The sequence below is a fragment of the Plantactinospora soyae genome (genome assembly GCF_014874095.1).
Lineage (GTDB): Bacteria > Actinomycetota > Actinomycetes > Mycobacteriales > Micromonosporaceae > Plantactinospora > Plantactinospora soyae.
In genome coordinates, this window is the sequence record NZ_JADBEB010000001.1 from 2,869,186 (window position 1) to 3,330,558 (window position 461,373).

Consider the following 461,373-nt stretch of genomic DNA (forward strand, 5'->3'; position numbering starts at 1 on the left):
GCGGGAAACTCCCCGCTGCGCTTACGGTCGGCGACAACCTGGGCTTTCTTCTTGAGTTGCGGCGTGATGGAATCTCGGAGGTCCGACCCACCCGGGTCGGTCGATCAGCGGTGCCCTGAGCCATCGGTGGGGTACTGGATGGGAAGGCGGTGACGTGAGCAAGCGGCCGAAGACAGCGAGCCCGTTCCTGTCGCGTCTCCGTTGGCCGGCCGGTCGGCTTCGCGACATGCCGATCTGGTCGAAGCTCGGTCTTATCATGATCGCGCCGACCATCGCGGTCGTCGTGGTCGGTACGACCGGCATCGTCGACCACATGGGAACACTGGACGACGCCAACCAGGCCCACACTCTGGCGACCCTCTCCGAGGCGTCCGGGCAACTGGTGCACGACCTCCAGGACGAGCGGGCCAACGCGGTGCTGCTGCTCGGCACGACCAACGCCGCGCGACGCAAGGAATACCTGGAGCTCTACAACAAGGTGCACGGGCGGGTGGACGGCGCCAAGGGCCCGTACTCCGAGCGCCGCGCCCAGCTCGACGAGCTCCCAGCCAACTTCGACGCCCTGCTCGGCCGGATCGACCAGAGCCTCGCCGACCTACCCGGACTCCGCAGCCAGGTCATCAACCTCAAGCTTCAGCTCACGACCGCCGTACAGCAGTACGAGGGTCTGATCAACGAGCTGCTGGACATCCGTGACCTCGCCTCGCAGCTGGCCGGCGACACCTCGCTGAGCGACCGGATGCGGGCCGGTGCGTTGACCGCGCGCGGCAAGGAGTTCCTGTCGATGCGCCGCGTCGTGGTGCACCGCGCCCTGATCGACAATCGGCTGACCCCGGCGCTGCGGACCGACTACATCGCGACCGAGACCGGGCAGCAGCAGGCGTTGCAGAGCTTCCAGGCGGTAGCCAGCCGGGCCGAGTTCGAGTTCTACAACCAGACCGTCGCCGGTGCGGACCAGCGCGAGGTCGACGGCTACAGCGGTTACATCCGCAGCAAGACCGACGAGAGCATGGCGGACGCGGACTTCAACGCGGACGACTGGGACGCCGCGATGGTCGGCAACGCCGGTCTCATCCGCGCGGTCGAGGTCAAGCTCGACGCCGACGTGCTCGCCCAGGCCAGCGAGCTGCGCGGCGACGTGCAGCGGCAGGTGTTCCTGGAAACCGGCCTGCTGCTGAGCATGCTGCTGGTGGCCATCCTCTTCGCGTACCTGGTCGCCCGCTCGATGGCCCGTTCGCTGCGGGAGCTGCGACACGGTGCGCTCTCGATCGCCCAGCACGGCCTGCCGCACGCCGTGTCCCGGCTGCGTGACCCGCAGTTCACCGCGCAGATGTCGCCCGTGCAGGTCGCCAACCAGATCGCCGAGCCGTTGCCGGTCCGCAGTAGGGACGAGTTCGGCCAGGTCACCGAGGCGTTCAACGCGGTCCACCTCGAAGCGGTCCGGACCGCTGCGGAGCAAGCCGCGCTGCGGGCGTCGGTCGCGACGATGTTCGTCAACCTCGCCCGTCGTTCGCAGATCCTGGTCGACCGGCTGATCGGTCACCTGGACCGGCTGGAACGTGGCGAAGAGGACCCGGACCGGCTCGCCGAGCTGTTCCAGCTCGACCACCTCGCGACCCGGATGCGGCGTAACGACGAGAACCTGCTGGTGCTCGCCGGCGCCGACTCGACCCGGGTGCAGCGCGAGCCGGCGGCACTGATCGACGTGCTGCGGGCCGCGCAGTCCGAGGTCGAGCACTACACCCGGATCGACTTCGGGATGGTCGACCGGGACATCGAGGTCCAGGCGCAGGCCGTCAACGACCTGGTGCACCTGGTGGCGGAACTCTTCGACAACGCGACCGCCTTCTCGCCGCCGGACTCCCAGGTGATGGTGGAGGCCCGCCGGGTCGGCGACCGCGCGACGCTGTACGTCGAGGACCGTGGCATCGGCATCACCGCCGAGCAGTTGCACGACCTCAACGAGCGGCTCGCCACGCCGCCCGCGGTCGACGTGACCGTGTCCCGGATGATGGGTCTGGTCGTGGTCGCCCGACTGGCGTCCCGGCACGGGGTCCAGGTCGAACTGCGGCCCGGAACCGACCGGGGCACCGTCGCCGACGTCACGCTGCCCACCTCGGTACTGATCCCACGGGCGCTCTCCGGCCGGGCGCAACATCCCGGAGGCCTGCCGCCCACGGCGCAGTCGCCGTCGCCGGCCGCCCCGGCCCAGCGCCCCGCGTTCGGCGCCCCGCTCGCGCTGGAGAGCGGTCCGGCCGCGCCGGCACCGCGCGCCGCCGACCACGACACCGCGCCGGCAGGCCGGCCGTTCAGTCCGGCCACCAACGGCGGCGGGCACTCCAGCCCGCCGGCCGGCGAGGTACGGGGAATGCCGGCCTGGTCCGACCTGACCGGGGCACGGGCCGGGCTCAACGGCGGTGACCCGTTCACTCCACGGCTGCCCAACGGGCACGACATCGAGCCACTGCCGCAGCGGCGGGCCTCGGAGCAGGACGCCGAGGCGCTGGGGCCGACCGACACGATGTCCGGCTTCACCATCCCCCGGCAGCGGCCGACCACGCCGGACCCCCAGCCCGGCGGGTACAACGCGCCACCTCCGGTGTCCGCCCCACCGGTCTCGGCGCCGCCGTTCGGTGGCACGCCGTCGGCCAGTCCGTTCGGCGGCCCGCCGGCGGCCGCCCCGCCGCCGGCTCAACTGCCACCACCGGCCCCCCTCGCCCAGCCCGCCGCGTCCGCCGCCGGTGCACCGCCGGCGTGGCCGCCGGTGAACACGCCCGACCGGGAGGCCGCGGCACCGCCGGTCCCCGAGCGGCTGGCCGCCGCGCTGGACATGACCGCCGAACTGCCCCGGATGGCCCGGCCGGCCGCCGAGGCAACGGCGAACGTGGAGGCCCGGCCGAAGTTCGCCGACGAGACGATGGAACTGCCGATCTTCCGCGAGCTGGAGTCGGCCTGGTTCCGCACCCGGCGTACGCCGGAGGAAGCCGGTGTACGTCCGCTGGGAGCCACCACGGCAACCCAGGCCGCCAGCCGGGCCGGCGCGGTGGACACCGCTGTCCCCGAGACGGTCCAGACCGCATCCTCACCGACGAGTAACGCGGCAATGGTGAACAACCCGGTGCCCGTCACCCAGAGTCCGCCCACCGGCCCGGCCGGCATGGGTGGGTCTCCGGCCGGTGGCAACGGCGCCGGGCGGCCGGGCGAGAGGTCGGGTGGCTGGCGTACGGCCGCCGACGACGGCTGGCGGGCGGCCATGGCGGCCACCACGGCAGCCACGGCACCGGCTCCCGCCGAGACAACTCAGACCGGCCTCCCCAAGCGGGTGCCGATGGCCCAGTTGGTGCCCGGAGCCGTGGAGAAGCCAGTCATCTCGGCACAGCGTCGTACACCGGAGGCGGTGCGTGGACTCCTGTCCGCGTACCACCGTGGGGTGCAGCGTGGCCGCACGAACCCCACAGACGACCAGTCGACCAACCCGGAGGCGACTCCGGCAGGGCAGCAATCCCCGCAGGCCGATGTGGGCCCCGCGGCCGCTAGCGGCCAGAAGGAGCATGAAGGATGACATCTACGCAGGATCTCGGTTGGCTGCTGGCCAACTTCGCCGATCGTGTGCCCGGCGTCGCCCACGCGATCGCTGTTTCCGCGGACGGTCTGCTCCTGGCGTCGTCACGCGACCTTCCGCGCGACCGGGCGGATCAGCTCGCCGCGATCGCGTCCGGCCTGGTCAGCCTCACCCAGGGAGCGGCGCGCTGCTTCGAGGGTGGTGCCGTGCTGCAGACAGTGGTCGAGATGGACAATGGTTTCCTGTTCCTGATGTCCATCTCGGACGGATCGTCGTTCGCGGTCCTCGCCGCCCGCAGCTGTGACGTCGGACAGGTGGGGTACGAAATGGCACTCCTCGTCGATCGGGTAGGTGACGCGTTGACGCCGCCGACCCGGGCCGCCGCGGGAATGCTCAGCTAGTGGTACCCGGCTGACGCCAGACGACAGCCGGTGCGACGACAATGGAACAATGACGAACTCCAGGGTTTGAGTCTCGGGTACGACGAGAAGGGGGTGAACGGCGATGATGGCCGAACGCGACGAGCCGACCGGCGCGCTGGTGCGGCCATACGCCGTCACCCGTGGTCGTACCAGGCCGAGGCTCGACATTGCCCTGGAAGCGCTCGTCGAAACGACGGTGCGCGGTCGGTCCGCCGGGAACGGCAATGGCGGCCAGGGCCGGGAGCATCAATACATCGCCGCGCTGTGTGATGGTCGGCTGCAGTCGCTCGCGGAGATCGCGGCGCGGATGCAGTTGCCGCTTGGAGTGGCTCGGGTCCTTATCGCCGACATGGCTGCCGATGGCATGGTGGCGGTGCACGAACCGACAATTCTGGACGACTCAAACGACGCGGTGGGCACTGAACTGCTGGAGAGGGTGCTGAGTGGACTTCGCAGGCTCTGACATGTCGCACCGCCCAACGGCCGGGCGCGTGACATCGGCGAAGATCGTCATCGCCGGTGGCTTTGGCGTCGGCAAGACGACGCTGGTCGGCTCGGTCTCGGAGATCACGCCGCTGACCACCGAGGCGATCATGACGTCGGCTGGTGTAGGTGTCGATGACACCCGCCAGGTGCCGGGCAAGACGACCACGACGGTCGCCATGGACTTCGGTCGGATCTCGATCGACCGGGACCTGATCCTGTACCTGTTCGGCACGCCGGGCCAGACGCGTTTCTGGTTCATGTGGGACGAACTGGTGCGAGGGGCGATCGGGGCGGTGGTCCTTGTGGACACCCGCCGGTTGGCCGACTGCTTCGCGGCCATCGACTTCTTCGAGCATCGGCGGCTGCCGTACCTCGTGGCGATCAACTGCTTCGACGGTATGCAGTATCACGACCCGCAGGATGTGCGGGACGCGCTGGCCATCTCCAGTGACGTTCCGGTCGTCGCGTGCGACGCCCGGAACCGGGAGTCGACCAAGCACGTGCTGATCTCGCTGGTCGAGTACGTGCTGACGATGCGGCGTACCCGCGCCGTCGCCCCCGCCTGACCGACGCGTACGTCGGTCGGCGGGAGCACGCCGCTCGTCGGTGTCGTTCCTGCCGGACGACGCCGTCGAGCTCGCGCTGCGCTGCCGGCTGCCCTGGTCCTGACTGGGCGGTCGGCGCTCTGCCGCGGCGTCGGCGACCCGGCCTTGGCGTCCGGACAGGACGGTTGCTGCCGGCCCGGCAGGTCAGCACGCCCGAGCAGGCCTGTCGGCGCGCTCAGGTACCACGTGCAGACCGACGCCGGCCCCGTCGTCGTACCTGTTGTCCGGCCGGCGCATCGCGCTGTCCCACGTCGTCGCCCGGCGGGCCCGGTGCCGGCTCGTGGTGGCTTGTGGTGCACCGGCAATCGGCCGGGCGGGCACCCCGGGTGGGCAGAGCCGGCTCGCGCAGCGCCCCGGCCGACCCGAACGGTCCCGGTCAGCGGTGCACGGGCATCCGGTCCGGGGGCGGCGTGCAGGAGCAGGTGGTCAGGAGACCCGGCTCCAGGCACCCGAGGAGACCGTGAAGACACCGAGCGAGTCCGCGTCCATCCCGCCGTGCCGGATCGGCGCGAACGAGTACGCCCCGGCGATCCCCTCGGTGATCTGGTTGCCCAGGTAGGCCCGCAGCCGGCCCCGGTCGACACTCTTGGCGAGCCGGGCGGCGTTGACGACGAGCTGTAGCGCGTCCGAGGCGTACGGGGCGAATCCGCTGAACGAGCCGTGCTGGTGGACGTAGCGGTAGACGAAGTCCCGACGGGCCAGCCCGGCGGTCGTGGTGTTGGTCAGCGACGAGCCGCCGAGCGAGATCGGGTGCACGGCGTACGCCCCCTCGACCGCCGGCGCGTTCTCCGGGGAGAGGGTCTCCTCGGCGACGGCACCGGAGTCGAAGAGGATCGGTCCGGTGTAGTCGGCCTTCCGCAGTGCCCGGGCGGCGGCGCCGGCGTAGGGCGCGGTCGCCCAGACGATCACCGCCTCGGGGTTCTTCCCAGCGATCCGTTCCGCGGCCGGGCCGAAGTCGGCGTTCTCGGCGCGCGGCAGTCGTACGCTCCGGACCAGTTCGCTGTCCACGCCCCGCAGAGCCGCTGTGATGGCCCGTACGCCCGAATCTCCGTGTGCGCCACTCGCAGCCAGCAGGGCGACCCGTTCGTGCCGCTGCGTGCGAATGAGCTGGGCCAGCGCCCGGGCCACGTCGCGGGCGTCCGGTGTCAGCCTGAAGACGAAGGTCCGCTGGGCCAGCGGAAGGGTGATGTTGTCGGCGCCGGCGAAGGAGATGAACGGCAGTTGCTGCTGCTGTGCGACGGGGGCGATCGCCAGCGAGGTCTCGGCGAGACAGCCGCCGATCAGCGCGTGCACGTTCTCGCGGGTGGCGAGTTCGGCGGTGTGCTGGGCGGCGACGCGCGGGTCGCTGGCGTTGTCCCGGACGACGAGTCGGATGTTGCGGCGGAGGTTGCCGACCGGCACGCCCACCTCGTTGAGGGTGTCGGCGGTGATCTGGAGCGCGCGTTCCTGCTGCACTCCCAGGACCTTGCCGACCCCGCTGAGTTCGAGGCTCGCGCCGATCACCAGTTCCTTGGCGCCGGTGCCGGGCGGCCCGGTCTGCTCCTCGTCCCGGCCGCAGGCGGCGAGCAGGGTGGTTGCCGCCGCCGCCAGGAGACCACGTCGACTCAGCGTCCACGCCTCGACTGCCGGTCCGGCCATCCGACGCCACCCTTCATGCCCTGCTCACAGGGGTTGCCTACGGTTCCGCCGGTATGGTCGCGGCCGGTGTGGTCCGCCGTCAACTCTCGGGGCTGTGGTGAGAAACACGCAGGCCAGGACGTGCTTGGGACTGACTGGCCGGTCAGTTGATCAGTTCCGGCCGAACGGCCGGTTCGTCCCGCCCCGCAGCCGACCGTTCCGGCTACCCGGGACGGTCGGGGACCCCGACGACCCACCGAACCGGCGGTCGGCCGGTCCCGTTCGGCGTCCGGCGGTCCAACGCTCGGTGGGGAGTGGCCGGCCCGTCCGGAAACGCGTCGTCGCGCCCGCCGGGACGCCGGCCACCCCGCGTGGGGTACCGGACTTCCTCGGCGAGCGCGACAGTCGGGCGTACGCCCGTCAGGAGCGGTAGCCCGCTGAGCGGTACTCGTAGTCCATGTTCTCGGCCCGCTCGTCAGGATCCCGGCTGAAGTCCCAGCCGCCGGCCGCCTCGCGGCCCGGACGGCCGCCGACGGCGTAGCCGCCGATCTCCTGGCCACGTCGCCAGCCCCGGAAGTAGCCGGTGGTGTGTTCGGCGATCCGTGCCGCGTCCCGGACGATCCGCAGTGGCCGCTCGTCCCGCAGCGGAGAACCGGGCACCAGGTTCGCCTGGGGTACCCGCTTGGGCAGCCCAGCCCCGGTCGAGGCGCCCACCGACGGCCGAGCTGCCTGCTCGGCGGCCCGCCATCCGGTGTCGGCCGTCGACGACCACTCGACCTCGGGGGTCTCCTCCTCGTCGGAGTGGCCGGTGAACCAGGCCGACCGGGCCGCCGCGAAGATCAGCAGATCGCCGTCGCCCTCGTCGGAGACCGGAGGCGCGCTGGTCTCGACATTCCGGCGGGGTAGCGGAGCCGGCTCCGGCAGAGCCGCGTTCGCCTGTTCCACCAGCCGCAGCGGTGGATTGTCGGCGGGGAGTCCGTTGTGTAGCGCCCGGTCGGCGAGCGGCGGCGGCTCGACCAGCCGCAGCGTCGGCGGCTCCGGCGGCAGGTCGTCCGCCTGCCACGGCGGCGTCACCCGCCCGTCCGTCGGGGCCGGGCTGACCGTCGGGGCCGGGCTGACCGGTGCGTCCCGGTTGGTGGGCTGGCCACCGTGGTACGACGAGTACGCCGAGGGAACCTGCCCGGCGGCCCGGTCGTCCTGCTCGTCGGAGTTGACCAGCGGCCAGTTCGCCCGGGACCCCGGCGGTGGGGTCGGCTCGGGGCGGACGGCCGGTACCGGCACGGTGAGCCCGGCCGCGGAGAAGGTCCCCTGCCGGGTCGGGGAGTCCCCATTGGTCTTCGGCCGAGGTGTGATCGGCGTCGGCCGCTGCCGCTCGTTCCGGGCGTTGTTGATCGCCGCGGTGGTGAGGGTGGCCCGGAACGGTTCGCCCGCCTCGGCCGGCGGGATCGCGCCGCGTCCGGACGACATCGGCGTGATGCCGGGCGGCGGTGGTGGCGGCGCGGAGACCGGCCGGTTGGCCGGCGCTTCGTGGTGGTAGGCCGGCGGCGCGGAGGAGGGGGCCGACGATCGCGACTCCCGGGGCGGGCCGGAGACCGGCATGACCGGCATGGAGAGCGTCGCGGCGGGTGCCATCGGCGGCGCGGAGGCGGGAGTGACCGGCGGCGGGGCCATCGGCGGTGGTGCGATCGGTGCCGGTGCGACCGGGGGCGGACCCAACGGCGCGGGCGTGACGGGAGTGCCGCTGGCCGCTGCCGGCTGGTGCCGGTTCCGGCGGCCACCGCTGGGCAGCGGTTCCCGGGACGGGGACGATGCCGCAGGCAGCCCCGGGGAGGAGGGCGTCACCGTCGGCAGGTCGACGGGAGCGGCTCGCCGACCGGCGCGGCGAGGGGTCGGGTTCGGCGTCGAGACCCGGGAGGACAGGGTGCCGACCAGCGCGTCGCAGCCGGCGTCGCAGGCGCGTACCGCCGCCACCGCCTGGCGTACGGTCTCCGCCGCGGCGGAGGTGAGCGCCTTGCTGGTGGTGCCGCGCCGAGGCGTCTCCGCGATGGCGACCCGCAGCGCGGTGACGGCCTCGGTGATCACGGCGGCCTCGGCGACACCGTCCGCCGCGAGGTGCGCGGCGATGGCGTCGGTGGCGACCGAGGTGTCCCGGCCCCGCGCGCTGGTGCCACCGAGCATGCCGGGCTCGGGAAGCGCGTCCAGCACCGCGAGGGAGACCGGCTCGGCCGGGTCGGGGTAGGCCCGCAGTGCGGCCGGGTAGAGCTCGCGCAGCACCTCGCGCAGGGCCACGGCGGCGGCGTGCCGGCCGTTGGCGAGCGCGGCGTGCGCGGCGAGCACCGGCTTGAAGCCGATGAGATCGCGAGGCGCGGGCAGGGTGGCGGCGGACAGGGCGCCGGCCTGTAACGCGCGGGCGAGCCCGACGGCACGTCGTTCGGCCGGGGCGGCCTCCCGCTCCTCCAACGACTCGTCGTCGGCGAACCGCTCGGCGAAGTCGTCGACCGAGTCGTCGTCCGCGATCGCCAGTGGACGACCGGCCGCGCTCAGCAACGACGTCACCATGTGGTCGTCGCTGTCCGCCGCGACGGCCGCGCCGCTCGGACCGCTGCCCCGTTCGACGAGCACCGTACCGAGCCGGGCGTAGCCGGCAGGGTCATCGGTGATCTCGCAGACATGGAGCAGCCTGCCTGCGTCGTCGACCACCGCAGAGGTCAGTGTCGTCGCGGCCGAAGCCGGCCGACCCGCTGAATCCGCCGAGGCCAGACCGCAGTACACCCGCACGAGCGCCACGGCGTCGTCCTCCTCCCGAGACACAAGGGTGTGCCAAAGACTGATGCTCCCTGGTAAGGGGTCAATCGCGCCAGTCTACGGCGGCAGAGATCTTGCCGATAATCGTGCGCCACCCGAGACTTGCCGTTTGTGCCCCGATTTTCTTGAGCCGTCGCCGACCCCGGAAACCACCCAGGCCGCCGTTGACGGTAGCCCGGAGTGCCTCGTCGAGGTCGTCCAGGCTGGAGCCGGCCGACAACATGTCCAGTACGGCGGGGATGCGGAGCGCGTACGCCAGGTCGCGGGCCACCTCACCAGCCTCGATGAGCAGGGTGGCGTCCCACACGTCGTGCCCGCCGCGGAGGTTCTCCACGACGAGATCGAGCTCGTAGGAGTCCTCGTCCAGGGGCGCGACGTCGGCGGGTTCGACCCGCTCCACCAACTGGCCCCAGGTGTCCAACTGGTCCAGATCGTTCGGTGCGCCGGAACGGACGAATGTGACAAGCGCCTCAGGGCTCTTGAACAGCAGGAGCTTGCCGCGGTGGGTGAGGAACGCCGGCACGTCCTCCTCGGCCTCCGCCTCCGCCTCCGCCTCGGCGTCGGTCTCGTCGGCGTCGTCCTGGTCCTTGTCGCCCTTGCGGGCGGCCCGGTCCGTCGACTCGTCCTCGTCCGCCTCGTCGGCGAACTGCTCGGCGAGGTCCTCGTCGAGGATCACGACGGTCTCGTCGTCCTCGTCCTCGTCGTCGTCGGGGTCGGCCTGCCGGGACCGGTGGGCGAAGAGGTCGTCCTGCTCGCGGTCCTCGATGTCGGTCGGGGTGAGCGCGCTTGCCGGGCGGTAGGTCCGCAGGGTGAAGCCGGAGCCGGAGGGCAGCGCGATCTCCACCGGATCGATCCGGACCTCTTCCCACAACGAGCGGTCGGCGGTGCCGACGGTCTCGTCGTCGCCGTCGCTGTCGGCGGCGGCCTCCGGGGATTCGGCCTCGATCTGTCCGGGGTCGGCGGCCCCGTCGCTTCCGCCGGGCTCGTTGCCGGGCTCGTCGGTGTCGGGCCGGTGGGACGACTGGCGGGCCACGCTGACCTCCGTGTGCGCTCGATATGGGGCACCCGACGCGGCGAGGGTGCCGGCGGATCGGTGACTCTGCGCACACACCCTAGTAGGCCGGCGCCGGACGTGGATGCCGGCACCCCGTTGGAGTTCCGTGCATCTATTAGTAGGCTTGCTACCTATGAACGCGCAGGCGCTGCACGGCCATCTCGATGCGCTGCTGCTCGCGGTGCTCGAACGGGGTGCACTGCACGGGTACGCCATCATCGAGGCGCTCCGGGCCCGCAGCGGTGGCGCGCTCAACCTTCCCACCGGAACCATCTACCCGGCCCTGCGTCGGCTGGAGCGGGCCGGCTACGTCAGCAGCGTCTGGAGCACCGTCAACGGCCGGGAGCGGCGGACGTACGAACTCACCGGCGCCGGGCACCGTGCCCTGGCCGGCGAGCGGACGAGTTGGCAGCAGTTCAGTTCGACCGTGGGCCAGTTCCTGGGCGGCGTGCCGTCGCCGGGGGCGCCCGCCTGAGTTCGGGCGGGTCCGCCTCGACCGGCACCGGTCAGGCGCCCAGGGCCAGGTAGCCCTCTTCGGCGGCGGCCTGGCGTAGCCACTGCTCCCGGTACCAGCCGGGCTGCTCGACCAGTTCGGCGTGCGGGCCCCGGTGGGTGACCCGGCCCGAATCGAGCACGACGATCTCGTCGTACCGGTCCAATCCGGACAGCCGGTGGGTGACCAACAGCACCGTACGGTCCGGGCCGGCGTACGCGGTCGCGGAGGCGAGCACCCGGTCGGCGGCGCCGGGATCGAGACCCTCGGTCGGCTCGTCCAGCACCAGGACGTCGGCCGGGGCCGCCAGCAGGGCCCGGGCCAGGGCCAGCCGCTGGCGCTGCCCACCGGAGAGTTGTCCGCCGTCCTCGCCCACCATCGTGTCCCAGCCGGCGGGTTGCTGCCGTACCCAGTCCAGCAGGCCGGCCGCCTCGGCCGCGCCGGCCAGCTCGTCGTCGGTAGCCCCGGGCCGGCCGAGCAGCAGGTTCTCCCGAACCGACGCGTGGAAGACGTGTGCCTCGGCCAGCAGCCCGCTGACCATCCGGGGGAGCCGTTCGGCGGGATGGTCGTACAGGTCGGCACCGTCCAGCGTGACCTGGCCGCCGGTCGGCCGTACGGCGCCGGTCAGCACGGCGAGCAGGCTGCTCTTGCCCGCGCCGCTCGGACCGACGACGGCGATCCGGCTGCCCGGCGGAAGTTCGAGGCTGACCCGGTCGAGCGCGGGCGCGGCCTGCGGGTGGTACCGCACGCTCACCTCCGTCAACCGGCAGTGGGACCGTCCGGGAACGTCCGGTGCGGTCGGCGGGCCGTCGGCCGGCGAAGGCGCCGCCAGCTCGTCGGACTCGGCCAGCAACTCGGCCACCCGGTCCAGGCCGGTACGCAGCCGGGTCCACTGCCGGGCCGCGCCGACCAGCGCCAGCGCCGACTCGACGGCGGCGAGCGTGCCGACACCGAGCACGCCGACCAGGACACCGTCGACATCCGCCCGGAGCGCCACTGTCACCACCGCGGCGCTGGTCGCACCGGCGACCAGCACGCCCAGGCCGTCGACGGCCCAGCCCAGCGCCGCCGTCCGGCGTTCCAGCCGGGCGACCTCCCGGGCCCTGGCGTCCGCCCGGTCCAGCGCCGCCCGGGTCGCGCCGAAGGCGGCGAGGTCGGCGGCACCGTGGGTCAGGTCCACGGCGTCGGCGGCGAGCGCGCCCCGCAACGGGGCCACCCGGGCGGCGGTACGCCGGGTCAACGCCGTCGCCAGTGCCGGTAGGGCGACGGCGGCCAGCAGCAGCCCGCCGGCCACGACCAGCCCGGCGGCCGGTGCGACGGCGGACGCGCCGGCCACCGCGAGCAGGCCCACGACGGTGGCCGCGACCCCCGGGACCAGCACCCTGAGCAGCAGATCCTGTACCGCCTCCACGTCGGAGACGAGCCGGCTGAGGACGTCGCCGGAGCGCTGCCCGTCGCCGCCGCGCCGGGCTGCCAGGGCGGCGAAGACCCGGGCCCGGACCTCGGTGACGACGCGCAGGGTGGCGTCGTGGCCGGCCAGCCGCTCGGTGTAGCGCAGCACGCCCCGGCCGATCGCCAGGGCCCGTACCGCGACGATCGCGACGGTGAGGGCGTCGAGGGGTGGCCGCCCGGCCGCGGTGATCAGCAGCCAGGTCGCGGTCGCCATCAGGATCAGCCCGGCGAGTTCGGTGCCGGCCGCGAGCAGGCCCGCGCCGAGCAACCGACCCAGGTACGGCCGGGTCAGTCGCCAGATCGTCCGCTCGGCGTACAGCCTCACACCGCCACCTCCTCGGGCGTACCCGTGTCGGTCGGCGAGCCGAGCAGGGCCGGTGTCGCCTCGCTCACCCGCCCGTCCGCGACCCGCAGCACCCGGTCCGCCTCGGCCAGCAGTGCCGGCCGGTGCGCCACGAGCAGGGCGGTACGCCCGGCGACGAGCCGTCGCGTGCCGGCGAGTACGGCGGCCTCCGAGTCCCCGTCCAGCCGGGCGGTGGGCTCGTCGAGCAGTACGAGTGGGGCGTCCCGCAGGAAGGCCCGGGCCAGCGCCACCCGTTGGCGTTGCCCGCTGGACAGGCCGTGGCCGCGCTCGCCGAGCCGGGTGTCGAGGCCCTCCGGCAGCGCGGCGACGACCTCGGCCAGGCCGGCGGCCCGGACCGCGGCCCGCACCGACCCGGTTGTCGCGTCCGGTGCGCCGAGCCGGATGTTCTCGGTCAGGGACGTGCCGAACAGGTGCGCCCGCTGCGGCACCCAGGCCAGGTTCCGGCGCCAGGCGTCGAGGTCCAGGTCGGCGAGGTCGACGCCGTCCACGGTGATCCGTCCGCTGGTCGGCGAGACGAAGCCGAGCAGCAGGCTGAGCAGCGTGCTCTTGCCGGCACCGCTGGGGCCGACGATGGCGATCCGCTCGCCGGGCCGGATGGTGATGCTGACGTCCCGCAGTGCGGTGGTGCGTTCGTACGCGACCGTGACCGACTCGAACCGGATCTCGCCCGGCGGCCGGATCTCGCCCGGCGGCCAAATCTCGCCCGGCGGCCGGTCCTCACCTGCCGGCCCGCTTCCACCTGCCGGCCGGGACTCGGCTGCGGGCCGGATCTCACCCGCCGGTTGGCTTCCGGCCGGCGGTGGGGCATCCAGCAGGGTGAGCGCCTCGTCCAGCGCTGTCAGACCCTCCTGGCTGGCGTGGAACTGGCTGCCGGCGGCGCGTAGCGGCAGGAACGCCTCGGGCGCGAGCAGCAGCACCAGCAGCGCCGTCTGCAGGGCGAGCCCGCCGCCGAGCAGCCGGAGGCCGATCGGCACCGCGACCATCGCCACCGAGAGGGTGGCGACCAGTTCGAGCACCAACGCGGAGAGGAACGCGATCCGCAGCGTCTTCATGGTCGCCAGCCGGTGCTGGTCCGCCATCCGCCGGACCACCCCCACCTGGCTGCGTGCCCGCCCGAACACCCGGAGGGTGGGCAGCCCCGTCACCATGTCCAGGAAGTGGCCGCCGAGCAGCGTCAACCGGCGCCACTGGCGTTCCGTCGCGGCCTGCGCCTGCCAGCCCAGCAGGGCGCCGAAGACCGGGATCAGCGGCAGTGTCAGCGCGATGATCACGGCGGAACTCCAGTCGGCGAACACCAGCCGGGCGAGTACGGCCAGCGGCACCGTGAGGCTCAGCACGAGCTGTGGCAGATAGCCGGTGAAGTACGCGTCGAGGGCGTCCAGTCCGCGCCCGGCCAGGGTGGCGAGCTGGCCGGCACGCTGCCCGGACAGCCAGCCCGGCCCGCGCCGGCCGACCGCGTCGAGCAGGTCGGCCCGGAGCGCCGCCTTGACCGTCGCGGCGGCCCGCGCCGCCACCGTGCCCTGGGCCCAGACCAGTGCCGCCCGGCCGGCCACGCTGGCCACGAAGCCGGCCAGGGCGGTCCGGTCGAGGCGTCCACCCGCCGCCGAGGCCAGCACCATGGCGAGCGTGCTGGCCTGGGCGAGAACCAGTCCGGCGGCGGCCACGCCCAGCACGCCGAGCGCGGCGAGCGGACGCCGTGCACCGGGTACCCGGTGCAGCAGCCGCGGATCGAACGGGCGGCGACGGCTCACCAGTACACCGGCGTCCTGGCGTCGAGCCGGCCACGGAAGATCCACCAGGAGACCAACTGGAAGCCGAGCAGCGCGGGCAGCAGCGGCACGATCAGCCAGCTCAACAACCGCAGGGTGGGCTCGCTGGCGGCCGCCGCGCCCACCGTCAGGCTGGCCGCCGGATCGACGCTGGAGACCAGGGCGTACGGCCAGGTCGCGGCGCCGATCAGGAGCACCGGGGCGGCCAGCGCCAGCGAGGTGGCGGTGAACGCGAGTCCGGGGCGCCGCCGGTCGAACGCCCAGCGGGCGAGGAGCAGGGCGATCCCGGGTACGACCGGCAGCAGCACTCCGGCGACCGGCTGGTGCACCGCGTCGCGTACCCGGTCGGAGAGCAGGCCCAGGGCGGTGGCGGCGGCGATCGCGACCAGGGCGACCGGGACCAGCCGGCGGCCCATCCCGGCGAGCCGGTGACCGGAGTCTCCGGGCAGCCGGAGCGCCAGGAACGCGGCGCCGTGTACGGACACCAGCGCGACCAGCAGCAACCCGCCCGCCACGGTGAACGGCGTGAAGACCTGACCGGGTCCGGCGACGTGACCGTCGGCGGCGACCGGTACGCCCTGGACCAGCCCGGCGAGGACGATTCCCCAGCCACCGGCGGCGAGGACGCTGCCGGCGACGACGGCGCGGTCCCAGCGGTGTCGCCAACGGACGTCGGACGGGCGGCTGCGCAGCGGTACGGCGACGGTCACCACGACCACCCCGCCGAGCGCGAGCAGTACGGCCGGATAGAGCCCGGAGAGGAGTTCCCCCTCCAGCATCGGGAACGCGCCGAACAGGATGCCGACGGCGGCCACCAGCCAGACCTCGTTGCCGAGGAAGTACGGGCCGAGCGCGGTAAGGTCAGCCCGGCGCCGGTCCTCTCCGCCACCCTCGGAGCGTTTCCGGTCGGAGCGTTTCCGGTCGGAGCGTTTCCGGTCGGAGCGTTTCCGGTCGGAGCGTTTCCGGTCGGAGCGTTTCCGGTCGGGGCGGGCGAGCAGCATGCCGACGCCGTAGTCGTAGCCGCCGAGCACCAGGTAGGTGGCGAAGAAGAGACCGAGCAGGACGTACCAGGCGGTGTGCACGGATCTACCTCCTCACGCGTGGACCGGTACGGGGGCGGGAGCGGGCCGCTCCGCCGGTGGTGGCTCGGGCGGGCGGCCCAGGGCGAGATCTTCGGCACCCCGGGCGGCGTGCCGGGCCATCAGCACCCAGTTGACGACGGCGAGAGTGCCGAGCAGCAGCGTGAAACCGACGTACGAGCTGAGCAGCGTACCGCTGCCGACCGGGCTGACCGCGTCGGAGACCGGCAGCAGGCCGTACACCGCCCAGGGTTGCCGGCCCACCTCCCGGACCAGCCAGCCGGAGATCAGCGCGACGAACGGCAGTGGGGTGGAGAGCAGCACCAGGTAGAGCGGGAAACGCAGCCGGATGATCCAGTCGCGGTAGTAGAGCGGGAGCAGGAAGACCCCCCAGGCGAGGACGAAGGCGATCATCATCATCAGCTCCAGCGGCACACCGGTCCACTCCGGCGGGATGTAGTCGCCGGGACCGAACTGGCCGGTCCACCGTTCGAGTAGCCCCGCCTCGGCGACGTCCGTGCCGAACTTGGTGGGCTGTACCGCGCCGACCGCGCCGAACTGCGGAAAGCCGCTGCCCATCGTGAGCGTGGTGCCCAGCAGCCCGGCGACCAGGCCGAGTCGCAGTGACGTACGGAACAGGGCGTAGTCGGTGGTGCGCCGGATCAGGTGCCAGGAACTCACTCCGGCCATCAGCAGTCCGCCCGCCATCAGGGCCGCACCGAGCACGTGCGGAAGGGCGTGCGTGAGTGTGGGGTTGGCCAGCAGCGCGGAGAAGTCGGTCAGGTGGGCGACGCCGTCGCGTACCTCGTAGCCGACCGGGTTCTGCAGCCAGGAGTTGGCAACCATCACCCAGTACGCCGACGCGTACGCGGTGAGCGCCACGCCCCACAGCAACGCGAGGTGTACGCCCCGACGCAGCCGGTGCCAGCCGAAGATCCACATGCCGAGGAAGGTCGACTCCAGGAAGAAGGCGACGAGGGTCTCGATCGCCAGCGGGGCGCCGAAGACGTTGCCGACGTAGCGGGACAGCCCGCTCCAGTTCAGCCCGAACTGGAACTCCATCACGAGGCCGGTGGCGATGCCCAGCACGTAGTTGATGACGTAGAGCGTGCCCCAGAAGCGGGTGAGCCGCTCGTACACCGGCTTCTTGGTGATGAACCCGGCGGTCTGCAGGTAGACGAGGAGGGTGACCAGGCCCAGTGTCACGGCGACGAACAGGAAGTGGATCGATGCCGTGCTGGCGAACTGTAGGCGGGCGATCAGGAGCGGGTCCATGGCAACCCTTCGGCGTCGGTGTCGCTTTGGCAGGCAGCCTATGAGTAGGCGACCTACCTATGCGTACAGCGCACGAAGTATCTTTTCGTACTGCTTCCGCAGTAGCTCCATGTTACTACGAGTCGTAGTAGACGTGCCGCAACCTCAGCGCAGGAAAAGCGACACCGGCAGGCTGACCAGGGCCGTCGCGAGCGTCAGTGCGGCGACACCACGCAGCCGGTTCGGCCGTTCCGTCACCAGAAGCCGGGCGACCCGGGCGTCGAGTTCGCCGTCCGCGGCGCCGAGCGCGCCGGCCGGGGTGACCCGGGAACCGGCGCTGGCGAAGCGGAGCAGCGCGGCCGCGAGTGGGGCGTCGGCGTGCAGGCGCCGGGCCTTGTCGTCCGCCCGCATCTCCACCAGCAGCGCGACCGCCTCGTGTGCCGTCCGCACCCAACGCACCCCGGGCAGCGCCCGGCAGAGCGCGGTGAACGGCAGCAGCACCAGGTCGTGCCGCTCGTCGGCATGCGCCCGCTCGTGGCTCAGCACCGCCGCCAGCTGCGGCTGGTCGAGCAGGCTCAGGGTGCCGGCGCTGACCACCACCTGCGGGCGTACCCCGGGCAGGCAGTAGGCGGCGGCACTGGGATGGTCGAGCACCAGCGCACCCGGCGCGGCCGGGTCGTCCCGGGCCACCAGGGTGAGCAGGTCGCGGTGCCGGCGCTGGGCACGCAACGCGCTGAGCAGGCTGCGCCCCGTCGACCAGAGCAGGACGACGGCCACGCCGAGACCGACGCCGACGAGCCCGAGGTGGGTCACCCCCATACCCCTGGGCAGGGCGCCGCCGAACAGGTCACCGACGAGGGAACGCAGCGCCGAACCGGTGCTCTGCCCGTACGGGGCCAGCCCGATCGAGACCGGCAGTCCGATCGCCGATAGCCCGAGGGCCAGGCCGACCGCCTGCCAGCAGATGATCGCGATCCGGGGGCTGTGCCAGGCCCACGCCGCGCCCAGCCGACCCGTACCGGTCAGCACCCGCGCCGCCACGTAGCAGGCCAGGACGGCGATGGCGAAGTGAGTGGCGTAGGTCATGCCGTCACCTCGCCGCGCTCGGCGCGGGCGGCTCTTCGGCGGCCTCCTCGGCGAGGGCGGCGCGCAGCACGTCGGCCTCGGTCCCGGTCACCGACCGGGCGAACCGGACCAGTGCCGCGTCCCGGCTGCCGGCCAGGTCCAGGGCGTCGAGCATCAGCCGGGCGATGTGCGCCTCCCGGCTGGCGGCCGGCCGGTAGCTCCAGGCCCGACCCGCCCGCTCCCGTTCGACCATGCCCTTGCCGGCCAGCCGGTCCAGCACGGTCATCACCGTGGTGTACGCCAGTTCGCGGTCCCGGAGCGCCTCGGCCACCTCGCGTACGGTCACCCCGGAGCCGGCGCTCGCGCCCCGGTCCCAGAGCACGTCCATCACGGCACGTTCGAGATCACCGAGTCGCGTCACGCGGCAAGTCTACTACTCGCCGTCGTATACCGGGTTATGGCGACGGCCACCTCCCTCGACTCCGCCGCGGACGGTGGGCAGCAACGTGATGCTGGCCCGGCTCGACCTCGACGGCGCGGGGACGTGTACGGGCACTACTACGGACCGATGATCAAGTTCAATCCGCACATCAGGTTCTTCGATTGCCACCGGCGCGGTTACGTCCGCTGCCGGGTCGACCGATCCGAACTGCGGGCGGACCTGCGAATGGTCAGTACGGTGAGCCGTGAATAACCGTCCCTCTCGCCGCGCACGGTAACCTCTGTCTAACATTGCGCGGCGGCGGAGGACGAGTGCGGCATGAAGAGAGTCGGGCCCGACGTCGAGGGGCATCTGGTCGATCTCGACGACATCCCGCTGGCCCAGGTGCTGCAGATGGACGAGGATGAGTCCGTGCTGGCCAACTCCATCCGGAGGGTCATCGATGCGGCCCAGCGGCATCCCCGGGACACCGTGGCGGCGTTCAACAACTACATCTGACACGCTGCCCGCACAGCCAGACGGGAACGGTGCGAAGGGTTCCGACACCGCGGTCGGCACGCCGGTTCGGCAGGTGCTGCTCAAAATCCACAGCCGCTGCAACCTGGCCTGCGACTACTGCTACGTCTACCAGCACGTCGATCAGACCTGGCGGGACCGGCCCAGGACGATGTCCCGGGCCGTCGTCGACCTGGCGGCCACCCGGATCGGTGAACACGCGCGGCAACATGGACTCGGCCGGGTGACGGTCATCCTGCACGGTGGCGAACCACTGCTGGCCGGTCGGGAACTCGTCGGTCACGTCGCGCGGAGCGTCCGCGCGGCCGTTCCGGCCAGCACCGCGGTCGACCTGCGGGTCCAGACGAACGGGGTACTGCTCGACGAGACGTTCCTCGACCTGCTCGACCGGTACGACATCCGGGTCGGGGTCAGCCTGGACGGCCCGGAGGCGGCCAATGACCGACACCGGATCTTCGCGAACGGACAGGGCAGCCACCAGGCGGTCGCACAGGCGTTGGAGCGGCTCGACCAGCACCGGTACCGGCACCTCTACGGTGGCATCCTCTGCACGATCAACCTGGCGAACGATCCGCTCGACGTGTACCGGAGTCTGCTGACCTTCGCACCGCCCCGGATGGACTTCCTGCTGCCGCACGGCAACTGGACCACGCCACCGCCCGGCCGGCGGACCGACAGCGCGGAGACGCCGTACGCGGACTGGCTCCGCCCGATCTTCGACGAGTGGTACGCCACCCGGCCGCAGCGGACCGGAATCCGACTGTTCGAGTCGTTGATCGATCTGCTGCTCGGCGGTTCGAGCGGTAGCGAGGTGGTAGGGCTCAGCCCGAGTGACCTGATCACGGTGGAGACCGACGGCGCGATCGAGCAGGGCGACGCGTTGAAGACCACGGCGGAGGGGATGGCGGCCACCGGCCTGCACGTCCGGTCGTCCACCTTCGACGAGGCGATCGCCCAGCCGGCCTTCCGGTCCCGCCAGTCCGGCCTGGCGGGGCTCGCGGCCACCTGCCGGAGATGTCCGCTGGTCCGGGTCTGCGGTGGCGGCCTGTACGCCCACCGCTACCGGGCCGCGAACGGGTTCGACAACCCGTCGGTCTACTGCCCGGACCTGACGGCACTGATCACCCACATCCGCAGTCGACTGAACGCGGAACTGGCCGCCCTGCGGGGGCGCTCGCCGGGCTAGCGTCGCAGCGGCTCAGAACTGTAAGAGATCGATCTCGCACTCCGCCCGTTCTCTGGCCAGGATCGCGGCGGTGAGCGGATGCTCGCGGCCGACGCCCCGGGTCGCCCGCGCGACCAGGTCGGCGCGGAAGTCCGCCAACCCGCCGAGGTCGCCCACCGCCGTCCGGCTCGCCGCGAGGTTGCACCCGGCGGTCAACAGGTCCGGATGGGTGTCCCGGAAGATCCGTGCCATCCCGTCGTACGCCAGCCGTTCCAGTTCCAGCGCGGCCGCCGGGTCGTCGAGGGCGAACCGGACGTTCGCGGCGATGACCAGGCACTGCAGCGTGTACGGATGCCCGTCGCCCAGAGCGGTTCGCATGCCGCCGAGTGCGGCGTCGGCCTCCCGGGCAGCGGTGTCGAGTTCACCGTTGCGACGCAGGTAGATCGCGAGGTTTCCCCGGACGGCCAGCACGTACGGATGGGTCTCGGGGAGGACGTCCTGCTGCCGCTGGATGTTCTCCCAGCCCAACTCCAGCGCCTCCACCTGGTTGCCCAGTGCGGACAGCGTCAACGCGAGGGCATTGGCGCAGGCGAGCCGGTCCGGATTGGTCTCCGAGCGGGACGTCCGGAAGATCTCGTAGGTCGCCCTGGCCAGGTTCAGCGCGGCGTCCAGGTGGCCCAGCCGCCGGAGGGTGGCGGCAAGCTCGACCCGGGCACGCATGGTCGACGCCTGGTCGTCACCGTGCACCTCGCGATGCCCGGCCACGGCCGCCTCCAGGACGCGTCGCGAGGCGCGCAGGTCACCGGTGAGCCGGAGCACCCGGCCGTGGCTCGTCGCCGAGAAGAGGGTGTCCGGAAACCGTTCGCCGAGCAACCGGCGGCGTCCCTGGTACGCCTGCTCGTGCAGCCGCAGAGCCTCCCAGTAGTCGCCGAGGAATTCCAGGACGACGGCCAGGTTGTTCATCGCCCGAAGAGTCCGGTGGTCATCCGCGTCGAACAGTTCGGTCGACAGCTGCAGGACCTCCCGGTTGAGATCACGTGCTCGGACGAACTCACCGGTGCTCCAGAGGTCGGCGGCGAGCCCGGCCATGCACAGCAGGGTGTGCGCGTGCCGCAGGCCCACCGTCCGGAGCAGGCCCTGGTAGGCCTCCTCGCTCAGCCGCCGGGCATCGACGTACCTGGCCTGTGGGCGTAGGACGTTGGCGAGGAAGATCTTCGCGGCCAACACACTGAGGTCGTCCTCCGGGGACTGGCCCTCCCAGACCTCCAGCGCCGGCCCCAGCAGCTCCGCGCTCGCGGCGAAGTCTCCCCGTCGGTAGAGGTAGCGACCGACGCCGAGCACCAGTTGCCGGACGTCGTCGTCAGTGGACTGGAGTGCCCGTACCGCGACGACGTGCGGCCACAGGCTGGCGAAGGTCGGCCAGGTGTCGGGCTGCTCGGGGTCGCCGGGGTTGACGGAGACCAGGATCTGGTGCACCTGTCGCCGGGACCGTTTCTCGACCTCGCCGGACAGGCTCTGCCGGATGACCGCCGACACGAGCCGGTGCAGTTGGACGCTGGCCTGCGTCGCGTCGAAGGTGGCGAGGGCGGAACGCCGGGCCTGCTCGACCACGCCGGCAAAGGTGGTGACGTCCCGCAGCGCCGTGTCATCGCCGGCCACGATATCGATCAACCGCTGGCTGTAGAGCAGCGAGGCGGGGATCGGTTCCGGTCCGAAGAAGGCCAGTAGCTCCATGAGCCGGCCCGCCGCCGGGCTCTCCGCGCGGAGCCGGTCGAGGGAGAGCAGCCAGGTCGCCGGCCCGGCTTCCTTGTATCCCGCGGGCAGGTTCTCGGCGAGCAGCCGGGACAGCTGGCTGTCGAGCAGCGTGAGGTACCGGTCGACCGGCATCCTGGTGGCCGCGAGCCAGGAGCCTGCCTGCTCGACGGCGAGGGGTAGGTCACCGAGCCGCCGGGCGACCTCCTCGGCGTCCTGCGCAGTGAGCGCCGGCATGCGGAGCCGGAGCAGCTCGACGCTCTCGTCCCGGCCGAACGGGCCGACCTCGATGAGCTTGCCCCTGCTGCCCCAGCCCAGAGCCCGCGAGGTGACCAGGACGTGCGCGGCGCCGTCGGGCAGGATGTCCGCCAGTTCCTCGGGATCTCCGGCGTTGTCGAAGACGAGCAACCACCGCTGGTCGGCGGGGGGCCGCTCGAGGATCTCGACCAGCAGCCTGATCCGGTCGCCGGGCGTCTCCGCGTTCCGTACCCGCAGTTCGTCGGCCAGGTCGACCAGGCCGGCCCGGGCCATGCTGGTCTGTGCCGCCGAGATCCACCACACCGCGTCGTAGTCGGCGGCGAAGCGGTGTGCGTACTCGGTCGCGATCTGGCTCTTGCCGACGCCCGCGATACCGCTGAGGGTCAACGGCGGGACCGGGGCCGGAGCCGACGACAGATGGTCGCGGATCTGGGACAGCAGCTGCCGCCGGCCGGTGAAGCCGGAGTTGCGCGGCGGCAGCCGGGAGACCTGGGGTGGCGCCGGGAAGCGTGGCGACACGAGTCGCACCGCGCCCTCGGGCTCGACGACCGGCCGGTTGAGCGTGGCCAGCAGGCCGGCCCGGGCACTCTCCGCCGGCATCCCGGACAGCTCCAGTACCCCGTACCGTTCGAGTTCGTCGGGCGGCGCCGTGCCGTCCAGCGAGATGGTCAGCACGTTCGACCGGCCGCGTTCGCGGGCATCCGTCGACTGTCGGACCCATCCCGCTATCTCCGTCGGCAGGCGGTACGAGACGGAGAGCAGCACGGTGACCAGGTCGGCACCCTCCGCCGTCGGTTCCGGCTCGGCCGGCCCGCCCCGGTGCGACTCTTCGACCTCCCGCAGGATCGTCGGCAGCCCGACCTCGGCCATCACCCCGGCGACCCACTCGGCCCAGATCCGGTCCTCGGCCGCGTAACTGACCAGTGCCCGGGTCATCGCCCGTGGACGGGTCCGCTCGAACCGGGCCAGCCAGTGCCGCCGGGCTCCCTCCTCCAACGGGGTGAGTGGCCGCACGAGGTCGCCACCGACGACCGCGGCCAGTCGTTCGTACGCGGCGAGCAGCGTGCTCGGCTGCCGGGCCCGGTCACCGAATACCGCCAGGATCTCCTCGTACGCGTAGAACAGCTTGTACGGGATCTCCACATCGGCCCAGTACCGTGCCTGGTCGTCCGCGCCCAGGTGCTGGAGGAACGGCGCGAACCGGAGCCAGGCGTAGTCCCGCCCCGCTTCGAGCTTGCTCTGTTCGCCGTCCTCCACCCGCATCGGCACGGGCAGGATCCGCACGGGTTCGTTGGCCCGCAGGTTGCGGATCGACCGGGCGACCGCCACCGCGCCGTCGATGCTCTGGGTGCTGAGGGTGAAGCAGTTCAGCACCGTGTCCGGCAGCAGAACGGTGCAGATGCCGGCGCTGTCGCTCAGCCCGGTGCGGCTGTCGATCAGGACGAAGTCGTAGTGGTCGCGCAGATTCTGCCGCAGTTCGGCCAGGAACGCGGCGCCGCCCAGCCGGTCGTAGAAACTCGGCCAGTCGAAGGTGCTCACCGTCGCCGAGTACGCCGGCCCCTGACGCCCGGCCGGCAGCAGATCGAGTTCCCCGCCACCGCTGAACCGCCAGCCCAGGGAGACCGCGTACCGACGGACGTCCGGGGCCATCCTCGTCGGAGTCGTCGGCTGGCCGGACCCCTGGACCACCGTGGCGGCGAAGTCCCGGACGAGGTCGATGACACCGTCCGAGGCATGCAGTTGGGGATCGTCGGTGAGCAGGGGATGGAAGAAGCGGTGCAGTCCCGGCGACTCCAGGTCCCAGTCGACGGCGAGTACCCGGTGCCCGCTGCTGGCCAGGAGCCAGGCGACATTGGCCAGCGCCATCGTGCGCCCGGTTCCTCCCTTGTACGAATAGAAGGTAATGATATGCCCGGAAGAACGCCCCGGCACGGATGTGGGTGCCATTCCAGACTCCTTCTCAGGGTCCCTCGAGAATTGGTCGGGTACGCCTCGGCATCGAGGTCTCGGTGTCGGGTGCGGCGGCACGGGCGAAGACCCGGTTGCGGGCCACCTCGAGGACCACCTGCAGATCCTCGTCAAAGGACCGGTGAGTCAGGATGTCCGCCCGGTAGGCGAGCGGCTCTCCGCTCGCCACCCGGTGCAGCATCACGCTCCGCAACCCGTCGGAGAGTCGTCGCCAGTTGTGGTGCGTCTCGGGATCCTCATGATTCCGCGGGATCATCGCGGCGGTGGCGGGAGCCTGCTGGATCTCCTGTTCGGCCAGAGCCTGCCGATAGTCGTCGAGCTGCGTCGCCCAGGCATCCACGAGGAGCACCACGATCGAGTTGCCGGCCGGGGGCATGCCGGCTCCGGGCAGCAGCGGCAGGGGTGACGCGTCCGAGCTGAGGCCGCGTCTTCCCGCTACCGCACGGGCGAAACTGGCCAGCGAGTCCGGGAGCGCGGGCAGGTACGGCGCCCAGTCGAGCGAGGCCGCACCGTAGAAGTGCACATCCCGGCGGATCGTGCTGGCCTCCTGCTGACTGGGCGCGGCGATCACGAAATGGACGTGGTCGGATCGAGGACGCAGGTGCGGCTCGTCCGCCGGTGGAGGGGTGATCCCGGCCGGGTCGTGGAACGCGCTCCTGACGGTGTGGAAGTCGATCCGGGGGCTGTTCGGCGGCGGCTCGAGTGCGTTGGTGGTGGCGTTGTCCACTATCCGATCGGCGAGGATGCTGATCGCCTCGATGTACTCGTCCTCGTTGCGGCGTAGCCGCATCAGTTGGCGTAGTCCGTCCCGCCGGTAGGCGTCGCTGAACACGTCCCGGTCGTACTGCACCTCCTGCACCGCGTCGGGTATCTGGCGGGGCGGTAGCCAGAGGACCGGCAGCAGCGCGGCGGAGCGGATCTTGTTCGTCTCCTCGTGCTGGCGTACGCGTTCGGCGAACATCTGCCATTCCCGACCACACGGTTCGCTGGCGAAGTATCGGGGCGAGAAGAGCGCCAGGAAGGAACAGGCGTTCGAGAGAGCGTCCACCAGGTCCGCCGACCACGTCGCGCCGATCTCGATGCTGTTCTTGTCGAAGAAGCCGACCTCGGCCCCGCTTGCCAGCCCCGCGCGGACCCGTACCTCTGCACAGAGATCCTTGTAGAACCGCTCGACGTACGGGTCGTCGTCGCTGCGCGCGTAGCTGAGGAAGAAATGCAGGCGGCGAGGGACCCCGGGCTGCTGCGGCGCGCTCACCCGAACAACCCCCGTATCGCCGGCGGAAGAATCACGAGGCGGATGCGAGGCCTGACGACCGGACATCCGCACAGACATGATGCACGCTTCGGCGACGATTGCGTAGTGATTGGGTTACGGGATAGATTGGTGCGATCACTGGAGACTCGATAAAGCGGCGCTGACCTGGCGTGATTCATATTTGCGCAGTTGAGTTGATCAGTTACGTGCGGCCATGAGGTAGCAAGGAGGTTGACGCCTCGAGCGATGCGTCCGGAGTCACCGGAGGGCAGTGTGCGCAGTGGACACCAGATAATCTTCCATTGCGCGCCGACCTGGGCATACTGGCCGGCTCTGTTGACGCGCCGGCACCGTACCTTGCGTCCGGGCCGTTCGTCCCCCCAGAATGGGACCGCTGTCCCGACGGGGCCTCTTTGCGCAACGCAATCCACGAAGCTCGGCCGCATGATCCGCCCCCGCGGGAGGAGGAGCTGTTGACGCAGTTCTTCCTGAGTCGTGCCGCGGGTGACGACGACAGCTACGCGATCCGCTTCTTCCGGGACCTCTCGGCCAAGGTCAGGGAAATCTCGGGTGTGGACGGCGAGGTCGGATTCGTCGAAACGGTCGACAGCGACAGCCGCTCACCCTGGTCCGCACCGGCCCGTAACGCCCTGGCCGGTTGCCAGGCGTTCGTCGCGCTCTGTTCGCCGCGCTTCTTCCTCAGCGAACGCTGCGGACGACAGTGGTGGATCTTCGCCGATCGGCTCGACCGGTACGCGAAGCAGACCGGCCAGCAACCTCCGGCGCTGCTGTCGGTGCTCTGGTCCGGCGGCAGCGGCGTGGACGGCGCGCCCGGCGAGGGCCGCGAGGCGGTCCGGCAGCTCATCAGACTTCGCAGCCACCGACCGCGCTACGAGTCCCTGCTGACCACGCTGGCTACGCAGATCGTCCGGACCGTCGAGGAGCACCGCATTCCACCGGTCAGTCCCAACTTCGATCCGGCGAACGTGCCGAGCGCCTTCGACTACGCGGGAGTGGAGTCGGCGCTCCAGACGCCCTCGGCGAAGGATCTGGCCGAGGCCGCCACCCAGCACGTGCACTTCATCGTGGCGGCGGGCACCCGTGCCGAGATGGGCGCGGTCCGCGACGACATCCGCTTCTACGGTGATCGGGGACAGGACTGGGCCGCATACCGGCCGGCGCTCTCGGGCCCACTCGTCGCGCACGCCCGTACGCTCGCCGCCGAGCGCCTGTTCCGGTCGGATGTCATCGATCTCGACGATCTGTCCGAACGCCTCGACCAGGCGCGCAGGAACAACGAGATCGTTGTCCTGCTGGTCGACGCGTGGATCACGAAGCTCGCGGCCTACCGGCGGATACTTGCCGAGTTCGACGATCAGACGGATTCGAGCGTCGCGGTGCTGGCGCCGGCCAACGTGACCGACGCGGAGACGGTCCGGCACAGCGGTGAGCTCCGGGCCGGACTGGCCCAGACCTTTCCGCACAATCTCGCGCGTGGGGACCAACTGGTTCGTATCGAGATCGACAGCCCCGAATCGTTCGAGATCGACCTTGTCTCGGCGCTCGAGGAGGCGCAGAATCGCATCTTCAGCCGTGGACGGGTGTTCCGCAGGCCGGCCCAGGACGCGCCGGCCGACCGACCCATCCTGCAGGGTCCGTAACGGACCGCTGATGTTCCCGACCACGTTGATCCGCGATCCGTCGTCCATGCCCCGATGGCGGCATCGGCCGGGTCCGATTCGGATCGGGGGTGCGCGGCCTTCCTACAATGAGCGTGACTCGCGTATGTTGCGCATACTGGGAACTCCTCGTCGTACGGCGATCCCCCACTCCGGTGTTGATCGGATATCCCGTTGCGTACGACGTGGGGTCCGGGGAGGGCCAGTGCTGTACTTCTTCTTGAGTTACGCGCACGGGGAGCGCGAGGACAGGGCTCGCGTACAGCAGTTCTTCAACGACCTGAGCACGGAGATCCGCGTACTGACCGGTGAGGACGGCGGTACGGCCGTCGGGTTCCACGACGACGGTGCACTGCGCCTGGGGGACGACTGGCCCCGGGAATTGTTCAACGCCCTCTGTCGCGCTCAGACCATGATCGCACTCTTCTCCCCGCGCTACTTCCGCAGCGAGTTCTGTGGAAAAGAATGGGCAGTGTTCAGTGCGCGGGTCCGCCGCTGGGAGCAGCACGGCGGAAGCGGTCAGGCCCGGCTCATTCCGATCTTCTGGGTGCGGCGTACCCAGGTCCCCGATGTTATCGAGCACCTTCAGCACCGCGACGCGCGGTTCAGTGACACATACGACCGGGAGGACCTGCGTGACCTGCTCCGGGAGCACGCGCGGGGGCGTAGCGGCGAGTACGAGCGGTTCGTCAGCGTGCTCGCCCTGATGATCACGGAGATCGCCGCCGAGGGGCATCCGATGCCCGAGTCCGACCTCTACCCGGAGTTCCAGTCCGATCTGCGGGCGGTGGGTAGCGCGTTCCACCCGTCGCCCGACGCCGTCCGACCGGCCGGGTCGTCGGCACCGGCACCGAGACCGGAGCCCGCGGCGGTGATCGAGCCTCGACGGCCGGTCGACGTGCCGAAGGGCCCACCACCCCGGCCGATTCTCAGTCTCGAGGAGGACCCGGAGCGGCCCGAGCCGGGCGAGCCGGCCGGGGACAGCACGGGTGCCGCGCCGCACAACATGAGGGGTGGTGGTCATGAGCGACCCTGAGGGCGTCCGGCAGCACGCCGGCCGGATCATCACCTTCTATTCGTACAAGGGTGGTACCGGCCGCACCATGGCGTTGGCGAACATCGCCTGGCTGCTCGCCAACAACGGCCACCGCGTACTCACCATCGACTGGGACCTCGAGTCGCCCGGCCTGCACCGCTACCTCCACCCCTTCCTGGTGGACAAGGAACTACGCGGCTCGCACGGTGTGATCGACCTGGTACGCGAGTACGCCAAGGCCGCCACCCGGCCGGCTGCGGGCGGCTCGGAGGTGCTGCACCCCGACGAGGTGTCCAATCTCGCCCGGATCCAGCGCTACGCCAGTTCCCTCGAGTTCCCGTTCCCCAACGACGGCGGCATCGATCTGGTGCCCGCGGGCCGGCAGGGTCCGGAGTACTCGACCCGGGTCAGCACCTTCAACTGGGACGACTTCTACGACCGGCTCGGCGGGGCGGTCTTTCTCGACGCGCTCCGTGAGGACCTACGCAGCCACTACGACTACGTGCTGATCGACAGCCGGACCGGGTTGAGTGACACCGCCGGCATCTGCACGGTGCTGCTGCCGGACGTGCTGGTCAACTGCTTCACGATGAGCACCCAGAGCATCCAGGGCGCGGTCTCGGTGGCCCGGTCGATCCGTAACCTGCGTCGCGGGCAGCCGATCCGGATCTTTCCGGTGCCGACCCGGGTCGAGGACGGCGAGCAGACCAAGCTGGAACGCAGCCGTACGCACGCGCGGCAGTTGTTCGAGCCGTTCGTCCGGGCGTTGGACCGGCAGGACTCGGACAAGTACTGGGGTTCGGTGGAGATCCCCTACAAGGTCTACTACGCCTACGAGGAGATCCTGGCGGCGTTCGGTGACCGGCCCCGGCAGGAGGGGACGTTGCTGGCTGCGTACGAGCGGCTGGCCGGGATAGTGGTCGGGTCGCCGATCGAACTGCCGATCACGATGCCGGAGACCCGGCGACTGCGGTGGCTGGCGGACTTCGAACGGCGTGCCCCGCTGAGCCCGGGCGAACTGGTGATCAGCTATGCCCCACGGGACCGGATCTGGGCGGAGTGGGTGGCCGCCGAACTGTCCCGGGTCAGCCAGCAGAGCCGGCTGGTCGAGCAGCGCGCGTCGATGGAGGAGGTCGACCGGGCCGACCGGATCCTGGTGCTGCTGTCCCAGGAGTACACGCGTTCCCGGGAGGCGGCCCGACTGTGGCGGCGCGGGCAGGAGCGGGAGTACGACGGCCCGGGCCGCTTCGTCGTACCGATCCGGTTCGACGCCACACCCACGCCCGCGATGTTCGAGGAGCGGGACGTGGTCGAGCTGCACGGGGTGTCGGGGATGCAGGCCCGGGAGTCCCTGCTGGCCGCCCTCGACCTGATGGACGTGTCGTCGTCGCCCGGGGCGGGCGAGGGGCAGACCTGGCCACGGTTCCCGGCCGCGCTGCCGCCGATCTGGCGGGTACCGGCGCGGAACCCGGCGTTCACCGGCCGGGACGCGATCGTGGAGATGCTGCGGAACCGGCTGCACCGGCACCCGACCGCCCAACCCCTGGCGCTGCTCGGGCTGGGCGGGGTCGGCAAGACCCAGATTGCCCTGGAGTACGCGCACCGCTTCGCCGCCTACTACGACATTGTCTGGTGGATCTCGGCGGACCAGCCGCAGATCGTCCGTGCCGAGCTGGCCAAACTCGCCGGTCAGATGAAGCTCGCCGGGTCGACCGTCAACGAGCAGGTCGACGCCGTCCTCCAGGCACTGCGCCAGGGCAGCCGGTTCCCCCGCTGGCTGATCATTTTTGACAACCCGGAGGAGCCGGAGCAGATCCGGGACTTCCTTCCCGACGGCCCCGGCGACGTGATCGTCACGACCCGCAACCAGAGCTGGACCCACGTCACCGAGTACCTCGAGATCGGGGTCTTCGAGCGGGCCGAGAGCGTCGAGCTGATCTCCCGCCGGGTGCAGACCCTGATGCCGAGCGACGCCGAGGCCGTCGCCGAGCGGCTGGGCGACCTGCCGCTGGTGGTGGAGCAGGCGGCGGCCTGGCTGGCAACCACCGCGATGCCGGTGCGGAGCTACCTGAACCTGCTGGACACCCGGCTGCCCGAGATGCTGGCCGAGAGGCCCCCGCAGGGCTATCCGAACTCGGCCGCGGTGACCTGGAGCCTGTCGATGGAACGGCTCCGGGAGAGCCGGCCCGCCGCTGCCCGGCTGCTGGAACTCTTCTCGTTCTTCTCGCCGGAACCGATCCCGACCTGGCTGCTGTCGACGCCCCGGATGGTCGAGGAACTCGCGAAGGTCGACCGGGCGATGCGGGATCCGTTGTTGCACGGCGCGTTGATCCAGGATATCGGACGGTACGCGCTCGCCCGGGTAGATCCGGCAATCAACGCGATTCGGGTTCATCGACTGGTACAAACGGTGATCAGGGACGCGATGAGCGTCGAAGCGAGGGTGGAGAGCCGGGTGCAGGTCCAGGAGATCCTCGCGGCCACGTCGGCGGCGAGGCAGGGCGGGGTGGACGACCGGGAGAACTGGTCGACCTACGAGGAACTGCGTCCGCACCTCGAACCGTCCGGCGCGCTGGAGTCCCGGGACGACGCCGTCCGACAGCTGGTCCTGGACATGGTGCGGTATCTCCGCCTGCGGGGTGACCTCGCCGGCAGCGAGGAACTGGCCGAGGCCGCCGTGAAGCAGTGGTCCACGATGTTCGACACAGAGGACGCCCTGGCCCTGCGGCTGCGCGTGCAGCTCGCCAACACGCTGCGGGACGTCGGTCGCTCCCGTGAATCGCTTGCGATCAGCGAAGAGGTGCTGCCCCGGCTGACGGAGCTGTTGGGGCCTGACCACTTCTACACCCTCGAAGCGGCCGGCGGACTCGCCGCAGACTACTGGCTCTACGGACGCTATCGGGAAGCGACGACGCTGAACCAGCAGGGGTGGGCGCGCTGGCGCAGCGCCTACGGCGACGACCACTTCCGGACGCTGATGGCGGCGAACAACGCCGCTGCGGCCGAACGGTTCAACGGCCGCTACCGCGAGGCCTTCCAGATCGACACGGACAACCTCCGGCGCCGACGCAAGGTGCTGGGCGAGCGGGACTACTGGACGCTGCACTCCGCCGTGGCCCTCGGTCGCGACATGCGGGCGTTGGGCGACCTGGAGCAATCTCGGGCGTTGTTGACCAATGCTCTGCGGGACTGCCAGGTGGAGCTCGGCGACGACAACCGGCTCAGCCTGTGGGCGGCCAAGAGCCTGGCGGTGACGCTGCGCCGGATGGGGCGCCCCCAGGAGGCCGTCGCGCTCCTCGACGACACTCTCCGCCGGTCCCAGAAGACATTCGGGGAGCGGCATCCGGAAACCATGCAGTGCCTACTGGAGTCCGCCTGCCTGCACTCCGCGCTCGACGACCAGGCCCTGGCCCGGCAACAGGTGGAGGACGTCTTGGCGTACTTCCGCGAGACGTACGGTGCCGACAACCCGCTCACGCTGGGCGCGGCGAACGATCTCGGCATGATCCTGCTCCGGACCGGTGACGCCGAGGCCGCGTTGCCGATCCTCGAGGAGACCGCCGAGCAGTTCGCCGACGTCCTCGGCGACGATCATCCGTTCACGCTGGCCTGCCGACTCAACCTGGCGAATGCCCGGCATGCCACAGGCAGCCAGGCCGACGCCCGACGCCTCGACGAGCGTACTCAGGGGAAGCTGGTCGAACGGCTCGGTCGGCAACACCCGACCACGATCGCGGCGACCTCCAACCTGGCGATCAGCCTCCGGGACACCGGCGCGCTGCACGATGCTCGGCAGCAGACCCAGAAGGCGCTCGAGTTCTCCCGGCAGGTCCTCGGCGACGAACATCCGAACACCATCGCGGTCCGGGACGGCCACCGCATCAAGGTCGACATCGAACTGGAGCCGCTGTAGGTCCGCGGTGGAAGTCGCGACATCCGGCCGCGTCAACGTATTCCTCGAACTGGTCAGGGCAATGCCCTGGTCAGCCACTCGGCCACCTGCTCCGGCGGGACCCGACCGCCGGCGGCGACGTACAACCTGTGAACCAGTCCGGGGTGGTCGATCAGGGTTCTGGACACGACGGTCCGGCCGGTCGTCGCACGAACTGTCGCTACTACGAGTCGAACCCAACCTTCGAGATCGTCGGGGCGAATCTCTGCCGCGTACGCGCGGGCGGCGTCGCCGTACCGGCCGGCGAGATAGGCGGCGTCCCCGTGATGCGGCGCGCACGCGGCGGCCGGTCCGGGAGTCATGTGCAGGCTCGACCGGATCAGGTTGGCCAGGGCCGGCTCGGATGCGGCTGGTGCACCGAAGGGGGACTTCCGGGACGCCAACGAGTCGATCAGTTCGGCCGAGTCGGCCAACCAGGCGGGCAGGGGCGCCGCCACCAGCCGGGCGAGAGTCGCCGAATCGGGTGTCGCGTTCAGCAGCCGCCATCGCACGGCGTACCCGAGCGCGGCGTCGGCGGCGGCCTGGTCGATCTCCGGCGGCAACGGTTCTCCGGCCCAGGCTTCCAATCGATCCCGCAACGGCGTGACGAACGCAGTGCCGAGGGCGGTCAGTTCGCCCGCGTACAGGAGATCGTGCACCGCGAGCAGGGTGAGTCGGCGCCAGAGGGCGAATTCGAAGTGCGCGGTCCGAGCGGCTCCCGGATCCGCCAAGAGCAGACGACGCCGTCGCCAGAAATCGCAGACGCCGAGGTGGGCATAGACGCCGTGTAGTGCGGCGGATACCGGGCGTGGGTCGGAGCGCCAAGCAGCGATGTACCGGGCGACGCCATCTGTTTCATACAGGTCGTACAGGTCGAGGATCGCCACCAGTTTCATGTGCTGGAACTCGTGGATCAGGGACAGGGCCAGCGCTTCCGCCGTGGAGTTCGCCGACACCGCCAGTGACCCGTACGCCTGGAACGACGTGGCGCCCTGGCTCGTACCATTCTCCGACGGCGCGAGCGGCATCAGGGAGATGAGCGCCGCGCGCATCCCCCGCGCATAGTCGGAGTAGTCCGTGTCCAGGACGGACCATGCCTCGCGGCACAGCTGGTCGAAGCGGAGGGCCGCCGACCCGTCGAGCCGTGGCGCCGGGGGCCACTGGTGGCAGTTCCGGTACGGGTCGAGGTCCTCGATCCGTACTGTGTAGCGGCGTCGAGGACCATCGACCCGGATCCGCCGGACCGGAAGCCAGTGCTCCGACTCGCGTCGGAACGGACCCGACACCACGACAGTGTGAAGCTCGCCGACGAAGGTCAGCGCCGACCCGTCGCCGACCACACGAACCCGATGGTCACCCAGTCCCACCAGGGCACCGAGCGTGGGGAGGACCAGCACGCCGTCCCGGACCGGCAGCGTGACGTCGAAGAGCAGTCCGGCGGCTGCCCCGGCTGCGGCGGCGAGAGCGGTCAGGTATCCGAGCTCGTCCTCGATTCCCGGCGGCCTGGACGGATCGGCCCCGTCGACCGAGAGCAGCTGGCGTAAACAGGAACTGGCCCAGTTGTCGAGGTACGGATGCGCCAGTACCGAGTGCACGGATTCCGGCCGGGCCGCCTCGGCCTCGCCGAGCAGTCGCGTCGCCTCGGCCACGACGGAGGCGATGTCCTCGCCCAGTTTCATCGCCTCTAGTACCACCGTGAGCAGTTGCAGTCTCCGTTTGGAGCGTTGACTGGCGGAGAGGACGCCGATGGCGTACCGATCGCCATCGCCCTGCGCCAGGGCGACGATCTGCTCGGTGGTCAGCCGATGACGCCGGACGGAATTGCCACGCACGTGCCCGTCATGCGACGTCGGCGGCGCTCTTCCTGCGGATCCCGAGGATAGTTCCCGGCTCTCCATGTGCCACCTTCGGCGCGCCGCCGTCAGTTGGGGGACGCGCGCTGCTCCGACGCCTGGCGATGGCGGGGCAGCCAGGTGGTCGCGAACGTCACCGCCGACGTGATTGGCAACAGCCGGGCCGTCCCGGCACCCACATTACCGATCCGCACGGCATTCGCGGAGGTCAATTCGAAAGCTCGTCCGAGCTCCACGAAGTCACGGTCGTCCAGGGCAGCAGCCTGGTACGTGGTCCACCGCCGACCTTCCGGTGTCAGCACCACGCACCGGTTCGGCCGCCGGCCCAGCCCCGGCAGGCGGTACTCCGCCAGATGGAACGCGGTGCACCGGTCGTACCCGACGCCGAGCAGCAACGTCTCGCCCCCGGCCGCCTCGATCGCCCCCAGCGGCGAGTCCGGGCCGATTTCCGAGGTGATCGGATGCCGGGCGGTCAACTCCCGGGCCCGGAAGCCGACCGCGGCGAACGAGGTCTGCGGATGGCTACTGCGGAAGGCGTTGGGCCAGGTCCGGACCGTCTCGGCGATCAGCCCCAGCTCGCGGCAGGGTGTCACGGCGGGATCGAACGCCGGCAGTTCGGCGCGGATCGCCGGCCACCACGCCTCCGGCACCCGGACGTGGGACCACCGGGACGGGTCGCGGTTCTCCCGGGTGAACGCCGGTACGACCAGCGTCCCGGCCGCGCCCAGCACGTCGAGCAGCGCCCGGACCACCGTCGGGGCGCCGCCGCAGACCCAGCCGAGGGATCGGAGCGAGGCGTGCAGCAGAAGGGTGGTCCCCGGGCGTACGCCCAGGGCGCGGAAGTCCCGGACGAGACTGCTCCGGGTCTGTGGCACCGGCTCGGTCATGCGAACGGAGTGTGCCAGAAACGACACCGAACGTCAGATGCCCGTCGTCAGATCCCCTTGGGGTGCCAGACCGTCTTGGTCTCCAGGAAGGCGGTCATCCGACCGGTGCCGGGGTCGGCGGCCCAGTCGACCGGCCCGGTCGGCGGCCGGAGCACCCGCTTGAGGTTCCCGGCAGCGGCTCGCTCCAACTCGGTGCCGAACTCCGGGTCGGTGACGCCGGTCAGGTCGAGCGCGTTCACGTCCATGTGTCCGGCCAACCACGATCCGGTCTCGGTGGGCCGTCCGGTCAGCAGGTTGACCACCCCGCCGGGCAGGTCCGAGGTGGCGAGCACCTCGGACAGGGTGATCGCCGGCAGCGGGCTGGTGTCGGCGACCAGCACCACCACGGTGTTGCCGGTGACGATCGCCGGTGCCACGACGCTGACCAGTCCGAGCAGTGCCGGCTCGGCCGGGGCGAGCACCCCGACCACCCCGGTCGGCTCCGGCGCGGACAGGTTGAAGTAGGGGCCGGCGACCGGGTTGGCGTTGCCGTACACCTGGGTGATCTTGTCGGACCAGCCGGCGTACCAGACCCAGCGGTCGATCGCCTCGTCCACCTCGGCGGCCGGCACGCCGAGCCCGACGAACTGGTCCCGCCGCCCCTCCAGCATCTCGGCGACCCGGTAGAGGATCTGACCCCGGTTGTACGCGGTCGTACCCGACCAGCCCTTCACGGCCGCCCGGGCCGCCAGCACCGCGTCCCGGACGTCCTTCCGGGAGGCGAGCGCCACGTTCGAGTTCTGCACCGGATACGACCGTCCCGACTCGCTGCGCGGGAACTTCCCGCCGATGAAGAGCTTGTACGTCTTCCGCACGCCGACCCGCTCCGGCCGACCGCCACCGTCAACCATTCCGCCACCGTCAGACATCGAGGTACGCCTCCAGCCCCTGCCGGCCACCCTCCCGGCCGTAGCCCGACTCCTTGAACCCGCCGAACGGCGAGGTGGGGTCGAACTTGTTGAACGTGTTGGCCCACACCACGCCGGCCCGGAGCCGGTCGGCCATCCACAGGATCCGGGAGCCCTTGTCGGTCCAGATCCCGGCCGACAGCCCGTACGGCGTGTTGTTGGCCTTCTCCACCGCCTCGGCGGGGGTCCGGAAGGTCAGTACGGACAGCACCGGCCCGAAGATCTCGTCCCGGGCGATCCGGTGGGTCTGGCTGACTCCGGTGAAGATCGTCGGGGCGAACCAGAACCCCCGGTCCGGCAGTTCGCACGGTGGGGACCAGCGTTCGGCACCCTCCGCCGACCCGATCTCGGTCAGGGTGCGGATCCGGTCGAGCTGGGCGGCCGAGTTGATCGCACCGATGTCGGTGTTCTTGTCCAGCGGGTCACCGAGCCGCAGCTGGGCCATCCGCCGTTTGAGCGCGACGAGCACCTCGTCGTACACCGATTCCTGGACCAGCAGCCGGGAGCCGGCGCAGCAGACGTGGCCCTGGTTGAAGAAGATGCCGTTGACGATGCCCTCGACGGCCTGGTCGACCGGCGCGTCGTCGAAGACGATGTTCGCCGCCTTGCCGCCGAGTTCGAGGGTGAGCTTCTTGCGGGTGCCGGCGACCGACCGGGCGATCTGCCGGCCGACGTCGGTGGACCCGGTGAACGCGACCTTGGCCACGCCGTCGTGCTCGACCAGTGCCTGCCCGGTCGCGCCGGCTCCGGTGACGATGTTGACCACGCCGGGCGGCAGGTCGGCCTGCTGGCAGATCTCCGCGAAGAGCAGTGCGGTGAGCGGGGTGGTCTCGGCCGGCTTGAGCACCACGGTGTTGCCGGTGGCCAGCGCCGGGGCGATCTTCCAGGCGAGCATCAGCAGCGGGAAGTTCCACGGGATGACCTGACCGGCCACGCCCAGCGGGCGGGGGTCCGGGCCGAAACCGGCGTGGCCGAGCTTGTCGGCCCAGCCGGCGTAGTAGAAGAAGTGCGCCGCGACCAGCGGGATGTCGACGTCCCGGGACTCCCGGATCGGCTTGCCGTTGTCGAGCGACTCCAGTACGGCCAGTTCACGGGCGCGCTCCTGGACGATCCGGGCGATCCGGAACAGGTACTTCGCCCGGTCCCGCCCGGACATCGGTCCCCACACCTCGTCGTACGCCCGGCGTGCGGCCCGGACCGCCCGGTCGACGTCGCCGGGGCCGGCCTCGGCGACCTCGGCCAGCACCTCCTCGGAGGCGGGATTGATCGACTTGAACGAGCCGCCGTCACCGGGCTCGACGAAGTCACCGCCGATGAACAGCCCGTACGACGGTTTGAGGTCGACCACCGAGCGGGACTCGGGCGCGGGAGCATATTCGAACATCATTTAGTCCAGGTGGAGTCGACGGGCTCAGTCAAGGGTGAAGTAGTCGGGGCCGGAGTAGACCCCGGTGCTCAGCTTGGTGCGCTGCATCAGCAGGTCGTTGAGGAGGCTGGAGGCGCCGAACCGGAACCAGTCCGGGTCCAGCCAGTCCTCGCCCGCGGTCTCGTTCACCAGCACCAGGTACTTGATGGCGTCCTTGGTGGTCTTGATGCCGCCCGCCGGCTTGACCCCGATCTGCCGGCCGGTGGCCTCCCGGAAGTCGCGTACCGCCTCCAGCATCACCAGGGTGACCGGGAGGGTGGCCGCCACCGGCACCTTGCCGGTCGAGGTCTTGATGAAGTCGGCGCCGGCCAGCATCGCCAGCCAGGAGGCCCGCCGGACGTTGTCGTAGGTGGCCAGCTCGCCGGTCTCCAGAATGACCTTGAGATGGGCGTCGCCACAGGCCGCCTTCACCGCGAAGATCTCGTCGTAGACCTGCTGGTACCGGCCGGAGAGGAAGGCACCCCGGTTGATCACCATGTCGATCTCGTCCGCTCCGCCGGCCACCGCCGCCCGGGTGTCCGCGAGCCTGATCTCCAGCGGGGACTGCCCGGACGGGAACGCCGTCGCGACGCTGGCCAGATGTACCCGGCCGGTGCCGCCGACCGGAGGGCCACCGGCGGCCGGGCCGCCCCCGTCGACGGGCTCACCGAGCAGGCCGGTCCGGCTTCCGCCCCCGGCCGACCCGCCCGGAGCGCTCGCGGCGCCCCAGAGCGCGGACGCGGCCACCGGAACCATCGTCGGATAGACGCAGAGCGCGGCGACGGCCGGGCACGACGGGTCGGCCGGGTCCGGACGCAGCGCCTTGGCGGCCAGCGCGCGGACCTTGCCGGGCGTGTCGGCGCCCTCCAGCGTCGTCAGGTCGACCATCCGGATCGCCAGGTCGATCGCCCACGCCTTGGCGGTGGTCTTGATGGAGCGGGTGCCGAGCATCGCCGCCCGCTGCTCCGCGCCGACCTGGTCCACCCCGGGCAGGCCGTGCAGGAAGGTCCGCAGGGTCGCCTCGGAACGCCCCACCTCGGACAGGTCGGACCGGGCCGACGTCGTTGTCGCCGTCATGCCGACAAGTCTACGCACCGGTACCCCACTGTGATCTTGGCCATACTCGGGTGCCGTCCGATGCCCGTCGGTAGCCGGATGACGACCGCCGGATTCGGCCGGGCGGCGGTTACTAGTAGGTTGAGCGACCGTGGACGTACTCGTCGTAGACCATCCCGTGGCCCAGACCCGGCTGACCGTGATGCGTGATGTCCGGACCGACTCGGCGTCGTTCCGGGCCGCACTGCACGAACTCACCACCATGCTGGTGTACGAGGCCGCGCGGTCGCTGCCGGTCGAACGCTTCTCGATCGACACTCCGGTGGCGCCCACCGAGGGGATCCGGCTGGCGAATCCGCCGCTGCTGGTCCCGGTGCTCCGGGCCGGACTGGGCATGGCCGACTCGGCGCTGGCCCTGCTGCCCGAGTCGTCGATGGGCTTCGTCGGGCTGGCCCGCGACGAGCACACGTACGAACCGCGCGCCTACATGGAGTCGCTGCCCACCGACCTGACCGGGCGGCCGGTGCTGGTGCTCGACCCGATGCTGGCGACCGGCGGCTCGCTGGAGCACTGCTGCCGGCTCCTCGCCGACCGGGGCTGCACCGACATCATCGTGCTCTGCGTCCTGGCCGCGCCGGACGGCATCGCCCGGCTGGAGCGCTCCGGGCTGCCGCTGCGCCTGGTGACCGCCGCGATCGACGAGCGACTCAACGACAAGATGTTCATCGTGCCGGGGCTCGGCGACGCCGGTGACCGGCAGTTCGGCGGGATGCCCCGATTCTGATCATCGGTTCTTCGGCCACCATCGGTACACCCACGGCCGGGACGCATGCGCGGCTGGCGCGAAACGGCTACCGTCTCGGGCCATGACTGGTGTTGGGTTGGCCGAGGAGTTGTTGCTACTCGGCTACGACGATAAATCCGGCAAGGCGACCGGGTCACGGATCGGACTCGACCTGGGCATGGCCGCCGCCGTGCTGGTGGACCTGGCCCTCGCCGGCCGGGTCGCCTTCTCCGACGGCTCGATCGTGGCCACCGACGCCACACCGATCGGCGATCCGGTCGCCGACGCCGTGCTCGCCAAGATCGCGGCCGACACTCCGCACACCCCGGCGTCCTGGGTGCAGCGGCTGCGCCACGGGCTGCGCGACCGGATCCTCGGCGGGCTCTGCGAGCGGGGGGTGATCAGCGATGTCGACGAGACCGAACTCGGCTACATCCACATCCATCGCTATCCGGTGCTCGACCCGTCGGTGGAGGTCGAGATCCGTGGCCGGCTGGCCGACGCCCTGACCGGGGAGCGGGTGCCGGACGAGCGGACCGCCGCGCTCGCCGCAGTGATGGCGGCGATCCGGGTACAGCCGAACCTGGGACTGACCGGGGCGGCCGCCGAGGATGCGCAGAAGCGGCTGGCGGAGATCGCCCGGGGTGCGGGATTCACCGACGGGGGCGGCCTGGAGGAGTCCACGATCCGGCCGTCCGTGGCGCTGGTGATCGCCGCGCTCACCCGGGCCATCGCCACGGCCCTGGGCACCCGGGCCTGACCGTCGCCGATCTGTCGTACCGGCCCGTCCGTCGGACGGGCCGGCGCGGGGACTACCAGATGCCCAGGGCCGCCGCGGTCTCGGTCCGCAGCGCGCGGACCGACGCGGCGGCGCGTTCCCGGGCCGCCGCCACGTCCTCGTCGACGACCGGTTCCACCACTTCCAGGTACGCCTTCAGCTTGGGCTCGGTACCGGACGGCCGGACCACCACCCGGGCCGAAGCGGTACGCAGGATCAGCACGTCCGCCGCCGGGGCGAGGTCCTCCACCGAGGTCACCGGCTCGTCGAGCAGGGTCTTCGGGGTCCTGGACCGGATGTACGCCATCGTGGTCCCAATCTCGCTCAGGTCGTCGACCCGCACCGAGAGCTGATCGGTCAGGTACACGCCGAACTCGGCCGCCAACTCGTTCAGCCGGTCGGCCACGGTGCGCCCCTCCGCCTTAAGCGTCGCCGCGAGCTCGGCGACGGTGAGCGCGGCGCTGATCCCGTCCTTGTCCCGGACCTGACCGGGCGCGACGCAGTAGCCGAGGGCCTCCTCGTAGCCGTACACCAGCTCGGCGGCACCGGCCTCGGCCCGGACGATCCACTTGAACCCGGTGAGCGTCTCCGCGTGCGGCACCCCCCGGGCCTCGCAGAGGGCGCGCAGCAGGGACGAGGAGACGATCGTGGTGGCGTACAGCCCCGAGCGTCCGCGCCGGAGGAGATGGTCGGCCAGCAGTACGCCCAGCTCGTCGCCGTGCAGCATCCGCCAGCCGCGTACCGGATCGGGGATCGCCACGGCGCACCGGTCGGCGTCCGGGTCGTTGGCGATCGCGAGGTCGGCGTCGATGGTCCGGGCCAGCGCGATCAGCCGGTCGGTCGCGCCCGGCTCCTCCGGGTTCGGGAACGGGACGGTCGGGAAGTTCGGGTCCGGTTCGGCCTGGTCGGGCACCACTCCCGGAATGGCGAACCCGGCGCGGGCGAAGACCGAGGTGAACACCGCCGCGCCCACCCCGTGCAGCGGCGTGTACGCGATGCGGAGGTCGCGGGGCCCGTCCGGGGCGATCACCGCCGCCGTGGCCTGGACGTAGGCCGCCGGAACGTCGTCGCCGAGCACCTCGCCGGGGGGACCCAGCGGCACCGTCGCCAGCGGCCCGACCGCCCGGATCGACTCCTCGATCTCGGCGTCGACCGGCGGCACGATCTGAGCGCCCGCGCCCAGGGCCCCGCCGAGTTCGGCACCGAGGTAGACCTTGTAGCCGTTGTCCCGGGGCGGGTTGTGGCTGGCGGTGACCATCACCCCGGCGACCGCCCCGAGGGCGCGGACGGCGTACGCGAGGACCGGGGTGGGCAGGGGCCGGGGGAGCAGCAGCGCCGGCCGTCCCGCCCCGGTGGCGACCCGGGCGGTCCGCTCGGCGAACGCCTTCGAGCCGTGCCGGGCGTCGTACCCGATCAGCAGTGGACCGGCGGTGTCCTGGGCGGCGAGCCAGCCGACCAGCCCGGCCGCGGCCTGGGTGACCACGGCCAGGTTCATCCCGTTGGGCCCGGCCCGCATCGGACCCCGGAGGCCGGCGGTGCCGAAGGTCAGTGGCCCGGCGAACCGGTCCGCCAGTTCGGCCGCGCTCGCCGGCAACCGGTCGAGTACGCCCCGCAGTTCGTCCCGGCTCGCCGGGTCGGGGTCGTCGTCGAGCCAGGCCTGGGCCCGGCCCCGTAGTTCGGCCAGCTCGTCGGGTTGTGCCTGCCGCTGGTGAGGTTCTGCCGCCATCGGACTGTGATAGCACGCCGGCCGGACCGCACCGGCCGCCGGGCCCCCGGCGAACCGGCCGCGCTCAGCTGGTGGAGGTGAGCTTGAAGGAGCGGACCATCTCCTCGAAAATCACTTTGCTCTCGTCGAACCGTTCACTGGGGGTGGTCAGGTAGAAGGAGTACACCTTGCCGCCCTGGACGGTTCCCCGCCAGATGCCGTGCCGTTGTTCACCGTCCGGTCCGCAGGTGTACTCCAACTGCGCGGCGGGCTTGCCGCCGAGCTCCTCGTCGGTCAGGCCCAGCTGCTGATAGGGCTTGGCACAGGTCTTGCTCGACTTCAACCCGTTCTCGGCGATCTCCGCCCAGCGACGCGACTCGTCGCCCTTGAAGTCCTCGACCAGGACCCGTACCCGCCGACCGCTGCCGTCCGGGTCGGTGTAGTCGATGTAGACGGCCCTCTTCGGGGTTGCCTTCTTCCAGTCCTTCGGAACGTTGATCGCGACGCCACGTTCGGCGTGTGGCTTCGTGGCGAACGTCGCCGGAACCGCCGCTCCGGGGCTGGTGCCGGCCTGCGGAGGGGGCGTCGTGCTGCCCTCGGGGTCGTCGCCGCCGCCCAGCGAGAGCGCCACGACGCTGATCAGCAGCACCGCGGCCACCCCGCCGGCCGCGGCGAGCTGCATCTTGCGGGGCCAGCCCTTGACCGTCTCCACCAGTGTGCCGCTGGCCTGCCGGGCGCCGGAGAAGGTACGGCCGAGGCCGCCGCCGCTGGCCGTGTGCACGGTGCCGGCCCGACCGCCCTGGCCGGGCATGGCGCCGGTCGGTGTGTCGAGCGGTCCGCCGCGCCTGCCGTGCTGCTGGTCGCCACGTCGGCCGGCGGCGGTGTGTGGCATCGCGCCGGTCGGCGTGTCATTCGGGTTCGGGCCGCCCACCGGCGGTCGGGCCGAGGCTGCGGCGTCGCGGGCGTTCCGGGCCAGCCGGTCGGCCAGTGACTCGCCGGGAGCGAGCATGGCCGTCCCGCCGATCTCCCCGTTGGAAGCGGCCGGCGACCGGTTCGACGCTGGCGTGGCCGCCTGCTGCTGGGCGGCCTGCTGGTGTGGGGCACCCGGCTGCTGCCACGGCGAGCGCTGGGGCGGGACCACCGCGTACGGGTCGGTCATCGAGTGCCCGGCCGGATTGCTCGCCAGCGGGCCGGCCAGGAGTTCCCGCAGCATGGTGCGGGACCTGGTGACGTCGAGCCGGCGGGACGGGTCCTTCTCCAGCAGGCCGAGCAGGGTCCGGGTCAGCGCCCCGGACCGGACCGGTGGCGCGGGCGGGTCCTCGACCACCGCGTGCATCGTCTCGATCGGGTCGCCCTTGTCGAACGGCGGCCGGCCCTCCACCGCGGTGTATAGCGTCACGCCGAGCGAGAAGAGGTCGCTGGGCGGCCCGAAGTCGTGGCCCATGGCCCGCTCCGGCGAGATGAAGTGTGGCGAGCCGAGCACCATCCCGGGGGTGGTGAGCTGGACGTCGGTCGGCATCCGGGCCACGCCGAAGTCGGTGAGCACGCACCGCCCGTCGGAGCAGATCAACACGTTCGCCGGCTTCACGTCCCGGTGCAGCACCCCGATAGCGTGGGCCACCTCAAGGGCGCCGAGCAGGGCGATTCCGATCTTGGCAACGGCACGTGGAGCGAGGGGTCCGTCCTCGATGACCATGTCGGCGAGGCTGCGCGCGTCGAGCAGCTCCATCACGATCCAGGGTCGTCCGCCCTCGGTCACCACGTCGTAGACCTGGACCACCGCGGGGTGCTGGAGGGCGGCCGCGGCCCGGGCCTCGCGGAGCGTGCGCTCGTACATCGCGTCGCGGTCGGTGGGGGCCAGTCCCGGTGGGAGCACGACCTCCTTGACGGCCACGTCGCGGCGCAGCAGGGTGTCGGCCGCGCGCCACACCGTGCCCATGCCGCCGTGGCCGATCGCAGCCCGCAACGAGTACCGACCGCCGATGGTGATGCCGGGTGCCGCACGTCCGTTGGTGGGATTGGCCGGTCCGCCACTCCACGTCGGGATCTGAGTCACAGAAAAGCCACCGAGAGAATCGAGGGGGCACAGGACAGAACCCCCCTATATTGCGGGTTCCGACCGCAGAAGGGAAAGACAACCGCCGGAGTTCCCCAGAACTCGACCGTACGTGTTGATCAACTCACTGAAAGTGCGTTTTTCTCGACGCCCAGTGCCGGATCACTCACTCGTTCACGGGTACGTTCCGCGCTCCCGGGACCGGCGTCCGTCAGTGATCCAGATGCTGGGATCTACCATGCGGTAATGAGCGATGGTCGGTCGAGCGAGTCGGGTTTCCCGATCAAGGCGGTCTACGACGCCGCCGACGTACCGGCGGGCCTGGACGCCCGCCTCGGTGCGCCGGGAACGTTCCCGTACGCCCGGGGCGTCTACCCGACGATGTACACCTCCCGGCCGTGGACCATGCGCCAGTACGCCGGCTTCGGCACCGCCGCCGAGTCCAACGGGCGCTACCACCAGCTGCTCGCCGCCGGCACCATGGGGCTCTCGGTCGCCTTCGACCTGCCCACCCAGATGGGGTACGACTCCGACCACCCGATCGCGCACGGCGAGGTCGGCAAGGTGGGTGTCGCGATCGACTCCGTCGAGGACATGCGCACGCTCTTCGACGGCATTCCGCTGGACCGGGTCTCCACCTCGATGACCATCAACGCGCCGGGATCGGTCCTGCTGCTGCTGTACCAGATCGTGGCCGAGGAGTCCGGAGTGGCCGGTACGGCGCTCAACGGCACCATCCAGAACGACATCCTCAAGGAATACATCGCCCGGGGCACGTACATCTTCCCGCCCAAGCCCTCGCTGCGGCTGGTGGCGGACACGTTCGCGTACTGCCGCAAGGAGGTGCCGAGATGGAACACGATCTCCATCTCCGGCTACCACATGGCGGAGGCGGGGGCGACCCCGGTGCAGGAGATCGCCTTCACCCTGGCCAACGGCGTCGAGTACGTCCGCGCCGCGCTCGCCGCCGGTCTCGCGGTCGACGACTTCGCGCCCCGGCTGTCGTTCTTCTTCGTGGCCCGGACCACGCTGCTGGAGGAGGTGGCGAAGTTCCGGGCCGCCCGCCGGATCTGGGCCAACCTGATGCGGGACGAGTTCGGTGCCCAGGATCCGAAATCGTTGATGCTGCGCTTCCACACCCAGACGGCCGGGGTGCAGCTGACCGCACAGCAGCCCGAGGTGAACCTGGTCCGGGTCGCCGTGCAGGGCCTCGCCGCCGTGCTCGGCGGAACCCAGTCGCTGCACACGAACAGCTTCGACGAGGCGATCGCGCTGCCCACCGAGAAGGCCGCCCGGCTGGCCCTGCGTACCCAGCAGGTGCTGGCGTACGAGACGGACCTGACGGCCACGGTGGACCCGTTCGCCGGCTCGTACGTCGTGGAGGCGATGACCGACGAGATCGAGGCCGGGGTACGGGAGCTGATGGAACGGGTCGCCGGGTACGGCTCGGCGGTGGGCGCGATCGAGGTCGGCTTCCAGAAGCGTGAGATCGAGACGTCCGCGTACCGGATCGCGCAGGAGATCGACTCCGGCGAGCGGGTGGTCGTCGGGCTCAACCGGTTCGCCGTCGACGAGGAGGAGCCGTACGAGCCGCTGCGGGTCGATCCGGCCATCGAGGCGGCCCAGGCGGGCCGGTTGGCGCGGCTGCGGGCCGACCGGGACGCTGGCGCCGTCGAGCGGTCCCTGACCGACCTGCGGACGGCGGCCTCGGGTACGGAGAACGTGCTCTACCCGATGAAGGAGGCGCTACGGGCCCGGGCCACCGTCGGGGAGGTCTGCGGCGTGCTGCGGGAGGTCTGGGGGACGTACCGCCCGAGCGACCGGTTCTGAGCCGGGCCGACCCCTGCCGAGCGGGCTTCTCCCCGGGGGCGGGGGCGGGTCGGGAATGTCGGAGTGGTTTTCCGGGTATCGGAAGTAGATGCCTCCGACTGGCGCGTTGACGGACACGCTGTGCGTGGTCGTTCTGACACCATCTGTCACCCTGAAGGTCCCCGCCACCCCGCACGGCGGTGATCGATTGCCGTTCGAACCCGAAGGTGGCCGGATGGTGCGACCATTCGGGCTGGCGGCGCCCCTGCTGGGAGCCGCGATCGTGACCGGCGAAACCGTCACGCGTTGTAGGAGGTGTGGGACAGATGGCGGCGTCTGATGGTGGGCTAGGTAGCGCTCCGTACGCTGCCGAACGCTCCTACCAGGGCTTTCGTGACGCTGTGCTGTCTGATCGCTACCAGAACGAGGTTGCGCAGCGTCACCGTCGGCGGTCTAGGCTGTCCGAGTCCCATCCCATCCACAGTGATCGAGAATTCGACGTGACGAGTGCGTTGCAACTGCCGACCGGCAGCCAGCCGGCGTCGTCAAAATCCGAGGCGGCGCCCGGGGCGGAGCCCCTGCCCTTCGGGCTCGACCAGGCACTGGACTTCCGGCTGCCCGAGCTCATCGCGACCCGCCGGTTCCTGCACGCCCATCCGGAACTGTCCGGGCAGGAGTTCGACACCGCCGCGCTGATCGCCCGGGAGCTCTCGGTCGCCGGTCTCGCACCGCGCCTGCTGCCCAAGGGCAACGGGGTGATCTGCGACATCGACGGGCGACCCGACGGGCCGGTGGTCGCGCTCCGCGCGGACCTCGACGCGCTTCCGCTGGCCGATGCCAAGGACGTTCCGTACCGCTCCACTGTGGAAGGGGTCTGCCATGCCTGCGGACACGACGTGCACACCACGATCGTGCTCGGCGTCGGCCTGCTCCTCGCGCAACTGGCGCAACGTGGCCAGTTGGACGGGCGGGTCCGGCTGATCTTCCAGCCGGCCGAGGAGATCCTGCCCTGCGGCTCGCTGGAGGTCATCGAGGCCGGCGGCCTGACCGACGTCACCCAGATCTTCGCCCTGCACTGCGACCCCAACCTGCCGGTCGGACAGGTCGGGCTGCGGGTCGGACCGATCACGGCGGCGGCGGACAACATCACCGTCCGGCTGACCGGGCCGGGCGGCCACACCGCCCGCCCGCACCTGACCGTCGACCTCGTCGACGCGCTGGGCCGGCTGGTCACCGAGGTGCCGGCGCTGGTGAACCGGCGGGTACCGGCAAACAGCGGGCTGCTGCTCGTCTTCGGACAGGCCTCGGCCGGCACCCAGTACAACGTGATCCCGAACGAGGCGATGGCGGCCGGAACGCTCCGGGTGCTCGACCGCGACACCTGGGAACTGGCGCCCAAGATCGTGGCCCAGGTGGTCCGGGACGTGATCGCACCTACCGGTGCCACCGTCGACGTCGAGTACCTGCGGGGGCGACCGCCGGTGGTCAACGACGCCCGGGCGATCCGGGTACTGACCGCCGCCACGGCGGCGGCCGCCGGCCCGGCCGGGATCGCGGAGACTCCGCAGAGCATGGGGGGCGAGGACTTCTCCTGGTACCTGGAGCACGTGCCCGGGGCACTGGCCCGGCTCGGCGTGGGCCGGACGGCGGCCAACGTCGACCTGCACCGGGCGGCGTTCGACGTCGACGAGCGGGCCATTCCGGTGGGCGTACGGGTTCTGCTCCAGACCGCGCTCAAGGCGCTGGCCGAGTAGCGGAGCGGGCCGGTACCGGGTGGTGGGGCATCCGGCACCGGCACCGCCATCCGCGCGGGACGCGGTGCCGGGGTCAGCTCGTCGAGGCCGGCGCCTGGGCCGGAACCGAGGGCGTGGCCGGAATTGGCCGGGACCGCCGCCCGCGCAGCCGCCGGACCGCCCAGAGCACCCCGACCAGCGGCAGGCCCAGCCCGATGATCCAGGGCAGCAGCGCACCCAGCACGGTCAGCAGCACCCGCAGCGAGGCGACGAACGCCTCCCAGCCACCCTTCAGACCGGCCAGGAACCCGCTCGTCGACTCCTCGTCGTCCTCCCGAGCGTTCGGGCCGAGCAGGACGGCGGTGATGGTCGACAGTGCGGTCAGATCGGCCAGCCGGCGCTTCTTCGCCTCCAACGAGGCCAGGTCCGCCTCCCGCTTGGCCAGTTCGCCCTCCAGCATCACCAGGTCGGTCAGGGACTTCGCCTGGGCCAGCAGCCGCCGGCCGCTGTCCACCCTGGCCCGCTGGGTCGCGATCCGGGCGTCCAGATCCAGGGTCTCCTCGGTGACGTCGTCGGTCTTGAGGTCCCGGCTCACCGTGTCGCCCAACCCGGCGAGCTGGTCCACCACGCCGGCGAACCGGTCGGCCGGAACCCGCAGTTGGAGGGTCGCCTCGGCGGCGGACTCGTTGCTGCTGCGGCTGTCGCCGCCGACGAAACCACCCGCCCCGGTGGCGATCCTCGCCGCCTCGGCGGCCTTTCCGTCGACGTCCTGCACCCGTACCGTGATGGAGCCGGTGTAGACGATGGCCCGCTGGCCGACCCCCGGGTCGGTCGCCGGATCCTGGACCGGCTGGCCGAGCAGCCCCACGCCCTGCTGCCCGCCGGACTCGTCCTTCGCCACCGCCGGCGCCTCGGCCGGAGCCGCCGCCGGCGCACCGTCCGACGTGCTCGCCGCGTCGCGGCTGCCGGCGCCGCCACAGCCGGCCAGTGCCAGCCCGGCCGTCACCGCCCCCACGCCGAGAAGTCCCGCGATGGACCGTCTGGACCTGATCATGGTTCCGCTCCGCCCGCTCATGTCCCCTCCGCTCTCCCTGCCCCGTCGAGGCGTTCCGTCAGACGTGCCGCGAAGTCGTCCCGGTTCCGGCAGACTGCGCGTGGGACATCACGATTCGGTAGCCGAGGAGTCTCGATGCGACTGACCAAGTACGGCCATGCCTGCGTACGGGTGGAGGAGGACGGGGCCGTGCTGGTCATCGATCCCGGTACGCTCACCGAACGCGGCGCCCTCGACGGCGTCGACGCGGTGCTGATCACCCACGAGCACGCGGACCATCTCGACGTGGACGCCCTCGCCGACGCGCTCGGCAAGCGCCCGTCGGTGACCGTGTACACCCACCCGGACGTCGCCTCCAAACTGGACGCGTTGGACGGAGTGGTGCGAACGGTCCAGTCCGGAGATTCCTTCGAGGCGGCCGGGTTCGCCGTACGGGCGTACGGAGGGTGGCACGCCGTGATCCATCCGGACCTGCCCCGGGTGGTCAACCTCGGCTTCCTGGTGAACGACTCGGTGTACCACCCCGGCGACTCGTTCGACGTACCGGAGGGGGCGCAGGTCGACACGCTCTTCGTACCGATCTCGGGCCCCTGGCTCAAGGTGTCCGAGTCCGTCGACTTCGTCCGGGCGGTCAACCCGCGCCGGGCGTACGCCCTGCACGACGGACTGCTCGCCCCCGCCGGGCTAGCGGTGTACGACGGCAGCATGACCCGCCTGGCCAATTGTGAGTACGCCCGCCTGGCGCCCGGGACAGCCGTCGACTGAGCGGGTCGGCGACGCGAAGATGGCAGGTATGCCCCGTGACCTCGTCGAACGGCTCTACTCGGCACCACCGGACGGATTCGTCGCCGCCCGTACCGAGGCGGCCCGGGAGGCCCGGGAGGCCGGCGACGCCGCCGGAGCCCGGGAGATCGCCAAACTGCGGAAACCGACGGTGGCGGCCTGGTTGGTGAACCTGCTGGCCCTGCGGCGCCCGGACCTGATGGCCGAACTGGTCGAACTCTCCACCGCGCTCCGTTCCGCCCAGCGGGAGTTGCGTGGGCCGCGACTGCGCGAGCTGTCCGCCCAGCGGCGCGGCGTGGTGACCGCGCTGGTCGGCCAGGCCCGGGAGTTGGCCCAGGCCGCGGATCCGAGGCTGGCGGCCGGAAAGTTGCCGCTGGCCGAGGTGGAGGCCACGCTGAACGCCGCGCTCTCCGACCTGGACGTCGCCGAGCAGGCCCGGTCCGGCCGGTTGGTCCGGGCGGCCAGCTACGCCGGATTCGGCGAGGTGCCCCGGCCGAACCTGCGGTTGATCGTCGGCGGCCCGGACGAGACCGCGCCGGACGAGCCGGTTCTTGACGAGATCACGCCCGACGAGATCACGCCCGACGAGGCCGCGCCGGACGAGGGTGGCGGAGCCGGGCCGGGCCGCCCCGGCCGGAAGGGCACGGCGGTGGAGCCGGGCGCCCGGCTGGCGGCGGAGCCGAGGGGCGGCCCCCGGGCAGCCCCGGCCCGCGAGTCGGCCCTCGCCACTCGACGCCGGGCACTCGACCGGGCGCTGGCCGATGCGCGTACCCGGCAGGAGCGGGCGGAGGCGGAACTCGCCCGGGCCACCGAGGCCGAGCGGGACGGCGCCGCCGCGCTGACCGAGATCGAAACCGCGCTGGCCGACCTGGAGCGGCGGCGGGCCGCCGCCGAGCGGGAGGTCGGCCGGCGCAAGCTGGCCCGGAAGACGGCCGAGCGGGGCGCGGTCGCCGCACGACGGCGGGTCGGCGACGTGGAAGCCGCCGTGGAGGCGACGGCGGCGGAGAGTGGACGGTAACGGCAGGAGGTGGGGCTGCCGAAAGGGCGGCACGACAGGCAGACTCAAGCGGGAAACGTGGGAACCGTGCCCGCGGGCCCGGATCGGAAGGCGGTGTCGTTGACCCCCGAGCAGGCCGCTGGCGCGGCCAGGCCGAGCGTGCTGCAGTTGGGCGGCGCCTTCATCGAGTGCCCCCGGACGTTGCGCCGGGCGCGGCAGATGGGCATCTCCGGCTGGGCGTTCTTCGTGACGGGTCGCGGCGCGGTGCTCGGCGACGTACGGACCGAGACGGTGGCCGCCGCGATCGGCATCCTCGCGCCGGACGCCGTGGCCGACGGCTGGGAGAGCGCCGTCCGGGTGGCGTCCCCGTGCCAGGTGGCCGAGGTCGCCCGCGCCGAGTGCTGTCGCTGGGGCATCGACTACCTGGCCGGCTTCCCGCCGGTGGGGCGCCTGATCGAGCTGGTCGAGCCGGTGGTGGCCGCCGCCGACGTGACCGGGATGCCACTCTTCGCCGCCTGGCGGGGCATGCCGGTGCCGGCCGACGCCGCCCCGGCATCCCGGGCGGCGGTGCTGCTGCATCTGCTCTTCGAGTACTACTCCGGGGCGAGCCTGATGGCGGCGCGGGCCGCCGGCATGTCGCCGATGGAGATCATCCTGGCCGGTCCCGAGGGCGAGTCCGGTGCGGTGGCGTACGGCTGGTCGCCGCCGTACCCGCCGGTGGGGCCGCTGGTACGACGGCGGCTGTGGGCCGAGTCGGTGGGTGACCGGATCGTGGCGCAGGCGTTCGGCGTACTCACCGCGGCGCAGCGGTCGGAACTGGTCAACCTGTTGGGTACGGCGTCGACCGGCGTCCGGATGGCACCCCCCGTACCGGACTGAGACCGCCGCCGCGCCGGACGGGCGAAGCCGTGGCCCCGCCCGACTGTGGCGGAACCACGGCTTCGAGTCTGACGCCCTTCGGCGTCGGGGACTCAGCTCCAGCGGAACAGTTTCGTCGCCAGCCCGCCGAAAACCACGGTGAAGCCGAGCATGACCACCAGGTGCAGCGGCTGGGGCCAGTCGCCGGCCCAGCTGTCCTGGAGGGCCTGGGAGGCGGCGCCGAGCGGGGTGAAGTCGGAGATCCGGCGTACCGCCTCGGGCATCAGCGGGCCGGGCGTCCAGACCCCGGCCGCGAAGAGCATCGGGTAGTAGATCAGGCTGCCGAGTCCGACCGCGGCGCGACTGGTGGGGGTGAAGGCGGCGAGGAGCACGGCGAGCGACACCATCGAGGCCGCGCCGAGCACGAAGGCGATCAGCAGTCCGGGCACGTTCGGGTGGGCGGAGATCCGGAACGCGCCCCAGGCCGCGAGCAGGGCCAGCCCAGAGCCGACGATCAGTGCGATCACGTTGACCACGAGTTGGGCCACCAGCAGTCTGACCGGCGGGACGGGGGTGGTGGAGAGCCGGCGGAGCACTCCCTTCTCGCGGTTGGCGGCCAGCGTGTTCAACAGGTTGACCAGGGCGACGGTGCCGATCGCCAGGGCCAGGGTGATCGGTAGGTAGACCTCCACCGGTATCCGGCCGCCGACGTCCGCGCTCGGCTCGTTGAAGCCCGGCATGGCGCTGCCCAGGATCAGGATCAGGGCGGCCGGAAAGATGATCCCGAAGAACGCGCCGAGGGGCTCCCGGACGAACAGCTTCGCCTCGGTGACGACCAACTTCGCGGTGCTCCGTACGGCGATCCGACCCGGCGTCGCCCGGATGCTGCTGACGGGCCGGTCGGTCTGGCGGGAGGCGGTGGCGTTCATGATGTTTCCTCGATCCTCTGGATTGTCGGAGCGGCGGCGGTCGGTGCTCAGGCGGCGGCGCGGGACGGGTTGCTCAGGGCGAGGACCGCGTCCTCCAGGGTGGGGCGCTCGACCCGGGGCACCTCGGCGCGGGCGACCAGGTTGGCCGGGGTGTCGATCGCGACGACCTCGCCGGCCCGGATGACCGCCAGCCGGTCGCAGAGCCGCTCGGCCTCGTCCATGAAGTGCGTGACCAGTACGACCGTGACGCCCCGGTCCCGGACGTCCCGGACGAGTTGCCAGGTGTCCCGACGGGCCTGCGGGTCGAGCCCGGTGGTCAGCTCGTCGAGCACCGCGATCCGGGGGTTGCCGACCAGGGCGAGCGCGATCGACAGCCGCTGCTTCTGCCCACCGGAGAGCTTGGCGAACACGGTGTTCCGCTTCTCGGTGAGTCCCATGTCGGCCATCAGGGCCCGCCAGTCGGCCGGCTCGGCGTAGAACGAGCTGTACAGGTCGAGCGCCTCCCAGACCTTCATCCGGTCCGGCAGCTGGCTCTCCTGGAGCTGGATGCCGACCTGACGGCGGAGTTCGGTACGGGCCAGCTCGGGGTCCAGGCCGAGCACCCGGATCGTTCCGCCGTCGGCCCGGCGCAGCCCGGTCAGGCACTCCACCGTGGTGGTCTTGCCGGAGCCGTTAGGGCCGACGATCCCGAAGATCTCGCCGGCACGTACCTCGAACGAGACGTCCCGGACCGCGACCTGGGTGCCGTAACGCTTCTGAAGCTTGCTGACCTCGATGACTGTCATGGGGAAAACGGTAGAAATTCCGGCCGGTCGCGGGAATGCGTCCACGTACCGGACCGGGGTGGGGGTAACTACACCCCGGTCCGGGCTCCAGCAACAGTCCGCCGGGAACGCCGACCGACGACACTGAACGCATGTTGCGCCGACAGGGGATCGCGTTCGTTCGGAACCTCGCCCTACTCGGGCTGGGCCTCGTCGGCCTGGCGATGTCCGTGCTGCTGATTGTGGCGGCCACCCTGGTCGTGCCGTACCTGCCCGCGGCGCGGGTCGCCAAGCGGCTGGCGGATCTCGGTCGGCGGTTGACCGGGAGCTGGGGCGGACTGCCGGTGGAGGTCGAGCGGCGGCCCGGCCCGCCGGCACCCGAGCGCTGGGCCGACGGCTGGTACGTCCACGAGAACGAGCTGTACAAGTCGCCGAGGCTGCCCGCGTACCTCCTGGAACTGGCCTGGCGCTCGGAGGACCCGGCGCTGCTGCGCGAGTGGCTGTGGCTGCACCTCACCCCGTTCGTCGGGGGTCTCGCGGTGCTGGTGCCGCCGACGCTGGCCACGGCCGGGGTCGGGCTCGGCACGCTCGGGCTGGCCGGTGGCGCGGCTCCGGTCGTCGGGGCACCGTCGCCGGCCTGGGCGGTACCGGTCGGACTGGCGCTGGTCGCCCTGGGCTTCGCGCTCGCGCCGATGGCGCTCCGGCTGCACGCCCGGTGGAGCCGGCTGCTGCTCGGGCCGTCGGCGCAGTTCTGGTGGACCGGGTCGAGAGCGGCCCGCTGGCTGCGGAAGGGGTCCGACGACACCTGGCACGGCGGCGGGCTCAGCGGCCTGGGTTTCGCCGCCCTCGGTGGCACCCTGCTCAACCTCGTGACGTTGCTGGTCGCCTGGGGCGGGCTCTCGCCGCAGGTGTCGCACCTGACCCGACCCCTGGTCAGCCGGTACCGCAGGTACGCCGGGACGTGGGCCGGCGTGACCATCGCGGAGCCGTACCGGCCGCTGCCGGAACTGCCGGTTCCGGACGAGGACGGCCGGTACCGGATCGGCCGTACCCTCTACACCGATCGCGAGGCGGCGGTCCGGGTCCAGCGGTACCAGTGGTGGTTCGGCGATCCGGCGACCTGGCGGGACCAGCTCTGGGCGGCCACCAGTCCGCTGCTCGGGGTGCTCGGGCTGGTCCCGGCCGCGCTGGTCGGGCTGGGCCTGTACGGGCTGGTCGGGCAGCCGCTGTCCTGGGTGCCCTGGGCGGTGCCGCTCGGCGTGTTCAGCGGGGAGTGGATCACCCCCTGGTACCTCTGGTACGGCGTCACCCGCCTCTGGCCCGACCTCGGGTGGATTCCGGGTTGGGCGAGCCCGTTCGTCGGCCTGGCGATGGCCGGCCTCGGGATGCTGCTCGCCCCGGCGATGCTCCGGCTCCGGCTCCGGTACGACCGGCTGCTGCTCGCCCCGACCCGGTCGGCCTCGCTCGCGCACCGGGTGGACCAGCTCACCGAGACCCGGGCCGACGCGATCGACAGCCAGGCGGCCGAACTGCGCCGGATCGAGCGGGACCTGCACGACGGGGCGCAGGCCCGGCTGATCGCGGTCGGGCTCAGCCTGGCCGGCGTCGAGCGGCTGATCGAGGAGGATCCGGCCGCCGCGCGGGCGCTGGTCGCCCAGGCCCGGCAGGCGTCGGCCACCGCCCTGACCGAACTGCGTGACCTGGTACGCGGCATCCATCCGCCGGTACTCGCCGAACGGGGACTGCCGGACGCACTCCGGGCGGTGGCACTGGACAACCCGGTGCCGGTACGGGTGACGGGTCAGTTGCCCGGCCGGCTCGAGCCGCCGGTGGAGTCGGCGGCGTACTTCTGCGCGCTGGAGGCACTGGCCAACGCGACCCGGCACGCCGGCGCGAGCACGGTGGAGATAGACATCACGTACACCGGCACGGCGCTGCGGATCACCGTCGCCGACGACGGCCGGGGCGGTGCCGATCCGGCCCGGGGCAGCGGGCTGCGGGGCGTCCAGCGCCGGCTCGGCACCTTCGACGGCGTACTCAGGCTGGACAGCCCGGTCGGTGGCCCGACGCTGGTGACCGTGGAGATCCCGTGCCCGATGCCGGGCTGATCCGCCAGTCCGGGGCTCAGGCGGAGGCGGTGCCGGTGGGCCGGGCGCGCAGTTCGGCCACGTAGTCGTCCGGGGCACCGGCCTTCTCCGCCGCGTTGGCGATCTCCGACAGGTACCAGGCGGTCGGCAGGCCGCCCTCGTAGCCGGCGAAGACGTACACCCAGGCGGTCACCTCGCCGTCCAGAGTGACCACCCGGACGTGCAGCTTCCGGTAGGTGCCCGAGACGACGCCCTCGACCTCGTCGAGTTGGGCGGCGTCCCAGGAGTGCACGTCGTAGAGTGCGACGAAGACACGATCACCAGGAGATTCGACGACGGTGGTGACCGCGCCCTCCCAGCCGATCACCCCCTCGCCGGCGAAGGTCAGCCGCCAGCCTTCCAGCCAGCCGGTGCCGACCATCGGCGAATGCGGGCAGTAGGCACGCATTCGGGCGGGATCGAGGTTTGAGCCGTACGCGGCGTAATGACGCACGGCGATGACGATAGCCCGGCGGAGGGGTGGTGGAGAATACGACCGTGCGTGTCGTACGGGTTCTGGGCAAGATTGTCACTGTGAGCACTGACGGAGGACGAGAGTTGTGAGCCGGATTGTGATCATCGGCGGGGGGCCGGCCGGCTACGAGGCGGCCCTGGTCGCCGCCCAGTTGGACGCCGACGTCACGGTCGTCGAGACCGATGGCGCCGGGGGCGCCTGCGTGCTGCACGACTGCGTCCCCTCGAAGACCTTCATCGCGAGTTCCGAGGTCGTCACCGGATACCGCGACACCGATGAGTTCGGGGTCCACTCCGACGGCCTGGCGGCGATCACCGTCGACGCGGCGACGGTGTACGGGCGGGTCAAGCGCCTCGCGTTGGCCCAGTCGGCCGACATCCAGGCCAAACTGATCAAGGCTGGCGTGACGTTCGTCGCCGGCCGGGCCAAGCTGGGCGTGGACACGCTCGGTCACACCCACCAGGTGCTGGTGACGCCGTCGGACGGTGACTCCACGTACTCGATGGATGCCTCGACGGTACTGATCGCAACCGGCGCCACCCCCCGGGTGCTGCCCACCGCCGTACCGGACGGCGAACGGATCCTGGACTGGCGCCAGGTGTACGACCTGCCGGAGCTGCCCGAGAGCCTGATCGTCATCGGCTCCGGCGTCACCGGCGCCGAGTTCGCCAGCGCCTACCTGGCGATGGGCGTGAAGGTGACCCTGGTCTCCAGCCGGGACCGGGTCATGCCGCACGAGGACCCCGACGCCGCGACGGCGATCGAGCAGGTGTTCCGGTCCCGGGGCATGACCATCCTGAACAACAGCCGGGCGAACGAGGTCCGCCGGACCGGCGACGGGGTCGAGGTGGAACTCTCCGACGGCCGGCTGGTGCACGGCTCGCACGCGCTGATGGCGGTCGGCTCGGTGCCGAACACCGCCGACCTCGGCCTGACCGAGTACGGCGTCGCGGTCGCTCCCGGCGGCTACGTCAGCACGGACCGGGTCTCCCGGACCAACGTGCCCGGGATCTACGCGGCCGGCGACTGCACCGGCGTACTGCCGCTGGCCAGTGTGGCCGCCATGCAGGGCCGGATCGCCATGTGGCACGCCCTGGGCGAGGCGGTGTCGCCGCTGCGGCTGCGTACGGTCGCCGCCAACGTCTTCACCGACCCGGAACTGGCCACCGTCGGGGTGTCGCAGAACGAGGTGGACTCCGGCAAGGTGCCGGCCCGCCAGGTGATGCTGCCGCTGGCCGGCAACGCCCGGGCCAAGATGGCCGACCTGCGGGACGGCTTCATCAAGCTCTTCTGCCGGCCCGCCTCCGGCCAGGTCGTCGGCGGTGTGGTGGTGGCGCCGAAGGCCAGCGAGCTGATCCTGCCGATCACGATCGCGGTGGAGAACAACCTCACGGTCGACCAGTTGGCGCTGACCTTCACCATCTATCCGTCGCTCTCCGGTTCGATCACCGAGGCGGCCCGGCAGCTGATGTTGCACGAGCTGGAGTAGCGCTGCCCCGGCCGCCGGGGGACGACGCTCCGGGGAGCGTCGGCGTACCGTTGTCGGCGCGCGAGCCGTACCCCCAGGTCCCCCGTTCCTGGTGGTGAAGCGGTTCGCCACCAGGGCCGCCGGCGGGTCCCGCGCCGGCGGCCCGCCTCACGGATGCTTACCAGGGGCGCCGTTGGCGCAACCGGGTCAGTCGATCGGAATCCGGTACAGCAGGTCGTACCGGTCGCCGGGGAAGTCGATGTCCGCCGACCTTCGCGCTCGGGCTGGTGCTGCCGCGCTGGCGGGAGCAGACGCTCCGGCTGGTGGCCCTGGGCCGGGACATCGACCGACATCGTCCAGATTCGCCGTCGCCGGGCCGCTGACCTGGGGGCGGGACCCAGATTTCGCGATCATGCGGTGTCGTCGTGTTACGCGGGCGCAACGAGATCGGCGTAACGTCAGGCCATGGCGGACTTGTTCGAGGACTACCGCCTCGGCCCTGGCTGGGACGAGATGTTCGGCGCGCCGGGCATGCCCCGGGAGACGTACGAAGCCCTGCACGCCACCCTGCAACCGTTGTCCAGTGTCGAACTCCGGGTTCGGGCGGAGGTACTGGCCCGGGCGTTCCTCGACCAGGGGATCACCTTCGCACTCAAGGGTGTCGAGGGGCCGTTCCCGCTCGACATCGTGCCCCGGATCATCGCCGCCGGCGAGTGGCGGGTGGTCGAGGCCGGAGTCGCCCAGCGGGTGAAGGCGCTGGAGGCCTTCCTCGCCGACATCTACGGCGCCGGCCAGGTCCTCGCCGACGGCGTGGTACCCCGCCGGGTCGTGGTCACCAGCGCGCACTTCCACCGCGAAGCCGCCGGCATCAGCCCACACAACGGGGTACGGATCCACGTCGCCGGAGTCGACCTGGTCCGTGACGAGGAGGGCGCCTTCCGGGTGCTGGAGGACAACGTCCGGGTCCCCTCCGGGGTTAGTTACGTGATGGAGAACCGCCGGGCGATGGCCCACGTACTGCCCGAGGTCTTCGCCGCGACCCGGATCCAGCCCGTGGAGTCGTACCCGGGGGAGTTGTTGCGGGCCCTGCGCGCGGCGGCGCCGGTCGGGATCACCGATCCGACGGTGGTGGTCCTGACCCCCGGCGTGCACAACTCGGCCTACTTCGAGCACGCCCTACTGGCCCGCGAGATGGGCGTCGAGCTGGTCGAGGGCCGGGACCTGGTCTGTGTGGGCAACGAGGTCGCCATGCGGACCACCGGCGGCGAGCAGCGGGTCGACGTCATCTACCGGCGGATCGACGACGAGTTCCTCGATCCGGTGCATTTCCGGGCCGACTCGGTGATCGGGGTCGCCGGGCTGTTGAACGCGGCCCGGGCCGGTCGGGTGACCATCGCCAACGCCGTCGGCAACGGCGTCGCGGACGACAAGCTCCTCTACTCGTACGTCCCGGACCTGATCCGTTACTACCTGGGCGAGGAGCCGACGCTGTCCAACGTCGAGACGTACCGGCTGGAGGACCCGGACGTGCTCGACCACGTCCTCGACCAGTTGGACCGGCTGGTGTGCAAGCCGGTCGACGGGTCCGGCGGGGCGGGCATCGTGATCGGCTCCCAGGCATCCGACTCCGAACTGGCCGAGCTGCGGACCCGGATCACCGCCGACCCGCGCGGCTGGATCGCCCAGCGCGAGGTGGCGCTCTCGATGGTGCCGACGCTGATCGGCAACCGGCTGCGGGCCCGGCACGTCGACCTGCGCCCGTTCGCGGTCAACGACGGCCAGCGGGTCAGCGTGCTGCCGGGCGGGCTGACCCGGGTCGCGCTGCCCGAGGGCGCGTTGGTGGTCAACTCCAGCCAGGGCGGCGGGTCCAAGGACACCTGGATCCTCGCCGAGCCGCCGTCCGAACTCAGCCCGGTGGACCTGAGCACCGGCATCGACCCGGCCGAGCCCGTCGATCCCGCCGAGCTTTCCGAGCCTGACGCTCCGGTGCTGCCCCGGGTACCCACGCCGCGCAGCCCCGATCCGGGACCGGGTGGCGGGCAGGTCGCCGAACAGCAGCAACAGCAGCAACAGTCCACTCGGGACGCCGGTGCCGACCAGGGGTGGTCGAGATGCTGAGCCGGATCGCGGAATCGCTCTACTGGATCGGCCGGTACGTCGAACGGGCCGAGGACACCGCGCGGATCCTCGACGTACACCTGCACCGGATGCTCGCCGACCCGTGGGTCGACGAGGCGACGGCCTGCCGGTCGCTGCTCGGCGTGATGGGAGTCGGAGAACTGGAACAGCCGGTCACCGCCGCCCGGGTCGTCGGGCTGCTCGGCCTCGACGAGGAGAACCCGAGTTCCGTGGTCGGCGCCCTGGCCGCCGCCCGGGAGAACGCCCGGGGCGCCCGGGAAACCATCTCGGCCGACATGTGGGAGTGCCTCAACTCGACCTGGCACGGCCTGCCGGGCGCCCGGCGCCGCGCCGAGGAGCAGGGCGTACACGCCTTCTTCCGCTGGGTCCGGGAACGCTGCGCGGTGATGGCCGGCCTCACCGACGCCACCATGAGCCGGGACGAGGGCTGGCTGTTCCTGGTGCTGGGCCGCAACGTGGAACGGGTCGACATGACCGCCCGACTGCTCTCCACCCACGTACGCGCCGGCGGCAGCATTCCGTCCTGGCTGACGCTGCTGCGCTCCTGCGGCGCCTGGGAGACGTTCCTGCGGACGTACCGGGGATCGCTCGACGACCGGCACTCGGCGGAGTTCCTGCTGCTCGACCGGCTCTTCCCCCGCTCGGTCTTCGCCGCGCTCTCCCGGGCCGAGGGCTGCCTCGCCGAACTGGAGCCGTACGGCGGCCCGGGTCAGCCCGGCCGGACCGGAGTGGCCACCGACGCGCAGCGGATCATCGGTCGGGCCCGGACCGGCCTGGAGTTCCGGGCCGCCGACGAGCTGATCGGTGACCTCGGCACGGTCCTCGCCGGCCTGGAACGGACCTGTTCCCAGGTGAACGACGCGGTCTCCCGCCGCTACTTCCGGCAGACCTCCGCCGTCGCCTGGGTGCCGGAGGCGGTCGCGTGACCCGGTGTTGGAGGAGGTTCCGGTGACGGTGGGCAGTTGGCGGCTGAAGATCAGACACCAGACCGGTTTCACCTACGCCGGGGCGGTCGCCGGGTCGTACAACGAGGCCCGGATGTCGCCGCGCAACGATGCCCGCCAGGCGGTGCTGGACGCGCGGGTGGAGGTGTGGCCGTCGGCCCGGACCTACCGGTACGAGGACTACTGGGGGACCGTGGTGACCGCCTTCGACCTGCACGAGGCACACGAGTCGCTGCGGGTCACCGCCTCCTCCACTGTGGAGACGCTGGGCCCCGGTGACCAGTCGGCCGCGACCGACGGCGCCGGCTGGGCGGACCTGCGCGGACTCCAGACCCGGGACCGCTGGTACGAACTGCTGCTGCCCACCCCGCGTACCGCGCTCGACGAGGAGCTGACCGACCTGGCCGAGTCCGTCCGGGCCGCCCGGCCGACCCCGCACGCGGCCGCGATGGCGCTCTGCGAGCAGGTACGCGACGAGGTGGCGTACACCTCGGGCGCGACCGGGGTGCAGACCGACGCCGTACAGGCCTGGCGGCAGCGCAAGGGTGTCTGCCAGGACATCAGCCACCTGGTGGTCGGGCTGCTGCGCAGCATCGGCATCCCCGCCCGGTACGTCTCCGGATACCTGCACCCGGTACCGGACGCGGGGATCGGGGAGAGCATCGTCGGGCAGAGTCACGCCTGGGTCGAATGGTGGGTCGGCCGGTGGGCGGCCTTCGACCCGACCAACGGGGTACCGGTCGGCGAGCGGCACGTCGTGGTCGGCCGTGGCCGGGAGTACGGCGACGTACCGCCGTTGAAGGGCGTCTACGCCGGGCCGGCCAACACCGGGCAGGGCGTCGAGGTGACCATCACCCGGCTGCGCTGACCGGCGGATATTCGCTGGGCGGGACGCGGGTGGTGGCGTACCGTGGCCGCCATGCGCAGTGCGAACGAGACGACCACGCCGGGCGACCCCGGCGTGCCGCACTGACGCGAACTCTTCGTCGACAGGCCCCGGGGCGATCCGCTCCGGGGCTTCGTCGTACTCCGGGACCGGGATCGTCCCAGCCAGATCCCGATCTCCAGGAGAAGACCATGGTTGACCACCGCAGGCTCGGCCGCGAGCTCGAGCTGTTCCACGCCGATCCGCTCTCCGGCGCCGGCCTGCCGATCTGGCTACCGGCCGGCGCCGCCGCCCGGCACAGCGTCGAGTCCTACGTCCGGGAGTTGGAGCGCCAGGCCGGCTACCAGCACGTCTACTCGCCTCCGCTGGGCAAGCGCGAGCTGTTCGAACTCTCCGGGCACCTCGGCTACTTCGCCGACGACATGTTCCCGGTGCTGCGGCTCTCCGCCGATGACGAGTTCGTGCTCCGTCCGGCACTGTGTCCGCACCACGCCCTCGTCTACCGGGCCCGGGGCCGGTCCTACCGGGAACTGCCGCTGCGGATCGCCGAGCTGGGCGGGATGTACCGGTCCGAGCGGTCCGGGGTGCTCGGCGGACTCAGCCGGGTCCGGGCGATCTCGCTCAACGACGCGCACAACTTCTGCGCCGTCGAGCAGGTCGGGGCCGAGGTCGCCGAGATCCTCGACCTGATCCGGGTCGCGCACGCGGCGCTCGGCGTACGACCGGCGGGGTTCCGGCTCTCCCTACGCGGCCCAGGGGAGAAGTACGTCGGCGACGACGAGATGTGGCAGCACGCCGAGAACCTGCTCCGGGAGGCGCTGTCCGGACTGCCGTACGTCGAGGCGCCCGGGGAGGCGGCGTTCTACGGGCCGAAGATCGATATCCAGATCCTGGACGGGGCGGGCCGGGAGTCGACCATCTCCACCATCCAGCTCGACTTCGACAAACCGGCCCGGTTCGACCTCTCCTACACCGACTCCTCCGGCGGGCGCAGCCGACCGGTGATGGTGCACCGGAGTCTGGTCGGCAGCATGGAACGGCTGTTCGCGTACCTGATCGAGGTGCACTCCGGCGCCTTCCCGGCCTGGTACGCGCCGGTGCAGGTGCAGGTCCTGCCGGTCGGGCCGGAGCAGTTGGCCGCGGCGGAGGCGTTCCGGCAGGAGTGCGTACGGGCCGGGCTGCGGGCTGAACTGGTCGGCGATGGCTCGTTGGGCGCCCGGGTCCGGGGTGCCGCCCAGCGCCGGGTCCCGTACGCGGCCGTGCTGGGTGCCCGGGAGGTGGCGGCCGGTCAGGTGGCGCTGCGGCTGCGGGACGGCCGGGCGGTGGAGCCGATGGCGGCGCCGGACGCGCTGCGGATGATCAGCGGGATCGTGGCCGCCCACTCGGCGGAACTCCTGCCCTGATCCGGCGAGGGTCGGGACAGGAGTTGCAGCGGCTCCCCGAGGGCCGGCGTCGCGCACGCGGGCTTACGCAGGCTCAGGCGGGCTCACGCCGGAAGGAAGAGTACGAGCAGGGCGGCGGTGACGAAGACCACCTGGATCGCGGTCCGGATGCCGAGTGGCTCCACGGGGCGGCCGGCCAGGGCCAGTTTTCGGCGTGCGGCGTGGACGTTGGCCGGAAACATGGCGAGCATCATCAGCGCGAGCCCGGCCGCCGCCCAGCGGGCGGTGGCCGGGACGAGCAGGCCGACCGCGCCGACCAGCTCCAGCACACCGGTCACGGTCACCAGCAGATCCGGTCGCGGCAGTTTCGGGGGCACCATCGCAATGAGATCGCGGCGGTGCGTGGCGGCGAAGTGTGCGTAGCCGGCGAGCAGGAACATCAGGGCCAGCCCGAGCCGGAGCGCGGGGTGCCAGCCGTCCAGGGCATCGACGCCGAGGAAGCCGACGATCCGGGCGACGAACGTGCCGGCGAGCAGGGCGATCAGCGGAATCATGTCGGTGTCCGTTCGGCGAGGGGGAGAACTTGACGTCGCCAAGACTGCGTGCTGGGAGGACATCTTGTCAATGGCAAGTTATGCTGGCCGCATGATCGAGGAGACTGCCGCAGGGCGGCCGTACCATCACGGAGATCTCCGACGCGCGCTGCTGACCGCCGCCGCCGAGGCGATCGAGGAGTCGGGACCGACGGCGCTCAGTCTGCGCGATCTGGCCCGTCGGGCCGGTGTCTCCCACGCCGCGCCCGCGCATCATTTTGGCGACAAGGCCGGCCTGCTCACCGCGTTCGCCACCGAGGGCTTCGGAATGCTGGCCGACAGCCTGAACGGAATCCGTGCCGAGAACGACAGCCTGCTGGAACTCGGGGTCGGCTACGTCGGATTCGCCGTCGCGCACCGGGCCCACTTCGAGGTGATGTTCCGGCCGGAACTCTTCGACAGCGAAGATCCGGCACTGGCGGCGGCGAAGCAGCAAGCCTCCGACGCACTCCGGGCCGGCGTCGCCACGCTGCCCGAGACGACGGCCGGGCCGGAGGCGGCGAACGCCCAACTGGCCGCCTGGTCGATCGTGCACGGCTTCGCCACGCTCTGGCTCGGCGGGGCGCTCCCGGCCGAGGTCGGCACCGACCCCGAGGCGGCATCCAGGGCGGTGATCCGGCTGCTCTTCGCCCCGGGCCAGGACGCCTCCGGACGGAACGACGAGCCGGGCCGGCCCCGGTAAGCGGGGTGTCACGGCTAACGCCGCGTGCCGGTCACCAGCTCGTCGGCAGCGGCATCCCCTCGGTGTAACCGGCGGCGCTCTGCACTCCGACCACCGCGTTCGCGTGGAACTCCGCCAGGTCGGCGGCGCCCGCGTACGTGCACGCGCTGCGTACGCCCGCCACGATCTCGTCGATCAGGTCCTCCACGCCCGGCCGGGTCCCGTCGAGGTACATCCGCGCACTGGAGATGCCCTCCTCGAACACCGCCTTGCGCGCCTGGTCGTACGGGCTGTCCTCGGCGGTACGGGCACTGACGGCACGCGCCGACGCCATGCCGAAGCTCTCCTTGTACCGGCGGCCGTCGGCATCGGTGTAGAGGTCCCCCGGTGACTCGTAGGTGCCGGCGAACCAGGTGCCGATCATGACGTTGGACGCCCCGGCGGCGAGAGCGAGCGCGACGTCACGCGGATGACGTACCCCGCCGTCGGCCCAGACGTGTCGACCCAGCCGGGCGGCGGCGGTCGCGCAGTCGAGGACGGCGGAGAACTGTGGCCGCCCCACCCCGGTCATCATCCGAGTGGTGCACATCGCCCCGGGCCCGACACCGACCTTGACGATGTCCGCACCGGCTTCGACCAGATCCCGTACGCCCTCGGCGGTCACCACGTTCCCGGCGGCCACCGGTACGGGCGGGTCGAGTGCCCGTACCGCGCGCAGTGCCCTGATCATCCGCTCCTGGTGGCCGTGCGCGGTGTCCACCACCAGGGTGTCCACCCCGGCGTCGAAGAGCGCGGCGGCCTTCCGGGCGACATCGCCGTTGATCCCGATCGCGGCGGCGATCCGGAGCCGGCCCTTGTCGTCCAGCGCCGGCCGGTAGAGGGTTGCCCGCAGCGCTCCCTGTCGGGTCAGCACCCCGACCAGCCGCCCCTCGGCGTCGACCACCGGGGCGAGCCGGCGACGGCCCCGGGAGAGCCGGTCGAATCCGGTCCGGGGATCCGCCTCGGCGGGCACCGTGTGCAGTTCGGTGGACATCACATGGCGCAACTGCGCGAACCGGTCCACCCCGACCGTGTCCGCCTCGGTCACCACGCCGACCGGCCGTCCTCCGGCGTCGACGACGATCACCGCCCCGTGGGCCCGCTTCGGCAGCAGATGGATCGCGTCGCCGACGGTGTCGGCGGGACCGAGCGTGATCGCGGTGTCGTGTACCAGGTGCCGTTGCTTGACCCAGGAGACGACCTCGGTGACCACGTCGATCGGGATGTCCTGCGGCAGTACGGTGAGCGCACCTCGCCGGGCCACCGTTTCGGCCATCCGACGGCCCGCCACGGCGGTCATGTTGGAGACCACGATCGGAATCGTGGTGCCGGTGCCGTCGCTGCTGGAAAGGTCGACGTCGAGCCGGGACTCCACGGCCGACCGGGCCGGGGCCAGGAAGACGTCGTTGTAGGTCAGGTCCTGTGCGGGTGTCGCGCCGGTGATGAACTGCACCTGGCCATCATGCCCGACGAAGATCCGCCCGGCCGGCAGTCGCGCGCCCGGGACCCCGACCAGCCGAGGCCGGACCGGGCGGGCGCCGGTCATCCGAACCGGTCGGGTCAGTTGATGACGCAGATGACGGCGCCGGCCGTGAGCACCCCGCCGACCTCGGCGGAGAGGCCGCTCACCACCCCGGCCTTGTGCGCCTGCAACGGCTGCTCCATCTTCATCGCCTCCATCACCACGACCAGGTCACCCTCGGCGACGGTGTCCCCGTCGGAGACCGCGATCTTGACGATCGTGCCCTGCATCGGCGAGGTCAGCGCGTCGCCACCGGCCCCGCCCGCCCCGGCTGCCGCGCCGGCCCGGGAGCCACGTCGGGCCGGGCGCCGGGCGCCGGCCGTACCCGGAGCGCCGCTGGCCGTACCCGCGCCGTAGCCGGCCGGAAGGCTGACCTCCAGCCGCTTGCCGGCCACCTCGACCACGACGGTCTCCCGCTCGCCGCCGGTCTCCGCCTCGGAGCCGGCGGGCACGGTGTACGGCGGGACCGTGTTGTCGAACTCGGTCTCGATCCACCGGGTGTGCACGGTGAACGGGTCGCTCGTGAACGCCGGGTCCCGGACGACCAGGCGGTGGAACGGCAGCGCGGTGGCCATCCCGTCGACCACCATCTCGTCGAGGGCCCGCCGGGCGCGCTCCAGCGCTTCGGTACGGGTCTCCCCAGAGATGATCACCTTGGCGAGCAGGGAGTCGAAGTTGCCGCCGATCACATCGCCTGCGGAGATCCCGGTGTCCACCCGTACCCCGGGCCCGGTCGGAAGCCGCAGTGCGGTCACCGTGCCGGGCGCCGGCAGGAAGTTCCGGCCCGGGTCCTCGCCGTTGATCCGGAACTCGATCGAGTGTCCGCGTGGCGCCGGATCGGCGTCGAGCCGGAGCTTCTCCCCGGCCGCGATCCGGAACTGCTCGCGGACCAGGTCGATGCCGGCGGTCTCCTCGGTGACCGGGTGCTCGACCTGGAGCCGGGTGTTGACCTCCAGGAACGAGATCGTGCCATCGGCACCGACCAGGTACTCGACCGTGCCGGCGCCGTGGTAGTCGGCCTCCCGGCAGATCGCCTTGGCGCTGGCGTGGATCTGTGCCCGCTGCGCCTCCGTCAGGAACGGCGCCGGAGCCTCCTCGACGAGCTTCTGGTGCCGGCGTTGCAGCGAGCAGTCCCGGGTGCCGACGACCACGACATTGCCGTGCTGGTCGGCCAGGACCTGCGCCTCGACGTGCCGGGGCCGGTCGAGGTACCGCTCGACGAAGCACTCGCCCCGGCCGAAGGCGGCGAGCGCCTCGCGGGTGGCGGACTCGAAGAGTGCGGGAATCTCCTCCATCGTCCGGGCCACCTTGAGGCCACGGCCGCCGCCACCGAAGGCGGCCTTGATCGCGACCGGCAGCCCGTGGTCGACGGCGAACGCCAGCACCTCGTCCGGACCGTTCACCGGATCGGGCGTGCCGGGGACCAGGGGCGCACCGGCGCGCTGCGCGATGTGCCGGGCGGTGACCTTGTCACCCAGGTCGCGGATCGCCTGCGGGCTCGGCCCGATCCAGGTCAACCTCGCGTCGATCACGGCCGCCGCGAAATCCGCGTTCTCGGAGAGAAACCCGTAACCCGGATGTACGCCGTCCGCCCCGGCCCGGGCGGCCACGTCGAGCAGCTTGTCGATCCGCAGGTACGTCTCGGTCGCGGTCTCCCCGCCGAGCGCGTACGCCTCGTCGGCGAGGGTCACGTGCAGCGCGTCGCGGTCGGAGTCGGCGTACACGGCGACGCTGGCCAGTCCGGCGTCCCGGCAGGCGCGGACGACCCGGACGGCGATCTCGCCCCGGTTGGCGATCAGTACCTTGCGCACGCGGCTGCTCCTCCTCAGGTTGTCCCGCCGGCGATGGGCGCCGGTACGGCTGTCGGAACCGGCCGGCGTGGTCACCGGGGCCCGAGACACCCACTGCCCGCCTCTCGGCCGGCGCTCTTGCAGGAACATTGTCGACGACGGCGCTGGTCCCGCCGACGGGCGGGGGCGGTCCGTCCCGGTCCTCGCGGACGGGCGGGGCGGTCTGTCCCGGGGTCCTGCGACGGGCGGGGCGGTCTGTGCCGGAGGCCTGCCACGGGCGAGGTGGTCTGTTCCCGGGGTACTGCGACGGGCGAGGCGGTCTGTCGGGCCCGGCGGGCGGCGGTGGCGAACCGGACGACGACGGCGCCTGGCCGGCCGGCGGGTGGCTGGGCAGCGCCAGTGGGGTGAACCCGGCCGCGCCACGAGGGTGCCGTTGGGCGTTAGTCAATTTTGGTTATTACGCTTCATCTGTGTCAGCTACTCGAATGATGATTCTCGGCCTGGTCCGGTGGATGCAGCCGGTGCACGGCTACGACGTACGTCGTGAGCTGTTGAGCTGGAACGCGGACAAGTGGGCGAACGTCCAGCCCGGCTCGATCTACCACGCGCTGCGCAAACTGGCCGAGGAGGGGCGGTTGCGGGAGGTGGCCACCGAGCAGGTGGGTGCCCGGCCGGCGCGGATCACGTACGAGATCACGCCGAAGGGCGAGGACGAGTTCCAGAACCTGCTGCGCGGCCTGTGGTGGAACATCGGCGAGGTGGTCGACCCCTTCTTCGCCGCCTTCTCATTCCTGCCGGCGCTGTCCCGGGACGAGGCGTCGGCGGCGCTCCGCAACCGGGCTCGCTCGCTGCGCTCCGTCAACGACAGCCTGCGGTCGGCGATGGAGTCCGGGTGGATGAAGCAGGGCAGGCCGACCCACGTCGCCTGGATGTGGCAGCTGTCGATCGCCCGTGCGGAGGGCGAGATCGCGTGGTGCGAGCGGATCGCCGATCTCATCGACGCCGGGGTGCCGTACATCCCGGAGGAGTTCGTGCAGATGCCCGGGTGGAAAGAGTTCGGCACGCTGATCGGTGAGAACGCGGCGAGCACCGGGTCCGGGGAGGGCGAGCCGCCGAGTCGGGTCCAGCGTTCGGAGCGGACGAAGCCGTCCGACGCTGCCGAGGAGTCCTCGGCTGACGAGTAATAATCAACGTTGACTAGATGCGCTATATCGCGTTAGCCTCCGGGAAGCGTTGGGGTGGGCGCCTTCTGGCGGACCCCGGGGGGCGGGTCGGTGGGGATGCCGATCCGGTAGACCAGGAGCAGGCATGATCGAGACAAAAGGGCTGCGGAAGTCGTTCCGCTCCCGACAGGGCGGAAGTAAAAAGGCGGTCGACGCGGTCCGTGGCGTCGACCTCATCGTCGCCGAAGGGGAGATCTTCGGGTTCCTCGGGCCGAACGGCGCGGGCAAGACCACCACCCTGCGGATGCTCGCCACCCTCATCGAGCCGGACGGCGGTGAAGCGAACCTCGCGGGCGTCGACCTCAGGACCAACCCCGGTGAGGTACGACGCAAGATCGGCTACGTGGCACAGGGCGGCAGCACCTGGGACGAGTCGACCGCCCGGGAGGAACTCGTACTGCACGCCCGGATGTACGGCATCAGCAAGGTGGAGGCGCGGCAGCGTGCCGAACGCGCCCTGGCGGCGTTCCAGCTCACCGAGTACGCCGACCGGAAGTGCAAGACGTACTCCGGTGGCCAGCGCCGTCGGGTGGACATCGCCCTCGGCATCATCCACGAGCCGAAGATCGTCTTCCTGGACGAGCCGACCACCGGCCTCGACCCGCAGAGCCGGGCACACATGTGGGACGAGATCCGCCGGCTGCGCTCCGAGGGCATGACCGTCTTCATCACCACGCACTACCTCGACGAGGCGGACGCGCTCTGCGACCGGATCGCGATCATGGATCACGGCGAGATCGTGGCCGAGGGCACCCCGGCCGAGCTGAAGCGGGAAATATCCGGAGACGTGGTGCTGGTCACCGTCGAAGGAACGGCACAGGACGCCGCCAAGGTGCTGGAAACCGAGCCGTACGTCACCAAGCTGGAGACCTCGGACGAGAGCGGACTGCGCCTCTACGTCAACGACGGTGCCCGGGACATGCCCCAGATCCTGCGCGCCCTCGACACCGCCGGCATCGGGCTCAGCTCCATCGAGCTGCACCGCCCCAGCCTCGACGACGTGTTCCTCACCAAGACCGGCCGCTCGCTGCGCGAGTCCTGACCGCCCCGCCGCGCACGCCGAACAGGAGACTCTGCAATGAAATTCGCCCGCGACACCTGGCTGATCTTCCAGCGGCAGTTCCTGCTGCTGATCCGCCAGCCCGTCTGGCTCTTCGTCGGCATCTTCCAGCCGGTGATGTACCTACTGCTCTTCGCGCCGCTGCTCAAGCCCGCGTTGCAGGCGTCGAGCAACGCCGAGGCGTACCGCATCTTCGTTCCCGGCCTGCTGGTGCTGCTCGCCATCTTCGGCGGGCTCTTCCAGGGCTTCGGCCTGATCGCCGAGCTGCGCGCCGGAGTGATCGAACGATCCCGGGTCACCCCGGTCAGCCGACTCGCCCTGCTACTCGGCCGGTCACTGCGGGACGTGGTGTCGCTGATCGCCCAGGCGATCATCATCACCCTGCTCGCGCTGGGCTTCGGGCTCTCCGTGTTCATCGGGGACCTGCTGCTCGCGTACCTGCTGCTGGCCCTGATCGCGCTGATGACGTCCGCGCTGTCGTACGGCATCGCCCTGGTCGTGAAGAGCGAGGACGCGCTCGCGCCGCTGATGAACACGATCGCCCAGCCGGTGCTGCTGCTCTCCGGGATCCTGCTGCCGTTGACCTTCGCGCCGGGCTGGCTGCAGGGGATCGCCGACTGGAACCCCTTCTCCTGGGCCGTGGACGGTGCTCGGGCGCTCTTCGCCGGTGACCTGGGCAACGACGCCGTCTGGCAGGGGTTGTCGGTGATGACGGTGATCACCGCGCTGGCGGTGGCCTGGGCGGCCCGCGAGTTCGCCCGCAGCGTCCGCTGAGCAGGGCCAGCGCGAGAGTGGTACGGGTGGGGTCGGCATCGACCAGCGGTGGCGGGCTGCGCGTCCGTCATCGAGGTCGAGCCGACGCCACCCGCCGCGTCTTCTCATTCCGGCACGACGTGCCGCCCGCCCCGGCGAGACGGATGTGCTCAGGGACGGATGTGCTCAGCGGCGGCGGGCCAGGGTCAGCCCGTCCGCGATCGGCAGCATCACCAGATCGACCCGGTCATCCTTGAGAACGGCATCGTTGAACTCGGCGATCGCCCGGTCACCCGCGTTCTTCGGGGCCAGGACCCGGCCGACCCGCAACACGTTGTCCACCACGATCAGCCCGCCGCTACGCATCCTCGGCACCAACTCGGTCCAGTAGTTCAGGTAGCCCGTCTTGTCGGCGTCGATGAACGCCAGATCGAGGTACGGCTCCGTCGGCAACGACCGCAGGTTCTCGGCCGCCGGACCGATGCGGAGATCGATCCGGTCGTCGACCCCGGCCCGCGCCCAGTACCGCCGGGCGGTCGCGGTGTACTCCTCCGAGATGTCGAAGCAGGTCAGGTGGCCGTCCGCCGGCAATCCGCGGGCGATGGCCAGCGAGGACAGGCCGGTGAAGGTGCCGATCTCGACCGCCTGCCGGGCGTTCACCAGGCGGGTCAGGAAGGTGAGCAGCCCGGCCTGCTCCGGGGCGATCTGCATCTCGGCGTCCGCCGGTAGGACCGACAACGTCTCGTCGATCAACTCGCGGACGAGGTCGTCCGGCGGAGAGCCGTGCGCCAGCACGTACGCGGACAGGTCTTCGGTGAGTGGAATCGATTTTGTGGACACGTCCCGACGCTAGCCCATCATGGTCAGCGGACCCGATGGTTCATCAATGTGCCCGGTGGGCAGGCGTCACCGATGTTTCTGTCACCGGTCGGCGACACTTGACCACCGCTCGGGGCGATCAGTTCGGCGACTCTGACCACCGCTCGGGAAGATCAGTGGCTGGTCGACGAGGCAGGAGCGCTCAGGCGTTGGCCGACGAGGCAGGGGTGTTCACTTGCTGGTCGACGAGGCAGGGGTCGCCGTCCAGAGGTCAGTGATCCGCAGGTCGAGTTCGCCGAGCAGGCCGCGCAGCAGCGGCAGGGACAGCCCGATCACGGTACCGGGGTCGCCGTCGACCCGGTCGACGAACGGGCCACCCAGACCGTCGATCGTGAAGGCACCGGCCACCTGCATGGGTTCACCCGTCGCCACGTACGCGGCGATCTCTTCGTCGCTGATGGCCGCGAAGTGTACGGCCGTCTGGGCGACCGCGCCCACCTCACGCCCACTGGACAGGTCGATCAGGCAGTGCCCGGTGTGCAGCACCCCACTCCGGCCGCGCATCTCCCGCCAGCGCCGGGTCGCCTCGTCGGCGTCGACCGGCTTACCCAGGATCTCCCCGTCGAAGGCGAGTACGGAGTCGCACCCGAGTACGAGAGTCTGGCGATCGGCGGACTCGGGCGCCGACCCGTTGACGCTCGGCTGGCCGAGTCGTTCGGTCACCGTCCGTGCCTTGAGTTGGGCCAGCGTGAGGCTGAGCGCCTCCGGCGTTGAATGGTCTACCGTCGACTCGTCAACGCCGCTGACCAGTACCTCCGGCTCGATCCCCGCAGCGCGGAGGAGCTTACGGCGGGCCGGGCTTGCCGAGGCGAGTACCAGGTGCAGTCGCTTTGTCGTACGCACGGCGACTTACGCTACCCGGCCCGGTCCTGATGTCCCGCGTGCGGGCGCCGAGCCGCACTCAGTACGGGCCGGGCCGTTGTTGCTGACGTCGCCGAAGGAGTAGCACTACCAGGAGTGTGACCAGCAACCCGAGGACGACGAACGCGACGAGGACGACGATCAGGACGGTCGAGGCGGTGTTCGACCTGTTCTCAGGGTTCGGGGCGGCGTTGCCGTCGGCTTGGCTCGGGGTCGGGTTGGCGGTGGCGCTCGGACTGGCAGCCCCTTCCAACGGAGGTACGTCTGCCGTCAGCGCCGCAACCAGGTTGACTACCCCGTAGCCGTACTCCTCGTCCCGGCCAGGCGCGCCCTTGTCATCTGCGGTCGCCGTGAGCCGATGTACGACTTCCTCCGCCGACAGGTCGGGGAACTTGCTGCGTACCAGAGCCGCTGCTCCGGCGACAATGGCCGTCGAGTCCGATGTTCCGGTTCCCTTACGATAGCGCCCGTCGACAGATGTGCTGTAAATATCGACGCCCGGCGCAGCTATAACCACCCTATTGCCTGTTACCGAGACGTCGGCATGATCTCCTTTGCGGTCAGTTGCTCCAACCGCTAGGACCCCAGGGAATCCTGCAGGGAACCCTACTAACAGGCTCTTTGGTCGGTTACCAACGCCGGCGACGACAATGATATTAGCCTTGATTGCAGCCTCTACCGCTGCTCGAAGGCGAGGAGTCCCACCAGCATTGGACGAGATGCTGATTACATCCACGCGCTTCGAAGTTGCCCACTCGACCCCCTTGGCCAGGTCGTCGGCAGAGCCCCCGTCGCCCCTCTCATCTTGAATGGGAACGATTTTGGCTTGCGGAGCAATACCGAGCGCGCCGTTCGCGCCTCGACCATGTGCGGCGATGAGGCCGGCCATTCCGGTTCCGTGGCCGTTTGGATCGCCGTCTTGTTTTCCGTTGCCGGAACCGCCAGCGTAGGTCACGGTTCCCGTCAAAAGATTGTTCCGCAGGTCTGGGTGAGGATCGACGCCGGTGTCAATGACCGCGACGGTCACGCCAGCACCTTGGCTGATCCTGTGAGCTTCCGCAACCTTAAGGAAGGGTAGATGCCATTGGTTATCACGAGCCTGATCGGCATATGCGGGCACGGCCGGTAGCACGGCAACGGCCGTGACGCACAGGAGCGCCACGGCCGCGCGGGTCGTGCGAGACGTCACCGGTTGTAGCCGATCGCCGGGCCAGGGTCGATCCGGCGGTTTTCGCGGCCCGGCATCATGACCGGCGCTACTCCCTCGTCGGTCTCCCAGGGGTTGTCAGGGTCCCAGTGCTGGACGCCCTGCTCTTCCTTGCTGCGATCGCCACTACGTCCGCCCGCCCCCATCCCGAGGGTTTGGCCGCTACCCATTGGACCCCGACCCATTCCGGAGCCTGGTCGCTGCCCGGCGCCGCCAAGTGGCGTCGTGCCTGCGCCTCCGCTGGCGCCACCGATGACGCCACCTACCGGGTTGATCCGCCGGGCTGCTCCGGCTCCCGAGGCCGGTTGCGACAGTCCGGATCCAGGAGCCCCACCGATCATTCCACCGGGAGGCATCGCCCGTGGCGTCACACCAGCGTTGGGTCCATACCCTGGCGCCTTGTTCAGGCCCGTGTTAGTAGACGAAATGGGGTAACCGCTAACCGGAGGCTTGGTTCCAGGTGGCAGTCCGGGGGGTGCGATCGGAGGAGGTAGTCCAGGGCCAGTGGTAGGCGGAGGGGCGGGTGGTATGACGCTTGGCGGCGTCGGCGTGACAGGCGGAGGCGCTACCGGCGCCGTGGTGCCCAGGATCGGACCTGTTCCGGGCGGGGGCGTTGTCGTAACGACGGTCTGAATGGCCGGCGACGGCGAAGCTGTGTAGCTTGCACCGCCACCACTGCTCGAGATCGGCACGACCGGAGGAAAGACAGGTGGTGTCGAACCACCCATCGCTTCGCTTCCGCCTCCACCGCCCGGAGGGTCATCAACGCGGCCCTTTTCGTTCCGGTACTTCGGCGGTTGCCGGAGTTGCATCTGGGCCGTGGCAAGCTCGCTGCTCAGCCCGTACATGACGTGGCGGGCCTGCCAGTTCAGATCTTCCAGGTCGGCGTCGGTCGTTGGCGTCGTGCCGGCCGGCGGCTTTCCCTGATTTGCCGCGACGTCGGCGTCGTACCGGAGCTTGGCCTGCTTCTTGACCTGGTAATCGTTGTAGATCTTTTCGAGGTTGCCACGCGATTCCCAGATTGCCTGAGTGACACTCTTGAAGGTCTGGTGGTTGGCGACCGCCGTGTCGTGGACGCCCTGCACGGTGCCGATGAGGAAGTCGAGCCGAGCGACGTACGCTCGCGAAGCCTCGCTCTTCTCCGGGGGCCAGGCTTCGATCAGGCTCTCGCGGTACTGCTTAAGACGCGACAGGTGTATCGAGCTCAGTTCCGACGTCTTCTGCCAGCCGCTGACGTGCTGCCAGTGTGTGTCGGTCTGCTGGTTGGCGAGCTTCGGCCACATATCGTCGACGTTCTGCCCGACCCAGTTGGTCGTGCCAGCGACCCCGCCGGTTCCGCCTCCGTCAAGCATCCGAACCCCCCGAGTTGTCCGTGCCGCCCTGCGGAGGCGTTGCAGTCTGGGTCCCAGCCGGTGGCGGTGGCGCCGCAGTGGTCTGGTCCAAGGCGTTCTCGACGTCGCGCACCCGGGCGTGCGAGAACGCGTCAGCCTGGCCGTAGTTCTTGCTGACGGTCTCGGCCGCAGTGGCGAGTCCACCCGTGCCGTCACCGACCTCCCAGACCCGGGTGGAGGTGTCCTGCTGCACGGTCCGGTGTGCTGTCATGAACTCGAACAACTCCGGGAAATCGACCGGCCCGGGCAGGTCGGGCAGCATGTCCGCCTGGACTTCCTCCATGTGCGGGACATAGTTCTTCTGCACCTCGGCCGTCAACTGCTTGGCGAACTCTTCCATCCGCTGGATGTCGGCCTCGATGGAGCCGCCATAGTCTCGCAACCACGCAGGGCCGCGGTCTTCCTCAGGTATCACGTCTTCTCCCCAGGTACTACGTACTGCCCCACGTCAAGGTTAGTGGGTGCAGGCCCGCGAGGGCAGCCCCGTTCCAAGGCCTGAGGACGGGTCAGCGGGGAAGGCCGGCGACCCGCCAGCCATCACGGCCACCTCGGGCCGGCATGCCGGACACCGTACCGGGCCGGGCGCGTTGTGCCCAGGTTGACACGGGAGCCGGTTGGGCCGATGTGTCCGGTCGGGTACGGGTACGGAGGAAGATCGCCCCGACCAAGGCAGCCAGCTCCTCCGGGGAGGGCGTACCTCGGACCACCCGAAGCAGCCTCTCGTCGTCAACCATGGGCTTGAGGGTACGTCGTTATCGGTTGGCCGACGTCTCAGATAGGCGTGCCGCAGGTGTGACTCAGGTTGCCGTTGGGTACCGTCCACGGGTGTCCAGTGCGCCCCCACAACTCATCGCTGACCGATACCGGCTTGTTGAGCCGCTAGGCCAGGGCGGGATGGGTCGTGTCTGGAAGGCACGCGACGAAGTCCTGCACCGGGATGTTGCGATCAAGGAGTTGGTCCCCCCACCAGGCCTGACCGAGGACGAGCGTCGCGAAATGCGTGAGCGTTCGTTACGTGAGGCCCGAGCCATCGCCCGACTCAACCACGCGAACGTGGTACGCGTCTTCGACGTGCTGCGTACGGACGGTGATCCCTGGATCGTCATGGAGTACGTCCCGTCACGTTCGCTACAGGACGTACTCGCCGCTGACGGGCCGGTTCCCGCCACCCGGGCCGCCGAGATCGGGCTCGGGGTGCTCGGCGCGTTGAACTCGGCGCACCGGGCCGGAGTCATGCACCGGGACGTGAAGCCCGGCAACGTTCTTCTCGGCGACGACGGTCGGGTCGTACTGACCGACTTCGGGTTGGCGACCGTGCCGGGCGACCCGAACGTGACCCGTACCGGCCTGGTGCTGGGTTCGCCCGCCTACATCGCTCCCGAGCGGGCGCGGGACGGCACCGCCGGGCCCGAGGGCGACCTCTGGTCGCTGGGCGCGACGCTCTATGCCGCCGTGGAGGGGCAGTCGCCCTTCGCCCGGCCGTCCGCGATCGCGACCCTGGCGGCGCTGGCCACCGAGCCGCCGCCCGTGTCGCGGCGGGCCGGGCCGATGAAGGCGGTGCTCGCCGGACTGCTACGCAAGGACCCGGCGAACCGGATCACCGCGGACGTGGCGGAGCGGCTACTGCGCCGCGCCTCCGGTCGCCGTCGTAGCCCCGGGATGTCACTGCTTGATGGCGTACGGCGACCCGGGCCGAACGGTCCGCGTGAACCGGGTGAGCCGCGTACGAGGATCGTGCCGTTGCCGGCGCCCCGCCCCGCGCAGGAGCAGCCGCCGATCGCACCGCCTCCGCCACCTCCGGCCGCTCCACCAGCGGCGGAGACGACGAAGTTGCCCGCCTCGTCGGCCAGTGCCGCCGCCGCATCGGCAGCAACACCGGAATCGCCGCCGACGGAGTCCGTGGCCGAATCCGTAACCCCGGACGTTGCGCCCGCGCCGGCCGAACCAACCGTCGTCGTCGTACCCGGTGACGGCGATGAGAAGGCGGCGCCGGAGCCGACGGCGGTGCAGCCAGGGGTGCAGCCGCAGCCTGAGGCGGCGCCGACCCAACTGGTCGCGCCGGTGGCACAGCCGGCGGGCCGGGCGACGGTTCCCGCCGACCGCGGTGCCGTGCACGACGGTGACCGGGCCAGCTCCGGTCCGCTGGCTGCGCTCACCGCCGGCAACCGCAGGCTGTGGTTGATCGGGGGCGTGGTCGTCCTGCTCCTCGGCGCCCTCTTCGTGATCGTGCCGCTGGCCAACGGCGGCTCGGATGAGGATCCCGGCGCCGGGCCGGGCCCCAACCCCACCAGCCAGCCAGCCGCCACCCCGCCGGCAGCCGCCACCAGCACACCGCCGCCCACACCGGCTCCGACGACCGCCGCAGCGACCCAACCCGCCACCACGCCCACCGGTCAAGCAGCCCAGCCGCCGCTACCGAACGGCTGGAAGATTCATCGGGACAACACCGGCTTCTCGGTGCCGGTGCCGAGCAACTGGACGATCAGCCGGGAGGGTCCGCGCGTCAAGTTCAACGATCCCAACAGCAGCCGATTCCTGATGATCGACCAGACGAACAGTCCCCGACCGGACCCCGTCGCGGACTGGAGAAGCCAGGAGGGGTACCGCAAGGGCGACTACAGCAACTACCAGCGAGTGAAGATCGTAGAGGTCAAGAACTACTGGCTGAAGGCCGCCGACTGGGAGTGGCTGCACACCGAGGGTGGCGTGCGGATGCACGTCCGCAACCGGGGATTCGTCACGTCGAGTAAGAAGGCGTACGCGATCCGCTGGGACACCGCGGAGAGCGATTGGGCCAAGAACCTCCCGACCTTCGAGATCATCGCTACCGGCTTCAAACCCGCTGGAAGTTGACACGCATGACCTCCCTTCCGTCGGGGTAGTGATGATCTCGACGGAAGGAGGTACGACTGATGCGTTTCCGACATCGCGCGACGAAGCCGAGCATTGCACTGTGGATGGTGGTCGCCATCGGCGACCTGGCCCTGCTCGTCGCGAGCGTTGGCATGGTTGCGCTGGTCGCGCTCGCTAGCGTCGTGATCGTGGCCGTCGCTACGGTCGGCGGTTGGCTGTTGCTGCGACGAGGCATGCAGGACCGGAACATGGTGCCGGCCCGGATGGCGGTTCCGGTGACGGCCCGACCGAGGACCGGAGCCGCACGTCAGTATCGGTGAATCGGCTTGCGACGTTAGCGGCAGCCGGATCAGTTATCGACCGCGTAGGTGATGACAGGTCCCGCTGCCGCTAACTCGTGGCCATCCGCATGACTTCACGGGGATGGCCATCGGGTGTTGGGGCGGCGGACGAGGGCAGCGATGTCGGCCCGGTCGTGGGACAGCAGGCCGCTGCGGGCGTCGCGGTAGCGCGGACAGGGCCAGCGGCGTCGGCAGGCGGCGCATCGCCACATCCCCAGTAATCGCCACAGGGGCGCGGGACGGTGCTGCTCGACGATCACCATTGCCCGATCCCGTTCCACGAGGCACCTCCCGGAGTAGGCGGACGCGCGGCGACCTGCCGACTCGCCGGGGGAGGCAGGCCGCCGCGCGGGAACCGACCTCCACCAGCTGCGGACCAGAGGGAATCGGTTGTCAGCAACTTAATGCATAAGGTAGAGCAAGGCAAGGCTATGTGCATCATGATGCCTCGTGATGCTTGTGGCTCTTCGGTCCGCCGTGATCAAATGTCAGTGCGGACCAGGGGGTGCCCTTGCCTACCTCGAAGACCCAAAAGATCATCAATGACATCACTGCCCAGATCGAGTCCGGGAAGCTCGCTCCGGGTGATCAGTTGCCGAGTACGGCGGAACTGCGTGCCCAGTACGGCGTTTCCGTAACGGTGGTGCGGGGCGCGGTGAACTGGCTCAAAGCCAAGGGCCTGGTGGAAGGCCACCCCGGGCTCGGGGTCTTCGTCACCGAGGAATGACGTCAGGGCTAGGCTCGCTCGCTGTGTCGATGGATGGACTGACAGACCTCTGGGACCGGCTCCTCGGAGCGCAACCGGATCCACCCCCGCTGCTGGTCCTGATCACTGGCCTGGTGGCGCTGACCGTGGTGCTGACCCGGCTGCCCTGGCGGATCGGGCGGAACGCCATCACCATCGCCCACGAGGGCGGGCACGCGCTGGCGGCGTTGCTCACCGGCCGACGGCTACAGGGCATCCGGCTGCACTCGGACACCTCCGGGCTGACCCTCTCGGCCGGCCGACCGACCGGTCCCGGGATGGTGTTCACACTGCTGGCGGGCTATCTCGCGCCGTCGCTGATCGGGCTGGCCGGTGCCTGGGTACTCGGCGGAAACCGGATCACCCTGCTGCTCTGGGTAGCGGTCGCGCTCCTGCTCGCCATGCTGGTGATGATCCGCAACGTCTTCGGGATCGTCTCGATCGTCGTCACCACCGCGGTCGTACTCGGGGTGTCCTGGATGGCGTCGCCGCAGGTGCAGGCCGCGTTCGCGTACACCGGGGTGTGGTTCCTGCTGCTCGGCGGGGTACGGCCGGTGGGTGAGCTGCAGACGCTGCGCCGGCGCGGGCAACTGCCGCAGTCGGACGCCGACCAACTCGCCTGGCTCACCCGGGTACCGGGGCTGGTCTGGGTCGGACTGTTCGGAGCGATCAACCTGATCGCGTTGCTGGCCGGCGCGGCCCTGCTCACCGGGCCGATACTCAGTACCGCGAGCCTGCCCGGGTGAGCGGCGGGGAGAGCGGGGGAACAGCATGCGGTACGTGATCATCGGTGCGGGCGCGGTCGGCGGCACCATCGGCGTACGACTGAGCGAGGCCGGCCACGACGTGACCCTGGTGGCCCGGGGACCGCACCTGGACGCGATCCGCGCGCACGGGTTGACCCTGACCACCCCCGACGGGGAGTACACCGCCCGGCTGCCGGCCATCGGCGATCCGGCCTCCGCTGGGCCGGCATCCACCGGCGTCGCGGCATCCGGATCGGCGGCCGGTGACGTCGCCGGCAACGGGAAGCAGCCCGGATTGCGGCTCACTCCGGACACCGTCCTGATCCTTGCGGTGAAGTCGCAGGACACCGAGGCAGCCTTGCGGAGCTGGGCGGACCTGCCGGTGGCCGGGGGCGGGACGGCCGCACAGCGCCTGCCGCTGTTGACCGCGCAGAACGGGGTGGCGAACGAGCGGGCCGCCGCGCGGCTCTTCGACCGGGTCTATCCGGTCACCGTCTGGCTGCCGGCGACGCATCTGGAACCCGGCCGGGTCGTGGCCAGCGGGCATCCGTACTCCGGCATGTTGCACCTCGGGGTCTTCCCGTCCGGTACGGATGAGACCGCCGAACGGATCGCGAAGGACCTGGTGGCCAGCCGGATTCTCGCGCCGGTCCGGGCCGACGCGATGCGCTGGAAGTACGGCAAACTGCTCCGCAACCTCGGCAACGGGATCGAGGCGCTGTTCGGCCGGCCGACCGGTGCCGGGCCGGGGCCGCATGCCGACCTTCTCGAGGCGGTACGGGTCGAGGGCGAGGCCGTGTTGACAGCGGCCGGCATCTCGTACACCTCGGGGGCGGAGGAGGCGGCCGAACGTGGTGACCGGGTCCAGTCGGTCCCGGTGGGCGGAGGACAGCGGCAGGGCGGCTCGACCTGGCAGAGCCTGGCCCGGGACGCGGGTTCGGCCGAGACGGACTACCTCAACGGCGAGATCGTGCTGCTCGGCCGGTTGCACGGGGTGCCGACCCCGGTCAACGCGGCGGTGCAGCGGGCGGTGCGTCGGGCCGTACGGGAGAAGATCCCGGCCGGCGCCTTCCCGAGGGCGGAACTGACCGAGTCGCCGCGCTGAGCCGGCGACCTGCTGAGCCGCTGAGCTACTGAGCTACTGAGCTACTGAGCTGCTGAGCTGCTGACTCGGGACGGTCAGAGCGGGATGTTGCCGTGCTTCTTCGGCGGCAGCGTCTCCCGCTTGGTACGCAGCACCCGCAGTGCCCGGACGATCTGCCCACGGGTCTCCGCCGGCCGGATCACCGAGTCGACGTAGCCCCGCTCGGCCGCGATGTAGGGGTTGGCCAGCGCGTCCTCGTACTCCTCGATTTTCTCCGCCCGGACGGCGGCCGGATTCTCGGCGTCGGCCAACTCGCCGCGATAGAGGATGTTGACCGCACCCTGCGCGCCCATCACCGCGATCTGCGCGGTCGGCCACGCGAAGTTCAGGTCCGCGCCGAGGTGCTTGGAGCCCATCACGTCGTACGCGCCGCCGTACGCCTTCCGGGTGATCACGGTGACCTTCGGCACGGTGGCCTCGGCGTACGCGTAGATCAGCTTCGCGCCGCGCCGGATGATGCCGTCCCACTCCTGTCCGGTGCCGGGCAGGAACCCGGGAACGTCGACAAAGGTGAGTACCGGAATGTTGAAGGCGTCGCAGGTGCGGACGAACCGGGCCGCCTTCTCCGACGCGGCGATGTCCAGGCAACCCGCGAAGTGCATCGGCTGGTTCGCCACCACCCCGACCGGCCGGCCCTCGACCCGACCGTAGCCCACCACGATGTTCTGCGCGTATAGCGGCTGCACCTCGAGGAAATCGCCGTCGTCGAGCACGTGCTCGATCACCTGGTGGATGTCGTACGGCTGATTCGCCGAGTCCGGAATCAGGGTGTCCAACTCGCGATCCGCGTCGGTGATCGCGAGATCGGCCGGAGCGTCGAGCACCGGCGGCTCGTCGAGATTGTTCGCCGGCAGGTACGACAGCAGGGCCTTGACGTAGTCGATCGCGTCGTCCTCGTCGGCGGCCAGGTAGTGCGCGTTGCCGCTCTTGGTGTTGTGGGTCCGGGCCCCGCCCAGTTCCTCCATCGCCACGTCTTCGCCGGTCACCGTCTTGATCACGTCGGGTCCGGTGATGAACATGTGCGAGGTCTGGTCGACCATCACGGTGAAGTCGGTGACCGCGGGGGAGTAGACCGCGCCGCCCGCGCAGGGGCCCATCACCAGGGAGATCTGCGGGATCACCCCGGAGGCGCGAACGTTCCGGAAGAAGATCTCGCCGTACAGGCCGAGACTGACCACGCCCTCCTGGATCCGCGCCCCACCGGAGTCGTTGATCCCGATCACCGGGCAGCCGATCTTCATCGCCAGGTCCATCAACTTGACGATCTTCTCGCCGAAGACCTCGCCGAGGGAGCCGCCGAAGACCGTGAAGTCCTGGGCGAAAACGCACACCTGCCGGCCGTCGACCGTGCCGTATCCGGTCACCACCCCGTCCCCGTACGGGCGGGTGCGGTCCAGTCCGAAGCTGGTCGAGCGGTGCCGGGCGAGTCCGTCCAGTTCGACGAAGGAGTCGGGATCGAGGAGCAGGTCGATCCGCTCGCGCGCGGTCTTCTTGCCCCGGGCGTGCTGCTTCTCCACTCCCCGCGCCGATCCGGCGTGCACCGCCTCGTCCACCCGTCGGTCCAGGTCCGCCAGTCGCCCGGCGGTGCTGTGGGGGTTGACCTCGGTGCCGCTCTCCTGCCCAGTCACGTCCGCGATCGTAACGACGACCGGTGACCAGGCCGCCGCCGGTGGTGCACGGCTGTGCCGTACCACCCGGCGGGGTCGTCGGTGCGCCGGTGTCGAGCCCGTACGCTGGGCTGATGCCGGGATCGCCGTACACCGATCTGGACCGCCCGCCGCTTGACGCGCGACGGCTGGAGCGGGCCCTGATCACCCCGGACGGCCTGTGGAGCCGGTTGGCCCTCCGCGTCGAGACCGGATCGACCAACGCGGATGCGGCGGAGGCCGCCCGGTCCGGAGAGCCGGAGGGGCTGGTGGTGGTCGCCGAGCGGCAGACGGCCGGGCGCGGCCGGCGCGGGCGCTCCTGGGAGTCCCCGGCGCGGGCCGGGATCGCGGTCAGCGTGCTGCTCCGACCGGGCCTGGCCGACCCGGAGCGCGACTGGCCGGCGGCGCCACCGCACCGGTACGGCTGGCTGCCGTTGCTGGCCGGTGTCGCGCTGGTGGAGGCGGTGGACCTGCTCGCCGAGCTGGATGCCGCGCTCAAGTGGCCCAACGACCTGCTGGTCTGGCCCGACCCGAAGCCACCGGACCGGCCGCCCCTACCAGCCACCCCGGCCGACGGGCCGGACTGGGCTCCGGGCGAGGCGAAGTGCGCCGGCATCCTGGCCGAGGGGGTGGCCGGAACCGGCGGGGAGCCACCGGCGGTGGTGCTCGGGGTAGGGGTGAACGTGACGCTGCGGGCCGACGAGTTGCCGGTCAACCCCACCGGCCTGCCCGCCACCTCGCTGCAACTGGCCGGGGCGGCGGCCACCGACCGGGATCCGCTGCTACGGGCGCTGCTGCGCGGCATCGCCCGCTGGTACGACCGCTGGCGTACCGCGGGCGGCGACGCCGAGGCGTGTGGGCTGCACGAGGCCTACCTGCGGCACTGCGCGACGCTCGGCCGGGAGGTACGGGTGCTGCTGCCGGGCGGGAACGACCTGGTCGGTACGGCGCGCACGATCGACCCGGACGGTCAACTGGTGCTCGACAGCGCGGCCGGAGAGCGCCGGATCGCCGCCGGCGACGTCCTGCACCTGCGCTGACCCTTCCCCGGTGACCGATCCGTGAGGCATCCGGCACGACCGCCCGATGAAGATCGGTATGACCGGCCGGTAAAGAGTCGATACCGGATGCCGCTTTCGTAGCCTGCAACCGCTACGGTCACCGGCGGATATTCGTGTTTGGACGAGGAGGTTGGGGTGGCTTTCCCTGAGGACGTGCTCACCAAGGACGAGCATGTCGTATCGCACCTGCACCCGCACTGGAAGGCGCTGATCCGGCCGGTCGCGGTGCTGGTCCTGGCCATCGCAGCCGTGGTCGTCGGCCTCGTCCTGCTGCCGTCGACCGGTGCGGGCACCATCGGCGGCTGGGTGATCGCGGCGGTCGCGCTGGTACTGGTGGTGGTGTTCAGCGTCTGGCCGTACCTGGTGTGGCGGACCACACACTATTTGTTCACGAACGAGCGGGTGCTGTTGCAGCACGGCGTCTTCTCCCGGGACCGCCGGGACATTCCGCTGGGCCGGATCAACGACCACTCGATGAACCAGCGTTTCCTTGAGCGGCTGCTCGGCTGCGGCACGCTGACCATCGAATCGGCCGGCGAGCGCGGGCAGTCCGTGCTGGCCGACATCCCGGACGTGGAGAAGGTGCAGACCACCCTGTACGAGCTGGTGGACGCGAACCACGACAAGCACTCGCTCGGCGACGGCGAGATGCGGGAGTTGCTCGCGGACATGAGTGAGGGTAAGCCGCTGCGCGAGGAACAGCCGAAGAAGTAGGCGCCGCCCCGGTGGCGTTCCGGACGCCGGCCCGAGCGATCGGGCCGGCGTGGACGGGTGCCCGGTCAGTCGAGCGTGTCGGGATCCCGCATGACGAACCAGCCGCGGAAGCGGGTCCGTAGCACCTCGCGTTCCGGCTGGTTCATCGCGCCCAGCCGATCCATGCTGGCGCTGAACGTGACCGTGCCGAACCCGGGCCGGGCGGTGGACGGCTTGTTGGCCAGTACGACGAGTCGGACCGCGAGCCGGTCGCCGGGGCGTACCGGGGCCAGCCAGCGCAACTCCTCCAGACCGGGTGAGGCGTCACCGGCGGCCTGGGACAGCACGTGGTCGACGTAGGCACGCATGAACAGGCTCACGGTGAAGAAGCCGCTGGCGATCAGGCCACCGTGATGGCTCTGCCGGGCCATCTCCTCGTCGACGTGGTACCACTGCGGGTCGAAGCGCCGGGCGAAGTCGAGCATCTCCTGCCGGTCGACGACGGTGACGCCGAGGTCGAACGACCGGCCCGGGGTCAGGTCCTCGAAGAACAACTCGGCGGTCGCGCCGGTTCCCGAGCGCGACACGGTGAGGCTCAACGGGCCGAGGAACGCCGAGGGGCGGCGTTCAGCTCGGCGGCGAGTTCCGTCTCCAGCGCGACATCGATCGTCTCGGCGAACTGGACTTCGAGCGACTGCCCGGTACCGGTCGGCTGATGGTCGGCTGTCGGCTGTCGGGCGTCGGTTGGCTGTCGGGTCTCCGCGACGGCGTTCCCGGTCGCCGCCTTCCGGTCCCGGTCGTGGTCGTCGTCCGCCTCGGTCAGCTCGGTGACCGCCTCGGCCAGCTCGGCGACCGGATCCAGCCCGGCCAGGAACTCCCCGTCCGGATGGGGCCCGCTCGTCGTCTTGCGCACCGCCCCGTTCGAGGCGGGGTCGGACAAGTCTTCCGGAGCACTCCGGAAGACGAAGGTGCGGTACGACCAGAACCGGAAGATGGTGGCCAGCCCCACGCCGACGGTCTTCGCGACGTTGAGCGCGAGGAGTCCGCTGATCCCGAGCCCGTACTTCGCGATCGCCAGCACCCCCAGCTCGATGGCGAGGCCGGTGGCGTTGAAGACGAAGAAGAGGAAGTATTCGCGCCGCATCGCCGATTTGGGCCGGTCGCGGTACGTCCAGTGCCGATTCAGCAAATAGGACGAGCAGGCGGCTACCACGGTAGCGATGACGTTCGCCTTCAGCTGCCCGTCGGCGAACACGGTGAGCGCAAGGGCGTTGAACACCGCGTAGTTGATGACGGCGTTCACGCCACCCACGGCGCCGAATTTCAGCACCTCGCGGAGGAGCCTCTGCCAGCGTTCAGGCAACAGACGGACGAAACGCATTCGAACACCTTAGGGCAGACGGGCGGGCGAGGTGCGCCGACCGTTCGACGGGTGGGTTCCCGGTCACGGCCTCTTGTGACTCTGCGTGATCACATCGGGCGCATCCGCCGCCGCGGGTCCGACGAAGACGAACCGCCGGTACGACCAGAACCGGAAGAACGTGCCCAGCGCGGCGCCGACGAAGTTCGCCGCGATGTTGTCGGCGACCAGTGACTTGAACACGTCGGGCCAGATGCTGCCCAGCCCGTAGTGGCTGATGGCCAGGCAGGCCAGGCCGATCCCCAGGCCGACGGCGTTGAAGAGGAAGTACAGCGAGTATTCGCGGGCCATCCCGGACCGTTCCCGGTGTCGCCAGGTCCAGAACCGATTGCCGACGAACGCGACGGTCGCGGCGATGACGGTGGAGAACGTCTTCGAGGTCAGCGTCTCCCAGCCGAGGCTCGCGTTGGCGTAGTTGAACAGCGCGAAGTCCACCGCGAAGGCCACGCCGCCGACCGTCCCGAACTTGCCCAACTCATGGATGAGGTGGCCGAAACGGTCCAACAGGGTTCGAAAGAAGCCGTGCCGTGCGCCCGGAGGGGAGGGTTGTTCGCCGGTGGCGGTCGAGGACACGGGTTGAGCCTACCGGCTGCGGGTCGTCCTCACGGCCCGCTACGAGCGACTCGCGGGTGTCGCCGCCGGCCGGACGAACCGGTCGTACGGGCGGAAGTGGCGATCCCGGTCCGTCCACGGACGACGACGGGGTCGGCCCGAAGTTTCGGGTGTGACGCCCGGGTCCTTTGGCGCCGATGAAAACCGTGAGGGCGCCGTGACGCAATGCAATAACCCGGAAGGATTTGCGTGAAACTGCGCGTGGGAGCGGGGAAAAAATCGAATTGCCGCAGCGCACCCGCATCTTGTGCAGTTCTTCACAACCAGTCTCGCTGCCGTCAACCTCCAATCGGTTTACGCTGACGGAAATCCCAGGCTTTCAACGGCGACGCGGTCGCCGGCCCGCAGGCACCGCGCGCCCTGGAATCGGTCAGCGTCGACCAAAGGAGATATGTCATGGCCGCTCCGGCTACCATCCGGGGTCTAGATCAAGCTCCGACAAGGCACTCGAAACTACTCGCCTGGGTCAAAGAGGTCGCCGAGCTAACCAGCCCTGACCAGGTCGTCTGGGTCGACGGCTCGGATGCGGAATGGAAGCGGCTGACCGACGAACTGGTCGACGCCGGCACCCTGGTACGACTCGACCCGGACCGCAAGCCCAACTCGTTCTGGGGACGTACCGATCCCTCCGATGTGGCCCGGGCGGAGGACCGGACGTTCATCTGTTCCGTGGACGAGGCGGACGCCGGTCCCACCAACAACTGGATGGCCCCGGCCGAGATGAAGCGCGTCATGACGGACCTCTACCGAGGTTCGATGCGTGGCCGCACGATGTACGTCATCCCGTTCTGCATGGGGCCGCTGGAGGCGGAGAAGCCCATGTTCGGGGTGGAAATCACCGACAGCCCGTACGTGGTCGCGGCCATGCGCATCATGACCCGGATGGGCACGAAGGTGCTGACCGGGATGGGGGAGAACGCCGACTTCGTCCACGCCCTGCACTCCATCGGTGCCCCGCTGGAGCCGGGTCAGGCGGACGTCGCGTGGCCCTGCAACGACACCAAGTACATCTCGCACTTCCCGGAGACCCGGGAGATCTGGTCCTTCGGCTCCGGCTACGGCGGCAACTCGCTGCTCGGCAAGAAGTGCTACTCGCTGCGGATCGCCAGCGTGATGGCCCGGGACGAGGGCTGGCTCGCCGAGCACATGTTGATCATGAAGCTCACCTCGCCCGAGGGCCGGGTGCACTACATCGCGGGCGCGTTCCCGTCGGCCTGCGGCAAGACCAACCTGGCCATGCTGGAACCGACCATCCCGGGCTGGAAGGTCGAGACCATCGGCGACGACATCGCCTGGATGCGGTTCGGCTCCGACGGTCGGCTCTACGCGGTCAACCCGGAGTTCGGGCTGTTCGGTGTCGCGCCGGGCACCGGCTGGAAGACCAACGCCAACGCGATGCGCACCATCGACCAGGGCAACTCCATCTTCACCAATGTGGGGCTGACCCCCGACGGTGACATCTGGTGGGAGGGCATGAGCGAGCCGCCGGCCCACCTGATCGACTGGAAGGGCCGGGACTGGACGCCGGACAGCGGCGAACTCTCCTCGCACGCCAACAGCCGGTTCTGCACCCCGCTGCTGCAGTGCCCGATCGTGGCCGACGAGTTCAACGACCCGCACGGCGTACCGATCGACGCGATCCTGTTCGGCGGGCGGCGCAAGGACACCGTCCCGCTGATCACCGAGGCCCGGGACTGGGTGCACGGCGTCTACATGGGAGCCACGCTCTCCTCGGAGACCACCGCCGCCGCCTCCGGCGAGGTCGGCGTGGTGCGCCGGGACCCGATGGCGATGCTGCCGTTCATCGGCTACCACGCCGGGGACTACTTCCGGCACTGGATCGAGATGGGCAAGGGCGCCGGCGGCGACGAGGCCAAGCTGCCGAAGATCTACTACGTCAACTGGTTCCGCAAGAACGCCGACGGCGACTTCATCTGGCCCGGGTTCGGAGAGAACTCGCGGGTGCTCAAGTGGGTCGTCGAGCGGCTGGAGGGCCGGGGCGACGCGGTCGAGACGCCGATCGGGTTCGTACCGACGGCCGACGCGCTGGACGTCGACGGGCTCGACATGGACATGGAGGACCTCCGGATCGCCATGCGGGTCGACGTCGAGGAGTGGCGCGACGAGCTGCCCATGATCAACGAGTGGTTCGAGAAGTTCGGTGACAAGCTGCCGGGCGTGCTCTGGGCCGAACTGGACGCGCTCCGCGCCCGCCTGGACGACGAGGCCATCCGCGTCGGCGTGGACCAGAGGTAAGGAAGGGCCCCTTCTTATCGTTTTCTGTAGAAGAAGGGCCCCTTCCTAACACCTCGCCCGGGTGTGCGGGTCGCACCCGGCGGGCATCATCGAGGGCATGACGACGGCCGCCGAGACCACTGTCCGGCGGCCGTCCGCCGTCCGCGTCCTGACCTGGCTGCTCGCGGCGACCGCCACGGCCACCGTCGCGGTCGACCTGCTCAACTGGTGGTACGCCCCGGACCGGGGCTTCGGGCTGGCGGTACGCAGCGGCTGGGCCCTGCTGCGTACGCTCGGCTTCCTGGTCCTCATCTGGCACGTCCGGCGGGCCCGGGCCGGGGCTCGTCCGCTCGGGCTGATCCTGGCGGTGACGACGGTGTTCGCGGTCGGCCGGTTGATCGTGCCCCGGGCCGGTGTGCCCGCCCTGCCGGGGCTGCTCGGCTTCGCCGTACTGACCGCGCTCTGCGCCGCCGTGGTGTGCCTGCTGTACCGGTCGACGTCGGTGCGGGAGCATCTGGTCCGGCACCCGAACCGGCTGGTGGTGGACCGGCGGGGCCTGTCGTGGCGGGAGGTCGCCCCGCGTCGGCCCCCGGTCGCCGGCTGGCTGCTCACCGCCCGGGTCGCGGCGTTCACGTACGCCCCGCTGACCCTGGTGCCCGCGCTGGTGGCAATCGGGACGATCCTCGACGGCCGGCTGGTCGCCGCGCCTACCGTGGTGCTGTGGTTCGTCGTCGGCATCGGGGTCAGCTACGCGGTGCTGTTCAGCACCTTTTTCCTGCTCCGGGGCAAGCGCTGGGCCGGCGGGCTGCTGGTGCTGATCACCGTACTGGTGCTGTTGGTCGACCTGCCGCTGTGCTGGGCGCTGCTCGGCGTCGACGGCCTGGTCCGGGACGGTGGACCGCTGGTGGCCGCCGCCGCGCTGACGCTGTACGCGCTGCGCCGGGCCAACCGGGCCAGCCGGGTGGACGGGACGGACGGCACCGCGAACGGATCGCCGGGCCCGGGCTCACCGGACGGTGCACCAGGTGCCGCCGCGCCAGGTACCGGGAGGCCAGGTGCGGGGAGGCCGGGTGCCGCTGCGACAGGTGCCGGCTCGCCGGGTGCCGGGAGGCCAGGTGCCGGCTCGCCGGGTACCGGCGCGGTGTCGACGGATCCGCCGGTCGCCGCCCGGCCGGGATGAGGTGAGCGACCGTGGAGACGGTCGACGTCGCGGTGGTCGGTGCGGGCCCGGCCGGGGCCAGCGCCGCGCTGGCGGCCCGTCGGGCCGGGGCGGACGTGCTGCTGCTGGACCGGGCCGACTTCCCCCGGGACAAGGCCTGCGGGGACGGCATCGCCGCGCACGCGCTCGACGTACTGGCGGAACTGGGGGTGTCCGACGCGGTGGCCGGCTACCGGCCGGTGCCGGCGCTGCGGCTGGTCGCGCCCGGCGGTGGCCAGGTTGCCCGGGCGCTGCCCCGCCCGGCGTACACGGTGCCCCGGCGGGTCTTCGACGCCCGGCTGGTGGCGGCGGCGCTGGCGGCCGGGGCCCGGTTGCGCCGGCAGGTGGTACGCCGGATCGAGTGCCGCGCCGGCCTGGTGGTACTCGACGGCACGCTGGCGGCCCGGGTCGTGGTCGGCGCCGACGGCGCCGGTTCGGTGGTCCGCCGGGCGCTGGGCCAGGGCGCGAACCCGGACGGGCATCTGGCGCTGGCCATCCGGGGCTACGCGCCGACGGTCGACGGCCCGGTGGAGCAGAAGATCGTCACCTCGGCGGCGCACTGGCCGGGATATGCCTGGTCGTTCCCGATCGGCGACGGTCGGGCGAACGTCGGCTACGGCGAGGTGCTGGCCGGTCGGCCGCTGCGCCGGGCCGAACTGCTGGACCGGTTGGCCGCCCTGCTGCCCGAGGTGGAACCGGACACCGTCGCCGAACTTCGGGCACACCACCTGCCGCTGTCCACCCGCCGTCCGGTACCGGGCCGGGGTCGGATCCTCCTGGCCGGGGACGCGCTGTCGTTGATCAACCCGTTCACCGGGGAGGGAATCTTCTACGCGGTCCTCTCCGGCTCCCTGGCCGGGGCGGCCGCGGCGGGCTTTCCGGACACGGCGGCCGACCGGTACGCCAGCACGCTGCACCAACGGCTGGGCCAGCACCTGCGGCACAGCTCGGCGGTGGCCTGGCTGGCCCGTCGACGACCGGTCGTCGACGCGGTCGTCCGCTCTGCGGACCGGGACGCGCGGGTCTTCCGGGTCCTCGTCGAGCTGGGGCTGGGCGACGGCCGGCTGGACGCCCGGACATTGACCAGGATCGCCGGTGTCGCGGCCGGCTCGGCCGGCCGGCACTTCCGTCCACGAATTTGATCGGTACGCTGCAGGGGATGAGTTTCCGGGACCTTATCTACTCGGTGTATGAGCGACGTCTCACGGCGAAGCTTGCCGGCAAGCCCGTGCCGAAGCACGTCGGGGTGATGTGCGACGGCAACCGGCGGTGGGCCAGGGAGATGGGGTACGTCGACCCCAACGACGGACACCGGGTGGGCGCAGCCAAGATCAAGGACGTGTTGGGCTGGTGCGACCAGGCCGGCGTCGGCCACGTCACGCTCTACCTGCTCGCCACCGACAACCTGCGTCGCCCGGCCAGCGAGCTGGATCCGCTGGTGCAGATCATCGAGGACCTGGTGGTCGAGCTGGCCGAGGAGGGCAACCCCTGGCGGCTGCGGATGGTCGGCGCGCTTGACCTGCTGCCGGCCCAGACCGCCATCGCGCTCAAGTCGGCCGAGGAACGGACCCAGACCCGGGTCGGCGGGGCCCAGGTGAACATCGCGGTCGGCTACGGCGGCCGGCGGGAGATCGCCGACGCGGTGCGGTCGCTGCTGTACGAGCACGCGGCGTCCGGCGGCACCATCGAGGAACTCGCCGAGGTGCTGGACGTCGAACACATCGCGGAGCACCTCTACACCCGGGGACAGCCCGATCCCGACCTAGTCATCCGGACCAGCGGTGAACAGCGGCTCTCCGGCTTCCTGCTCTGGCAGTCGGCGCACTCCGAGTTCTACTTCTGCGAGTTGAACTGGCCCGACTTCCGGCGCGTCGACTTCCTCCGCGCCCTGCGGTCGTACGCCAACCGACAACGCCGGTACGGCGCCTAGCCGGTCGGACGGCCGTACCCGTCGGCTCGGCCCCCGCGTGCACGGCCGGCAACCGGGGTCAGATCGGCGGTGCCCGGCCGGCCGCCGGCGTGAGATCAGTCCGCGCACAGCCTCGGGTTCGGGTCAGCCGGGTGCACGGCCTCGGGTCACGTCAGTCGGTGCACGGCCTCGGTGAGGAAGTCGCCGAGCGCCTCCGGGGACTCGATGGTCAGGTCGGCCGCGGTGGAGACATCGTCACCGGTCTCCGGGTTGGCGACGGCGACGCAGACCCCGAAGAAGTCCGGATCGGCCGCCTCGCGGGCCCGTAGCGCCGCGAACGCCTTGATGTCGGAGACGTCGTCGCCGAAGTACCACGCGCAGCCGGCGGAGCGGACCGCCTCGCCGATCACCATGCCCTTGTCCCGGTCGACGGGTGGCTTCAGCTCCAGCACCATCCGTCCGACCTGCACCCGCAGGCCGAGCCGGTCCGCCTGGATCCGGCCCCACCGCTCGATCTCCTCGGCCAGGTGCGGCGCGGTCCGGTAGTGCAGGGCCACGGAGAGCCGCTTGTACTCCACCAGCGCGCCCGCCGGCAGTTCGGCGCGAGCCCGGTCGGAGAGCTCGGCCATCGTGGGTACGAACGGCAGCGCGGCCGCTTCGGTGATCGTCTCACCCGAGGCGTGCAGGTGTTCGAGGCCGTACAGCCCGTAGAGGTCCACCCCGTCGAGACCGGCGAAGCGGTTCTGGAGGAACTCCACCGGCCGGGCCGAGACGATCGCCACCCGTTGCACCACGTCGGTGAGCGCGCTGATCGCGGCCAGTGCCTTCGGCGCCGGCTCGACCTTTGTCGGATCGTCTCTGACCGGGGCGAGAGTGCCGTCGAAGTCGAAGAAGAGGACACAGCGCTCGGCCCGTTCGGCGGTCGCCCGCCATGCCTGCTCAGCAGTCAGGGGACGAGTCAGGGGCGGGTTCCCCGGGTTGATCGGCGGCACGGGCGTCAGCGTACCTCGGTGGATTGCCGCCGCAGATGTCGACGCGAAAACCTCTCATCCGTCGAGGCGGCAACCTCGGCCGTGGCGGCGGCAATCCTCCGTGGTCGAAGCGGTTCCGTTCAGTCGTCGCCGCCGAGCACGGCCCGTCGTCCGTGCAGCCTGGGGCCGATCGGCACGACGGCGGACTCTTGGCCGCGGCTGAGCAGATAGCCCTCGACGAAGCCCGTGTTGCGGTCGCCGGCGTTGTGGTCGAGTTCGTTGAGCCGGGTGATGAGAAATTCGGTGAGCGCGGTGATCCGGGCGTTGAGCCGTTCGTGAAGTTCGGCGACGACGGCCAGCACGGTGGCGGTGCCGGCCGCGGTGATCGTGAGGGCGTTCACGAGGAACGGCACCTGGTCACCGCCCTGCACCGTTCCGACCACGACGTTCGCGGTCACGCACAGGGTCAGGGACACCGCCGCCACTACAACTGCCATCCATTTCAGGGTCATGGCTAGACCCCTCCTTCTGTCCCGCAGGGCTGGGTTCGGCCTTGTCCCGTCCCCCCGCCGACGACGAGCCCAAGCAGTACGAAAAGGCACGTTAGCGCGTGATTTGGCTCCCGGGAGTCGAGATGGATGAGTGGCATGCACGAAGTCGCGCCATTTGTGTAACTACCCGACTTGCTTCCGCCCTTTTCGGACTTCCAGTGGCAACACCGGACGATATGCCAGATAACGGATCGTCTCTCGAATGTGGAACTTCTCCGCGTCCGACACGTTCGGATTCACCAGTCGGCGGAGCAGCGCCTCGACGTCCGGATCCATCGGCGGAGCAGTGGGAGTCGGCCGGGACGGGGTCGCGCGGTCCCAACCGAGCACTCCGAAGGGGACGGTCGGATCCAGTCCCAGGCCCTCGCAGAACGCGACCACCCGCTCGGCCTCCGGGTCGCTGGCCCACTCGCCGCGTACCCAGCGGTTGATCGTTTGGCGCGACACGCCGGTACGCCGGGAGACCTCCGTACCCGTCCAGGCACGGGTGGTGCGGGCGTCGTCGAGTGCCTTCCGTACGAAGGCGGCGAAGGCGAGCTTCCGTCCGTGGGCGCGGTCCGGCACGCGGTGACGGTACGACCACGCGCCCGATTTCGGGGGGACCGGCAGTGATTTGTACTGCGCGCGTGACAATGGCTCATGTTTCCCGGCCGCACCGTTGCTGCTTGTGTCGAGGGGTATCACGGGGCAACAATAGGTGTACCCAGGTGTGGGGGTAATCAGACGAAGAGCTGATACTGTCACGCGTGTGGGACTATTTACGGTATGTCTCGTGTGTGAGACGTTTCGTGCTCACGAGGGTCACGTCCTCGTGACAGGAGGAGTCCGGTGACCGAACTAGCAACCCGGGCCCAGGCATTCGGTCTGATCGCCGACGGCGTGGCCGCCGGCCTCAGCGCGCCGTGGCGGTTGTACCTCGCCCGCGGCTGTCGCTACCTCTCGCTCAACGTCGGTGACCGGGCGGAGTGGAACTCGTGGCGTACCCATCTCGGCTGTCCGGAGTTGAGCGTTCGGGTGTACGACGCGGGCGGCGAGATCCGACGGGCCTCCGTCGCGGAGGTCGTACTCGACGGTTGTCGGATCAGCGTGGAGTTGGTGGAGGAGGTGGGCACGGACGATCTCGACCGGCTGCTCATCACCGACCCGACCTCCCTCGACCCGGAGGAGACATGAGCGAGCGCGGCGAGGCGGCGGCATGAGCCGGCGCCCCGGTCAGCTCGGTGGATGACGACCCACGACGACGAGCGCAGCGAGGACGACGAGCGCAGCGAGGAGATGGCGTGAGCAGGACTGGCACAGCGGCGGCCTGGAGAGGAGATGCGCCCGGTGACATGCGGTACGTCGACCGGCACCAGGGTGGGGTGAGCGGGTGAGTCCGTTCTTCGTGGTATTCCTCCTGTTGCTGCTCGCCTCGTCCAGCTACGCGGTGGGGCGGCTGCACGGTCAACTCAGCTACCGGCTCGGTTACCGCTTCGGGTACCGGCAGGGCTATTTCGACGGCGACCGGGGGGCTTGGAACCGTCGGCGTCGGGAGGCGCAGGCGGCTATCGCCTCGGTGTTGGCGGTGCCATCACCCACCACACCGCACAACGTCCACACCGTCGTAGGTCAGGGAACGACGTATACGGGCGCCTCTTTCGCGGGGACCGCGACCAACGGCGGACGGCACTCCACCGACGCCCTCGCCGGCCGAAATGTCTGACCGGTGGCGCGGTGGGGTGAGCGGTCACCCGCGAACACGGTGCGCAGGTCCGTTCCGGACCCGCACCGTCGGGATCACCTCAGACCGGTGATGGTGATCCCACCGGCCGGGATGCGCGCAGGGGGCATGCATCCCGGCCGGTCCACCCGGTGCCGGACGGCGAGCCGCCGTCCGGAAACCCGGACGGATCCGGCCCTCAGTGCCGATTCGCACAGCCGTTCGCCCTAGCCCAAGCCGGCATTTCCCGGTTAGCGTCTACCCATGGCACGGGGTCATCCCGGGCCAGCCGGCCGGCCCGGACCTTGCGACAGCACGCCACGGGGCCCGCATCCGACCCCGTGTCTCCGGGCACCGGACGAGGCGGAACGCGGGTGTACGGGTGCACATCCGCCGGAGCAGGCCTGTGACGACTCGCCGTACCAACCCTCGGGCCGACGACCAGAACCCGACCGCCAGCGGAGCACCTAGCCGAGCCAGGGGCGGACGCCGGACCCGGACGGCGGCACCGGCCGCCAGTGCGGAGCCCGCACCAGCTACCCGGGCGTACGTTCTGGACACCTCGGTCCTGCTGTCCGATCCCGGCGCCTTCCGCCGGTTCGCCGAGCACGAGGTGGTGGTGCCACTCGTGGTGATCTCCGAGTTGGAGGGGAAGCGGCACCATCCGGAACTGGGTTGGTTCGCCCGGCAGTCCCTGCGGATGCTCGACGACCTGCGGGTCCAGCACGGGCGGTTGGACCAGCCGGTGCCGGCGAACGAGGTCGGCGGCACGATGCGGGTGGAGCTGAACCACGCCGATGACGGGGTACTGCCGCCAGGTTTCCGCAACGAGTCCAACGACACCCGGATCCTGTCGGTGGCGCTCAACCTGGCCGCGGAGGGCCGCTCGGTCACCCTGGTCAGCAAGGACATGCCGCTGCGGGTCAAGGCCGCGTCGGTCGGCCTGACCGCCGACGAGTACCGGCACGGCCAGGCCAGCGACCCGACCTGGACCGGGATGGCCGAGCTGGAGCTGGGGGAGGAGCAGGTCAACCGGCTGTACGACGACGCGGCGCTGGACCTGGACGCCGCCGCCGGCCTGCCCACGCACACCGGTCTGGTGCTGCACTCGCCACGCGGTTCCGCGCTCGGTCGGGTGCTGGCCGACAAGACCGTACGGCTGGTGCGCGGTGACCGGGAGGCGTTCGGGCTGCGCGGCCGTTCGGCGGAGCAGCGGGTGGCGCTCGACCTCCTGCTGGACGAGTCGATCGGCATCGTCTCGTTGGGTGGCCGGGCCGGTACCGGAAAGTCGGCGTTGGCCCTCTGCGCCGGCCTGGAGGCCGTGATGGAGCGGGGCCGACACAAGAAGGTCATCGTGTTCCGCCCGTTGTACGCGGTCGGCGGCCAGGAGCTGGGCTACCTGCCCGGCTCGGAGGCGGAGAAGATGTCGCCCTGGGCCCAGGCGGTCTTCGACACCCTCGGCGCGGTGGTGCACGGGAACGTGATGGACGAGGTGTTGTCCCGGGGGATGCTGGAGGTCCTGCCGCTGACCCACATCCGGGGGCGCAGCCTGCACGACGCCTTCGTGATCGTCGACGAGGCCCAGTCGCTGGAGCGTGGGGTGCTGCTCACCGTGCTGTCCCGGGTGGGTCAGGGCTCCCGGGTGGTGCTCACCCACGACGTCGCCCAGCGGGACAACCTGCGGGTCGGCCGGCACGACGGCGTGACGGCGGTTATCGAGGCGCTGAAGGGGCATCCGATCTTCGCGCACGTCACGCTGACCCGATCGGAGCGGTCGCCGATCGCCGAGGTGGTTACGGATCTTCTGGAGGACATCCCGCTGTAGGAGCCCACCTAGCGGTTTTTGCCCATTCCGGTGGTGTTTTGTGGCGTGATGCAAGTCACAAAATTCCCGTCTGGTTTCCCAGGGGTCTCACCTTGCGCAATGGTGTCCATCGAGCGTCCAACGTCCTTTCGGCATCGTCACCGACGCATGGCCGAGGAGACGGCGGCACCGATCGGTAAGCAGCCGGTCGGGGCCACGGCCCGGCAGGGTCGGGGCGCTCGCGGCGTGACCAGGGGACCTTTCCGGGTCCCACCGCGCCGTGTCCTTGCCCCCGACGAAGGGACCACTTCGTGAGTCGGCCGTGGAGCCGGTTCGGTGTCCGGGGACTTGCCGTCGCGTTGCTCCTTGGGGGCGTCGGAGGCGGCTACTACCTGGGTGAAGACCGCGAAGCGCAGCAACACAGCATCGAGGCCGAGGCGGTCGCCGACGCGCAGCAGGCCGAGTGGGACCTGCTGCGCCAGCGGCACGCCGCACACATCGTCGCCACCGCGGAGCAGCGGGCCGCCGCGGCCGAGGCTGCCCGCAAGGCGGACGAGATCGCTCGGGCCGCCGCCGCGCGGGCCAAGAAGGCGGAGGAAGCGGCGAGCCGAAAGCGGGAACGCGAGAAGCAGAAGAAGGAGGAGGCCGAGTCGGCGACCAAGCCGTACACCGGGCCGATCCCCGCGTCCTGCAACGAGTACAGCGGCAACCGGAAGATCGGTTGCGCGCTGATGCTGGAGAAGGGCTTCAAGATCGCTGAGATGCCCTGCCTGGAGAAGCTCTGGGACCACGAGAGCGGCTGGAACCACAAGGCAGAGAACAAGTCCTCCGGGGCGTACGGCATCCCGCAGGCGCTGCCGGGCAGCAAGATGGGCTCGATCGCCTCCGACTGGCGGACCAGCCCGGCGACCCAGATCAAGTGGGGGCTGGGCTACATCAAGGGCAGGTACAAGACGCCCTGTGGCGCCTGGACGTACTTCCAGGACAAGGGCTTCTACTGAGCCTGATCGTCGCGAAGGGGTGTGAACCGACCGGTTCGCACCCCTTCGGTGCGTCCAGGCCCGGAGCGGGCCTTTCGCGGCCGGCGGGCGGCTGACTGGCGTTCGGCGGGGCGGCTGACTGGCGGTCGGCCCGCAGAGCTGATAGCAACATGGGGGTGACGTTCGATCCGATGTCCCGTGGCAGCGATCCCAACCAGTTCGGCACCGAGGCGTTCTACGCCGCGCTCGGCCGCGCCTTCGTGGCCATGTGTGCCGTCGTGCCGTTGCTCTTCGTGATCGAGGCGCTCGACCTCTGGCTGAAGGCCGGATTCGACACCACGGCCGGGATCATCCCCCGCGACATCGAAGGGCTCGACGGCATCTTCTTCGGGCCGTTCCTGCACCACGGCTTCGACCACCTGTACAGCAACAGCGTGCCGCTGATCCTGCTCGGCACCTTCGTGCTCTCCACCGGCGCGCGGCGGTTCCTCTACTCGACCCTGCTGATCATGTTCGTCAGCGGGCTCGGGGTGTGGATCACGGGTTCGCCACATTCGATCGTGGTCGGTGCGAGCGGCGTGATCTTCGGGTACCTGGGCCTGCTGCTCATGCGCGGCATCGTCGAGCGGAGCTGGTGGAACCTGGGCGTGGTCGTACTGGTCGGCCTGCTCTACGGCTGGCAGCTGCTGGGGGTGCTGCCCACCGACGAGCCGATTTCCTGGCAGGGACACCTCTTCGGATTCTGCGGCGGACTGGTGGCCGCGATCCTGTTCCGGCGGCGCCGGCCGCGCGACGACGATCCGTACCGGTCGGAGTCCACGTTGACTCTTCCCTGACCGGGGGACACCCGCCGGTGGGACGGCTATTGCTTCGATGCCCGTTGTCCGCCTACGGTCGGATCAGCACAGCTGTTGATCAGTCCGTAAGCGGAGAGCGACGGTGGGCACATGCGTGAGGTCGATGTCGCCATAATCGGGGCCGGCCCCACCGGGCTCTTCGCGGCGTACTACGCGGGCTTCCGTGGCCTCTCGGTGGCCGTCATCGACGTGCTTCCCGAGCCCGGTGGGCAGGTCACCGCGATGTACCCGGAGAAGATGATCTACGACGTCGCCGGGTTCCCGTCGATCAAGGGGCGCGACCTGGTCGCCAACCTGGTCAGCCAGGCGGCGACGTTCGGGCCCGAATACCTGCTCGGGGTACGGGCGGAGAAGCTGTCGTACCTGGACGGCAAGCCGGTGCTGAGCCTCGCCAACGGCGACATGCTGCGCTGTGGCGCGATCATCGTCACCGCCGGCCTGGGCAGTTTCACCCCACGCCCGCTGCCGGCCGCCGAGAACTTCGTCGGGGGCGGCATCGTCTTCTTCGTACCGCACCTCGCCGATCTCGCCGGGCAGGACGTACTGATCGTCGGCGGCGGTGACTCGGCGTTCGACTGGTCCTTGGCCCTGCAACCCCTGGCCAGGTCGGTCACCCTGGTCCACCGTCGGGAGAAGTTCCGGGCCCACGCGGCCACCGTGGACCGGGTACGGGACCTGCCGGTACGCATCATCGTCAACGCCGAGGTGACGAAGCTGCACGGCGACGGCGCGGTGACCGGGGCCGACATCGCGGCCAAGGGCGCCGAGGTCGAGAGCATTCCGGTCGACACCGTGGTCGCCGCGCTGGGCTTCACCGCCGACCTTGGCCCGCTGACCGAGTGGGGTCTCGCGCTCGACAAGCGACACATCCTGGTCGACAGCACGATGGTCACCAACCTGCCGCGGATCTTCTCGGCCGGTGACATCACCGAATACCCGGGCAAGGTACGGCTGATCGCCACCGGCTTCGGCGAGGCCGCGACCGCGGTCAACAACGCCGCCGTGGTGATCAACCCCGCCGCCCACCTGTTCCCCGGTCACTCCTCCGACGCGGGCTGACCGGGCTCGTCCGGCAGGCCGGCGAGGTCGGCCATCAACCGCATCTGGTGGTCGAAGTACGGCTCGTGGTCCTCGATCACGTGCTCCAGCCGGCCGAACACCTCGAAGTTGACCAGGCCGAAGAGTTGGCTCCACGCGGACATGCAGCGGGACAGGTGCTCCTCGTCGAGGGCGCCGGGTCGGGCCTGGAGCAGTCGGTGCAGGTCGGCGCGGACCGGCGGTGGTGCCGTGGTGCCGACCGGTGTGGCGAGCCGGCCGGCGGCGGCCCCGTCGATCAGGACCTCCACCAGTGCGAAGACCACCCGCTGCGCCGGAACCACGGTCTCGTCCGGTGCGGCGTACCCGGGCACCGGGCTGCCGTAGAGCAACGCGTACTCGGCGGGGTTGGCCAGCGCCCAGGTCCGGACCGCGTGGCTGACCGCCAGCCAGCGACCGCGTAGGTCGTCCCGGGCCACGGCCCCGTCGGCGGCCTCGGCGGCATCGCCGAGCGCCTGGTACGCCTCGACGATCAGCGCGGTGAGCAGCGCGTCCCGGCTGGGGAAGTACCGGTAGACGGCGGACGAGACCATTCCCAGGTCCCGGGCGACGGCCCGGAGTGAGAGGTTGGCGCCGTCGGTCGCGAGATGCCGCCGGGCGACGGCCTTGATCTCCTGGGTCAGTTCGGCGCGGACCCTGGCCCGGATCGATGGTGCGGACATGCCGCAACCCTGCCACATCCCGGCGATTAATGAGAGCGCCTGTTTGAAACGAGAGCACTGCTCTTGACAGCGACCCGTTCCTGAGGCAGTCTGGACGACGTCGAGAGCACTGCTCTCGAATCAGACGGTCGATCCGGGGAGCAGCAGAAATGGCATTACAGGTGATCATCGGCGCCGGTCCGGTCGGGCGGTCCGTCGCCCGGCTGCTCGTCGAGCGGGGCGACCGGGTGCGACTCGTCAGCCGGCGGGGGGCCGGGCCGGACCATCCGGGGATCGAGCGGATCGCCGCCGACGCCGCCGACCGGGAACGGCTGACCGAGTTGGCCGACGGTGCCGCCACGCTCTACAACTGCGCAAATCCCGCGTACCACCGCTGGCCGACCGACTGGCCGCCGATCGCCGCGGCGGTGCTGGCCACGGCGGAACGTACCGGTGCCGTGCTCGCGGTCACCAGCAACCTCTACGGCTACGGGCCGGTGGACGGGCCGATGACCGAGGACACCCCGATGCGTCCGGTCGGCGCGAAGGGGCAGGTCCGGGCGCGGATGTGGCAGGACGCGTCGGCCGCGCACGAGGCGGGCCGGATCCGGATGACCGAGGTACGCGGTTCGGACTACCTCGGCGCCGGGGCACAGACGCCGTTCACCGTTCTCGTCGTACCGAAGGTCCTGGCCGGCCGACGGGTGTCGGTACCGGCCGACCTGGACGCCCCGCACAGTTGGACGTACGTCGGCGACGTGGCCCGGACCCTGGTCGCGGCCGCCGACGACGAGCGGGCCTGGGGGCGTCCCTGGCACGTGCCCAGCCAGCCGCCAGCGTCGTTCCGGCAGTTGGCGGTCCGGCTCGCCGAGTTGGCCGGCGCGCCCGCGCCCCGGCTGGCCTCGATGCCGGCGCCGCTGCTCTGGCTCGGCGGGCTGTTCGATCCGATGGCGCGGGAACTGCGGGAGACCGCGTACCAGTTCCGCCGGCCGTTCGTGCTGGACTCCTCGGCGGCCACCGCGACCTTCGGCATCACGCCGACCGACCGGGACGACGCGCTCCGGGCGACCGCCGGGCTCACCCCGGCCTGACCTCGGCCGGCGGCGCCCGGCGATCGCTTCACGCCCTAGTCCTGCTCGGCCAGGGGGCGGCCGTCGAAGTCGACGGCGGAGTAGAGCGCCAACTTCTCCAGCCGGTGGTAGGAGTCGATCACCCGGATGGTGCCGCTCTTGGAACGCATCACGATCGACTGGGTGTACGCCCCACCGGCGCGATAGCGCACCCCACGCAGCAGGTCGCCGGAGGTGACCCCGGTGGCGACGAAGAAGGCGTTGTCCCCGGTGACCAGGTCGTCGGTGCTGAGTACCCGGTCGAGGTCGTGTCCGGCGGCGATCGCCTTCTCCCGCTCCTCGTCGTCCCGGGGCCAGAGCTTGGCCTGCATCGCCCCGCCCATGCACTTGAGTGCGCAGGCGGCGGTGATGCCCTCCGGCGTACCGCCGATCCCCATCAGCACGTCGACGTCCGACTCGCCCCGGGCGGCGGCGATGGCACCGGCGATGTCACCGTCGCTGATGAACCGGATGCCGGCGCCGGCCCGCCGGATCTGCTGGATCAGCTCCTTGTGCCGGGGGCGGTCCAGGACGCAGACCGTGACGTCGGAGATGTCGGACTTCTTGACCTTCGCGATCCGGCTGAGGTTCTCCGAGACCCCGGCGTTGATGTCGATGACGTCCGCGTAGACCGGGCCGACGGCGAGCTTCTCCATGTAGAAGACGGCGCTCGGATCGAACATGGCTCCGCGTTCGGCCACGGCCAGCACGGCCAGGGCGTTCGGCATGCCCTTGCTCATCAGCGTGGTCCCGTCGATCGGGTCCACCGCGACGTCGACCTCCGGCCCGCTGCCGTCGCCGACCTGCTCCCCGTTGAACAGCATCGGGGCGTTGTCCTTCTCGCCCTCGCCGATCACCACGACGCCGCGCATCGGGATCGAGTTGATCAGCTTGCGCATGGCGTCGACGGCGGCTCCGTCGCCGCCCTCCTTGTCGCCCCGGCCGACCCATCGGCCGGCGGCCATCGCCGCCGCCTCGGTAACCCGGACCAGGTCGAGGGCCAGGTTGCGGTCCAGATTCTGCGGCACCCGGGTTCTGGTGTTGGTCATGTCGGCTCCTCCTCGCGACACTGCGGGGTGGCCCGGCACACAGCGCGGCGCGCGCCGCAGCCGGCTTTGTCAGGGATCCTGACACGCTGGTCAACTTAACGCCGGTTCGGGGGGCCGGTAGCCCAGATCGCGGTAACCGGCGAGGCTGTCAAGATAGGTGGGTGAACTCCGCACAGTCTGCCGGACCTGCCCCGGATGATCGACTCCCGGACGTGGCCGCCCCGGCGGACCCGTCCCGACCGGGAGAACCCGCGTCGGGCGGCGACGGCGAGCCGGACGATCCGGACCGGCTCGCCGAACAGGTGGTGCCGACCGCGATCCGATCGCAGCGATCGACGAAGGACATCGTCATCTCGCTGCTGGTGCTGCTGGTGCCGATCGCCCTCGTGCTCGGCTTCGGGCGGGTCTTCCTCAACGCCGACCAGCCGACCGTGGTCGACCCCGCCCCGGCGATCCAGCAGGCCAGGGCGGCAAACGCCTTCCCGGTCAGCGAGCCGACCGGCCTGGGTGACCAGTGGCGTACGGTCCGGGCCGACTACACCCGGGGCGACGCCGGTGCGAGCCTGCGGATCGGATATCTGAGCCCGGACGACAGTGGCCTGCAACTGGTGCAGAGCAACATCCCGGCCGAGCAGTTGCTGCCGGCCGAGTTGACCAGGAGCGGACAGCCGCAGGGGGCGACCGAGCTGGGCGGGCGGAGTTGGCAGCGTTACACGGCCCGTCCCGGCGAACTGGCACTCGTCCTGTTGGAGCCGGACCGCACGGTGATCGTCGTCGGTCAGGTGCCCGAGGGGGATCTTCGTCAGATAGCGCTTTCCCTGCGGTAGTCGTACCGCGACGGTAGGCTGCGGCGGCTGTGAGATATCGGTGGGTTTCAGTCCCGCCGCGCCGTTTTCTGGGGAGGATCGACCGTGACTATCCGACGGTGGGGCGTGGCCACGCTTGTTGCCGCGACCCTGTTCGTGCCGGGCCTGGCGGCCTGTGGGACGCAGGGCGTCGACCAGGGCTCGTCCGGTTCCGAGGCCCCGGCCATTCCGGACGACGCCAAGGAGGCGCTGCTCGCCTCCACCAAAGAGATCACCAAGGGCAATTTCCGGTTCACCATGAAGGGCGCCGAGCTGGACGGCGAGGGCAGCGTGCACCTGCCCAGCAAGAGCGCCCAGATCAACATGAAGGCCGGTGACGGCGAGTTCTCCATGGACATGGAGATCATCTACATCGAGCCGGACAGCTGGGTGAAGCTGAGCATCAAGGGAGCCGACGGGGTGCCCGGCCTGGAGAAGCTGAACTCCGGCAAGTACCAGCACCTCGACCAGTCCAAGATCAAGAACGCTGACGGTCTGGGCTTCGACTTCAAGGACGTCGACCCGGCCGGCAGTGAGGCGCTGACCAGGGCGGTCGTCGACGTACAGAAGACCGGTGCGGGCGCCTACAGCGGCACCATCGACCTGACGAAGGCGACCGAGGCGGGCATGGTCGACGCGGAGGCGGTCAAGGGCATCGGTGCGGATGCGGCCAAGCTGCCGTTCGAGGCCAAGCTCGACGCGCAGGGTCGGCTCGCCTCGATGACCATCAAGATGCCGGCGGTCGGCGGCGGCACCCCGCAGGACCTGACGGTCGGCTACACCGACTACGGATCGTCCGCCCCGGCCAAGGCGCCGCCGGCCAGCGAGACCGTCGAGGCGTCCCCCGAGACGTACGAGCTGTTCAACAAGTGACCGGTGCCGGGTGGGGTGGCCGCCGAGGCTGCTCCACCCGGTGCACCACCGACGACACCATGGCTCAGGTGGAGGTGGCGGACTCCCGGGCCTGCCGTACGGCGTCGATCCGTTGCCGGGCGCCGTCCAGCCAGCCCTGACAGATCTCCGCGAGGCGCTCACCGCGCTCCCACAGTGCCAGCGACTCCTCCAGCGAGGTTCCGCCGGCCTCCAGCCGCTCTACCACCGAGGCAAGCTCCGCCCGGGCCTGCTCGTAGCTGGGTCCGTCACCCGGTCCGCTCGCCCGCTTTTCCGCATCAGTCATGGTGATCCCATCTCAACACACCGCCCCGTGGTGCACCGCCGCGACATCGGCGAAGTCCAGGCCCGGGGCTACGGCTCGACGATCGCGGTGAGCTCGCCCTCGGCGAGGCGTACCCGCAGCGGGTCACCGGCGGCCACCTCGGCGCTGGCCCGTACGACGTGTCCGTCGGCGCGCTGCACGATGGCGTACCCCCGATGCAGGGTGGCGGCGGGCGAGAGTGCGCGCAGCCGTGCCACGGTGTGCCGCAGGTCTCCGGCCGCGGTGCCGAGCCGGTGGTCCACACAACGCCCGGCACGGTCCCGCAGCGCCGTCACCTCGGTGTTCCGCTGGTCGATCAGCACCTCGGGGCGGGCCAGCGCCGGACGCGACCGCGACGCGTCGAGGCGCTGCGACTCCCGCTCGACCAGCCCGGTGACCGCCCGGTCCAGCCGGTCGCGGGCCATCCGGATCAGCCGGGTCTCCTCGCCGAGGTCGGGCACGATCCGTTTGGCGGCGTCGGTCGGGGTGGAGGCGCGCAGGTCGGCGACGTAGTCGACCAGCGGGATGTCGGTCTCGTGACCGATCGCGCTGACCACCGGGGTCCGGCAGCCGAAGACCGCCCGGCACAGGGCCTCGTCCGAGAACGGCAGCAGGTCCTCCACGCCGCCACCACCCCGGGCCAGCACGATCACGTCGATCCCCGGGTCCGCGTCGAGGACCTTCAGCGCGTCGAGGATCTGCGGTACGGCGGTGGGGCCCTGCACCGCCACGTTGACCGTACGGAACTGGACGGCAGGCCAGCGGCGCTGGGCGTTGGTCAGTACGTCCCGTTCGGCGGCCGACGCCCGACCGGTGATCAGCCCGATCCGGTTGGGCAGGAAGGGCGGCCGGCGTTTGCGGGACCGGTCGAACAGCCCCTCGGCGGCGAGCAGCTTCTTGAGCTTCTCCAGCCGGGCCAGCAACTCGCCGAGACCGACCTGGCGGATCTCGTCGGCGCGCAGACTCAGCGTGCCGCGCGCGGCGTAGAACTCCGGCTTGGCGTGCAGCAGCACCCTGGCTCCGTCGGCCAACTCCGGAGCACCGGCGTCCAACACGTCCCGGTTGGTGGTGACGGTGAGGCTGAGGTCGGCCGACGGGTCGCGCAGCGTGAGGAACACCGTCGCGGCTCCGGGCCGTCGGCTGATCTGCGCCACCTGACCGTCGACCCACACCCAGCCCAGCTTGCCGATCCAGGCGCTCAGCTTCTGGCTGACCACCCGAACCGGCCACGGCTCTTCGGGCGTGCTGCGCGGGGCACCGGAATCGGTCATCCGGTCAGCCTACGACCGGCGCCGACCGCTCCGGCGCCGCCGGTCCCGGCGCCGGACCGTCGAACCCGGAGATCACCGGGTACGACGGACCCGCTCCGGCCACGCCGGGAACCGGGTGGAAGAACTGGCCGGCGGGCGGTACGACGGGCGGAACGTAGACTGGGCGGGTGACCGAGGCTCAGGCGACTCCCCAGACCGGCAAACGTGTCCTGTTGGCCAAGCCCCGCGGCTACTGTGCCGGCGTCGATCGTGCCGTGCAGACCGTGCAGGAGGCCCTCAAGCTGTACGGGGCACCGATCTACGTCCGGAAGCAGATCGTGCACAACAAGCACGTCGTCTCCACCCTGGAGCGGCAGGGCGCCGTCTTCGTGGAGGAGAACGAGGAGGTGCCGGAGGGCTCGACCGTGATCTTCTCCGCGCACGGCGTGGCGCCGGAGGTCTACGAGCAGGCGAAGTCCCGCTCGCTGAAGGCGATCGACGCCACCTGCCCGCTGGTGACCAAGGTGCACCACGAGGCCCGGCGGTTCGCGGCGGACGATTACGACATTCTGCTCATTGGTCACGAGGGGCACGAAGAGGTCGTCGGCACCGCCGGTGAGGCGCCCGCGCACATCCAGCTCGTGGACGGCCCGGACGACGCCGACAAGGTGACCGTACGGGACCCGGAGAAGGTGGTCTGGCTGTCCCAGACGACCCTGTCGGTGGACGAGACCATGGAGACCGTGGCCCGGCTCAAGCGCCGGCTGCCGCTGCTCCAGTCGCCGCCCAGCGACGACATCTGCTACGCCACCCAGAACCGGCAGCACGTGGTCAAGGAGATCGCCGCCGACTGTGACGTGGTGATCGTCGTCGGATCCCGCAACTCGTCGAACTCGGTCCGGCTGGTCGAGGTGGCGGTGGACGCGGGCGCCCGGGCCGGCTACCTGGTCGACTACGCCTCCGAGATCTCCGACGAGTGGCTGGCCGGCGCCGAGACGGTCGGTCTGACCTCCGGGGCGAGCGTCCCCGAGGACCTGGTCATGGAGGTGCTCGACCACCTCGCCGCACGCGGCTTCGCCGACGTGACCGAGGTGACCACGGCGGACGAGCGGCTGACCTTCGCGCTGCCGCAGGAACTCCGGCGCGACATGAAGGCGGCGGCCCGGGCGGCGGCACAGCAGACCGACGCGCTCGCGGCGAGCGGCGCGAACGGCTGATCGGGTACCCGTGCCGGCGTCGACCACGGCAGGCCGTGGCCCCGGGGACGGACGGAACGGGCGGGCACCCGTACCCGTCGGATCTGTCATGACAACGCGGTGGATCGCCGGCGTCGTACTCGCCACCGGGCTGGCCCTCGGCGCCTGCGCGGACTCCGGCTCGACCCCACCGAACGGATCGGAAGGAAGTCCGGTGACCCTGCCCGCCTCGCCCGAACCGACCTCGTCCGGTCCGGCCGGCCCCGACCCGACGACGCCCGGCGCTCCGACAACGCGTCCGGTCATCCCGACGAAGCCCCCGCGCGGCGGGGCGGCACCGAGCGGTACGACCACGCTGAGCGGGACGGTCCAGGCCGGCGTCGAGGCCAACTGCCTGCTGTTGGACGGCTATCTGCTGGTTGGCGGCCCCCGGGACGTGCTCACCGTGGGCGCCCGGGTGACGGTCGTCGGCGAGGTACGCGCCGGCCTGATGACCACCTGCCAGCAGGGCACCCCGTTCCAGGTGCAGAGCGCGACCCGGAGCTGACCGGTCAGCACGGCGGTACCGACGTCGGCGGGCGCTCGTCCGGGTCCCGTCGGACCGCCGGCACCCCGCGACTGTGGACGGTACGCCGAACGGGGCCTGCCCCGGCTGGACGGACCCCGTTCGGTTCAGTGGATCGTCGGACTCAGCTCACCGCGTCGACCTTCACCAGGGCGCTGGCGACCACGGCACCCTCGACGGTGACGACCCGCATCTCGCCGGAGAGCTGCCGACCGGCGGCCGGAACCGACAGCGCGGTCACCGATCCGGTGATGCTCGTCGACTCCTGGTACGCCAGCGATTCGTAGCCCGCCGGCGTCGACAGGTTGCCGAGGGCGGGGGAGAAGAACACGTCCCGGTAGTCGAGCTGGGTGGTGCCGGCCGGAACCGAGTACCCCTCGACCTCGATCACGTAGGTTCCCGCCGGCGGGTTCGCCAGCGAGACGGACTCCTCCGAGTCACCGTCGGCGTTGTACGCCATCCGTACGCCGTCCTTGTAGACGTACAGGTCGAGGTCGGCACCGGCGTCGCTGGTGTTGCCGATCGCCACGTCGAGCCGGCTGGCCCCGGCCGGTACCGCCACCTCGTAGGAGAGCACCTCGTGGTGGGCGATGCTCGGCCGGGTCTCCCGCGTGCTGCCGAGCGGCCCGCCCGAACCGGTGATGACGACCGGACCGAAGGTGTTGGTCAGGTCCCAGGTGACCGGAGTCGGCTCCCCGGCCGTCACGCTGAGCAGCTCGATCTCGTCCGGGGTGACCTCGACGCCCTGGACCCGGGCCTGGACCTGGTACGGGTTGCCGAGCAGCGGAGACGTACGCCGCGACTCGACCTCGATCTCCCAGACCCCCGGGATCGGGTTGTCGTACGACCGTTCCTCCGGCTTGCAGACCGCGGCGTCGGAGAAGTTGGTGAAGCAGGCCGTGCTGGCGGTGGGGTCGACCGGAATGCCCCACGGGTTGATCGCGATGAACCGGGTCTGCGAGCCGGGGGCGACACCGGTCAGGTTGACCTGCAACGACCCCGCGCCCGCCGGCACGGTGACGAAGTAGGTCCGGAACAGGTTGCGGTCCACGTTGCCGCCGGCCGAGAAGGAGAAGTTCTTCTTCTTCGGCACCTCGGCGACGGTGACGGCGTTCATGAACTCGAAGTCCACCGCCGGGGTCGCCGGATCGTCGACCTCGACGATCGCGCTGTGTACCCCGACGCCCGCCTTCGCCTCGACGCTGAACGTGACAGTCTTGCCCAGCGGCAGGTCCAGGTGGTCCGGCACCTTGCCGAACACGTTGCCGGTGTTGCCGACCAGGCGCAGGTCGTGCCGGACGGACCCCTTCGGCCCGCTGTTCCGGGTCACCTTGACCTTGTACGTCTTCGCCACGTTCGGCTTCTGCCCGCCCGCGCTGACCGCGCACCGGTTGTAGATGCCGGTGCCCCGGTACGGCGTGGACAGCATGCTCGCCAGCGGCGTGCAGACCGGCGCGTCGACCGTGTAGTCCCGGGTTTCCAGCGCGGCGCCGGCCAGCAACTGCCAGGCCCCCGGCACGTTGAGCTGGCCGTTGCCCTGGCCGTGTGCCGGTACCCCGTCGATCCAGGACGCCGACGAGTACATCGCCCGGCGCAGCTCGGCGCTGGTGACCAGCTTGCGGTTCGCCTTGGCGGCCGAGAGCAGCAGCGCGATGCCGCCGGTCACCTGCGGCGCGGACATCGAGGTGCCGTTGATCATCTGGTACCCCGGCGGCAGCGGGTAGCCCGCCTCGGCCACCGGGCCGCCGGGCAGCCACAGCGGGGTGGTGGAGATCGCCGACCCCGGTGCGGTGATGTTCGGCTTGAAGCCGCCGTCCTCACGGGGACCGCGCGAGGAGAAGTAGAGGAGCTGGTACGGCGTGCGGGTCTCCGAGCCGTAGTTGGCCAGGTAGGTCTCCTGGCTGATCCCGGCGGCGACGCTGACGATGTCGGTGACCGTGGACGGGTCGCCGATGGTGTTGATGCCGGGGCCGGAGTTGCCGGCCGAGAAGACGAGCTGGACGCCGAGTTCGTTGACGATCCGGTTGTACAGTTCGGCGCGCAGGTCACTGCCGTCGTTCATCGGGCCGAGGCCGCCGATCGAGATGTTGACGACGTCCACGTCCCGGTTGACCACCAGCTCGACCATGCCGTCGGTGAGCGCGGCGAAGGTGCAGCCGCCGCCCCAGGAGCAGGCCCGGGCGGAGACCAGCTTCGCGCCGGGTGCGCCGCCGTCCAGGTTGGCGTTGCCGAACATGTCGTTCGCGGCGGTGATGCCGGCGACGTGTGAGCCGTGCGCGTCCTCGACGATGCCGATGTTGACGAAGTCGTACGCGCCGGGCAGGCCGGCCGGGGTGGTGTCGACGTCCTCGCGGAACTCGACCACGAACGGCGTCTGGTCGCGTACGTCGGTGTCCGGCTTGTCGGTGCCGAAGTGGCCCACGTCGTACCGCTGGCCGTACGGCCGCATCACCGGGTCGTCGGTGAAGTCCTGGTTCAGGTTGGCGTCCACCCGGACGTCGTTGGTCGTCGGGTCGTAGAGGATGCCGTACAGGTCGCTGGTGTCGCCGTCCCGGTTGACGTCACCGGCCGGCGCGCTGTCCGCGGTGATCGACTCGGAGAACCGGTTGATCCGGTACGTCCCGGCCGGCGCGGTCCAGGTGGCACCCGCGTAGCTGAAGCTCGGCCCGGTCACCTGGTCGCGCATGATCCGCCAGGTGTTGTCACCGTCGAAGATCGGATCGGTGGCGGTGAACCAGTCGACGATCTTGCGCTCACCCGTGGAGGTGGTCTGCAACGACGGGTGGTCGAGGTCGACCCCGGTGTCCATGATGCCGATCGTCACGCCCCGGCCGTCCCAGGTCGGATGCGCGGTCTTGAAGTCCACCGCCCCGATCTCGGCGGTCGGCATGTACGGGTTCCTGGCCGGCGTGTCGGTGCCGGGTCCGGTCGCCGCCGCCCTGGCCCGGGCCTTCGCGCCGGCCGGGGTCGTAGGCTCCGGCTCGGGCAGCTTCACCTTGTCGTCCAGGTCGACCGCGGCGATGCCGGGCAGCGACGCGGCGGCAGGCACGGCCGAGGTGGGTACGCTGGCCCGCAGGTAACCGACCTCGTCGGCGCGCTTGGCGATGGTGCCGCCGAGCTTGCGCAGGCCGGCGACGACACTGCCCGACCGGCCCTTGTCGGCGGCGATGAGCAGCGTCACCCGGGACTCTTTGCGGGACTTCGCCTCGGCCAGCAGTTCCGCGTCACGGGGGCCAAGGGTGTCGGTGGGATCGGTCTTCAGGGTTTCGGGCGCGGCGGCCTGCTCGGCGCTCGCCGGGGTGGCACCGCTGGCCAGGGTCAGGCCGCTCAGGGCCACGACCGAGGCGAGTACCCCGGCAGAGGTCCGTCGGCGCCACGTACGGGATCTACTCACGTTCATGTCCTCCGGGAGAACAGGCCCTGGAACGCAGGGCACACGTGACCGGAATCCTCGGTCGCCGTACACATCGCTGTCACTATCGCCCTGTGCGTTGTGACCAGCCCGTGACCTGAGTGGAGCGCGTGATGTGCGGTTCGGGTGGATCGGCGGGGATAACTTCCTGATCAGAAGTCCGATCGGAACGGTCAGTGCGGAGTCGACGGGGGTGCCCCGAGCGGTGCCGCCGTCGGCGGATCGACCAGCTCGGGCGCCTGCGGCTGGCGCGGCGCGGTCTCGACCTGCGGGGGTACCGGCAACTCGTCCCCGGCCACCCCCATCTCGGCGAGCTTGCGCGCGCTGACCAGCACCCGCGCCTCCAGCGAGCCCACCGCCCGGTTGTACGCGGTCACCGCCCCGCCCAGCGCGCCGCCCAGTTTCGACACGTGCTCGCCGAGGGTGCCGAGCCGGCCGTACAGCTCGCGGGCGAGTGCGTGTACGGCGACGGCGTTGCGGGCCAGCGCCTCCTGCCGCCACGAGTAGGCGACGGTACGCAGCAGCGCCACCAGGGTTGCCGGGGTGGCCAGCACCACGTCGCGGGCGAACGCGTGCTCCAGCAGCGTCGGGTCGCGTTGCAGCGCCACGTCGAGGAACGGGTCGGCCGGGACGAAGAGCACCACGAACTCGGGCGACTGGTCGAAGGCCGACCAGTACGACTTGGCGGCCAGCGCGTCGACGTGCGCCCGCAGGTGCCGGGCGTGCAGGTCCAGGTGCCGGTCCCGGCCGTGCTCGTCCCGGGCCTCCATCGCGGTCAGGTAGGCGTCGAAGGGGGCCTTCGCGTCCACCACCACGCTGCGGCCACCGTGCAGCCGTACCACCAGGTCGGGGCGGACCACCTGGTGCTCGGTCGACGCGGTGACCTGCTCGGAGAAGTCGCAGTGTTCGAGCATCCCGGCGGCCTCGACGACCCGGCGGAGCTGGTGCTCGCCCCAGCGACCCCGTACCTGTGGCGCGCGCAGCGCCGCCACCAGCTGTTTCGTCTCGGTACGCAGCTCGCCGGAGACGGCGTTCATCGATCGGACCTGCTCGCGCAGCTCGGCGTAGGCGTCGACCCGATCATGCTCCAGCTCGGTCACCCGCTGCTCGTAGCGGCGCAGCGTCTCGTGCAGCGGCGCCACCGCCCGCGCCACCGCCTCCTGCGACTGGGCGGTCGCCTCGTAGGAGAGCGCCCGCATCGACTGTTCCAGCCGGCCCTCCCCGTCCCGGGTCGCCCGCAGGGTCGCGTCCAGCCGGGCGATCTCGGCGGTCGACCGCGCGGTCGCGGCGAGCCAACCGACCGCCCCGCCCGCCACGAGGCAGACCACCACCACGGCCACGGTCGAGAGGTCCACGTCACAGAGCATGCCAAACGTCCGCGTCGGCCCGCGCGCGCACTCGCCCGGCGTGGGTACCGTTGGGTGATGGGCAACGTGATCTGGTTCCTGCTGCTGGTGATCCTGGCCTTCGGCGGGTTCCTCTGGTGGCAGCGGGAGAGCACGGCCCGGAAGACCCGGGAGCTGGCCGACGCCCGGGCCGAGGCGGGGCGCTGGTACGAGCGGCTGGGCGGGCAGCTGATGAACCTGCACGGCGCCGAGCCGGCGGTCCGACAGGCGCTGGCCGACGCCGGGGAGCGGTACAACGCCGCCGGCAGCCAGCTCGAACAGGCCCAAACCACCCGACAGTACGAGTTGGCCCGGGAGAGCGCCCTCGAAGGGCTGGCCTACGTCCGGGCGGCCCGGGTGGCGCTCGGTATCGACCCAGGTCCCGACCTGCCGCCGCTGGCCGCCGCCCGGGGTGCGGGCGCGCTCACCGTGCCGCGCGAGGTCCAGGTGCAGGGTGAGACCTTCCGGGCCGGTCCGCAGCCCGGTGCCGCCACTCCCTACTACTACCCGGGTGGACGGATGCAGGGCCGCCCGGTGCCGGCCGGCTGGTACTCGACCCCCTGGTGGAAGACCGGCCTGGCGGCCGGCGCGGGGGTCATCGGCGGCATGCTGATCGCCGACGCGCTCTTCTCCCCGGCATTCGCCGATCCCGGGTACGGCTACGACGCCGGTTACCAGGAGGGCTTCGCCGACGGTGGCGACGCGGGTGGCGCGGACGCGGGCGGTGGCGACGCGGGCGGTGGCGACTACGCCGGCGGTGACTATGGTGGCGGTGACTTCGGCGGTGGGGATTTCGGCGGTGGCGGGGACTTCGGTGGCGGGGACTTCTAGCCTTATGTCCGGATTATCCTGATAGCCGATGCCCGCGTCGGGCCGAGTCGGGCTACCCGGTCGACGGAAGGTAGGGCTGCCGGGATGGTTCCGATCCGTGCCGGCCGGCAGAGTCGACAATTGTGAGCGTTGACGTGGAGACCGCGGTGGGGCGCCGGCCAGGGCCGGCCGGGAAGTGGCTGACCAGTCTGGCTGCGGCGGGATTCGCCGTCGTGGTGGTGACCGTTACCGCACAGACGATCGACAAGTTCCACTGGTGGGCGGGCTTCATCCTCGTACCCGGAGCCCTGATCGCGGCCTCCGGCGGCCCGTTGCTGGTACGCGGCGGCGGGCGCGCGTTCGTCGGATACCTGCTGGCCTGCGTGGGCGGCCTGGTCTTCGCGGTCGGCGCGATGCTGATGTTCGGCGTGATCGCCAAGGGCTGGCCGTTCATGATCACACTGCCGGCGCTGGCCATCGCCGGCACCTATTACTGGCGCTCGGCCGATCCGCTGCCGCGGGCCTTCCACCGGACCGTCGCGATGCTGGCGCTGAACACCGCCGCGCTCGGGGTGACCTTCCTGCTGCTCGTCAACGACGTCCTCGACTTCGGCGACACCGGCTGGTGGGGCGGCTTCATGATGGTCGGCGGAGCGATCATCCTCGGCAACGGCCTCGAACTGCTCCGACACCGGATCGTCTACCGGGCCCAGGCGGTGACCCTGGCGGTCGGGCCGGCCGTGATCGCCTTCCTGCTGGGCCTGCGCTTCCTGCGGGACTGGCCGTTCTGATCTGATCTTTCGGGCGGCCGGCCGACCCTGATCCTGGCCGACCGAAGTGTCACCGGTCGTCGCCCGGTCGTACGACACCCGCCTCGTACGCGAACACCACCACCTGGACACGGTCCCGCAGTCCGAGCTTGCCGAGGATCCGGCCGACGTGGGTCTTGACGGTCGCCTCGGAGACCGTGAGCGACCGGCCGATCTCCGCGTTGGAGTGGCCCCGCGCCACCTCCACCAGCACTTCCCGTTCCCGGTCGGTCAGCCGGTGCAGCCGCTCGTCCACGGGTGACCGGCCGGTCGACGGGTCGGGCAGATGACCGGCGAAGGCGTCGATCAGTCGACGGGTCACGTTCGGCGCCACCACCGCGTCACCGGCGGCCACCGCCCGGATCCCGGTGAGCAGGTCGGCCGGGGGAACGTCCTTGAGCAGGAACCCGCTGGCACCGGCGCGTAGCGCCGCGAAGACGTACTCGTCCAGGTCGAACGTGGTGAGCACCAGGATGCGGGCGGGGGAGCCGGCGTCGACGATCTGCCGGGTGGCCTCGATACCGTCCAGCACCGGCATCCTGACGTCCATCAGCACCACGTCCGGGCGCAGCGTACGGGTCATCGAGACGCCCTGCGCGCCGTCGCCCGCCTCGCCCACCACGGTCAGGTCCGGTTGGCTCTCCAACACCATCCGGAATCCGAGCCGGAGCAGGGGCTGGTCGTCGACGAGCAACACGCTGATGGTCATGTCAGCCCTTCCTCGCCGAACCGCAGTCGGGCCCGTACCCGCCAGCCGGGGCCGTCGGTGCGGGGTCCGGCCTCGACGTCCCCGCCGTACGCCGTCGCCCGCTCGATCATCCCAGCCAGCCCGTGCCCACCGCCGGGAGCCGGTACGGCCGCTGCCCGCGCGCCGTCGTCGACGACCTCGAGATCCACGCCGTCCGCCCGGTGGTGCAGCCGCACCTCGACCCGGGCCGCCGGTCCGGCGTGCTTGAGCGTGTTGGTCAGCGCCTCCTGGACGATGCGGTAGACGGCGAGTCCCGCCCCTGGTCCGGACGCCCCGGGTACCCCGCCGGACGTCACCACGACGTGCGGTCCGGCGGCCCGCACCTGGTCCAGCAGGGCGTCGAGATCACCGAGTCCCGGCTGCGGCGTACGACCGCCGGCGTCGTCGCGGAGCAGGCCGAGCAGCCGGCGCATCTCCCCGAGCGCCTGGCGTCCGGTCGCCGACACCTTCCGCATCGTCTCGGTCGCCCGGTCCGGCGCCGAGGCGGCGGTGTACGCGGCCCCGTCGGCGAGCGCGACCATCACGGCGAGGTTGTGCGCCACGATGTCGTGCAGTTCCCGGGCGATCCTGGCCCGTTCGGCGGCGACGGCGAGCTGGGCCCGTTGGTCCCGTTCCCGCTCCAGCCGGCGGGCCCGCTCGGCCACCTCGGCCAGGTACGCCTGCCGGGTGCTGATGGCGATGCCGAGCAGCACGGTGGCGGCGAGGCCGAGAGTGATGACGTTCAGCGGCATCCAGGCCGGTCCGCTGCCCAGCAGGATCACCGTCGCCGGCACCTGGATCGCCACGACGATCAGCCACAGGTGCCGCCGGGGGCCGTACCGGGCGACGGTGTAGACCGCCACTGCGACGACCATCTCGGGAAACATGCCCTCGACCTGGATTCCGACGAGGACGCCGCAGAGGATCGCGAGCCCGTACACCAGCCAGAAGACCAGGACCGGCGCTCGCCGCCGCCACACCAGTGGCGTGTGGACGGCGGCGAAGGACAGCCAGGTGAAGACCCCGCCGCCCGCCAGTGCCGCCGGTCCGTCCAGCGCCATGAGCAGCAGGACCAGGCCGGCGTCGACCAACCGGGGCCGGCGGCGGAACCCGGCCAGAACCCGACGCACCCGACCGTAGCCGGGACGCGGAGAAAGCGGCGGGGAGTTGGCGTCCCCGGTCGAGTCGGCGTCCCCGGTGGAGTTGGCGTCGCCGGTCGGGGTGGGGCGGCCGGTGGGGTCGGCGGAGCGCATGGTGGCTACGCGTCACGTCGGCGGAGCACGGCCGTTCCGGCGAGGAGCAGCAGGCCGACCCAGCCGACCAGCACCGCGGCGGAGGCGCCGGGCGACAGTGTCTCGAAGGGACCGCCGGAGCCGTCGACGCCGTACATGGCCTGGCCGGCGATGGTGGGTACGTACTTCAACACCTGCTCCTCCCGGTTGCCCGGCAGTGCCGGTCCCAGCAGCGCCGGCACGACCATCAGCACGAGCACCAGCGTGGTGATCGCCCCCGCCGTATGCCGCAGCATCGCACCGATGCCGAGGCCGAGCAGCCCCATCAGCACCGGGCAGGTGGCGGCGCCGACGACGGCGCCGGCCACGCCCGGGTCGCCGAGCGAGGCGCCGTGCCGGCCGAGAGTGGCCTGGCAGGCTCCGAACGCGGTGAGCGAGCTGATCGCGAGCACCGGCGTGGTGACCGCCACCAGCGCGACCGCCTTGGCGGCGAGCGTCGGCCACCGACGGGGTACGGCGGTCAGGGTGACCCGGACCAGTCCGCTGCCGTACTCGCCGGTGATCTGGAGTACGCCGAACACCCCGATGACGAACGTCAGGAAGTCCATCGGCAGGAACGCCATCGCCACCGCGTCGGCCACGCCCGGCCCCGGTTCACCGGCCCGGATCGATCCGCGTACGCCGTAGCCGATCGTGGCCGCGAGTCCGATCGCGAGTACCGCCACCGCGCCCAGGGTCAGCCAGGTGGAACGCAAGGAACGGAGTTTGGTCAGTTCCGCGCGGACCACCCGGGCAAAAGTGATCTCGGTTGTCACCGGTACTCCACCGCCTCCCGGGTCAGTTCCATGTACGCCTCTTCCAGCGAGGCCCGCCGTGGAGTGAGTTCGTGTACGGCCACGCCGCCGGCCAGGGCGAGGTCGCCGACCGCCTCGGCGGTCAGCCCGGCGACCTGGAACAGGCCCGGGTCGACGCCGGTCACCTCCGCGCCCCGCGCGACGAGAAGCTCGGCCAGTTGGGTGGCGTTCGGCGAGCGCACCAGGACGCTGCCCACCGCGACCCGGGCGATCAGGTCCGCGACGGTGGTGTCGGCGAGCAGACGGCCCCGTCCGATGATCACCAGGTGTTCGGCCGTCACCGCCATCTCGCTCATCAGGTGGCTGGAGACCAGCACCGTACGGCCCTGCGCGGCCAGGTCCTTGAGCAGCGTGCGCACCCACAGCACCCCGTCCGGGTCGAGCCCGTTGACCGGCTCGTCCAGGATCACCACGGCAGGGTCACCGAGCAGCGCGGTGGCGACACCGAGCCGCTGGCCCATCCCGAGCGAGAAGCCGCCGGCCCGCCGGTGTGCCACACCGGCCAGGCCGACCGTGTCGAGCACCTCGTCGACCCGCCGCCTCGGGATGCCGTGGGTCTGGGCGAGTGCCAGCAGGTGGCTGTGGGCACTCCGTCCCCGGTGCACGCCCTTCGCGTCCAGCAGCGTGCCGACCTGGCACAGCGGCGCCGAGTGCTTCCGGTAGGGCAGACCGGCGACGGTCACCGTACCGGCGGTCGGTCGATCCAGTCCGACGATCATCCGCATGGTGGTGGACTTCCCGGCGCCGTTCGGGCCGAGGAACCCGGTGACCTGACCGGGCTTGACGGTGAACGACAGGTCGTCCACGGCGAGTGTGTCCCCATAGCGCTTCGTCAGCGCCCGTGCCTCAATCATGGCCTCGACGCTAGGCAGGTCCGGGGCGGCTGCCGACCTCCCCGAGTCTGGTCGGCACCGCCCCGGCCTTACGCCTCAGGTCGTACGGCGTACCACTGTCAGCGGGGGATCCGCCAGGTCAGGCCGTGGCCGTACGGGTAGCGGGTGCTCGTCGGGTCGCTCGGATCGGGCACGCTGACCGGCAGCTTGCCGCGGGGCGCGACCTGCCCGGTCAGCACCCGGGCCAGCGCCTCCATCGAGGAGCGGGTGTAACCGAAGGTCGCCACCTGGGTCGGTACGTCGTCGAAGTGACCGACGTCGTACGCGTCCCGGACGGCGACCACCAGCACCGGCCGGCCGGTGGCGGCCAGCGCGTGCACCAGCTTCTGCTGGCGTCCACCCGGGTCCGTCACGGTGGTGTCGAAGGACTTTTGGGTCAGTACCACGGTCAGGTCGTTGGCCTGGGCCGCCGCCACCGCCTCGGCGATCTTCGCGTCGTTGGGAATCCCGGTCGGCAGGGTGCTGGTCCGGTTGCCCTGGGCGGCCAGTCCGGCGGCGAGCGTGCCGACGTTGTCGAAGGCGCTGGAGTTCCAGCCCGTCACCAGCACCGACCGGTCGGCCCGGCGCAGCGGCAGCAGCTTGGCGTCGTTGCGGAGCACGGTGACCGTACGGTCGGCGATCTTGCGTAGTTCCTGCTGGTGGGACGCCTGGCCGACGACCCGCTCGGCGGTGGCCGGGTCCACCGGCTGGACACCGCCGAGTACGCCGCGCCGCTGCTTGAGGGTGAGGATCCGGCGTACGGACTGGTCGATCCGGGCCTCGGTCAGTTCACCGGTGCCGACCGCGCCGAGTACCGAACTGACCGCGAGGTCGAGGTTCGGCGGCATCAGCAGCAGGTCGGCGCCGGCCTTGAGGGCGAGTACCGGTACGCGGTCGTCGCCGTACTTCTGCCGTACCCCGGCCATGGCCAGCGAGTCGGTGACGACGACGCCCCGGAACCCGAGTTCCTCCCGGAGCAGCCCGGTGAGGATCGGCGGGGAGAGCGTGGCCGGATCGCCGGACGGGTCCAGCGACGGTACGACGATGTGCGCCGTCATCACGGTGTCCACCCCGGCGGCGATGGCGGCCCGGAACGGCGGTGCGTCCAGGCGCTGCCACTCGGCCCGGGTGTGGTGGATCACCGGCAGCGCGGTGTGGCTGTCGTCCCTGGTGTCGCCGTGTCCCGGGAAGTGCTTGGCGGCGACGGTCACTCCGGCGCCCTGCTGGAAGCCGACCACCTGGGCGGCGGTCATCCCGGCCACCAGCAGCGGGTCGCTGCCGAAGGAGCGGACTCCGATCACCGGGTTGGCCGGGTTGACGTTGACGTCGGCGGACGGGGCCCAGGCCTGTTGGATGCCGACCGCGCGCAGTTCCCGGCCGGTGATCCGGGCGGCGCTGTACGCGTCGACGAGGCTGCGGCCGGCGCCCAGCGCCATGTTGCCGGGGAAGAGGGTGGCCGGGGCGGGCAGCCGCTGCACGATGCCGTGTTCCTGGTCGGTGGAGATGAGCAGCGGAATCCGGGGTTCGCTGGCGGCGGCAGCGGCCTGCAACCCGTTCGACAGGGTGGCGATCTGCCGGGGCGAGTCGAGGTTGTGCGACCAGGTGAAGTAGATGGCCCCGCCGAGGTGGTACTTGGCGACCACCTCGGCTCCGGTGGCGACGCCGTACGCCTGGCGGTTGGCGGCGGCGTCGGCCGCGCTCGGTTCGGTGGCGGAGCCGCCGTAGACGTAGGTGGAGAAGAGCTGGCCGACCTTCTCCGGCAGACTCATTCCGGCGATCAGCCGGTCCACCGTGGAGGGTCTGGGAGAGCTGGCGGCCTGGGCGGGTGGGCTCATCCCTCCGGCGGCCAGCAGAACGGATGTGACGATCGCTGCCAGTGGCCGGATCCGCATGACGCCTCCAAGGTAGGCCATCTGCCACCATAAATTAGTCGCCTCGGCGGCATCTGGCAACAAACTTCCCTGTGCTTGTGCATAGCGAAGGAAAGCTTCATGCTTGTCGGTACCTGGCAGGGAGGTGCGGCGATGCGTCGTCGACGGATCAGCACAGGCGTCACCGGCAGTGGAGCAGGGATCCTGGTCCTGGTCACGGTTCTGACCGCGGCCACCCCGGCCGTGGCCGGGCCCGACGTCGGGCAGGGGATCGTGCGCAACGCCGAGGCGAAGTACGAGATCGCGCCGACCGGGTGGAAGACCGGCCCGCCGGCCGTCGACCCGAGCGACATCCGGTTCGCGCGCCGCACCCTGCGCACCGGCACCCCGCAGCAGGTGGGACTGCTTCCCGAGTACGTCGACCGGCTGCGCACCGACGCCGAGGCGTACCTCGCGCCGACACCCGACCATCCCAACTTCCCGACCTACGCCGGCGCGGTACTGCTCGCCGCCAAGGACGGGGTGGTGGTCCGGCACGACGCGATCGGTACGGCGGTCAAGTACAGCGCCGTCGGCCCGGCTCCCGGCCGGATCGGGGTCGAGTTGCCGGCCGACGAGCAGATTCCGATGCGCCCCGACACGATCTTCGACCTCGCCTCGATCTCCAAGCTGTTCACCACCGTGGTGGCCCTCCGGCAGGTCGAGCGCGGCACGATCGACCTGAACGCGCCGGTGGTCCGGTACCTGCCCGAGTTCGCCGCCGGTGGCAAGGAGGCGGTGACCGTACGGATGCTGCTCACCCACACCGGTGGGCTACCGTCCTTCGCACCACTGTGGAGCGCGTACCCGACGCCGGAGCAGCGCCGGGCCGCCGCCCTGGCCACCCCGTTCGCCGCCGGTGCCAGCCCCGGCAACCAGTACGTCTACTCCGACCTCGGGCTGATCGCACTCGGCGTACTGGTGGAACGGGTCACCGGCCGACCGCTGGCCGAACTGGTCGCGACCGAGGTGACCGGGCCGCTGCGGATGGTCGACACCGGCTACAACCCGGCACCGTCGGTCCGGCACCGGATCGCGGCGACCGAGTACCAGCCGTACGCCGACCGGGGCATGGTCTGGGGCGAGGTGCACGACGAGAACGCCTGGGCGCTGGACGGGGTGGCCGGGCACGCCGGTCTCTTCTCCACCGCCGCCGACCTGGCGATCTTCTGCCAGATGCTGCTGAACGGCGGGGAGTACCGGGGTGCCAGGATCCTCGCCGAGTCCACCGTCCGGACCATGCTGGTCAACTACAACTCGGAGCTGGAGAGCCGCTACCCGGACAGCGACCGGGGACTGGGCTTCGAGCTGAACAAGCACGGCTACATGGGCCCGCTCGCCTCCCCGGTCACCTTCGGGCACACCGGATTCACCGGCACGTCGATCGTGATCGACCCGCTGACCCACACCTTCCTGATCCTGCTGACCAACCGGGTACACCCGGACCGGGCCTGGGGCACCAACACCGTCGCCCGGCGAGCGCTGGCCCGCGACCTGGCGTACGCGATGCCGGTTCGGCCACCGCTGGGCGGCACCGCCTGGCGCGCGGACGACCGCGACGGCGGCAGCGTCACCCTGACCGCGCCGCTGCGTCGCGCCGCCGGCCGCGCGGCGGTCGCCAGCTTCCAACTCTGGTACGACACCGAGCCGCGCTACGACGTTCTGCACTTCCAGGCCTCGGCCGACAATGGTCAGACCTGGAGCCCGGTCGACGTGACGTTCGTCGGAGTGGGCGAGGGCTGGACCGCCGAGGGCTCGGTCACCGGATACGGCGGACGGCGCTGGTGGCAGGCGTTCGCCGATCTGCCGACCGGCACCACCGACCTGCGCTGGAGCTACGCCACCGACGCCACCTCGCGAGGCCGCGGCGTGTACGTCGACCGCCTGCTCGTCGCCGGCACGAACGGACTGCTCTTCCACGGCGAAGCCGCCGACGCCACCCGCTTCGTCCCGACCGGCTGGACCCCCGCCCGCCAGTAGCGCCGCGTTCTGGGCCCATGATTCGAGCGGAACATCCGGCGGGTCAGGTACCGGATTCGGTCATCGATCGGTGCCGCCGCGCGGAGCGCGGATGCGCGGCGGCGGCCCGTGCCGAGTTGGGGAGTCCACAGCTGGACTGGTAGGCGTACCGGCACGAGACGTCCGGCCCGGTGTGCGCGGGCGGTCCGGCGGCGCCGGGTCGACGGTCGCCCTCGGGTGACGTGGTTTGCGATGATCTCGCTGTGACGCAGACCTGGGTGACGGCTGAGGACATCGATGAGGCACGGGCGCGATTCGAACGTGACCTGGGCTGGGTGCGGCCCGTGCTGCACGGGATCGGGTTCGCTCCGACGACGACCGGCGGTCAGGACAGCGACGGAGAGCCGGTTGCCGGAGATGGCAAGCCGGTCGTCACGGAGGTCGACGGAGAGATCCAGTTCGTCCGGGTGAACGAGCGGGCCCACGTGCTGCCCGCCGCGGTACTGGCCACGGTCGTGGGCTGGCACGGATCCACCGGCTCGGTGCGGCTCGACCGGGACCAGCTCGCGGCGGCGATCGAACTGCTGGCGCCGGCCGAGGCGCGCCGGGAGGTCGAGCACCCGAACCTGCGGATCTGGCGTGACGTGCATCGCTGGGGGTGGGACGGCGGCGCGCTGATCGCGGTCTTCGACGCCGACCCCGACGCGCCGACCGACGACCCGTACGTCCGCGCGCTGCGCGAGGTGGTCGCGTCGGGTCGGCAGGCCGTACCGGCGGGAGAGGTACGAAGCTGGCCCCCGCCGGGCACCGACGGCCACCCGCTCCAGGCCCGGTGGGACGCCCAGTGGCCGGGGGTGCCGCCGATCAGTCACGACCTGAGGGGGTTGGGCGATCACTGGGTACGCTTCCACACCCTGCCCGAGGCCAAGCGTCATCCGGACACCGACGACGAGTACGCGACAGTCCTGCACCGGCACAACGCGCTGCTCGACGAGCTCCGTGGCGAGGTCTCGGAGTTGCAGGTGATCACGCTTGAGCTGGCCGGTACGCCGGTGCCGCGCCGCCGGACGCCACTGCTGGCGGAACTGCTGCCCGAGGCGGAGTGCTGGTCGGTGCTCTCCTGGCCGCACCTGGAGCCGGAACTCTTCTTCGCGCACGCCTACGTCAACCACATCGCCTGGCAGCCTGGCTGGCTGGATCAACTGCTCCGTGAGGTCGCCGACGACAAGGCGGCGTACGTGATCGTCGCCCCGACCGACCTGTCCTGGCTCTACGCCCCGTACGACGGCGGCGCCGACGTACTGCTCCGCACTGCGGCGGCACGGGACGAGCTACGCGAACGGCACAGCGACTGGCTGTCCGGCCAGATCGCCGCCGCCCGCTGAGGGAGGTGTTAGGAAGGGGCCCTTCTTCTACAGAAAACGATAGGAAGGGGCCCTTCCTTACACCGGTCAGAAGGCGCAGGCGATGACGAGTTCCGGGGTGCGGTCGGGGAGGAAGTCGAGTTTGGTGATCCGGCCGGCGGCGCGCAGGTCGCCGGAGATGGTCGCGATCTTCTCCAGCATCGCGGCCGGGCCGAGTGCCTCGGCCAGGGGCACCTCGGTCCGCATCGAGAGCTTGCGTTCGGACTTTGCTCGGCGGATCTGGGTCAGCGCGGCGCCGGCCAGATCCAGGAGGGTCGGATCGCCGTCGGCGGCCACCCGCTGGATCTCGTACGTCGTCGGCCACGGCGAGCGGTGCACCGAGCCGTACCGCCACCACGACCAGACCTCCTCGGTGACGTACGGCAGGAACGGGGCGAACAGTCGCAGTTGGACGGAGAGGGCGGCGGCGAGCGCGGCGCGGGCGGAATCGGCACCCGGCCCCTCCCCGTAGGCCCGCCCCTTCACCAACTCGATGTAGTCGTCGCAGAACTTCCAGAAGAAGGTCTCGGCGGCCTGTAGCGCGTCGGTGTGGTCGTACCGGTCGAAGGCGGCGGTCGCGTTCGCGGCGACAGCGGAGAGTGCGGCGAGCATCGACCGGTCCAGCGGCTCGGTCGCGGGGGCCCGGAGTGCGTCGGCGGCGCCCAGGCCGAGGGCGAACTTCGACGCGTTGAGCAGTTTGGTGGCCAATCGGCGACCGATCCGGATCTGACCCGGGTCGAAGGCCAGGTCGGTGCCGGGCCGGCCGCTCGCCGCCCAGTACCGGACCGCGTCCGGGCCGTTCTCCTCCAGCAGCGCCAGCGGGGTCTGGACGTTCCCCTTGGACTTGGACATCTTCTTGCGGTCCGGGTCGAGGATCCAGCCGGAGAGCACCGCGTCCCGCCAGGGCAGCACCCCGGCTTCGAGGTGCGCCCGGACCACGGTCGAGAACAACCAGGTACGGATGATCTCCTGGCCCTGGGGGCGGAGGTCCATCGGGAAGACCCGGGTGAACAGGTCGGGATCGTCGTGCCAACCACCGACGATCTGCGGCGACAGTGACGAGGTGGCCCAGGTGTCCATGACGTCCGGATCCGCCATGAAACCACCCGGTTGACCGCGCTGTGATTCGTCGTAGCCGGCCGGGCTGTCGGAAGTCGGGTCGATGGGCAGCAGTGCGAGTTCCGGCGTGAGAGGCTGGGCGTAGTCCGGCTCGCCAGCGTCGTCGAGCCGGTACCAGATCGGAAACGGCACCCCGAAATAGCGCTGCCGGCTGATCAGCCAGTCCCCGGTCAGGCCGCTCACCCAGTGCTCGTAGCGGTGCCACATGTGCTCCGGCACCCAGTTCAGCTCCCGCCCCCGGGCGAGCAGTTCGGCCCGAAGTTCGGTGTCCCGACCGCCGTTGCGCAGGTACCACTGCCGGGTCGAGATGATCTCCAGTGGGCTGTCGCCCCGCTCGTAGAACTTCACCGGGTGGGTCACCGGCTTCGGTTCGCCGATCAGGTCGCCGGACTCGGTGAGCAACTCCACGATCCGCCGCCGGGCCGCGTTCACCCGCAGGCCGGCAAGCTCGGCGTACCGGATCGGATCGACCTCGGCCGGCGGGTCCGGGAGCAGCCGTCCGTCCCGGCCGATCACCACCCGGGTGGGCAGGCGCAACTCCCGCCACCAGGTCACGTCGGCCAGGTCCCCGAAGGTGCAGGTCATCACGAGACCACTGCCCTTCGCCGGGTCGGCCAGCGGATGCGCGTACACCGTCACCTCGGCGCCGAACAGCGGCGTGCGGACCCGGCCGCCGACCAGATCGGCGTACCGCTCGTCGTCCGGGTGGCAGACCAGCGCCACGCAGCCGGGCAGCAGTTCGGGGCGGGTGGTCTCGACGTGGACGTACCGCTGGTCGCGGTCGGGACCCGGGGCCGGCGGAGTGCCGACGCTGCCGGGACCGGGCGCCACCACCTCGAACCGGATCCGGTGGTACGCCCCCGGGCGCTCCCGGTCCTCCAACTCGGCCTGGGCCACCGCCGTACCGAAGCCGACGTCCCAGAGCGCCGGTGCCTCGGCCGTGTACGCCTCACCCCGGGCCAGGTTGCCCAGGAAGGCCCGCTGCGAGGTGGCCCGGGCCCGGTCCCCGATCGTGGTGTACGTCAGCGACCAGTCCACCGACAGCCCGAGCTGCCGCCACAGCGCCTCGAAGACCTGCTCGTCCTCGGCGGTCAGCCGGGCGCACAGCTCCACGAAGTTGCGTCGGGAGATCGGTGTCGGCGTCTTGCGGGCCGCCTCGCTGACCGGTCGTTCCGGCGGCTGCCACTGCGGGGCGTACGGCAGGGTCGGGTCACACGAGACGCCGTACACGTTCTGCACCCGGCGCTCGGTGGGCAACCCGTTGTCGTCCCAGCCCATCGGGTAGAAGACCGTCCGGCCGCGCATCCGCTGGAACCGGGCCACCGTGTCGGTGTGGGTGTACGAGAAGACGTGCCCCATGTGCAGCTCGCCCGATACGGTCGGCGGAGGGGTGTCGATCGAGTACACGTCCGAACGGCTCTTCGAGCGGTCGAACGCGTACGTGCCCTCCTCCTGCCAGCGGTGTGCCCACTTCTCCGCCAAGCCGTCCAGGCTCGGCCGCTCGGGGACACCGGCGCGCTGGTACCGGTCCGTATCCGTCATTGGCCGATGGTACGGGAGGCAACCCTCCGACCAGCACCGATTTCCCGCCGCCGGTCATCCGGCCCCGGGCGACTCCACGGGCCAGTTCCCCGACAGGTACCGCGCGACGAGGGCGGCGTGCGACAGCGGCGTACCCAGATCCGACACGTCCCCGTTGGTGGTGTAGTCCAGCAGCACCACGTCACGGTCGACGCTGATCCGGCGCAGTTCGGCGACCAGGTCGGCGGCGGGGTTCTCCAGGATCCACCGGTACGTCGGCAGGTAGACGCTCCGCCTCGCCTCCTCGTACGCCAGCAGCCGGTCGCCGGTCAGGCCGTTCCGGTGGCCACGCACCGCGCCGTGGCGGCGGACGGTCCGCTTCAGTCCCTTCATCGTCGTCACCCGCAGCCTGCCCGGGTCGACGTCGGCACCGTCGAACACCTTGAGCGCCTGCCAGATGCCCTCGACGGATTCACCGGTGTCGCCGGGGCTGAACGGCACGGGAATGCCGCCGTGCGGATAGAACGGGCTCAGCCGGACCCAGGGTGCGGGCCCGCGCGAGGTCACGTCGAGCACCAGGGCACCGCCTGCCGCCGCCTCGATCGCCACGGCCGACCGCCGTCGGCTCACCACCCGCACCGCCACCGTCGATCCCCCGTCTCCCGGTAACCCGTCCCCGGATGCTGCCGCACGGGTGTGACAGAGGTGTTAGGAAGGGGCCCTTCTTCTACAGAAAGCGCTAACAAGGGGCCCTTCCTTGCACTTAGAGCAGGGAGTCGCGCCACTGGCGGTGCAGGGTGGCGTACCGGCCGCCCCGGCCCACCAGGGTGCCAGGCGGGCCGTCCTCGACCACCCGGCCGCCCTCCAGCACCAGTACCCGGTCCGCCACTTCCACTGTGGAGAGCCGGTGCGCGATGACGATCGCGGTCCGGTCGGCCAGGATTGTCCGCAGGGCCCGTTGGACCAGCCGTTCGCTCGGGATGTCCAGGGATGACGTCGCCTCGTCGAGGATCAGCACCGCCGGGTCGGCGAGGAAGGCCCGGGCGAACGCGACGAGCTGCCGCTGGCCGGCGGAGAGTCGGCCGCCGCGCCGGTGCACCTCGGTCGCGTACCCGTCGGGCAGTGCGGCGATGAAGTCGTGTGCGCCGATGGCGTCGGCCGCGGCGATCACGTCGGCGTCGGTCGCTCCGGGCCGGCCGAACCGGATGTTGTCGGCCACCGAGCCGGCGAAGAGATGGTTCTCCTGGGTAACCATGATCATCGCGTGCCGGAGGTCGGTGTCGGCGACCTCGCGCAGGTCGATCCCGTCCAGGGTCACCGATCCCCGGGTCGGGTCGTAGAACCGGGCGACCAGCTTGGCCACCGTCGACTTGCCGGCGCCGGTCGCACCGACCAGCGCCACCGTCTGGCCGGCCGGGATCGACAGGTTCAGCTCCGGCAGGACCGGGGTGTCCGACCGGTAGCTGAACACCACCGACCGGAAGTCGATGGCGCCGCGCGGCGAGCCGACCGGCAGCGGACGGGGCCGCGCCGGCTCCGGTACGCCCGGCCGCTCGTCGAGCACCCCGGCCAGCTTCTCCAGGGCGGCGGTGGCGGACTGCAGGGCGTTGTAGAACTGGCTCAACTCCTGCATCGGCTCGAAGAACCGGCGCAGGTACAGCAGGAACGCCGCCAGGACGCCGATCTCCGCATGGCCGTCCAGCACCCGCATCCCGCCGTACGTCAACACCACCGCGATCGTCACGTTGCCGATCACCTTGATCGCCGGCGAGTACGTCGCGATCAGCCGGAACGCCCGAAGGTTGGCCCGCCGGTAGTCGTCGTTCAGGGCGGTGAAAATCTGTTGGTTGCGCGGTTCACGACGGAACGCCTGCACGGCCCGGATCCCGCCCAGCGACTCGACGAAGTGGACGATCACCAGCGCGACCGCCTCCCGGGTACGCCGGTACGCCTGCGCGGAGGCGTGGGCGAACCAGCGGGAGAGCCAGAGCAGGAACGGGAAGGCGAGCAGGGTGACGGCGGCGAGCGGCGGATCGAGCCAGAGCAGGATGCCGGCCACCGAGACGATGGAGAGCCCGGCGAGGACGAGGTCGTCGATCCCGCCGTCGACGAGTTCGGCGATCGAGTCCATGTCGCTGGTCAACCGGGCAACGAGCCGGCCCGAGGTGTAGCGCTCGTGGAAACTGACCGACAGCCGCAGGAAGTGGTCGTACACCCGCTGGCGCAGGTCGAGCAGGATGGCCTGACCGATCCGGGTGGAGAGGGTGAGGAAGCCGCGCTTGCCCGCGTACTCGGCGACGGCCGCGGTCGCGAACGCGCCGGCCACCGCGACCAGCGGTCCGGCGTTCCCGGCCCGGAGTGGCCCGATGGCCCGGTCGATGCCGACCATCACCAGGTACGGCCCGGCCATGCCGGCCGCGTTCTGTAGCAGGAGCAGGGCCACGGCGATGCCGATCAGTCGGCGGTGCGGGCGGACCAGCGAGCGGAGCAGGATCCGGCTGCGGGCCCGGAGCCGGGCGATGCCCTGCGCGGTATCGGTCTCGGCGGCGGTCCGGTCCGCCTCCGGATCGGCGGCCACCCCGCGCCACCGGGTCACATCGGCCGCCTCGACGTCCGGGACGGCGGCGGGCGGCGCGGAGGCAGTTGGCGCGGGAGCACGCGGGACGGAGGCGGGCGGCGTGGGGGCAGTTGGCGCGGGGGCACGCGGGACGGAGGCGGGCGGCGCGGAGAGACCGGGGGCGGGGGCGGGCGGCGCGGAGGTGGCCGACGGGCCGGAACTGCTGTCGTCGAGGGGCATGGCCGGCGTCACGACCTGACGAGTCCGAGGTCGTCGGTGTCCCCGGCGGCGGAGAGCACCGAGCGGTACGCCGGCACGGTGTGCAGCAGTTCGGAGTGGGTGCCGACCGCCGTGATCCGGCCGTCGGCGAGCAACGCCACCCGGTCGGCGAGCGCGATGGTCGACGGCCGGTGTACGACCAGCAGCGCGGTGGTGTCCCGGAGTATCCGGGCCAACGCCTGCTCCACCAACGCCTCGGTGTGTACGTCGAGCGCGGACAACGGGTCGTCGAGCACCAGGACCCCGGGTCGGCCGAGTACGGCACGGGCCAGGGCGAGGCGTTGGCGCTGCCCACCGGAGAGGGAGAGCCCCTGCTCGCCGATCCGGGTGGTCAAGCCCCACGGCAGGTCGTACACGAAATCGGCCTGCGCGACGGCGAGCGCGGCGCGTACCTCGTCCTCGTCGGCGTCCGGCCGGCCCAGGGTGAGGTTCTCCCAGACCGACATGGAGAAGAGGGTGGCCTCCTCGAAGGCGACCCCGACCCGGCGGCGCAGCGAGTCGAGCTGGATGTCGCGGATGTCCCGGCCGTCGAGGGTGATCCGCCCGGCGGTGACGTCGTACAACCGGGGCACCAGCGACAGCAGGGTCGTCTTGCCGCAGCCGGTGGCGCCGACGATGGCCAGCGTCTCGCCGGGCTGGACGGTCAGCTCGACGCCCCGGAGCACCGGTGCGCCCTGCGGGTAGCCGAACCAGACCTCGTCGAAGCGGAGCGCATCGCCCCGGCCGGTGCCGGCAGCACTGCTCAGCGCCACCGCCGCCGGGCGGTCGACGACCGTGGGCCGGGTGTCGAGCACCTCGTAGATCCGGTCTGCCGCGGTCATCGCCTCCTGCGCGGTGGCGATGATCCAGGCGAGCGACTCGATCGGCCAGATCAGCATGAGTTGCAGGGTCACGAAGGCGACCAGTTCGCCGATGGTCAGGGATCCGTGTGCGACGGCGACGGCACCGGCGACCAGTACCGCCCCGAGGGTGAGGTTGGGGATCAGGTCGAACTGGGCCGAGGTGCGGGCGAGCAGCCGACCCTTGCCGGTCGCGGTGTCGTGCAACTGGTGCGCACCGACGCCGAACCGGCGGGTCATCTCCGGTCGCCGGCCGAATGCCTTGATCGTGCGCAGGCCCTGCGCCGACTCCTCGATCAGGGTGGCAAGGTCACCCTGCTCGTCCTGAAGTCGTCGGGCCGCCGTCAGGTATGCCCGGGTGAACCGTCGCGTCGCCAGGAACAGCGGTACCGCACCGGCTGCGACCAGCAGTCCGAGCCCCCAGTGCAACGCGATCAGCAGCGTCACCACGCTCAGGAAGGTGGTGGTGTTGACGACCAGGAAGAGCAACCCGAAGGAGAGGAACCGCCGGATCACCGAGAGGTCGCTGGTGATCCGGGAGAGCAACTGTCCGGACTGCCAGCGGTCGTGGAAGCCGATGTGCAGCCGTTGCAGGTGGGCGTAGAGATCGTCGCGGATGGTGCTCTCCATCCCCACCGCCGAGGACGACTGCACCCAGCGCCGGATGAAGATCAGCGCGGCCTCGGCGAGCCCGAGCAGCAGTGCCAGCCCGCCGAGCCGGAGCAGGGCCGTCGGTTCGCGGTGCGCGATCGGGCCGTCGACCGCGTGCCGGATCACCAGAGGTACGGCGATGCTCGCCCCGGTCGCCGCGAACGCCGCGAGCAGCAGCCAGACGAGCTGGCCGGCGTACGGACGGAGGTACCGGCGCAGTCGCCAGAGGTTGCGGGGCAGTGGATTGGCCGGCAGCGGAACCCGGAAACGGCGCGCCGACCGGTGCGGCCGGGAGGACGGATCGGTACGTCCCGAAAACCGGGGCCGACACGTCGACAGTCTCGCGGTCAGCCGGGATGCCGGCAGGGCCCGGACCGTGGGGTCGTCGTCACGATCCGGCGCCATCCCATGACGGTAACGGCAAATTCTGGCCCTGGTTGAGTCGTGTTGCTGTCAGCTCGGCCGGGGATGCTGATGCCGTCGACGTCTGGCGGCCAGCCGGTCGGCCTGGATGCGGAGGCGTTCGACGTCGAAGCCGTCGGGTGCCGGCGCCGCCAGCACGAGGGCCCGGATCAACTCGGCGTACCGCTCGGCCAGCCGGTCGCGTGCCCCGCCCACCGAGGACGCCGACCGGTGCGGCGCCGGAAACGTCCCCACCGGGTCCGGCGCTCCCGCCCGGATGCCGGTGGCAGAGGAAGACCGCTGGTCGGTAAAAGTGGGAGGCCGCTGGTCGGTGGAGGAATACCGCTGGTCGGTGGTGGAGGGAGACCGCTGGTCGGTGGCGGACCCGACGACCCGACGGATCTGTCCGAGCGTGTCGGCCAGTACCTCGTCGCTGGGGTAGTCGCCGTCCCACTCCAGCAGCACGCCCGGGGGTCGGGTCCGCGCGCACAACTCGCCGAGCAGTTGGTAGACGTCGGCGGAGGGCGGACGGGTGTGCGTGTCGTGCCAGACCCCGTCCCGGGGGTACCCGCCCGCGACGTGCACGTACCCGAGGGCGTCCCAGGGCAGGCCGGCCAGGGTGTCGAGCGGGTCGACCGCCTGGTTCAGCCGGTTGGTGTGCAGGTTCGCCACGTCGACGAGCAGCCGTACGCCGGTCCGGGCGACCAGTTCGGCCAGGAACTCTCCCTCGGCGAGGTCGTCGTCGGGCCAGCCGAAGAGCGCCGCCACGTTCTCCAGGGCCAACGGCACCGGCAGCGCCGCCTGGGCGAGCCGGACGTTCTCCACCAGTACGTCGAGACAGTCCCGGCTGCGTGGCACCGGCAACAGGTGTCCGGCCTCGACGCCGTCGGCCCGGACCACTGCGATGTGCTCGCTGACCAGTGGCGAGCCGAGGAGTCGGGCACAGGCTGCCAGGTGCGCGAGCCGGGCCGGATCGGGCGGCTCCGCTCCGCCGAGTCCGAGCCCCACGCCGTGCGGGATCACGGTGACGCCCCGGGCGCGCAGCAGCCGGAGCGACTCCGGGATCCGGGGTGGACGGAGCCGTTCGGCGATCACCTCGACGAAGTCGACCCCGGGTAGGCGCTCCACGGTGAGGTCGATCTCCGGACGCCATCCGATGCCGATGCCCAACATGTCGCTCCGATCGGTCAACCGCCGCACCCGCAGCCGCCGCATCCACCGCCGCAGCCGCCGCAACCACCACCGCCGGAGCTCCCGTCGGCATCGTCGGGGACCGGCAGGGGAGGGTGCAGGGCGGTCACGATCGCCGGGTCGCCCAGTGCGGCCAGCCCGCACAGCGCCACGACGACCCCGACCGGCAGCAGCGCGCGACGCGCGGCGGACATCCGCCCGATCTCGCCCGACCGTTGCCGGAGGGCGTGATCGGCAAGCGGGGCGATCCAATCGTTGGGCGTGGTTCCCCGACTCCAGCCACCGTGAAAGCCGGCTCGTTCGATCGCCCGCTTCCCCTCCAGGTACGACTGGACGCCGACCGTGCCGGCCACCGTGCTCACGACCATCGCCGCGGCGGCGAGCCCCCAGTTGGCCGGTGGCAGCAGGGCGGCGACGGCGAGCAGTAGCCACGGGACGACGATCGCGGTGATGGAGAGGTCCCGCAGTGTACGTAGCGAGTTGCGGGCCGGCGTGAGTACCGAGCCCGGGGTCACCATCCCGCTGTCGAGCAGCCGTTGCCAGGTGTCGGCCATCGCCGGGCTGATGCCCACCTCGGACCGCAGTTCTGCGGCGGGCCGCTGCCGATGGGGGTGCTCCGCGAGTGCCCGCAGCACCTCCTGCTCCAGCGGATCGGCCGGCGCCTTCTGGTCCGCGACCGCGCTGACCTCACCCTCGCGAGAGATCCGCAGCACACCGTGGCGCATCAGCGTGACGATGGCCGTGTCGACGGCATGGTGCGCGCCGAGGTTCAGCCGGGCCAGGTCGTACGGATTGACGTCGACAAACGGGTCCGGCGCGGCGGGCGGCCGCCACTGTCGTTGCTGGACCTCGGCCAGTCCGGCCTCGACGGCCGCCCAAGCGCGGGCCCGGTCCCGCAGCATCACTGCGACGAAGAGCAGGGCCATCAGCCAGAACACGACGATCATCTGTGGCTCCCGGCGGAGTCGTCCGAGCCGAGTCGATCCGATCCGACCTGCGGTCCGGGTGCCGTCACGGGCGAGTAGCCAGGCGAGCCGGCAGCGCCGGACCGGCATGATCGGAGTCGGAGGGCTCGGTATCAGCGTATTCCGCCACGGCATCCAGATTGAGGGTGGAATTGCCGTGTTCTGAGAGGACGATCGGCCTAGAGCGCGTCTCGGGACCGCTCGTGGTCGAGCAGCCAGGTCTTCACCGGGAGCCCCCACCGGAAGCCGCCGAGGCCGCCGTCGGTACGCAGCACCCGGTGACACGGTACGAAGAGTGCGGCCGCGTTGCGGGCACACGCCATCGCCGCCGCCCGGACCGCCCGGGGCCGTCCGGCCAGGCCGGCGAACTCCGTGTACGTGATCGGCTCGCCCGGTTTCACCTGCCGCAGCGTGTGCCAGGCGTGCGCCATGAACTCGCCGCCGGTGTACTGCGTCACCGGTACCGCGTCGATCGCGGTCAGCTCCCCGTCCAGATAGGACCGGACGGCCGAGGTGACCGGGCCGAGGTCGGTACGGGCCCGTAGCGAACCCCGCAGCCGGGGGTGTACGAGTGCGAGCAGCCCGTCAGCGTCGGTGGTGAAACCGGCGGCGTGCACCACGCCACTCGAATCGGCCAGGACCGTCAACCGTCCGGTCGGGGTGTCCATGCCGGTGCTGTACAGATCGTTCACTGTGCTCTCCATAGTCTGATCACCGCGTACGAGCGCCAGGGCCGCCAGCGGCCGGCGTACGCGTCGAGGGTCGACGGGGTGTCGGGGAGGCCGAGTGCGGCGGCGCCCCGACGTACTCCGAGGTCGGTCGGGAGGAAGACGTCGGGATCGCCGATACCGCGCATCGCGACGTAGCCGGCGGTCCAGGCGCCGATCCCCGGCAGCGAGGTCATCCGCTGGACCATCTCCGCCCGGTCCGCGCCCGGATCGAGGTCGAGTTGCCCGGTCGCGACCGCCTCGGCCAGGGCCCGGATGCTGGCGCGTCGGGCGGTGGGCATCCCGAACGCCGAGTCCGGCAGCGCCAGCACCTGCTCGGCGGAGGGGAACGGCCGCAGTCCGGCCGGCCCGCCCGGCTCCGATCCGGACTCCGGCGGGGAGGTGGCCGGCGTGCCGCCGACCAGTTCTGAGGACGCGGGTACGGCGGTGGCCGCGACGATCCGGGCCAGCACGGTACGGGCCCCGGCGACGGAGACCTGCTGGCCGACGATCGCCCGTACGGCCATCTCGAAGCCGTCGACCGCCCGGGGGACCCGTACCCCGGGCTCCTTCGCGACCGACTCGGCCAGCGCCGGGTCCTCGGCCAGCAGTGCGTCGACGGCCTCCGGGTCGGCGTCCAGGTCGAAGAGCCGGCGGCAGCGGGCCACCGCCGGCGCCAGGTCGCGGACGTCCGTGAGCCGCAGGGTCGCCCCGACGTAGCCGGGCAGCGGGGTCAGGTCGACCTCGGCCGGGCCGTGTGGCAGGAGCAGCCCCCGGCGGTACGACCCGCCACCGACCTCCTCGATTCCGGGTATCGCGCGGTGGGCGAGGAAGTCGAGCAGCGCCTCGGCGTGCAGCGGTGCCCGGAACGCCAGCCGGAGGTTGATCGCCCCGGGCGTACCGCCGGCCGGTTCGGTGGACCGGCCCCGGGCTGCGGTACGCAGCTCGGAGGGCGCCGCCGCGTACACCTCGCGGATCGTGTCGTTGAACTGCCGTACGCTGCCGAAACCGGCGGCGAAGGCGATCTCGGCCAGGCCGAGGTCGGTCGTCTCGACCAGGATCCGGGCGGTCTGGGCCCGCTGTGCCCGAGCCAGCGCGAGCGGACCGGCGCCGACCTCGGTGACGAGCATCCGGTGCAGGTGCCGCTCGGTGTAGCCCAGCCGGCCGGCCAGTCCGGGTACCCCCTCCCGGTCCACCACGCCGTCGCCGATCAGCCGCATCGCCCGTCCGACGACGTCGGCCCGGACGTTCCAGTCCGGCGAGCCGGGAGCGGCGTCGGGCCGGCACCGCCGGCAGGCCCGCAGGCCGGAGCGTTGCGCGGCGGCGGCCGACGGAAAGAATCGGACGTTCTTCCGCTTCGGGGTCATCGCGGGGCAGGACGGACGGCAGTAGATGCCGGTGGTGAGTACGCCGGTGTAGAACCAGCCGTCAAAGCGCTGGTCCCGACTGTCGACCGCCCGGTAACACCGCTCGAAATCCAACTCCATGCCTCGATGGTGCCCCGCCTGTAGCCGGATGACTCGCGGAAATCGGACCTGGTCGTGCGCCGCCCGCTCGGTACGGCGGTGTTCGGCTGCCCAGTACACTTGCGGTCCGTGAGCCTAACCATCGGTATCGTCGGCCTGCCCAACGTCGGCAAGAGCACCCTGTTCAACGCGCTGACCAAGAACGACGTGCTCGCGGCGAACTATCCGTTCGCCACGATCGAGCCGAACGTCGGCGTGGTCGGGCTGCCGGACGAGCGGCTGGGCAAGCTTGCGGAGATCCACGGCTCGCAGAAGATCCTTCCCGCTCCGGTCTCGTTCGTCGACATCGCCGGCCTGGTCCGGGGTGCGTCCAAGGGCCAGGGCCGGGGTAACGCCTTCCTCGCCAACATCCGCGACGCCGCCGCGATCTGCCAGGTCGTCCGGGTCTTCTCCGACCCGAACGTGGTGCACGTCGACGGCAAGGTCTCACCGGGCGACGACATCGAGACGATCAACACCGAGCTGATCCTGGCCGACCTCCAGACGATCGAGAAGGCGCTGCCCCGGCTGGAGAAGGAGGCGCGGGTCCGCAAGGACCGGGCCGCCGCCGTCACCGCCGCGAAGAAGGCCGCCGAGCTGCTCGACACCGGGGTCACCCTGTACGCGGGCGCGGCCAAGGCTGGCATCGAGGTGGACGAGCTGCGCGAGCTGCACCTGCTGACCACCAAGCCCTTCCTGTACGTCTTCAACGTCGACGAGGCGGAACTGGGCAACGCCGAACTGCTCGACGAGCTGCGCCTGTTGGTCGCCCCGGCGGAGGCGATCTTCATGGACGCCAAGGTCGAGTCGGAGCTGACCGACCTGCCCGCCGACGAGGCGCGGGAGCTGCTGGAGTCGATCGGGCAGTCGGAACCCGGCCTCGACCAGCTGATCCGGGTCGGCTTCCGGACGCTCGGGCTGCAGACGTACCTCACCGCCGGGCCGAAGGAGGCGCGGGCCTGGACCATCTCGGTCGGGGCGACCGCGCCCGAGGCCGCCGGTGCGATCCACTCCGACTTCCAGCGCGGCTTCATCAAGGCCGAGATCGTCTCGTACGGCGACCTGGTAACCGCCGGCTCGATGGCCGCCGCCAAGGCCGCCGGTCGGGTACGGATCGAGGGCAAGGAGTACGTGATGCAGGACGGCGACGTGGTGGAGTTCCGCTTCAACGTGTAGTGAGGCTCCGCTTCCGCCTCTGGCGGAGACTGTGCTCCCCGCTCAGCTCCTGCGTCCGGGCACCAGCCTGTCCAAGTCGAGCTTGATCGCGAACGGCGTGGGACTGCACAGCTCGTGGCGATGGACTCCGGTCGGCGCGTACGACCGGGTCGGTCCGTCGAGCTCGTAGGTGTGAACGACCGGCGACTCGTCTTCTTCCTCGACGCGCCAGTAGTTTGCGATACCAGCTTCTGCGTACTTGCGCAGCTTGACCGTCCGATCGCGGTGCGCCGACTCCGGCGAGACCACCTCCACCACCAGAAGGATCGTGTCAGGTGTGTAAAAGGTACGGTTCGCAGCGTAGGGCGCCGTTGTGGCGATAAGGTCTGGTTCGGGACGATTCCGTTCATCGAGTCGGATCGTCATCTCCCGCTCGACCTCGATGCCTGCCGGTGCCTGTTCGGTAAGCGAGAGCACCAGTGCGGTGACGAGCCGACCGTGCCAGGCTCGCTGAGGGGACATCATGAAGACGAGCGCTCCATCGATCAGTTCGGTGTGCCGCGGCGCTTCGGGAATCCGGTCGAGGTCGTCGGCGTACCAGCCCTCAGGGCGAGGCGGACGCATCCACTCGGGCACCGCGGTCATGCCCTTCACCGTAGCATTCGGTAACGACGGTCTGGCTCTCCTGATGTTGCAGCTGACGGAACGTGATGGAGTTCCGCTTCAACGTGTGACCTCTGGCCGTTCGACCAGGCCAGGAGGGCGGCCCGTGGATCTAGCAGGAAGCCTGTGCAGCCTGCCGCGTTCGACGCTCGGCCTCGCTGGTGAAGGACCGGTAGCCGCTACTTCCCGGTCGCGGCCGGGGTCGAAGGCCATGGTGAATTTTGCGGATCATCGGCTTCCCTGATCATCCGCTGTGGACGCTGTTCGTGGACGGGGCCGACGCCGTGACATCGAGGATGTCCCGCTGGGTGGGGCAACCCGGCTGACCTGTCGTCTCCATCAATGGCCGTTCAGGCGACGCATGCGTGAACAGCCCGTCGGTCACGAGATGTAGTGCAGGATCACGTTGTGCACGTGGTGACTCTTCTGGTCGCCGCGGAACTCCACCTCGTAGGTGTGGGTGCCGACGTGGATGGCGATGGCACCGGTGGAGAAGAACGAACCGCCCCAGGACTTGTTGCTGACCACGCTCACGCTGGTGATCTTCGAGTACGGGATGCTGGTGATCGCGAACTTCTTACCGACGAACGACTTGTCCTGGATGATCACTCTTCGGTCGGTCAGGCCGATGAATCCGGTGCCCGCGCCGATCGCGTCGTAGACGGCGATCACCTGCTCTCCGTCGAGCAGTCCGCTCTGGATCTGCTTGAGCTGTTCCCGACGGTCATAGCTGACGTCTGCCATGATCCGAGAGTAGAAGGGCCCGGCCACCCCGCCAAGATCCGTCAGCTCGGGCTGGTCACCGCGCGGTAGACGTCCTCGATCCGGGCGGCGAGGGTGACCTCGCCCTCGGTGATCTCTCCGGCGTCCCGGGGACCGATCTTGATCTGCGTGTGCCCGTCCAGCCGGCGGATCTCGGGCCGGAGGTGCAGGGCGTCCGCGATGATCTTCACGCGTTCGGTGAGCGCCGCATGCTGGGTGTCGTCGAGGATGAGGGTCCGTTTGATCTGCTGTCCCTCGCGGGTCCAGCCGCCCAGTAGGGTGAGTGCGTCGCTCAGGTAGTCGCGGTCCATCCGGCCACCCCACAGAGCACGCATCGCCATACCTCCCAGGCGTCGTTGCCGGCTTGTGGCCAAATCGTCGCCATCCTGTGTCTCGGTCGGTGCTCCCTAGTCTGTCGCTGAGGGGCTGGTGTGTCCACGTCCACCCTTCCGTGTTCTATTGACCGTGGGGCCGGCTCCGCTACCCGAATTCCCGATTGATCTGGCACGCTGGACGCCCGTGCAGACCGAATGGGCGAGCGGTAACGGCCGTGACGAGCCGACTGGGGGATTCGCCGGCCAGGGCCGGCGGGAGCCGAAGGTCGTGGTGGGGGCGGCGATCATCGTCGCCGGGCGGGTACTGGCCTGTGCCCGGTCCAGTCCACCGGAGACGGCGGGCCGGTGGGAGTTTCCCGGCGGCAAGGTCGAGCCCGGGGAGACCGAGGTGGCCGCGCTGGTCCGGGAGTGCGCCGAGGAACTCGGGATCCGGGTCGAGGTCGGTGATCGGGTCGGCCCGGACGTCCGGATGGGGCACGGCCGATCGGTCCTCAAGGTGTACGCCGCCCGGCTGGTCGGCGAGGATCAGCCGCAGCCGCTGGAGCACTCCGAGCTGCGCTGGTTGCGCCCGGAAGAGCTGGACAGCGTGCCGTGGCTGCCGGCGGACGTACCGGTCGTGGCGGCCCTGCGCCCGGTCCTCGCGGCGACGGACCCGTCCTGATCCGGCCGAGACGCCGACGCGGCGGCATGCGCCCGGTCGGCACACGGGCGGCGTCCGCCCAGACGAAACGGGGGCGGCCGATCGGCCACCCCCGCCCGTCGCGCCAGATCGGAGCTCAGTCCTTCTGCTCCGGGTGGCTGTAGTTGAGTCCGTCGGCCGGCAGCGGGAACGTCACGTCGTCGCCGAACGGTGACGGCGCGGCCGCCCGGTCGAAGGTGAACTCGCTGATCGGCAGGCGACCCCGGGAATCCGTCGACGGCGCCGTCGGATGCGGAACCTGCCGGTTCCAGTGCACGCCCCGCTCGGCGTCGGCCTCGGACTCGGAGTCGTGCGACCCGCCGCCCACCGAGTGCACCTCGCCGAGATTGTCGGGATCGCGCGGGGTCTGGTCGCCCTCGCTCTGCCCACGTCGGAAGATCTTGCTACCCAGCCACACAAGAGGATCGTACCGTCGGTCGACGACGCGTTCCTTCATTGGGATGATCGCGTTGTCGGTGATCTTGATGTGCTCCGGGCAGACCTCGCTGCAGCACTTGGTGATGTTGCAGAAGCCGAGGCCCTGCGACGCCTGTGCGTACTCCTTGCGGTCGCTCTTGGTGTCGAGCGGGTGCATGTCCAGCTCGGCGGCCCGGATGAAGTAGCGCGGCCCGGCGAACGCCTCCTTGTTCTCCTCGTGGTCCCGTACCACGTGACAGGTGTTCTGGCACAGGAAGCACTCGATGCACTTCCGGAACTCCTGCGACCGCTCGACGTCGACCTGCTGCATCCGGTACTCGCCGGGGGCGAGGTCGGCCGGCGGCGCGAAGGCGGGCGTCTCCCGGGCCTTCTCGTAGTTGAACGAGACGTCCGTGACCAGGTCCCGGATGATCGGGAAGGTACGCAGCGGGGTGATGGTGACCGTCTCGGTCTCCTCGAACGTCGACATCCGGGTCATGCAGCCCAGCCGGGGCATGCCGTTGATCTCCATCGAGCAGGAGCCGCACTTGCCGGCCTTGCAGTTCCACCGGCAGGCCAGGTCGGGCGCCTCGGTCGCCTGGAGCCGGTGGATCACGTCGAGGACCACCTCGCCCTCGTTGACCTGGATCTGGTAGTCGGTCAGCTCGCCACCGGACTCGTCACCGCGCCAGACCTTGAAGCTGCGGGTCGTGCCGGCCTTGCCGGTGCCACCCGTACCGTTCGGCTTGTCCATTACTTGGCCGCCTCCTCAGCGTGCGCGTCCCCGGTGAGGGCGTCGAAGTCCGCCAGTTCCTCGTCGGTCAGGTACTTGGACAGTTCGGTGCGGTCGAAGAGCTGGATCAGCTCGGCACGGATCTTCGGCAGCGGCTTGTGCTCCAGCCGTACCTTGTCGCCGTCGAGCGAGCACACCAGGTTGACCGTGCGCCACGTCGGCGCCATGGTCGGGAAGTCCTCCCGGGTGTGCCCACCCCGGGACTCCTCGCGCTCCAGGGCGGCCCGCGCGGTGCACTCCGAGACGACCAGCATGTTGCGCAGGTCGAGCGCGAGGTGCCAGCCCGGGTTGTACCGGCGACCGCCGGCCGCGCTGACCCGGGTCACCCGGTCGCGCAGGTCGGCCAGTTTGACCAGCGACTCCTCCAGCTCACCCTTGCGCCGGATGATGCCGACCAGGTCGCCCATCACCGCCTGGAGGTCCTGCTGCAACGTGTACGGGTTCTCCCCGTCCTCCCGCTCCAGCGGGGCCAGGGCCCGGTCCACCGCGGCCTCGACGTCCGGCGCCGACACCTTCGGCCGGGCGCTGAGCCCGCTGGCGTACGTCGACGCGTGCTCGCCGGCCCGCTTGCCGAAGACCAGCAGGTCGGAGAGCGAGTTCCCGCCGAGCCGGTTGGAGCCGTGCATGCCGCCGGAGACCTCACCAGCGGCGAACAGCCCCTGCACGTGCCCGTGCGCCGCGCCGCTGTCCGGGTCGACCTCGACGCCGCCCATCACGTAGTGGCAGGTCGGGCCGACCTCCATCGGCTCGGCGGTGATGTCGACGTCGGCCAGCTCCTTGAACTGGTGGTACATCGACGGCAGCCGCCGACGTACCTCCTCGGCCGGCAGTCGGCTGGCGATGTCCAGGTAGACGCCGCCGGCCGGCGTACCCCGACCGGCCTTGACCTCGCTGTTGATGGCCCGGGCGACCTCGTCGCGGGGCAGCAGCTCCGGTGGACGCCGGTTGTTGTCCGGGTCGCTGTACCAGCGGTCCGCCTCCTCCTCGGTCTCCGCGTACTGCTTGCGGAAGACGTCGGGGACGTAGTTGAACATGAACCGCTTGCCCTCGGAGTTCTTCAGTACTCCGCCGTCACCCCGGACCGACTCGGTGACCAGGATGCCCTTCACCGACACCGGCCAGACCATGCCGGTCGGGTGGAACTGGAGGAACTCCATGTTGATCAGCGTGGCGCCGGCCCGCAGCGCGAGCGCGTGCCCGTCCCCGGTGTACTCCCAGGAGTTCGAGGTCACCTTGTACGAGCGGCCGACGCCGCCGGTGGCCAGCACGACGGCGGGCGCCTCGAAGAGGACGAACTCGCCGGACTCGCGGTAGTAGCCGAACGCCCCGGCGATCCGGTCCCCGTCGAGCAGCAGCTCGGTGATGGTGGTCTCGTCGAAGACCTTGATCCGGGCCTCGTAGTCGCCGTATTCCTTCTTGTCCTCCTGCTGCAACGAGACGATCTTCTGTTGCAGGGTACGGATCAGTTCCAGCCCGGTACGGTCACCGACGTGCGCCAGCCGGGGGTACTCGTGCCCACCGAAGTTGCGCTGCGAGATCTTCCCGTCCTTGGTCCGGTCGAAGAGCGCGCCGTACGTCTCCAGCTCCCAGATCCGCTGTGGCGACTCCTTGGCGTGCAGCTCGGCCATCCGGAAGTTGTTGAGGAACTTGCCGCCCCGCATGGTGTCCCGGAAGTGCACCTGCCAGTTGTCCCGGCTGTTCACGTTCCCCATCGCGGCGGCGGCACCGCCCTCGGCCATCACCGTGTGGGCCTTGCCGAACAGCGACTTGGAGATGATCGCGGTCCGCTTCCCGGCGAGCCGGGCCTCGATCGCCGCGCGCAGGCCGGCGCCGCCGGCACCGATGACGACGACGTCGTAGTGGTGTCGTTCGATTCGGGTAGTCATGTCAGAGGCCCTTTAGTTGATGAACCGCAGGTCGTCGAACCAGTTGGCGGAGAGCGCCATGACGTAGAAGTCGGTGAGCGCCAGGGTGCCCAGGGTGATCCAGGCGAGCTGCATGTGCCGGACGTTGAGCTTGGAGACGACGGTCCAGAACCGGTAGCGGACGGGGTGCTTGGAGAAGTGCTTCAACCGGCCACCGGCGATGTGTCGGCACGAGTGGCAGGAGAGCGTGTACGCCCAGAGCATCACCACGTTGCCCAGCAGGACCAGGTTGCCCAGCCCGAAGCCGAAGCCCTCGGGGCTGCGGAAGGCGAGGACCGCGTCCCAGGTGTTGATCAGCGAGATGATCACGGCGGCGTAGAACGCGTACCGGTGCAGGTTCTGGCCGACCAGCGGGAACCGGGTCTCACCGCTGTACGTCTTGTGCCCGTCCGGCACGGCGCAGGCCGGCGGCGAGAGCCAGAACGACCGGTAGTACGCCTTGCGGTAGTAGTAGCAGGTGAGCCGGAACAGCAGCAGGAACGGCAGGGTCAGCGCCGCGTCCGGGATGATCCACCAGCCGGGCAGTACCCGCCCGAAGTGCGCGGCCTCCGGGATGCAGCTCTCCGTGACACAGGGTGAGTAGAACGGGGTCAGGTAGTGGTAGTCCTCGACCCAGTAGAAGTCGTGCATGAAGACGCGCACCGTGGCGTAGGTGATCCAGGCGCCGAGCCCGACCACCGTGATCAGCGGCGCGAACCACCAACGATCGGTACGCAGGGTTTTTGCCGCGATGGCGGCGCGTGAACGCGCGCCCCCCGGCAGTCCGGCCATAGGTGGGGCCGACCTCGTAGTCATCTATGTCTCCCTGACGGGGCCCGGTCTGGCTGACGGGCACGGATGGTGTTTCCGGCGGGGCGCGCGGGCAGGGGAAGCCCCGCAGCCGCGCTACCTGCGTCCGCGTCGGTGCACACGTTACGCCGCACGCTGACGGGCACATGCGCAAGGGAGTCTCGCGGGTTTCTGGTCGGTTACGAAAGTCCTGTCGGGGGATCCGGGCACGGTTGTGCAGAACTTCACTCGACGACACCGTCACTCGGTGTCCGACGTCGCCACCTGCTGCGCTGTCCCCAGAGGCTGCTTCGGACGCGCGTCCGGGTCAGTCGCGGTTCACAGGTCGGGTGCGGCGAGCCGGCGGGCGGCGGCGCCGCACGAGTCCGGGCCGCGCTCCAGCCGGTCCAGCACCGGACGGCCGGCGTGGTCCTGCGGCGCGATGAAGAACGCCGGGTCGCCGTTGGTCACCTGCCGGTCGAGGGCGTCGGCGTAGCTGCTCCGGGCGTCGACCAGTTCCCGCCACGACTCACCCCGACCGTCGCGACGGTCGTCGTCGTCCTCGTCCTCGCTCCACCAGCCGCGTAGTCGCTCGATTTCGGACAGGAACGGCTGGACAGCGGCGTTCTCGTCGCGGATCGCCGCCGCCCGCTGACCCGGGTTGGCAGCCGCGCCGGGCGGATTCAGCCGGTTGAGGCGTTTCTCCAGGTCACGGCAGGCGGACTCGGCCCGGGACTGCGCCGTCCGTTCGAGGTCGGCCTCGCGGGCGAACCGGCCGAGGCCGGCGGCGGCCGCGCCGAGACAGCCACAGACCAGCAGGACCAGCACCGCCGCACCCGCGATGCCACCACCGACGAGCCAGCGGCGCCGTCGGGCGGCCGGGTCGAGGGGACGCCGCGCCGCCGCGGACGGCTGGCCGCCCGAACCCGGGGGTACGTCGGCGGTGCTCCGGCCGGCCTGCCCGGCGGCATCCGGCGGTACGGAATCACCCGGCCCGCCCCGGGCAGGGGCGCTCGCGTCGTCCTCGGCGTGGGTGGTCGCGTCGTCCGTCACACCACACAGTCAAGCATCGACGCGCGAACGGGGCATCCCCGCGACGTGTCACCCGGGCGGTCCGGACATCCCGCAGTACGACCGGTACCTCCGACGATCAGCGTGTCCCCGGCCTCAGCCGGAGGCGCCACCGGTGAAGTTCCACGAGGCCAACCGCAGTGGCGGCGCCGACCACCACGCGTTGCTGAAGGTCTGGGACTGGAGAGCGGTGTGCCGGCCCACCCCGAGTACCGCGCCGGGCGCGAGCGCCTGCGGATAGGACTGGGTGAACCGGAAGTTCTGTACGGCCGCCGCGACCTCGCCGTCCTCGATCAGCCAGACGCCGTTGCGGGTGAGCCCGGTGACGACCAGGCTCCTCGGATCGAGTACCCGGGTGTACCAGAGGTCGGTGACCAGCAGTCCCCGACGTACCTGCGCGACCAGTGCGGCGGTGTCCGAGTCGACGATCGGACCGGAGACCTCGCCCGCCCTGGTCAGGCCGTTGCGCGACGGGGCCGGTACCAGCCTGAGATGCAGCGGTACCGCCCCGGTCGCGGCGCCGCCCGGTACCGCGTGTCCGGTGCTGGTGACGCCGGCGCCGGCCTCGGCTGCGGTTCGCCGGTCGTGCGCGACGGACGTGGTGACGCCGTGCTCGACCAGCGCGACCGGCACCCGGGCGGTGCCCTCGGCGTCGAACGGCAACGCCGGACCGGCCAGCGCGTCGTCCACCAGGGTGACCGCGCGGTCGAACTGCTCGGCACCGGGCACGGCGAAGGACCTCTGCTCGTTGTACGCCTTGCCGTTGAACCCGTACGTCGCGAGATTCTGTAGGAGGTCGGCGACGGCGGTCGGCTCCAGCACCACCTCGTAGCGCCCGGGGGGCAGTTCGACCGGTGCGACGCCGGCCCGCGCCTTCACCGAGGCCCGGGCCCCGAGCACCCCGCCGGCCAGGTCCGCGAGCCGGAACGAGCTGAGTCGGGCGACTCCGTCGGCTCCGCCGCACCGGGCGATCCCGTCCATCGCGGCCTCGGTGTGCCGGCCGGTCACCGCGTGCCCGGCGGTGTTGGCGAACGCGCCCTCCCGATGGCCGGTACGGCAGTAGCCGGCCGCCTCCAGGCCGCCGGCCGTCTCGACGAACTCCCGTACCCGCTCGGCCCGCTGGTCGTCGGAGGCCGCGGCGGTGGACTCGTCCCAGTTGCCGGTGCCGTTCAGTTCGGTCGGCGGGGTGAGGCCCGGCCAGCCCGGGTCGGGCGGGCAGTGCCGGGCCGCCTCGACGGTACGTTCGACGAGGTCGCGTAGTCCCGCCGAGCTGACCACCGTGGACGAACCGCTGGCGGTCCGGCCGTCGAGGTGCAGCCGCAGCCGTACCGAGGTGGCGGCCTCGCCCATGTTCTGGTGGATGAAGGAGTTGGCGAACCGGGTCAGCGCCAGGTCCGCCCGCTCGGTGCCGACCTCCGCCTCCGCACCGGACCCGGCAACCTGTCGGACCAGTTCGACGACCTGACCGGCGAGGTCGAGTGGGGATGTCATCGCCGTCTCCCTTCCCTCGCGTCCATCGATGTCCCCGCGCTCAGCGGTGCCGGCTCACTCCTCGCGCTCACCCACGGACTCCGACCCGGACGCCCGTGAACCGGGCCGGGGCGGCCGGATGTCCGGTGTGGCCTATCTGACCCGGCTGGCCCTTGCCGCAGTTCGGCGTCCCCCAGGCGACGGTCTCGGAGGAGAGCATGTCCATCGAGCGCCAGAAGAGCGGGCCGATTCCGGTGTAGGTCGGGTTGCGCAGCATCCGGCCCCGTCGGCCGTTCTTGATCTCCCAGCCGATCTCGCAGCCGAACTGGAAGTTGAGCCGCTTGTCGTCGATCGACCAGGAACGGTTGAGGTCCATCAGTACGCCGTCGTCGGTCGCCGCGATCATCTCGTCCAGGGTGTGCGGACCGGGCTCCAGGCCGACGTTCGTCATTCGTACCATCGGCAGCCGGGCCCAGCCGTCGGCCCGTACGCTGCCGGCGTAGTCCAGACCCGCGATCGCGGCCGAATCGCGGCCGGCCAGCGTACCGACCCAGCGACCCTCGCGGACCGCGTCGCGCCGGGTTGCCGGGGTGCCCTCGTCGTCGAAGCCGAAGCTGCCCAGCGCCCCCGGAATCGTCGGGTCGATGGTGATGTTCATCAGCTCGGAGCCGTACCGCAGCGCGCCGAGCTGCTCCAGGTCCAGCCAGGAGGTGCCGGCGAAGGCGGCCTCCCAGCCGAGGATGCGGTCCAGTTCGATCGCGTGTCCCACCGACTCGTGGATCTGTAGCGCCATCTGTTCGCCGCCGAGGATGAGGGTGGTCTCACCGGCCGGGCAGAGCGGCGCGGTGACCAGCTCACGGGCCTCCTCGGCGATCCGGGCGGCGTGCGCGGTGAGGTCGAGCCCGTCGACGAGTTCCCAGCCCTGGGTGCCGTACTGGCCCCGGTAGCTGGGGTAGGAACGCCGCTGGGTCTCGCCGTCCCCGATCACCGTGGCCGAGATCCCCGCGCCACACTCCCGGATGTGCTGGTCGATCCGGTGCCCCTCGCTGGAGACGAACCACTTGCGGGTGTCCCAGATCTGGTACAACCCCTCGGCCTGGTCGGCGCCGTGCTCCTGGGACGTCCGGGTGGCCCGGACCAGCAGGTCGCCCTTGTCCGACAGCGGTACCGAGAGCGGGTCGACGGCACACGGAGAACTCCACGAACCGGTGCTGGCGGGGATCGGCACGAGCTTGCTGCCGGGGCCGGCGACCCGGCCACTGGCTGCGGCGATCCGGGCGGCCCGCTCACCCGCCGTCCGGGCCGCCGTGGCGCTCAGATCGGGTACGGCGTAGAAGCCCCAGCCCGAGCCGACCAGCGCCCGTACCCCGACCCCGGCGCTCTCGTCCTGGGTGACGGACTCGATCTCGCCGTTGCGGGCGGTCATCGACTCGTAGCGGCGGTGCATCACCCGCGCGTCGGCGTACCGGGCTCCGGCGTCGAGGGCCGCCTGGACCGCCGCCGTCGCCACGTCGAACTCGGTCATCGGCATCTCCTCGCTGCGCTCGTGGTCACTGCGCCGCCGGCCGGACCGGCGGAACCGGATCGACACGGCGTGACCGATCGCCGGTACCGGCAACCGATCATGGAATGACCTTATGCGAGAAGTCGGGGTCAGCGCCCGGGTAGCAGGCTCTCCGGCCGGATTTCCACCGCCACCGGCTCGGTGAACCGTAGCGTGTCACCGACCTTGGCCACCGCGTGTTCGACGTAGTGGGAGCCGTCGAGGCGATACAGCCGCAGCGTGCCACTCTCCTGCTCGACCAGCAGGTACCACGGGATCCGGGCCGTGGCGTAGTAGTGCATCTTGAGCACCTGGTCGGTCGCGGCGTTGCTCGGCGAGGTGATCTCGCAGACCAGCCGGACCACCGCACCGTCGATGACGAGTTCGTCGAAGTCGATGTCGCCGGTGACGACCAGGTCGGGAATCGGTATCCGCCCGGAGTGCAGCCGCACGTTGACCGCTTCGAGCACGTGCAGCCCGGCAGCGTCCGCCCCCGGATCCAGCGTCGTGGCCAGCCGGCGCGAGATGTACTGGTGCCGAGGGGTCGGGGCATGGGTCAGGTGCAGGCTGCCGTCGAAGAGTTCGACGCGACATCCGGTCTCGCCGAGGGCGAGGTATTCCGCGTCGGTCCAGGGTCCCTCCTGGGCGAGCAGCGCTGCGGTCACGGTCGTCGCTGCCGCTGCCTCAGTCCGGCACCCGGTTGTACCGGTCCAGGGTGGCCTTGTTGGTCGAGGCGTCTCGGAAAACCAACTCCCAGGGCCCGGTGTTGATGTCCATGTCCTTGCCGAACCCCACCCACTTTCCGATCATTCGTCGTCCGGTCGGCTCGACGAGCATCTGGATCGCCCCGTGGTACCGGCCGCCACGGTAGTAGCCGCTCGGGTCGGTCTGCTCTATCCAGGTACCGGTAATGACGCTGCCGTCGATGGTCAGATCGATGGCGAGTGACCCATTGGCCGTGTCGGGCAAACTGCGTACCGTCAGCCGGTCGCCGTGCTGCAACACCACCACGTAGTGCTGGCCCACGAATGCTGCGTCCCGTCCGCTGGAGAAGTACTCGTACCGGCTCTGCCACACCCCTGAATAGTTGCGGTGCATGCTGCTCTGCGATGCCGGAGCACCAGCGGGGACCGCTGGCGCTCCGGTCGGCGGGACGAGATCATGTCCGCCCTGACCATCTGCCGACACGCTGGCGTACGGCGCGTTGGTGAATCCCAGGGACTCGACGGGTAGCCCGGTGACCACCTCCAGCGCGCGAGCGTAGACGGGCCGGGGGGCAGCGATAGAGCCTGATTCCCAACGCTGTACGAGCCGTTTGTTGGCGTCGTTGGGGTGACCGGCTCGACGGCCGGCCTCCTGAAGAGCGCGGGCGAAGTCGTCCTGGCTCATCCGCATTCCCAGTCGGACAGCCCGAAGGGCACTGTTCGGCGCGGTCATGCCTCCACGGTAGCCCCAATGTCGCCGGAATGACGCCCCAAATGCCGCCGCTTTGCCGCCGTTGGCGTCGTCGCACACGGTGATGTCTGGGCTACATCCTGTTGCTGTCGTCGATGCGGACTTCAGGAGGGGAACGATGCTGACGCGGATACGAGGTTGGATCTGGGCGAGGCAGCACAGAGTGCTGGACTACCGATGGGACGGTCGCCGGTGGGTGAGGGTGCCCGGGACGGAAGCGATGACGAAGCCGCCGCACATCTCCCCGCCCCCGATTCCTGACCTCCCTGCCGGAACTCTGCTTCGACTCCGGTCCGGGGACTGGCACCACACTCACGACCTGTCCTGCAACGCGTACTGCGACATGACGGTAACCGCAGTCCACGCTGGCGTGACTCGGGAGGACGGTGGTCACCTGTGGGTCTGGGTCACCGGCCACGACCATCCGACCTGCTCGTGGGCTTCCGTGGAGCGGCACGCGCCCTGCGTCGAACTGATGGTTCGTCTCGACGTACTCCAGCGCCATGCACGATGAGTACCCGTTGCCGGCCGACATCCTGGACGTGGTGCGACGCGTCATCCGATTTCATCAGGACGGGACGTGTCTCAACTGCACCCCGGACGGCTGTCGAGCGTCGGAGTGGGGGCAACCACCCGTCGGGCGCCGGGGTCGACAGGGGAGGACCGGAACCATTTGAATAGGGCGATCGGTCGGGCTCCCGGCTGACCTGGGTCGGCGCGTGGGGACGGGCGACGAAGTTCGGTACCTGGAGGTTATTTTCACTCTCCGTACTCTGTTGTAGGTTATCTTCACCTGCTCCCTGGTGGCGCAGATCCGCCGGATGAGCAGCGGAAACCGGTGACGGGGCAGGGAGAGGAGGACGGGTGGAAACGGCATCGACCGCGTCCGCGACCTCGACGGCCGACCCGTACCTGCGGGTTCAGGACCTGCGGGTGCGCTTCCGGACCGAGGACGGCGTGGTCCGGGCGGTCGACGGGGTCTCGTTCGCCGTCGAGCGGGGGCGCACCCTCGGCATCGTCGGCGAGTCGGGCTCGGGAAAGAGCGTCACCAGCCTGGCCGTGCTCGGCCTGCACGACCCTCGGCGTACGGAGATCACCGGCGAGATCCAGGTCGGCGGGCGGGAGATCGTCGGGCTCGCCGACTCCGAGTGCCGCAAACTGCGCGGCCGGGACATGGCGATGGTCTTCCAGGATCCACTCTCCGCGCTGCATCCCTACTATCCGGTGGGGCGGCAGATCGCCGAGGCGTACCAGGTGCACCACCGGGGCGTCGGTCGGCGCGCGGCGCGGCGCCGGGCGATCGAGATGCTGGACCGGGTCGGCATCCCGCAGCCGGCGCGACGGGTCGACGAGTACCCGCACGAGTTCTCCGGCGGCATGCGGCAGCGGGTGATGATCGCCATGGCGCTGGTCAACGACCCCGACCTGCTGGTCGCGGACGAGCCGACGACCGCGCTGGACGTCACCGTGCAGGCGCAGATCCTCGACCTGCTGGCAGACCTGCAGACCGAGTTCAACTCGGCGATCGTCCTGATCACGCACGATCTCGGTGTGGTCAGCCAGGTCGCCGACGACGTACTGGTGATGTACGCCGGGCGGGCCGTCGAGCACGGCAGCGTCGAGCAGGTGCTGCGCCGGCCGCAGCATCCGTACACCTGGGGGTTGCTCTCCAGTGTGCCGTCGCTGCACGGCGACGCGGACGCGGACCTGTTGCCGATCGCCGGCAACCCGCCGAGCCTGATCAATCTTCCGTCCGGGTGCGCGTTCCACCCCCGGTGCCGGTACGCCGCCGAGAACGGCGACCGCTCGAAGACCGAGGTGCCCGAGCTCCGGCCGGTGAGCGAGACCGGTCACCTGGTCGCCTGTCATCTGTCCGAGGCCGAACGCCAGCGGCGGTACGCCGAGGAGATCGCCTCGGTGGGAGTTGCCCGATGACGGTGGAAGTGTCGGAAACCGCGCCGCGCCCGGCGGAACCGTCCCGCCCGTCCGGTGATCCACTGCTGGCGGTGACCGGGCTGACCAAGCACTTCCCGGTGCGCGGCGGCTTCCGCCAGCGTGGTCTGGTGCGGGCGGTGGACGGGCTGGACTTCGAGGTCCGGGCGGGGGAGACGCTGGGGCTGGTCGGCGAGTCGGGTTGTGGCAAGACCACCACCGGGCGGCTGCTGGTACGGCTGCTGGAGCCGACCGACGGCCGGATCGTCTTCGAGGGGCGGGACATCAGCCACGCCAGCCGTGCGCGACTGCGACCCCTGCGCCAGGACCTGCAGATCATCTTCCAGGACCCGTACGCCTCGTTGAACCCCCGGCACACCGTCGGCCGGATCGTGGCGATGCCGTTGCAGGTGAACGGGATCTCCCCACCCGGCGGGGTGCGGCAACGGGTACGGGAGCTGCTGGAGCTGGTCGGGCTCAATCCCGAGCACTACAACCGCTACCCGCACGAGTTCTCCGGTGGCCAGCGGCAGCGGATCGGAATCGCCCGTGCCCTGGCGCTGCGCCCGAAACTGATCGTGGCCGACGAGCCGGTCTCGGCGCTCGACGTCTCGATCCAGGCGCAGGTCGTCAACCTGCTCCGCGACCTGCAACGGGAGCTGGGGCTGGCGTTCGTGTTCATCGCGCACGATCTCGCCGTGGTCCGGCACTTCTCGCAACGCATCGCGGTGATGTACCTCGGGAAGATCGTCGAGATCGGGGACCGGGCGGAGATCTACGAACGGCCGCGTCATCCGTACACCCGGGCGTTGCTGTCGGCCGTACCGGACGTCACGAAGCTGGGGCCTGCCGGCCGGATCCGGCTCGTCGGCGACGTACCCACGCCGCTGGATCCGCCGTCCGGCTGCCGGTTCCGGACCCGCTGCTGGAAGGCGCAGGACGTCTGCGCCGCCGAGGAGCCGCCGCTCACCGCGCGGCTGACCGGGACGGGGTCGGTGGCCTGTCACTTCCCGGAGGAGGGCGACCTCGGTGCGGAGAGCGTGGGCGAGCGTGCGGAGTGAGTCGGGTATCCGGGCTCCGCGACCGCGAACGGAGAAGACACCGTGAGTGAGCAACAGGTGGCGGCGCCGATCGGGGCCACCGCGGCGGCGGTCGGCAGTGGACCCGCGGCCGGCGGCGTCCCCGGAACCGGGGCGAAGGAGTTCGTCGGTCGTTCGCCGGGACAGCTCGCCTGGCTGCGGCTGCGTCGAGACAAGGTGGCCCTGGTCAGCGGCGGGGTGCTGATCTTCTTCATCCTGTTGGCGGCGGCGGCTCCGCTGGTGGCGCGGCTGTACGGCAAGGGTCCGCAGGAGCGGTTCCCGGAGCGGCTGGACCGCAACGGCTTCCCGCTCGGCTACGCGGGTGTCTCCGGCGAGCACTGGTTCGGCATCCAGCCGGGCATCGGCCGGGACATCTTCATCCAGGTCGTCTACGGGCTGCGTACGTCGTTGATGATCGCGTTCGTCGCGGCCGTCCTGACCATCGCCCTCGGCGTCGTGGTCGGCATCGTGGCCGGGTACGTCGGCGGCTGGGTCGACGCCGTGATCAGTTGGGTGATCGACCTGGCGCTGGCCTTCCCGTTCTACATCTTCTGCTTCGCGCTGGTACCGCTGGCCGTGAACCAGTTCTACGGGCCGCGTGACGAGGTGTCGCCCTGGTTCCGCCCGTCGCTACTGGTGCTGATCTTCGTCCTGTTCAACTGGACCATTTCGGCGCGGCTGGTCCGGGGGCAGGTGCTCTCGCTGCGGGAACGGGAGTTCATCGAGGCGGCCCGTGCCTCCGGCGCCGGCCTGGGACACATCCTGTTCCGGCAGCTCCTGCCCAATCTCTGGGCGCCGATCCTGGTGACCTTCTCGCTGAACGTACCGGCGCTGATCACGGCGGAGGCGGCGCTGTCGTTCCTCGGTATCGGGGTGCTGGAGCCGACCCCGGATCTCGGTCGGCTGATCAACGACAGCGTGCGGTACCTGCGGGACGTACCCAGTTTCACCATCGTGGGCGGGACCACGCTCTTCCTGCTGGTGCTGGCGTTCAACCTCTTCGGCGACTCGCTGCGCGACGCGCTCGATCCGAAGTCGAGCAGGTAGGGGGCGTCCGTGCTGCGGTTCCTGGTCAAGAAGACGCTGCTCGCGCTCAGCACGCTGGTCGCGGTCAGCATCATCACCTTCGGGATGTTCTTCGCGGTGCCGAACAACCCGGCCGAGCTGATGTGCGGGGACAGCAAGAACGTCTGTAGCCCGGAGCGGCTCGAGATGATCGAGCGCCGGATGGGGCTGGACCGGCCGATCGTCACCCAGTACGGCGACTTCATGCGGGGCATCTTCGTCGGCCGGACCATCGGCAGCGGCGAGGCGGCCCGGGACTGTCCGGCGCCGTGCCTGGGCTTCTCGTTCCGCAACGACGAGCCGGTCAGCGGGATCGTCGGGCGTACCCTGCCGGTGACCCTGAGCATCGTCTTCGGCGCGGCCGTCGTCTGGCTGGTGCTGGGCCTGTCCATCGGGATGGTCTCGGCGCTGCGCCGCGGCACCGTCTTCGACAAGGTCGCGGTCGGCACCTCGCTGGTCGGCGCCTCGATGCCGATCCTGCTCTTCGGGCCGCTGCTGCTGATCGGTCTGGTCTACGAGACCGGCCTGTTGAGCTATCCGCGCTACACCCCGCTCACCGAGAATCCGTTGGCCTGGGCGTCGGCGATGATCCTGCCCTGGTTCGCGCTGGGCTTCCTCAACTCGGCGACCTACGCCCGGCTGGCGCGGGCGCAGATGCTGGAGACGCTCTCCGAGGACTTCGTCCGGACCGCGCGGGCCAAGGGCCTATCCAAGATCAAGGTGTACGGCCGACACGCGCTCCGGGCCGCCATCACCCCGATCATCACGATCGCGGGGTTGGACCTGGGCGCCTACCTGGGCGGCACGGTGATCACCGAGACGGTCTTCGGGTTCACCGGGCTCGGCCGGACGGCGTTGAACGCGGCGCTGAACCTGGACATGCCGATCGTGATGGCGACGGTGCTGCTCGCGGCGGTCTTCGTCGTCGCGGCCAACGTCCTGGTGGACCTGCTGTACGCGGTGGTCGACCCCCGGGTCCGGCTCGGATGAGGCGGGCGGCGACGAAGACCCGATCTGGGACCTCGTCCGGGGCGCCGTACGGAAACGTTGTCCCATCGTTACTGCTATGAAACTTACCTTCATGCCCACTTGCGTGAATATTTCCTTCAACAGCTCAATGTTGATCCGACCCGCGAGAACGAGACCAGGAGGAATTCCTATGCGACCCAGGCTCGCGGTGGCCGCGACGAGCGCCGCGCTCGTACTCGCGTCCACCGCCCTGACCGCCTGCTCGGAGAACACCGGCGACACCGGCGACTCCGACAACGGCGGCGGCAAACAGTTCACCAGTTCGATCGCGACCGACCCGAAGGACTCGCAGGGACCGGCGGCGGAGGTGGCCGGAGCGAAGTCCGGCGGCACCCTGAAGGTGATCCAGGAGGAGGACTTCGAACACCTGGACCCGCAGCGCACCTACACCTTCTTCGGCATGTCGATCCAGCAGATGTTCCTGCGTACCCTGACCGTCTTCAAGGAGGACGGCAACGGGAAGGTGCTGCTCGTCGGCGACCTCGCCGAGGACGCCGGCAAGGACGTCAACAAGGACTGCAAGACCTGGGAATACCGGCTCAAGGACGGCGTCAAGTTCGAGGACGGTACGCCGATCAAGGCGGCCGACGTGGCGTACGGGATCGCCCGGTCGTTCGAGGAGAGCATCGACGGCGGGCCGACGTACATCCAGGAGTGGCTGGCCGACAACTCGACCTACAACTCGACCTACAAGGGCCCGTACACCTCGGGAACCGACACCGTTCCCGGGCTGACGCTCAAGGACGACCGGACCCTGGTCTTCAGCTTCGCCAAGCCGCACTGCGACCTGCCGTTCGCGCTCTCGCTGCCGACCTCGGTACCGGTGCCGAAGGCCAAGGACACCAAGACCGAGTACGACCGGGCGGTGGTCTCCTCCGGCCCGTACAAGGTCAAGGAGTACGTCAAGGACACCCGCTTCGTCCTGGAGCGGAACCCGAACTGGGACCCGAAGACCGACCCGCTGCGGCACAACTACCCGGACAGCATCGAGGTCGAGATCGGCCCCAACGACCAGGCCGCCACCGAGCGGGCGCTCGCCGGCCAGGGTGCGGACTCGGCGGCGGTGGCCTGGGACGAGGTGCCGCAGGCGCTGGTCAACCAGGTGCTCGGCGACACGTCCCTGGGTGAGCGGGTGCTGCGCAAGACGGCCCCGTCGGTCTGGTACCTGAGCATCAACAACGAGCGGATCAAGGACGTCAAGGTCCGCCAGGCGATCGCGTACGCCATCGACAAGCAGGGCCTGCTCGCCACCCAGGGCGGCGACGCGTCCGGCAAGGTGACCCACACCCTGCTCGCCGACACCACGATCGGCCAGACCAACTATCCCAACCCGTACGACGGCGGCCCGACCGGCAACCCGGAGAAGGCCAAGGAACTGCTCGCTGGCCAGAAGCCGAAGCTGGTCTTCATGTCCCGGAACAGCGCCTTCGGCCAGCAGACCGCGCCGATCGTCGAACAGAGCCTGGAGAAGGCGGGCTTCGACGTCACCGTGCAGTACGTCGACCAGCCGGCGCACAACCCGGCCGCCCGGACCCGGGGCAACCCGTACGACATCTACCTGTCGAACTGGGCGGCGGACTGGCCGAGCGCGGTGTCGACCGTTCCGGTGTTGTGGGACGGCCGCAAGCTCGGCCCGAAGGGCAACTCCAACGTCTCGTACTTCAACGCCGACGACGTGAACGCCGAGATCGACCGGGTGAGCAACCTGCCGGCCGGCGAGGCGGGACCGGAGTGGGCCAAGCTCGACCAGACGATCATGGAGAAGTACGTCCCGGTCGTGCCGATCTACCAGGACAACACCTTCCTGGTGACCGGCGCCAAGGTGGGCGGCCTGCTCATCTCCGACCAGTTCGGCACGCCGGTCTTCTACAACAGCTACGTAAAGCCGTAGCGGTGTAAGGAAGGGCCCCTTCTTATCGTTTTCTGTATAGGAAGGGGCCCTTCCTAACGCGTCAGCGCCAGCTGTGGAACGCTCAGCGCCAGCCGTAGCCGGTGCGCAGTGCCTGTCCCACCCGGTCGAAGCGGGCCCGGTCCAGCACCGCGCCCTCCCGCCGGATGCTGTCCTCCCGCATCGTGAGCACCCGGTCGAGCCGGACCCAGCTCGGCCGGTTGTCCCGGTCCCATTCGCCGGGGCCGAGCGCGAACCAGTGCCGCTGGCCGTTCCGGTCGCTCTTGCTGGAGAGCATCAGGCCGAACAGGGTCCTGCTGACCCGTCCCACCACGAGTACGGGCCGGTCCTTGCCCTGGCGGGGATCGTCCTCGTACGGCACCCAGGTCCAGACGATCTCGCCGGGATCGGCCTGTCCGTCGAGTTCGGGTGCGTAGGCCAGTTGCCGACGTTGCAGGGTCGCGATCTGACGTCGCCGCGCGACCTGGGCGGGGATGGGACCGGGGGTGGGAGCGCTAGCGGGGGTACGCCGAGCTATCCGGCTCACCGTCGCCGTCACGCCTCTCCAGAGATTCGCCACGGCGGCACACCCTACCCGCTCGCCGGATTATCGCTCCGCTCCGGCGCTGGGCGGTCAGGTCCCCGCCGTTCACCGGCCCGGCGTCAGCCGATCCGCAACACCAGGTCGCGGAGCCAGACCGTCCACCGTGCGCTGTCGTACACCCGCTCCGGCACCAGGTAGCGCTCGTGGTCGACCCGGCGGATCACCTCGTCGCGTACCGGCAGGAGGATGAACTCGACGCTGAACGGGCGGAGGGACCGGTTGAGGGACCGTTCGACCTGGTGGGCGATCTCGCCGGTCGCCCGCGACACCGGTCCGTGTCGGGCGAGGCCGTCGCGTTGCCGGTTCAGGTGCCATTCGTGCGCCTCCGGCCAGCGCCCCGCGACGATCCGGCGCAGCGTCGGCCACGGCGCCAGGCCGAGCGGGTCCGGAGTGTCGTCGGCCGGCTCCAGCGTCACCTCCGGGCGCGGAATCTGCCGACGGGTCTCGACGAGCGACAGCCACCAGCCGAGCCACTCGGTCCCGGGCACTCCGCCCGGCGCGGTCGAGGTCGGCAACTCGTCGAGGTCCAACGGTCCGGGCACCAGGTGGTGCGGAGGCACCTCTATCCGCTCGGCCGCCCGGATCCACAGTGCACAATCGACCAGGTACTCCCACCGGCGAATACTCATCCGCCAGGACATCGGACCACGGAGTTCCACGGCGTCGCCTCCTCTTCGCCCCGCCATCCGCCAGCGTAGTGAGCGCAGCGATGGATCGGCGGTCACAAATAGGTGGACAACGCGCCCCTTGGACGGACGGGGCTGGGCGGCCGGAAAGGTGACCTGCGGAAAAGCGCCAGTGACCTGCGGCGAGTGCAGATGACGTGTGGCGGAGAGCACGTGCCGTGCGGAGGCGGGCGGGCGTACCGGCCCGGGACCGGGCCGGTACGCCGGGGTCAGCGTCCGGGTTCGTAGCCGAGGTTGGGGCGGAGCCACCGCTCGACCTCGGCAAGGGGCAGGCCGCGCCGCTGCGCGTAGTCCTCGACCTGGTCCCGGCCGAGCCGGCCGACCGTGAAGTACCGGGACGCCGGGCTGGCGAAGAGCAGGCCGCTGACGCTGGCCGCGGGAGTCATCGCGTACGACTCCGTGAGGCCCATCCCGATCCGCTCGGCGTCGAGGAGGTCGAACAACCGCTGCTTGAGGCTGTGGTCGGGGCTGGCCGGGTAGCCGAGCGCGGGACGGATGCCCCGGAACCGCTCGGCGTGCAGGTCCTCGATCGCGGGATCGGCGTCCGGCTCGTACCAGTCCCGCCGGGCCTGGAGGTGGATGTGCTCGGCGAACGCCTCGGCGAGCCGGTCGGCCAGGGCCTTCACCATGATCGCCCGGTAGTCGTCGTGCTGCGCCTCGAAGCCGGCGGCGAGTTCTTCGGCACCGTGGATGGCCACCGCGAAGCCACCGAGGTGGTCCCCGGCCGGGGCGAGATAGTCCGCGAGGCACCGGTTCGGCCGGCCGGCCGGCTTCGCCGTCTGCTGGCGCAGCATCGGGAAGCGCTGCTCCGCCGACCCGTCCGACCCGGCGGTGAGCACGATGTCGTCGCCCTCGCCGTGGGCCGGCCAGAAGCCGTACGCGCCGACGGCCCGCAACGAGTTGGCCGCGATGATCTCGTCGAGCAGGGCGTTCGCGTCGTCGTAGAGCTCCCGGGCCACCGGTTGGTCGAGGATCGCCGGGAACTTGCCCTTCAGCTCCCAGGCGAGGAAGAGGAACTGCCAGTCGATCATTGGCCGTAGCGCGGTCAACTCCGGCCGGACGACGCGTGCGCCGGTGAACACGGGTACCGGCAACTCGTCGTACGGGACCGGCTCCCGGTTGTCCCGGGCCCGGCCGAGGGTGAGCAGGGGAACCCGTTCCCGGCCCTCGTGCTGCTCCCGGAGCCGCTGCTGCTCGGCCCGGTTGCGGACGTCGAGTTCCGCCGCCCGCTCCGGGTTCAGCAGGTCGGACACCACCCCGACCACCCGGGACGCGTCCAGCACGTGCACCGTGCTGGCGTCGTACGCCGGGGCGATCCGCACCGCCGTGTGCTGGCGGGAGGTGGTGGCACCGCCGACCAGCAGCGGCAGTTTCATTCCGCGCCGCTTCATCTCGGCGGCTACCGCGACCATCTCGTCCAGGGACGGGGTGATCAGCCCGGAGAGTCCGATCGCGTCCGCGCCCTCGGCCACGGCGGTGTCGAGGATGCGGGCGGCGGGCACCATCACGCCGAGGTCGATGACCTCGTAGTTGTTGCAGCCGAGCACGACCCCCACGATGTTCTTGCCGATGTCGTGTACGTCGCCCTTGACGGTCGCCATCACCACCTTGCCCTGGCCCCGCCCGGAGTCGAGCCGGCCCTCCAGCCGGGCCTGCTCCTTCTCCGCCTCCATGTACGGCTCCAGGTAGGCGACGGAGCGCTTCATCACCCGGGCGCTCTTCACCACCTGCGGCAGGAACATCTTGCCGGCGCCGAAGAGGTCGCCGACGGTCTTCATCCCGTCCATCAGCGGTCCCTCGATCACGTCGAGGGGGCGGATCGCCTGCTTCCGGGCCTCCTCGGTGTCGTCCTCGATGAAGTCGACGATGCCGTGCACGAGCGCGTACGACAGGCGTTCCTGCACCGGCCCCTCGCGCCAGGAGAGGTCCACGACGCGCTTGGTGCCGGAGCCGCTGACCGTCGAGGCGAAGGTGACCAGCCGGTCGGTGGCGTCGGCACGCCGGTCGAAGATCACGTCCTCGACGAGTTCGAGCAGGTCGGCGGGGATGTCCTGGTAGACGGCGAGCTGACCGGCGTTGACGATGCCCATGTCCAGCCCGGCCCGTACGGCGTGGAACAGGAACGCCGAGTGCATCGCCTCGCGGACCACGTCGTTGCCCCGGAAGGAGAACGACAGGTTGGAGATGCCGCCGCTGGTCCTGGCCCCGGGGCAGCGCTCCTTGATCAGCGGCAGCGCGTCGATGAACGCCTTCGCGTACCCGTTGTGTTCGGAGATGCCGGTGGCGACGGCGAGGACGTTCGGGTCAAAGATGATGTCCTCGGCGGCGAACCCGGCCTGCTGGGTGAGCAGGTCGTACGCGCGGGCGCAGATCGAGACCTTGCGCTCGACGGTGTCGGCCTGGCCGAGTTCGTCGAAGGCCATCACGACGGCGCCGGCGCCGTAGTCCCGGATCCGGCGGGCCTGGGCGAGGAACGACTCCTCGCCCTCCTTGAGGCTGATCGAGTTGACCACGCCCTTGCCCTGTACGCAGCGGAGTCCGGCCTCCAGCACGCTCCACCGGGAGCTGTCGACCATGACGGGGATCCGGGCGACCTCCGGCTCGGTCGCGATCAGGTTCAGGAAGGTGGTCATCGCCCGCTCGCTGTCGAGCAGGTCGGCGTCCATGTTGACGTCGAGGATGTTGGCGCCGCCGCGTACCTGCTCCAGGGCGACGTCGACCGCGCCCTGGTGGTCGCCGGCCTCGATCAGCCGGCGGAACCGGGCCGAGCCGGTGACGTTGGTCCGCTCGCCGATCATCACGAAGCCGGTGTCCGGGCCGATCACGAAGGGCTCCAGCCCGCTGAACCGGGTCTGGACCGGCGGCGCCGGCACCGGGCGGATCGGCTTTCCGGCGACGGCGGTCGCGATCTGCGCGATGTGCTCGGGGCTGGTGCCGCAGCAGCCGCCGACGATGTTGACCATGCCGTCGTCGACGAACTCGCGGAGCAGCCGGCTGGTCTCCTCGGGCTGCTGGTCGTAGCCGCCGAAGGCGTTCGGCAGCCCGGCGTTGGGATGGCAGGCGACGTAGGTGTTGGCGAGCCGGGCGAGGTCGGCGACGTGCGGGCGCACCTCGGTGGCGCCGAGCGCGCAGTTGACCCCGACCACCAGCGGCTCGGCGTGCTCGATCGAACTCCAGAACGCCTCGACGGTCTGCCCGGACAGCGTCCGGCCGCTCAGGTCGACGATGGTCACGGAGATCCACAACGGCAGCTCGGGTGCGACCTCGCGGGCGGCGGCGATCGCGGCCTTCGCGTTCAGCGTGTCGAAGATCGTTTCGATCAGCAGCAGGTCGACCCCGCCCTCGGCGAGGGCCCGGATCTGCTCGGCGTACGTGTCGCGGACCTGGTCGAACGACACCCTCCGGTACGCCGGGTCCTCCACCCGGGGCGAGAGCGAGAGGGTCACGTTCAGCGGGCCGACCGAGCCGGCGACGAACCGGCCGCCCAGCTCGTCGGCGGCCTGCCGGGCCAGTTGGGCGCCGCGCAGGTTCATCTCCCGGACCAGCGGTTCGAGGCCGTAGTCCGCCTGCGCGATGCTCGTCGCGGTGAAGGTGTTCGTCGTGGTGATGTCCGCGCCGGCCGCCAGGTAGCGCCGGTGTACGTCGAGGATGACGTCGGGCCGGGTCAGGTTGAGCAGATCCGGGTCGCCGGTCACGTCGTGCGAGTGGTCCGGCAGCAGCTCGCCCCGGTAGTCGGCCGGGGTGAGCCCGGCACCCTGCAACATCGTGCCCCAGGCCCCGTCCAGCACGGCGACGCGCTGGTCCAGCAGCTCCCGGAACGCTCGGATGCGCGACGGGCGATCGTCGACCCGACTGGAAGACGTATCCATGGCCACCTCCGCTGATGAACGGAGGCGCCCTTGCGTCTGGAACGAACAGCCAGATCGAGCGTGGCGGGCATCTTCGCCCGTTGCAGCGCCTCTCGACCCGAGGATCGAGAATACCGGATCGGGCGGCGCCAAGTGGAAACTCCCGCCCGCCGTGGGACGGAGAGTCGTCGGACCCCGACACATTCGACCCGACGGGCGTGCGCTGTCACGCAGGTCAGATCCATCGCCGGGGTCGGGACGGGGGCGACTTGACCTGAAGCGGGGTTCAGGTCGCAGGCTGATCGCCCGACAGGAAATCGCCCGACAGGAAGGAGTCGACTCCGATGATCGACCCGAAGGCCCAGCTGCGAATTGCCCGACCCAGTCGTGATCTTGCGGCGGCGGAACGCTTCTACCTGGACGGGCTGGGGCTGACGCTGCTCTACCGCGCCACGGCCGGCGGCCCGGGCGAGCACGACCTGCTGATGCTCGGCTGGCCGGAGGCGGGCTGGCATCTGGAACTCGTCGGCGGCGCGACTCTCAACGAGGTGCCGACACCGACCGCCGAGGACCTGCTGGTGCTCTACCTCTCCGGCCCGGTCGACGACACGCTGGTGACCCGCCTCGAACAGGCCGGCGGGCGTCGGGTGTCCCAGGGGCCGTACTGGGACCGTTGGGGGGTCACGGTCGAGGATCCGGACGGCTACCGGCTCGTCCTGTCCAGCCGCTCGTGGTCGAACGCCGACTGAATCCGCCTCAGCGGTCGTCGTCGAGCTGGGCGGCTCGGCTGTTCAGGTAACGCTGCTGCGGCAGGCTGGTCGTACGCCGGGCCGCCGCCGCGTACGCCGTCCGGGCCGCCGCCGGGTCGCCGGCCAGCTCCAGCAGGTGCGCGCGGACCGCGTACATCCGGTGGTCCTCGGCGATCCGGTCGTCGGATCCGAGCTTGGTCAGCAGGTCGAGTCCGGCGGTCGGCCCGGCTGCCATGGCGACCGCGACGGCGTGGTTCAGCGCCACCATCGGGTTGGCGGAAATCCGCATCAGCAGCTCGTACAGGGCCACGATCTGCGGCCAGTCGGTCGCCTCGGTGCTGGGCGCCTCGTCGTGCAGCGCGGCGATCGCCGCCTGGATCTGGTACGGGCCGGTCGGCCCCCGGGGCAGCGCCTCGCCGACCAGGGCCACCCCCTCGGCGATGTGTCCGGCGTTCCAGCGGCTCCGGTCCTGCTCGGCCATTGGCACCAGCTCCCCGTCCGGCCCGGTACGCGCCGGCCGCCGGGCGTCGGTGAGCAGCATCAGCGCCAGCAGCCCGGTCACCTCGGCGTCCTCCGGCAGCAGCCGGTGCACCAGCCGGGCCAGCCGGATCGCCTCGACGGAGAGTTCCGTGCGGTAGAGGGTCGGGCCGGACGTGCTGACGTACCCCTCGTTGAAGATCAGGTAGAGCGCGTGCAGTACGGCGCCGAGCCGCTCGGTGCGCTCCGGAGCCGGCGGCATCCCGAAGGGGATGCCGCTGTCCCTGATCCGCTGCTTGGCCCGGCTGATCCTCCGGGTCATGGTCGCCTCCGGCACCAGGAACGCGCGGGCGATCTCCGTGGTGGTCAGGCCGCCGACCGCGCGCAGGGTCAACGCGATCTGCGAGGCCGGCGACAGCGCGGGGTGGCAGCAGAGGAAGAGCAGGATCAGGGTGTCGTCGGAGGCCGACGGCGGGTGGTCGGCGGCGGGCGCCAGCCACTGGTCGGGCAGCGTCCACCGGGCGACGGTGTCCTCGCGGCGCCGCCGGGTCTGCTCGCTGCGGAGCAGGTCGGTCAGCCGGCGTGCGGCGACCGTGATCAACCAGCCGCGTGGACTGTCCGGTACGCCGTCCGTCGGCCATCCGGTGGCGGCGGCGAGCAGCGCCTCCTGCACCGCGTCCTCGGCGGTGTCGAAGTGCCCGTACCGGCGGACCAGCGCGCCGAGGACCTGCGGCGCCAACCGGCGCAACAGGTCCTCGACGTCGTCTTCCGGCACGGAACAGCCCTTACAGGTCGTCGATGCCCTCGGCGATCGGGCGCACGTCCACGTACCACTCGTTGGTCAGCGTCGCGTTCTCCGGATGCGGCGTCTTCGCCAGCTTCGCCGCGATCTCGGTCGCCCGGTCGAAGCTGGCGCACTCGACGATCGTGTAGCCGGCCAGCACCTCCTGGGTCTCCGGGTACGGCCCGTCGGTCACCACCGGTACGCCGTCGGAGAGTTGGATCCGCCGGGTGTGCACCGGTGCGCTCAGCCCCCGGGCGTCGACGAACTCCCCCGACTCCACCAACTCGTTGTTCCAGGCCGCCATGAACTCGTGCAGTGCCGCCATGTCCTCCGGCGCCCAGGCCGGCGAGTCATCGCTGCCCTTCCCGCCTATCGCGTCGTAGTCCCGCTGCGAGCCGGTCAACATGATCATGTATTTCACGAAAAGCTCCTCTCCGCCGGCACCTACGCGGTGCCGTTCACCGGAGACGTCGGGGCCGTGGCCCGGTTCCGGACACCATCCGGCACCGAATACCTGAGACGGTCGTCGCCGGACGTTGGTGGAGTTTGTCGTCAGGCCGGGGTGTCGTCCTGGGGGCCGTCCCACGACCATCGGGGCACCGGCAGTCCGGTCGGCACCCGGCTGCCGGCGGGGGAGTAGGTGAGGACGTCGCGTACGGCCCAGCGCATGTACGCCGCCAGGCTGGCCCGGAACTCCGGGTCCTCGGGGAGCCCGGCGTCGTCGACGGCCAGCAGGAAACACCGGACGAAGCGTTCGCCCAGGTCCTCCTCCATCCCCTGGCCGGCATGGATGTGCACCATCGCGGAGTGATCGCCGTACGACTGGGAGTAGCGGGCGGGCCCGCCGAAGACCTCGGCCCAGTAGCTGGCGAGCCGCTGCTCATGCTCGGGATGCCCGGGATGCGAGAACGGATGGTTCAGCACCGGATCTTGCAGGCAGCGTTGATGGTGCGCGACCGCGAGCGCGAGGAACGCCGGCTCGCCACCGGCGAACTCGAAGATTGACGGTCGCGTCACGGGCCGATTCTGGCACGGCGTGCGATTCTCCGCCGACTTCCTCGATTCCGGTCCGGCAGTTGGCGGTCCAGGCTGGCAGATGGCGGTTCCGGTCACAGGTGGCGGCGGAGGAAGTCGAGTTCGAGGGCGAGTAGCCGCTCGGCGGTGCCACCGGCGGCCATGTGGGTGGCGCCGGTCAGCGGGATGACCGAGTGCGGGCGTCCGGTCGCCAGCAGCGCGGCGGAGAGCCGCAGGGTGTGCGCGGCCACCACGTTGTCGTCGGCGAGGCCGTGCACCAGCAGGATCGGCCGGGCCTCGTCGGGGGCGCGTACCGGCTCCCGGGCCAGTTCGAGCAGTGAGTGGTGGGCGTACACCTCGGGGCTGTCCGAGGGGAGCCCGAGGTAGCGCTCGGTGTAGGCGGTGTCGTAGAGCGTCCAGTCGCTGACCGGGGCTCCGGCGACGGCGCACCGGAACAGGTCGGGGCGGCGCAGCACCGCGAGCGCGGCCAGCCAGCCGCCGAACGACCAGCCCCGGATCGCGACCCGGCCGAGGTCGAGATCGGGATGCTTGCCGGCCAGTGCGGTGAGCGCGTCCGCCTGGTCGGCCAGGATCACGTCGGCGAGGCGCCGGTGGATCACCTTCTCGAAGGACGGCGCGATGCCGGGCGTACCCCGGTTGTCGATGGTGACCACGGCGAACCCGGAGTCGGCCCACCACTGCCGTTCCAGCCACGCGGACCGGGCGGCGACCACCTCCTGGTGCCCCGGGCCGCCATACACGTCGAGCAGGACCGGAAGCCGGCGGCCGGCGACGTGGTTGCCGGGATAGAGCACCGCGGCCGGCAGCCGGCGGTCGGTGACCCGTTCCAGGGCGGGCCGGGGCGCGTACGGCGGCGTCGCCGCCGACGACCGCAGGACGCCCACCTCCCGGTCGCCCTGCCAGACCGTCCACTGGCCGCCCGCCTGGTCCAGCGACCTGGTCTGCACCACCAGCACGTCGCCGCCGACCACCGCGCTGTGCCAGCCGGGGTCCGCGGTCAACCGCCGGGCGTCGATCCCGCCGGCCCCGATCGCGGTACGGATCCGGAACAGGTGCTGCTGGCTCGGCTCGCCGTTGCTGCCCTCGACGAGCAGATCGGGGCTGCCGTTCCGGTTCGGCAACCAGCCGACCACCCGGCGGACGTAGAGCGACGGCGGGGTGAGCAGGGTGCCGTCGGCGAACAGGCAGCGGGCGTCGTACCCGTCGTGCGCGAGTTCGCCGCCGACCAGTACCCGACCGTCGGGCAGGTGCCGGGGGGTGCCGGCGACCGGGTCGACCCAGCGCGGATCGGCGAGTTCGGCGTGCACCTGGGTCTCGCCGGTACGCGGGTCGACGGCGAGGACCAGGCCGTGCTGCTGCAACCGGCGCAGCACGGTGATCAGCGGGCCGGTCTCGGCCCACTCCACCGAGACCAGGTACGGATAGGTCTCCCGGTCCCAGTGCACGTCGACCCAGCCGCCGTCGAGGTCCAGCAGGTGCAGGCTGACCTCCGCGTTCGGCCCACCCGCCCGGGGGTACGCCACCGAGCGCGGCGGGCTGGCCGGGTCGCCGGGATCGTGCAGGTGCCAACGGGGCAGCCGTGACTCGTCGACCCGGGCGGCGAGGATGGACCGCCCGTCCGGTGCCCACCAGTAGCCCCGGAACCGGTCGAACTCCTCGGCCGCGATGAACTCGGCCAGCCCCCAGGTGACCCCGGCGTCCTCGCCGGCCAGCAGGGTGTCGGTGCCGTCGTGCTCGACCACCCGGAGCTGTCCGATCCGCCCGCCGGCCGCCGGGTCGGACGGGCCGCCGTTCCCGGTCGGCTCGGGAGCGCGGGACGCGTCGGTGACGTAGGCGAGCCGCTGACCGGTCGGATCGGGCCGGGGATCGACCACCGGACCGGTGACGGCCACCTCGACCACGTCACCGTGGACCAGGTCGGCCCGGAACAACCGGCCGGAGACGGTGAAGACGGCCACCTTGGCGGCCGGGTCGGTGGCGTACTGGGCGATGCCCGAGGCGCTGAGCCGGAGCCGTTCCCGCAGTGCCCGCTCCGTCGAGTGCGGTGCGGCGGCGGTCGGGTCGTGGCTGTCGGTTTCGTCCGGCAGCCCGGCCCGGGGGCCGGAGTCGCCCTGCATCATGGCCGGGTCCATGTCGTCGCCCCGGATCCGGTCGGTGTCGCCGTCGGGGCCGAGCAGCCCGGCGGGATCGGCGACCAGCCGTTCGGTGCCGGACGCGACGTCGAACAGCCAGAGCGCCTCGGCCGGGTCGGTCGGGCCGCCGGAGCGGAGGAAGAGCACCCGTGAGCCGTCGCCCGCCACCGTCACCGCCCGCGGCGCGCCGCGGCTGAAGCGGCGGGTTCGAGCAGCCAGCTCCGGGTAGTCCACATCGTGATCGTAGAGCCGGGCGATCGGGGATGTGGCCGAGCCGGCTATCGCGTGTCAGTCAGATGGTCGTAGCCATTTGCTAACTCTCCGGGTATGTCGACTAACTCCCTGGATACGGGATGTTCGACCACGCCGCGTAAAGTGTCGCGGGTGACGAATCTGGCCGCCCCAGCCGACCTCGCCGGCCCGCCCGACCTGTCCGACTCGACCGAGCCGGCCCGGACGGCCCCGGAGCTACCCGCGCGGCGGCTGCTGCTGGTGCACGCACACCCCGACGACGAGGCGATCGGGACCGGCGCGACGATGGCGTACTACGCGGCGGCGGGCGGCGGCGTCACCCTGGTCACCTGCACCCTCGGCGAGGAGGGCGAGATCCACGTGCCGGCGTTGGCCGGGCTCGCCGCCGCCGAGGGCGATCAACTGGGCGGCTACCGGATCGCCGAGCTGGCCGGCGCATGTGCCGCGCTCGGCGTACGGGACCACCGGTTCCTCGGTGGCGCCGGGCGGTACCGCGACTCGGGCATGATGGGCCTGGCCACCAACGACCACCCACGAGCCTTCTGGCAGGCCGATCTCGACGAGGCGGCCGGTCACCTGGTCGAGATCATGCGTGAGGTACGGCCGCAGGTGCTGGTCACCTACGACCCGAACGGCTTCTACGGGCATCCCGACCACATCCAGGCACACCGGGTGGCGATGCGCGCGGCGGAACTGGCGGCGGCCGAGGGCTTCGGGCCAGCCAAGATCTACTGGACGGCGATGCCGAAGAGTGTGCTGGAGGCCGGCATGCTCGCCTTCGCGGACTCGTCGGACAACCCGTTCGCGGACACCGACCAGGTCGACGAACTGCCGTTCGGTACGCCCGACGAGCAGATCGCGGCCCGGATCGACGGCACCGACCAGCACACCGCCAAGGAGGCGGCGATGCGGGCGCACGCGACCCAGATCCCGGACACCTCCTGGCTCTACTCCATCGCCAGCAACTTCGGCGGCGAGTTCATGGGGGTGGAGTACTACACGCTCGCCGCCGGGACCAAGGGCCCGGGCTCCGGGCCGTACGGCTGGGAGGACGACCTCTTCGCCGGTCTGCCCCTGCCCGCCGGATCTCCCGCGGTGTCTTCGGCCTCCTCCGGCGGTGACCCGGCGGAGGACTCCGTCGGTGATCTGGCGGGCGCACGGTGACCCTGCCGAGCCTGCCGATGTCCGCGCCACCGGAAGCGAGCCCCGATCCACCGCCAGCCGCCCGGCCGGCGGTCCTGGCCGCGCTGGACGTCGCGTTGCGGGTGGTCGGTGGGTTGCTCGCGGTGGCCGCCGCCGCGCTGACCGCCGTCCTGGAGCTGATGCTCGCCACGCTCCGGGTCGGCGGCGTGCTGATCGGGGTCTCCGCACTGCTGGCGGTGCTGGCCAACGTGGCGCTGAGCTGGTTCGCGCCCCGGGCCGTCGGTCGCCGGTGGGCGCTCGCCCTGCCGGCGGTCGTGTGGTTCATGCTGATGGTGGTCGCGGCCGGCGGTACCTCGGAGGGCGACGTCCTGATCGCCGGCAACAACTGGGTCGGGCTCGTGATGATCTTCGCCGGCTCGATGGCCTTCGCGGTGATGGGCTTCCGGATGATCATGGCCCCGCGCGACACCGTACCGGGCGCGGGCCGGCGCTGACCGCCGTACCGGAAACGTAGGGTTCTCGCACCATGGCTCCATCCAGCTACGGGTGGTAGAAATCTGTGGCAAGAATGCCCCAACGACGGTGGGGCCCTACGCCAAGAGGACGTGCGATGAAGGAGCGTTGGCTGCCGGTCGGAGTGCTCGTGGGTGTGCTGTTCGGGATCAACGTGCTGGCGCGACTGATCGCCCGGTTCGCCTTCAGCGAGGACACCGAACTGCAGGATCGGCTCTCGTTGGCCATGTTCGCCACGATCGGGCTGGTCCTGGCGACCCTCGCGTTCATCAGGGGGCAGCGCCGGCCGCTGCCGGACTGGGGCGGGGAGATGGCTCTCGCCGTACTGATCGCGATGGTTCTGACGATCTTCGTCGGACCCTTCATCAGCGGCAGTCAGCCCTTCGGCGCCGGTGCCGGGGCGTTCTTCTCGCAGATCTGGCTCTACGCCGGGTTCACCGCCGGTGGCGTACTGCTGGGCTATCTCGTGCTGACCGCGCTCGGTCGGGACTACCGGTCGCGGTCGCTCAAGCGCTTCGCGGAGGCCAAGCAGGCGAAGCCACGCCGGGTGGTCCGGCGCTGACACGCCGGGGTCAGTGCGGCGCGACCCGGGTCTGGTAGGTGTGGTGGGTGGTGAACCCCAGCCGCCGGTAGAGCGACACGGCGGCCTCGTTGCGCTCCTCGACCTGGAGGAAGGCGCCGGTCGCACCCAGCCCGGCGGCCCACTGCGCGGCGGCGCGGACCATGTGCTGGGCCAGACCCCGGCGGCGGGCCCCGGAGACCACCTCGACCAGGCTCAGGCCCAGCCAGCGCCCCTGGCCGGTGACCGTGCACCGGGCCACCGCGATCAGTTCCCGCCCCTCGATGGACGGCCCCTGCATGGAGCGGCTCGCGGTGGAGCGGTCTCCGGCGGGGCGGCTCCCGCCGGATCGGCTTCCCGTGGACCCGCTCGCGGCGCCGGTCGGTGCCGCGTACACGTGGGCGAAGCGGACCTGGTCCACGGCGGTGAGCACGTGCTGCGCGGCGGCCGGCAGCTCGGTCGCCGGCAGCGGGGCGGCGCCGTACCCGCGAGCCTGCTTCGCCTTGCGGTGCGCGGCCAGCCCGAACCAGCCGGCCGACGGCGTCTCCGCCAGCTCGACCGCCGGCAGGTCCGACCGGGCCGCGGCGGCCTCCAGGACCGTCGTCAGCGGGGCGGTCTGCACCAGCACCAGCGTCCGGGTGGTCCAGCCACGCTCGTCGAGGGCCGCGCCGACCGGGGCGGCCAGCGGCAGCGGTACGTTGATCAGAGCCGGCTGGCCCCGTTCCGCGTACCAGCGCTCCACCGCGTCGATCGCGTCGTCCAACGGGCGGTCCGGATCACCGATCGGAAGAGCCGAGTTCGCCCGGCCGCTCCACCCGTCGGCGGTACGCAGCAGCCAGTCGCCGAGCCGGTCCCGTACCGGGGCGGGCCATGCCTCGTCCGAGGCGAGTTCGAGTTCGATCACCGACGCCGCGCTCGGGCGTCGGGCCGGCGGCACCCGCTTGGCCCGGTGCACCTCGCCCAGGGGCACCCGCAGCGAACCGTTCGCGGTGGCCAGCGTGAGATGGGTCTCGGTCAGCTCGACGAGTTCGCCGAGAGCGTCGGTGAACAGGGTACGACCACTCTGATTTCCGACAATCCGCCGAACTACAATTCGGTGTCCCACATCCCGCCGTCCGAGCACGATCGACCCCCTCCCCGGCGACATACTAGGCTCTTACCGTCGCGGTCGATCGCGGCGTGGCTTGCGGAGGAGAAGATCGGTGACCTACATCATCGCCGAGCCGTGCGTGGATGTGCTCGACAAGGCGTGCATCGAGGAATGCCCGGTCGACTGCATCTACGAGGGCAACCGGATGCTCTACATCCACCCCGATGAGTGCGTCGACTGCGGGGCCTGTGAGCCGGTCTGCCCGGTCGAAGCGATCTTCTACGAGGACGATGTGCCGGAGCAGTGGAAGGACTACACCACGGCGAACTACGAGTTCTTCGAGGACCTCGGTTCGCCCGGTGGCGCCTCCAAGACCGGCAAGATCGAGAAGGACACCGCCTTCATCGCGGCCCAGCCGCCCCGGGGTGAGCACTGAGCCGCGACACACCGGCTTCCGGCCGGGCGTCTGACGCCGCACCGGCTGGCCGTACCGGCACGCTGCCCGACTTTCCGTGGGACCTGCTCGTACCGGCCAAGACGCTGGCCGGACAGCACCCGGACGGGATCGTCGACCTGTCGGTGGGTACCCCGGTCGATCCGGTGCCCGCGTCGATCCGGGCCGCCCTCGCGGCGGCCTCGGACGCCCCGGGCTATCCGCTGACCGCCGGCTCCCCGGCCCTGCGCGCGGCGCTGACCAGCTGGGTGGCCCGGGACTGCGGGGCCGACCCGGACCTCGTCGGGGTGCTGCCGACGATCGGCTCCAAGGAACTGGTCGCCTGGCTGCCCACCCTGCTCGGGGTGGGCCCCGGCGACGTGGTGGTGATCCCCCGGGTCTGCTACCCGACCTACGAGGTCGGGGCGCGGCTGGCCGGGGCGGAGGTCGTCCGGGCCGACTCACTGACCGCCGTCGGACCGGATCCCCGGGTACGACTCGTCTGGGTCAACTCGCCGTCCAACCCGACCGGCCAGGTGCTGCCCCCGGCGCACCTGCGCAAGACGGTGGACTGGGCCCGCGAGCGGGGTGTGGTGGTCGCCAGCGACGAGTGCTACCTGACGCTGGGCTGGGAGGAGACGCCGACCTCGGTGCTCTCGCCGGCCGTGGCCGACGGGGACTACTCGAACCTGATCGCCGTGCACTCGCTGTCCAAGCGATCCAACCTCGCGGGCTACCGGGCCGGATTCGTCGCGGGGGACCCGGCGATCGTCAGCGCCCTGCTAGCGGTGCGCAAGCACGCGGGGATGATCATGCCGGCTCCGGTGCAGGCGGCGATGGTCGCGGCGCTCGACGACTCCACGCACGTGGTCGAGCAGCGCTCCCGGTACGCCGCCCGGCGTGAGGTGCTGCGGGACGCGCTGGTCAAGGCGGGCTTCGAGATCGATAACTCCTCGGCCGGCCTCTACCTGTGGGCGACCCGGGACGAGGACTGCTGGACGACGGTGGACTGGTTCGCGCAGCGCGGGATCCTGGTCGCGCCGGGCGAGTTCTACGGCCCGACCGGCAGTCGACACGTACGGGTGGCGCTCACCGCCACCGACGAGCGGGTGACCGCCGCAGCTGACCGGCTGGCCGGTTAGGAAGGGCCCCCGCTCGTGGCTCTGGCCGGTTAGGAAGGGCCCCCGCTTATCGCTGTCGGTGATGGCAGGGGCCCCTTGTCAACCGACCGGGGTGCAGGCGACGGGTGCGGGGTGTCGCCCGGCGAGGAACGCCCCCGGGGGTACCAGAGAGCGCTCTCGGAAATTCGGGGGTGAGCGCTTGACGCGGTGGCAACACGCTCGTAACGATGTATGGACATCTCTCGCGCTCGCTCCGGTCGGCCCAACCGGAGCGGGCGTACCCCTCCCAGGGGCGTGAAACGGCGCGCACGCCTGTCCGTTGTTGACAGGAAAGGACTCTGTCCGTGCGCAATCGAATGCGAACATGGCTCGGTGCCGCGCTGAGCCTGCTGCTCGTCCTCGTCGCAGTGGCGGTGACGCCACCGGCGGCCAGTGCCGCTCCGGCGTTCAGCGTGCTGGTGTTCTCCAAGACCGCCGGCTTCCGGCACGGCTCGATCGGCCCCGGGATCACCGCGATCCAGCAGCTCGGCACGGCCAACAACTTCGCCGTGGAGGCCACCGAGGACGCCGGGGCGTTCACCGACGCGAACCTGGCCCGGTTCGACGCGGTGGTCTGGCTCTCCACCACCGGCGACGTGCTGGACACCGCCCAGCAGGGCGCGTTCCAGCGCTTCATCCAGGCCGGCGGCGGGTACGTCGGCGTACACGCCGCCTCCGACACCGAGTACGACTGGCCGTGGTACGGCGGGCTGGTCGGGGCGTACTTCGCCTCGCATCCGGCGCCACAGCCGGCCACCGTCAAGGTCGCCGACCGGGCGCACCCGTCCACCGAGACGTTGCCGCTGCGATGGAACCGCACCGACGAGTGGTACAACTTCCGGGCCAACCCGCGTGGCAAGGTGCACGTACTGGCCACTCTGGACGAGACGACGTACACCGGCGGTGGCAACGGGTACGACCATCCGATCGCCTGGTGCCAGAACTACGACGGCGGCCGGTCCTGGTACACCGGTGGCGGGCACACCGACGAGTCCTTCGCCGAGCCGCTGTTCCGGACCCATCTGCTGGGCGGCATCCGGACCGCGGCCGGGGCGGTGCCCGGGGTCTGCGGCGGTACGGTGGACAGCACCTTCCAGCAGGTGACCCTGGCCAAGGGGGTGGCCGAGGTCGGCGAGCCGATGAGCCTGACCGTGCTGCCGGACCGGGGTGTGCTGCACACCGCTCGGGACGGCACGATCCGGCACACCGACGCGGTCGGCAACACCAAGGTCGCCGGCCGGCTCGCCGTCTACACCGGCGACGAGGAGGGCTTGCAGGGCATCAAGGTCGACCCGAACTTCGCCACCAACCGCTGGGTGTACGCCTTCTACGCGCCCCCGCTGAACACCCCGGGCGGCGGCGCCCCGGCCACCGGTACGCCGGCCGACTTCGCCCCCTGGAACGGCGTGAACCGACTCTCCCGGTTCACCGTACGGGCCGACAACACGCTGGACCTGGCGAGCGAGACGCTGATCCTGGACGTACCGACCAGCCGGGGCATGTGCTGTCACGTGGGTGGGGACATCGACTTCGACGCCGCCGGCAACCTCTACCTCTCCACCGGGGACGACACCAACCCGTTCGACTCGGCCGGGTTCAGCCCGATCGACGAGCGGGCCGGCCGGAATCCGGCGTTCGACGCCCAGCGGACCTCGGCGAACAGCAACGACCTGCGCGGAAAGGTGCTGCGGATCAGGCCGGGTGCGGCCGGTGGGTACACGGTGCCGGCCGGGAACATGTTCGCGCCGGGGACTCCGAACACCCGGCCGGAGGTCTACGCGATGGGGTTCCGGAACCCGTTCCGGATGAGCGTGGACCGGGCCACCGGCGCGGTCTACCTCGGCGACTACGGTCCGGACGCCGGCACCGCCGACCCGAACCGGGGACCGGCCGGGCAGGTGGAGTTCGCCCGGATCACCTCACCGGGCTTCTACGGCTGGCCGTACTGCACCGGGAACAACGACGCGTACAACGAGTTCACCTTCCCGTCCGGGCCGTCGGGGCCGAAGTACAACTGCGCGGGCGGGCCGACCAACGACTCGCCGAACAACACCGGGATCCGGAACCTGCCGGCGGCGGTGCCGGCCTGGCTGCCGTACACCGGATCCCAGCCGGCGGAGTTCACCGGCGGCGGGCTCTCGCCGATGGCCGGCCCGGTCTACCGGTACGACCCGAACTCGACCTCCGAGGTGGCGTTCCCGGAGTACTACGACGGGACGTTCTTCGCCGGTGAGTTCGGCCGGCGCTGGATCAAGAACATCGTGCTGGACGAGGCGGGCCGACCCTTCAAGATCAATCCGTTCCCGTGGACCGGAACCCAGGTGATGGACCTGGAGTTCGGGCCGGACGGCGCGCTCTACGTCCTCGACTACGGGACCGGGTTCTTCAACGGCGACGAGCACTCGGCGGTCTACCGGATCGAGTACGCCCGCAACGGTCGGGCCCCGAAACCGGTGATCGCGGCGACCCCGACCTCCGGGGTGGCACCGCTGACCGTGACCTTCTCCTCGGCCGGCACCCTCGACCCGGACGGCGACCCGATCACCTACGCCTGGGACTTCGACGGCAACGGCAGCACCGACTCCACCGCCCCGAACCCGACCTTCACGTACACCGGGAACGCCACCCGGAGCGCGACGCTGACCGTACGGGACTCGACCGGCCGGAGCGCCACCGCCAGCGTGGTGATCACGGTCGGCAACACCGCCCCGACGGTACGGCTGGAACTGCCGGCCAACGGCCAGACCTTCAACTTCGGCGACACGGTGCCGTTCCGGGTGGTGGTGACCGATCCACAGGACGGCACGGTCGACTGCTCCCGGGTCAAGGTCAGCTACCTGCTCGGGCACGACTCGCACGCACACCTGTTGACCAGCGCCCAGGGCTGCACCGGCACGCTGCGGACGCTTGCCGACGGCGAGCACGACGTCTCGGCCAACATCTTCGGGGTGTTCGACGCGGAGTACACCGACAACGGCGGCGGCGGGCAGGCCCCGCTGACCACGCACGCCCAGAGCATCCTGCAACCCCGGGTACGCCAGGCCGAGCACTACTCGTCGTCCAGCGGAGTGCAGACCAGCGCCCCGGGGCAGGCGCACGGCGGCCGGGCGGTCGGGTACATCGACAACGGGGACTGGATCGCGTTCACCCCGTACAACCTGACCGGGGTGCGATCCTTCTCGGCCCGGGTCGGCGCGAACGTCGGCGGACACACCCTGGAACTGCGGGTCGGGTCGCCGACCGGACAACTCGTCGGGTCGGCGACCGTACCGGCCACCGGCGGGTACGGCGAGTTCCGGGATGTCACCGGGAACGTCACCGCGCCGGCCGGCACCGCCGAGCTGTACCTGGTGTTCCGGGGCACCGGCGGCGGGCTGTACGACATCGACGAGTTCACCCTGCTCGGCGAGGGCGGCGGCGGGCCGGGGCCGGATCCCGAACCGACCGGCAATCTGGCCCTGAACCGGCCGGCCAGCGCGTCGACGGTGCAGGGCGCCGACCTGCCCGCCTCGGCGGCGGTCGACGGCAATCCGGCCACCCGCTGGTCCTCGGCGCCCGCCGACCCACAGTGGATCACCGTCGACCTCGGGGCGTCGTACCAGTTGGGCCGGGTACGACTGAACTGGGAGGCGGCGTACGGCAGCGCGTACCAGATCCAGACCTCGGCGGACGGGACCACCTGGACCACCGTGAAGACGGTGACCGGCGCGGACGGCGGGGTGGACGACCATCCCGGGCTCACCGGCACCGGCCGGTACGTCCGGATCAACGGCACCGCCCGGGGCACCGGCTACGGCTACTCGCTCTGGGAGTTCGAGGTGTACGGCACCCCGTCCGGCCCGAGCGGCGGCGGCAACCTGCTGCTGAACCGGCCGGCGACCGCGTCCAGTGCGGAGGGGGCGGACGTGCCGGCCTCGGCGGCGGTGGACGGCAATCCGGCCACCCGCTGGTCGTCGGCGTTCACCGATCCGCAGTGGATCCGGGTCGACCTCGGCTCGTCCCGGGCGATCGGCCGGGTGAAGCTGAGCTGGGAGGCGGCGTACGGCAGCGCGTACCAGATCCAGACCTCGGCGGACGGGAACGCCTGGACCACGGTGCGGTCGGTGACCGGCGGCGACGGCGGGATCGACGAGCACACCGGACTCGGCGCCAACGGCCGCTACCTGCGGATCAACGGCACCGCCCGGGGAAGTGGCTACGGCTACTCCCTCTGGGAACTGGAGGCGTACCCGAGCTGACGGTTTGAGCGGATCAATAGTTGCGGAAGGGTTCCGGCGGGTGACTGCTGGCCGGAGCCCTTCCGCAGACGATCGGCCTCGGCGACCAGCAAGACACCTCAACCGTCAGTGTCACGATGAGTGGGCCGAGGTGCGCAGCTGTGGTGAACGACGTCGAACCTCACCCGGAATCGATCGGTAGAGTTGTTCAGTGCCAGTTCCGGCGGAGCCAGCGGCGGACCAGCGGCGGCACGACCCAGGAATAGACGCAGAGCAGCATCCACATCAGTCCGGCCACCCCCGCGAACGTGGGTAGACCGACCGTCTGGAGTCCGAAGATCAAGACGATCGCGGCCACCCAGACCTTCAGCGGGCCGAAGCGCAGCATCGGCCGTATCGGCAGCATCAGCGGGTGTTGCTCGATCTTCAGCTCCAGTGCGGACTCGGCGAACGCCTGCTCGGCGGGCATCGAGGCGACGGCCTGCCGGTAGCTCTCGTACGCCATGCCGATCCGGCCACGGGCGGCGCTGGTCCCGCCGAGCAGGGCGTGCGCGGCCGGGTGCTCCGGGTGGGCGGCGACGAACTCGCGGCTGATCCGCTCGGCAGCGCGGTCGTTGCCGCTGGCGAACGCTACCTGAACGCGGGTGGCGTACACGATCGGCTCCTCCGGCTCCAGGGCGGCGGCCCGCTCGACGAGCTTCGCCGCCTTCTCCACCTGGCCGTCGGCAGCACAGACGTCGGCGTAGGTGCAGAGCAGGTCTACGTCGTGTGGTGCCTGCGCCAGTCCGTCGAGCAGTGCCCGCTCGGCGACCTGCGGACGGCCGAGTCGGTGCTCGGCGCGGCCGAGGTGCCACAGCAGGTCGGGATGCGGCCCGGCGGCGGCCAGGCCGGCGCTCGCGGCTGTGACCACGTCGGACCAGCGGTCCAGTCGGCCCAGCGCGGCGCACCGCAGCAGGGTCGGGGGCACGCCGACTGCTTCGTCGGCCGGCAGCCTGGACAGTTGTGCCAGGGCCTCCTGCGGCCGGTCCGCCAGCAACAGAGCCTCGGCACGGGCCAGCACCGGCCACGCCTCGGTCATCGGACCAGCACCAGGATGAGGACGGCCTCCAGCACGCCAAAGCCGATGGCTGCGGCGAGGCCGGGGCCGACCAGGCTGGCGGGCTCACCGCCGCTGTACGAGTAGGCCCGGAACGGCGCACGCTGGAAGGACAGCACCACCAGCCAGACGAGCACGCCGGTGACCGTGCCGGCCAGTCGCACAACGGAGTTGCCGTCCGTGGCCCCGCTGATCGCGAGCCGCGCGCCGAAACCCACCAGCCCGGCCGCGCCGATGGTGAGCAGGTGGCGGCCGGACAGTCCCAGCCGCTGGCCATTGAGTACGCCGAGCGTGGCGGCGGCCAGCGGACCGCCGAAGAAGGCCGGGTACAGGATCGACTCGGGGCGCCAGGGCGGCTTGCCGGGCGTGGGCCGTTCCTGGATCGTCGGGCGGAACAGCTCGTCCTGCATGGGGTCCCCCATCTCTGCCGGTCGACGGCGCCGGCACAGCATAATGACCGTCCAGAAACGACTCGCCGACCGAGATCACAGTCGCGGCACCACCCGCCCGGCCACCGCGTCGACGGCGCAGGCAACTCACCCAAGAATCTCTCTACCTGGACATCGGAAGGGACGCTGACATCGTGGCCGAGGACGAGACCAGCGCACTGCGCTGGTACCTGGGGGTCGCCGTCCTGCTTCTCGGGGCGTTGCCTCCGCTGATGGTCGGTCTCTCGGCTGACCAGGCCGACCGCCCGAGTCTGGTGGTCGGGTTGCTGATCGTGGTGGCCCCGGTCTGTCTAGCTGGACTGGTCTACACCGTGCGTGGGATGGGTGCGTCCGAGGCGCGAACGCCGGGCCGACGACTGACGGTCGGCTTCGGCCTGGTTTGTATCTCGATCGCGGCCCTGGCTGCCGGTCGGGCCCTTATCGGTTGATCAGCGGTAGGCCCCTCAGGAGCTTAGGTAGGATTCGGACGCTCAGATTTGCGTCCTCCGGGCTGCACGCCGGTCGTCCGATCCGTCCGGCGTGCGCGGAACCCAGCCGAGGAAGCGTGCGGCCAGCGCCAGCAGATCGAGGTTGGGCGAGGTGGTGAGGAGATCGCGCAGCGCCCGGTGCAGGTGCCCGGCGAGGTGATCCACCAGCTCCGCCCGGGCGTCCCGGTAGGTGTGCAGCAGGCCCAGCCGGGCCGGTTGGCAGGGCCAGGGCGCGGCGCAGGACCGACAGAGATACCTTGGCCGGATCGGTACGTGTGCGGCCAGGCCGGGGCGTTCGCCATCGCTAGCCTGGACGACCGGCCCGATGTGGCCTACCTGGACGAGCAGGCGGAAGGGCGGCTGCGAAGCGACGTTGCCGCGCTCTGGCGTACCTGGGACACTCTGAGGTCGGTGGCGCTGCCGCGCGACCTGTCGATCGCACTCCTGAAGGCGCGAGAATGGCTGACCTGACCGGCGCCCGGTGGCGCACCAGCACCCGCAGCAGCTCCAACGGCGGTAACTGTGTCGAGGTGGCCGACAACCTGCCCGGCCGGGTCCTGGTCCGGGACAGCAAGGACCGCCACAACGGCACCCTCATCTTCGCCCCGACCGCCTGGCGCACCTTCGTCACGCACGTCGGGCGGCAGTCGTAGCGGCGAGCGGACACCACCGCATCACGCTCCGGGGTTTCGAGCCGGCGCGCGGCCTCCTCGTCACGGCCTGAACAGCGCGGTGGTGGTGTCGAGGCGGCTACCGGGACGGCGGCACGGACCGGTCGGCCGGACTAGGGTGGGCGGATGACGGATCAACCCACAGTCGTGGTGCGCGGCGAGGTGGTCCGGGAGGTTCCTCCGGAGATCGCCCGGTTCGCGGTCACGGTTTCGGCCCGCGACAAGGACCGCCCGGCCGCGCTGGCCCGGCTCGCCGAACGCTCCGGCGCGGTACGCGCACTGATCGACGGCTACGGCGACGCCATCGACCGCCGGGAGACCGGCCAACTCTGGGTACGCCCCGAGCTCAAGCGCACCGGCGAGCGCGTCTCGGTGTACGCCGGCAGCGCCACCACCACCGTGACGGTGAGCGATTTCGGGATGCTCGGCGAGCTGATGCTCCGGCTCGCGGACCAGGACCAAACCAGCGTCGCCGGCCCGTGGTGGGAGCTGCGGCCGGGTAGCCGGGTGCACCGGGAAGCCCGCCGGGCCGCCGTCGCCGAGGCGGTCGCCCGGGCCCGAGAGTACGCCGACGCGCTCGGTGCCGAGGTGACCGCCCTGCTGCAACTCTCCGACAGCGGAGTGGCGGACCGGCCGATGATGATGACCCGGGCCGCTTTCGGGATGACCGCCAAGTCGGGTGGCGGGATGCCGGAACTCGAACTCGATCCGCAGCTCCAGACGGTGCAGGCCACCGTGGAGGCCCGGTTCGCGATCAGTCCGCCCCGGCTGGACGTCACGCCGGACGCCACCGGCGGTTGAGCCCGGTGAGATAGTTCCCGGATGTTCCCCGCATCCGATCCCGCGCCGCTGGCCGAACTGGTGTCCCGGGCCCGCGCGCTCGCCTCCGCCGGTCCCCGCCAGTTGCTGGGCATCACCGGCGCGCCCGGGGCGGGCAAGTCGACCCTGGCCGGGCTGATCGTGTCGGCGCTCGGCGAGTTGGCCGAGCTGGTGCCGATGGACGGCTTCCACCTGGCCGAGGTCGAGTTGCAGCGGCTCGGCCGGCACGCCCGCAAGGGTGCTGTCGACACCTTCGACGGTGCCGGGTTCGTCGCGCTGCTGCGCCGGCTGCGGGCGGCCGGACCGGGCACCGTGTACGCGCCGGAGTTCCGCCGCGAGCTGGAGGAGCCGGTCGCCGGGGCGATTCCGGTACCGCCGTCGGTGCCCCTGGTGGTGGTGGAGGGCAACTACCTGCTGGTCCCGGGCGAGCCGTGGGGCGAGGTACGCGAGCTTCTCGACGAGGTGTGGTACCTCGACCTCGACGAGACCGAACGGCTGCGCCGGCTGACCGACCGGCACATCGCTTTCGGTCGGGAACCCGTCGAGGCGGCGGCCCGGGCCCGGGGCACGGACCAGCGCAACGCCGAACTGATCGCCGACACGGTCGGTCGTGCCGATCTCGTCGTCGCAATGGCACCGTCCACTCCGCTGTGACACGCGGCCATTCCGTGGTGCGGCCGGTTGTCCCGGAGTGGACTCTGCTTATTGGCCGACACCACTACCCGCCGGGGTGATGGCGAAGCGCATCGAGGACTGGTAGACCCATCGGCGAAGCTGTTTCGATCGCGTTGCGTACCGTCCCGACGATCAGCAGGAGAGCCGTGTCAGCTCGGAAAGTGTTGACCTGGTACGCCGGGGGGATCGGCGTGCTGGTGGTCGGCTTCTTCGCCCTGCCGGCGTTCCGTACGGTCCTGACCGGCGCGGTGGGGCTGGTGAGCGTCACCGCCGTCGCGGTCGGGGTACGCCGGTACCGGCCGAACCGGGCGTACTCCTGGTGGCTGCTCGGCGCGGCGCTCGCGGTCTTCACGGTCGGCGACACCGTCTACCTGCTCGCCGCGAACCTGCCGCTCGGCGAGTCCAAGTCCACCTCGGCGGTCGTGTCGGACGTCTTCTACCTGGTGATGCTGCCGCTGATCGGTGCCGGGCTGCTCGGCCTGACCCGGTCCACCACCGGAGCCCGGGACCGTTCCGGGCTGCTCGACTTCCTGATCTTCACCACCGTCGGTGCGTTCCTGCTCTGGGTGCTGGTCATCCATCCGTACCTGATCGGGGTCGGGTCGACCACCTTCGAGCAGTCGGCGCTGGCCGCGTACGCCCTGTTGGACGTGCTCCTGTTGGCGACCACCGTGCGGCTGGCGATCACCTCGCAGCGCAGTGTGGCCGCGATGTTGCTGGTCACCGGCGCGATCGGCAATCTGGTGGCCGACCTCGTCTACGGCGCCGCGCTGCTGGCCGGAGGCTGGCAGCCGGGCGGCCCGACCGAACTGGGCTGGCTGCTCTTCTATGCCAGCTGGGGAGCCGCCGCGCTGCACCCGTCGATGGCGCGGCTGACCGAACCGGCAGCGCCGCAGGACTCCGAGATCGACAAGACCCGGCTGGTGCTGCTGGGTCTGGCCGCGACGCTCGCCCCGGCGGTGCTGCTGTTGCAGGTGATCAACGGTGATGTCCGGGACGGCGCGGTGATCGCCGTGGTCGGCGGCGTGGTCTTCGCCCTGGTGCTGAGCCGGCTGGGCGACGCGGTGGACGGGCACCGGCAGGCGGTCGCCCGGGAGCGCGGCCTGCGCCAGGCCGGTGCCGAGTTGGTCGCCGCCGCCGACACGGCGGAGGTACGCCGGGCGGTGCGCACCGCAGTGGCCCGGCTGGTGCCACGGCAGTTCGCGCACCGGATCGTCTTCTCGATCAACCACACCCACGGGGTGCCGGCCGCCACGATGAGCATCTGGGGTCCCGGGGTGGCCGCGCCGTCCGCCTTCTACCCGGCGCCGACCAGCGCGGCGGCCCGGCGCAGCCGGTTGCTGCGGGTCCGGACGTTGCAGCCGGCACTGGCCGAGCAGCTCCAGGGTTTCGAGACCGTCGCCCTCTGCCCGCTGGTCGGCGACGGGCGGGCCAGCGGCGCCCCCCGGGTCGGCGCACTGCTGGTGGCAGCCGACAGCCGACTGCTGCCGACGCTGCGGGACTCGCTCGAGGTGCTGGCGGCGCAGGCGGCGATGGCGCTGGAACGGATCAGCCTCGCCCAGGAGATCAACCGTCGGGACAGCGAGACCTACTTCCGCAGCCTGGTGCAGAACGCCGCAGACGTGATCCTGATCGTCGACGACGACCACCAGATCCGGTACGCGAGCCCGTCGGTGCTGGGCGTGCTGGGGGTCGAACCGGTGGACTGCACCGACCTGGCCGCCGTGCTGCACGCCGACGACCAGCTCTCGGTGAGCACCCTGCTGGATCCGGTGCGCCCCGAACCGGACCGGCGGGCCGACGGGGTCGACCTGAGCGTCCGGCGCTCCGACGGCCAGCGGGTACAGCTCGAGGTGACCTGCCGGGACCTGCGCCGCGACCGGGCCGTACGCGGCTTCGTACTCACCATGCGGGACGTCACCGAGCGGGTCAGGCTGGAGCAGGAACTGACCCATCGGGCGGTGCACGACACCCTGACCGGGCTCGCCAACCGGGCGTCCTACCAGGACCAGGTGTACGAGGCGGTGGAGAAGGCCCGGGACGGCGACCGTACCGTCGGCGCACTCTCGATCGACCTCGACGAGTTCACCGCGGTCAACGACACCCACGGGCACGCCATCGGCGACGCGCTGCTGGTCGCGGCCGGCCAGCGGCTGCGCGAGATCGTCAGCCCGAACGACCTGGTCGCCCGGCTCGGTGGCGACGAGTTCGCCGTACTGGTCCGGGATGCCGACGGACCGGAGCAGGTCGAGCAGGTCGCCGACCGCCTGGTCCAGGCGCTCGCCGAGCCGCTCGAGTTCGGCGACACCGTCGTGAACGGCTCGGTCAGCGTCGGCGTGGCCACCACCGACGACGCCAGCGACGCCGGGGAACTGCTGCAACGCGCCGACCTGGCCCTCTACGTCGCCAAGGGGGCCGGCAAGGGGCGCTGGTGCCGGTACCAGTCCGAGTTGCACACCGCCATCGTGGAGCGGCTGGAGTTGCGGGCCGCGCTGACCGAGGCGGTGGAGAAACTCAGCTTCTCGGTGGAGTACCAGCCGATCGTCGACATGCGTACCGGGGTGGCGGTGGGCTTCGAGGCGCTGGCCCGGTGGCACCATCCGGCCCGGGGCCCGGTGCCACCGGAGCAGTTCATCGGACTGGCCGAGGAGACCGGGCTGATCGAGCCGATCGGCGACTGGGTGCTGCGTCAGGCGGTCGGCGCGGCGGCCCGCTGGCACGCGGACCGGGGCGAGCGCGGTACGCCGTACGTGAGCATCAACGTCTCCGCCCGGCAACTGCGTACCCCCGGGTTCGTGGCGACGGTACGCGCGGCGCTGGCCGCCGCCGACGTACCGCCGGACCGGGTGATGCTGGAGATCACCGAGAGCCTGCTGCTCCGGGACGAGGAGCCGGTCTGGAGCGAGCTGTCGGAACTGCGCGCCCACGGCCTGCGGGTCGCCATCGACGACTTCGGCACCGGGTTCTCCTCGCTGAGCTACCTCCAGCAGATGCCGGCCGACGTACTCAAGATCGACCGCTCGTTCACCGAGACGGTCGCCTCGTCGCGGCGGCAGCGGCTGCTGGTCGAGGGGATCATCCGGCTGGCCGGCACCCTCGGCCTGGACATCATCGCCGAGGGGGTCGAGACCGAGGCGGTCCGGACCATCCTGCTGGACATGGGGTGCTCGTCCGGGCAGGGTTACCTGTTCTCCCGGCCGCTGCGTGACCCGGACGCCCTGCGCTGGCTCCGCGGCGACCCGCCCCCGCCGGGCCTGCCCCCGAAACCCCGCCCGCCGGGCGACTGAGGGGAGTTAACAGGGGGCCCTTTCTCTACAGAAAGCGATAAGCGGGGGCCCTTCCTTACCGCACCCGGGCGGGGTTGCCGACCGCGACGACGCCGGCCGGCAGGTCTTTCGTGACCACGCTGCCGGCTCCGACCACGGTGTCCGGGCCGATGGTGACACCGCCGAGCACGATCACCCCGCCGCCGAGCCAGACGTTGTCGCCGATGGTGATCGGCCGGGCCGCCTCCCACCTCGCCCGGCGCTGCTCCGGATCGAGCGGATGGTGCGGGGTCAGCAGTTGCACGTTCGGGCCGATCTGCACGTCGGCCCCGATCTCGATGGCGGCGACGTCCAGCAGTACGGCGTTGAAGTTGACGTACGTCCGGTCCCCGATCCGGATCTGGGAGCCGTAGTCGCAGTAGAACGGCGGCCGGACCACCACGTCGGTGCCGACCGCGCCGCAGAGTTCCCGGAGCAGCGCGGCGTGCTGCTCGGGCCGGTCCGCGTCGGTGGTGTTGTAGCGCTGGACCAGCAGGGCGGCGCGGCGGGCCAGGGCGACGAGTTCCGGGTCGTCGGCCTGGTACCAGTCCCCGGCCAGCATCCGCTGCCGAGGTGAACGCGGATCCGGGTGGGAGGGCGGCAGATCCGAGTCGGTCGTCATCGTCGGCCGCCTCCCGGTTCCGGTCGCTCAGTCGTTGGCGTGCAGCGCGGCGTTCAGCTCGATGCCGCTACCGGTACGCGGCCGGGCCTCCAGCGCCCCGGTCACCGAGTTGCGCCAGAACAGCAGCCCGTTGACCCCGGACAGCTCCCGGGCCTTGACGACCCGCCCGTCCGGCAGGGTGATCTTCGAGCCGGCGGTGATGTAGCAGCCGGCCTCCACCACGCAGTCGTCGCCGAGCGAGATTCCGATGCCGGCGTTGGCGCCGAGCAGGCTGCGCTCGCCGATCCGGACCTTCTCCTTGCCACCGCCGGAGAGCGTGCCCATGATCGATGCCCCGGCGCCGACGTCCGAGCCGTCGCCGACGACCACGCCGGCCACGATCCGGCCCTCGACCATCGAGGCGCCGAGCGTGCCGGCGTTGAAGTTGCAGAAGCCCTCGTGCATCACGGTGGTGCCGCTGGCCAGGTGCGCGCCGAGGCGTACGCGGTCGGCGTCGGCGATGCGTACTCCGGACGGGACGACGTAGTCGGTCATCCGGGGGAACTTGTCGACGCCGTAGACCGCCAGATGCCGGCCGGCGGCCCGCTCGAGGACCCGCAGCTCGTCGACCCGCTCCGGCGGGCATGGTCCGGCCGAGGTCCAGGCCACGTTCGCCAGCACCCCGAAGATGCCGTCGAGGTTCAGCTCATTGGGTCGGACCAGCCGGGCGGAGAGGAGGTGCAACCGGAGGTACGCGTCGGCGGCGTCCTTGATCGGGTCCGCCAGCGAGCCGATCTCGGTGACCACCACGACGGTACGCAGCCCCGGCAGCGCCCGCTCGCCGAGCGCACCGGGCGGCAGGTCGAGTACGTCGCCGTTCTCGCCGGCCACCAGTGGCGAGGAGCCCAGGCCGAGCTTGCCGGTCGGATACCAGGTGTCGAGCACCTGATCCCCGGCGAAGGTGGCCACTCCGATACCCCAGGCGGGTTGTGCGGTCGTCACCGGGCTTTACCTCTCAGTCATTCGTGTGGAACGCCCTCGGTCATGAGTGTGGAACGTCATTCCTGAGCCTGTGACGCGTCCCGCCGATACGGTCTTGACGGTACCGTCTCCCACCATGGAGAACCCGCTCACCCCCGAGGTGTTGGCTGATCCGGTCGCGTTGACCCGCGCCCTGGTCGACATCGAATCCGTCTCGCTCGACGAGAAGGAGATCGCGGACTGCGTCGAGGAGGTGCTGCGGGCCGTTCCACACCTGACGGTCGCGCGGCACGGCAACACGGTGATGGCCCGTACGGAGTTGGGCCGGGCCCAGCGGGTGGTGCTGGCGGGACATCTGGACACCGTGCCCTTGAACAACAACTTCCCCTCGACGGTGCAGGGTGACCTGATCTTCGGCTGCGGCACCTCCGACATGAAGTCCGGGGTGGCGTACGCCCTGCATCTCGCGGTGAGCGTGCCGAACCCCCGGTACGACGTGACGTACTTCTTCTACGAGGCCGAGGAGATCGAGTCCCGCTACAACGGGCTGACCCTGGTCGCGGCGGTTCATCCGGAGTGGCTGTCGGCGGACTTCGCGGTGCTGTTGGAGCCGACCCACGGGGTGGTCGAGGCGGGCTGCCAGGGCACCATGCGGGCGATCGTGACCGCGACCGGCCGGCGGGCGCACTCGGCCCGGTCCTGGAACGGCCGCAACGCCATCCACGGGATCGGCCCCGCGATCGAGCGGCTGGCCGGCTACCAGGCCCGGATGGTCACCATCGACGGCTGTGTGTACCGCGAGGGGATGAACGCGGTCCGGATCAACGGTGGGGTCGCCGGCAACGTGGTACCGGACCTCTGCGAGATGGAGGTCAACTACCGGTTCGCGCCGGACCGGACGGCCGAGGAGGCGGAGGCGCACGTACGCGAGGTGTTCGACGGCTTCGAGGTGCGGGTCACCGACTCGGCACCGGGAGCCCTGCCCGGGCTGACCGCCGCACCGGCCCAGGAGTTCCTGGCGGCCGTCGGCGAGGCGCCGGTGGGCAAGCTGGGCTGGACCGACGTCGCACGGTTCGCCGCGCTCGGCATCCCCGCCCTGAACTTCGGCCCGGGCGACCCGAACTTCGCGCACCATCCCGAGGAGCACGTGGAGATCGGCAAGATCCGCGACGGCGCGGCCACCCTGCACCGCTGGCTCGCGTCCCACTGAGCCGAGGTTCCAGCAGGCCCCATGGTGCGGCACCGACCGGCGGTGGCCCTTTGCCGCCGGCCGGCACCGGACCGTACGGCCGGCGGACCCCCTCCGCCGGCCGACGATCACCCGTTGATGTGCTGTGGTGTCCGGGATTCCGCCGTCTCCGGCCCGTGGTCCCCGTCGTCGGCACCGGCCGGCATGGCGTGCCGGGCCATCCGGCGCTCGGCCAACACGGCCCGGATCCGGCGCTGCATCTGCCGGCGGAGCCGGATAATTTCGCCGTTGGTCATCACAATTGCCCCCCGAAGGTGCGCGGCGGGTGGTGTGGGCGCCACGCGTTCCCCCTGTGTGATTGGTAAGACGCCGCAGAGCCCTGTTTGGTTGCGCCTGCGCTGGATGTTTGTCTTGTGGCGGACCGGGTGACGTCACCCCTGGTGTCGCCCTCCGGATTACGGTGGACGTCATGAACCACAGCGAGGAGCGGAACGGCGCCCGGGGTCCGGGGCCGGAGCGGCACCGTGGCGCGGTCACCCTGCGCCGCGAGTCCATCCCATTGAGTACGGCGGACCAGCGGCTGCTCGACTCCCGGAGCCGGGGCGACTGGAAGACCAAGGACGCCTGGCGGGCCCTGCGGATCCTGTCGGAGTTCGTCGAGGGCTTCGACACTCTCGCCGATCTTCCGCCCGCGGTCAGTGTCTTCGGTTCCGCCCGGAGCAAGCCGGACAGCCCGGAGTGCGAGCTGGCCGAGGAACTGGGCGCCGCGCTCGCCGCGGCCGGGTACGCGGTGATCACCGGTGGTGGTCCCGGCGTGATGGAGGCCGCCAACCGGGGTGCCACCGAGGCCGGTGGCCTGTCGGTGGGGCTCGGCATCGAGCTGCCGTTCGAGCAGGGCATCAACGACTGGGTCGACATGGCGATCGACTTCCGCTACTTCTTCGCCCGCAAGACGATGTTCGTCAAGTACGCCCAGGCGTTCGTGGTGCTGCCGGGCGGGTTCGGCACCCTGGACGAGCTGTTCGAGGCGTTGACTCTGGTGCAGACCGGCAAGGTGACCCGGTTCCCGGTCGTGCTGATGGGCACGGCGTACTGGCAGGGGCTGCTCGACTGGCTGCGGAACACCCTTGCCGCCGACGGCAAGATCGGGCTGGCCGACCTGGAGTTGATCATCGTCACCGACGACGTCAACGCCGCCGTCCGGCACATCGTGGACGCCGACGCGGCGCTGGCGGCCGAGCGGGGGGCGGTTCAGGACGCCGCGACCGCCCAGGCCGAGGCCGCCCAGCAGTCCGCGTCGAGCAGCCGTACGTCCCGCTGATCCGGCGCCGGGTCGCCGGCCGGGGTCAGTTCCCGGCGCCGACCGCCGGCTCGGCCGAGCCGGTACCACTGGCCAACCGGTTCCGGACCCGTTCCACGCCGTCGGCCATGCCCTGCGCCTGGTACAGCTCCAGGGCCTGCCGCCACGTGTCGATCGCGAGGTCCCGGTTGCCGGCGTCCGCGTGCATCTCGGCGAACCGTTCGGTGGTCTCGGCCTGGATGTAGTCCATCTCCACCTCACGCATCAGGGCCAGCGCCTCGGCGTAGTGGTCGAGGGCCACGGCGTACTCGCCGAGCCGGTGGGCGATGAAGCCGAGGCTGTCCAGGGTGATCGCCATGCCCGGCAGGTCACCCTGCTCGCGGTCGAACGCCAGTCCCTGCTCGCAGTGGGTACGCGCCTCGGCGTAGCGGCCGAGCTTGGCCAGCAGCCAGCCGACGGAGTTGAGCATCCTCCTCGCCCGCAGGGTGGCGCCCGCCTCGTCGAACAGCCGTAGTGCCTGCTCGGCGTGGGTCAGCGCCAGCCGGTCGTCGCCGCGTCGCTCGGTGGCGACCGCGAGGAGCCGGTGGGTGTGGGCGAGTTCGAGGACGTCGCCGGCCTTCTCGGCCAGGGTCAGCGCCTGTTCCAGGTGTTCGGCGGCGAGTTCGTGCTGCCCCAGCCGGTCGTACGCCTGACCGAGCTGGCGGTGTGCGGCGACCACGGCGTACGGGTCCCCGCGCCGTCGCGCGGCGGCGAATCCGAGCAGGGACGTGCTGAGGCTCTCGTGCCGGTGTCCGCGTTGCAGGTGGAAGCTGTTCATCGCCCAGCAGAGCTGCCAGGCGCGGTCGTCCCAACCACGGTCGCGGGCGATGTCGGCGCTCGCGATCAGGCAGGCCCGCTCGTCGTCGAACCAGGCCAGCGCCGCCGCCGGATGGTCCGTCAGGGCCAGCGGGGCGGATCCGGCGGTGGCGGGTTCCAGCGGGATCCTCAGCCGGATCGGCGCGAGCAGCCGGTCGGCGGCGTCGGCGGTGTGCAGGTAGAAGTCGACCAGCCGGCGCAGCGCCAGGTCCCGCAGTTCGGTCGACAGGTCGGTCCGGGCCCGCTCGGCAGCGTAGAGCCGGACCAGGTCGTGCATGCGGTACCGGTTCGGCCTGTGCTCGACGACGAGGTGCGCGGAGACCAGTTCCCGCAGCAGCATGCGTACCCGCCCGGTGGGGGCTCCGGCCAGGCTGACCACGGCGTCCAGCCCGATGTCCGGCCCGACGGCCAGGCCGAGCAGCCGGAACACCTCGGCGGCTCCCGGGGACAGCGCCCGGTCCGAGGTGGTGAAGACGGCCCTGACGCTGGTACCCAACGCGCTGGTCTCCAGCGCGTCGAGCCGGGTGGTGGCGTCGTGCAGCTCGGCGGCGTACGCGGTCAGTGGCAGTTGCGGGCTGACCGCGATACGGGCGGCGACCACGCCCAGGGCCAGGGGCTGGCCGCCGCAGTTCGCCACCAGCTGGGCCACCGCGTCCGGCTCGGCGGCGGCGCGTTCCGGGCCGATCTGCCGGGTCAGCAGTTCGCGTGCCTCGGCGTCGCTCAGGGTGCCCAGCGGCACCGAACCGGCGCCGTGCCCGGCCACCAGCCCGACGAGCTGGTTGCGGCTGGTGACGATCACCGTGCACCGGCTACCGCCCGGCAGCAGCGGTTCCACCTGCGCGAGGTCGGCCGCGTTGTCCAGCACCACCAGCATCCGCTTCTCCGCCAGCAGGCTGCGGTAGAGGTTGACCTGGTTACCCGGCTCGTGCGGGATGCCCTCCGGAGCCACGCCGAGCGCTTCCAGGAAGCCGCGTACGGCGACGGCCGACGGGGTCGGCGGGTCGACGGGATCGAACCCGCGCAGGTTCACGAAGAGTTGCCCGTCGGGGAACCGGTCGAGATTGTGATGCGCCCAGTGCAGGGCCAGCCAGGTCTTGCCGACGCCGCCCATCCCGCCGATCGCGCTGATCACCAGCGTGCGTTGGGGGGCGGTGGAGTCGAGTTCCGCCGTCAGCCGGGCGAGCTCGGCTCTCCTGCCGACGAAGGAACGCGGCACCGCGGGAAGGTGCCGGGGGATCGGCGCGACCGCCCGTACGGTCAGCGTCTGGTCGGCGCGCAGGATGCGACGGCGCAGCCCCCGTAGCTCCGGGCCGGGCTCGCCACCGGTCTCCGCGAGCATCGTCGCGCTGATCTGGTCGTAGTGGGCCAGCGACTCGGTGGTACGTCCGCCGCGGTGCAGGGCGAGCATGTACTGCCCCGCGAGCCGCTCGTCGAACGGGTGTGCCGCCACCAGGTCGGCCAGTCCGGGCAGCAGTACGGCGTGGTCGCCGCGCCGCAGCCGCAGGTCGGTGCGGTCCAGCACGGCCGCGACCCGTTCCGCCTCCAGCGTCCGGCGTACGCCGTCGAACCACGGGGTGTCCAGCCCGGCGAACGGCTCGCCGCGCCAGAGCCCGAGCGCCGCGTCGAACAGCGCCGATCCGCGCTCGTCGTCCGGCGCCGCCCTCGCCTGCCGGACGAGGTCACGGAACCGGTGCACGTCCACCAGCGCGGGGTCGACGGTGAGCAGGTATCCGCCGGACCGGCGGGCGATGGTGACCTCGCCGACCTCCGCCAGGGCCTGGCGCAGTCGGGAGACGTAGCTGTAGAGCGTGCTCTTCGTCGGGTACGGCAGGGTCTCGCCCCAGACCCGTTCCATCAGAGCGTCGACCGGTACGACCTGGTTCGCCTCCACCAGCAGCGCCGCCAGTACGTACCGCTGGCGGATATGGCCGATGTCCACCCGTCCCGAATTCACCGTGATCTCACCGAGTAGACCGAAGTCCACCGCCCCACCCCCCGGCCTTCGACGTCAGTCAATCGTCGGATCGGCACCGTTTCAAGGCCGATTCAAGGTTTCTCCAAAGTAGGGACGACATCGTCGTCAATGCGACGGGGTGACCGGGGAGTCGGCCCGCCGGGGAGAAGGGGAAGAGGGGGAACCCGATGAGAAAAGTGATCATGAATTTGGTGGCGGTGCTGGCGGCCGTCATCGCGGCGGCGAGCATCACCGCGCCCGCGAACGCGGGGGTCGGGTCGGAGCCGTCGCCGCTGGTCGCCCCGCCGGGGGCGGCGCGGATGACCGGTGACGGTGTCGGCGTCCAGGCCTGGGACGAGCGCTTCCAGAACTTCGCGACCGCCCGGATTCTGGACGACAGTTTCCAGTACGGGCTGCGGGCGATCCCGGAGAACTACGGGAACCTCCACCAGCTCTGGGCACTCACCGCGGTCACGACCGACCGGGTGGAGATCAAGAATCACGCGACGGGACGCTGCCTCGACGACAGTTTCGAGTACGGGCTGCGTCCCTACGGCTGCAACGGGCAGCCCTTCCAGCGCTGGACCATCTGGTACTGGCCGGACGACCCGAGCAAGGGCTGGGTGCTGCAGAACGAGGCGACGGGGCGGGCGGTCGACGACAGCTTCGAGTACGGGCTGCGGGCGTACGGCATCAACTACCTGGCCTGGCAGCAGTGGTAACTGACTCGGGACGTCCGAGCTAGGAAATGCCGGGGCCGAGGCGGCCACCCCTTCCGGGGTGTGCTCCCCGGCCCCGGTCCCGTCCTACCCGGCGAAAGGCGCGGCGCGCGGGCGTACCTGAGGCGGGCTCGTCGGGCCGGCGTGATGTGATGGGCGGCGTGCAGGCGTACCGGCTGGTTCGTCGGCCGGCCGAGGCCGTGCCGGCGCGGCTCGGCGACCCCGAGCAGGAAGCCGTCGTCGGGCACACCGACGGGCCGCTGCTGGTCCTCGGTGGACCGGGCACCGGCAAGACGAGCACCCTGGTCGAGGCGGTCGCCGCCCGGGTCGCCGAGGGGGTCGACCCGGAACGCATCCTGGTGCTGACCTTCGGCCGACGGGCGTCGGCGGCGCTCCGGCACCGGATCGAGGCCCGGATCGCCGGCGCCGACGGAATGGTGCTGCACGAGCCGCTGGTCCGGACCTTCCCGGCGTACGCCTTCGGGCTGCTCCGTCGGGCGGCGGCGGAACGCGGCGAGCCTTCGCCCCGCCTCCTCACCGGCCCGGAGCAGGATCTGATCATCCGCGAACTGCTCGGCGTGATCGGCGTCGAGGACGGTTCGGAGGGTTCCGAGGGCGGGGACGAGATCGAGGACCCGGTCGGCTGGCCGGCGGAACTGCGCCCGGCGCTGCGTACCCGGGCCTTCGCCGAACAGCTCCGCGACCTGCTGATGCGGGCCGCCGAGCGGGGTGTCGGCCCGGTCGAGTTGGCCCAGCTCGGTGAGCGGCTCGGCCGGGCGGACTGGCCGGCCGCCGCCCGCTTCCTCCGGCAGTACGTCGCCGTGCTGGCCCTGCGCGACGTCACCACCCGGGGCTCGGTCGCCTACGACCCGGCCGAACTGGTCCGGGCCGCCGCCGGCCTGCTCACCGACGATCCGGAGCTGCTCGACGCCGAACGGGACCGGCTCGCCTACATCTACCTGGACGAACTCGCCGACACCGACCCGGCCCAGTTGGACCTGCTCGACCTGGTGGCCGGGGGCGGTAAGTCACTGGTCGCGTTCGGTGACCCGGACTCGTCGACGTACGCCTTCCGGGGCGCCGATCCGGCCGCCGTCGGCGCCTTCCCGCACCGGTTCCGGACCGCCTCCGGCGCGGTGGCGCGGACCCTGTTGCTGCCCACGTCGTACCGGGCCGGGCCGGGGCTGCTGGACGCGACCCGGCGGCTGGCCCGGCGGCTGCGTGGCCCGGCGGCGCACCGCGACCTGCGGCCGCTGCCGGACGTCGAGCCCGGCACGGTCGAGGTCCGGACGTTCCGCTCCGCCACCAGCGAGGCGGCGTACCTGGCGCACGCGCTGCGTTCCGCGCACCTGCTCGACGGGGTGCCCTGGTCGCGGATGGCGGTGCTGCTCCGCTCCACCACGTTGCAGCTTCCGCCGTTGCAGCGCGCGCTGCACACCGTCGGGGTGCCGACCGTGGTGCACGCCGAGGACCTGCCGCTGCACCTGCAACCGGCGGTGGCGCCGGTCCTGCTGCTGCTGCGCTGCGCGCTGGAGCCGGACCGGCTGGACGAGGAGGCGGCGGTGACGCTGCTGCACTCGCCGCTGGGCGGCGCCGATCCGCTGGCCGAGCGGCGGCTGCGGCAGGGGCTGCGGGCCCTGGCCCTGGCCGCCGGGGACCGGCGACCCTCCGGCGACCTGCTCGTCGAGGCGCTGCGGGACCCGGCCGAGCTGGCGGCGATCGATCGGCGCTGGGCCGAGCCCGCCCAGGCGGTTGCCGCCCTCCTGGCCGCCGCCCGGGAAGCCGGTACGGTCCCCGGGGCGACCGCCGAGGACGTGCTCTGGGCGCTCTGGCGGGCCAGCGGGCTGGCCGAGCGCTGGTCCGGCGCACTGGCCCGGGCCCGTACGGCGGCAGGTGCGGCGGACACCGGACTGCGCTGGCGGGCCGCGGCTGCCGACCGGGACCTGGACGCGATCGTCGTACTCTTCGACGCGGCGGCCCGGTTCGTCGACCGGTTGCCCGGGGCGCGTACCGAGGTGTTCCTCGATCACGTGCTGGGGCAGCAGTTGCCGGCGGACACCCTCGCGCCGAGCGCCGACCGGGGCGAGGCGGTACGCCTGCTCACCGCCCACGCGGCGAAGGGGCTGGAGTGGGATCTGGTCGCCGTGGCCGGCGTACAGGAGGGGATCTGGCCCGACCTGCGGCTGCGGGGCAGCCTGCTCGGCTCGGAACGGTTGGTCGACGTACTGGCCGGCCGGGGCGAGGGGGCCGGGGCGGCGGCCACCCTGGTCGGCCAGACCTCGGCGGTGCTGGACGAGGAACGCCGGCTGTTCTACGTCGCCGCGACCCGCGCCCGGCGGAAGCTGCTGGTCAGCGCGGTCGCCTCGGCGGCGGTCGGGGTGGCCGACCACGAGGAGCAGCCGAGCCGCTTCCTCTACGAACTCGGCGGCGGCGAGGTGGAGGCCGAGGAGTCCGAGGTGTTAGGAAGGGGCCCTTCTTCTACAGAAAACGATAAGAAGGGGCCCTTCCTTGCACCCGAGCTTGCAGATGAGCCGGTGGCGTTGCCGATCGGGCGGCCGCCTCGGGCGTTGACGCTGTCGGCGTTGGTGGCGGAGTTGCGGACCGCGGTGACGGATCCGGAGGCGTCGGCGGTGCGGCGGCGGGGGGCGGCGGTGGAGTTGGCCCGGTTGGCTGCCGCCGGTGTGCCGGGGGCGCATCCGGACGACTGGTGGGGGTTGCGGGCGTTGTCGGACGACCGGCCGCTGGTGGACGAGGGGGAGCCGGTCCGGGTCACGCCGTCGGGGATGGAGAGCGCGCTGCGGTGCAGCCTGCGCTGGCTGCTGGAGCGGCACGGCGGGAAGGGGCCGGCGAGTGCGGCCCAGGGGGTGGGCAACCTGGTGCACGCCGCCGCGATGCTCGCCGAGGACGCCAGCGTCGACCGGGGCAAACTTCTGGACTACGTCGCCGGCCGGTTCGACGTGATCGAACTCGCGGCCCGCTGGATGGCCGGGCCGGAGCAGGCCCGGGCCGAGGTGATGGTCGACAAACTGCTGCGCTGGCTGGCCGGCAACCCGCGCCGGCTGCTCGCCATCGAGCACGAGTTCGCGGTACGCCTCGACGACCCGAAGCGGCCGATCGAGTTGACCGGTCGGGTGGACCGGTTGGAGGTGGACGCCGAGGGTCGGCTCGTGGTGATCGACCTGAAGACCGGCAAGTCGACGGCGGTGACGGCGTCGGAGCTGGCGGAGCATCCGCAGCTCGGTGCGTACCAGGCGGCGGTGGAGGCGGGCGCGTTCGAAGACCTCGGAGCCGGGTCCGAGTCCGGCGGTGCGGCGCTGGTGCAGCTCGGTACGCCGACCCAGGACGCGAAGGAGCAGGCACAGCCGCCGGCCAGCGAGGGCGAGGAGGCGGGCTGGGCGCGGGCGATGGTGCGACGTACCGCCGACACGATGGCGGCGGCGACGTTCTCGGCGGTGGCGAACTCGAAGTGCCGGGTCTGCCCGGTACGGAGCAGTTGCCCGATCTCGGGGCAGGGACGTCAGGTTGTCGAGCCGCCGACCCGACGGCAGCCGCCGGGCGGCCAGCCGAGGCCGCCGGGGCAGCGGGGCGGGGGGAACTCCTGATGACCCAGCCGTCCCTGTTCACCTCGGCGCCGCCGCAGCGGGTCGCCGACGCCGGCCCCCGGTACACCCCGGTCGAGCTGGCCAAGCTGCTCCGGCTGCCGGCACCCACCCTGGAGCAGGCCGCGATCATCTCCGCGCCGGTCGAACCGCTGCTGGTGGTCGCCGGGGCCGGCTCCGGCAAGACCGAGACGATGGCCGCCCGGGTGGTCTGGCTGGTCGCCAACGGGTACGTCGAACCGGGGCAGATCCTCGGCCTGACCTTCACCCGGAAGGCGGCCGGTGAACTGGGGATGCGGATCCGTACCCGGCTGGGTCAGTTGGTGCGCCGGCTGGGGCGGAACAGCCGGAACGCCGACGACGACCCGTTCGGTGGTGAGCCGACCGTGGCGACGTACCACTCGTACGCCGCCCGGATCGTCACCGAGCACGGCCTGCGGGGTGGCTACGAGCCGTCGACCCGACTGCTCACCGAGGCGTCCCGGTGGCAGATCGTCGATCTGCTGGTCCGCAACCACGACGGTGACATGTCCGAAGTGGAACGGATGCCGAGCACGGTCACCGACGCGGTCCTGGCGTTGGCCGGTGACCTGGCCGAGCATCTGGTCACCCCGGACGACCTGGCCACCTGGACGGGACGGTTCTTCGCCGAGGTTCAGGCCCGGCCGGGCCGGGTCTACGCCGACGTACGAAAGGCGCTGCACATCCAGCAGCTCCGGCTGCGGCTGCTGCCACTGGTCCGGGCGTACGCCCAGCGCAAGGACGACTTCGAGGCGATGGACTTCGGCGACCAGCTCGCCCGGGCGGCGCTGGTGGCCCGGAACCATCCGGAGGTCGGCACGATCGAGCGCGGCCGGTACCGGGTGGTGCTGCTCGACGAGTACCAGGACACCAGTCACGCGCAGGTGGTGCTGCTGCACGCGCTCTACGGCGGCGGGCATCCGGTCACCGCCGTCGGTGACCCGTGCCAGTCCATCTACGGCTGGCGGGGGGCCAGCGCCGGCACCCTGGACCGGTTCCCGACCGAGTTCGCCCAGCCCGACGGCCGGCCGGCCGAGGTGCGGACCCTGACCACGAGCTGGCGCAACCGACCGCAGATCCTGGACGTCGCCAACGGGCTGGCCGCGCCGCTGCGCGCCGCCGGAGCCCAGGTCGCCGAGCTGGCCGCCGCGTTCCGGGTGGACGAGGAGATTCCGGGCCGCACCGGCCGGGGCTTCGCCGGCGGTACGGTGCACTGCGCACTGCTGGAGACGTACGCCGACGAGGCCGACTGGATCGCCGACAGCGTGCTCGCCGCCTGGCGGGGTGCGGCCCGGATGCCGGACGCGCTGCCCGAGCACATTCCGGTGGCCAACCGGCCGACGACGGCGGTACTGGTCCGGCTCCGCAGCCAGATCCCGGCGATCGAGGCGGCGCTGCGGGACCGGGGCCTGCCGGTCGAGGTGGTCGGCCTCGGCGGACTCCTCGACACTCCGGAGGTCCGGGACGTCGTCTGCACGCTGCGGGTGCTCTCCGATCCGACCGACGGCGCCGCGCTGCTCCGGTTGCTCACCGGGGCGCGCTGGCGGATCGGGCCGCGTGATCTGGTCGCACTGCATCGCCGGTCCACCGCGATCGCACGCGCCCGGCGAGAACTGCCCCGGCAGGACGGCGACGACGAGCCGGAGATCGTTACCGACCGGTTGGACGAGGCGACCCTGGTCGAGGCGCTGGCCGACCTCGGGCCGGCGCAGGCGTACTCGGTCCAGGGGTACGCCCGGCTGCGGGCGTACGGCCGGGAGTTGGGCCTGCTGCGGCACCGGCTGGACCAGCCGCTGCCTGATCTGCTGGCGGACGTCGAGCGGACCATCGGGCTCGACGTCGAGGTGGCGGTCCGGGCCGGCAGCGATGGTCGGGGTGGCGACGCCGGGCTGGCCCGGGGGCACCTGGACGCGCTCGGCGACGTGGCCGCCCGGTTCGCCGGTGACTCGGCCGGGGCCCCGCTGCACGCCTTCCTGGCCTTTCTCGCCGCCGCCGAGGACGAGGAGCGTGGGCTGTCCCCGGGCGAGGTGGAGGTGGTGGAGGGCGCGGTGCAGATCCTCACCGCGCACGCCGCGAAGGGCCTGGAGTGGGACGTGGTGTCGGTGGCCGGGCTGAGCCGGGGCGTCTGGCCCGGTACGGCCCGGGGCTCCGACCACTACCTGCTGGGCCTCGGGGTACTGCCGTTTCCGCTGCGCGGCGACGTCGGCGGCCTGCCGGTGCTGGCGCTGGACGACGCCGAGGACCAGAAGGCGGTGGCCCGCGCGCTGGGCACCTTCACCGAGCAGTGGCGGACCCACGACGAGCGGGAGGAGCGCCGGCTGGCCTACGTGGCGGTCACCCGGCCCCGCCGGCTGCTGCTCTGCTCCGGCTTCTGGTGGGGCGAGGGCACGAAGCGCCCACGCGGCCCGTCGGGCTTCCTCGCCGAGGTGTACGAGTGGTGCGTGGCCACGCCCGAGGCCGGCGAGAGCGGGTTCGTGGTCGACGCCTGGGCGCCGGAGCCGGCTGCCGACGCGACGAATCCGACCACCGAGGTCGTGCTCCGGGCCGAGTGGCCGGCCGATCCGTTGGGCCCCCGGCGGCCCGTACTGGCCGAGGCCGCCTCCCTGGTCCGCCGCCTGATGTCCGAGGGACCGGACGCAATTCCAGCCGCTGTGCCCGAGGCCGACGAGCCCGAGGCCGCTCTGCCCGAGGCCGCTCTGCCCGAGGCCGACGAGCCCGAGGCCGCTGTGCCCGAGGAGGCGCCGGCTGAGGAGAAGGCGGGCGAGGCGCCGGATCCGGGGACTTCGCCGGGTGCCGGTTCGGAGGCATCGCCGGGTTCCGGTCCGGTGGTGCTGCCGGGTTCCGGTCCGGAGGCGTTGCCGGGTGCCGGCCGGGAGGCGTTGCCGGGTGCCGGCCGGGAGGCGTTGCCAGGGGACGGGGCGGAGGCGTTGCCGGCGGTGGACTCGGAGGCGGAGGCTGTCGTGGCCGGGTGGCGGCGCGAGGCCGATCTGCTGCTCGCCGAGCGGGACTGGCTGGCCCACCGCTCGGGGCCGGTCGAGGTCGTCCTGCCGGGGCACCTGTCGGTCTCCCAACTGGTCGCCCTGCGTCGCGATCCACCGGCGCTCGCCCGTGCCCTGCGCCGGCCGATGCCGGCCCGTCCGGAGCCGTACGCCCGGCGGGGAACCGCCTTCCACGCCTGGCTGGAGCAGCGGTACGGCGTGGCCCGACTGCTCGACGTGGACGAGTTGCCCGGTGCGGCGGACTCGGACGCGGCCCCGGACGAGGCGCTGGCCGAACTCCAGGAGCGGTTCATGGCGAGCGAGTGGGCGGAGCGCAGCCCGGTCGAGGTCGAGGTGCCGTTCGCCACCCTGGTCGGCGGGCTGCTGGTCCGGGGCCGGATGGACGCGGTCTTCGAACTGCCGGGTGGCCGGTTCGACGTGGTCGACTGGAAGACCGGTCGCCAGCCGACCGGAGTCGAGGCGGACGCGGCGGCGGTGCAGTTGGCCGCGTACCGGCTCGCCTGGGCGGAGTTGGCCGGCGTTCCGGTCGACCGGGTACGCGCGGCGTTCCACTACGTACGGCAGAACATCACGGTGCGGCCGGCGGATTTGCTCGACACCGCTGGCCTGTCTGCCCTGGTGGCAGCGTTGCCGGAGCAGACGCCGCAAGGTTGATCCAGCGAAACCAGGGCGCACACCCCGGCGTTGTGCTACCGTGGCAGGCGTTGCAGTTTTGGTTCCCAGAGACTCTGTGTGCGCCTGCGGGATTGTGACCGTAGGCGCTCTTTGTTGTGTCCGGAGTTCTCCGGGCGGGGCGACCAGGGCGACAGCAGTCCACACATTCGTGTGTGGGCGACTTTTCGGTCCGCAACAGGTGCGGTCCGATCGTTCCGTCAGGAGACGAAACAGATGGCAATTGGCACTGTGAAGTGGTTCAACGCTGACAAGGGCTTCGGCTTCATCACCCCGGACGGCGGCGGCGCCGACGTCTTTGCCCACTTCTCAGCGATCCAGAGCTCGGGCTACCGCAGCCTGGACGAGAACCAGCGGGTGGAGTTCGAGGTCACCCAGGGTCAGAAGGGCCCGCAGGCGGAGAACATCCGTCCGATCTGAGGCGAAAGCCTGAGACAAATTCGACCATCATCCTCTTAACCGGGGGTGATGACGCGGCCAGCCCGCGCCCGACGGCACGGGCTGGCTCCCGCGTATTCCCGGTCCGTGGCCGCGGCCGCCGGGCGCCATTACCGCTGGTGGCCCAGCCGCTGCGGTCCCGGCCGCCGGTGAGCCTTCCTTGACACGTACCGCTCGAGGAAGGCTCACCGTAATGACCCGTGCCATCAGCTCGTTCGCCGACGCACCGCTGGCCCCCGGGCTGCACGCCGCGTTGACCGCGAACGGCATCAACGAGCCGTTCCCGATCCAGTCGGCGACCCTCCCCGACTCACTGGCTGGTCGGGACGTGCTCGGCCGGGGCCGTACCGGCTCCGGCAAGACTCTCGCCTTCGGGCTTCCACTGCTGTCCCGCACCGCCGGGCGTCGGGCCCGGCCGGGCCGACCGCTCGCGCTGGTCCTGGTGCCCACCCGTGAGCTGGCCCAGCAGGTGACCGCGGCGCTCACCCCGTACGCCCGCACGCTGGGCCTGCGCTGTGCCACCGTGGTCGGCGGGCTGTCGCTGGTCCGGCAGGCCGACGCCCTGCGGGCCGGTGCCGAGGTCGTCATCGCCACGCCCGGTCGGCTCGCCGATCTGGTGCAGCGCGGCGACTGCCGGCTGGACCAGGTCGCCATCACGGTGCTGGACGAGGCCGACCAGATGGCCGACATGGGGTTCCTGCCGCAGGTCACCGACCTGCTGCGTCAGGTCGCGCCGGACGGGCAGCGGATGCTCTTCTCGGCCACCCTGGATCGGGGCGTCGACCGGCTGGTCCGGCGATTCCTGACCGATCCGGTGTCGCACTCCGTCGACCCGACGACCGCCACGGTCACCGCGATGACCCATCACGTCCTCCAGGTGGACGCGGTGGACAAGGTGGCGGCGACGGCGCAGATCGCGGCCCGGGACGGTCGCGTGATCATGTTCGTCGGTACGAAGCACCGGGCCGACCGGCTGGCCCGACAGTTGCTGACCAGCGGCGTACGGGCGGCGGCCCTGCACGGCGGGAAGTCCCAGCCGCAGCGGACCCGCACCCTGGAGCAGTTCCGGGCCGGTCAGGTGACCGCCCTGGTGGCGACGGACGTCGCGGCCCGGGGCATCCACGTCGACGGGCTGGACCTGGTGGTGAACGTGGACCCGCCGGCCGAGGCAAAGGACTACCTGCACCGGGGCGGCCGTACGGCCCGTGCGGGTGAGGCGGGTCGGGTGGTCACCCTGGTCCTGCCCGAGCAGCGTTCCGAGGTCGCCCGGCTGATGAGCACCGCCGGGATCAGGCCCGAGACGGTCCGGATCCGTCCCGGCGACGAGGATTTGATCCGGGTCACCGGTGCCCGGATCCCGTCCGGCGCCCCGGTGTCGGTTGCCGCGCCGCCGGTCGACCCCCGGATGCCGCACCGGGCCACCGGCCGGCCGCCGCGCCCGCGCCGCCCCCGCCGGACCGCCTGAGTACGCCGTCACCACCGCGTCACCCGCGTCACCCGCGCCACCCTCACCGCGCTCCGATCGGGTAGGGCAATTATGCCCGCGAATACACCTGATCGCGTCCGATGGGCGACTGTGGAGTAACCCGTTACCGGTCATCCTGTCCTGGGGAACCAGCGGCCACGGGGATGGGTCGCGGTGGGGGAGGTTGCGATGACCGTCGGTATCGGTCGGGGCTCGATGCGGGAAATCCTGGTGGTGCTCGCACTCGCGGTCGGGGGGCTGCTCCTTGCCATGCTGGCCGCCTTCACCCCGTGGTACGGCGTTGCCGCCGGATCGCCCGAGGTCGAGGTGGTGGAGATGCACTCGCCACCGTGGGTGATCACCGACGGTGGCGAACTGACGGCGGCCGGCGAGGGCTGATCCCGGCCGCGCCTCGGGCGGTGCGGTCATCCGTTGGTGGTGTTCACTGGACGCATGCCGGTGAACGTCCCCCGTCCGAAGGACGGTTCCCAGGTCCCGCCCGGGGCCTCCTGGGGAGCGGGTGCGGTGACCCGGATCGGCCTGCCGCCAACGCCGCCGGACCCGCCGCCAGCACCACCGGGCGGTACGGGCGGTCGCGACCGCCGGCTGTGGTGGTTCGTCGGTGCCGCCGGTTCCGTACTGGTCATCGGCCTGGTGGTGGTGCTCGGACTGACCGTCTCCGACGGTGTCGACCCGCTCTGGAGCCGGCCGGACGCGGCGACGGACGTACGGCCGCCACTGGCCCGGAGGTGCCCGTTGCCGGGGTCGGCGGTGCCCGGTACGCCCACCCCGGCCAACCCGGAACCGGCCACTCCCGTCGTCCCGCCTGCTGGCCCGGGGCAGCCGTTACGTGGCGGGCGGACCGTCGACCCCGACGCCGGGATCTCCTACGCCACCTACGGTGCACCGTGGGAGCCCTGGCGGGCGGTGTGGAGCGCCGGCAGTCTGGAGGTGCCGTACAAGGTCGGGCAGCACTTCGTCACCGAGTCGGCGTACGACGGCTTCAGCGACTACCACGCGTCCATCCTTTCGGCGGCGGTGCCGGCGGCGGAGAACGATGCCCTGACCTTCGACATCGAGTGCGTGGGTCGCCAGGTGGCCGACGACGTGCGTACCGAGTACTACCCGCAGCCGAACCGGATGGAGTCGATCCGGAACGAGCGGGCCACCGTCGGCGGGCGGCCGGCCTGGGTGAGCGTCTTCCGGCTGCACTTCAGCCGGCCGGGGCTGCGCGCCACCGACGAGCTGGCCGCGGTCGCCTGCATCGACGTGGGCAGGTCGACGGCCGCGATCCTCTACATCTCGGTTCCGGGTACCCATCGGGAGCTCGACTGGGTGGTCGAGCACGCACTCGCCTCGGTACGTCCCGGCTGATCCGGGGGACGGCGACCCGCGGTGGTCGGGGAACGCGCTAGGGTCGGTTCGTGGCGGCGGGAAGATCGAGAATTCCAGCAACGAAACATTCGGTCGAGCGGTTCACCCTCGACAACGGTCTACGGGTGGTGTTGGCGCCGGACCGTAGCGCTCCGGTGGTCGGGGTGGCCGTCGTCTACGACGTCGGCATCCGGTCGGAGCCGGAGGGCAGGACGGGCTTCGCCCACCTGTTCGAGCACCTGATGTTCCAGGGCTCGGAGAATCTGGAGAAGCTGGCGCACTTCCGGCACGTCCAGGGGGCCGGCGGGACGTTCAACGGGTCGACCCACCTCGATTACACCGACTACTGGGAGACGTTGCCGAGCAACGCGCTGGAGCGTGCCCTCTTCCTCGAGGCGGACCGGATGCGCGGTCCCCGGCTGACCGAGGAGAACCTCCGCAACCAGGTGGACGTGGTCAAGGAGGAGATCCGGGTCAACGTGCTCAACCGGCCGTACGGCGGCTTTCCCTGGTTGCGCCTGCCGCCGGTCATGTTCGACACGTTCGCGAACGCGCACGACGGCTACGGCTCCTTCGACGACCTGGAGAGCGCCAGCATCGCCGACGCGACCGACTTCTTCGACCGCTACTACGCCTGCGGGAACGCGGTACTCGCGGTCGGTGGCGACCTGGACGTGGCGGAGGCGACGGCGCTGGTCGAGCGGCACTTCGGTGACGTGCCGGCCCGGCCCGCGCCGGTCCGGCCAGACTTCGCCGAGCCGGACCTGACCGGGGAACGGCGGGAGTCGTACACCGACAAGCTGGCGCCGTTGCCCGCGGTGGCCGCGGCGTGGCGGGTGCCGGATCCGATCGGTGACTTCGAGAACTACCTGCCGTACGTGGTGCTGGCCGAGGTGCTCACCGACGGCGACGCGTCCCGGTTGGTCGAGCGGCTGGTGTTGCGCGACCGCACGGTGACCAGCATCGGCGGCTACCTCGGGTTGATGGGCGACCCGTTCGACGTCCGGGACCCCACCGCGATGGTGTTGCAGGCCCACCTGCCGCCGGGTGGCGGAGTGGACAAGGTGCTGCGCACCATCGACGAGGAGCTCGACCGGTTGGCCGCCGACGGACTGGCCGCCGACGAGCTGGCCCGGACCCAGGCCCGGATGGCCACCCACCTGCTCCGGGAGACCGACGCGGTGCTCGGCCGGACCCTGCAGATGGCGGTACTGGAGCAGCAACGGGGTGATCCGGGCCTGCTCGGCGAGTTGCCCAGGCTGGTCGGCGAGGTGACCGAGGAGCAGGTACGCGCCGCGGCCGCCACCCTGCGGCCGCAGCGGCGGGCCGCGGTCGAGGTCGTTCCCGGTGGAGGTGCCAGGTGACCGTCCGTACGCTGCCCCCGCTCGGGCCGACCCGCAAGCTCAAGCTGCCCCGTGAGGTCGAGCGCACCCTGCCCAACGGGCTGACCGTGATCGCCCTGCGCCGGCCGGCCGTTCCGCTGGTCGAGGTGCGGCTCTGGCTGCCGTTCGGCAAGGCGCATCTGGCCCGTGGGCTGATGATGTCGCAGACGCTGCTCTCCGGCACCGACACGATGTCCTCGGTGGAACTCGCTGCGGAGTTGCAGAAGGTCGGCGGCGGGCTCTCCTCCGGGCTCGACTCCGACCGGCTGATGATCTCGGGCAACGGCCTGGTGACCGGGCTGAACCGGCTGCTGGACCTGCTCGCCGGGGTACTGACCGGCGCCACGTACCCCGCCGACGAGGTGGCGACCGAGCGGTCCCGGCTCATCGACGGGATCCGGATGGCGCAGAGCCTGCCGGCGCACCTGGTCCGGAAGGCCCTGCTCAAGCGGATGTACGGCAAGCACCCGTACGCCGTGCAGACCCCGGAGCCGGAGCAGGTCGAGGCGGTCCGGCCGGCCCAGTTGCGTACCCTGCACGCGGCCCGGGTACGTCCGGCCGGCGGGATCCTGCTGCTGGTCGGCGACGTGCAGCCGGCCAAGGCGCTGGACGCGGCGGAGCGGGCGCTGTCCGGCTGGACCGGGGACGGTGCGCCGGGCGAGTTGCCCGCGGCGCCGCCGCTGGAGCCGGGACCGCTGCTGCTGGTCGACCGACCCGGCTCGGTGCAGTCCTCGTTGCGGCTGGCCCTGCCGGCGGTGCCGCGTACCCATCCGGACCATGCCGCGCTGCAACTCGCGAATCTGGTCTTCGGCGGCTACTTCTCGTCCCGTTGGGTGGAGAACATCCGCGAGGACAAGGGGTACACCTACGGGCCGCACTCGACGATCGAGCACTCGGTCGCGGGTTCCGCCCTGGTCGTCGCGGCCGAGGTGGCGACCGAGGTGACCGGTCCGGCCCTGCTGGAGACGAACTACGAGCTGGGGCGGTTGGCGTCGTTGCCGCCGAAGGAGGACGAGCTGGAGCAGGCCCGGCAGTACGCGCTGGGCACCCTTCAGCTCGGCATCTCGACCCAGGCCGGGCTGGCGGCGGTGGCCAGCGCGTACGCCGGCTCCGGGCTGCGCCTGGAGTTCCTCGCCGAGCACGCGGCCCGGTTGGCGAAGGTGACCCGGGACGACGTGGCGGCCGCCGCGGCGACGTACCTGGCTCCGGCTCGGGCGGTCACCGTGGTGCTGGGTGACGCCGCCACGGTCGAGGGTCCGCTCGGGGTGCTGGGACCGGTGCGTACGGAGACTCCGGAGTCGTGACCTCCGGCCATCCGCCGCTCGCCCGGTCGACGCTGGACCGGGCCGCGCACCGGCGTACCGACCAGCGGTGGCTGACGGACGCCTGGCGCCGGGCCCGGGTGCTGGTGGTCGACGTGGCGGGGGGCGGGCGGACCCTGGTCGGCCCCTCGACGGAGAAGCCGGAGCTGTTCCTGCTCGGTCCGGAGACGGTCGAGGACAGCGAGCCGGCCGGCCGGTTGTTCCTCGGTGTCGAGCCGGACGGCGTTCCGGTGTTCGCGGTCGCCGTACCGCTGCCGGAGGTTGCCGGCGCCCGGGCGGTCACCCTGCGCGAGGTCGGACACCTGCTCAGCGATCGGGACGCCGGCCTGTTCACCACCGCCGTCGCCCTGTCCAACTGGCACGCCCGGCACCTGTATTCGTCGATCACCGGGCTGGCCACGGTGGTGGGTGACGCCGGCTGGTCCCGGATGGACGAGGCGGGCCACCAGCTCTGGCCGCGTACCGATCCCGCGATGATCGTGCTGGTGCACGACGGGGTGCCGGGGCCGGACGGCCGGTGTCTGCTCGGCAACAACGCGGCCTGGCGGCCCGACGAGGGTCTGCGTCGCTACTCCTGCCTCGCCGGTTACGTGGAACCGGGCGAGTCGGCGGAGGACGCGGTGGTCCGGGAGGTCGGCGAGGAGGTCGGCCTGCTGCCCCACCACGTCGGGTACGTCGCCAGCCAGGCGTGGCCGTTCCCGGGATCGCTCATGCTGGGCTTCTTCGCCCTCGCCGATCCGGACCAGTCGATGCGGCTGGATCCGGGGGAGATCGCCTATGCCGGCTGGTTCACCCGGCGAGACATCGCGGCGGTGCTGGCCGGGGAGCGGGTCGATCTTGGCGATGACCTGGCGTTGGCGCTGCCGCCACCGTCGTCGATCGCGCTGTTCCTGATCCGCCGGTGGCTGGACGCCGGTTCGTAGCGGGTCGGTGGCCCGCTCGGCCTCGTCATGTCCCGAACCCGTGGCCTGGACCCGTGGCCTGGACCCGTGGCCCGAACCCGTGGCCCGAACCCGTGGCCTGGACCCGTGGCCCGGACCCGTGGTTCGCGCCCGTGGTCCGGCCCGGAGGTCCCGGCGTACCGAAACGATCTTGGCCCGCGACCGTCGTTGCCGCGACGATCACGGGCCAAGATCACGGGCCGTCGTTGTCGGGTGTGGCATGGAACGCGGCGGGGGACGCCGCCCGACGACGACGGTCGTCTAGGGGAGCCTCGACTGCGGGCCGAGGTTCTTCGGTTGCGGGTTGGGGCCGCCGGCTGGCGGGGCGAGGGTGCCGGGCGCCGGAACGGGGCTGCCGGCCGGGAAGCCGACCAGGTCGCCCGGGGTGGGGTTGCGGTGGTTCGCCGCTGGTCTGCGGGCGCCGGGATGGCTGTTCCGGTCGCCCGTCCGGCGACCGTCCAGCTCGGTCGGCTGGCCGCCGTTGTGCCCACCCCGGAGCCGGGGCTCGGGCCGGCCCACCGGCAGTACCTTGACCCGCTGTCGTCCGGATCGGACGGCGCCCACGCTCGACAGCGCGCGGGCGAGTAGCAGCGCCGCGTCCCGGTCGTCCGCGCGGACGGTCTGGCGGCGCTGTTCCGGCGCGGTCTGCTCGTCGCGGAGGCATTCCCCCTGTGCCCAGGCGGCAGCCAGCTCGTCATCAGCGGCGGCACGGATGTCCGTGCGAACGATTAGAAACCGCATGGGTGTCTCCGAGGCCGGTGACGGATAATTATCCTCTGATTACCGAACGAAGTCATCACGTGGAACTTCCACGTCCCCCTTGGGCTATGTTCACCCATTACGGCGCCCCGGGCAAGTGAAACGCGCCGATTGGAGTAGTCGCTCGTCCGATCAGGTGACAACCGGTTGCGCGCCCCGGGCGGGGCTGTGGTATTGGAGACGGCAGAGCCGCCGGCCTCCCGTACGGGAAGCCGGCGGCTCCGGGGTCGTTCCGGTGTGCCCGGTGGCGGCTACTGCTCGGTCAGCCGGCCGGTACGGCGACTGCGCTGGATCGGCGGCACCGTCGAGCCGCGACCGGCCGAGTTCCTGATCGGACCGGACCGCTGTCCCACCTCGTCGGCCAGCCAGGAGAGTGTCTCCTCGGGACTGAGCGCCGAGTCCTGGAGCCACTCGAAGACCACCGAGTAGGTGCTGATCTCGTCCTGGTCGGTGAGCATGAGGTTGGTGGAGAGCCCCTCGATCGCGAGGGTCTCCGGATCCTGCGGCTCGGCGAACCGGTAGAGCGAGAACGCGGTGTGCGGCAGGTACCAGTCGGCGATCGTCTGCTCGGAGGGCAGCACCTGGAGCGTGACGTTCGGCAGCAGGGCGAGCTTGCGGAGCTGGATCAGCTGGGCGCGTACCACCTCCCGGGGGCCGGCCCGGACGCCGAGTGCCGCCTCCTCGATCACCGCCGAGTAGTGCGGCGGTTCGACGTCCCGGGTGAGCAGCGACTGCCGGGCCATCCGGGCGGCAACCTCGGTGTCGGTGTCCTCGGTGTCGTCCCGGTCCGGGTCGTTCACCAACTGTCGGGAGGAGAGGATCCGCAGCTTGACGTACGCCTTGCTCTGCAACAGGCCGGGCACGATCACGGGGCTGTACTCCCGGATTTCCGCGCAACCGGCCTCCAGCTCCGCGTAGCCGCGCTGGCGCGGGGTCATCACCGGGTACGAGCGCAGCCAACTCCGGATGTCACCGGCCTCGCCGGTGATCGCGGTCAGTTCGTCCCGGAGCGGCCCGGTGACCTTGTAGAGGTCCAGCAGATCGAGTACGTCCCGCAGGTCGGGCCGGCTGCGGCCGTTCTCCAACCGGGACAGTTTGGAGGCCGAGGCCCAGCCCACCGCCTCGATCACCTGGTCACCCGTGAGCTTGGCGGACTCCCGTAGCCGGCGCAGTTCTAAGCCGAGCCTGCGGCGTCGCAGAATCGGGCTGGGTTGAGCAGCAGGCACTGGATCCTCGCTCTCGATCGCGTCGAGCCCGTCGCCGGGCCGGGGTCGACCGTCCGGTCGGGCTCCCCGGCGGTCCAGTATGCCGCCGGTCGAGTACGCCCTGCCGTCGAATGGTAACGGCGTGTCTAAATCGAAGAAGGTTTCCGAGGGTTTTCCGCAGTCCTCGTCGGATAGCCGATCCACCTCCGACGGTGACCGCCCCGCGCGTCACCATCGAATGCGATGAATTTTCGCCCTCCGACGGTCATGCCCCGCACCACCGGCCCCCACCCCCACCCCGACCACCGCGCACGGCGACGAGCCGGGTACGGCGACCACCGTGCACGACGGCGACGGGCCGGTACGGCGACCAGCCGATGCGGCGCCGGCCGGCACGGTGGCCGCCCAGCACGGCGACCACCCGCCGCGGGCGACCCGTGCCCGCGGCCCACCTCTGTCGGCGGCGACCACGGGAGGGTGCGGACGCTCGCGAGCCCTCGCCCGACTCGCCGCCGCACCGGAAGGGACCCCTCCGATGCGAACCGTCCTGCGCCGCCCCGACTTCCGGCGTCTCTTCGCCGGCCTCGTCTTCAGCATGACCGCAGAGTCGATCATGCTGTTGGCGCTGGCCGTCTGGGTGAAGGATCTGACCGACTCGGACGCCATGGCCGGCGCCACCATCTTCGCCATGGTGGCGCCGATGGCCCTCGCCCCGATCGTCGGCTGGATGGTGGACCGCTTCCGCCGCCGCCCGTTCTTCATCGTCACCAACCTGGCCACGGCGGTCGTGCTCACCCCGTTGTTCCTGGTCCGGGACCGGAACGACGTCTGGATCATCTACGTGGTGGGCGGCCTGTACGGACTCTCCTACGTCGCCCTCGGCGCGACCCTCAACGGACTGATCAAGGAGATCGTGCCGGAGGACCTGATGGCCCAGGCGAACGGCGTACTACAGACCGTGAAGCAGGGACTGCGCCTGGTCGGCCCGCTGGCCGGCGCGGCCCTTTACACCGGTGCCGGCGGCTGGACGCTGCCGACCGTCGGCGTGTTCGGGTTCGTCGCCGCCGCCTGCGCGGTCTCCGTACTGCGGATCGCCGAGCGGTCACCCGAACCGGCCCACCTGCGGTGGATCACCGAGGTCGGGGCGGGGCTGCGGCACATGGTCGGCGAGCCCGCACTGCGCCGGGCGGTCGTCGGCGCCGCCCTGGCCGTACTGGTGATGGGGTTCAGTGAATCGTTGATCTTCGCGTACGTCGACCAGGGGCTGGGCCGGGAACCCGGCTTCGTCGGCGTGCTGGTCACCATGCAGGGCATCGGCGGGGTGCTCGGCGGCCTGCTCTCCCCCGTCGTCGTACGCCGGTTCGGCGAGGTGGCCGCGCTCGCGGTCGGGGTGGCGGTCTTCGCGCCCGGGGCGCTGCTGCTGGCGTACCCGACGATCTGGCTCGCCCTGGTGGCGCTGGTCCCGCTCGGCTTCGGCCTGCCGATCGCGTTCGTCGGACTTCACACGCTGATCCAACGCCGTACCCCGGCCCCGGTGCTCGGTCGGGTCGCCGCGGCCTCCGAGGCGCTGATCAGCGGCCCGCAGGCGATCTCCATCGGCACCGGAGCCCTGCTGGTCGGCGTACTCGACTACCGGCTGCTCTTCGTGGTGATCGCGGTGGTGATGACGATGGCGGCCGGGTACCTCTGGGCGGGGCGTGGCCTGTCCGCACCGGGTCGCGTCGGCCCGGTGGACCCGGACCGTACCCCGGCCGGACCGGCGGCCGACGTCCTCGCGCCGGGCGTCGGGGCAGCCGACGTGATCCTGCCGGACGTCCCGCCGTCCGCCGTCGACCCGGGTGACCGGGCGACCACCGTCGACCGGACCGACCTGCCGTCCGTCGTCGACCCGGACGACCACCCGTCCGTCGTCGAGCCGGCCGGTCTGCCGACGCCGGCCGGAGCGGGGACGGAGGCGTCCCCAGCGTCCGGTTCCGGCTCCCGGTGGTGAGTCTCACCTGGTGATTCCCCACCCGCTTCGAAAGGACCGGACGCCGGCGATCCGGCCGGCGTCCGGGTGCCCCGATCAGCTCTCGGCGAGGGCCGCCAGGCGCTTCTTGACGTCGACGATGGAGGGGTTGGTCAGCGCCGTGCCGTCCTCGAACCGCACGGTCGGTACGGTCTGGTTCCCGCCGTTCACGCTCTGCACGTACTCCGCGGCGGCCAGGTCCTGCTCGATGTCTACCACCACGTACCCGATGCCCTCCCGATCGAACTGGGACTTGAGCCGGTGGCAGTAGCCGCACCAGGACGTGGAATACATCGTCAACATCGTCGAGACCTCCGCGGTGTTCAATCGTTCTCGGCCAGGCCCGACCGGTCCTTGCCCGGTCGGACATCGGATCGGACGGGTTGTCGATCACACAGGCTAAAGGTGCAACGTCGGCGGGGGCTGCCATGATTCCTACCTGTGGCGGCTGACTCAAGCGTGGAACGGATCCTGGCCGGGCTCGATCCCGAACAGCGCACCGCGGTGACGGCGCCGGCCGGGCCGGTCTGCATCCTGGCCGGCGCCGGCACCGGCAAGACCCGGGCGATCACCCACCGGATCGCCTACCGGGTGTTGAGCGGTGAGGTCGCCGCCCGGCACGTGCTGGCGGTCACCTTCACCGCCCGGGCCGCCGCCGAGATGCGGGCCCGGCTCGGCGCCCTCGGCGTGCCGGGAGTGCAGGCCCGGACGTTCCACGGTGCCGCGCTGCGGCAGGTCCGATACTTCTCGTCCCGACTGCTCTCCGGCCGGGAGATGCCCGAGCTGCTGGACAGCAAGGTCCGCCTGGTCACCCTCGCGGCGGCCAAGGTGGGGCTGCGGACCGACCGGGCGGCGGCCCGGGACCTGGCCGGCGAGATCGAGTGGGCCAAGTCCTCGCTGGTCGAGCCCGGGGAGTACGTGGTGGCGGCGGCCAAGGCGCTCCGGGAGACCCCGCACGACCCGGCCAGGGTGGCCGAGGTGTTCGCCGGCTACGAGCAGATCAAGCGCGCCAACGGGGTGATCGACTTCGAGGACATGCTGCGCGCGGCGGTGTGGGGGATCGAGGACCACCCGGACGTCGGCGACCAGATCCGGAACCAGTACCGGCACTTCGTCGTCGACGAGTACCAGGACGTCAACCCGCTCCAGCAGCGCCTGCTCGACGCCTGGCTCGGTGGCCGGGACGACCTGACCGTGGTCGGGGACGCGAGCCAGACGATCTACTCGTTCACCGGTGCGACCTCGGCGCACCTGATCGACTTTCCCCGGCAGCGCCGGGACACGGTGGTGGTCCGGCTGGTCCGCGACTACCGCTCGACGCCCCAGGTGGTCGGGCTGGCCAACGCGGTGATCCGGCAGGCCCGGGGCACGGAGGCGCGACTGCGGTTGGAACTGGTCGGGCAACGGCCGCCGGGTGCCGAGCCGGACCTGCGGATCTTCGCCGACGAGCCGGCCGAGGCCGCCGCCGTCGCGGCGCGCTGCCGGGATCTGATCGCCGCCGGTACGCCGGCCCGGGAGATCGCCATCCTGTTCCGGACCAACGCGCAGTCCGAGGCGTACGAGAAGGCGCTGGCCGAGGCGGAGGTGGCGTACCAGGTCCAGGGCGCCGAACGGTTCTTCGAGCGGACCGAGATCCGCCAGGCGCTGATCGCGTTGCGCGTCGCGACCCGCTCGACGCCGGGCGAGACGCCACTGGTCGAGGCGGTCGTCGACGCACTGTCCGCCGTCGGCTGGGCCCCGGACCAACCCCCGCCCGGCGGTGCTGCCCGGGAACGCTGGGAGGCCCTCGCCGCACTGGTCCAGCTCGCCGAGGAGTACGCCTCGACTCCGGTCGTACTGCCGATCGGCGAGGCGGCCACTGTCGAGCGCCCGGTGTCGCTGGCGGACTTCTGTGCCGAACTGAGCCGTCGGGCCGCCGCGCAGCACGTACCGACCGTCGACGGCGTGACGCTGGCCTCGCTGCATTCGGCAAAGGGGCTGGAGTGGGACTCGGTGTTCCTGGTCGGGCTCTCCGACGGCACCCTGCCGACCAGCTATGCGAAGACCGCCGAGCAGGTGGAGGAGGAGCGTCGGCTGCTCTACGTCGGCGTGACCCGGGCCCGGGAGTGGCTCTGGCTGTCGTACGCCTCGGCCCGCTCGCCCGGTGGTCGGGCCCGGCGCCCCTGCCGCTTCCTGCCGCAGTTCGACCGATCGGGCGGAACGCGGGCGGCGGAGGCCCCGGGTGCCGGTGGTCGCAAACCCGAGCGTCGACGTACCCAGATCATCTCGTGCCGGATCTGCGGGGCGACCCTGCTCGCCGGCGCGGACCGCAAGCTGGGACGGTGCGCGGACTGCCCGTCCGACCTGGACACCGAACTCCTCGACCGGCTACGCGACTGGCGGAGCCGGGTCGCCGCCGTGCAGAAGGTCCCCGCCTACGTGATCTTCACCGACGCCACGGTGGTCGCGCTGGCCGAACGCCGGCCGACACGGTCGCAGGAGTTGCTGGCGATCGCCGGGATCGGTCCCCGCAAACTCGGCCTGTACGGCGACGCGGTGCTCGCGTTGGTCGCCGGCGCCGGGGTCGACGACGTGCTGCTGACGGACGGGTGACGGGCCCCGCGCAGGGCCCCGGACCAGTGTCGGAAGAAAGTTCTGCAACTTAGCCGTAAATCGTTTGCCCTCGTGCCTGGGGGAGGAATAACCTCATGGCACACCTCGCGAGCGGCGGCTTTCAGGCTGTTCAAGAGGGGTATGAATCCGATGTTGGTGACGAGAGAGAGCTGGAGGTGACCACCGTGGAGAGGTATCTAACCACGCGACCGTGGGCGCTGACTGCTGTCCTCGCTCCGGTGTCAGAGGTCGGGTGCATCCTGGCCGAAGCCGCCCCCCAGCACTCGCAGTCGCACCAGGTCCTGACCCAGACCGAGCTGGTTCAGGTCCAGGCGTCCGCGCAGCGTCAAGGGACCAATGGATTCACGGGCAATGGCATCCCGGTCGGCGTTAAGCGGATGGATGTCAGCGGGGTTCCACCTCGAGGTAGACCGGTCTAACACAGACCAGCCGGCTCACCTCGAGGCCGCGGAACCCGTACACCGGGATCCGCGGCCTTAGTTATTTCCGCACTGCCGAAGCAAGTCGGAACAGCGATCTACGAGATCGAAACGAGAGAGAGGTGACCGGGTGATGAGTCTGGCGTTGGCCCCACTCGACGTGAGCGTCGACCTGGAGGCGAACCTGCCCTGCCGGAAGTTCGACCCCGACCTGTGGTTCTCGGACTCTCCTGCCGAACTGGAACTGGCCAAGTCGCTCTGCGGGGACTGCCCGCTGCGCGTCGAGTGCCTGGCCGGTGCGGTGGAGCGGGCCGAGCCGTGGGGTGTCTGGGGCGGCGAGATCTTCGAGCGTGGCGCGGTTGTTCCGCGCAAGCGGCCGCGGGGCCGTCCACGCAAGGAGGACGTCGCTCGGGACGCCGCGCTGCGGGTCGAGGCGCAGGCGCGACTGGCGGCCGATGGCCTTGCCGGTTCGCGTAGCGCGGTCCGGTTGGCGGCCTGACATGAACCCGATCCGTACATCCGCCGGTCTCGCATCGGCGCCGATCGCCGCGGTACCCGCGGTAACGAGATTGACCACCACCGCTATGCCCACCCTGAACGGAGTCACCAGGATGCAACTCATCCACGAAGCGTTGTCCCGGGCTCGAATGCGACTGCCTCAGGCCGGTCGTAGCACCACGCGCACTGAGGCAACCCGAGCCGCCCGAACCATCGCGCTGGAAGCCCGCCGCCGGGCGGCTCGCGATCTGGGCAGTCTGTAACCGTCGGCAGACATAGCCGTCGGTAGGTAACCGAATCTGACATTCACGAAAAAGGACCTGTCGCGCGGGATGGATCATCCACTCGCCGCGACAGGTCCTTCTTCGGGTGGGCGGTCAGGGCACCGGCGCGAAACCGGGCAGCCAGCGCTCCACGATGCCGCGATAGGGCGCCTTCGCCTCGAGTTGGCAGAGCACGCCGATCGAGCCGAGGGTCACCCGGTGGATCAGCAGGTACGACGGCGGCAGGTTGAGCTGCCGGCTCAGCTGGTACGCCGGGGACTTCGGATTGGCCAGCCGACCCGCCTCGACCCGCAGCCAGGCCCGGGTGAAGCGGAACTCCTCGACCGAGAGTGGTTGCAGGATCGGCATCAGGAAGTCGAGCACGGCCTGGGCGTCGATCCGGGAGTCGGCCTTGATGAAGCCCTCCTCGCGCAGTCCCGCGACCACCGCGTCGGCGTCGCCGGCCAGCGCCAGCCGGACCAGCCGGCCGATCGGCTCCGGGTGCCCGCCGGGCAGCCGGGCCACCGCACCGAAGTCGATCACTCCGAGCCGTCCGTCCGGCAGCAGCCGGAAGTTCCCCGGATGCGGGTCGGCGTGCAACAGCCCGGCCCGCATCGGCGCCGAGAAGTGCAGGGTGGCCATGAGCCGGCCGGCCTGGTTGCGCTCGGCCTCGGTACCGGAGTTGATGATCGCCGAGAGCGGGGTGCCCTCGACCCAGTCCGTGACCAGTACCCGGGGCGCCGCCGCGACCACCTCGGGGACGAAGATCTCCGGGTCGCCCGCGTACGCGGCGGCGAACGCCCGCTGCGACTCCGCCTCCAGCTCGTAGTCGAGTTCCTCGCTGATCCGCTCCCGCAGCTCGCTGAGCAGGGGCTTGATGTCCAGGCCGGGCTGGATGGCCCGGAACATCGTGCCGAGCCGGGAGAGCTGCTTCAGGTCCGACAGCAGCGCGGGACCGGCTCCCGGGTACTGCACCTTGACCGCCACCGGCCGACCCGTCGGCGCCGGAGCGGCGGCTCGGGCGGCCGTCGACTTCGCGGTCCGCCGCCGTCCGGTCAGCGCGGGGGGCGCCTCCGTCTTCCAGATCGCCCGGTGCACCTGCCCGATGCTCGCGGCGGCGGCCGGCTTGTCGTCGAACTCGAGGAAGTACGACCGCCAGTCCGGCCCGAGCTGCTCGGCGAGCACCTTGTGCACGCTGGCGGCGGGCAGCGGGGGCGCCGACTCCTGGAGCTTGGTCAGGGCCTGCCGGTACGGCGCGGCGATCTCCTCGGGCAGCGCGGCCTCGAAGACCGACAGCGCCTGCCCGAACTTCATCGCACCGCCCTTGAGCTGGCCCAGCACGCTGAACAGCTGCTCGGCGGTGCGCTGCTGGATCTCGTTCGAGATCACCTCGGAGGCCAGTCCGGTGACCCGCTTCCCCATGCCCAGTACGGTCCGGCCAGCGAAGCCGAGTGGCAGAGCGGCGAGCTTGGCGGTCCGGGACACGGCCCGGCGCGGGATGTCGGTCACCAGATCATTGTTACCGACGCGACGGTGTCCCGACCGCCGTCGCCGGGTGGCTCCGGCCACGTCCTCCGCTCGCCGGGGCAACTTCGGGCGCTATCCGGGGAAGAAAGGACGCTTCCGTCCCCTCGGCTGCCACCCCGGGCCGATGTCGACGGCCCACGCCCGGTACGCATTTCCGCCCTGATCCGGCGGGTCTGCCACACTTCGACCCGACTGCCGCTCTTGTTCCTGACATCCGGCCCCGTCAGGTCTCCGACCGGGTCGTGCGTCGGGCCGCCGGTCGACGGCGGGGCCCGCAGCCGCACCGTGGGTGCGGGGGCCAGGTTCTTCGGCGTACCCGGCCGGGACCGGTGATCTCCACCGTGCCGCCCACCGTCTCCGGTGCCGCGCCGTCGAGAAAGGCGAGCACCTCGGCCGTCGCGTACCCGACCGCCGCGATCAGGGTCGCGGTCAGGCAGGGTTCCGGCGCGTCGTCGACCGCCAACTGGGCGGCGAGTCCGGGCCAGCCCGGGTCCCGATCCTGGCGATGCAGGTCGAGACAGTTGAGGCAGGGCGAGCCGGTGGAGCGGACCAGTGGACCGACGACGGGTGTGCCGTCGCGCAGGCCCAGCAGCAGGTGCGCCTGCCGACGTTGGGCGTACCCGGCGGCGAGCAGTTCGGCGGGTCGGTCCGTACCCACCTGGATCACCAGGTCGGCCTGGCCGCGCCGGACCGGTCGGGTGTCGGTGCCGGGCACGGACCGGGCGATCGCGTCCGCGACGGCGACGGCGCGCGGCCGGCGTACGTCGCTGGCCAGCAGGCCGCCGCCGACGGTGTCCGCCGGTACGACGTGACCGCGCAGGTCGGGGTGCACCTGTCCGATCCCGGACTGGGCCAGGGTGACCGCCACCGGCGGGCCGAGCCGGCCCTGACCGGTCACCACCACCCGGGCCGCGGCCCGACGCCGGAGCAGTTGGGCGGGGGTTCCGGGCGTGTCCGGTCCGCGCAACGCGAGGGCCGCCGCCTCGGCGGAGAGCCGTTGCCGGGCCGGCTCGGGCAGGTCGGTGGGGAGCAGGGTGTGCGCGGCCACCACCAGGCCGGCCGCCCGCAGGGTGTCGATCAGCGTACGGGCGTCGTCCGGAGTCACATTGATCGTGACGGCGTGTTCGAGGACGGCCCGTTCGCTACGGGTGCCGTCGAGCAGGTCGAGCAGTCGGGCGGCGGCCGGATTGGCGACCTCTAGCAGGACCGCGCGGTGTGGATCGAGGCCGAGTTGCAGGGTGTGCCGGTCGCGCCAGAGTCGGGCGAGGCCGGGCAGCAGGGTGGGGCGGGGCAGCGGGATCCGGGTCATGGAGCGACACGGTGTCACCGAACGGCTGCGGCTCGCCGGCCGTTGTCCACAGCGTACGAGCGCTGTGCACTGGTCTATCCACAGGATTGGGCCAGTTATCCACAACTGATGGGTAACTTCTGTCGTCGCGCGGACATCACGGTTGGTGTCCGCAGCGCGACAGCGGAAAGCGGGAAGGGGTGGCGCCAGGCCACCCCTTCCCGCAGATTGCGTGTTCGTCGATGGTCAGACCTTGGCCTTGCCCAGGATCCGGTTGACGGTGGTGCCACAGACCGGGCACTTGCCCTTGGCCATGTTCATGCCCGTCTTGGAAACCTCGACGTTGCCCTCGAAGTCACGCTTCTCCTTGCACTTGACGCAGTACCCGTTGTAAGTCTGGGCCTTTTCGGCCACGGTGCCCCTCCTCGTCTATTCCGCCGGCTCTCGCGAGCCTGACGGGCGCCCGGCGGCGGGCCACGTAGGCGCCAGCGCTGGGGTTTCTCCACGGCCACCACTGTGACCGCCGGTCCGCGGACCCTACCCAGGTCTGGGCAGTTCCATGTCAGCGATGTGTCGACACTGTGAGGAAGCCGACGATCAGAGTGTGCATGCCGGAATAGGTCGGATAAGTCAGTTTCGCAGGGACACGCCGGATGAACCACATCGAATCGCTGATCAAGGGCCGGGTGGGCGCGGTCCAACATGATCGTTTACCGTTGCTCGGACGTACCGCCGGAGCGCGGTCGGAGCGGGGCTCGGCGGCCGGCGAGGGGTCGCTAAGCGATCACCGCAATGAATTTTTTCCGGACGGGTCGCCGCCAACCGGTATTTTTCCGGCGACTATCTGTGCGTTGACTCTTGCGGTGACCTGGTCACTAAGCATTAGTTTTCCATCGTGAACGAAACCCGGGGCGGCGCGGGCCGGTAATGGCTGGATTGCGCAAGCCGGTCGTCGAGGTACGGCGCAGTCAGCGCCGGCGCCGGACGGTGTCCGCCTACCGGGACGGCGAGCGCGTCGTGGTCCTCATTCCCGATCAGTTCTCCCGAGCCGAGGAGAGCGAGTGGGTGGACCGGATGCTCGCCCGGCTCGCGGCCCGGGAGGAGCGGCTCGGCCGGTCCGACGAGGAGTTGTTGATCCGGTCCCGTCGACTGATCGACCGATATCTGAGTGAGCACGGTCGGGTCGCGGTGCCGGCCAGCGTCCGGTGGGTGACGAACCAGAACGGTCGGTGGGGTTCGTGTACGCCCGCCGACCGGACCATTCGGATCTCGCACCGGATCCAGGAGATGCCGGACTGGGTGATCGACTACGTCCTGCTGCACGAACTGGCCCACCTGGTCGTGCCGAGCCACAACGCGCGGTTCTGGGCCCTGGTCGGGCGCTATCCGAAGGCGGAGCGGGCCCGGGGCTACCTGGAAGGGGTGGCTGCGGCGGCCGGGATCGAACTGACCGACTGAGGCGCCGGCCGGAATCGGGTCGACCGACCGACCGATCGGGTCAGGTCAGGTCGGGTCGGCCGGGTCGGCGATCGGGTCCCGGGGGTCGGCTAGGGTCGGCGGGTGGCCCGCCGTGTGATCGTGGTGATGCTCGGACCTGTCGTCTGGACGCCGCCGGGGACCGACCCGGCCCGGTGGCGTGCCGCGCTGGCCGAGGACGTGGTCGACCTGGTCGCCACCCTGAACGAGGTCGAACCCGCGATCGGCGCCACCCCCGCCGACCGCGCCCTGGCGGACGCCGTCGCCTGGCCCGGCATGCCCGTGTACGACCTGCCGACCAACCGCGTCGGCGCCGCACTCGCCGCCGCGACCGAGGACGGCTACGACCAGGCGGCCGTCCTCGTCGCCGACGCGCCCGACATCCCCGGCCTGGTCATCGGCAAGCTCCTGCGCCCGCTGACCAGCCGTACCGTCGCGATCGCCCCGGCGCTCGGACCGGGTCCCGGGCTGCTCGGGATGGCCGCCCGGCTACCGGCGCCGGACTGGCTGCCGGAGGTGGACCTGGACACCGCCGACGTCGGCCTGGTGCGTGCCGCCGCGCCCCGACCGGCGGAGGTGGCGGTGACCCCGGGCTGGCGCCGGCTCCGGGAGCCGGCCGACCTCGCCGCCCTCGACCCGGCCGTCGAGGGCTGGGAGACCACCCGGGTGCTACTCGGCGGCTGAGCCGGCCCGGCGGCGCTGAGCCGATCGGGTCCGCCGAGCCGACTACTCGGGCTTCGAGTCGGGTGTGCCGGGCTCGGAGTCGGGCTTGCCGGGGTCCGGGGCGGGCCCGCCGAAGTCGAAGTCGCCCAGATCGCCGAGATCGAGCTGGGACCGGGCGAAGGTCTCCGGATCCGCGAAGTCCTCCTCGGCCGGCAGCAGGTCCGGGTGGCCCCAGAGGGCGTCCCGCCCGGCGATGCCCCGGTGCTCGGTGAGTGCCGCCCACAGCGCCGCCGCCTCGCGTAGCCGGCGGGGCCGCAGTTCCAGTCCGACCAGCGCCGCGAACGTCTGCTCCGCGGGACCTCCGGCGGCCCGGCGGCGGCGGAACGCCTCGCCGAGGCGGTTCACGTTCGGCAGCCGCTCGGCGGCGGCGCTGTCCACGACGTGGCACACCCATCCCTCGACCAGGGCGAGCGCGGTCTCCAGCCGGGTCAGCGACGCCTTCTGCGCCGGGGTGTCCTCCGGCGTGAAGATGCCCTCCATCGCCAGCGTCTGCATCGATTCCGGGTTCGTCGGGTCGAGCCGGCCCATCGCCTCCTCGATCGCCTCCCGGTTCACCGTGATCCCGGCGGCGTACACCTCCACGGAGGTCAGTACGTGTCCGCGCAGCCAGGAGACGTGCTGGAAGAGCCGCTGGTGCGCGGCCTCACGCAGGGCGACGTAGAGGCGTACCTCGTCCTCCGGAAGTTCGAGACCCTCGCCGTACGCCCTGATGTTGGCCGGCACCAGCGCGGCCGTACCGGCGGGACCGAGCGGCAGGCCGATGTCGCCGGCCGAGAGGACCTCGGCGGCCAGCGAGCCGAGCGCCTGGCCGAGCTGACCACCGAACAGGGCGCCGCCGAGCGTGGTGAGCATGGACTGCATCGGCCCGAGCTGCGACCGGGCCTCCGGCGGCACCAGGTCACCCATGGCGGCCACCATCCGGCCGGCCACCGGGTCGCAGAGCTTGCGCCACACGTCGAGGGTCTTGAAGATCCACTCGTTGCGGTTCCAGGCGACCGAGGTACGGATCCCGGACGGGTGCGCCGAGGTGGGGTCGAGCCACAGGTCGGCCAGCCGGAGCGCCTCCTCGACGGCGTTGCGCTCGTACGGCGTCACCGCCGGATCACCGGCGGAGGAGAGCTGGCTGGCCGCGACCTGGCGGGCCAGGTCCCAGTTCACGGGACCGCTGCCCGGCGCGGCGAGCAGTTGCTGCAGTTGCGCCATGAACTGCTGCATCTGCTGCGGGTCGTTGGGGTCGGGCGGCTGGCCACCCGGCAGGGCGAAGCCGAACGGAATATCAGGCACGCGTCCACGGTACGCGCGCCGGGGGGCGAGATGCCCGCCCAGGTGTCACGCCGTGGGCGAACCTGGGTTCAGGTGCCGGACCGGAGGCGGTGGCTCGGTACGCTTCCGCGTATGAGACGTCGCGGTGTCACGGTTCTGCTCGGCGCGGTGATCACCGCCCTGCTCAGTATCGGTGTGCTCGCCGCCCCCATTCCGTACGTCGTGCTCGGTCCCGGGCCGACGGTGGACACCCTCGGCCGGCAGGACGACAAAGAGGTGATCCAGGTGTCCGGCACCGAGACCTCGACGTCGGCGGGGCAACTCCGGCTTACCACCGTCGGCGTACAGCCCGACGTCAAGCTGTTGTCCGCGATCGCCGGCTGGTTCTCCTCGGACGAGGCGGTGGTGCCGTACGAGCTGATCTACCCGCCCGGTCAGAGCGAACAGCAGGTCGACAAGCGCAACGCGGAGGACTTCGCCGCCTCGCAGACCAGTGCCGAGACCGCGGCGCTGCGTGAACTCGGCTACCCGGTGCAGGTGGTGGTCAAGAACGTCACCCCGGGCGCGCCCTCGGACGGGATCCTGAAGGTCGGCGACGTGCTCACCACGGTCGACAACAAGCCGGTGCCCACCGCGACCACGCTCACCGATCTCATTCGGAGTCGACCGGCGGGCTCACCGCTGGTGGTCGGCTACACCCGGGACGGCACACCGGCCACCGCGACCGTCACCAGCGCGTCCGCCGACAACGGCCCGCCCCGGATCGGTGTCGAGATCGAGCAGAAGCAGCCGCACCCGTTCGAGCTGAAGATCGACCTGGGCGACATCGGTGGCCCGAGCGCCGGACTGATGTTCGCGCTCGGCATCATCGACAAGATCAGGTCCGACGACCTGACCGGCGGAAAGATCATCGCGGGCACCGGCACGATCAACGACGAGGGTGCGGTCGGTCCGATCGGCGGCATCCCGCAGAAACTGGTCGGCGCGAAGCACGCGGGTGCGAAGTACTTTCTCGTACCGGCCGACAACTGTGAGGAAGCAGTTCGTAACGCACAGTCAGGATTGCCGATGGCTCGGGTGGGCACCCTCGACGAGGCTCTGTCCGCACTGGAGACGATCCGGGCTGGCGGCCAACCGCCGCGCTGTTGACCCGTTGTTCCGAGGTCGACGCGTTCCGCGACCAGGCCGGTCGCGACCGGAGTGCACGGTCGGCCGAACCGTCATTGCGGGTTCGGCTGACCGGGGCCGATCACACTCAGGAATACCCCGTAGTCTGGGTGCCTGATCAGAGCCGGTCATTTCCGAACGTGCGGAGCCAACAGTGGTTATGCGTAGCAGCCCCCTACCAAGAATGAGCCGGCGCGGTCGCGTCACGGTGGGCGTACTCCTCGGGGTGTTTCTGCTTCTCACCCTGCTCGGTTGGGGCGTCCAGGCCTGGACCGACTGGCTCTGGTTCGAAGAGGTCAACTACACCGGGGTCTTCTCCGGGGTGCTGGTCACCCGGATCATGCTCTTCCTCGCGGTCGGGCTGGCGATGGCCCTGCTGGTCGGCGGCAACATGTGGCTGGCCTACCGGCTGCGGCCGGTGCTCCGGCCGAACTCGCCGGAGCAGGTGACGCTGGAACGCTACCGGTCGGTGCTGGCACCGCGGATCGGAACCTGGCTCGCCGCGGTCGGCGTGATCGTCGGACTCTTCGCCGGCCTTTCCGCGCAGACCCGGTGGGGCCAGTGGATGCTGTTCCGGAACGCGCAGGACTTCGGGGTGGAAGATCCCGAGTTCAAGATCGACATTGGCTTCTACGTATTCCAGTTCCCGTTCCTGCGGTATCTGCTCGGCATCGGCTTCACCGCCGTGGTGCTGGCCGTGGTCGGCGCGCTGGCGATGCACTACATCTTCGGCGGCGTACGGCTCCAGGGCGTCGGGGACCGGATGAGCACCGCCGCCCGCGCCCACCTGACCTCGCTCGTCGCGGTATTCGTCCTGCTCAAGGCGATCGCGTACGTCCTCGACCGGCGGGCCATGCTGCTGGAGTTCAACGAGGGCGTCAACCTCTACGGCGCCGGCTACGCCGACATCAACGCGTTGCTGCCGGCGAAGGAGATCCTGGCGTACATCTCGATCGTGGTCGCCGTCGCGATCATCGTCTTCTCCAACGCCGTGATGCGGAACCTGGTCTGGCCCGGGATCTCCCTGGCCCTGCTCGGCATCTCGGCCGTGGCGATCGGCGGCATCTACCCGTGGGCGGTGCAGACCTTCGAGGTCAAGCCGAGCGTGCGGGACAAGGAAGCGGCCTACATCGAGCGCAGCATCACGGCCACCCGGGACGCCTTCGGGATCGCCGGCACCGCGATGTCGCCGTACAACGCGGCCAACCTCAAGCCGCCCGCGACGCTGGCCACCGACAAGTCGGTGGTGCCGAACATCCGGCTGCTGGACCCGCAACTGGTCTCCGAGACGTACACCCAGCTCCAGCAGGTCCGGGGCTTCTACGACTTCGGCCCGAAGCTGGACATCGACCGGTACCAGATCAACGGCGAGACCCAGGACTACGTCGTCGGCATGCGCGAGATCAACTACCTGGAGCTGACCCCGCAGCAGAGCAACTGGATCAACCGGCACACGGTCTTCACCCACGGGTACGGCCTGGTCGGCGCGCCGGCCAACCAGGTGGTCTGCGGTGGCCAGCCGTTCTTCGTCTCCGGCTTCCTCGGTGAACGGACCGAGGAGGCGTGCTCCTCGGCGACCGAGACCATCCCGGCCACCCAGCCCCGGATCTACTACGGCGAGCAGATGGACGGCAGCGACTACGCGATCGTCGGTCGGCCCGAGGGGCAGAACCCGGTCGAGTTCGACCGTCCGACCGGCCGGGAAGGTGGCGAGCAGTACTACACCTACACCGGCACCGGCGGGGTGGAGATCGGCTCGTTCGGCCGGCGGCTGCTCTACGCGATCAAGGAGCAGGAGCCGAACTTCGTCCTCTCCGGCGCGGTGAACGACGACTCCAAGCTGCTCTACGTGCGTAACCCGCGGGAGCGGGTGGAGAAGGTCGCGCCGTTCCTCACCCTGGACGGCGACCCGTACCCGGCGGTGGTCGGCGGTCGGGTCCAGTGGATCGTCGACGGCTACACCACGGCGGCCACCTACCCGTACGCCGAGCAGGTGAACCTCCAGGAGCAGACCGCCGACGAACTGACCGGGCTCGGCACCTTCGAACTCGCCCGGGAGGACGTCAACTACATCCGGAACTCGGTGAAGGCCACCGTCGACGCGTACGACGGCACGGTGAAGCTCTACGAGTTCGACGAGTCCGACCCGGTGCTGAAGGCCTGGAACAAGGCGTTCGGCGGCGACCTGGTGACCCCCAAGGCGGAGATCCCGGCCGACCTGGCGGCGCACTTCCGTTACCCCGCCGACCTGTTCAAGGTGCAGCGCAACCTGCTGTCCCGGTTCCACGTCACCGACTCGTCGGAGTTCTTCTCGGGACAGGACTTCTGGGAGGTGCCGAACGTCCCGGACGCCCCGGACAGCAACGAGAAGCAGCCGCCGTACTACCTCTTCACCCAGCTTCCCGGGCAGGCGGAACCGCGGTTCCAGCTCACCTCGGCGGTCACCCCGGCGGGCCGGCAGAACCTGGCGGCACTGATCAGCGGGTCGTACCTGAACGGCCAGCCCCGGTTGGAGGTGCTGGAACTGCCCGATCAGACGGCGGTCTCCGGGCCCGTTCAGGTGCACCAGAAGATGACCAACAACGCGAACATCCGGCAGGAACTGAACCTGTTGACCTCCAACCAGGCCCAGGTGCAGTACGGCAACCTGCTCTCGCTGCCCTTCGGCGACGGGATGCTCTACGTAGAGCCGGTGTACGTGAAGAGCAACCAGACGAACGCCTATCCACTGCTGCAACGGGTGCTGATCTCGTACGGCGACGGAGGCCAGTACGTCGTACTGGCCAACAGCCTGGAGGACGGCATAAAACAGCTCGTCGAGCTGGGCAGGAAGGCCGGTGCGGAGACGCCACCGACCACGCCACCGCCTACGAACGAGAATCCCGGGGCGACTCCCACCCCGACACCGTCGTCGGACACTCCGCCGCCGTTGACGCCGGCGCTGGCCGCCGCCGCGACCAAGGTTCAGGCCGCGATCGACGAGGTCAAGGCCGCGCAGACGTCGGGCGACTTCGAGCGGTACGGCCGGGCGTTGAAGGCGCTGGACGAGGCGATGACGGAGTTCCAGACGGCACAGGGGAGCGGGGGCGGAGCGGCACCGAATCCGACGCCTGCCGGGTCACCGGCGGCGAGCGGCGGTACGCCGAGCCCGCCGGCCGGGTCACCAGGCGGCTGAGCTGCTGGTTTGCGAGTTGACCGGCGGCGGCGAGATGGCCGCCGCCGGGTAACTCACCCCCGTTTTGGTGGGGCTGACCGGTGTGCGCTAGTGTTAATGAGTCGACGCGGGGTGGAGCAGCTCGGTAGCTCGCTGGGCTCATAACCCAGAGGTCGCAGGTTCAAATCCTGTCCCCGCTACAAAGAAATACCAGGTTAAAACCCGGTCCCAGGTGGGGCCGGGTTTTTGCTTTCAGTGGGTACGGCGTAACGCCGGCGGACTCCGCACGGTAGGCGTACGATCACCGGTTGGTGGAAGATGCCGAAGGTTGCGGCCGGGTTCCGGGGGCGCAGCCGGACGGGGGCGATCTTGAAGTTGGACTTCCGTCGCGGTTGGGCTATGGTTCATCAGGCGACGCGGGGTGGAGCAGCTCGGTAGCTCGCTGGGCTCATAACCCAGAGGTCGCAGGTTCAAATCCTGTCCCCGCTACCACAGTGAACGGCCCGTCAGAGAACATCTGGCGGGCCGTTTCGCATGTCCCCTGAAAAGGATGACCCGGCAGCGCATCTCGACCCGCAGGGCGCGCCCGGCTCGCTCGCCGGTTCGGAAAATCCGCTGGTTCCGTTGCGGACGGAACCGGGCAGTTTCGCGAATGTCAGCTACTGCCGCCGTCGTCCGGGCCGCCCGGCCGGGCCTTCGGGGTGAGCAGCGAGGCCACCGCGCCGACCACCGCCATCGCGATGGCGAGCCAGAACACGATCGTCAGCCCGTCGTGGAAGGGCATCGAGATCAGGTTGGGGAAGAACTCCCGGCCGATCAGCGTGTGCACGTTCGCGGCCGGCAACGCGTCCAGGATCTCCGGGCCGAGCAGCTGCTGGATCGGGTTGTAGCCGAGGAAGGCGGCGAAGAGCGTACCGACGGGTGGTAGCCCGGCGATGGAGTGCGCGGCCGCATCCGGTACGCCCTGCGCGGTCAGCCCGGACTCCAGGGTCTGCGGGAGCGACCTGGCCAGCCCGGCGACCATCAGCGAGAAGAAGACGCCGATCGAGAGCACCATGCCGGCGTTCTGGAAGGTCGCCCGCATCCCGGACGCCGCGCCGCGCAGCCGGGCCGGCACGCTCGACATGATCATCGCGGTGTTCGGTGCGGCGAAGAGGCCGCCACCGAGACCGTTCAGGAAGACCAGCGCGGCGAAGACCCAGTAGCTGAAGTCGCTCGGGATGAGCAGCAGGCCGGCGAAGGAGGCGGCCATCACCAGCAGCCCACTGGCGGCGAAGAGTCGCGCGCCGAACCGGTCGGAGAGCGCGCCGGCGAGCGGGCCGGCGGCGAGGAAGCCGATGGTGAGCGGAAGCAGGTAGATGCCGGCCCAGAGCGGGGTCTGCTCGTAGTTGTAGCCGTGCAACGGCAGCCAGATGCCCTGTAACCAGATGATCAGCATGAACTGGAGTCCGCCCCGGGCGATCGAGCCGAGCAGGCTGGCGGCGTTGCCACCGGCGAAGGCGGCGATCCGGAACAGGTGCAGCGGGAACATCGGTTCCGCCACCCGACTCTCGATCACGCAGAACAGGATGAGTACGGCGGTCCCGCCGAGCAGCCCGGTCAGCACCCACGGGTTCGTCCAACCCATCGTGTGCCCGCCGTACGGCTGGATCCCGTACGTGATGCCGGCGAGCAGCGCGGTCAGCCCGACGGCGAAGGTGAGGTTGCCCCACCAGTCGATCCGCGCCTTGACCCGTACCCGGCTCTCCCGCAGCGACCGGTACGCCCACACGGTGCCGACGAGGCCGATCGGCACGTTGACCCAGAAGATCGAGCGCCAGTTCCACTCGGCGAGCAGCCCGCCGAGCACCAGGCCGAGGAACGAGCCCGCGATGCCGGCGACGATGTTGATGCCGAGCGCGGTGCCGCGCTGCCTGGTGGGGAAGACGTCGGTAATGATCGCCGCCGAGTTCGCCATCAGCATCGACCCGCCGACGGCCTGGAGCACCCGCCAGCCGATCAGCCAGATCGCGCCGCCGGCACCGTCGAACGGGTCCAGCGAGAGTACGACCGACGTGATCGTGAACAGCGCGAAGCCGGCGTTGTAGATGCGTACCCGGCCGTACATGTCGCCGAGTCGACCGAGTGTCACCACCAGTACGGCGGTGACCAGCATGTATCCCATCAGCATCCAGAGCAGGTAGCTGACGTTGCCGGGTTCGAGCGGATTCAGGTGGACCCCGTTGAAGATCGCCGGCAACGAGATCAGCACGATCGACGAGTTGATCGTGGCGAGCAGCATGCCGAGGGTGGTGTTCGACAGGGCGATCCACTTGTAGCGCGGATGGTCGGCGGTACCGATCGTCGAGGTCATTCCGTCCCGCTCCCTGCTTTGGACGAGGTCGGTGCCGAGTCGGCGAGTCGGTCCAGCACCCGGAGCGACAACTCGATCGCCGCGCGCTCCTGCACGGAGAGTCCGTCGAGCAGGTGGGACAGCGTCGTGGCGCGGGCGCGACGACGGCGGAGCACGAGTTCGCGTCCCGCCTGGGTGATCGCGACCGCCACCACCCGCCGATCGCCCTGGTCGCCGCGCCGCTCGGCCAGCCCGTCCCGTTCCAGCCGGGTGACCAGTTGGGTCATCCCGGGCTGGGTCACCCCTTCGGCGACGGCCAGGTCGGAGATCCGCTGTGCACCGAACTCCTCCAGCCGGTACAGCGTGGAGGCCGCCGTCAGGCTCAACCCGTCCGGGGTGGTGAGCCGGCGCAGCAGCCGCAGCAGGCGGTCGAAGCTGGTCACGGTGCGCAGCAGATCAACCTCGCCCACGTCCGGCCCGCCCGGGTCAGCTCCACCCGCGTCAGGTCCGTCCGCGTCAGGTCCGCCCGCGCCCGGCCCAGCTGCCGAAGATCGAGTCGTCATCGGGCCATTTTTACATCAGGAGCTTATAGAAGCTGCTTATGATTCGGCCCACAGGCAGGTCAGGGCATCGACCGCACGCCGTGGCGCCCCGCTTGCCGGACGCGCGGGTCCGGTACCGGTTTCCACCCGAACGGGCCGCCGAACCGGGTTTCGTCCCAAAGCCGGCCGGGTTACCGGCAGGACTTGCCTACAGCACCGAGGATGGGGCCATGGAGATTCTCAGGAACTGGTGGGTCCGCCTGAGCGCAGTGCTCGGTACGGCGGCGTTGACAGTGTTCGTACCGGCGGCGGCCTGGGCCTCGACCGGGCCTGGCGAGATGGTGGTGGAGGCGGCCCGCCGCCGGACCCGGGGCAGCTTCGGCCTCTGGGGGCTGATCTGCTGCCTGATCGTGGTCGGGCTGGTCGTGGTCGCACTGGTCGTCATCATGCGGAACCGCAGGGGGGGCAAGCGGGACTGACGGAACTCCAGCGACCGGCGCCGGGCCGGCGTCCCCGGGTGGGGGCGCCGGCCCGGCGTGGGTGCCGCTAGCTCGTCAACGCCGCGTTGGCCTGGCTGATGAAGGCCGCTGCCGCCTCCTTGGAGGTCGCCTGGCCGAACTGGACGCTCTCCGCCGCCTGGATCAGCAGCGCCTTGATCGTGGCGTGACCCTTCGGCGGCGGAACCGGGGCCGCACCGAACCGCTCGGTCATGTCCGTCTCGAAGGCGACCGACATCTTCATGCTCTCGTCGGTCAGCGACTGCTCCACCGCCTTCCGCACGTCCAGGTTGGCGCTCAGGCCCCGTTCGGTGCCGAGGATGCTGCCGGCCCTGGCGTCGTTGACCAGGAAGTCGATGACGTGCACCACGGTCTCGGGATGCCGGGTGCCGCGGAAGCCGGCCCAGTAGAGCGACGCCCGGGCCCACTGTGCCTTCGGGTCGCCGGGATAGCTGACCAGACCGAGCTTGTCCTTGGTCAGCTTCTGCAACTCGGAGAGCTGGTTCGACCAGACGAACGAGGTCGCGGCCTTGCCGCTGGTGACGAGCTGTTTGGTGACGTCGCCGCTGTTGGCGGGCTTGATGACCTCGGCCTTCGGCGCCGCCTTGCTCGCCCGGGCTCCCCGCCACATGTCGAACCACCGGACCAGGTCGCCCTCGGTGAAGCCCACCTGCCGGCCCCGGTAGAGCTCCTTGTCCTGGGACCGCAGCCACAACCACAGCGCCTTGTAGTCGGCCGACGGATCCATCGTGCCGGCGATCTTTCCGTCGCTGCGTTCGGTGACCTCCTCGGCCCAGGAAAGAAAGTCCTCGTAGGACATTCCGATGTGTGGCTCGGGCATGTCGAGCCGGGCGAGCAGGGTCTTGTTGTAGATCAGGCCGGGAGTGTTCTCGGCGGCGGCCGCGGCGACCGTACGGCCGGTCACCTGGCTGGACTGGGCCAGACCGTTCGGCAACTTGCGCAGGTCGAGCAGGTCGGCCCGTACGTAGTCGGTCAGGTCCAGCAGGATCTCGCGCTGTGCGTACTCGGTCAGGTAGTTGTCGTCGATCTGGAACAGATCGGGCGCGTTGCCGGCGGCGGCCTCGGTCGACAGCCGATCGAAGTACCCGGCGTTGCCCTGCCAGGTGAACTTGAAGGTCACGTCCGGGTACCGCTCGGTGTAGATCTCCAGCGCCTGTTTGGTCAGCTCCGCCCGGCGGTCACCACCCCACCAGAAGACGGAGAGTTCGATCCGACTGTCCTTTGGGGCCTCGGTTTGTGCGGTACAACCGCTCAGCACGGTCACCAGGACGAGCAGGGCCGCACCCAGTCGTCGGTTGATCCGACCTGTCCGAGTCCTGCGGGCCGATTGGGGGAGGGGAAGAGGCACGACAGCTCCTGACGACACCGGTCATCTGTGACGGGCAACCGGATCATTTACACAGCCAGCCTCGCCGGGTGTCAACGTCCGTCCGGCCGGGATCGCCCGACCGGCTGCCCGGAACCGGTCCCGGGATCGCCCGCCCCGGGCCCGGAGACCGGACCGGAGCGGGACGGGCCGAGCCGGAGCCGGCCCGGCGGCGTGATGTACTTGGGCCCGTGGAACTGCTGCATTCAGGCAAGGTCAGGGACGTGTACGCCGACGGCGACGACCTGATCCTGGTCGCCTCGGACCGGGTGTCGGTCTACGACGTGGCGCTGCCGACCCCGATCCCGGACAAGGGCAAGCTGCTCACCGCGTTGTCGCTGTGGTGGTTCGAACAGCTGGCCGACCTGGTGCCCCACCACGTGATCTCGGCTACCGACGTACCGGCCGAGTTCGCCGGGCGGGCGATCCGGGTCCGTCGGCTGGAGATGATCCCGGTCGAGTGCATCGCGCGCGGCTACCTGACCGGTTCCGGCATCAAGGAGTACGAGAAGACCGGTTCCGTCTGCGGCGTACCGCTGCCACCCGGGCTGACGGAGGCGTCGATCCTGCCCGAGCCGATCTTCACGCCGACGACGAAGGCGCCGCAGGGCGAGCACGACGAGGCGATCACCTTCGCCGACGTGGTCGCCACGGTCGGGGCCGAGACCGCCGAGCAGCTCCGCGCGATCACCCTGAACGTCTACCGGCGCGGCGCCGAGCTGGCCGCCGATCGGGGAATCCTGGTCGCCGACACCAAGCTGGAACTGGGCTGGGCGTCCGACGGCACGATGATGCTCGGCGACGAGGTGCTCACCTCCGACTCGTCGCGCTTCTGGCCGGCCGACTCGTACCAGCCCGGACGCGAGCAGATGTCGCTGAGCAAGCAGTTCGTCCGGGACTGGGCGGTCGGCACCGGCTGGGACAAGTCGGGACCGGCCCCGGAGATGCCGCCGGAGATCGTCGACGCGACCCGGGCCCGCTACGTCGAGGTCTACGAACGGCTCACCGGCCGCCGCTGGTAGCGGCCGGAACGTCCACGCCCAGGTCGTGCGCGGTGAGGAAGCCGGCCACCGACGCGGACCACGGAAAGCGTTCGGCCTGCTGTCGGGCGGCTGCCCGGCGCAGCTCGGCAGCGCGGCTCGCCAGTTCCAGGACGGCGTCGGCGTACGCCGGACCCTCGCCGGACGCGGCCAGCCCGGCGGTGCCGACCACCTCCGGAAGCGCACTCTCCGCGCTCGCCACTACCGGCGTACCGCTGGCCAGTGCCTCCAGCGCCGCCAGGCCGAACGTCTCCACGGGGCCGGGCGCGAGCACCACGTCCGCGCTGGCGAGCAGGCCCGCCAGCCGGTCGCGGTCGCCGACGTACCGGAGGAACCGGACCGGGTCGCCGCGACGTGCCGCCGCCGCGGCCAACCCGGCCCGGCGCGGCCCGTCGCCGACCACGACCAGAACGGCGGGTACGCCCCGGGCGCGCAGCTCGGTCAGCGCGGCCAGGGAACGCTCGGGGCGCTTCTCCGGCGACAGTCGACCGCAGTGCAGCAGGAGCAGTTCGTCCTTCCCGGCGTGCTCCGCGCGCAGCAACGGGTCGTACCGGTCCGGACGGAAGTGTTCGAGGTCGACGCCGAGCGGTACCTGGACCACGTTCCGGGCACCGATCCGGTGGAACTCCGCGGCCGCCCAGGAGGTGGTGCAGACGAGTTGGTCGTGCGCGCCGGCGGTCCTGGCGTTGAGCCGGTCGGCCAGCCGGCGGTGGCCACCGGGAAGCAGCCGGAGCAGCCCGTCGAGACTCTCGTGCGAGACCATCACGGTGCGGACGCCGTACCGCCGGGCCCAGGCACCGGTCCAGCGCAGCGTCGTCCGGTCGGAGATCTCCAGCCGGTCCGGGCGCAGCTCCCGGAGCAGCCGGGCCAGCCGGGGCCGGTCGAGGATCACCCGGTAGCCGCCCATCCCGGGGACGGCCGGACTGGCCAGCGTGATGACCCGGCCCTGTCCGGTCTCCTCGTCACCGTCACGCCGGCCGGGCACCACCAGCACCGGGTCGTGCCCGGCCGCCGCGTAGCCGGTACCGAGTTCCCGCAGGGCGGTACGCAGCCCGCCGGAGCTCTCGGTGACGAAGTTGGCCAGTCGGACGATTCTCACGCCGTACCCTCGCTTCGCTGCCTCACGCGGCGGCCTGCCGGGGCCGGAACAGCCGGCCGGGGCGGGGAAGGCCGGTCGTCCGGGCGTCGGCGAGCACCGCCGTGTAGTGCCCGATCACCTCGTCGCCGATCGCCGTCCAGGTCCGCCCTCCGACGGCGGCCCGACCCGCCCGGCCGTACGCCGCCCGGCGTCCGGGATCGGCGGCGAGCCCGGCGACCGCGTCGGTGAACGCGGTGGCGTCGTCAGGCGGAACCAGGTGACCCGTCCGGCCGGGTTCGACCAGGTCCAGCGGGCCGCCGGCGGCGGGTGCCACCACGGGCAGGCCGCTGGCCATCGCCTCCTGCACGGTCTGGCCGAACGTCTCGTAGGGGCCGGTGTGTGCGAACACGTCGAGGCTGGCGTAGATCCGGGCCAGTTGCCGGCCGTGCCGGGGACCGAGGAACAGCGCGCCCGGTAGGCAGCGCCGCAGCGCTCCGGCGGCGGGCCCGTCCCCGACCACCACCACCCGTACGCCGGGCAGCGCGCTCACCCCGGCGAGCAGGTCCACCCGCTTCTCCACCGCCAACCGGCCCACGTAACCGACCAGGACCTCGCCGTCCGGGGCGAGTGCCCGGCGCAGCGCCGCACTGCGGTGCTCGGGATGGAATCGGACGCTGTCGACGCCGCGCTGCCACAGCCACACCCGCTCGATGCCGTGTTCGTGCAGCGCCGTCGCGGTGGCGGTGGACGGGGCCAGGGTGCGGGCCGCCGAGTTGTGCACCCAGCGCAGCCAGCGCCAGGCGGTCGCCTCGGTCATCCTGACCCGGTACGCGCGGGCGTACGCCGCGATGTCGGTCTGGTAGACGGCGACCGACGGCAGGCCCATCGACCGGGCCGCCGCCACGCCCCGGGCACCGAGCACGAACGGGCTGGCCAGGTGCACCACGTCGGTGCCGTGGGCGCGCAGCGCCGCCGCCAGTTCCCGACCGGGCAGGCCGATCCGGAGCTGCGGATAGCCGGGCATCGGCACCGAGGGCAGCCGGACCACCGGGTACGGCAGCGCCGGGGTACTGTCCCGGATTCCGGACGACGGCTGCGGGGCGATGACCATCGGCTGGTGTCCCCGCCGTACCAGGTGTTCGGCCACCCGTACGACCGAATGGGCGACTCCGTTGACGTCCGGCGGGAACGACTCCGTGACGATCGCGATCCGCATGCGCTCACGTTCGCGCAGGTCCCCGCCGTGCAGGCCACGACATCGTGACCGGCCGGCGAACTGTCAGCGACGGAGCGGGTCCGGAACCGTCGATGTGGCAGTGAGTCCAGCACCGTCAGCGCTGGAGCGAGTCCAGCAGGAAGGTACGGCGCTCGTCGGCGGTGAACGGGCGGGTGGCTCGGGCTCCGGCGGCGGCGAGGAGCCGGTCGACCGGGCCGCAGACGTCACAGGCCCAGATCCGTACCGAGCCGTCGGAGTGCACGGTGGCGATCCGCTCCCCGTCCGGGGCGAAGCCGAAGCCCAGCGGCCCGGGGCCGAGCGTACGCAGGGTGACCGGTTCGGTGGCGCCGTCGACGGCCCACAGTTGGATCCCGGTGAGTTCCTCGCCACCGAGGATCGCCAGGTGCCGCCCGTCGGGCGTGTACGCGAGCCGGGTGGTGGCGGTGCCCTGGCCGGCCGAGGCCAGTACGACCCTCGGGGCCCCGCCGCCGGCCGGCCAGATCCGGATGGTGCCGTCCCGGCCGAGTCCGGCGATGGCTTCGCCGTCCGGGCTGAACGACACCGAACTCACCGGCTCGGTGCCACCGGACAGCGTCGCGACGGTGCCACCGTCGAGGGCCCGGACCTCTACCGTGCCGTCCTCGGCGCCGGTCGCCAGTCGGGTCCCGTCGGGGCTGAACGCCGCACCGGAGCCGGTCAAGGCCAGTTCCACCGGAGCCGGGCGGGCGCCGTCGAGCTGTTCCCAGAGCCGGATGCCGCCGCTGCCGCTGGTCAGCAGCCGTCGGCCGTCCGGAGCGAACGTGATCCGGCTGGCCGGACCGGCCTCGAACGCGGCGAGCCGCCGGGCACCGGGCCAGTCCCAGACCCGTACCGTTCCGGCCGCGTCGAGGCTGGCCAGCCGGGTTCCGTCCGGGGTGAAGGCGACGTCCATCGTCATCCCGGCGTGCCCGGGGAGCACGACGGGGGCGCCGGCGCCGTCCCGGTCGACGGGGGTGCCCGAGCCGCTCTCGGCGGGCGTGCCCGAGTCGCTCTCAGCGGGGATGCCGGAGCTGTTCTGCTGGACGGAGGCGGCTGCCGGCGGGACGGGAGCGGTCGCCGGGACCGGCCAGATCCGGACCGTACCGTCGTAGATGCCGGCGCTGGCCAGGTGCCGTCCGTCCGGGCTGAACCGGGCCGCGTGCACGAGACCGTCGTGCGGGTGGGTGATCGCCGGGTGGTAGCCGCCGCCGACGTCCCAGGACCGGACCGTGCCGTCGGCGCCGACGCTGACCAGGCGGCCGTCCGGAGCCAGCGTGATCGCGCAGACCGCGCCGGCATGTCCACGCAGTGGAAGCGGCTCGGCGGTCCCGCTGGTGTCCCAGAACGCGATCACGCCGTAGCTGTTCTTCGTGACCAGCCGGCGTCCGTCCGGGCTGAACACCGCCGGAAGTACGCCCCGGAGCCGGCCGAGCACCATCGGCGGGTCCCCGTCGACGTTCCAGAGCCGCAGCGTGCTGCCCTCCGCGACGACGTTGTCCACCCCGGCCACCCGCCGGCTGTCCGGACTGAACAGCAGCCCGTCGGCGCTGCCGGTGGACTCGGGCAGCTCGACCGGCGGGCGGTCCGGGGCGGTGACGTCCCAGACCCGGGCCGGGGCGGCCAGGGTGGCGGCGGCCAGCCGACGCCCGTCCGGCGACCAGGCCAGCGAGTACGTCCCACCGCGCCCGCCGTGCGGCAGGACCCGGGCCCGAGGTGTCCCGGGAAGCGTCCAGATCCGGATCGCCCCGTCCCCGTCCCCGGTGGCCAGTTGGCGACCGTCCGGACTGAACCGCACGTCCAGGACCGGGCCGCGATGTCCCGGCAGCAGTATCGGACCCCTGGTCGGGTCGGAGCCGTCCCAGAGCCGTACCTCGGGATGGTGGTGACCACTGGCCACCCACCGGCCGTCCCCGCTGATCGCCAGCGCATGCATGTCGCGGCCCGGATCCGGCAGCCGTACCGGCGACCGGTCGGGGGTGCTGGCGTCCCACCGCCACACGGTGCCCTCCGGATGGGCGGCGACGACGTACCGGCCGTCGGGGGTCAACGCGGCGTTCTTCAGCCGGGTGTCGAAGACCTGTCGGGTCGCCACCCCGCGCCAGTTGAGAGTCGCCTGCCGGAGCACCGTCTCGGCCTCGGCGTCGGGGCGCGCTTCGAACGCCCGCCGGGCCAGCAGGAACGCCAACTGCGGATCGCGGGGCATCTGGGCCCGCGCGGCCGCCACCAGTTGGCGACGTACCGCCAGGTCACGCTGGCCACGGGCCTGTCCGGCCTGGACGACCGCCACCGACGCCAGTACGGTCACCACCGCGACCACCCCGGCCAGGGCGACACCGAGCAGCCGTCGGCGGTGCCGGCGTACGGTCGCCCGCTGGTCGTCGGCGTGCCGGCTGGCGTCGAGGAACTCCCGTTCCGGACCGGTCAACCCGGCCGGATGCGCCTCCGCCCAGGCCGTGGCCCGGGACAGCGCCAACCCTCGGTACAGTCCGCCGGGATCGTGGCCGAGTGACCGCCACACCGCCGCGGCCTGGGTGAGCTGCCGGTGCACCCGTACGCCGTCGAGATCCTCCTCCAGCCAGCGACGCAGTCGGGGCCACGCGTCGAGCAGTGCCTCGTGGGCCAGCCGGACCGAGCGGTCGTCGAGGGTGACCAACCGGGCCTCGGCCAGTCGTTCCAGGACCTCGGTGGTCAGCGCGTCGGTCTCGTCCAGTTCGGTCCGGTCCACCCGGCGGGCGGTCGGCAGTTCGGCCCGGTCCACCCGGTGATGGACGCCCCGCCCGTCCCCGTCGCTGCCGATCTCCACCATCCGGAGCAGTACGTGCCGGGCCGCCCGCCGCCGGTCGGGATCGAACTCCTGCCAGACCCGCTCGGCGGTCTGCGCGACCGCCCCGTCCACACCGCCGGCCGCCTGGTAGCCGGCCAGCGTCACCGCGTTGCCCCGGCGCCGCCGCCACGCTTCGAGTAGCACGTGCGAGGCGACCGGAAGTGCCCCGGCCCGATCGGCGACCTGCGCGACGATGGTGGAGACCAGCACGCCCTCGACCATCGCCCCGGCCCGCTCGGCCGGCCGGACCACGGCGTCCCGGACCTGCGCGGCGGTCATCGGGCCGACCAGCACCTGGGCGTCGGTCAACGCCGTCACCAGTTCCGGCAGCTCGACGCAGCGGCCGTAGAAGTCGGCCCGGACCCCGAGCACCACCCGAAGCCGGCTGTCCGGTGCGGCCGTCGCGGTCAGCAGCGCCGTGACGAACCCGGCCCGCTCCGACGGGTCGCGACAGAGCGTGAAGATCTCCTCGAACTGGTCCACCACCAGCCACAGGTCGGCCTCGGCGGCGGCGTACCCGGTCCCGCTTCCCGTGCCGCCGGCCTCGGCGAGCAGTTGGCGTACGGCGAGGTGCAGCCGGGACGGGTCGGTGCCGAGGTCGGCCCGGAGTGCCCCGGCCGGCACCCGGAGCAGCCGGGCGAGGTGCACCGCCAACTCGCCGACCGGGTCCGGCCCCGGGGTCAGCACCAGCACCGGCGGTTGTTCCGGACGGCCGGTGACCGAGGGCACCAGTCCGGCCCGCAGTACCGAGGACTTGCCGCTGCCGGAGGCGCCGAACAGTGCCACGAACCGGCGGTCGGACAGTCTCCGGCGCAGGTCGTCGACCACGTCCTCCCGGCCGAAGAACCAGTCGGCCCGGTCCGGCCCGTACGCCAGCAGCCCCTGGTACGGCGCGTCGTCGCTGCGGCCGAGGGCGCCGGGGGTGCCGTCGCCGGGCAACTCCTCCCGGGCGATCCGCCGCCACCGCTCCGCCCACTCCGTCGCGTCCCCGCCGCACGCGGCGACGTACGCCAGGGTGACCGCGAGGGTCGGCAGTCGCCGGCCACCGGCGGCCTCGGACAGCGTCGTCGCGGAGAAGTGGGCCCGGCGGGCCAGCTCCCGGTACCCCGGATGACCGGCCTTCTCCCGCAGCAGCCGCAGTCCGGCGGCGAATTCCAGTACCGCCGGAGTTCCCGGCCCCAACTCGCCCTCTGGTCGCGGCACCGCACACCATCCGTAGGTCGATTCGTCCGGAGTTGATTGTCCGGGTCGCGGCCCCGAAGCCGGACAACGAGTCGGCGACTAGACATTGGTCAGCGGGGCGTGACAAGGCGTCCCACCAGGCAGATCACGAGGTGATCAGTAATGCGTTCCATTCACTTCTCGACACCGCTCCGAAAGCTCTCCGTCCGGTCGCCGAACGGCCCGGTCCCGGCGACGGCGCAGCGGAGCACCGGTCGGCCGGCCCGTCGGGTGGGGGCGGTGGCGGTCCTGCTCGGACTGACCGCGGCCCTGCTCGCCGGAACCGCCTCACCGGCCAGCGCCGCGATCATCACCGTCCGGGACGGCTTCGAGGGCACCCAGGCGGCGAACTGGAGTTTCAGCCACGTCGGGAACGGCACCGGTGGCCTCAGCTCGCTCCAGACCCACACCGGAGTACGCGACGGATTCATCTCCATGCGCAGCGCCGGCTTCTCCTCGGTCGGCCGGCGGGTGCAGTTGCCGGCGACCACCAGTTGCACGGCCGGGATCTGGGTCAACCCGGTCCTGGCCACCCAACAGATCAACTTCGAGATCATCGAGCCGAACAGTTTCACGTACGTCGCGCTGAAGACGGTGGTGCTGAGCGGAAGTGCTCCGTACACCTTCGTCTCCACGCAGTGGAACCACGGCCCGAGGGACGTCCTGGTCCGGGTCTCGCTGATCGGAAACAGCAACGGTACGCAGCTGGGCACCTGGGTCGACGACCTCGGCATCCTCTGCCACACCTGAGTCGGTGCAGGTCAGCACGCGGGTGCCGTCCCCTACCCGGGGGCGGCACCCGCCGCGTCGTCTGAGCGCGCTTCCGCATCGTGCAGGGAGCAGGGTCCGTGGACGCTGCCGCAACACCGGGCAACTACATCGGTCCGGGCCGGTGTGGCTGTCCAGGGTGCGGCGGGACCGACCCTCAGGGGGTCAGCCCCCTGCCCGAAGTTCCGCGACGCTTACCCCAAGCCCTGATCGTTCTAGGCGGTCGAGTACGTCCTCGACACCACCGGGTGGGTTTCGCCACGAGTCGGCGATCTGTTGGACGGCGGCGTACACGACGCGTCGGTCCAGGCTTATCTGGTCACGTACAAACTCGTCGGGCGACTTGGGATCGATGTCCCAGGCCCGCAGCTCCTCGATCGGAAAGTGGCGCAGATTTGATGTGACGATGACCTGTGCACGAGCCCGGATCGCGGCGGCGAGTACGTGTCTGTCGTCGGGGTCGGGCAGCTTCAGCGAATCGATCAGCGGGTCGTACCCGGTGATCCTCCAGTCGCGGACGGCGGTTCCCATCAGCGTTCGGGTCCGTGCGAGCCTGGCCTGGTCGAGGTCCGGTCGTTGCCGTTGAAGCGCCGCGAACATCTCGTCGAGTATTTGTTCGGTCCACTTCGCCTGCGCAAGGCCGGATTGCGCGATCCGGATGAGGAGATCACGCAGAGTGTTCGGGTAGAGGACGCTGGCGTCGTAGACGACGACGAAGGCCATCTCAGCTCAGATCCATGTCCTGTGCCAGCCCCGCCAGCTCGTCGGCGGCGGCCCGGCGGCGCGCGTCATCCTGGTGTTTGTAGGCCAGCAGGGATCCGGCGAGTACCCGTCGGTGTGTGCCGACCCTCCGGTACTCGATCTCGCCTGCCTCCAGCAGTCCGATCAGGTACGGCCGGGAGACGTTGAGCAGGTCGGCGGCCTGTTGCGTGGTCAGCTCGGCATGGGCGGGCACGACCGAGACGCCGTGGCCGTTTGCCATGTGGGCGAGGACGCGGGCGAGTAGCTCGACGGCCCCACGCGGCACGACGAGCTGGTCGCTCTCACCGTCGTCGACCAGCCGCACGGTTGCCGAGCTGTCCTCGTGGCTGCTCAGGTATGCCTGCACCCGGGTGAGCGCGGCAGCCGCCACCGCCACTGACTGCGGGTCCGGGGTAACCGGATTGACTGTCAGAGCCGACATGAAGCCTCCAGTGATGCTATTCGCAGCATTCGAAGTAAGTGTAACAACCGCAACCCGTCCTCATGGTCATTCCTCGGCGTCCAACATCCCGGCAAGATCAAAGATGGCTTTGCTCTGGTCGCCGACGTACGAGGACCGTGTCGCGAAGGTGCTGAGTGAACAGGCCGGTGGACCGCCAATCCGTCGGGCGCCATCAATGTGTGCTTCGCCCGGTGGACACGCGCCGGCTGACGTGGATCACATAGATTCCCCACGGTCTATCCATACCCCGAACGTGGGAGCACACATGCTCGACAGAAGTAGGAACGCCGGGAGATCCCTGGCGGCGGCAGCACTGACGGCGGCACTGGTGGCGGTAGGGCTGGCGGCGCCCGTACCGGCGAACGCGGCGGTCAGCCGGGCGGAACTGGCACTGCGCTGGGCACCCATCCACTACCAGGACGTCGACGCCACCGGGAGTCACGCGCTCGGTGGGCGGTCGGACTACATCACGAAGGTCGACTTCGACGGCGACCTCAACGGACGCAACAACTGGGACCGGGCCGGCCAGGCGGGCGCCTCGTTCGCCGCGCACGCCTACTACTCGGTGCTGGAGACCAGCACCCACTGGTACATCACGTACCTGTTCTTCCACCCCCGGGACTGGACGGACCATCCGTTCTTCGAGACCGAGCACGAGAACGACGGCGAGGGCGTGCTGTTCGCGATCGAGCGGGACGGCTCGACGTACGGGGTGCTGCGCTCCGCCGTGAGCGTGGCGCACAGCAACTTCTACTCGTACACGCCGGCCGGCAGCACCTGGTCGGGCGGTCGGGAGAACGTCGACGGCACCCTGCAACTCCAGGCGTCGCCGCACGACTCGTTCCTGCATCCGGTGACCGCGCAGGAGGCGCAGGGGCACGGGCTGAAGGCGTACCCGCAGTACACGATCAACGGCGACGGCCTCGTGTACTACCCGTCGACCGTGGCGGAGACGCCCAGCGACGGCAACGACCGCGACGTGCGCTACCAACTCGTCGACATCCTCGGCAGCGGTGGCCTGTGGGCACAGCGGGCGAACGTGAACCTCTTCGCCAACCTTGGCACCTTCGCCGGTGACGACACCGGGGACTGCGGCGTGGGCACCTACGACTGCTCGACCAACTCCGCGAACGCCCCCTGGGGCTGGGACGACGCCGACGACCTGCCCGGTCGCGGCGAGATCGCCACCGACCCGGCGAAGCTCTCCGCCGAGTACTTCACGATCCCGGGCAACCCGTCCCGGACGTACACCTACAACCCGTACGCCAGCGCGGCGGCGGCGCTGGCCGAAGCGGCGAGGACGGCACCTCCGGTCGTCGACTGAGCGACATCCGTCAACGTCGAGCCGGTCGTGGGCGGCAGGGCGCACGCTCCCCGTACCCGGGGATGGGTGCCCGGCCGCCCACGAGCATGTCTGGGCCCACGCCCCGGCAACGTGACGTCCGAAAACCGCCGGGATTCGAGGTCGCGCGGTTGTTGAATCGAACAGGGACACCAACCGGAGGAGTCGAGTTCGATGATCGGGTACACGACGATGGGCAGCCCGTTCGGCGCGCTGTTGCTGGTCGGCGGCGAGCCGACCGAAGGAGGGGGCCAGGCGCCGCTGGCGACGGTCTCGTTCGCGGACGCCGTCGACCCGGCGGCGCGGCCCGACTGGCGTTCCGATCCGGCGGCCTTGCGCGACGCCACCCGGCAACTGGCCGAGTACTTCGACGGCGGGCGTCACGAGTTCGACCTCCCGCACATCCCGCAGGGCACCGCGTTCCAGCAGCGCGTGTGGGCGGCGCTCGACACGATTCCGTACGGGACCACGGTCAGCTACGGCGAGCTGGCGGCGCGACTCGGCGTACCCCGGGACCGGATCCGGGCGGTCGGCGCGGCGATCGGGGCCAACCCGCTGCTGATCGTGCGGCCCTGTCACCGGGTCATCGGCGCGAGCGGCGTGCTGACCGGCTATGCCGGTGGCCTGGACCGCAAGCGGGACCTGCTGACCCTGGAGGGCGCGCTGCAACCGCAGCTCGTCTGACGACGACGCGCACGCGGCAGGCGCATCCGACCGCGCGTCGCCGGACCCGGCCATCCGCCGGGCCGGCGGCGCGCCCGGCGAGAGAAGAAAATCATGACTTCGAGTACGTCGACCTCGGCCGACCTCCGGGACCGGCTGGCGACCGCCGACTGGGACGACATCACCGCGCAGCTCGACGCGGTCGGCTGCGCGGTGACCCCGCAGCTCCTCGGCCCGGACGAGTGCGCGGGTATCGCCGGGCTCTACGACGAGGTGGAGCGGTTCCGGTCCACGGTCGACATGGCCCGCTTCCGGTTCGGCTCCGGCCAGTACCGCTACTTCGACCGGCCCTACCCTGGCCTGGTCGCCAAACTGCGGGCGGCGTTCTATCCGAAGCTGCTGCCGATCGCCCGTGACTGGGCCGCCCGGCTCGGTCAGCCGGCCCCGTGGCCGGACAGCCTCGACGAGTGGCTGGAGATGTGCCACGCCGCCGGGCAGCGCAAGTCCACGCCGATCCTGCTGCGCTACCGCGCCGGAGACTGGAACGCCCTGCACCGCGACCTGTACGGGGACCTGGTCTTTCCGATGCAGGTGGTGATCGGCCTGGACCGGCCGGGCCTGGACTACACCGGTGGCGAGTTCCTGCTCGTCGAACAGCGTCCCCGGGCCCAGTCCCGGGGCACGGTGACGATGCTGCCGCAGGGCCACGGACTGGTCTTCACCACCCGTGACCGGCCCGTACGGTCGGCGCGGGGCTGGTCGGCATCACCGGTACGCCACGGCGTGTCCACCGTCCGGTCCGGGCTGCGGCACACCCTCGGCCTGGTCCTGCACGACGCGGCGTAGGCCGGATCAGTCCTCGTCCACGACGCGGCGTAGGCCGGATCAGTCCTCGTCCACGACGCGGCGTAGGCCGGATCAGTCCTCGTCGTCGACCCAGCCGAGGGTGCGGTCGACGGCCTTGCGCCAGTTGCGCAGCTCCCGATCCCGGTGGGCGGGGTCCATCGCCGGCTGCCACTGCGCGTCCTGGCGCCACTGCGCCCGCAGCGTCTCCAGGTCGGGCCAGAAGCCGACCGCGAGGCCGGCCGCGTACGCCGCGCCGAGGCACGTGGTCTCGCTGATCTGCGGGCGTACCACCGGCACGTCCAGCACGTCGGCGAGAAACTGCATCAGCAGCCCGTTCGCGACCATCCCGCCGTCGACCCGGAGCCGGCGCAGCGTCACGGTCTCCTCGGCGTTCATCGCGTCCACCACCTCCCGGGTCTGCCAGGCGGTGGCCTCCAGCACGGCACGGGCCAGGTGTCCCTTGGTGACGTACCCGGTGAGGCCGGCGATCACCCCACGGGCGTCACTGCGCCAGTGTGGTGCGAACAGCCCCGAGAAGGCCGGTACGACGTAGCAGCCGCCGTTGTCCTCGACGGTACGGGCCAGTTCCTCGACCTCGGGGGCACTGGAGATCAGGCCGAGGTTGTCCCGCAGCCACTGGACCAGTGAGCCGGTGACCGCGATCGCCCCCTCCAGGGCGTACGTCGCCGGCCGGTCGCCGATCCGGTAGCCGACCGTGGTCAGCAGACCGTGGCGCGACGACACCGGACGCTCCCCGGTGTTGAGCAGCAGGAAGCTGCCGGTGCCGTAGGTGCACTTGGCCTCGCCGGGCTGGAAGCAGGTCTGGCCGAACAGCGCCGCCTGCTGGTCGCCGAGCGCGCTGGCCACCGGCACCCCGTCCAGCGTCCCGCTCGCCGTGCCGTAGACCTCGGCCGACGAGCGGATCTCCGGCAGCATCGCGGCCGGAACGCCGAGCGCGTCGAGGAGTTCCGGGTCCCAGTCGAGGGTGCGCAGGTTCATCAGCAGGGTCCGGCTGGCGTTGGTCACGTCGGTGACGTGCCGGCCGGTCAACTTCCAGATCAGCCAGCTGTCCACGGTGCCGAACAGCACCTCGCCGCGTTCGGCGCGCTCGCGAAGGCCGTCCACGTTCTCCAGCAGCCAGCGCAGCTTCGGCCCCGCGAAGTACGTGGCCAGGGGCAGCCCGGTCCGGTCCCGGAAGCGCTCTTCGCCGTACTCCGATTCGAGGCGGCGCAGCAGCGGACCGGTCCGGGTGTCCTGCCAGACGATGGCGTGGTGCACCGGGCGGCCGGTGGCCCGGTCCCACACCACCGTGGTCTCCCGCTGGTTGGTGATGCCGATCGCGGCCAACCGGTCGGCACCGATCGACGCCTTGGCCAGCGCCTCCTGGACGACCTGCTCGACGGCGGCCCAGATCTCCTCGGCGTCGTGCTCCACCCAGCCGGGTCGCGGATAGATCTGCCGATGTTCCCGCTGGGACACCGAGACGATCTGGCCGGCGGCGTCGAAGACGATGCACCGGGAGGAGGTGGTGCCCTGATCGATCGCGGCGACGTACTGACCGGTCATTCGCAGCACCGTACCCGGCGTCGTGGCCCACGTCACCCGGCCAGTCGGCCGGGCTCCGGTCCACCCAGGCTGGCGCTGATCCGGACCGTGGTGCCGTCGGGCCCACTGCGGACCAGCATCTCGTCGCTGAGTTCCCGGGCCAGCCACAGGCCCCAGCCACCGGCGATCTCCGGTGCGGGGCGTCGCCGGTCGTCGAGCCGGTCGACGTCGATGCCGGCACCGGTGTCGGAGACCATGCAGTACAGGGTGCCGCGGGTACTCCAGAGCCGCAGCCAGCCCCGCCCGCCGCCGTGTCGGACGGCGTTGGTGATCAGCTCGTTGACGGCCAGTACGAAGTCGTCCAGTCGGGTGCCGGTGAGCCCGGACGACTCGGCGCGGGAGGCGACGGTGTGTCGGACCTCGGTGACCTGGCCATGATCGAAACTCTCGGCAAGGAGCGGAGGTATTCCGTTGGGCACGACAGTGGCGGGTGCGAGGGGATCTACGTCGCTCATGGCCCGCCCCGCCCGGTGGTCGTCGAGTCCTTTCGTGGCTTTCCCACCCTACGTCAGGGTATGTAGGTGCGCATCCGAGCCACCCCCGCGAGCACGGCCGGGAACCGGCGGGCGGCGTGGGGTCGCCCGGTTCGCGGGAGCTGTGGGATGGTCGGTGCGTGCCGCGATGGTCGACCGACGGGCGGGGCGGACGCCGCCGCGACCCGCCCGGCAGCCTCCAGGCGCCGCTGTGGCGGGCCATCGCCGTCTACCGGTTCGCCGCCCTGGCGTACGTCACCGTGCTGGCCGTCCGGAACCTGAGCGACTATGCCCACCCGGTGGCCGGCGGCGCGGTGCTGTTGGCGATGACCGGCTGGACCGTGTTCAGCGGTTACGCGTACGCGGACCCGTCCTGGCGCCGTTGGCCGCTGCTGCTGGCCGACCTGGCGGTGACGCTCGCGGTGATCGTGGCGGCTCCCCGGGCGGTCGGGTCGGCGATGCTGAATGCCGGGATGCCGCCGCTCAGTGTCGCCTGGCTGGCCGGTCCGGTGCTGGCCTGGGCGGTGTCCGGCGGCCGGCGGCGGGGCGTGGTGGCGGCGCTGGTTCTCGGCGCCACCGACCTGGCCGCGCGGGAGCGGGTCGGCCAGTCCTCGCTGACGGGGGCGGCGCTGATGCTGCTCGCCGGGATCGCGGTCGGGCACGTGGTCCGGCTGGCGGTGATCGCGGAGGAGCGGTTGCAGCAGGCCGTCGAGCTGGAGGCGGCCACCCGGGAACGGGAGCGGCTGGCCCGGGGCATCCACGACTCGGTTCTCCAGGTGCTCGCCCTGGTGCAGCGTCGGGGCGCCCAGCTCGACGGCGAGGCCGGTGAGCTGGCTCGACTGGCCGGCGAGCAGGAGGCCGCGTTGCGCTCGCTGATCGCGACCGCGGCGCCGGTCGGGCTGGACCGGCGGGAGATCGACCTGCGGTCGCTGCTCGGCGGGTACGCGTCGCCGGTGGTGTCGATCGCCGCACCGGCGACCCCGGTGCCGTTGCCGGCCGGTGTCGCCGGGGAGGTCGCCGCGGCGGTGGGTGCGGCGCTCGACAACGTGGCGCGGCACGGCGGCGGGCGGGGCTGGGTCCTGGTGGAGGACGACGTCGCGGAGGTGACCGTCTCGGTCCGGGACGACGGGCCGGGCATCCCACCGGGCCGGCTCGGCGAGGCGGTCGGCCAGGGCAGGTTGGGCGTCGTCCAGTCGATCAAGGGGCGGATCTCCGAGCTCGGCGGCACGGTACGGATCAGCTCGACGCTGGGCGAGGGCACCGAGGTGGAACTGCGGGTGCCGCGCAGTCGTACCACCGCCGACGGCAGCGCCGCCCCGGTCGACTGAGGAGCGTTCCGGCGCCACCGCCCGATCCGGACCGATCTGGCCGACCGTCGACTGTTGCCTGGTCACCCCCGTAGTTAGGCTCGGCCAGGTGAGTGACGAGACGGCGACCCGGGTGGGCGGCGAGACGGCGATCCGGGTGATGGTGGTCGACGACCATCCGATGTGGAGAGAAGGGGTGGCCCGGGACCTGACCGAGGCCGGCTATCTCGTCGTGGCCACCAGTGGTGAGGGCCGGCAGGCCATCCGGGTGGCCCGGGCGACCCGACCCGACGTCGTCGTACTCGACCTCCAACTGCCGGACATCTCCGGTGTCGAGGTGATCCACGGCCTGCTGACCGAGCTGCCCGGGGTACGGGTACTGATGCTCTCGGCCAGTGGTGAGCAGCAGAGCGTGCTCGACGCGGTGAAGGCGGGAGCCACCGGCTATCTGATCAAGTCGGCCGGACCGGCGGAGTTCCTGGCGGCGGTCCGGAGTACGGCCGCCGGTGAGACCGTCTTCACGCCGGGCCTGGCCGGCCTGGTGCTGGGCGAGTACCGGCGGCTCGCCGTCTCGCCCGAGCCGCCGGGCGACGAACTGCCCCGGCTCACCGATCGGGAGACCGAGGTGCTCCGGCTGGTCGCCAAGGGGATGTCCTACAAGCAGATCGCCGCCCGGTTGGGCCTGTCCCACCGGACCGTGCAGAACCACGTCCAGAACACGCTCGGCAAGTTGCAGTTGCACAACCGGGTCGAACTCACCCGCTACGCCATCGAACAGGGCCTCGGCGACTGAGCCGCCCCACCCCGGGTCGCCGGCCCGGCACGACCCGGGTCGTCCACATCCGCGCGCCCCGGGGCGGCGGGCCGGGTCACGGCGGGGGTTGGGTCTCGTTGACCGCCAGTTCCTCGGCGCTCGCCCCGCCGCCGGCGGCTCCGGCGTCGAACGCGATGGAGTCGGTCTCGTCGTCCTCGCGGGCGCCCTGGTCCGGCTCCACCAGCCGGCCGACCGGCCCGCCGCCGGGGGCGTCGCCCAGGATGCCGTGGTCGTAGATCGAGACCGGCGAGCGCGGATCGGAGGTCGGTCCCGGATCCATCACGTCGGCGTCGAGCTGTGCCTCGGCGGCGGCCTCGTCGCTGTCCGCCTCACCGGCGATCGCGGGGTCGACCGCTCCGGCGAGCGGATCGTCGATCGGCCGTTCGCCCTGTTCCCGCGCGAGCTTGTAGTCCAGCGACTCGCCGTCCAACTGCTCCTCGGCGGTGTTGCCGAAGCGGTCGATGGCAAGCGCCTGGTCGCCGGGAAGTGGCGCCGGATCCGGACCGTCCGCCTCGCGGCCGGTGGCGACGTCGTCCCCGGCCGTCGAGTCGTCGTCGGCGGTGTCGGGCAGACCTTCCGCCTCAGGGTCGGACACGGGCGTCGGAAACTCGTCATCGCGCATGACAGATCACTACCCGCTGCCCCGGTACCCGTAACCGGGTCAAGTCGGGTCGGGAACGCGGCGGTTAGGCGGGTGCGGAACGGGGACGCAGGCGGCCGGCGAGGTCTGTCGGATCGTCGGTCGGGCTGTCGACGATGGGCGGCCGGACCGGTGGTGCCGGGCGCCCGGACCGGTTTGCCAGGTTTCCGCTCGGCCCGCCGTGGTTAATGGGAGCCTCTGATCGAACAGCCGTTTGCTCGCGACCCCCGCTGGAGGTGACCCATGCGCGTTGGCCTCGTCTGCGCACACGCCGGCCCGCCGCAGGAGGTCCGCGGCCGGTACGCCGGTACGCATCAGCACGTGGCCCGGGTGGCCGCCGAGCTGACCGGACGAGGACACGACGTACGGGTGTACGAGCGGCTGGACGACCCGGATTCGCCCCCGACGAGCGAGATCGAGGGTTATCGGGTGGAACGGGTACCGGTGGGCCCGGCACGGCGTACGCCGACCGGCGAACTGGTGCCACACGTCCCCGAACTCGGCCGCTGGCTGACCGACCGCTGGGCGGCGGACTGGGCACCCGAGGTGGTGCACGGGCACTTCTGGATCGGCGGACTGGCGGCGGCCAGCGCGGTCCGGGACACGGTCATCCCGGTCGTACAGACCTTCCACTCGCTCGGCACGGAACAGTTGCGACATCTCGGGGAGAACTACGACGGGCCGGGCCAGCGGATCCCACTGGAACTGGCGTTGACCCGGGCGGTCGACATGGCGGTGGCCCAGTCCACCCACGAGGTCGACGAACTGACCCGGATGGGGCTGCAACGGGCCTCCGTGGTGGTGGTGCCGGCGGGGGTGGACGTCGAGCTGTTCGCGCCCGAGGGCGAGGCGATGCCCCGGGACCGGCGCCCCCGGATCCTGGCCGCCGGCGGCCTGGCCCCGGGACACGGACAGGAGGACCTGATCCGGGCGTTGCGGCTGGTCGGGGACGTCGAACTGGTCATCGCGGGCGGGCCGTCCGACGGCAACCTCGGCAACCACGCCGAGGCCCGCCGGCTGCGGGAGGTCGCCGAGCAGACCGGGGTCGCCGACCAGATCCGACTGGTGGGTTCGGTGCCGCACGACCAGATGTCCGCCTGGTACCGCTCGGCCGACGTGGTGGCCTGCACCTCCCGGTACGCCGCCGCCGGCCGGGTGCCGCTGGAGGCGATGGCCTGTGGCGTACCGGTGGTCGGGTACTCCATGGGCGGCATCGCGGACACCGTGGTCGACGAGGTGACCGGCCGGCTCGTGCCACCCGGGGACGTACGCGGCCTCGGGGTCACCCTCCGCCGACTGCTCGCCGCCGACGCGGAGCGGTTCGCGTACGGGCACGCGGCCGTGGACCGGGTGCGGTGCAGCTACACCTGGGACCGTACGGCGAGCGCGCTGGAGCGGCTCTACGAGCGCGTGGTGAGCCGTCGTCAGCCCGCCACGAGCTGACCCGAGGACGGCGAGTCGCCTCCGACGCGCCGGCCCGGGTACGCCACCGCGCCGGCTCAGGGCCGGGGGACCGGGGCGACCGACGCCGACCGTCGTACCCCGGGAGCCGGCCGGTCCGGCAGCGCGCGGCGCCCGGAATTCGGTGCCGGTCCGGGGCGGGCGTGCGTGGGCAGGTCACGAGCGCGCTGACCCGGCAGCAGGGTGTGCTGGTGCTGTGGTTCGGCGTACCGGGTCAGCCCGAGCACCGCGACCAGGGTGACCAGGAATCCGACCCCGGCCAGCCACTCCCGACCGGGCCAGATCCGGTCACCGAGCAGCAGCAGGCCCACGATCGCCGCCGGTACCGCCCCGGCGGCGTCCATCGCGGCCACGGCGGCGGTGGTGGACCCGCGTTGCATGGCGAGGCCGAGCAGCAACTGGCCGACGATCGAGTGGGCGATCAACAGGTAGAGCAGGGGATCGCGCGGCAGCGCGTCGATCGACTGCACCGAGGCCAGTGGTCGGGCGGCCACCGCCGCGGCCGAGAACGCCAGCCCGGCGAGCGAGCCCAGCGCCACCGAGCCGGGCGCCCCGTGCAGCCGTACCGCGAAGAAACCGAGCCCACCGATCACGCCGAGCGCGACCACCAGCCCGACCACGCCGGCCGTCCCGAGCTGCCGGGACGGGGCCGGCTTCGCGGCCAGCACCAGGGCGGTGATCCCGACCAGCAGCAGTACCAGCAGGAACACCTCGGCGGCCGGCAGCCGCCACTTCAGCACCAGCACTCCGAGCAGGGCGGTCACGCCGAGGCCGGCCGCCACGCTGGCCTGTACCAGGAACAGCGGCAGGTCCCGGCGGGCCAGGAAGGCGAGGACGAAGCCGAGCATCTGGCAGCCCAGCCCCACCAGGTAGGTGCGGTGTCCGACCAGCCGCAGCAGCAGCCCCGGATCGAAGGTGTGGTGCAGGGTCGTCCGGGTCGCCGCGACCGACTGGAGCAGGTTGGCAATGCCGTAGGCGGCGATCATCGCCGCGAGGAAGCACCAACCGGTGGAGACCACCTGGCGAGGATAGAGGCTGATTCCACTCTCCGCTCGGTTGGCTAGCCGAGCCGGTCGAGGAGATCCTGGTGCAGCTTTCCGTTGCTGGCCACCGCGCTGCCGCCACCGGGACCGGGGCGCCCGGCCAGGTCGGTGAAGGTTCCACCGGCCTCGGTGACGATCGGGATCAGCGCGGCCAGGTCCCACAGCGACAGTTCCGGCTCGGCCATCGCGTCCACCGCTCCCTCGGCGACCAGCATGTAGCCGTAGAAGTCGCCGTACGCCCGACTCCGCCAGGCCGTCCGGATGATGTCGAGCATCGGGTCGAGCCGGCCGCTCTCCTCCCAGCCGTTCAACGAGGCGTAGCAGAAGCTGGCATCGGCGAGCCGGCCCACCCCGGAGACCCGGATCGGGCTCGCGGCGGCCTGGTGCCTGCCCGCGTACGCCCCGAGGCCGGTGGCCGCCCACCAGCGCCGGCCGAGCGCGGGTGCCGAGACCAGGCCGACGACCGGCGTGTCGCCGTCCATGAGGGAGATCAGCGTGCCCCAGATCGGTACGCCCCGGACGAAGTTCTTCGTGCCGTCGATCGGGTCGATCACCCACTGCCGGGAGCCGGCGCCGGCCGGTGCGGCGGAGGCGCCGTACTCCTCGCCGAGCACCCCGTCCCGGGGACGGGTCCGGGCCAGTGTCGCCCGGATGGCGCGCTCCACGGCGGTGTCCGCGTCGCTGACCGGGGTCAGGTCCGGCTTGGACTCCACGTGCAGGTCGAGGGCCCGGAACCGGGCCATCGAGATCGAGTCGGCGGTGTCGGCGAGCATGTGCGCCAGGGACAGATCATCCGCGTACCGGGCCATGGCGGGAAACCTACTCGATCGGGTCCGCGAGCTGCGTTAGCATCCCGCCCCGTGGCCTCCGAAACGGTTTCCGAAGCAACCCCCGAAGTGCTGATCGGCCTGCTGGCCGAGCCCGACCGACTCGCCGCGTTCGCCGCGGTCGTGCTCGGCGCGGGCGATCCGGCGGAGGTGGCGGAGCGGACCGGGCTGCCCGCCCGCACGGTGCTCGCCGCGCTGCGCCGGCTGGAGTCAGGTGGCCTGGTCGCAATGGTGGACGGCCGGACTACCGCCCGGGTCGACGTCTTCAAGGAGGCGGTCCGGGCGCATCCGCCGACGTCCCCGGAGACCGACCCGGATCCGGACCGGGTCGCGTCGGCGGTGCTGCGGACGTTCGTCCGGGACGGCCGGATCGTCCAGTTTCCGGCGGCCAGGGGCAAGCGCCGGCTGCTGCTGGAACACGTCGTGGCGACCTTCGAGCCGGGCGTGCGCTATCCGGAGCGGGAGGTCAACGCGCTGCTGCGGGCCTGGCACGACGATTACGCCGCGCTGCGGCGCTACCTGGTCGACGAGGTCCTGCTGACCCGGGAGGACGGCGTCTACTGGCGCAGCGGCGGCCCGGTCGACCTCGACCCGACCGGATAGGGCCGTTCCACCGGCTACTCGGTCTCGCCGGCCCGGGAGGCCAGCAACCGGCGGTACGACGCCAGCCGGCGCGGATCGGCGTTACCGGCCGCCACCCAGGCGTCCAGGGAACACTCGGCCTCGTCCGGGGTGTGCTCACAGTTGGGCGGGCACTCGACGGTCCCCTCGACCAGATCCGGGAACCCGTGCAGCAGGCTCTCCGCCGAGACGTGGGCGAGCCCGAAGCTGCGGATACCGGGCGTGTCGACGATCCAGCCGGGATGGGTCCGCTTGCCGCCGCCGGGTACCGGAGGCAGCCGCAGCGCGACGGCGCTGGTCGAGGTGTGTCGTCCCCGGCCGATCGCGCTGACCGTCCCGACCGCCCGGGCCGCCGCCGGGACGAGCCGGTTGACCAGGGTCGACTTGCCCACCCCCGAGTGGCCGACCATTACCGAGATCCGCTCGCTCAGCAGTTGGCGTACCTCGCCGAGGTCCACCGACGGCCCGACCAGTACGTGCCGCAGGTCCAGTTCCGCGTAGTAGCCGAGCACGGCGTCCGGCGCGGCCAGATCGGCCTTGGTCAGGCAGAGCAGCGGCTCGATGCCCGCGTCGTACGCGGCCACCAGGCAGCGGTCGATGAACCCGGTCCGGGGCGGCGGATCGGCCAGCGAGCTGACGATCACGAGTTGCTCGGCGTTCGCCACGACGACCCGTTCCAGCCGGCCCTCCGCGGTGGTCTCGTCGTCGTCGGCGGTACGTCGCAGCACCGAGGTCCGCTCGGCGATCCGGACGATCCGGGCCAACGCCCCGTCCGCGCCGGAGGTGTCCCCGACCAGTGCGACCCGGTCGCCGACCACCACCGACTTGCGGCCCAACTCCCGGGCCCGCATCGCGGTGACCGTGCCGACCCCGCCCTTGGCACCGGCACCCACCGTCAGGTCGTCCTCGGTCACGCAGGTGTAGCGACCCCGATCGACGGCGATCACGAACCCGTCGACGGCGTCGGCGTGCCGGGGCCGGGTGCGGGTACGCGGACGCGACGCCCGCCCGGGTCGGACCCGTACGTCGTCCTCGTCGTATTCCCGCTGCTTGCCAGCCAGTTCCGTCCCCCGTCTCGTCTCGCGTCGGCAGCCAGCGACGGGACGGGCCGGTCCCGGCTACTGGCGTCCGCCGCCGGCCACCATCGTTGACCATAGTGCCGGGAACTCCGGCATGGTCTTGGAGGTACACGCCACGTCGCTCAGTTCGATCCCCGGGACGGCCAGTCCGATCACCGCGGCCGCGTGGGCCATCCGGTGGTCGGCGTAGGTCTCGAACGCACCGCCGCGCAGCAGCCGGGGGCGGATCTCCAGCCCGTCGGTGGACTCGTTGACGTCGGCACCGAGCGCGTTCAGCTCCCGGGCCAGGGCGGCCAGCCGGTCGGTCTCGTGGTTGCGGATGTGCGCCACGCCGCGCAGCCGGGACGGCGAGTCGGCCAGTACGGCGAGCGCGGCCAGCACCGGGGTGAACTCGCTGACGTCGGAGAGGTCGGCGTCCAACCCGTGGATCACGCCGGTACCCCGTACGGTCAGCCCGTCGGTGCCGAGCGTCACCTCGCCGCCCATCTGCTGTAGCAGCGTACGGAGCGTGTCGACCGGTTGCAGGCTGCTGCGTGGCCAGCCGAGCAGGGTCACCCCGCCCCCGGTGACCAGCGCGGCGGCGAAGAACGGCACCGCTCCGGAGAGGTCCGGCTCGATGTCCCAGCCGCGTCCGGAGAGTCGGCCCGGCTCCACCGCCCAGACGTTCGGGGTGCTGTCGTCGATCGCGGCACCGGCGGCCAGGAGCATCTGCACGGTCATCCGGAGATGCGGCGCGGACGGGACCGGTGGCCCCTCGTGCCGTACCACGATGCCGCGGTCGAACCGTGCCGCGCCGAGCAGCAGCCCGGAGACGAACTGGCTGGAGGCCGAGGCGTCGATGACCACCTCGCCACCGGCCACCTGCCCGGTGCCGTACACGGTCAGCGGCAGCCGTCCGCCGTCGGACGCGTCGATCCGCAGGCCGATCGAGCGGAGCGCCCCGACCAGCGGGCCGAGCGGGCGGACCCGGGCGTACGGGTCGCCGTCGAAGGTGACGGGTCCCTCGGCGAGCCCGGCCAGCGGTGGCACGAACCGCATGACGGTGCCGGAGAGCCCGACGTCGACGTGGGCGGGACCCTGTAGCGGACGGGGGCGGACCAGCCAGCGCTCGTCGTCCACGATGGAGGCGTGGGCGCCCATCGCGCGCAGCCCGGCGGCCATCAGTTCGGTGTCCCGGGCACGCAGCGGATGACGTAGCGTCGAGGGACCGTCGGAGACCGCGCTGAGCACCAGGGCCCTGGCGGTCAGCGACTTGGAACCGGGCAGACGCAGCGTCGATTCGACCGGATCGGTCGCCGTCGGCGCGGTCCAGGGCTGAAGCGGTCGGGTCGCCGTCAGATTCGCCACCGCTACAGTCTGCCCTGCCCGTAGGACCGGACCGCTCGCCGGCCCGGCTCTCCCGCTTCGCGGGACGGCCGAACGGACCGCGAGGCGCTAGCGTGTGCCCATGTGCGGCAGGTACGCGACGACCCGCAGCGCGGTCGATCTGAGCGCGCTCTTCGAGGCGTACGACGACAGCGCTGACCGGTTGGTGCCCGATTACAACGTCGCTCCCACCGATCCGGTGCCGATCGTCCGGATCTCGGACCGGCTGGGCGGTTCGGTGCTCTCCGTCGCCCGTTGGGGACTTCTCCCCTCGTGGGCGAAGGACACCCGGGGTGCCGCCCGGATGATCAATGCCAGGGCCGAGACGGTCGCCACCACCCGCGCGTACGCCCAGTCGTTCGCCCGACGGCGCTGCCTCGTCCCCGCCGACGGCTGGTACGAGTGGGTCCGCCGGGACGGCGGCAAGCAGGCGTACTTCATGACGCCGCGCGACGGGGAGGTGCTCGCCTTCGCCGGTCTCTGGTCGGTCTGGCGCGGTGCCGGCGACCCGCTGCTCAGTTGCAGCGTGGTCACGATGCCGGCGCTCGGCGAGCTGGCGCTGGTGCATGACCGGATGCCGCTGGTGCTGACCCGGGACCGCTGGGCGGGCTGGTTGTCCGACGACGTCGATCCGGCCGAACTCCTCGCGCCGCCGACCGGGAAGACGCTGGCGGGCATCGAGGTGCGGCCGGTCGGCAGGGGCGTCGGCGACGTCCGGAACGACGGTCCGGAGCTCGTGGCCAGGGTCCCGGCCGCGCCGCTGGGCGCGTTACCAGAAGACCCGGTCATATCAGCGTTGTTCTGACGACGCTTTCGTACATTCGCGTGCACCGATTTGCCACTGTTCGAGGTGGATCGTCGCACGGACTTTTCCACACCTTTGCTGGAAGCACTTGTCACCCATCGTGTGCGTGCGATAGAACACAGCGCCGGCAGTGGGTGTCGGCTCGCACCGGGCGAGCGGCACTCATCGAAACATTGTCGGTCCCACGGGGGAGGTGGGTGAATGACACGGGCGCGGATGCCACGCCCGCACGAAGTTGCCGCGGCGAGACGAGACCCGAGATTGCTCCGGGCCCTCACTGAGCGGCAGCTCGACGATGCCTGGCGGACCAGAGGGGTGTGCCAGAGCGTGGACCCTGAGACGTTCTTTCCGGCGCCCAGCGAACCGGCCGATTCGGCGGTCGCGTTGTGCCGGACATGTGACGTACAGGGGCCATGTCTGGCCTGGGCGCTGGAGGTGGGTGACTGTCACGGTGTGTGGGGAGCGACTACGCCGCGTGAGCGTCGGGCGATGTTGGTCGCCTGGCGGGATCAGGTGGAGCGTGATCCGGACGCGGCCGGCGATGCCGGGCCACCGGTCCGGGACCGGCTGCTGACCCTGATCCCGCTCAGTACGAGTCGTCGCTGAGCACGATCGTCGATCGCTGGTCGTCGACCGACGGGCCCCGGGGGTGGGCCGTCGGCCGACGACCAGCGGACGATCTCGACCGGGCCGGCCCACGACCCGATGTTCCCGGTCGGAACTGCCATCCAGCGGTCGGACCTGCCATTACCGCGGTCGGACCTGCCATACAGTGGCGCGGTGCACCGCAGCAACGAGTTCGACACGCCACGCGGGCCGGCTCGGGTGGAGGTCGACCTGCCCCACCCCGAACCGGCGACCCTGCTGGTGCTCGGGCACGGTGCGGGCGGTGACGTGGACGCGCCGGACCTGGTCGCGCTCCGGAACGCCGCGCGCGACGCGGGAATCGGGGTGGCCAGGGTCACCCAGCCGTACCGGGTCGCCGGTCGACGGGCCCCGGCACCCGCCGGCCACCTCGACGAGGCCTGGACGGCGGTCGTCGAGGAACTGCTGCGCCGGCACCGCTCGGTCTCGAACCTGGTCGTCGGCGGCCGGTCCAGCGGCGCCCGGGTCGCCTGCCGTACCGCCGTACCGCTGTCGGCGTCCGGTGTCGTCGCGCTGGCCTTTCCACTGCGTCCGCCCCGGACTCCCCAGCGGTCCCGGGCGGCGGAACTGGAGACCGGGCTGCCCACGCTGGTGGTGAACGGCGATCGTGACCCGTTCGGTGTGCCGTCGGCCGGGCCACGGATTCGGGTCGAGGTACGCCCGGGGGAGCGGCACGACCTGCGACGTGACCCGGAAGGGATCGCCGGGGTGGTGGTGGACTGGCTCCGGGAGCGGGGCTGGGTGGGCGCAGGACACGGCGGTACGCCCGTTTCCCCGTACCAGGGTGATCGTTGCTCCTTCTGATGCCGGACACCGCACGGGTTGATGCGAATCCACTGCGGCGCCCGGTTTCATCCTCCCAGGCCCTTCCTGGTCCCAGCGGTGGCGGATCGAGCCGGATTGGCCGCGGCCGGGGCCAGGGACGGGCGGTGGTCGGAATGCCTCGCCGGTCGGGCGGGTTACAACTCCCGGAAGCTACTGCGACGAGGGGGGTCTGACCGGTGTCGACCGAGACACGGAGCCCGGAGTACGAGCGCGACGCGGCGCGGCGCCTCGACCGATGGCGAAACGGACCACCCGGCCGATCGCCGGGCGAACGGGCTGCGGTGAGCACCAGCACGGCCCGAACCCAGTCGCCGGGTCGTGCTTTCCGCGTATCCTCGGCGGGACAGCCGACTAGCGCCGCGGCGATGGTGAAGGCCGCTGCGCCGGTTCGGTACCGAGGCGAGGGAGACGCGCGGTTGACACGACCGGAGAAAACGGACGAGCGTACGGACGAGCGGCGGGCCCGGTTCGAGCGCGACGCGCTGCCCTTCGTCGACCAGTTGTACGCCGCCGGCCTGCGGATGACCCGCAACCCCGCCGACGCCGAGGATCTGGTCCAGGAAACGTACCTGAAGGCATTCGCGGCGTTCCACCAGTTCGAAGAGGGCACGAACCTCAAGGCGTGGCTCTACCGGATCCTGACCAACACCTACATCAACTCCTACCGTCGTCGGCAGCGGCAGCCTGTCCAGGCGCCCACCGAGGAGATCACTGACTGGCAACTCGCCGAGGCCGAGTCGCACACCTCCAGCGGGCTGCGGTCCGCGGAGACCGAGGCGCTGGACCGGCTGCCGGACAGCGACGTGAAAGAGGCGCTGCAGCAACTTCCGGAGGACTTCCGGCTCGCGGTCTACCTCACCGACGTCGAGGGGTTTTCCTACAAGGAGGTCGCCGACATCATGGGAACGCCGATCGGCACCGTGATGTCCCGGTTGCACCGTGGCCGGCGGAACCTGCGGAAGCTGCTTGAGCGCTACGCTGCCGAACGGGGCTTTTCGTCCGCCCCGTCGACCAGGTCCGCCGCCGCTGCCCGGGAGGTGTGAGCGAGCATGAGTTGCGGTGAACCACACGAGACCGACTGCCGTGAGGTGCTCACCGAGGTGTATCTCTACCTCGACCTCGAGTGCGCCGACGAGCGGCGGAACCTGATCCGGGACCATCTCGACGAGTGCTCCCCCTGCCTGCGCGAGTACGGCATCGAGCAGGAGGTCAAGGCGCTGGTCGCGCGGTGCTGCGGCAACGAGACCGCGCCCGCCGACCTCCGCGACCGGCTGCGGGTACGCCTGGCCGAGCTGGTCTTCGAGACCGAGTCCCGCGAGTACCTGGCCGACTGACCGCTCGGCCGCCGGGCCGGCGCCTTCGGTCGGCCCACGGGGTGATCGGACGGATCACCGGGCCGGGGCCGGGGCATCCAGACCGCGTCCTGCGATCGTCGATGGCTCCCCGCCCCGCCCGGTCCGCCCAGGCTCGGCTCCGCCGATGCTCAGGAGTTGGGGCGCTTGCCGTGGTTGGCGGCGCTCTTCTTACGTGCCTTCTTCTTGCGTGACTTCTTCGCCATGCTCGACCTCCCGTCTTTTCCGGCGAGCGGCGGCGTCATGTTCGGTACGTCGCCCTTGCTGTGCTCGCGCCGGGCAATCCTCCCATGGCGGTTCTGCCGGACCCGCCGAGGCCGACGCCGGATCGGCGCCGAGGGCCCGAGGTGGGCCGTCACGTGATTGGATACCGTTCGCAGGTAGGTATCAGTCACGACAAGGGGGGCCTGATGGCCGAGGAGATCCGCGCCGAGATGGTGGCGAACGTCTGGAAGGTCGTCGCCACGGCCGGCGACCCGGTGGCCGAGGGCGACACGCTGGTGATCCTCGAGTCGATGAAGATGGAGATCCCCGTCATCGCCGAGTCGGACGGGGTGCTCCGGGAACTCGCCGTCAACGAGGGCGACGTCGTGCAGGACGGCGACCTGATCGCCGTCATCGACTGACCGGGCCGAGATGACCCACCTGCTGGTCCGGCTCGCCGAGCCGGACGACTTCGACGCGATCGCCCGCCTGACCGTTGCCGCGTACCGGGCGGATGGACAGCTCGCCGGCGAGTCCGGGTACGACCAGACCCTGATCGACGTGTCGGGCCGGTCCGACGCCGGTGAGCTGCTGGTGGCCGTGGACGAGACCACCGGCGAGGTGCTCGGTGGCGTCCTGTTCGTGCTGCCGGGCAGTCCGTACGCCCAGTTGGCGGGGCCCGGCGAGGCGGAGTTCCGGATGCTCGCGGTGGATCCGGCGGCGCAGGGGCGTGGTGCCGGTGAGGCACTGGTCCGGGCCTGCCTGACCCGTGCCGCTGCCCTCGGCTGCCACGGCGTGGTGATCTGCACCCGCAGTTTTTCCGTTCCGGCGCACCGGCTCTACGCGCGGCTCGGCTTCGTCCGTACCCCGGAGCGGGACTGGACGCCGGATCCGGGTGTGGACCTGCACGCCCTCCGGATCGACCTGGCCGACGTGCCGAGCGCGGTGGCGGAGGCGAGCCGCGGCTGATCCGCCGCCCGGCTGGGCAGCACCGCTAGGCCGGCAGCGCGGTCCGGTCCTCCTCGGCTCCGGAGGCACCGATCCGGTCGAGCAGTTCGTACGCCACATCGAGGGCGAGCCGCTGTCGCTGCTCGACACTGATCTCCGGCCCGCGCAGCGCGAACATGCTCCCGTGCACGGCGAAGATGGCCAGCGTCGCCCGGAGCTGGCCGGCCGGCGACGGGTCGGCGCGGGAGAGCGCCTCGGCCATCCGCAGCAGCCGGTCCTTCATCATCTGCCCGGAGGACAGATGGGTGAGCACCGTCCGGTTCTGCTCGAAGAACCGCATCACGCTGTGCCCCGTGTCGCCGAAGAACTCCTCCGAGTAGCGGTCCAGCGTCGCCCGACGCCCGGCGGCGTCGGCCGGCTGTTGCCTGGCCCACTCGATCAGCCCGTCCAACCGCTCGATCCGGTCGGAGACGAAGCTGTTGACGATGTCGTCCTTGCTCTTGAAGTGGTAGTACAGCGCGGCCTTGGTGACGCCGAGCCGCTCGGCGATCTCCCGTAGCGAGGTCTTCTCGTACCCGTGCTCGGTGAACAGCTCGAGGGCCACGGCCTGGATGCGCGACCGTGTATCGCCTGTGCTGCTGGTCACCGGACCACCTTTCCTAATCGCTTGACGCGAACCAGGCATCAAACTTACCGTGCGGCAAGTAGGATAACTAGCCGGCCGGCAAGTAAGTGGGTCGCAACTCAGGGGGAGCTTAGATGACCGCGACGGCGGAGGCGCCGGTACGAGTCAACATCAGGGTGGTGCTCGCCGGCCTGATGATCGCGATGATGCTCGCGATGCTCGACAACATGATCGTGAGCACGGCACTGCCGAGAATCGTGGGGGAGTTCGGCGGGCTGAACCACTTCACCTGGGTGGTCACCGCGTACGTGCTGGGTACCACCGTCTCCACGCCGATCTGGGGCAAGCTGGGGGACCTGTACGGGCGCAAGGCCGTCTTCCTCACCTCGATCGGGATCTTCCTGTTCGGTTCGGCGCTCTGCGGGATGGCCGGTTCCGGTCTGCTCGGCGGACCCGGCGACGGCATGATGGAGCTGATCGGGTTCCGGGCGGTACAGGGCCTGGGCGCGGGCGGACTCATGGTCGGCGTGATGGCCATCATCGGTGACCTGGTGCCACCCCGGGAGCGGGGCCGCTACCAGGGCATGATCGCCGGCATCATGGCCATCGCCATGGTGGCGGGGCCGCTGGTCGGTGGCTTCATCACCGACCACCTCTCCTGGCGCTGGGCGTTCTACGTCAACCTGCCGCTCGGCGGGGTGGCGCTGATCCTGCTGGCCACCCGGATGCACCTGCCGAAGTACCGCACCGAGCACCGGATCGACTGGCTCGGCGCCGCGCTGCTCTCGATCGGCATCACCGCGATCGTCCTGGTCACCACCTGGGGCGGCAACGAGTACGACTGGACGTCCGCGCAGATCCTCGGGCTGGCCGTACTCGCCGCGCTGTCGCTGGTCGCGTTCGGACTGGTCGAGCGCCGGGTCTCCGAGCCGATCCTGTCGCTGAGCCTCTTCACCAACCGCAACTTCGCGGTGATCTCGGCGATCGGCTTCCTGCTCGGGTTCGCGATGTTCGGTGCGATGAACTTCCTGCCGCTGTACCAGCAGACCGTGCAGGGCGCCTCGGCGACCAACAGCGGCCTGCTGCTGCTGCCGCTGATGTTCGGCATGCTGGTGGTGTCGATCGTGGTCGGCCGGACGATCACCAAGACCGGCCGCTACCGTGCCTTCCCCATCATCGGCGGCATCGTGATGACCATCGGCATGGTGCTGCTGATGCTGCTCGACGTCGACACCAGCAAGACCGAGTCGTCCCTCTACATGGTGGTACTCGGCGTCGGCATGGGCTTCCTGATGCAGACCTCGATGTTGATCGCGCAGAACAGCGTGGAGCAGAAGGACCTCGGTGCGGCCAGTGGCGCGGCCACCTTCTTCCGCTCGATCGGCGGTTCGTTCGGTGTCTCGCTGTTCGGCGCGATCTTCGCCAACCGGCTGGCCGACTCGGCGGCCGGTGCGGCGCTGAGCGACGGCGCCGGAGTCGACCCCGCCGCACTCCAGGGGTTGCCGACCGAGCAGCGGCTCGCCGTGCTCGGCGGCCTGGCCGACTCGATCAGTGGGGTCTTCCTGTGGGCGGTGCCGTTCGCCGCGGCCATCGGGGTGCTCGCGTGGTTCATCAAGGAGATCCCGTTGCGTGGCTCGCTGGACCAGCCGGCCGACGGCGCGAGCCCGGAGGAGCAGGCGGAGACCGCGCTGGCCAGCCCGCCGGTGCGCTGATCCACTGACGGTGTCGCCAGCCCCCGGGCTGGCGACACCGCGCCCGGCCGGCTGGGGTCAACGCCGCCGGACGAGTCGACCCCACAGCCGGTTCCAGAGTTGTCCGAACCGGCGCGGCCGGGCCACCCGTGCGCCGTCTTCCCGGGCGAGGAGCTGTCGGGCGGCGTCGACCGCGGCCGGCTCGGCCAGCGGGGTGGCCAGGACCAGTTGGGCCAGTGACCGCTTGACCGAGACCGGCCGGCGCCCGGCCACCTCGACCGCGTCGACCAGCCGCTCGGCCGCGACCCGGGCCACATCGGTACGCACCGACGGGTCCACCCAGGCGGCGGTGACCAGGGCGAAGAGCGCCGCCTCGGTGATCCAGTCCTCGACGCCCCAGACCAGGTCGAGCAGTACCCGGCGACGGGTCGAGTCCGGCCACGGCTCGTCCGTACGGTGGTGCAGCAGGCCGAGGCAGACCCAGACCTGGACGCAGCGCACCCACAACGTCGGATCGTGCTCGGCCAGGGTGCGGCCCAGCTCGGTCGGCGGAGGTTCCGGCGGGTGCACGAGGAGGCCGAGCAGGTCGTCGAGTTCGACCGTGGCGAGCCCGACCGCCGCGTCGTAGGCGGCCGGCGGATGCGGCCAGGCCGGATGGGCCAGGTGCCGGATCCGTTCCACCGCCGGGGCCGTCGGCTTCGGCAGGGTCGGCACGGCGGTCGTACCGTCGTAGTGCCAGAGCCGACGGGTGACCGGCCGACGGGGCTCGCGCAGGTCCGGTTCGGGTGTCCCCACGACCGTGACGGTCAGGTCGGGTGCCTCGCCGACCAGCGTCCGCATCGCGCTCGGCGGCTCCAACTCGGTCAGCATCAGCTGCGCGCCGAGTAGCGGCTCCCCGGAGCCGAGTCGCTGCCGCACCGCCGCGGCCACCCGCTCGGCGGCGGCCGGAACCCGGCCCAGCCACGGCTGGCCGTGGCAGCACTCGGCGAGGTCACTGTGCTCGTGCGAGTCGTCCGGATGGTCACGTTGGAAGTCGGCGAGCGCCACGAGATGGTGGAGTTCGCCGTCCCGCCGGTAGCGCAGCCGGTGGCCGGTGTGCACGGCGCAGTCGAAGGACGGGTCCCGGGACAGCGCCCGGTCGATCCAGCCCAGTGCCTCGTCGAGTTGGCCGTGGTCGGCGAGCGTGCCGGCGATGTCCGCGTACACGGAGAGGTCCGCCGGGTCGTGCTCGACGGCCCGGCGCAGCGCGGCGAGCGCGTCGTCGGTCCGCCCGGCGCTGCGGTAGGCGTAGCCCAGCCAGACCTCGGCGAGCTTCGACGGCAGCTCCCGGGTGCCCCGGCTGGCCCACTCGACGGCCAGGGTGATCGCGCCGACCCGGCGGGCCAGTGCCGAGGCCGCGCCGAGCAGCAGGCCGTGTCGCGGATGTGCGGCCACGGCGTGCCGGGCCAGCCGCAGGTAGGGCCAGAGGGGTTCCCGGGCGGTCTCCGGCACCGGATCGGGGATACCGGCGCAGACCTGCATCAGGATCCGGGCGATCCGGTCCGGGTCGAGATGACCGGGCAGCTCCGGCGCGCTGACCCAGGGCACCCCGGCCCAGTCGGCGGCGGGGGCGTGTCCGGTCGCGGCGGCCAGCAGTTCCAGCCCGTCACCGGGGCGCCCGGCGGCGGCGAGCAGGTGCGCCCGGGCCACCACCGTGCCGATGAAGGGGTGCTGGTCGAGCGGGAAGAGCTCCACCCCGCCGCCGGACCGGGCGGCGAGCTGGGCGAGTGCCTCGTGCACCTCGGGCATCGTCGGTGCGTACGCGATCGCTCCGGCCAGGTGTCCCGCGGCGTGCCTGAGGTCGCCGTCGTCGAGCGCCAGTCGGGCCAGCGCCAGTTCGCCCTCGGCCGACAGCCGGGGGTCGTCCGTTCCCTCGGGCACCGAGTCGACCCTTCGCCGCACGTGGATTTTCCCCTGGGTTGGGGAGCCTAGGGCATGCGGCGAGGGGTTGGTGATCTACTGCGCAAAGCTGATCGCTCAATTGCCTTATCGCCCCGAATCGTGCAACGCTGAGCATGGAACGCGCGGGTTTCGCGCATGAGGAGGTCATCATGGCGCAATCGGGAGCCGGCATGGCGGCGGACATCGCCGAGCAGCCGGAGGGCTACGCGCGTTTGTTGGAGCCGGCGTCGATTGCCGCGATCGCGCAGGTCGCGGCCGTGATCGCCGAACGTCGACCCCGACACGTGGTCTTCACCGCGCGGGGCACCTCCGACCACGCGGCGCTCTACGCCGCGTACCTCACCGAGATCCGGCTCGGCCTGCCGGCCGGACTCGCCTCCCCCAGCACGATCACCGTCTTCGGTGCCCGGCCGGACCTGTCCGAGGCGCTCGTCGTCGGAGTCAGCCAGAGCGGCGGCTCACCCGACCTGACCGAGGTGCTCCGGGTGGCCCGGTCGGCCGGCGCGCTGACCCTGGCGGTGACCAACGCGCCCGACTCCCCGTTGACCCAGGCGGCGGAACTCGCCGTCGACGTGGCCGCCGGGCACGAGCGGGCCGTCGCCGCCACCAAGACGTACACCGCCGAGCTGCTCGCCCTGCTGCTGCTGGTCGAAGGGATCCGCGCCGGGAACGGCGTACTGCCTGCCGAGGAGCGGGCCGCGCTGGAGACGCTGCCGGAGCTGGCCAGCCGTACCCTCGCCGATCCGGTTCCCGGACAGTTGGCGCCCCGCTACCGCTTCGCGGACCGGATGGTCACCACCGGTCGCGGGTACGCCTATCCGACCGCCCGCGAGGCGGCGCTGAAGCTGATGGAGACCTCGTACCTTCCGGCGCTCGCCTTCTCCGGCGCGGACCTGCTGCACGGCCCGCTGGCGATGACCGACCCCGACGTTCCGGTGCTCGCCGTGGTCGGCGCCGGACTCGGCGGCGCGGCCATGCGGGACGTCGTCAGCAGGCTCGGCGAGCGCGGCGCCGACCTGGTCGTCGTCGGACCGACCGAGATCGGCGGTGCCGCCGCACACCTGACGGTGCCGGAGGTCGACGAGCGCTACGCCCCGCTGCTGGACATCCTGCCGGTGCAGCGGCTCGCCCTGGCCCTGGCTCTGGCCCGGGGCGAGGACCCCGATGCGCCCCGCGGCCTGAACAAGGTGACCGCGACTCTCTGACCGGCGAAGGCGACACCTACGCCGCACTCCGGTGCCCGCGCCGGTGATGGCCGTGGCAGGCTAGCTCCGTGTCCACGCTGCGCGATCTCGCTGAGGAGCACACGGGCCTGCGTCCGGTCGACGTCGACCACCTGCACCGGGTGGCCGGCGACTGGCAACTGCTCTCCGACCTGTCCTTCGCGGATCTGCTGCTCTGGGTTCCGGTCAACTCCGGCGACGGCTTCGTCTGCGTCGCCCAGGTACGCCCGACCACCGCGCCGACCGCGTACCAGGACGACCAGGTCGGCCGGATCGTCGGCGGCCCCGAGGTGGCGCACCTGGAGATCGCGTACAGCCAGGGCCGGATCTGGCGGGAGGGCGACCCGGTCTGGTACGGCGACACCCCGGCCCGGCACGAGGCGATCCCGGTACGGCTGCGCGGCGGCGACGGGGAGGCCGGCGAGGTGATCGCCGTGGTGGGCCGGGACACCAACCTCTCCACCGCCCGGACGCCGAGCCAACTCGAACTGAACTACCTCACCACCGCCGACGACCTGGCCCAGATGCTCTCCGACGGGACGTTCCCGCCGGTTCGGCATCCCGGCGAGACGACCACCGCACCCCGGGTCGGCGACGGGCTGGTCCGGCTCGACGCCAACGGCAAGGTCACCTACGCGAGCCCGAACGCCCAGTCCGCGTACCGCCGGCTCGGTTTCGCCTCGCACCTGGTCGGCGAGGACCTGGCGGCGCTGAACCGGCGGCTCGCCGCCGATCCGCTGGAGGGCACCGAGGCGGCGAACCGGGTCCTGGCGGCGCTGCGCGGCGAGGCACCGCCCCGGCGGGAGATCGAGGCGCGCGGCGCGACCGTGCTCACCCGGGCCCTGCCGCTGATGCCCGCCGGGGTGCCGATCGGCGCGCTGGTCCTGGTCCGCGACATGACCGAGGTACGTCGTCGGGACCGGGCGCTGATCACCAAGGACGCGACGATCCGGGAGATCCACCACCGGGTGAAGAACAACCTGCAGACCGTCGCCGCCCTGTTGCGCCTCCAGGCCCGCCGGGTCGGCATCCCGGCCGCCAAGGCAGCCCTGGAGGAGTCGGTACGCCGGGTCGCCTCGATCGCGCTTGTGCACGAGACCCTCTCGATGTCCAGCGACGAGGCGGTCGAGTTCGACGGCATCGTCGACCGGGTGGCGTCGGCCGCGGCCGAGGTGGCGGCGACCGAGGTACCGGTACGGATGCGCCGGCAGGGCAGCTTCGGCGTACTGCCCGCCGAGATCGCCACCTCGCTGGTGATCGTGCTGAACGAGTTGCTGCTCAACGCCGTCGAGCACGCCTTCCCGGCGCCCGAACACGCCTTCGCGGCGACCGACGAGGGTGGCACCGCCCCGGAGCCCGCCGAGCCGGTCGAGGCGGCCGAGCTGGCTCTGCCGGCCTGGCCGGCAGAGGAGGGCGAGCCGGCCGAGGTGGTCGTCTCGGCGCACCGGTTCCGCAAGCAGTTGCACGTCACGGTCGCCGACAACGGCCGTGGCCTGCCGGACGACTTCGACGCCGACCAGGGCAGCCGGCTCGGCCTCCAGATCGTCCGGGCGCTGGCCACCGGCGAGCTGCGCGGCACGATCGAACTGCGCAAACGGGCCGCCGGTGGCACCGAGGCCCTGCTCGTGGTCCCGCTGGCCCGCTAGGTTCGACGCCAGGGGGTTCAGCGGCGGGGGCTCAGCGGCGGGTCAGCAGGGCCACGGTGAGGCCCGGCACCGTCCAGTGCCGATCGGTCCGGAACCCGGCCCGCAGCGGATCCGCCCGGCTGGCGGGCATCCCGGCCAGCGGATCGGCGTGCTCTCCCCGGATCAGCAGCCAGAGCCGGTCGACCGAGGCCAGGCACTGGTCGGGCCGAGGGCACTCGGTCGCCCAGAGGTCGGCTCGGCGTACCTGGTCCTCGGCCAGCAGGACGTCCCGGGGGCGGTTGACTCGAAGGTGGTAGGCGGTCGCGAGGTCGAGGAACGCCCAGCCGTCCCGGGGGGCGTAGACGATGCCGTCGCCCGGTTGCCGATGCGCCGCGATGATGTCCACCGCCGCCGGATAGTCGATCGGGGCGGTCCGGGGCGACTCGTGGGTACGCCGCAACGCGGCCTGCTCCGGCGCCCCGAGTACCCCGGCGGCCAGCACGATCGCCAGCGCCGCGCCCAACCGGAGCGGGGCGAGTACGCACGCCGCGAGCAGGCAGCCGAACGGCACGACGAAGACCAGATAGCGGGGTACGAAGAGCGGGGTGAGCTGGCCGGCGACGAAGAGCAGCAGCGCCGGCAGTGCCACGGTCAGCCCGACAGCCGCGCCCCACCGGCCACGGCTCACGGCACCGACGGCGGCCAGCCCGAACAGCAGCCCACCGACGATCCCGGCCTGCACCACACTGCCGGGCAGCCCCAGCAGGTCCCCGGCACCGGGCCGCCCCACCCAGTCGAGTTGCCGGCCCTGTTGACTGCGCCCGAGCACCGCCAGCGGCACCAGCACGAGTTCGGCCGCACCGACCGCGCCGAGCCACCACCGGACCGGCGTCCGGTCCCGCCGCTCACGCCAGCACAGGAGTACCGCGATCGCGTGCCCGGCGAGCAGGCTGACCGCGAACAGGTTGGCCAGGCCCAGCCCGGCGACCGCTGCCGCGTACCCGAGCCAGCGCAGCGGAGCCGGTCGGTGCAGGGCCCGGACCAGTAGCAGGGTGGCCAGCACCGCGAGCAGGGTGACCAGGGCGTACGGCCGGGCCTCCTGTCCGTACCGGGAGGTGCTGGGCAGTACCGCGAGGAGCAGTCCACCGAGCAGTCCGACCCGGGGGCCGAACAGCCGGGCGCCGAGCAGGGTGGTGAGCGCGGCGGCGCCGGCCATGGCGAGCGTGGACGGCAGGCGCAGGGCGAGAACCGAGTCCCCGAAGACCGCGATCCAGGCGTGCATCACCAGGTAGTACGCGCCGTTGACCGCGTCGATGTTGCCGACCAGCCGCAGCAGGTCGTCGACCGGGCGGGACGCCGCGCTCCAGGTCGCCAGCTCGTCCCGCCACAGCGGGGCGCGGTCGAGTTGGATGCCGGTGACCACCAGCGTGGCCAGGGCGGGCCAGAGCCAGCCCGCCCGCTGCGCCCAGTCAGGTAAGGAAGGGGCCCTTCTTATCGTTTTCTGTATAGGAAGGGCCCCTTCCTCACCCCGCGATGGCCAATAGGGGGCAGTTCGCGCAGTAGGTCCGATACGCGAAATCCTAGCGTGAAGCTGGCCACACCGGGTCCGCCAGGCGGGATCCCGTGGTCGGGGCTGTGGTCCAGGCGATATGGATGTGGCAGCATGACGGGTATGACCGCCGCCGAGCGCCGATTCGCGAGGCCGGGATTCACCTCCCGTCGCCACGTCGATTACGGTCGCGTTCGCAGCGCGATCTGTCCGGCCCACTGACGCCGCCCGGACCTGTCCGTCCTGGGCGCGCACCGCGCCGGCCTCCCCGACATCGTCCTCGCTGACAGTCGACCCCGGCCCCGCTAGGGCCGAGTGCCGCCGCCTCGCGCGTCCACCGAGCCACACCGAACAACGGAGGACGCCGCGATGGCGGTCAGCAGCACCCCGGCCCGACCCGGCGCCACGAGCGAACCGGCGGGCAGCAGCGTACCGGCGGCCCGCCGTAAGCGGGGCGAGGGGCAGTGGGCGCTCGGCCACCGGGAGCCGCTGAACCCGAACGAGCGGACGAAGAAGGACGACAACCCGCTGCACGTACGGGCCCGGATCGAGAACATCTACGCGCACGGCGGCTTCGCCTCGATCGACCCCGCCGACCTGCGTGGCCGGTTCCGCTGGTGGGGGCTCTACACCCAGCGCAAGGCCGGAATCGACGGCGGCCGTACGGCGGTACTCGAACCACACGAGCTCGAAGACGAGTACTTCATGCTCCGGGTCCGGATCGACGGCGGGCAGCTCAGCCTCGCCCAGCTCCGGGTGATCGCGGACATCTCGCAGACGTACGCCCGGGACACCGCCGACATCACCGACCGGCAGAACATCCAACTGCACTGGATCCGGGTCGAGGACATGCCGGAGATCTGGCGCCGGCTCGAAGGGGTCGGGCTGCAGACCACCGAGGCGTGCGGCGACTGCCCCCGGATCGTGCTCGGCAGCCCGGTCGCCGGAGTCGCCGAGAACGAGAAGCTCGACCCGACGCCCGCGATCGACGAGATCGTCCGCCGGTACGTCGGCGATCCCGCGTACTCCAACCTGCCGCGCAAGTTCAAGTCCTCGATCTCCTGGCTGGCCGACACACCGTACGAGGTCAACGACATCTCGTTCCTCGGCGTGGAGCACCCCGAGCACGGCCTCGGCTTCGACCTCTGGGTCGGCGGCGGGCTGAGCACCAACCCGATGCTGGCGCAGCGGCTCGGCGTCTGGGTGCCGCTCGACGAGGTGCCGGACGTCTGGGCCGGGGTGGTCGGGATCTTCCGGGACTACGGCTACCGACGCCTGCGGCACCGGGCCCGGCTCAAGTTCCTGGTCGCCGACTGGGGCGTGGCCAAGTTCCGTGAGGTGCTGGAGAAGGAGTACCTCGGCCGCAGCCTGCTCGACGGGCCGGCGCCGGAGCTGCCGGAGAAGCCGATCGATCACATCGGGGTGCACCGGCAGCGGGACGGTCGCAACTACGTCGGGGCCGCCCCGGTGGTCGGCCGGGTCTCCGGCACCCAGCTGGCCGAACTCGCGGACGCGGTGGCCGAGCACGGCAGCGACCGGGTGAGCCTTACGCCGTACCAGAAGCTCCTGGTCCTGGACGTGCCGCCGGAGCGGACCGATTCGCTGGTGGCCGCGCTGCGCCGGATCGGCCTGGAGTCGTTCCCGTCGGTCTGGCGGCGCGACACCATGGCCTGCACCGGCCTCGAATACTGCAAGCTCGCGATCGTCGAGACCAAGGCCCGGGGCGAGGAACTGGTGGCCCAGCTGGAGCAGCGGCTCGCCGGTGCCGACCTGGGCGACTCCGGGCTGAGCATCCACCTCAACGGCTGCCCGAACGCCTGCGCCCGGACCCAGACGGCCGACATCGGCCTGAAGGGCCAGCTCGTGGTGGGCCCGGACGGGCGCCAGGTCGAGGGCTTCCAGGTACATCTCGGCGGCGGTCTGGGCATGGCCCAGGGGCAGTCCGCCGGCTTCGGCCGCAAGCTGCGCGGCCTCAAGACCACCGCAGTGGAACTTCCCGGGTACGTCGAGGGGCTGACCCGCCGCTACCTGGCGGGTCGGGCCGAGGGCGAGAGTTTCGCGAGCTGGGTCGTGCGAGTCGACGAGGAGGAACTGCGGTGAGTAGTGAGACCCGAGCCGCGCCGATGTACTGCCCGTACTGCGGCGAGGAGGACCTGCGACCCAACGCCGAGTCGCACGGCGCCTGGGAGTGCCACGCCTGTGCCCGCGTCTTCACGGTGAAGTTCACCGGCCTGCTCTCCTCGGTGGTGGACCGGTGAGCGCGAGGAGTGAGCTTGCGAGCCCCGCAGTCGCGAACGGAAGGGGAGACCGGTGAGCGCGAGGAGTGAGCTTGCGAGCCCCGCAGTCGCGAACGAAGGGGGAGATTGATGAGTCCGGTGTTGGCGACGAATCTGGGCCTGATCAAGCTCGGCCCCGGGGGTCCGCCCCGGCGCGGCCCGGCGACCCAGAGTCCGGCGACCCAGAGCCCGACCGTCCAGAGCCCGGCGCGGCCGGATCCGGCTCGACGCGGTCCGGACGAGTTGCGGGCGCTGGCCGAGGAAGCGGCCCGGGAACTGGAGGGCGCGCCCGCTCCGGAGATCGTCCGCTGGGCGGCACAGGAGTTCGGCGAGCGCTTCTGCCTGACCAGCTCGATGGCCGACGGGGTACTCGCGCACGTGGTGTCCCGAGTGGTGCCCGGCGTCGACGTGATCTTCCTCGACACCGGACTGCACTTCCCGGAGACGCTCCGGGTACGGGACACGGTGGCCCGGACCCTGCCGGTCAACGTACGGTCCATCCGGCCCCGCCAGACGGTGGGCCAGCAGGACGGCGAGTACGGCCCCCGGCTCTTCTCCCGCGCGCCGGACGAGTGCTGCGCGCTGCGTAAGGTCGAGCCGCTGGAGCGGGCGCTGGGCGACTACGACGCCTGGGCCGCCGGGCTGCGCCGGGACGAGTCACCGACCCGGGCGAACACCCCGGTGGTGGGCTTCGACCCGCGTCGGGGCAAGGTGAAGGTCAACCCGATCGCGGCCTGGACCCAGGCCGAGGTGGACACCTACATCGCCCGCTGGAACGTGCCGGTCAACGAGCTGTTCCGCCAGGGCTACACCTCGATCGGCTGCTGGCCCTGTACCCGCCGGACGAAGGCGGGCGAGGACCCGAGGGCGGGCCGTTGGGCGATGTTCGAGAAGACCGAGTGCGGGTTGCACCTCTGACCGCTGTCCCGGCCCCGATCGTGCTGGTGGCACACGGGAGCCGGGATCCGCGGGCGGCGCTCGCGACCGAGGCGCTGACCCGGGCCGTGGCAGCGGCCCGGCCCGGTCTGGTGGCCCGGGCCAGCTATCTCGACCACGGTCAGCCCCGCCCGGCGGCCGTACTGGCCGAGCTGGAGGCGGCCGGTCACCGGCGGGCCGTACTGGTGCCGCTGCTGCTGACCGCCGCCTATCACGGCAAGGTCGACATCCCCGAGACGGTGGCGGCGGCCCGGTCGGCGGGGCTGGAGATCCCGGTACTCGTCGGCGACGTGCTGGGGCCCACCGAGGCGGGTGTCGACCCGCGGCTGGTGGCGGGACTGTGCCGACGGTTGACCGAGGCCGGGTGCTCGGTGCACGGGGACTCCGACAACGGACGCGTCGACGGGCTGGTGCTGGCCGCGGCCGGGACCAGGGACGCGGCTGCCCGCCGTACGGTCGAGGAGGTGGCCGAGGCGCTCGGCGCCGCCCTGGCCGTCCCGACCCGGGTCGGGTACGCCTCCGCCGCGCCACCGACCGCCGCCGTGGCCGTGGCCGGGCTGCGGGCGGGGGGTGCCCGGCGGGTGGCGGTGGCCACCTACTTCCTGGCTCCGGGCCGGCTCTACGAGACGGCGATGGCTTCGGCCCGGGAGGCGGGCGCGGTGGCCTTCGCGGCCCCCCTCGGTGACGCTCCGGAGTTGGCCCGATTGGTACTGGCAAGGGCGGATGCGACCGGAGGCGGATCATTGCCGAGAGTGGGCATGAACGAGACGGTCAGCGAAATTCCGCCGGCACGGCCGTCGTCAATTCGTGAATAGCGAGACGCCCTGGGGAACCAGTCCCCAGGGCGTCCAATGCGATGATCGGTCGGTCAGGCAGAGTGAGCGCGCAGGACCCGAAGGCCACCACGGCGCTTGACAGCGCGCCGTTCTTCTTCGCTCATTCCGCCCCAGACGCCGGCGTCCTGACCGGATTCGAGTGCCCACTGGAGGCACTCGTCGGTCACGGAGCAACGCCGGCAGACGGCCTTGGCCTGCTCGACCTGCAGGACTGCCGGCCCGGACGTTCCGATCGGGAAGAACAGCTCCGGGTCTTCGTCGCGGCAGGCAGCATGGTGGCGCCAGTCCATGGCGGCAACACTCCTCAATCTGGGTGGGCGGCAGTGCTTTCGTGGATCTTTCCTATATGCGTCCGCGGTGCCGATCGCGACGGTATGGGCCCATCGGTTCGGCAACGCGAGAGCAGGCTTTGTGTTTGTGGAACCCGGTGGACAGGCACCTTGTTGAGTGCGCCCACGCAATGTTCCGGTAACTCAAGTTCGCTTGTGAATACTTTCACGAACTCCCGTGATGTCAAGGGTAACGCCCCGAAAAACTCTGAGCAGGTGAGACAGCTCACGGCCCATTTGTCCGGATTGCCACCCTCGTCGGCACCCGGTGTGCCACAGCCAAGAATCAATATAGTACAGTCCAGCCGACATTGCTGGCATTTCCGGCACCGCCCTCACCGTTGCTCGGGGCTCTCTACCGGTCGCTGTACCCCAGCGCTAGCAGATTACTCTTAGTGCGGCCGCAACGGAGGTGAATCGAACTTTGTTTCGCTCTCCGAGATAGTCGCCATCGAGCTGGAACGCCTGCGGACGCTCTGCTACCAGGGAAAACTCGTCCAGGTCGTGCAGTCGTAAAATTTGCCGGCCGCGAGGGTCGGGCTGCCGGGACAAGCTCTGCGTCACCATCCGTGTTGTGCTCTGTACCCGTAGGCGACGCATGGCGAGCACATCCAGGCCGAGATCGAACGAGGCGTCCGGGTTGGGATTGACCTCACGGTCACCGACGTAGGTCCACGGCGCGGTGTTCTGGATGATCACCGTGGCGAGTTCACCCTCCGTGATCTCGCCCGGACGTTCCAGCCTGATCGTGGGATGCCGACGTTCGTCACCGAGCAGGTACTGGCTGACGATCGACCGCAGGTACAACGACGGGGTGGAGACCCGACCCCGGCGGCGGGCCCGCTCGACCCGGTTGATCACCGCCGCGTCGAGCCCGAGCCCCGCGCAGAAGGTGAAGTACCGGTCGTCGGCCCGACCCAGCCCGATGGTGCGTACCCGGCCCAGCCGCAGCCCTTCGAGGATCACACCGGCGGCGTCCGGCCACTGGCTCGGCAGCCCGAGCGCCCGGGCGAACACGTTGGTGGAGCCGCCCGGTACGGCGGCGAGGGCCGGCAGTTGCTCGGCCGACGGTCGGTTCTCGTCGGTGTCGGAGGGTCCGGCCGTCATCAGGCCGTTGACCACCTCGTTGACGGTGCCGTCCCCGCCGAGGGTGACCACCAGGTCGACGCCCTGCCGGGCCGCCGCCCTGGCCAGCGCGACCGCGTGCCCACGCCGCCTGGTGTACTCGACGGTGAGGTCGACCTCGCTGCGGAGCGCCCGGACGAGCACGTCACGGCCGCGTCCGGTGGTGGTGGTGGCCTTGGGATTGACCACCAGGATGGCCCGCATGGGCGGCACTGTACCGCGAGCCACCGAGGTATCGTGGCGGCCGTGACAAGCGTCCCTGAACCTCTGCCCGGCTCACTGCGCTGGGCGGTGTGGCTGCTGCGGGCCGAGGGGATCGCTCTGGGCCTGCTGACGGTCTTCCTGCTCTACGCCACCCTGCGCGAGACCGCCAGCCTCGTCGGCGGGCTGTTCGTGACCGTCTTCGCGCTGGCCGGAGCCGCCACGCTGTGGGCGCTCGCCGTCGCGCTCGGCCGCCGCCGGACCATCGCCCGCGCACCGGCGATCGTGTTGCAGTTCATGCTGGTGCCGATCGGTTACTACATGATCCAGGGCGGGCTGGTCTGGCTGGGCGTTCCACTGATCGTGCTCGGCCTGCTGGTCTGTGGCCTGCTGCTGACCGGGCCGACGAACCGGGCGCTGGGCCTCGACGCCGAGCGGGCCTGAGTCGGCCGACCCACCGGCCCCGGTCAGCGCTCCCGGCTCCCGGTCAGTCTCGTCAGAGCCCGCCGGCGCGGCGGGTGAGCAGCATGATGGTCGCCCGGCCGTTGTCGGCGGTAGCCGAGGCCGAGGTGGTCAGCGCGGTCAGCACCTTCCAGGCGAACGACGACTCGGCGGGCAGCCGCGAGCCCCGTGTCGTCGCGACGGACACCTCGACGGTCAGCGCGTCGTCGGTGACCGAGAACCGGCATTCGAGTTCGGCGTCCCGGGTCGCGACGGCCAGCAGCATCGCGCACGCCTCGTCGACGGCGATGCGCAGATCCTCGATCTCGTCCAGGGCGAACTGCAGCCGCGCGGCCAGTCCGGCCGTCGCGGTACGCAGTACGCCGAGATAGCCACCGTCAGCGGGCACGGTGAGCAGGACGACGTCGTCGCCGGTCTGTGGCGGTGTGGTCAGTTGAGTCACCAGGCCTATCCCCCCGTATCGGACTGTACCCGCCCACCGGGTACCGGCGGTGGCCCGGCGCACGAGCGATCTGACCCCCGGTCGGGAGCCGGCGCGACCTTCCCGGTCGGTCGGTGCCGCCCGGGTCCCGGGTACGCCGGCCGCCGGTTCGGGACGGCGGTTCTGGCCGGTACGGCGACAATGGCCGGCACGTCGTGGTGACGTGCCGGCCGGATCGCCGTACCGGCGTCGACGCCTTGGAGCCGAGCGGCCCGGCGGCGGCGACGAAAACTCACGCCTGCTTGGTCTCCCAGAAGATCTTCGCGATCTCGTCGATCTTCTGCAGCAACTCGTCGGCCTTGGAGCCGTCGGTGGTGGCCTTGGTGCCGCCGCCACCACCGGCGAGCTTGGTGGCCTCGTTGAACAGCTGGTGCAGCTGCGGGTACTTCTCGAAGTGTGGCGGCTTGAAGTAGTCGGTCCAGAGCACCCAGAGGTGGTGCTTGACCAGTTCGGAGCGCTGCTCCTTGATGATCAGGGCCCGGGTGCGGAACTCGGGGTCGGTGTTGGCCTGGTACTTCTCGTCGATCGCCTTGATCGACTCGGCCTCGATCCGGGCCTGGGCCGGGTCGTAGACGCCGCAGGGCAGATCGCAGTGTGCACTGGCGACGATGCGAGGTGTAAGGATGCGTGGAAGTCGCATGTGACCCTCCATGGCAAGTCTGTGATGATCCAGGATGACAGTACTCCTGCGATATGTCCCCGAAGGGGCGGAGGTGAAACTCGGTGTCCGCCGACACTCCCCACGTCGGGCGTCGGCTCCGGCCGCCGGTATTCGCCGTACTCGTGGTGGGGCCGTCAATGGTTCCGACGTTGCGGCACGGCGACGCGCTGCTGGTCCGGCGCGGTGGCCGGGCGATCCGCCCCGGCGACCTGGTGGTCGCCGTGTTCCGGACCCGACCGGACCTGCTCGTGGTCAAGCGCGCGGTCCGCGCCACCGACGGTGGTTGGTGGGTACGCGGTGACAACGAACTGGTCACCGACGACTCTCGGGCGTACGGGGTTGCCGACGTGCGGGGACGGGTAGTGTTCCGGTACTGGCCACGTCCGGGGCGGTTCGGTTACCAGCCGGTATGACCCTGCAGGGCGGCCGGCACCCGAGGCGCCACTATGCTCTGTAGTTCATACCGGGTGACCCCCGCTCCGCTGCCGGCGATCGCTGATCTCGCGCCGAACCGGCCGCTCCGACTGCATCGACGCATCTTGGAGTCACCATGTCATCCACCGCCGTGGACCCCACTGATCCAGCCTTCGCCCTGCATCGGGGTGGCAAGTTGACGGTCGCCTCGACCGTTCCGCTGGCCACGCGGGAGGACCTTTCCCTCGCCTACACCCCGGGTGTCGCCCGGGTCTGTGAGGCCATCGCCGCCGATCCCGCCCTGGTGGACGAGTACACCTGGGTCTCGCACACGGTGGCGGTCGTGACGGACGGGTCGGCCGTACTGGGTCTGGGCAACATCGGCCCCCGGGCGGCGATGCCGGTGATGGAGGGCAAGGCGGTGCTGTTCAAGCAGTTCGGTGGGGTGGACGCCGTACCGATCTGTCTGGACACCCAGGACGTCGAGGAGATCATCGCGGTGGTGACCGCGCTGGCACCGTCGTTCGGGGGCATCAACCTGGAGGACATCAGCGCGCCCCGGTGCTTCGAGATCGAGCGCCGGCTCGACGAGGCACTGCCGATCCCGGTCTTCCACGACGACCAGCACGGCACCGCCGTCGTGGTGCTCGCGGCGCTGCGCAACGCCGCCACGCTGCTCAACCGCAAGCTCGGTGACCTGCGGGTGGCGGTCAGTGGTGCCGGGGCCGCCGGGGTCGCGGTGACCAAGATGCTGGTGGCCGGGGGTGTCAATCCGGCCGAGGTGGTGGTCTGCGACTCCCGGGGAATCATCCACCAGGGCCGACCGGATCTGACCGAGACCAAGGCCGAACTGGCCCAGTTGACCAATGCCGCCGGCCGGACCGGTGGCATCACCGAGGCACTGCGCGACGCCGACGTGCTGATCGGTGTCTCGGGTGGACAGATCCCCGAGGAGGCGGTGGCCGGGATGGCCCCCGGCGGCGCCATCTTCGCGCTGGCCAACCCCACGCCCGAGGTGCATCCGGAGATGGCCGCCCGGTACGCCTCGGTGGTCGCGACCGGTCGCAGTGACTATCCCAACCAGATCAACAACGTGCTGGCCTTCCCCGGCATCTTCCAGGGGGCGTTGGCGGCACGGGCGGTCCGGATCACCGAGGGCATGAAGGTGGCCGCCGCCGACGCGATCGCGGCGGTCGCCAGCGAGCGGGCGTGGCCGGACGGCGAGCAGCCGGCCGGGCCGGACTCCGGGCCGCTCCGGGCCGACGCCATCGTGCCGTCACCGCTGGACCCGAGGGTGGCGCCGGCGGTCGCGGAGGCGGTTGCCGAGGCGGCTCGCCGAGACGGCGTCGCCCGCGCCTGACCGTTCGCCGTGCCATCGTTTTCGCGCCATCGCTCTCCGCGCCTGGCCGTTTGTCCGCGCCCGGCCGTCGTCCGGATCTGACCGTTCGCCCGTGCCTGGCCGTCGTCGGGGTCTGGCCCTTTCTGGGGCCTGCCCGTCGCGGTCGGCCTCGGTGTGGTCCGCGCCGTCCGGGGTCGCCGTCGGCTGGCTGCCGCCGGCCCCGGTCGGCAGGTCGACGGCCGGTCGACCCCGCCGGCGCGGCGAGGTAACGTGTCGATCATGCGTGCCGCGTACGCCTCGAAGTTCGATGCCGACGATCCACTCGCCGCGCTGGTCGTGGGTGATCGACCCGAGCCGGCACATCCCGATCCGGACTGGGTGACGGTGCAGGTGCGGGCCAGTTCGCTGAACCACCACGACATCTGGACCCTGCGCGGGGTCGGGCTACCCGCCGACCGGCTACCGATGATCCTCGGATGCGACGCGGCGGGAGTCGATCCGGACGGCAACGAGGTGGTCGTCTATCCGGTGATCCCGGACCCGGGCGATCCGCGGGGGATGTCGCTGCTCTCCGAGAACCATCCCGGCACCCTCGCCGAGCGGGTCGCGGTGCCCCGGGCCAACCTGGTGCCCAAGCCGGCCGGCATGTCCTTCGTCGAGGCGGCGTGCCTGCCGACGGCCTGGCTGACCGCGTACCGGATGCTCACCACCAGGGGACGGGTGGACGAGGGCGAGGCGGTGCTGGTGCAGGGCGCCGGTGGCGGCGTCGCGACGGCGGCCGTGGTGCTCGCGGTGGCACTCGGCAAGCGGGTGTACGCGACCAGCCGGGACGCCGGGAAGCGGGACCGGATCGCCGCCCTGGGTGCGACCGCGTTGTCGCCGGGGGCACGCCTGCCGGAGCGGGTCGACGTGGTCGTCGAGACGGTCGGCGCGGCGACGTTCGACCACTCGTTGAAGTCGGCCGCCCCGGGCGCGCGGATCGTGGTCAGTGGCGCGACGGCGGGGTACGAGCCGTCCGTGAACCTGCGCCGGGTCTTCGCCATGCAGTTGGAGATCCTCGGATCCACCATGGGTACCCCGGCGGAGCTGGCCGGTCTGCTCGATCTCTGCGCCCGGAGGGAGATCCGGCCGGTGATCGACGAGACCCTTCCGTTCTCCGGGGTGCCGGAGGCCTTCGCCCGGCTGCTCTCCGGGAACGTCTTCGGCAAGGTGGTGCTGGACCACGCCGGCTAGGGCCGGGCGAGCGGAGCCCCGCTGGCGGAGTGCCGGCGATCCCGCGCGAAGGTGCCGTGGCCTACCGGCACCGGATGGTCGGTCCGGGGCCGACACGCCCGGCAGTCGGTTGAACACGCGCGGACGACAGGATTTGAAAATCCGGACATTTCACCGGGAATCAAAACGGACAGCCGGGCGGAATAAGCCGCCGAAAATGCGCCACTAAGTCGGAGTAAAGGCGGACCTTAGAAGAACTAAAGGTTCGCATTCGCCCTTTTCCTTCGTGCCTCCGTCCGCTTCGGACCGACAGGTACAGTCGTCCCGTTCCGCCCCTCTGATCGCGGATGATGTGTAGGGCGAAGGAGTCGGATCTTGATGAGTTTCTCTGCGGCGGGCCAACACAATCGACAGACACCGGCAGCCCGGCGAGGCGGCCGAAGGAGGGTCTGGCGTACGCCGCGTTCCCTGGTGGTGGCCTCGGCGACGCTGGCGGTCATCCTCGCGGGTATTGGCGTCGCGGTCGCCAGCAGCGGCGACGGGTCGATGACAATTACCAAGAACGGCACCGTCCTGGAGGGGCGCAAGATCGAGGGCTACGTCCATATCAAGGCCAACGACGTCACGATCAAGAATGTGACCGTCAAGTACGGCGGCGCGCACGCCGTACGGGTTTTCGACGGCTTCTCCGGAGCGGTCGTCGAGAACACCTGGATTCAATGCACCCGGCCCGAGACGAATGGCCTGGTGTTCGGCAACTACACGGCCCGCAAGGTCCACATCTCCGGCTGCAAGAACGGCTTCATGCACTCGGCCGACGCACCGGCGACCATCGTCGGGTCGACCTGGAACGGCAAGCCGGTCGCGGCCGGAGACCTGCCCCCGGAGGAGGTGACGCCGGCCGAGGCGACTCCCGGTGCGACCCCGACCCCGTCCTCGGAGGAGAAGGCACCGGCCGCCGAGGCGAGCGTGAGCAGGGCGCCGACCACCCGGATTCCGTCCACCTTCCCCGGCCCGGACAACACCGGCGTACCGCCCGGCACCACGTTGACGGCCTCCGGGTCGATCAAGGTCACCCAGGACGGGCAGGTGCTGAGCGGACTGAACATCACCGGTTGCGTGACGGTCACCGCGAAGAACGTGATCCTGCGGAAATCCCGGATCACCTGCGACGGCCTCTACTCGATCCGTACCGACAATGCGGTGAACCTGGTGGTGGAGGACGTCGAGATCAATGGCAAGGGGAAGAACTCGGCGGCGGTCTGTTGCGGCGAGTACACCTTGCGCCGGGTCGACATCAGCAACGTCATCGACGGCCCCCGGCTCGGCAGTGACGTGGTGGTGGAGAATTCCTGGATTCATCACCTGACCCGGCAACCCGGCTCACACAATGACACCCTCCAGACCACCGGGGCGTCCAATATCGTGGTCCGGGGGAACTCGCTGGAGGCGTACAACCCGGTCACCAGAGATCCGTTCAACGCCTGCCTCATGATCGGATCGACCACCGGCCCGATCGTCTCGAACCTGATATTCGAGAGAAACTACTGCAACGGCGGCAACTATTCGATCGGGGTACGGGAGGATCTCAACGCCTCCAATATCCGGATCCAGAGCAATGTCTTCGGCCGGAATCACCGGTACGGCGTAATAGCCCGACCGGACCAGCGCGGCATCACCTGGGACCGGACGACCAACCTGTACGCGGACAACCGGAGGCCGGTGGTCTAGCCACCTCTCGCGGAGGGCGCGGCCGGTCGGCTGACCGGCCGCGTCTGCGCCTCTGCGGGCGGCGGGTCAGAGGCGGTCGTCGAGGGAGGCCAGGCCGCCCCGGGCCGCCTGGCCGGGCAACCGGCGCAACGCCTGTGGGTCGCCGTACAGGGACCAGCGCAGGAACTCGACCGTGGTGTCGGCGACCACCCGCAGGGCCTGCTCGTCGTCGCCGACCAGCGCCCCGCCATGGTCGCCGTCGGGCAGCGTCAGCATCGCCTTGGGCCACGGAACCCGGTCGTACGCGGCCTTGCCGGCCCGGTACGACACCACGTCGTCGAGTTGCCCGTGCACGAAGAGCTGCGGCGCGGCCTGCCCGCTGAACCCGGTACCCACGCCCAGCGCGGTGCCGGCGAGCACGATGCCGGCGTCGAGCCGCGCGTCCCGGCCGACGGTGAACAGGCCGATGGTGGTCACCCCGCCCGCCGAGTGTCCGGCCGCGCCGACCCGGTCGGTGGCGAGGTGGCGCCGGAGCGGGTCGCCGGCACGGGTGTCCAGCGCCAACACCCTGGTCAGCACGTACGACGCGTCGGCAGGTTGGTTGACCACGTCGAGCACCTGATAGCTCGACACCCCGCGACTCGTGTGCGGATAGCTGGGCGCCACCACCACGAAGCCCGCCGCCGACCAGCGGTCGAGCAGTGCCCGGTAGTCGGTGGGCCGGGCGGTCAGGCCGTGGCTGAACAGAACCACCGGAAACCGCCCGTCGGCGACCCGGGCGCCCCGGACCGGCCGGTTTCCGGCGGTTCCGGTGGCCGGGTACCAGACGGTGACCGGAAGCTCCCGGTCACCTCCCCGGTTGAACTCCAGCTCCCGTACCCCCACCGCGAACCGCCGGTTCGGGGCGACACCCTGTGGTACACCGGCCCGGCTGGGGCTCGGTCCGGCGCTACCGACCGGGGTCGGGCCGCCCGTCGGGTCCGGCCGGTCGGGCGCCGATCCGCGTGGACCGGCCGAGCAGCCGGCCAGGGTCACCGTCAGGGTGGTCGCGAGGGTCGCGCTGGCCAGGAGGGTACGGGCGGAGCGTCGGCGCATGTGCTCCAGTGTGCCGCGCCGGCCGTGCCGGTGGACCGCTCAGTCGAGCTGGTCGGCGAACTCGGTGACACCGGGGGCCGTGGCGGCGGCCGGAAGAGCACGCCGGGCCTCGGCGTCGCCGTAGAGCGTCCAGCGCAGGAATCCCGTCGTCGCGCCCATCGTCTCGTCGAAACCGGGCCGGCCCGGGGTGAGGTACTCGCCGTGTCCCTGACCGGCCAGGGTGAGGAACGCCTTGGGCCAGGGCACCCGCTGGTAGGCGTTCCGGCCGGTGCTCACCGGCACGACCCGGTCGGCGTCGCCGTGCACGAAGAGCAGCGGCGCCGCCGGCCCGGCGAACGTGCTGCCGGCCATCCCGCCGCCGGCGATCACGATTCCGCCGCGCAGCCACTCGGAGTGTCCCGGCGCGAACAGGCCGGCGGTGGTGTAGCCACCGGCGGAGTGGCCGACCGCGGCGATCCGGGTCACCGCCAGATGCCCGGCGAACCGGTCGCCGGCGATCCGGTCCAGGCGGCTCACCTGCTGGATCACCTGCAAGGCGTCCCCGGGTTGGCGCCGGACGTCGCTCCGGTCGAACCGGGTGGTCCGGCGGTTGGTGTGTGGATAGGCCGGCGCGGCGACCACGAAACCGGCCGCAGCCCACCGGGCCGTCAGTTGGGCGTGCATTTCGGGCAGACTGTGCAGGCCGTGACTGAACAGCACCAGAGGGAACCGGCCCGGGGCCACCGCGGCGTTCCGGGTCGGCCGGGGTCGACCGTCGGTGGCGGGACCGGCCGAGGTGTCGTCCCGGGCCGGGTACCAGATGGTCACCGGAAGCGGGCGGGCGGTGCCGCGACCGAGATCGAGCGTACGCACGCCGACCGCGTACGTCCGATCCGGCGCCCCGCCCGGCGGAGCCGTCGGAGCCGGCGCGGCGACCGCCCACCCGCAGGCGGTGAGCGCGATCGGCAGCAGCAGGACCGTCAGCCCCGCGAGCAAGGGGTTCACGCGCACAGCACAGACGCTAGACGGCGGACCGCCGTACGAGGCCAGCTTTCCGGTCCTCGTACGGCGGCCACCCGGACGGTTTGTACCGCCGTCCGCCCCCGATTCGGTTGTCAGTACGTCGATGCGCCGGGTGAAGGCGCGCCGTGCGGCTCCTCGCCGTGGGAGAGCCGGGGCAGCCACTCCAGCCACCGGGGCAGGTACCAGTTGTGCTGGCCGAGCAGGACCATCACCGACGGCAGCAGCACCGCCCGGACGATGGTCGCGTCGATCAGCACCGCGACGGCGAGCCCGAAACCGAGTTCCTTCATCGACACCAGTGAGCCCGTGGTGAACAGGGCGAAGACCGCGACCATCACCACGGCGGCACTGGTGATCACGCCGGCCGTACCCCGGATGCCCCGGGAGATGGCGAGTTTGCTCGGCCAGCCCCGGTCGTGACCCTCCCGGATCCGGCTGAGGATGAAGACGTGGTAGTCCATGGAGAGCCCGAACAGGATCACGAAGAGGAACAGCGGCACCCAGTTGGTGATCGAGCCGACCGAGGAGAAGCCGAGCAGTGCCGCGCCCCAACCGTGCTGGAAGACCACGACCAGCAGCCCGTACGCGGCGGCGACGGAGAGCAGGTTGAGCACGATGGCGGTCAACGCCACCACCAGCGACCGGAACGACACCAGCATCAGCAGGAACGCCAGGCCCAGCACGAACCCGAACACCAGTGGCACGCTGCGGCCCAGCGCCGCGTTGAAGTCGACCGAACTCGCGGCCAGGCCGGTCACCCGTACCTCCGCACCGCCGACCCCCTGGACGGTACGCGGGATGATCTGTTCACGCAGCGTCCGTACCGCCTGCTCGGAGGTGGCGTCGACACCGGAACCGGACAGGCCCAGCCGGACCAGCGCGACCGTCCGGTCCTGGTTGACCTCGACCGTCACCGGTTCGTGTAGTCGACCGGTGGCCACCGCCTCGGTCCGGAGGTTGTCGATCGCGGCGGTCAGGGCCGGGGTGGTGACGTCGTCGGCCCGGACCGCGACCACGGCCGGCTCGGCGCCGCCGGGGAAGGCGGCCTGGACCCGGAGGAAGGCGCTCAGCGCCGGTGCCGGGTTCTTCAGGGCGGTGATGTCCTCCTCGGCCGTCCGCATGCCCAGCAGCGGCAGTGCCAGCGCCAGCAGCGCGCCGACGGCCAGCGCCGCGGACAGGGCGGGCCGGCGCAGCACCGCGCCCAGGAAGCCCCGCCAGGCCCGGCCGCCGGACTGCCGCCGGTACAGCCCGGGTACCCGGCCCAGGTCGACCCGGTCGCCCAGCTTGCTGAGCACCGCCGGCAGCACCGTGAGGGCGCCGACTCCGGCGGTGGCGACCACCAGGATGGTGCCGACCGCGAGGCTGATGAAGGTGGCGTCCTGGGTCAGGAACATGCCCGACATCGCGATGATCACGGTCAGCGCCGAGATCAGCACCGAACGGCCGGAGGTGGCGGCGGCGATCGCCAGCGCCCGCTCCCCGGTGGCGCCCTTGGCCCGTTCCTCCCGCTCCCGACGCAGGTAGAACAGGCAGTAGTCCACTCCGACAGCGAGTCCCATCAGCAGCATCAGGTGCATGGTGGTGTCCACCGCCGGGGCGAACCGGCTGGCCACCGCGAGCAGGCCGAGCGAGCCGAGAAACGCGGTCAGGGCCAGCCCCATCGGCAGTACGGCGGCCAGCAGCGCCCCGAACGCCACGATCAGGATGCCCAGCGTCACCGGAATGGAGAGCATCGACAGCCGGTGCATGTCGGCGTCCAGGGTCTTTCCGATCGCCTCGCCGATGCTCGCGCCGCCGGTCTGCGCGACGTACAGGTCGGGATGGTCGCGCTGCACGCCGGCCACCGCGTCGCGTACCGGTCCGACCCGGTCGGCGGCGTCCTCAGCCGGTCCGGTCAGGTCGAAGCTGACCAGCGTGGCGTGCCGATCGGCGGATACCGCCTCCGACCGGATGTTCTCCACCCGGCCGGTGCCCTCGACCGCGGCGATCGTCGCGGCGACCGCGGCCCGGAAGGCGGGCGCGTCGACGACCAGTTCGTCGCTCTGGATCAGCACCACCTCGCCGGCCCGGTCCGGGAAGCCGGCGGCGGCGATGATCTCGTCGGCCCGGCGGGAGTCGCCGTGCCCGCTCTCGCTGTCCGTCGCCTCGACGGTGCCCAGTACCGCGCTCAGCGCGGTCGCCGCGATCACGAACAGCAGCCAGCCGAGAACGGCGGTGGTTCGGTGCCGGGCGCTCCAACCGGCGATTCTCGCGGCGAGGTTGCCCGGCCGTCGGGCCGGTTCGGTGCTCGGCTCTGCCCCCGTGGTGGGCGACGGGAGAACGCTCGACGTCGTCATGGCTCGACGCTAGAAGGCGGGCTGACCTGGATCGATCCGGGAAGCACCCCGGTCGGGGGTAGGGCCGGCCACGCCGGGAGGGTAGGGGAAGCCCGACCAGCATCCGGTTCGCTATCGTGCTCGGCATGGCTGACCAGCACCCTGACCCGAGCGGCAACACCGAGGCTTTCCGGGTCTTCGCCCACCCCACCGAACCGGCCACCGTAGAACCGACGTCCAGGCTGCCACTGATCATCGGCGTCGCGGTCGCGGTCGCTCTGCTGGCCGCCCTGATCGGTTGGCTCGCGCTAGGCTGACCGTCCTGATCGGCCGGCTCGGCCCTGACCGGGCCGTGCCGATCGGGTCGACCGGTGACGTCCCGTCGACCGCCCGGCCCGGCTCGGGCCGGGCCGGGCGGCACCGTCAGAGGTCGTCCTCGTCGTCCAGCCGGGCCAGCCAGGTGGCGAACCGCTCGACCGGCGTCTCGAACTCGGGATTGAGGTCGACGAAGTCGCGCAGCCGCTGGCCGAGCCACTCCAGGGTCACCGTCTCGGTGCCCCGGCGCTCGACGAGTTCCTCGATGCCTCGGTCGGTGAAGTACACGCCGCTCTCTTTCGTTGTTCCGTGACCCGTACGTGTCGACCCGTGTCGGAGCCCGCCCGCCCGTGGCGCCGGGTCAGGCCGCCGGCCGTCGCGCCGAGCCGAGCCGGGACCTGCCGGCCGGGACCTGCCGGCCGGGACCTGCCGGCCGGGACCTGCCGGCCGGGACCTGCCGGCCGGGACCTGCCGGCCGGGACCTGCCGGAGTGGAGGGATCCACTTCCGGTCGGCCCCGGTCGGCGGGGTTGCTCCGTCAGGGGCGGGGCAGCGCCGCCTCGATCAGCGCGGCCTGCTCGACGTCGTGCGTCTTCGCCGAGCCGACCGCCGGGGCGGCCGCCGCCGGACGGGAGATCCGACGCAGTCGTACGCCCTCCAGGTGCTCCAGCAGGTTGAGCGCGACGAACGACCAGGCACCCTGGTTGGCCGGCTCCTCCTGGATCCAGGCGAAGTCCTCGGCGTTCGGGTACTGGGCGAGCGCGGCCCGGACCTCCTCGACCGGCAGCGGGTAGAGCTGTTCCATCCGGACGATCGCGGTGTCGGTGATGCCGCGATCGGCCCGCGCCTGGACCAGGTCGTAGTAGACCTTGCCGGAGCAGAGCAGTACCCGCTTGACCGCCGCCGGGTCCACTCCGGAGCTATCGGTGATGACCGGCTGGAAGGTCCCGGTGGTGAAGTCCTCGACACTGGACACGCAGAGCTTGTGCCGGAGCAGCGACTTCGGGGTGAAGACCACCAGCGGCTTGCGCTTGCTGGAGAGCCCCTGCCGGCGGAGCAGGTGGAAGTAGTTCGCCGGGGTGGTCGGGATGGCGACCCGCATGTTGTCCTCGGCGCACATCTGGAGGAACCGCTCCGGCCGCCCGGAGGTGTGGTCCGGGCCCTGGCCCTCGTGCCCGTGCGGCAGCAGCAGGGTCACCGCCGACTGCTGGGCCCACTTCACCTCGCCGGACGAGATGAACTCGTCGACCACGGTCTGCGCCCCGTCGGCGAAGTCACCGAACTGGGCCTCCCAGAGGACCAGTGCCTCGGTGTTCTCCACCGAGTAGCCGTACTCGAAGCCCATCGCGGCGTACTCGCTGAGCAGGGAGTCGTGCACGAAGAACCGGGCCCGGTCGCCGGCCAGCGCGGTCAGCGGCACGTGCTCGGCACCGGTCCGCGAGTCCACGATGACGGCGTGCCGCTGGACGAAGGTGCCACGTCGGGAGTCCTGCCCGGCGAGCCGGACGGTCACGCCGTCGTTCAGCAGCGCTCCGAAGGCGATGATCTCGCCGTATCCCCAGTCGATGTTGCCGGCCTCGGACATCTTGGCCCGCCGGTCCAGGAGTTGCTGAATCCGCTTGTGCGGGGTGAACCCCTCCGGCAGCGTGGTGTGCGCCGTGCCGATCGCGTGCACCGTGGGCACGGTGGTGGCGGTCTCGACCTCCGGCTCCGGCTCGGCCTGCCGGCGGGGCCGGGCGGCCGGGCGGGCCGACGAGGCGGCGTCCCGGGTGGCCTTGAAGACCCGCTCCAACTGCGCCTGGAAGTCGCGGAGCAGCTCCTCGGCGTCCTCCAGGGTGATGTCGCCGCGACCGATCAGTTCCTCGGTGTAGAGCTTCCGGACCGACCGCTTCGAGTCAATGATCTTGTACATCAGCGGGTTGGACATCGCCGGGTCGTCGCCCTCGTTGTGCCCGCGCCGCCGGTAGCAGACCATGTCGATCACGACGTCCTTGTTGAACGCCTGCCGGTACTCGAAGGCCAGCCGGGCCACCCGGACCACGGCCTCCGGGTCGTCGCCGTTCACGTGGAAGATCGGCGCCTGGATCATCCGGGCCACGTCGGTGCTGTAGAGGCTGGAGCGCGAGTATTCCGGAGCCGTGGTGAAACCGACCTGGTTGTTGACCACGACGTGCACGGTGCCGCCGGTACGGTAGCCGCGCAGCTGGGAGAGGTTGAGCGTCTCGGCTACCACGCCCTGGCCGGCGAACGCGGCGTCGCCGTGTACGGCCACCGGCAGTACCGTGTAGCCCTCCAGCTTGAGGTCGATCCGGTCCTGCTTGGCCCGGACGATGCCCTCCATCACCGGGTCCACCGCCTCCAGGTGCGAGGGGTTGGCGGTCACCGACACCTTGATCGAGTGCTCGCCGTCCGGCGTGGTGAACTTGCCGGCCTGGCCCAGGTGGTACTTGACGTCACCGGAGCCCTGCGTCGAACGCGGGTCGAGATGCCCCTCGAACTCGGAGAAGATCTTCTCGTACGGCTTGCCGACGATGTTGGCCAGCACGTTCAGCCGGCCCCGGTGGGCCATCCCGATGACGACCTCGTCGAGATCGTTCTCGGCGGCCGACTCCAGCACCTCGCCGAGCAGCGGGATCAGCGACTCGCCGCCCTCCAGCGAGAAGCGCTTCTGGCCGACGTACTTGGTCTGGAGGAAGGTCTCGAACGCCTCGGCCGCGTTCAGCCGGTTGAGCACGTGCTTCTGCTCGTCCGGTGCGGGCTTGGTGTACTTGCGCTCGATCCGTTCCTGGATCCAGCGCCGCTCCTCCGGGTCCTGGATGTGCATGTACTCCACGCCGACCCGGCGGCAGTACGAGTCCCGGAGCACGCCGAGGACCTCGCGCAGCTTCATCTTCTGCTTGCTGGCGAAGCCGCCGACCGGGAAGGACCGGTCCAGGTCCCAGAGGGTCAGACCGTGCTGGAGTACGTCGAGGTCGGGGTGCTTGCGGATCTCGAACTCGAGCGGGTCGGTGTCGGCCATCAGGTGACCACGCACCCGGTAGGCGTGGATGATCTCGATCACCCGGGCGGTCTTGTCGATCTGCCCCTCGGAGCTGACCGCCACGTCGCGCATCCAGCGCACCGGCTCGTACGGGATCCGGAGCGAGGTGAAGATCTCGTCGAAGAAGCCGTGCTCGCCGAGCACCAGTTCGTGGACGATCTTGAGGAACTCGCCGGACTGCGCGCCCTGGATGATCCGGTGGTCGTACGTGCTGGTCAACGTGAGGATCTTGCTGACCGCCAGCTCGGCGAGGGTCTCCTCGGACATCCCCGCGTACGGCGCCGGATACTCCATCGCGCCGACGCCGATGATGGTGCCCTGGCCGACCATCAACCGCGGCTGGGAGTGCACGGTGCCGATCCCGCCCGGGTTGGTCAGCGAGATCGTCGTGCCGCCGTAGTCCTCCATGGTCAGTTCGTTGCGCCGGGCCCGCCGGACCACGTCCTCGTACGCCTGCCAGAACTGCCGGAAGTCCATCTGCTCGCAGGCCTTGATCGACGGCACCACCAGGGTGCGCGAGCCGTCCGGCTTGGCCAGGTCGATCGCGATGCCCAGGTTGACGTGCTCGGGCCGGACCATCGCCGGCTTGCCGTCGACCTCGGCGAACGAGTTGTTCATCTCCGGGTGCTCGGCGAGCGCCCTGATCAGGGCGTACCCGATCAGGTGGGTGAAGCTGACCTTGCCGCCGCGCCCCCGGGCGAGGTGGTTGTTGATCACGATCCGGTTGTCCACCAGCAGCTTGGCCGGTACGGCGCGCACGCTCGTCGCGGTCGGCACGGACAGCGAGGCGTCCATGTTCTGCACGATCCGGGCGGCCACACCGCGCAACGGGGTGCTCTGTCCGCCGCCGGCGGCCTGGCCCGCTCCACCCTTGGCGGCCGGAGCCGGCTTGCTCGGCGCCGGGGTGGCCTTCGGGGCCGGCTTCGCCGGGGTCGCCGGCTTGGCCTCCGGCGTCGGGGTCGTACGCTTCGGCGCCGCCGGGGCGCTGGTCGGTGCGGTGCCGGCGTCTGCGGTGGGCTTTGGCTTCGGCGCGGTTGTCGCCGGCTTCTCGGTGGCGGCTGCGGAGCCGCCACCGGTGGCGGCGGTCACCCCGGCGTCGCCGGCCCCAGTGCCGTCCGACTGTCCCGCCGCTGGTCGATAGTCGGCGAAGAAGTCGTGCCAGGCTGAGTCGACGCTGGCCGGGTCGGCGAGGTAACGCTGGTACATCTCCTCGACGATCCACTCGTTGGGACCGAAACCCGCCAGTGGATTTTCCTGCGAAGTCTGCTGGGTCGACACGGCCGGTAATCGCCTCTTTCACGCGGTTTGTGTGTCACGCGGCCTCCTGGCCACCCGTCCGGGGGGCTGCGTCGAAAGACGGGTCCAAGGCTACGCCGTGCGGTAACCGCCAGCATTCTCGCATCGGGGCCGTGTCGCGTTTCACAGGTTTTGCGAGTTCCCGGCCGTACCGCCGAGGAAGTTCGGCCGTTCGGCAACGGCTCGGGGGCGCGGGGCCGTCGGCCCCACGCCCCCGAAGGAGATCCGTCCCCCGCCGACGCGGGTCAGGAGATGTCGCGCTTGCGGATCATCAGCGTGCCGATCCCGGCGGTCAGCACGGCGTACCCGATCAGCACGACCGCGCCCAGCCACTGCGGCGGCTGGCTCGGCAGCTCGACGGCGGAGACCATCAGCTGCGAGGCGAGCGACGGCACCAGCACCTGGAGGTCGTTGATCCAGTCGCCGAACCGGGTGGCCAGGGTGGAGAAGAAGATCGCCGCGCCGATGAAACCGGCGAAGTACAGCAGGATCGCCGTGACCGTGGCGCCGATCTGGCTGCGGATCAGCACTCCGAACCCGACTCCGAAGATGGCCCAGAGCAGGTAGGCGAGCCCGTTCAACCAGATCGCCTGCCAGACCTCGCCCTTGTCGAGCTGGTTGGCGACGTCGAAGGCGTTCAGGATCAGCGGGCCGGTCAACAGGTTGAGCCCGGTGGTGACGACCCAGAAGAGCGCGCCGAGCAGGGCCGCGGCGACCAGCTTGGCGACGACCACGGCGGTGCGGTGCGGCGTGGTGAGGAAGGTCGTCGTGACGGTCTGGTGGTGGAACTCGTTGGTCACCACCAGTACGCCGAGGACCAGGACGATCACCAGGCCCAGGAACTGGCCGTTGGTGTAGAGGTTGGCCGCCAGGCTCACCGGTTCACCGGCGGCCCGGAGCTGCTCGGCCTGGTCCTCGGGCATCCCGGTGGTGGCGTCCGGCCCCGCCAGGAACTGGGTCTGGATGTAGTTGAAGAACAGCGTGACGGCCCACAGCCCGAGGGCGATCAGCCCGAACGTCCACCAGGTGTTGGTCGATCGGATCTTCAGGAGTTCGGCCCGGACCAGCCTCATCGGATAGCCGCCTTTCCGGCCGTGAGTTCGAGGAAGACGCCTTCGAGGTCGGGGCGCTCCGTGGTCAACTCGTGCAACTCGATCTTGGCGGCCAGCGCGGCGCGACCGACCGTCGGGGCGTCCACCCCGCCGACCAGCAGCACTCCGCCCTCGCCCGGTTCCACCTGCGCGTCGTGTTCGGCGAGCGCGGCGACCAACTCGTCGGACTGCGGAGTGCGTACCCGGACCCGGGCGGTGTGCGCCATCGAGCCGACCACCGACTCCATCGGACCCTGCCGGATCAGCTTCCCGGCCGCGATGATCACCACGTCGTCGGCCAGCAGCTGCATCTCGGAGAGCAGGTGGCTGGAGACCAGGACCGTACGGCCCTCGGCGGCGAGGGCCTTGAGGAAGCCACGCATCCACCGGATGCCCTCGGGGTCGAGGCCGTTGGCCGGCTCGTCCAGCATCAGCACCTGGGGATCACCCAGCATGGCGGCGGCGATGCCGAGCCGCTGCTTCATGCCGAGCGAGTAGCCCTTGAACTTCCGCTTGGCGGCCGGAGTGAGGCCCACCAGCGCGAGTGCCTCGTCGGCCCGCCGCATCGGCAGCCCGGCCGCGGCGCAGACCACCCGGAGATGGTTGACACCGGTCCGGCCCTTGTGGGCGCTCGACGCCTCCAGTACGGCGCCGACGTGCCGGATCGGATCCGGCAGGTTCGCGTAGCGTGCGCCGCTGATCGTCGCGGTGCCCGCCGTTGGCGTGACAAGGTTGAGCAGCATCCGCAGCGTGGTCGTCTTGCCGGCACCGTTCGGCCCCAGGAAGCCGGTGACCCGGCCGGGCTCGACGGTGAACGACAGATTGTCGACCGCTCGGACATTGCCGTAATGCTTCGTAAGGCCGGACACCACTATCTGGCCGTTGCCGGCCGTTGGGCTCAGCCGCCCGTCGGACATTTCACTCCCCTCGGTGAAGCGCCGCCGCGCCGGCCGCGCCGTTGTCCAGCGTTGATGGTGGCAGCCGCGGGGTCAATCGGGATGATGACGTAACCGGATCTCATCCCCGGGCAGGAGCCCGTCCTCCTTGAGCAGGAGCCGCTCGGGTCGCGCACGAGGCGACGAAAGGTACCACCATCGACCGGTGGCCCGGGGGCTCCACGATCCGCGACCGCCCCCGTGACCTCGCGATCCTGCGTACACCCCGTTCACCGGATCGACACGCCGTCAACCGCCGGTCGACACGTTTACGGCAGTCCCGGCCCTTAGACATTGAGACCATGGCCGTTCTGCTCACCACCCCGGCAGAAACCGGGACCAGCGGATACACCCTGCTGATCGCCGACACCGCGGCGCAGGTCGCCGCCGCACAACGACTCCGGCACGCCGTCTTCGTCGAGGAGTTCGGTGCGAACCTCTCCTCGCCGGTGCCCGGACTGGACATCGACGAGTTCGACGCGCACTGCGAACACCTCATCGTCCGGGAGGACCGGACCGGCGCGGTGGTCGGCACGTACCGGATGCTGCCGCCGGACCGGGTCGCCCGGGCCGGCGGACGCTACGCCGAGTCCGAGTTCGACCTGACCCCGCTCGCGCCGCTGCGGGACGGACTGGTCGAGACCGGCCGGTCCTGCGTCGACCCGGCGCATCGGTCCGGTGCCGTGATCAACCTGATGTGGGCCGGTATCGCCCGCTATCTACACCTGCGCGGACTGCGCTGGCTCGCCGGGTGTGCCTCGGTGCCGCTCGCCGACGGCGGGGCGACGGCGCTCGGGGTCTGGACGGAGGTACAGCGCCGCCACCTGTCGCCACCACCGATGCGGGTGCGCCCGCACCGGCCGTGGCTGGCCGAACCGAGCGGGGCGGCGGCGCTCGCGGACGCGCCGTCCGGCGAGGCGGTCGCGCCCCGGGGCCGGGTGCCGATGCCGCCACTGCTCCGTGGCTACCTGCGGCTCGGCGCCTGGGTCTGCGGCGAACCCGGGTACGACCCGGCGTTCGACGCCGCCGACTTCTACGTCCTGTTCTCCCTGGACCGGATGCCCGCCCGGTACCGCCGACACTTCCTGGGCCCGGACCAGTGAATCCGCACCCGACCTGGTCGCTCTGGCGACCGCACTCGAACTGCGGCCCCGAGTGCCTGCCCGACCCGGGAACGACGCCCCGGGCCTCCGGGCCGGTACGACTCGGTCGCCTGGCGGCACTGGTCGGTGTGTTGCTGTTCGGGGCGGCGCTGGTGCCCGTACTGCCGCTGCTGGCCCGGTCCGGTCGGCAGGCCGCCGGTCGGACCTGGGCCCGCGCGGTGCTGCGGTCGGTCGGGATCGGGCTCGACGTCCAGGGCCGGCCGCCACGGCGCCGGGCGCTGCTGGTGGCCAACCACGTCTCCTGGCTGGACGTCGTCACGATTCTCGCGGTGACGCCGGCCAGGATGCTGGCCAAGCACGAGGTACGGCGCTGGCCGCTGATCGGCCCGTTGGCCGCGCTCGGCGGGGTGATCTTCGTGGACCGGACCCGGCCGCGCACCCTGCCGGCCACCGTCGCCCAGGTCGGGGCCGCGCTGCGGGCCGACGACGTGGTCGCGGTGTTCCCGGAGGGTACGACCTGGTGCGGCCTGCCGCGTCCGGGCGCCCGCTGCGGCGCCGCCGGCCGGTTCCGCCCGGCGATGTTCCAGGCCGCGATCGACGCCGACGCGCCGGTGGTACCGGTGCACCTCGGCTACCGCGTCGCGCCGTCCGGGCCGGGGCGCCCGACCACCGCGGACGCGACCGGCGGTACGTCGGTCGGCGCCGCCCGGGCCGGCGGCACCACGGCGCCCGCCTTCCTGGCGCAGGAGAGCCTGCTCTCCTCGGTCCGCCGGGTGCTGGCGCTGCGTGGGCTGGTGGTGACCCTCACCGCCGTCGACGAGCCGAGGCTCGACGAGCCGTGGATCGACGGGTCGGCGGAGACCGGCGTCCCGACCGGCCGGCGCGGCGGCATGGTGGAGCGGCGTCGGCTGGCCGTCGCGGCCGAGGCGGCCGTGCGGGCGGTCGGATCCCCGGGCGTACCGCCGCTGGAGCCGGGCCCCGAGGTGCGGCCGGAAACGCGTGCGGTGCAGCCGGAAGCGCTGGAACTCGCCGCCTGAGTTCCGGCTTCGACGCCTCGGGCCCTGGCCGGACGGGTGGCTGCACGGCGCCAGCGGGTTGTTCCGGAAACGCGATGTATCGCGTTATCGTGGCGGACGCACGCCCACCTCCACCGTCCGGTCCCGCACCCCTGCGGACGGAACGGCCCGCCGCAGCAGCAGGGGAGACGCCATGGCCAGTTGGACGGTCGACGGTCCCCGCCGGTTGACCATCGACGAACCGGTTGACCAGCTCGTCGTCCGGCTGACCTCGGGACGGGTCAACATCGTCGGCACCGAGGGACCGGCCCGGATCGAGATCACCCAGACCGGCCGGCAGCCGGTCATCATCGAGCAGCAGGACGGCCGGTTGTCCGTACGGCACCGGAAGATCGGGACCTGGCTCCTGGTGTTCCGCTGGTTGACCCGCGAGGCCGGACCCGAGGTCTCGATCGCGGTTCCGGCGACGGCCCGGGTCGACCTGTGGATGGCCGAGGGTTCGGTGGTCGCGTCCGGACTGACCGAGGCGACCAAGGTCGACGTCACCTCCGGCCAGGTCACCCTGATGGGGCTGAGCGGCCGGACCACGGCGAGGCTGGTCTCCGGGCCGGTGGAGGCGCTCGGCGTCTCCGGCGACCTCACCATGGAGACGGTCTCCGGCGAGCTGATCCTCGCCGACGGTTCCGCCGAGCGGGTCCGGGCCAGTACGGTCTCCGGGGCGATCACCTGTGACCTAGACAGCCCCGGTAACAGCGAGATCCAACTCGGCGCCACCTCCGGCAGCGTGACCGTCCGGGTGCCCGAGGACAGCGATCTCAATGTGCACCTGCACACCACGTCGGGGCAGATCAGCAGCGACTTCCCCCAGCTTCGGGTGGGCGCCGGCCTGACCCCGGTGAAGGACAGCCGGGGAGTTCTCGGTGCCGGTGTCGGTAGTCTCCGGGCCAGCACGGTCTCTGGCAGCATCGTGTTGCTGGCACGGCGAACGGCGGAGTGAGGGCGGCATGACGACGGTGTTCGGCCACGGCCGGCTCCGGCTGTACCTGCTCAAGCTCCTCGACGACGGACCGAGGCACGGCTACGAGCTGATCCGGCTGCTGGAGGAGAAGTTCCTCGGCCTCTACGCGCCGAGCGCCGGCACGATCTATCCCCGACTCCAGCGCCTGGAGACCGAAGGGCTGGTCACCCACCACGCCGTCGGGGGCCGCAAGGTCTACCAGATCACCGAGGCGGGCCGGGCCGAACTGCGGCAGCGCGCCGACGAGGTGGCGACCCTGGAGTCGGAGATCCGCGCCTCGGTGAGCGACCTGACCAGGCTCGCCGGCGAGATCCGGACCGAGGTACGCGGTTCGATCCGCGATCTGAAGCAGGAGCTCCGGGCGGCGGCCCAGGAGACCCGGCGAGGTGACCAGGATCACCGTCCTTCCGGGTGGTACCCCCGATCGGCGGGCGGCGGCGGTCCGGGCGGCGAGTGGCCGGCGGCCGGACCCCCCGGCGGCGAACACCCCCGGACCGGGGAATCCGGACAGGACGCCGATCCGGTTGCCGAGTTCGACCGACACCTGATCGTCTTCGTCAGCGAGGTACGGGCGCTGGCCGCGAGCCGGCGGTTCAGCGAGGCCCAGTTCCGGACGGCGGGCCGGCTGCTCAACGGGGCGTTGGACGGGTTGCGGCGACTGCTGCGCTGACCGGCCGAGCCGTGGAGCCGACCCGGCCCGCTGCTCTCAGGGAGTTTTCAGGGGATGCTCAGCCGAGGCGCAGCGGTGGCGCGGATGATGGCCAGATGGCAGCGACAACCCAGACCGAGGCGCGACTACTCGTGGTCGAGGACGACCCGAACATTCTCGAGCTGCTCTCCGCCAGTCTGCGGTTCGCCGGGTTCGACGTGGCCACCGCGACCAGCGGCAGTGCGGCCGTCAGCGCGGCGAAGGAGCGGCGACCGGATCTGGTCGTGCTCGACGTCATGCTGCCCGACCTCGACGGTTTCGAGGTGATCCGACTGCTCCGCGAGGGCGGCACCCGTACGCCGGTGGTCTTCCTCACCGCCCGGGACGCCACCGACGACAAGATCCGGGGGCTGACCCTGGGCGGCGACGACTACGTCACCAAGCCGTTCAGCCTGGAGGAACTGACCGCCCGGATCAGGGCGGTGCTGCGTCGTACGGCCACCGGTGAGCACGCGCCGTCCCGGCTGACCTTCGCCGACCTCGAACTGGACGAGGAGACCCACGAGGTGCACCGGGCCGGAAAGCGGGTCCAGCTCTCGCCGACCGAGTTCAAGCTGCTGCGCTACCTCATGCTCAACGCCAACCGGGTGCTGTCGAAGGCGCAGATCCTGGACCACGTCTGGAACTACGACTTCCGGGGCGACGACAACATCGTCGAGTCCTACATCTCCTACCTGCGGCGCAAGGTCGACACCACCCAGCCTCGACTGATTCACACGCTGCGGGGGGTCGGATACGTGCTCCGCAAGCCAGCGGCGTGAGCACCCTGCTGCCGCGGCTGGGGCGGTTGCGCGCCATCCCGTTGCGGGTCAAGCTGGTCGCCGCCGTCCTCATCCTGGTCGCCGCGGCGCTGGTGGTGATCAGCGTGATGACCGCGTTCTTCCTGCGCAGCTACCTGATCGGCAAGATCGACGACGAGCTGCGGGAATTCATGAGCCAGCCGGACCGGGTCTGGCAGCAGTTCGAGCCGGAGCGCACGAACGGCAGCAGCCTGCCGACCGACTACCTGCTGGTCGCGGCGAGCGAACAGTCGTGGAAGGCCCTGCCGATCTACGACGACCGGCAACTGACCTCGGCCAACCTGCCCGGCACCCTGCGGGACGCCTCCTGGTACCGGCGGCACGCCGACGGCGAGATCTTCACCGTCACCTCGGCCGACCGCCAGTTGCGCTGGCGGATGATGATCGTGCGACTCAACGACGCCGAGTACATCGCCGTCGGGCAGAACCTCACCGAGGTCGACCTGGCGGTCAAGGAACTGATCTGGATCGACGTACTGGTCGGCGGGTCGGTGTTGATCACCCTCGCGGCGGCCGGCGCCGCGATCGTGCGTACCAGCCTGAGACCGCTGGTGGAGATCGAACGGACCGCGGCGGCCATCGCCGGTGGTGACCTCTCCCGGCGGGTGCCCGATCCGGAAATTGGTGCCGCCGAGGCGAAAACCGAACTCGGCCGGCTGTCCCGGGCGTTGAACGCCATGCTGAGCCAGATCGAGGTGGCCTTCACCGCCAGGGCCGCCTCGGAGTCGGCCGCCCGGTCGGCCGAGGCCGCCGCCCGGGGCGCGGAGGGGGCGGCCCGGAACGCCGCGCTCGCCGCGCAGACCTCGGAGTCGCGGGCCCGCCGGTCCGAGGAACGGATGCGGCAGTTCATCGCCGACGCCTCACACGAACTGCGTACGCCGCTGACCACGATCCGGGGCTTCGCCGAGCTGTACCGGCAGGGCGCGGCCGGCGGGGCCGAGGACATCGCCCGGCTGATCCGACGGATCGAGGACGAGGCGGCCCGGATGGGGTTGCTCGTCGAGGATCTGCTGCTGCTGGCCCGGCTCGACCGGGAACGCCCGCTCACGCTGGCCCCCGTCGAGCTTCCGGTCCTGGCCGCCGACAGTGTGCAGGCCGCCCGGGCGGTCGCACCGGAGCGCTCGATCAGTCTGGAGATCGAACCGGGCGCCGGCCCGCTGGTGGTGCTCGGTGACGACGCACGACTCCGGCAGGTGCTGGGCAACCTGATGACAAACGCGCTCACCCACACACCCGCCGACGCGTCGGTCACCCTGCGGCTGCGGACCGATCAGGGCGACGCCGTGGTGGAGGTCGCCGACACCGGGCCGGGGCTCTCGCCGGAGCAGGCCGAGCGGGTCTTCGAACGGTTCTACCGGGCGGACGCCGCCCGGACCCGCCAGGCGGGCGGCCAGATCAGCACGGGCCTCGGGCTGGCGATCGTCGCTGCCCTGGTCGCGGGGCATCAGGGCAGCGTCGAGGCGATGGAGACCCCCGGCGGCGGTGCGACCTTCCGGGTCTGCCTCCCGCTCGCGCCGGAAGTCTCCGAAGGACCGGAACCGACCGAAGAAATCGACGTAGAGTAATTCTCAGGCAATATTCAGGCGGGCTCAAGGTAGGTCGCAGAGCGAGGGGGCAAGGTAGGGGACATGAGCGACTTCGAGACCGACCCGCAGCGGCGGCCGGCGAACGCCGACCGCGAGCTCTCGCACCCCACCGCTGGGCTGCCGCGCGACGACCGCGGGCAGTCCGATTCCGACGCCTTCGGGCACCGCCCCGCCGACTCGGCCACCCCCGGCACCGGTTCCGCTGACCCGGGTACGTCGGGCGCCGCCGACGCGGGTGATCGCCCCGAGCCGCCGACCGCCACGGTGACACCGGCCCCCGGCCAGCCGTACGGCGACCAGGCGTACGGATCGGCGCAGACCGCCGGGCAGCAGCCGTACGTCGGCGCGCCCGCCCCCGGGCAGCCGTACGGCGCACACGGCGCGGCACAGACCTCGGCCGCGCAGCCGTACAGCGCCGTACCCGCGTCCGCACAGCCGTACAGCGGCGTACCCGCCTCCGGTCAGCCGTACGCCGGTGCCCCCGCGCCGGGGCAGGCGTACAGCGCCGGTCCGTACGGGGCCACGCCGGCCTCGGGCCAGCCGTACGGCGCCGGGCCGTACGGGCCGGGGCAGGCGTCCGGTCAGCCGTACAGCCTGCCGTCGACCGGTACCGAGCCGGCGACCAGCCCGTGGCAGGCGCCGCACGGGGGTCAGCAGCCCCACCAGGGCTGGACGGGTCAGCCCGGCCAGCACAACCCGGGCGGGGGAGTGCCGCCGCACCTCGGCGGGCCGTCGGCGCCACCCTGGGCCGTACCCGTCGGACCGCCGGCACCGGCATCGGGCGGCCGGTTCGGCAAGTTCGCGGCGATCGGTGCCGCGGCGCTGGCCCTGATGGTCGGCTCCGGCATCGCCGGTGGGGCCATCGCGCTGGCCCTCGACGACGGTCCGGCGGTGACGACGCGCAGCTACACCGCGGCACCGGTGATCAACCCCGCCGAGCTGCCGAAGATCGCCGCCCAGGTGGAGAACAGCGTCGTGTCGATCAGCACCAGCAGCGCCGAGGGATCCGGCGTGGTGATGAGCGCCGACGGCTTCATGCTGACCAACAACCACGTGGTGGCGAGCGCGGACGACGGGAAGGTCGAGGTGTTCTTCGCCGACGGCAAGAAGGCCGCCGCGAAGGTCATCGGTACCGATCCGAAGACCGACCTGGCCGTGGTGAAGGCCGACGGCGTCTCCGGACTCGCGGCCGCGAAGTTCGGCGACAGCGACGCGATGCAGGTCGGTGACCAGGTGCTGGCGCTCGGCAGCCCGCTCGGCCTGCAGGGCTCGGTGACCGCCGGCATCATCAGCGCCCGGGACCGCACGATCCAGGCCGGTGGCGGCCAGGAGGAGCAGCCGAACCCGTTCGGGCAGCCGCAGCAGCAACAGGGCGCCGCCAGCTCGATCTCCGGCCTGCTCCAGACCGACGCGCCGATCAACCCGGGCAACTCCGGCGGGGCACTGGTCAACACCAAGGCCGAGGTGATCGGCATCAACACCGCGATCGCCACCGCCGGCCAGGGCACCGGCAACATCGGGGTCGGCTTCGCGATCCCGAGCAACAAGGCGATGGTGGTTGCCGAGGCGCTCCAGCGGGGCGAGAAGGTCAGTCACCCGTCGCTCGGGGTCCAGGTGACCGCCGCCGAGAGCGGGGGCGCGCTGATCGCCGCGGTCCAGCCGGACAGCCCGGCCGCCAAGGCCGGACTCCAGCAGGGCGACGTGGTCACCCAGTTCGGCGACAAGCGGATCAACGACTCCGACGATCTCGTCGGGGCCGTACAGGGCGGCAAGGTCGGTGACCAGGTGCAGGTGACGTACACCCGAAACGGAGCCGAAAAGTCGGCAACCGTGACGCTCGCCGAAACGTCGTAAGGATAGGACGACCGCAGGCTTTCGGGTCGACCCTCCGGAAACGGTAGGTGGACCTCCTCCCCAGAGCGGCGGGCGACATGACCAAGGGGGTTGGTCAGGTCGCCCGCCGCTCCTCCTTTTCCCGGTTCCGCCACCCCTTCGAGACACCCGCTCCGGTCCCTCGATCCGCCAGCGGGGCTTCACCTGTTCCGGGTGAGCCCGGCTCACCCGGACCGGGGCGAATATCGGGGGTGCTCTGCAAGTGCGGGACCGGCCTCGACCGAGACCGGGGGACCGCGACGGACCTGGGGAGGGGCGGCGATGAGTACCGCGACCATGGCTCGCAGCGATGCGGACATCCAGCGTGAGGTACTGGCCGAGCTGGCCTGGGACCCCCGGGTCCGGGCCAGCGAGATCGGCGTCTCGGTCAAGAGCGGCATCGGCACCCTCACCGGCTGGGTCGACAGCTACGCCAAGAAGTGGGCGGCGGAGCGCACCGCACACCGGATCCGGGGGATCCGGGCGGTCGCCAACGACATCGAGGTACGACTGCCCGGCGACGCCGAGCGCCACGACTCCGACATCGCGACGGCGGCGAGCCGGGCCCTGGAGTGGGACGAATTCGTGCCGGTGGAGCAGATCGAGGTGACCGTCGCCAACGCCTGGCTGACGTTGCGGGGCGAGGTCGAGCGGGGCTACCAGAAACGCGCCGCCGAGCGGTCGGTCCGGCGGTTGACCGGGGTACGGGGCGTCACCAACCTGATCGCGGTCCGGCCGGTCGACGGGATCTCGGCCGAGGAGATCCAGCGTGACATCCGGAGCGCCCTGGCCCGGACGGTGAACGCCGACGTCGGGCTGATCGAGATCGACGTCGACGGGGAGACCGTGGTGCTCACCGGCGAGGTGCGGTCGTGGTTGGACCGGGAGCAGGCCGAACGGGTGGCCTGGGCGGCTCCCGGGGTCGTCGACGTCGAGATCCGACTCACCCTGGCCACCTGATCCGTCGGGACCCGCGGCGCCACACCATCCGAGCTGCCGGCCCCGAGGGAGGACCGCTGCGTGACGAAGAATCCGTCCGAAGGACCACTGCCGACCAGCCGACTGCGGATCGCGATGGTCGTGCCCCCGTGGTACGAACTGCCACCGCGCGGCTACGGCGGGCTGGAGCAGGTCTGCTCGGCGTTGGTGGACGCGCTCGCGGCCAAGGGACACGAGGTGACCCTCTTCGGCGCGGGTACGGGCACGGGCACGGCGGCGCACTTCGTCGGGACCGTACCGGAGTTGCAACACCACCGGCTCGGGCAGGCGCTGCCGGAGCTGGCCCACCTGTCCCGGGTCAACCGGATGATCTCGCCGGACTCGTTCGACATCGTGCACGACCACACCACCGTCGGGCCGTACGCCGCCGCCGAGCGCTCCGTGCCGACGCTGACCACCGTGCACGGGATGCCGGCCGGTGAGCTCGGGGAGGTGCTCGGCGACATCGACCCCCGGGTGGGACTGGTCGCGATCTCGCACACCCAGCGGCGGCTGGCCCCCGAGCTGGGCTGGGCCGCCACCATCCACAACGGAATCTCGACCGCCGGGCTGGTGACGAAATCCGCGCCGGGGATGGGTCCGGTGTTGTGGCTGGCCCGGTTCAGCGCCGACAAGGGCCCCGACCTGGCGATCGAAGCCTGTAGGACGGCCGGCCTGCCGCTGGTGCTGGCCGGCAAGTGCGACTCGCGCGCCGAACGCCAGTACCTCGAACAGGTCATCGAACCGATGGTGGGGTCGGACGTGACCGTGCTGCGCAATCCGGACCGGGACGCCACCGTACGGCTGATGCTCGCCGCCCGCGCCCTGATCATGCCGATCCGCTGGGAGGAGCCGTTCGGCATGGTGATGGTCGAGGCGATGGCCACCGGTACTCCGGTGGTGGCGCTGAACCGGGGGGCCGTACCGGAACTGATCCGGCACGGCGAGACCGGACTGATCTGCGACGAAGCCGAGGATCTGGCGCCGGCCCTGATCGACGTCGCCCGGCTGGATCCGGGCGTCTGTGCGGCTCATGTCCGGCGGAACTTCTCCGCCGAGCGGATGGCCGACGACTACGAGCGGGCCTACCGGGCCTGGGCCACCCCCCAGCCGCACGCCGAGCAGGCCTCCACACCCTCGGTGGCCTGGTGAGGTCCGACACAAGGAAGGGCCCCCTTTTATCGGATTTTGTATAGGAGGGGCCCCTTCCTAACACCTCAGCCGCGGGTACGGAACGACGCCGGTTAATGTCGGGTAGCGGACGCGATTACACCCCGGGCGGATCGACGCTTTACTCTGCATGCCGCAGCGACACGCGGAGGGCAGAGGTCAGTGGCCGTCGTCGAGAGCCGGGTGAGCGTCTGGGAGGCACTGGCCGGCCGTGCACCGGGCCGGCCACTGGGTCCGGCCGAGCCGGGAGTGTGGAGCGCCGTCGTCGAGCGGCTGAATCCCGCCCGGGCCCGACCCGTACTGCGACCCGACATCGAGGCCGCCGAGCTGGTCTCGGTACGCGGGGTCCCGTACGTCATGCTGCGCTCTCCCGACGCCCGGGGTGACGCCTGCTACCTGCGGCTCTCCCCGCAGGAGTGGCAGCTGGCCGGGCTGATGGACGGCTCCCGGACGGTGGCCCGGCTGGTCGCGGAGTTCGCCCGGATCGCCGGCCGGCTCGCCCCGGACCAGGTCACCCGGGTCGTCGCCGACCTGGCCGGCAACCGGATGCTGGCCGAGCTTCCGGTCGACGCGTTCCGCCCGCTCGACCGGGTGCACCGGCGGCCGTGGCCGGTACGGCTGGGCCGCGGCCTGCTGGCGGCGGCCAAGGGGCAGCGGACGGTGGTGGCCGACATCGACCGGCTGGTCGACCTCGTCTACCGGGGCGGCGGCCGGCTGCTCTTCACCCGGGTGGCGGCCGGAGTACTCGGCGTCGTGGCGGTTCTCGGACTACTGCTCTTCGCTTGGACCTGGTGGGCCGGGGACCAGTCGCTGTTCCTGACCGACGGGTCGTACGCGGCCGGCGCGGTGGTGCTGGTCGGACTCAACGTGCTCGCCCTGGCCTGCCACGAACTGGGGCACGCCCTGGCGACGAAGCACGCCGGACGCCGGGTACCGGCCGCGGGCTTCCTGGTCTACTTCGGCATCCCGTCGGTCTTCGTCGACACCACGGACGTCTGGATGGCCGGCCGCCGGGCCCGGATGCTCACCACGGCGGCCGGGCCGGCCGCCGGGCTGATCCTGGCCGGTCTCGCCCAGCTCGTCGGTCTGTTGGTGCCCGAGACGGCGCCGTGGACGTTCAAGCTCGCCTTCGCCTGGTACCTCAACGCGCTGTTCAACCTGAACCCGTTCCTCGCGTTGGACGGCTACTACCTGCTGATGGACTGGCTGGAGATACCCAACCTGCGCTCGCGCGGCCTGGCACACGTGCTTGCCCGGTTGCGGCGCCGGCCACCGAGCTGGGCCCAGCTCGACCGGGAGGGCCGGCTCGTCGCCCTGTACGGCACCCTCGCCCTGCTCTGGGTGGTGATCGCGGTCAACCTCGGTTGGCGGATCTGGACGGACCGGGTCGCCGGGCTGGTGCTCGGGCTGTGGCGTTCCGGCTGGCCGGCCCGGCTGCTGTTGTTCGCCGTGATCGCCGGCCTCGCCGCGCCGTTGGTCTACCTCGCGGTCGGCTGGTTCGCCGCCCGGTTCCGATCGCTACGCGGCCGGTGGATCGAGCGCCGCCATCGGAGTGACCTGCCCCGCCGGCTGGACGCGCTACGGAACTCGTCACTGGGGCGGCTGCCGTCGACCACCCTCGCCGATCTGGCCGCGCGGGCCCGGTGGGTACGGCCGCGTACCGGTCAGCACCTGGTCTTCGCGGGCGCCGCCCAGTCGACCGTCTACCTGGTCGCCGACGGCGCGATGGAGGGCCGGCGCCCGGGGGACCCGGGCGGGCTGGTCCGGCAGCGGCTCGGCCCGGGCGGCGTGATCGGCCTGGCCAACGCGCTCACCGGGACCCCGGCCACCCTGGACTGGCACACCGCCGGCACCGTCCTGCTCGGCATGCCGGCGGCGGTGGTGGTCGCCGGGGTGGGCCCGCTGCCCGGACCGCCCCTCGCCGACCGGGCCGAGGCCGAGGCACTCTTCGCCGAGGCACCCGCGCTGCGCGGACTCACCGCCGAGGACCGGCTGGGTCTGGTCGCCGGCGCCCGGGTGGTGGCGCTGGGCGCCGGGGACCCGGTCACCCTCGCCGGGGCGAACGACGCCGTCGTGGTCGAGTCCGGGGTCATCGAACTGCCCGACGGCACCCAGCTTCGCAGGGGTACGGTGATCGGCCCGGCCGGCGAGGGCGAACCGGGTACGGTCGCCACCGCCCGTACGCCGGTGCGGATCTGGGCCCTGCCGGCGGTCACCGGCCTGCCGCTGCTGTTCGGCGCCCCGGCCGAGCCGGTCAGCGCGACCGGCGCCAGTACGCCGGGCAGCGCGCCCCGGACGGGCGTACATCCGGGCGCCGGTTACCCGCCCCTGGCCGCGCCGCCCGGTCCGCCCCCGTCCGGGGTGGACGACGACGTCGACCGGCGGTTCGAGCGGCGGCTCTGGTGGCTGGTCCTGCTCTTCCTGCTGCTGGCCCTGCTCGCCAGCGCCAGCAATCTGATCCCGGGGCCCGCATGGGCGGAGATGCCCCGGGACCGGGCCCTGCTCGCGGCCGAGCGGGGACGGCTCGTCGCGACCGTCGACGGCCGGAGCGTGACCCTGGCCGAGGGGAGCCGGATCTATGTCGGCGACGGTGACCGGATCCGGGTGTCTGCCCGGTCCCGGGGTCTCCTGACGTTCCAGGGCGGGTCGACGGCCACCCTCTGCGCGGGTGCCCGGACCACGGTCGGCGCCCTCTGGAGCGACGGGACGCGGACGATCACCCCGCACGGCCGGCTGACCCTCGACGCCGGTCGGATGCTCGCCGACACGGAGAGCCCCAGCCCCGCCTTCGCGCCCCTCGCACTCCTGGTGAACCGGCCCGCCGGTGGGATCAGCAACCGGGGCCCGGCCCGGTACACGGCCTGGACCCGGAGCATCGAGGTCTCGGCCGGCGAGGTACGCGTCGCCGGGATCCGGCAGGAGGCCAGCGGCCGGCCGTCCCGGTGCGGTGCCGACGACTCACCGGAGGGTACGGGGCCGGGCGGCACTCCCGGTGCTCCCGAGTCGACCGGTCCCGGAACCACGACACCGACCCCGACGCCGAGCGTCGGACCCTCCCCGACCGCCTCGGCCACGCCGACGCCGGTGCCGACGACGCCCGGCGCGAACCCGACCACCCCGGCCGGTACCCCGAGGACGACCGGTCCTCCGGTCACGCCGCCCCGGACGACGGCCCCACCCACCACCACCGTCCCGACCACGCCATCCAGAGACGAAGCCGGGCCGACCTTCTCGGGCGTCTTCGCCGAGCCGACCAGCATCTCCCGCCCCTCCTGCGGACCCGACGGGGTGGCCACCATCGGCGGATCGGTCGCCGACAACGTCACTCCGGGTTCGGAGATCAAGATGACCGCGAGCTGGTCTCTCGGAGAGGGGGACGGCGGCTCGGTGCAACTCAAGCGCTCCGGCGAGTCGTTCCAGGGTGACGTCGTCGTCCCGTACCGCAGGGAGAACAGCCAGGGCGGGACGATCGGGGTACAGATCGGGGCGGTAGACGCCGCCGGTAACTCGTCGGAGACCAGCCTGACCATCAACCTGGAATCGTGTGGGACCGTCGGATGAGGAGTTGCCGTGCTCTGTTGGTTCTGTCCGAAGGCGGCCCGGGGCGGGTGCCGGTTCTGTGGGCGCGGCGTCTGTGAGGACCATGCCCGGTTCGGGCCGTATCTGCTCCAGGTGCACCGGTCGGAGGCGCGCGGCCGGGCCGAGGGGCTGGTGGTCGAGGACGCGTTGCAGTGCGGTACCTGTCGGCCACGCCCACAGCCGGTGCCAATGCCCGAACTGGACTGATCGGCCGTAGTCCGGGCCGACCGGTCGGGGGACTGCCCGGATGGCACGTCGGCGTTAGCGTGGGTAGGCCGGCGTACCGAGGGGGCTACCGTGAGTGACTTCGATGTCGTACTGGAGCGGCTCGTCGCCGACCCGGCGTTCGCGGCCGCGTTGTCCGTCGACCCGGTCGGCACCCTCGCCGGTTACCGGCTCGACGCGGACGAACTGGCCCTGCTCCAACTGCAACTCGGCGACGACGTGGGTGGACAGCACGGCGTCGAGACCCGGGCCAACCAGTCGAGCCTGTTCGGCATGTTCACCCCGCTGGTCGGGCTGGCCGGCGCGCTGCCCGCCGTCAACGAGATCGGCACCAGTGGGCTGGGCCGGCCGTCGGCTTCGGCGGAGGGCTTCGGCACCGCCGTACCGGTGCAGGGGTTGGGTGCGACGTCCGTGCCGGGCCAGGGTTTCGGTGCGGCGCCGGTTCCCGCCTCGGGCGCGTTGGCCGGTCCGGTCGACGGCTTCGGTACGGCTCCGGGATGTGCCGCACCGGCGGTCGAGGCCGGAGCGGGAGCACCGGTGGGTGGACTCGCCGGGCTGGGTGACGAGATCGGCCGGTCGATAGGGTCGGCGACCGATGCCGCGCTGGCCGCCCCGGGCGGTGGCCTCGGTGCGACGCTGGCCGATCCGGCTGCCGGACTGGCCGCCGCGCTGGCCGGTGCCGAGACGGGCTTCGGGGCCGCCGACCCACCGTTCGACGTCGAGCCGCCGTCCGATGCCGAGCCGGCCGTACCGGACGGGTACCGGACCCGGGTCGACATCGACGGCGACGGGGACTGGGACCGGCACACCCTGCACGGGCGGGCCGACGGCGGCGTGGACATCCTGGTCGACGCCGACCGGGACGGCCGTACCGACTTCGTGGGCCACGACCTCGACGCCGACGGTCTCGTCGACATCGGCGAGTACGACAAGAACCGCGACGGCTTCTTCGAGAAGCGGATGTACGACGACGACGGCGACGGCTGGATGGACCGGACGGTACGGGCCGAGCCACCGGCCGATTCCGGGTACTGACGTCCAGCCCGCCCGCCCGGGTGACGGGGCGGTGGAGCGACCGACACCACGCCGGTCGGTCGATCCGTTGTCGTTCCCGAGCGGGACAACATGTCGGGCGACGCCGTGGCAGTATGCCGTCCGACGTACCGTGCGGAGCCGCCTGGCGCATCGGATTTCGCCGTCCGGCGCACCGTGCGTGGCCGTCCGGCGCAACAGGACTGGCGCGTGGACCGCACTGCCCTGACGATGGCGACAGGAGGTGGTCGCCGTGGTCAGCATCGCCACCGACCGGCTGACAAAGGTCTTCCCCGATGGCACCGTCGCGGTCGACGGAGTGAGCATCGAGATCGGCTCCGGGGAGTTCGTCGCCCTGCTCGGGCCGACCGGGTGCGGCAAGTCGACGATCCTGCGCCTGGTCGCCGGGCTGGAGGAACCGACCAGCGGCCGGGTACTCATCGACGGGGAACCGGTGCGCCCGGACGCGGGCTGGGACCGGCGGCTGTCGATGGTGTTCCAGGACTACGCGCTCTATCCACATCTGACGGTCGCCGAGAACATCGGCTTTCCGTTGACGACCGGCTCGGAGACCCCGTCCGACGCGGCCAGGCGGGTCGCGGCGGTCGCCGACCAGCTCGGCATCACCGGACTGCTCCGCCGGAAACCCCGACACCTCTCCGGTGGGCAGCGGCAGCGGGTCGCGATGGCCAGGGCCATGGTGGGCGAGTCGCGGGCCTTCCTCCTCGACGAGCCGTTGTCCAACGTGGATGCGGGACTTCGGGCGGAACTGCGGGCCGAGGTGGCGGCGCTCGCCCGCCGGCTGGCCATGACCACGCTCTACGTCACGCACGACCAGGTCGAGGCGATGACGATGGCGGACCGGGTCGCGGTGCTGCGCCGGGGCGTACTCCAGCAGATCGGGCCGCCGGACGAGGTCTACCGGGATCCGCACACCCTGTTCGTCGCGGCCTTCCTCGGTACGCCTCGGGCGAACCTGGTGCAGGCCGCCATCTTCACCTCCGACGACGGAGTGCTGCTCGACCTCGGCTCGCAACTGATCGAGCTGCCGGCCGACGATCCCCGGGTTGCGCCGTTGCGGGATCGGCACACCGACCGGGTGACCCTGGCGCTGCGCGCGGACGCGTTGACCCCGGCGGCCCCGGAAGCGACCGGGCCGGTGCTGCGCGGGGTGGTCCGGTTGGTGGAGAACCTCGGCCACGAGGCGTTGGTGCACGTCACGACCGGCACCGTGCCGACCTCTGCCGCCCAGTCCCGGCTGGAGCATCCGGCCACCGGTCACCACCTCTCCGAACTGCTCGCCGAGGACCTGCCGGCCGGACATCCGGTCCGGGACCGGTTGGCCCGGATGATCCCGCACTCCCGGCCCGAGCAGCCGCCGGCGACGGCACGTACGGAGTACGGCTTCTATCCCGTGTACGACCCGGAACTCGGTGACGAGCCGCCGACTTCGGGCGAACTGGTGGTCCGGGTACCGGCCGGCGTCCTGCCCCGGACCGGGGAGCCGATCGTGCTGGCCGTGGACCTGGACCGGTTGATGCTGTTCGACGGGGCGGGAAACCGGATCCGGCTGGGCTGAACCGCCGGGTGGCGCCGGTTCAGCACCGCAGTGGTGGCGAGCCGGCGCCGGGCCCGGATCAGCGCGAATCAGGCCGCCTGGGCCAGCCGGACCAGGGCGGCGTCGAGCTGTTCGGCGTACTCGGGTGAGATCGAGCCCTCGTTCCGGCGTACCACGACCTTCTCCCGCATCAGCGTGACCTGCCCGGCCAGGTCGCCCGGTCCGGCCGCCAGGCCGGACCGGAGGTTGCGCAACTGGTTGCGGAGGTCGACCCCGGCGTGGTCGCGGATCGCGCTGGCCGCCACCCCGTCGTCGACGAGCTGGTCGAGCCGGGCGATCGCCTCGTTGATCGGCGGCGGGTCGGGGTCGGTACCGCCCGTTCGCGGCGGCGGCAGCGCCGACTGCGGCGCGGTCGGGGTCGGCGCCGACGGACCGGACGACGGCGCCGTCGGTTCCGGTGTTCCACCCGGCCCGGCGGTGGTGGCACCGCCGCTCGGCCTTGATGCGGGATCGCCGCCGAGCGCGGAGCCGACGACGACCGCGACGGTCAGCACGACCAGCGTCGCGGCGGCGAACAGCAGGACCCGGCCGGGCCGTGGCGGCTCGACCGCCGGCCCGTTCGCCGGCTCGGCCGGGCCGGCGGGAGGTGGTCCGGGTGGCACCGTCTCCAGTGCCGGCGGACCGGCCGGCGGCGGGTGCGGCGTCCCCGGTCCGGATGTCCGCGCCGGACCGGCAAGGTCCGCCGGGCTCCGCGGCCCCACTGTGGTGGTCGGCCCCGTCGTCCCTGGTACCGCCGCCGGCTCTGGCCGATTGGCCGGAGGCCCGTGCGGCGGGGCCGGGGCCACCCCGTGGGCGGCGGCCGGATCCGGTCCGGAGCTGGTGGCCGCTGCGGGGCTGGTGGCCGGTCCGGGGCTGGTGGGCGATCCGGGGCTGGTGGGCGATCCGGGGCTGGTGGCCGGTCCGGGGCTGGCGGTCGCCAGGGCCGGCGATCCGACACCGGCGGCCAGGGCCGCCGAGGACGGTCCGACGGCCGACAGCGGCGGGGCGGCCAGCCGGGCCGTCGGCACGGTGCCGGACCGGGGGTGGCCCACCGCCGCGACCCGGCGGGGATCGGCGGCCAGCAGCTGACCGCGCAACGCCTCGCCGACCTGCGCGGCCGTCGGCCGCTCCGCCGGCTCGCGGGCCAGACAGCGCAGGCAGAGATCGGCGACCACGGGCGGCAGATCGGGTACGCCGGTGAGCGTCGGTTCGCCGCCCTCCTCCAGCGCCCGGGTCAACTCCTCCCAGGTGTCGGCCGGAAAGGGCACCCGGCCGGTGAGCGTCTCGTAGAGCAGCACGCCCAACGAGTACGTGTCGGTGGCCGGCTGGGCCGGCAGACCGTCCAGCCGCTCCGGTGAGACGTACGCGGGAGTACCGAACGTCTCGCCGTCCTCGTCCTCGTCCGGGGCGCCGACCTGGGTGGCGATGCCGAAGTCGAGTACCTTCGCGCCGGTCGCGGTCATCATGATGTTGGCCGGGGTGATGTCCCGGTGCACGATGCCGAGTCGGTGTGCCGCCGCCAGGGCCTCGGCCACCTGCGCGCAGATCTCCACCGCGGTCATCCAGGGCAGTGGGCCGGCGGTGAGTTCGGCCTTCAGTTCCTCGCCGGTCAGCAGCTCCATCACCACGAAGGCGGTGATCCCACCGTCCGGACCGACGGTCTCGCCGTAGTCGTGCACGGCGGTGACGTGTGGGTGCACGAGTTGTGCGGCGGCCCGGGCCTCCTCGCGGACCATCTCCCGGAACTTGGTGTCGGCGGCGAGTGACGCGGCGAGCACCTTCACCGCCACCACCCGGTCCAACACCTCGTCCCGGGCGCGCCAGATCACGGACATGCCGCCGGCACCGATCCTGTCGATAAGCCGATACCTGCGGGCGAGCAGGCCGCCCGCCTGCAACGCTGCCATCGTTCGTCGCACCTGCCTGGGAAGTCGGGAGTCGCATCAGGCCGTGTGGTGGGTCGTATCAGGCTCCGTGACCGGCAATCGTCTGTCAACGCTGGGTTTGCCGCCCGGACATGTACGGCCCGAGGCCGAAGTCCAACCCCGGCAACATCGCCTGTCGCCCGCCCGGATGCCCGGCCCGGGATGTCATGTTTCGTCGGGCGGTCCCTCCGCTGCGCCGAGCGGTCGTCGTCGATCCGGCCGGCAACCGGCACACCGACGGGCCGGTGGTCGTCCCATGGCCGTGTCGACCACCGCCGGGTCGGACTGGGCAGCTCGTGCCAGGATGAACAACATGGTCAGCGGTCCGGTGGCGTTCGTACTCGGCGGTGGTGGTGTGCTCGGCGCCGTCGAGGTCGGCATGCTGCGGGCACTTTTCCGGGCCGGTATCCAGCCCGACCTGGTGCTCGGCACCTCGATCGGGGCGGTGAACGGGGCGCTCGTCGCGGCGGACCCGTCGGAGTCGGTCACCAACCGGCTCGTCCGGCTCTGGGCCTCGCCCGAGGCCAGCGAGGTGTACGGCGACTCGATCGCCCGGCAACTCCGGCGCTTCGCCGCCCGTACCCACCTGCACTCGCCGCGCCCGCTGCGTCGGTTGCTGGAGGCGGAACTCGGCGAGACCACCACGTTCGCCGATCTCAAGGTGCCGTTCCGGTGCTGCGCGGCCAGCATCGAGCGGGCCGCCGAACACTGGTTCAGCACCGGTCTGGTGGTGCCGGCCGTACTCGCCTCGGCCTCGGTACCCGGCCTGCTGCCGCCGGCCCGGATCGACGGTGAGCACTTCGTCGACGGCGGCATCGTCAACTCGATCCCGATCGGCGAGGCGGTGAACGCCGGGGCCCGGCAGATCTTCGTACTCCAGGTGGGTCGGATCGAGCGCCCGTTGAGCCCGCCCCGCCGGCCCTGGGAGATCGCCCAGGTCGCGTTCGAGATAGCCCGGCGGCACCGGTTCGCCCGGGAGATGGGGGCGCTCCCCGACGACGTGGACGTACACGTGCTGCCGACCGGGGGACTCGGGCCCCGGGACGACACGCCGTGGGCGTACCGGGACATGGCGGCGGTGGGCCGGCGGATCAGCCGGGCCTACACGGCCTCCCGGCGCTACCTCGCCGAGCACGTGGACCTCGGCTGATGCCACTGCCACCCAGGTGGGTCCGGCGGCTGCTAATCGGCCCCGGTACGGTGCTGCTCGCCGTACTGGTGGTGACCACGCTGCCGGTGTGGCTGATCCTCGCCGCGGCGATCTCCCCACTGGTTCCCGGCTACCTCCGACCGCTCCGGGTGCTCTGGCTGGGGATCGTCTACCTGCTCTGGGACTCCGCCGCGTTGATCGCGCTGTTCGGGCTCTGGGTCGGCTCCGGCTTCGGCTGGCACAAGCGGTCCCCGGCGTTCCAGCGGGCGCACTACGTACTGGCCGGCTGGTTTCTGACCTTCCTTTTCTGGCAGGCCCGGTGGACGCTGCGGCTGCGCATCGACATCGTCGGGACCGACCCGGACACCGCGTTGCCCGGACGCCCCGAACTGGTGCTGTGCCGGCACGCCGGGCCGGGTGACTCGTTCATCCTGATCCACGCGCTGGTCAACTGGTTCGACCGGGAACCGCGGATCGTGCTCAAGGACACGTTGCAGTGGGATCCGGCCGTCGACGTACTGCTGAACAGGCTGCCCAACCGGTTCATCGCGGCACGGGACCGCCGGGCGCGACAGGTCGGCCCGACCGAGCGGGGTGGACCACCCCGGGAGACCCTGATCGAGCAGATCGGGCACCTGGCCGTCAACCTCGACTCCAACGACGCGTTCGTGATCTTTCCCGAGGGTGGCAACTTCACCCCGCGCCGCCGTCTCCGCGCCATCGACCTGCTGCGGTCCCGGGGGCTCGACGAGATGGCGGAACGGGCCGAGGCGCTGCGGCACGTGCTCGCGCCGCAGCCGGGCGGCGTACTGGCCGCGCTGGACGCCGCGCCGGACGCCGGGGTCATCTTCGTCGCGCACACCGGGCTGGACCGGATGCTGACCGTGGCCGACGTCTGGCGGGAACTGCCGATGGACAAGCGGATCGTGATGCGATTCTGGTCCGTACCGCCGGACGAGGTGCCGGCCGGTCGGCAGGAACGCATCGACTGGCTGTTCGACTGGTGGGCGCGGATCGACGAATGGGTGGATGCGCATCGGGACGACGGTGATCCGACATAGGCTGCCCGGCGTGGATCAGATCTGCATCGTGACGACCGTGGTGGACGCGCGGGCCGTCGCGGACGTACTCGCCGCCGCGGCGGTGGCCGGTCGGCTGGCGGCCTGCGCACAGGTGAGTGGACCGGTGGACAGCACCTACTGGTGGGAGTCCCGGATGGAGACCACCCGGGAGTGGTCGGTGCTGTTCAAGACCGCGCCGGACCGGCTGGAGGCTCTCATCGACCAGGTACGGGCCGCCCACCCGTACGAGGTGCCGGAGGTGCTGGTGACCTGGGTGGAGGGTGGCAACCCGGACTACTCCACCTGGCTGCACGAGCAGACCCGTCCCTGACGCCGCCCCGGTACGGGGTACCCGCCCCGGGGTAGGTACGCGCACTCTGTGAGCCGGTCCTCCGGTGCCGAAGCATGGGCAGCGTGACCGCTTCCGCGAACGCGTACCCCTGCCCGGTGTGTGGGGCCGGGGCCGACCTGGCGACCGGGTGCCCGGGCTGTGGCCGGGTACCCGATCCGAACGCCGCCGAGGTGATCCGGCTCGACGCGGAGATCGTCGTGCTGGTTCCCCGGGTGGAGCAGGCCCGGCAGGCGTACCTGGGTCTCGACGCCTCGCTGCGGCACCTCCGCCAGCGCCGCGACACGCTGGCCGAGCGGGTCCGCGCGGCGGCCGCCGCCGCCCGGACCGCCGCCCCCGCGCCGCCCGGAGCCGCCGCCTCGCCCGGAGCCGCCGTGTCTCCCGGAGGCGCCGTGTCTCCCGGAATCGCGGTGTCTCCCGGAGCCGCCGTGTCTCCCGGAATCGCGGTGTCGGCCGGCGCGGTCGTGTCGGTCGGTGGGCCGGTCGCCGCGGTCGGGACGCCGGTACGGCCGGAGGCGTCGACCCGGACGGTGCAGAACGTGCTCTTCGTCCTCGGCGGGCTGCTGGTCGGCGCCGCCGCGATCGTCTTCACCGTGGTCGCCTGGGCCACGCTCGGGATCGCCGGGCGTGCGTTGATCCTCGCCGGGCTCACCACCCTGGCCCTGGCCGTGCCGGTGCTGGCCCGGCGTCGGGGCCTCACCGCGACCGCCGAGACCTTCGCGGCGATCGGTCTGCTCCTGGTGGTGCTGGACGGGTACGCGGCGTGGGCGGTGGGGCTGTTCGCCGTGGACGATCTGCCGGGGGCCCGCTACGCCGCGCTGGTCGGGGGGGCCAGCGCGGCGGTGGCGGCCGGCTACCGACGGCTGACCGGGCTGTCCGCGCCGTGGTTCGCCGGCCTGCTGCTGATCCAGCCGGTCGCGCCACTGCTGGCGTACGACGCGGGGCTCGGCGCCGCCGGCTGGGCGCTGGCGTTCGCCGCCCTGGCCACGGTGAACCTCGGCATGACCCGGGCCTGGAGCGGCGAGGGAACGGCGGAACCGGTCGACCTGGTCCGCCGGTCCGTCGCGTGGGCCGGGTACGCCTTCGCCCTGCTGGCGTCCTCGCTGTGCGGGCTGCTGGCACTGGTCACGATGGAGGGTCCGGCCGACGTGCTCGCCGGGGGCCCGCTCCTGGTGACCGCTCTGTTGCCGATCGCGGCGGCGCTGCTCACCCGGCACGTCGGCTTCGGAGCGGCGGCCGGCGGGGTGTTCGTGGTGGTGCTCGCGATCGCGCTGGTCCGCGCGGTGTTCGAGTCGCCGTGGCCGACGCTGGGCGCCAGCGCGGTGCTGGTCACCGGTGTCGCCGGCCTGGTCGCGGGGACCGCCCGAATGCTGCCGGCCGGGGTACGGATCGGCCCGCGCGTCGGTGGGCTGGTCGTCGTCTCGGCCCTGGCCGGGGTCACCGGGGTGATGACCCTGGCGGTGGCGGGCACCGTGGTACTCCGATCGCAGCCGGTCTGGCGGGCGGACCTGACGCCGGTCGCGGAACCGTTCGACTGGCAGCTTCCGGTGGCGCTGCCGCTGACCGTGCTGGCCCTGCTTCTCCTGGTGCCTCGGCGGGCCTGGCTGCCGGTCGTACTGACCGGTGCCGTGGGCACCGTGCTGGCGGTGCCGACCGCGCTGCCGCTGCCGTGGTGGTCGGTGTCCGCAGTGGACCTGGCGATGGCCGCCGCGTTCGCGCTCGCCGCCGTGCGGCCGGGCCGGAGCGGCCGGAGCATGCTGCCGATGGCCGGTGCCGCGTTCTGCCTCGGCGGGCACGCGCTGCTGGTCGGCCTCGCCCGACCGGCCGGTGCCGCCGCCGTCCTCGGCGGACTCGTGCTGATCGGGGTGGCGGTCGCGCTGGCCGCACTCCGGCCCGCCGGTCTCGTACCCGACCGCCGGCGGGTGCTCGGCGGGACCGGGCTCGCGGTCGCGGTGCTCGGCACGCCGGCCGCCGTCACGCTGGGGCTCTTCGCCGCCGACGTGCCGCCCTGGTGGCAGGCGCGTGCCGCACTGGCCAGCGCCGTGCTGCTCTGCGCCGGAATCGTCGCGGTCCGTCGAGGAGTTCCGCACTATCTGCCGTACGCCGGTGCGGCGCTGTCCCTCGTCGCGCTGCCGGTCGGCCTGTCACCGGCCCTGCCCGGGGTCGGTGAACCACCGGGGATGTACGCCGCCGGGGCGCTGCTGCTCACCGTCGCGGTGCTGGCGCTGAACCGGGCCCGGACGGTCTCGCCGGCCGGTGGCCCGTTCTCCGTACCGCCACTGGTGTCCGGGGTGATCCTGCTGGGGCGGGTCGGCGTGCTGGTCGTACCGGCCGTCGCGGCGCTGCTCGTCGGGCCGTACGGCTGGCTGGGCCGGATCTGGTCGGGGCAGCCGTCCGGGGTCGGGCTGCTGCCGGGCGACTGGCGCCTGGACGGGCAGGTCGCGCCGACCCTGTTGCTGCTGACCGGAACGGCGGCGGTGGTCGGCTGGGCCTGGCGGGCCGCGCTCCGGCCCGCGCTGCTGGTGGCGGTGCCGCTCGGGGTCACCACGGCGCTGGTCGGGCTGGCCGCCGCCGGTGCCCGTTGGCCGGTCGTGCCGGCGCTGAGTCTGCTGGTCGGGTTGGCCGCGCTGCTTCTGGTGGCGCTCGGTTGGCGGGTCGTACGGCCGGCGCGGGTCGTCGTACCCCTGGGGGTGGCCTTCGCCGGTGCGGGGCTGGCCGGGCTCCTGCCGACGAAGGCCAGCACGCTCGCCGGGCTGGGGCTGGTGGTCGCGGTCGGGTTGACCGCCGGAGCCGTCGGCCGGCCGGGGGTGGCCCGGGTGCCGGGCTGGCTGACCGCCGTCCTCGCTGGTACGACGCTGGCCGTCGCGGGCCCGCTCGCCGCCGACCTGCCGCTGCGGGTCGCCGCGCTGGTGGTGCTCGGCGTCGCGGCCCTGACGCTGGCCGGCGGAGTGCTGCTGACCGGCGGAGTGCTGCTGTCCGGCCGGACCACTGCGGCCCGGCGGGTCGAGGCGGCCCCGGTCGAGGTGGCCAGCCACGTCGTCGCGGCGTTCGCGCTGGCGCTGACGATCGGCGAGATCCGGCACGCGGCGGCGGTCTGCACGCTCTGGGGCGTGGCTCTCGGGCTGCGCGCGCTGCGGCCGGCCGAGTCGGCGGCCCGGCGCTGGGCCCACGCGGCGGCGGCCGGTGGGGCGGAACTGCTCGCGACCTGGCTGCTGCTCTCGGCCGCGCGGGTGGCGCTGGTCGAGGCGTACACGCTGCCGGCGGCGGCACTCGGGCTGCTGGCCGGTTGGCTCGCGCTACGGGCCTGGCCGGACCGGAGCAGCTGGCTGGCGTACGGCCCGGGGCTGGGCGCGGCACTGCTGCCGAGCCTGGTCTCGGTGCTCGTGGCCGGGGACCAGCCGTGGCGGCGGCTGCTGCTCGGAGCCGGCGCGCTGCTGGTGGTGCTGGCCGGTGCGCAGTGGCGGTGGCAGGCTCCGGTGGTGCTCGGCGGCGGCGTGCTGGCCGTGCTGGCGCTGCGGGAGATGGCCGACGTCTGGGACCGGCTGCCCCGGTGGATCTTCCTCGCCGCCGGTGGTTTCGTGCTGATCGGTCTCGCGATGACCTACGAGCGGCGGCGCCGGGACCTTCGCCGGTTGCGGTCGGCGGTCGGCCGGATGAATTGATGGGACCCGGTCTCGGACGGCTGTGTGGTGGGGCTTACCCTACCCCGGATACGGGGGCCTTCGGGGTTACGGAGTGCGAGCGTCCTCCGGAGACTTGGAGATCAACGCTCGCCAAACCGGCGTGGCGAAAAGCGACGTTGGGAGCTGAAATATGGCGGTCACTGCGACGGCGGAGCCTGCCGTTCGGCGAGGAAGTGACTACTCACAGTTATCTCGTCGGATCAGCCAGGCCGGTCTGCTGGAACGCCGTACCGGTTGGTACGTGGCCCGGATCGCGTTGACGTTCGGCCTCTTCGTCGCTGGCTGGGTGGCCTTCGCCCTGGTCGGGGACTCGTGGTGGCAGACCCTCGTCGCCGTCTTCCTCGCCGTCGGGACCACCCAGGTCTCGTTCCTCGGACACGACGCCGGACACCGGCAGATGTTCCGGAACCGCCGGGCGAGTGACGTGGCCGGACTGGTGGCCGGCAACCTGGCGATCGGGCTGAGCAACGGCTGGTGGATCGACAAGCACAACCGGCACCACGCCAACCCGAACCACGAGGACGACGATCCGGACGTCGGTGCGGGGGCCCTGGTCTGGACCCACGAGCAGGCGCTGGAGACCCGTGGGTTCGGCCGCTGGATGGCGCAGCGGCAGGCGTACCTGTTCTTCCCGCTGCTGCTGCTGGAGGGCCTGAACCTGCACGTGTCGAGCATCCGGGCGATCTTCGACGGAACGCCGATGCGGCACCGCAGGGTCGAGGCGCTGCTGCTGGTGGTGCACACGATCGCCTACCTGGGCGTGGTGTTCACCGTGCTGTCGCCGGTACGCGCGCTGGTCTTCATGGCCATCCACCAGGGGCTGTGGGGGCTGTACCTGGGCTGCTCGTTCGCGCCCAACCACAAGGGCATGCCGATGCCGACCGCAGGGGAGGAGCTGGACTTCCTCCGCAAGCAGGTACTGACCTCGCGCAATGTCCGGGGCGGGGTGATGGTCGACTTCGCGCTGGGCGCCCTCAACTACCAGATCGAGCACCACCTGTTCCCGAGCATGCCGCGGATCAACCTGCGCAAGGCCCAGCCGATCGTCCGGGAGTACTGCGCCGAGCAGGGCATTCCGTACGAGGAGACCGGGCTGTTCGACTCGTACCGGCAGGCGTTGCAGCACCTGCACTACGTCGGTGAGCCACTGCGGGCCGCCCGCTAGCGGAGCCGTACGCCGCACCGGTGCGGCGGAACGTCGGGGTGCCGATCGCGTACGTGGCGATCGGCACCTCCGCATGTCGGCAAGGGTTCAGGCGTCCATCATGCCGAGCAGGGAATCCGGCATCTCGACCACGTCCGAGGCCTTCGGCGGGGTGATCTCGACCGGCTTGCCGAAGTTGTCGTAGCTGACCCGCATCTCGCCGAGCAGTGGCGACACGCCCTCGGTGGCGACCGACATCTCGACCAGTCGGCCCTGCGGGTCGACCTTGGCGGTGAACGGGACCGCCTTCACCTTGTCGCCGAACATCTTCAGCGACTCGGGGTCGGCCGTCGGCGACTTGGTGAGGTCGAGGGTGCCCTTGAAACCGAGGTCGCCGTCCCGCTCGACGTCAACGATCCCCTTGATCAGGTTGTTCGCGCCCATCGGGTCGCCCTCGGGCATGATGTCCAGGGTGCTGCCATCCTTGATCTTGGAGGCGTCGACCCGCATCCACTCCTTCGGCAGCCCCGGGATGCCGCCGTACTTGACGTAGAGGTTCTCGGCGAGCAGGACGATCTTGAAGTCCATCGACGCCTCCGGGGCGGCGACCTTCATCGCGAGATTGGCCTTCTTGCCGGCCGGGTCGACGGCGCCCTCCGCCGACATCACCGACATCTTCAGCCGGATCGTGAACGTGTCCTCGTTCAGCTTCTTGACCGAGGCCGAGAGTTCGTCGGCCGCGCTGACCTGTCCCGCCGGGCTGCTGCCAGTGCCGGAGTTCCCGTCGGAGCCGGCCTGGACGTTGCAGCCCGCCGCGCCGACGCTCAGCGTGGCGAGCAGTGCCAGGCTGGCGACCGCCAACCGTCGTCGAGTTCCCATCAGTTTCTTTCCTCCCCCGAAACAATGGCCACGCGCAGTTGCCTGCCGTGGCCGGACCCGCGACAGCGTAACGACGGTGCGCCACTCCCACCTGGTAAATACCGCCCGCCCGCACGCCGCCCCGGGGGTACCTCGGAGCCGTCCGACGCGGTTGGTCACCACCGTCGTGGCCTCGGCGGTAAGGTCTGGCCATGGCAGAGGTGCTGGACGCGGAGGCGGTGCGGGTCGGGCTGGACGGGCTGGACAGCTGGACCGGTGACCCGGCCGGCATCGGCCGTACCGTGGAGTTGCCCGGATTCCGTAACGTGATTGACGTGGTGGACCGGGTCGCGGTGGTCGCCGAGGAACTCGACCACCATCCCGACATCGACATCCGGTGGCGCACGGTGATTTTCCGGTGCGCCACCCATTCGGTGGGTGGAGTTACCCGACGCGACATCGAGTTGGCGCGGCGTATCGACGAGATCGTCCGGGGAGCGGCGTGAGATTTGAGATTAGTAAGGTCCTCGACGCGATCGAGGGCCGGGTCAGTACGGATCCCTCGCTGGTCCGGGCGGTGCTCGACCTTGCCGAGGTGGTCCGGTTCCAGGACCTGGACGGCGGCCGGCCGGCCAGCACGATGCGGCTGGGCATGGTCATCGACGCGCTCGGCCGGCAGCTCGAAGAGGACAACGTCACGGTGTACGCGGTGGTGCACCGCGCGCTGCTCAGCGACGCCGACCTGACCTCGAACGAGCGCATGGTGGTCCGGCGGTGGGCCGACGACGGACTGGTCGAGGTGCTCAACAATCCCGGTGACCGGATGCTGGAGGTCGCCGACCTGCTGGGCCTGCCGGTGCTCAGCCGGGGCCGCTACGAGGGCCAGGCCGGGCGTTTCCCGTGGGTGACCGGGCAACCGGGTCGGCTGCTCGCCCCGCTACCGGGCGCGGGCGGCCCGGTCCTGATGGCCCGGGTGAAGGGCAACGGACCGATGCCCACCGGTCCCTCGCCGAGCGGGCGGAAGCTGCTCGCCCGGACGTGGCGCTGCAAGGAGCCCGGCTGCGTGCTGTTCGGCGGTGGCGGCGGCGGTGGCGCGTTCGCCGACCTCGCCGAGATCGACCGGAAGCCGAGCGGGCAGCCGCCGCCGACGCTGCGTACCGGAATGCCGATGTGCCCCCGGCACGAGCAGCGACTCACCGACGCCGGACCCCGGCCCACCACCGAGGTCCTCTCGGTACGGATCGGCGGCATGGTCCGGCGCCGGTTCGTGGTCACCGCCGAACAGCCGGTGGTGGTCGGCCGGGCACCGGACGAGTCCGGCGGAGTCCGGCTCGGCCAGTGGCTCAACGACGAGGCGCGACGGTGGATCAGCCGCAGCCACGTACGGTTCGAGTTGCGCGGCGGCGACCTGGTCGCACAGGACGTGAGCACGAACGGCTCCGGCGTACGCCCCGGCGGGAACATGGACGAGGCCGAGCGGGTCCCCCTGGCCCGCCAGCAGTCCCGGGTGATGCGCAGCGGCGACATCGTGGAGCTGTACCCCGGGGTTCAGGTGGGCCGGTCCAGCACCTGGAACGCGGGCGGCATGACCAATCCGACGTCGGTGATGGCCGAGGCTCCCACCATGGCGATGCGGGTGGTCGACCGCGCCTGACCGATTCCTGACCCGAGGCCCGGCTGCCGCGCTGCCGCACCGAGTGCGCTTCGCGCGGCAGCCGCGGCCCGCCAGGCCGAGGCCCAGCCAGGCCAGCCTGCGTGTTCAGTGCAGCACTGCGGAGAGCTGCACGACGGCGTGGTCCAGCTCGTCGGCCTGCACGACGAGCGGTGGCGCCAACCGGATCGTCGACCCGTGCGTGTCCTTGGCCAGCACCCCGCGCTCGGCCAGCCGCTCGCACGCCTGCCGCCCGGTCATCAGCGCCGGGTCGATGTCGATGCCGGCCCACAGTCCTCGGCCCCGGACGGCGACCAGACCGTCGCCGATCAGGCCGCGCAGCGCGCCGTGCAGCCGTGCTCCCAACTCCGCCGACCGGCGCTGGAACTCGCCGGTGGCGAGCAGCCGGACCACCTCGGTGGCCACCGCACAGGCCAGCGGGTTGCCGCCGAAGGTCGAGCCGTGCTCCCCGGGACGCAGTACGCCGAGGACGTCGGCGTCGGCCGCGACCGCCGACACCGGGATGATCCCGCCGCCGAGCGCCTTGCCGAGGACGTACATGTCGGGCTTGACGCCCTCGTGGTCGCAGGCGAACGTCTCGCCGGTCCGGCCGAGCCCGGACTGGATCTCGTCGGCGACGAACAGCACGTTCCGTTCGGTGCAGAGCCGGCGTACCCCGGGCAGGTAACCGGGGGGCGGCACGACGACGCCCTGTTCACCCTGGATCGGCTCCAGCAGTACGGCCACCGTCGTCTCGTCGACCGCCTCGGCCAGGGCCGCCAGGTCGCCGTACGGGACGATCCGGAACCCCGGGGTGTACGGCCCGAAGTCGTCCCGGGCGTCGGGATCGGTGGAGAAGCTGACGATGGTGGTGGTACGGCCGTGGAAGTTGCCGTCCGCGACCACGATCGTGGCCTGCCCCGCCGGTACGCCCTTCACCCGGTAGCCCCACTTCCGGGACACCTTGATCGCGGTCTCCACCGCCTCGGCGCCGGTGTTCATCGGCAGCACCAGGTCCTTGCCGCAGAGCTGGGCCAGTTCCCGGCAGAAGTCGGCGAACTGGTCGTGCACGAAGGCGCGGCTGGTCAGGGTGAGCCGGTCGAGTTGGGCGTGTGCGGCGGCGATCAGTGTCGGGTGCCGGTGCCCGAAGTTCAGTGCGGAGTATCCGGCCAGGCAGTCCAGGTAGCGCCGCCCGTCGACGTCGGTCACCCAGGCGCCCTCGGCCTCGGAGATCACCACCGGCAGCGGGTGGTAGTTGTGCGCGGTCCAGCGCTCCGCCTCGCGTATCGCGGCCGGGGTGCGCAGGGTGTCGTCCACGATCACTTGGTCGCCTCTCGTTCCCGCAGCACCAGGGTGCAGCACTTCGGTCCGCCGCCGGCCTTACGCAGCTCGGACAAATCAACGCCAATTGTGTCGTATCCCCGGTCGCGGAGCGCGGCCGACAGTCCGGTGGCCTGAGCGGGAAGTACCACGTGCCGCCCGTCGCTCACCGCGTTCAGGCCGAGCACCTCGGCGTCGGCCGGGCTCGCCAGGACCGCGTCCGGGAAGAGCCGGCGCAGCGCCGCCTGGCTACCGGGGGAGAACGCCTCCGGCAGGTACGCCACCGTCTCGTCGTCGAGCACGCAGAGCGCGGTGTCCAGGTGGTAGAAGCGCGGGTCGACCAGTTGCAGCGTGATCACCGGCCGGCCGAAGACCTCCTGGAGGTACGCGTGTGCGGCGTGACTGGTCCGGAACCCGGTGCCGGCCAGCAGCAGGTCGCCGACCGGCAGGATGTCGCCCTCGCCCTCGTTGACGTGCTTGGCGTCGTACACCTCGAAGCCGGCCCGGTCGAGCCAGCCGGCGTACGCGGGCGCCTCGTCGGCCCGCTCCGGGTCACGGAACTGCACCGCGAGCGCGCTGCCGTCGATCACCGTCGCGCCGTTCGCCGCGAACACCATGTCGGGCAGCCCCGGAAGCGGCTCGATCTCCTGCACCGTGTGGCCGAGATCCAGGTACGTCCGCCGCAGCGTCTCCCACTGCCGGATCGCGAGCGCCGGATCGAGCGGGGCGCCCGGGTCCATCCACGGGTTGATCGCGTACTCGACGGCGAAGTACGTCGGCCGGCACATCAGATAGCGCCGGTGGACGGGCAGGCGGGTCGCCCCCGGCCCGTCGAGTACGGTCGTCGATTCCAACGTCATGGTCCTGCTCCCAGCGGATCGGGCGCGCCCGGCCTCCTCTCGGCCCACGGGCTGGCGCTGACCCAACGCTATGTGCCACCGGCGTCCGAACCCACCGCCAAAACTTGCTTCCCATCGCTATTCGTTGCGTCTGCGCCCACCCGCACCCCCAATCCGTTGCGTGAGGGTCCGGGATGGGCATTGTCATCGCTCCTGGAGAACGGAACGGCCCCGCCCGACGGGGGTCGGACGGGGCCGGACAGCACTTCGGGGGCGGCGATCACGCCACCCCCGAAAAACGTGCGCTCTGGCAGTGAACCACTACCGGCCAGCGGGGCCAGAGCGGTGCACCACCGCTCCGCGGATATAACTACCCGGTCAGAACCGGTCCACAAACTGTGAGTCAAGCCACTCGCGGAAGCGTACGACGGTGTCCCCGTCGGTGGTCGGCCAGTCGAACTGTCCGGTCATCGCCAGCACGCCGACGACGACGGCACCGATCCCGAGGCAGATCCCGATCAGCGCGTCGGACTTGCCGGCGACGTGCCGGCGGGCGGTTGCCGAGACACCGCTGACGCCCAGCAGCAGGGCGATGGTGCCGAGCGCGATGCCGTACCCGGCGAGGGCACCGGTGAGCACGAACCCGGCGGCGGCCACCCCGAAGATCAGGCTGAGCGTGGCGAGCATGCTGGCCCGGGGACGGGGTCCGGCCGGTACCACGACCTCCGGCCGCTCCTCGGTGCGCGGCGTGCGCTCGCCCAAACCGTGCTCGGCCTCCGGCCGGCGGTCGGTGTCGGACCCGTGGTTAGTCTCCGGCGTACCCGGGGGAGCCGGTCGGGTGGTGGTGTCCCGTTCGGCGACCGCGCTCCGGGCGCGTTGCGTCGGCGACTTCGTGACGCCGTCGTCGTCGGCCCGGACGGGGTCGGTACGGGGCGCCGTACGCGTGGACCCGGCATCGGTGACCGTGGTGTCACCGGCCTTGACCGTGGTGTCACCGGTCGTCGGCGTGGTGTCACCGGTTGTCGGCGTCTCGTCCCGGGCGTCGATCCGACCGTCGCGGTTCTCGTCCCGGGGTGGCGTCGGCGTCGACGCCGGCTCCGAGTGGCGCGAAAGTGAAGGAATCCTGACCACAGCACACCTCCTGATAAGTGCGTGGAGCCCTGTCTCTGGCGCCAACGCAGCAGCTTCGATCGGTGTACCCCGATGCCGGTTCCGTCACACCTCGACGGAACTCAGGTGGCAGGACGTCGGAGCCGGACGTCAGGACGTGCGCCGGTGGAATCTAGTCGTCGTCGACCTGGGTGATGGTGACGGTGTCGGAGACGTAGCCCGGATAGGCGAGCGTGAAGACGACGGCGTCGTCGACCGCGTCCGGGTCCTGGACGCTGTACACGCTGAACGACTGCGGGGTGCTCCAGTTCGTCGAGTTGAAGATCAGCACCACCGGCGGGCTGGCCCAGTGACCGGTCCCCTGCATCGTCATCCGGAGACCGGTCGACCCGGTCGGCGGATGGCTCAGCCGTATGGTGAACGAACCACCGCCGCCCTCGGCCACCGAAAGCGAGGTCGGCTCGGCGATGACCGCCGGCGGCTGACCGGCGAGAACACAGGCCACCCCGTCGACCCGCCAGTTGGTCGGTGGCGTGTTGACGCCGGTGTAGGTGCCGCCGAAGCCGAACGCGAGCGTTTCGCCGGTCGGGATCGGACGGTTCCACTCGAAGCCGTGGCCGGTCACCTGGGCGCCGCTCTGGCTGATCTCGTAACCCCAGCCGTTGGTGATCTGCTGGTTGCCGGTGAAGGTCCACTGGACCGTGGGATTGTTCCAGGTGTCGCCGAGGTTCCTGATCTGCGCGTTGCCGAGGAAGCCGGTGCTCCAGTCCGACGAGGTGTAGCTGACCTCGCAGGCGATCGCGGCCCGCGCCGGGTCGGCGGGTGCGAGTACCGCCACGGCGGCCAGGGCCAGTGCGCAGGACATTGTGGACCAGCGGCGTAGAGAGTTGACGTTCATCGGTCTCCTTCGCTAGTAGGCGCGGTGACGGCGCCGCCGGAGCCCTTTCGGCGGCGAAACACGCATGGCCTGCCCCGCGAATCATCGACAGCTTCCCATGTATCGAGACGAATCGAAAGGTCACTGCCGGTTTGGTTGACCCTGAGAACCCGGTCGCCTCCGCGTCACCGTCAAGGCGTAGCCTTTCCGCTCGGCAGTTCGGACGAATGCTGACACAGGGGGAAGTCATGACGGCGGAACGGGGCACTTCCTTCGTGGGGCAGGCGGGTCAGTTCGTCGGGGCCACGGTCGCCCGGGTGACCGCCGCCCCCGCGCCGGGCGCGTTCTCCGATGTGGACACCGCCGGAGCCGGGCGGTTCGTCCAGGCATCGCCGACCGTGGGTGGCGGCGACCAGAGTTCCGCGCCGAGTGCCGAGCCGGCGAGCCGGCCCGGCGGTGCACCGGCCAGTGTCGGGGCGGTGCTGACCGCCTTCGTCCTGATCGGTGGCGCCGGGGTGGGCTCGTGGGCACTCTGGAGCAGTGGTGGCGGCGGAGAGGTAATCCGGCCGCCGGACACGGTCGCGGTCTTCGGCATTCTGATCGTCTTCGCCGCCGCGATCGAGCGGATCCTGGAACCGTTCTCCCGCTGGCTGCCGGGACGCCGCGTCGAGGCCGCCGTACAACGTACCGAGACCGAGTTGGCGAACCTGTCCCGCGAGGCGACTGCGACGGAGCAGGCGGCGCTGGCCGGGCTCCGGGAGCGGGCCGACCGGGGCCGGGGCAACCGCACCATCGTGGCCTGGGGGATCGCGGTCGCGGTCGCGACGCTCGCCTCCACGGCCGGCGGGTTCTACCTGTTGCACGCGATCGCCGGACCCGAGTGGAAGGGTCTGCCGGTCTGGATCGACGGCATCGTCACCGGGATCATGGTCGGCAGCGGCACCAAGCCGATGCACGACCTGATCAGCCGAATCCAGCCGGGTGGCGGCGGAGCCCGTCCGTAGCCGCCGACGCCCGACCGGACATCACCTCCATCCGCCCGGCGGCTGCGCCGCGTCGGTGCGCGGCCGGGCGACTCCCAGCCCGAGTGCGACGGCGGCGTAGCCGCAGAGCACGGCGAACCCGGCCCACCACGGCAGCGGGAAGTACCCCGCCGACGGCGCATAGTGGGCGAGTACCTGTGGAAACTCGTGCACGGTCTGCTGCACGGCGAAGCCGGCCGCGGGAGTGAGCCGAAGCAGCCATTCGGCGACACCGTCGGGCAGGAGCGGCAGGGCCGCCAGGACGTACGGGACGACGACTGCCGAGAGCGCGACCAGGACCGCCACCCAGGTACGCCGGAACAGGGCGCCGAGGGCGAGCGCGAAGACAGCGGCAACGGCGAGCAGCAGGGCGACACCGACGACGACCCGTACCTGCGTGAGCGCGGGTACCGCCAGCACCGCGTTGCCGTTGTCACGCAGCACGTGCGTGCCGAGCGGCACCACGACCCCGGCGGCAACCAGACCGGCGAGGAAGGTGACCGCGCCGACCACGACCGCCCTCGCCACCAGGAGCCGGCCACCCGGCGGCACGGTCCCCGCCGTACCGGGCCGGTGACCGCCGATCCCGAACCGTACCGCCGGCACGACCAGCACCATCAGGCCGATGGCGAGGCCGACCAGGGTGTCCTCCACGTTGTGGCCGCCCGCCGTGCCGACCGGCCCGATGTCACCGGAGCCGGTGACGGTTGCGGTGCCGTTCGACTCGACGAGGCCGGGCGGTCGGTGCTGACGCTCCCAGTCCGTGTTGCCCATCTCCCCGACGCTGCCGTGGCTCCACCGGTTCGCGGACGCGTCGCCGGCCAGGGTGATGTTGTCGAAGACGGCACTGGCCTGGGTGAAGCGCGACTCGACGATGCTTCCGCCGAGTCCGGTGGGCCGCAGCGTCAGGTCTCCCGGCGACGTGGCGAACAGTCCCACCCGCACCGTACGCGGAAGCCCGGGGAGGCGGGCCGTTCCGACCGTCGTCCAGGACGCGCCGTCGGTCGACTCCTGACCGGTGATGGTGTCCCCGGCGCGGGTCAGGCGCAGCCAGCGGGGCGAGGAGGCCGAGACGCCACCCGTACGGCCCGCCGTGTCGTGGACGTAGTCGTACTGCATCCGGACGCCGTGGCTGCCCGTGACCATCAGCGCCGCGTAGGACGAGCCCTGCCCGGTGCCGTCCTTGACGATGATGCCGGCCTTCGCCCAGGGAACGAGGCCGGGAACGATCTCGTCGTGGTCCGGCGGTGGATAGGTGATGGTCCCGGTCAGCGAGGTCATCCGGGCGGTGATGCTGCCGTTCTCCCCCAACGGCTGGTGTGCGAAGTAGAACTGGTCACTGACCATCTGACCCGAGGGCCCCACGGGATCGGTCGGGCAGGCGACCTCGGCCGAACCTTCGCTGCACGAGGCCCGGTTGACGACCCCGACGAGGAGGCCGAGCAGGATGATGAGCAGCGTCGCGGCCGTCAGCGCGATCAGGCGTCCCCGGCTACGAAATGTGATCCACTCCTGGCGTACCAGAGCGGTCAAGGGCCCGGTGCGGGCTTCGTCGGTTGCTGGCATGCGTCCGGTTCTACGGACTCTTCGGTAACACCATCGGAACTGCCGCTGTCATGCCCCTGTTAGGCCCGGCCCGGCATCCTGGAGACCGACACGGGACGGGGTGCGGGGACGGGAGAGGACCAAATGGGCGAACTGCGACGGCTGGCGCTACCGGAAGGGACCGTACGGCTGCGTTTCACCATCCTGTACGCCGCCCTGTTCCTGGTGTCCGGATTCGGTCTGCTGGCGATCACCAACCTGCTCGCCGGTGGGATCCAGGTGACCCGGGTCGCCCCCGGGCAGGCGCCTCCGGCCGAGCAGCCCAGCCTCGCCGCTGCCCAGCAGCGCGTACACCAGCTCGAAGCGCAGCTCGCGGAGATCCACGCGACACACTCGCGCCAACTGCTGGTGGGCTCGCTGATCGCGCTCGCCGTGATGGCGGTGGCGTCGGTCCTGCTGGGCAAGGCCGTCGCCGGCCGGGTACTGCGCCCGCTGCGGACGATCACCGCGGCGACCCGGCGGATCTCCGCCGAGAACCTGCACGAGCGGCTGGCGGTGCCGGGACCCGACGACGAGGTGAAGGACCTGGCGGACACCATCGACGGGTTGCTGGAACGCCTGGAGGCGTCCTTCGCGGCGCAGCGCCGGTTCGTCGCCAACGCCTCCCACGAGCTGCGTACGCCGCTGGCGACCATGCGGGCGGCGCTGGACGTCGCCGCGGCCAAGCCGCAGCCGGCACCACCGCAGACGACCGTGCTGGCGGACCGGCTCCGTAGCGAACTGGACCGGGTCGACCACCTGTTGGAGGAGTTCCTCGTACTCGCCCGCGCGCAGCACGGTGCGCTCGCCGACGGCGCCCCGGTCTCGCTCGGCAACCTGGTGTCGCAGGCCGTGACAACCCGCTCCGCCGCCTTCGCGGCGAAGCGCCTGACCCTGGACGACGGCGCCCTGCCCGACACCGCCTGGACCCGGGGTACTCCCGCACTGCTGTCCCGGATGGCGGACAACCTGATCGACAACGCGGTCGTCCACAACGGGCACGGCGGCTGGATCCGGGTCGCGACCAGGACCGGGGACGCCTCGGCGCAGCTCATCGTGGAGACGGGCGGGCCGATCCTCGATCCCGCGCACATCGCCCAACTCGCCCAGCCCTTCCGGCGCCTCGCCCCCGACCGGACCGGCTCGGAGACCGGCTCCGGCCTCGGCCTGTCGATCGTCGCCGCCATCGTCGCCGCGCACGGCGGCCGGCTGGATCTGCACGCCCGGTCCGAGGGCGGCCTGCGGGTCACCGTCGCCCTGCCGCTGGCGCCCGCGCCGCAGAGCGTCGCCGGATGAGGATCCTGGTGGTCGAGGACGCGTTCGCGCTCGCCGAGATCCTGGCCGAGGGCCTACGGGATCAGGGCATGGCCGTTGACGTCGCCCACGACGGGGTGGCGGCCGCCGTCAAACTCGACGTGCACGCCTACGAGGTGGTCGTCCTCGACCGCGACCTGCCCGGAATCCACGGCGACACCCTCTGCCAGATGCTCACCGAACGGGACGACCGACCGATGGTCCTGATGCTGACCGCGGCCGACTCCCCCGGAGACCGGGTCCGGGGCCTGCGCCTGGGCGCCGACGACTACCTCGGCAAGCCCTTCCACTTCCCCGAACTGGTACTGCGGATCCGGGCGCTGGCCCGTCGACGACCCTCCGCCCGGGCCCGGAGACTTCAGGTGGCCGGCATCGAACTCGACCCCGTACGCCGCACGGCAACCCGGGACGACCGGCGGCTCGACCTCTCGGTCAAGGAGTTCGCGCTTCTCGAAGCCCTCCTTCGGGCCAGCCCCGCCTTCCTCAGCGCCGAGGATCTCCTCGAACAGGTCTGGGACGAGAACGCCGACCCGTTCACCAACACCGTCGCGGTGACCATCGGACGACTGCGCCGCAAACTCGGCAGCCCGGCGATCATCTCCACGACGCCGGGCGTCGGTTACCGGGTCGCCGAACCGACCGGCTAGCCCGGGACCCCGCTGGGCAGCGCGATCCAGGTGGCGCGGGCACGGGCCAGTTCGGCGCCGTCCGGGCCGTACAGGGTGGTGTGCACGAGGGCCTTTCGACCCTCGGTCGAGGCGAGGGCACCCCGGACCACGCACCGGTCGCCGGGGGCGGGCAACCGGTCCACCTGTACGGCGATCCGACCCAGGACGTACGGCCGGCCGGCGCCGATCACCGCCCAACCGCCGGGGCAGTCGAGTGCGGCCCAGAGCAGTTCGGTGCAGACGTCGGCCGGAACGGTCCACGGTGCGGCGGTGCCGCCCTCCGGCACCGGACCGGGGAAGATGCGTAATCCGTCGCCCTCGGCCCGCTCGGGTCCACAGACGTAGCAGGTCGGGAAGGGATGGTCGGCGAATCCGGCGTACCCGGTGGCGGCGCTGACCGCTTCGGCGTACCCGATGGGCGGGACCGCCGTGTCGACCTCGGGGGCCGGTGCGACCTCGGCCACGACGGTGCCGTCCGGGGTCCGGACCTGGCAGTCGAGCAGGGAGAGCGGGGTCTCCAGCGGCGGTGGCGTCCGGAGCGTGACCTCGCACCGGTCGCCGTGGGCGAAGACCCCGGCGGAGTAGCCGCCGTTACCCGAGCCGGGTGGCCCGTTGAACCGTGCGTGGATGATCATCGGTCCACCTTCCGGGAGGTCACCGGCCCGGGGCGCGGTCGGCGCGGGCGGTCGACGGGAGAGCCGACCACCAAGCTACGCCGGCCCGACGGCCGGGCCCGGGCGTGGGCGGGTGCCCGGGTACGCACACCCGGGCACCCGCCCATGCGTCAGCGCGGTGTCACCAGGTGGAGGGCGGTGGCGGCGGAACGACCGCCGGCCGGTCGTCGCAGGTGATGGTGTCCGGCAGCAGCCACGGCGCCAGCCAGGGTCCGGTGGTCCCGCCCCCGTCGTTGCCGCCACGATCGGTGAGGGAGAACTCCGATCCGGTCGGCGGGAAGTTGAACGACCCACAGTTGTTCACCCCGACCGCGCCGACGTTCCGGGCGTCGACGTTCGCGAAGGAGGCGGACCCGGAGACCCGGGCGCTGACCACCGAGGTACCGGTGCCGTCGACCCGGATGTCGGCGAAACTGACCCCGTCGACCGAGTACAGGTCCTTCACCGACCACTCGCTGACCAGCATGATCGCGTTGTACGTGCTGTCGAGGTAGTAGTCACCGGTCACCCGGATGTCCGCGTCGATGTCCCGGTCCAACGCGTAGATCCAGATGGCGCCGAGGCCGATGTTCCAGTTCAGCTCGTACGTCCCGGCCCGGACCACGGTGTTGTCGGTGATCCGTAGCTGCCCGGTGAACGGCTCGGCGCCGAACCGGGAGCCGAGATGGATGCCGCTGCCCTCCCGGATCGGGTCGGCGACGAGGTTCTTCGAGACCGTGTTGTCGGTGCCGCCGTAGATGGCGATGCCGTTGGCGAGGGTCGGGGTCTGCACCGTGTTGTGCTCGAAGGTGTTGTCGGCGTTCGCCGTCTTCTCGGACCACATCGCGAGGCCGTCGTCGCCGGTGTTCCGGACGAAGTTGTTCCGGACCGCCGACTTCGTGACGCCGGTGTGGAAGTTGAGCGCGTCGGCGACCTGGTCGACGATGACGTTGTTGGTGACCCTGACGTCGGTCATCGGGCCGTCGAACCAGATGCCCACCTTGGTGTGCTGGATGTGCAGGCCGTCGATGGTCGAATGGCTCATCGCGCCGCCGATCCCGTTCACCTGGTCGGTGTCGATCCGCTCGCGTACGTCGCCGGAGATGGCGAAGTCGGAGAGGTGGACGTTGCGGCTGCCGCCGTCCGCCGCGGATTTGCCGTAGAAGCCGACGCCGGTGTGCACCGAACCGTCCGGAGCCGGTGGATCGAGGGCGACCTCGCGACCCTTGACGGTGGTGTACCAGTTGCCGGCGCCCTCGATGGTGACGTCGTCGACGATGATGTGCCGGTTCACCTGGTACGTGCCCGGCGGAAGATAGACCTTCAGCCGGGTGCGCTGGGCGAAGGCGATCGCCCGGTCGATCGCGTCGGCGGAGTCGCGCCGCCCGGTCGGGTCGGCCCCGAAGGCCAGCACGTTCGCCGCGAGCAGCCGGACCCGGGGCGGTCCGACGAGTTCCGAGTCGAGCAGGTCGATCACCGTCCAGTCGGCGTTGCTGCCGGCCGGCGCGGTGAGCCGTACCCGGTCACCGGCCTGGTACGTCCGACTCAGCCGGAGCCGCTGCTCGTCGTAGAAGTGCATCGGCCGGAACGGCTTCGTGATCGTCGGAGTCGGTGTGGTGGCGGCCGGTACGCAGGCGCACTCGGTGATCCACCAGTCCGGGTGCAGCAGGTCGGCGTTCGGGTCGTTGGTGAACGGATACTGGTTGTATAGCCAGGAGTACTGCGAGGTGAGCGTCATCGTCTGGCGGGCGCCGCCGTTCACCGTCACGTCGAGCGGTGCGGTGATGCCGCCCCCGTTCGGCGCGTCCGGGATGCTGTACCGGACGGTGATCGCGTTGGCCGCCTTCGGCAGGGTGAACTCGACGTACCGGCCGGGGGTCAGCTTGACGGCCCGGCGCCCGGAGGCCTCCGCCGGCAGCGTGTAGGCCGACCGGTCCGGGCCGAGAACCGTCCCGTTGGTACGGGCGTTCTCCGCCTCCTGTTCGAGGAACGCGACGCTGGCGCCCCGACCGGCGACGAGTGCCGGGTCGAGTCCGGCGCGCGTTACCACCGGGGCCGGACCGGCGTGGCCGCCCCGATTCGCCTGGGCCGGGCCGGCGTCGGCCTGGGCCGGGCCGGTGCCGGCGGCCACGATGGTCAGGCCTATCACGGTCGCCGTGGCGACCCAGCGCGTTGGCCGTCCGGGCCAGCGCGCCACAACTCCGATGATGCTCCGTGACATCGAGCGACTCGTTTCTCTCGGGGGTGACGCTCTTTCCGGGGGTGGTCACGTTCGCGGTGGCACTTCGTTGCACGGGCTGCTCGACGTACTGGTCCCAGCACTCCGAGCAGGAGACAGTACGAGTTGTCGTCATGTTATTGCAGAAATCTGTCCACATTCAAGCGCCGCTTTGTCGCCGTATTTCGGGCGCATTGTCGACATTCGACACGGGACAACCGCCGACGACAGTGGCCGGTACGGGCGTCGCGATGCCGGGATCGACACCTCGCTGCCCGCCGCCGTACTGGCAATCTGTGAGCGTGGAATGGCACAGGGTCACGCCGACGACAGCTTCACCAGCCTGATCGAGGTCTTCAGGAAGAGTGCCGGATAGCCACTGTCGCTCGCGCCGCCGGCCGCCGGGACGCGCAAGGTGTCCCGGCGGCACGCCGCCGGAGCGGGGCGTCGTGGCACCGCGCCGCCGAGGAAGTCGCCGGGGTCTAAAATAGACGGATCTCGCTATCTCGTCTCCCCTGGAGGCACGATGCGCACTTCCGCCCGCTCTTCCGTCGCGCCCCTGCTGCTGCTCGGCATGCTGGCCTGTCTCGCCCTGCCCGGCTGTGGGGGGTCGGACGAACCGGATCAAACGCCGTCCGCCAGCCCGAGTGCACCGCCCGCGACCACCGGACCGGCGCCCACGACGGCCGCGCCCACCACGGCCGCCCCCGCCGCCGCCGGTCCGTTCTCGGCACTTCCGGCCTGCAACGTGCTACCCGACGAGATGCGGGGGACCTTCCAGGGCAACATGATCAAGATCGATCAGGAGCCGAAGGCATCGGAGAAGTGGACGGCCGGCTCCGCCTGCCTCGGCATGCTCGCCGGGCGGACCGTGGCGCTGACCATCTCGCTCCGGCTCTTCCCGGCGAACCAGGCGAAGAGCGGGGCGTCCACGTTCGCCAAGTCCGAGGCCGGCAAGGCCGATGCCGTGACCGGCTGGGGCAACGAGGCCTGGTGGTCGAAACCCGCGTGCTCGCTCACGGTCCGCTACAGCAACATCGTCGCCACGTTCGCCCAGCGCGCGCCGACCGATGCCTGTCGCCCGGACGTCGAACGCCTGGCCAAAGCCTTCGGGGGCCAGCACTTCACGTCGTAGCGGCACCGCTGCGCCGCAAGGCTCGGGCAGGCAAAATGAGTGGGTACGTCGGGAGCCGGTCGGTAGCCTTGGCCCGTGCCCCCGCAGCTCCCACATCCCCAGCCCGGAAATCCGGACACGAGGGGGCCACTGCGGTACATCTGGTGGCTGATCCGCTGCCAACCCTGGCGGGTGCTCCGGGCCAGCCTGGTCGGCACGGCCTGGATGACCGGGCTGTCCCTCCGGCCCTACCTGATCTCCCGGGCCATCGACGACGGGCTACGTGACCGGGACAATCGCGCCCTGCTGCTCTGGGTCGCGGCGATCGTCGTCGCCGGCATCGCCATGGCCCAGATCGGGATCTGGCGACACCGCACGATGACCTTCATCCGGGAGGATGCGAGCGCCCGCTCCGCCGCCGTACTGCTGCGGAAACTGTCCCGGATCGGCGCGGTACTGCCGCGCAAGCTCGCCGCGGGCGAGGTCGCCACCGTCGGTGGTTCCGACATCGCGAACACCTCGCACGTGTTGACGATGACCGGGCCGGGGGTGGGCGCGGTCGTCGCGTACTCGGTGGTGGCGGTCGTACTCTGGTCGATCTCCCCGCTGCTCGCGCTCTGCGTACTGCTGGGAGTGCCGGTGATCGCCATCGTCATCGGGCCGCTGCTGCGCCGGCTGGAGCGCGCCGAAACCGTCTACCGGCAGCAGCAGGGAGTGCTCACCACCCGGGCCGGGGACATCGTGGCCGGGCTGCGGGTGCTCGCCGGGGTCGGCGGACGGGACCTCTTCGCCCGCCGGTACGCGGACCGGTCCCAGAACCTGCTGGCCGAGGGCTACCGGGTGGGCGCCGTCAACAGCTGGATCGACGCGCTGACCCTCGCCATCCCGGGGCTGTTCCTCGCGGCCGTGGTCTGGGTCGCGGCGCGGATGGCCGCGACCGGCGACATCACCGTCGGTCAGCTGGTTGCCGTCTACGGGTACGTGGCGGTCCTCGTCGTACCGGTCTGGTTCCTGCTGGAGGCCAGCTACCAGATGATCCGGGGGCGGGTCGCGGCCCGTCGGATCATCGCCCTGCTCAACCTGACCCCGGACGACGTCGACGGGCGGACCCCGGACGACCTCGACGGGCGGACCCCGGACGATCCTGGTGGGCTGCCGGGTGACCGGCCGGCCCCGACCGGTCCGGCCGAGCTGCGCGATCCCGCCTCCGGACTGACCGTACGACCCGGCCGGCTGATCGCCGTCGCGGCCGACGACCCGGCCGACGCGAACGCGCTGGCCGACCGGCTCGGGCGGTACGTCGTCAGCGACGTGACCTGGGGCGGGGGGCCGCTGACCAGGATCGCACTCGCCGAGGTGCGCAGCCGGATCCTCGTCGCCGACCACGACTCCTACCTCTTCGCCGGAACGCTGCGGGAGATTCTGCGGGTACGGGAGGGCCTCGGCGACGACGAGTTCCGGGCGGCACTGCGGTCCGCCTCGGCCGAGGACGTCGCCGACGCCCTGCCCGAGGGGCTCGGTACCCCGATCGACGCCCGGGCCCGCCGGCTCTCCGGCGGCCAACGTCAGCGGGTACGGCTGGCGCGGGCGCTGCTCATCGAAGCGGAGGTGCTGATCCTGGTCGACCCGACCTCGGCGGTGGACGCGCACACCGAGGCGCGGATCGCGGAGCGGATCCGGGTGGCGCGGGCCGGCCGGACCACCATCGTGTTCGCCACCTCGCCGTTGCTGCTCGGCCGGGCCGACACGGTGGCGCACCTGCGCGACGGCCGGATCGTCGCCACCGGCAGCCACGCCGAACTGCTCGAACGGGATCCAAGTTACCGTGCACTGGTCTCCCGGGACGGCGAGCCCGACGCGGATACCGAGGCCGGAGGCTTCGACGGGTCGACCGATCTCGACCCGTCCGGCCTCGGTCGGCCCTTCGACGTCGAGGGATCGCTGCGGTGAGCGGGCTTCCGGTGGCGGACCGGCCGGCGATCCGCCGGGCGATGCTGGGCCTCATCGGTCGGGACCGCCGGGCGGTCACGATCATGCTGGTGCTGCACATCGCGGCCACGGTCACCGGGCTCGCCGCGCCCTGGCTGCTCGGCGCCATCGTGGACGAGGTCGGGGCCGGAGCCAGCGTCGGCACCGTGGACCGGCTGGCGCTCGCCATCGCCGGATGCGTGCTGGCGCAGTGCCTGCTCAGCAGGTACGCCCAGTATGCCGGCCACCGGTTCGGTGAACGTGCCGTCGCCCGGCTGCGCGAGGAGTTCGTACGCCGGACGCTCGCCCTGCCCGTGTCGGTCGTCGAGCGGGCCGGCACCGGGGACCTCGCCACCCGCAGCTCGGTCGACGTCTCCACGGTCGGGATCACGGTCCGCGAGGTGGTGCCGGTCGTGGTGATCGCATCCGCGCAACTGGTGCTGCTCTTCGGGGCGGTGTTCCTGCTGCATCCGATGCTCGGCCTGGTCGCGCTGACCGGGCTGCCGTCGATCTACGCGGTGACCCGCTGGTACCTGCGGCGGGCCCGTACCGCGTACCTCGCGGAGGGCGCGGCGACCGCGGCGCTGACCGAGGCGTTGACCACGACCGCCGAGGGCGCCCGTACCGTCGAGGCGCTCCGGCTCGGCGAGGACCGCATCGTGCACGGCACCGCACGGATCGGCCAGGTGTGGGCGACCCGACGTCGTACCCTCGCGCTCCGGTCGGTCTTCTACCCCGTGGTGGAGGGGAGTTACGCGCTGCCGATCGCCGCCGTGCTGCTCGTCGGCGGCCTCTTCCTCAACAACGGCCTGGTCACCCTCGGCGAGGTGGTCGCCGCCGCGCTCTACCTGCAACAGGCGATCGGCCCACTGGACCAGATCCTCCAGTGGATGGAGCAGGCGCAGCGTGGCCTAGCCTCGTTCGCCCGGGTACTCGGCGTCGGCCAGGTGCCACCGGAGCCGCGTGGCCGGACGGCCGTACCGCCGGGACAGCGGCTCGTCGTCCGGGGCGCGCGGTTCGGCTACGCCGACGGCCCCGAGGTGCTGCACGGGATCGACCTGGAGGTCCGTCCCGGTGAGCGGCTCGCCATCGTCGGCCCCTCGGGGGCCGGAAAATCCACCCTCGCCCGGCTGCTGGCCGGAATCGACACGCCGCAGCACGGCGAGGTGACCATCGGGGGCTGCCGGGTCACCGACCTCGACCCGGCCGAACGTCGCCGCCGGATCGCCCTGGTCACCCAGGAGCACCACGTCTTCATCGGCTCGGTGCGGGACAACCTCGCCTTCGCCGCGCCGGCCGCGTCCGACGAACAGATGCGGTCCGCGCTGGCCGACGTCGGGGCCGACTGGTACGACGACCTGCCCGACGGCCTCGACACGCAGCTCGGCGACGGCGCCCGTGACCTGTCCCCGTCCGACGCCCAGCAGTTGGCGCTGGCCCGCCTCGTCCTCGCCGACCCGCACACCCTGATCCTGGACGAGGCGACGGCCGCGCTCGACCCGACGACCGCCCGCCGGGCCGAGCGGGCCCTCGGCAGCGTGCTCGCCGGGCGTACGGTCATCGCGATCGCGCACCGGCTGAACACCGCGCACGACGCGGACCGGGTGGCGGTGATCGAGGAGGGCCGGATCAGCGAACTCGGCAGCCACGACGAGCTTCTCCGGGCCGACGGCGCGTACGCGTCCCTCTGGCTCTCGTGGCACGGCTGACCGGACCGTCCACCTCGGAGCAGTCGGACTGACCGGTCCGCCTCGGAGCAGTCGGACTGACCGGTCCGCCTCAGCGCAGTCGGGCCGATCGGTCCGCCTCAGCGCAGCCGGACTGGCCGGTCCGCCCCAGCACGAGCGGACCGGTCGGTCCCGCCTCAGCGCAGTCGGCCGAAGAACGTCCGCAGGTCGGCGACGAAGAGGTCGGGCTCCTCCATCGCCGCGAAGTGCCCGCCGCGATCGAGTTCCGACCAGTGCACGATGTTGTTGTCGCGTTCGGCGAGCCGGCGGACCGGCGCCACGACGTCGTGACCGAAGACGGCGACGCCGGTGGGGACCGTCAACCGGCGGGGCGGGGCGACGGCGGTCGGATGGGACGCCTCGTAGTAGATGTTGGCCGAGGAGCCGGCCGTCCGGGTCAGCCAGTAGAGCATGACGTTGGTCAGCAGCAGGTCCCGGGGAACGGCGTCCTCGGGCGCATCGGTCGAGTCCGTCCACTCCTTGAACTTCTCCACGATCCAGCCGAGTTGCCCGACCGGCGAGTCGGTCAGGGCGTACGCCAAAGTCTGTGGCCGGGTCCCCTGGATCTTCGCGTAGCCGGACATCTCCGGTTCGGCCCGCCCCAGCCGGTCGAGCCGGGCCCGGTCCGCGGCGGTGAGCGCGGCGGCCTCGACCGGGTCGCCGGAGGGGAGCGTGAGCAGGGTGTTGAGGTGTACCCCGACGACGTGCTCGGCGTCGACGATGCCGAGTTCCCGGCTGATCGCATGGCCCCAGTCGCCGCCCTGCGCGCCGTACCGCCGGTAGCCGAGCAGGCGCATCAGCTCGGCCCAGGCACGGGCGACCCGGGCGAGGTCCCAACCGGCCTCGCGCAACGGCCCGGAGAGCCCGAAGCCCGGAATGGAGGGTACGACCAGGTGGAACGCGTCGGCGGGGTCGCCACCGTGCCGGCGAGGGTCGCTCAACGGGCCGAGCACGTCGAGGAACTCCACCACCGAGCCCGGCCAACCGTGCGTGACGATCAGGGGAAGCGCGTCGGGTTCCGGCGAGCGTACGTGCAGGAAGTGCACGTTCGCGCCGTCGAGCACGGTGGTGAACTGGGGGATCTCGTTCAGCCGTGCCTCCTGACGACGCCAGTCGTAGCCGGTGTGCCAGTACCCGGCCAGCTCCCTCAGATACGCCAGCGGTACGCCCCGCCGCCACGGCAGGTCGGGAATCTCGGTCGGCCACCTGGTCTCTGCCAGCCGTCGACGCAGGTCGGCCAGCTCGGCATCGGCGACATCGAGCCGGAAGGGGCGGGGGAGCACGGTGGTCATGACGCCGCCTCGGTCGGGCCGGCGTCCTGCTCGTCGAGCCAACGGGTGTGGGTTTCCCAGGCGGCCTGCTTGCTGGTGGCCAGCGATGCGCCGATCTGGGCCCAGGAGGCGCCGGTCGCCCGTGCCGTCCGTACGGTCAACTGCCGGCCGTAGCTCGCCTTCCTCATGATCACCTCGCCGAGGGCGAGAAGTTCCAGCGCTTCCTCCTTCGTCAACGGCCGCAGCTCCGGCTCGTCGCCGTCCATCGGTTCCTCGGTCGGCGGGGCGAGGGTGTCGCGCATTCGGAGCTGGTCGTACCGGGCCGCCGCCGTCAGCAGGGTGAACTGTCTTTCCAGGTCGTCCGGGGTCGTCGCCATTCGCTCAGCTTGCCGTCAAGTCACCTTGACGTCAAGTTGACCTGACGATGAGTTGACCTGACGATGAGCGCCGGTGGTCGCGCCGGTTCGCCCGCTCGTCCGTCCTGGCCGGGAACCCCGAAACGAGGTGTCTCGTTAATCCCGAGGACGACTCGACGCGGCGGCTCGACACGACGTTCGACGCGGCGACTCGACAGAACGATTGGACAGAACGACTCGACAGGACGACTCGATCGCGACCAGGGAGTACCAGGTGCCGACTCGACTCAACCCGTACCTCAGCTTCGGCGGCAACGCCCGGCCGGCCATGGAGTTCTATCAGCGCGTCTTCGGTGGCAGGCTGGCCCTCAACACGTTCGGCGAGTTCGGCGCCGAGGGCTCGGCCGAGGCGGACAAGATCATGCACGGCATGCTCGAAACCGACAGCGGCTTCACCCTGATGGGCGCGGACACGCCACCCGGGATGACGCACGATCGGGGCAGCGCCATCACGGTGAGCCTGAGCGGGGACGACGCTGACGAGTTGCACGGCTACTGGTCCGAGTTGTCCGAGGGTGGGGTCGTGACGGTTCCGCTGGAGCGGCAGATGTGGGGCGACGAATTCGGCGCCTGCACCGACCGCTTCGGTGTTCCGTGGATGGTCAACATCACCGGGCCGCAGAGCTGACCACCGGCCACCACCGCGCCGAGCTGCCGGAGCATGCGGTGACCGGATTCACCCGGGGGTTCGTCGGCGGCTCCGACGCCCCTTCCTATGCTGGGACGCATGCCCGAAGGTCACACCGTCTACCGGTTGGCAGCGCGTCACCAGGTGATGTTCGCTGGCGAGAAGGTGCTGGCCAGTAGCCCACAGGGCCGGTTCGTCGAGGGTGCGGCGCTGCTCGCCGGCGCGGTGCTGGACCGGACGGAGGCGTACGGGAAGCATCTGCTGCACCACTACGACGGCGGGCAGGCGCTGCACGTACACCTTGGGCTTTATGGGAAGTTCGCCGACGGGGACGGTGAGCCACCGGCGCCGATCGGCCAGGTCCGGTTGCGGCTGACCACCGACCTGCACTGGCTCGACCTGCGTGGCCCGACCGCCTGCGAGCTGCTGTCGCCGCCGGAGGTCGAGGCGCTGCAGGCCCGGTTGGGCGCGGACCCGCTGCGGGCCGATGCCGATCCGGAGGTGGCGTACGCGCGGATCCGGCGCAGCCCCACTCCGCTCTTCGCGCTGCTGCTGGACCAGTCGATCGTGGCCGGCACCGGGTTGATCTTCGTGACCGAGGCGCTGTTCCGGGCCGGACTCCGGCCGACCACCCCCGGGCGGGAGCTGAGCCCCGAGGGCTGGCGGAGGATCTGGGCCGATCTCGTCGAGCTGATGGGTACGGCCGTCCGCACCGGCCAGATCGACACGGTGTACGACCGACACCTGCCGGAGGCGATGGGCCGGCCGCCCCGGGTCGACCGGCACGGCGGCGAGGTGTACGTCTACCGCCGGGCAGCCCTGCCCTGCCACGTCTGTGGCACCGAGATCCTGCGTGCCGATCTCGCCGGCCGGAACTCCTACTGGTGCCCCCGCTGCCAGCCCGCTCGGCGGGCCCGTACCCGCCTGAAGCGTTAGGGCGGTCAAGAGTGTTAGGAAGGGCCCCTTCTTCTACAGAAAACGATAGGAAGGGGCCCTTCCTTCAGGGTGTGACGCGGCGGATGGCGAGGTAGCCGGCGCCGGCCAGGAGTGCCGCGAGCAGCGTCGGCCAGCCGACGAACCAGGCCGCGACCGACTGGTCGCCCAGCCACCGGCCGATGCCGCTCCACAGGTCCAGCCCGCTCGCCAGCAGGGCGAGTGCGGCCAGCACCAGGAGTGTGCCGATGCTCAGCAGGTACATCCCGGTCATCCCGAAACGCTTGTAGAAGACGGCGATGAAGATCCCCAGGAAGCCCAGCGTGATGAACGGAACCGTGTAGACCAGGATCTGCATCAGCGGGTTGCCCTGGTCGAGGAAGCCCAGACCGAAGAACCGGAGTCCCAGCCCCCAGCCGTCGGTCGCGTCCTCGAGCACCTTGCAGAGGTAGAGGACGACGCCGAAGGCCACCGACTGGGCGAGCAGTAGCAACGAGACCGCCAGGTAGAAGGTCCGGCGGATCACGCTCAGCGCCATGGTGAAGGGGAAGAGCTGGGTGATCGAGTTGATGGCGGAGATGAACATGATGACGTAGATCGACATCACCGCGCCGGTCTTCGGGCCGTCATCGACCTCCCCGATGGTCCAGAAGAGGGCGTAGTTGACCCCGAAGATGAGGACGAGCAGCAGCCAGGGGAAGCCCAGTGTGTTCGGCCAGCCGACGAGCTGGACCCGGATCACCGGAAGTAGGCGGCTCATGACGCCTGTTCTCATCGGACGGTTTCCTTCCGGAGACTGGCGGCGCTGCCGCTGGTCGTGGTGCCGGCCTTCGCCTGCGCGGTGGTGAGCCGGATGACGATGTCCTGGAGGGAGACCGCCTCGACGTCGAGTCCGAGCGCCTTCGCCTGGGCCCGTTCGGCCGGGCCGAAGGTGCCGCGCAGGGTCGCGCGGGCGTACCGGCCCAGGCTCTCGCGGTGCAGTTCCTCGTTCTCCGCGGCGAACTCGTCGACGGCCGTCGCCGGCCCGGCCACGGTGACCACCTGGCCGCGCAGTGCCTCGGCGGTGGTGTCGAGCAGTACCCGCCCATGGTCGAGCAGGAGTACGTGCTCGATCAGCTCGCCGACCTCGTCGATGAGGTGGGTGGAGAGCACGACCGTGCGGGGGTGCTCGGCGTAGTCGGTGAGCAGGTGGTCGTAGAAGAGGTGCCTGGCGACGGCGTCGAGGCCGAGGTACGGCTCGTCGAAGAGGGTCAGCGGGGCCCGGGAGGCGAGTCCGATGATGATGCCGAGCATCGAGTGCATGCCTCGGGACAGCTTCCGGACGTGTCGGTCGAGCGGCAGGCGGAAGTCCGCGAGCAGCGTCTGCGCGAAGTCCTCGTCCCAGTCGGGAAAGAGCAGCCGGGCCGACTCCAGTGCGTGCCGGACCTTGAAATGCTGCGGATAGGTCTGGCCTTCCCGGATGAAGCAGACCCGGGACATCACGGTCTCGTTCTCGTACGGCGACTGGCCGAAGATCGTCAGCTGGCCGGAGGTCGCGAATCCGTGGCCGGTCATGATCTGCATCAGGGTCGTCTTGCCGGCCCCGTTCCGGCCGAGCAGACCATGGATCTTGTTCTCCTCCAGGGTGAAGCTGACCTGGTCCAGCGCGGTCACGTCCCGGAACCGCCGGGTGATGCCCTCGGCGCTCACCACGGTGCTCATCGGCCCTGCTCCCATCGGTCGATCATCAGCTTGAGGTCGTCGGCGTCGATGCCGAGCTTGCTCGCCTCGGTGAGCAGCGGATGCAGGAACTGCTGGGCGAACTCCTCCCGACGGCGGCCCCGCAGCTTCGTCCGGGCGCCGGTGGCGACGAACATCCCGATACCTCGCTTCTTGTAGAGAATCCCGTCGTCGACCAGCTGGTTGACGCCCTTGCCGGCGGTCGCCGGATTGATTCGGTGGAACGCCGCCAACTCGTTGGTCGAGGGCACCTGGGCCTCCTCGTCGAGCGTGCCGTCGATGATCGAGTTCTCGATCAGCTCCGCGATCTGCAGGAAGATCGGCCGCCCGTCCTCCATCACGAAGAACCGTCCGCCGGCGGCCGGGCCCTGGGCGCACTGTCGACCGGGCCCCGCTTCGTGGGTTGGTTACTCATGTAGCTAACCATCCGACCGGTGTGGCTGATTGTCAAGTCCGAGGATGGTCGCCCGTCGGGTCGCCGATTCGGGGCGGGTCCGATATATAGTGAAGGTCATCTATTTGATGTCGCGCCGGGAACCCCACCGCCCCGGCGTGGTGAATCCGGAGGTGGTCGAGATGGGCGTACGACGACGGCTGGCGTTCGGGCTGCTACCGGTGCTGGTGGCCGCGACCGGACTGCTCGTGGCCGGACCGCCCGACCGGGCCGGGGCCGCAGCCTGGGAGACGCTGGTCGACCCGGCCTCGTTCCAGGACCGGAACGCGCTGATGGCCGAGTGGAACTTCCTTTACCCGTGGGGCTCGGACCACAACGGCAGCGCCCGGATGTACGCCAGCGCCACCGACAGCAACCACGTCTACCTCTCGCCGGCCGGCCAGCTCAACCTCAAGGCCACCCGGATCACCTGGGACGAGGGGACCAGCAGCAGTTCGCCGTACCTGCCGATCCGCTACCACTCCGGTGCGATCCACGCCAAGGACCAGATCCTGGTCAACGACCAGTTCCCCAACTACGAGGTACGCGGGGAGTTCCAGGCGCCGTCGGCCCGGGGCACCTGGCCGGCGTTCTGGCTCACCGGGGCCTGGAGTTGGCCGCCGGAGAGCGACATCCTGGAGTACAAGGGCGACAGCCGGAACTGGTTCAACACGTTCCGTACCTCGTCCGACGTGTCGAGCACCATCGTCAACGTCTCGTCGCCCGGCAGTTGGCACGAGTACCGGGTCTGGCTAGCCAAGGTCAACGCCACCGATGTGGACATCCACTACTACCTCGACGGGCAGTGGCGGGCGCAGCACCGGGCTACCGGCTTCGTCGGCAAGCCGATGTGGGTCATCATCAACCTCCAGATGGAGGGGTCGGCCGGCAGTCCCGGCCCGACCGCCGAGACGCTCTACCGGGCCCGCAACGTCTACATCGGACGTACCCGGAACTGAGCGCCCGACCGGTCACCACCAGCGGCGTTTCGGCCGCCGTACGGTGAGCGAGCCGAAGATCACCCGGCAGTGCACCTCGACCCTCGGGGAGCCTGGGGCCGGCGGAGCGCCGCGCAGCTTCGACTCCTTCGTGCCGAGGATCGCGGTGCCGAGGATTCGGACCTCCACCCCCTCCGGTACGTAGATGGTCACCCCGCCGAAGACGGCGGTCACCTCGATCGTGGTCACCGGGTGCTGGAGCTGGGCGTCCTGAAGCTCGATCTCGATCCCGCCGAAGATCGACCGGGCCTCCAGCCGTTCCGGGACCAGCCAGTGTCCCTTCCGGGAGTCCTCGCCGAAGATGGCGAGCAGCCGCTCCGCGGCCGGTCCGGTCGGCGCCAGTGGGGTTGCCGGCCTGGCGACCACATCGGACGGTGGGTGCGACGGCAGGTCTTCGGTGAGCCGGGCCAGTTCACCCCTGGTCACGGCGGCGTGCGCGGCGGTGGCACGGTCCGCGTACTCGTCCAGGGTCAGCCGGCCCTCGGCCGCCGCGGCACCCAGCAACTCGACGACCTGCTCGCGCTCACGGTCGGAGACCCGGATCCGGTCCGGTTCGCCCTGCGGTTCCAGTGCCACGGTGGCACAGCCTATCGGCCGGCGGCGGGGTCGGTGAACATCCATGTCTCGGCCAGGAGGAATCGCCGGCCGAGTGCCACCTCACTGACCCGGCCGGTCGGATGGAGCTATCGGATTGTGGCGGTGCCTTGGAGAATTCGGCCGAACAGGGCCGTGTTACCGATTAAGTGAGGTAGTGATCACGCTAAGTAGTTCATTCCGATGGCGAGCCAGTCCATCCAGGCGGTGACGGCCTTGTGCGTAATCAAGGAAACGCTCTCCGTAATTGACTCGAGAAATCGTGCGAGGTGCATGATCGTCACGCCCGTACGCTACCCGAGCGAAGAGTCTGGGTATAGACCATGTTGGCCGGCTCTTGTGGGGCTTGGGATGGGTTTTCCTGAAATAGATATTAAAAGCAGTCAATGCATATGCTTATCAATGACATTTGCCTACCGAAGGATTTTCCGAGAATCGTCCCTTGGGTCGGCATCTGTGGTGGCGGCGGTAAGGTGAGGGGTGGGCCGGCGATCGAGTCGGATGGATCGTAGCGTGATCAATTACCGGCCCGGGCGGCGCGACGTCTCGGGTTGGTGGGGGAACGCCAATGCAGGATCAACTTGTTCTGGCCATCGCGACCGGATTGGCGACCAAGGGCGGAGAAGCGCTCATCGCCGGTGGTGGCGGTCTACTCGGGCAGCTCTACCGCCTGGTCCGAAACCGTTTCCGAACAGAGGGAAGGGGCGAGGACACTCTGGACGCGGCGGTCGCGAATCCCGACGAGACCAACCGGGCCAACCTCGCCGAGGCGCTTGCCCGGTTGTTGGCCGCCGACCCCGACCTCGAGGACCGGGTGCAGGCGCTCTGGCGGGACGGCGTGGGGGAGCCGTCGGCGGAGTCCGGCGGGGTGATCAACCAGTTCAGCGGTAGTGCCGACCGGGTGGTCCAGGCTCGGGACATCCGGGGCGACGTCTCGTTCTGACCCCCCTCCCACGTCGACCCTGGAGGTGTCCGTGCGGCAGCGGCGCGGCGACGACCAGTGCGCGGGCGGCCCGGAGAGGCCGGAAACGGGTACGTCCAATGCGATGTCCGGAACGGTCTACGGGCCAAGTCTGCAAGCCGGCGCGATTCACGGTGGCGTACATATTCACGAAGCCTCTCCGGAGACGTTGCCGATTCCGCGACAATTGCCGACTCCGTCCCCGCACTTCGTGGCGAGAACGGCGGAACTCGCCGATATCGACGCGCTCTTCCGGACCGGGGAACCGGCTCTCGTCGTACTCCTCGGGCCGGGCGGAGTCGGCAAGACCGCCCTGGCGGTGCGATGGGCCGACAATGTGCGGGACCGTTTTCCGGACGGGCAGCTCTACGTGGACCTGGGCGGATTCGGTGGCGACGATCCTGTTGATCCGAGCGAGGCGTTGGGTGAACTCCTCCGGGCGCTCGGGACGGCCCCGCAGCGGGTCCCGGTCACCCTCGCCGAGCAGGTGGCGCTGTACCGGTCGGTCACCGCCGACCGGACCCTCCTGGTGCTGCTGGACAACGCGTACTCGACCGCCCAGGTGCGGGCGCTGCTTCCGGCCGGCCGGTCCGGCGTGCTGGTCACCAGTCGGGTCCGGCTCGTCGGGCTGGTCGCCGATGGCGCCCGGCTGGTGAACCTGGCGCCGCTGTGCCCGGCCGAGTCCGTCCTGCTGCTGTCCCGGGCGACCGGGGCGGGGCGGATCGACCGGGAGCCCGCCGAGGCCGCCCAGATCGCCGACATCTGTGCCGGCCTGCCGATCGCGCTCTGTGTCGCTGCCGCCCGGTTGGCCGCCCGGCCCCGTCTCTCCGTACGGCGGATGGCGCTGGACCTGGCCTCCGAGACGCACCGGCTGGGCCGGCTCTCCCGGACGGACGGACTCTCGGTCCAGGCCACCTTCGACATCTCGTACCGTTCCCTGCACCCGGACGTGGCGAGGTTCTACCGGCGACTGGCACTGCATCCCGGGCCCGAGTTCGGCGCGGCCGTGACCGCCGCACTGCTACCGGCGGGCGCCGGGAACACCGGAGACCCGCCGGGGGAGACGGACTCGGACGATCCCGGAACGCTGGCGGACGTGATGCTGGACGCGCTGCTGGAGGCGAGCCTGCTCGAGGAGGTGACGGAGGGCCACTTCCGGTTCCACGACCTGGTCCGGCTGCACGCCCGACAGAAGCTGGAGCGGGACGAGCCGGAGCCGGAACGGCAGGTGGTACTGCGCGGGATTCTGGAGTGGTATCTCGCGGCGGCCAGGGAGGCCGATCTCGTCGTGACGCCGTACCGTCGGCGGCTGCCGTACGGCTATTTGACCCCGCCGTGGAATCTGCCCCGGTTCGCCGACCGGCAGGAGGCGTTGACCTGGCTGGAGCGTGAGCGGGTCAACCTGATCGGCGCGGGGCGGACCGCGCTGCGCCACGGGCACCCCGCACTGGCCTGGCAACTCTCGGACGTGACCTGGCCATTGCTGTTGTACCGCAAGCACTACCGGGACCGGTTGGAGATCGACCAGCGTGGTGTCGAGGCGGCACGGTCGTGGGGCGAACCCTGGGCCGAGGCCGACATGCTGAAACGTCTCGGCCGGGTCTGCACCAAGCTCGGTGACCACGAGGCCGCCGAGCGGCACATCCGGGCGGCGATCCTCCGGTACCGGGAGGCCGGCGACGTCCGGGGCGGTCTCGACGCCGAGGAGGGGCTGGCCGCGCTGTACCGCGACTCGGGGCGGGAGGATCGGGCCGTCGAGATCTTCTTCCGGCTCGTCGACGCGAACCGGGAGCAGGGCGACGCGCGGAGCACCGGCCTTTCGTTGATCAGCCTCGGCATGTTGCTCACCGCACTGGGGCAGCCGGAGCGGGCGACCGGTCTGCTGCGGGAGGCGGAGGTCGTCTTCGCCGGGCTGGCCGACGTCGACCCGTACAACGGGGCACGGGTGCTGATCGGGCTCGCGGGCGCCCTGCTCGGCAAGGGTGACCTGGCCGGAGCCGAGCGGGCCGCGACCGAGGCCGCCCGGCGGATGCGGGAACTCGGCTCCGAGCACGAGTACGCCGAGGCTCTCGACCAGCTCGGCCAGGTCGCCCGGCGGCGCGGGGAGACCGTCGCCGCGCGGGCGTACCACCTCCAGGCACTGGAGATCTTCATTCGGCTCGGTTCCTCACGGGCGCTCGGCCTCCGCCGCCAACTCGACGAGCCGGTCGGGGACCTCGGGCGGGACGGGCCGCCGGATCTGGTCGGACCAGCGGTCGACCCGGGCGGAGAGCCGGATGCCGGCGGTGTCGGCCAACTCGCGCCCGGCTGACCCGGTCAGGTCGACCCCGACCGACCAGCGCAGGTAGAGCCACCGGGCGACCTCCCCGATCCGCACCGGGGCGCACCGGCCCGGTCGCCCGGACCGCAGGCGCAACAGCAGTCCGTCGCGGAGCCCGGCGGTGAGCCGCATCCCGCCGTCGAACGCGGTCCCGGCGCACCCGCCCGGCCCGCCGAGCCGTTGCCCAGCGAGCCGTTGCCCACCGGCCGGTTGGGCGGCCGGACCGCCGGCATCGAGGAACAGGACGAGGGTCAGCCCCGGGTACCGACCGAACAGGTCAGCGCAACGGTCCGCGGCGGACCGGTGATCGGCCTCCCCTACGAGTACGTCCACCAGGCCGCCGCGCCGGGGCTCCCCCGACCCCGGTGCGAGGTGTCCGATCACCGGCCCGGCGCCGGTACTCAACGGGTCACCTCGGAGCGGAGTCGGGGCACCGGCACCGGCGTCGCCCGGCGGTGCCGACCCGGCTCGGTGAGCTGCAACAACCGGTACATGGTCTGCCGGAGCAGCGGGCCGGCCTGGCCCGGCCGAGATGTGATCATCCTTGCCACCGCCGCCTGGTCGACGGTACGGACCGAGCGCAGTTGCGGCAGGAGGGGGCGGCGCGGGTCCAGCCGGCTCGCGCTGTTGATGACCAGTTCCTGCGCCGAGCCGGAGGTGACGGCCTCCAGCCCGGGGGCGAGGTGCAGGACGTGGCGTCCCAGTGCCGCCGAGTAGGCCGTGACCGATCCGTGGTCGCCGATAACGTGGTCCGCCGAGACGACCAGGCTGCGCCAGTCCTCCTCCGGGTCCAGCAGGATCAGTCCGGCCTCGCGGCAACTCCGCAGCCAGGCGCGTACCTGCCGGTGTCCGTGCGCGCACCAGACGGCCGGGTGCAACAGGGCCGCGACCCTGAACCGCTGCGCGGGAAGCTGGTCGAGCAGAAGTGGCAGCAGGTCCGGCCAGTTCCCGAACAGGCCCGTCCGCCCCCAGGTCGAACTCACCACGACCAGCTCCTGCTCGGTGTCGACGCCGAGCGCCCGTCGGTACCGTTCCCGTTCCGGCAGGCTCGCGACGAGCTGGTCGAAGCACGGATCCCCGGTCACCACCGCGACCGGCAGCGCCTCCGGGCACTGCCGGCGCAGGATGTCGAGCTGGTCGTCACAGGAGAGCGCGATGGCCGCGGCCAGCACCTCGCCGTTGCGGGTCAGCCGCTGCGAATCGAGACCGTAGACCGGCGGCAGGGCCGACATCGCCGGGCCACGGCCGGTCGGCTGGGTCGGTTTGCCGTACCCCGCCCCGTGCGCCATCACCATCAGCGGCGCGTGCAGATCCGACAGGCCGCCGTACGACGCCGCGAGCGCGAGGTCGAATCTCTCCCGTACGGCCTGTTCCCACGGCAGTACGAGCGCGCCGAGGCGACGTAGGTGTTGGGTGACCCCTGGGTTGAACGCGTCCGGCGGAACGGTGAAGACCGTCTGCACCCTCGGGTCCTCCTCCAGAAGTTCCGCGACGTCCAAGAGCCGTTGGCAGCTGACAATGGTGTGCGCAACGATCAATACTGTGCGGCAGCCAATTCGGGTAACCCACCGCGACGCATCGATGCCAATAGGTACCCGTGACCATTCATGCGTACTCATTTCATGTCCTCCCCTGTGTCCGATCGGGACGACAGAAGAGTGGGAGACAATGTTGTGTACGCACTTGTGAAGTGACTTGCAGTTGACTTGCAACGCCCACATAGCGGAATGTCGGAAGTTTGACGATGGGAACTCCGCTTGGCGTGGAAGTTGCCCGGGAACAGACTGAGAAAGGGTAAGTCGGACCGACGGAGGGACGACGCCTGTGGAGTTCGTCATCCTCGGCCCCACGGCGCTCAACATCGACGGGCGGGCCGTGCCGTTGGGCGCGGCCAAACAGCGGGGGCTGCTCGCCGTACTCCTCTATCACGCGGGTCGGCCGGTCCAGGTCGACATGGTCGTCGAGCATCTCTGGGGAAACCGGTCGCTCGATGCCTGTCGAGGCAATCTCCAGGCGCTGATCAGCCGCAGCCGGGCCGTACTGAAGGCGGTCGGCCTGCCGAACGCGCTCGTCAGGATGCCGGGCAGCGAGGCGTACCGGCTCGACGTCGACGTGGCAATGGTCGACTACCACCGGTTCCGGCGCCTCGTCGACCAGGCCCGCAGGGCGACGGAGGAGGGCCGCCACGAGCGGTCGGCGGCACTGCTGTGCGAGGCGATCGAACTGTGGCGCGACGAACCGCTCGCCGATCTTCGTGGCGCCCGCTCCGAACACATCCGTCGCGCGATGAAAGAGGGGCTACTGGCGGCGCACAAGCTTCTCAGTGAGAGCCAGAGCCGAATCGGGCAACATGAGGCGGTGCTTGGTCGGCTGGAACCGCTGCTGTTGACCAACGATGTGGATCAGACTCTCGCACAACATTGGATCAACGCTCTCTACGCGAGTGGGCGCGATGACGAGGCACGCCGCTTCTCGGTAGATTTCCGGAGCCGTTACCGGCGGAGAATGCGCGCCGAGCCGACAATTGATCTGTCACCACTTCGCGGAAGAGATCGACGATCAGCGCCCGGTACGTCGCCGGGAACGCCCGACGGCGGGCCGGTGCTTTTCCGGCCGCCGCAGCAGTTGCCGGCCGACATCTCCGACTTCACGGGTCAGGGTGAGGTTCTCGCCGAACTCGACGCGATGCTGGGGACGCCGGCGGCGGGAGCCCGGATCGTCGTCGTCGACGGGATGCCCGGAGTGGGCAAGACGACCCTCGCCGTGCACTGGGCGCACCGACAGCGCGACCGGTTCCCGGAAGGTCAACTCTTCCTAAGTGCCGATGCGTACGGGCCCACTCCGCCGGTGAATCCGGAGGATGCCCTGGGCCGGTTCCTGCACGCGCTGGGCGTACCCGCCGACCGGATACCGGCCGGTGGCGAGCAGCGCCGGGAACGCTTCAACCAGATGCTCGACGGGCGGCGGATTCTCGTCGTACTGGACAACGTCCGGAACTCCGACCAGGTGCGTCCGCTGCTGCCCACGGCGGAGGGCTGCGTGACCCTGATAACCAGCCGCAACCGGCTCAAAAGCCTTACCATCCGGCAGGGCATCCGCAGCCTCACCGTGCCGCCGTTGCCGGAGGACGAGCGTCGTACCCTGCTCGGTCAGGTGATCGGTACCGCGCGCGCGGCCGACGAGCCGGGACCGGTGGAGGTTCTCGCGCAACTCTCCGGCGGACTGCCGCTGGCGCTGCGCGTCATCGGCGAGCACATCACCACCCGGTCCCGGGCGAGCATCGCGGACCTCGTCGACGAACTGTGGAGCCGGCTGCTCGACTCCGCTGGTGACGAGGACGAGGACGACGCCACCCTGAGTACCGTCTTCGCCTGGTCCTACAACGAACTGGACCCCGAGGCCGGCCGGCTGTTCCGGCTGTTGGGCCTGCATCCGGGCCGGAACGTCAGCTCCGCCGCCGCGGCCGCGCTGCTCGGCGCCGACCCGAGGCGGACGGAACGCCTGCTCGACGCGCTCGCCAAGCGCCACCTGGTCAACCACGACACGGCCCGCCGGTACCGGCTGCACGACCTGCTCCGGCGGTACGCCGCGGACCGGGCCGCGCACGACGAGGCCACCGAGGCCCGCCGGGCCGCCACCCGGCGACTGCTCGACTGGTACCTGCTCTCGGCGGTCAACGCCGCCGCCCTGCTGGCTCCGCAACGCCCGCCGGTCCCGGACCTGCCGACACCGGAGGCGGTCGAGCCGCTCCACTTCGGTACGGACGAGGAGGCGCTGCGCTGGTGCGAGGCGGAACGGGCGAACCTGAACGCCGTGGTGCGGTCGGCGGCGGACAACGGGTTCCACCGGCACGCGTGGCAGATTCCCGGCGCGATCCACGACGTGTTCGGCCGGTACGGCCGGCAGGACGACGTGCTGGCCATGCATCAGGTCGCGCTTCCCGCGGCAGAGGCGGACGGCCACCAGATCGGGCAGATCGGCACGCTCAACAATCTCGGCTGGACCTTCTTCGCGTTGCACGACTACCACCGGGCGGCCAGCGGGTTCGAGGCCGGACTGCGGTTGGCACAGCGGGTCGACAACGTCGCCGCCGTCTGCGTCTGCTCGCACAACCTGGCGAGCGTGCACCTGAAAACCGGCGAGGTCAGAAAGGCGATCGGCATCTTCGAGCGGGTGCTGGCCACCTGCCGGGAGATCGGGAACCCGGGCGGCCAGGCGGCCAGCCTGCACCGGTTGGGCGACGCCTACGAGCAGTCGCGCAGGTACGAGCGGGCGGCCCGGTGTTACACGGAGGCGCTGGCCATCCGGGAGCGGATCGGTTCCCTGCGCGACCAGGGGGCGACCCACGGGCGGCTCGCCGCGCTGCGACTGAAGACCGGTCAGCCGGAGTCCGCGCTGCGACACTGCACGCTGGCGTTGCAGATCCAGGTCAGGGCCAAGGACGACGCCAGCCGTTGCGACACCCTGGTCACCGCCGCCGACGCCGAGCGCGCGTTGGGCCGGTATCCGGAGGCGATGGAGCATGCCGTGGCGGCGATCTCGCTCAGCGACGGCATCGCGGACTCGCTGCGCCGGGCCGCCGGCCTCGCCGTACTCGCCGACATCCTCGCGGCCCGAGGTGACCGGCCGGACGCCCACCGCCGCTGCCTGGAGGCGCTCGGGATCATCGGTGACCTCACCGGGCCCGACGTCGATCCCGTGCTGGACCGCCTGCTCGTGATCGAGAGCCTGGTCGCACCGCGCTGACCTGGTCGCACCGCGCTGACCCGGTCGGCGACCCGGAGCCGGCCGTCCGGTTCAGCGGATCGCGTCGACCGCCTTGCGGGCCGCGACCAGCACCGGATCCCAGACCGGGGCGTACGGCGGCGCGTAGCCGAGGTCGAGGCCGGACATCTCGTCCACCGTCATCCGGTTCCAGATCGCCACGGCGAGTACGTCGATCCGCTTGGCCGCCTCGGACCAGCCGACGATCTGGGCGCCGAGCAGTCGCCCGGAACGCCGCTCGGCGATCAGTTTCACCGTCATCGGCCGGGCGCCGGGGTAGTAGCCGGCCCGGTTCGTCGACTCCACCGTCACACTGACGAACTCGAAGCCGGCGGCGGTCGCCTCGGCCTCGCGCAGGCCGGTACGCCCGACCTCCAGTTCGCAGACCCGGGTGACGGCGGTGCCGACGACACCGGCGAAGGTGGCGTAACCGCCGCCGATGTTGATCCCGGCGACCCGGCCCTGCTTGTTGGCGTGGGTGCCGAGCGGCACGTACACCGGCTGGCCGGAGACCCGGTGCACCGACTCCACGCAGTCGCCCGCCGCCCACACCCCGGGTACGTCGACCACCCGCATCCGCAGGTCGACCCGGATCCCGCCGGTCGGCCCGATCGGCAACCCGGCCTCGGCCGCGAGCGCGGTGTTGGGGCGTACCCCGAGACCCAGCACCACGACGTCGGCCGGCAGGGTGCCGTCCTCGGTGACCACGGCGCTGACCCGGCCGTCCCTGGTCTCCAGCCCGGTGACGCTGACTCCGCTGCGCACGTCCAGGCCCAGGCCGCAGAGCGCCTTGCGGACCAGCGCGCCCATGTCCGGGTCCACCGTGGACATCGGCTCCGGGCTCCGCTCGACCAGGCTGACCGACAGGCCGCGCTGGATCATCGCCTCGGCCATCTCGACGCCGATGTAGCCACCGCCGACCACCACCGCCCGCTCCGGCCGGGGGTCGCTGTCCAGCCAGGCCAGCAGCGCGGCGCCGTCGTCGAGGGTCTGCACCCCGAACACGCCGTCGGCGTCGGTCCGGGCCCAGTCCGGCGTGATGGGTACGGCTCCGGCGGCGTACACGAGCTGGTCGAAGTGCTCGCGGACCTCGGTGCCGCCGTTCTCCAGGTCCCGGGCGACCACCTCGCGCCGGTCGAGGTCGATCCCGGTCACCTCGTGCCGGAGCCGGACGTCGACCTGGAACTTGTTCCGGAAGGTCTCGGGATCCCGGCTGACCAGTTGCTGCTCGTCCTCGACCAGCCCGCCCACCCAGTACGGGATGCCGCAGGCCGCGTACGACGTGAAGTGCCCCCGCTCGAAGGCCACGATCTCCAGGTCCGTGGCGTCCCGACGGCGGCGGGCCTGGGACGCGGCCGACATCCCGGCCGCGTCGCCGCCGATCACCACCAGGCGCTCAGCCGCCATGGCCGGCACTGCCCCGGGTCCGCTGGACCAGGTCGTCGAGCACGTCGGAGATCTCCCGTCGGCGGGCGTACGCCGCACGCTGTCGCGCGGCACCGGTGCCGTGCGCCTGCAACCGGCTGAGCAGCGTGGTGACCAGGGGAAGGTCGCCGTGCCGCTCCAGGGCCGGGCGGATCCGCTGGACGAGCCGGTGCATCAGCTGCCAGGCGGGCACGAGTCCACCACCGACCGGATCGACGGCCATCCCCTCCAGACCGTCGTGCGCCGCCCGCCAGTGTGCCGCCGCCAGCATGTGGTGCGGCACCCGGGGCGCGGGCAGGCCGATCGAGATGTCGGTCAGCGCGGTGTCGACCAGGGCCCGGACCAGTGAGGCGATCAGGATCGTGTCGTCCAGGCTGGGACAGACGTCGCCGATCCGGATCTCCACGGTCGGATAGCGCGACGACAGCCGGGCGTACCAGTAGAGCATGCCCTCGTCGAGCAGCATGCCGGTGCCGATCAGCTCCTCGACGAACCCCTCGTAGTGCCGGAACGACTCCAGCCACGGCGTCGGCGCCACCGACGGCCAGCGCTCCCAGAGCACCGAGCGCCAGCTCGCGTACCCGGTGTCCCGGCCCTCGTAGAACGGCGAGTTCGCGGTGGCCGCGTGCAGGATCGGCAGCGCCGGGCGCAGGTGGTTGAGCACCTGCACCGCGATCTCCGGGTCGGGGACGCCGACGTGGATGTGCATGCCGTTGACGCCCGGCGAGGGTACGACCAGCCCGAACCGCTCGATCATCCGGTGGAACCGGGGGTTGTCCACCACCGGCGGGATCGGGCCCTCGGCCGGACCGGTGCCGACCGCGACCAGCCGTACCCCGGCCACCTCGGCGGCGTCGGCCAGACCGGTACGGAGCAGCCCCAGCGAGTGCCGCAGCGCGCTCAGCTCCAGTCCGGGTGGGGTGCCGATCTCGATCTGGCTGGTCTGGAACTCGTGCTGCACCTGGCCACGCAGATCCTCGGGTACCTCGGCCATCACGGCCTCGACCGCCGGGGCCGCGGCTCCGGTCGCCGGGTCGACGAGCAGGAACTCCTCCTCGACGCCGACCGTGAGCTGATCCGTCCCGGCGTGCTCCGTCCGATCCGTCCCGGCGTGCACTGTCGGATCCGTCCCGGCGTGCATCGTCGGGTCAACCGGCGCGGCTAGACCGCTGCCCATCGCCCTCACCGCCCGTCCGTCTCGTGGTCGCGCCGTCTCCGGCGACCTCGTGGGGGTCTTTACCCCGGGGCCGGATGCCCGGAAACACCCGTGAGCACCAATCGTGCCATCGGGGCCGACGTCGACCCCGTACCTTCGTGGTTCCCGCGCGTAGGCTTGCCCGGGTGGAGGCTTTCCTGGCGGCCCTGGTCGGCGTGACCGCACTCGCTGCGGTCCTGGGCGGTCTGCTGTGGCTGGCCGCCCGGGTGCGGCGCCGGGGTGCGGGCGCGGCGGTCATGGGACCGTTCGAGGAGATCTGGCATCCGGCGGGGCACCGGGCCCGGATCGAGGTTCGGGTGCAGCAGGAGCGCGCGGTGTCGATGCCGTCGCCGGGCGACCGGTTGCGCTGAGCCAGCCCTTGCCGGCGCTGGTTAGCCTGAGCCCGTGTCGAGGATCCTGCCGGGGCTGACGTCTGATCGGGCGTACCGGCTCGGTTGGCTGGCGTACCTGCTCGGTTGGGCGTACGCGCTGGCCCAGTTCGGCGGTCCCAGCGGGCCGGGCGTCGAGTCGCTGGCCGGTGCCGCGGTGGTCGCCGCGACCTCGCTGCTGCTCGTCGCGCTCGCCAGCCGGCTGCCGCTGGCCCGGGGAGCCGCCGCCGACCGGATCCGCCAGGGCGTGACCTTCCGGCAGCGGTCCCGCCGGGTACGGATGCCTCGCCAGCTCGACCCCGACGCCGCCGGCCGACCCCGGCCGCGAGCCCCGTCGGAGAACCCCTCGGCCGCGTAGCGGCGTCTCCAGTCCGCCGCCACGCGGCCGATTCCGTTCCTCCCGCCCGTCCGTGGGCCGCGCCGCCGATCCGGCGGCCGTCCCGGCGGCGGGACGCCCTGCCCGGACGTCGATCGACACGTCCGGCTTCCGGAATCGAACCGAGGGGTTCCCGCATGCTTGCCTTCGCACCACTCGACGGCGCCGTCGGCGCCGCCGCGCACATCGTCACCGCACTCGCCACGGCGGTCGAGCCGTTCGCCGGTACCGCTGCCACCGCCGTCGCCATCGTCCTCTTCACCGTCCTGGTACGACTGCTGATCTCCCCGCTGAGCTGGGCGCAGATTCGCGGCGAGCGGCGTCGTACGGCGCTCGCGCCCCGGATCCGCGACCTCCAGCGGCGGTACGGCGACCGGCCGGACCGGCTCCGTGCCGAGCTGGTCGCGTTGCACCGGGAGGCGGGTGCCTCGCCGGTCGCCGGTTGCCTGCCGGCGCTGGCCCAGGGGCCCTTCTTCTTCGTCATGTACCGGCTGTTCGCCGTACCGGATGACGACGGCGGGTCGGCGGGGCTGCTGGCCGAGCGGCTGTTCGGGGTGCCGCTCGGCCAGCAGTTCGGCGACGGGCTGGCCGGGGCGGCGGGTCCGCTCTTCGGCGTACTGCTCGGTCTGCTCGTGCTGTTGGCCTGGTGGTCCTCCCGACGGATGCGCCGGGCGGCGGCGCTCGGCGACCCCGGTACGGCGCCGGCGGCGGGTGGCGACCCCGGTACGGCGCCGGTGGCCGCCGCGCTGGCGCGGATCATGCCGCTGCTGCCGTACGGGACCGTGCTGGTGGCCCTGTTGGTGCCGCTGGCCGCGGTGCTCTATCTGGTCACCACGACCGCCTGGACCGGACTGGAGCAGGTGGTGCTGCGTCGAGGCGGGACATCGACAACTGTTGACATGCGCGGGCCGGGGACGTACAACTCCTGAGAGAGCGCTCTCTCGGCCCCCGTCCCCTGCAGAGAGGCCACCATGAACACCATCCGATCCGTCCCGCCGGTCCAATCCGGCCGGCTGGCCAAGCGGCGCCTTTCGCTGCTCCTCGCCGCGTTCACCCTGCTCGTCACGGTGTCGGCCACCGTCACCGTCAACGCCCGCGCCGCCATCCCGCCGCCGCCGGCCGGTTGGTCCCTGGTCTGGGGCGACGACTTCACCGGGGCGGCCAACACCCTGCCCTCGTCCGCGAACTGGATCATCGACACCGGTACCAGCTATCCCGGCGGCCCGGCGAACTGGGGCACCGGGGAGATCCAGACGTACACCAACAGCACCGCCAACGTCAGTCACGACGGCGGCGGCAACCTGCGGATCACCCCCATCCGCAACTCGTCCGGACAGTGGACGTCGTCCCGGATCGAGACGGTCCGGACCAACTTCAAGCCGCCGAGCGGTGGCGTGCTGGCCATCGAGGGCCGGATCCAGATGCCGAACGTCACCGGCGCGGAGGCGGCCGGGTACTGGCCGGCGTTCTGGGCGCTGGGCGCGCCGTACCGGGGGAACTACCAGAACTGGCCGGGGATCGGCGAGTTCGACGTGATGGAGAACGTCAACGGGATCAACTCGGTCTGGGGAGTCCTGCACTGCGGGGTCGCCCCCGGCGGCCCGTGCAACGAGTTCAACGGGATCGGCGCCAACCGGGCCTGTCCCGGCTCGACCTGCCAGTCGGCGTTCCACACCTACCGCTTCGAGTGGGACACCTCGATCAGCCCCCAGCAACTGCGCTGGTACGTCGATGGCCAGCACTACCACACGGTGACCCAGACCCAGGTCGGGTCGTACTGGTCGCAGATGACCAGCCACGCCGGCTACTTCCTGTTGCTGAACGTGGCGATGGGTGGCTCGTTCCCGAACGGGGTGGCCGGCGGCACCACGCCGACCGCCTCGACCGTCTCCGGGCGGCCGATGCTGGTCGACTACGTCGCGGTGTGGAGCCGGGGTGGCGGTGGAACCACGCCGCCCACCACCCCGCCGACCACCCCGCCGTCGGGCGGCACGGTGAGTGCCTACTCGACGATCCAGGGTGAGGCGTACAACGGGCAGCAGGGCATCGGGGTCGAGGCGTGCAGCGAGGGCGGGCAGAACATCGGCTGGCTCGCCAACGGCGACTGGGCCCGGTACGACCGGGTCGACTTCGGCTCGACGCCGCCCCGGGACTTCGTCGCCCGGATCGCCTCCGGTGCCGGGGGCGGGGTGAGCGGCCTGGTCCAGGTCCGGGTGGACAGCCCGACCGGGCCGGTACTGGGCAGCTTCGCCGTCGGTAACACCGGCGGCTGGCAGAGCTGGCAGTCGATCCCCGGCAACGTGTCGGCGGTGACCGGGGTCCGGACCGTCTACCTGACCTTCAGCAGCGGTCAGCCCGGCGACTTCGCCAACCTCAACTGGTTCACCTTCCGCCGCTGATCCGGCCCGCCCGCCTGGGCTGTTAGGAAGGGCCCCTTCTTCTACAAAAAACGATAGGAAGGGGCCCTTCCTTGCTTGCGGGAAACAGTAAACACTCCTAATAATTAGCGGACAGTCGATGGCTGTGGATGTCCGACCGGTTGGTGGAGGACCACATGAGACGCCGTAGAAGTGTTGTCTTGTCCGTTGTCGTGGCGATGGTGGCGACCGTTGGCGCGGCGTGGGGGGCGCTGCCGGCGTACGCCGCCGGGCCGACCGCGACCTTCGTGAAGACCTCCGACTGGGGCTCCGGTTGGGAGGGGAAGTACACCATCACCAACGGCGGCGCCAGCACCATCAACGGTTGGTCGGTGGCGTTCGACCTGCCGGCCGGTACGACGATGGGCAGCTACTGGGACGCGCTGCTGACCTCCTCCGGCCAGCGGCACACCTTCACCAACCGGTCCTGGAACGGCAGCCTCGCCCCCGGCGCCTCCGTGTCGTTCGGCTTCCTCGCCACCGGCTCCGGCAGCCCGGCCAACTGCACGCTCAACGGCGCGTCCTGCGGCGGCGGGACCCCGCCGACCACCGCCCCGCCGACCACCCGGCCGCCGACCACGCCGCCCACCACCCAGCCGCCGACGAACCCGCCGACGAATCCGCCGACCTCGGGGCTGCCCCGGCACTTCCTCACCGGCTACTGGCACAACTTCGACAACCCCGCCGTCGAACTGCGGCTCCGCGACGTGCCCGCCGAGTACGACCTGATCGCCGTCGCCTTCGCCGAGGCCACCGGCACCCCCGGTACGGTCACCTTCGGCGTCGACCCCGGACTGTCGGCCTCGCTCGGCGGCTACACGAACGCCGACTTCACCGCCGACGTACGCACCGTGAAGGCGCGGGGCAAGAAGGTCATCCTCTCGGTGGGCGGGGAGACCGGCCGGGTCGCGGTGAACGACAGTGCCTCCGCGACCAACTTCAGCAACAGCGTGTACGCGCTCATCCAGCAGTACGGCTTCGACGGCGTCGACATCGACCTGGAGAACGGGCTCAACCCGACGTACATGGCCCAGGCGTTGCGGGCACTGCGGAACAGGGTGGGCGCCAACCTGATCATCACGATGGCGCCGCAGACCATCGACATGCAGTCGCCCTCGGTGTCGTACTTCAAGTTGGCGCTGGACATCCGGGACATCCTCACCGTCGTACACACCCAGTTCTACAACTCCGGCTCGATGCTCGGCTGCGACCAGTCCTTCGCGTACGGCCAGGGCACGGTGAACTTCATGACGGCGCTGGCCTGCCTGCAACTGGAGGCCGGGCTCCGCCCCGACCAGGTGGCACTGGGCCTGCCCGCCGGACCGGGCGCGGCCGGTGGGGGCATCGTCGCCCCGAGCATGGTCAACCAGGCGCTCGACTGTCTGGCCCGGGCTACGAACTGCGGCAGCTTCCGCCCGCCGAGGACCTACCCGGGAATCCGGGGCGCGATGACCTGGTCGATCAACTGGGACGTGGCGAACGGCAACGCCTTCGCCCGTACCGTCCGGCCACACCTGAACACCCTGCCCTGAGGCATCGGCGTCGGGCCGTCAGCGCGTGCTGGCGGCCCCCTGCCGACGCAGCCGCTTGCGCCGCTTCTTGACCACCCACACGGCGATCATCGCCACGAAGATGGCGAGCAGGCCGTAGTCGAAGAAGCTGGCGTACCGGTCGATCTGCTGCCACTGGGAACCGAGCGCGTAGCCGAGTCCCACGAAGATGGCGTTCCAGAGGCCGCTGCCCAGGGTGGTGAGTGCCAGGAACCGGCCCAGCGGCATGTGATCGGCCCCGGCCGGTATGGAGACCAGGCTCCGGACCACCGGGATCATCCGGCCGAAGAGCACGGCCCAGGATCCGTACCGCTCGAACCAGCGGTCGGCGCGCTCCAGGTCGTCGGTGTCGACCAGGGGGATCCGGTCGAGCCAGCGCTTCAAGCGGTCCTCGCCGAGGGCCGCGCCGAGCCAGTAGAGCGCGAGCGCGCCGAGTACGGAGCCGGCGGTGGCCGACAGCACCACGAGGAAGACGTTCATCCGCCCCTCGGCGGCCAGATAACCAGCCAGGGCCAGCACGATCTCGCTCGGCACCGGCGGAATGACGTTCTCCAGGGCGACGAGCAGGCCCACTCCGGGGATGCCCATGGCGTCGATCACACCGGCTATCCAGCCGGTCAGTCCGCCGAGTTGGCTCGGGTCGACGTCCTGCGCGAGGCTCACGCCGCATTCACTCCTTGGTCGCTCGTCCGTCTCTGGTCGGCTCGTCCGTCACCTCGTTCTATCAAGGCGTCCGGAACTCGTCGGTCAACTCGGGGGGAAGAGGATTCCGTACCCGGAGATCAGGTTGTCTACACCTGACCGGGGCGGTTTGCCGGGCCGGCCGAGCGGAGAAGACCTTTCAGCATGACGGACAGGTGGTACGCCGAGGCGGTCGTCTATTGTCTCGACATCGATACGTACGCCGACTCGGACGGCGACGGGATCGGTGACATCAACGGTCTGATCGGACGGCTCGACTACCTGGCCCGGCTGGGCGTGACCTGCCTGTGGCTGCACCCGATACATCCGTCGCCGGCCCGGGACGACGGCTACGACGCCACCGACTTCTACGGGATCGATCCCCGGTTCGGCACCCTCGGCGACTTCGCGGAGCTGCTGCACCAGGCCGCCAACCGGGGCATCAAGGTGATCATCGACCTGGTGGTGAACCACACCTCCAACGAGCATCCGTGGTTCGTCTCGGCCCGCTCCTCGCCCGACTCGCCGTACCGGGACTGGTTCGTCTGGTCGGAGAAGGAGCCGCCGGACCGGCGTCAGGGCATGGTCTTCCCGGGCGAGCAGGACGAGACCTGGAGCTACGACCGGACGGCGAAGGCCTGGTTCTACCACCGCTTCTACCGGTTCCAGCCGGACCTCAACTTCGGCAACCCGGCGGTACGGGCCGAGATCAAGAAGATCATGTCGTTCTGGCTCCAGCTCGGGGTCGCCGGCTTCCGGATCGACGCGGCGCCGTTCATCATCGAGCAGACCGAGCCCGGCAACCCGAACTCGCCCAAGGACTTCGAGTTCCTGACCGAGCTGCGTCAGCACGTGCAGTGGCGGCGGGCGGACGCGCTGCTGCTGGCCGAGGCGAACGTGGAGCCGGCCAAGCTCGTCGACTACTTCGGCGACTCGGGCGGCTCCGCCAACCGGCTGCACATGCTCTTCGACTTCATGCTCAACGGCCGGCTGATGCTCGCGCTGGCCAGGAAGGACCCGGAGCCGATCATCGACGCGTTGCGGGACACCCCGGCGCTGCCGGCCGGCGCGCAGTGGGCCACCTTCCTGCGCAACCACGACGAGGTCGACCTGTCCCGGCTCACCGCCGAGCAGCGCGCCGAGGTGTACGAGCAGTTCGGCCCGGACGAGAACATGCGAATCTACGACCGGGGCATCCGCCGCCGGCTGGCTCCGATGCTCGGCAACGACCGCCGCCGGATCGAGCTGGCGTACGCGTTGCAGTTCTCGCTGCGCGGTACGCCGGTGCTGCGGTACGGCGAGGAGATCGGGATGGGTGAGGACCTGTCGCTGCCGGGCCGGGAGGCGATCCGTACCCCGATGCAGTGGTCCGGGAAGCCCAACGCCGGCTTCTCCAGCGCCGAGGCAGAGAAGCTGGTCCGGCCGGTGGTCGACTCCGGCGAGTACGGCTTCGAGCGGGTCAACGTCACCGCGCAGCGGCACGATCCGATGTCCCTGCTGGCGTGGTTCGAGCGGATGACCCGGACCCTGCGGGAGTCCCCGGAGGTCGGCTCCGGCACCTGTACGCACGTCGACCAGGAACTGCCGCCGGGCGTGCTCGCGCACCGCGCCGACGGCCCGACCGGTTGCATGCTCTTCCTGCACAACCTCGGTACCAAGCCGGTCATCGTCAACCTGGCGTCGTTGTTCCCGGAGGCGGACCTGCCCGGTGACGTGCTCGCCGACCGCGAGTACGACCCGGTCGCCAAGTTCGACGCCCTGCACCTGGCCGGGTACGGCTACCGCTGGATCCGGTTGCGCCGCAGCGACGCGGTCGAGTGAGCGGATCGGGCGCCGGTCGTCGGCGCGATCACGCGGTGACGGCGGACCGGGTGCGGCGCAGCCAGAGCAGGCCGAGCACCGGCAGCACCAGCGGGATGTAGCCGTAGCCGCCGCCGAAGTCCGACCACACCGTGTCGTCGGGGAAGAGGGCGGGGTCGAGCAGGCTCAACGCGCCCACCGCCAGTACGCCGACCAGCTCGACGGTGCAGCAGACGATCGCGGTCCGGCGCCCGATCCGGTCGCCCCGGGCCAGGCCCACGGTCGCCACGATGTAGATCACGGCGGCGAACGCGGAGAGCAGGTACGCCACCGGGGCCTCGTGGAACTTGGTGGCGATCTGCAACCCGGCCCGGGATGTGGCGGCGATCGCGAACAGGATGTAGACCGCTACCAGCACCCGCCCCGGACCGCTGTTCACCCGGCGTCCGCCCGGCGGCGGTGGGACCGGCGGTACCGGGTTGAGCGGCGACGGCTTCCGGGGCCGGTTCGGGTCAGACACCGGGAATCTGCCAGGTCTGTTGCAGGCGGACGACGACTACCGGAACCACCAGGCAGACGACGGTGACGATCACCGAGCCCCAGCGGGTGGGCTCCATCCGGGCCAGCACCCCGGCCAGCGGCGGCAGGCAGATCAGCGTGACGAGGTAGCCGGCGAACGTCCCGGCCTCGGCGGGCTGCTCGCCGCCGATCCAGCTGGCGATGGCGGTGGCGGCGAGCGCCAGCAGGGCCAGCTCCAGCACGGCCAGGCCGGCGAGATGGGACCGGTCCGGCGGCCGGTTGCGCATCGTGGTGACCAGGCTCCACACCGCGAGTACGAGCGACAGCACGATCGTCAGCGTGACGAGGTAGTCGTTCATCGCTCGACCCTCCGGGTCGGCCCGGTGGTCGGCACGGCGATCCGTGGCTGGCTCACCGGCGCAGTCTACTAATCGGTGTAGTAGCTCCGACCTCCGCCACCCCCGAGCGGATGCCGGACGCCAGCGGAACCCGCCACCGACCAGGGACGCGATCGCGTCCACTCGTGAGTGGGCGGTCTCCGAGACGGACCAGCCCCCGATCCGCCGGACGATCGGGGGCCGGCGGTCTGTCGGGTCAGCATCGGGCAGCCAGGGTGACCAACTCGCGGGCCTACAAGATCGGCGCGTCAGGCCTGAGGTCCCGTAACCGGTCCGGTTCGGCGTACAGCGCTGCCCGGACCGCTGCCCAGGCCACCCCGGGAGCCCGTCTGCACCGGGCGTCATCTCCGACGATCTTCGAGATCAGCCCGAGTCGCCCCCGGGCCTCGGCAAGCCGGGACTGCATGTCGATCATCGTGGTCTGGCAGCTCGCCAACTCTTGCTTGAGTCGCTCGACGTGCTGCTCAGGGGTCATCCGGGGTCGCTCGGGCGGATTGAACGCGTGGTGAAGCACGGGGGTCTCCTTGGCACTCGGGGGTGGGGGCTGCCACCGGGCGCCGGAGGAACTGGAGAGGACCGGCGACAGCCCCCGGGTTCGGCACCCCGCCCGACCGCCTGGCTGGCCACCCGGGCGAGGGCCTGCTCGGATCCTCTCCCGGGCCTTACCCCCGAGTCAAGACAGAGGGCAGCCCACATGTGGTAGACCACAGGGGGTAGACCGCGTGATGGCTACCTTGCCGGGCATGGCCGAGTTGCCCCCACCCGATGAACTGGTCGGTGCGCAGGAGATCGGGAAGCTGCTGGGCACGGCTAAGGGCCGGACCAAGCAGCTCATGGCATCCCGCACGTTCCCGGAGCCCTACGTCCGGCTGGCCGGTGGCGGAGTCTGGTTGAAGTCCGAGGTCATGGCCTGGGCTGCGAAGCACCGGAGACCACGACCAGGCAGCGACGAGGACGACCAGGCGTAGCCCCCGGGGCAGTGGCCCGACGATCCGGTGCGGTCGGGCGGCAGCGATCTTGGGTGGTGCCCCTTCGTGGCTGGATCATCAGCCTTCTTCTATGATTGACCGGACTTGTTCCGACGCCTACTCCGGGGAGTCGAAGGCGTGGACGCGACGGGGGTCACTGCGGTCTCCGCGTTGCTGATCGGCGGCGGCGTGGTGTTCCTGGCGCTCGTCGTACTCGCGGTGATGACGGACCGACCTCGGACCCCGCGCCCGGATCCGGTCCGGTTGCGCGCCGCCGCCGAGCAGCTCGAGGCGCATGCGCTGGCGACCCAGACCGAGGCCGGCCGTGCCGCCGCGATCGCGAGCCAGGCCAGGGCGGTGCTGGCGGTGGCCGAACGGGCCCGCGACGAGGCATGGGCGGCACAGGAGACGGCGGAACGGGACTACCGCCAGGCATGGGAGTCGGCATCCGCCGGGCGGGAGGCGGTCGCCAGCGCCCCGAAACCTGAACCGGTGCCGGGCGTGGACCGCGATCGGGAGGTGTCCCGGGCAGCGCTGGCGGCCTATCGGCGCGGCGACATCTCGCTCCAGGAGCTCCGCGAGGTCTTCCGGCGGGCCGGGGACTGGGATCCGGTGCAGGAGGACCGGGAACGGCTCCTCGACCGTGGCGGGATGCGCCTGACCATGGCCCGTCGGGCGTACGACCAGGCTGCGGCGCTGGCCCGGCGTGCCGAGCAGGAGGCCCGGCTGGCCGAGGCGACCGCCCAGGAACTGCTGACCGAGGCGACCGAGTCCGCCGCCGAGGCGCGGGAGGCGTACCTGACGGCACAGCGGTTCACCCGGCGCCGCCGGCCTCGACGCGGCAGACGCGCCGGATAGCCGGAGCCGGGTCGGGCAGCCGGAGGGCGGGGCCGGGACAGGTCGCCCGAGTTGGCCGTGAGTGGATGTGTTAGGAAGAACTCCCTGCTCAAAGCGGAACAAAGAGGGGCCTCGCCTTGCTCACGTTCGGAATGTTCGGCACCGGTCACTGGGCGGCCGAGGTGCACGCCGCCGCGCTCGCCGGGCATCCCGGGGCCCGCCTCGCCGGGGTCTGGGGCCGCGATCCGGTCAAGGCCCGCGCGCTGGCGCAGCGGTACGACGTACCGGCCTTCGACGACGCCGACGCGCTGATCGAGGCCGTGGACGCGGTGGCGGTGGCGCTGCCGCCGGACGTACAGGCCGACCTGGCCGTGCGGGCCGCCAACGCCGGCCGGCACCTGTTGCTGGACAAGCCGATCGCGTTGAGCCTGCCCGAGGCGGACCGGGTGGTGGCCGCCGCCGAACTGAGCGGCGTCGCCTCGGTGGTCTTCTTCACCAACCGGTTCCATCCGAACGTCGCCGGATTCCTGGCCGCCGCCGCGGCGACCGGTGGCTGGCACGGTGCCCGGGGAGTGATGTACTCGTCGATCTTCCAGCCGGGCAACCCGTACGGCCGGTCGCCCTGGCGCCGGACCCATGGTGGCCTCTGGGACGTGGGCCCGCACGCGCTCTCGCTGATCCTGCCGGTGCTCGGCCGGGTGACCCAGGTCGCCGCGCTGGGTGGCCCCGGCGACAGCGTCCACCTGATGTTGGCGCACGGGGAGACGGCGGCGAGCACCCTGTCGCTGGCCCTGGACGCCCCGCCCGCGTCGACCACCTTCGAGTTCGCCTTCCACGGTGAGAGTGGCATAGACACCGTTCCGCGCGGCGACGGCAGTGCGGTCGACGCGTTCCGGCTGGCCGTGGACCAACTGGTCGCGGAGGTCGACTCCGGAACCCGCGACCAGTTGGTCGACGTACGCTTCGGTCGCGACGTGGTGGCGGTGCTCGCCGCCGCCCAGGCCGCCCGCGAGCAGGGCCGCACGGTCACGCTCCCCGGCTGACCGGTTGCGGTCGGGCCCGTCGGCCTCCGCTGCCGAGGGCGGGTGGGGTGTAGCTAACCCCACCCCCTCAGGGAGCCTTCCGCCAGTGCCGTTCCGGCCGGGAGCGGGCCAGACTTACCCCCATGACAACCAAGGGGGTACGCGGATCCGCCGTCGCCCTGGTCCGGGGACTGGCGCTGGCCGGGCTCGGCCTGGCCGGGGTGGTTTCGCTCGCGCTGCACCTGGCGTTCTTGGTTCCCGGCTTCGGACTCGGTTTGATCTTCCTGCTGCCCCTGCCGATCCTGGCCGGCCGTCCCCTGACCAACCTGGTGCGGCGGCTCACCGGAGCCTGGTCGGGACTGCCGGTCGCGACGCCGTACCGGCCGCGCCCGCCGGCACCGGTTCCGGACGCGGACGGCCGATATCCGCACGTCAACCGGCTCTACCGCCGACCCTGGTTCCCGGCCTTCATGACCCAGTTGGACTGGCTGCTCGGCGATCCGGCGAGCTACCGCGACCTGGGTTGGATGATCGTCAACCCGCTGCTCGGAGTGCCGCTGGCCGGGCTGCCGGCCGCACTGGTCGGCGCCGGCGGCTGGTACGCGGTCAGCCAGGCCGGCCGGCACTGGTGGGCGGTACCCGTCGGCGTCGCCGCCGCGCTCGCCGGACTGGCCGTCGCGCCCGCACTCGTCGCCCTGCACGCCCGGTGGACCCGGCTGCTGCTACGCCCGCCGTCGCCCGGACCGGTCGGGCGGGTCCGCCGCTGGTACGCCCGGCAGCTGCTGCTCCTGGTCCGGTTGCTCGCGCTGCTCGGACTGAGCCTGCTCGCCCTGCCGCTGGCGATGGTCAGCGTGGTCGGCCTCCTCGCGTACGGCCTGGGGCTCGTCGTCGTACTGCCCCCGTTGATCGAGAACTTCCGTTGGCTGCCGGAGCTGCGCCGCACGCTGGCCGGGCGGTGGAGCGGAATCGACGTACCGTCGCCGTACCTGTCCCGGGACGAGGTGCCGCACCGTCGGCCGGACGGCCGCTACCAGGTCGGCAGCGCCCTGTACCGGACCGAGCGGTGGGCGGCCTACAACCTGCGGCTGCGTCGGCTCACCCGGGACCGGGCGACCTGGCGGGACTTCCTGTGGCTGCTCGTCGACCCGATCGTCGGCGGCCTGTCGCTGGGGGCCACCCTCGCCGCGATCGGGTACGGCCTCTTCGGCCTGCTGGTGCCCGGACTGTCGGTGCTGGCCGGGGTCAGGTCCGACGGCGGCACCGACTGGTACGGCGCGGTCGCCGGCTCCACCGTGGCGGCGATCCCGGTCGGCCTGGCTCTCGCCGTACTCGGCCTGGTGGCCGCCCCGGTCGTGCTACGCGGAAACGGCCGCTGGACCGCGCTGCTGCTCGCCCCGACCGCTCGGGCCCAGCTCGCGCTCCGGGTCCAGCGGCTCACCGAGACCCGGTCCGACGCCACCGACACGCAGGCCGCCGAACTGCGCCGGATCGAGCGCGACCTGCACGACGGGGCGCAGGCCCGACTGGTCGCGATGGGGATCAACCTCGGCAACATCGAGCATCTGCTCGACCGGGATCCGCAGGCCGCCCGGGCGCTGCTGGCGCAGGCGCGGGAGGCGTCGGCAAAGGCCCTGACCGAGCTGCGCGACCTGGTCCGGGGGATCCATCCTCCGGTGCTCGCCGAGCGGGGACTCGTCGACGCCGTCCGGGCGCTGGCCCTGGACATCCCGCTCCGGACCGAGGTCACCGTCGCGCTGGCCGGCCGCCCCGAGGCGCCGGTCGAGTCCGCCGCCTACTTCGCGGTCAGCGAACTCCTCACCAACGCGGTGAAGCACGCCCGCGCGACCCGGGCCACGGTGGCCCTGTCGTACGCCGGCGGTCGGCTGCGGATCGTCGTCACCGACGACGGGCGGGGCGGTGCGGAGCCGGCCCGGGGGAGTGGACTGCGCGGCCTCGAACGCCGGCTCGGTACATTCGACGGCGTCGTCGAGATGAGCAGTCCACCGGGCGGCCCGACGACGGTGATCCTGGAGGTGCCGTGCGCGTTGTTCTCGCCGAGGACCTCTATCTCCTGAGGGACGGGCTGTCCCGGATGCTGACCGCCCACGGCTTCGATGTGGTGGCAGCGGTGGAGACCGGTCCGGAACTGCTGGAGGCGTTGCTCGGGATGCGCCCCGACGTGGCCGTGGTGGACGTACGGCTGCCGCCGACCCAGACCGACGAGGGTCTACAGGCAGCGCTCGCGGCCCGCCGGGAGGTGCCCGGAATGCCGGTCCTGGTGCTGTCCCAACACGTCGAGCAGCTCTACGCCCGGGAGTTGCTCGCCGACGGGACCGGCGGGGTCGGCTACCTGCTCAAGGACCGGGTCTTCAACGCGGAGCAGTTCATCGACGCGGTTCGCCGGGTGGCCGGCGGCGGAATGGCGATGGATCCCGACGTGATCGCCAAACTCCTCGCCCGGAGCAGCCGCGACGCCCCGATGACCCGGCTGACCCCCCGCGAACGCGAGGTACTCGAACTCATGGCCGAGGGCCGCTCCAACAGCGCCATCGGCCAGCGCCTCTTCCTCTCCGAGAGCGCGGTCGGCAAGCACACCGCGAGCATCTTCGGCAAGCTCGACCTGACGCAGTCCGACGACGACAACCGCCGCGTCCTCGCCGTCCTCGCCTACCTCAACGGCATGTAAGGAAGGGCCCCTTCCTATCGTTTTCTGTAGAAGAAGGGGCCCTTCCTAACGCCTCAGGGGTCAGGAGAGCTCGATGATCGCGTCGCCGATGTCGGCGGGGGACTGGAACTGGTCGGCCGGCAGCGAGCGCAGCAGTTGCAGGGTCTGGGTGTCGAGGCCGGTCTCCTGGGCCCAGCGGACCAGGTCCTCCTTGGAGACCGGGTAGTCCAGGCCGGCGAGCGACTCCTGCAACTGCATCGCGTTCGATCCCATACCCGTACTGGTACCCGGTCCGGGCCCGGCCACACCCGGCGGGTTTGTCCGGCCGCCCAGCCGGGTAGGCGCCGGCATGCAGGTTCACCGGCTCGGGGGCCCGGGCGACTTCGACCCGCTGCTGGAACAGGCCCGATCGGCCCGGGTGGTGATGCTGGGCGAGGCGAGCCACGGGACCTATGACTACTACCGGCTGCGGGAGCAGGTGACCCGCCGGTTGATCGCCGAATGCGGGTACTCCTTCGTGGCGGTCGAGGGGGACTGGCCCGACTGCGACATGGTGCACCGGTCGGTCACCGGCGCCCCGGACGGCGACGCCGATCCGCAGACCGCGCTGGAACGCTTCACCCGGTGGCCGACCTGGATGTGGGCGAACACCGAGGTGGCCCGGTTCTGCCGGTGGCTGCGGGCCTGGAATCTGGACCAGCCGGAGCCGGGCCGGGCCGGATTCCACGGGCTCGACGTCTACAGCCTCTGGGAGTCGATGCAGGCCATCCTCGACTTTCTGGGCGAGGAGGACCCGGCGTCGCTGGAACTGGCCCAGGAGGCGTACCAGTGCTTCGAGCCGTACGGCACCCGGGTCGAGGAGTACGGCCTGGCGAGTCGGTTCGTCTCGGCCCGCTGTGAGGACGAGGTGGTACGGCTGTTGGCGCGTACCCGGGAACGGGCCGCGCACGACGGCGCGGGCAGCTTCTCCGCCTGGCAGAACGCGGAGGTCCTGGTCGGGGCGGAGAAGTACTACCGGGCGATGGTGGGTGGTGGTCCGCAGTCCTGGAACGTCCGGGACACGCACATGGCCGACACCCTGGACCGGCTGCTGGAGCGGTACGGCCCGGACGCGAAGGCGGTGGTCTGGGCGCACAACACGCACATCGGCGACGCCCGGGCCACCGAGATGAACCGCGACGGCATGGTGAACATCGGCCAGTTGGCCCGGCAGCGGCACGGTGCCGAGAACGTCGTCCTGGTCGGCTTCGGCAGTTACCAGGGAACCGTGGTCGCCGCGTCCCGCTGGGGTTCGCCGGCCGAGGTGATGACGGTCCCGCCGGGCCGGGCGGGATCGCTGGAGGAGCGGCTGCACACCCTGCTACCCGAGCGGGCCCTGTTGATCCTGTCCCAGAGTGACCGGCCGGACTGGCTGACCGACGAGGCCGACCACCGGGCGATCGGGGTGGTCTACGACCCGTCGTTCGAGGCGTGGGGCAACTACGTACCGACCCGGCTCGGCGACCGGTACGACGCGTTCGTCTGGTGTGACGACACCACCGCGCTGCATCCGCTGCCGGCCTCCCCCAGCACGCCCGGCGAGATGGAGACGTACCCCGCCGGGGTCTGAGGCACGGCCAGCCGTCCCCGGTCGCTCGCTCAGGCGCCCTTGGGCTGGTTGGCGGCGAGCCAGTCGGCGAAGTGGGTGCCGCCGACCCGGGCCGGGCCGGTGGGGACCAGGGCGTCGTCGGTCACGTGGGCACCGAAGTAGCCCGCGTCGGGGTCGGTGACCACCTGCCGGGTGTCCTGCTTGGCGGCCAGGAACTGGCGTACGAGGTCGTCCTGACCGATCCGCTCCGGGCCGGCCAACTCGATCGTCCCGTTCACCGGCTTCTCGACGGCGATCTCGGCCAGCGCGGCGGAGACGTCGGCGGCCGCGATGGGCTGCATGGGCGCGGGTGGCAGGCGGACCGTGTCGCCGTCGGCGGCGCCCTCGGCGATGCTGCTGGTGAACTCGAAGAACTGCGGCGCGCGGACGATCGTGTACGGCGTCGTCGCGTTCTTGATCAGCTCCTCCTGGGCGGCCTTGGCGCGCATGTACCCGCTGTCGGGCAGCAGGTCGGCGCCGACGACCGACAGTGCGACGTGGTGGCGTACCCCGGCGGTTGCCTCGGCGGGCAGCAGGTTGCGCCCGGAGGTCTGGAAGAACTCCATGACGGCCTTGTCCTCGAAGGACGGCGAGTTCGCCACGTCGACGACGACCTCGGCGCCTTGCAGCGCTTCGGCCAGGCCGGCGCCCGTGATGGTGTTGACGCCGCTGGAGGGCGAGGCGGCGCTCACGTCGTGGCCGCTCTCCCGGAGCTTGGTCACCAGGACCGAACCGATGAGCCCGGTACCGCCGATAACCACGATCTTCATGTCTTCATCCCTGTCGCTTCGAACTCGGACTTGTCTTGTCCGAGATATTACTCGGATGCTTCCTGTCCGAGTCAAGTTAGGATGTGCTGGTGAAGATGTCTGCCGGGGTCGAATGGGCGCTGCACTGCTGCGTGGTGCTGACCGCCGCGCGGCGCCCCGTACCCGCCGCGCGGCTGGCCGAGCTGCATGACGTGTCAGGTACCTACCTAGCCAAGCAGCTACAGGAGTTGTCTCGCGCCGGTTTCGTCCGATCTGTCCAGGGCAAATCAGGCGGGTACGTCCTCACTCGGCCGGCAGATGAGATCACCATGCTCGACGTGGTGGAGGCGGTCGACGGCGCCGCGTCGGCGTTCGTCTGCACCGAGATCCGCCAACGCGGCCCGCTTGCCACCCCGGCTGAGGCCTGCACCACGCCGTGCCCGATCGCCCGCGCCATGGGCGAGGCCGACAGCGCCTGGCGGGCGGCGCTGCGGTCGGTGACCATCGCCGACCTCGCCCGCAACGTCCGCGCCGACAGCGGCCCTGAGGCGTTCGACGTGATCCGCGACTGGCTGAACACCCCTACGGCCCGAGCCTGACGTCGCTATCGCGCTTCAACTCAAAAGATCCGCGATCTTGGAGCCGAACCGTCGTTACCGCGACGGTCCGGCTCCAAGATCCCGGATCCTCGTCACTCCGGTCAGCGTCCGTCGGGCGGCGGGTGGTCGGAGAGCAGCAGCTGGTTCTGCTGGCACCAGCGCGCGGCGACGACGCCCTTGAAACACCGGCTCTCCGGGCCGGCCCGCTCGCCGCACGTTTGGCAGACGCCGCCGAGAATCCGGTGCCGCCGGAGTACGTCCACCAGGTGCGCCCACACCGTCTCGCTCGGGATCGGCGGGCCGCTGGTCGTGAAGTCGTGGCAACCGCTGAGGATCAGGGCCTCCCGCGAGCCGAGCCTCATCGCCAGCCCTTCATCTCCGTATCCCGGTGCACCGAACGGTGGCCAGGCGGCGGGACGCAGGTGTGCCCGTTCTTCGGGTTGGCAGCGCCACACTCAGGGTCCGGAGTGCGCGGCGGGTCGGCGCCCTCAACCACGTCGCCAGACGTCACGCTGATTCCTTCCGCTCGGGTCGATGGGCAACGGTGATGCGTCGGACCGGGCCGGCTGGGCCGGTGCTCGCTCGGCGGCGCGCAACCGCTGCTCGGCGACCTCGCGGATCCAGCACCACCCCGAGGCACCCACGGCCGCGCGACAGTCCAGGCAGTGACCATCCAGGGGTACGTGCCGAGCGGCGACCTCGGTCATGGCCGCCAACTCGACCCGGGTGGGCACGGAAGCAGGCTCGCAGAGCAGCGCGATGGCGTCGGTCGTCATCCGCATCGCCGGAGTCCCCGCCGTCGTCCCGGTCCCGATCGACCTGGTTCCGGGCTGGGAGTGCGCATGCCCCACCTCCGATGTCGTGGCTGGTGGCCCGGCTCCGGCCGCGTGGATGGGTGGCGAGCGCTGACGGAGCGGAGCCGGGCCACCACTCACCCTTTCGAACCATGCTGGGCGGCCTCAGTCGGCAGCGAACGGCAGAGATCGTCTCCCGCAAGGGCTTTCCGGACCCGTTGGCCGTGCTCGCCGCCGGCCGGATCTGGGACAAGGACGAGGTAGCCGACTGGATCGCCAAGCATCGACCGAGCAAAGCCGCTGAGGAGTAGGGCGGCTTCACGTCGTACCCCGATGTCCGGGCCGGGTCGGATCTCGTCGACTGCCAACTTCTGTGGCCGGGGCTAAGGGAGCACGAACCAAGACAGGCGCCACGCAGAAAAGTGTTCTAGTCCAATGACAATTGAACTAGTACACCTTCCACCATGGGGCCCGTCGTCACCCACTTCCTGCCTGCTGGTAATAGCCAGTTCGGAGTTCAGTCGATGCCATCCCCACCAAGTTGGCCGCGCATCCGCCGTCCTATTAGGATCCCGACAACGTCCAATTGGCCCACGGGCGCAGTGGATCGGTTGGCACCATCGTTCCCGCCGACAGGCACCGTGGCCACGTTCGATCGGGGAAATTTTGAGTCTGCAACGCTGGGTCCGAATGGCGACAGCCGGCGGTCTTCTATTCGGACTAGCCGCAGTGTCGGTGCCACCCGCGCAGGCGGGGGAGAACAGCGCAAACCCGTTAGTGGTGCCCGGTAACTGGAACGTGACGGAGATCAGTGAGATCCCGCCGGGGTTGCGCGGCCTCACGGGGTACGAGTTTGCCGAACCGACTTCCTCGGGTGACGTACTGGTGGCAGCGGACGACCACCCTTACCAGCCCGACGACCGGCAGCCTATCCGGTGTTGGAACGGCACGACCTGGACCGAGATCCCGAAGCCGGCCTTGACAGGCACGATAGGGACGCAGTACCGGGCGCTCGGCGGCGCCTCCTGCACCGACTTCTATGTCTTCGACAGCGGGGACGTCCCGCAGCGGTGGCACTGGAACGGCAGTTCGTGGCGGAACGTTCCGACGGGAAGTAAGTACGCCGTCAAAACGGTTCGGGCCTTCGCCGCCAACGACATCTGGGCCTTCAGTGGCAGCGCCAGCCAGGGCTTCCACTTCAACGGCACCAGTTGGCGTCAGATCAGCATCCCGGTGATGGATGTCCACACCCTGGTGGGTACGTCGAGTAGCGACTTCTGGCTGCTGGGCGCGGTGCCGAGGTCGACCACCCTCGTGGCGTACCGCTGGAACGGGACGACCTGGACGAAGGGTTCCCTACCGGCGACCTACAAGGGGTTCTTGAGCTCCACCGCAGCGGCCGCGTCCAACAACCTCTACGTCTTCAGCTCCACCACGACACCCGGTTACCTCCGCTGGAACGGGACGAGTTGGCGCCATGAGCAGGTGCCAAGTGGCCTGACGGGCTACGCACAGGACATCGCCTACGCGGCCAACACCCTGTGGGTCACCTCCGGGCGCGATTTCCTCCGGCTCAGCAACGGTCAATGGAGTAAGCAACCGTACCCCGTGGTCGACGACCGGAACGGTCTGCGGATCTTCGACCTGGCCACCGACCCACGTACCCAGACGGTCTTCGGTGCCGGGTGGGTGGGGGAAGGAGAGGTCGGCGATATTCGCAAGGCAATCAGCGAGAACGTCGCGCAGGCCGGCTGACTCTCGACTGACCTCGGACGGCGCCCCGCACGCCTGCACCTCCGGCGTGCGGGGCGGGTGAGGTCAATCCGCGATCGTCAGCCCATGCCAGCAGATGGCAACTTAAGCAGCGGTGGACCCGACCGGGGCGGTGGCTAGCCGACCTCCTCGACCACGCTGGTGCCGGAACCCTCGCGGGACTCCCAGGACCAGGTCTCGTCGAGGCGCAGCCGGCCGTCGGGGAGCGCGGAGAGGGTGCTGACGCAGTGCCCACTGGAGGTCTGGCCCGAGCGGTTGAGCTGGACGTAACGGAAGTCCAGCGTGTTCCCCTCCCGGGTGCCGACGAGGTACCCGGTTCGGATGCCACCCCCGGCGTACGTCGCCGAGATCTCCCCGTCGCGTTCCCGGTAGTCGAACCGGGTCTCGGTGCCGACCTCGCCGCCGTCGACCTCGCCGACCGCCCGGAACCGGCGGCCGTCGAGCGAGGGCAGCCGGTCCCCGGGTACGGCCGACCGGTCCTCACCGGAGACGACGCGCACGAAGCAGAGCTGGTTATACGGGCTGTCGCCGTACAGCGGGATCTCCTGGTAGCCGGCCGAGCGGTAGAGCGTCGCCGCCTCGGCGAGCGCGCGGTGGGTACCCAGTCGCACGGTGTGCAGGCCACGGACTGTCGCCTGCTGTTCCAGCTCGCCGAGCAGCCGGCGGCCGAGCCCCAGTCCGCGTGCGTCGGAGTGCACCCACAGGTGACAGAGTTCCCCGACACCCGCCGCGTACGTCCGCATCCCGCCACAGCCGACCGGACGGCCCTGTTCGTACGCCACCACGAAGGCGCCGCCGTCGCCGCTGACCTCGGCTCCGGTCACCAGCGCCGAGCTGTCGTACCCCTCGGGGAATCGGGTCGACAGCTCGGCGGCGTACTCGGAAAGGCAGTGCCGGGCGTCGGCCGAGTCGGGGTCGACCACCTCGACGGTGACGGCGGCCAGCCGGAGCAGCCGGCGGGTCTGCCGCTGCGCGGCGATCAGCCTGTCCCGTTGGGCGGCGCTGAGTGGCGCCAGCAGTTCGCTGGCGGCGGCGCTGGACCGCCGGTCGAGTTCGGCGAGTTCGGCGTTGCCGGCCTCGGTCGGTTCGACGACCCGGACCCGACCGTCCGTCTCGGACGGACGCAGCCGCACCAGGCCCTGTGCTTCGAGCGAGCGCAGCGACCTGCTCAGGTAGCCGGAGTCCCAGTCGAGTCGGGTCCGCAGGTCGCGTACTGACGCACCGGTGCCGATCTCGAAGAGCAGCCGGGCCTCGCTCAGTGGTCGCGCCTGCCCGAGGTACCGGTCGGTGAGCAGCCCGATCCGGCCGGAGTAGTAGCGGTTGAAGTCGCGGACCAGTTCGGCCTGTTCGATCAGCGCTGCCATTAGCTGACTATAGTCAGAGATATCTCGTCAGTGGTAGAGGTCGGTCAACCGGCCGGTCCGGAACTCCGGCGGGTCGTGCATCAGGAAGTCGCGGTGGCTGATGTTCCAGGCGTACGCCCCGGCCATCCCGAACGCGATCGTGTCGCCGACCGCGATCCGGCCCGGCGCCGGCAGGTGACCGCCGCCGTCCGGAATCCGGGCCAGCACGTCCTTGGGAGTGCAGAGCTGCCCGACGATCGTCACCGGTCCGGGGCCGGTGACCGGCCGGGCAAACGGGTACGCCCAGTCCGGGCGGGGCAGCACCGTGAACGGCTGCGAATGCTGCTTCGCCGCCGGGGTACGAAGATGGTGCGTGCCGCCGGCCACCACCACGAACCACTCGCCGCCGGCCTCCTTCACGTCCAGCACCTCGGTGAGGTACCAGCCGCAGTGGACGGTCATCGCCCGGCCCGGCTCGATCCGCAGCGTCCGACCGGGGTACGCGGACAGCAGGTCGTCGAGGGCCGAGCCGTACCCGACCCAGTCGAAGCGCGCCTCCGGATCGGTGTAGTCCACCGCCATGCCACCGCCGACGTTCACCTCACTGGCGTCGAGTTCGGCCACCGCCCAGTCGACGACCGCCCGGGCCACCGCGGCCGCAGCCGGTGCCGACAGTCCACTGCCCAGATGCGCGTGCACGCCCCGGACCCGTACCCCGGGAACGTCGAGCCGGGCGGTCTCCCGGGCCTGCTCCGGCGACATCCCGAACGGCGTCGCCCGACCGCCCATCACCAGGACGGCACCGTCGACCGGCACCGGCAGGTTGACCCGGAGCAGCACGTCGGCGACCACGCCCCGGGCCTGCGCGAGCAGACCGAGCCGACGCAGTTCGGTGGGCGACTCGACGTGGAACCGGCGCACCTCGGCGGCAAGCCCGGCGGCCAACTCCGGGTCGGTCTTGCCCGGTCCACCGAACGCGGCCGGTGCGGAACCGGGGAGGACCTCGGCCAGATGGCGTAACTCCCCACCGCTCGCCGCCTCGAACCCGTGCACGTACGGCGCCAGGGTGCGCAGGATCCCCGGGTCGGGATTCGCCTTCATCGCGTACAGCAACTCGACGCCGGCCGGCAGCGCGGACCGGATCGCCGCCGCCGACCCGGCCAGCCCGGCCAGGTCGTAGATGTACGTCGGAGACTGCGGCGCGGCCGGCACGTGCGTGGTCACCAGCGGTCTCCGATGGGGTTGGGGAACGGCAGGTAGCCGGCGTGCCGGTCGGCGGCCCGGCGCCAGCGCACCAGCAGGTTGGCCTTGACCGGCAGCGGTACGCCGGCGAGCAGGGCGCGCAGCCGGGGCGGGTCACCGAGCCGGGCCGACGTCTCCGCGACCACCTCACGCAGTGCCGCCCACAGCTTCGCCTCGACCCCCGGATGGGCGTCGGCCAGGGCGCCGGCCAACTCGACCAGATGGTTGACGAACAGGCAGTAGCTGACCCGGTTGAACGCCTGCTCGGGTTCGTAGCCGATCGCCGACGGCAGCCCGGCGAGCCAGTCGGCCCGGCGATCGACGTCGAGCTTGACGCCCTCCAGGTCGCGCAGCAGCATCCTGACCGGCCAGCGGTCGGCGTTCAGCACGGCGACGACGTTCTGCAGGTGCGCCTCGTGCGCGACGCCGTGAGTCCACCAGAGTTCGAGCACGGCCGGGACCAGTAGTCGGGTGTAGGCGTCCCACCAACCGACCGGATCGGTCACGGCCAGCGGCCCGGCGGCCAGGGCGGCGGCGATCAGCGGCGTCTCACCGTCGGCGAGGTGCGGGCGCAGGCCACCCCGCAGGATCACCCCGTACGTCTCGTCCAGCACCGGCAGGTCGACCGTCCGGTACGCGGGTTCGGGCAGCAGCGCCACGCCGGCCGGCAGGGGCAGGTCGGCGAGGAGTCGGGTGAGCGCGACCGCTCCGGTGAGCTCGTACCGGGCGTTCTTGCGCAGGCAGTTGGTGATCCGTACGTGCAGACTCGTCTTCACGAACAGGTCGGCCCGGGGCGCGTAGAGGGTGCGTACGCTCGCCGTCGGCCGGAGCGTGGCGCCGCTGACACCGAGGTCGCGCAGGCGCGGGTCGAGCGGCCCGGACAGCTCGTACTGCCACGGGTGCACCGGCAGTACGGCGTACCCGGCCGGTGCCGTCGGCGGATCGAGTACGCCGATCAGCTCGTCGAACGGCCCGTCGGAGGCGAGCAGCGATCGGGGTACGGCGATCCAGCGCAGCCGTACGCTGGTCCGCAGTTCGGGCGCGTACGTGTTCCAGGACTCGACGTCCCCGGTCCGCCACTTCGGCGCCGGATGCCGGGGGTGCCCGTGTACGAGCGACTGCTCCGAGTCCACGTAGGAATCGATCACGGCGTCCCCGGTCGGGTCCGGATCGGCGGCCGGACGCAGCCGGAGTACCCGGTCCAGCGCGTCCCGGCTGGCCACCACCTGCCCGGTGAACTCCTCGTTCGGCACCCCGGTACGCAGGGTCAGTTCGTCGGCGACCAGTGTCGCCAGCCCGGCCGCGTCGACCGGCGACCACGTCCCGCCGGAGAGCCGCTGCACCGGCCCCTCGTAGCGGTGCGCGCCCACCTCCGAGACCCGGGCCACCGCACAGCGCAGCAGTACGGCGCTGCGGGGGAGCCGTACCAGGGCATGCCCGTCGGCGAGGCTGGTCTGCCGTTCCGGGCCGGCGACTTCCCGGGCGACGCAGCCGAGCAACGTGTGTGTGCTGGCGACGTCGGCCGCGGGTCGGGACACTGCGGCGGTCATCGACTGCTCCTTGGGGCGACACGGCCGGCCCGGACGGCGATCACCGGTCGGACCGCAGGTAGTTGGGGCCGGTGCGCAGGTAGTACTTGTTGATGTCGGCACAACCGGTGCGATGTTTGGGCAGCAGCGTGCCGGCGGTGACCATCGCCTTGACGGGCAGGCGGTCGGCCGTCAGGACGCGCTCGGTGAGCAGGTCGGCGGCGGCGGTCACGTCCCAGTCGGCCGGTCCACCCGGTCCACCCGGTCCACCCGGTCCACCCGGTCCACCCGGTCCACCCGGTCCACCCGGTCCACCCGGTCCACCCGGTCCACCCGGTCCACCCGGTCCACCCGGTCCGGCCGGTCTGTCCGGTCCACCCGGTCCGGCCTGAGTGGCGGTCCAGCGGTCGCGGGTGGCAACCAGGCGGGTACGCAACGCGGGACCGGGCGCCGGTACCGGCACACCCCGCTCGGCGAGCGCGCGCAGCGGTGCCGCCGCGGCCAGGTGGAGGGTGATCGTGGTGAAGACGTCGGCCAACTCGGTCGGGTCCGTGATCCACATCCGCGCGTCGTGCAGCTCCGGCCCGGTCCGCCGGGCCAGCCTGGCCCCGTCGTTGTCCTTGTAGAGCAGCCGCAGCCCGCCCCCGGTGCCGACAGGATCGAGGACGAGATGGATGTTCTGTTGGTGCGCCTCCAGCGCGATCCCGTGCCGCAGCCAGAGATAGCCGTGCCAGTCGATCAGCAGGTCCAGATAGGCCTCGAGCAGGTGCCCCGGATCCGGTCCGCCGACCCGCTGCGCGACCGTTCCCGCGTCGGGGTCCTCGGCGGCCAGACCGGCGACGGGTACCACCTGGTGACCGGCCAACCCGCTCGGATAGCGGCGGAGCAGGAACGAGCGGACCTCGTTTCCCGCGTGCCCGTGACAGCTCTCGTCGGCGTGCAGGATCCGACCCGCGAACGCCGGTTCGGCGGCGGCGATCCCGGCCAGCAGCCGGTGCAGTTCGGCGCCGTCGACCAGGGTGCCGGGAGCGATCGTCCGGATGTTGCGGGCGCCGAGCGTCGCCGTGGCCAGGGGCAGCTTCAGATGCGTGTACGGGTCGTCCACCAGCGACACCGTCCGGGTCGACAGGGTCGGCCGGACGAGTACCTCGGGCCCGTTTCCGCGTACCGGCAGGCTCAGTCGGTCGGCGGTGACCGGGTGCACCGGCAGCAGCACGGTGTCCGGCGTACCGGCCGGTGGCCACCACAGGGGCAGGGTGCCGGTGAGGGTCACCTCGGTACGCGGCACCGGCAGCCAGCACAGGGCGAACCGGGGGGCGTGCTCCGGGGCGTACCGGAGCAGGTCGGTGTTGCCGAAACCGTGCCGGCACCGGCTGGTCGGATAGACCGGATGGTCGCCACGGGCGGCGAGTACGTCGTCGAGCAGCGCACCCGCCATCCCGGTCGGACCGCCAGGTACGGCGTTCCGGCGCGCGGCGAGGATTTCGGCGTACACCCGGGGGCGGGTCTGGTCGGCGAGCCGCCGCGCGGCGAGGTCGTGCCGGCACTCGGCGCGGAACGCGAGCCAGCCCGCCTCGGCCTCCGGATCGTCGGTCGGGCCGAGGACGTCCAGCAGCCCGTCGAGGGTGTTGACCAGCCGTTTCGTTCCGGTCCCGTCCTCGACCACGAACTCCGGCCGGGCCGTGCGCAGGTCGTGCTGGAATCCGTCCGGCCGGACCGGCAGCCGCAGCCGACCAGCGGCGGTACGGGTCAGCCACCAGCCGTCGCCATCGTGCCGACCGTTGCCGGCCAGGCCGAGATGGTCCTCGCGGAGCAGCGCGTCGAGCACCCGTCGGAAGAGTTCGCGCTCGGGTTCATCGGCTCCGGCTCCGGCTCCGGTCCCCGTCCCGGCCTCGGCTCCGGCTTCGGTCCCGGTCCGGGTTTCGGCGTCGGCTCTGGGGTCGGTGCTTCCCGTCATTCCGGGCTCCTGTGCTGCCGCCCGCTCATTCGCGGATCTCCCAGTGCAGCGCGACCCGGAAGTCCCGCAGGGCCTCCTCGACCGTCTCCGGATCGGGCCCGATGGCGTGCAGCGCCGCCAGGTAGTCGCGGTTCGTCCGGGTCAGCGGTGCGGTGGCGCCGATCGGGCGCAGCGGCCGGCAGCCGAGCCGGACGCCGGCCGGGCCAGGCGTGTCGACTATTCCGGGCGCGGCCAGGAGGGTGCCCGGGCGGTCGGCGCAGACGTACTCGACCCGGGCGTGCCGGGCCAGGGTCGCGGGGTCGGGCAGCGGCGGCAGCGCCGTACCGGCGTGTACCCCGATGACGTACTCGAAGAGGGGCACGTCGAGCAGTTCGGCGAGGACCAGATCCATCCGGTCGCCGATCAGTCGGTAGTTCACCTCGACGAGCCGGGCCCGCCCGTCGGCGACGACGAACTCGGTGTGGCAGGCGCCGAAACCGACGCCGAGCGCGTCGAGTTGGGCGCGTACCTGGTCGAGCACTGTCGACGGTAGCCGCGGTGCCCATTCGAGACTGGCCTCGATGAACGTCGGTGGTGGGCCGAGGCCGGTCCGCCAGGTGCCGAGTACCGCGAGGTCGCTGCCGTCGCCGAGGGTTTCCAGGGTGTGCAGCTCGCCGGTGAGGTACTCCTCGACCAGCAGCGGCAGGTCGGGGCGTCGGGCACGGATCTTGGCGACCCGGTGGCGCAGCTCGGCCGGGTCGCCGACCAGGTAGACGTCCTCGCTCGCCACGCCCTCCCGGGGTTTTACCACTGCGGGGAACGGGATGTTTCCGGCACGCTCGGGGTCGTCGTCCGGGTCGAGGGCCACCGCGGCCACCGTGTCCAGCCCCGCGTCGCCGATGGTACGCCGGGTCAGCCGCTTGTCCTTGGCCCGCAGAGTCGCCCGCCAGTCCTTTCCGGGCAGTCCGAGATACTGCGCGGCGAGCGCGGTGGGCGTCTGGAGGTGGTCGCTGTTGGAGAGCAGAGCGGTGGGCGGATCTGTCCGGTACACCGCGTCGAGTACGGCCCGCACGTCGCGCACGTCCGCTCCGGCCACCTCCGCGTCGCCCGGCAGCGCCGGCCAGGCTCCGGGTTGATCGGTCAGCACCGTCACCGGCAGCCCGAGTCGGGCCGCCGCCGGCAGGAAGCCGTCGAGCACCGAATCGGTGGGATTGAGCGCGGTCAGGTAGAGCCGCACGGATCAGCCTCCTCCGGCGCTGCCGCCCGGGTGCCCGGTGGATCGATCCGGGGCCGGGCGGCAGCGGCGGTCCGCTGGGTGTCTACTTCGCGGCGTCGACCTGGAAGGTCCGCGAGATGTCGTCGAGGACGAAGTGTGCGCCCTGGACCGAGACCGAGGTCATCCAGAGCTCGTCCTTGACCTCGTACAGCCGCTTGGCCTGCACTGCCGCCAGCCGGGTCCAGAGCGGGTTGGCCTCGAACTTCGCCTTGTAGCTCTCCCCGCCGGAGTAGGTGGTGAGGAAGATGTGGTCGCCCTCGGCCAACTCGATCTGTTCCTCGCTGATCTCGGTGGAGAAGGTGTCCTTGTCCTGCGAGGCGGGACGCTTCAGCCCGGCGTCGGCCAGGATGATGCCAATGAACGACGCCTTCGCCATCAGCCGGGTCGGGCCGTCGACGAACCGGACCACCGAGATCGACGGGTTGCCGGCCTTGGCGTTCACCTCGTCGCCGATCTTCTTGGCCCGGGCCTCGTACGCGGAGAGCTGCTGCGCGGCCAGGGTCTCCTCGCCGAGGGCCTGGGCCAGCAGGGTGATGTTGGCCTTCCAGGTCGGGCCGGTGGTCTCGACGAAGACGGTGGGCGCGATCGCGGAGAGCTTGTCGTACAGCGCGTCGTGCCGGACGGTCGCCGAGACGATCAGGTCGGGCCGGAGCGAGGCGATCAGTTCGAGGTTCGGGTTGTCCAGCGGGCCGATGTCCTTGGTGTCCTTGACGGCGTCGCCCAGGTAGTCCGGGAACGTCTTCTGGTTCCGGTAGCTGGCGATGCCGCCGACCAGCGGCCGGCCGAGCAGGACAACCGCCTCCACCAGGCTGTTGTCCAGCGCCACGATCCGCTGCGGCTTGGCCTTGATCTCGGTGCTGCCCTTGTGGTGGGCCACCGTACGGGGGAAGCCGGCGTCGGCGGTGGCGTTGCCCGAGCCCGCCTCGGCCTCTCCACCGGAGTTCGACGAACCGCAGGCCGACAGCCCGACGGCCAGGGCCAGCCCGGTCAGGCCGGCGGCAAGCCGGAAGGCCACCCCGCGACCGCGCGCGAATCGACGCATGAAACGTTCCTCATCTCTACTAAGGTAAGGCTCTCCTACTTCGCAGTTAGGTTAGCCTTGCTCGCCGGGGAAAGAAAACTCGTTGACGATGGAAAAGTGCGAAGCCGATCACGTGTCACCCCTGGTCAGCGCCGAGGACGCCCTTCCGGTACGACGATCGGCGTACCGGCGACCGGGCAGGTGATGATCCGGCAGTCGAGGCCGAACACCTCCCGTACCAGCTCCGGGGTCACCACTTCGGAGGGCGGTCCGGCCGCCACGACTCTGCCGGCCCGCATCGCGACCAGATGGTCCGCGTACCGGCACGCCTGGTTCAGGTCGTGCAGCACCATCACCACCGTGGTGCCGTCCCGGTGGTTCAACTCGGCGACCAGCTCCAGCACGTCCACCTGGTACGCCAGATCCAGATAGGTGGTCGGCTCGTCCAGCAGCAGTACCCGGGTGTCCTGGGCCAGCGCGAGGGCGATCCAGACCCGCTGCCGCTGCCCACCGGAGAGCTCGTCGAGACTCCGGTCCGCCAACTCGGTGGTACCGGTGGCGGCGAGTGCCTCGTCGACGATCCGCTCGTCGGCCCGGGACCACTGCCGCCACCAGTGCTGATGCGGCGTACGCCCCCGGGCCACCAGGTCCCGCACCGTGATCCCGTCCGGCGCGATCGGCGACTGCGGCAACAGCGCCAGCCGACGCGCCAGCTCCCGGCCGGCAAGTCCGGCGATCGGCTCCCCGTCCAACAGCACCGTGCCGGCGCTCGGCGACAGGAGCCGGGCCAGCGCGCGCAGTGCGGTGGACTTCCCACACGCGTTCGGCCCGACCAGTGCGCTGACCTTGCCCGCCGGCACCGCGATGTCCAGCCCCTCGGCCACCACCCGGTCGCCGTAGGCCAACCGGAGATCGCTGCCCAGCAATGCCGTCATCTCATCCTCCAGGTTGGCGGTAAGGAAGGGCCCCTTGTTATCGCTTTCTGTATAAGAAGGGCCCCCTCCTAACACCTCGGGTGTCGAGTTCATCAGCCGGCCCGGCCGACTCGGTTCGCCCGGGTCAGCAGCCACATCAGGTAGGGGGCGCCGACCGCGCCGGTGACCACTCCGACCGGTAGCTCGATCGGGGCGAGCAGCAGCCGGGCCGCCAGATCGGCGCCGAGCATCAGCGCCGCGCCGACGCAGCCGCTGGTCAGCAACGGCAGGTTCGCGGTACCGGTGAGGCGGCGGGCGATCTGCGGCGCGGCGAGCGCCACGAACCCGATCGGACCGGCCGCCGCGGTGGCCACCGCCGCCAGGACGACCGAGGCGAGCAGCAGCACCACCCGGGCCCGATCCACCGGCAAGCCCAGCGCCCGCGCGGTGTCGTCGCCGTACTGGAGCAACTGGTACGGCCGGATCAGGGCGAGCACCACGGGCAGCGTCACCAGCAGGGCCAGCCCGGCCCACCAGGCGTGCTCGAAGCCGCGTCCGTTCAGGCTGCCGGTCAACCACACCATCGCCCGGGACGCCTCGTTGATGTCGGCGCGGGCCAGCAGCCAACTGGTCAGCGCGGTGAGCGCACCCTGCACGCCGATCCCCACCAGTACGAAGCGGAAGCCGGTGATCGCGCCGTCCCGGAACGCCATCGCGTAGATCACTCCGGCGGCCACCAGCGCCCCGACCAGCGCACCGAGCGGCACGCTCGCGTACGACCCGGCGCCGGCAGCGGTCACGCCGCCGATCAGGATCGCGGCCACCCCGCCGGTGCTCGCCCCGGCGGAGATGCCGATCAGGTCCGGACTGGCCAGCGGGTTGCGGGTGACGGCCTGCATCAGCGCCCCGGCCAGCCCGAACGCGAAGCCGACCAGCAGGCCGGTGAGGGCCCGGGGCAGCCGCAGTTCGCGCACGATCAGGGTCGCGTCGGCACCGCCGGTACCGGTCAGGGCGCGGACCACGTCGCCGGCCGGGATCGGGAACTCGCCGATCGAGACCGAGGCGACCAGTCCGGCGGCGGCGAGCACCAGCACGACGGCGAGGACCCCGAGCACCCGGGGCCGGGCGATCCCGCCGAGCCCGGCCACCTCCCAGCCGATCCGGCCGCGCTGTCGTACCGCCCGCTCGCCGGTCGGTGCGGTAGCCGGCGTACCGGTCGGTGTTCCAGCCCGCTCGCCGGTCGGTGCCGTGACGGGCGTACCGGTCGGTCGGGTGCTGCCCGGCTGCTCGGGGAGCCGGAGGCTCATCGGGTCTGCTCCCGGAACCTGCCGCGCTTGACCAGCATGATCAGGAATGGTGCGCCGATCATCGCGGTCACCACGCCGGCCTGTACCTCGCCGGGGTGGTCGAGCAGCCGCCCGAGTGTGTCGGCGCCGAGCAGCAGCGCCGCGCCGGCCAGCCCGGCACCGGGCAACAGCCAGCGCAGGTCGGGACCGGTGAACGGCCGGACCAGGTGCGGCACGACCAGCCCGACGAAGGTCACCGGACCGGCGGCGGCGACCGCCGCACCGGTCAGCAGTACGACGGCGACGGCACCCAGCAGGCGGGTCACCCCGACCCGTACGCCGAGCGAGCCGGCCAGCTCGTCGCCGAGCGCGAGCGCGTTCATCCGGGGAACGATGACCGCGGTGAGCACCAACGCGGCGAGCACGAACGGGGCGAGTTGGCCGGCGAGCGCGCCGTCGCGGCCGGCGAGCGAGCCGACCGCCCAGAACCGGTACTGGTCGAAGGTCCGTACGTCGAGCAGCACCAGCGCGTGGGTGAGACTCATCAGCAGCGCGGTGACCGCCGCTCCGGCCAGGGCGAGCTTGACCGGGGAGGCGCCGCCGCTGTGCGCCGACGCCCGGGCCGCACCGCCGATGGCGTAGACGAGCGCACCCGCCAGGGCGGCTCCGATGAACGCGAACCAGACGTACTGGTAGGGCGAGGTCAGGCCGAACACTCCGATGCTGGCCGCGACGGAGAGGGCGGCACCGGCCGAGACACCGAGCAGACCCGGGTCGCCGAGCGGGTTGCGGGTCAACTCCTGGGCCAGGGTGCCGGCCACCCCCAGGGCGATTCCGACCAGCAGCCCGAGCAGCGTACGCGGGAAGCGGAGCTCGGCGACCAGCAACGCGTCCCCGCTCCGGTCACCGGTCAGCGCCCGCAGGGCCTCGCCCGGCGGTACGTTCTTGGCGCCGATCAGCACGCTCGCCAGGCAGGCGAGTACGACGGCGGCGAACAGCACCAGCACGATCCCGGTGTGTCGGGCGGCCGTACTCCGGGTCGGTTCCGGTGGCGCCTGGCCCGGCGGCGCAGGTTCGCTGATGGTTAGGGGCACCTAAGTAAGATAAGCCACGCCTAAGCAGCAGCTCAGCGGGGTGCCGACGACGTAACGATCACGGCCGGCGGGCGCCCCAAGATCAGGGGCGCCCGCCGGCCGGTTGAGCGTGTCGGTACTCAGGGCTTGAACGCGTCCCGGGTGTCGCGGGCGGCGTCACCGACGTGGTCACCGGCCTGCTTGACGTTGGCCTCGGTCTGCTCGGTCGCGCCCTCAGCCTGGAGCCGCTCGTTGTCGGTCTTGTCCCCGACCTTCTCCTTGGCCATCCCGGCGACTTCCTCGACCTTGTGCCGGATCTTGTCTCCCAAGCTCATCGTGTCCTCCAGGCGTTGCTGAGATACCGTCCGCACCTCGCTGACCTGTTAGTGCCCGGTCGTGCCGGCGCCGAAACGGGCGGGTGCGGGGCGGACGTGGCCGGTGGTCGAAGGAACCGGGCCAGTGCCGAGCGGCCGCGTCGCAGCAGGTCGACCGGCGGTTCTCGTCCGGGCGACGGCATAACTACCGATCGGCGGGGTAGCCACCGACATCGACTCTCTGTCGACAAGGCGTAGAGCTGAGGGGCCCGTGATGACGCGTGACACGAATGCCGGCCCGAGTGGCGACGGGCACCGGTCGAAGACCGAGGTCGCCCGGCAGGGCGCCACCGAAGCCGGACAGCGATTTTCCCAGACAGGCAGCGGGTTGGCGCACAGTGCGGCGGACCGGGGCCGGGACGTAGCTTCGGAAGCCTCCCGACAGGCCCAGGAGCTGATGGGCCAGGCCTCTTCGCAACTGAAGGAACAGGCCGAGGCGCAGCAGCACCGGGCGGCCTCCGGGCTGCACTCGCTCGGCGAGGAACTGCGGGCGATGTCCGACCGTACCGACCGACCGGGTGTCGCCACCGACCTGGTCCGGCACGCGGCCGACCGGGTAAACCAGGCGGCCCAGTGGCTCGACCAGCGGGAACCCGGGATGGTGATGAGCGACGTCCGGGACTATGCCCGCCGCAATCCGGGTCTGTTCCTGGCCGGGGCCGCGGTGGTCGGGGTACTCGCCGGCCGGCTGACCCGGAGTCGGGACGCCCTCCAGGGCGACGGCGGCCAGCCCGACGGCGGGCAGGGCCATCCGGACGGCATGGGCGGTCGGTCCGACAACATGGGCGCCAGGCCGGACGGCATGCGCGGCCAGCCGCAGGTCAGCCCGCCGAATCCCGGTACGTTGCCCGACGCGGAGGCGGGCCAACGGCGCGGATCCGCCGGGGACGGTCGGGCCAACGAGGTACGACGATGAGCGTCTCGGCAGGCGGACTGGGCGCCGACCGGGAGCGGGACCCGTCGCAGGCCTCGATCGGGGAACTGCTCGGCGCGATCACCCGAGACACCTCGACCCTTGTCCGGCAGGAAATCCAACTGGCCAAGGTGGAACTGCGGCAGGAGGTGCGTACCGCGACCCGGGTCGCCGGAATGTTCGGCGGCGCGGCGCTGGGGGCGCTGATGGTGCTGCTGTTCCTGTCGTACGCCCTGTGGTGGGGGTTGGCGAACGTGATGGACCAGGGCTGGGCGGCGTTGGTCGTCGCGGCGGTCTGGGCACTGATCGCCGGAGTCCTGGTGGCGGTGGCCCGACGACAGGTCCGTGGCCTACAGACCCTGCCGCAGACGGCGGAGACGATCCGGCGGGTACCGGCTGCGGTCCGGGGCCGGACACAGCAGCGATCGGGGGGAGAACGATGAGTACCGACCCGAGTCAGATCCGGGCGAACATCGAGAGGACCCAGGATGATCTGGGCGGCAACGTGAACGCGCTCGGCGACCGGATGAACCCGCGCGCCGCCGCGCGCCGACAGGCAGGCAAGGTGCGCGGCACCTGGCAGCGGATCAGGGACAACGTCATGGGCAGCGCCTCACACGCCCGGGAGGACATGATGGGCGCCGGATCGCAGGCCAGAGAGGGCGCCCAGCACGCCCGCGAGGGTGTGCGGCACGCCAGCGAAGCCTCCCGGGACCGGATCTCCGCCGCCTCCGCGTCGGCCGGTGACCGGATGCACACGATGGGGCAGCAGGCAAGGCAGCAGACCGAGGGTCATCCGCTGGCCGCCGGTCTGGTCGCGTTCGGGCTCGGTGTGCTCGCCTCGTCGCTGCTGCCGGCGAGCCAGCCGGAACGCCGGATGGCCGGGCAGCTCCGGAACAAGGTCGCCGAGCACTCCGACGAGCTGAAGCAGCAGGCCACCGGGATGGCCCGGCAGACGCAGGAGAATCTCCGCGAGCCGGCCCAACGGGCTGCGGAGTCGGTCAAGTCCAAGGCCAGCCAGCATGCGAGCGGCATGCGTGACCAGGCCCGCTCATCGGCGCAGGACCTCCGTGGCCAGGCCCAGGAAACCGCGAGCGAGGTACGACGCCACTGATCGGACGAGCACGCCTCGACCCAGCCGCAGCTGGAACGTGATGAGTGCCCAGCCGTAGCTGGAACGCGACGAGTCTCCAGCCGCAGCTGGAACGCGACGAGTGCCCGGCCGAACCGGAACGTGACGAGTGCCCGCCACGCTGCTGCCGTGGCGGGCACGCGGCTCTCCGTACCCGGTGCGGGAGGGCCGCCCGGTGACACCCTCCTCGGATAGGCTCCCGACGATTGGTTGTGGCCGACAACGCCGCCGGGGGTGGCGACCGGGAGGCGTCGATGTCCTGGCCGGACGGTGGACCGTGGGTGCTCGCCGCGACCTCGACGAACGCGAACTGGGAGGTGGCGGCCGCCGCCCTCTGCGCCGCCGCCGCCGGACGTACGGCGGTGCTCCGGATCGTCGGGCCCGGACCGGGCCACCGCGGCGGGGACGACGGCTCACCGGTCTCCGCCGACGACACCGACCAGAGTGGACAGGGCGAGGACGCCTCCCCGGGCACGCCGCTGCACGACACCGTCGACACGTACGTCGAGGTGGCGGCCGGTGGGGGCGGCGGGCTGCCGGCCGAGGACGTCGTCGGACTCGTCCAGGCCCTGACCCGGACCCACGGCCTCGTCCTGGTCGGTGGCGGGCACGGTCTCGCCGTACCGCTGGGTCGGGGTGGCTGGACCCTCGCGGACCTCGCCTGGGCGCTGCCGGCCCCGGTGGTGCTGCTGACCGGCTCGGGACCGGACGCGGTCAACCACACCACATTGGCTCTGGAGGTTGTCGCCGGTCGTGGCCTCACCGCCTCGGTCGTCGCGATCGGCCCGGACGACGAACTCGGCGCGCTGCCGGTCACGCTGGCGGGCCGAATTCCGGCGGACGCGGCCGACCGGCCGGCGCGGCTCCGGGCGGAGGCGGCGGGCTGGCTCGATCCGCTGCTGCACGCCACCCGAGGCCGGCCGGCGACCGGAAGCGCCACCGCCACCGTCCCAGCCACCACCGCCGACCCCACCGCCACCGGCCGCACCTCCTCCTCCGGCGATGCGCCGGGGTCAGGGTCGGAGCCGGGGTCGGGGGTGGTGGTCATGGTGGACCGGTCGACCACGAGGTCGACGGTCAGTGGCAAGCGGGTGCTGGTCGTCCTCGTCGGGGTCTTTGTGGTGTCGCTGCTGCTGCTCTGCGGCCTGACCCTGGCTGGCGGCCCGGCGACGGAGATCAGGGAGGTACGGGTCTACTCCAGCCCGGCCCGGGTGGGTACCGGACGCCCGGTACCGAGCGGACATGTCGTACCCCAGCCGACCGGCGTGCTGCGCGCGACCGGCCTGCCGGCGAGGGTCGCCTGCCCGCAGTACGCCGGAAGGGTGGCCGGCACCGAACCCGATTCGGCGACGACCGCCCGGGTCAACGCCGTCTGGAGCCGGATCGAACGCTGGTTGGCGGCGAAGGCACCGCGTACGCACGCCGCGTTGCGGCCGCCGGCATCCCGGGCCCGGATCGCCGCCGCACAGACCCGGATGTCGGTCGCCTTTCCGGCCGACCTGGTCGCGTCGCTGCGTCGGCACGACGGGGCCAGCGCGATCGACGGCTTCGACCTGCCGCCCTTCTACCGGCTGCTGAACCTCGACGAGATGAGGCTCGACTGGGAGACCAGTTGTGAGGTGTTGGCTGCTGACGCGCCCGAGGACGACTGGTGGCACCGCGCCTTCGTGCCGTTCGCGTCGGCCGGCGACGGCGGTTGCCTACTGGTCGACCAGCGGCCCGGCGGACACGGCAGGGTCGGCGAGTTCTATCCGGACGAGGGCACGGGCTTCGACCGCTGGCCGGCGTCGGTCACGGAACTTCTGGAGGACGTGGCGAGGTCGCTGGAGACCGGCGAGCCGTACGCCGGACAGTACCGGCCCACCGTCGATGCCGAACGCCGACTTGACTGGACGATCGAGAAGTCGCGCTGACCGCGCCGGGCGAAGTGGTCGGGTGGCGCCGGCCCGCGCCGGGCCGGCGCTGCCGGGCGGAGCCCCGACGAACGCGTCTCAGCCGCTGGCCGTGGTCATCTCGCAGGGCCGCTTGTTGACGGTGCACGCCGTCGGCGCCGAGTCGAAGAGCGACCCGTCGACCCGGAACCGCACCTGGACCGAGCCGTCCGCCGGAACCCGACGGGTGGTCTGGTCCGGCACGAACGTCCAGGTGTTCCCGTCCCGACTGGTCGTGGCTCCGGAGACCTCGCCGACCGCCTGCGTCGACCGGGGCAGCGTGATCGTCAGGGTCCAACCCGTGACCGGCCCGGGGCCGGGATTGCTGATCGCCACCGAGGCGGTGTAGTTGAGCAGGTTCGCCCCCTCCGAGGCGTACCGGCCGGCGAGGGTGGGCGGGGGTGCCGGCGACCGGGGCACCGGCGGTCGCGGCCGCTCGCGGGGGCCGGTGGACGACTCCGGCGGCGGCAGGGCGAGCGGCGACGACGCGGGTGGGGTCGCGCTGCCGTCGGCGTCGTCCGGCCCGCCTCCGGTGCTCTCCTCGGCGGCGGGGGTGGCCGGCGGCGCCACGCCCAACGGGGCGAGCTGATCCGGTGTCCGCAGCAGCGCGGCGACCAGGAATCCGGTGCCGACGACCGCGACCAGCGCCGCGGCGACGATGACGGTCGCCAGGGCCCGGTCCCCGCGCCGGACCGGCAGCACCCGGGCCACCCGGCGGATCAGACCACGGACCGCCGCCACCCCGGCGAGCAGCAGATCGAGTACGGCGACCGGCAGCGTACGCGCCGGGCGTTGTCGAACCTTGGTCACTTGTAATCCCTTCGCTGCGCCCCGGCGCGGCGTTCCGCCCCCGGAACGGCCGGCACCGGGTTCAGAGCGCCCGCAGCCCGGCGAGCACCGCTTCCAGCAGGTCTTCCGAGGGAGCGTCCAGCACCGCCGGCTCGTGGGTCTCGATCAGTCCCGCGTCCAGCAGGTCGCCGAGCAACACCCGGACAGTACCCACGGGCAGGTCGAGCGCGGCGGCTATCTCGGCCACCGAGAGCGGTCGGCGGCAGGAGACGAGGATCTCGGACTGTTCCGGCGTCAGATCGGACCGTTCCGGTGCCGGCCCACGGGACACGACCAGGGAGATCAGGTCGAACTGTCCACGGATCGGCTGCGTCCTGCCCCGCGTCATCGCGTACGGACGGACCACCGGCCCGGCGTCCTGGTCGTACCAGGCATCGTCGCTGCGACCGCCTCCACCGGTGCGCACCGCGCATCACCCCCCGGTCAGGTCATCGGCCGGCACCGGAAAGGTGGGCAGGTGCGAATCCGCCCGACCTGCGGCCAGTGCCACTTCGTAGGCCATCTCGTCGACGTCGGCGTCCCCCTCGAACCGGACGGCGAGGATCGCGCCGCCCCGGGTCGCGGCGACGAAGAGGAACGCCCGGTGCATCTGCACGATGACCTGACGTACCCCGCCGGGGCCGGAGTGCCGGGCGGCGGCCTGGGAGAGCGCCTGGAGGCCGGCGACCACACTGGAGAGCTGGTCGGCGAGTTCGCGACCGACCCCCCGGGAGACGCCGAGCAACAGCCCGTCGGGGGAGAGTGCCACGGCATGTTCGGCCGCCGAGACCCGGTCCACGAACTCGTCGAGTATCCGGACCAGGTTATCCGTCGTGACCACTGCGTGAGTCACCTGTCGTCCTCTCGCTGCTTTCGGGTTGGTCGTCGATGGGCGTCGGCATGGACACCGGCAGCTCCATCGTCACCGACCAGTCGGTTTCGGCGGGCCGTACCGGCGCGCCGTTCGGGTGCGGATTGGCCGCCCGGGTGGTGGCGGTGGCCGCGTTGCCCTCGTGGGGCCGGCGGACCCGCACCGGAAGGGCCGGAGGCGCGGCGCCCGGACGCGCCGTACCACCCGGTCGGCCCACTGCGTTGTCGGCCGGCCGTCCTGTCGGGGTGCTGCCGCCCGGGGTGCTTCCCGGGCCGGACGCGGGTGCGTCGACCAGCAGGCTATCGGGGACGAGCACGATTGCGGTCGTGCCGCCCCGGGCCCCGGCGGTCATCTCGACCGTTATGCCGTGCCGGCGGGCGAGCCGGCCGACCACGTACAGGCCGACCGAGCCGCCGAGGGGTGCGGTGGTGGGCGTGTCCCGGATCAGCTCGTTGACGGTGTCCAGCTCCGCCGGACCACGGCCCGCGCCGTCGTCATTGACCATGATCACCGCGGCGCCGTTCCGGAATTCGCCGCTGATCCGCACCGTGGTGGTCGACGGCGATCCGGCGAGGGCGGCCTCGATCACCTCGGCGAGCAGGTGGATCAGGTCCGGCAGGGCCCGCCCCGCCACCGAGCCCGACCAGTTCGGGGCCACCAGCACGCGCGGGTAGTCCGACGCCTCCGCCACCGCCCCGCGTACGACGTCGACGAGCGGCACCGGCCGTCGCCAGCGCCGCCCCGGAGTACCGCCGGAGAGGCTGATCATCTGCTCGACGTTGCGCCGCATCTGGGTGGACAGGTGGTCGAGCTGGAACAGTTCGGCCAGCTCGTCGGTGTCGGTCTCCCGACGCTCCATCGCGTCGAGTAGACCGATCTGCCGGTGCAGCAGGCTCTGGTTGTCCCGGGTCAGCCGTACGAAGACCTCCCGGATCCGTTGGTGCGCGGCCAACCGTGCCGCCATCTGGGCGGCCCGCTCCGTCACCCGCTCGGCCTCGGCCTGTCGCCGGCCGGTCTGGGCCACCAACTGCTCCCGCTGCGTCGCCAACCGCTTGCGCTGGGCCGACAGTTGCGCGGCCTGCGCGGTCAGCCGCGCGGTCCGCTCCCGCTGGGCGGCCAGTTCGGCCGTCAACCCGTCCCGGGCCGTGCCGAGCGCGGCATGCTCCGCGCCGAGCTGGTCGAGTCGGCCGACCATCCGTCGGGTGCTCCGGATCGTCAGTACCGCCGCCGCCACCACCGTGACGAGCCCGAGGCCGCCGACCAGGCCGGCCCGGGTGACGACGCCGACCGCGCCCGGTGTGGCCCGGTCGACGCTGTGCCGTACCCCGCTGGCGACGAGGTTGCGCAGCTCGGACAGGGCCGGCTCGGTCGCCGCCTGCCACCGCGCCGGCTGGATCGGGACGCTTCCCGCGCTCCGGTCGGCGGCGAGCAGTTCCGCTTCGACGGCGTACAGCGCCCCGAAGACCGGGCCGGTGATCAGACGGTCGTACTCGGCCCGCTCGGCGGACGGCAGTCCGGCCGCCGCCTCGGCCCGGGCGAACCGCGCCACGGCGACGAGGTCGACCAGTTGCCGGTGTTCCGCCTCGGTCAACCGGGTCGCGGCGAGTGCCCCGGCCATCAGGGCGTCCTCCCGGGCGAGCAGCTCGGTGGCCCGGGCCAGGGCGACGAGGGACCGGGTCTCCTCGATCAGGTCGGTCCGCCGGCTGGCCCACTGTGAGCCGTACACGGCGAAGCCGGCGTCGATGATCTGCCCGTACGACGCGGCGGCGGTGGCCCGGTCGACCGTGCCGCCGTCGACGGTGTCCCGGAGCGGCCCGATCGCGTCGAGCCGGCGGACCAGTTCGGCCGCCCGCTCCCGGACCGTGCCGACGGTGAGCAGCCGGAGGTCGGTCTCGCCGACGAACCGCCGCAGCGCCCCGGTCGCGGCGTCGGTCCGGGCCCGTGCCTGGGTCAGGGCGGCCGGGCGCCGGCCCGGGGCACCCAGCTGCACCATGCTCAGTCGACGTTCCGTCTGGAGGCCGAGGATCAGTGCCTCGGTCGGCCGGCCGAGTTCCGTACCGAGGGTGCGGACGGCGAGCAGGTCCATCGTCTCCCGGGCGGTCAGGAAGGCGGCGTATCCCCAGAGCACGACCAGCACCAGCAGCAGGGCGGCCGCCTTCTGCACCACCCGGGTGGGAGCGGCCTCCGTCGTGGACCGACCCGCCGCCGCACCGTCGCCCGGCCGGTTCGCCGCACCGGGGTCGCCGGAACCGTTCGCCCGGCCGGGCCCGCTGGCCGTACCGGGTCTGCTCGCCGTGCCGGGGCCCTGCGCCGTGCCGGGGCCCTGCGCCGTGCCGGGGCCCTGCGCCGTGCCGGGGCCCTGCGCCGTGCCGGGGCCCTGCGCCGTGCCGGGGCCCTGCGCCGTGCCGGGGCCCCGCGCCGTGCCGGGGCCCCGCGCCGTGCCGGGTCCGCTCGCCCTGGCGGGCCCGTTCGCCGTACCAGCTCCGTTCGTCCTTCCGGAGCTGTTCATCTGACCTGTGCCGGTCGCCGGGTCGGGGCCGGTTGCCCGGACCGGTCCGCCCGCACGGGTCGACCGGCCGTTGCCGGCGCTGCCGAACACCCGTCCCACCCGGGTCATCCGACGCAGCCCGGCCCGCAACGCGGCCGTACGCCGCACCGCCGGACTCACCGCGTCGTCCGTTCCGGCCAGGGAGTTCCGCCCGGCCGGCCGCCGGACCGCTCCTCGACGATGGTCCGCAGCCGGGCCAGCAACTCGCTGCGGTTCGCGCAGTTGAGCCGTTGCCGCATCCGCGCCACGTGGTGCTCGACGGTCTTGGCCGAGATGAACAGTCGATCGCCGATCTGCTTGTAGGTCAGGCCGGAGAGCACCAGTTCGGCGACCTCCCGCTCACGCTCGCTGAGCCGGTCCTCGGCCGGTACGGCGATCGCGTCCGCCACCTGCGCCGCACCGGTACCCGTCGGTCGGGTCGTCCCCTTGACGCCGGCCGGCCGGCCCTGGAGCATCCGCGCACAGTCGAGCAGGGTGGTCATCGCCCGCCGGTCCGAGGTCCGGATCGCGGCCTGGCCGGCGAGTCGGGCACCGTCCCAGCAGAGTCCGATCCCGTGCAGGCCCCGGGCCGCGGCCTCCACCCGGATCGGGTCGACCACGCCACGCAGCACCTCGACCCAGCTCTGCCCGGCGGCGGCCACCACGGAGGCGTACGGGGTGTGGCCGGTGGTCGCGGCGAGCGCGGCGACGTGCTCGTCGGCGACGTTCGGCCGGTCGGCCAGGATCGCCGCGTGCAGGCAGCTCCAGTGCAGTGGAGTCGCCCACAGTGGAGGATCGCCGAGCAGGCCCAGCAGGTTCCGGGCCTCGCCCAGGTACGGCGCCAGCCGGTCCAGCTCGCCGAGCCGGGCGGCGGCGATCGCGAACTCGCCCAGTGGCAGCAGCGTGAACAGGTCCACCGGATGCCGTACCACCGCTTCCCGGGCCCGCTCCCAGCCGCGTTGCAGCGCCGGAAGGTCGCTGTTGCGGCGGGCGACACCCAGCTCCAACGCGGTGGCGAAGAGCAGGTCGCGGGACTCCAACGGCAGTCCGCCGGCGGTCACCGTCGCCAACTGCCGACCGGCCTCGGCGGTCCGGCCCCGCACCATCAGCAGCCAGGTCTGCAACAGCCGGTGCCGGCGCGCCATCAGGGCGGCACCGAGGCCGGCCGAGGCGGCCCGGTCGAGCGCCCGCTCGCCGATGTCCAGCTCGCCGCAGTGCAGCGCGACCAGCGCGGCGAGCACCGCCGGGCTCTCCGGCAGCAGCACCGACCGTCCGGCCGGTTCGAGCAGCGCGGACGCCTGCACCAGGGTGGAGAGGGCGGCGGTCGGTGGGCCGGACAGCGTCTCCCGCAGCCCCCGGGCCATCAACTGCGCGGCACTGGCGAGCAGGGTCGGCGGGCCGTCCGTCGGCGGGTCGGCCAGTACCCGGTCGAGCAACTCCGACCGGCCGGCACCGACCGCGCCGATCGCCGCGAACGCCACCGACGCGGGCGTACCCGACCAGCGGTAGAGCTCGACGGCGCGGTCGGTGTGGCCCCGGTGTACGAGCGCGGTCGCGGCGACCGCCGCCCCCTCCGCCCGGTACGGCGAGTCGGGCGTGGCGATCAGCCGGTCGGCCAGCCGCAACGCGGAGTCCAGGTCGGCGGAGAGCGCGGCGGCCATGGCGCGGCGGGCCGCCGCCGGTCGACCGGCGGCCTCGGCCACGGCGAAGAGCCGGGCCGCGAGCGCCGGCTCGTCGGTCAGCGCCTCGTCCCCGGCAGCCTCGGCGACGGCGGCCGGACAGCTGCCGCCGAATCCGCCGTCGAGCAGCGAACGGACCAGCGGAAGCACCCGGCCGCCGCGCTGGAGCTGGAGTTCGGCGAGGCGCTGCCAGACCGCGGCCCGCTGGCTCGCCGGGCTCAGCGCGACGATGGCGCGCCGGACGATCGGCGCGAGCCGGTCGTCCGGGCCGAGCAGTCCGGCGGCACGGGCTGCGGCCAGCGGTTCGTCCAGCTCGTCCGGGTGCCGGGACAGCAGCGCGCCGAGCAGGTCGGTCGGCAGGGTCACCCCGGCCGACATCGCCAGCAGCAGCCGGCGTACCTCAAGGTCCAGGCTCTCCAACTCGGGCGCGAACTGGAGCAGCACCGACCGGGGAATCTCGAAGGGCGATCCGGCGGGTGCCGGGCCGCCGCTGCCCGGGCGGTCCGCGGCGGCGGGCCGCTCGCTCCGGACCTGCCGGCGGTCGCCCGGGCGCAGCGCCCGGGCCAGCCACTCGACGAACCTGGGTACGCCGGCGGTCTGCTCGTGTACCAGCCGGACGTTGGCCGGCGACACCGTCGTCCCGTACGTCGTGTTCAGGTACGCGGCCGTGCGCTGCTCGGTGAACGGGCCGAGTGGTACCGGCGGTCCGCCCCGGTGCAGCAGCTCCGCCAGGTCCACCAGCTCCACCGGTCGGGGCCAGGGCCGGAACGCGACCACCAGCCGGACCCGGCCGGTCTCGGCCAGCCGGCGCAGTTCGGTCAGCGCGGCGGCGTCGAGCAGGTGCGCGTCGTCGACGAGCAGGACCTGGCCCGGATCGTCGGAGTCTGTCAGGTCCCGCCAGTTGTCGAGTACCGGGACTCCCGCCTGCTGGTATCCGCGTCGCAACCGGGCCAGCAGGGCGGTCTTGCCGTGCCCGCCGCTGGCCTGCACGGCGGTGCTCAGCGGGGCCTGCGGGTCGGCCTCCACCCGGGCCAGGAAGGCCATGGTCTGCTCGTCGAGCACGAGCGGGGTGTCGGTGTCGGTACGCAGCATCAACGGGGACCTCACCGAACCGACCCGATCGGGGCCGCGACGGTCAGTGCGTCGGGGCCGGCGGCGACACTGAGCAGCCCGGCGAGGCCGATCGCCAGGACCGCCAGCGCCACCGTCATGGTGCCGCGCCCGGACGCGAGGCGGGACAGCGCCCGGCTCGGCATCTCCAGCGGGGTGATCCGGATCGGTGGCCGGGGCGGCAGTTGGGTCCGCTCCTCGTCGTACCGGCCTGGTTCCCGGCCGGTTCCGTCCGGCTGCTGACCGGACCGGCCCCGCTGTCGTCGGGCCGGCGGCTCGCCGCGCTGGAATCCCGGTCGGGGCGGTCGCATCACGGGTGGCCGGGGCGGCGGACGGTTGCCCCGTTGGTGGTCCAGGATCTGGCAGCCGGAGAGTGCGGCACCCGAGGCGACGGTGAGCTGCGGATCGGCCTCGACCGCGACCGGCACCGGGAACCGGTCGGCGAGCAGTTCCCGGACCAGTGGGATCCGGGCCGACCCGCCGGCCAGCAGGACGCCGTCGAGCTGGCCCGGGGCCAGGCCGCAGGAGCGCACCGTACGGGCCAGTTCGTCCACGGTCATCGCCACGACGGGCCGGATCAGTTCCTCGAACTCGGAACGGGTCACCGGCACCCGGGTGTCCCGGCGCGGCAACCGGACCAGCACGTCCGTGCTGCCGGCGACGCTCAGCGCCGTCTTGGCCCGCCGGCACTCGCGCCGCAGGTCGACCAGTGCCTGCCGGACCAGTGGGTCGGTCAGGTCGGACAGTTCCTTGCTGAGGCCGGTGCGGACGTGCTCGACCAGTACCTCGTCGAAGTCGGCTCCGCCGAGCGGCTCGGTGTCGGAACGGCCGGCCCGCAGTTCGAAGCCGAGTGGCTGGGCCCGGTCGACCACCGCGGCTTCGAAGCCGTGGCCGCCGAGGACGTAGACCGCGAGGGTCCGGCCGGTGAAGCCGTGCGCGGCGTGGCTGGCGGCCGCGACCACCGGCGTGGGCAGCAGCGTGACGTCGGTCAGGCCGGCGTCCCAGAGCGCCTCGGCGAGCAGGTGCCGGCGGTGGCCGCCCCAGCCCGCCGGGTGGCGCAGGACGATCCACTCAGGACGTTCGCCCTCCTGGTCCACCACCCGCTCGACCACCCACATCGCCAGCATCGCGGTGAGGGCCTGCGCCGAGCACGCCTCGCCGCCCACCAGCAGGGGTACGTCGTCGCCGATCCGGCGGGTGAACCCGCGCGCGATCCAGCCGCTGTCGACCTGCCCGTGGTACTCGTCGGGGTCGTCGACCGTGATCGACCGGTTGCTGGACATCAGCAGTACGGACGGCGCGGTGTGCTCGACCGCGCCCAGTCGGACGGGTTCGGGCGGATCCCAGGCGTTGCCCCGGAGTCGGACGACAGCGGCAGCCGTGGTGGTGCTACCGATGTCGATTCCGAGGACGTAGGGCATCCGACCATTCCTCCACCGCGAGTCATTGTCCCGGTACGGCGAGTGGGGTGATGTCGCCCCACCGGGGCCCGGCCCGGGCACTTGGCATCGCCCGGTGGGCCGTTAGGGAGTCATCTTTTCGTACCAGAGATCTATCCGCCATCAGGACCCTAACTCTGACGGAACGCATCCCCTATTCCCCTAACGCAGATCTAAGGTCCGGCCCTAGCGTGAACGGTCTGAAACCCGGCCTCGTCCCCGATGTCCGGTGCGGCGTTCCCCGCCTACCGTCGGCTACGACATTCGAACCGCGACGCGCCGGTTCACTGCACCCAGTCCACGGACCGGGCGAGGATCGCAACGAGGAGACCGGCACATGGGCTCGCCCCAGACCTTGCACGATTTCGTGCTCAACCTGCTGACCAACCCGGATGCCCGGTCGGCGTTCGAGATCGATCCGGAGGGGACCCTGCGGGAGGCGGGCCTGTCCGACATCAGCGTCGCGGACGTGCAGGACGTGGTGCCGCTGGTGGTGGACTACGCGCCGGTCCAGGGCCTCACCTCGCTGGTTCCGGTCGGTGACGATTTCGGACTGGGGCAGTTCCAGCTCGACCCGAGTGGCGTGATCGGCCAGTTGCAGAGCGTCGCGCAACACATCCCGGTGGGTACGCACACCACGGGTTCCGACATCAACGCGGCGACGCTCGGTGCGATCAGCGTCGCGCCGAGCAGCCTCGGCATGGTTGGTTCGGTCCTGCCGGGTCTCGGGATCGAGAACGACCCCCTCGCGGATCCGCTGGGCCCGACCGGGGTGGACGTCGCCGAGACTCTCGACGCGGACGTCGCGGACCCGGTGCTCACCGTCCCGACCGATGCGGTCGGCACCACCGACGGTCTGGTCGGCGACACTGTGGACGGCAGCGGACTGGGCGTGGTCGACTTCGCCGGTGACACGGTGCGGGGCACCCTGGACGGGGTCACCGGGCTGGTCGACTCGCTGGGCGTGAGCGGCACCGTCGGTGGCGTCGGCGATGCCCTGGACCTCGACCAGCTCGGTTCCGCCGACGCGCCCATACTCGGCGAACTCGACGCCACCTCGCCGGTGACCGGCCTCACCGACCAGGTCGGCGACACCCTGCACGGGACCACCTCGGGTGTCCTCGGTGACAGCGGCCTGACCGGAGACGAAGACGCCTCCACCTCCGGCGGCCTTCTGGGAATCACGGACGGCCTTCTCTGAGCGCGGGAAGTCCGTGAGGCCCACCGAAGGCCGGACCGTGGTCCCACGGTCCGGCCTTCGGTCCTCTTGATAATTCCGGCGCAACCGGCACACTTGGTGCGGTGACGGCGCCCCTCTGGCTTGATGTCCTCGACGAGATCGTTCGGGTCTCCGGTGCGCACGGTCGTGGCGACCTCATCCAGCGGCTCCGGCGCAGGCGGGCCCAACTGCTGGATCCGAGGTTGCGGGTGCTGGTGCTCGGCGAGCCCAAACAGGGCAAGAGTCAACTCGTCAACGCGTTGCTCAACGCCTCGGTCTGCCCGGTGGGCGAGGGCGTCAGCACCACCATCCCGACCGTCGTGGCGCACGCCGCGGCGCCGACCGCCGCCCTGGTCTGGAGCCCGCTGCCCAGCCATCCGGAACCGACCCAGCGGCGGTCAGCGGACGAGCGGCGATCACCGGACGGCCGGTCGGCGCAGCGGCGCGGTCCCGACGGCCGGTCGGCGCAGCGGCGTACTCCGGAGGATCGGCTCGGGACGTCCCGCGCCGCCGCCCCGGTCGCCGCGCAGGCGGCCGGCCCGGCCCGGCGGGTCACCGTACCGATCGAGCAGGTCACCGCCCGGATCAGTGGTCGTGGCGCCGGGATCGCCGACGTCGTCGCCGCAGCGGAGGCCACCGGTACGACAACGGGTGCCGGCCGTACGACCGGGATCGGGGACACCTCCGGGCGGCGTCCCGGCGGTGCCGAACACGCGGAGATCGGCATCCCCCGGGAACTGCTCGCCTCCGGGGTGGTGCTGATCGACACCCCGGGTGCGGGCGGCACCGACCCGGGCCGGGAGATCAGTCCGGCCGCCATTCCGGGCCACGCCGATCTGGTGCTGCTGGTCTCCGACGTGACCCGGGAACTCTCGGTCACCGAGTTGAACCTGCTGCTGCACATCGCCGGGTCGCAGGCCAACCTGGTCATCGTGCAGAGCAAGATCGACATGGTGCCGCACTGGCGTACGGTGGTCGAGCGCAACCGGCAGCACCTGGCCGACGCGGGTGTGCCGGCGACGCTGATCCCGGTCTCCGCGACGCTGCGGTTGCAGGCGGCCCGGAGCAACGACAAGGAGCTCAACGCCGAGTCGCACTTCCCCGAGCTGATCAACCGGCTGAAGCGGGACCAGGCCGGCAAGTCCGAGAACCTGGCCCGCGCCGCGGTGGCGCTGAGCGCCCGGACCGTCATCGAGCAGCTCGCCGCGCCGCTGCGGGCCGAACTCGCCGTCTCGACCGCCGTGGAGTCCTCCGGCCCGATCTCCAAACTGCACGCGGCGCAACGGGAGGTGGACGAGCTACGCCGGTGCTCCGTGCGCTGGCAGAACACCCTCAACGACGAGATGGCGGACCTGATGTCCGACGTCGAGTACGACCTGCGCGACCGTACCCGGCAGATCCTGCGCAAGGTGGACGAGGCGTTCGACAAGGCCGACCCGCTGACCGGCTGGGACACCTTCCAGGACTGGCTGACGGAGAACCTGACCGACGCGGCGGAGGCGAACTACGCCTGGCTGGCCGAGCGCTGCGGCTGGATCACCCAGCGGGTCGCGAGCCGGTTCGACCGGTACGACTTCGACGCGCTGCCGAGCTGGTCCGTACGGGTGCCGGAGAACCTGGCCGACCGGATCCAGGTGATGGACCAGCCGTCGGTCGAGCGGTTCACCCGGACCCAGAAGCTGGTCACCGGACTCCGCGGTTCGTACGGCGGGGTGCTGATGTTCGGCCTGGCCACCACGTTGGCCGGAATGCCGCTGATCAACCCGATCTCGCTGGGTGCCGGTGCGCTGTTCGGCGGCAAGAGCGTGCGCGACGAGGGCAAGTCGCTACTGAAGCGGCGCCAGGCGGCGGTCAAGACGGCGACCCAGCGGCACGTCGACGACTTCTTCCTCCGGCTGAGCAAGGACTGCAAGGACACCGCCCGGCAGGTGCAGCGGATGCTCCGGGACCACTTCACCGGGCTGACCGAGGAGTTGCAGGAGGGGATCGTGCGGTCGTTCCGCAGCGCCAAGCAGGCGGCGGAGGCCGACGCGGCAGAGCGTGACCAGCGGCACCGGCGGATCGCGCTGGAGATGAAGCGCCTCGCGGACCTCTACGAGCAGTCCCAGGCGCTGGTCGGCGCCCAGAGCGTCGCCGCCGGGCCGACCGGCCTGGAGCCGGGGCCGTGAGCCGGGCGAACGGGCTGGACGAGTCGACCTGGGATCTCCTGCACGAGGCGCTGGAGCTGTATCGGGACCATCCTCGGGCCGTCGACCAGTTGAACCGTCAGCTCGGCCGGTTCTCCGAGCCGCTGCGGATCGCCGTCGCCGGCCCGTGGCGGTCGGGCAAGTCCACCCTGCTCAACGCGATCATGGGCGAGGAGGTCGCCCCGGTCGAGGTGGCGGACGGCCGCCAGGTCTTCACCTGGTACGAGGACGGGCCGGCACCCCGGGTCACCGCGTACCCGGCCACCGGCTCGCCCCGGGACCTCGCGGTGAGCCGGAGCGGCGGCGGCATCCGGGTCGACCTGGGTGGTGGCCGGTGGGACCAGGTCGACGACATCGTGGTGCAGTGGCCGGCCCGGGCCCTGCGGCACGCCATCCTGATCGATACCCCGGCGGTGACTCCCGGGATCGACGACGTCCTGGCTGGCGGCGACGACGAGCACTCAGGTGACGGCCGCTCCGGCGAGCGGCGGCTGGCGCTCGGTGCCGGGCCGGCCGCCAACGCGATCGCGGGGCTGCCCGGTGGCGGTGGTGCCGGGCTGTCCGACGGCGGCTCGGCGACGATAGACCGGATCGTCCGCGAGGCCGACGCGGTGCTCTACCTGAGCCGGGACGGCCGGGGCGACGACCTGCGGCTGCTCCAGACCGCGCTGCCGGGCACGGTCGCCCGGGCGGCGCCGGTCAACGTACTCCTGGTGCTGTCCCGGGTCGACGAACTCGCCGGTGGTCGGGTGGACGCGCTGCTGACCGCCCGGCAGCTCGCCCGGCGGCACCGGCGCGATCCGAGGATCAACTCGCAGTGCCTGAGTGTGGTCGCGCTCGGTGGTCTCGTCGCGCTGGCGGGGCGGATGCTGAGCGAGCCGGAGTTCGCCGCGCTGGCCGTACTGGCCGGGCTCGAACGGGCGGAGACGGACCGGGTTCTGCTCTCCACCGACCGGTTCACCGCCGCCGACTTCCCGGTCCCGCTCGACGTCGAGACCCGGCGTGGGCTGCTGGACCGGCTGGGCATCTTCGGGGTACGCCTCTCCACCACCCTGATCCGGACCGGTTGCGACAGCCGGGGCAAGCTCGCCGCCGAACTGGTCCGGCGGAGCGGGCTGACCGAGCTGCGGGAGTCGATCACCCGGTACTTCGTGGACCGGGCGCCGGTGCTCAAGTCCCGGGCTGCGTTGCTGGCGCTGGAGTCGCTGCTGCTGTCCGAACCTCGGCCGGGCGCGAAGGAGTTGCTGGCCCGACTGGAGCAGGTGCTGACCGGCGCGCACGAGTTTCGGGAGTTGCGACTGTCGGCCGCGCTGCTCGGCGGCCAGGTCCGGTTCGATCCGGAGCTGACCGCCGAGGCGAATCGGCTGATCGGGGCGGACGGCACCAGCGTGGCGGCCCGGCTGGGTGTCGAGCACGACGCCGGGGTGGACGAGTTGTGGGCCCGTGGTTCGGCGGCGGTACGCGACTGGCAGGAACTGGCCGAGGATCCGGTACGCGGTCTCGACCAGCGCCGGGCGGCCCGGGTCGTGGTCCGCAGCTGCGAGGGCATGCTCGCCGACCTCTCCTGATCCGGGCGTACGGACTCAGTCGTGCGGGTGGCCCGCCCCGCCGCAGGGAAGAGCGGCGGGACAGGCCACCCGCCGATCAGGTTTCGTCGGTCGCGTCGTACTCGGCGGGAACCTTGTACGCACCGGCCCGGCGGGCGCCGGCGGTGACCGTCGGGTCCGGCGGGCGCCGGAGGTGGTGCTCGGTGACGGCCTGGTACGCGGCGACGACCGCGAGCAGCCGCTCCTCGCCGAACGGCGGCGCGCCGAGGGTCGTGCCCCGGGGTACGGTCAGCCCGGTCGTGCCGTCCACCCCGGTCCCGTACGGGAAGGCGATCAGCGGCAGGCCGATCCCATCGAAGACGGTGCCGGTGAGGAACACGTCGCACCTGTCGAAGATGCCGGTGAGCACCAGGTGCAGGAACTGGTAGCGGGCCTGGAGCATCTTCATGTAGTTGTCGGAGCTGCGGAACATCCCGTTGAGGAAGCCCGGCAGCCGGTCGGCGAAGAGGCTGACGTCCCGGCGTAGCTGTGGCAGGAACATGTTGGTGGCCTCGCCAGCGGTGCTGGAGAGCCCGGAAAGCAGGTCCCAGTCGGCCGGGTAGGGCAGCTCGCTGACCCGACAGCCGACCGAGGTGAGGGTCTGCAACAGTTGCTGCCGCAGCGCCAGGGTCTCCGGGTTCGACCCGTCGAGGAAGTCCGGCGGGTAGCCGACGGTGGTCGCCCAGCGCACCTTCGGCCGCCCCCTGTACCGGTGGACGGTGGCCGCCTTGACCAGGTTCGGCACCGGCGGCATCCCGAGGGTACGCGGATCGTTACGGTCCGGTCCGGCGAATGACTGCAACATGATGGCGGCATCCATCGCGTCCCGGGCCAGCGGGCCGGGATGATCCCGGGTGAAGGTCAGCGGGATGATGCCGTACAGCGAGGCCCGACCGAAGGTCGGCTTCAGTCCGGTGAGGTTCTGCGCGGTCGACGGGCTGGTGATCGAGCCACCGGTCTGGGTGCCGGTGCCGGAGGTGGCGAGCCGACCGGCGACGGCGGTGGCGGTGCCGCCGCTGGACCCGCTCGGGCTGTACCGGATGTCGTCGGGGGTCCAGGCGTTCACCGTGGTCGCCGTGCCGTCGGGGAGCCGGGCCCGGCCGGAGGCGAGTGGGCCCATCGCCGCCTTGCCCATCATGATCGTGCCGGCGGCCCGAAGTCGGGCGTGCACGGTCGAGTCGTACTCGGGGACGAAGCCGGCATAGACCGGGGACATTCCGGTGGTCGGAATGTCCTTGGTGTAGAAGTTGTCCTTCTCCGCCGTGACGATGCCGGCCAGCGGCGTCGACCTCGACGTGATCTTCACCCGGCGGGCCGAGGCGAGCAGTTCCGCGTTGCCGGGGCGCCACAGGTATGCCTGGTAGACGCTGTCGTACCGGTCCAGCCGGTCCAGATAGGACTCCATCAGCTCGACCGGGTCGAGCAGCCGGCGCCGGAACGCCGCAGCGGCCTCGCTGATGGTCAGCTCGGTCGGGTCGAGCAGCGCGGCCCGACGGATCGTCGGCGCGTACGCCGTCTCCCAGACACTGCCGGCGGACCCGCCGCCGCCGTGCGCGAGCACGGGCGCGGCGAGGGCCCCGGCGCCGAGGGCGCCGCCGGCTCCGGCCGCGGCCCACACCCCGGCCATCCGGGACAGGAACCAGCGCCGGTCGACGGTCAGATCCTGGGGTACGGCCTCGGCGTCGTCGCCAGCCGTGCTGGACGTGACCGGAGTGGTGGGTGTGATCGGAGTCGTCGTCACGGCTGGTACGCCCCCGTCCAGATCGACATCGGAGCGGGGTAGAGGACTGCGGCATGCGCCTGCTGGTCGGGGACGTAGTCGGCGTAGCTGACTTCCTGCCGGATGGTGCTCCGGGCGTTGGTCATCACCCGCGCCTGGTCCATCGGTGCGCTCGGATCGTTCTCGGGCAGGGTGGACAGGTCGATGCCGATGAGGGCGAACCGGGTCCTGATGTAGACGTCCAGTTCCGCGTCGGTGGGGGGCGGTGGAATCGCCATGCCATTCCTTCCTCGCTCAGGAACAGTGCGAGGAGTCAAGGCGCCGATTGTTTCGGCGCCACGCGTCACCGGTTGCGGCATGGTCAACAACTGTTTCCGGCCGAGGACGCGGGTGAGACGCGGGCAGTCAGGGATCCGGCGGTATCCAATCGAGAAACCGCACTGCCAGGTCAGCCGGGTCGATCCGTGGCTGGTCCGCCACGGCGACCGCGAGCCGGCTGGACAGGAAGTCTCGCAGCCCTCGTGGATCGCCCCGGTAGCAGACCAGCAACGCCAGCCGCGCGGGTTGGCATGGCCACGCCGCGCCGCATTCGCGGCACAGGAACAGCGGCCTGGTGTGGGTGTGCGCCCGGAACCTCTCGAATGGCCGGCGCATCACGAGCCGGCCGGTCTGGATTGGTCGGGCACGATGTGGCTCAGCCCTGGACGCGCTTGACATGCCGTGCCCGGTCACCCTGCGCGGGCGTCGATCGCCCCGGCCGCTCCGCGAGATGCCCTGTGGTGCACTGGTTCGTCGCCCGCCTGCGGGCTGGCGGGGGTAGGGCGTCCGGGCCCACGATCGAGGGTGCCGACGTACGGACGACCGCCCGGTAGGTCGCGCGGTCGAGCGGGGGCACAACGGGCTCGTACGGCCTCGGAACCAGCTCCACCGAGTCGGGGCAGCGCCAGCGGTACCCACAGCGGCAGCGCAGCCACAGGCGGCGCCAGTCCCGGCGGTGATGTGGGCGGATGCGTCGTCGCGGTCTCATGTTTCCTCCCGTCGCCGGAATGGGGCGGGGGCGGGGCCCAGATCTGACCAAGGACCCGGCACCACCCCCGCCGCAACACCCGTCCGTCCTTCAGATGCCTTGCCGTGGCGGGATCCGAGCGGGTGTGCTGAAGCGATCCTGCATTCCGTGATGGAACAATCACACCGCGCTCCGCTATGGTTTGGCTACGTTCAGTACGTTCCGGTGGGGAGGCGGAATGAACCACGCCCTGCAAGTCGCCATGGTCGAGGCGGGCGAGACGGCCGAATCACTCGCGGGCCAGATAGGCGTAGACCCGAAGACGGCGGCCCGCTGGGTAACCCCCGGACGGATTCCGCAGACGCGGCATCGTGCCCAGGTCGCGGCGGCCGTCGGACGGGACGTAGGGGACCTTTGGCCGGACGTTCTGCGACGTCGCGAACCGATCTGGCTGCGCGAGTGGATCGAATTCGAGCGCGAGGCGCGGTTGCTCCGGTGGTTCGAGCCGGCGTTGGTGCCGGGACTGCTCCAGACCGAGGCGTACGCGCGGGCTGTCCTCGGTTGGGGCGGGCTGTTCAACGCCGACGAGGTGGAGCAGCGTACGCGGTCGCGGATGGAGCGGCAGGCGATCCTGTCCGGGGCGAAGCCGCCACAGTTCTTCGCCATGGTTGACGAGGCCGTTCTCCGTCGCTGTGTCGGCGGGCCGGCGGTCATGGTCGAGCAGTGCGCGCATCTCGTCCGGCTCGCCGAACGGCCGCACGTGAACATCCAGTCGGTGCCGGCCAGCGCCGGGGGACATGTTGGTCTCGCCGGGGGATTCATCCTGGCGAAGGGGCCGAACGGCGAGGCCGCGCACCTTGACGATCGGCTCCGCGCGCACGTCGTCAGCCAGCAGGAAGACATTGATAACCTGGGTGAGGCGTGGGAAGCCATCCGGGCCGTAGCCCTGCCCACGGAACAGACCCTCAGCCTGATCAAGGAAGTGGCAGCGACATGGCAGACCTGACCGGCGCGATCTGGCGGAAGTCGACCCGCAGCAGTAACGGCGGGTCGACCTGCGTGGAAGTGGCGAAGAACCTTCCTGGCGTCGTGGGCGTACGGGACAGCAAGGATCGGCAGGGGCCGGCGTTGACGTTCGGTCCGTCTGCCTGGCGCACCTTCGTCGCCGAGGTTGCCCGGCGCCCCTAGCGGGCGGGCTCTGTCACGGACGGCGGAGACGCGTGGTGTGATGGCGCGGTGAGCAGCGCCGCCGAGGAGACCAACCGCCGGATGCTCCGGGCCCGGGACGCGATGGACCGGGCCTACGCGCAGCCGCTGGACGTTCCGACCCTGGCCCGGATCGCCCACGTGTCGGAGGCGCACTTCACCCGTACCTTCCGGGCCACGTTCGGCGAGACGCCGCACCGCTACCTCCAGCGCCGCCGGGTCGAGCGGGCGATGTTCCTGCTGCGGGAGACGGACCGGAGTGTGACCGACATCTGCTTCCAGGTCGGCTTCGGCAGCCTGGGCACCTTCAGTCGTACGTTCCGCGGCATCATCGGCCGGTCCCCGAGGACGTACCGGAAGGAAGCGGTGGCTGCGGACGTACCGACGTGCTTCACGATGGCCTGGCTGCGGCCGAGCGCCTGACCTGCCGGTACCGTCCGACGGCTGAGCGGTTTTGGATAAGTTTCCGGCCGGCTCGCCCCGTAGCGTCATGGACATGCTCAACGCCATCACGCACTCGCAGATATACGTCCTCGACCAGGACGAGGCCCTCGACTTCTACGTCGGCAAGCTTGGTCTGGAAGTCAACGCCGACGTCGATATGGGCTTTATGCGCTGGCTGACCGTCAACGTCCCCGGTCACCCGGAGCGTCAGATCCTGCTGGAGAAGCCGGGCGGTCCGGCGATGTCCGAGGAGACGGCGCGGCAGGTCCGGGAGCTGGTGACCAAGGGCGCGATGGGCGGCCACCTCATCTTCAGCACCGACGACTGCCGCAAGACGTACGAGACGCTCTTGGCCTTGGGCGTCGAGTTCACCGAGGAGCCCACCGAGCGCCCGTACGGGATCGACTGCGGCCTTCGTGACCCCTTCGGCAACAGCATCCGCTTCACCCAGCCGAAGGCGCAGTAGTCCGGATCTCGCACTCGGTCCGGGCCTTCGTCAGTCGGTAGGTGCGCAACGCGCTGGCCCGGGCCGGAGTCGACCCGGGCCAGCGCGGCAGATACGACCGCGACGCTGGTTACATCCGGTTCGGGGCGGCGATACCGAGCAGGTACAGGCCCTGCCGGAGGACCCGGGCGGTGAGGTCGCAGAGCGCGAGCCGGCTGTCCCGTACCTCGGCCTCGGCGCGCAGCACCGGACAGTGCTCGAAGAAGCCGTTGAAGGCGACCGCGACCGCGTGCAGGTGCCCGGCCAGCCGGTGGAACTCCAGGGTCTGCTCCACGGTACCGATGACCGCGCCGAAGTCGAGCAGTTCGATGGCGAGGGCCCGTTCGGCCGGCTCGGTGACCGAGATCGGGCCGCCGCTGGTTGGTGCACCGCTGGTCGTACCGCTGCCGCCGAGCTGCGTACTGCCCGCGCGCCGGAAGATGGACTGGATCCGGGCGTGCGCGTACTGGAGGTACGGGGCGGTGTTGCCGTTGAGCGCGAGCATCCGGTCCCAGTCGAAGACGTAGTCCCTGGTCCGGTCGTTGGAGAGGTCGGCGTACTTGACCGCACCGATCCCGACGGCCCGAGCGACCTCGGCGACCGTTGCCGGGTCCAGGTCGGGATTCTTCTGTCGGGCGAGGTCGCCGGCCCGGGTCACCGCCTCGTCGAGCAGGTTGACGAGTTTGACGGAGTCACCGGCCCGGCTGGCCAGCATCTTGCCGTTCGCGCCGAGCACCGAGCCGAAGCCGACGAACTCGGCCCGAGCCGGTGGCCGCAACCAGCCGGCCTGCCGGGCAACCGCGTACACCATCTCGAAGTGCTGCCGCTGGGGCAGGCCGACGACGTAGAGCAGCCGGGTGGCGCCGAGGTCCCGGAGCCGGTACCGGATCGCGGCGAGGTCGGTGGCGGGATAGCCGTACCCGCCGTCGCGCTTGCGGACGATGAGCGGCAGCGGCTCGCCGTCCCTGCCGACGAATCCGGTCGGGAAGACGCAGGCGGCGTCGCCGCTGTCGGTGAGCAGGCCGAGCCGGTCGAGTTCGTCGGTGACCGGGCCCAGCCGTTCGTTGTAGTAGCTCTCGCCGACGAAGTCCCGTTGGCTCAGCAGGACGCCGAGCCGGTCGTAGACGGCCAGGAAGTACGCCTCCGACTCGGCCACGAGCAGCCGCCACAACCGCAGCGTCTCCTCGTCACCGCCCTGTAGCGCGACCACCCGGTGCCGGGACCGCTGCCGGAACGCCTCGTCGGCGGTGAACTTGACCCGGGCGGCCTTGTAGAACGAGTCGAGATCGCCGATCGACAGTTCGTGAGCCGCTGAGGACTCGCCCAGGTCGAGCAGGTGCTCGATCAGCAGCCCGAACGGCGTACCCCAGTCGCCCAGGTGGTTGGCCTTGATCACCCGGTGCCCGAGCCAGTCCAGCAGCCGTACGGTCGCGTCGCCGATGATGCTCGACCGTAGATGCCCGACGTGCATCTCCTTGGCGACGTTCGGCCCGGAGTAGTCCACCAGCACCGTTTCCGGGGCGCCGGCCGGGGCGGCGCCGAGCCGGGAGTCGCCGGCCATCCCGGAGAGCAGCGAGCCGAGCAGTTCGTCGGCCACCGTCAGGTTGACGAACCCGGGGCCGGAGACCCGCGCCGCCGAACAGAGGTCGGTCAGCTCGGCCCGGTCGAGGACCTCGGCGGCGATCTCCCGGGGTGCCCGGTCGAGCCGGCGGGCCAGGGCCAGTGCCCCCTCGGCCTGGAAGTCGGCGTGCCGCGACCGCCGGACCACCGGGTCCACCGGCTCGTCGGCCACGGCCGCGAACGCCTGTGTCAACCGCTCGGTCAGCAGGTCCTTCAGATTCATGACGGTACGCCGATCTCGCTCCGGCCCCGGGCGGGAGCCGGGGCACGTTCTCAAAGGGGGAGCGGATCGATCGGCAGACGGTCGCGGCGGCGGATCGGTCCGCCGGTCGCAACGGGATGGTCAGCGCAGGCGGTCGCGGAGGGCTCGGCGAGGAGCCACGGATCGCCGTCGGGGACTGGCCATGGAGCGCAGGCTACCGGCCCGGTGCCGCCAACGCCCGCGATTTACCTCTCGCGCCGGTGCGACGCCGGGCAACGTCATGATTCTTGGCGAACTGGGGTCGGCAGCCAACCGCAGTTCGCCAAGAATCATGACAGCGTCGTTGACGCGGACGACTCCTCGCGGCCGGGGCCGGCTGCGATCAGGAGACCTTGTTCGGCAGCGGTACGTCGCGGACGACCGTCCAGGTCAGCGCGAGGCCGATCAGGAAGGCCAGCAGGCCGGCGCCGATCACCAGTCCGAGCGGCTGTGGCGCGTCCGGGGACACCACCCGGTCGACGATCGGCAGATCCAGTTCGGTGCCGAGAACGCCCTGGGTGAGTACGACCAGGGCGACGCCCACCGGAATCGTGAGCAGCCCACCGGCCCGCCATCGGTAGAAGCCGGCGCTGATGAATGTGCCCGCGGCCATCCAGGTCAGCAGTTCGAGCAGGTGTTCCAGGAAGACGAGGTGCAGTTGGGTGGGCTCGCTGAACAGGTGAGAGCGGTCCAGCACCTGTTCCCAGCCGACCAGGTGGTAGATCCCCCGCTCGGCCAGGTAGCCGAGTGTGATCATGGCGGCCACCGCCGGCGCCATCAGACTGACGGTGATGCCGGCATGTACGGCGAACCGGCGGCGGGTCTGCCCGTGCGCGACGTACATCGGCAGGAACGTGGTGATCAGTCCCACCCCGACGAACAGCGCGTACCAGCGGGGCGCCAGGCTGCCCTTCTCCCAGGCGCTCGAGGTGACCTCGCCGAAGATCGCGACACCCACCACGATCAGCGCGACGATCGTGACGAGGGCGCCCCAGAGCCACAGCGCGACGTACAGGTTGGCGGCCAGGAGGCGGCTCGGGAATCTCATCGGGGCCCTCCGGTGAGGTGGACGAACAGGTCCTGCATCGCGATCGGCTCCAGTTCCAGCCCGGCCTCGACGGCCTGGCGCCGCTGATCCTCGTCGAGGTCGCCGTAGACCATCGTCGACCTGGTCGGGCCGAGTTGGCGGGAGCCCAGCACGGTCAGTCCGCTGGTGAAGGCGTCGACCTGCTCGGCGGGCCCGGTCACGGCACGACCCCGGGACAGCAGCGTCTCGGTCTCCTCGTGCACCAACAGCTTGCCGCGATCGATGATCAGGACCTCCTCGAACAGCGAACTGATCTCCTCGATCAGGTGTGCCGAGAGGATGATCGTGCGGGGGTGCAGCATGTAGTCGGCGAGCATCGCCTCGTAGAACGCGTACCGGGACGGCACGTCCATGCCCAGGTACGACTCGTCGAAGATCGTCAGCGGCGCCCGGCTGGCCAGCCCGATCACCACCCCCATCGCCGACTGCTGGCCCTTGGACATCTCGCTGACCTTCGACTTCGGCTTCAGCTCGAATCTGTCCATCAGGGATCGGGCGTAGTCGCCGTCCCAGTTCGGGCGCAGCCATTCGGCGAAGTAGACGGCGTCCTCGGCCGTGCCGATCTTCACCGTCTCACCGCCGTCCCGGATCATGATGATGTCCCGGGTGACCTCGCCGTTCTCGAAGACCGGTCGGCCGTCGACCCGTACGCTGCCGGCGGACTCCCGCCGGAAGGCGGCCAGTACGGAGAGCAGGCTCGTCTTGCCCGAACCGCTGCGACCGAGCAGCCCGTAGATCTTGCCGCCCGCCAGGTTGAAGGTCAGTCCGTCCAACGCGGTGGTGTCGCCGTAGCGCAGCACCAGACCCTCGACATCGATTCTCATCGCTGCTCGTGCTCCTCGATCCGACGCACCACGTCCTGGAGCGGAATGCCGATGGCCCTGGCCTCGGTGATCATCGGCTCGACCACCTTGGCGAAGAAGCTCTCCCGGCGTTCGGCCCGGAGCGTGTCCCGGGCGTCCGGGCTGACGAACATGCCGATACCTCGTTTCTTGTAGAGGACGCCCTCGTCGACCAGCTGCTGGAACGCCTTGGCCGCGGTCGCCGGGTTGATCCGGTAGAAGGTGGCGTACTGGGTGGTGGACATGACCTGGTCGTCGCCCTTCAGTGCCCCGCTCAGCACGTCAGCCTTGATCCGGCTGGCGATCTGTCGATAGATCGGACTCCGGTCGTCGAACATGTCAACCCGCTTCTCTGGTTCTTTACTCTACCGAAGAACCATAGAAGCAGACCGCGCCGGACGTCAATCCCCGTCCCGGCGCCGGGTTGATGTCGGTGGTCGCGATGGCGGCGCCATCGAGATGCCGGTGGGCGGTGTCGCCCGAGCGGGGTTTACACATGTAGATCATCGTCATATGGTTATGGCGTGAGCATGCGAATGCGGGAACCGACGTACTTCATCCTGGCCGCGCTACAGGACGAGCCGTTGCACGGCTACGCGATCATGAGTCGGGTTCAGGAGGTGTCCCAAGGTCGGATCAGGCTGGCCACCGGGACGCTCTACGCCGCGCTCGACCGACTCTCCGGCGAGCAGCTCGTCCGAGTCGTCGACGAGCAGGTGGTCAACGGCCGGGCCCGGCGCTACTACGAGCTGACCGACGAGGGTCGGGTGGCACTGCGCGCCGAGGCGGACCGGATGGTCGAGGCGGCCCGGATCGTCACCGAACACCGCGGCCGTCCGTCACTGGTACGCCCGACGGTGGCACCGGCATGACCGGCCGGGACGACGAGCGATTCGCGTCGGGCCACGAACCCGGCGGGCGCGCCGGCCAACGACGGGAGAGGCGTTATCAGCGACTCCTGTTGCTGTACCCGAGGTGGTACCGCGAGGAGCGGGGCGCGGAGATGCTCGCGACACTGACGCAGGCCGCCGAGTCGGGGTCGGCGCCTCCGGCCCGGCGGGAGATCGGGGCGCTGGTACTGGGTGCGCTGCGTACCCGGGTCGGAGCGAACATGACCGGATCCCCGGGGCAGCTCTGGCTCTCGGCGTTGCGGGTGGCGGTCCTGCTGCTGGTGGCGTACGCGACGGCCTCCTCGGTGCCTCCTGCCGGCGGCGGTCTCGCCGGTCTGCTGGCGAACTGGGACCTGTTCGAGCTCGGCGCCGTGACAGTTGGGGCGTTCGCCGTCGCCGCATTGGCCCAGGGCCGTTACCGACTCGGGCTCGTCCTCGCCGTGGCGATGGTCGTCCTCGAGCGGTGGCAGGGCCTCTGGATCGGGTTCGGCTTCCTGCTGCGGAGTGACGGGGTCTGGCTTGTCCTGGTGGCGACGCTGCTGACGCTGCCGCTGCTCCGGCGTCCTCCCGCCGTGGGCCGACAGCCGCTGGCCTGGCTGCTCGCCATCCCGCTCACGCTGGTCTTCCTACCGACGGCGTTCTCCGCGTCGACCTACCTGCACCCGATCTACCTGGTGGCCGTCGGGGTCGGCCTGCTGCTCTGGTCGGTGGTCGACGTGCGGGCCCTGATCGGCTCGGCCGCGATCCTGCTCGCCACCGCCCTGTCGCTGGTCAGCCACAGCCTCTCGCAAGAGCCGGGCGGGCGGACCTGGACGCCACTCTGGCTCGGCTATCTCGGCGTGACCGCCGTGCTGGTCGGCATCGGGGCCGTGCGGATCCGGCAGCAGGCCCGGCTGTAACGGCTGGGCCTCGTACTCACCCCCGGGTAGAGCCCCCGCTACCTTCGACAGGTGGGGTGGGGACGGTCTGGATCATCCGCCCGTACGGTGGGGCGATGACGGACCGGTTGCGCGTACTGATCTCCGCCGACCTGGAGGGCGTCTCCGGGATCGTGCACGTCGTCGAGACCAACCCCGGGGGCTACGACTACGAACGCGGTCGAGCACTGATGACGGCCGAGGTCAACGCCGCCGTCGCCGGGGTGCTGGACGCCGTACCGGACGCCGACGTTCGGGTCGCGGACGCGCACGGGACGTTCCGGAACCTGCTGCCCGAGGAACTGGACCGGCGGGTCCGGCTGATCCGCGGCAAGCCCCGTCCACTGGGCATGATGGCCGGACTCGAAGCCGGCGTCGACGCGGTGCTGTTCATCGGGTACCACGCCAGGGCCGGCGCCGGTCCTGGCGTACTGGCCCACACGATCAGTGATGCCGTGCTCGACGTACGGCTCCAGGGGGCGTCGGTGGGGGAGATCGGACTCAACGCCGCCCTCGCCGGCCACTTCGGCGTACCTGTCGTGCTGGGCAGCGGCGACGACGCCGCCTGCGCCGAACTCCGGGCCCTGGTGCCGGCCGCCGTCACGGTCGAGGTCAAGCGGGCGCTCGGCCAGGCCGCGGCCGAGACGCTGCATCCGCAGGAGGCCCGGGACCGGATCCGCCGGTCCGCCGCCGAGGCGATCGGTCGACGGAACCGGGTACGGCCGGTGCCGACCGGTGGACCGGTCGAAACCGAGATCGACCTGTACGGCCCGTACACCGTCGACCTCGCCACGCTGGTGCCCGGGGTCTCGCGCGCCCCCGGAGGCCGGACGGTCACCTTCACCGGCGAGGACATCGTGGCGGCGTACCGGCTGATCCAGCTCGTGGTCCAGCTCGGCCAGATCAAACCCGGCTGACCGGCCCTGTCCCGGCGCCGGACCAGCGGGGAAAATCTGTAATCCGCAGGCCGCCACCGCGTCTCCTGATCGGAAGCGCCACGGCGGCGGGTGCGCCGGGGCGGGATGGTCTCCGGCGCGGCCCGGCGACGTCGGCAAGCGATGGAAGTGAGGCAACCATGTCCGGAACCGGCCGGATCGGGCCCGACACCCGGATGGTCGTCGCGGCCCGTGCGGGCGATCCGCGTGCCCTCGACGCGCTGGTGGCCAGCTCGCTGCCGCTCGTCTACAACATCGTCGGGCGGGCGATGAACGGGCACGCCGACACCGACGACGTGGTCCAGGAGACCCTGCTCAGGTTGGTGCGGCACCTGTCCGAACTGCGCGATCCGGCAGCCTTCCGCTCCTGGCTCGTGGCCATCGCCGTCCGGCAGGTCCGGGACTGGCAGCAGCGCTGGACGACCACCCAGGCCAGTCAGGCCACCGGGGCCGTGCCGGGCAGCCCGGACGACGTACCCGACCCGGGCGCCGACTTCGCCGAGGTGACCATCCTCCGGCTCGGTCTCACCGACCAGCGCCGCGAGGTCGCCGAGGCGACCCGCTGGCTCGACCCGGACGACCGGGAACTGCTCGCCCTGTGGTGGCTGGAGGAGACCGGCGAACTGAACCGCGCCGACCTCGCCGCGGCGCTCGGACTCTCCGGCGAGCACACGGCCGTCCGGGTACACCGGATGAAGGAACAACTGCACACCGCCCGTACGGTCGTCCGCGCGCTGCGGGCCCGACCCGGCTGCCCCGACCTGTACGCCGCCACGGCCGATTGGACCGGCGAGCCCGGCCCGCTGTGGCGCAAGCGGCTGTCCCGGCACATCCGGGACTGCGTCCGGTGCCTGCGCCAGGACGCCGACCTGCTCCCCGTCGACCGCCTGCTCGCCGGGCTGCCGCTGCTGCCCCTGCCGGCGGGACTCGCCGAGCAGTTGTCGGCCGTGACCGCCGGTTCCACCGCCGGCACCGTCGTCGGCCCGGTTTCCGGACCGACCGCTGCCTATCCGAGCATCGGGCAGTCGGGCGCGTCGCATTCCGGTGCCGCGCCGTCCGCAGCCTCGCACGCGGCGCCGTCGGGCGGGCTCGGCAAGGTGTTCGGGATGGGGGCACACGGGGTGGCCGGGCCCGTGACGGTCGCGGCGGCGGTCGCCGGCCTCGTCGTGGCGGTCCTGCTGGCGGTGCAGATGACCAAGCCCTCGGCACCGGAGAGCACGGCCGCCGACCAGGCGGGCGGCGCCACCGCCACGGCCAGCCCGACGCCGACCCCCACGGTCAGCGGGGTCACCCCGACACCACGCCGGGCCACCCCGACGCCGACGGCCCGGACCTCGACCCGGGCCGCCGTACCCGCCGGACCGGCCCGGACCTCGGACAAGAAGGGCGTCGCGGTCTGGAACTTCTCCGGGGTCAGCCAGGCGCTCGGCCAGTCGAAGGCGAGTTGGTACTACACCTGGTCCACGCACCACCAGGGGATCAGCACCCCGAGCGGGGTGGACTTCGTGCCGATGATCTGGGGCCGGGACAACGTCGACAGCCGCAGCATCGCCCAGGCCAAGAGCGCCGGGCCGTACCTGCTCGGCTTCAACGAGCCGGACATGGCCGGCCAGGCGAACATGAGCGTGGACGAGGCGCTGACCCTGTGGCCGAAGCTCGCCGCCACCGGAAGCACCCTCGGCAGTCCGGCCGTCGCCTTCGGCGGCGCCACCCCGGGCGGCTGGCTCGACCGGTTCATGTCCGGTGCGAAGTCGCGCGGCCACCGGGTCGACTTCATCGCACTGCACTGGTACGGCGGAGACTTCGTCACCGCCAACGCCGTGTCCCAGCTCAAGCAGTACCTACAGGCGGTGTACCAGCGCTACCGGCTACCGATCTGGCTCACCGAGTACGCCCTGATCGACTTCTCCGACGGAAAGGTGCGGTTCCCGAGCCAACAGCAGCAGGCGGCCTTCGTCACCGCCTCCACCAAAATGCTGGGCGGCCTGTCGTACCTGCACCGGTACGCCTGGTTCGGCCTGCCCGCCACGGACAAGGACCTCAGTGGACTGTTCCGCAGCGGCACCCAGCCGACGGAGGTGGGGCGGGCCTTCCGGGCGGCCGGCTGAACCGGACGACCGCCACCGTACGGGTGCACCGGATGCCTCCCCGCTATCGTTGAACCTGCCTTGAGACTTATCCTGGGTGTGGACCTGGCCTTCATCCGGCCAACTTTCAAACAGCGGGGGATACCGTGCCCGGTGGGCGACTTCGGCCGGTCGATCTGGCCCGCGAACACGGCCTCTCCACCCAGGCGATCCGGAACTACGAGGACGCGGGCATCCTGCCACCGGCGGACCGGACACCGAACGGCTACCGGATCTACACCCCGCTGCACGCCCAGGCGCTCCGGGTCTTCGGGGCCCTGGTACCGGCACACGGCCACGCAACCGCGACGGAGATCATGCGGGCCGTGAACCAGGACTCCGTACAGGACGCGCTCACGCTGGTCGACGAGAGCCACGCGCAGTCGCTACAGGACCGGCACACGTTGCTGGCGGTCGAAAGGGCCCTGCACGACCTGACGGCGACGGAACTGCCCGTTCCGACCCAGGCCGGGGTGACGTTCGTCGGCCCTCTCGCCCGGCGACTGGGGATCCGCCCCGCCACCCTGCGCAAGTGGGAGCGGGCCGGCCTGGTCCACCCGCACCGGGAGCCGAGGACGGGCTACCGCGTCTACGCCCCGGCGGACGTCCGCGACGCCCAGTTGACACACCAGCTGCGTCGCGGCGGATATCTTCTCCGCCAGATCGCCCCGCTGCTGGACCAGGTGCGGGCGGCCGGCGGGGTGGGTCCGCTGGAGACCGCCCTGACCGCGTGGCGGGACCGGTTGACCACGCGCAGCGTCGCCATGCTGGCGGCTGCCGGGGAACTCCACACCTACCTGGCGCAGCGGCCCTCGGCATCGCGTTGAGGACCCGAATCGACTTGCCCGGCGGCGACTCCGTACCCATTCTGCTGCGGTGGACATGACGCTCGGGAAGAACGCGATGCCGCGTACGGTGGCCGAGGCGGAAGCCGTACAGGATCGGCTACGGCCGTTGGTCGATCTGGTGGGGCCGGGGCCGACCGCGCCCCGGACGGTGGCCGGCCTCGACGTGGCGTACGCCGAGGACGGCGACCGGCTCGCCGCCGCCGTGACGGTGCTCGACGCCGACACCCTGGCCGTGCTGGACACGGCGGTGACCATCGGTCGGGCCGCCTTCGACTACGTTCCCGGGCTGTTCGCGTTCCGGGAACTGCCGGCGCTGCTGACGGCGCTGGACCGGTTGACGGTGCAGCCGGACCTGCTGGTCTGCGACGGTCACGGGCTCGCCCATCCACGCCGCTTCGGGTTGGCCTGCCACCTGGGCGTGCTCACCGGTCGACCGGCGATCGGGGTGGGCAAGACCCCGCTGATCGGGGACTGGACCGAACCGGGCCGGCCACGCGGCTCCTGGACGCCGCTGGTCGACGGGACCGAGCCGGTCGGTCGGGTGCTGCGTACCCAGGACGGCGTCAAGCCGGTCTTCGTCTCGGTCGGCCACCGGATGGACCTGGACAACGCCTGCGCGCAGGTGCTCAGGCTGGCTTCCCGGTACCGGTTGCCGGAGACCACCCGGTCCGCCGACCGGCTGTGCCGCGACGAGCTGCGCAGATCCGCCGGACGGGGCTGATCCCATCGGCTCGCCGGCCGGTAGCCGACCGCCGACCCGACCCGTCCGGGCAGATCCGAGGATTCGTTCGATGGCTGGCCGGGCATGACAGAGGTCGGCGTCGGGGCCCCCGGTAGCCTGTGCCCGGACCTGCACTGCGACGAGCGAGGTGAGCATGTCGGTACGGCGTGGAGCGACCTGGCTGGCGACCGTCTGCGTGGCGTTCGGCGCGACGGTGTCGCTGGGTGCGGCTCCGGCCGCCGCCGAGGGTGAGACGGTCCGGGTCCGGGCCCCCAGTGCGTTGAACGCGGGCGGCTCGCCCGGGTCGGTGACGGTGAACGTCTCGATGCGCGGCGGCGACTGTGTGAACGTCCGTACCGGACTCGGCATCCGACTGCCGGGGCTGACCGCCGATCGGGTCGAGGTGCGGGTCGCGGCGGACGGTGACTGGCGTCCGGTACAGGTCTCCGACGGTGCCGACGGGCTGGTCGCCACCCAGCGCACCGCGCCGGACCGACCCGTGCTCTGCGCCCGGAAGAGCGTCTCCAGCCGGTACCGGGTGAGCCTGCTGGCCGGTGCGCCGGCCGGCCGGGTGACGGTGGTGGCGGAGGCGTACACCGCAGCCGGCAGGTTGCTCGGCCGGGACTCCGACACGGCCCGCGTCGGCGGCCGGACCGGGACGACCCCCTCGCCAACCAGGAAGAGTCCCACTACGGAGCCGGTCGAGAGCCCGGTGGCCACCGAGGAGGCTGTGGTGCCAACCCAGGAGGTGGCCGCCGCGCTGCCGAACCAGACCGCCGCGGCGTCGGATTCCGGAACTTCGCTCGGCATCGGTGCGATGGTGATGATCGTCGGCGTCGTGATGGTCGTGATCGGAATCGCCCTGCTGGTGCTGCTCATCCGGCGCGGCCGGACGGATCGCCGTGCTCCGGCCGCTGAGCCGGCCACCGCTGGGCCGCCGGCCGGTGGATGGCAGACCCGCGTTCCGCCGACCCCACGACCGGCGGCGGTGTACGGCGGCGGCGCTGCGAGCGGTGGCGGCGATCCGACGATGATGCTGCCCGGAGGCGGTGACCGGACCGTCGCGCTGCCGACCGGTGCCGATCCGACCATGATGCTGCCCTCGGGCGGCGGTGACCGGACCGTGGCGTTGCCCGGCGCTGGCCGCCCGACTCCGGGGCGACCCGGTGCTGCCGGCCCGACTCCGGGGCGACCCGGTGGCGGCACCCCGACCCTGATCCCCGATCCGAGCGCGGGGCGACCCGGTGGCGGTGACCCGACCCTGATCCTGCCCGCCCGTACGCCGCCCCGGCAGCCCCGCCCGGCCCCGCCGACCCCGTCCGCTTCCGGCTCGCCGACCCCGTCCGCTTCCGGCTCGCCGACCCCGTCCGCTTCCGGGTCGCCGACCCCGTCCGGTCCCGGCTCGCCGATCCCGTCGGCTTCCGGCTCGCCGATCCCGTCGGCTTCCGGCTCGCCAGCCCCGTCCGGTCCCGGCTCGCCGGCTCCCTCCGGTGCCGCGTCGCCGGCTCCGTCGGGCTCCGGGGCGTCGGCCCCCGCCGGTTCCGGGTCACCGACGGCGTCCGATTCCGGTTCGCCGGGGCAGCCGCCGACGGCTCCCGGTCCGGACGCCACCCTGATCCTGCCCACCAATCCGCCGAAGCCGCGCTGAGCCGGCCGCCGGCCCGGCAACCCGTCGGCCCGGCGGGGCGCCCCGTCCACCGCCGATGTCGGCCGGACCGCCGCCCTGCGGCAGCGGAGGCCGGCGGGGGACCCGCGGCCAGGACCCGACCAGCGAAAACCGGCACCCACCAGCGAAAATCAGCAGTACCCAGGCGCGTCGACCAGCTTGCGGCCGACCGGTCGATCGCCTTGGGGCGGGCCACGGCGTTCGGCTCCGATACGCTCAGGCCGTTGACTGGGTGTCCGGGTGAGAGGCGAGATCTTGTCTGATTTGTCCGCTATCGTCAAGGCGTACGACGTCCGTGGCACCGTTCCCGGCCAGTGGGACGAGGCGGCCGCCGAGGCGTTGGGGGCGGCCTTCGCGCAACTCCTGCGTACCTCCGGGGAGCACCGCGACACGGTCGTGATCGCCCACGATATGCGGGAGTCGTCCCCGGGTCTCGCCGCCGCCTTCGCCGACGGGGTCCGGGCGGAGGGGCTGGGCGTGCTCGACGTCGGACTGGGCAGCACCGACCTGCTCTACTACGCCTCGGGCAGCCTCGACCTGCCGGGCGCCATGTTCACCGCCAGCCACAACCCGGCGGCGTACAACGGCATCAAGATGTGCCGGGCCGGGGCCAGGCCGATCGGGCAGGACACCGGCCTCACCGAACTGCGGGACCGGGCCCAGGCACTGCTGGACAAGGCGGAGCCGCGACCGGTCGAGGAGCCCCGCCCGCCACTGCGCCGCCGCGACCTGCTCGCCGAGTACGCCGCCCATCTGCGGACCCTGGTCGACCTGTCCGGGATCCGCCCGCTCAAGGTGGTCATCGACGCGGGGAACGGCATGGGCGGGCACACCGTACCGGCGGTGCTCGGCGCGACGGTTCTGCCGGCCCTGCCGCTGGACATCGTGCCGCTGTACTTCGAACTCGACGGCTCGTTCCCGAACCACGAGGCCAACCCGCTGGACCCGGCGAACCTGGTCGACCTCCAGGCGGCCGTCACCCGGCACGGCGCCGACCTCGGACTGGCCTTCGACGGGGACGCGGACCGCTGCTTCGTGATCGACGAACGGGGCGCGCCGGTCTCCCCGTCGGCGATCACCGCCCTGGTCGCGGTCCGGGAACTGGCCAAGCACCCGGGCGCCACGATCATCCACAACCTGATCACGTCCAGCGCGGTACCGGAGATCGTCCGGGAGCACGGTGGGCAGCCGGTGCGGAGCCGGGTCGGACACTCGTTCATCAAGGCCGACATGGCCCGGACCAACGCGGCCTTCGGCGGCGAGCACTCCGCGCACTACTACTTCCGGGACTTCTGGTTCGCCGACACCGGAATGCTCGCCGCGATGCACCTGCTGGCGGCGCTGGGCGAGCAGGAGGCACCCCTGTCCGACCTGGCCCGGGCCTACCAGCGGTACGCCGCCTCCGGCGAGATCAACTCGACCGTACCGGACCAGCAGGTCAAGCTGGCCGACGTCCGGCGGGCGTACCCGGACGCGGAGACCGACGAGCTGGACGGTCTCACCATGCGCTTTCCCGACGGGGCCTGGATCAACCTGCGCCCCTCCAACACCGAACCGCTGCTCCGACTCAACGTCGAGGCGCCCACCCCGGAACGGATGGCAGCACTGCGCGACGACGTACTCGGGCTGGTTCGCCGATAAGATCCTCCGCGCCGGTCGGACACCGCCGTTCTCGACCGCCCGCACGAACGTGGAAGGAGCCGCACAGTGGCCCTCGACCCGCAGTTGCTGGAGATTCTGGCCTGTCCGGACACGCATCACGCCCCGCTCGACTACGACTCGGCGGCGCAGACCCTGACCTGCACCGAGTGCGGGCGGATCTTCGAGGTACGCGATGACGTACCGGTGCTGCTCCTGGACGAGGCGCGCGGTGGCCCCGCGGAACAGCCGGGTGGAGCCGCCAGCGGCACGACGGACCCCCGGTGATGGACGGTACGGCCGGTCTGCGCGGCCGCCCGGTTGTCGACGACACGCTGCTCGACGACGTCGCCGCGCTGTCCGAGAGCGACCCGGGCGGCATGCTCCGGCACACCGCCGCCGCCGGAGCACAGGTCCGCGAGTCGGCGTCCCTGGCCGCCGAGGCCAACCTCGGGGTCCTCGCCGACGAGGGCCGTCCCCGGGCCGTCATCATCGCCGGCATCGGCACCGCGGCCCGGACCGGCGAGATCCTGGCCACGGTCGCCGGCCCGCGCTGCCCGGTTCCGGTCATCGGGCACCGAAGTGCCGGGGTTCCCGGCTGGGTCGGTGCGGCGGACGTGGTCATCGCGGTCAGCGCCTCGGGGCGCAGCCCGGAGGCGCTCGGCGCGGCCGAGGCCGCGGCCCGGCGCGGGGCCCGGCTGGTCGCGATCGGCGCGCCGGACTCGCAGCTCCAGTCGGTCGCCGAGGGCGCTCGGGCGCCGTTCATCCCGGTGCCCCGCCGGGCGCCGGCCCGGGCCAGCCTGTGGGCGCTGACCGTCCCGGTACTGCTCGCCGCCCGCGCGCTCGGCCTGGTCAAGGTGAACGAGGCGGACCTGGCCGAGACGGCGGCCCGGCTGGACGCCGAGGCCGACCGGTGCCGTCCCTCCGCCGAGTCCTTCGTCAACCCGGCCAAGTCCCTGGCGCTGGGGCTGGCCGGCTCGGTGCCGATCGTCTGGGGCTCGTCCCCGCTGGCGACGGTGGCGGCCCGACGGTTCGGCGACACGCTCTCGGCGAACGCGCGGTACCCGGTGGTGGCCGGTGCGCTCGGCGAGGCGGGCCGGGGTCGGGTGGGCCTGCTCGACGGGGTCTTCGGCGGCCTCGCCGAAACGAGCCGGGACATCTTCGCCGACCCCGGGAACGAGCCGACGGGGACCAGGCTGCGGCTGGTGCTGCTCCGGGACGGCGGCCTCAACGCCGACGACGACTCCGACGAGCCGTTCGTGGTGGAGGAGCGCCGGGCCGACGCGGTGCAGACCCTCGCCGAGCGGCGGGGTGTGCGCTGCGACGTGGTCACCGCCGAGGGCGGATCCGCCCTGGAGCGGCTCGCCTCGCTGACCGCGGTACCCGACTTCGCCTCGATCTATCTGGCCCTGGCCCACGGCCTCGACCCGATGGCGGTACCGGCCATCACCGAGATGAAGGAGCTCTCCAACCCGTGAGCGAGCAGACCACCTGGCCCGGCGCCGCCGTGGCCCAGGACCCCGCCCGACGGAGCGAGGTGGGGACATGAGCGCGGGCGGGGGTACCAGGGCGATCCTGGCCGCGCTCTTCGCCAACCTGGGCATCGCGGTCACCAAGCTCGTCGCGTGGGGTCTGACCGGCTCCTCGTCGATGCTCGCCGAGTCGATCCACTCGTTGGCCGACTCCGGCAACCAGGCGCTGCTGCTGCTCGGCGGGCGCCGGGCCACCCGCCGCGCCACCCCGCAACACCCCTTCGGGTACGGCCGCGAGCGGTACATCTACGCGTTCATCGTCTCCATCGTGCTGTTCAGCGTCGGCGGGCTCTTCGCGCTCTACGAGGCGTACCACAAGTACCACGAGCAGCAGGTGGACGGCCCGCACGGCATCGACAGCTGGCACTGGGTGCCGCCGACCGTGCTGGTGATCGCGATCATCCTGGAGTCGTTCTCGTTCCGGACCGCGATCAAGGAGTCGAACCTGGTCCGGGGCAAGGCGTCCTGGAAGGAGTTCGTCCGCCGGGCGAAGGCCCCGGAGCTGCCGGTGGTGCTGCTGGAGGACCTCGGCGCGCTACTCGGTCTGATCTTCGCCCTGGTGGGTGTCTCGATGACCCTGGCCACCGACAACGGGTACTGGGACGCGGCCGGCACGGCGGCGATCGGCCTGCTGCTGGTCACCATCGCCGTCATCCTGGCGATCGAGACCAAGAGCCTGCTGCTCGGCGAGGCGGGCAGCCCGGAGGACGTGAAGAAGATCGAGCAGGCGATCGTCGCGGGTTCCGAGGTCGAGCGGATCATCCACATGAAGACGCTGCACCTGGGTCCGGAGGAGCTGCTGGTGGCGGCCAAGGTGGCGGTACGGCCGTACGCCACGGCGGCCGAGCTGGCCGAGGGGATCAACTCGGTCGAGGCGCGGATCCGCAACTCCGTGCCGATCGCCCGGGTCATCTATCTGGAGCCGGACATCTACCGCAACGTGGAACAGCCCGCCGACGGGGTTCCGGAGCTCAAGGAGACCTGAGTGGAGCCGCTTCACGGCCGGATCCGTGACTACGCGTGGGGATCGCGTACGGTGCTGGCGCAGTTGCAGGGCCGGCCCGCGCCGAGCGCGGGACCCGAGGCCGAACTGTGGCTCGGCGCCCACCCCGGTGACCCGAGTACGGTGCACCGCGGCGGGGCGCCGCTGAGCCTGGTCGACGCGTTCGCCACCGACCCGGGGCGCTGGCTCGGCGCCGACGTGATCGACCGGTTCGGGCAGCGCCTGCCGTTCCTGCTCAAGGTGCTGGCCCCGGAGGCGCCGCTGTCGCTACAGGCGCATCCGGACGCCGAGCAGGCCCGGGCCGGTTACGCCGCCGAGATGACGGATCCGGAGCTGACCCACCGCAACTACGTCGATCCGTACCACAAGCCGGAGCTGCTGGTCGCGGTCTCGCCGTTCCAGGCCCTCTGCGGTTTCCGGGACCCGAAGCTCTCCGCCGACCTGCTCGACGCCTTCGGGGTGGCCGCGCTCGATCCGGTCGTCGACGCGCTGCGGGCCGGTACGGACGGGCTGCGCGAGGCCGTACGCACGTTGCTCGGCTGGCCGGTGCCGGACCGGGCGGCGCTGGTGGCGGCGGTCGTGGCGGCGGATCTTCCGGAGCAGTACGCCCAGGCCGGTGCGTTGGTCCGCGATCTCGCCGGGCGGTATCCGGCCGACCCCGGTGTGCTGGTCGCGCTCCTGCTCAACCACGTCAGCCTCGCGCCGGGCGAGGCGATCTGGATGCCGGCCGGCAACCTGCACGCCTACCTGTACGGCGCCGGGGTGGAGATCCTGGCGGCCAGTGACAACGTGCTGCGGGGCGGACTGACGCCGAAGCACGTCGACGTGCCGGAACTGCTCCGGGTGCTCCGCTTCGAGGTGCTCGTCGATCCGGTGGTTCCACCGGTCCCGGTCACGCCCGGAGTGGTCACCTGGCCGGTTCCGGTGGACGACTTCGCGCTGCACGGCGTACGCCTCGGCGAGGCGGTGGGGTCGGCCCGGATCGAACTCCGTGGCCCTCGGATCGCGCTCTGCCTGGCCGGCGAGGTGACCGTGGCGGACGGGGCGGGCTCGGCCCGGCTCGGCCCCGGCCAGTCGGCGATCGGCCCGGCGGACGGCGGGCCGCTGACCGTGAGCGGAACCGGAGAGGTCTACGTCGCCTCGGTCGGGCTCGGCTGAGGCAGGTTCCTTCGGGCTCGGCTGAGCCAGGTTCGTGCGGTACGGCCAGAACGCGAGTGCCCACGAAACGGAAATTTGCGGATCAGCTTGACACCTACCTTGCCCAGTGTGACGCTGTGAGTACGCAGCGTTATCGCGACCAAGGTCCGAGACACGCGCGGGGAACCAAACCGGGGGGATGCGCGGGGCGGCCGGAGGCCGGGTGGAAAGTCCGCCCGGAACCGACCGCCCCGCGCGCTGTCCGGCGCCGGCTCACCCCGACTGTCCGGATTGCGACCCGACCGGAGGCCGGCGCGGGATGGCCGGGGCGTAACGTGGAGGGTCGCGCAGCAGACCCGTACGACAGGAGCGTTCATGACCAGCACTCTCCCGGCCCCCGCAGGTGGTCCGTCCGCCGGAACCCGGCCCGCCACGGTCGCGGAGGGCGACTACAAGGTGGCGGACCTGTCCCTCGCCGAGTTCGGGCGTAAGGAGATCCAGCTCGCCGAGCACGAGATGCCCGGCCTGATGTCGATCCGTCGCGAGTACGCGGCCGAGCAGCCGCTGCGGGGTGCCCGGGTCACCGGCTCGCTGCACATGACCATCCAGACCGCGGTGCTCATCGAGACCCTGGTGGCGCTCGGTGCCGAGGTCCGCTGGGCCTCGTGCAACATCTTCTCCACCCAGGACCACGCGGCCGCCGCGATCGTGGTCGGCCCGGACGGCACGCCCGAGGCCCCGTCCGGCGTCCCGGTCTACGCCTGGAAGGGCGAGTCGCTCGAAGAGTACTGGTGGTGCACGGAGCAGGTGCTGCTCTGGCCGGACGGTCAGGGCCCGAACATGATCCTCGACGACGGCGGCGACGCCACCCTGCTGGTGCACCGGGGAGCCCAGTTCGAGGGCGCCGGTGCCGTGCCTCCGGTGGAGAGCGCCGACTCCGAGGAGTACGCCGTCATCCTCAGCGTGCTGCACCGCTCGTTGCGCGAGGACGACCGGCGCTGGACCCGGGTCGCCGCGGCGATCAAGGGCGTGACCGAGGAGACCACCACCGGCGTGCACCGGCTCTACGAGATGCAGCAGAGCGGCACGCTGCTCTTCCCGGCCATCAACGTCAACGACTCGGTGACCAAGAGCAAGTTCGACAACAAGTACGGCTGCCGCCACTCGCTGATCGACGGCATCAACCGGGCCACCGACGTACTGATCGGGGGCAAGACCGCCGTCGTGCTCGGCTACGGCGACGTGGGCAAGGGCTGCGCCGAGTCGCTGCGGGGCCAGGGCGCCAGGGTCATCGTCACCGAGGTCGACCCGATCTGCGCACTCCAGGCCGCGATGGACGGCTACCAGGTGGCCACCCTGGAAGACGTCGTCGAGACCGCCGACATCTTCATCACCGCGACCGGCTGCTTCGACGTCATCCGGAACGAGCACATGGCCCGGATGAAGCACCAGGCCATCGTCGGCAACATCGGCCACTTCGACAACGAGATCGACATGGCCGGGCTGGCCAAGCGGTCCGACGTCGAGCGGGTCAACATCAAGCCGCAGGTGGACGTCTGGCGGTTCGACGACGGCCACTCGATCATCGTGCTCTCCGAGGGCCGGCTGCTGAACCTGGGCAACGCCACCGGGCACCCGAGCTTCGTGATGTCGAACTCGTTCGCCAACCAGACGATCGCGCAGATCGAGCTCTTTACCAAGACCGAGGAGTACCCGCTCGGGGTCTACACGCTGCCCAAGCACCTCGACGAGAAGGTGGCCCGGCTGCACCTGGACGCCCTGGGCGCCAAGCTGACCGAGCTGAGCAAGGAGCAGGCCTCCTACCTCGGCATTCCGGTCGAGGGTCCGTACAAGCCGGAGCACTACCGCTACTGAGCACCTCCTGCCGGGTAGCACGGCGACAAAGGGACCGGGTCGGCGTTCGCGCCGGCCCGGTCCGTCTTCTGCCCGCCGGGTCCGGCTATCGGCGTACCGGCTGGCGCCGCCGGTCGAGCTGTCCGCCCGGGGCCGGGTGACCTACCTGTCGGATCCGGGCGAGCGGCGGCGGGGCCGGATCCAGGTCCACACGCAGTAGACCAGCCAGGCGATCGCGACCGCCGTGCCGAGGGTCCGCAGCTTCAGCGCGTTAAGCGCGAGCACGACCAGCAGGACCAGGAGCCAGGGCAGGAAGGCTTTCACCGGTCCGTCCCGCCCTGCGGCGTGGCGGCGAGCACCGGAGTGACCAGCGCCTGCGTCGAGGGCGGCGGTGGGGCGGCCGGCCGCACCGGCCAGGTCAGTCCGGAACCGGCGGCCTCGGGGGCGGCGGGGGCGAGTTCCGGCCACAGCGTCGTACTCACCGACCGGGTCCGGGCCAACCGCTGCCGGGCCCGGGCGTGCCGCTCGGCGTGTACGGCCGCCAGGTAGGCCCAGTCCGGCATGTTCGATGGCGGCGGCGGAGACGTCACCGCGGCGACCTCGGCCCAGAGTGACCGGGCCAGCCGGAGCCGGGCGGCTTCGGTAAGCGTCCCCCGCCGACCGAGCAGTTGGCGTACGGCCAGCGCGAGACCGTCGTCGAGTCGGGTGAGGTCCAGCGACCGGGCCCAGCCGGTCAACGGCGGAACCATGACCGGAACGTGGCCGTACCCGGTGGGACTCCGGTCGTGGATCACCATCGTGCCCGCCGCCAGGTCACCGAGTCGCCGTCCACGAGGATCGGTCATCGTCACCGTGACGCTCACCGCCCAGGTGAGCAGCGGAAGCACCAGCCCGGGCCACTCCACCGCGACGCCGACCAGTCCCCGGGTCAGCGACTGGCGGAACCCCACGCGCCCACCGTCGTCGCGGACCACCCGCAGTCCGACGGCGAGCTTGCCGGGCGTACGACCGTGGTTCAGCGTCTCCCACGACACCGGATAGCCGACCAGGATCAGCACCACTCCGACGGTCTGCAACGCGGTCATCAGCGCCTGGTCCGGCGGACCGGTACCGGCGAACGAGTCGAGCAGGATTCCGGCGACGATCAGCAGGAGGACCGCGATCACGAGCTGGGCCGCGACGTCGATCAGCAGCGCGAGCACCCGGGATCCGAGCCGGGCGGCCCGGACCTCCAACTCGACCGCTTCGCCGCTGACCAGCCCGGCGTCGGCACCGAGGCCGGTGGCTGACGCCGGCCGGGCGAAACTCGACCTCGGTGGTTGCGCTGTCACCAGGACAGTGAACACTATGGTCGCGAACCCAGGGGAGCTGAGTTGGATCTCGACGCGTACGCGGCGGAGCACGGCGCGCAGTGGCGGCGGCTGTCCCAGTTGTCCGCTCAGCGCCGACTCACCGCCGCCGAGGTCGACGAGCTGATCGCCCTCTACCAGCGGGTGGCCACCCATCTCTCCGTCGTACGCAGCCGGTCACCCGATCCGGCGCTGGTCGCCCGGCTGTCCCGGCTGGTGCTGGCCGCCCAGTCCCGGCTCACGGGCCGGCCCGGCCTCTCCTGGTCGGCGGTCGGCCGGTTCTTCTCGACCAGTCTTCCCGGCGCGTTGTACCAGGCGTGGCCATGGTGGACCGGCGTCGCCGTCGGGTTCAGCCTGATCGCGGGATTCTTCATGTGGTGGATCGCCGAGAACCCGGAGAGCGCCGCCGCGCTGATCGGCGAGCGACCCGCCGCCGAGCTCTTCGAGGCCCGGTTCGTCGGCTACTACAGCGAGCACGAGGCGTCCAGCTTCGCCTTCCAGCTGTGGACCAACAACGCCTGGGTGGCGGTCCGCTGCCTGGCGGCGGGCATCCTGATCCTGCCGGTCTTCTACCTGCTCTGGCACAACGCCCTCAACATCGGGGTGACCGGCGGGGTGCTCGCCTCGTACGACCGGACGGGGCTGTTCTTCAGCATGATCGCCCCGCACGGACTGCTGGAGATGACCGGCATCTTCATCGCGGCCGGCGTGGGGCTGCGGATCGGCTGGGCCTGGATCGCACCACCGCCGGACCTGACCCGGGGACAGGCGGTGGCCCGGGCGGCCCGCTCCGGGATCCTGGTCGCGGTCGGCCTGGTGGGACTCTTCGCCGTCGCCGGCCTCATCGAGGCGTTCGTGACCCCGGCGGCGGTGCCGCCCGCCGTACGGGTCGGCATCGGCATGACCATCTGGGCCGGGTTCCTCGGCTACGTGGTTGTCTACGGCCGGCGGGCCAGGGCCGCGGCACCGCTCAGAGTTGACCGAGCGCCTTGAGTCGCAGGTAGGTGTCGCTGACCAGCGGGGCAAGCCGGTCGGCCGGGGCGTCCACCACGGTCACGCCGTACCGGGCCAGTGCCGTCCGGACCCGGTCCCGGTCGGCCAGGGCACGCCAGGCCGCCGCCGCCGCGTAGACGTCCTGGACGCGTTCGGGCGACCGGACGGTGAGGTCGCGCAGCACCGGGTCGTGCACGGACGCGACGATCAGCCGGTGCCGGGCGGCCAGCCGGGGCAGGACCGGCAGCAGTCCCTCGCCGAGCGCGCCCGGCTCCAGTGCGGTGAAGAGGACCACCAGGGAACGCCGACGCTCCCGCCGGAGTATCTCCCCGGCGATCAGCTCGAAGTCGGTCTCGACCAGCGCGGGCTGGAGCGGCGCCAGTGCGTTGACCATCCGGGCCAGCAGCGTCGACTGGGCTCCGCCGGCCAGCGCCATCCGGACGGTGTTGTCCGCGCCGAGCACGTCGACGCGGTCACCGGCCCGGGCGGCGAGCGCCGCCAGCAGCAGGGCGGCGTCGATGGCGGCGTCCAGTCGTGGTTCGTCCCCGACCCGCACCGCGGCGGTCCGACCGGTGTCGAGTACACAGAGCACCCGCCGGTCGCGCTCGGGTCGCCAGGTCCGGACCAGTACGTCGGCCCGGCGCGCACTGGCCCGCCAGTCGACCGAGCGCACGTCGTCGCCGACGACGTACTCGCGCAGGGTGTCGAACTCGGTGCCCTGGCCACGGCCACGGCTGACCTGGGTACCGTCGATCACCCGCAGCCGGGCGAGTTTCTCGGGCAGGTGGCGCCGGGACTCGAAGCGGGGCAGTACCCGGAGCGTCCACGGTGGAGTCGCCGGGTGCTCGGTCCGCTGCCGGAACGCCAACCCCAGCGGCCCGTACGACCGCAGCGTCAGCCGCAGCGCCGGCCGGTCGCCCCGGCGGGTCGGGGTCAGCCGGGTGGGCAGCACGGCCCGGTCACCGGGGGAGATCTCGATCCGCGGGGCACCGGGGAAGTCGACCCGGGCTCCGGCGGACGGCACCCAGGAGTCCCGGACCAGGCCACGCAGCGGGCGGGCCGAGGTGTTGTGCAGGTGCACGGAGACGGTGGCGGTGTCGCCGAGCCGTACGGTCCGGTCGCCGTGCCGGCTCGCCTCGATCGCCCCCGGCGGCGCGGCGAGCCGCCAGTCGAGCGCGATCAGGACCAGCACCACGGCCACCATGACCGGTACGCCCAGCCACGGCGCCGGCCACAGTGGAAGGGTCAGCGCCCCCGTTCCGAGCAGGGCCGCCGCCCGTCCGGTCATCGTGGGGTCGGCACGGTGCCGAGCACCGCGTCCAGGACGGATCTGGTGGTGACCCCCTCCAGCTCGGCCTCCGGGCGGAGTCGGAGCCGGTGCCGCAGGGTCGGCCGGGCGATCGCCTTGATGTCGTCCGGGGTGACGTGGTCGCGGCCGGCCAGCCAGGCCCACGCCTTGGCGGCGGTCAGCAGCGCGATCGCGCCCCGGGGCGAGGCACCCAGTTCCAGGGCGGGTACGGCACGGGTCGCCCGGCAGAGGTCCACGATGTACGCCATCACCGGCTCGGCGACGCCGACCCGACTGATCGCCGCCCGGGCGAGCGCCAGGTCGGCGGGGGTGGCCACCGGACGTACCCCGGCGGCGGTCAGCTCGCGGGGGTCGAAGCCGGCGTGGTGTGCCCGGAGCACGCCGAGTTCCTCGTCCCGGTTGGGCAGCGGCATCGTCAGGTGCAGCAGGAACCGGTCGAGCTGGGCCTCGGGCAGCGGATAGGTGCCCTCGTACTCGACCGGGTTCTGGGTCGCGGCCACGATGAACGGATCCGGCAGCGGCCGGCGGCGGCCCTCCACCGACACCTGCCGCTCCTCCATGACCTCCAGGAGTGCCGCCTGGGTCTTCGGCGGCGTCCGGTTGATCTCGTCGGCCAGCAGGAGGTTGGTGAAGACCGGACCCTCGCGGAAGGTGAAGGCGGCGGTACGCGGATCGAAGATGAGCGACCCGGTCACGTCGCCCGGCATCAGGTCCGGGGTGAACTGGAGCCGCTTCGACTCCAGGTCGAGGGCGGCCGCGATGGTCCGCACCAGCAGGGTCTTGGCCACCCCGGGTACGCCTTCGAGCAGCACATGTCCCCGACAGAGCAGCGCGATCACCATGCCGGTGACCACGGCGTCCTGCCCGACGACCGCCTTGGCGACCTCGGCCCGCAGCCGGTGCAGCGCCGCGCGGGCCTCGTCGGACCCGGCGTCGGCCGAATCGGGCTGCGCCGGACCGGGCTGCGCCGGAGGCCGGTCCGGCTCGGCGGCGTACAGCAGCGGATCGGTCGTTCCGGCGGGTCGGGTCACCGGGCTTCTCCTTCAACGGGGCGGTCGTACCGGGGCGGGTCGGTCGGCGGGTGGGCGAGCAGGCCGGACAGCACGTCGAGGGCGCGGGCCAGGTCGAGCAGCTCCTGGTTGGTGGTGGGCGCCGGCCCGTACAGCAGGTGGTACGCGTCCGCCCGGCTCCAGCCGGTGCGCGCCGCCACCGCGCCGGCCACCTCGTCCGGCCCGGTATCCGGGGGCAGGTTGAACGCGGGGAGCAGCCGGTGCAGCGTAGCCGCGCGCAGCGTGTCCGCCGTCGGTCCGTACGCCCGGGCCTGCTGGTAGAGCCGGCCCCGGCCGAACACGGTCTCGGCGGAGGCGACGGTCACCGGCAGCGGCTCCGTCACCGGCGGCCCGAGCCGGCGGGCACGCCACAGCATCGCCAGCAGGACGGCCACGGCGAGTTGCACCAGCAGCGCCCAGAACCAGGGTGGGAAGGCGTCCCACAGCGGGTTGGGTTGGTCCGGCGGGTTCGCCCGCTGGCTCGGTCGGGGCTCCTCGTCCTCCCCGGATCCGTTCCCGCGCTGCCCGTTCGGGTCCCCGGCGTCGAACGGGGTCGGTTCGCCGGGCATCGGCGACCACGGCCCCAGTTCGCCGTCCGGGTGGTAGGGCGGCGGCGGCTCGGGTCCGTCCAGATCGAGCCAGATGACCAGGTTGTGCGCGGACAGCAGGCCGGCGGCGAGTGCGGTGTTGCCCGCCTCGTCGATCCGGTCGTTCCGGAACGGGTCACTGGCGCCGACCACCACGACGTCGTTGCCACGCCAGCGGCTCCGGGCCAGTCCGCCGTCGTAGCAACGGTCGGCGCGGTAACTGAGCCCGGGTGCGTCGGTGTACCGCTGTCGGAGCGCGGCCGCCGGCCCGGCCGCCCGTACCTCCGGCAGTGCACAGGGCCGGCCGTCGGCGGCGGTTGGGACCGTACGGGCGGCCAGCCGGCGGTCGGCGGCGGTCAACGGCATGTCGGCGTCGTCGAGTACCCGCTGGGACGGGTCGACCAGCACCACCCGGGCCCGCTCGGCCGGATCGACGAGCAACGGCAGGTACAGCGGATGGACCAGCGCCGGGGCCGGTACGAACAGCGTGAAACCGTCGTGCGGCGCCAGACTGAGGGCCCGACGGGTACTGGTCGTCCGCTGGATGGCGACGCCTCTGGCCCGCAACTGCGCGGCGAGCCGGCTCCCGCCGTCGTCGTCGCTGTTCACCGAGGAGAGGAAGCCGGGATCGTCCCGGTCCGGCTGGTCGACCGCCTGGGCGATCCAGGTGACCACCAGGAGCAGGACCACGAGACCGATCGGTACGACGATCCGGTGCCACCGTCGCCGCCGGGTCGACCCGGCGACGGTCGGTCCGGGCCGCCCGTCGGCACCGCGACCTGCCAACCGGGGTGGGCTGATCTCCTCGCTCCGCCGGGTCATCGCGTTCCCCCGCTCCGCCCGGTCACGAGGGCACCATCCCGTTGTCGGCCGAACCCGGGCGGGCGAGTGCCCGGTCCAGGTCGGCGGCGAGTTCACGCATCCGTTCGTCGTGTTCGGCCCGGGCCGGGCGCTGGCCGTACCAGAGGTCGGAGAAGATCGAGCCTGCGGCGCCGAGCGGTCCGTCCACTTCGGGCCGGGTCCGGGTCGCCGCCCTCGCGAGTTCGGCGACGGTCATCCCGGGCCGGTGCTCCAGCACCCCACGGTCGATCAACGTCCGGACCATCGCGCGCAGCCGCTCCCGGACCGCCTCGGCGTACCGGCCCTGGCCGGCCAGCCGGTCGGCGAGCGAGACCAGTGACCCGGCCGGAACGTCGAGCAGGTCCGGCTCGGCCTCGTCGTCGGCGGTGGCGGCGACCGTGGGCGCGGGCGTCGGGCGGGCACGGCGTCGGCGCCACCGCCAGGAGAGCCGCCAGTGGGGCAGCCGACGCGGCACCCAGGCGGGGAAGAAGAACCAGGCCAGCGAGATCAGCACGCCGGTCAGGACCAGCAGCAGGGCGAAGAGCGGCAGCGGGATCCGGTCGCCGATCGCCGCAGCGGTCTCGGTCCACCATCGGCTGAAGCTCACCGGCGGCCCGCCGTCGGAATGACCAGGGGGCGTCCGGACTGCCGGGCCCGGGCGATGACGATGTCCAGGCCCTCGGTGCGGATCCGGGTCTCCAGGTAGATCACGGCGTCGAGGCAGGCGATCGCGGGGTAGGCGACGCTGTTCACCGCGGCCCAGACGGCGAGGCTGACCGGCACCTTCCAGTCCGGGTCGAGCAGGCCGATCGAGCCCAGTCCGGAGACGATGCCGACGGCCAGGCCGACCCGTACGATCCACCAGACGAGATAACCGAGCAGGCGTACGGCCCCGGCCCGGCCACCGGAGCGGAGGGCGAGCGCGCCGGACCGTACCAGTGCGCGGAACGGCCCGATCCGCTCCAGCGCGATCGCCGGTACGACGGAGCCGAGCAGGGCAAAGGCGATCAACCAGGCCGGTACGACGAGCGCCGCCCCGAACATGATCGCGCCGGCCAGCAGGGCGACGAGCGCCGTGACCGCGAAGCGGGCGCCGTACGGCTGGAGCAGTCGCATCCGGCGTACCTGTCCGGCGGGTTCGATCAGCACCGTTCCGGCGGCCCGGGCACTCAGGTTGCCGAGCAGCGCGATGATCAGCGCCTCGCTGGCGGCCCCGACGGCCAGCAGGAACCAGTAGGCCGACAGTTTGTTGATGTCCGGCAGGTAACCGGGCGGTTCGACGCCCGCGACGAGGCGCAGTGGATAGAGCAGGAGTTGTTCCAGCACGGTCAGGACGAGGGCGACCGGAACCAGTACCCGGGCATGATCGCGGAGCAGCAGGACCGCCGAGTCGATCAGCTCACCGATCGTGAGCGGACGCAGCGGGAGTACGGCGGTCGGGCCGACGTCGGGCAAACGTACTCCTGGCGGGCATGGGGGGATGGCGGGAGGAACGCCGCAGCAGTCATGGTGACATGCCGGTTCACCCGATCCGGAGCCGCTCGGCCGGTTCACGCATCACGGTTTGATGTGACCAGGGGCGACCCGGTGGATCCGCGGGTCGGAGCGGAGAGCCGCTGCGGGCCGGTCACGACGCGGGGATGAAGCCGATGTCCGGGCGTTGGCCCGGCCGGGCCCGGCCGGCGGGGCGGGCCGGAGCAGCCGGTCTGATCAGCGGATGTTCATGTCTGGTGCCCACCTGGCGACCGGGGTAAGCTTCTGCGCTTCGTGACCGGGACGGGCCGGCGGGACGTCGTGTCGGAGGGCGCGGGGTCCACGGCGTTGAAACGAGGGTGGAATATTAGTGCCATGAGAGCCCGGGTACTGGTGGTCGACGACGATCCCGCACTGGCCGAGATGCTCGGTATCGTGCTGCGCAGTGAGGGCTTCCTGCCCTCGTTCGTCGCCGACGGGGAACGGGCGCTGGCCGCGTTCCGCGAGAACCGACCGGACATCGTCCTGCTCGACCTCATGTTGCCGGGGATGAGTGGGATCGACGTCGCCCGGGCCATCCGCTCCGAGTCCGGCATTCCGATCGTGATGCTGACGGCGAAGAGCGACACCGTCGACGTGGTGCTGGGGCTGGAGTCGGGCGCCGACGACTACGTGGTCAAGCCGTTCAAGCCCAAGGAACTGGTCGCCCGGATGCGGGCCCGGCTGCGCCGGGGCGAGGACGCCGCGCCGGAGCTGCTGACCATCGGCCCGCCCGGCAACCAGATCAACATCGACGTGCCGGCGCACACCGTCAGCCGGGACGGCGAAGAGGTCAAGTTGACCCCGCTGGAGTTCGACCTGCTGGTGGCGCTGGCCCGGAAGCCGCGTCAGGTCTTCACCCGCGAGGTGCTGCTGGAGCAGGTCTGGGGTTACCGGCACGCGGCCGACACCCGGTTGGTCAACGTGCACGTGCAGCGGCTGCGCGCCAAGATCGAGCCGGATCCGGAGCGACCGGAGGTCATCCTGACCGTGCGGGGAGTCGGCTACAAGGCGGGTACCGGATAGCCTGGGCTGCACTGTGGCCCGCACACTGACCTCGCGTTCCGCGCAGCTCGCCCGCGCAGCCTTCGGCAGCCGGCGACTGCGCCGTGCCGTCGTCGCCGCCCGGCGACTGCGGCGGGTCGGCGCGGCCCGGATGACGACGGCGGCGGCCGGGCTGCACCGCACCTGGCGACGGTCGCTCCAGGTGCGGGTCGTGACCATCACGCTGGTCGCGTCGAGCCTGCTGGTCGGCGGGTTCGCCTATCTTGTCGCTGACAACATCACAAACGTCGTGCTGGACAACGCCGACGCCGACGTGAAGGGCCGGCTCCAGGACGGCCAGGAGTACGCGTCCGAGCAGCTCAGCAACCACATGACCCCACAGGAGCAGGGGCTGCGGGCCACCTTCGAGAGCACGGTCAACTACCTGGCCGGCGGCGATCCGGCGCAGCTCGGCGGCGTGGTGGTGGCGCTCCGGGCCGGCAGGTACGAATACGCCAGCGTCGCGCCCGCGACCTCGCCCCAGGTCAACGTCGACGGAATGCTCAGCGAGGAACTCCTGGGAAAGGTGGAGGGCGGCTCCCTCGCCAGCCAGATCCGCACCGGTGACCTGTTCGGCAAGGAACCGGTCAAGTACCTGGTCTACGGCTCACCGGTGCCGACCCAGTTCGGCCAGGTCGAGCTCTACTACCTCGTCCCGCTGACCCGCTGGGACTCGATCGCCACCGGTTCGCGGTCCACCGTACTGGCCACCGGGTTCGCCCTGGTCGTACTGCTCGGTCTGCTCTCCGGCCTGGTCACCCGGCTGGTCGTCAGTCCGGTACGGGTGGCCGCCCGCACCGCCCAGCGGCTCTCGGCAGGGCTGCTCGACCAGCGGATGGTGGTCAACGGCGAGGACGATCTGGCGATGCTCGCCGCCTCGTTCAACCAGATGGCGACCAACCTGCAACGGCAGATCGTCCGGCTGGAGGAGATGTCCCGGCTGCAACGGCGGTTCACCTCGGACGTCTCCCACGAACTGCGTACGCCGCTCACCACCGTACGGATGGCGGCCGACCTGATCTACGCCGAACGGGACGAGTTCGATCCGGCCGTGACCCGTACCGCCGAGTTGCTGCACGCCGAACTGGACCGGTTCGAGGACCTGCTCACCGACCTGCTGGAGATCAGCCGGTTCGACGCCGGTTTCGCCATGCTCGACGCCGAGCCGACCGACCTGGTGCCGGTGGTCAACCGGGTGGTGGACCGGCTGGAGTCGCTGGCCCGCCGGTGCGGCGTGCCGTTGCGGGCGGTGGTACCGGACGCTCCGGTGATCGCCGAGGTCGATCCGCGCCGGGTCGAACGGATCCTGCGGAACCTGGTGGGCAACGCGGTCGAGCACGGGGCCGGCCAACCGGTGGTGGTGGTCCTCGGCGCGGACGACACCACGGTGGCGGTCACCGTTCGTGATCATGGCGTGGGACTCAAGCCGGGCGAGGAAAAGTTGGTCTTCAACCGGTTCTGGCGGGCCGACCCGTCCCGGGCCAGGCAGACCGGCGGGACCGGACTCGGGCTGTCGATCAGCCTGGAGGACGCTCGCCTGCACGGCGGCTGGCTGGAGGCGTGGGGCGCACCGGGTGAGGGGGCCCAGTTCCGGCTGACCCTGCCGGCCCGGGCCGGTGACCGACTGACCTCGTCACCGCTGCGACTGGTACCGGCCGACGCTCCCGTGGTGGCGGGCGGCGCCGACGGATGGACCATCACTCTGCCGGGCGCCAATCCGGGGATCGGGCTCGTCGGCCAGGGCGACGGTACCGGCCAGACGATCGAGATCCGTGCCGGCGGGGCGATCAGTGCCGGGCCGGCGGTGCCGGCGCGGCTGCCGGAGGATTCCGGCGACCGGCTGGGGGCGGGTGACGAGGCGGAATCGGCCGATGGTCCGGCCCGCTCCGGGACGCCGTCGGCCGCTCCGGTCGGCACAGCCGGACCGGCGTCCCGACCGGGCGGATCGGGTTCGGCATCGGAGGGCCTGGTCGGGCCGAGGCTGCCGGCCGACAGCGGACGTAGCGAGGCGACGCGATGAGACGGTTCCCGGCGGCCATGCTCGCTGCCTCGGTGTTGCTGGCATCGGCGCTGGGCGCGTGCGGCATTCCGGACGAGACCGATGTCCGGATCCACGGCCGGGGACCGGTGGCCGACACCGCTCCGGCGGACGGCCCGGGAGCGGCGCCGCCACCGGTCCGGACGGCGAGCGGCCTGAACCCGGAGCAGTTCGCCCGCAACTTCCTGACCGCCGCCGCCGGCGAGCCGGGCGAGGCACGCAAACGGATCAACGACTACATCGTGGTGGAGAAGCAGTTCCAGAAGGCGGGCAACGAGAGCGTGAACGTCGTCCGGATGCTGTTCGCGGCACCCCGGATCATCGAGAACACCGACGGCACCAGCGAGGTCCAGATCGAGGTGCAGCAGGTCGGCGTCCTGCGGGCCGACGGCTCGATGGACGAGCCGGAGCGCACGGAGAAGGTGTACAAGTTCATGATCGGTCCGGCGCCGGCCGGCTCGGCCGACGGGCTGTGGGTGCTGGGCCCGCCACCGGCCCTGCTCATGGACGTCGAGGCCCTCGGTAACTACTACGAGGAACACACGATCTACTTCTGGAACCTGGACGGCGACGCCCTGGTACCCGACCTGCGCTACCTCCCGCGTGCGGTGCCGATGGAGCGCCGGGCCACCCAGGTGCTCGGCTGGCTGGTCGGCGGCCCGTCGGACTGGCTGGAGAACGGCGTCGACCGGCTACCCGACGGCACCGGGGTGGTGGGAAACGTGCCGGCGCCGAAGGAGGGCGGTCGGCTCGAGGTGAACCTCTCCGTCAAGGCGGGGGAGCTGGAGACCGACGCCGACCTGAAGAAGCTCTTCAAGCAGATCATTTGGTCCCTGCAGACCAATCCGCTGCTCGGCGACGAACTGGAGCTGAAGATCCAGAACCAGTCGAAGATGACCCAGGTCGCCGCCGACTACCTCCGGGACAACCTGATCTACCAGATCAGCGGCCCGCCGGCCCGGTACGGCGTCCTCGCCGGCAGCCTCTATCCGCTGGTGGGCTCGGGCGAGGGGCAGCCGCTGCCGGTCCCGATCTCGGCAGAGGCCAACCGGGACATCGTCTCGGCGGGCCTGAGCCGCAACGGCGACCAGATCTCGGCCGCGTTGGTGACGAAGAACGGGAAGTCCCTCCGGCTGCGGGTCGGCGCCGGCCTCGGTGTGGTGGACACGTTCATGACCGACAGCGCGTCGTACACCTCGATGGGCCGGCCGGTGTGGCTCAAGGATTCCCTCGACGACGGACCGACCGGACTGGTGGTCGCGGACGGCAGACTGTGGGAGTTCGGCGACGACGACGCCGCGTTGAAGCAGGTGTCGCTCGCCGGAGTCTCCGGGGAGGTGACCGGGGTGGGCGCCTCGCTGGACGGGCGCCGGATCGCCCTGATCGCCGGCGGGCAGTTGTACGTCGCGGTGGTGCGGCCGGTCGACGGCACCCTGACCGTCGATCCGGCGCGTCCGATCGCGACCTCGCTGAAGGCGCTGAGCGCGGTCGACTGGTTCGGCGAGCACTCGCTGGCGGTGGCCGGCCTCCAGGCGGACGGCCGGGCGGCGATCGTCCGGCTCAGCGTGGACGGGGCGGGGGAGTCGCCGCAGGTGACCGGCGTCGGTTCGCCGATCACGGAACTGGCCGCGTACCCGTACGACCTGGGGCGGCCGGCGTCGGCCCCGCTGGTGTACGAGTCGAACCAGGTGGCGTACGCGGGAACGAGGATCACCCGGAACGAGGTCTCGTTCGGGCCCGGGACCCCGCCGCCCGGCACGGCCGCACCCACCGCGCCGTTCTACCTCTACTGACCACTGCGCGGGGATCTGTCGCTACTGACCAGGGGCGGAGGACGGCGGTGCTGACCGGGGGCGGAGGACGGCGGTGTTGACGGGGGTCTGGACGGACCTGGCCGACCTGGTGCTGCCGGCCGAGTGTGCCGGTTGCCGGGGCAGCGGACTTCCCCTGCGGCAGGGAGCCTGTCCGGCCTGCGCCGCGACGCTCCAGGCGCTGCGGCCGATCCCGGTCCGCCCGACCCCCGCCCCGAGCGGCCTGCCGGACTGCGTGGCGCTCGGGGCGTACCGGGGGGCGTTGCGGGAGGCGCTGTTGTCGTACAAGGAACGGGGCCGGCACGGCCTGGCCCGGCCGCTGGGTGTGCTGCTCGCCGAGGTGGTGGCGACGGCCGTCGGTGACCGCCGGCCGGTCCTGCTGGTGCCGGTTCCGGCGACCGCGCGGGCGGCCCGGACCCGGCACGGTGACCATCTCCGCCGGCTGTCCCGGCACACCGCCGCCCGGTTGCGGGGCGCCGGCTGGCCGGTGGTGGTCGCGCATCCGCTGCGCGCGCTGCCCCGGCCCGACTCCGCGACCCTGGACAGCGCCGGCCGGGCCCGGGTGGCGGCAACCGCCTTCCGACTCCGCACCGGCCGGCTGCCGGCGGTGCGCCGGAGCGCGGCCGGCCGGGCCGTCGTGGTGCTGGACGACATCGTGACCACCGGGGTCACCCTCGCCGCGGTGGCCCGACAACTGGAGACCGCCGGCATTCCGGTGTACGCCGCGGCGCTGCTCGCGGCCACCGCCCGACGAGAGCGCGGCTAACTCTGCGTATCACCGTTTTCACCCTATCGTGCGATCCGCGCACATCTTCTCGAATTGGTCTTGGTGACCGGGGTGACGATCGGCCAGATTGGCGTTAGCGTCTTATTTATCGGGGGTATGAGGGGTGTTCCAACGCCCCTGGGGCACCTGGAAGGAGGCAGCCGTTAGCGATCCGGTCATGCCGAGTGGACTTCCAGGGGCGGGCTGACCGGGATTTTTGTTTCTGCAGACTCTCCGATGGCGCAGGGAGGTCACGCATGGATATCGTGGTCAAGGGCCGTAATGTCGAGGTGCCGGATCATTACCGGGTACACGTAGCCGACAAGCTCGCGAAGATCGAGCGCTACGATCACAAGCTTATTCGGGTCGACGTGGAACTCTTTCACGAACGCAATCCGCGACAGTCCGATCACTGCCAGCGAATTGAGATTACCTGTATCTCCAGAGGTCCCGTGGTCCGCGCCGAGGCGTGCGCGAAGGACTTCTACAGCGCGTTGGACGGCGCGATCGCGAAGCTCGACACCCGGCTGCGGCGGGCCGCCGACCGTCGTCGCGTACACCGTGGCCGGCACGCTCCGGTCTCCGTCGCCGCCGCCACGGCCCGGCTACCGGTCGCCGATTTCGGTGAGTCGGCGTTGGCCACTCTCACCGCACCCGCGCCGGAACGGTCGAACGGCAACGGGCATGCCGCCGAACCGGAGTACGACGAGTACGACGACGCGCAGCCCTGGCACATCGCGCGGGAGAAGGTGCACCCGGCCGAGCCGATGAGTGTCGACGACGCGCTGTTCCAGATGGAACTCGTCGGGCACGACTTCTACCTGTTCCTCGACAAGGAATCTGGCCGGCCCAGCGTCGTCTACCGACGCAAGGGTTACGACTACGGCATCCTGGCCCTGGCCAGCTGACCTCCGCCAGCGTTCCACCGGATCCGGGCGGAAACCGGGTCCGGTGGGCGCGTGTCGGTGTCGCCGACGCCGAGCCGATTCCGCCTCACCGGCCGGATGCGACCCCGGTTCCCGGCATCAGCCGGGGGTACCCGCCAGGCCGATGTCCTCGGGCAGCAGCGCGCCGCTCCAGGCGTCGATCCGGGTACCCCGGTGCAGCAGGGCGTGCCGGGCCGTCCCTTCGAAGGTGAAACCGGCCTTCTCGACGACCCGGCGGGAGGCGGTGTTGCCCACGTTGGCCCGCCACTCGATCCTGGCCAGCCGGAGCGCCGTGAATCCCCAGGCGCAGACGGCGGTCACCGCGGCGGGGCAGTAGCCGCGACCCCGCGCCTGCGGGGCGACCAGGAAGCCCAGGTTGCCGACCTGGGGATCGGTCGGGGACAGCCGCAGCTCCATCACGCCGCAGTACGCGTCGGACTCGTCGGCGATCGCGAACAGCGCTCCGGTGCCCCGGCACCACACCGTCGGGCCGTACTCGTGGACGAAGAACTCGGCATCCGAGCGCTGGTACGGGTCCGGCACCGTGGTCCAGCGGATGATCTCGGGATCGCGGCACGCCTGGACGATCGGGTCGAGGTCGGCTTCGCCGAGCGGGCGGAGTCGGAGTTCCGTACCGTCCGAGGCCCTGGCGAAGAGGATCGGTTGGGGCGAACCGAAGACGGCGGCGTGACGTGCCGGAAGTGAGCCGGGACCGGCCGGGTCGGCGTCCGGCGGCTCGTCGGCCGGCGTGCTGCCGGTGTCCCCGGTCGGCGTACCGGCCAGCTCGCCGGGAAGCAGGGAGCCGACCCAGCCGTCCGGACCCCCCTGTGGATGCGGTTGGGCGAGCCGGAGCCGCCCCTCGACCAGGAACCCGGCCCTGAGTGCGACCAGCCGGGACGCGTGGTTGCCGACCTCGGCCTGCCAGATGATCCGGCGCAGTCCCCACTCCGCGAACGCCCACCGGCAGACCGCCCGGGTGGCCCGGACGGCGACACCCCGGCCCCGGGCCCACGGCGCGGTCCAGTACCCGACCTCGGCCGACCTCAGCACCGGGTCGATGCTGACCAGCCCGCACGAGCCGAGAAGTTCGCCGGTGGCCGCGTCGCAGACCGCCATCGGCGCCCCGGTTCCGGCCGCCCAGGACTGCGGGGCGATCTTGGTCACGAAGTCGATCGCGTGTTCGAGCCGGTAGGGGGCGGGGACGGTGGTCCAGCGCTGGATGTCCGGATCCTGACATGCCCGGTGTACGTCCTCGGCGTCCTCGGCGCGCCAGGGCCGCAGCAGCAGCCCCGCTTCGACGATCTCCACCCCGGATGCCCGGTCGCTCTGGTCCATCCGGCCATCGTGCCGGAGGGTTCGCCGAGGGCGTAACCGAGTTTCCCGGCCTGGACGGCAACTATCGGGCGATTTGTCCGGCTCGTTGAACCGGGAGGGCAGCGCGACTGACAGTAGGGCCGATGATGCGCCTACGATGGTTCGGCAGACTGTCTAGGGGAGCGTTGATCCGTGTCGATTCTGGAAAAGGTCCTCCGCGCGGGCGAGGGGCGCCAGGTGCGTCGCCTCAAGGCGATCGCCGCTGCCGTCAACTCGATCGAGGACGACTACGTCAACCTCACCGACGAGGAACTGCGCGGTCTGACCGACCAGTTCCGCGAACGGCTGGCGGACGGGGAAACCCTCGACGACCTGCTGCCCGAGGCTTTCGCTACGGCGCGCGAGGCGGCATCGCGGGTGCTCGGCCAGCGCCACTACGACGTACAGGTCATGGGTGGGGCGGCGCTGCACTTCGGCAACATCGCCGAGATGAAGACCGGTGAGGGCAAGACCCTGACCTCGGTGCTGCCGGCCTACCTGAACGCGCTCTCCGGCAAGGGCGTGCACATCGTCACGACGAACGACTACCTCGCCGAGCGGGACGCGGCCTGGATGGGCCAGGTGCACCAGTTCCTCGGCCTGACCGTCGGGGTGATCCTGCCGAACCGGCCGTCCGTCGAGCACCGGACCGCCTACGAGGCCGACATCACCTACGGCACCAACAACGAGTTCGGGTTCGACTACCTCCGGGACAACATGGCCTGGACCAAGGAGGACCTGGTACAGCGGGGTCACAACTTCGCGATCGTCGACGAGGTCGACTCGATCCTGATCGACGAGGCCCGTACGCCGTTGATCATCTCCGGGCCGGCCGAGCACTCCGCCCGCTGGTACTCGGAGTTCGCCGGGGTGGTGGCCCGGTTGCAGTCCGGCAAGGAGGGTGCGGGCGACTACGAGGTCGACTACGCCAAGCGGACCATCGCGGTGACCGAGCGCGGCGTCGCCAAGGTGGAGGACCGGCTCGGCATCGACAACCTCTACGAGTCGGTGCACACCCCACTGGTCGGCTACCTGAACAACGCGATCAAGGCGAAGGAGCTCTACAAGCGCGACAAGGACTACGTCGTCACCGAGGGCGAGGTCTTGATCGTCGACGAGTTCACCGGTCGGATCCTGCACGGCCGCCGCTACAACGAGGGCATGCACCAGGCGATCGAGGCCAAGGAAGGCGTGGAGATCAAGCAGGAGAACCAGACTCTTGCCACGATCACCCTCCAGAACTACTTCCGGCTCTACGGCAAGCTGTCCGGGATGACCGGTACGGCGCAGACCGAGGCCGGCGAGTTCAACAAGGTCTACAAGGTCGGCGTGGTGAGCATCCCCACGCACCGTCCGATGATCCGGGTCGACAAGCCGGACGTGATCTACAAGACCGAGAAGGCCAAGTTCAACGCGGTGGTGGAGGACATCGCCGAGCGGCACGCCCTGGGCCAGCCGGTCCTGGTCGGCACCGTCTCGGTGGAGAACTCCGAGATCCTGTCCCAGCTGCTGCGCCGCCGGGGCATCCCGCACGCCGTGCTGAACGCCAAGTTCCACGCCAAGGAAGCCGAGATCATCGCCCAGGCGGGCCGCAAGGGCGGCGTCACGGTGGCGACGAACATGGCGGGTCGAGGCACCGACATCCTGCTCGGCGGCAACCCGGAGTACCTGGCGAACACCGAACTGCGCCAGCGCGGCCTGGACCCGGTGGAGCACGCCGACGACTACGCGAAGGCGCTCGAGGAGATCCTGCCCCGGTGGAAGGACGCCTGCGACGCCGAGGCCGAGGAGGTCACCGCCGTCGGCGGCCTGTACGTGCTGGGCACCGAGCGGCACGAGTCCCGCCGGATCGACAACCAGCTGCGGGGCCGGTCCGGCCGGCAGGGTGACCCGGGCGAGTCCCGGTTCTACCTCTCGCTCCAGGACGAGTTGATGAAGCGGTTCCGGGCCGGAGCGGTCGAGGCCGTGATGGAGCGCTTCAACATCCCCGAGGACGTGCCCATCGAGTCCAAGATGGTCACCCGGCAGATCAAGAGCGCTCAGGCCCAGATCGAGGGTCAGAACGCCGAGATCCGGAAGAACGTCCTCAAGTACGACGAGGTGATGAACAAGCAGCGCCAGGTGGTCTACGCCGAGCGCAAGCGGGTGCTCGACGGCGAGGACCTGAACGACCAGGTCCAGCACATGATCGACGACACCGTCAGCGCGTACGTCACCGGCGCGACCTCGGACGGTTACGCCGAGGACTGGGATCTCGACCAGCTCTGGACCAGCCTCAAGCAGCTCTACCCGGTCGGCGTCACCGTCGAGGACCTCGTCGAGGAGTCCGGTGGCGAGCGCAACACCCTCGATGCCGACTTCCTGCTCGAACAGCTCAGGCAGGACGCGTTCGCGGCGTACGAGCGGCGCGAGGAGGAACTGGGCACCGAGGCGACGCGTCAGTTGGAGCGGATGGTGCTGCTCCAGGTCATCGACCGTAAGTGGCGTGAGCACCTCTACGAGATGGACTACCTCCAGGAGGGCATCACGCTGCGCGCCTACGCCCAGCGTGACCCGGTGGTGGAGTACCAGCGTGAGGGCTTCGACATGTTCGCCACCATGATGGACGGGATCAAGGAGGAGACGGTCGGCTTCCTCTACAACCTGGACGTCCAGGTCGAGGAGACCAGCCCGGCTCCGGCCCCGGCTCCTGCGGGCCCGTCGCCGATGCCGATGAAGACGGATCCGCCGGTCGAGATCCGGGCCAAGGGACTCGGGCGGGCACCACGTACCCAGGGGTTGCAGTACTCGGCGCCGACCATCGACGGCGAAGCCCCGGCGACCGGTGGGGTGGCGGTCGAACGCCCGGAGCCGCAGCCGCAGGCCCCGGCGCTCGGGGTGGGCGGACCGCCCGTACCCTCGTCGGCCTCCCGGCGCCCTGCCCAGCAGGGGCAGCCCGGCGCGGCCAACGCGCCGTCCCGCAACGCGCCGTGCCCCTGTGGTTCCGGCCGGAAGTACAAGCGCTGCCACGGGGCGCCCGGCGGCGGCGCCTGAGCGGCACAGCCTGATCCACCCCGTACCCCGGTCGCCGTCGAGCGACCGGGGTACGTCCGTCTGGTGACGCGGCAGGCCCTTCGAGACCCGGCAGGTCAGAGCACGTCGACCGAGACGCCGACCCAACTGCCCCGACGGCGTTCGATCCGGAACGCCACCGCCCAGGTACGTCCGGCGACACCCACCGCTGCGGCGGCCTCGGCGACTCCTGGCCTGGGCTCGCAGACCCGGAGCCGTTGCACCCGGAGGGTACGGACCGGTTGCCCCGGCTGGCGTCGGCCGCCGATCCGGGTCGTGGCGGCGGCGAGCTGCTCGACGATGCCGGCGGCCTCGGTCGGGCTGGACAGCGGGCGGACGTGCCCGGCCGGGCGGTAGCCGTTGACGATTTCGAGGCAGGTGGCGAGGAACCGCCGCGCCGCGTGTCTCGCCTCGGGGGTCGCGCCCGCGAGCGCCTCCGGCAGCGGTGCGGCGGGACCCCGTCCGCCGGTTGCCCCGCACTCCGGCGGAACCGGGTCGCCCACCCGTGCGACGGGCACCGCGCGTACCGGCCGGCGGGCGGGAACGGCGCGGCTCGGCTGGGCGGTGGCGACGAGGCGGGTCGTCGGCTCGAAGTCGCGGTCGCTTGTCGGCTCGAAGTCGGTGGCGCGGTCGCTTGTCGGCTCGAAGTCGATGGCGCGTTCGGTCGTCGGGTCGAAGTCGGTGGCGCGGCCGGTCGTCGGGTCGGACCAGATCTCCGGGGCGTACTCGTCGTCGAAGGGTGGATCGAGGGGTGGCACGGGTCGAAGTCGCACGGAGGGGCGAGCCGGGGACCGGCCGCGTGCGAGGGGCATGACGAATCCTCCCATGATCTTGCGTTTGCTTTCGTTTGCCTCCGACGCGCTAATTTCTAGCGGACTCACTGCCCGTCGTCAATGGCTTCCGGTGACCTGGTGAGCCTGTGACCCGGCGATTCGGCGATTTGGCCGGTCAGGTCGAGACCGTAGCCGCCCCGACCGACAGGAAACGCCGGCCTGTCCGGCGACGTACGCCGCCCCGCCCGGCGAGAGAAGCCGTGGTGACCGGCAACGGAGGCCGCCGTGACCGGCATGGGCGGCGGCTGCGTCAGACCCGGCGCGGGAAAGTCCGGTGGCGCAGGAAAGTCCGGTGGCGCGGGAGAACTACTCGGATACCCGGTCGACCAGCGGGTTGTCGGCGACCCAGTCGGCGGTCTCGGCGTACTTGCGCGCGATGTACTCCTCCAGCCGGGCACGTTCGACCCGCCACTGGCCCCGGCCACCGATCTTGATCGCCGGCAGTTCCCCGCTGCGGACCATGTGGTAGACCTGCGAGTCCGAGACGTTCAGCTCGGCGGCGACGTCGGACAACAGCAGGAACCTCGGCTCCACAGGCGAACTCCCGGTCGGTGGACGGCGGTTGCCTTAGTTTGCCATCGACTGCGGTGTGGCCGCTTCCGCCGTCAGGTCCCGCCCGGCCAGCGGGCTGGAGTAGACCACACTCGTGGTCACCGCGCCCAGTCCACTGATCCGGCCCGCGACCTGCTCAAGATGGCGCATGGACCGGGCGACGACCTTGAGCACGAAACAGTCCTCGCCGGTCACGTGGTGCGCCTCGACGATCTCCGGCGTGCTGTCGAGCAGCGCGTGGAAGGGCCGGTAGTTCCCGGTGGGATAGCGGAGCCGGACCAGGGCGAGGATGCCGAGCCCGACCTGCTCGGGGACGACCACCGCCCGGTAGCCGGAGATCACCCCCGCCTCTTCGAGCCGCCTGACCCGCTCCGCGACGGCACTCGGCGACATCGCGACCAGCCGGGCGAGGTCGGCGAAACTGGCCCGTCCGTTGCGCTGCAGCTCCGTCAGGAGTCGCCAGTCGGTCGCGTCGAGTGCCGGCGGATCAGTGGCCATCCGCCCAAGATACCGTTGAATCATCGGCCGATCCACCATGATGCCGCGCGATGGTCGTTCCTGGGTCGCGCCTGCGGCCGTACCGTTTGGGCATGACGACGACCTCCCCGAACCCGGTGCTGGCCACGCCGCCGGCCGCTCCCGACCAGGCCACCGCCTGGTTCGCCGCCAAGCTGGCGGTGCAGACCGACGTCTCCGACGTGTACGCCGCGCTCGGCCGGGACGAGCCGGGCTTCGTCCTGGTGGACACCCGCGACCTCGCCTCCTGGCGGCAGGGCCACATCCTCGGCGCGATCCATCTCCCCACCGGAATGATCCCGCTGCGCGCCGCCCGGCTGCTGGACCGGGCTGTTCCGGTGGTGACCTACTGCTGGGGGCCGGGCTGCGACGGCGCGACGAAGGCGGCCCACGCGCTGGCCGGCCGGGGCTATCAGGTCAAGGAGATGATCGGTGGCATCGAGTACTGGATCCGGGAGGGTTTTCCGGTCCAGGTCGCCGAGACCGGGACGGTGACCGGGGCGGTCGACCCGCTGACCGCTCCGCTGCGACGCTGAGCCGACCGGGTCGTCCCGGGCCGTGGCTCCGACCCGACACGACCCGGGATCCGCTTCCGCCCGGCACGCCGTGGGTGTACTAGCGTCGCGGGTGTACCACAGGTACGGCGCCGGACATGATCAGGCGTTGGACGCGGCGGAGTCGCCGCGAGCGGGCGTCGAGCGGGGAGATCAGCGTGGCAGAACAGCTCGTCCGGGTGTACGTCCCGGGCACCGTGCCGATGCTCGCCGAGTTGCGGCAGGAGGGGTGGATCCTCGCCCCGCACGGACACGCGGTCACCCCGGAACTGCGGGAGTGGTACGCCGAGGGGGACGAGGAGGAGTTGGAGTACGTCGCCTTCACCCGGGCCGCCCAGGAGGCGCTGCGGCTGCTGCACGCCGATTCCGGAGCCGCCCGGCGACGGGTGGTGGTCGCCGCGGACCTCCCGCCCGGGGCGGTACGGCGGGAGGACCTCGAACTCGGCGCCAGCACCGTACGGCTGACCGGCCGGATCGCGATCGGTACGGTCGCCGCGATCCACGTGGACGGCGTCGACGCCGTCGACGATGTCACGGCGGCGGTGGCCGTGGTCGAGCAGGCGTTGTCGGGTGACGAGGACGCGCAGTTCACCGTGGACGGGGTCGAGGACCACGAACTGGAGTGGTACGCCCCGACGGAACTCGACGAGCTCTCCGACCTGATGAAGTGACCCTGACCGGTCCGGGTCAGCGACCGGCTCCGGCCACCGGCTCGGGTCGGTCGGCTGGCTCGTGGTCCTCCCCGGCCTCGGCGCGGCCCGCACCCTCGGTCCCGCCACCGTCCACGGCGGTCGGTTCGCCGGTCTTCGACGCCCGGATCTCGTCGGCCGTCGTCGTCGGCATCCTCGTTCGATCCTCGTCGGCTGCGGCTGCGGCTGCGGCTGCGGCTCCGGCTCCGGTGTCGGCGTCAGCCTCGGCTCCGGTGTCGGTGTCGGTATCGGCGTCGATCCCGTCGTCCGCAGGCCGGTCGTCCGGCATCCCGTCCTGGTCGCGGTCCCGGAGTTCGGGTTCCCCACCGGTCGCCGATTCCTCGGCCGGGCGGAGTGTCCGACCGAAGCCGATGGTGGCGACGAGGGCGCCGACGAAGAGCACCACCATCGCGTGGCTGAGCCGGGACCCACCGAGTGAGTCCTGTCCGCTCCGGTCGATCTCGCTGATCGCGCTGGCCATCCGGAGCATCTCCGCGCCGGCGGTCCGGGTGATGACCTCGGCGGTGAGCAGCAACAGACCGGCGCCCGCGCCCGCGATCATGTACCCCGGCCAGCGCGGCGGCGTGGCCGGGGTGACCCGCCCGGCGATCCGCAGGTAGCCGAAGGCCAGCAGGCCGGCGGCGAGTCCGCCGGCCAGCGAGCCGGTCCAGCGGAACAGGTTCATGGCGTTCTCGTACCGCTCGGGATCGGTGGCGCTGGCGCCGTAGAAGGACAGCACCGGATTCTTGAAGTAGCTCAGTGCGAAGCCGACCGCGAAGACTGCCAGCATGGCGGCGACGATGGCGCCCACCACCAGGGTGCTGCGCAACCCGCCGGCGATTCCACCGACGGTCGCCGCCGCCGCGATGCTGCCGGCGATGATCATGATCGTCGATCCGTCGCCGTAGCTGAGGCGCAACGCGAGCACCGAGAGCAGCCCGGTGGCGAGTCCGGCGGCCAGCGCCGCGGCGAACCGTGGCGTGGTGCGCCGGACACCGAACCGGGTCAGCAGGTTGGCCAGGGCGAGACTGACGGCGGCGCCGCTGACCAGGCTCGCCGAGATGACCCCGGGCAGGGCGTACGCGGCCGAGGCGATCGCCATCGAGTCGACCCCGGAGGAGGAGATCTCGGCCTTGGCCGACCAGAGCATCGCGGCCAGCCAGCCCAGGGAGAGCAGGGCGAGCACAACGGCACCGGGTGCCGCTGGCGGCAGCGGAGCGGTGGCGGCCGGCGGCGACTCCAGGTCGACCGGCTGATCCCGATCAGAGATCGCGGTTGTGCCGGACTCTTTCGTCATCATCTCCCCTTCAGCAGGTGACCGGCCGCGTCGACGGGGCGGCGATGGGGGCTGCGACCAGACCACAGCCGCCGGCCCCTCAGCGTACGCGGGGCGGCCGGAGCGGTGGCGTGGTGCCGGTGCGGACCGGTCGGGACGAACGTCGGCCGCGGGCGGCGCTGCCCGAGGGATGTGCGGCGGGTCACGGGGACGTACGGGCGATCGCGCGGAGAGGGACTGGCGAGCCGGGGAGCAGGGCCGACCATGAAAGGATTGGCGCAGGTCCCGCCCCCGTACCTCCGGTATCCCCCGGGGTCCGGGTCAGGGTGTTCGGCCGACCGGTCGGCACCGGCGGGTCCGATTTCGTCGACGTTGTCGAGATCGCCCAGGAGCATGCCATGGACGCCGTTCTCTCCGTACCCGAGCCGCACAACGAGCCGGTCCGCGACTACGCGCCCGGCAGTGCCGAGCGGACCAGCCTGCAGCGCCGGCTCGGCGAGTTGGCCGCCGAGCGGCGGGAGCTGCCGATGACGATCGGCGGTACGCAACGGATGGGCGCGGGTGCCGCGATCGACGTCGTGCAGCCGCACCGGCACCAGCACGTGCTGGGGGTCACCCACAACGCAACCAACGCGGATGCGCAGGCGGCGGTGACGGCCGCGAGGCAAGCCGCCCCGATGTGGCGTAATTTGTCCTTTGCGGACCGCGCTGCCGTTTTTCTCCGTGCCGCCGATCTGCTCGCCGGCCCCTGGCGTGACACGCTGAACGCGGCGACCATGCTCGGCCAGTCGAAGACCGCCATCCAGGCCGAGATCGACGCCGCCTGCGAGTTGATCGACTTCCTGCGGTTCAACGTCGCCTTCGCCCGTAAGTTGCTCGCCGAGCAGCCGATGTCGTCGAGCGGAGTCTGGAACCGGTTCGACCACCGGCCGCTGGAGGGCTTCGTCTACGCGGTCACGCCGTTCAACTTCACCGCGATCGCGGCCAACCTGCCGGCGGCGCCCGCCCTGGTCGGCAACACCGTGGTGTGGAAGCCCGCGCCGACCCAGCAGCTCGCGGCGCACTTCACCATGCGGCTCTTCGAGGCGGCCGGCCTGCCGCCCGGCGTGATCAACATGGTCACCGGGGACGGCATCGCGGTCTCCGACGTCGTGCTGGCCGACCCCGACCTGGCCGGTATCCACTTCACCGGGTCGACCAAGGTGTTCCAGAAGCTGTGGCAGGGCGTCGGGGCGAACATCGCGAACTACCGGGGCTACCCCCGACTGGTCGGCGAGACCGGGGGCAAGGACTTCGTCGTCGCGCATCCGAGCGCCGACGCCGACGCGCTGCACACCGCGCTGATCCGCGGGGCGTACGAGTACCAGGGGCAGAAGTGCTCGGCCGCATCCCGGGCGTACGTGCCGCGCTCGCTCTGGCACGGCGGCCTGCGGGACCGGCTGGCCGCCACCGCCGGGGAGTTGGCGTACGGGGACGTCACCGACTTCGCCAACTTCGGCGGTGCGGTGATCGACGCCAAGGCGTTCGCCCGGCACACCGCCGCACTGGACATGATCTCCAGCGATCCCTCCTGCCGGATCGTCGCCGGTGGCACCGCCGACGACTCGGTGGGCTGGTTCGTCCGGCCCACCCTGTTCGAGTGCGACGATCCCGGACACGAGTCGTTCACCACCGAGTACTTCGGGCCGATCCTCGGCGTGCACGTCTACGACGACGCCCGCTTCGAGGAGGTGGTACGGCAGGCGGAGTCGATCGCGCCGTACGCGCTCACCGGCTCGATCTTCGCCACCGACCGTCGGGTGGTCGACTGGGCCACCGAGACGCTGCGGTACGCCGCCGGCAACTTCTACATCAACGACAAGCCGACCGGTGCCGTGGTCGGGCAGCAGCCGTTCGGGGGCGCCCGGGCGAGCGGCACGAACGACAAGGCCGGCTCGTGGCACAACCTGGCCCGGTGGATGTCGCCCCGGACGTTGAAGGAGACCTTCGCGCCGCCGACCGACCACCGCTACCCGCACATGGGCTGACCGGACCGATTCGTATTCGGCCGGCGGCGTTCCGTTCCGGTCCGCCCCGACCCCGGGCCGGTCCACTGGTCCCCGGTTCGTGCCAGGCCCCGCCGCGCCCGTCCAGCACCCGATCCGATCGTCTTAGCGTCACTTCCAGACAACGGAAGGTGACCGTCCTTCGGCCACGAGGCCCGACGGACGGCGACCGGCCAGGGGAGGAACGCGATGGATCGGGTGCTGGGCGGCCGCTACCGGCTCGTGCGGGAGGTCGCGTACGGAGCGATCGGAATCGTCTGGCGCGGGGTCGACCTGTGCGACGGAGAGCCGGTGGCGGTCAAGATGCTGCGTCCCGAGGCTGCCGTCCGGCCTGACCTGGTGGCGGGCTTCCAGGCCGAGACGGAGGTCGTCGCCAGCCTCGACCATCCGGGTCTGGTGCGGTCCCGGGACGTACTCGGGCAGGGCCGGGAGCGGGCCCTGGTGATGGAGCTGATCGAGGGCGAGGACCTGCGTCGACGGCTGGGGCGTACCGGGCCGGTTCCGCCGGCGATCGCGGCCGAGGTGGCGGCGCAGCTCGCCGGGGCGCTGGCGTACCTGCACAGGCGGGACATAGTGCACGGCGACGTGAAGCCGGGCAACCTCCTCGTGCCGGCAGACGGTGGACTGGTGCGGCTGGTCGACTTCGGGGCGGCCCGCCGGGTCGGGGCGGACTCCGGCCTGCCGACCACTCAGGCCACCCCGGAGTACGTCGCGCCGGAGGTGATCGTCGGCGCTCCCGTCACCCCGGCCAGCGACGTGTACGCGCTCGGCATCGTGCTCTTCGAACTCGTCTCCGGGTGTAGTCCGTACCGGGGCGGGCTGCCGGCCCAGGTGCTCGACCGGCACCGGAACTGCCGGCCGGTACCGCCGCCCGGTCTGCCGCCGGTCGTCTGGCAGTTCGTCGAGGACTGCCTGGCGACCGATCCGGCCCGGCGGCCGGGCGCGGAGCGGGCGGCGGCCAGGCTGCGGGGGATGGAGCCGGCCCTGGACGGGATCACCGCGCTGCCCCGCCCGGCCGCCGACCAGGTCACCTGGTGGCCCCGGCGGACCGGCGCGGCGACCGGTACCGCCCGGGTCGGCGGTCCGGGCCTCGGGACGAACCGTGCCGCGCCGCTCCCGCGTACGTCGGAATCTTCGGACTCCACCGCCGGCACGGCCGGTACGGCGTGCGGCGCGGGCCGGCGCCGGTGGTCGGGTTCGGCCGAGACCGATCCGGCGGAACCGGCGCCGGTGGTCGTGGTTTCGGGCGAGCGGTGGTGTCCGGTCCGCAGCTTCCGGCAATCCGCCACATACCCGGTGAAAGTCTACTAATCTCCCCAATTGGCACATGCTGCGCTGACGCCCGCACCGGCTCGGGCAGCCGTCCCGAACCGGAGCGTCATGGTCCGGGAGTGGCCGATCGGCAGGTACCGTCCGGACGACCGGCGACCCGCGCGACCGGGCGCGTGTCGGGCCGGGACGCCGAGCGGGCGCGCTGTCGGGCCGGGACCCCGAGCGGCGAGCGGTCCCACCGGACGGCCGGAGCGCCGATCGGCCGCCCGCGTCGCCCGCGCCCCTCCGAGGGCCGCGCCGGGGCCCATCCATTGATCGTCCTCATCTGACTGTCGGGCAAAGACAGTGCACAATGGAGGTATTAGTGGCACGGATAGTGCCAAATCCTGGACGCGGCGCCGGCAAAGTGGCAGCGTGGAGGGCATGGCGGATACTGGTATCAACCCCACCGCGGCGGCCCTGCTCGGGCTGCTCCACGAAGGACCGATGACGGGCGGCCAGTTGATGGCCGCCGCCGAGCGACGCCTGGCGCCGTACTGGTCGATGACCCGTAGCCAGGTCTACCGGGAATTGCCGGCGCTGGCCGACCAGGGACTGGTCCGGCTCGGCAAGCCGGGCCCCCGGTCCAGCCAGCCGTACGCGCTCACGGCGGCCGGGAAACGGACATTCTCTCGCTGGCTGACCGAGATGCCCGGCCGGGACACGGTGCGCAACCCGACCGCGCTCCGGGTCGCCTTCGGCCCGCAGCACTCGGCCACCCAGATGCGGACGTTGGTCAGCAGCGCGAACGACTATCACACCGAGGCCCTGGCGTCGGCCCGGGAGCAGGCCCGGGACGCGAAGAAGGCCGGTGACTCGTACGGCGCCGCCGCCCTGGAATTCGCGGTCGCGTACCACAAGGCGGCGCTGTCCTGGCTGAAGAGCGCGCCGGTCGGCTGAGCGGGTCCGCGGCGGTGAGATCGGGGTCGCGCCAACCTCCGGCGGACGCGCCGGGGTGGTTCGTTGCCGGCGCCGGCCCGGTCCCCCGGACGACCAGTACTCTTGACTGTCGTGACCGCTGCCGAGTACTCCGACCAACTTAAGGATCTTGACGCGACGCTGCGCAACATCGAGGCCGTCCTCGATGTTGACCGTCTGCGTCGGGCCAAGGCAGAGCTTGAGGAGGCGGCCTCCGCGCCGGATCTGTGGGACGACCAGGACCGGGCCCAGCAGGTGACCTCCAAGCTGTCGTACGTCAACGGCGAGATCAGCAAGCTGGAGAGCCTCCGTTCGCGGCTCGACGACGCCCGGGTGCTGCTGGAACTCGCCGAGGCGGAGGCCGACTCGGGAGTGCTGAGCGAGGTCGACACGGAGATCGTCGGGCTCACCAAGGCGATCCAGGAGATGGAGGTTCGTACCCTGCTGTCCGGGGAGTACGACTCCCGGGAGGCGCTGGTCGCGATCCGGGCCGGAGCCGGCGGGGTGGACGCGGCCGACTTCGCGGAGATGCTGCTCCGGATGTACCTGCGCTGGGCCGAGCGGCACGGCTACCCGACCGAGGTCTACGAGACGTCGTACGCGGAGGAGGCCGGCCTCAAGTCGGCGACCTTCGCCGTCAAGGTCCCGTACGCCTACGGCACGCTCAGCGTCGAGGCGGGTACGCACCGGCTGGTCCGGATCAGCCCGTTCGACAACCAGGGCCGCCGGCAGACCAGCTTCGCCGGGGTCGAGGTGCTGCCAGTTACTGAGCAGACGGACCATATCGACATTCCGGAAAACGATCTCCGGTTCGACGTCTACCGTTCGTCGGGCCCGGGTGGACAGAGTGTGAACACCACCGACTCGGCGGTGCGGATCACCCACCTGCCCACCGGCATCGTCGTCACCTGCCAGAACGAGAAGTCCCAGCTCCAGAACAAGGCGTCCGCGCTGCGCGTGCTCCAGGCCCGGCTGCTGGAGCGGAAGCGTCAGGAGGAGCAGGCCAAGTTGGACGGCCTGAAGACCGACGCCGCCGGCTCGTGGGGCGACCAGATGCGCTCGTACGTCCTGCATCCGTATCAGATGGTGAAGGATCTGCGTACCGAGCAGGAGACGGGCAACCCGTCCTCGGTGTTTGACGGCGATCTGGACGGATTTATCGAGGCCGGGATCCGCTGGCGGAAGCAGCGCCAGCTCGCCAGTGACGCGGCGTGAACACGGCTCGCGTCGGGACAACTGCGGTGCGTCGATGACGGCGATCGTTTTCATGTGCGGGGCGTGAGCAAGGCTCGACGCAGCGCAGGTTCGCCACAAATGTCGGTCGGACAGGCCGGGCTCCGCTCTTGGCCTTTTCGTTACGACGCGTAGACTCACCACCCGTGATTGAGCTTGAGCAAGTGACGAAGACGTACCCGAAGGCGTCCCGACCGTCGCTCGACAGCGTGTCGGTCTCGATCGAGAAGGGTGAGTTCGTCTTCTTCATCGGTCCCTCCGGTTCCGGCAAGTCGACAATCATCAAGCTGTTGCTGCACGAGGTGACCCCGAACAAGGGTCGGGTGGTCGTCAACCAGAAGGACGTCACCGGGATGCGCTCGTGGAAGATCCCGAACTTCCGGCGCTCGATCGGCTGCGTCTTCCAGGACTTCCGGCTGCTGCCCAACCGCACCGCGTACGAGAACGTGGCCTTCGCGCTCGAGGTCATCGGCAAGACCAAGGCGGTCGCCCGCCGGGTCGTGCCCGAGGTGCTGGAACTGGTCGGGCTCGGCGGCAAGGAGCACCGGTACCCGCACGAACTCTCCGGTGGTGAGCAGCAGCGTGTCGCGGTGGCCCGCGCGTTCGTGAACCGGCCACTGATCCTGCTGGCCGACGAGCCCACCGGAAACCTCGACCCGGACACCTCGATCGAGATCATGCGCCTGCTGGACCGGATCAACCGCACCGGCACCACGGTCGTGATGGTCACCCACGACTCCAACATCGTCAACCAGATGCGCCGTCGTGTCATCGAGATCGAGAGTGGCCGCATCGTGCGTGACCAGGCCCGGGGCGTCTACGGCTGACCGGCCCGCGCCGGGCTCGGTCGGACCTCCCCCGATCCGAGCCGGGACCCGGCCCTGATTCGACGACGAACGACTCCAGCGGAGATCCGGAAGGAACCCCCCGATGCGCTTGAAATACGTCCTGTCCGAGGTGATGGTCGGGCTGTGGCGCAACGTGACCATGACCATCGCGATGATCATCACGATGGCGGTCTCACTGACCATGCTCGGCGCGAGCGGCCTGATGTACCTCCAGGTCGACGCCATGAAAGACGCGTACTACAAGGACATTGAGGTGTCGATCTTCCTCGATGCCGGTGTGACCGAGGAGCAGCGTACCCAGCTCCAGACGGACCTGGATGCCAACCCGCTGGTCCGGGAGGTCAAGTACGAGTCCCAGGAAGAGGCGTTCGCGCGGTTCCAGAAGCTGTTCGCGGACTCGCCCGACCTCGTCAAGGCGGTGCAGGCGGACAAGCTTCCGGAGTCCTTCCGGGTCAACCTGGTCAACCCGGAGCAGTACCAGCAGATCTTCGACGCCTACAAGGACCGGGAGGGCATCGACGACATCATCGACCAGCGTCGCCTCCTGGAGCAGATCTTCAGCATCCTCGGCGCGATCCAGAACATGGCTCTGGCGTCGGCTTCGGTGATGGCGATCGCCGCGTTGCTGCTGGTCGCGAACACGATTCAGGTGGCGGCCTACAGCAAGCGCCGCGAGGTCGCGGTGATGAAGCTGGTCGGTGCCTCGAACTGGTTCATCCAGGCCCCGTTCGTGCTGGAGGCGGTGGTGGCCGGTCTGTTCGGCGCGATCATCGGCTTCGGCGCCCTCGTGCTGGGCAAGATCTTCCTGCTCGACGGGTCGCTGCGGGACCTCACCGATCTGCTCACCCCGATCGAGTGGAGCACCGTACTGCTGATGTTCCCGTTCATGGCCGGAGTCGGTGGCCTGGTCAGTGCGGGTACCGCCTGGGTGACGCTCCGGTTCTACCTGAGGGTCTAGTTTTCCTAGGCTCCATCGGCTGTCAGACCGTTCGCAGGGCCCCTGCCCGCGCAAAAAGCGCGAGCCAGGGGCCCTGTGTCGCGAGGTAGCATTGCGCGGTTGTTCACGGAACGAGAGGGGTGTGGCGCCGATGCCACGGGAGAAGGGGCGCAAGGTCGTCGCCTCCAACCGCAAGGCGCGGCACGACTACGCCATCCTCGACACGTACGAGGCGGGCATGGCTCTGACCGGTACGGAGGTCAAGTCGCTGCGCGCGGGCCACGCGTCCCTGGTCGACGCCTTCGCCCAGGAGCGGGACGGCGAGCTCTTCCTGCACGGCATGCACATTCCGGAGTACACCCAGGGGACCTGGACCAACCACGAGCCCCGGCGTACCAGGAAGCTGCTGCTCAACCGGCAGGAGATCAGCCGGGTGCTCGGGAAGCTGCGGGAGAGCGGCCTGACCCTGGTGCCGCTGTCGGTCTACTTCTCCGACGGCTGGGCCAAGGTCGAGATCGGACTGGCCAAGGGCAAGAAGTCGTACGACAAGCGCCAGGATCTGGCCAAGCGGGACGCCGAACGGGAAATCCTCCGGGCGGCGGGCCGGCGTGGCAAGGGGATGGAGTGACCGTCCCGGCACCCGGAGTGGCAATATCGTCCGCTGGTACGCCTGTGACGTACGTTACCCACGGGTTGTCCGGTTCGGCGGTGTGGCGAGCCGGTATCTGGAATGAAGTCGGCGACGCCAGGCGTTAGGCTTGGGGTGCGGCCGAAAAGATCGGTAGCAACCTCCGTCGGTCCGGTAGCGAGCCGACGGGACACAGGGGGTGACTGGTTTCGACTTCGTACGTTGCGGCAGGGGAAGCGAGCCGAGGAAGCCGACGTCGTCTCGAGAATCGGTCGTCGGAAAACTAAAAGCGCCAAGCACAATCGCGCTGACTTCGCTCTCGCCGCCTGAGGCGAGTAGCAAGTCTGTCGGCCTGGGACTGCCTTCGACCCAGATAGCCGGCATCAGCTAGGAGGCTGGCCAACCGAACCCGGTCGCGGGGTTCGCGCGGCGAGATTAATCAGCGGCTGGGCCCGTCACACCGACTCGCTCGCGTGATCGGAGGGGCCGAGTAGAGGCATAGCGAGCTGCGCTCGGAGAAGCCCTGGTAAGGCGACGAAGGACCCGGGTTCGATTCCCGGCACCTCCACGAATCGCTGGCTGCGCCCCGGTCCACCACAGGACCGGGGCGCAGCTGTTTCTCGTACCTCCCGACGCTGTTTTTCGTACCTCCCGGCGCCGGCGCCGGCGTGGTGCGGGCGGGTGCGGCCGGGTCGGGCGTTGCCGGTGTGACGAACGGGACGGATGGGGTCAACGGGCCAGATGAGCCGGCCTCCGAGGGTGGACATCCTGCCGCAAACGGCCGCACCATCGGGCTGCAACCCCATAGGTGCCGCTCTGCGGGAGGTGTCATGTCGACCAACCCGATCCAGCACCAGATGTCGAGTCCCGGTCTCGGGGCGCAGGCTCAGCCGTCCGCCGCCGGGCCCGGGACGGTGGCGTCTCGGGCGGTGGCGCCTCAGGTGGTGGCGCCTCGGGCGGTGGCGCCTCAGGTGGTGGCGCCAGAGGCGACGGGGCCTGAGGTGGCGGCACTGCGGGCGGCCAGACGTCATCGGGCCGCGTTGCTTGGTGAGATCCACTTCCTGGAACAGGCGCTCGCCGCGCCGGCCCGGGAGCCGGGGTGGCGACACCGGGTCGGCGACCGCCTGGGCGGGCTGCGCGGGGCGTTCGTCGAACACATGGTGCTGACCGAAGGGCCGGAGGGGCTCTACGCGGAACTGCTGGACCATGCGCCCCGGCTGGCTCGGGGCGTACACGTGCTGATCCGGGAGCATGCCGCGGTGGAGGCGACCATGACCGCGCTCCAGCGTCGGGTCGACCTGCCCGAGATCACCGCCTCCGAGCTGCGAAACTGGACCACGGATCTGCTCCGGGAGCTGGCCCGGCACCGGCAGCGCGGCGCGGACCTGGTCTACGAGGCGTACCAGACGGACATCGGCGGCGAAACCTGACCGTCGTAGGCCGGCTGCCCCGGCGCCGTACCGTCAGGGCAGCTCGATCGGCAGCTTGATGCCGTCGAGGCTGTGCGGGCACGGGCAGGCGCGTTCGGCCGACAGCCGGACGACCGCGTCGAGCAGGACCTCCCGGAGCCGGGCGGTGTTCTCCCCGAAGACCCGGAAGACCTCCTCCTGGGTCACCCCGTGCCCACCCTCGACCCCGGCGTCGAGGTCCGTGACGAGCGCGACGGCGGTGTAGCAGAGGGCCAGTTCGCGGGCGAGCACCGCCTCGGGATGCCCGGTCATGTTGATAACCGCTCCACCGATCGAGGTGAACCAGCGGGACTCGGCCCGGGTGGAGAACCTCGGTCCCTCCACCACCACCATGGTGCCGCCGTCGTGCGCGTCGATCCCGTGCCCGGCCGTGGCGGCGAGCACCGTGCGCCGGCCGACCGGGCAGTACGGATCCGCGAACGAGACGTGCACCGCACCCCGGTCGTAGTAGGTCTGGGCCCGGCCACTGGTCCGGTCGATGAGCTGATCGGGGACCACGAAGGTGCCGGGGCCGAGTTCCGGCCGCAGGCCGCCGACGGCGCACGGGGCGAGAATCTGGCGTACCCCGATCGCCCGCAACGCCCACAGGTTCGCCCGGTACGGAATCAGGTGCGGCGGGTAACGATGGTCCCGCCCGTGCCGGGGCAGGAAGGCGACGGACCGACCGCCGACCCGCGCGACGGTGATCGGATCGGACGGCGGCCCGTACGGCGTCTCGACCCGGTGCTCGGTGGCGTCCGGGAGCAGGGCGTACAGTCCGGATCCGCCGATCACGGCGACTTCTGCCTGCGGATGCATGGTCTGCCTCTCTCCTCCGACGGGCGGATCGTCGGGAAAGCGCTCTGTGGACTAGCCCAACAGACCTTAACCAGCGCCAGTTCCGCAAGCTATGGTGCGTGGCATGGCGTTTACTGCGCGCAGGATCACCATCGATTCTGCGGATCCGACAGGGCCGGCGAAGGTCCGAGCCGTGGTAACCGACTGTCCGACGCGGCGGCGATCCGGGGAGCGGTCCGTGGTCCTCGGGCCGGCCCGGTAGCGGTGGCTGGCGTGTTCGGCGAGGGGCAGGCGATCGGGGGACGGTCAATGGAGTCGATGACCGGGCAGCTTCTGGTCGCGACCCCTGCGCTGAAGGACCCGAACTTCGACCGGACGGTGGTCCTGCTGGTTGCCCACGAGGCGGGGGGCGCACTGGGGGTGGTGCTCAACCGGGCCACCGAGGTGCCGGTCTCCGAGGTGCTCGGCGCCTGGGGCGGGCTGGCCCGGGACCCTGCGGTGCTGTTCGAGGGAGGGCCGGTGCAGCCCGAGTCGGCGATCTGCCTGGCCCGGATGCGTACGCCGACCCAGCGGGTGAAGGGCATCCACCAGGTCTCCGGATCGGTCGGCACGGTGGATCTCTCGGTCGACCCCGACCGGCTACGGGACGCGGTCACCGGGATCCGGGTCTTCGCCGGCTACTCCGGCTGGTCACCCGGACAGGTCGAGGAGGAGGTCGCCCGGGGCTCCTGGTTCGTCCTGGACGCCCTGCCCGGCGACGCGTTCATGGAACGGCCGGACGACCTGTGGCCGATGGTGCTGCGCCGGCAGGGCGGGGTCATGGCCGCGGTCGCGCACTTTCCGCCGGACGTACTGCTCAACTGAGCCCTGCGGCGCGACAGCCCCTCGGATGACCGGGGTCGTGAGGGTGTGTACTATTGCGCGGGTGCCCGGGAGACCGGGTAGCAGGTAGGCAAGGGGCCGTGGCGCAGCTGGTAGCGCACCACACTGGCAGTGTGGGGGTCAGGGGTTCGAGTCCCCTCGGCTCCACCCTTGTGTGAGACATGGCGGTAGCCCTGGTCGGGAGTGATCCCGAGGAACCAGGGCTACCACTGTCTCAGGGCGTCGATTCCCCGTACGGGCCAGATCAGCGGTGACCGTGCTTCTCGCCTTCTCGATCAGCGAGTTCAGGGGTCGCACCTCGATCAGGTTCTCCGCTTCGAGCGCGGCGGAGTCCGCCAGACCAGCCGTCGACTGACGCCGAGGCGGGTGCGGATTCTGCCCCAGAGTGACAGACGGGTGGGAGAGGCAGCCGGGTCATCGGCGGTGGCCGCAGTGCGGTCACGGATCCACCGCAGGTCATCGCCGTCCACCGGGTCGGTGGTGGCGAGGACGACCTCCGGTTCCGAGCCCCGGGACCGCTCAGGTGGCGACGCCAGGACGACGGTCTCGGTCATCGGCGGCAGCGGAGAGGACGGGTTCTCGACGGAGGGTGCCGGGGTCGCGGTACTCCTCTCCCGGTGCAGCCGCTCAGCGATCTTGTGGTACGCGAGGCACTCGCTGCGATCGTCGTCGCTGATGGTTCCGCCGCATCGCTGGACGGCGAGGAGGAACTGCTCCACGCTCGGCCAGCCACGGAAGGTACCGTCCGCCATCGTGGACAGGGTGTTCGGCTTGACGTGGACGGCCTTGGCGAGTCGGGCGTACGGGATGTCTCCCTTCAACTCACGCAGCTTCAGCGCGAGCTGCCTGGCGGGCTTGCGTTCCGGAATCGGTTTCATGTGGCGCCCCATTGCGCACGCTCCCGGTCAGCGACGGGGCGGCTGTGCCGCCGGCCCGGACGCGGTGACACCGACGTCGAGGGGAAGGACGGACTGGGCGGCCTGTACGGCGACGGCGGTGACAGCGGCGACGGTCGCCACCAAGACCTCGGGTGCGATCCCGAGGATCAGCATCGCCAGGGCGAGCCCGTAGGTCCCGCTGAGGAGGACCACTGCCACCCGCCCGTGCTGGCAACGGACCGACGGGTCGAGGTGTGGCAGACGAACCAGTGTCTTCACGGGGTTTTCGTGCCTTTCAGCATGGGGGCGCCCCGGCTCCGGGCGAGCACGGGGCGCTGGTTCGGGGTTCGGGCTGCGTCCGGTCCGGCACAGTCCGGGGCCGACTGTCATCAGCCGCCGGTCGGCCGAACGCTGCGTGAAGCGTAGGCATCCGGCCGGACACGAATGGCGGGCTGACGCCGTCCAAAAAGGTCAAATATTCTTCAATTGATCACTAGCTGACTTCGGTCGTCGGCGGATTGTTCGAGCAGGCCGCAGCGGCGTTGCCACCAGGGGCGGCCGGACACCTACCACCCGTCAGGGACAGGAACGGCCGGTTGTCCACAGGACCCTCTCTTGTCCACAGGACCGTCGGTCCGGCGTTGCCGGCGGATGGCCGTACGGGCAGTGTCGGAGGGGCGCAGCGCCGTCACCTTTCTGATCCGGGCCAGCGGGATCCGGGCATCTGACGCGAGTCGGGAGTGACGTGCGGGGTGCGCCGCCCGATCCCGCCCCGCCGTCGTACCGGAGCAGCCCATGACCCGTCGTTTCCCGTTCTCCGAGGAGAGCGGCGTTCCCACCGTCGGCCGCGAGCCGGACGGCTCCGCCCACTCGCTGTGGCCACCTCGTCGTCGACGAACCGACTCCGTCGACCCGCTGGCTCCCGTCCGGCACGGGTCCGGAGGGTCCGGCCTTCCCGGTCATCGCGTCGACTCGCCCTTTGGCCATCCCGACGACTCCTACGACGGTCGCGGGCCGGTCCGGGCGGCGTTGTCCACGCTCGACCTCCGGCTCGGCGCCATGCCGGCGCGGAGGGCGAGACTGCTCGCGGGACACCGCAGGGTCCTTCCGACCGCCGGCCTCCTGCGTGGTGAACGGCGGTGAAGACGGTGTGGGGCGATCAACCGCCCGTCAACGGCGTTGGCGGGCCGTATCCGCGACGAATCCGTGCCCGTAGGCATCGCTGCACGGACCCACCCGGGCGTCGGCGGCGCGGCGGCAGCGGTCCCGTCGCGCAAAACACCCGGGTCGACCCTGTCCGCTCGCTAACGGAAGATCCCGTTGCGATGAAGATCGCGGCGAGCGCTGCGGCGAGTGTCGCGATGGTGTCCGGCATTGCGCCGGATGCCACCCAGACGCTGAGAATGATCGCGGGCGGCACCGTCGCGCCGATCCGGGGCGCCATCCTTGTCGGCAGTTGCGACGGCAGGAGAACCTGCCCACCGAAGCGCCACGTCCACAACGGCCTGAACGACATGCGACATTTTATTTCACCCTCATCTTCATCGTGTGGTTCGCCTCGGATATCGGCGGCGTATCCCCTGGGGTTGGGTTGACTATCCGGGTTCGCGGGGTCGGTCAGATCCACGTGATCCGACGGTTCCGGTTGGCGGGGAGGTTCCGTCACTTGATTGCCTTTCCTTCCGACTACATGGGCGACCAGCCCGGCGCGACCACTGTGTGTATCTGATGTATCACGGACCATACAGCCGCACCCCCGGAGACTGCATCAAGCGCCAGGTCTCGGCGCGTTGCCGGATCGAAACCGGCATTCCGGGTATTACTGGTCTACCTGACAGTGCGCGCCTATCTCTCTAACGCCCACAAATGACCGGTTGTATTGCGAGTGAACGCGAATGAGGCCAAGGGTTGTTTCAGAATGAAAAGATCGCCGGCCCGATCCTGAGTATGAACTTCTCGGATGTGTCAACCTCGGCGGGAGCAGTCGCACAAACTGTCCGTCAATATGTCCCGTGGGCAACGAGAGTCAACTTGGCGACAGTCTTGATCGGTGAACAGAGATTAGCTTCCTGCGGACCATCGCATCCAATGCTGCGGCTACCGAAGAAACGCAATAATCACTCGGGTGACGCCGTTCCGCGTCGCCGAGCTTCCAAACGACAACCCGACGACGACCCAGCACCCGAAGGGAATATCGTGATCGAACCGGGAACTGTGCCCCGCGACCAGAGACATCCCTGGCCCGCAGGATCACACCCCGGACGCGATGCGAAGGACCTCGCGCATGACTGACGACCACGCCGACGCCGCCATCCGGTCGACCTCGCTACCCGAGATCCCCGCCGCCCGCGACCGCCCGGCCGACCCGCCGAACTCCGACCCGGCAACGGACGCCGGACGCGGCCTGGTGCGGATGACCTTCAACCTCACCCCCCGCGCCGCGGATGCTCTCGACTCTGCCTGCGCGAAGACCAAGGACACCAAGACCGACACGATCAACCGGGCCCTCGTCGTCTACAACGTCGTACTCGACCTCATCGAGCAGGGCGGCGGAAAGCTCACCCTCCAGCACCCGGACGGACGGACCGACACCGTCCACCTCCTCTAGGTCATCCGCTCTGTCGGCTCCGACCGGCAAGGACCGGCAGACCTGCGAGGTCCGGAGCCGAGCCTCGTGTTGCGGGGATATTTAGTTGTCCTTATAGTTCGACAACAATTGATGGCTGGCCGGCCGGGTGCGCCGGCCGGCCGCCACCATCGAACCCGGAGGACTCCCGTGAGACGTATCCGCATGGCGCTCCTGCTGGTCGGGCTCGTGACGGCGGTCGCGGCGGCTCCGGTGGCGGTGGCCGCCCAGGCGGCGACCCCGACCGCGGCCTTCGTGAAGATCTCCCAGTGGGCGTCGGGCTGGGAGGGTCGCTACACCATCACCAACGGCGGTGGCACCGCGATCACCTCCTGGCGGGTGGAGTTCGACCTGCCGGCCGGTACGACCCTCGGCTCGTACTGGAACGCGACGCTGACCAGCAGCGGTCAACGCCACACCTTCGGCAACCTGTCCTGGAACGGCCGGATCGCCCCCGGTTCCTCGCTGACCTTCGGATTCATCGGTACGGGTTCCGGCGCCCCGAACGGCTGTCGGCTCAACGGCCAGCCCTGCGGCGGCGGCACCGAGCCCACCCCGACCCCGACGGTCAGCCCGACCGTCGTCCCGCCGACGGTTCCGCCGGGCGGGCTTACCCCGGTGGCGGCGAACGGCCAGCTCCGGGTCTGCGGCCGGCAACTCTGCAACGCCGCCGGCAAGGCGATCCAGTTGCGGGGCATGAGCACGCACGGCCTCCAGTGGTACGCCAACTGCGCCACCTCCGGCTCGCTGGACGTCCTGGCCCGGGAGTGGCAGGCCGACGTACTCAGGATCTCGATGTACGTCCAGGAGGGCGGCTACGAGACCGACCCGCGTCGCTTCACCGACCTGGTGCACAACTACATCGAGCTGGCCACCGCGCGCGGGATGTACGCCATTGTCGACTGGCACATGCTCAGCCCCGGTGACCCGAACTACAACCTCGACCGGGCGCGTACCTTCTTCGCGGAGATCGCCGACCGGCACCGGGCCAAGAACAACGTGATCTACGAGATCGCGAACGAGCCCAACGGGGTGGCCTGGAGCGCCATCAAGAGTTACGCGGACCAGATCATCCCGGTGATCCGTACCCGGGACACCGACGCGGTGGTGCTGGTCGGCACCCCGGACTGGTCGTCGCTCGGCGCCTCCGGCTCCGGTGGCGGGGCGGACGTCATCGCCGCCAGTCCGGTCAGCGCCGGCAACGTGATGTACGTCTTCCACTTCTACGCCGCCTCGCACGACGACTACTACCTGGACACCGTTCGGGCGGCGGCGGACCGGCTGCCGTTGTTCGTCACCGAGTTCGGCACCCAGGACTACTCCGGCGACGGCCCGAACAACTTCACCATGGCGCAGCGCTACCTGGACCTCTTCGCCAGCAGGAAGATCAGCTGGGTGAACTGGAACTTCTCCGACGACTTCCGCTCCGGCGCGGTCTTCACCACCGGCACCTGCGCGGCCGGCCAGTTCGGCGGTACCGGCCGGCTCAAGGAGGCGGGCGTCTGGATCCGGGACCGGATCCGTACCCCGGACGATTTCTGAGCATCGGGTCCGACGGCGTTCCGGCCGGCCGCGCGGCCGGCCGGAACGCCTCGACTACCCTGCGGGAGCGGTGACCCGCAGGTCAGGCGTGGAAGTGGATCGTGCCCTTGAGCACCCTCGGGTCCTCCGGGCTCGGATACTCCGTGCACTTCAGGGTGAAGGTGGCCGACAGTGCCACCGGCTCACCGTCGGGACCGTACTCCAGTTCCTTGATGGTGAAGGTGCCCGTCGTCGGCCGACAGGAGAAGCCGTCGACCGACAGGCCCGGCTCTGCCTGGCTGGGCGAATCGATCGGCTGGGCATTGCGGTACGTCCGCCCGGCGGTCAGTTGCTCGCCCTGCGGCGGCGCGAACTCGACGATCGCCGACCGGCGGTCGCCCGACACACCGAATCGCAGTGAGTCGGACCAGAAGGTCTGGGCCCAGAAGGTGCTGGTGGCCCCGCGGAAGGTGTGCGAGGGCGCGGTCTCCGGCTGCTCGTCGGCCAGCGTGTAGCGGTACGACAGCGGGGTGGCCCGGTATTTCAACGTACCGGTCACCGCCGGCTCGGCCGGGGAACAGCGCCGGACGAACGTCGCGTCCAGCATGCTGATCGTGCCGGTGCCGTCGAACGCGATCTGGTGGATGGTGAACTTGCCGTGCACCGTGTTGCAACCGCTGCTCTGGTAGGAGACGTCAAGGCCGGGCGCACGACCGCTCTGGAAGCCGGCGCGCTCGGCGTTCGGGTAGTTGCCCGGATGCAACTGCTCGCCGACCGGCGCGGCGAACGACATCGACCAGTAGGTGCTTCCGGCGTAGACGTTGATGCGGTTGATGGCACCGTCACGGAGGCTCTGGAAGCGGGCCTCGGGCTCGGTGAGGACACCGGTCAACGGCTCACCGTCGGAAACACCGATCGACCAGGACAACGAACTCTCGGCAACCGGGGCCGCGCTCGCCGGCCCGGCCACCAGCAGCGATCCGGCGACAGCCAGGGCCGATGCGCCGGCGAGCAGCCGCCGTCTGAAGAGGCTGGACATAGTCTTCCCCCATGTCTGATGTGGATGGTGCCCGCCAGCGTAGTTAGCGGCATCAACAGCGGGCGCCGGGGGCGCTCCTGATCGGTACACCGGCGGCCACGATGTCCGCCCGAACCACAGGTGTTAGGAGGGGGCCCTTCTTCTACAGAAAACGATAAGAAGGGGCCCTTCCTTCAACCTCAGCCGAGTGCGAGAGCGACGGGGAAGGGGCGGAGCTGGAGCCGGACGGGGGTGTTCGGGGGGAGGGTGGCCAGGCGGTCGCTGTCGACCTGGGCGACGACCAGGGTGCCGTCCGGGAGCGTGACGGTCACCCGGCTGATCGGGCCGAGGAAGCTCGCCGCGAGGACCCGGGTGCTGCTCTCGCCGGTCGGGTCGGGGAGGACGTCGACCGCTTCCGGGCGGACCAGGGCGGTCACCGGGAAGTCGGCGCCGGGCGGTGCGCTGGCGGGGTCGACCAGGGGGAGGGTCTGGTCGAGGATGCGTACGGCGCCGTCCGGCGCGGTCCGGGCGGGTATCCGGTTGCTGAGTCCGACGAAGTCGGCGACGAACGCGCTCGCCGGGCGCAGGTAGATCTCGGCCGGCGTCGCGAGCTGTTCCAGCTGGCCGCCGCGCATCACCCCGACCCGGTCGGCGACGGCGAGCGCCTCCTCCTGGTCGTGCGTGACGAACAGGGTGGTGGTGCCGACCTCCAGCTGGATCCGGCGGATCTCG

The 461,373-nt window shown here is 71.3% G+C and carries 397 protein-coding genes, 3 tRNA genes, 1 other RNA gene, 8 pseudogenes and 1 riboswitch (1 of these 410 only partly in view); of the genes and pseudogenes, 222 read left to right on the plus strand and 187 right to left on the minus strand.

Translation table 11 applies throughout. The features are described from left to right. The first annotated feature begins 154 nt into the window (after positions 1-154). The 4 genes from H4W31_RS12895 to H4W31_RS12910 all read left to right on the plus strand — a co-directional run bounded on the left by H4W31_RS12895 (position 155) and on the right by H4W31_RS12910 (position 5,036). Positions 155-3,562 carry a sensor histidine kinase gene (locus H4W31_RS12895; RefSeq protein ID WP_192766879.1) on the plus strand — a complete coding sequence of 1,136 codons (3,408 nt, stop codon included), beginning with the start codon at positions 155-157 and terminating at the stop codon, positions 3,560-3,562. Further along, a complete protein-coding gene (locus H4W31_RS12900) occupies positions 3,559-3,963 on the plus strand; it encodes a roadblock/LC7 domain-containing protein (protein ID WP_130465005.1) in 405 nt (134 codons plus the stop codon). Before H4W31_RS12895 ends, H4W31_RS12900 begins: the two co-directional genes overlap by 4 nt. 106 nt (positions 3,964-4,069) lie before the next feature. Then, positions 4,070-4,447 carry a DUF742 domain-containing protein gene (locus H4W31_RS12905; protein ID WP_192772060.1) on the plus strand — a complete coding sequence of 126 codons (378 nt, stop codon included), beginning with the start codon at positions 4,070-4,072 and terminating at the stop codon, positions 4,445-4,447. 1 nt (position 4,448) lies between these two features. Then, positions 4,449-5,036: a GTP-binding protein gene (locus H4W31_RS12910; RefSeq protein ID WP_192766880.1), complete on the plus strand. Its 588-nt coding sequence runs from the start codon at positions 4,449-4,451 to the stop codon at positions 5,034-5,036. A gap of 465 nt (positions 5,037-5,501) precedes the next feature. On the opposite strand, the gene H4W31_RS12915 is transcribed toward H4W31_RS12910, so the two are convergent. The 3 genes from H4W31_RS12915 to H4W31_RS12925 form a co-directional block, all read right to left on the minus strand. Beyond that, positions 5,502-6,713 (minus strand): ABC transporter substrate-binding protein, encoded by a 1,212-nt coding sequence (locus tag H4W31_RS12915; RefSeq protein WP_192766881.1) that lies wholly within the window; start codon positions 6,711-6,713, stop codon positions 5,502-5,504. 399 nt (positions 6,714-7,112) lie between these two features. Further along, positions 7,113-9,503 carry a serine/threonine-protein kinase gene (locus H4W31_RS12920; protein ID WP_192766882.1) on the minus strand — a complete coding sequence of 797 codons (2,391 nt, stop codon included), beginning with the start codon at positions 9,501-9,503 and terminating at the stop codon, positions 7,113-7,115. Positions 9,504-9,540: 37 nt separating this feature from the next. Then, a complete protein-coding gene (locus H4W31_RS12925; protein WP_192766883.1) occupies positions 9,541-10,530 on the minus strand; it encodes a DNA primase in 990 nt (329 codons plus the stop codon). 154 nt (positions 10,531-10,684) lie between these two features. Between H4W31_RS12925 and H4W31_RS12930 the strand changes: the two genes are divergently transcribed. Next, entirely contained in the window at positions 10,685-11,026 is a 342-nt protein-coding gene (locus tag H4W31_RS12930; protein WP_192766884.1) for a PadR family transcriptional regulator, read from the plus strand. Positions 11,027-11,057: 31 nt separating this feature from the next. Here H4W31_RS12930 and cydC read toward each other — a convergent pair. From cydC to H4W31_RS12960, 6 genes and pseudogenes are all read right to left on the minus strand, one after another. Beyond that, positions 11,058-12,806: pseudogene (gene cydC / locus H4W31_RS12935) on the minus strand (thiol reductant ABC exporter subunit CydC); the annotation flags it as partial. Positions 12,807-12,817: 11 nt separating this feature from the next. After that, a complete protein-coding gene (gene cydD, locus H4W31_RS12940) occupies positions 12,818-14,611 on the minus strand; it encodes a thiol reductant ABC exporter subunit CydD (RefSeq protein WP_192766886.1) in 1,794 nt (597 codons plus the stop codon). Then, complete coding sequence (locus H4W31_RS12945; protein WP_192766887.1) at positions 14,608-15,711, minus strand: cytochrome d ubiquinol oxidase subunit II; 1,104 nt, start codon at positions 15,709-15,711, stop codon at positions 14,608-14,610. Before H4W31_RS12945 ends, cydD begins: the two co-directional genes overlap by 4 nt. Positions 15,712-15,723: 12 nt before the next feature. Then, positions 15,724-16,983 (minus strand): cytochrome ubiquinol oxidase subunit I, encoded by a 1,260-nt coding sequence (locus tag H4W31_RS12950; protein WP_192766888.1) that lies wholly within the window; start codon positions 16,981-16,983, stop codon positions 15,724-15,726. Between the two features lie 144 nt (positions 16,984-17,127). Next, entirely contained in the window at positions 17,128-18,048 is a 921-nt protein-coding gene (locus H4W31_RS12955; protein ID WP_192766889.1) for a M56 family metallopeptidase, read from the minus strand. 4 nt (positions 18,049-18,052) lie between these two features. Then, a complete protein-coding gene (locus H4W31_RS12960; protein ID WP_192766890.1) occupies positions 18,053-18,448 on the minus strand; it encodes a BlaI/MecI/CopY family transcriptional regulator in 396 nt (131 codons plus the stop codon). Positions 18,449-18,787: 339 nt separating this feature from the next. Here H4W31_RS12960 and fxsA point away from each other — a divergent pair, with 339 nt between their 5' ends. Both fxsA and H4W31_RS12970 read left to right on the plus strand, forming a co-directional pair. Further along, entirely contained in the window at positions 18,788-18,967 is a 180-nt protein-coding gene (gene fxsA, locus H4W31_RS12965) for an FxSxx-COOH cyclophane-containing RiPP peptide (RefSeq protein ID WP_192766891.1), read from the plus strand. A 73-nt stretch (positions 18,968-19,040) separates the two neighbouring features. Further along, positions 19,041-20,171 carry an FxsB family cyclophane-forming radical SAM/SPASM peptide maturase gene (locus tag H4W31_RS12970; protein WP_318783168.1) on the plus strand — a complete coding sequence of 377 codons (1,131 nt, stop codon included), beginning with the start codon at positions 19,041-19,043 and terminating at the stop codon, positions 20,169-20,171. Between the two features lie 12 nt (positions 20,172-20,183). Here the strand turns inward: H4W31_RS12970 and fxsT (H4W31_RS12975) are convergent, their stop codons facing one another. Together fxsT (H4W31_RS12975) and H4W31_RS12980 are read right to left on the minus strand one after the other, a co-directional pair. Continuing rightward, positions 20,184-24,107 carry an FxSxx-COOH system tetratricopeptide repeat protein gene (gene fxsT, locus H4W31_RS12975; protein ID WP_225945508.1) on the minus strand — a complete coding sequence of 1,308 codons (3,924 nt, stop codon included), beginning with the start codon at positions 24,105-24,107 and terminating at the stop codon, positions 20,184-20,186. A 13-nt stretch (positions 24,108-24,120) separates the two neighbouring features. Further along, a complete protein-coding gene (locus H4W31_RS12980) occupies positions 24,121-25,383 on the minus strand; it encodes a TIR-like protein FxsC (RefSeq protein ID WP_192766894.1) in 1,263 nt (420 codons plus the stop codon). A gap of 473 nt (positions 25,384-25,856) precedes the next feature. Between H4W31_RS12980 and fsxC the strand changes: the two genes are divergently transcribed. From fsxC to fxsT (H4W31_RS12995), 3 genes are all read left to right on the plus strand, one after another. Then, on the plus strand, positions 25,857-27,044 hold the full coding sequence (gene fsxC, locus H4W31_RS12985) for an FxsC protein (RefSeq protein WP_192766895.1): 1,188 nt from the start codon (positions 25,857-25,859) through the stop codon (positions 27,042-27,044). Between the two features lie 223 nt (positions 27,045-27,267). Next, the gene (locus tag H4W31_RS12990; RefSeq protein WP_192766896.1) at positions 27,268-28,098 is read left to right on the plus strand and encodes a TIR-like protein FxsC; all 831 of its coding nucleotides are present in this window, start codon (positions 27,268-27,270) and stop codon (positions 28,096-28,098) included. Beyond that, positions 28,085-32,011 carry an FxSxx-COOH system tetratricopeptide repeat protein gene (gene fxsT / locus H4W31_RS12995; protein WP_192766897.1) on the plus strand — a complete coding sequence of 1,309 codons (3,927 nt, stop codon included), beginning with the start codon at positions 28,085-28,087 and terminating at the stop codon, positions 32,009-32,011. Before H4W31_RS12990 ends, fxsT (H4W31_RS12995) begins: the two co-directional genes overlap by 14 nt. A gap of 53 nt (positions 32,012-32,064) precedes the next feature. Here the strand turns inward: fxsT (H4W31_RS12995) and H4W31_RS13000 are convergent, their stop codons facing one another. The 5 genes from H4W31_RS13000 to deoC all read right to left on the minus strand — a co-directional run bounded on the left by H4W31_RS13000 (position 32,065) and on the right by deoC (position 38,198). Beyond that, positions 32,065-33,861, minus strand: a complete 1,797-nt coding sequence (locus tag H4W31_RS13000; protein WP_192766898.1) for an HEXXH motif domain-containing protein — start codon at positions 33,859-33,861, stop codon at positions 32,065-32,067. An 89-nt stretch (positions 33,862-33,950) separates the two neighbouring features. Then, on the minus strand, positions 33,951-34,769 hold the full coding sequence (locus tag H4W31_RS13005) for an aminoglycoside N(3)-acetyltransferase (protein WP_192766899.1): 819 nt from the start codon (positions 34,767-34,769) through the stop codon (positions 33,951-33,953). A 47-nt stretch (positions 34,770-34,816) separates the two neighbouring features. Continuing rightward, positions 34,817-35,677, minus strand: coding sequence for an aldehyde dehydrogenase family protein (locus H4W31_RS13010; RefSeq protein WP_225945511.1), 861 nt, complete (start codon positions 35,675-35,677; stop codon positions 34,817-34,819). Further along, a complete protein-coding gene (locus H4W31_RS13015; RefSeq protein ID WP_192772061.1) occupies positions 35,670-37,100 on the minus strand; it encodes an aldehyde dehydrogenase family protein in 1,431 nt (476 codons plus the stop codon). The genes H4W31_RS13010 and H4W31_RS13015 overlap by 8 nt, the downstream gene beginning before the upstream one ends. Positions 37,101-37,127: 27 nt before the next feature. Continuing rightward, positions 37,128-38,198: a deoxyribose-phosphate aldolase gene (gene deoC, locus H4W31_RS13020; protein ID WP_192766900.1), complete on the minus strand. Its 1,071-nt coding sequence runs from the start codon at positions 38,196-38,198 to the stop codon at positions 37,128-37,130. A 130-nt stretch (positions 38,199-38,328) separates the two neighbouring features. Between deoC and upp the strand changes: the two genes are divergently transcribed. Both upp and H4W31_RS13030 read left to right on the plus strand, forming a co-directional pair. Continuing rightward, a complete protein-coding gene (gene upp / locus H4W31_RS13025; protein ID WP_192766901.1) occupies positions 38,329-38,961 on the plus strand; it encodes a uracil phosphoribosyltransferase in 633 nt (210 codons plus the stop codon). Positions 38,962-39,043: 82 nt separating this feature from the next. Then, entirely contained in the window at positions 39,044-39,721 is a 678-nt protein-coding gene (locus tag H4W31_RS13030) for a GOLPH3/VPS74 family protein (protein WP_192766902.1), read from the plus strand. A 52-nt stretch (positions 39,722-39,773) separates the two neighbouring features. On the opposite strand, the gene H4W31_RS13035 is transcribed toward H4W31_RS13030, so the two are convergent. Both H4W31_RS13035 and H4W31_RS13040 read right to left on the minus strand, forming a co-directional pair. Beyond that, the gene (locus tag H4W31_RS13035; RefSeq protein ID WP_192766903.1) at positions 39,774-41,465 is read right to left on the minus strand and encodes a phospho-sugar mutase; all 1,692 of its coding nucleotides are present in this window, start codon (positions 41,463-41,465) and stop codon (positions 39,774-39,776) included. Between the two features lie 64 nt (positions 41,466-41,529). Further along, positions 41,530-43,500 carry a protein kinase domain-containing protein gene (locus H4W31_RS13040; protein WP_192766904.1) on the minus strand — a complete coding sequence of 657 codons (1,971 nt, stop codon included), beginning with the start codon at positions 43,498-43,500 and terminating at the stop codon, positions 41,530-41,532. 246 nt (positions 43,501-43,746) lie between these two features. Here H4W31_RS13040 and H4W31_RS13045 point away from each other — a divergent pair, with 246 nt between their 5' ends. Beyond that, the gene (locus H4W31_RS13045; protein ID WP_192766905.1) at positions 43,747-45,330 is read left to right on the plus strand and encodes an acyl-CoA mutase large subunit family protein; all 1,584 of its coding nucleotides are present in this window, start codon (positions 43,747-43,749) and stop codon (positions 45,328-45,330) included. A gap of 479 nt (positions 45,331-45,809) precedes the next feature. Further along, positions 45,810-47,063, plus strand: a complete 1,254-nt coding sequence (locus tag H4W31_RS13050; RefSeq protein ID WP_192766906.1) for an amidohydrolase — start codon at positions 45,810-45,812, stop codon at positions 47,061-47,063. A 73-nt stretch (positions 47,064-47,136) separates the two neighbouring features. Here the strand turns inward: H4W31_RS13050 and H4W31_RS13055 are convergent, their stop codons facing one another. Next, on the minus strand, positions 47,137-48,096 hold the full coding sequence (locus H4W31_RS13055) for a DUF4349 domain-containing protein (RefSeq protein WP_225945513.1): 960 nt from the start codon (positions 48,094-48,096) through the stop codon (positions 47,137-47,139). 135 nt (positions 48,097-48,231) lie between these two features. On the opposite strand from H4W31_RS13055, the gene H4W31_RS13060 reads away from it, so the two are divergent. The 3 genes from H4W31_RS13060 to H4W31_RS13070 all read left to right on the plus strand — a co-directional run bounded on the left by H4W31_RS13060 (position 48,232) and on the right by H4W31_RS13070 (position 50,755). Next, on the plus strand, positions 48,232-48,861 hold the full coding sequence (locus H4W31_RS13060) for an MBL fold metallo-hydrolase (protein ID WP_192766908.1): 630 nt from the start codon (positions 48,232-48,234) through the stop codon (positions 48,859-48,861). A 19-nt stretch (positions 48,862-48,880) separates the two neighbouring features. Then, positions 48,881-49,897 carry a hypothetical protein gene (locus H4W31_RS13065; RefSeq protein WP_192766909.1) on the plus strand — a complete coding sequence of 339 codons (1,017 nt, stop codon included), beginning with the start codon at positions 48,881-48,883 and terminating at the stop codon, positions 49,895-49,897. Positions 49,898-49,996: 99 nt separating this feature from the next. Next, positions 49,997-50,755, plus strand: coding sequence for an SCO6745 family protein (locus H4W31_RS13070; RefSeq protein WP_192766910.1), 759 nt, complete (start codon positions 49,997-49,999; stop codon positions 50,753-50,755). A gap of 92 nt (positions 50,756-50,847) precedes the next feature. On the opposite strand, the gene H4W31_RS13075 is transcribed toward H4W31_RS13070, so the two are convergent. Both H4W31_RS13075 and H4W31_RS13080 read right to left on the minus strand, forming a co-directional pair. Continuing rightward, positions 50,848-51,663, minus strand: a complete 816-nt coding sequence (locus H4W31_RS13075; RefSeq protein ID WP_192766911.1) for an ABC transporter permease — start codon at positions 51,661-51,663, stop codon at positions 50,848-50,850. Positions 51,664-51,710: 47 nt separating this feature from the next. Then, positions 51,711-52,448 carry an ABC transporter ATP-binding protein gene (locus tag H4W31_RS13080; protein WP_192766912.1) on the minus strand — a complete coding sequence of 246 codons (738 nt, stop codon included), beginning with the start codon at positions 52,446-52,448 and terminating at the stop codon, positions 51,711-51,713. 131 nt (positions 52,449-52,579) lie between these two features. On the opposite strand from H4W31_RS13080, the gene H4W31_RS13085 reads away from it, so the two are divergent. Next, positions 52,580-54,535: a sensor histidine kinase gene (locus H4W31_RS13085; RefSeq protein WP_192766913.1), complete on the plus strand. Its 1,956-nt coding sequence runs from the start codon at positions 52,580-52,582 to the stop codon at positions 54,533-54,535. Positions 54,536-54,551: 16 nt separating this feature from the next. Here the strand turns inward: H4W31_RS13085 and H4W31_RS13090 are convergent, their stop codons facing one another. Further along, positions 54,552-55,007: a gamma-glutamylcyclotransferase gene (locus tag H4W31_RS13090; RefSeq protein WP_192766914.1), complete on the minus strand. Its 456-nt coding sequence runs from the start codon at positions 55,005-55,007 to the stop codon at positions 54,552-54,554. Between the two features lie 106 nt (positions 55,008-55,113). Between H4W31_RS13090 and H4W31_RS13095 the strand changes: the two genes are divergently transcribed. From H4W31_RS13095 to thrS, 5 genes are all read left to right on the plus strand, one after another. Beyond that, entirely contained in the window at positions 55,114-56,517 is a 1,404-nt protein-coding gene (locus H4W31_RS13095; protein ID WP_192766915.1) for an NAD(P)H-quinone dehydrogenase, read from the plus strand. Between the two features lie 444 nt (positions 56,518-56,961). Further along, positions 56,962-58,614, plus strand: a complete 1,653-nt coding sequence (locus tag H4W31_RS13100; RefSeq protein ID WP_192766916.1) for a circularly permuted type 2 ATP-grasp protein — start codon at positions 56,962-56,964, stop codon at positions 58,612-58,614. Continuing rightward, positions 58,608-59,561 (plus strand): alpha-E domain-containing protein, encoded by a 954-nt coding sequence (locus tag H4W31_RS13105; protein WP_192766917.1) that lies wholly within the window; start codon positions 58,608-58,610, stop codon positions 59,559-59,561. The genes H4W31_RS13100 and H4W31_RS13105 overlap by 7 nt, the downstream gene beginning before the upstream one ends. 22 nt (positions 59,562-59,583) lie before the next feature. After that, complete coding sequence (locus H4W31_RS13110; RefSeq protein ID WP_318783169.1) at positions 59,584-60,447, plus strand: transglutaminase family protein; 864 nt, start codon at positions 59,584-59,586, stop codon at positions 60,445-60,447. A 32-nt stretch (positions 60,448-60,479) separates the two neighbouring features. Further along, entirely contained in the window at positions 60,480-61,868 is a 1,389-nt protein-coding gene (gene thrS / locus H4W31_RS13115; protein WP_318783170.1) for a threonine--tRNA ligase, read from the plus strand. Positions 61,869-61,951: 83 nt separating this feature from the next. Here thrS and H4W31_RS13120 read toward each other — a convergent pair whose 3' ends face one another. After that, positions 61,952-62,401 carry a DoxX family protein gene (locus H4W31_RS13120; RefSeq protein WP_192766919.1) on the minus strand — a complete coding sequence of 150 codons (450 nt, stop codon included), beginning with the start codon at positions 62,399-62,401 and terminating at the stop codon, positions 61,952-61,954. 91 nt (positions 62,402-62,492) lie between these two features. Between H4W31_RS13120 and H4W31_RS13125 the strand changes: the two genes are divergently transcribed. Continuing rightward, positions 62,493-63,122: a TetR/AcrR family transcriptional regulator gene (locus tag H4W31_RS13125; RefSeq protein WP_192766920.1), complete on the plus strand. Its 630-nt coding sequence runs from the start codon at positions 62,493-62,495 to the stop codon at positions 63,120-63,122. 31 nt (positions 63,123-63,153) lie between these two features. Here the strand turns inward: H4W31_RS13125 and H4W31_RS13130 are convergent, their stop codons facing one another. Beyond that, positions 63,154-64,593 (minus strand): GuaB1 family IMP dehydrogenase-related protein, encoded by a 1,440-nt coding sequence (locus H4W31_RS13130; protein WP_192766921.1) that lies wholly within the window; start codon positions 64,591-64,593, stop codon positions 63,154-63,156. Positions 64,594-64,700: 107 nt separating this feature from the next. Next, positions 64,701-66,473 (minus strand): ATP-binding protein, encoded by a 1,773-nt coding sequence (locus H4W31_RS13135; protein WP_192766922.1) that lies wholly within the window; start codon positions 66,471-66,473, stop codon positions 64,701-64,703. Positions 66,474-66,922: 449 nt separating this feature from the next. Here H4W31_RS13135 and H4W31_RS13140 point away from each other — a divergent pair, with 449 nt between their 5' ends. The 3 genes from H4W31_RS13140 to H4W31_RS13150 all read left to right on the plus strand — a co-directional run bounded on the left by H4W31_RS13140 (position 66,923) and on the right by H4W31_RS13150 (position 69,509). Further along, positions 66,923-67,636 carry a PadR family transcriptional regulator gene (locus tag H4W31_RS13140; RefSeq protein WP_318783171.1) on the plus strand — a complete coding sequence of 238 codons (714 nt, stop codon included), beginning with the start codon at positions 66,923-66,925 and terminating at the stop codon, positions 67,634-67,636. A 124-nt stretch (positions 67,637-67,760) separates the two neighbouring features. After that, positions 67,761-68,717, plus strand: a complete 957-nt coding sequence (locus H4W31_RS13145) for an ATP-binding cassette domain-containing protein (RefSeq protein ID WP_192766923.1) — start codon at positions 67,761-67,763, stop codon at positions 68,715-68,717. 36 nt (positions 68,718-68,753) lie between these two features. Beyond that, positions 68,754-69,509, plus strand: coding sequence for an ABC transporter permease (locus H4W31_RS13150; protein WP_192766924.1), 756 nt, complete (start codon positions 68,754-68,756; stop codon positions 69,507-69,509). 165 nt (positions 69,510-69,674) lie between these two features. Here H4W31_RS13150 and H4W31_RS13155 read toward each other — a convergent pair whose 3' ends face one another. The 6 genes from H4W31_RS13155 to H4W31_RS13180 form a co-directional block, all read right to left on the minus strand. Then, on the minus strand, positions 69,675-70,328 hold the full coding sequence (locus H4W31_RS13155; protein ID WP_192766925.1) for an O-methyltransferase: 654 nt from the start codon (positions 70,326-70,328) through the stop codon (positions 69,675-69,677). A gap of 210 nt (positions 70,329-70,538) precedes the next feature. Next, positions 70,539-71,210, minus strand: a complete 672-nt coding sequence (locus H4W31_RS13160) for a Maf family protein (protein ID WP_192766926.1) — start codon at positions 71,208-71,210, stop codon at positions 70,539-70,541. Positions 71,211-71,268: 58 nt separating this feature from the next. Then, positions 71,269-72,417 carry a type VII secretion-associated serine protease mycosin gene (gene mycP, locus H4W31_RS13165; RefSeq protein ID WP_404825585.1) on the minus strand — a complete coding sequence of 383 codons (1,149 nt, stop codon included), beginning with the start codon at positions 72,415-72,417 and terminating at the stop codon, positions 71,269-71,271. Then, positions 72,414-73,787: a hypothetical protein gene (locus tag H4W31_RS13170; protein ID WP_192766927.1), complete on the minus strand. Its 1,374-nt coding sequence runs from the start codon at positions 73,785-73,787 to the stop codon at positions 72,414-72,416. Before H4W31_RS13170 ends, mycP begins: the two co-directional genes overlap by 4 nt. After that, on the minus strand, positions 73,780-74,241 hold the full coding sequence (locus tag H4W31_RS13175) for a hypothetical protein (protein ID WP_192766928.1): 462 nt from the start codon (positions 74,239-74,241) through the stop codon (positions 73,780-73,782). The genes H4W31_RS13170 and H4W31_RS13175 overlap by 8 nt, the downstream gene beginning before the upstream one ends. 91 nt (positions 74,242-74,332) lie before the next feature. Beyond that, positions 74,333-74,560: an acyl-CoA carboxylase subunit epsilon gene (locus H4W31_RS13180; protein ID WP_192766929.1), complete on the minus strand. Its 228-nt coding sequence runs from the start codon at positions 74,558-74,560 to the stop codon at positions 74,333-74,335. Between the two features lie 91 nt (positions 74,561-74,651). Between H4W31_RS13180 and H4W31_RS13185 the strand changes: the two genes are divergently transcribed. The 5 genes from H4W31_RS13185 to H4W31_RS13205 all read left to right on the plus strand — a co-directional run bounded on the left by H4W31_RS13185 (position 74,652) and on the right by H4W31_RS13205 (position 79,616). Continuing rightward, positions 74,652-76,679 carry a protein kinase domain-containing protein gene (locus tag H4W31_RS13185; protein WP_192766930.1) on the plus strand — a complete coding sequence of 676 codons (2,028 nt, stop codon included), beginning with the start codon at positions 74,652-74,654 and terminating at the stop codon, positions 76,677-76,679. A gap of 59 nt (positions 76,680-76,738) precedes the next feature. Further along, positions 76,739-76,999, plus strand: a complete 261-nt coding sequence (locus H4W31_RS13190) for a hypothetical protein (protein ID WP_192766931.1) — start codon at positions 76,739-76,741, stop codon at positions 76,997-76,999. A gap of 532 nt (positions 77,000-77,531) precedes the next feature. Next, a complete protein-coding gene (locus H4W31_RS13195; RefSeq protein ID WP_225945514.1) occupies positions 77,532-77,747 on the plus strand; it encodes a winged helix-turn-helix domain-containing protein in 216 nt (71 codons plus the stop codon). After that, positions 77,744-78,511 carry a M50 family metallopeptidase gene (locus H4W31_RS13200; RefSeq protein ID WP_192766933.1) on the plus strand — a complete coding sequence of 256 codons (768 nt, stop codon included), beginning with the start codon at positions 77,744-77,746 and terminating at the stop codon, positions 78,509-78,511. Before H4W31_RS13195 ends, H4W31_RS13200 begins: the two co-directional genes overlap by 4 nt. A 25-nt stretch (positions 78,512-78,536) precedes the next feature. Continuing rightward, positions 78,537-79,616: a ketopantoate reductase family protein gene (locus H4W31_RS13205; protein ID WP_192766934.1), complete on the plus strand. Its 1,080-nt coding sequence runs from the start codon at positions 78,537-78,539 to the stop codon at positions 79,614-79,616. Between the two features lie 74 nt (positions 79,617-79,690). Here H4W31_RS13205 and H4W31_RS13210 read toward each other — a convergent pair whose 3' ends face one another. After that, entirely contained in the window at positions 79,691-81,283 is a 1,593-nt protein-coding gene (locus H4W31_RS13210) for an acyl-CoA carboxylase subunit beta (RefSeq protein WP_192766935.1), read from the minus strand. Between the two features lie 113 nt (positions 81,284-81,396). Between H4W31_RS13210 and H4W31_RS13215 the strand changes: the two genes are divergently transcribed. Further along, positions 81,397-82,341, plus strand: a complete 945-nt coding sequence (locus H4W31_RS13215; protein WP_192772066.1) for a biotin--[acetyl-CoA-carboxylase] ligase — start codon at positions 81,397-81,399, stop codon at positions 82,339-82,341. Between the two features lie 156 nt (positions 82,342-82,497). Then, on the plus strand, positions 82,498-83,076 hold the full coding sequence (locus H4W31_RS13220) for a PH domain-containing protein (protein ID WP_192766936.1): 579 nt from the start codon (positions 82,498-82,500) through the stop codon (positions 83,074-83,076). Positions 83,077-83,141: 65 nt separating this feature from the next. Here H4W31_RS13220 and H4W31_RS13225 read toward each other — a convergent pair whose 3' ends face one another. From H4W31_RS13225 to H4W31_RS13235, 3 genes are all read right to left on the minus strand, one after another. Continuing rightward, entirely contained in the window at positions 83,142-83,642 is a 501-nt protein-coding gene (locus tag H4W31_RS13225; RefSeq protein ID WP_318783173.1) for a MaoC/PaaZ C-terminal domain-containing protein, read from the minus strand. A gap of 8 nt (positions 83,643-83,650) precedes the next feature. Further along, the gene (locus tag H4W31_RS13230) at positions 83,651-84,436 is read right to left on the minus strand and encodes a GtrA family protein (protein ID WP_192766937.1); all 786 of its coding nucleotides are present in this window, start codon (positions 84,434-84,436) and stop codon (positions 83,651-83,653) included. A gap of 63 nt (positions 84,437-84,499) precedes the next feature. Then, entirely contained in the window at positions 84,500-85,048 is a 549-nt protein-coding gene (locus H4W31_RS13235; protein ID WP_192766938.1) for a GtrA family protein, read from the minus strand. A 435-nt stretch (positions 85,049-85,483) separates the two neighbouring features. Between H4W31_RS13235 and H4W31_RS13240 the strand changes: the two genes are divergently transcribed. The 4 genes and pseudogenes from H4W31_RS13240 (at position 85,484) to H4W31_RS13255 (ending at position 90,450) form a co-directional block, all read left to right on the plus strand. After that, entirely contained in the window at positions 85,484-87,343 is a 1,860-nt protein-coding gene (locus tag H4W31_RS13240; RefSeq protein WP_192766939.1) for a phosphoenolpyruvate carboxykinase (GTP), read from the plus strand. A gap of 97 nt (positions 87,344-87,440) precedes the next feature. Next, positions 87,441-88,274, plus strand: a pseudogene (locus H4W31_RS13245) (hypothetical protein); the annotation flags it as partial. A 239-nt stretch (positions 88,275-88,513) separates the two neighbouring features. Continuing rightward, positions 88,514-89,662 (plus strand): geranylgeranyl reductase family protein, encoded by a 1,149-nt coding sequence (locus H4W31_RS13250; RefSeq protein WP_192766940.1) that lies wholly within the window; start codon positions 88,514-88,516, stop codon positions 89,660-89,662. Between the two features lie 17 nt (positions 89,663-89,679). After that, positions 89,680-90,450: an isoprenyl transferase gene (locus H4W31_RS13255; protein WP_192766941.1), complete on the plus strand. Its 771-nt coding sequence runs from the start codon at positions 89,680-89,682 to the stop codon at positions 90,448-90,450. A 146-nt stretch (positions 90,451-90,596) separates the two neighbouring features. Here the strand turns inward: H4W31_RS13255 and otsB are convergent, their stop codons facing one another. The 3 genes from otsB to H4W31_RS13270 all read right to left on the minus strand — a co-directional run bounded on the left by otsB (position 90,597) and on the right by H4W31_RS13270 (position 92,515). Next, positions 90,597-91,421, minus strand: a complete 825-nt coding sequence (otsB, locus tag H4W31_RS13260; RefSeq protein ID WP_192766942.1) for a trehalose-phosphatase — start codon at positions 91,419-91,421, stop codon at positions 90,597-90,599. 119 nt (positions 91,422-91,540) lie between these two features. Further along, a complete protein-coding gene (locus H4W31_RS13265; RefSeq protein WP_192766943.1) occupies positions 91,541-91,912 on the minus strand; it encodes a hypothetical protein in 372 nt (123 codons plus the stop codon). 162 nt (positions 91,913-92,074) lie between these two features. Continuing rightward, entirely contained in the window at positions 92,075-92,515 is a 441-nt protein-coding gene (locus H4W31_RS13270; protein WP_192766944.1) for an XRE family transcriptional regulator, read from the minus strand. Between the two features lie 264 nt (positions 92,516-92,779). Between H4W31_RS13270 and H4W31_RS13275 the strand changes: the two genes are divergently transcribed. From H4W31_RS13275 to H4W31_RS13300, 6 genes are all read left to right on the plus strand, one after another. Further along, on the plus strand, positions 92,780-93,124 hold the full coding sequence (locus tag H4W31_RS13275; protein ID WP_192766945.1) for a hypothetical protein: 345 nt from the start codon (positions 92,780-92,782) through the stop codon (positions 93,122-93,124). A 196-nt stretch (positions 93,125-93,320) separates the two neighbouring features. Beyond that, entirely contained in the window at positions 93,321-93,653 is a 333-nt protein-coding gene (locus tag H4W31_RS13280) for a hypothetical protein (protein ID WP_192766946.1), read from the plus strand. 403 nt (positions 93,654-94,056) lie between these two features. Continuing rightward, entirely contained in the window at positions 94,057-95,475 is a 1,419-nt protein-coding gene (locus H4W31_RS13285; RefSeq protein WP_192766947.1) for a PhoH family protein, read from the plus strand. A gap of 290 nt (positions 95,476-95,765) precedes the next feature. After that, positions 95,766-96,455 (plus strand): aggregation-promoting factor C-terminal-like domain-containing protein, encoded by a 690-nt coding sequence (locus H4W31_RS13290; RefSeq protein ID WP_192766948.1) that lies wholly within the window; start codon positions 95,766-95,768, stop codon positions 96,453-96,455. A 170-nt stretch (positions 96,456-96,625) separates the two neighbouring features. Next, positions 96,626-97,270, plus strand: coding sequence for a rhomboid family intramembrane serine protease (locus H4W31_RS13295; protein ID WP_192772068.1), 645 nt, complete (start codon positions 96,626-96,628; stop codon positions 97,268-97,270). 111 nt (positions 97,271-97,381) lie between these two features. Further along, positions 97,382-98,350, plus strand: coding sequence for an NAD(P)/FAD-dependent oxidoreductase (locus tag H4W31_RS13300; RefSeq protein ID WP_192766949.1), 969 nt, complete (start codon positions 97,382-97,384; stop codon positions 98,348-98,350). Here the strand turns inward: H4W31_RS13300 and H4W31_RS13305 are convergent. Further along, positions 98,329-99,048 carry a TetR/AcrR family transcriptional regulator gene (locus tag H4W31_RS13305; RefSeq protein WP_192766950.1) on the minus strand — a complete coding sequence of 240 codons (720 nt, stop codon included), beginning with the start codon at positions 99,046-99,048 and terminating at the stop codon, positions 98,329-98,331. The two genes, H4W31_RS13300 and H4W31_RS13305, sit on opposite strands and share 22 nt — an antisense overlap. A gap of 149 nt (positions 99,049-99,197) precedes the next feature. On the opposite strand from H4W31_RS13305, the gene H4W31_RS13310 reads away from it, so the two are divergent. Beyond that, positions 99,198-100,118 carry an NAD-dependent epimerase/dehydratase family protein gene (locus H4W31_RS13310; protein ID WP_192766951.1) on the plus strand — a complete coding sequence of 307 codons (921 nt, stop codon included), beginning with the start codon at positions 99,198-99,200 and terminating at the stop codon, positions 100,116-100,118. Between the two features lie 35 nt (positions 100,119-100,153). Here H4W31_RS13310 and glpX read toward each other — a convergent pair whose 3' ends face one another. Continuing rightward, on the minus strand, positions 100,154-101,185 hold the full coding sequence (gene glpX, locus H4W31_RS13315) for a class II fructose-bisphosphatase (RefSeq protein ID WP_192766952.1): 1,032 nt from the start codon (positions 101,183-101,185) through the stop codon (positions 100,154-100,156). A gap of 161 nt (positions 101,186-101,346) precedes the next feature. Here glpX and H4W31_RS13320 point away from each other — a divergent pair, with 161 nt between their 5' ends. Both H4W31_RS13320 and H4W31_RS13325 read left to right on the plus strand, forming a co-directional pair. Continuing rightward, a complete protein-coding gene (locus H4W31_RS13320) occupies positions 101,347-102,012 on the plus strand; it encodes a DUF4245 domain-containing protein (protein ID WP_404825586.1) in 666 nt (221 codons plus the stop codon). 84 nt (positions 102,013-102,096) lie between these two features. Continuing rightward, positions 102,097-102,903 (plus strand): hypothetical protein, encoded by an 807-nt coding sequence (locus H4W31_RS13325; protein ID WP_192766953.1) that lies wholly within the window; start codon positions 102,097-102,099, stop codon positions 102,901-102,903. Between the two features lie 64 nt (positions 102,904-102,967). Here the strand turns inward: H4W31_RS13325 and H4W31_RS13330 are convergent, their stop codons facing one another. Next, entirely contained in the window at positions 102,968-103,207 is a 240-nt protein-coding gene (locus H4W31_RS13330) for an exodeoxyribonuclease VII small subunit (RefSeq protein WP_192766954.1), read from the minus strand. Positions 103,208-103,275: 68 nt separating this feature from the next. Beyond that, positions 103,276-104,496: an exodeoxyribonuclease VII large subunit gene (gene xseA / locus H4W31_RS13335; protein ID WP_192766955.1), complete on the minus strand. Its 1,221-nt coding sequence runs from the start codon at positions 104,494-104,496 to the stop codon at positions 103,276-103,278. A 167-nt stretch (positions 104,497-104,663) separates the two neighbouring features. Between xseA and H4W31_RS13340 the strand changes: the two genes are divergently transcribed. Both H4W31_RS13340 and H4W31_RS13345 read left to right on the plus strand, forming a co-directional pair. Then, positions 104,664-105,692, plus strand: a complete 1,029-nt coding sequence (locus tag H4W31_RS13340) for a 4-hydroxy-3-methylbut-2-enyl diphosphate reductase (protein ID WP_192766956.1) — start codon at positions 104,664-104,666, stop codon at positions 105,690-105,692. Between the two features lie 88 nt (positions 105,693-105,780). Next, positions 105,781-106,218 carry a hypothetical protein gene (locus H4W31_RS13345; RefSeq protein WP_192766957.1) on the plus strand — a complete coding sequence of 146 codons (438 nt, stop codon included), beginning with the start codon at positions 105,781-105,783 and terminating at the stop codon, positions 106,216-106,218. A gap of 142 nt (positions 106,219-106,360) precedes the next feature. Here H4W31_RS13345 and H4W31_RS13350 read toward each other — a convergent pair whose 3' ends face one another. Continuing rightward, positions 106,361-109,630 carry a S8 family serine peptidase gene (locus H4W31_RS13350; protein WP_318783175.1) on the minus strand — a complete coding sequence of 1,090 codons (3,270 nt, stop codon included), beginning with the start codon at positions 109,628-109,630 and terminating at the stop codon, positions 106,361-106,363. A 191-nt stretch (positions 109,631-109,821) separates the two neighbouring features. Then, on the minus strand, positions 109,822-111,015 hold the full coding sequence (locus H4W31_RS13355) for a DNA recombination protein RmuC (protein WP_192766959.1): 1,194 nt from the start codon (positions 111,013-111,015) through the stop codon (positions 109,822-109,824). Positions 111,016-111,072: 57 nt separating this feature from the next. Here H4W31_RS13355 and H4W31_RS13360 point away from each other — a divergent pair, with 57 nt between their 5' ends. Together H4W31_RS13360 and H4W31_RS13365 are read left to right on the plus strand one after the other, a co-directional pair. Continuing rightward, entirely contained in the window at positions 111,073-111,864 is a 792-nt protein-coding gene (locus H4W31_RS13360) for a YfgM family protein (protein WP_192766960.1), read from the plus strand. A 122-nt stretch (positions 111,865-111,986) separates the two neighbouring features. Continuing rightward, complete coding sequence (locus H4W31_RS13365; RefSeq protein ID WP_318783176.1) at positions 111,987-112,634, plus strand: hypothetical protein; 648 nt, start codon at positions 111,987-111,989, stop codon at positions 112,632-112,634. Positions 112,635-112,683: 49 nt separating this feature from the next. Here H4W31_RS13365 and H4W31_RS13370 read toward each other — a convergent pair whose 3' ends face one another. The 5 genes from H4W31_RS13370 to H4W31_RS13390 form a co-directional block, all read right to left on the minus strand. Beyond that, positions 112,684-113,361: a response regulator gene (locus H4W31_RS13370; protein ID WP_192766961.1), complete on the minus strand. Its 678-nt coding sequence runs from the start codon at positions 113,359-113,361 to the stop codon at positions 112,684-112,686. Continuing rightward, positions 113,358-114,632 carry a sensor histidine kinase gene (locus H4W31_RS13375; protein ID WP_192766962.1) on the minus strand — a complete coding sequence of 425 codons (1,275 nt, stop codon included), beginning with the start codon at positions 114,630-114,632 and terminating at the stop codon, positions 113,358-113,360. The genes H4W31_RS13370 and H4W31_RS13375 overlap by 4 nt, the downstream gene beginning before the upstream one ends. Before the next feature lie 5 nt (positions 114,633-114,637). Further along, the gene (locus H4W31_RS13380; RefSeq protein ID WP_192766963.1) at positions 114,638-115,426 is read right to left on the minus strand and encodes an ABC transporter permease; all 789 of its coding nucleotides are present in this window, start codon (positions 115,424-115,426) and stop codon (positions 114,638-114,640) included. After that, positions 115,423-116,319 (minus strand): ABC transporter ATP-binding protein, encoded by an 897-nt coding sequence (locus H4W31_RS13385; protein WP_192766964.1) that lies wholly within the window; start codon positions 116,317-116,319, stop codon positions 115,423-115,425. The genes H4W31_RS13380 and H4W31_RS13385 overlap by 4 nt, the downstream gene beginning before the upstream one ends. A 98-nt stretch (positions 116,320-116,417) precedes the next feature. Beyond that, positions 116,418-118,250 (minus strand): glycoside hydrolase family 3 protein, encoded by a 1,833-nt coding sequence (locus tag H4W31_RS13390; protein WP_192766965.1) that lies wholly within the window; start codon positions 118,248-118,250, stop codon positions 116,418-116,420. Positions 118,251-118,328: 78 nt separating this feature from the next. Between H4W31_RS13390 and H4W31_RS13395 the strand changes: the two genes are divergently transcribed. Then, positions 118,329-120,227 carry a serine hydrolase gene (locus tag H4W31_RS13395; RefSeq protein WP_192766966.1) on the plus strand — a complete coding sequence of 633 codons (1,899 nt, stop codon included), beginning with the start codon at positions 118,329-118,331 and terminating at the stop codon, positions 120,225-120,227. A gap of 242 nt (positions 120,228-120,469) precedes the next feature. Then, on the plus strand, positions 120,470-121,591 hold the full coding sequence (locus H4W31_RS42715) for a DUF3885 domain-containing protein (RefSeq protein WP_225945517.1): 1,122 nt from the start codon (positions 120,470-120,472) through the stop codon (positions 121,589-121,591). Positions 121,592-121,657: 66 nt separating this feature from the next. On the opposite strand, the gene valS is transcribed toward H4W31_RS42715, so the two are convergent. From valS to H4W31_RS13440, 8 genes and pseudogenes are all read right to left on the minus strand, one after another. Continuing rightward, positions 121,658-124,270 carry a valine--tRNA ligase gene (gene valS, locus H4W31_RS13405; RefSeq protein WP_192766967.1) on the minus strand — a complete coding sequence of 871 codons (2,613 nt, stop codon included), beginning with the start codon at positions 124,268-124,270 and terminating at the stop codon, positions 121,658-121,660. A 54-nt stretch (positions 124,271-124,324) separates the two neighbouring features. Continuing rightward, on the minus strand, positions 124,325-124,894 hold the full coding sequence (locus H4W31_RS13410; protein WP_192766968.1) for a DUF6939 family protein: 570 nt from the start codon (positions 124,892-124,894) through the stop codon (positions 124,325-124,327). A gap of 118 nt (positions 124,895-125,012) precedes the next feature. Continuing rightward, positions 125,013-126,845 (minus strand): ABC transporter ATP-binding protein, encoded by a 1,833-nt coding sequence (locus H4W31_RS13415; protein WP_192766969.1) that lies wholly within the window; start codon positions 126,843-126,845, stop codon positions 125,013-125,015. 209 nt (positions 126,846-127,054) lie between these two features. Continuing rightward, positions 127,055-128,980: an ABC transporter ATP-binding protein gene (locus tag H4W31_RS13420; protein ID WP_192766970.1), complete on the minus strand. Its 1,926-nt coding sequence runs from the start codon at positions 128,978-128,980 to the stop codon at positions 127,055-127,057. A gap of 381 nt (positions 128,981-129,361) precedes the next feature. Continuing rightward, positions 129,362-130,150 (minus strand): annotated as a pseudogene (locus H4W31_RS13425) (DUF692 domain-containing protein); the annotation flags it as partial. A gap of 14 nt (positions 130,151-130,164) precedes the next feature. Continuing rightward, on the minus strand, positions 130,165-131,115 hold the full coding sequence (locus H4W31_RS13430; protein ID WP_192766971.1) for a TIGR04222 domain-containing membrane protein: 951 nt from the start codon (positions 131,113-131,115) through the stop codon (positions 130,165-130,167). A 197-nt stretch (positions 131,116-131,312) separates the two neighbouring features. Further along, positions 131,313-131,825, minus strand: coding sequence for a methylated-DNA--[protein]-cysteine S-methyltransferase (locus H4W31_RS13435; protein WP_404825587.1), 513 nt, complete (start codon positions 131,823-131,825; stop codon positions 131,313-131,315). Beyond that, entirely contained in the window at positions 131,822-133,327 is a 1,506-nt protein-coding gene (locus H4W31_RS13440) for a DNA-3-methyladenine glycosylase 2 family protein (protein ID WP_192766973.1), read from the minus strand. The genes H4W31_RS13435 and H4W31_RS13440 overlap by 4 nt, the downstream gene beginning before the upstream one ends. A gap of 108 nt (positions 133,328-133,435) precedes the next feature. On the opposite strand from H4W31_RS13440, the gene ychF reads away from it, so the two are divergent. Next, positions 133,436-134,521, plus strand: coding sequence for a redox-regulated ATPase YchF (gene ychF, locus H4W31_RS13445; RefSeq protein ID WP_192766974.1), 1,086 nt, complete (start codon positions 133,436-133,438; stop codon positions 134,519-134,521). A 42-nt stretch (positions 134,522-134,563) separates the two neighbouring features. Here ychF and H4W31_RS13450 read toward each other — a convergent pair whose 3' ends face one another. The 3 genes from H4W31_RS13450 to H4W31_RS13460 form a co-directional block, all read right to left on the minus strand. Beyond that, on the minus strand, positions 134,564-135,145 hold the full coding sequence (locus H4W31_RS13450; RefSeq protein WP_192766975.1) for a Uma2 family endonuclease: 582 nt from the start codon (positions 135,143-135,145) through the stop codon (positions 134,564-134,566). Between the two features lie 399 nt (positions 135,146-135,544). Further along, the gene (locus tag H4W31_RS13455) at positions 135,545-135,907 is read right to left on the minus strand and encodes a PH domain-containing protein (RefSeq protein ID WP_192766976.1); all 363 of its coding nucleotides are present in this window, start codon (positions 135,905-135,907) and stop codon (positions 135,545-135,547) included. 41 nt (positions 135,908-135,948) lie between these two features. Then, positions 135,949-136,260, minus strand: a complete 312-nt coding sequence (locus tag H4W31_RS13460) for a 4a-hydroxytetrahydrobiopterin dehydratase (RefSeq protein ID WP_192766977.1) — start codon at positions 136,258-136,260, stop codon at positions 135,949-135,951. A 184-nt stretch (positions 136,261-136,444) separates the two neighbouring features. Between H4W31_RS13460 and H4W31_RS13465 the strand changes: the two genes are divergently transcribed. Further along, positions 136,445-136,921 carry a (deoxy)nucleoside triphosphate pyrophosphohydrolase gene (locus H4W31_RS13465; RefSeq protein ID WP_404825588.1) on the plus strand — a complete coding sequence of 159 codons (477 nt, stop codon included), beginning with the start codon at positions 136,445-136,447 and terminating at the stop codon, positions 136,919-136,921. Between the two features lie 115 nt (positions 136,922-137,036). Here the strand turns inward: H4W31_RS13465 and H4W31_RS13470 are convergent, their stop codons facing one another. From H4W31_RS13470 to H4W31_RS13505, 8 genes are all read right to left on the minus strand, one after another. Then, the gene (locus H4W31_RS13470) at positions 137,037-138,110 is read right to left on the minus strand and encodes a succinate dehydrogenase/fumarate reductase iron-sulfur subunit (protein WP_192766978.1); all 1,074 of its coding nucleotides are present in this window, start codon (positions 138,108-138,110) and stop codon (positions 137,037-137,039) included. Then, positions 138,110-140,035, minus strand: coding sequence for a fumarate reductase/succinate dehydrogenase flavoprotein subunit (locus H4W31_RS13475; protein WP_192766979.1), 1,926 nt, complete (start codon positions 140,033-140,035; stop codon positions 138,110-138,112). Before H4W31_RS13475 ends, H4W31_RS13470 begins: the two co-directional genes overlap by 1 nt. 12 nt (positions 140,036-140,047) lie before the next feature. Next, complete coding sequence (locus H4W31_RS13480; RefSeq protein ID WP_192766980.1) at positions 140,048-140,869, minus strand: hypothetical protein; 822 nt, start codon at positions 140,867-140,869, stop codon at positions 140,048-140,050. A 312-nt stretch (positions 140,870-141,181) separates the two neighbouring features. Beyond that, on the minus strand, positions 141,182-141,895 hold the full coding sequence (locus H4W31_RS13485; protein ID WP_192766981.1) for a hypothetical protein: 714 nt from the start codon (positions 141,893-141,895) through the stop codon (positions 141,182-141,184). Between the two features lie 114 nt (positions 141,896-142,009). Continuing rightward, positions 142,010-143,404 carry a TldD/PmbA family protein gene (locus H4W31_RS13490; protein ID WP_192766982.1) on the minus strand — a complete coding sequence of 465 codons (1,395 nt, stop codon included), beginning with the start codon at positions 143,402-143,404 and terminating at the stop codon, positions 142,010-142,012. Between the two features lie 67 nt (positions 143,405-143,471). Next, positions 143,472-144,908, minus strand: a complete 1,437-nt coding sequence (locus H4W31_RS13495) for a TldD/PmbA family protein (protein ID WP_192766983.1) — start codon at positions 144,906-144,908, stop codon at positions 143,472-143,474. A 128-nt stretch (positions 144,909-145,036) separates the two neighbouring features. Beyond that, positions 145,037-145,591, minus strand: a complete 555-nt coding sequence (locus H4W31_RS13500; RefSeq protein ID WP_192766984.1) for a Uma2 family endonuclease — start codon at positions 145,589-145,591, stop codon at positions 145,037-145,039. A gap of 19 nt (positions 145,592-145,610) precedes the next feature. After that, complete coding sequence (locus H4W31_RS13505; RefSeq protein WP_192766985.1) at positions 145,611-146,363, minus strand: helix-turn-helix domain-containing protein; 753 nt, start codon at positions 146,361-146,363, stop codon at positions 145,611-145,613. A gap of 882 nt (positions 146,364-147,245) precedes the next feature. Here H4W31_RS13505 and H4W31_RS13510 point away from each other — a divergent pair. From H4W31_RS13510 to H4W31_RS13530, 5 genes are all read left to right on the plus strand, one after another. After that, on the plus strand, positions 147,246-148,316 hold the full coding sequence (locus H4W31_RS13510) for an ABC transporter ATP-binding protein (RefSeq protein WP_192766986.1): 1,071 nt from the start codon (positions 147,246-147,248) through the stop codon (positions 148,314-148,316). Continuing rightward, positions 148,313-149,374, plus strand: a complete 1,062-nt coding sequence (locus H4W31_RS13515; protein WP_192766987.1) for an ABC transporter ATP-binding protein — start codon at positions 148,313-148,315, stop codon at positions 149,372-149,374. Before H4W31_RS13510 ends, H4W31_RS13515 begins: the two co-directional genes overlap by 4 nt. A 42-nt stretch (positions 149,375-149,416) precedes the next feature. After that, positions 149,417-150,439 (plus strand): ABC transporter permease, encoded by a 1,023-nt coding sequence (locus H4W31_RS44215; protein ID WP_318783177.1) that lies wholly within the window; start codon positions 149,417-149,419, stop codon positions 150,437-150,439. 9 nt (positions 150,440-150,448) lie between these two features. Continuing rightward, complete coding sequence (locus tag H4W31_RS13525; protein WP_192766988.1) at positions 150,449-151,447, plus strand: ABC transporter permease; 999 nt, start codon at positions 150,449-150,451, stop codon at positions 151,445-151,447. Positions 151,448-151,616: 169 nt separating this feature from the next. Next, positions 151,617-153,377, plus strand: a complete 1,761-nt coding sequence (locus H4W31_RS13530; protein WP_192766989.1) for an ABC transporter substrate-binding protein — start codon at positions 151,617-151,619, stop codon at positions 153,375-153,377. A gap of 82 nt (positions 153,378-153,459) precedes the next feature. On the opposite strand, the gene H4W31_RS13535 is transcribed toward H4W31_RS13530, so the two are convergent. From H4W31_RS13535 to metH, 3 genes are all read right to left on the minus strand, one after another. Then, complete coding sequence (locus tag H4W31_RS13535) at positions 153,460-153,954, minus strand: type II toxin-antitoxin system PemK/MazF family toxin (protein WP_192766990.1); 495 nt, start codon at positions 153,952-153,954, stop codon at positions 153,460-153,462. 83 nt (positions 153,955-154,037) lie between these two features. Continuing rightward, the gene (locus H4W31_RS13540) at positions 154,038-154,637 is read right to left on the minus strand and encodes a hypothetical protein (protein ID WP_192766991.1); all 600 of its coding nucleotides are present in this window, start codon (positions 154,635-154,637) and stop codon (positions 154,038-154,040) included. Positions 154,638-154,873: 236 nt separating this feature from the next. After that, complete coding sequence (metH, locus tag H4W31_RS13545; RefSeq protein ID WP_192766992.1) at positions 154,874-158,533, minus strand: methionine synthase; 3,660 nt, start codon at positions 158,531-158,533, stop codon at positions 154,874-154,876. Positions 158,534-158,548: 15 nt separating this feature from the next. Further along, positions 158,549-158,633, minus strand: a riboswitch (S-adenosyl-L-homocysteine riboswitch). A 223-nt stretch (positions 158,634-158,856) separates the two neighbouring features. Between metH and H4W31_RS13550 the strand changes: the two genes are divergently transcribed. Beyond that, the gene (locus tag H4W31_RS13550) at positions 158,857-159,261 is read left to right on the plus strand and encodes a VOC family protein (RefSeq protein WP_192766993.1); all 405 of its coding nucleotides are present in this window, start codon (positions 158,857-158,859) and stop codon (positions 159,259-159,261) included. Between the two features lie 7 nt (positions 159,262-159,268). Here the strand turns inward: H4W31_RS13550 and H4W31_RS13555 are convergent, their stop codons facing one another. The 4 genes from H4W31_RS13555 to H4W31_RS13570 form a co-directional block, all read right to left on the minus strand. Further along, positions 159,269-160,513 (minus strand): RNA polymerase sigma factor, encoded by a 1,245-nt coding sequence (locus H4W31_RS13555; RefSeq protein WP_192766994.1) that lies wholly within the window; start codon positions 160,511-160,513, stop codon positions 159,269-159,271. A 10-nt stretch (positions 160,514-160,523) separates the two neighbouring features. After that, positions 160,524-160,934 (minus strand): YciI family protein, encoded by a 411-nt coding sequence (locus tag H4W31_RS13560; RefSeq protein WP_225946556.1) that lies wholly within the window; start codon positions 160,932-160,934, stop codon positions 160,524-160,526. 140 nt (positions 160,935-161,074) lie between these two features. After that, complete coding sequence (locus tag H4W31_RS13565; RefSeq protein WP_192766996.1) at positions 161,075-161,539, minus strand: group II truncated hemoglobin; 465 nt, start codon at positions 161,537-161,539, stop codon at positions 161,075-161,077. A gap of 92 nt (positions 161,540-161,631) precedes the next feature. Beyond that, positions 161,632-163,923, minus strand: coding sequence for a S9 family peptidase (locus H4W31_RS13570; RefSeq protein ID WP_192766997.1), 2,292 nt, complete (start codon positions 163,921-163,923; stop codon positions 161,632-161,634). Between the two features lie 195 nt (positions 163,924-164,118). On the opposite strand from H4W31_RS13570, the gene mshB reads away from it, so the two are divergent. The 3 genes from mshB (at position 164,119) to H4W31_RS13585 (ending at position 166,159) form a co-directional block, all read left to right on the plus strand. Then, positions 164,119-165,105 carry an N-acetyl-1-D-myo-inositol-2-amino-2-deoxy-alpha-D-glucopyranoside deacetylase gene (gene mshB, locus H4W31_RS13575; RefSeq protein ID WP_225946558.1) on the plus strand — a complete coding sequence of 329 codons (987 nt, stop codon included), beginning with the start codon at positions 164,119-164,121 and terminating at the stop codon, positions 165,103-165,105. 11 nt (positions 165,106-165,116) lie between these two features. Continuing rightward, a complete protein-coding gene (locus tag H4W31_RS13580; RefSeq protein WP_192772075.1) occupies positions 165,117-165,578 on the plus strand; it encodes a hypothetical protein in 462 nt (153 codons plus the stop codon). 116 nt (positions 165,579-165,694) lie between these two features. Further along, a complete protein-coding gene (locus tag H4W31_RS13585) occupies positions 165,695-166,159 on the plus strand; it encodes a hypothetical protein (RefSeq protein ID WP_192766999.1) in 465 nt (154 codons plus the stop codon). A gap of 10 nt (positions 166,160-166,169) precedes the next feature. Here H4W31_RS13585 and H4W31_RS13590 read toward each other — a convergent pair whose 3' ends face one another. Beyond that, positions 166,170-167,279, minus strand: coding sequence for a GNAT family N-acetyltransferase (locus H4W31_RS13590; RefSeq protein ID WP_318783178.1), 1,110 nt, complete (start codon positions 167,277-167,279; stop codon positions 166,170-166,172). Between the two features lie 79 nt (positions 167,280-167,358). Here H4W31_RS13590 and fdxA point away from each other — a divergent pair, with 79 nt between their 5' ends. The 3 genes from fdxA (at position 167,359) to H4W31_RS13605 (ending at position 173,077) form a co-directional block, all read left to right on the plus strand. Next, positions 167,359-167,682 (plus strand): ferredoxin, encoded by a 324-nt coding sequence (gene fdxA / locus H4W31_RS13595; RefSeq protein ID WP_192767001.1) that lies wholly within the window; start codon positions 167,359-167,361, stop codon positions 167,680-167,682. Between the two features lie 62 nt (positions 167,683-167,744). Continuing rightward, the gene (dapC, locus tag H4W31_RS13600) at positions 167,745-168,821 is read left to right on the plus strand and encodes a succinyldiaminopimelate transaminase (protein ID WP_192772076.1); all 1,077 of its coding nucleotides are present in this window, start codon (positions 167,745-167,747) and stop codon (positions 168,819-168,821) included. A 335-nt stretch (positions 168,822-169,156) separates the two neighbouring features. Then, a complete protein-coding gene (locus H4W31_RS13605; protein ID WP_192772077.1) occupies positions 169,157-173,077 on the plus strand; it encodes a ThuA domain-containing protein in 3,921 nt (1,306 codons plus the stop codon). Positions 173,078-173,264: 187 nt separating this feature from the next. Here H4W31_RS13605 and H4W31_RS13610 read toward each other — a convergent pair whose 3' ends face one another. After that, positions 173,265-174,134, minus strand: coding sequence for a tetratricopeptide repeat protein (locus tag H4W31_RS13610; RefSeq protein WP_192767002.1), 870 nt, complete (start codon positions 174,132-174,134; stop codon positions 173,265-173,267). Then, a complete protein-coding gene (locus H4W31_RS13615; protein WP_192767003.1) occupies positions 174,131-174,562 on the minus strand; it encodes a hypothetical protein in 432 nt (143 codons plus the stop codon). Before H4W31_RS13615 ends, H4W31_RS13610 begins: the two co-directional genes overlap by 4 nt. 173 nt (positions 174,563-174,735) lie before the next feature. On the opposite strand from H4W31_RS13615, the gene H4W31_RS13620 reads away from it, so the two are divergent. Beyond that, entirely contained in the window at positions 174,736-175,029 is a 294-nt protein-coding gene (locus H4W31_RS13620; protein WP_192767004.1) for a hypothetical protein, read from the plus strand. Positions 175,030-175,071: 42 nt separating this feature from the next. On the opposite strand, the gene H4W31_RS42725 is transcribed toward H4W31_RS13620, so the two are convergent. Then, positions 175,072-175,233 (minus strand): hypothetical protein, encoded by a 162-nt coding sequence (locus H4W31_RS42725; protein ID WP_225945520.1) that lies wholly within the window; start codon positions 175,231-175,233, stop codon positions 175,072-175,074. A 108-nt stretch (positions 175,234-175,341) separates the two neighbouring features. On the opposite strand from H4W31_RS42725, the gene H4W31_RS13630 reads away from it, so the two are divergent. From H4W31_RS13630 to H4W31_RS44220, 5 genes are all read left to right on the plus strand, one after another. Next, a complete protein-coding gene (locus H4W31_RS13630) occupies positions 175,342-175,539 on the plus strand; it encodes a Scr1 family TA system antitoxin-like transcriptional regulator (RefSeq protein ID WP_192767005.1) in 198 nt (65 codons plus the stop codon). Then, the gene (locus tag H4W31_RS13635; RefSeq protein ID WP_192767006.1) at positions 175,527-175,721 is read left to right on the plus strand and encodes a DUF397 domain-containing protein; all 195 of its coding nucleotides are present in this window, start codon (positions 175,527-175,529) and stop codon (positions 175,719-175,721) included. The genes H4W31_RS13630 and H4W31_RS13635 overlap by 13 nt, the downstream gene beginning before the upstream one ends. Before the next feature lie 144 nt (positions 175,722-175,865). Continuing rightward, entirely contained in the window at positions 175,866-176,540 is a 675-nt protein-coding gene (locus tag H4W31_RS13640; RefSeq protein ID WP_192767007.1) for an SIMPL domain-containing protein, read from the plus strand. Positions 176,541-176,561: 21 nt separating this feature from the next. Beyond that, complete coding sequence (locus H4W31_RS13645; protein ID WP_192767008.1) at positions 176,562-177,212, plus strand: nucleoside/nucleotide kinase family protein; 651 nt, start codon at positions 176,562-176,564, stop codon at positions 177,210-177,212. Between the two features lie 167 nt (positions 177,213-177,379). Next, the gene (locus H4W31_RS44220; RefSeq protein ID WP_192767009.1) at positions 177,380-180,520 is read left to right on the plus strand and encodes a putative bifunctional diguanylate cyclase/phosphodiesterase; all 3,141 of its coding nucleotides are present in this window, start codon (positions 177,380-177,382) and stop codon (positions 180,518-180,520) included. Between the two features lie 55 nt (positions 180,521-180,575). Here the strand turns inward: H4W31_RS44220 and H4W31_RS13655 are convergent, their stop codons facing one another. Together H4W31_RS13655 and dapD are read right to left on the minus strand one after the other, a co-directional pair. Next, positions 180,576-181,160: a sugar O-acetyltransferase gene (locus H4W31_RS13655; protein ID WP_225945521.1), complete on the minus strand. Its 585-nt coding sequence runs from the start codon at positions 181,158-181,160 to the stop codon at positions 180,576-180,578. A 27-nt stretch (positions 181,161-181,187) separates the two neighbouring features. Beyond that, on the minus strand, positions 181,188-182,141 hold the full coding sequence (gene dapD, locus H4W31_RS13660) for a 2,3,4,5-tetrahydropyridine-2,6-dicarboxylate N-succinyltransferase (RefSeq protein WP_192767010.1): 954 nt from the start codon (positions 182,139-182,141) through the stop codon (positions 181,188-181,190). Between the two features lie 115 nt (positions 182,142-182,256). Between dapD and dapE the strand changes: the two genes are divergently transcribed. Further along, positions 182,257-183,330: a succinyl-diaminopimelate desuccinylase gene (dapE, locus tag H4W31_RS13665; protein WP_192767011.1), complete on the plus strand. Its 1,074-nt coding sequence runs from the start codon at positions 182,257-182,259 to the stop codon at positions 183,328-183,330. A gap of 107 nt (positions 183,331-183,437) precedes the next feature. Here the strand turns inward: dapE and H4W31_RS13670 are convergent, their stop codons facing one another. Then, positions 183,438-183,605 carry a hypothetical protein gene (locus tag H4W31_RS13670; protein ID WP_192772823.1) on the minus strand — a complete coding sequence of 56 codons (168 nt, stop codon included), beginning with the start codon at positions 183,603-183,605 and terminating at the stop codon, positions 183,438-183,440. 173 nt (positions 183,606-183,778) lie between these two features. On the opposite strand from H4W31_RS13670, the gene H4W31_RS13675 reads away from it, so the two are divergent. Continuing rightward, positions 183,779-184,630, plus strand: coding sequence for an LOG family protein (locus H4W31_RS13675; protein ID WP_192767012.1), 852 nt, complete (start codon positions 183,779-183,781; stop codon positions 184,628-184,630). A 25-nt stretch (positions 184,631-184,655) separates the two neighbouring features. On the opposite strand, the gene H4W31_RS44225 is transcribed toward H4W31_RS13675, so the two are convergent. Continuing rightward, complete coding sequence (locus H4W31_RS44225; RefSeq protein ID WP_318783180.1) at positions 184,656-187,448, minus strand: AfsR/SARP family transcriptional regulator; 2,793 nt, start codon at positions 187,446-187,448, stop codon at positions 184,656-184,658. 158 nt (positions 187,449-187,606) lie between these two features. Here H4W31_RS44225 and H4W31_RS13685 point away from each other — a divergent pair, with 158 nt between their 5' ends. The 10 genes from H4W31_RS13685 to nudC all read left to right on the plus strand — a co-directional run bounded on the left by H4W31_RS13685 (position 187,607) and on the right by nudC (position 202,332). Next, the gene (locus H4W31_RS13685) at positions 187,607-188,140 is read left to right on the plus strand and encodes an RICIN domain-containing protein (RefSeq protein ID WP_192767013.1); all 534 of its coding nucleotides are present in this window, start codon (positions 187,607-187,609) and stop codon (positions 188,138-188,140) included. Positions 188,141-188,298: 158 nt separating this feature from the next. Further along, positions 188,299-191,739: an ATP-dependent helicase gene (locus H4W31_RS13690; RefSeq protein ID WP_404825708.1), complete on the plus strand. Its 3,441-nt coding sequence runs from the start codon at positions 188,299-188,301 to the stop codon at positions 191,737-191,739. Then, complete coding sequence (locus H4W31_RS43735) at positions 191,739-195,410, plus strand: UvrD-helicase domain-containing protein (RefSeq protein ID WP_264084067.1); 3,672 nt, start codon at positions 191,739-191,741, stop codon at positions 195,408-195,410. The genes H4W31_RS13690 and H4W31_RS43735 overlap by 1 nt, the downstream gene beginning before the upstream one ends. A 234-nt stretch (positions 195,411-195,644) precedes the next feature. Next, a complete protein-coding gene (gene cspE / locus H4W31_RS13705) occupies positions 195,645-195,848 on the plus strand; it encodes a transcription antiterminator/RNA stability regulator CspE (RefSeq protein ID WP_101369720.1) in 204 nt (67 codons plus the stop codon). A gap of 211 nt (positions 195,849-196,059) precedes the next feature. Next, positions 196,060-197,331, plus strand: a complete 1,272-nt coding sequence (locus H4W31_RS13710) for a DEAD/DEAH box helicase (RefSeq protein ID WP_192767015.1) — start codon at positions 196,060-196,062, stop codon at positions 197,329-197,331. A gap of 189 nt (positions 197,332-197,520) precedes the next feature. Continuing rightward, positions 197,521-197,730, plus strand: coding sequence for a hypothetical protein (locus tag H4W31_RS13715; RefSeq protein ID WP_192767016.1), 210 nt, complete (start codon positions 197,521-197,523; stop codon positions 197,728-197,730). Between the two features lie 54 nt (positions 197,731-197,784). Further along, positions 197,785-198,705: a hypothetical protein gene (locus tag H4W31_RS13720; RefSeq protein WP_192767017.1), complete on the plus strand. Its 921-nt coding sequence runs from the start codon at positions 197,785-197,787 to the stop codon at positions 198,703-198,705. Between the two features lie 50 nt (positions 198,706-198,755). Beyond that, on the plus strand, positions 198,756-200,069 hold the full coding sequence (locus tag H4W31_RS13725) for a M16 family metallopeptidase (RefSeq protein WP_192767018.1): 1,314 nt from the start codon (positions 198,756-198,758) through the stop codon (positions 200,067-200,069). After that, positions 200,066-201,391, plus strand: coding sequence for a M16 family metallopeptidase (locus H4W31_RS13730; protein ID WP_192767019.1), 1,326 nt, complete (start codon positions 200,066-200,068; stop codon positions 201,389-201,391). The genes H4W31_RS13725 and H4W31_RS13730 overlap by 4 nt, the downstream gene beginning before the upstream one ends. After that, positions 201,388-202,332 carry an NAD(+) diphosphatase gene (gene nudC, locus H4W31_RS13735; protein WP_192767020.1) on the plus strand — a complete coding sequence of 315 codons (945 nt, stop codon included), beginning with the start codon at positions 201,388-201,390 and terminating at the stop codon, positions 202,330-202,332. Before H4W31_RS13730 ends, nudC begins: the two co-directional genes overlap by 4 nt. A gap of 525 nt (positions 202,333-202,857) precedes the next feature. Here the strand turns inward: nudC and H4W31_RS13740 are convergent. Then, a pseudogene (locus H4W31_RS13740) lies at positions 202,858-203,091 on the minus strand (hypothetical protein); the annotation flags it as partial. A 269-nt stretch (positions 203,092-203,360) separates the two neighbouring features. Continuing rightward, the gene (locus H4W31_RS13745; RefSeq protein ID WP_192767021.1) at positions 203,361-204,335 is read right to left on the minus strand and encodes a DUF5753 domain-containing protein; all 975 of its coding nucleotides are present in this window, start codon (positions 204,333-204,335) and stop codon (positions 203,361-203,363) included. Positions 204,336-204,849: 514 nt separating this feature from the next. Between H4W31_RS13745 and H4W31_RS13750 the strand changes: the two are divergent. Beyond that, positions 204,850-206,046 (plus strand): annotated as a pseudogene (locus tag H4W31_RS13750) (MFS transporter); the annotation flags it as partial. 333 nt (positions 206,047-206,379) lie between these two features. Here the strand turns inward: H4W31_RS13750 and H4W31_RS13755 are convergent. Next, positions 206,380-206,625 (minus strand): mycoredoxin, encoded by a 246-nt coding sequence (locus H4W31_RS13755; protein WP_192767023.1) that lies wholly within the window; start codon positions 206,623-206,625, stop codon positions 206,380-206,382. Positions 206,626-206,763: 138 nt separating this feature from the next. Here H4W31_RS13755 and H4W31_RS13760 point away from each other — a divergent pair, with 138 nt between their 5' ends. Both H4W31_RS13760 and H4W31_RS13765 read left to right on the plus strand, forming a co-directional pair. Further along, positions 206,764-208,914: an ATP-dependent DNA helicase UvrD2 gene (locus H4W31_RS13760; protein ID WP_192767024.1), complete on the plus strand. Its 2,151-nt coding sequence runs from the start codon at positions 206,764-206,766 to the stop codon at positions 208,912-208,914. Positions 208,915-209,487: 573 nt separating this feature from the next. Further along, positions 209,488-209,853: a WhiB family transcriptional regulator gene (locus tag H4W31_RS13765; protein ID WP_192767025.1), complete on the plus strand. Its 366-nt coding sequence runs from the start codon at positions 209,488-209,490 to the stop codon at positions 209,851-209,853. Positions 209,854-210,229: 376 nt separating this feature from the next. On the opposite strand, the gene H4W31_RS13770 is transcribed toward H4W31_RS13765, so the two are convergent. From H4W31_RS13770 to H4W31_RS13780, 3 genes are all read right to left on the minus strand, one after another. Next, on the minus strand, positions 210,230-211,624 hold the full coding sequence (locus tag H4W31_RS13770) for an ABC1 kinase family protein (protein WP_192767026.1): 1,395 nt from the start codon (positions 211,622-211,624) through the stop codon (positions 210,230-210,232). Between the two features lie 241 nt (positions 211,625-211,865). After that, entirely contained in the window at positions 211,866-212,951 is a 1,086-nt protein-coding gene (locus H4W31_RS13775) for a hypothetical protein (RefSeq protein WP_192767027.1), read from the minus strand. A 225-nt stretch (positions 212,952-213,176) separates the two neighbouring features. Continuing rightward, positions 213,177-213,344: a DUF5679 domain-containing protein gene (locus H4W31_RS13780; RefSeq protein WP_165436864.1), complete on the minus strand. Its 168-nt coding sequence runs from the start codon at positions 213,342-213,344 to the stop codon at positions 213,177-213,179. A 239-nt stretch (positions 213,345-213,583) separates the two neighbouring features. On the opposite strand from H4W31_RS13780, the gene H4W31_RS13785 reads away from it, so the two are divergent. The 3 genes from H4W31_RS13785 to H4W31_RS13795 all read left to right on the plus strand — a co-directional run bounded on the left by H4W31_RS13785 (position 213,584) and on the right by H4W31_RS13795 (position 215,090). Further along, a complete protein-coding gene (locus H4W31_RS13785; protein WP_192767028.1) occupies positions 213,584-213,829 on the plus strand; it encodes a hypothetical protein in 246 nt (81 codons plus the stop codon). 28 nt (positions 213,830-213,857) lie between these two features. Further along, complete coding sequence (locus H4W31_RS13790) at positions 213,858-214,388, plus strand: M48 metallopeptidase family protein (RefSeq protein WP_192767029.1); 531 nt, start codon at positions 213,858-213,860, stop codon at positions 214,386-214,388. 102 nt (positions 214,389-214,490) lie between these two features. Beyond that, complete coding sequence (locus H4W31_RS13795; protein WP_192767030.1) at positions 214,491-215,090, plus strand: hypothetical protein; 600 nt, start codon at positions 214,491-214,493, stop codon at positions 215,088-215,090. Positions 215,091-215,132: 42 nt separating this feature from the next. On the opposite strand, the gene H4W31_RS13800 is transcribed toward H4W31_RS13795, so the two are convergent. Continuing rightward, the gene (locus tag H4W31_RS13800; protein ID WP_192772082.1) at positions 215,133-216,344 is read right to left on the minus strand and encodes a zinc-dependent metalloprotease; all 1,212 of its coding nucleotides are present in this window, start codon (positions 216,342-216,344) and stop codon (positions 215,133-215,135) included. Positions 216,345-216,524: 180 nt separating this feature from the next. Here H4W31_RS13800 and H4W31_RS13805 point away from each other — a divergent pair, with 180 nt between their 5' ends. The 4 genes from H4W31_RS13805 to H4W31_RS13820 all read left to right on the plus strand — a co-directional run bounded on the left by H4W31_RS13805 (position 216,525) and on the right by H4W31_RS13820 (position 221,205). Beyond that, positions 216,525-217,541 (plus strand): YlbL family protein, encoded by a 1,017-nt coding sequence (locus H4W31_RS13805; RefSeq protein WP_192767031.1) that lies wholly within the window; start codon positions 216,525-216,527, stop codon positions 217,539-217,541. Between the two features lie 178 nt (positions 217,542-217,719). Beyond that, on the plus strand, positions 217,720-220,734 hold the full coding sequence (locus H4W31_RS13810; protein WP_192767032.1) for a UPF0182 family membrane protein: 3,015 nt from the start codon (positions 217,720-217,722) through the stop codon (positions 220,732-220,734). Between the two features lie 105 nt (positions 220,735-220,839). Continuing rightward, positions 220,840-220,913: transfer RNA gene (locus H4W31_RS13815), tRNA-Met, on the plus strand. Between the two features lie 215 nt (positions 220,914-221,128). Next, positions 221,129-221,205: transfer RNA gene (locus tag H4W31_RS13820), tRNA-Met, on the plus strand. Between the two features lie 163 nt (positions 221,206-221,368). Here H4W31_RS13820 and H4W31_RS13825 read toward each other — a convergent pair. Both H4W31_RS13825 and H4W31_RS13830 read right to left on the minus strand, forming a co-directional pair. Beyond that, positions 221,369-223,066 carry an MFS transporter gene (locus H4W31_RS13825; RefSeq protein WP_192767033.1) on the minus strand — a complete coding sequence of 566 codons (1,698 nt, stop codon included), beginning with the start codon at positions 223,064-223,066 and terminating at the stop codon, positions 221,369-221,371. After that, complete coding sequence (locus tag H4W31_RS13830; protein ID WP_318783181.1) at positions 223,063-223,515, minus strand: MarR family winged helix-turn-helix transcriptional regulator; 453 nt, start codon at positions 223,513-223,515, stop codon at positions 223,063-223,065. The genes H4W31_RS13825 and H4W31_RS13830 overlap by 4 nt, the downstream gene beginning before the upstream one ends. Before the next feature lie 302 nt (positions 223,516-223,817). On the opposite strand from H4W31_RS13830, the gene H4W31_RS13835 reads away from it, so the two are divergent. Continuing rightward, positions 223,818-224,066 carry a hypothetical protein gene (locus H4W31_RS13835; RefSeq protein WP_192767035.1) on the plus strand — a complete coding sequence of 83 codons (249 nt, stop codon included), beginning with the start codon at positions 223,818-223,820 and terminating at the stop codon, positions 224,064-224,066. A gap of 67 nt (positions 224,067-224,133) precedes the next feature. Here H4W31_RS13835 and H4W31_RS13840 read toward each other — a convergent pair whose 3' ends face one another. After that, positions 224,134-225,369, minus strand: a complete 1,236-nt coding sequence (locus tag H4W31_RS13840; RefSeq protein ID WP_318783182.1) for an ABC transporter substrate-binding protein — start codon at positions 225,367-225,369, stop codon at positions 224,134-224,136. 293 nt (positions 225,370-225,662) lie between these two features. Between H4W31_RS13840 and H4W31_RS13845 the strand changes: the two genes are divergently transcribed. Beyond that, positions 225,663-226,493, plus strand: coding sequence for a phosphoribosylaminoimidazolesuccinocarboxamide synthase (locus H4W31_RS13845; protein ID WP_192767037.1), 831 nt, complete (start codon positions 225,663-225,665; stop codon positions 226,491-226,493). On the opposite strand, the gene H4W31_RS13850 is transcribed toward H4W31_RS13845, so the two are convergent. From H4W31_RS13850 to H4W31_RS44230, 3 genes are all read right to left on the minus strand, one after another. Next, positions 226,474-227,610, minus strand: a complete 1,137-nt coding sequence (locus tag H4W31_RS13850) for a glycosyltransferase (RefSeq protein WP_192767038.1) — start codon at positions 227,608-227,610, stop codon at positions 226,474-226,476. The two genes, H4W31_RS13845 and H4W31_RS13850, sit on opposite strands and share 20 nt — an antisense overlap. 22 nt (positions 227,611-227,632) lie before the next feature. Further along, on the minus strand, positions 227,633-228,805 hold the full coding sequence (locus tag H4W31_RS13855) for a glycosyltransferase family 4 protein (RefSeq protein WP_192767039.1): 1,173 nt from the start codon (positions 228,803-228,805) through the stop codon (positions 227,633-227,635). 115 nt (positions 228,806-228,920) lie between these two features. Continuing rightward, a complete protein-coding gene (locus tag H4W31_RS44230; RefSeq protein WP_192767040.1) occupies positions 228,921-232,850 on the minus strand; it encodes an nSTAND1 domain-containing NTPase in 3,930 nt (1,309 codons plus the stop codon). Between the two features lie 141 nt (positions 232,851-232,991). Between H4W31_RS44230 and H4W31_RS13865 the strand changes: the two genes are divergently transcribed. Beyond that, positions 232,992-233,618 carry a hypothetical protein gene (locus H4W31_RS13865; protein WP_192767041.1) on the plus strand — a complete coding sequence of 209 codons (627 nt, stop codon included), beginning with the start codon at positions 232,992-232,994 and terminating at the stop codon, positions 233,616-233,618. Between the two features lie 183 nt (positions 233,619-233,801). Here H4W31_RS13865 and H4W31_RS13870 read toward each other — a convergent pair whose 3' ends face one another. Next, positions 233,802-234,359 carry a PIN domain-containing protein gene (locus H4W31_RS13870; RefSeq protein ID WP_192767042.1) on the minus strand — a complete coding sequence of 186 codons (558 nt, stop codon included), beginning with the start codon at positions 234,357-234,359 and terminating at the stop codon, positions 233,802-233,804. Position 234,360: 1 nt separating this feature from the next. Continuing rightward, positions 234,361-234,819: an excisionase family DNA-binding protein gene (locus H4W31_RS13875; protein WP_192767043.1), complete on the minus strand. Its 459-nt coding sequence runs from the start codon at positions 234,817-234,819 to the stop codon at positions 234,361-234,363. A 286-nt stretch (positions 234,820-235,105) separates the two neighbouring features. Here H4W31_RS13875 and H4W31_RS13880 point away from each other — a divergent pair, with 286 nt between their 5' ends. The 3 genes from H4W31_RS13880 to H4W31_RS13890 all read left to right on the plus strand — a co-directional run bounded on the left by H4W31_RS13880 (position 235,106) and on the right by H4W31_RS13890 (position 237,691). Further along, positions 235,106-236,164, plus strand: coding sequence for a hypothetical protein (locus tag H4W31_RS13880; RefSeq protein ID WP_192767044.1), 1,059 nt, complete (start codon positions 235,106-235,108; stop codon positions 236,162-236,164). A 192-nt stretch (positions 236,165-236,356) separates the two neighbouring features. Then, on the plus strand, positions 236,357-236,866 hold the full coding sequence (locus tag H4W31_RS13885; RefSeq protein WP_192767045.1) for a methylated-DNA--[protein]-cysteine S-methyltransferase: 510 nt from the start codon (positions 236,357-236,359) through the stop codon (positions 236,864-236,866). Between the two features lie 93 nt (positions 236,867-236,959). Continuing rightward, positions 236,960-237,691: a 2OG-Fe(II) oxygenase gene (locus H4W31_RS13890; protein WP_192767046.1), complete on the plus strand. Its 732-nt coding sequence runs from the start codon at positions 236,960-236,962 to the stop codon at positions 237,689-237,691. Positions 237,692-237,763: 72 nt separating this feature from the next. Here the strand turns inward: H4W31_RS13890 and glpK are convergent, their stop codons facing one another. Both glpK and H4W31_RS13900 read right to left on the minus strand, forming a co-directional pair. After that, complete coding sequence (gene glpK / locus H4W31_RS13895) at positions 237,764-239,257, minus strand: glycerol kinase GlpK (RefSeq protein WP_192767047.1); 1,494 nt, start codon at positions 239,255-239,257, stop codon at positions 237,764-237,766. A gap of 32 nt (positions 239,258-239,289) precedes the next feature. After that, positions 239,290-239,751, minus strand: a complete 462-nt coding sequence (locus H4W31_RS13900) for an ATP-binding protein (protein WP_192767048.1) — start codon at positions 239,749-239,751, stop codon at positions 239,290-239,292. 158 nt (positions 239,752-239,909) lie between these two features. Here H4W31_RS13900 and macS point away from each other — a divergent pair, with 158 nt between their 5' ends. Both macS and H4W31_RS13910 read left to right on the plus strand, forming a co-directional pair. Next, on the plus strand, positions 239,910-241,097 hold the full coding sequence (macS, locus tag H4W31_RS13905; protein ID WP_318783183.1) for a MacS family sensor histidine kinase: 1,188 nt from the start codon (positions 239,910-239,912) through the stop codon (positions 241,095-241,097). A 139-nt stretch (positions 241,098-241,236) separates the two neighbouring features. After that, positions 241,237-241,869 (plus strand): response regulator, encoded by a 633-nt coding sequence (locus tag H4W31_RS13910; protein ID WP_192772084.1) that lies wholly within the window; start codon positions 241,237-241,239, stop codon positions 241,867-241,869. Between the two features lie 76 nt (positions 241,870-241,945). Here H4W31_RS13910 and H4W31_RS13915 read toward each other — a convergent pair whose 3' ends face one another. Continuing rightward, positions 241,946-242,512 (minus strand): DUF5709 domain-containing protein, encoded by a 567-nt coding sequence (locus tag H4W31_RS13915; RefSeq protein ID WP_192767049.1) that lies wholly within the window; start codon positions 242,510-242,512, stop codon positions 241,946-241,948. A gap of 261 nt (positions 242,513-242,773) precedes the next feature. Between H4W31_RS13915 and H4W31_RS13920 the strand changes: the two genes are divergently transcribed. Continuing rightward, entirely contained in the window at positions 242,774-243,973 is a 1,200-nt protein-coding gene (locus H4W31_RS13920) for a glycosyltransferase (RefSeq protein ID WP_192767050.1), read from the plus strand. Between the two features lie 56 nt (positions 243,974-244,029). Here the strand turns inward: H4W31_RS13920 and H4W31_RS13925 are convergent, their stop codons facing one another. Both H4W31_RS13925 and hisN read right to left on the minus strand, forming a co-directional pair. Continuing rightward, positions 244,030-244,977, minus strand: coding sequence for a hypothetical protein (locus H4W31_RS13925; RefSeq protein ID WP_318783737.1), 948 nt, complete (start codon positions 244,975-244,977; stop codon positions 244,030-244,032). Positions 244,978-245,051: 74 nt separating this feature from the next. Beyond that, positions 245,052-245,843 carry a histidinol-phosphatase gene (gene hisN / locus H4W31_RS13930; protein ID WP_192767051.1) on the minus strand — a complete coding sequence of 264 codons (792 nt, stop codon included), beginning with the start codon at positions 245,841-245,843 and terminating at the stop codon, positions 245,052-245,054. 51 nt (positions 245,844-245,894) lie between these two features. On the opposite strand from hisN, the gene H4W31_RS13935 reads away from it, so the two are divergent. Next, positions 245,895-246,464: a DUF2087 domain-containing protein gene (locus H4W31_RS13935; RefSeq protein ID WP_318783184.1), complete on the plus strand. Its 570-nt coding sequence runs from the start codon at positions 245,895-245,897 to the stop codon at positions 246,462-246,464. 14 nt (positions 246,465-246,478) lie between these two features. On the opposite strand, the gene rsgA is transcribed toward H4W31_RS13935, so the two are convergent. Then, positions 246,479-247,429 carry a ribosome small subunit-dependent GTPase A gene (gene rsgA, locus H4W31_RS13940; protein WP_318783185.1) on the minus strand — a complete coding sequence of 317 codons (951 nt, stop codon included), beginning with the start codon at positions 247,427-247,429 and terminating at the stop codon, positions 246,479-246,481. Positions 247,430-247,600: 171 nt separating this feature from the next. Then, complete coding sequence (gene aroA, locus H4W31_RS13945; RefSeq protein ID WP_192767052.1) at positions 247,601-248,908, minus strand: 3-phosphoshikimate 1-carboxyvinyltransferase; 1,308 nt, start codon at positions 248,906-248,908, stop codon at positions 247,601-247,603. 100 nt (positions 248,909-249,008) lie between these two features. On the opposite strand from aroA, the gene H4W31_RS13950 reads away from it, so the two are divergent. From H4W31_RS13950 to rsrA, 5 genes are all read left to right on the plus strand, one after another. Further along, on the plus strand, positions 249,009-249,731 hold the full coding sequence (locus H4W31_RS13950; RefSeq protein ID WP_192767053.1) for an SOS response-associated peptidase: 723 nt from the start codon (positions 249,009-249,011) through the stop codon (positions 249,729-249,731). A 201-nt stretch (positions 249,732-249,932) separates the two neighbouring features. Further along, positions 249,933-250,337: a WhiB family transcriptional regulator gene (locus H4W31_RS13955; protein WP_192767054.1), complete on the plus strand. Its 405-nt coding sequence runs from the start codon at positions 249,933-249,935 to the stop codon at positions 250,335-250,337. A gap of 174 nt (positions 250,338-250,511) precedes the next feature. Beyond that, on the plus strand, positions 250,512-251,180 hold the full coding sequence (locus H4W31_RS13960; RefSeq protein WP_318783186.1) for an alpha/beta hydrolase family protein: 669 nt from the start codon (positions 250,512-250,514) through the stop codon (positions 251,178-251,180). Positions 251,181-251,377: 197 nt separating this feature from the next. Then, complete coding sequence (locus H4W31_RS13965; protein WP_318783187.1) at positions 251,378-252,244, plus strand: sigma-70 family RNA polymerase sigma factor; 867 nt, start codon at positions 251,378-251,380, stop codon at positions 252,242-252,244. Positions 252,245-252,250: 6 nt separating this feature from the next. After that, on the plus strand, positions 252,251-252,535 hold the full coding sequence (rsrA, locus tag H4W31_RS13970) for a mycothiol system anti-sigma-R factor (RefSeq protein ID WP_192767056.1): 285 nt from the start codon (positions 252,251-252,253) through the stop codon (positions 252,533-252,535). A 149-nt stretch (positions 252,536-252,684) separates the two neighbouring features. On the opposite strand, the gene H4W31_RS44750 is transcribed toward rsrA, so the two are convergent. Then, on the minus strand, positions 252,685-252,759 hold the full coding sequence (locus tag H4W31_RS44750) for a 50S ribosomal protein bL37 (RefSeq protein ID WP_369814844.1): 75 nt from the start codon (positions 252,757-252,759) through the stop codon (positions 252,685-252,687). 204 nt (positions 252,760-252,963) lie between these two features. Here H4W31_RS44750 and H4W31_RS13975 point away from each other — a divergent pair, with 204 nt between their 5' ends. Further along, on the plus strand, positions 252,964-253,179 hold the full coding sequence (locus H4W31_RS13975; RefSeq protein ID WP_192767057.1) for a biotin/lipoyl-binding carrier protein: 216 nt from the start codon (positions 252,964-252,966) through the stop codon (positions 253,177-253,179). Between the two features lie 10 nt (positions 253,180-253,189). Further along, a complete protein-coding gene (locus tag H4W31_RS13980; protein ID WP_192767058.1) occupies positions 253,190-253,726 on the plus strand; it encodes a GNAT family N-acetyltransferase in 537 nt (178 codons plus the stop codon). A 25-nt stretch (positions 253,727-253,751) separates the two neighbouring features. Here the strand turns inward: H4W31_RS13980 and H4W31_RS13985 are convergent, their stop codons facing one another. Then, positions 253,752-254,351, minus strand: coding sequence for a TetR/AcrR family transcriptional regulator (locus H4W31_RS13985; protein WP_318783188.1), 600 nt, complete (start codon positions 254,349-254,351; stop codon positions 253,752-253,754). 113 nt (positions 254,352-254,464) lie between these two features. On the opposite strand from H4W31_RS13985, the gene H4W31_RS13990 reads away from it, so the two are divergent. After that, positions 254,465-256,042, plus strand: a complete 1,578-nt coding sequence (locus H4W31_RS13990; protein ID WP_192767060.1) for an MDR family MFS transporter — start codon at positions 254,465-254,467, stop codon at positions 256,040-256,042. Positions 256,043-256,099: 57 nt separating this feature from the next. Here H4W31_RS13990 and H4W31_RS13995 read toward each other — a convergent pair whose 3' ends face one another. Beyond that, positions 256,100-257,962 (minus strand): tetratricopeptide repeat protein, encoded by a 1,863-nt coding sequence (locus H4W31_RS13995; RefSeq protein WP_450091422.1) that lies wholly within the window; start codon positions 257,960-257,962, stop codon positions 256,100-256,102. A 170-nt stretch (positions 257,963-258,132) separates the two neighbouring features. Between H4W31_RS13995 and H4W31_RS14000 the strand changes: the two genes are divergently transcribed. Continuing rightward, on the plus strand, positions 258,133-259,167 hold the full coding sequence (locus tag H4W31_RS14000; RefSeq protein ID WP_192772088.1) for an SIS domain-containing protein: 1,035 nt from the start codon (positions 258,133-258,135) through the stop codon (positions 259,165-259,167). A gap of 68 nt (positions 259,168-259,235) precedes the next feature. Then, complete coding sequence (locus H4W31_RS14005) at positions 259,236-260,831, plus strand: histidine kinase N-terminal domain-containing protein (protein WP_192767061.1); 1,596 nt, start codon at positions 259,236-259,238, stop codon at positions 260,829-260,831. A gap of 31 nt (positions 260,832-260,862) precedes the next feature. On the opposite strand, the gene H4W31_RS14010 is transcribed toward H4W31_RS14005, so the two are convergent. Then, positions 260,863-262,317 (minus strand): glycosyltransferase family 39 protein, encoded by a 1,455-nt coding sequence (locus H4W31_RS14010; RefSeq protein ID WP_404825709.1) that lies wholly within the window; start codon positions 262,315-262,317, stop codon positions 260,863-260,865. A gap of 411 nt (positions 262,318-262,728) precedes the next feature. Between H4W31_RS14010 and H4W31_RS14015 the strand changes: the two genes are divergently transcribed. From H4W31_RS14015 to H4W31_RS14030, 4 genes are all read left to right on the plus strand, one after another. After that, complete coding sequence (locus H4W31_RS14015) at positions 262,729-264,459, plus strand: nitrite/sulfite reductase (protein WP_192767062.1); 1,731 nt, start codon at positions 262,729-262,731, stop codon at positions 264,457-264,459. Beyond that, entirely contained in the window at positions 264,456-264,617 is a 162-nt protein-coding gene (locus H4W31_RS14020; RefSeq protein WP_192772824.1) for a hypothetical protein, read from the plus strand. Before H4W31_RS14015 ends, H4W31_RS14020 begins: the two co-directional genes overlap by 4 nt. A 108-nt stretch (positions 264,618-264,725) precedes the next feature. Continuing rightward, positions 264,726-265,553, plus strand: coding sequence for a phosphoadenylyl-sulfate reductase (locus tag H4W31_RS14025; protein WP_192767063.1), 828 nt, complete (start codon positions 264,726-264,728; stop codon positions 265,551-265,553). After that, positions 265,535-266,386, plus strand: a complete 852-nt coding sequence (locus H4W31_RS14030; protein ID WP_318783189.1) for a sirohydrochlorin chelatase — start codon at positions 265,535-265,537, stop codon at positions 266,384-266,386. Before H4W31_RS14025 ends, H4W31_RS14030 begins: the two co-directional genes overlap by 19 nt. A 53-nt stretch (positions 266,387-266,439) precedes the next feature. Here H4W31_RS14030 and H4W31_RS14035 read toward each other — a convergent pair whose 3' ends face one another. Next, on the minus strand, positions 266,440-266,697 hold the full coding sequence (locus H4W31_RS14035; protein ID WP_130464821.1) for a WhiB family transcriptional regulator: 258 nt from the start codon (positions 266,695-266,697) through the stop codon (positions 266,440-266,442). A gap of 417 nt (positions 266,698-267,114) precedes the next feature. Next, positions 267,115-268,065, minus strand: coding sequence for a diacylglycerol/lipid kinase family protein (locus tag H4W31_RS14040; protein WP_192767064.1), 951 nt, complete (start codon positions 268,063-268,065; stop codon positions 267,115-267,117). A 42-nt stretch (positions 268,066-268,107) separates the two neighbouring features. On the opposite strand from H4W31_RS14040, the gene H4W31_RS14045 reads away from it, so the two are divergent. Continuing rightward, positions 268,108-268,506: a hypothetical protein gene (locus tag H4W31_RS14045; RefSeq protein ID WP_192767065.1), complete on the plus strand. Its 399-nt coding sequence runs from the start codon at positions 268,108-268,110 to the stop codon at positions 268,504-268,506. 52 nt (positions 268,507-268,558) lie between these two features. On the opposite strand, the gene H4W31_RS14050 is transcribed toward H4W31_RS14045, so the two are convergent. After that, the gene (locus H4W31_RS14050) at positions 268,559-268,966 is read right to left on the minus strand and encodes an ATP-binding protein (protein WP_192767066.1); all 408 of its coding nucleotides are present in this window, start codon (positions 268,964-268,966) and stop codon (positions 268,559-268,561) included. Between the two features lie 271 nt (positions 268,967-269,237). Next, a complete protein-coding gene (sodN, locus tag H4W31_RS14055) occupies positions 269,238-269,645 on the minus strand; it encodes a superoxide dismutase, Ni (RefSeq protein WP_192767067.1) in 408 nt (135 codons plus the stop codon). Between the two features lie 83 nt (positions 269,646-269,728). Between sodN and H4W31_RS14060 the strand changes: the two genes are divergently transcribed. The 4 genes from H4W31_RS14060 to H4W31_RS14075 all read left to right on the plus strand — a co-directional run bounded on the left by H4W31_RS14060 (position 269,729) and on the right by H4W31_RS14075 (position 274,362). Further along, positions 269,729-270,079 (plus strand): S24 family peptidase, encoded by a 351-nt coding sequence (locus H4W31_RS14060; protein ID WP_318783190.1) that lies wholly within the window; start codon positions 269,729-269,731, stop codon positions 270,077-270,079. A gap of 137 nt (positions 270,080-270,216) precedes the next feature. Continuing rightward, positions 270,217-271,440 (plus strand): NAD(P)-dependent malic enzyme, encoded by a 1,224-nt coding sequence (locus tag H4W31_RS14065; RefSeq protein ID WP_192767068.1) that lies wholly within the window; start codon positions 270,217-270,219, stop codon positions 271,438-271,440. 249 nt (positions 271,441-271,689) lie between these two features. Next, positions 271,690-272,652 carry a zinc-binding dehydrogenase gene (locus H4W31_RS14070; RefSeq protein ID WP_192767069.1) on the plus strand — a complete coding sequence of 321 codons (963 nt, stop codon included), beginning with the start codon at positions 271,690-271,692 and terminating at the stop codon, positions 272,650-272,652. Between the two features lie 357 nt (positions 272,653-273,009). Continuing rightward, entirely contained in the window at positions 273,010-274,362 is a 1,353-nt protein-coding gene (locus H4W31_RS14075; protein ID WP_192767070.1) for a right-handed parallel beta-helix repeat-containing protein, read from the plus strand. A 66-nt stretch (positions 274,363-274,428) separates the two neighbouring features. On the opposite strand, the gene H4W31_RS14080 is transcribed toward H4W31_RS14075, so the two are convergent. From H4W31_RS14080 to H4W31_RS14090, 3 genes are all read right to left on the minus strand, one after another. Then, positions 274,429-275,436: an alpha/beta hydrolase family protein gene (locus tag H4W31_RS14080; protein ID WP_192767071.1), complete on the minus strand. Its 1,008-nt coding sequence runs from the start codon at positions 275,434-275,436 to the stop codon at positions 274,429-274,431. A gap of 39 nt (positions 275,437-275,475) precedes the next feature. Continuing rightward, entirely contained in the window at positions 275,476-276,426 is a 951-nt protein-coding gene (locus H4W31_RS14085) for an alpha/beta hydrolase family protein (protein WP_192767072.1), read from the minus strand. Between the two features lie 104 nt (positions 276,427-276,530). Further along, positions 276,531-278,774, minus strand: coding sequence for an MMPL family transporter (locus H4W31_RS14090; RefSeq protein WP_192767073.1), 2,244 nt, complete (start codon positions 278,772-278,774; stop codon positions 276,531-276,533). Positions 278,775-278,899: 125 nt separating this feature from the next. Between H4W31_RS14090 and H4W31_RS14095 the strand changes: the two genes are divergently transcribed. Continuing rightward, positions 278,900-279,070: a hypothetical protein gene (locus H4W31_RS14095; protein ID WP_192767074.1), complete on the plus strand. Its 171-nt coding sequence runs from the start codon at positions 278,900-278,902 to the stop codon at positions 279,068-279,070. A 106-nt stretch (positions 279,071-279,176) separates the two neighbouring features. Here the strand turns inward: H4W31_RS14095 and H4W31_RS14100 are convergent, their stop codons facing one another. From H4W31_RS14100 to H4W31_RS14115, 4 genes are all read right to left on the minus strand, one after another. Further along, positions 279,177-279,356, minus strand: coding sequence for a DUF6104 family protein (locus H4W31_RS14100; RefSeq protein WP_192767075.1), 180 nt, complete (start codon positions 279,354-279,356; stop codon positions 279,177-279,179). A gap of 249 nt (positions 279,357-279,605) precedes the next feature. Next, positions 279,606-283,385: a multifunctional oxoglutarate decarboxylase/oxoglutarate dehydrogenase thiamine pyrophosphate-binding subunit/dihydrolipoyllysine-residue succinyltransferase subunit gene (locus H4W31_RS14105; RefSeq protein ID WP_192767076.1), complete on the minus strand. Its 3,780-nt coding sequence runs from the start codon at positions 283,383-283,385 to the stop codon at positions 279,606-279,608. Positions 283,386-283,648: 263 nt separating this feature from the next. Then, the gene (locus H4W31_RS14110) at positions 283,649-284,476 is read right to left on the minus strand and encodes an ABC transporter permease subunit (protein WP_192767077.1); all 828 of its coding nucleotides are present in this window, start codon (positions 284,474-284,476) and stop codon (positions 283,649-283,651) included. Beyond that, on the minus strand, positions 284,473-285,411 hold the full coding sequence (locus H4W31_RS14115) for an ABC transporter ATP-binding protein (protein WP_192767078.1): 939 nt from the start codon (positions 285,409-285,411) through the stop codon (positions 284,473-284,475). Before H4W31_RS14115 ends, H4W31_RS14110 begins: the two co-directional genes overlap by 4 nt. Before the next feature lie 320 nt (positions 285,412-285,731). Between H4W31_RS14115 and H4W31_RS14120 the strand changes: the two genes are divergently transcribed. The 13 genes from H4W31_RS14120 (at position 285,732) to H4W31_RS14180 (ending at position 302,096) form a co-directional block, all read left to right on the plus strand. Continuing rightward, positions 285,732-286,532: a GNAT family N-acetyltransferase gene (locus tag H4W31_RS14120; protein ID WP_192767079.1), complete on the plus strand. Its 801-nt coding sequence runs from the start codon at positions 285,732-285,734 to the stop codon at positions 286,530-286,532. Beyond that, complete coding sequence (locus H4W31_RS14125) at positions 286,529-287,569, plus strand: lysophospholipid acyltransferase family protein (protein WP_192767080.1); 1,041 nt, start codon at positions 286,529-286,531, stop codon at positions 287,567-287,569. Before H4W31_RS14120 ends, H4W31_RS14125 begins: the two co-directional genes overlap by 4 nt. A 172-nt stretch (positions 287,570-287,741) precedes the next feature. Then, complete coding sequence (locus H4W31_RS14130) at positions 287,742-288,545, plus strand: DUF4097 family beta strand repeat-containing protein (protein WP_192767081.1); 804 nt, start codon at positions 287,742-287,744, stop codon at positions 288,543-288,545. Between the two features lie 7 nt (positions 288,546-288,552). Next, a complete protein-coding gene (locus H4W31_RS14135; RefSeq protein WP_192767082.1) occupies positions 288,553-289,236 on the plus strand; it encodes a PadR family transcriptional regulator in 684 nt (227 codons plus the stop codon). Positions 289,237-289,331: 95 nt separating this feature from the next. Beyond that, positions 289,332-290,036, plus strand: a complete 705-nt coding sequence (locus H4W31_RS14140; protein ID WP_192767083.1) for a response regulator transcription factor — start codon at positions 289,332-289,334, stop codon at positions 290,034-290,036. Further along, positions 290,033-291,640, plus strand: coding sequence for a sensor histidine kinase (locus H4W31_RS14145; protein ID WP_318783192.1), 1,608 nt, complete (start codon positions 290,033-290,035; stop codon positions 291,638-291,640). Before H4W31_RS14140 ends, H4W31_RS14145 begins: the two co-directional genes overlap by 4 nt. A gap of 63 nt (positions 291,641-291,703) precedes the next feature. Further along, positions 291,704-293,515, plus strand: coding sequence for a S1C family serine protease (locus tag H4W31_RS14150; protein WP_192767084.1), 1,812 nt, complete (start codon positions 291,704-291,706; stop codon positions 293,513-293,515). Between the two features lie 300 nt (positions 293,516-293,815). Beyond that, positions 293,816-294,493 (plus strand): BON domain-containing protein, encoded by a 678-nt coding sequence (locus H4W31_RS14155; protein ID WP_192767085.1) that lies wholly within the window; start codon positions 293,816-293,818, stop codon positions 294,491-294,493. A 60-nt stretch (positions 294,494-294,553) separates the two neighbouring features. Then, complete coding sequence (locus H4W31_RS14160) at positions 294,554-295,663, plus strand: glycosyltransferase family 4 protein (protein WP_404825589.1); 1,110 nt, start codon at positions 294,554-294,556, stop codon at positions 295,661-295,663. A gap of 180 nt (positions 295,664-295,843) precedes the next feature. Next, a complete protein-coding gene (locus tag H4W31_RS14165; RefSeq protein WP_192767086.1) occupies positions 295,844-299,242 on the plus strand; it encodes a cyclic nucleotide-binding protein in 3,399 nt (1,132 codons plus the stop codon). A gap of 9 nt (positions 299,243-299,251) precedes the next feature. Continuing rightward, positions 299,252-299,467 carry a hypothetical protein gene (locus H4W31_RS14170; RefSeq protein WP_130464803.1) on the plus strand — a complete coding sequence of 72 codons (216 nt, stop codon included), beginning with the start codon at positions 299,252-299,254 and terminating at the stop codon, positions 299,465-299,467. A 90-nt stretch (positions 299,468-299,557) separates the two neighbouring features. Then, the gene (locus H4W31_RS14175; RefSeq protein WP_192767087.1) at positions 299,558-300,520 is read left to right on the plus strand and encodes a hypothetical protein; all 963 of its coding nucleotides are present in this window, start codon (positions 299,558-299,560) and stop codon (positions 300,518-300,520) included. A gap of 250 nt (positions 300,521-300,770) precedes the next feature. Beyond that, positions 300,771-302,096 (plus strand): ABC transporter ATP-binding protein, encoded by a 1,326-nt coding sequence (locus H4W31_RS14180; RefSeq protein ID WP_192767088.1) that lies wholly within the window; start codon positions 300,771-300,773, stop codon positions 302,094-302,096. 68 nt (positions 302,097-302,164) lie between these two features. On the opposite strand, the gene H4W31_RS14185 is transcribed toward H4W31_RS14180, so the two are convergent. After that, positions 302,165-304,021, minus strand: coding sequence for a serine/threonine-protein kinase (locus H4W31_RS14185; protein WP_192767089.1), 1,857 nt, complete (start codon positions 304,019-304,021; stop codon positions 302,165-302,167). 331 nt (positions 304,022-304,352) lie between these two features. Between H4W31_RS14185 and H4W31_RS14190 the strand changes: the two genes are divergently transcribed. From H4W31_RS14190 to H4W31_RS14210, 5 genes are all read left to right on the plus strand, one after another. Further along, positions 304,353-305,189, plus strand: a complete 837-nt coding sequence (locus tag H4W31_RS14190) for a patatin-like phospholipase family protein (protein WP_192767090.1) — start codon at positions 304,353-304,355, stop codon at positions 305,187-305,189. After that, entirely contained in the window at positions 305,189-306,250 is a 1,062-nt protein-coding gene (locus tag H4W31_RS14195; protein WP_192767091.1) for a 1-acyl-sn-glycerol-3-phosphate acyltransferase, read from the plus strand. The genes H4W31_RS14190 and H4W31_RS14195 overlap by 1 nt, the downstream gene beginning before the upstream one ends. Before the next feature lie 10 nt (positions 306,251-306,260). Beyond that, on the plus strand, positions 306,261-306,581 hold the full coding sequence (gene cutA / locus H4W31_RS14200) for a divalent-cation tolerance protein CutA (RefSeq protein WP_192767092.1): 321 nt from the start codon (positions 306,261-306,263) through the stop codon (positions 306,579-306,581). 2,198 nt (positions 306,582-308,779) lie between these two features. Beyond that, the gene (locus H4W31_RS44755; RefSeq protein WP_404825710.1) at positions 308,780-310,261 is read left to right on the plus strand and encodes an SCO7613 C-terminal domain-containing membrane protein; all 1,482 of its coding nucleotides are present in this window, start codon (positions 308,780-308,782) and stop codon (positions 310,259-310,261) included. Between the two features lie 151 nt (positions 310,262-310,412). Next, positions 310,413-311,447, plus strand: a complete 1,035-nt coding sequence (locus H4W31_RS14210) for a fatty acid desaturase family protein (protein WP_192767094.1) — start codon at positions 310,413-310,415, stop codon at positions 311,445-311,447. An 87-nt stretch (positions 311,448-311,534) separates the two neighbouring features. On the opposite strand, the gene H4W31_RS14215 is transcribed toward H4W31_RS14210, so the two are convergent. Beyond that, positions 311,535-312,305, minus strand: a complete 771-nt coding sequence (locus H4W31_RS14215; protein ID WP_192767095.1) for a hypothetical protein — start codon at positions 312,303-312,305, stop codon at positions 311,535-311,537. A 191-nt stretch (positions 312,306-312,496) separates the two neighbouring features. Here H4W31_RS14215 and H4W31_RS14220 point away from each other — a divergent pair, with 191 nt between their 5' ends. Together H4W31_RS14220 and H4W31_RS14225 are read left to right on the plus strand one after the other, a co-directional pair. Then, positions 312,497-312,790, plus strand: a complete 294-nt coding sequence (locus H4W31_RS14220; protein ID WP_192767096.1) for a 4a-hydroxytetrahydrobiopterin dehydratase — start codon at positions 312,497-312,499, stop codon at positions 312,788-312,790. After that, a complete protein-coding gene (locus tag H4W31_RS14225) occupies positions 312,787-313,938 on the plus strand; it encodes an FHA domain-containing protein (RefSeq protein ID WP_192767097.1) in 1,152 nt (383 codons plus the stop codon). Before H4W31_RS14220 ends, H4W31_RS14225 begins: the two co-directional genes overlap by 4 nt. A gap of 105 nt (positions 313,939-314,043) precedes the next feature. Here H4W31_RS14225 and rocD read toward each other — a convergent pair whose 3' ends face one another. The 4 genes from rocD to H4W31_RS14245 form a co-directional block, all read right to left on the minus strand. Next, the gene (gene rocD, locus H4W31_RS14230) at positions 314,044-315,255 is read right to left on the minus strand and encodes an ornithine--oxo-acid transaminase (RefSeq protein WP_192772094.1); all 1,212 of its coding nucleotides are present in this window, start codon (positions 315,253-315,255) and stop codon (positions 314,044-314,046) included. After that, positions 315,255-316,115 carry a dimethylargininase gene (ddaH, locus tag H4W31_RS14235; protein WP_192767098.1) on the minus strand — a complete coding sequence of 287 codons (861 nt, stop codon included), beginning with the start codon at positions 316,113-316,115 and terminating at the stop codon, positions 315,255-315,257. Before ddaH ends, rocD begins: the two co-directional genes overlap by 1 nt. A 357-nt stretch (positions 316,116-316,472) precedes the next feature. Next, positions 316,473-317,225, minus strand: a complete 753-nt coding sequence (locus H4W31_RS14240; protein WP_192767099.1) for a DUF308 domain-containing protein — start codon at positions 317,223-317,225, stop codon at positions 316,473-316,475. Between the two features lie 151 nt (positions 317,226-317,376). After that, complete coding sequence (locus H4W31_RS14245) at positions 317,377-318,102, minus strand: cellulose binding domain-containing protein (protein WP_192767100.1); 726 nt, start codon at positions 318,100-318,102, stop codon at positions 317,377-317,379. A gap of 227 nt (positions 318,103-318,329) precedes the next feature. Here H4W31_RS14245 and H4W31_RS14250 point away from each other — a divergent pair, with 227 nt between their 5' ends. Further along, on the plus strand, positions 318,330-319,085 hold the full coding sequence (locus tag H4W31_RS14250; protein ID WP_192767101.1) for a hypothetical protein: 756 nt from the start codon (positions 318,330-318,332) through the stop codon (positions 319,083-319,085). A 21-nt stretch (positions 319,086-319,106) separates the two neighbouring features. Here the strand turns inward: H4W31_RS14250 and H4W31_RS14255 are convergent, their stop codons facing one another. After that, positions 319,107-320,669: a DUF1349 domain-containing protein gene (locus H4W31_RS14255; RefSeq protein WP_192767102.1), complete on the minus strand. Its 1,563-nt coding sequence runs from the start codon at positions 320,667-320,669 to the stop codon at positions 319,107-319,109. 123 nt (positions 320,670-320,792) lie between these two features. On the opposite strand from H4W31_RS14255, the gene H4W31_RS14260 reads away from it, so the two are divergent. Both H4W31_RS14260 and H4W31_RS14265 read left to right on the plus strand, forming a co-directional pair. Next, a complete protein-coding gene (locus H4W31_RS14260; RefSeq protein WP_192767103.1) occupies positions 320,793-321,983 on the plus strand; it encodes a sensor histidine kinase in 1,191 nt (396 codons plus the stop codon). Then, a complete protein-coding gene (locus H4W31_RS14265; protein ID WP_192767104.1) occupies positions 321,980-322,648 on the plus strand; it encodes a response regulator transcription factor in 669 nt (222 codons plus the stop codon). Before H4W31_RS14260 ends, H4W31_RS14265 begins: the two co-directional genes overlap by 4 nt. Here H4W31_RS14265 and H4W31_RS14270 read toward each other — a convergent pair. Continuing rightward, positions 322,645-323,304, minus strand: a complete 660-nt coding sequence (locus H4W31_RS14270) for a hotdog family protein (RefSeq protein ID WP_192767105.1) — start codon at positions 323,302-323,304, stop codon at positions 322,645-322,647. The two genes, H4W31_RS14265 and H4W31_RS14270, sit on opposite strands and share 4 nt — an antisense overlap. Before the next feature lie 160 nt (positions 323,305-323,464). Then, on the minus strand, positions 323,465-325,543 hold the full coding sequence (locus tag H4W31_RS14275; RefSeq protein WP_192767106.1) for a glycosyl hydrolase family 28-related protein: 2,079 nt from the start codon (positions 325,541-325,543) through the stop codon (positions 323,465-323,467). On the opposite strand from H4W31_RS14275, the gene H4W31_RS44760 reads away from it, so the two are divergent. From H4W31_RS44760 to H4W31_RS14290, 4 genes are all read left to right on the plus strand, one after another. Next, positions 325,530-325,916: an imine reductase family protein gene (locus tag H4W31_RS44760; RefSeq protein ID WP_404825711.1), complete on the plus strand. Its 387-nt coding sequence runs from the start codon at positions 325,530-325,532 to the stop codon at positions 325,914-325,916. The genes H4W31_RS14275 and H4W31_RS44760 overlap by 14 nt on opposite strands. Positions 325,917-326,066: 150 nt before the next feature. Continuing rightward, a complete protein-coding gene (locus tag H4W31_RS14280) occupies positions 326,067-326,675 on the plus strand; it encodes a hypothetical protein (RefSeq protein WP_192767107.1) in 609 nt (202 codons plus the stop codon). Positions 326,676-326,846: 171 nt separating this feature from the next. Then, entirely contained in the window at positions 326,847-328,604 is a 1,758-nt protein-coding gene (locus H4W31_RS14285; RefSeq protein ID WP_318783739.1) for an ABC transporter ATP-binding protein, read from the plus strand. A gap of 41 nt (positions 328,605-328,645) precedes the next feature. After that, the gene (locus H4W31_RS14290; protein ID WP_192772095.1) at positions 328,646-330,331 is read left to right on the plus strand and encodes an ABC transporter ATP-binding protein; all 1,686 of its coding nucleotides are present in this window, start codon (positions 328,646-328,648) and stop codon (positions 330,329-330,331) included. A 155-nt stretch (positions 330,332-330,486) separates the two neighbouring features. Here the strand turns inward: H4W31_RS14290 and H4W31_RS14295 are convergent, their stop codons facing one another. Both H4W31_RS14295 and H4W31_RS14300 read right to left on the minus strand, forming a co-directional pair. Continuing rightward, on the minus strand, positions 330,487-331,641 hold the full coding sequence (locus H4W31_RS14295; protein ID WP_192767109.1) for an epoxide hydrolase family protein: 1,155 nt from the start codon (positions 331,639-331,641) through the stop codon (positions 330,487-330,489). Beyond that, on the minus strand, positions 331,638-331,997 hold the full coding sequence (locus H4W31_RS14300; protein WP_192767110.1) for a hypothetical protein: 360 nt from the start codon (positions 331,995-331,997) through the stop codon (positions 331,638-331,640). Before H4W31_RS14300 ends, H4W31_RS14295 begins: the two co-directional genes overlap by 4 nt. A 253-nt stretch (positions 331,998-332,250) precedes the next feature. Here H4W31_RS14300 and H4W31_RS14305 point away from each other — a divergent pair, with 253 nt between their 5' ends. Further along, entirely contained in the window at positions 332,251-332,664 is a 414-nt protein-coding gene (locus H4W31_RS14305) for a VOC family protein (RefSeq protein WP_192767111.1), read from the plus strand. Positions 332,665-332,763: 99 nt separating this feature from the next. Beyond that, the gene (locus H4W31_RS14310; RefSeq protein ID WP_192767112.1) at positions 332,764-333,600 is read left to right on the plus strand and encodes an Fpg/Nei family DNA glycosylase; all 837 of its coding nucleotides are present in this window, start codon (positions 332,764-332,766) and stop codon (positions 333,598-333,600) included. 64 nt (positions 333,601-333,664) lie between these two features. Here H4W31_RS14310 and H4W31_RS14315 read toward each other — a convergent pair whose 3' ends face one another. The 3 genes from H4W31_RS14315 to H4W31_RS14325 are packed head-to-tail and all read right to left on the minus strand — an operon-like array spanning position 333,665 to position 335,654. Beyond that, positions 333,665-334,372 (minus strand): hypothetical protein, encoded by a 708-nt coding sequence (locus H4W31_RS14315; RefSeq protein ID WP_192767113.1) that lies wholly within the window; start codon positions 334,370-334,372, stop codon positions 333,665-333,667. Next, complete coding sequence (locus H4W31_RS14320; protein WP_192767114.1) at positions 334,369-335,298, minus strand: ABC transporter ATP-binding protein; 930 nt, start codon at positions 335,296-335,298, stop codon at positions 334,369-334,371. Before H4W31_RS14320 ends, H4W31_RS14315 begins: the two co-directional genes overlap by 4 nt. Further along, complete coding sequence (locus H4W31_RS14325) at positions 335,295-335,654, minus strand: GntR family transcriptional regulator (RefSeq protein WP_192767115.1); 360 nt, start codon at positions 335,652-335,654, stop codon at positions 335,295-335,297. Before H4W31_RS14325 ends, H4W31_RS14320 begins: the two co-directional genes overlap by 4 nt. Before the next feature lie 214 nt (positions 335,655-335,868). Between H4W31_RS14325 and H4W31_RS14330 the strand changes: the two genes are divergently transcribed. Further along, entirely contained in the window at positions 335,869-336,708 is an 840-nt protein-coding gene (locus H4W31_RS14330) for a LamG domain-containing protein (protein WP_318783195.1), read from the plus strand. Positions 336,709-336,720: 12 nt separating this feature from the next. Here H4W31_RS14330 and H4W31_RS14335 read toward each other — a convergent pair whose 3' ends face one another. After that, entirely contained in the window at positions 336,721-337,323 is a 603-nt protein-coding gene (locus tag H4W31_RS14335) for a DUF1707 SHOCT-like domain-containing protein (protein ID WP_192767116.1), read from the minus strand. A gap of 179 nt (positions 337,324-337,502) precedes the next feature. After that, a complete protein-coding gene (locus H4W31_RS43740; protein WP_264084068.1) occupies positions 337,503-337,625 on the minus strand; it encodes a hypothetical protein in 123 nt (40 codons plus the stop codon). Between the two features lie 284 nt (positions 337,626-337,909). Between H4W31_RS43740 and H4W31_RS14340 the strand changes: the two genes are divergently transcribed. Continuing rightward, on the plus strand, positions 337,910-338,284 hold the full coding sequence (locus H4W31_RS14340) for a hypothetical protein (protein ID WP_192767117.1): 375 nt from the start codon (positions 337,910-337,912) through the stop codon (positions 338,282-338,284). 229 nt (positions 338,285-338,513) lie between these two features. Next, positions 338,514-340,613 carry a tetratricopeptide repeat protein gene (locus tag H4W31_RS44240; RefSeq protein ID WP_192767118.1) on the plus strand — a complete coding sequence of 700 codons (2,100 nt, stop codon included), beginning with the start codon at positions 338,514-338,516 and terminating at the stop codon, positions 340,611-340,613. 410 nt (positions 340,614-341,023) lie between these two features. Here the strand turns inward: H4W31_RS44240 and H4W31_RS14350 are convergent, their stop codons facing one another. Beyond that, on the minus strand, positions 341,024-342,085 hold the full coding sequence (locus tag H4W31_RS14350) for a hypothetical protein (protein ID WP_192767119.1): 1,062 nt from the start codon (positions 342,083-342,085) through the stop codon (positions 341,024-341,026). A 361-nt stretch (positions 342,086-342,446) separates the two neighbouring features. On the opposite strand from H4W31_RS14350, the gene H4W31_RS14355 reads away from it, so the two are divergent. Further along, positions 342,447-345,368 (plus strand): AfsR/SARP family transcriptional regulator, encoded by a 2,922-nt coding sequence (locus tag H4W31_RS14355; RefSeq protein ID WP_192767120.1) that lies wholly within the window; start codon positions 342,447-342,449, stop codon positions 345,366-345,368. A gap of 51 nt (positions 345,369-345,419) precedes the next feature. Here the strand turns inward: H4W31_RS14355 and H4W31_RS14360 are convergent, their stop codons facing one another. Further along, positions 345,420-346,793 carry an FAD-dependent oxidoreductase gene (locus tag H4W31_RS14360; protein ID WP_192767121.1) on the minus strand — a complete coding sequence of 458 codons (1,374 nt, stop codon included), beginning with the start codon at positions 346,791-346,793 and terminating at the stop codon, positions 345,420-345,422. Further along, positions 346,783-347,952: a carboxylate-amine ligase gene (locus H4W31_RS14365; protein ID WP_192772097.1), complete on the minus strand. Its 1,170-nt coding sequence runs from the start codon at positions 347,950-347,952 to the stop codon at positions 346,783-346,785. The genes H4W31_RS14360 and H4W31_RS14365 overlap by 11 nt, the downstream gene beginning before the upstream one ends. 200 nt (positions 347,953-348,152) lie before the next feature. Here H4W31_RS14365 and H4W31_RS14370 point away from each other — a divergent pair, with 200 nt between their 5' ends. From H4W31_RS14370 to H4W31_RS14390, 5 genes are all read left to right on the plus strand, one after another. Beyond that, positions 348,153-348,377 (plus strand): hypothetical protein, encoded by a 225-nt coding sequence (locus H4W31_RS14370; RefSeq protein WP_225947832.1) that lies wholly within the window; start codon positions 348,153-348,155, stop codon positions 348,375-348,377. Positions 348,378-348,411: 34 nt separating this feature from the next. Beyond that, positions 348,412-348,753, plus strand: a complete 342-nt coding sequence (locus tag H4W31_RS14375; protein ID WP_318783196.1) for a DUF6412 domain-containing protein — start codon at positions 348,412-348,414, stop codon at positions 348,751-348,753. 155 nt (positions 348,754-348,908) lie between these two features. Beyond that, on the plus strand, positions 348,909-349,700 hold the full coding sequence (locus H4W31_RS14380; protein WP_192767122.1) for a YidC/Oxa1 family membrane protein insertase: 792 nt from the start codon (positions 348,909-348,911) through the stop codon (positions 349,698-349,700). 42 nt (positions 349,701-349,742) lie between these two features. Beyond that, the gene (locus tag H4W31_RS14385; RefSeq protein WP_192767123.1) at positions 349,743-351,170 is read left to right on the plus strand and encodes a carbohydrate-binding protein; all 1,428 of its coding nucleotides are present in this window, start codon (positions 349,743-349,745) and stop codon (positions 351,168-351,170) included. A gap of 155 nt (positions 351,171-351,325) precedes the next feature. Further along, positions 351,326-352,720, plus strand: coding sequence for a chitinase (locus tag H4W31_RS14390; RefSeq protein WP_192767124.1), 1,395 nt, complete (start codon positions 351,326-351,328; stop codon positions 352,718-352,720). An 18-nt stretch (positions 352,721-352,738) separates the two neighbouring features. On the opposite strand, the gene H4W31_RS14395 is transcribed toward H4W31_RS14390, so the two are convergent. Next, a complete protein-coding gene (locus H4W31_RS14395) occupies positions 352,739-353,401 on the minus strand; it encodes a DedA family protein (protein ID WP_192767125.1) in 663 nt (220 codons plus the stop codon). Positions 353,402-353,584: 183 nt separating this feature from the next. Between H4W31_RS14395 and H4W31_RS14400 the strand changes: the two genes are divergently transcribed. Beyond that, positions 353,585-355,240 (plus strand): alpha-amylase family protein, encoded by a 1,656-nt coding sequence (locus tag H4W31_RS14400; RefSeq protein WP_192767126.1) that lies wholly within the window; start codon positions 353,585-353,587, stop codon positions 355,238-355,240. Positions 355,241-355,268: 28 nt separating this feature from the next. On the opposite strand, the gene H4W31_RS14405 is transcribed toward H4W31_RS14400, so the two are convergent. From H4W31_RS14405 to H4W31_RS14415, 3 genes are all read right to left on the minus strand, one after another. Continuing rightward, positions 355,269-355,658, minus strand: coding sequence for a hypothetical protein (locus H4W31_RS14405; RefSeq protein WP_192772100.1), 390 nt, complete (start codon positions 355,656-355,658; stop codon positions 355,269-355,271). 73 nt (positions 355,659-355,731) lie between these two features. Next, on the minus strand, positions 355,732-356,097 hold the full coding sequence (locus H4W31_RS14410) for a hypothetical protein (protein WP_192767127.1): 366 nt from the start codon (positions 356,095-356,097) through the stop codon (positions 355,732-355,734). Positions 356,098-356,368: 271 nt separating this feature from the next. Further along, complete coding sequence (locus H4W31_RS14415; RefSeq protein ID WP_192767128.1) at positions 356,369-356,650, minus strand: hypothetical protein; 282 nt, start codon at positions 356,648-356,650, stop codon at positions 356,369-356,371. A gap of 229 nt (positions 356,651-356,879) precedes the next feature. Here H4W31_RS14415 and H4W31_RS14420 point away from each other — a divergent pair, with 229 nt between their 5' ends. The 5 genes from H4W31_RS14420 (at position 356,880) to H4W31_RS14440 (ending at position 361,649) form a co-directional block, all read left to right on the plus strand. Next, a complete protein-coding gene (locus H4W31_RS14420; protein WP_192767129.1) occupies positions 356,880-357,104 on the plus strand; it encodes a helix-turn-helix transcriptional regulator in 225 nt (74 codons plus the stop codon). Between the two features lie 138 nt (positions 357,105-357,242). Next, positions 357,243-357,962 carry a hypothetical protein gene (locus H4W31_RS14425; protein WP_192767130.1) on the plus strand — a complete coding sequence of 240 codons (720 nt, stop codon included), beginning with the start codon at positions 357,243-357,245 and terminating at the stop codon, positions 357,960-357,962. A 116-nt stretch (positions 357,963-358,078) separates the two neighbouring features. Next, a complete protein-coding gene (locus H4W31_RS14430; RefSeq protein ID WP_192767131.1) occupies positions 358,079-358,984 on the plus strand; it encodes a Gfo/Idh/MocA family protein in 906 nt (301 codons plus the stop codon). 122 nt (positions 358,985-359,106) lie between these two features. Then, positions 359,107-361,038: a sensor histidine kinase gene (locus tag H4W31_RS14435; RefSeq protein WP_192767132.1), complete on the plus strand. Its 1,932-nt coding sequence runs from the start codon at positions 359,107-359,109 to the stop codon at positions 361,036-361,038. Continuing rightward, complete coding sequence (locus H4W31_RS14440; RefSeq protein WP_192767133.1) at positions 361,002-361,649, plus strand: response regulator; 648 nt, start codon at positions 361,002-361,004, stop codon at positions 361,647-361,649. The genes H4W31_RS14435 and H4W31_RS14440 overlap by 37 nt, the downstream gene beginning before the upstream one ends. A 60-nt stretch (positions 361,650-361,709) precedes the next feature. On the opposite strand, the gene H4W31_RS14445 is transcribed toward H4W31_RS14440, so the two are convergent. Beyond that, complete coding sequence (locus tag H4W31_RS14445; RefSeq protein ID WP_192767134.1) at positions 361,710-361,901, minus strand: DUF2795 domain-containing protein; 192 nt, start codon at positions 361,899-361,901, stop codon at positions 361,710-361,712. A 76-nt stretch (positions 361,902-361,977) separates the two neighbouring features. Between H4W31_RS14445 and H4W31_RS14450 the strand changes: the two genes are divergently transcribed. Next, entirely contained in the window at positions 361,978-363,237 is a 1,260-nt protein-coding gene (locus H4W31_RS14450) for an erythromycin esterase family protein (protein ID WP_192767135.1), read from the plus strand. Between the two features lie 29 nt (positions 363,238-363,266). Here H4W31_RS14450 and H4W31_RS14455 read toward each other — a convergent pair whose 3' ends face one another. Further along, positions 363,267-364,025 (minus strand): SDR family oxidoreductase, encoded by a 759-nt coding sequence (locus H4W31_RS14455; protein WP_192767136.1) that lies wholly within the window; start codon positions 364,023-364,025, stop codon positions 363,267-363,269. Between the two features lie 95 nt (positions 364,026-364,120). On the opposite strand from H4W31_RS14455, the gene H4W31_RS14460 reads away from it, so the two are divergent. Further along, positions 364,121-364,603, plus strand: a complete 483-nt coding sequence (locus tag H4W31_RS14460) for an RrF2 family transcriptional regulator (RefSeq protein ID WP_192772101.1) — start codon at positions 364,121-364,123, stop codon at positions 364,601-364,603. Positions 364,604-364,704: 101 nt separating this feature from the next. On the opposite strand, the gene H4W31_RS14465 is transcribed toward H4W31_RS14460, so the two are convergent. Together H4W31_RS14465 and H4W31_RS14470 are read right to left on the minus strand one after the other, a co-directional pair. Then, entirely contained in the window at positions 364,705-364,965 is a 261-nt protein-coding gene (locus H4W31_RS14465; protein WP_192767137.1) for a hypothetical protein, read from the minus strand. Positions 364,966-365,091: 126 nt separating this feature from the next. Next, a complete protein-coding gene (locus H4W31_RS14470) occupies positions 365,092-365,385 on the minus strand; it encodes a hypothetical protein (protein ID WP_192767138.1) in 294 nt (97 codons plus the stop codon). A gap of 164 nt (positions 365,386-365,549) precedes the next feature. Between H4W31_RS14470 and H4W31_RS14475 the strand changes: the two genes are divergently transcribed. Then, positions 365,550-365,708, plus strand: coding sequence for a hypothetical protein (locus H4W31_RS14475; protein WP_192767139.1), 159 nt, complete (start codon positions 365,550-365,552; stop codon positions 365,706-365,708). A gap of 667 nt (positions 365,709-366,375) precedes the next feature. After that, on the plus strand, positions 366,376-367,152 hold the full coding sequence (locus tag H4W31_RS14480; RefSeq protein WP_192767140.1) for a hypothetical protein: 777 nt from the start codon (positions 366,376-366,378) through the stop codon (positions 367,150-367,152). 134 nt (positions 367,153-367,286) lie between these two features. Here H4W31_RS14480 and H4W31_RS14485 read toward each other — a convergent pair whose 3' ends face one another. The 10 genes from H4W31_RS14485 to H4W31_RS14535 form a co-directional block, all read right to left on the minus strand. After that, on the minus strand, positions 367,287-368,534 hold the full coding sequence (locus H4W31_RS14485) for a bifunctional helix-turn-helix transcriptional regulator/GNAT family N-acetyltransferase (RefSeq protein ID WP_192767141.1): 1,248 nt from the start codon (positions 368,532-368,534) through the stop codon (positions 367,287-367,289). A gap of 27 nt (positions 368,535-368,561) precedes the next feature. Then, positions 368,562-369,737 carry a type III PLP-dependent enzyme domain-containing protein gene (locus H4W31_RS14490; RefSeq protein ID WP_318783197.1) on the minus strand — a complete coding sequence of 392 codons (1,176 nt, stop codon included), beginning with the start codon at positions 369,735-369,737 and terminating at the stop codon, positions 368,562-368,564. Then, on the minus strand, positions 369,734-371,305 hold the full coding sequence (locus tag H4W31_RS14495; RefSeq protein ID WP_192767142.1) for an IucA/IucC family protein: 1,572 nt from the start codon (positions 371,303-371,305) through the stop codon (positions 369,734-369,736). Before H4W31_RS14495 ends, H4W31_RS14490 begins: the two co-directional genes overlap by 4 nt. A gap of 40 nt (positions 371,306-371,345) precedes the next feature. Next, positions 371,346-373,241: an IucA/IucC family protein gene (locus tag H4W31_RS43745; RefSeq protein ID WP_264084069.1), complete on the minus strand. Its 1,896-nt coding sequence runs from the start codon at positions 373,239-373,241 to the stop codon at positions 371,346-371,348. A 25-nt stretch (positions 373,242-373,266) separates the two neighbouring features. Beyond that, complete coding sequence (locus tag H4W31_RS14510; RefSeq protein ID WP_192767143.1) at positions 373,267-374,457, minus strand: ATP-grasp domain-containing protein; 1,191 nt, start codon at positions 374,455-374,457, stop codon at positions 373,267-373,269. Positions 374,458-374,539: 82 nt separating this feature from the next. After that, the gene (locus tag H4W31_RS14515; protein WP_192767144.1) at positions 374,540-375,538 is read right to left on the minus strand and encodes an ABC transporter substrate-binding protein; all 999 of its coding nucleotides are present in this window, start codon (positions 375,536-375,538) and stop codon (positions 374,540-374,542) included. Positions 375,539-375,663: 125 nt separating this feature from the next. Continuing rightward, positions 375,664-376,452, minus strand: coding sequence for an ABC transporter ATP-binding protein (locus tag H4W31_RS14520; RefSeq protein ID WP_192767145.1), 789 nt, complete (start codon positions 376,450-376,452; stop codon positions 375,664-375,666). Between the two features lie 92 nt (positions 376,453-376,544). Further along, positions 376,545-377,738, minus strand: coding sequence for a FecCD family ABC transporter permease (locus H4W31_RS14525; protein WP_192767146.1), 1,194 nt, complete (start codon positions 377,736-377,738; stop codon positions 376,545-376,547). After that, positions 377,735-378,811: a FecCD family ABC transporter permease gene (locus tag H4W31_RS14530; RefSeq protein WP_318783198.1), complete on the minus strand. Its 1,077-nt coding sequence runs from the start codon at positions 378,809-378,811 to the stop codon at positions 377,735-377,737. The genes H4W31_RS14525 and H4W31_RS14530 overlap by 4 nt, the downstream gene beginning before the upstream one ends. Positions 378,812-378,930: 119 nt before the next feature. After that, positions 378,931-379,125: a CsbD family protein gene (locus H4W31_RS14535; RefSeq protein ID WP_192767147.1), complete on the minus strand. Its 195-nt coding sequence runs from the start codon at positions 379,123-379,125 to the stop codon at positions 378,931-378,933. 253 nt (positions 379,126-379,378) lie between these two features. On the opposite strand from H4W31_RS14535, the gene H4W31_RS14540 reads away from it, so the two are divergent. The 4 genes from H4W31_RS14540 to H4W31_RS44245 all read left to right on the plus strand — a co-directional run bounded on the left by H4W31_RS14540 (position 379,379) and on the right by H4W31_RS44245 (position 383,122). Further along, a complete protein-coding gene (locus tag H4W31_RS14540) occupies positions 379,379-380,080 on the plus strand; it encodes a hypothetical protein (RefSeq protein ID WP_192767148.1) in 702 nt (233 codons plus the stop codon). After that, a complete protein-coding gene (locus tag H4W31_RS14545; protein ID WP_192767149.1) occupies positions 380,077-380,520 on the plus strand; it encodes a phage holin family protein in 444 nt (147 codons plus the stop codon). The genes H4W31_RS14540 and H4W31_RS14545 overlap by 4 nt, the downstream gene beginning before the upstream one ends. Further along, positions 380,517-381,191: a DUF3618 domain-containing protein gene (locus tag H4W31_RS14550; RefSeq protein ID WP_192767150.1), complete on the plus strand. Its 675-nt coding sequence runs from the start codon at positions 380,517-380,519 to the stop codon at positions 381,189-381,191. Before H4W31_RS14545 ends, H4W31_RS14550 begins: the two co-directional genes overlap by 4 nt. A gap of 230 nt (positions 381,192-381,421) precedes the next feature. Next, positions 381,422-383,122, plus strand: a complete 1,701-nt coding sequence (locus H4W31_RS44245) for an SMI1/KNR4 family protein (protein WP_192767151.1) — start codon at positions 381,422-381,424, stop codon at positions 383,120-383,122. A 78-nt stretch (positions 383,123-383,200) separates the two neighbouring features. On the opposite strand, the gene H4W31_RS14560 is transcribed toward H4W31_RS44245, so the two are convergent. The 6 genes from H4W31_RS14560 to H4W31_RS14585 form a co-directional block, all read right to left on the minus strand. Further along, entirely contained in the window at positions 383,201-383,950 is a 750-nt protein-coding gene (locus H4W31_RS14560) for a cellulose binding domain-containing protein (protein WP_192767152.1), read from the minus strand. A gap of 61 nt (positions 383,951-384,011) precedes the next feature. After that, positions 384,012-384,395: a DUF742 domain-containing protein gene (locus H4W31_RS14565; protein ID WP_318783200.1), complete on the minus strand. Its 384-nt coding sequence runs from the start codon at positions 384,393-384,395 to the stop codon at positions 384,012-384,014. Positions 384,396-384,401: 6 nt separating this feature from the next. Then, positions 384,402-384,809: a roadblock/LC7 domain-containing protein gene (locus tag H4W31_RS14570; protein WP_318783201.1), complete on the minus strand. Its 408-nt coding sequence runs from the start codon at positions 384,807-384,809 to the stop codon at positions 384,402-384,404. Beyond that, positions 384,793-387,507, minus strand: a complete 2,715-nt coding sequence (locus tag H4W31_RS14575; RefSeq protein ID WP_192767154.1) for a nitrate- and nitrite sensing domain-containing protein — start codon at positions 387,505-387,507, stop codon at positions 384,793-384,795. Before H4W31_RS14575 ends, H4W31_RS14570 begins: the two co-directional genes overlap by 17 nt. Further along, positions 387,504-390,152 (minus strand): helix-turn-helix transcriptional regulator, encoded by a 2,649-nt coding sequence (locus H4W31_RS44250; RefSeq protein ID WP_318783202.1) that lies wholly within the window; start codon positions 390,150-390,152, stop codon positions 387,504-387,506. Before H4W31_RS44250 ends, H4W31_RS14575 begins: the two co-directional genes overlap by 4 nt. Continuing rightward, entirely contained in the window at positions 390,149-391,576 is a 1,428-nt protein-coding gene (locus H4W31_RS14585; protein ID WP_192767155.1) for an Hsp70 family protein, read from the minus strand. Before H4W31_RS14585 ends, H4W31_RS44250 begins: the two co-directional genes overlap by 4 nt. A gap of 355 nt (positions 391,577-391,931) precedes the next feature. Here H4W31_RS14585 and H4W31_RS42780 point away from each other — a divergent pair, with 355 nt between their 5' ends. From H4W31_RS42780 to H4W31_RS14600, 3 genes are all read left to right on the plus strand, one after another. Beyond that, a complete protein-coding gene (locus tag H4W31_RS42780; protein WP_225945528.1) occupies positions 391,932-392,795 on the plus strand; it encodes an IniB N-terminal domain-containing protein in 864 nt (287 codons plus the stop codon). A 101-nt stretch (positions 392,796-392,896) separates the two neighbouring features. Then, a complete protein-coding gene (locus tag H4W31_RS14595; RefSeq protein WP_192767156.1) occupies positions 392,897-394,981 on the plus strand; it encodes a dynamin family protein in 2,085 nt (694 codons plus the stop codon). Beyond that, positions 394,978-396,567, plus strand: a complete 1,590-nt coding sequence (locus tag H4W31_RS14600) for a GTPase family protein (protein ID WP_192767157.1) — start codon at positions 394,978-394,980, stop codon at positions 396,565-396,567. The genes H4W31_RS14595 and H4W31_RS14600 overlap by 4 nt, the downstream gene beginning before the upstream one ends. Before the next feature lie 76 nt (positions 396,568-396,643). Here H4W31_RS14600 and H4W31_RS14605 read toward each other — a convergent pair whose 3' ends face one another. Both H4W31_RS14605 and H4W31_RS14610 read right to left on the minus strand, forming a co-directional pair. Next, the gene (locus H4W31_RS14605; RefSeq protein ID WP_318783203.1) at positions 396,644-398,326 is read right to left on the minus strand and encodes an amidase; all 1,683 of its coding nucleotides are present in this window, start codon (positions 398,324-398,326) and stop codon (positions 396,644-396,646) included. Next, a complete protein-coding gene (locus H4W31_RS14610; protein WP_192767158.1) occupies positions 398,323-398,583 on the minus strand; it encodes a hypothetical protein in 261 nt (86 codons plus the stop codon). Before H4W31_RS14610 ends, H4W31_RS14605 begins: the two co-directional genes overlap by 4 nt. A gap of 966 nt (positions 398,584-399,549) precedes the next feature. Between H4W31_RS14610 and H4W31_RS14615 the strand changes: the two genes are divergently transcribed. The 4 genes from H4W31_RS14615 (at position 399,550) to H4W31_RS14630 (ending at position 401,427) form a co-directional block, all read left to right on the plus strand. Then, positions 399,550-400,317 (plus strand): DUF5753 domain-containing protein, encoded by a 768-nt coding sequence (locus tag H4W31_RS14615; RefSeq protein WP_192767159.1) that lies wholly within the window; start codon positions 399,550-399,552, stop codon positions 400,315-400,317. Further along, a complete protein-coding gene (locus H4W31_RS14620; protein ID WP_192767160.1) occupies positions 400,305-400,499 on the plus strand; it encodes a DUF397 domain-containing protein in 195 nt (64 codons plus the stop codon). Before H4W31_RS14615 ends, H4W31_RS14620 begins: the two co-directional genes overlap by 13 nt. Positions 400,500-400,547: 48 nt before the next feature. Beyond that, on the plus strand, positions 400,548-400,940 hold the full coding sequence (locus H4W31_RS14625; protein ID WP_192767161.1) for a helix-turn-helix domain-containing protein: 393 nt from the start codon (positions 400,548-400,550) through the stop codon (positions 400,938-400,940). Positions 400,941-401,013: 73 nt separating this feature from the next. Beyond that, entirely contained in the window at positions 401,014-401,427 is a 414-nt protein-coding gene (locus tag H4W31_RS14630; RefSeq protein ID WP_192767162.1) for a VOC family protein, read from the plus strand. Positions 401,428-401,536: 109 nt separating this feature from the next. Here the strand turns inward: H4W31_RS14630 and argS are convergent, their stop codons facing one another. The 5 genes from argS to H4W31_RS14655 form a co-directional block, all read right to left on the minus strand. Continuing rightward, positions 401,537-403,288, minus strand: a complete 1,752-nt coding sequence (argS, locus tag H4W31_RS14635; protein ID WP_192767163.1) for an arginine--tRNA ligase — start codon at positions 403,286-403,288, stop codon at positions 401,537-401,539. A gap of 361 nt (positions 403,289-403,649) precedes the next feature. Then, positions 403,650-404,354: a hypothetical protein gene (locus H4W31_RS14640; protein WP_192767164.1), complete on the minus strand. Its 705-nt coding sequence runs from the start codon at positions 404,352-404,354 to the stop codon at positions 403,650-403,652. Continuing rightward, entirely contained in the window at positions 404,351-405,217 is an 867-nt protein-coding gene (locus tag H4W31_RS14645) for an ATP-binding cassette domain-containing protein (protein ID WP_192767165.1), read from the minus strand. Before H4W31_RS14645 ends, H4W31_RS14640 begins: the two co-directional genes overlap by 4 nt. Next, the gene (locus H4W31_RS14650) at positions 405,214-405,573 is read right to left on the minus strand and encodes a GntR family transcriptional regulator (RefSeq protein WP_192767166.1); all 360 of its coding nucleotides are present in this window, start codon (positions 405,571-405,573) and stop codon (positions 405,214-405,216) included. Before H4W31_RS14650 ends, H4W31_RS14645 begins: the two co-directional genes overlap by 4 nt. 22 nt (positions 405,574-405,595) lie before the next feature. Further along, complete coding sequence (locus H4W31_RS14655; RefSeq protein ID WP_192767167.1) at positions 405,596-405,748, minus strand: hypothetical protein; 153 nt, start codon at positions 405,746-405,748, stop codon at positions 405,596-405,598. Between the two features lie 17 nt (positions 405,749-405,765). Between H4W31_RS14655 and H4W31_RS14660 the strand changes: the two genes are divergently transcribed. From H4W31_RS14660 to ahcY, 13 genes are all read left to right on the plus strand, one after another. Then, positions 405,766-406,107, plus strand: coding sequence for a PadR family transcriptional regulator (locus tag H4W31_RS14660; protein WP_225946612.1), 342 nt, complete (start codon positions 405,766-405,768; stop codon positions 406,105-406,107). After that, positions 406,104-407,024 carry a hypothetical protein gene (locus H4W31_RS14665; RefSeq protein WP_192767168.1) on the plus strand — a complete coding sequence of 307 codons (921 nt, stop codon included), beginning with the start codon at positions 406,104-406,106 and terminating at the stop codon, positions 407,022-407,024. The genes H4W31_RS14660 and H4W31_RS14665 overlap by 4 nt, the downstream gene beginning before the upstream one ends. A gap of 95 nt (positions 407,025-407,119) precedes the next feature. Further along, a complete protein-coding gene (locus H4W31_RS14670) occupies positions 407,120-407,959 on the plus strand; it encodes a M55 family metallopeptidase (protein WP_192767169.1) in 840 nt (279 codons plus the stop codon). A 158-nt stretch (positions 407,960-408,117) separates the two neighbouring features. Then, positions 408,118-410,085 carry a sigma-70 family RNA polymerase sigma factor gene (locus H4W31_RS14675; RefSeq protein ID WP_192767170.1) on the plus strand — a complete coding sequence of 656 codons (1,968 nt, stop codon included), beginning with the start codon at positions 408,118-408,120 and terminating at the stop codon, positions 410,083-410,085. 125 nt (positions 410,086-410,210) lie between these two features. After that, positions 410,211-410,930 carry a TioE family transcriptional regulator gene (locus H4W31_RS14680; RefSeq protein WP_192767171.1) on the plus strand — a complete coding sequence of 240 codons (720 nt, stop codon included), beginning with the start codon at positions 410,211-410,213 and terminating at the stop codon, positions 410,928-410,930. A gap of 76 nt (positions 410,931-411,006) precedes the next feature. Continuing rightward, positions 411,007-411,672: an endonuclease V gene (locus tag H4W31_RS14685; protein ID WP_225946614.1), complete on the plus strand. Its 666-nt coding sequence runs from the start codon at positions 411,007-411,009 to the stop codon at positions 411,670-411,672. A 154-nt stretch (positions 411,673-411,826) separates the two neighbouring features. After that, positions 411,827-413,320, plus strand: a complete 1,494-nt coding sequence (locus tag H4W31_RS43750; protein ID WP_192767172.1) for a hypothetical protein — start codon at positions 411,827-411,829, stop codon at positions 413,318-413,320. Positions 413,321-413,593: 273 nt separating this feature from the next. Then, on the plus strand, positions 413,594-414,979 hold the full coding sequence (locus H4W31_RS14695) for a phosphomannomutase/phosphoglucomutase (protein WP_192767173.1): 1,386 nt from the start codon (positions 413,594-413,596) through the stop codon (positions 414,977-414,979). Positions 414,980-415,045: 66 nt separating this feature from the next. Beyond that, the gene (locus H4W31_RS14700; protein ID WP_192767174.1) at positions 415,046-415,264 is read left to right on the plus strand and encodes a Trm112 family protein; all 219 of its coding nucleotides are present in this window, start codon (positions 415,046-415,048) and stop codon (positions 415,262-415,264) included. Then, positions 415,261-416,454, plus strand: a complete 1,194-nt coding sequence (locus H4W31_RS14705; RefSeq protein ID WP_192767175.1) for an SIS domain-containing protein — start codon at positions 415,261-415,263, stop codon at positions 416,452-416,454. The genes H4W31_RS14700 and H4W31_RS14705 overlap by 4 nt, the downstream gene beginning before the upstream one ends. A gap of 67 nt (positions 416,455-416,521) precedes the next feature. Continuing rightward, positions 416,522-417,493, plus strand: a complete 972-nt coding sequence (locus tag H4W31_RS14710) for a cation diffusion facilitator family transporter (protein WP_192767176.1) — start codon at positions 416,522-416,524, stop codon at positions 417,491-417,493. After that, positions 417,494-418,669 (plus strand): mannose-6-phosphate isomerase, class I, encoded by a 1,176-nt coding sequence (manA, locus tag H4W31_RS14715; protein WP_192767177.1) that lies wholly within the window; start codon positions 417,494-417,496, stop codon positions 418,667-418,669. 354 nt (positions 418,670-419,023) lie between these two features. Next, the gene (ahcY, locus tag H4W31_RS14720) at positions 419,024-420,523 is read left to right on the plus strand and encodes an adenosylhomocysteinase (protein ID WP_192767178.1); all 1,500 of its coding nucleotides are present in this window, start codon (positions 419,024-419,026) and stop codon (positions 420,521-420,523) included. Between the two features lie 141 nt (positions 420,524-420,664). Here the strand turns inward: ahcY and H4W31_RS14725 are convergent, their stop codons facing one another. Both H4W31_RS14725 and H4W31_RS14730 read right to left on the minus strand, forming a co-directional pair. Further along, complete coding sequence (locus H4W31_RS14725; RefSeq protein WP_192767179.1) at positions 420,665-420,826, minus strand: hypothetical protein; 162 nt, start codon at positions 420,824-420,826, stop codon at positions 420,665-420,667. Further along, complete coding sequence (locus H4W31_RS14730; RefSeq protein ID WP_192767180.1) at positions 420,823-421,833, minus strand: RDD family protein; 1,011 nt, start codon at positions 421,831-421,833, stop codon at positions 420,823-420,825. The genes H4W31_RS14725 and H4W31_RS14730 overlap by 4 nt, the downstream gene beginning before the upstream one ends. Positions 421,834-421,875: 42 nt before the next feature. On the opposite strand from H4W31_RS14730, the gene H4W31_RS14735 reads away from it, so the two are divergent. Beyond that, positions 421,876-422,844: a stage II sporulation protein M gene (locus H4W31_RS14735; protein WP_192767181.1), complete on the plus strand. Its 969-nt coding sequence runs from the start codon at positions 421,876-421,878 to the stop codon at positions 422,842-422,844. Here the strand turns inward: H4W31_RS14735 and H4W31_RS14740 are convergent. From H4W31_RS14740 to H4W31_RS14760, 5 genes are all read right to left on the minus strand, one after another. Beyond that, a complete protein-coding gene (locus tag H4W31_RS14740) occupies positions 422,822-424,132 on the minus strand; it encodes a DUF58 domain-containing protein (protein ID WP_192767182.1) in 1,311 nt (436 codons plus the stop codon). The two genes, H4W31_RS14735 and H4W31_RS14740, sit on opposite strands and share 23 nt — an antisense overlap. After that, on the minus strand, positions 424,129-425,058 hold the full coding sequence (locus H4W31_RS14745) for an AAA family ATPase (RefSeq protein ID WP_225946619.1): 930 nt from the start codon (positions 425,056-425,058) through the stop codon (positions 424,129-424,131). Before H4W31_RS14745 ends, H4W31_RS14740 begins: the two co-directional genes overlap by 4 nt. A gap of 122 nt (positions 425,059-425,180) precedes the next feature. Beyond that, complete coding sequence (locus H4W31_RS14750) at positions 425,181-426,611, minus strand: DUF4350 domain-containing protein (protein WP_225945529.1); 1,431 nt, start codon at positions 426,609-426,611, stop codon at positions 425,181-425,183. Positions 426,612-426,633: 22 nt separating this feature from the next. Next, the gene (locus H4W31_RS14755) at positions 426,634-427,236 is read right to left on the minus strand and encodes a DUF4129 domain-containing protein (RefSeq protein ID WP_192767183.1); all 603 of its coding nucleotides are present in this window, start codon (positions 427,234-427,236) and stop codon (positions 426,634-426,636) included. Beyond that, positions 427,233-428,084 (minus strand): hypothetical protein, encoded by an 852-nt coding sequence (locus H4W31_RS14760; protein ID WP_192767184.1) that lies wholly within the window; start codon positions 428,082-428,084, stop codon positions 427,233-427,235. Before H4W31_RS14760 ends, H4W31_RS14755 begins: the two co-directional genes overlap by 4 nt. A 393-nt stretch (positions 428,085-428,477) precedes the next feature. On the opposite strand from H4W31_RS14760, the gene mtrA reads away from it, so the two are divergent. The 6 genes and pseudogenes from mtrA to H4W31_RS44770 form a co-directional block, all read left to right on the plus strand. Next, positions 428,478-429,167 carry an MtrAB system response regulator MtrA gene (mtrA, locus tag H4W31_RS14765; RefSeq protein ID WP_101369873.1) on the plus strand — a complete coding sequence of 230 codons (690 nt, stop codon included), beginning with the start codon at positions 428,478-428,480 and terminating at the stop codon, positions 429,165-429,167. A 130-nt stretch (positions 429,168-429,297) separates the two neighbouring features. Continuing rightward, positions 429,298-430,998 (plus strand): annotated as a pseudogene (gene mtrB / locus H4W31_RS14770) (MtrAB system histidine kinase MtrB); the annotation flags it as partial. 203 nt (positions 430,999-431,201) lie between these two features. Further along, complete coding sequence (locus H4W31_RS14775; RefSeq protein ID WP_192767185.1) at positions 431,202-433,016, plus strand: LpqB family beta-propeller domain-containing protein; 1,815 nt, start codon at positions 431,202-431,204, stop codon at positions 433,014-433,016. Positions 433,017-433,089: 73 nt separating this feature from the next. Next, entirely contained in the window at positions 433,090-433,800 is a 711-nt protein-coding gene (locus tag H4W31_RS14780; protein ID WP_192767186.1) for a ComF family protein, read from the plus strand. 257 nt (positions 433,801-434,057) lie between these two features. Beyond that, positions 434,058-434,421, plus strand: a pseudogene (hpf, locus tag H4W31_RS44765) (ribosome hibernation-promoting factor, HPF/YfiA family); the annotation flags it as partial. 86 nt (positions 434,422-434,507) lie between these two features. Next, positions 434,508-434,708 (plus strand): annotated as a pseudogene (locus H4W31_RS44770) (sigma 54 modulation/S30EA ribosomal C-terminal domain-containing protein); the annotation flags it as partial. A gap of 117 nt (positions 434,709-434,825) precedes the next feature. Here H4W31_RS44770 and H4W31_RS14790 read toward each other — a convergent pair. Then, the gene (locus H4W31_RS14790; RefSeq protein ID WP_192767188.1) at positions 434,826-436,061 is read right to left on the minus strand and encodes a GNAT family N-acetyltransferase; all 1,236 of its coding nucleotides are present in this window, start codon (positions 436,059-436,061) and stop codon (positions 434,826-434,828) included. Between the two features lie 171 nt (positions 436,062-436,232). On the opposite strand from H4W31_RS14790, the gene secA reads away from it, so the two are divergent. Then, positions 436,233-439,112 (plus strand): preprotein translocase subunit SecA, encoded by a 2,880-nt coding sequence (secA, locus tag H4W31_RS14795; RefSeq protein WP_192767189.1) that lies wholly within the window; start codon positions 436,233-436,235, stop codon positions 439,110-439,112. Between the two features lie 95 nt (positions 439,113-439,207). Here the strand turns inward: secA and H4W31_RS14800 are convergent, their stop codons facing one another. The 3 genes from H4W31_RS14800 to H4W31_RS14810 all read right to left on the minus strand — a co-directional run bounded on the left by H4W31_RS14800 (position 439,208) and on the right by H4W31_RS14810 (position 441,013). Continuing rightward, positions 439,208-439,942, minus strand: coding sequence for an Rv3235 family protein (locus H4W31_RS14800; RefSeq protein WP_192767190.1), 735 nt, complete (start codon positions 439,940-439,942; stop codon positions 439,208-439,210). Positions 439,943-440,269: 327 nt separating this feature from the next. Next, complete coding sequence (locus H4W31_RS14805) at positions 440,270-440,497, minus strand: helix-turn-helix transcriptional regulator (RefSeq protein WP_192767191.1); 228 nt, start codon at positions 440,495-440,497, stop codon at positions 440,270-440,272. Positions 440,498-440,530: 33 nt separating this feature from the next. Beyond that, on the minus strand, positions 440,531-441,013 hold the full coding sequence (locus H4W31_RS14810; RefSeq protein ID WP_192767192.1) for an Lrp/AsnC family transcriptional regulator: 483 nt from the start codon (positions 441,011-441,013) through the stop codon (positions 440,531-440,533). Positions 441,014-441,105: 92 nt separating this feature from the next. Here H4W31_RS14810 and H4W31_RS14815 point away from each other — a divergent pair, with 92 nt between their 5' ends. Together H4W31_RS14815 and H4W31_RS14820 are read left to right on the plus strand one after the other, a co-directional pair. Beyond that, positions 441,106-441,567 carry a rhodanese-like domain-containing protein gene (locus H4W31_RS14815; RefSeq protein WP_192767193.1) on the plus strand — a complete coding sequence of 154 codons (462 nt, stop codon included), beginning with the start codon at positions 441,106-441,108 and terminating at the stop codon, positions 441,565-441,567. A gap of 176 nt (positions 441,568-441,743) precedes the next feature. Beyond that, complete coding sequence (locus H4W31_RS14820) at positions 441,744-442,256, plus strand: DUF6912 family protein (RefSeq protein WP_192767194.1); 513 nt, start codon at positions 441,744-441,746, stop codon at positions 442,254-442,256. 16 nt (positions 442,257-442,272) lie between these two features. Here the strand turns inward: H4W31_RS14820 and H4W31_RS14825 are convergent, their stop codons facing one another. Further along, a complete protein-coding gene (locus tag H4W31_RS14825) occupies positions 442,273-443,574 on the minus strand; it encodes a hypothetical protein (RefSeq protein ID WP_225945530.1) in 1,302 nt (433 codons plus the stop codon). Positions 443,575-443,948: 374 nt separating this feature from the next. On the opposite strand from H4W31_RS14825, the gene pruA reads away from it, so the two are divergent. From pruA to H4W31_RS14870, 9 genes are all read left to right on the plus strand, one after another. Beyond that, positions 443,949-445,577, plus strand: a complete 1,629-nt coding sequence (gene pruA / locus H4W31_RS14830) for an L-glutamate gamma-semialdehyde dehydrogenase (protein WP_192767195.1) — start codon at positions 443,949-443,951, stop codon at positions 445,575-445,577. Positions 445,578-445,784: 207 nt separating this feature from the next. Then, entirely contained in the window at positions 445,785-446,906 is a 1,122-nt protein-coding gene (locus H4W31_RS14835; protein ID WP_192767196.1) for a serine/threonine-protein kinase, read from the plus strand. Between the two features lie 384 nt (positions 446,907-447,290). After that, positions 447,291-447,806: a PadR family transcriptional regulator gene (locus tag H4W31_RS14840; protein ID WP_192767197.1), complete on the plus strand. Its 516-nt coding sequence runs from the start codon at positions 447,291-447,293 to the stop codon at positions 447,804-447,806. A gap of 111 nt (positions 447,807-447,917) precedes the next feature. After that, on the plus strand, positions 447,918-449,039 hold the full coding sequence (gene prfB, locus H4W31_RS14845; protein WP_192767198.1) for a peptide chain release factor 2: 1,122 nt from the start codon (positions 447,918-447,920) through the stop codon (positions 449,037-449,039). Between the two features lie 164 nt (positions 449,040-449,203). Beyond that, positions 449,204-449,884 carry a cell division ATP-binding protein FtsE gene (gene ftsE / locus H4W31_RS14850; protein ID WP_192767199.1) on the plus strand — a complete coding sequence of 227 codons (681 nt, stop codon included), beginning with the start codon at positions 449,204-449,206 and terminating at the stop codon, positions 449,882-449,884. Between the two features lie 103 nt (positions 449,885-449,987). Beyond that, complete coding sequence (gene ftsX / locus H4W31_RS14855) at positions 449,988-450,863, plus strand: permease-like cell division protein FtsX (RefSeq protein ID WP_192767200.1); 876 nt, start codon at positions 449,988-449,990, stop codon at positions 450,861-450,863. Between the two features lie 130 nt (positions 450,864-450,993). Continuing rightward, entirely contained in the window at positions 450,994-451,470 is a 477-nt protein-coding gene (smpB, locus tag H4W31_RS14860; protein WP_192767201.1) for an SsrA-binding protein SmpB, read from the plus strand. 195 nt (positions 451,471-451,665) lie between these two features. Further along, positions 451,666-452,041, plus strand: a transfer-messenger RNA (tmRNA) gene (gene ssrA / locus H4W31_RS14865). Positions 452,042-452,300: 259 nt separating this feature from the next. After that, positions 452,301-452,900 carry a hypothetical protein gene (locus tag H4W31_RS14870; protein ID WP_225945533.1) on the plus strand — a complete coding sequence of 200 codons (600 nt, stop codon included), beginning with the start codon at positions 452,301-452,303 and terminating at the stop codon, positions 452,898-452,900. Between the two features lie 33 nt (positions 452,901-452,933). Here the strand turns inward: H4W31_RS14870 and H4W31_RS14875 are convergent, their stop codons facing one another. Further along, a complete protein-coding gene (locus H4W31_RS14875) occupies positions 452,934-453,737 on the minus strand; it encodes an S-methyl-5'-thioadenosine phosphorylase (RefSeq protein ID WP_192767202.1) in 804 nt (267 codons plus the stop codon). 288 nt (positions 453,738-454,025) lie between these two features. On the opposite strand from H4W31_RS14875, the gene H4W31_RS14880 reads away from it, so the two are divergent. Beyond that, positions 454,026-454,580: a YqgE/AlgH family protein gene (locus tag H4W31_RS14880; protein ID WP_192767203.1), complete on the plus strand. Its 555-nt coding sequence runs from the start codon at positions 454,026-454,028 to the stop codon at positions 454,578-454,580. 92 nt (positions 454,581-454,672) lie between these two features. Beyond that, positions 454,673-454,745: transfer RNA gene (locus H4W31_RS14885), tRNA-Ala, on the plus strand. Between the two features lie 155 nt (positions 454,746-454,900). On the opposite strand, the gene H4W31_RS14890 is transcribed toward H4W31_RS14885, so the two are convergent. Further along, on the minus strand, positions 454,901-455,476 hold the full coding sequence (locus H4W31_RS14890; protein WP_192767204.1) for a hypothetical protein: 576 nt from the start codon (positions 455,474-455,476) through the stop codon (positions 454,901-454,903). A gap of 27 nt (positions 455,477-455,503) precedes the next feature. Beyond that, on the minus strand, positions 455,504-455,695 hold the full coding sequence (locus H4W31_RS14895) for a hypothetical protein (protein WP_192767205.1): 192 nt from the start codon (positions 455,693-455,695) through the stop codon (positions 455,504-455,506). Positions 455,696-456,271: 576 nt separating this feature from the next. Here H4W31_RS14895 and H4W31_RS14900 point away from each other — a divergent pair. The 4 genes from H4W31_RS14900 to H4W31_RS14915 all read left to right on the plus strand — a co-directional run bounded on the left by H4W31_RS14900 (position 456,272) and on the right by H4W31_RS14915 (position 459,644). Next, a complete protein-coding gene (locus H4W31_RS14900; RefSeq protein ID WP_192767206.1) occupies positions 456,272-456,619 on the plus strand; it encodes a hypothetical protein in 348 nt (115 codons plus the stop codon). 182 nt (positions 456,620-456,801) lie between these two features. Then, positions 456,802-457,071, plus strand: coding sequence for a hypothetical protein (locus tag H4W31_RS14905; protein ID WP_192767207.1), 270 nt, complete (start codon positions 456,802-456,804; stop codon positions 457,069-457,071). Between the two features lie 689 nt (positions 457,072-457,760). Continuing rightward, positions 457,761-458,084: a hypothetical protein gene (locus tag H4W31_RS42790; protein WP_225945534.1), complete on the plus strand. Its 324-nt coding sequence runs from the start codon at positions 457,761-457,763 to the stop codon at positions 458,082-458,084. A 183-nt stretch (positions 458,085-458,267) separates the two neighbouring features. Beyond that, positions 458,268-459,644: a cellulase family glycosylhydrolase gene (locus H4W31_RS14915; protein WP_192772115.1), complete on the plus strand. Its 1,377-nt coding sequence runs from the start codon at positions 458,268-458,270 to the stop codon at positions 459,642-459,644. 82 nt (positions 459,645-459,726) lie between these two features. On the opposite strand, the gene H4W31_RS14920 is transcribed toward H4W31_RS14915, so the two are convergent. Next, complete coding sequence (locus H4W31_RS14920; protein WP_192767208.1) at positions 459,727-460,662, minus strand: hypothetical protein; 936 nt, start codon at positions 460,660-460,662, stop codon at positions 459,727-459,729. Between the two features lie 179 nt (positions 460,663-460,841). Continuing rightward, positions 460,842-461,373: the 3' end of an ABC transporter ATP-binding protein gene (locus H4W31_RS14925; protein WP_192767209.1), read on the minus strand. The gene runs 572 nt beyond the window's last position; 532 of the gene's 1,104 nt are visible here — the last part of the coding sequence; its start codon lies beyond the right edge, outside the window; it ends in the stop codon at positions 460,842-460,844.

Coding starts and splice junctions, on each gene's coding strand:
- H4W31_RS12900 (WP_130465005.1), top strand. CDS start 3,559: ATGACATCTACGCAGGATCTCGGTTGGCTGCTGGCCAACTTCGCCGAT.
- H4W31_RS12905 (WP_192772060.1), top strand. CDS start 4,070: ATGGCCGAACGCGACGAGCCGACCGGCGCGCTGGTGCGGCCATACGCC.
- H4W31_RS12910 (WP_192766880.1), top strand. CDS start 4,449: ATGTCGCACCGCCCAACGGCCGGGCGCGTGACATCGGCGAAGATCGTC.
- H4W31_RS12915 (WP_192766881.1), bottom strand. CDS start 6,713: ATGGCCGGACCGGCAGTCGAGGCGTGGACGCTGAGTCGACGTGGTCTC.
- H4W31_RS12930 (WP_192766884.1), top strand. CDS start 10,685: ATGAACGCGCAGGCGCTGCACGGCCATCTCGATGCGCTGCTGCTCGCG.
- H4W31_RS12950 (WP_192766888.1), bottom strand. CDS start 16,983: ATGGACCCGCTCCTGATCGCCCGCCTACAGTTCGCCAGCACGGCATCG.
- H4W31_RS12955 (WP_192766889.1), bottom strand. CDS start 18,048: ATGACCTACGCCACTCACTTCGCCATCGCCGTCCTGGCCTGCTACGTG.
- fxsA (WP_192766891.1), top strand. CDS start 18,788: ATGAAGAGAGTCGGGCCCGACGTCGAGGGGCATCTGGTCGATCTCGAC.
- fxsT (WP_225945508.1), bottom strand. CDS start 24,107: ATGGCACCCACATCCGTGCCGGGGCGTTCTTCCGGGCATATCATTACC.
- fxsT (WP_192766897.1), top strand. CDS start 28,085: ATGAGCGACCCTGAGGGCGTCCGGCAGCACGCCGGCCGGATCATCACC.
- H4W31_RS13005 (WP_192766899.1), bottom strand. CDS start 34,769: ATGACCGAGCCGGTGCCACAGACCCGGAGCAGTCTCGTCCGGGACTTC.
- H4W31_RS13010 (WP_225945511.1), bottom strand. CDS start 35,677: ATGTCTGACGGTGGCGGAATGGTTGACGGTGGCGGTCGGCCGGAGCGG.
- H4W31_RS13015 (WP_192772061.1), bottom strand. CDS start 37,100: ATGTTCGAATATGCTCCCGCGCCCGAGTCCCGCTCGGTGGTCGACCTC.
- deoC (WP_192766900.1), bottom strand. CDS start 38,198: ATGACGGCGACAACGACGTCGGCCCGGTCCGACCTGTCCGAGGTGGGG.
- H4W31_RS13030 (WP_192766902.1), top strand. CDS start 39,044: ATGACTGGTGTTGGGTTGGCCGAGGAGTTGTTGCTACTCGGCTACGAC.
- H4W31_RS13035 (WP_192766903.1), bottom strand. CDS start 41,465: ATGGCGGCAGAACCTCACCAGCGGCAGGCACAACCCGACGAGCTGGCC.
- H4W31_RS13045 (WP_192766905.1), top strand. CDS start 43,747: ATGAGCGATGGTCGGTCGAGCGAGTCGGGTTTCCCGATCAAGGCGGTC.
- H4W31_RS13055 (WP_225945513.1), bottom strand. CDS start 48,096: ATGATCAGGTCCAGACGGTCCATCGCGGGACTTCTCGGCGTGGGGGCG.
- H4W31_RS13060 (WP_192766908.1), top strand. CDS start 48,232: ATGCGACTGACCAAGTACGGCCATGCCTGCGTACGGGTGGAGGAGGAC.
- H4W31_RS13065 (WP_192766909.1), top strand. CDS start 48,881: ATGGCAGGTATGCCCCGTGACCTCGTCGAACGGCTCTACTCGGCACCA.
- H4W31_RS13075 (WP_192766911.1), bottom strand. CDS start 51,663: ATGAACGCCACCGCCTCCCGCCAGACCGACCGGCCCGTCAGCAGCATC.
- H4W31_RS13080 (WP_192766912.1), bottom strand. CDS start 52,448: ATGACAGTCATCGAGGTCAGCAAGCTTCAGAAGCGTTACGGCACCCAG.
- H4W31_RS13085 (WP_192766913.1), top strand. CDS start 52,580: ATGTTGCGCCGACAGGGGATCGCGTTCGTTCGGAACCTCGCCCTACTC.
- H4W31_RS13100 (WP_192766916.1), top strand. CDS start 56,962: ATGGCGGACTTGTTCGAGGACTACCGCCTCGGCCCTGGCTGGGACGAG.
- H4W31_RS13105 (WP_192766917.1), top strand. CDS start 58,608: ATGCTGAGCCGGATCGCGGAATCGCTCTACTGGATCGGCCGGTACGTC.
- H4W31_RS13120 (WP_192766919.1), bottom strand. CDS start 62,401: ATGATTCCGCTGATCGCCCTGCTCGCCGGCACGTTCGTCGCCCGGATC.
- H4W31_RS13125 (WP_192766920.1), top strand. CDS start 62,493: ATGATCGAGGAGACTGCCGCAGGGCGGCCGTACCATCACGGAGATCTC.
- H4W31_RS13145 (WP_192766923.1), top strand. CDS start 67,761: ATGATCGAGACAAAAGGGCTGCGGAAGTCGTTCCGCTCCCGACAGGGC.
- H4W31_RS13150 (WP_192766924.1), top strand. CDS start 68,754: ATGAAATTCGCCCGCGACACCTGGCTGATCTTCCAGCGGCAGTTCCTG.
- H4W31_RS13170 (WP_192766927.1), bottom strand. CDS start 73,787: ATGCTTGACGGAGGCGGAACCGGCGGGGTCGCTGGCACGACCAACTGG.
- H4W31_RS13180 (WP_192766929.1), bottom strand. CDS start 74,560: ATGGTTGACGACGAGAGGCTGCTTCGGGTGGTCCGAGGTACGCCCTCC.
- H4W31_RS13190 (WP_192766931.1), top strand. CDS start 76,739: ATGCGTTTCCGACATCGCGCGACGAAGCCGAGCATTGCACTGTGGATG.
- H4W31_RS13200 (WP_192766933.1), top strand. CDS start 77,744: ATGACGTCAGGGCTAGGCTCGCTCGCTGTGTCGATGGATGGACTGACA.
- H4W31_RS13205 (WP_192766934.1), top strand. CDS start 78,537: ATGCGGTACGTGATCATCGGTGCGGGCGCGGTCGGCGGCACCATCGGC.
- H4W31_RS13215 (WP_192772066.1), top strand. CDS start 81,397: ATGCCGGGATCGCCGTACACCGATCTGGACCGCCCGCCGCTTGACGCG.
- H4W31_RS13230 (WP_192766937.1), bottom strand. CDS start 84,436: ATGCGTTTCGTCCGTCTGTTGCCTGAACGCTGGCAGAGGCTCCTCCGC.
- H4W31_RS13240 (WP_192766939.1), top strand. CDS start 85,484: ATGGCCGCTCCGGCTACCATCCGGGGTCTAGATCAAGCTCCGACAAGG.
- H4W31_RS13255 (WP_192766941.1), top strand. CDS start 89,680: ATGAGTTTCCGGGACCTTATCTACTCGGTGTATGAGCGACGTCTCACG.
- H4W31_RS13265 (WP_192766943.1), bottom strand. CDS start 91,912: ATGACCCTGAAATGGATGGCAGTTGTAGTGGCGGCGGTGTCCCTGACC.
- H4W31_RS13295 (WP_192772068.1), top strand. CDS start 96,626: ATGTCCCGTGGCAGCGATCCCAACCAGTTCGGCACCGAGGCGTTCTAC.
- H4W31_RS13300 (WP_192766949.1), top strand. CDS start 97,382: ATGCGTGAGGTCGATGTCGCCATAATCGGGGCCGGCCCCACCGGGCTC.
- H4W31_RS13305 (WP_192766950.1), bottom strand. CDS start 99,048: ATGTCCGCACCATCGATCCGGGCCAGGGTCCGCGCCGAACTGACCCAG.
- H4W31_RS13310 (WP_192766951.1), top strand. CDS start 99,198: ATGGCATTACAGGTGATCATCGGCGCCGGTCCGGTCGGGCGGTCCGTC.
- glpX (WP_192766952.1), bottom strand. CDS start 101,185: ATGACCAACACCAGAACCCGGGTGCCGCAGAATCTGGACCGCAACCTG.
- H4W31_RS13330 (WP_192766954.1), bottom strand. CDS start 103,207: ATGACTGATGCGGAAAAGCGGGCGAGCGGACCGGGTGACGGACCCAGC.
- xseA (WP_192766955.1), bottom strand. CDS start 104,496: ATGACCGATTCCGGTGCCCCGCGCAGCACGCCCGAAGAGCCGTGGCCG.
- H4W31_RS13345 (WP_192766957.1), top strand. CDS start 105,781: ATGACAACGCGGTGGATCGCCGGCGTCGTACTCGCCACCGGGCTGGCC.
- H4W31_RS13355 (WP_192766959.1), bottom strand. CDS start 111,015: ATGCTCTGTGACGTGGACCTCTCGACCGTGGCCGTGGTGGTGGTCTGC.
- H4W31_RS13360 (WP_192766960.1), top strand. CDS start 111,073: ATGGGCAACGTGATCTGGTTCCTGCTGCTGGTGATCCTGGCCTTCGGC.
- H4W31_RS13370 (WP_192766961.1), bottom strand. CDS start 113,361: ATGACCATCAGCGTGTTGCTCGTCGACGACCAGCCCCTGCTCCGGCTC.
- H4W31_RS13375 (WP_192766962.1), bottom strand. CDS start 114,632: ATGCGCTCCGCCGACCCCACCGGCCGCCCCACCCCGACCGGCGACGCC.
- H4W31_RS13385 (WP_192766964.1), bottom strand. CDS start 116,319: ATGATTGAGGCACGGGCGCTGACGAAGCGCTATGGGGACACACTCGCC.
- H4W31_RS13390 (WP_192766965.1), bottom strand. CDS start 118,250: ATGGCCTACCTTGGAGGCGTCATGCGGATCCGGCCACTGGCAGCGATC.
- H4W31_RS13395 (WP_192766966.1), top strand. CDS start 118,329: ATGCTTGTCGGTACCTGGCAGGGAGGTGCGGCGATGCGTCGTCGACGG.
- valS (WP_192766967.1), bottom strand. CDS start 124,270: ATGACGGATACGGACCGGTACCAGCGCGCCGGTGTCCCCGAGCGGCCG.
- H4W31_RS13420 (WP_192766970.1), bottom strand. CDS start 128,980: ATGGCGCCGGATCGTGACGACGACCCCACGGTCCGGGCCCTGCCGGCA.
- H4W31_RS13430 (WP_192766971.1), bottom strand. CDS start 131,115: ATGATCGTCGTGTTCTGGCTGATGGCCCTGCTCTTCGTCGCAGTGATG.
- H4W31_RS13440 (WP_192766973.1), bottom strand. CDS start 133,327: ATGGAGTTGGATTTCGAGCGGTGTTACCGGGCGGTCGACAGTCGGGAC.
- H4W31_RS13450 (WP_192766975.1), bottom strand. CDS start 135,145: ATGACCGCGGTGCCCGAGTGGATGCGTCCGCCTCGCCCTGAGGGCTGG.
- H4W31_RS13455 (WP_192766976.1), bottom strand. CDS start 135,907: ATGGCAGACGTCAGCTATGACCGTCGGGAACAGCTCAAGCAGATCCAG.
- H4W31_RS13460 (WP_192766977.1), bottom strand. CDS start 136,260: ATGCGTGCTCTGTGGGGTGGCCGGATGGACCGCGACTACCTGAGCGAC.
- H4W31_RS13470 (WP_192766978.1), bottom strand. CDS start 138,110: ATGGACAAGCCGAACGGTACGGGTGGCACCGGCAAGGCCGGCACGACC.
- H4W31_RS13475 (WP_192766979.1), bottom strand. CDS start 140,035: ATGACTACCCGAATCGAACGACACCACTACGACGTCGTCGTCATCGGT.
- H4W31_RS13480 (WP_192766980.1), bottom strand. CDS start 140,869: ATGACTACGAGGTCGGCCCCACCTATGGCCGGACTGCCGGGGGGCGCG.
- H4W31_RS13490 (WP_192766982.1), bottom strand. CDS start 143,404: ATGACATCCCCACTCGACCTCGCCGGTCAGGTCGTCGAACTGGTCCGA.
- H4W31_RS13495 (WP_192766983.1), bottom strand. CDS start 144,908: ATGACCGAGTTCGACGTGGCGACGGCGGCGGTCCAGGCGGCCCTCGAC.
- H4W31_RS13505 (WP_192766985.1), bottom strand. CDS start 146,363: ATGACCGCGCCGAACAGTGCCCTTCGGGCTGTCCGACTGGGAATGCGG.
- H4W31_RS13515 (WP_192766987.1), top strand. CDS start 148,313: ATGACGGTGGAAGTGTCGGAAACCGCGCCGCGCCCGGCGGAACCGTCC.
- H4W31_RS13530 (WP_192766989.1), top strand. CDS start 151,617: ATGCGACCCAGGCTCGCGGTGGCCGCGACGAGCGCCGCGCTCGTACTC.
- metH (WP_192766992.1), bottom strand. CDS start 158,533: ATGGATACGTCTTCCAGTCGGGTCGACGATCGCCCGTCGCGCATCCGA.
- H4W31_RS13550 (WP_192766993.1), top strand. CDS start 158,857: ATGATCGACCCGAAGGCCCAGCTGCGAATTGCCCGACCCAGTCGTGAT.
- H4W31_RS13560 (WP_225946556.1), bottom strand. CDS start 160,934: ATGATCATGTTGACCGGCTCGCAGCGGGACTACGACGCGATAGGCGGG.
- H4W31_RS13585 (WP_192766999.1), top strand. CDS start 165,695: ATGAAGGAGCGTTGGCTGCCGGTCGGAGTGCTCGTGGGTGTGCTGTTC.
- H4W31_RS13605 (WP_192772077.1), top strand. CDS start 169,157: ATGCGAACATGGCTCGGTGCCGCGCTGAGCCTGCTGCTCGTCCTCGTC.
- H4W31_RS13610 (WP_192767002.1), bottom strand. CDS start 174,134: ATGACCGAGGCGTGGCCGGTGCTGGCCCGTGCCGAGGCTCTGTTGCTG.
- H4W31_RS13615 (WP_192767003.1), bottom strand. CDS start 174,562: ATGCAGGACGAGCTGTTCCGCCCGACGATCCAGGAACGGCCCACGCCC.
- H4W31_RS13635 (WP_192767006.1), top strand. CDS start 175,527: ATGGCTGACCTGACCGGCGCCCGGTGGCGCACCAGCACCCGCAGCAGC.
- H4W31_RS13640 (WP_192767007.1), top strand. CDS start 175,866: ATGACGGATCAACCCACAGTCGTGGTGCGCGGCGAGGTGGTCCGGGAG.
- H4W31_RS13645 (WP_192767008.1), top strand. CDS start 176,562: ATGTTCCCCGCATCCGATCCCGCGCCGCTGGCCGAACTGGTGTCCCGG.
- H4W31_RS13655 (WP_225945521.1), bottom strand. CDS start 181,160: ATGACGACCGACTCGGATCTGCCGCCCTCCCACCCGGATCCGCGTTCA.
- dapE (WP_192767011.1), top strand. CDS start 182,257: ATGGAGAACCCGCTCACCCCCGAGGTGTTGGCTGATCCGGTCGCGTTG.
- H4W31_RS13670 (WP_192772823.1), bottom strand. CDS start 183,605: ATGACCAACGGCGAAATTATCCGGCTCCGCCGGCAGATGCAGCGCCGG.
- H4W31_RS13675 (WP_192767012.1), top strand. CDS start 183,779: ATGAACCACAGCGAGGAGCGGAACGGCGCCCGGGGTCCGGGGCCGGAG.
- H4W31_RS13685 (WP_192767013.1), top strand. CDS start 187,607: ATGAGAAAAGTGATCATGAATTTGGTGGCGGTGCTGGCGGCCGTCATC.
- H4W31_RS43735 (WP_264084067.1), top strand. CDS start 191,739: ATGACCCAGCCGTCCCTGTTCACCTCGGCGCCGCCGCAGCGGGTCGCC.
- cspE (WP_101369720.1), top strand. CDS start 195,645: ATGGCAATTGGCACTGTGAAGTGGTTCAACGCTGACAAGGGCTTCGGC.
- H4W31_RS13710 (WP_192767015.1), top strand. CDS start 196,060: ATGACCCGTGCCATCAGCTCGTTCGCCGACGCACCGCTGGCCCCCGGG.
- H4W31_RS13715 (WP_192767016.1), top strand. CDS start 197,521: ATGACCGTCGGTATCGGTCGGGGCTCGATGCGGGAAATCCTGGTGGTG.
- H4W31_RS13720 (WP_192767017.1), top strand. CDS start 197,785: ATGCCGGTGAACGTCCCCCGTCCGAAGGACGGTTCCCAGGTCCCGCCC.
- H4W31_RS13755 (WP_192767023.1), bottom strand. CDS start 206,625: ATGTTGACGATGTATTCCACGTCCTGGTGCGGCTACTGCCACCGGCTC.
- H4W31_RS13765 (WP_192767025.1), top strand. CDS start 209,488: ATGAGTCTGGCGTTGGCCCCACTCGACGTGAGCGTCGACCTGGAGGCG.
- H4W31_RS13775 (WP_192767027.1), bottom strand. CDS start 212,951: ATGACCCGGATCCCGCTGCCCCGCCCCACCCTGCTGCCCGGCCTCGCC.
- H4W31_RS13785 (WP_192767028.1), top strand. CDS start 213,584: ATGAACCACATCGAATCGCTGATCAAGGGCCGGGTGGGCGCGGTCCAA.
- H4W31_RS13790 (WP_192767029.1), top strand. CDS start 213,858: ATGGCTGGATTGCGCAAGCCGGTCGTCGAGGTACGGCGCAGTCAGCGC.
- H4W31_RS13800 (WP_192772082.1), bottom strand. CDS start 216,344: ATGCAGCAGTTCATGGCGCAACTGCAGCAACTGCTCGCCGCGCCGGGC.
- H4W31_RS13805 (WP_192767031.1), top strand. CDS start 216,525: ATGAGACGTCGCGGTGTCACGGTTCTGCTCGGCGCGGTGATCACCGCC.
- H4W31_RS13810 (WP_192767032.1), top strand. CDS start 217,720: ATGCGTAGCAGCCCCCTACCAAGAATGAGCCGGCGCGGTCGCGTCACG.
- H4W31_RS13825 (WP_192767033.1), bottom strand. CDS start 223,066: ATGACCTCGACGATCGGTACCGCCGACCATCCGCGCTACAAGTGGATC.
- H4W31_RS13835 (WP_192767035.1), top strand. CDS start 223,818: ATGGAGATTCTCAGGAACTGGTGGGTCCGCCTGAGCGCAGTGCTCGGT.
- H4W31_RS13855 (WP_192767039.1), bottom strand. CDS start 228,805: ATGCGGATCGCGATCGTCACGGAGTCGTTCCCGCCGGACGTCAACGGA.
- H4W31_RS13865 (WP_192767041.1), top strand. CDS start 232,992: ATGCGTTCCATTCACTTCTCGACACCGCTCCGAAAGCTCTCCGTCCGG.
- H4W31_RS13870 (WP_192767042.1), bottom strand. CDS start 234,359: ATGGCCTTCGTCGTCGTCTACGACGCCAGCGTCCTCTACCCGAACACT.
- H4W31_RS13875 (WP_192767043.1), bottom strand. CDS start 234,819: ATGTCGGCTCTGACAGTCAATCCGGTTACCCCGGACCCGCAGTCAGTG.
- H4W31_RS13880 (WP_192767044.1), top strand. CDS start 235,106: ATGCTCGACAGAAGTAGGAACGCCGGGAGATCCCTGGCGGCGGCAGCA.
- H4W31_RS13885 (WP_192767045.1), top strand. CDS start 236,357: ATGATCGGGTACACGACGATGGGCAGCCCGTTCGGCGCGCTGTTGCTG.
- H4W31_RS13890 (WP_192767046.1), top strand. CDS start 236,960: ATGACTTCGAGTACGTCGACCTCGGCCGACCTCCGGGACCGGCTGGCG.
- glpK (WP_192767047.1), bottom strand. CDS start 239,257: ATGACCGGTCAGTACGTCGCCGCGATCGATCAGGGCACCACCTCCTCC.
- H4W31_RS13900 (WP_192767048.1), bottom strand. CDS start 239,751: ATGAGCGACGTAGATCCCCTCGCACCCGCCACTGTCGTGCCCAACGGA.
- H4W31_RS13910 (WP_192772084.1), top strand. CDS start 241,237: ATGGTGGTCGACGACCATCCGATGTGGAGAGAAGGGGTGGCCCGGGAC.
- H4W31_RS13915 (WP_192767049.1), bottom strand. CDS start 242,512: ATGCGCGATGACGAGTTTCCGACGCCCGTGTCCGACCCTGAGGCGGAA.
- H4W31_RS13920 (WP_192767050.1), top strand. CDS start 242,774: ATGCGCGTTGGCCTCGTCTGCGCACACGCCGGCCCGCCGCAGGAGGTC.
- H4W31_RS13925 (WP_318783737.1), bottom strand. CDS start 244,977: ATGATCGCCGCCTACGGCATTGCCAACCTGCTCCAGTCGGTCGCGGCG.
- hisN (WP_192767051.1), bottom strand. CDS start 245,843: ATGGCCCGGTACGCGGATGATCTGTCCCTGGCGCACATGCTCGCCGAC.
- H4W31_RS13950 (WP_192767053.1), top strand. CDS start 249,009: ATGTGCGGCAGGTACGCGACGACCCGCAGCGCGGTCGATCTGAGCGCG.
- H4W31_RS13955 (WP_192767054.1), top strand. CDS start 249,933: ATGACACGGGCGCGGATGCCACGCCCGCACGAAGTTGCCGCGGCGAGA.
- rsrA (WP_192767056.1), top strand. CDS start 252,251: ATGAGTTGCGGTGAACCACACGAGACCGACTGCCGTGAGGTGCTCACC.
- H4W31_RS13975 (WP_192767057.1), top strand. CDS start 252,964: ATGGCCGAGGAGATCCGCGCCGAGATGGTGGCGAACGTCTGGAAGGTC.
- H4W31_RS13980 (WP_192767058.1), top strand. CDS start 253,190: ATGACCCACCTGCTGGTCCGGCTCGCCGAGCCGGACGACTTCGACGCG.
- H4W31_RS13990 (WP_192767060.1), top strand. CDS start 254,465: ATGACCGCGACGGCGGAGGCGCCGGTACGAGTCAACATCAGGGTGGTG.
- H4W31_RS14000 (WP_192772088.1), top strand. CDS start 258,133: ATGGCGGCGGACATCGCCGAGCAGCCGGAGGGCTACGCGCGTTTGTTG.
- H4W31_RS14015 (WP_192767062.1), top strand. CDS start 262,729: ATGGCGGTCAGCAGCACCCCGGCCCGACCCGGCGCCACGAGCGAACCG.
- H4W31_RS14025 (WP_192767063.1), top strand. CDS start 264,726: ATGAGTCCGGTGTTGGCGACGAATCTGGGCCTGATCAAGCTCGGCCCC.
- H4W31_RS14035 (WP_130464821.1), bottom strand. CDS start 266,697: ATGGACTGGCGCCACCATGCTGCCTGCCGCGACGAAGACCCGGAGCTG.
- H4W31_RS14040 (WP_192767064.1), bottom strand. CDS start 268,065: ATGCGGGCCATCCTGGTGGTCAATCCCAAGGCCACCACCACCACCGGA.
- sodN (WP_192767067.1), bottom strand. CDS start 269,645: ATGCGACTTCCACGCATCCTTACACCTCGCATCGTCGCCAGTGCACAC.
- H4W31_RS14065 (WP_192767068.1), top strand. CDS start 270,217: ATGTCATCCACCGCCGTGGACCCCACTGATCCAGCCTTCGCCCTGCAT.
- H4W31_RS14075 (WP_192767070.1), top strand. CDS start 273,010: ATGAGTTTCTCTGCGGCGGGCCAACACAATCGACAGACACCGGCAGCC.
- H4W31_RS14080 (WP_192767071.1), bottom strand. CDS start 275,436: ATGCGCCGACGCTCCGCCCGTACCCTCCTGGCCAGCGCGACCCTCGCG.
- H4W31_RS14090 (WP_192767073.1), bottom strand. CDS start 278,774: ATGACGACGTCGAGCGTTCTCCCGTCGCCCACCACGGGGGCAGAGCCG.
- H4W31_RS14095 (WP_192767074.1), top strand. CDS start 278,900: ATGGCTGACCAGCACCCTGACCCGAGCGGCAACACCGAGGCTTTCCGG.
- H4W31_RS14110 (WP_192767077.1), bottom strand. CDS start 284,476: ATGAGGCTGGTCCGGGCCGAACTCCTGAAGATCCGATCGACCAACACC.
- H4W31_RS14115 (WP_192767078.1), bottom strand. CDS start 285,411: ATGTCCGACGGGCGGCTGAGCCCAACGGCCGGCAACGGCCAGATAGTG.
- H4W31_RS14120 (WP_192767079.1), top strand. CDS start 285,732: ATGGCCGTTCTGCTCACCACCCCGGCAGAAACCGGGACCAGCGGATAC.
- H4W31_RS14130 (WP_192767081.1), top strand. CDS start 287,742: ATGGCCAGTTGGACGGTCGACGGTCCCCGCCGGTTGACCATCGACGAA.
- H4W31_RS14135 (WP_192767082.1), top strand. CDS start 288,553: ATGACGACGGTGTTCGGCCACGGCCGGCTCCGGCTGTACCTGCTCAAG.
- H4W31_RS14140 (WP_192767083.1), top strand. CDS start 289,332: ATGGCAGCGACAACCCAGACCGAGGCGCGACTACTCGTGGTCGAGGAC.
- H4W31_RS14150 (WP_192767084.1), top strand. CDS start 291,704: ATGAGCGACTTCGAGACCGACCCGCAGCGGCGGCCGGCGAACGCCGAC.
- H4W31_RS14155 (WP_192767085.1), top strand. CDS start 293,816: ATGAGTACCGCGACCATGGCTCGCAGCGATGCGGACATCCAGCGTGAG.
- H4W31_RS14185 (WP_192767089.1), bottom strand. CDS start 304,021: ATGGCAGCGTTGCAGGCGGGCGGCCTGCTCGCCCGCAGGTATCGGCTT.
- H4W31_RS14190 (WP_192767090.1), top strand. CDS start 304,353: ATGGTCAGCGGTCCGGTGGCGTTCGTACTCGGCGGTGGTGGTGTGCTC.
- H4W31_RS14195 (WP_192767091.1), top strand. CDS start 305,189: ATGCCACTGCCACCCAGGTGGGTCCGGCGGCTGCTAATCGGCCCCGGT.
- H4W31_RS44755 (WP_404825710.1), top strand. CDS start 308,780: ATGTACGCCGCCGGGGCGCTGCTGCTCACCGTCGCGGTGCTGGCGCTG.
- H4W31_RS14210 (WP_192767094.1), top strand. CDS start 310,413: ATGGCGGTCACTGCGACGGCGGAGCCTGCCGTTCGGCGAGGAAGTGAC.
- H4W31_RS14215 (WP_192767095.1), bottom strand. CDS start 312,305: ATGGGAACTCGACGACGGTTGGCGGTCGCCAGCCTGGCACTGCTCGCC.
- H4W31_RS14220 (WP_192767096.1), top strand. CDS start 312,497: ATGGCAGAGGTGCTGGACGCGGAGGCGGTGCGGGTCGGGCTGGACGGG.
- ddaH (WP_192767098.1), bottom strand. CDS start 316,115: ATGACGTTGGAATCGACGACCGTACTCGACGGGCCGGGGGCGACCCGC.
- H4W31_RS14245 (WP_192767100.1), bottom strand. CDS start 318,102: ATGAACGTCAACTCTCTACGCCGCTGGTCCACAATGTCCTGCGCACTG.
- H4W31_RS14250 (WP_192767101.1), top strand. CDS start 318,330: ATGACGGCGGAACGGGGCACTTCCTTCGTGGGGCAGGCGGGTCAGTTC.
- H4W31_RS14255 (WP_192767102.1), bottom strand. CDS start 320,669: ATGCCAGCAACCGACGAAGCCCGCACCGGGCCCTTGACCGCTCTGGTA.
- H4W31_RS14260 (WP_192767103.1), top strand. CDS start 320,793: ATGGGCGAACTGCGACGGCTGGCGCTACCGGAAGGGACCGTACGGCTG.
- H4W31_RS14265 (WP_192767104.1), top strand. CDS start 321,980: ATGAGGATCCTGGTGGTCGAGGACGCGTTCGCGCTCGCCGAGATCCTG.
- H4W31_RS14270 (WP_192767105.1), bottom strand. CDS start 323,304: ATGATCATCCACGCACGGTTCAACGGGCCACCCGGCTCGGGTAACGGC.
- H4W31_RS44760 (WP_404825711.1), top strand. CDS start 325,530: ATGCTCCGTGACATCGAGCGACTCGTTTCTCTCGGGGGTGACGCTCTT.
- H4W31_RS14275 (WP_192767106.1), bottom strand. CDS start 325,543: ATGTCACGGAGCATCATCGGAGTTGTGGCGCGCTGGCCCGGACGGCCA.
- H4W31_RS14280 (WP_192767107.1), top strand. CDS start 326,067: ATGCGCACTTCCGCCCGCTCTTCCGTCGCGCCCCTGCTGCTGCTCGGC.
- H4W31_RS14290 (WP_192772095.1), top strand. CDS start 328,646: ATGCTGGGCCTCATCGGTCGGGACCGCCGGGCGGTCACGATCATGCTG.
- H4W31_RS14295 (WP_192767109.1), bottom strand. CDS start 331,641: ATGACCACCGTGCTCCCCCGCCCCTTCCGGCTCGATGTCGCCGATGCC.
- H4W31_RS14300 (WP_192767110.1), bottom strand. CDS start 331,997: ATGGCGACGACCCCGGACGACCTGGAAAGACAGTTCACCCTGCTGACG.
- H4W31_RS14310 (WP_192767112.1), top strand. CDS start 332,764: ATGCCCGAAGGTCACACCGTCTACCGGTTGGCAGCGCGTCACCAGGTG.
- H4W31_RS14315 (WP_192767113.1), bottom strand. CDS start 334,372: ATGAGAACAGGCGTCATGAGCCGCCTACTTCCGGTGATCCGGGTCCAG.
- H4W31_RS14320 (WP_192767114.1), bottom strand. CDS start 335,298: ATGAGCACCGTGGTGAGCGCCGAGGGCATCACCCGGCGGTTCCGGGAC.
- H4W31_RS14325 (WP_192767115.1), bottom strand. CDS start 335,654: ATGGAGGACGGGCGGCCGATCTTCCTGCAGATCGCGGAGCTGATCGAG.
- H4W31_RS14340 (WP_192767117.1), top strand. CDS start 337,910: ATGCAGGATCAACTTGTTCTGGCCATCGCGACCGGATTGGCGACCAAG.
- H4W31_RS14360 (WP_192767121.1), bottom strand. CDS start 346,793: ATGGCGGCTGAGCGCCTGGTGGTGATCGGCGGCGACGCGGCCGGGATG.
- H4W31_RS14365 (WP_192772097.1), bottom strand. CDS start 347,952: ATGCACGCCGGGACGGATCCGACAGTGCACGCCGGGACGGATCGGACG.
- H4W31_RS14380 (WP_192767122.1), top strand. CDS start 348,909: ATGCTTGCCTTCGCACCACTCGACGGCGCCGTCGGCGCCGCCGCGCAC.
- H4W31_RS14385 (WP_192767123.1), top strand. CDS start 349,743: ATGAACACCATCCGATCCGTCCCGCCGGTCCAATCCGGCCGGCTGGCC.
- H4W31_RS14390 (WP_192767124.1), top strand. CDS start 351,326: ATGAGACGCCGTAGAAGTGTTGTCTTGTCCGTTGTCGTGGCGATGGTG.
- H4W31_RS14400 (WP_192767126.1), top strand. CDS start 353,585: ATGACGGACAGGTGGTACGCCGAGGCGGTCGTCTATTGTCTCGACATC.
- H4W31_RS14410 (WP_192767127.1), bottom strand. CDS start 356,097: ATGAACGACTACCTCGTCACGCTGACGATCGTGCTGTCGCTCGTACTC.
- H4W31_RS14420 (WP_192767129.1), top strand. CDS start 356,880: ATGGCCGAGTTGCCCCCACCCGATGAACTGGTCGGTGCGCAGGAGATC.
- H4W31_RS14435 (WP_192767132.1), top strand. CDS start 359,107: ATGACAACCAAGGGGGTACGCGGATCCGCCGTCGCCCTGGTCCGGGGA.
- H4W31_RS14445 (WP_192767134.1), bottom strand. CDS start 361,901: ATGGGATCGAACGCGATGCAGTTGCAGGAGTCGCTCGCCGGCCTGGAC.
- H4W31_RS14450 (WP_192767135.1), top strand. CDS start 361,978: ATGCAGGTTCACCGGCTCGGGGGCCCGGGCGACTTCGACCCGCTGCTG.
- H4W31_RS14455 (WP_192767136.1), bottom strand. CDS start 364,025: ATGAAGATCGTGGTTATCGGCGGTACCGGGCTCATCGGTTCGGTCCTG.
- H4W31_RS14460 (WP_192772101.1), top strand. CDS start 364,121: ATGTCTGCCGGGGTCGAATGGGCGCTGCACTGCTGCGTGGTGCTGACC.
- H4W31_RS14465 (WP_192767137.1), bottom strand. CDS start 364,965: ATGAGGCTCGGCTCGCGGGAGGCCCTGATCCTCAGCGGTTGCCACGAC.
- H4W31_RS14470 (WP_192767138.1), bottom strand. CDS start 365,385: ATGCGGATGACGACCGACGCCATCGCGCTGCTCTGCGAGCCTGCTTCC.
- H4W31_RS14475 (WP_192767139.1), top strand. CDS start 365,550: ATGCTGGGCGGCCTCAGTCGGCAGCGAACGGCAGAGATCGTCTCCCGC.
- H4W31_RS14485 (WP_192767141.1), bottom strand. CDS start 368,534: ATGGCAGCGCTGATCGAACAGGCCGAACTGGTCCGCGACTTCAACCGC.
- H4W31_RS14495 (WP_192767142.1), bottom strand. CDS start 371,305: ATGACCGCCGCAGTGTCCCGACCCGCGGCCGACGTCGCCAGCACACAC.
- H4W31_RS43745 (WP_264084069.1), bottom strand. CDS start 373,241: ATGACGGGAAGCACCGACCCCAGAGCCGACGCCGAAACCCGGACCGGG.
- H4W31_RS14515 (WP_192767144.1), bottom strand. CDS start 375,538: ATGCGTCGATTCGCGCGCGGTCGCGGGGTGGCCTTCCGGCTTGCCGCC.
- H4W31_RS14520 (WP_192767145.1), bottom strand. CDS start 376,452: ATGACGGCATTGCTGGGCAGCGATCTCCGGTTGGCCTACGGCGACCGG.
- H4W31_RS14525 (WP_192767146.1), bottom strand. CDS start 377,738: ATGAGCCTCCGGCTCCCCGAGCAGCCGGGCAGCACCCGACCGACCGGT.
- H4W31_RS14535 (WP_192767147.1), bottom strand. CDS start 379,125: ATGAGCTTGGGAGACAAGATCCGGCACAAGGTCGAGGAAGTCGCCGGG.
- H4W31_RS14540 (WP_192767148.1), top strand. CDS start 379,379: ATGACGCGTGACACGAATGCCGGCCCGAGTGGCGACGGGCACCGGTCG.
- H4W31_RS14545 (WP_192767149.1), top strand. CDS start 380,077: ATGAGCGTCTCGGCAGGCGGACTGGGCGCCGACCGGGAGCGGGACCCG.
- H4W31_RS14550 (WP_192767150.1), top strand. CDS start 380,517: ATGAGTACCGACCCGAGTCAGATCCGGGCGAACATCGAGAGGACCCAG.
- H4W31_RS14585 (WP_192767155.1), bottom strand. CDS start 391,576: ATGCCCTACGTCCTCGGAATCGACATCGGTAGCACCACCACGGCTGCC.
- H4W31_RS42780 (WP_225945528.1), top strand. CDS start 391,932: ATGGGCTCGCCCCAGACCTTGCACGATTTCGTGCTCAACCTGCTGACC.
- H4W31_RS14610 (WP_192767158.1), bottom strand. CDS start 398,583: ATGGCGATTCCACCGCCCCCCACCGACGCGGAACTGGACGTCTACATC.
- H4W31_RS14615 (WP_192767159.1), top strand. CDS start 399,550: ATGAACCACGCCCTGCAAGTCGCCATGGTCGAGGCGGGCGAGACGGCC.
- H4W31_RS14620 (WP_192767160.1), top strand. CDS start 400,305: ATGGCAGACCTGACCGGCGCGATCTGGCGGAAGTCGACCCGCAGCAGT.
- H4W31_RS14630 (WP_192767162.1), top strand. CDS start 401,014: ATGCTCAACGCCATCACGCACTCGCAGATATACGTCCTCGACCAGGAC.
- argS (WP_192767163.1), bottom strand. CDS start 403,288: ATGAATCTGAAGGACCTGCTGACCGAGCGGTTGACACAGGCGTTCGCG.
- H4W31_RS14640 (WP_192767164.1), bottom strand. CDS start 404,354: ATGAGATTCCCGAGCCGCCTCCTGGCCGCCAACCTGTACGTCGCGCTG.
- H4W31_RS14645 (WP_192767165.1), bottom strand. CDS start 405,217: ATGAGAATCGATGTCGAGGGTCTGGTGCTGCGCTACGGCGACACCACC.
- H4W31_RS14650 (WP_192767166.1), bottom strand. CDS start 405,573: ATGTTCGACGACCGGAGTCCGATCTATCGACAGATCGCCAGCCGGATC.
- H4W31_RS14655 (WP_192767167.1), bottom strand. CDS start 405,748: ATGACGATGATCTACATGTGTAAACCCCGCTCGGGCGACACCGCCCAC.
- H4W31_RS14660 (WP_225946612.1), top strand. CDS start 405,766: ATGCGAATGCGGGAACCGACGTACTTCATCCTGGCCGCGCTACAGGAC.
- H4W31_RS14665 (WP_192767168.1), top strand. CDS start 406,104: ATGACCGGCCGGGACGACGAGCGATTCGCGTCGGGCCACGAACCCGGC.
- H4W31_RS14670 (WP_192767169.1), top strand. CDS start 407,120: ATGACGGACCGGTTGCGCGTACTGATCTCCGCCGACCTGGAGGGCGTC.
- H4W31_RS14675 (WP_192767170.1), top strand. CDS start 408,118: ATGTCCGGAACCGGCCGGATCGGGCCCGACACCCGGATGGTCGTCGCG.
- H4W31_RS14685 (WP_225946614.1), top strand. CDS start 411,007: ATGCCGCGTACGGTGGCCGAGGCGGAAGCCGTACAGGATCGGCTACGG.
- H4W31_RS43750 (WP_192767172.1), top strand. CDS start 411,827: ATGTCGGTACGGCGTGGAGCGACCTGGCTGGCGACCGTCTGCGTGGCG.
- H4W31_RS14710 (WP_192767176.1), top strand. CDS start 416,522: ATGAGCGCGGGCGGGGGTACCAGGGCGATCCTGGCCGCGCTCTTCGCC.
- ahcY (WP_192767178.1), top strand. CDS start 419,024: ATGACCAGCACTCTCCCGGCCCCCGCAGGTGGTCCGTCCGCCGGAACC.
- H4W31_RS14740 (WP_192767182.1), bottom strand. CDS start 424,132: ATGACCGGACGGGCGGCGGCCCTGCTCGGAACGGGGGCGCTGACCCTT.
- H4W31_RS14750 (WP_225945529.1), bottom strand. CDS start 426,611: ATGACCCGGCGGAGCGAGGAGATCAGCCCACCCCGGTTGGCAGGTCGC.
- mtrA (WP_101369873.1), top strand. CDS start 428,478: ATGAGAGCCCGGGTACTGGTGGTCGACGACGATCCCGCACTGGCCGAG.
- H4W31_RS14775 (WP_192767185.1), top strand. CDS start 431,202: ATGAGACGGTTCCCGGCGGCCATGCTCGCTGCCTCGGTGTTGCTGGCA.
- H4W31_RS14790 (WP_192767188.1), bottom strand. CDS start 436,061: ATGGACCAGAGCGACCGGGCATCCGGGGTGGAGATCGTCGAAGCGGGG.
- H4W31_RS14800 (WP_192767190.1), bottom strand. CDS start 439,942: ATGCCCCTCGCACGCGGCCGGTCCCCGGCTCGCCCCTCCGTGCGACTT.
- H4W31_RS14810 (WP_192767192.1), bottom strand. CDS start 441,013: ATGGCCACTGATCCGCCGGCACTCGACGCGACCGACTGGCGACTCCTG.
- H4W31_RS14815 (WP_192767193.1), top strand. CDS start 441,106: ATGACGACGACCTCCCCGAACCCGGTGCTGGCCACGCCGCCGGCCGCT.
- H4W31_RS14825 (WP_225945530.1), bottom strand. CDS start 443,574: ATGATGACGAAAGAGTCCGGCACAACCGCGATCTCTGATCGGGATCAG.
- pruA (WP_192767195.1), top strand. CDS start 443,949: ATGGACGCCGTTCTCTCCGTACCCGAGCCGCACAACGAGCCGGTCCGC.
- H4W31_RS14835 (WP_192767196.1), top strand. CDS start 445,785: ATGGATCGGGTGCTGGGCGGCCGCTACCGGCTCGTGCGGGAGGTCGCG.
- H4W31_RS14840 (WP_192767197.1), top strand. CDS start 447,291: ATGGCGGATACTGGTATCAACCCCACCGCGGCGGCCCTGCTCGGGCTG.
- ftsX (WP_192767200.1), top strand. CDS start 449,988: ATGCGCTTGAAATACGTCCTGTCCGAGGTGATGGTCGGGCTGTGGCGC.
- smpB (WP_192767201.1), top strand. CDS start 450,994: ATGCCACGGGAGAAGGGGCGCAAGGTCGTCGCCTCCAACCGCAAGGCG.
- H4W31_RS14870 (WP_225945533.1), top strand. CDS start 452,301: ATGTCGACCAACCCGATCCAGCACCAGATGTCGAGTCCCGGTCTCGGG.
- H4W31_RS14875 (WP_192767202.1), bottom strand. CDS start 453,737: ATGCATCCGCAGGCAGAAGTCGCCGTGATCGGCGGATCCGGACTGTAC.
- H4W31_RS14880 (WP_192767203.1), top strand. CDS start 454,026: ATGGAGTCGATGACCGGGCAGCTTCTGGTCGCGACCCCTGCGCTGAAG.
- H4W31_RS14890 (WP_192767204.1), bottom strand. CDS start 455,476: ATGAAACCGATTCCGGAACGCAAGCCCGCCAGGCAGCTCGCGCTGAAG.
- H4W31_RS14900 (WP_192767206.1), top strand. CDS start 456,272: ATGACCCGTCGTTTCCCGTTCTCCGAGGAGAGCGGCGTTCCCACCGTC.
- H4W31_RS14905 (WP_192767207.1), top strand. CDS start 456,802: ATGAAGATCGCGGCGAGCGCTGCGGCGAGTGTCGCGATGGTGTCCGGC.
- H4W31_RS42790 (WP_225945534.1), top strand. CDS start 457,761: ATGACTGACGACCACGCCGACGCCGCCATCCGGTCGACCTCGCTACCC.
- H4W31_RS14915 (WP_192772115.1), top strand. CDS start 458,268: ATGGCGCTCCTGCTGGTCGGGCTCGTGACGGCGGTCGCGGCGGCTCCG.
- H4W31_RS14920 (WP_192767208.1), bottom strand. CDS start 460,662: ATGTCCAGCCTCTTCAGACGGCGGCTGCTCGCCGGCGCATCGGCCCTG.